A 461373-nucleotide genomic window follows, 5' to 3' on the forward strand; every position below is an offset into this window, starting at 1 on the left:
TCTTTGCCCGGACGTAAACGGATGGTGTAGATGTAGTACCAGAGAAGAAGCGCAGCAATAATCCCCGCCATGCATCCCAACATAATCGAATACCAGACATCGGTATAGGTCCACTCATCGGCATATAAACGAATCTGTAGCGGAATACCTTCCACGGTCGCCTGCCGCCAGTGAGAGTGGGGCAGAGCGGAGGCATCAATAATCCGTGATGAAAATGTTGAAATCGCGTTATCACCGACGACTATGGCAATGCCATTAAAATCATCCTGTCGGGCGGTATAAAGCAGGTAAGGGGCCAGATTAATATTCAGTGAGGTAAACACGCCGCTATCAGTGAACGATGGGTTCCGGTGCCAAATCATTATCGCCGGCTTGTTCGGCATCATGGGCGTACCGGGGAGTAATTCCACATCAATATTTCTGCTGATATCGAGGCTTGGGACCAGATCTAAAATCGGGGTGAACATTGCGCCCGTTGCGGAGGAGCAGAAAGCAATGCCGTTTTTGACCAGTAAAAATGCGCGAACGTTGAGGCTAAAGGCCGCGCTGGAGGTCAGTTGAGCAGCGACTTGTTGGCAACTGTTGGCGACCAGTGGCTGAAGGTCATCTGTGGTGGATTTGAGATCGGCGAAGTAGCTGCTGACATAATTCTGGATATCGGAAAGGAGCGTGTCGTACTTAATGTCTCGTTTATGCCAGGTCACGAAAAATTGCAGGGTACTCACCAGGAGCGCGACGATAAGCCCCGTTAACATACAGGAAAGCAGGATTTTCTGATTGGATGAAGAGGAGCGTTTAAACATAGTTCCTTATGTTTACCTGAGTTAACCGCTTATTCTGTATGAATATAACCTGAAATGACTCACCTTGTGAGATTTTTCTTAGTCACAAGACAAAGCAAAAAAAAAAAGCACCGCCGAAGCAGTGCTTTTCAAAATGTCTCATCAGGATAGCCAAGGGATAGCTGCCAAACGAAATTAACTGCGGCTCAGGACCCGGCGAGCTTCGTTGTAACGTTTTTTCCAGTAAGGTTCGTTCATGCTGGAAATGATAACGCCGCTGCTGGTCGAGGCGTGTACAAACTGGTTGTTGCCGATATAAATACCGACGTGACGGCCAGTGGAGCCAGCACGGAACAGAACCAGATCGCCTGTGCGCAGGTTAGTGCGCGAAACGGATTTACCCGTTTCCTGTTGTTCGTAGGTTGAGCGAGGAAGCTCTAAACCAAATTGCTCGCGGAACGTACGTTGTACGAAGCTTGAACAATCAATGCCTTTTTTGGTGCTGCCGCCAAGGCGGTAACGCACGCCTTTCCAGTCAGCATACTGGTCCATAATACGTGATTTAACATCGATATTACGGACCATATTTTCAAATTCATCCTGAGAGGCTTGCAGTGAAGAGTTATCTCCATTGCCCACAGCATGCGTCTCAGAATGCATATTCCTGGCGGTGTTCGTTGTGCTACATGCAGAAAGCAGAACCGCAACTGCTATCGCGGGTATGCCCCGCAAGATATATCTCAAAATCGGTTGAGATTTGACCATTTTGTTTGTTTTCCCTTGAAGTCCTTAACGATAAATATCGTTATAAAAAATGCCAAACGTGACGAGACTAATTACCATCGCACGATGAGACAATTCTTTAAGGTCAAATCTGTGGCAGAACGCACAAATTTATTCCTGAAGAGAATAATTATCCCGCGAGGCAAAACGAGTTCGAGATTACCCGATCGGTCCGGTCATTGCGAGTGAATTTACGTGATTTCTTATAAGAAAAATTGATACAGAAAGTGAATAACCAGCATTGTCTAAATTAAGAACAATCAGGATAAAAAAGATGCAACCCAATCATTTTAAAGATGAATAAGATGACGGGAGAATGACAGCCAGAATGATGAAATATCGACAAGCATCATCAGGGAATCAGAGTTTTCCCTGATGATGTTAATTACTGTGCGTTATTTGTTTAAAAAATGTTTGTTTTTACCGGGCAGATAATTCGCAAACAGAGTGACTAATCGGTCGCTTAACGGTGTCATTAGCCACCAGGGCAGACCAATCAAGACGACAGTCATGGAACCGATCACGATATCGGTGAGCCAGTGAGCGCCAATCATTATGCGTGGAAAGGCAAAAACCACAGCGATAATAAGGCCGATTATTCCGGCGACTTTTCCGAAATAACGCAGCATAAATGCGGAAAAAATAAGCAGCATCATACCGTGATCGCCGGGGAAACTGTCTCTGGACGCATCTTTAGTCGGAATATGCAGCAGTTCGCTGACGCGATAAATATTATCCAGCATCAGAGTAGGGCTGGCGCGTTTAACGGGAATAAGCGCCTGGCCTAACTGATTTAATACCACTGCGGTGAGCAGCATAACCAGGCCAATAGCGACAATGCGTCGGCGACCTTCCGACGTTTCTTTCAGCCAAAAATGCAGCATCAAGGCGCCCATTGCCAGCAATGAGCAACCATCAAATGCCCGGTTATTGGTGATAGCAACAATCCACAAGAACAGCGGGCTTTCCACCAGTTTCTGGTTAAAGAAGCGGAAAACGCCCGTATCCAATGAAGACCAGATCCCATGTCCGGCAGGAAGATACCAGGACAGAAACAGCGCCAGTCCCGCAATATTGAGTAGGAGAATAAGAGGGTATCGGGTTTTCATCATCGTTTACCATTGCTATAAAAACGAAGGCAACCTTACGCGTTAGCGTCTAAACGAAGTCTCAACAATGCACTCTGTAGCGTATTCCAGTCGGTCTCAGTATCGGCGATGAGTTCAATACGGCTATCCGGTGGCGCGACGTTTTGCGTCTCAATATGCCAGTCGTCTCCCTGGCGGTTAATGCGCACCAGCCCTTCCTTTATACGCATGACACCTTTCACGCGCCCCACGGGGGCAAGACGAGACCATTCCAGCAGACCGATGGTATCGAACACCGTATCGGCGTCAAAAATCCAACCGCAGGCCTGATGGCCCTGGCCGCTGTTCAGGCTGCGCCGCCAGCGCTGCTGTGACGGCAGACTCAATGCCGCCAGTCCCTTTTTGTCTGCATGGCTATGGGCGTGCTCTGCGCTTGCAGGAAGCTCTGCCAGGTTTAGTCGGGGTAAATCCAGTAACTGCCCGTCAATTTGCCCATGGTCGGCATGAACCAACTGGCGATTACCGCCGTAGTGTTGCCACCATGTTTGCAAGGCGTTTTCGCTTTCCGCTGTGGCGCGGTCGGCTTTATTGGCAACAATGATATCTGCGGCGGCCAGCTGATCGCGGAAATTGTCATTGGCGACGCTTTTTTCATCCAGTAACAGCCGGGGGTCAAGAATACAGAGGGTCGCGCGCAGATCGATCCACGGTTCGTAAACCGGTGCGGTGAGTAAATCCAGAATTTGTTTGGGGTGTCCGAGGCCGGTGGGTTCAATCAGCAATCGATCGGGTTTTCCCTGACGCAGCAGCGTATTGAGGCCAACCTGCATCGGTAGACCGTTAACGCAGCACATACAGCCGCCGGGGATCTCTTTTAGTAATGCGCCGCTGTCGGCTAACAGGGCGCCATCAATACCTACTTCACCAAACTCATTGACCAGCACGGCCCACTTCTCTGCGGGATCCTTGTTCGCCAATAGATAAAGAATAGAGGTGGTTTTGCCACTGCCGAGAAAACCAGTGATGAGATTGGTTTTAGTCACAATTACTCCAGAATCATAAATTACCGTAATGGCATTTAACAATCCTGGCGAAAAATGGGGAAAAAGAGAAGGGGGGAGGGGACGAAGACGTGCTTCGTCCTGTTTAATGGCAGAAATCGTTAATTTTTTAACGTTTCAATGACAGCCTGATGCGCACCGTATTGGGCAATACGTTGCCAGGCCTGCTGAATGACCGCGACAAACTGCGGATTCTGTACGAGATCGGCGGCGAAAATCTCATGCAGAGAAAGCAGGGCGCTGACGCGTTCTGATTCAGTGCTCTGTGCCACCAGAGCGGCAATTTTCTCACTGAGCGGGTCACGAATATCAATCGTAGCGCCTGAATCATCCACACCGCTCACGTAGCGCATCCAGCCTGCGATGCCGAGCGCCAACAGCGGCCACTCGCTTTGACGTGCTAAATGCACGCGGATCCCTTCCAGCATTCGCTGGGGTAATTTCTGGCTACCATCCATCGCGATTTGCCAGGTTTTGTGTTTCAGCGCCGGGTTGGCAAAGCGGTCCAGTAGGCTTAAGGCATACTGGTTTAAATCAACATCGGTAATTTGCAGCGTGGGGGCCTGTTCGGTGAGCATCAGCCGGTAAGCTGCTTCACGAAATGCGCTATCCTGCATACAGTCGCTGATGTGCTGGAATCCGGCCAGATAGCCGAGATAAGCGAGAAACGAATGGCTGCCGTTCAGCATCCGCAGTTTCATTTGTTCCCACGGCAAGACGTTTTCGACCATCTGGACACCCGCAGATTCCCATTGCGGACGACCACAGACAAAGTTGTCTTCAATCACCCACTGAATAAACGGCTCGCAGCTGATTGCGCAAGGATCGGCAACGCCCAGCTCATGGGCGATTTCAGCCAGCGACTCTTCGGTGGCGGCGGGAACAATCCGATCCACCATAGTACCCGGGAAACTGACGTGTTCCTGGATCCAGTGCGCCAGCTCAGGAGAGCGTTTTTCCGCCATCCCCAGTACGGCATTTTTTACCACATGACCATTGTCCGGGATGTTATCGCAGGAGAGGACGGTAAACGGCTGCAGTCCACGTTCACGTCGGCGGTGCAGCGCTTCTACGATTATACCGGGGGCGGAGTGCGGTTCAGCCGGTGTCTGCAGATCGTGAATAATACGCGCATTAGAGAGATCTAACGAACCCGTTGCCGGATCGATGCAGTAGCCTTTTTCCGTGATGGTTAACGAGACAATCGCGACCTGAGGCTCGCAGAATTTTTCAATAATGGCCGCCAGCGAATCCAGCGTGGCGTTCAGGCATTCGTTAACGGCACCGATAACAATAGGCTGGTTGCCGTTAGCCCCTTTTTCTAACACGGTAAATAAATGATCTTGTTCGCGAAGCTGACTCATCAGCCGATCGCCACTGAACAGGCTGATCTCGCAAATTCCCCAGTCTCCGCCCTGCGCATTCAGCACCCTGTCGGTTAATAACGCCTGATGGGCGCGATGAAAAGCACCGAAACCAAAATGTACAATCCGCGTTTTTAATTGTTGGCGGTCGTACTGCGGCATCATGACATTTTCCGCCAGTGGCGCTGAGGCAATAGTTTTCATTAAATACACCTGATTAACCATTAATTAACAATGCCAGTATAAAGTTATATGACAGCAAATTGAATTGGTGTGCCTCATTTATCCGGGGAATGTGAGCTGGATCAATCAATGATAGGCCATCTGTTGAACATCTCCGGGATGGCTGTATGGTAGTCGTCATTCAGGTAGTTTAATTTGGTATAACAACTTGTGAGGTGAAACAATGGAACAAACCTGGCGTTGGTACGGACCTAACGATCCGGTATCGCTTGATGATGTGCGTCAGGCTGGCGCAACGGGTGTTGTGACCGCCTTGCACCACATTCCCAACGGTGAAGTGTGGCCGGTAGAAGAGATTCAACAGCGTCAGGCTATTCTGGCTGAAAAAGGGCTGACCTGGTCGGTGGTGGAAAGTATTCCTGTCCACGAAGATATCAAAACGCGTTCAGGCCAGTACCAAACGTGGATTGCCAATTATCAGCAGAGTATCCGTAATCTGGCGACCTGCGGCATCGATACCGTGTGCTATAACTTCATGCCGATCCTCGACTGGACACGTACCGATCTCGAATATCAGCTGCCGGACGGCTCCAAAGCGCTGCGTTTTGACCAGATTGCTTTTGCAGCCTTTGAACTGCATATTCTTCAGCGCCCAGGCGCCGCAACGGATTACACCGCAGAAGAACAACGCCAGGCGCTGAATTACTTCAATGCTATGAGCGATGCCGATATCGAAAAGCTGACCCGCAATATCATTGCCGGCCTGCCCGGTGCGGAAGAGGGCTATACGCTGGATCAGTTCCGTGCGCGCCTCGCTGAATATGACGGCATCAGCAAAGACGATCTGCGCGATAATATGGCGGTATTCCTGCGGGCGATTGTGCCTGTGGCGGAAGAAGTCGGCGTGCGTCTGGCTGTTCACCCTGACGATCCGCCGCGTCCGATCCTCGGCCTGCCGCGCATTGTTTCGACTATCGAAGATATGCAGTGGCTGAAAGAAACCGTCGACAGCATCAATAACGGTTTCACCATGTGCACCGGTTCCTACGGTGTGCGCGCCGATAACGATCTGGTGAAAATGATCGAAACCTTTGGCGATCGAATCCACTTCACGCATCTGCGCTCCACCTGCCGTGAAGATAACCCGAAAACCTTCCACGAAGGTGCGCACCTGCAAGGCGATGTGGATATGGTATCGGTGGTTGCTGCCATCCTGAGCGAAGAACAGCGCCGTAAAAAGGCGGGCGATTTGCGTCCTATCCCGATGCGTCCGGATCACGGACACCAGATGCTTGACGACCTGCACAAGAAAACCAACCCAGGCTACTCCGCGATTGGTCGCCTGAAAGGGCTGGCGGAAGTTCGCGGCGTTGAACTGGCGTTAAAACAAACGCAGTTCCGCGATCTGCTGTAAGGTTAACAACAGGGATTGTGCCGCAGGCGCGATCCCTGAAATTCATCAAGGCTGCGCTAGCGCCTGCTCCAGTACCGACAGCACCTTTTTGATCTGCTGTATCTGCAATCCGCCAAACCCGAAAAACATAACAGCATCGCTGTTCTCCCTACGCCATGCGGCTCCTGAGCCATTTTCAATATCTGGCAGAGTGTCAAAGCGGATCCCTGCCAGCAGGCAGCGCTGTTGCAGCCTGGCTATCATATCTGAGTGTCTGTCAACGCGTAACGAGAGGTGCAGACCCGCCGTTGCGCCAGCGATTTTCCCTGACGGAAACAGAACAGAAAGGCCATCGCGTAACAGATTGAGGCGCGCCGCATAGTTGCAGGCCAGCTTGCTGATGTGCGAGTAAAACACCTGATTTTGCATTAATTCGGCTAAAAATTGTTGCAATAACCACTGACTGCCATTGTTATTGAGTGCTTTCATATTCTTTACTGCCGGGAGCAGTTCATCAGGACAAATGAGATAGCCAAGACGCGTTCCCGGCCCCAGCGTTTTGGAAAATGTCCCCATGTAGATAACCCGATTGTGATAATCCATAGCTTTCAGTGCGGGAAGGGGGTTCTCGCCATAGGTAAAAACAGCATCGTAGTCGTCTTCAAGGATATAAGCGCCGACGCGCTGCGCCCACGTCAATAATGACTGGCGGCGCTCCAGCGAAAGGACGCTTCCCATTGGATACTGGTGAGCCGGAGTCACATAGCAAAGCTGGGTTTCATATTCGGGTAATTTATCTGTTTGCAGCCCGTGGTTATCTACAGCAATTGACGTAATGTCTGCACCGTAATAATTAAACAGATGCCATGCGCCAGAATAGCAAGGGGATTCGGCTACAACGTGGCACTTTTTTTGCTGACTGACGGCATGATGAACAATAAATATTTGACTGAGCAGCGACAATCCTTCCTGAATCCCATTGGTAATGATGATGTTCTCCGCCCGGGTATTAATGCCGCGAGATAAATTAAGGTACCTGGCTAGTTGCTCACGCAGTGAAAATAATCCATTTGATGAATGATATCGGGTAAACAATTGCTCTTTAAGCACGCTTGGCGCGTTATTCCATTTTCGCCAGCTTGCCCAGGGAAAAGCATTGGGATCGGGGACGCCCATCCGGCAGTAGCACTCCCGCCCAGGCTCTGCGTAAACATCGGTAGAGACCCCGGCCGCTTTTGGTGTTACTGGCGGAGAGCCCTGGGGTACGGACACATGCGCAGGGGTTACACGTACAGGCGTGGTGAATATCACCTCATAGCCAATGCCGTGTCGGCTCTTAATTAATCCAGCCGCCATCAGCTTATCATAGGCCATCACTACCGTTATTTTGGCAATGTTCAATGCCTGAGCCTGCTCGCGAATAGAGGGGAGTTTATCTCCACACAGCAAATCACCCCGCTGAATGGCCTGTAAATAAAATTGAAATATCTGCAACTGCAGCGGAGTCCGGCTTTCTCTATCGAGAGTCAGTTTGAGCATGATAAATTCCTTATTTATAGATGGTGATTATATTACGGACTTCTGCTCTTTACTATTTGACGAACCTCATAGAGTGGATGCTGTTCCTATAATCTGCCTTCGCTGTCTCTATTTTTGATTTTTATTATCCCTTAGCGTGTCGCTATTAAAAAAATGGAGGCAAGCATGTCGTGGATAAGAAAAAACGCACTATGGTGCGCATTCGCCGGGGCGGTAGCAATGGCCCTGGCTATTTGGGGAACGTGGCAAGGCGTTCATTACACCAGTTCTACCGAGTTTTGTTTATCGTGTCACTCGATGCGCACATCTGGCGAGGAGTATAAAACCAGCGTGCATTTTCGTAATGCTTCTGGTGTGCGTGCGGAGTGTAAGGATTGTCATATTCCGCCAGGCATCGTCCCAACGCTGGTTCGTAAAACGCAAGCCTTAAACGACCTCTACCACACCTTTATCTCTCCTTCGATCGATACCCCGGAAAAATTTGCCGCAAAGCGGGCGGAGTTGGCCCAGCGAGAATGGGCGCGCATGAGCGCGAATAATTCTGCGTCGTGTAAATCCTGCCATAGCTATGAGGCGATGGATCACGGTAAGCAATCGGCAAATGCAGCGGCGCAAATGACCGCGGCGGCGGCAAAAGACAGTAACTGTATCGATTGTCACAAAGGCATTGCCCATCACAAACCCGATATGAGCAGCGGTTTTCGCGATCGTTACAAGCAGCTGCAGCGTCAGGGAGAGCAGTTACCCACGGCGACGACGCTGTATTCGTTAGGCGAAAAATCACTGACTGCGACAGCAGAGAGTCCGGCAGGTAAAGCCATGCTGTACCCGGCAACGCAAGTGCGTGTGCTGAAAAGAGAAGGGAAAAACGTTCAGATAGAGCTGATCGGCTGGCGGGAAAGCAAAGGACGGGGACGGGTGATTACCCAGTATATGGGTAAACGCGTTTTTGCTGCCGTATTAGATGCCTCGCTGATGAGCAACGTGAAGGTTGAGCAAACTCAGGTTGATCCGGAGTCGCATCAGGAGTGGCAGCAGGTAAGCGTGACAGCCTGGAGTTCGGCGGAGGGGTTTACCGACAATATTGACCCCCTCTGGCAATACGCCGATCAGATGTTGCAATCCACCTGTAGCGCTTGCCACAGCACGCCGCCGCCGACCCGTTATTCCGCGAATGGCTGGATCGCCGGACTGAAATCCATGTCCACCTACTACCGGCTTAATCCGGTGGAAGACCGTACGTTGTTGAAATATCTCCAGACTCACGCCAGCGATATACCTCAACCTAACAATTCAAAAGGATAATTTATGGATATTCATGATTTTAATCCGTCACGTCGACGGTTTTTAAGTGGAATGCTGGCAGTCGGTGCCGTCAGCGCTTTAGGGCCAAATCCACTGATCTCAAAGGTCTGGGCAGCGGGTGAAAACCCGGAGCAATGGATCCAGTCTGGCTCGCACTTTGGCGCTTTTGAAGCCAAAGTCGTGAACGGTGAATGGGTCGATACCCGCCCCTTCAAACACGACAAATACCCCTGCGATATGCTGAATGCGGTGCGTGAAGTGGTCTACAACCCATCGCGTGTGCGCTACCCGATGGTGCGGCTGGACTGGCTGCGCAAGCGTGAAAAGTCAGATCGCAACCAGCGCGGCGATAATCGCTTTGTCCGTGTGAGCTGGGATCAGGTGTTGGATCTGTTCTATGAAGAGCTTGAACGAGTACAAAAGACCTACGGATCTTCTGGTGTCTTTACCGGGCTGGCGGACTGGCAAATTGTTGGCAAATTTCATAAGGCCGGCGGCGCGATGGATCGGGGACTCGGCTTGCACGGTAGCTATGTAACGACCGTCGGCGACTACTCGGCAGCCGCAGCGCAGGTCATTTTGCCGCATGTGATTGGTTCGCTGGAAGTTTATGAGCAGCAAACGTCACTCCCGCTGGTTATCGAAAATACCCAAACCATCGTGCTGTGGGGCTGCGATCCTATCAAGAATCTGCAGATCGAGTTCCTGGTTCCCGATCACGATGCGTTTGGTTATTGGCAGCAGATTAAAGAAGCGGTTGCGCAGGGTAAGATGCGCGTTATCAGCGTTGATCCGGTGCGTAGCAAGTCGCAAAACTATCTTGGTTGTGAGCAGCTGGGGCTGCGACCGCAAACGGATGTCGCGTTATTGCTGGCGCTGGCGCATACCCTGTACGAAGAAAAACTGTATGACGTGGCGTTCATTAACGATTATACCGTGGGCTTTGAACAGTTCTTGCCGTATCTGCTTGGGGAAAGCGACAAGCAGCCGAAAAACGCCGAATGGGCGGCGGAAATCTGCGGTCTGACGGCGGAGCAGATCCGCGACTTCGCCCGCCTGCTGGTCAAAGGTCGGACACAGTTTATGGGCGGCTGGTGCGTGCAGCGTATGCACCATGGCGAGCAGTATCCGTGGATGCTGGTGGTGCTGGCCAGCATGGTTGGACAAATTGGCTTGCCGGGCGGCGGAGTAGGGTTTGGCTGGCACTATAACGGCGGCGGGACGGTCACTTCTGCCGGTCCCGTCCTGTCCGGCCTCGGGAGCATCAATAATCCCCCGGCCGCGAAATACAAAGCGGATTTCCGCGGCGCTTCAGAGCATATTCCTACCTCGCGAATGATCGATTGTCTGCTGGCGCCAGGCAAAAAGATCGCTTTCAACGGTGAAACATTAACTTTCCCTGATATCAAAATGGCGATTTTCAGCGCTGCCAATCCGTTCCATGCGCAGCAGGATCGCAACCGCATGATCGAAGCGTGGAAGAAGCTGGAAACCGTGGTAGTTCTGGATCATCAGTGGACTGCATCCTGTCGTTTTGCCGATATCGTCCTGCCGGTGACCACGCGCTTTGAGCGTAATGACATTGAGCAGTTTGGTACACACTCGAATAAAGGGCTGATGGCGATACATCAGGTGGTTAAACCGCAGTTTGAAGCGCGACATGACTTTGATGTCTTTGCCGGTCTGTGCAAACGCTTTGGTCAGGAAGAGACATACCGCGAAAAGCGGGATGAAATGCAGTGGATAAAAGCCATTTATGATGAGGGCGCGAAAACGGGAGCGTCCCTTGGCGTGAGTATGCCGAACTTCGAGAGTTTCTGGCAGGGCGAAGGATACATTGAATATCCTGCCGGGAAGCCGTGGGTGCGTCACGGAGAATTTCGCGAACAGCCGGATATCAACCCGTTAGGAACACCCTCTGGTCTGATTGAAATTTACAGCAAAACCATCGCGGGCTTTGCCTACGAGGACTGCCCGGGGCATCCGGTGTGGATGGAACCCTTTGAGCGTACCCATGGCAGCAAAACAGATAAATATCCGCTGCATCTGCAGTCCTGCCATCCGGATAAACGTCTGCACTCCCAGTTGTGCTCAAGCGAGGCGTTTCGTAACACCTATGCGGTGGCAGGAAGAGAGCCGCTGTACATGAGCGAGTCGGATGCCCGCGCACGTGGCCTGAAAGCCGGGGATATTGCGCGCGTGTTTAACGCCAGAGGCCAGGTGCTGGCCGGGGTGGTGATCAGTCCGGATTACGCGCCTGGCGTCGTCCGGATTCATGAAGGCGCGTGGTATTCGCCGCAGGAAGGCGGGAAAGCGGGCACATTATGCACTTATGGCGATCCGAATGTGCTGAGTGCGGATATCGGTACATCACAACTGGCGCAGGGGCCTTCGGCGCATACGGTGCTGGTCGAGGTGGAGCGGTACCAGGAGAATGCCCCGCAGGTCACAGGCTTTGGCGGGCCGGAGGTTGTGAAAGAGGAGGGGGCAAGTGCAGCATAATCATATTCATCGACAGCGGGCGGCGGTGTACCAGTGGTTTTCGCAACTGCTGTTCCGCGAGCTGGACGAGGAGCAACTCATCCGCCTGGAAAGTGGGGAAAGCCGAAAGTGGCTGGCGTCGTTGACGGCTATCCCTGGGTTATCCGTTGATGTCAAAAACCTGGAACGTAGTCTCATTCGGGCGCTGCGCCGTGAAAGCCGACAGCTGGAGCTGGCGGCGGACTATGCCTCGTTGTTTTTGCTGGCACCTCCTGGCGGTGTTTCACCTTATGCGGGGCATTATCCGCATACGACCGCGCCTGAAGAACGCAAGGAAATGAATGTGCTGTTAGTCGAGTATGGGCTGACCCCGCAGGACAACGAGCCTGCCGACCATATTGCTGTACAGCTGGCACTGATGGCGAGAATGGTTACCAAAAAGGAGACGTTATCGGCGCAATATTACTTTTTGCATCATCACATTATGTGCTGGGCACCCCTGCTACGGGAAAGTTGTTTACACCGGGACGAAGAGGGGGTTTATCCTCAGGCGGTTAACGTCATAACGCATTTTATGCGTGAGGATGAGCTGTATCTGGAATCTCTGTTGATGGATGATTTTTACCTCAGCAGCCAGGGCTGAAAAGAACAAAGGGACAGCAAATGCTGTCCCTTTTCACCGCTGTCGCAGCAGAAAAATTAGTCTGCGCGGCCCATGTAGCGACGTTCTTCGATATGAATACGGATTTTTTCACCTGCACTCAGATATTCAGGAACCAGGATAACCAGACCGGTGCTCATGGTCGCTGGTTTGTTACGCGCACTTGCTGACGCGCCTTTAATGCCCGGAGCCGTTTCAACGATTTCCAGGTCTACCGTTTGCGGCAGTTCAAGCGCCAGCAGCTGGCCGTCCCAGGTCAGTACCTGCATATCCGGCATTCCGCCTTCCGGGATGAACAGCAATTCTTCTTCGATCTGGTCTTTGGTGAAGGTATACGGGGTATAGTCTTCTTTATCCATGAAGACGTATTCGTTGCCATCGACATAGGAGAAATCAACGCCACGACGGCTCAGGGTGACGGTATCAACGATGTCATCGCCTTTGAAGCGCTCTTCAACTTTCAGACCGGTACGAACATCAGAAAAACGCATTTTGTACAGCGTGGCGGCGCCACGTGCGGTTGGTGATTGAATATCAATATCTTTTACAATCAGCAGCTTGCCGTTGTAATTCAGTACCATACCTTTTTTAATTTCGTTCGCTCTTGGCATCGAAAAAATCCTGTAATGAGGAGTGTCTAAAATATCGCGTAAAACTACTCGCGCCGGGGCATTCAGGCAAGCGGAATTGATGCTTTTGCTGGTGCAAAAAAGGTGTTACTGTGCACTTCCTGCACAATCCGATGGTTTACGATAAAGAGAGTACTGTATGGAATGCCGTCCGGATTGTGGTGCATGTTGCACCGCGCCTTCAATTTCCAGTGCCATCCCCGGCATGCCTGATGGCAAACCCAATAGTCAATTATTCACAGTATAAAAACGACTTAACTAAGAAGATATGACTTTCTTGCTAAGTGTTTCAATTGCATGTGAAAAACATTCCCCATACCCAATTTTAGACAGCTGTAATAACTCATTTAGTCCTGAATGACTTGTGAACGAAAGATTTTCATATAGACATATCGGAATTTCTGTATTGTCTTTAAATCGTCTATCTGGGCCACCAGACTTGTTGACATACTTCCAGGTTCTGCCAACAACTAAGGCATCCCTGGTTACATGCTATCGCCCCGATTGTGACAGTGTGTTAATGTTTTATTCGAATACAAAGAAATTGAGAGGTCCTAATGGAATGCCGAATCGACTGTGGGGCCTGTTGCATTGCTCCTTCAATATCCAGCCCTATCCCAGGTATGCCACAAGGGAAACCAGCGAATGTAAGGTGTGTTCAGCTATCTAATGATAATTTATGTAACATTTTTGGATCCAACCTTCGTCCTAAAGTTTGCAGTAGCCTGCAACCATCTCTGGATATGTGTTCAACGAATCGAACAGATGCGATGACCTACTTAATCAGACTCGAAGATGAAACTTGCCCCACTGCTACTTCGTAGGTTTACGCTGATAAATTACTATTTGTACTTATTGTAAGATTTCGATAGTGTTTGTTATAGTTTCGTAAATTTTGTTCCGGGTTTTCTCCCCCCTCAAATACATCTCCTACATCAAACATGAAGCGGCTTTGTGCTATCACAAACGCCCGCGTTTTGCCGTGGTTTTTAGGTAATAACTTAGAACTTAGAGAAGGGTTCGGTGTATTTTTTACATTAAAGAAAGGTATTCTATTAACAGAATTACAATAATCTCAAATCCAGCTACCACTAGTTTTACTGGAAGCTAACAGTTATCGAAATGTTTATCATGAACACGGTCGTTACAAAGCCATTGATGGCAAGTCTTTTGTTCATGATGGTTATGAATACACGATTAACACCAGAATTGGATCAGGTGTTCGCCATGATATACTTATGGTGATGGTCACCGAACTAAAAGCAATGCAGAGGCGCTACAGTCGAGTGTTCTATACCAGTTTTGATCTTCACCTCCCTGCATTCACTTCTGTTGAAGCAGGTAACGAATACATACGCAAACTGTTCAAACGATTAGGTGCCCGTCCGGAGTCTGGAAACAACGGTTTATCGGAACCTATCATCGATTTTGCTTGCGGTTGGGTTTGCCAACAGGAAAAAGCATCACAGCCTCATTACCATTGCTGGATTGCGCTCCCGCATCGACAGGTAAGATGGTTTGGAACGCCAGACAGAGGGATTGCTGGTGTTATTACGGAAATCTGGATGAAACTGACAGGTGGTAAAGCAACACTGGTAAACTTGCCTAAGTCTACTAAAGACTATCCCGATCACTACGTCATTCATCGGGATGATCCTTCGACAGTCAAAGGTCCGGTATTCCGGCTTTCTTACCTGGCAAAAGAACGCGGGAAGTCGCAAACAGGGAAGGGAACGCGCTTGTATACCACATTAAAGTTGAGTCGTAAAACACTGGATTCGTAAATATTGCACAAGAAGTCCGTAAAGCGTTTTTCTTTGCAAGTTATACGATTTACCAACGTTATAAATAACGCTAAGAATCGCGTTCAGGACATTTTAGAACATGACCAATACATGATTAACTTTATGCTTATTTATTTGTTCAGCCTCAAAGAGCAACGTTTGCGTAGTTATTGCTTCGATCTTGGCATTGGCAAGTTCAACCATCAGATTGGCTAATTCAAGTTTAAGTGTGGCTTTGTCCAGTTCATCGCTGTTATTCGCCAGTTTTTGAGTGATACTCACAGCTTTATCAAGAATCCCGACCGCTGCTGCCGTACTTGCTAATATACCTGCCATAACGTTCTCTGCCTGAAATTTTTCAATGAGTAATTTGTCTACATTATCCGATAATCTTCTGTCGCGAAATGCAGTTTCGCTTAAGTCTAATGTTTATTGCATGTATGGTCATTGCTTGTAAAATGAACTCTTCGATTATTTTTTGATGGCAAATGGACTTATGCAGCAATACACCAATGAGATTACGACTGAGATCCGCGAATCGCTTTCACAGCCACTGTATGACGAAAATCTCTTATCAGGCTGTGACAACAAAACCCGCGAAGAACTCGAATAAATTAACAAGCGTAAAGCAAGCCGCCCCTCGCTTACATATTCAGATTTGCCGTAGTTGGTAGTCTTACCCGAAAAGGTGGAATAATCCGCCATGCTTCTGAGAGTTGTACAGCTGGTGGCTATCCGATGGCACGAGTTGGAGATAAAGTTGTTTATGCTGACGGTAGTGAAACTACCATCGTTTCCGGTGCTGGTGAGGCGCGTATTATCCAGGGAGCATCTGCTGCTCTGGTTGGCAGCATGCTTGATAATGGCGATGAAATAATCTCAACGCCGCAATCAGGTGTGAAGCTGGTCTTCCGCGAAGGTGATATATTGCCACGGGGATTTTTAACCATGCCAGGGAGTAAACATTAATGGCAGCTAAAGGTTATTATTTATTCAGAGGTGATAAGACTGTTTGCGGCGGTCGGATTCTTGAAGGATGGAGTGATCATCAGCATCATGGTAGAGACATGGCTTGTGAAGGACATAAAGTGACTTGCGGCAAACATCCCGGCAGTTTCCGTATTTGCGGCGGGCTTGATGATGACGACATACATGGCAAAAGGATTGCCGGAACTTTGCACTGCTATAGCTCTTGTCCCTGCAAATCAAAATTTATTCCATCAATCCTCGATGCTGATTACGAACTTGGTGGAGAAGCGGAAGTAAACAATATTGGTTCACATGAGATCGCCAATATTCCTGAACTGCCTGAGCCCGTACAACATGCGCAATCAGCAACGAAAGAGCCTAAAAGCGATACTGGCGAGGGGGTAGATGCTGGTTTTGCTGTAATCCCCTATGGCGGTACTACAGAAGCCTGGCAACGTCTGCTATTCACTGGCACCCCGCCAGCAGGAGCCAAGGAACTGTTCGCTACGTTGAACGGCGCAGACGAGAGGTATAAAGCTGGTTCAATCATGCTTCTGGTTGATCCTGACAAGCAGGATGATGAACAGATAGCACATATGCAGGAGGCTAAAGAGCGTATTGATACTGCGCTGGAGCCATTGACCCATCAAGAGGCCAATTTCCTTCATAAGCACTACGCCACGATTGCTAACTTTTCCAGTATTGCTGATAAAGGTATTGGTCTTGCTGCTGAACCTGTTGGTAAATATTTCGAGAACATCGAAAAGATTCTCAAAGAGATCCAGGATACATACAAGAATACCTATATGACTCGCGGTGCCTTGATTGGTGAACAGTTCTATGTAAAACGTGCTCAGTTATTCAAAGAGCTTGAACAGGTGCTTAAAGTGGGCTTCCTGAACAAGGGCATGAAGTTTGGTGAATATACAAAAATAAAGAATGCTCTGGGCTTGTCAACGAGTTCGATCACCCATAAATGGAATCAAACTGGTATCAGCGATATTGAAGGTTATGCAACTCATATTGAACGTGCTGCAAAATATGTTAAAGCGATGCGTTATACTGGTTATGTCGGAATTGGGTTTAGTGCTGTTCATTCAATGAATGAAATTAATGAAGCCTGTTCTGTCGGGCGAGAAGCGGAATGTACAAAAAAGAAATATACTGAAATTGGTAGTTTTTCCGGTGGACTTGCTGGTGGTTTGGTCGGAGGGGCTGTTGGTATGGGGGTCTGTTCATTAGTGTTAGGTGCAGCAACAATGGCTGCTGGTGGCTCTGGAGCTTTAGCTTGCGGTGTAATTTTAGGTGCTGGCGGCGGTTATATGGGCGGGGAATATTTATCTGATAAAGGTGAAGAGTATGGTGAACTAATTTACAATGCGGTAGGTAAGTAGTGAAAATTGCATCGGTTGTACTGTTCACATTGTTTGTTTTATCTACAATTATTGCTTATGGGTATTCAGCAATAAAGAGCAAGCAACATCTTTTGTTATGTGATGATTTTAAGGAGCGATTTGGTTATGTCCCTGTAGGAATAATCTTTGCTCAAGCAGGAGGTATATTCTTAACTTTTCAGAAGGATTTCTATTTCATATCCCCATTCGTTTTTAGAAAGGGAAGTTTTGCAGTTAGGAATATGGAACCAGAACATTATGATTTCATCAAAAGTTTACCTAAAGATAAGGTATCATGGCTACATGTAAAGTTTACATTATTCTTGATAATGATCGTTTTATTCTTTACAACTATCATAATGTCCTGCTTGTTTTGAATTGGAAGAATGAAAACGTCAAGCTAAATATGTTTTAGACTTGACGTTTCATGAAGGTCTGTGCAGGTCAGACTTTATGGGAATTGCGCTTTGAGCGATTTACAGGGATATATCCCTGCATTTGATAGTATGAAATACTACTTCTGGCAAATTTCCCGATCATAGACTCCACCATTTACAGCCAGCATTTGCTTTTTTTCTTTGAAATCAAATTGGTCATGATTTGCGAATCATTCAGGAAAATACCTTCAAATGTACCCTGTCGTTCATCCCGCAACTGCTTTACCCATCGTGTCATGGTAGAAAGACCAACATCCATAGCACTGGCCGCAGCTGCAACGGTGTAGCTCTGGTCAAGGACCAGTTGAGCTGATTCGCGTTTAAACTCTGCGCTGAAATTTCTTTTTTTTCATTGGGACACCTGTATTGTTCTGAGATGAGCATATCACCTCTATTCGGTGGCCAATTTCAGTAAACCACTACAAACTTTACCCCCAATCTGCTTGATGAACTTCCATAGCTTCCCTTCATGAGCATTTTTTTCCTTTGAACGTGGACATGCCGAGATCATGGAAAGCCGTTGTATCAAGTTCGAGATTATAACGGGCCGCAATTTTTAGAGCGGTATCTTGCTGACGCTCCAGGGAGTCACCTTCCCGTTGTTTCACAGATGAAGAACGCACATACGAATACAGCTTGGGTTTCATTGAGAGTGATTACCTTCGGATGGTATTGATTGATCAGATGCTAACAGCAGGAATGTGAATTTTTAAACAGTGAATAATTATATATTAGGCAAGCCCGCTAATACACCATGCGTTCAACTGGATGAATCCCTGCGCTGTAAAATTTTTGCTTCGCCTCTGCGGCCAAAAGTGTGCGCCGGTTTACAGCCCAGTGCGGAAATGTGCGGACAGACGACGCACTAGGCCATGGTCTATCTCATTGAGCTCGAGGCGCTGACCGCACCTTAAACGTCTTTGATGCGCGTCAGACACGCGACGGTGGCGACGATCATCACCAACGCAAACCAGAATACCGCGTGATAGTTCCAGATTTCAGCGGCAATACCCGCCAACGATCCGGCAATAATCCAGCCCACGCGAATGGTATTTGTATAGAGAGTTGTGGCTGAACCCGCTTGTCCCGGCATCAGATCCTGGAAATAGAGCATGCCAATCCCGCCGAGGATGCCGATGTAAATCGCGTTCAGCAGCTGTAAGCCAAGCAATATCGCCGGAGAGTGGGCCAACAGCATGCCGGCATAAAAGAAAAATCCGGCGACAACGGCGATTCTCATCAACAGGCGTTTGCCCAGACGCTTCGCGAAGTATCCGGCAATCAACATGGTTGGGATTTCCAACCCCGCGGCAGTTCCCATCATGATGCCCGCCAGCTTTTCCGGCAGATGCAGTTCGTTGATAATAAACAACGGCATATTAATGATATAGAGACTGTTAGTCCCCCACATTAACGTGCAGATAACAAACAGTAGCAGCGTGTCGCGTCGATTGCGGCGCGGGGCTTCTACCGCGCCTGTCGCGAGAGGCACATTTTTACTCATCGAGGGTAAGAACAGCCAGACCATTACGCCGCAGACAACAAACGCCACCGCCGCGCAGAGGTACATCACCGTAAAGCTAAACCCCATGGCCAGTGCGTAGGCTAGCGGCGGGCCAATCACCCAGGCCAGCGAAACCTGCGCACGTAATATCGAGCTGAACATGACGGCTTCCCGACCCGTACGGTCGGCGTGCTCGCGGGCGAGAGCAAACATTTGCGGGTTGGCGGTCGAACCGAAGCTGCTGAGGAATACCCCGACAAACAGCAGAATAAAATAGTTACGGTTCCAGGCGAACAGCACGCAGGCCAGCATTCCCAGCACGCAGCAAAACACAATCAGGTTTTTGCGATCGCCTTTTTTATCTGAACGTCCAGCCAGAAACTGACTCACCAAAATGCCGATTACGGCGCTACCGGTAAAAAAGAACCCGACCATGCCGGGACGGGCATGGACTTCATCCGTCAGAAAAAGGCTGAGGGTTGGCGTCTGCAACGCACCGGCGATACCCGTCAGAAATGCGACAAGCAGGAACGCCGAAGACGTTAAATCAAACGCCTTGGGTGTGGCGGCTACGGGGGTGTTGTGCATGTTTTGATATCAATAATGTGAAGAGACGCGGAGTTTACGCTGCTTGTCAGAAAATAAACAGGGAGCCAAATCAAAATCGGCATCAAAAATCAAAATAGCATTTCAGTCAGAGAAAGCAGTTTGCTGACGCTGCTGAATCTGACAGGCTGACGCCGTTTTTGCGTCAGCAATTTTTTCTCCTCCGCGGAGAAAATGTGCGTTATCTCTAAATTCAGCAAGTAATTTGTCAACTTTACTTGTGTGCTGAAGAAAAAAGAGCAAGACTTCTTGAAACGTTTCAGCGTCATCTTGCCATAACTGATGGAGTCAGGTGACGCCTTTTTTCTCATGTTAGCTGAATCGTTTCAAATCAGCGGGAGAGGAGAACCATGTTCCAGTTATCTGTTCAGGATATTCACCCGGGCGAACAGGCCGGGAATAAAGAAGAGGCTATTCGCCAGGTTGCCGCTGCCTTAGTGCTGGCAGGTAACGTAGCGGAAGGCTACGTCGATGGCATGCTGGCGCGTGAACAACAGACGTCCACGTTCCTCGGCAACGGTATTGCTATTCCTCACGGTACGACGGACACGCGCGATCGGGTGCTGAAAACCGGCGTGCAGGTGTTTCAGTTTCCGCAGGGCGTGATCTGGGGTGAAGGGCAGGTTGCTTATGTGGCAATCGGCATCGCCGCCAGCTCTGATGAGCACCTCGGCTTACTGCGTCAGCTGACGCATGTGCTGAGCGATGACTCCGTCGCTGAACAGCTGAAATCTGCGACCACGGCGGAAGAGTTGCGCGCGTTGCTGATGGGGGAAAAGCAAAGCGAACAGCTGAAGCTTGATAACGAAACGCTGTCGCTGGACGTCGTTGCCAACTCGCTGGTCACGCTGCAGGCGCTCAACGCCGCACGGCTGAAAGAGGTCGGCGCGGTTGACGCCACCTTTGTGGCCAGAGCCATTAATGAGCAACCGATGAATCTCGGTCAGGGGATCTGGCTGAATGACTGTGCTGAAGGCAATGTGCGCAGCGCCGTTGCGGTCAGCCGCGCAGCAACAGCGTTCGATGTACAAGGTGAAGCGGCAGCCCTGCTGGTGACCGTCGCCATGAATGACGAACAACCGGTTGCGGTGCTGAAGCGCCTTGGCGATCTGCTGCTGAATAATAAAGCTGACCGTTTGTTGAAAGCCGATGCGGCAACGGTGCTGGCGCTGCTGACCAGCGATGATGCCTTAACTGATGATGTACTGAGCGCCGAATTTATTGTGCGCAATGAGCATGGTTTACACGCCCGCCCGGGCACCATGCTGGTGAATACGATTAAACAATTTAACAGTGAAATTACCGTGACAAATCTTGATGGAACCGGCAAGCCGGCGAATGGACGCAGTCTGATGAAAGTTGTGGCATTAGGCGTGAAGAAAGGACACCACCTGCGCTTTACCGCCCAGGGTGAAGATGCTGAACAGGCGCTGAAAGCGATTGGCGAAGCCATCGCGGCGGGTCTTGGGGAGGGCGCGTAATGAGCAGACGTGTTGCTACTATCACCCTTAACCCAGCCTACGATCTGGTGGGTTTCTGCCCGGAAATTGAACGCGGTGAAGTGAACCTGGTTAAAACGACCGGTCTGCACGCGGCAGGGAAAGGGATTAACGTCGCTAAGGTTCTGAAAGATTTAGGTATCGATGTAACGGTGGGCGGTTTCCTCGGTAAAGACAACCAGGATGGTTTTCAGCAGTTGTTCAGCGAGCTGGGTATCGCCAACCGTTTTCAGGTTGTACAGGGGCGTACGCGTATCAACGTCAAGCTGACCGAAAAAGACGGCGAAGTGTCCGATTTCAATTTCTCCGGCTTTGAAGTCACCCCGGCTGACTGGGAACGCTTTGTGAATGACTCGCTGAGCTGGTTGGGCCAGTTCGACATGGTGTGCGTCAGCGGCAGTTTGCCGACCGGCGTTAGCCCGGAAGCATTCACCGACTGGATGACGCGCCTGCGCAGTCAGTGTCCTTGCATTATCTTTGATAGTAGTCGTGAAGCACTGGTGGCCGGTCTGAAAGCGGCGCCGTGGCTGGTAAAACCAAACCGTCGTGAACTGGAAATCTGGGCAGGCCGTAAGCTGCCAGAAATGATAGATGTGATTGAAGCTGCACATGCGTTGCGCGAGCAGGGTATTGCTCACGTGGTGATTTCACTTGGCGCGGAAGGTGCGCTGTGGGTTAACGCTTCGGGTGAGTGGATTGCTAAACCGCCGTCAGTCGAGGTGGTAAGCACCGTAGGCGCGGGTGATTCAATGGTTGGCGGCCTGATTTACGGCCTGCTGATGCGTGAATCCAGTGAACACACCCTGCGTCTGGCAACCGCTGTTGCCGCCCTGGCGGTAAGCCAAAGCAATGTGGGCATTACCGATCGTCCTCAGTTGGCCGCAATGATGGCGCGTGTCGACTTAAAACCGTTTAACTGACAGCAGGAGAGGCATAATGAAAACGCTGCTGATTATTGACGCTAATCTCGGCCAGGCTCGCGCTTATATGGCGAAAACCCTGCTTGGAGCGGCGGCGCAGAAAGCACATCTGGAAATTATTGATAATCCTAATGATGCCGAACTGGCAATTGTTCTGGGCGACACGCTTCCTGCCGACAGTTCGCTGAACGGCAAAAAAGTCTGGCTGGGCGATATTGGTCGTGCGGTTGCGCATCCTGAACTTTTCCTCAGCGAAGCGAAAGGCCACGCAAAACCTTATAGCGCTCCGGTTGCGACAGCGTCCGTGGCCAGTAGTGGTCCAAAACGCGTGGTGGCGGTGACGGCTTGTCCAACTGGCGTTGCCCATACGTTTATGGCCGCTGAAGCTATTGAAACGGAAGCGAAAAAACGTGGCTGGTGGGTGAAGGTTGAAACCCGTGGTTCTGTTGGCGCAGGCAATGCCATTACGCCGGAAGAGGTGGCTCAGGCGGATCTGGTGATTGTGGCGGCTGACATTGAAGTTGATCTGGCGAAGTTTGCCGGAAAACCAATGTACCGTACTTCTACTGGCCTTGCGCTGAAGAAAACGAAGCAGGAGCTGGATAAAGCGCTGGAAGAAGCAACGCCGTACCAGCCTGCCGGCAAAGCGCAGTCTGCAACCACTGAAGGTAAGAAAGAGAGCGCTGGCGCGTATCGTCACCTGCTGACGGGCGTATCCTACATGCTGCCGATGGTGGTTGCTGGCGGTCTGTGTATTGCACTCTCATTCGCTTTTGGTATCGAAGCGTTCAAGGAACAGGGTACGCTGGCGGCGGCGCTGATGCAGATTGGCGGTGGTTCAGCTTTCGCGCTGATGGTGCCGGTTCTGGCGGGCTACATCGCGTTTTCCATCGCTGACCGTCCGGGTCTGACGCCTGGTCTTATCGGCGGTATGCTGGCGGTGAGCACCGGTTCCGGCTTTATTGGCGGGATTATTGCCGGTTTCCTTGCCGGTTATGTGGCGAAGCTCATCAGCACGAAGCTGAAACTCCCGCAGAGTATGGAAGCGCTGAAACCGATCCTGATCATTCCGCTGCTTTCAAGCCTGGTGGTTGGTCTGGCCATGATCTACCTGATCGGTAAACCAGTGGCGGGCATTCTGGAAGGTCTGACCCACTGGCTGCAAACCATGGGAACCGCGAACGCGGTGCTGCTTGGAGCGATTCTTGGCGGCATGATGTGTACCGATATGGGCGGTCCGGTTAACAAAGCGGCGTATGCTTTCGGTGTGGGCCTGCTTAGTACGCAAACCTATGCGCCGATGGCGGCGATTATGGCGGCGGGTATGGTGCCTCCGCTGGCCCTGGGGCTGGCAACGCTGGTGGCGCGTCGTAAGTTCGACAAAGCGCAGCAGGAAGGCGGTAAAGCTGCGCTGGTACTGGGCCTGTGCTTTATTACCGAAGGGGCTATCCCATTCGCTGCCCGTGACCCGATGCGCGTTCTGCCTTGTTGTATCGTTGGCGGCGCGATTACTGGGGCTATCTCGATGGCGGTGGGGGCTAAGCTGATGGCGCCGCACGGCGGTCTGTTCGTGCTGTTAATCCCTGGCGCAATCACTCCGGTGGTTGGATACCTGCTGGCCATTATTGCCGGTACGCTGGTAGCCGGTCTCTCCTACGCGGTGCTGAAACGCCCGGAAGCAGAGGTTGTGGCAAAGGCGGCCTGATTTAACGCTGACATCCGGGGCAGAGATTTCTCTGCCCCTTTTTTTATCCATTAAATCTGCCTGGCTGTGTTAAACCGGTTCAGGCAATCATTGGCGCGATGATAAAACCAAAGGCAACGCCAGCAATGATCCCGCCAAGCCCTGGCAACATAAACGGATGGTTTAAGACATACTTACCCACGCGCGTTGTCCCGGTGGTGTCGAACTCCATTGCCGCCAGCGAAGTCGGATAAGTTGGCAGAACAAACACGCCGGTCACTGCGACATAGGAAGCCAGAATGGCCCATGTGGGGACGCCGAGCGCGACGGCAAGAGGGATAATCAGCGGCGTGGTGGCTCCCTGCGAATAGAGAAGCGCGCAGGTACCAAACAGCACCAGCGCCAACAGCATCGGATAAGCCCGTAGAATATCGCCCGCGATATCCTTTATCTCCGTTAAGTGGGCATCAATGAAAGTTGTGCCCAGCGTAACAATACCCAGAATCACTGCCAACGAACTCATACCCGCCCGAAACGTGGATGTCAGGACAATCGCGTCTGTTGATGTTTTGCATAGCACCACCATCAGACACGCGGCAGCTAGCATGCAGATAATGATAATATCCCGGGTATTCATGGGGTTACCTGCATCGAATCCAGGGCGCAATTGAGGGCATGCGGCAAGAATAACGATGACCACCGTTGCCAGCATAAACAGGGCGACTGACAGTCTGGCACCTGGCGTTGTGCTGTTTTGCCCTGCATATTTACGCACCAGTCCTTTTTGCAGGCGTTCCAGATAGACTTCATCATCCTGTAGCTCACATCCCTGGCGTGAGGCGATAAAAGCGGCGACCATCGCGGCGACAAATGAGGCAGGCAGACATACCGCCATGACCTGAATAAAGCTGATACCGTTGCCTTCCATAATAGTCAACATAGCGGCCATTGCGGCACTGATCGGCGAACCGGATATCGCCACCTGAGAAGCGACTACGGAGCCTGCGAGCGTACGAGAAGGGCGAATACCTGACTCTTTGGCAACTTCGGCAATCACCGGCAGAGTAGAAAAGACGATGAACCCTGTTCCCGCCATAATCGTCATCGACCAGGTAATAATCGGCGCAATAATATTGATATATTTAGGGTTACGGCGCATAAAATTACCGGCAATGCGAACCAGATAATCCATGCCTCCGGCGGCCTGTAGCGCCGATGCCGCCACCACCACCGTCATAATAATAAGAATAACGTCAACGGGTGGTGAACCAATTTGCAGCCCAAATCCCAGCGTTAAAATAGCCAGCCCCAGCCCGCCACATAAACCAATACCAATTCCGCCAAGGCGGATACCGAAAAATATTGCGCCCAACACTACGATAATTTCTAGCCAAATCATAATGGCCTCCGCCAGAGAGTAATTTGTAATTAAAATGGGTTTTTATTTAATGCAACAATTAAACAGGTAGGGATATTCATTGCGCCAAAAGGTGATTTTTACCCACGCGTTTCTCGTACCATTTAATACCGGCACGAACCAACGAACCGGTTGAATCAATATATTTTTCAGGTGACTTGTTGACTGCTTCAGCAAGAATGACAGGAACTTCAGTACATCCGAGCACGATGACTTGTGCCCCGCGTGAGAAGAGTGCTTCAGCCTGTTCATTCATCAGCGTTTGCGCCCGGTTAGCATCACCTGCTTTTAAGCAATAAATGCTTTCCATCACTTTTTCCTGACTGGATGAGTCAGGGCTGATGCAGGTTAACCCAAGAGATTCTATGCCTTTTTGATAGAGGCCCATGTATAAAGTGGCGTTGGTGGCGAGTAATCCGATTTGCGATTTCCCGCAGTTTTTAACCTCATTGATGGTCGTTTCAACGATACTGAGCAGCTCTGTATGGCAGCACGCTTTTAATTCATTAAACCAAAAGTGGGCGGTGTTACAGGGGATCACAATACACTCGGCGCCAGCATCTTCGAGTTTATGCATATAATCGCGCATTGCCGGAAGTGGGGAATGACCATGATGCATTAACGCGTCGGTTCGGTCAGGAATGTCAGGAATAGATGAAATAATTAAGGGGATATGTTCCTGGTCACGTTGCGCAGCGGTAAAAGTGACGAATTTATTAAACAGGTCGACCGTTGCAGCAGGTCCCATACCACCAAGTACGCCAATTAAACCTTTCACGATATATACCTCAATTCACCGATAATTAATATTCAGAGCCGGGTTGTGTCTGCTGATAATGTTTAACAGCAGTGAGACGTGAGGAGAAATGCAATAATGTATGGTTCAATGCAAAAACCGCATGACTGTGGTTTATTGTGTAACCTCAGCAGGCCGGTATTCGGCCAGAGGCTCCGCGTTACACGGCGGACAACCGGTCGTAACCGATAGGGAGAGAAGTATGTTAATGTTAAAAATGAAGCCTTGATGCAAAAAACGAATCACCAGGCGCTAATGATGAATGTCATCTCCGGAACTATTCAGGCATGATGCTTTAAGGCTAATAGGCATATTTAAATATCCGCGTGATAAGCATGAAAAATATTGAGACAAAATGGTTATATGACTTTCTGACGTTGGAGGCATGCCGTCATTTTTCCCAGGCGGCTGAGGAGCGCAACATATCCCAACCGGCATTTAGCCGGCGGATCAAGGCGCTCGAATCAGCCGTGGGTGTGCTGCTTTTTGATCGCACAACGAGCCCACTGCAACTCACGGAGGAGGGCAAGCTATTTCATTCGCAAACCCGTAGTTTGTTGCAACAGCTGGAATGTAATCTGGATGAGCTAAGCGGCCACAATTTACTGGGTGTACCCAATATCAAAATAGCGGCGGCACATTCTCTGTCGCTGACGATGTTGCCCAGATTGGTGCACTCAATGGCGGCCTGGGGTGAGGAGTTTGTCTATCATGTTGAAGCTATTGATGTTGTTCAGGCGGTGAATACTCTGCGCGAGGGGAAAAGCGATTTTATTATCTCCTTTCGGGATGAAGATTTAATGCAGTCACCTTTCTGCGGCTTGAAGGTTTTTGAGTCTGAACTGTACCCCGTGTGTGCTGCTGATGCGCAGGGTAAGGCGTTGTTTGATATCTATCAGTCGCAGGCACCGATTCTGAACTATATCAGCACATCCTACATGGGAAGATTGGTAAACCGTCATCTGGCGGAAGTAGGCGGCATTTCAGCCCGAACGCTGTTTATGTCTTCGATGAGTGAGTTATTAAAAAATATGGCATTGGATGGGCATGGTATCGCCTGGCTGCCGGCGTGGACAATCGTAAACGAACTGCGCGAAAAGCGGCTGGTTTGTCTGCAGACGCCGGAACTGATGGTGCCTATTCAGGCTTATATTTACCGAATGGATACCCGGTTGAATAAAACGGCTGAGCACTTCTGGCGGATTTTGTACAACCATATGCCAGAGGACCTTGTTTCGCTCAGTTGATACGAACCGGATCGTCTGGCGCATCTGAAAAATCTCCGGTTATGCCGGAGTTAAACTCTTTAGACTGCTTGAATTGTGTACTACCTCTCATTTTCTCTTTCCTTTACAGACTGTATCTATAAAAAATTGTGATTCTGTTCATATCTATTGAGTTTAGATCTTGAATATGGATTTACTTTGTCAAAAACACGCTTACTATGAACATGTGTTTGATAGTGAACATGTGCTCTAATAACCTAATGTGTGGCGTTGGTTATTTTTAACGAACTCATTTGTGGCAAGTTAATTGCCAGGGGACGTGCTATGCGTGAAAAGGAATACATAGTAACTATTGGCTCGGCCAATATGGATGTTGCTGGGTATTCGCATGCTTCTCTAAATTATGCGGATTCGAATCCAGGAAAGATAAAATTCACCCCCGGCGGAGTTGGACGTAACATTGCACATAATCTCGCGCTGCTGGGGAAAAATTCATGGTTACTGACGGCGGTTGGTAATGATTTTTATGGACAATCGTTATTGGCGCAAACCAATCAATCCGGAGTTCATGTTGATAAGTGTCTTATCGTTCCCGGAGAGAATACGTCCAGTTATTTATCATTGCTTGATAACACCGGTGAAATGTTGGTTGCCATTAATGATATGAGCATTACCGAACATATTTCAGCAGATTTTTTATCACAGCATCATGATTTTATTCGGCAGGCGAAAGTCATCGTCGCCGATTGCAATATCAGCGAAGATGCCCTGGCATGGGTGCTGGAAAATGCCGGAGAGGTTCCGGTGTTTGTTGACCCGGTATCGGCATGGAAATGCGTCAAAATTCGCGAGCGGCTTGGACAAATTCACACTCTTAAACCCAACCGGCTTGAAGCCGAAACGCTAAGCGGTATTGCGCTTTCCGGGCGTGATGACGTGGGTAAAGTCGCCGCCTGGTTTCATGATCGCGGCTTAAATAGGCTGGTGCTCAGCATGGGCGGTGACGGTGTTTATTACAGTGATATTGCGGGGAGTCGTGGTTGGTCGCTGCCGATTAAAACTCACGTCATTAATGTTACCGGGGCTGGCGATGCAATGATGGCTGGACTGGCTTCCTGCTGGGTAGACGGCATGCCCTTTATTGATTCGGTTCGATTTGCGCAGGGTTGTTCATCAATGGCGTTAGCCTGTGAATATACCAATAACCCTGATTTGTCTGTTGCGAATGTAAGCTCATTAGTGGAGAACACAGAATGTCTGAATTAACTCTTTCCTCTGAATTATTACAAATATCTCCAGAAGTACAGGAAGCATTAAACAGTAAGAAGCCGATTGTTGCACTTGAATCAACCATTATTTCTCATGGTATGCCATTTCCGCAGAATGCCCAGACAGCGATTGAAGTAGAAGAAACTATTCGTAAACACGGTGCGGTTCCTGCGACCATTGCCATTATTGGCGGAATAATGAAAGTTGGTTTAAGCAAAGATGAAATTGAGCTGCTTGGGCGAGAAGGTCATAGCGTTACGAAAGTAAGTCGTCGTGATTTGCCGTTTGTGGTCGCGGCAGGAAAAAATGGTGCAACGACTGTTGCCTCAACCATGATTATTGCCGCACTGGCGGGAATTAAAGTATTTGCGACAGGGGGAATAGGTGGGGTTCATCGTGGTGCTGAACATACCTTTGATATTTCCGCGGATCTGCAAGAACTGGCGCATACCAATGTCACGGTAATTTGTGCCGGGGCGAAATCTATTCTTGATCTCGGCTTAACTACTGAATATTTAGAAACCTTTGGTGTGCCGTTAATTGGTTATCAAACCAACGCGTTGCCAGCATTTTTCTGCCGTACCAGTCCGTTTGAGGTCAGCATCCGTCTGGACAGTGCGAAAGAGATTGCCCGAGCCATGGCGGTGAAATGGCAAACGGGTCTCGACGGCGGTCTGGTTGTTGCGAACCCCATCCCAGAGCAGTTTGCGATGGCTGAAGAGAAAATTAATGCGGCAATCGATCGGGCGGTAAAAGAAGCGGAAGATCAGGGCGTTGTGGGCAAAGAGAGTACGCCGTTCCTGTTAGCGCGGGTTGCAGAGCTGACCGGTGGTGACAGCCTGAAATCAAATATTCAGCTGGTGTTCAACAATGCGGTACTGGCCTGTGAAATTGCGAAGGAGTATCAGCGCCTCGTCTGACAGAATTTCCCGGGCAGAATGCGGTCGCCCGCGAATATCAAACCTACCAAAACCTGGCGATAACGCCGGGTTTCCTGGCATGAAGGGAATTTCATTATGGATATAATGAGAAGTGTTGTGGGTATGGTGGTATTACTGGCCATCGCGTTTCTGCTGTCAGTAAATAAAAAACGTATAAGTCTGCGTACGGTCGGGGCTGCACTGGTACTGCAAATCGCAATCGGCGGCATTATGCTGTACTTCCCGCCAGGAAAATGGCTGGTTGAACAGGCTGCGCTCGGTGTCCACAAGGTAATGTCATACAGTGACGCGGGAAGCGCATTTATCTTTGGCTCCCTGGTAGGGCCAAAAATGGATGTGCTGTTTGACGGAGCCGGGTTTATCTTCGCTTTTCGGGTGCTTCCGGCCATCATTTTTGTGACCGCACTGATCAGTCTTCTCTACTACATTGGCGTGATGGGGCTGTTGATCCGCATCCTCGGCGGTATTTTCCAGAAAGCGCTGAACATCAGTAAGATCGAGTCATTTGTCGCCGTAACGACGATTTTTCTCGGGCAAAACGAGATCCCGGCGATCGTGAAGCCGTTTATTGACCGCCTGAATCGCAATGAGCTGTTTACCGCTATTTGTAGCGGGATGGCCTCGATTGCTGGCTCAATGATGATCGGTTACGCCGGAATGGGCGTTCCGATTGACTATTTGCTGGCGGCATCGTTGATGGCAATCCCTGGCGGTATTTTGTTCGCGCGTATGCTGAGTCCGGCTACTGAAGAATCTCGCGTCACCTTTGAGAACCTGTCATTTACTGAAACGCCACCGAAAAGCATCATCGAAGCAGCGGCGAGCGGAGCGATGACCGGGCTGAAAATTGCTGCTGGCGTGGCGACAGTCGTAATGGCATTTGTCGCCATTATCGCGCTGATTAACGGCATTATTGGCGGAATTGGTGGGTGGTTTGGCTTTGGTCACGCCACTCTGGAAGGGATCTTTGGCTATGCGCTAGCCCCGCTGGCGTGGATTATGGGTGTGGACTGGAGCGATGCGACGCTGGCAGGCAGCTTGATCGGACAGAAGCTGGCGATTAATGAGTTTGTCGCTTATCTCAACTTCTCGCCGTATCTGCAAACGGGTGGAACGCTGGATGTGAAGACCATTGCGATTATCTCGTTTGCGCTGTGCGGTTTCGCTAACTTTGGTTCGATTGGCGTTGTCGTCGGGGCATTTTCGGCGATAGCGCCACAGCGTGCCCCGGAAATCGCGCAGCTTGGCATGCGCGCGCTGGCAGCAGCAACGCTGTCAAACCTGATGAGCGCCACTATAGCCGGTTTCTTTATTGGGCTGGCATAGCGAAAATAATGCCGGATACGCGTAGCGCCATCCGGCATTACATTTAAGCAGTTTGCAGCAAATACAAGGCGTTATCTGCTGAGAGGGTTGGGTTGTTGATGCTGACGCTGGCTCGCGATAATGCCGCGCAGGCCATGGCAAAGTGAGCGCTTTCATGAAATTCACTACCTTCCAGAAAGCTGTACAGCAATCCCGCCATAAAAGCATCGTCGGCGCCAAAACTGTCTACAACCGTATGCTCAGGAGGCGTCAGTAAAAACTGTTCTCCGTCCTTTTCGCTGCAAAAAACGGATTCATCTTCCAGGCAAACAAAGATTCGTTTTACCCCTTGCTGATGGAGACTATTGACGGCCAGTACGCGATCGGCATCTGAATGAATAGGTTGACCCCACAAAATCGCCAGCTCTTTCTGCGTTGGTTTTAGCGTATGAATACGCGTAAACCAGGTCTTCATTTTTGCCGCTTTGAACTCTGAAACGGTGTCAATGAATACCGGAATATCATCAGCAATAGTAAAGACCCACTCAATGGCTTCGGCAGTCAGATTGCAATCTGCCAGTACGACACCGGAATGGCGGATCAAATCTCGCGAACTGTTCAGTAACTGCGGCGTCAATTGTTGCAGGATATGGGTATCGTTAATTGCCAGTACGGTCTCTTCCTGCTGATTAGCGATCGACAGGTAAGTTGAGGTGTTATGTCCATGCAGGCGTATGCAACTGGAAACGTTAACACCGGCCTGACGCGTTTGTTCCAGCAATGTTTCGCCATAGAAATCACTGCCAACAGCGGAAATTAAGTGGACGTCACGGCCCAGCAGCGCCAGGTTGTGGGCGATGTTACGTCCCACGCCGCCTGCCGAGCAGTGAATGCTACCAGGGTTAGAGGCAGCCTGAGGATAGTGGATGTCAGCAACACCACGAATATCCATATTGATCGCCCCAACAACCACGCAATAATCCTGTTCGGTAAGGATATAACCTTTACCTTTGATCATGCCTTTACGCATCAAATCCATAATATGCGCAGCAACGCGTGAACGGCTGATCTGCAAAATATCGGCGATTTCATTCTGCTGAATCAACGGATTGCGACGCAGGATCTTAAGGATCTGCTTTTCCCTGTCGTTCATGATTATGCCACCGCTTTTTCTGTTTGCTGGGCTTTCAGCCAGGCGATCTCTTCTGCCCAGATATCCGGATTAATCGTTTCGAGCACCAGCGGAATGCCGTCAAAACGATTGTCCTGCATGATCCAACGGAAGGCATCGTGGCCAATATTGCCTTCACCTAAGCTGTGGTGACGGTCAACGCGACTGCCAAATGCGCTCTTGGCGTCGTTCAGGTGCATACCGCGTAGGTACCTGAAGCCGACAATACGCTCAAATTCCGTAAACGTCTTTTCGCATTCCTCGACGGAGCGCAAATCGTAACCGGCCGCGAAGGCATGGCAGGTATCAATACAGACGCCGACGCGGGACTTATCTTCGACGCCGTCGATAATGGCGGCAAGGTGCTCAAACTTAAATCCAAGGTTGCTGCCTTGTCCGGCGGTATTTTCGATAACTGCCGTAACGCCCTGGGTCTGAGCAAGGGCGATGTTGATGGATTCGGCAATGCGCGCCAGACACTCATCTTCCGGGATCTGCATCAAATGGCTACCCGGGTGAAAGTTCAGCAAGGATAAGCCCAGCAGTTCACAGCGCTGCATTTCATCTATAAACGCATCACGTGATTTTTCCAGCGCATCGCTAACCGGATGACCGAGGTTAATCAGGTAACTGTCGTGAGGCAGGATCTGGGCGGCAGTATAGTGATACTTCTCGCAGGCAGATTTAAAATCATCAATGATTTCGGTGGTCAGCGGCGCGGCACGCCACTGGCGCTGATTTTTGGTGAACAGGGCGAATGCGGTCGCTTCGATTTCTGCGGCTCGAATAGCGGCGTTAGCCAGACCGCCAGCGGCGCTTACGTGCGCTCCGATATATTTCATAAATTTAACCCGCCATACTCAAATACAAAAAGGGAGAGTATAGCGGGTTAATAGAGGTGAGTCGTGATCGTTTATGCCATCAGCGCGTGGATAGCGACGTTAATCGCACCGCCACCCACAATCAGCCAGACAAACAGCAGCAGGGCCATCAGTAACGGTTTGGCACCGGCTTTTTTCAGCGCGCTAACGTGCGTGGTCAACCCCAGGGCAGCCATCGCCATTGCCAGCAAAATGGTGTCCAGCGTTACCAGCATGTTCACTACTGACTGTGGCAGCAGGTGGAACGAGTTAAAAATTGCGACCACAATGAACAGGATGGCAAACCATGGAATGGTTATTTTGCTCTTCTCACCGCCCGTGGCCGGAGACAGCTGTTTAACGCGTGCGGCCAGGAGGATAAGGAACGGTGCCAGCATCATGACGCGCAGCATTTTGGCAATAACCGCGGCGTTTTCCGCATCCGGGCTAATGGCGTGCCCGGCAGCCACAACCTGTGCAACTTCATGCATGGTAGAGCCAATGTAAATGCCGTAGGTTTCTGGGCTAAACCAGTGTGAAAGCAACGGATACATCGCCGGATACAGGAAGATAGCGATTGTACCGAAGATAACCACGGTGGCGACAGCGACGGTCACTTTACTGGCTTCTGCTTTCACCACTGGTTCGGTTGCCAGCACGGCGGCGGCACCACAAATGCTGCTACCCGCGCCAATCAGCCAGCTGGTGTGACGGTCCAGACCAAATACTTTCTGCCCTAGGAAACAGGCAATCATAAAGGTGCTGCTTAGCGTTAATACATCAATCACGATACCGCTGACGCCGACGTCAGCAATTTGCGCGAAGGTGAGGCGGAAACCGTAGAGGATAATCCCCAGACGTAATAAATGTTGTTTCGCGAACAGCACGCCGCCGTCACAGCTTTTCCAGATGTGCGGATAGACGGTGTTGCCGAGAATCATCCCCAATAAGATGGCTAAGGTGAGGGCGCTGAACCCGGCACCTGCGACGGCGGGAATGGATCCTCCCCATAAGGCGACCCCAGTGATAACTGCACTCAGGGCAAGCCCCGGAATAAAATGCCACGCTGTACGACGATGAGTCTGTAAGGTGAGTTCTGTCATATCCTTCTCCTTTATCTGGGTAAAAGAGTAAGGCGAAGTGGTTTAAAAATAAAATTGATTATATATTTATAATTAATCTATATAAGTGGTATACCCGTCATACTTCAAGTTGCATGTGCGTTGGCTGCGCTCGTTCACCCCAGTCACGTACTTAAGTACGCTCCGGGGGATGCTCTCTCTTGCCGCCTTCCTGCAACTCGAATTATTTAGGGTATAAGTAACGGCTATCCGGTGGAAAACGACTATGCATATCACCCTGCGACAACTTGAAGTGTTTGCTGAGGTACTAAAAAGCGGCTCAACGACCCAGGCATCTGTCATGCTGGCATTGTCGCAGTCGGCGGTGAGTGCGGCGCTTACCGATCTGGAAGGGCAACTTGGCGTGCAACTGTTTGACCGTGTCGGCAAACGGCTGGTGGTTAACGAACACGGACGCTTGCTTTATCCGCGCGCGCTGGCGTTACTTGAGCAAACGACCGAAATCGAACAGCTTTTTCGCAAAGATAATGGCGCCATTCGGGTCTATGCCAGTAGCACCATCGGTAATTATATTCTGCCCGCCATGATCGCTCGTTATCGCCAGGACTTCCCCGATTTGCCGCTGGAACTTAGCGTGGGCAACAGCCAGGACGTGATCAATGCGGTGCTGGATTTTCGGGTAGACATCGGGCTGATTGAAGGGCCGTGTCACAGTACGGAAATCATCTCTGAACCGTGGCTGGAGGACGAACTGGTGGTGTTTGCCGCACCGTCGTCACCGCTCACAAAGGGGCCCGTTACGCTGGAACAGCTGGCTGCTTCGCCGTGGATCCTGCGTGAGCGAGGATCGGGGACGCGTGAACTGGTGGATTACCTGCTGTTGTCTCATCTGCCAAGATTTCAGATGGCGATGGAGTTGGGGAACTCCGAGGCCATCAAGCATGCGGTGCGCCATGGTCTCGGGATCAGCTGTTTGTCGCGTCGGGTCATTGCGGAGCAGTTACAGGCAGGGACGCTGAGCGAAGTTAGCGTGCCACTGCCGCGATTAGTGCGCACTCTCTGGCGCGTTCATCACCGGCAAAAACATATCTCCAATGCCATTACGCGTTTTTTATATTACAGCGACCAGGTTGAGTAGGGCGAATAGCGCGCTAACTCTCGTCAGGCCACACTATCCATAATGGCTGTTACGTCTTAACCGCCTTGTGCCGCCCGTTTTCTGCTTTACTTATAATCCGCGGCCAGTCATGAAGGTCTCTTATAACAGCGCATTTGTGCCGGAAGAATGCCATTTCGTCTGCTACAATCGCGCCTCATTTTTTGGATGGATAGCATTTTCACATGGTTTCCGAAACTAAAACCACAGAAGCGCCCACGCTACGTCGTGAACTGAAGGCGCGTCACCTGACGATGATTGCCATTGGAGGCTCCATCGGTACAGGTCTTTTCGTTGCATCTGGTGCAACTATTTCTGCGGCGGGTCCTGGCGGCGCGTTGTTCTCTTATATCCTGATCGGTCTGATGGTGTACTTCCTGATGACCAGCCTCGGTGAACTGGCTGCCTATATGCCGGTTTCCGGCTCGTTCTCCACTTACGGTCAAAACTACGTAGAAGAAGGCTTTGGCTTCGCGCTGGGCTGGAACTACTGGTACAACTGGGCGGTAACGATTGCCGTTGACCTGGTGGCCGCACAGCTGGTGATGAGTTGGTGGTTCCCGGACACGCCGGGCTGGATCTGGAGCGCACTGTTCCTCGGCGTTATCTTCCTGCTGAACTACATTTCCGTTCGCGGATTTGGTGAAGCGGAATACTGGTTCTCGCTGATCAAAGTCACCACTGTAATTATCTTCATCGTGGTTGGCGTGATGATGATTTTCGGTATCTTCAAAGGCACTCAGCCAGTGGGCTGGAGCAACTGGACGACCGGTGATGCACCGTTTGCCGGGGGTTTTGCCGCTATGATTGGCGTGGCGATGATCGTCGGCTTCTCCTTCCAGGGAACTGAGCTGATCGGTATCGCGGCAGGCGAATCTGAAGATCCTGAAAAGAACATTCCACGTGCGGTGCGTCAGGTGTTTTGGCGAATCCTGCTGTTCTATGTGTTCGCGATTTTGATTATCAGCCTGATTATCCCGTACACCGATCCGAGCCTGCTGCGCAACGATGTGAAAGACATCAGCGTTAGCCCGTTCACGTTGGTATTCCAGCATGCGGGTCTGCTGTCAGCCGCTGCAGTGATGAACGCGGTTATCCTGACGGCGGTACTGTCAGCAGGTAACTCCGGGATGTATGCCTCCACGCGTATGCTTTACACCCTGGCATGCGACGGTAAAGCGCCGCGTATTTTCGGCAAACTGTCTCGTGGCGGTGTACCGCGTAACGCGCTGTATGCGACGACTGTGGTGGCGGGGCTGTGTTTCCTGACCTCGATGTTTGGTAACCAGACCGTGTACCTCTGGCTGCTGAACACCTCCGGGATGACGGGCTTTATCGCCTGGCTGGGGATTGCTATTAGCCACTATCGCTTCCGTCGCGGTTATGTGCTGCAGGGTCACGATGTGAAGGATCTGCCGTACCGTTCTGGCTTCTTCCCGCTGGGTCCGATCTTCGCCTTTGTGCTGTGCCTGATTATCACTCTGGGCCAGAACTACGAAGCGTTCCTGAAAGATAGCATTGACTGGGGCGGCGTGATGGCAACCTATATCGGTATCCCGCTGTTCCTGATTATCTGGTTTGGCTATAAGCTGGCGAAAGGAACTCATTTTGTTCGCTACAGCGAAATGAAATTCCCGGATCGCGTGAAGAAATAACAGTATAAAAAGCATAACAAAAACCCCGGCATGATGAGTGCCGGGTTTTTTTTATTGCGCCAGACTTAGAAGCTGTAAGTCAGGCCAACCGTGTAACGACGACCATCGAGAACAGTGTCGTAGGTATCGTAATCGATTTGCTTATCCAGCACGTTATACACGCCAGCGGTCATCAGCAGATCTTTGTTTGCATAATAGCGCAAACCAACATCGACCTGAGTATAGGACGGGGTGCCCTGCGCCATGGAAGTACGGCTCAGGTATTCAGACGTTTTCCCGCGCAGATTCAGACGGCTCCAGAAACCGAGATCCTGCGTGGCCTGCCAGTCCAGCGTGGTGTTGAACATATGCTTTGGCATTTTGTTCAATGGCTGACCGGAGAACTGACCGCTTTTCTGTTCAGATTCCGTGTAAGTGTAGTTCGCCGTCCAGTTGATGTCGGAAGTCATCTTCCAGCCGAAAGTGGATTCTACGCCGCGCATATTGGCTTTATCGACGTTAACGCGATCGCTGACGAAGTCATAGTGGGTATTGCCGATGGTACAGGCCGGATCGGAGCTGCTGTTACAGCGGCGCACTTCGGTGATTTTGTCTTTGAAGTCAGTATTGAACAGCGTGACGCCCGCGTTGAGATCGTTGCCGTTATCCCACAGTAAACCGATCTCTTCGCTGAGGCTTTTCTCCGGCTTCAGGTCCGGGTTGCCGACAATGATTCCGTTCAGTCTACCGCCGCCGGTGACCTGTCCCCAACTGGCAGATGACTGGCGCAGATCCGGTGCGCGATAGCCCGCTGAAACGCCGCCTTTTAAGGTCCATTGATCGCTCAGATGCCATACGCCATAACCGCGCGGCGTCCAGTTGTCGCCGTAGTTTTCATCTTTATCCATACGCAGACCACCAGTCAGCGTAAAGGTATCGGTAACGGCCCACTCGTCTTCAGCAAACAGCGCCCAGCTCCAGCGGGTCAGTTTGTTCAGTCCATCAGCAGCTTGCAGCTGGTTGCCGTTATCACTCAGTTTTTCATAACGGTATTGCCCGCCCAACGTCAGGGTGTGCGCCCCAAGGAAGACCTGGTTCTGGTTATTGAAAATCGTGTTGTAGGACTTCATCTGGCGACCTGGGTTTTCGGTCTCTTCCTGCTGGACATAGCTGGTGGAGTTGAAGTCGTCGTAATAACCGCTGTGGGTTAGTGAATACGTTGTGTGCACATACTTGTTTTCGCTTTTACTGTTGGGCTTGCAGCTTCCGTTGCGGCAGCTTTCCTCGGCCATGGATTTGCCTGGCGTACTGTCGCGATCCTGCAGTTCACGTGCGTAATCGAAGTCGATGTCATTTTTATCATCTGGCGTAAAGTTCAGGGTTAAGCCCCCGTTACGCATACGCTGTTCATTGTAGCCATTGAGGATTTTGTCCTCAGCCCGATGAGAGAATAATCCGGTCACTTTTGCGCCGAGTAATCCGTCAATCAGTGGCCCAGACGCATAGGCGTTGGTCTGATAAATATCGCCGGAGTCTCTGTCTTCCTGGAAAGTGGCATCGCCGTGCAGAGAGCCGGTCCAGGCTTTGGTATTCGACACTTTCTTGGTGATGACGTTGATGACGCCGCCCATCGCATCGGAGCCGTACAGAGATGACATTGGGCCACGGATTACCTCGATACGCTCAATGGATTCCAGCGGCGGCAGCCAACCTTGCTCAATACCTGAGTTGTCGCTGTTAGGACGTGTGCCGCGTGTGCTGATGCGTTTACCGTTGACCAGGAAGAGCGTGTATTGCGAAGCCATACCACGAATACTGATATCGCTGCTGCTACCCCCGCCGGTGACGACGACGCCAGGGACGTCTTTTAGCGCATCGGTAACATCGCGATAGGCTTTGTCCTCAATCTGCTGCTTGGTAATAACAGATATCGAAGCGGGAGCGTCCTGAATTTTCTGTTCGAAGCCGGTGGCGGTAACTACCACGGTGTCTTGTTCAGCGGCATGTCCGAGTGATGGGAGACTGGCGACGCATACTGCGGCAGCTACAGCCTTAACGTGAGGTATAGTCATTTGTATCATTCCATTTAAATGAATTTACCCGGCATACTTCAAGTTGCAGATGCGTGGCTACGCGCGTTCATACAACTCGAATTATTTAGGGTAACGATCAGCGCGTCATGTGAAAGGCCATGACAATTGTATGTATTTGTCTTTTAAGGACTCTTTTCAGTAAAGAAGCGAATGGATTGTACAAAAGTATGAATGTTTGTAAACACAAATGATAATCGAAATCATTTGTGTTTGATCTTGTTTTGAGGGTAATGCTTTTTAAATCAATAGGATAGTGGAGAAAGAAAAAAGGAGAAAAAGTGAAGGAATGATGGAGAAATGAAGAGGGCTGGCGCCCTCACTCAGGCGTTACTTCAACAAATACTGGGCATGAAAGCGCAGGTGATCCTCGATAAACGACGCAATAAAGTAATAGCTGTGGTCGTAACCTGGCTGGATACGCAGCGTCATTGGCCATGCGGTTTGACGGGCCGTTTCGGCCAGCACCGCGGGTTGCAGCTGATCGGCGAGAAATTGATCGCTGTCTCCCTGATCAACAAGCGTCGGAATCGCGTCTGAGGGCTTGCTGGCCAACATTAACTCGCAGCTGTCCCACGCGGCCCACTGTGATTTATCTTCACCCAGATACGCGCTAAAAGCCTTCTCCCCCCACGGAACGCGGCAAGGATTTACGATCGGCGCAAAGGCGGAAATGCTGGTGTATTTCCCGGGATTTTTCAGCGCCATAATCAATGCGCCGTGACCGCCCATGGAGTGTCCACTGATGGCGCAGCGATCGCTGACGTTAAACTGCGATTGAATCAGTGCCGGCAGCTCATCACGCAGATAGTCATACATGCGAAAATGCGTTGCCCACGGCTGTTGGGTGGCATTGAGGTAAAATCCCGCCCCCTGGCCTAAATCGTAGCCATCATCATTGGCAACCAGTTCGCCGCGCGGACTGGTGTCCGGCATCACCAGTACAATGCCCAGCTCAGCCGCGATGCGTTGTGCGCCGGCTTTAGTCGTGAAGTTTTCATCATTGCATGTCAGACCCGACAGCCAGTACAGCACCGGAGGCGGGGTGTTATCGCGCGGGGGAGGAAGAAAAATACTGAAGGTCATGGTGCAATTTAACGTGGCGGAGTCGTGACGCCAGCGTTGCTGCCAGCCTTCAAAACAGCGGTGCTCTTCAAGCATTTCCATGCGGGGCTCCTTGTTGTGTTGAACCTGAATATGTTTGCGAACTCACCATAATACAGATTATTCATGGCACTGTGAGCAACTTTCACTTCCGCATTGAGCAAACATACTTCATCATCTATATAACTTTACGTTAACACTCGACGTCACCGGGTAGAACGACAAGTGAAATCGCTACGCTGAAAGGCTGTGCCAATTTCAATAATTATCGCGGTGAATACTGGATTATGTGCGCCGCCTCACGCACAATGTTCTGGCTGTGATACAGCCTAAAAACTTTGCCCCATGCAGGGCAGAGGCGCCCCACCTGCAGGAGAAGAAGAAATGTCATCACTCAGTAAAGAAGCGGCCCTGGTTCATGAAGCGCTGGTCGCGCGTGGTCTTGAAACGCCACTACGCCCGCCCGTGCAAGAGATGGATAACGAAACGCGCAAACGTCTTATCTCGGGCCATATGACCGAGATTATGCAGTTGCTCAATCTCGATTTGAGCGATGACAGTTTGATGGAAACTCCGCATCGCATTGCGAAAATGTATGTCGATGAGATTTTCTCCGGCCTCGACTACGCCAACTTCCCGAAAATTACCGTCATTGAAAACAAAATGAAGGTGGACGAGATGGTCACGGTCCGCGATATCACGCTGACCAGCACCTGCGAACACCACTTTGTTACTATCGATGGCAAAGCGACGGTGGCGTATATCCCGAAAGATTCGGTTATTGGTCTGTCGAAGATTAACCGCATTGTGCTGTTTTTCGCACAGCGTCCGCAGGTTCAGGAACGTCTCACCCAGCAAATTCTCACCGCGCTGCAAACGCTGCTCGGGACGAATAATGTGGCGGTGTCGATTGATGCGGTACATTACTGTGTGAAAGCGCGTGGCATTCGCGATGCGACCAGTGCGACCACGACCACTTCTCTTGGCGGATTGTTTAAGTCCAGCCAGAACACGCGTCAGGAATTCCTGCGCGCAGTACGTCATCACAACTGATTAGGGCAGGGACCATGGAGCGTAATGTCACGCTGGATTTTATTCGTGGCGTCGCCATTCTTGGTATCCTGCTTCTCAATATTAGCGCCTTTGGCTTGCCAAAGGCGGCATACCTCAATCCCGCGTGGTATGGCAACATCACCTTATCCGACGCCTGGACCTGGGCGCTGCTCGATCTCTTTGCGCAGGTAAAATTCCTCACGTTGTTTGCGCTGCTGTTCGGTGCCGGTCTGCAAATGCTGCTCCCGCGCGGTAAACGCTGGATCCAGTCGCGGCTTACGCTGCTGGTTCTATTGGGTTTTATTCACGGTTTACTCTTCTGGGATGGCGATATCCTGCTGGCATATGGCTTAATCGGCCTGATTTGTTGGCGGTTGATCCGTGATGCGCCGTCGGTAAAAAGCTTATTTAACACCGGCGTACTGCTTTATCTGGTGGGCGTTGGCGTATTGCTGCTGCTGGGGGTAATCTCCGGGAGTGAAACCAGTCGTGCCTGGACGCCGGATGCCTCAGCGTTGCTGTATGAAAAATACTGGAAAATAAACGGTGGAATGGAAGCCGTCAGCAATCGCGTGGATATGATGTCCAATAGCTTGCTGGCGCTGGGCGCACAGTACGGCTGGCAACTGGCGGGGATGATGCTGCTCGGCGCGGCATTGATGCGCAGCGGTTGGTTAAAAGGGCAGTACAGCTTACAGCATTACCGACGCACCGGTGTATTGCTGGTCATTCTCGGGATAGCGATTAACCTGCCTGCTATCGTCGCTCAGTGGCATCTGGACTGGGCATATCGCTGGTGTGCCTTCTTGCTACAAGCCCCGCGAGAGCTGGGCGCGCCGTTGCAAACCATTGGTTACGCCGCGCTGATGTTCGGCCTCTGGCCGCAGCTTAGCCGCTTAAAATGGGTCATTGCCATCGCCTGTGTGGGGCGCATGGCATTAACTAACTATCTGTTACAAACCTTAATCTGCACCACGCTGTTTTACCAGGTCGGCTTATTTATGAAATTTGACCGACTGGAGCTGCTGTATTTCGTCATTCCGGTTTGGGCCGTTAACCTACTTTTCTCCGTCATATGGCTACGTTTTTACCGCCAGGGCCCGGTGGAATGGCTGTGGCGTCAATTAACCCTGCGTGCTGCGGGGACATCATTGCCGCGTACATCCAGATAACGATCTGGATCACATTCATTAACAAAACGGATGTAAGCGCTTTCATTCCTGTGACATCTCTCACGCAGTGCGTTTCATTGTGCTGACAAAATACCCAGCCTGGGGTGTCTGCGGGCAACCGCAATCTAAAACAGGGCAGTGAATATGATCACCATACGTGATGTGGCACGACAGTCTGGCGTTTCTGTAGCGACCGTTTCCCGCGTACTGAACAACAGTGCGCTGGTGAGTCCCGATACGCGTGAAGCGGTAATGAAGGCAGTTACTCTGCTGGGCTATCGACCTAATGCCAACGCGCAAGCGCTGGCGACGCAGGTGAGCGACACGATTGGTGTTGTGGTCATGGATGTATCAGACGCCTTTTTTGGTGCGCTGGTAAAAGCCGTGGATATGGTTGCCCAGCAGCATCAGAAGTATGTCCTGATTGGCAACAGCTATCATGAGGCTGAAAAAGAACGTCATGCCATTGAGGTGTTGATTCGTCAGCGCTGTAACGCACTGATTGTACACTCTAAAGCACTGAGCGATCGGGAACTCGCCGAGTTTATGGATCAGATCCCCGGCATGGTGCTGATCAACCGTCTGGTGCCGGGTTACGCCCACCGCTGCGTCTGCCTGGATAACATCAGCGGTGCCAAAATGGCGACCCGAATGCTGCTGAATAATGGTCATCAACGCATCGGTTATCTGGCGTCAAGCCATCGCATTGAAGATGACACCATGCGCAAAGAAGGGTGGTTAACAGCCCTGAAAGAGCAGGGGATTGTTGCGGCAGAAAGTTGGGTCGGCACCGGTTCGCCTGATATGCAGGGTGGAGAGTCTGCGATGGTAGAACTGCTGGGACGTAACTTACAACTGACGGCAGTTTTCGCCTATAACGACAATATGGCTGCCGGCGCGCTGACCGCGCTAAAAGACAACGGCATCGCTATTCCATTACACCTTTCTATCATTGGCTTTGATGATATTCCTATCGCGCGTTACACCGATCCGCAACTGACCACCGTACGCTATCCCATTGCCTCCATGGCAAAAATGGCGACGGAGCTTGCGCTACAGGGGGCTGCAGGCACGTTAGACCTGGAGGCGACGCATTGCTTTATGCCGACGCTGGTGCGTCGCCATTCTGTGGCGCTTCGGCAGAATGCGGCACCGATCACTAACTCATAACGTTGCGCGATGTAACCGCTTTCAATATGTGAGTAAATTCACAGTATATTAACAATGCGATAGCTATGATGACACTGTTTGTTGCGCTGTAACTACTATGTAACGGTGAATAATCACTTTCACCGAGGTAAAGGTGCCTTAAACAAAAATTAAAGCCTGTTTTTGGAGCGTTGCCAGACACGGAAGAAATATTTTTTAAAAGTGAGCTTCGGCGTTCAGTAACACTTCAGTAACGTTCTGCCTGCCGAGCATTTATCTCAAGTACTACCCTGCATAATAAAACCGGAGATACCATGAATAAGAAGGTGTTGACCCTGTCTGCTGTAATGGCAAGCATGTTATTCGGCGCGGCTGCGCACGCTGCTGATACTCGCATTGGTGTGACTATCTATAAGTATGACGATAACTTTATGTCTGTAGTACGTAAGGCTATTGAAAAAGATGCCAAAGCGGCGCCAGATGTACAGCTGCTGATGAATGACTCGCAGAACGACCAGTCCAAACAAAACGACCAGATCGACGTGCTGCTGGCAAAAGGCGTTAAAGCACTGGCGATTAACCTGGTTGACCCGGCAGCGGCAGGCACGGTCATTGAAAAGGCACGCGGGCAGAACGTACCGATCGTGTTCTTTAACAAAGAACCTTCTCGTAAGGCGCTGGACAGCTATGACAAAGCGTTTTACGTCGGTACCGACTCTAAAGAGTCCGGTATTATTCAGGGTGATTTGATCGCCAAACACTGGGCAGCTAACCCGAACTGGGACCTGAACAAAGACGGCAAAATTCAGTTTGTTCTGCTGAAAGGCGAACCGGGACACCCGGACGCTGAAGCACGTACCACTTACGTGATTAAAGAGCTGAACGATAAAGGCATTAAAACTGAGCAACTGCAGTTAGATACTGCAATGTGGGATACCGCTCAGGCAAAAGATAAAATGGATGCGTGGATGTCCGGTCCGAACGCCAACAAAATCGAAGTGGTTATCGCAAACAACGATGCGATGGCAATGGGCGCAGTTGAAGCACTGAAAGCGCACAACAAAACCAGCGTACCGGTATTTGGTGTGGATGCGCTGCCTGAAGCGCTGGCTCTGGTGAAATCTGGCGCAATGGCTGGTACCGTGCTGAACGACGCCAACAACCAGGCGAAAGCCACCTTCGATCTGGCGAAAAACCTGGCTGACGGTAAAGGTGCGGCAGATGGCACTAACTGGAAAATTGAGAACAAAATTGTTCGCGTTCCTTACGTAGGTGTCGATAAAGATAATCTGGCAGAGTTTACCAATAAGTAAATACTCCGTCTTTGGGCGCAATGTCATTGCGCCCTTAATAACGCACTCTGCAAGGCCAACAAGGTATAATTATGGTCAGCACACATACTCAGTCGTCAGGCGAATACTTGTTGGAAATGACCGGCATCAACAAGTCCTTCCCCGGCGTTAAGGCTCTTGATAATGTCAATTTAAAAGTCCGCCCACATTCTATTCATGCCTTAATGGGGGAGAATGGCGCGGGGAAATCAACATTATTGAAATGTCTTTTCGGCATCTATCAAAAAGATTCCGGTAGTATTTTATTTCAGGGTAAAGAAATCGATTTTCATTCTGCTAAAGAAGCGCTTGAAAATGGTATTTCGATGGTACACCAGGAATTAAACCTGGTATTACAACGTTCTGTGATGGATAACATGTGGCTGGGACGCTATCCCACCAAAGGCATGTTTGTCGATCAGGACAAAATGTACCGCGATACCAAAGCGATATTTGATGAGCTGGATATTGATATCGATCCGCGTGCGCGCGTTGGTACATTATCCGTTTCTCAAATGCAGATGATTGAAATTGCGAAAGCGTTCTCCTATGACGCAAAAATCGTCATCATGGATGAGCCAACGTCATCGTTAACCGAGAAAGAAGTTAATCATCTGTTTACCATTATCCGTAAGCTGAAAGAGCGTGGATGCGGTATTGTTTATATTTCTCACAAGATGGAAGAAATCTTCCAGCTATGCGATGAAATTACCGTGCTGCGCGATGGTCAGTGGATTGCGACCCAGCCGCTGGAAGGGCTGGATATGGATAAGATCATCTCCATGATGGTCGGCCGTTCACTGAACCAACGTTTTCCGGATAAAGAAAACAAACCCGGTGAAGTCATTCTGCAAGTACGTAACCTGACCTCGCTGCGTCAGCCGTCGATTCGTGATATCTCGTTTGATTTGCACAAAGGGGAAATTCTCGGGATTGCCGGGCTGGTCGGCGCAAAACGTACCGATATCGTTGAAACGCTTTTTGGTATTCGAGAGAAATCATCGGGTACGATTACGCTACACGGCAAAAAGATTAATAACCACAGCGCAAATGAGGCCATTAATCATGGTTTTGCGCTGGTCACGGAAGAGCGCCGCTCAACCGGTATTTACGCGTATCTGGATATTGGTTTTAACTCGTTAATCTCCAATATCCAAAACTATAAAAACAAAGTTGGTCTGCTGGATAATTCCCGCATGAAGAGTGATACCCAGTGGGTAATTGACTCAATGAGGGTGAAAACGCCGGGCCATCGTACACAAATCGGTTCACTGTCCGGTGGTAATCAGCAAAAGGTGGTTATTGGTCGCTGGTTATTAACGCAGCCAGAAATCCTGATGTTAGATGAACCCACGCGTGGTATCGATGTCGGCGCGAAATTTGAAATTTATCAGCTGATTGCCGAACTCGCGAAAAAGGATAAGGGGATTATTATTATTTCCTCTGAAATGCCGGAGCTGCTAGGAATTACCGATCGTATTCTGGTGATGAGCAATGGTCTCGTTGCTGGAATTGTTGACACTAAAACAACAACGCAAAACGAAATCCTCCGTCTTGCGTCTTTGCACCTTTAAGATTAGGGGCTCCTCATGAGTGCGTTAAATAAGAAAAGTTTTCTTACTTATCTGAAAGAAGGCGGAATTTACGTTGTTCTTTTGGTTTTGCTGGCGATTATTATTTTCCAGGATCCCACTTTCTTAAGCTTACTGAACCTGAGTAATATTCTGACGCAATCCTCGGTGCGTATTATTATCGCATTGGGCGTGGCCGGGCTGATTGTTACCCAAGGGACAGATCTGTCGGCGGGACGTCAGGTTGGCCTGGCGGCAGTCGTGGCGGCAACCTTGCTACAGTCGATGGAGAACGCCAACAAGGTGTTCCCGGAAATGGCTACAATGCCAATCATCGTAGTCGTGCTGATTGTTTGCGTGATTGGCGCCATTATCGGTCTGGTGAACGGTATTATCATTGCTTATCTGAATGTGACGCCGTTTATTACCACCCTGGGTACGATGATCATCGTTTACGGGATCAACTCCCTGTACTACGACTTTGTCGGCGCATCGCCAATTTCTGGCTTTGACAGCGGATTCTCCACCTTCGCGCAGGGCTTTATTGCGCTGGGTAGTTTCCGCCTCTCCTACATCACCTTCTATGCGCTGATTGCGGTGGCGTTTGTCTGGGTGCTGTGGAACAAGACCCGCTTCGGTAAAAACATTTTCGCCATCGGCGGAAACCCTGAAGCAGCGAAAGTGTCCGGGGTCAACGTTGCGCTGAACCTGCTGATCATCTATGCGTTGTCTGGCGTGTTTTATGCCTTTGGTGGTTTGCTCGAAGCCGGGCGTATCGGCTCGGCGACTAACAACCTCGGCTTTATGTATGAGCTGGATGCGATTGCGGCGTGCGTGGTTGGCGGCGTGTCGTTCAGCGGCGGGGTAGGAACCGTGTTTGGCGTGGTGACCGGTGTGATTATCTTCACCGTCATCAACTACGGTCTGACTTACATTGGCGTGAACCCTTACTGGCAGTACATTATCAAGGGCGGCATTATCATCTTCGCGGTCGCGCTGGACTCACTGAAGTACGCGCGTAAAAAGTAATCGTATACCGCAAAAAGCCCGGTGCAGCGTAATCTGTACCGGGCTTTTTTGTCAGCGTTACAACGTTAACGCATGCTCTTTCTCACCGGATTTAAATTTCACCTCACCCAGCTCAATACAGGCTACCGGGCAAACGTGACCACACAGCAGGCATCCCACACATTTTTCTGTGTTGCAGTGCGGTGTGCGGGTTTCCTCATTCCATTCCATCGCCTGATGTCCACCGTCATAACAGGAGATGTAGCAGCGGCCACAGCCAACGCATTTATCAAGATGAATGTTCGGGTAGACGATGTAGCTACGGTCAAGATCCTCCGCGGGGATGATATTGGCATTGGCAAGACCAACCATCTCCTCCAGTGAGTCAAACCCTTGATCGGCGAGGTAATGTGACAGCCCGCTGGTCATGTCCTCCACAATCCGGTAGCCATACTGCATGATCCCGGTGGTCACCTGCAGCGTGGCCGCGCCTAACAGTAAAAACTCGGCGGCATCTTCCCAGGTCTCAATTCCCCCGATGCCGCTAATCGGGAAATTGCGCAGTTCAGGGTGCATGCGCAGTTGTTGGATAAATCGCAAAGCAATAGGTTTAACGGCCTTGCCGGAGTAGCCGGAAATACTGGATTTACCGTTGACGACCGGCATCCCGATTTTTCGGTTCAGATCGATATTCGTGATGGATTTAACCGTATTGATGGTCGCGATACCGTCGGCACCTCCGTGTTTTGCTGCCAGAGCCACCTCACACATATCACCAATATTCGGTGTCATTTTCGCCAGCATCGGCAGGGACGAGCCGCGTTTAACGGCCCGACAATACTTTTCAACCAGCTCAGGGCTTTGCCCGACATCGCTACCCATGGCATGTGAGGTCATTTGCGGGCACGAGAAGTTACACTCGATCATGTCTGCACCCGCGTCTTCAACCAGGCGGGCCAGTTCCTGCCATTGCTGCTCATTTTCCCCCATAATCGACGCAATCAGGACTTTGTCCGGGTAGTCCTGTTTCAGTCGACGAATTGCGGCCAGATTCTCCTCCAGCGGATGCTCGGCAATTTGTTCCATGTTTTTGAAGCCAATAAAGCCGGTATCTTCTTTGGTGAGATGGTCAAAGCGTGGGGAGACTTCATTAGCAATAAAGAACCCGATCGTTTTAAAAACAATGCCACCCCAGCCGCTATCATAGGCTTTGGCGCACATTTCATAGCAGTTGCCCACCGGAGAGGAAGAGAGGCAGAACGGGTTGGGGAATTTGACGCCGCAAAAAGTAATAGAAAGATCTTTCGTTAACATGAGCAAGCTCCCTCTAAATAGTGATGAATGGCCTGAGCGGCTTCTTTTCCCGTTTTCACGGCGTAAACAACGGTTTTATCGCCTTTAACAATATCGCCCGCAGCAAACAGAGCCGGATCGGCGGTTTGATAATTGTGCGTATCGATAAGATTGCGCTGTGGCTTTAACGCGGCGAAATTATCAAGCTGAGCATGTTGGCCGACGGCGAGAATAATCTGTTCGGCTTCAAGCGTGAGTTCTCCTGGCAGGCGTACGTGCTTAAAGGTGACTCGATTTCCGCTAACCGCCACGGGCGTGAAGCCGTCAATTATCGACACCCCTAAAGCCTGTGTGCTGCTGAATTCTTTGTCGCTGGCCGGGAAGTCAGCGAGTTCTTCACGCGCGACACAGGTGACTGACGGGCAGCCCAGCAGCTTCAACGTACTGGCGACATCCATCGCCACGTCGCCACCGCCGATGATTAATGCACTTTGTGCGACGGTAATATCGCCGTTGGATTGCCGGGCTCGTTGCAGAAAATCGACGGCGATTTCGACGTGATTCGCCCTCTCAAACAGAGGCAACGTTGAACCGTAAGACATCCCTACGGTAACCAGTACGGCGCGGTATTCTGCTTTGAGTTGCTCAACGGAAAGGGCATTGCCGACTTCACAATTGCACTTGATGGTCACGCCCATTTCAACGATACGGGCAATTTCAAGATCCAAAACTGCTTGCGGCAGACGAAACTCAGGAATGCCATAACGCAACCAGCCACCTGGCTGGGCCTGTTTTTCGAAGATTGTCACATCATAACCAAGATTACTTAGCGTTACGCTGGCCTGTAATCCAGCCGGACCCGCCCCGATGATAGCTACCTTGCCGAGCGTTTTTGTTGCCGGCTGATAGATTTTCATTGCGGTCTGCTGTTCAAAATCGGTAATAAAGCGTTGCAGACGTGCAATATCGATAGGTTTATCCATTCCTGAGCGCGTACATCCGCGCTGGCATAATTTTTCGGTTGGGCAAACCCGGGCGCACACCGCACCGAGCGCATTATTTTCGCGGATAGTTTCGGCAGCGCCTTTAAAATTACGAAAATAAATAGAGCGAATAAATTTCCCTGGGTCTGTTTGCGCCGGGCAATCATGACTACAGGGGGCGTCGTGACATAATAAACAGCGGGAAGCCTCTTTTATTGCTAATAATGGGGTAAAAGCAGGCGTGAGCTCATCCAGATAATTTTGTTGTGGCATATTTTCTTCCTTAATGCTTGAGTAAATTAAGGCAAACCGTTAATAACAAAATATAAAAAGTGAAGGCTATTCTTAAGGCTAAGCACTGCAGGAAGAGTATTCTGTGAAAGGATTCACAAATAGAAGATAGTCTGAGGGAAATGCTGGCGGGCAGCATTAATCCCTTACATTGAAATGGTAACTATTATCAAAATATTAGCTATTCTCAAATGCTAATATAAAGGAAAATTCTTTAGCGATAAAAGACTAAGTAAATAACCATCCCGAAGGATAAACATCCGCACCCGGCATAAACCAGCACATAAGACCAAAATTGCAGGGGCTCTTGATTGCGATAAGCGTAAACCGGTTCGCGCGCATTCTTTTTAATTTTATCTACGGCCCCAGAACGCCAGCCTTTCCATGCTTCGCGAAAACAAAATACGGGAATGAGCAGAAAGGCCAACACGACGAAAAGGGTTTGTACATCCATGCTTATTTTCCTTGTTTCTTTTGTAATTCGAGTAGTTGTTCAGGCGTGACCGCCGGATATCCCTGTGCATCGTCCGGTACCTGATGCATGGTAGGGATGGGCACCAGCGGGCCTAAAAAGCGGGGTTCACGTTTGAAAATATAGAGATCGGCCAGTGCGCCAAAGCGGGCGCCAAATTCACGTACCCGCACGGTGAGCATATCTTTTGGTGAGGGCACCGCATAGCACTGGGCCTGAATGCCCATATGCAGCGCAATAAACAAGGCGCGCTCACAGTGGAATCGCTGAGTAATAATGATGAAATCGTTGGTATCGAACACCTTGCGGGTTCGTACAATCGAATCGAGCGTCCGGAACCCAGCGTAATCAAGCACGATATCAGCGGGATCGACACCTGCGGCAATCAGATCTTTACGCATCGTCATGGGTTCGTTGTAGCTTTGCTGCGCGTTGTCGCCGCTCAGCAGCAGATAGTTTACCTTTCCACTGTTATAGGCGTTCAATGCGCCCTGAATGCGGTAGCGGTAATACTGGTTGATGACGCCGGTGCGATAGTATTTCGCCGTGCCCAGGACCACACCGACCTGGCGATAGGGTAAATCCTGCAATTCGTCGTAGATGTAGGGAGCCGTCTTCCAGCTCATCCACCTGTCGAGCCCAAGCACAGTCAAAAGCAGCAAGCCTACCAGGACTAACAGGCTGTAAAACACGCGCTTTAACATGCAGAAAACTCGTTATTTGGATGGAATTTCAATCAGGCTACTGTACCGGAAGACGTAGCGCAAGAAACAGCAATCTGATTGAGGGGATTTTCAGCAAAACGGCCCTGTTGGATGGTAGCAACAGCAAATCTGGCCGACAACCTGGAGCGATTGCAGGCCAGATAAGCGTAGCGCCAGGCAATTAACCGAGCAGCACGCGCTCAATATTATTGCAGCCCAGCGCTTTCAGGGTAGCGGAGGTCGCATCCCACTGAATCAACGGCGCATCGGCTTTTTCAGCCAGCACAGCACGCTGGATATCCGGGTAGTCATAACCGTTAAGGTTCAACAGGTTTAACGCGCCTTGCAGCGGCGGCAGGGTCGGGTTGAAGGCGGCATTTTCCGCATAGCTACCGCTAAAAATTCGACCATCTTTACATTCCAGCGCCACGCCGCTTGGGGAGTTGCTGTACGGCATATGACATCTGTTGGCGGCGGTGATAGCCGCTTGGGTCAACGCATCGCCCTGCAGCGAGAAGCCGTGATCCTGATCGTCCATCAGCAGTGTTTTAATCTCCAGATCTTTCGGTCCGAAGGCATCTGGCAGGTAATCGCGCAGCACGTGTGGCGCACGTCCCGGCAGATGAATACGTAAATCCAGTCCGCTGTTCAGTTCGTTCATAAACTGGCGACAGTGGCCGCACGGCGTGTAGTTGACGGTGATGGCGGCGAGCCCTTTTTCACCGCGCAGCCAGGCATGGCTAATGGCGCTTTGCTCGGCATGAACGGTTTGCTGCATGGTCGCCCCCAGGAACTCCATGTTCCCACCGAAGTACCAGGTGCCGCTGATGCCGCGAGAAATTGCCCCAACGTTGAAGTTGGACAGCGGAGTACGCGCGCAGGCCGCAGCCAGCGGCAGTAGAGCGAATGCCAGCGCGTCTTCGTCCAGTCCCGATTCGCGTTTCAGCAAAGAGACCTGCTCAGCAGTCAGCATGGCGGGGAAATGCGCATCCGCCAGAACAGGCGCCAGGGCTGATTGCAAGTTATCCGCGAGTTGGGCAAAAGCAGTTTGAAAACGTGGATGCATGGCGATGCCTCATAACAATGTAATGGAATCGTAGTTTACGGGCCTGTTACGGCTTTATATGTGATCCAAATCTCATTGTGTATGCAACTTATGAAACTTAAATTAAAAATGTGCAACGCATCGCAAATAATTAGCCAAAAATTGAAGGTTAACCGACCAGGGCCAGAATAATCGGGAACAGGAATGGGGCGACCAAGGAGGTGATAATGCCGCAAATAACCAGCGCCAGAGAGCTAAACGCGCCTTCCTGATAGTCCAACTCTGCACAGCGTGCGGTACCCAGGGCGTGCGAAGCGGTACCCATAGCCAGTCCACGTGCGGCTTTGGTGCGAATACGCATCGCATTGAGCAAAGTATGACCAAACACAGCCCCGAGGATACCAACAAAAATGACGCACACGGCGCTGATGGCCGGAATACCACCAATACTGCCTCCCACTGCCATAGCGATAGGCGTGGTTACCGATTTCGGCATGATTGACGCAGCAATTTGCGGCGATGCGCCCATCAACAAGGCGATTGTTGTACCTGTGACCATCGCCACAACGCTCCCCGCAAAGCAGATGGCAATAATTGATTTCCAGCGAGCGCGAATCTGGTGCAGCTGTTCGTATAACGGATAGGCCAGCGCGACCACGGCAGGTTGCAGTAAATCGTTTAGCACCTCACTGCCTTTGAAATAGTGATCGTAGGGAATTCCGGTCAGCATCAGAATGGGAATGATCACCACCATGGCGACCAGTAGCGGGTTCAATAGCGGCATTTTAAATCGTGCAGCCAGCTTACGTGCGCCAAAAAATACCGCCAGCGTAAGGGGTAACGACCACCAGATATACGACATCATTCTTTAGACCCTTTTTGCCCAACGATTTTGCGCTCACCGTGCACAATGTGAGAACTCCAGCTCACCACCAGGAAAACGACCAGCGTACTGATGGTACAGGACACCACCACCGGACCAAATTGCGCACGGAGCAGATCAAAGTACTGCATGATCCCCACGCCAATCGGGACAAACAGCAGGGCCATATAGCGAATCAGCACATAGCAGCCGGGGTTAACCCATTTTGCCGGTAACACCTGCAAAGCCAGTAAGACAAACAGAATCAGCATGCCGATAATGCTGCCCGGAATGGTGATGGGGAGTAGCGATGCAAGAAAAATACCTGCATAGAGGCAGGCATAAATCAGGACGAATGCGCGCAAATATTGCCAGATAATGTTCAGTGCTTTGCTCATAGTTGAAACCCTTGACGAGACTGATTCATCATACAATTAAACTTCAAAACGTGCTACCGATCACATCATGAATTCTAAGCATAGAAGAAATAGATATCTGGAACATCGGGCGATGGCCCTAACTGTTCACGTTAAACCTGTGCCAGGTAATACAGAAAACGATTCAGGGCGGTCGTGGGTGTTTCATTGTTGCGCCAGAACACGCCTACGCTGCCTTTTTGTTCAATCTTCGGCAGATTCAGGATAGCCAGCTGTCCCTGGGCGGCATAACGCTGCGCCAGGCGTAGAGAAAGAATAGAGATCATGTCGCTACTTTGCAGCAGGTTGGTGCTGACGTTTATCGACGCCGACTCAATGATGTTTTCCGGTAGCATGACGCCGTTATCTACCAGCGCGTTGTCAATGCTTATCCGGATGGGCGTTCCCGTCGGCCAGACAATCCAGCGCCAGTTAGCCAGATCATGCCAGGTGAGCAGGGGATATTTTGCCAGTGGATGGTCGGGGCGCGCAACGAAACAGACCGGTTCGGTATACAGCACCTGGTAATTGAGCGGCAACTGAAGCGCCCGGCCACCGACGCGTCCGACCACCACATCCACCGAACCCGCGAGCAGATCGTGCAGCAGCGGGGTCATCACCTTCTCTTCAATATTAAGATGCAAGGTCGGCAGCTCTGTGAGCAAACCCAGTATCGCCTGTGAAACGCAGTCCGTCGCCACCGGCGAGCAGCCAATCTTCAGACTCCCTACCAGACCTCCCTGCTTAAAACGGGCGATTTCATACTGTGAACGTTCCATATCATTGATCAGGCGTTGGGCATGCTGCAGTAGCAGCTTGCCGCCTTCTGAAGGGCGTAAGCCTTTGCTATGACGTTCAAAGAGTGTGATACCCATCTCATCTTCGAGCTGCGATAACCATTTTGACAACGCTGGCTGAGTGATATTCATCATTCGGGCGACGTGAGTCAAATTCCCCTGTTCGCCCAGCGCAATAAGCGTTTGCAGGTGGTGTAACTTAAGTTTCTGCGCCCAGTTAGCCATTTGCTATAACCTCCAGGTTATGCCTCTGCATGAAAAGCCATTGTACATTTCATCTCCAAAAATACAAAGTCGCAACATACCTAAAACAAAACAGACATCTACTCTACCTGCACTGAGGCATTCACTATGACTCAACAACGTGATCTACAAGCACTGATCGATTCCGCCCCCGTCGGTAAGACCCAGTGGCGCGTTATCATTTGCTGTTTTTTGGTCGTCATGCTCGACGGTTTTGATACCGCAGCTATTGGTTTTATCGCGCCCGGCATTCGCACCCACTGGCAACTGACGGCCGGAGATCTGGCGCCGCTGTTTGGCGCAGGCCTGCTGGGTCTGACCGCTGGCGCACTGCTCTGCGGTCCGCTATCGGATCGTTTTGGCCGCAAACGGGTGATTGAACTCTGCGTGGCGCTGTTCGGCGCACTGAGCCTGATTTCGGCTTTTTCCCCCGATCTGCAAACGCTGGTTTTTTTGCGCTTCCTTACCGGGTTAGGCCTGGGCGGCGCGATGCCAAATACTATCACTATGACCTCAGAATACCTGCCAGCGCGTCGGCGTGGTGCACTGGTCACCATGATGTTCTGCGGTTTTACCCTGGGCTCGGCGATGGGCGGGATTGTCAGCGCACAGCTGGTGCCGGTTATTGGCTGGCACGGCATCCTGGTGCTGGGAGGCGTGCTACCGCTGATGCTGTTTGTGGCTCTGCTGTTTGCGCTGCCGGAATCCCCGCGCTGGCAGGTTCGTCGTCAGTTGCCGCAAAACGTGATTGCCAGAACCGTCAGCGCCATCACCCGGGAACGTTATGACAATACCCAATTTTATCTCAACGAGGGCGCCGCGATTGCCAAAGGCAGCATTCGCCAGCTGTTCGTCGGGCAACAGTTGCCCATTACCCTGATGTTATGGGTGGTGTTCTTTATGAGCCTGCTGATTATTTATCTGCTCTCCAGCTGGATGCCAACGCTGCTTAACCATCGTGGAATTGACCTGCAGCATGCCTCATGGGTGACCGCTGCCTTTCAGATTGGCGGTACGCTAGGTGCGCTGGTGCTGGGAGTGCTGATGGATAAATACAATCCTTTCCGCGTGCTGGCAGTGAGCTATGCGTTGGGTGCGGTGTGTATTGTCATGATTGGCCTGAGCGAGAACGGCCTGTGGCTGATGGCGCTGGCCATTTTGGGCACCGGCATCGGCATCAGCGGTTCGCAGGTGGGCCTGAATGCCTTAACCGCCACGCTTTATCCGACGCAGAGCCGGGCCACGGGCGTCAGCTGGTCTAATGCGATTGGCCGCTGCGGCGCGATTGTCGGCTCGCTCTCCGGCGGCGTGATGATGGCGATGAATTTCTCATTCGATAACCTGTTTTTCATTATTGCCGTTCCGGCGGCCATCAGCGCGGTGATGCTTATGCTGCTGACGGTTGTTATCCGCCAGTCGGCCTCTGTCCCTGACGCGTTGTCACGCGTAGGCATCGTGAACAAATAAGGAGAATCTCTATGTCAGAACTTAATCAGGATGTTAAGAACAACCGTCAGCAGTTTTACCAGCATATTTCCGGGCAGAATCTGACCCCGCTGTGGGAGTCGCTGCACCGCCTGGTACCGCCAACGCCGAACGCACATTGTGCTCCTGCGTACTGGAACTATCAGGAGATCCGCCCGCTGCTGCTGGAAAGCGGCGATCTGATTGGCGCGAAAGAGGCGATTCGTCGCGTACTGGTGCTGGAAAACCCCATGCTGCGCGGACAGTCTTCAATCACCCCAACGCTGTACGCCGGATTGCAGTTAATCATGCCGGGCGAGGTTGCCCCGAGTCACCGGCATAATCAGTCTGCGCTGCGCTTTATTGTCGAAGGGAAAGGGGCATTTACCGCGGTGGATGGCGAGCGCACCCAAATGCATGAAGGCGATTTTATTCTGACGCCACAGTGGCGCTGGCACGACCACGGCAACCCAGGCAGTGAACCGGTGGTGTGGCTGGACGGTCTGGATCTGCCACTGGTGAATCTGCTGGGTTGCGGCTTTGCGGAAGATTACCCGGAGGATCAGCAACCAGTCACGCGCAAGGAAGGGGATTACTTACCACGCTACGCGGCCAATATGCTGCCGCTGCGTCATCAGAAGGGTAACTCATCGCCAATTTTCAACTATCGCTACGATCGCAGCCGTGAAGCGCTGCATGACCTGACCCGCATGGGCGACGCCGATGAGTGGGACGGTTACAAGATGCGTTACGTCAACCCGGTAACCGGTGGTTATCCCATGCCTTCAATGGGGACCTTTTTACAACTGTTGCCGAAGGGCTTTTCCTCGCGGATGGCGCGTACCACCGACAGCACTATCTATCACGTGGTGGAAGGAAGCGGGCAGGTCACCATCGGCACCGAGATCTTCAATTTTTCGCCAAAAGATATCTTCGTGGTGCCAACCTGGCACGGCGTGTCGTTCCAGGCCCACGAAGATGCCGTCTTATTTAGTTTTTCGGACAGACCGGTTCAGGAAGCGCTGGGGTTGTTCCGTGAAGCACGTTATTAATTTTGGAGAGAGAAATGACGCAATACGTATTCGAACCACAAGCGCCTGTTACCGTTCCGGTCGTTGGCAGTAATGAACAGTTTCCCGTGCGTCGCGTTTACTGCGTGGGCCGCAACTATGCCGCTCATGCGCGTGAAATGGGTTTTGATCCGGATCGCGAACCGCCGTTCTTCTTCTGTAAACCTGCCGATGCGGTGGTTCCGGTGGCGGCCGGTCAAACCCTCGAGCTGCCATACCCGTCGCAGACCGATAACTATCACTATGAGATAGAGCTGGTGGTGGCGATCGGTAAAAAGGGCAGCGATATACCGCTGGAAAAAGCGCACGAATATATCTGGGGCTATGCCACTGGTCTGGATATGACCCGCCGCGACAGGCAGATGGAGATGCGCCAGATGGGGCGTCCGTGGGAAATCGGCAAAGCATTTGATCTCTCAGCCCCCATCGCGCCGCTGCATAAAGCCAACGAAAGTGCGGATGTTAACAACGCGCCTATCTGGTTGCAGGTCAACGGCGACGATCATCAGCGTAGCGATATTCGCCACCTCATCTGGTCCGTTAATGAAACGATTAGCTATCTGTCCGGCTTTTTCGAACTACAGCCGGGTGATTTGATTTACACAGGCACGCCAGAGGGCGTGGGCGCAGTGGTGAAAGGAGATGTGATCACCGGCAATGTAGACGGTTTAACCCCCATCGCTGTGAAGATTGTCTGAGGTGGATGATGAAGCTGTACAGTTTCTTTAACAGCTCCGCGTCATATCGCGTACGCATTGCGCTGGCGCTGAAGGGGCTTGATTACCAGACGGTGGGTGTCAACATTCGCATCGGTCAGCAGAACGAGCTGGCCTACCGGCGGATGAACCCGGTAGGGCTTGTACCGACGCTGGTCACTGATGAGGGAGAATCACTCGGGCAGTCGCTGGCGATAACCGACTGGCTGGATGGTCACTTTCCGCAGTCGCCGCTGCTGCCAGCCGACTTCCCGACGCGCAGCCGGGTGCTGGAAATTGTTTATGCCATCGCTTGTGATATCCATCCCGTGAATAACATGCGGGTACTGCGCTACCTGAGCGAAGAGCTAAAGGTCAGTGAAGAGGATAAAAAACGCTGGTATGCGCACTGGATCCAGCAAGGGTTAAGCGCGGTTGAACAGATGCTGCGCCAGAGTCACTCGGGGACGTTCTGTGTGGGGGATGCGCCGACGCTGGCGGATTGCTGTCTGATCCCGCAGTGGGCGAACGCGTTACGTATGGGCTGTGATCTGAGCGGGTATCCGCGCTGTAAGGCGGTATATGATGCCTGTACCCAGCTTCCGGCGTTTATCGCCGCCGCGCCCGAGAATCAACAAGACAAAATTCCAGCCTGATAAGGAGAACGACAATGGCTAAAGTGACACGCGCAATTATCGTGGGTGGCGGGATTGGCGGCGCGGCGACCGCGCTGTCGCTGGCCCGTCAAGGCATTAAAGTGATGTTGCTGGAGAAAGCGCACGAGATTGGTGAGATTGGTGCGGGCATTCAGCTCGGGCCGAACGCGTTTTCTGCTCTGGACAGCCTTGGTGTGGGTGACGTCGCTCGTCAGCGCGCCGTTTTTACCGATCACATCACCATGATGGATGCGGTAAACGCGAAAGAGGTTGTACGCATTGAAACCGGGCAGGCGTTCCGCGATCACTTTGGCGGTCCTTATGCGGTTATCCATCGGGTTGATATTCATGCTTCTGTCTGGGAGGCGGCACTGGTTCATCCCAACGTTGAGTATCGCACTTCAACTAACGTGGTTGATATTCGCCAGACAGAAGATGATGTGACGGTCTTTGATGAGCACGGTAACAGCTGGACAGCGGATATTTTGGTGGGCTGTGACGGTGTGAAGTCGGTTGTGCGTCAGTCTCTGATTGGCGATGCGCCACGCGTTACCGGGCACGTGGTCTATCGCGCGGTGATTGATTGCGATGATATGCCGGAAGATTTGCGCATTAACGCGCCGGTGCTGTGGGCCGGACCGCACTGCCACCTGGTGCACTATCCACTGCGTGGCGGCAAGCAGTATAACCTGGTGGTGACCTTCCACAGTCGTCAGCAGGAGGAGTGGGGGGTAAAGGATGGCAGTAAAGAGGAAGTGCTCTCCTATTTTGCCGGTATTCATGCGCGTCCGCGTCAGATGCTGGATAAGCCGACCTCATGGCGCCGTTGGTCCACCGCTGACCGCGAACCGGTAGAGAAATGGGGGATCGACCGCATTACGCTGGTGGGTGATGCTGCGCATCCGGTGGCACAATATATGGCGCAGGGCGCCTGTATGGCGCTTGAAGATGCCGTTACTCTCGGTAAGGCGTTACAGCAGTGTGACGGCGATGCGGCTGATGCCTTTGCCTTGTATGAGTCGGTGCGTATTCCGCGTACTGCGCGCATCGTCTGGTCGACGCGCGAAATGGGACGTGTGTACCACGCCGCAGGCGTCGAGCGCCAGGTGCGTAATCTGCTGTGGAAAGGCAAATCTCAGGCGGAATTTTATCGTGGTATGGAATGGCTGTACGGCTGGAAAGAAGATAACTGCCTGTTGCCGCGCTGAGCCTCTTTAATCTCCCGAACGGAGGCGCTACCATAGCGCCTCTTTTTTTGCGGGTGACGATATGCGTGTTTTACTGGCGCCGATGGAAGGTGTGCTCGACTCACTGGTGCGCGAGCTGCTGACTGAAGTGAATGATTACGATCTGTGCATCACCGAGTTTGTGCGCGTGGTGGATCAGCTCCTGCCGGCAAAAGTATTCTATCGGCTCTGCCCGGAACTGCATAACAATAGCCGGACGCCATCCGGCACGCGGGTGCGCATACAGTTGCTGGGGCAGTATCCGCAGTGGCTGGCGGAGAACGCGGCGCGCGCGGTAGAACTGGGCTCGTTTGGTGTCGATCTGAACTGTGGCTGCCCGTCGAAGCTGGTCAACGGCAGCGGCGGTGGCGCAACGTTATTAAAAGATCCTGAACTCATCTACCGGGGCGCAAAAGCCATGCGCGAGGCGGTTCCGGATCATCTCCCCGTGACAGTGAAAGTGCGTCTGGGCTGGGACAACAGCGACAGGCAGTTTGAAATTGCTGATGCCGTTCAGCAGGCGGGCGCCAGCGAGCTGGCAGTGCATGGCCGAACCAAGGAACAGGGCTATAAGGCCGAGCATATCAACTGGCAGGCGATCGGTGAGATCCGCCAGCGGCTTACCATTCCGGTTATCGCAAATGGCGAAATCTGGGACTGGCAAAGCGCCCAGGATTGTATGGCTATCAGCGGATGCGATGCGGTGATGATTGGCCGTGGGGCATTAAATATTCCGAACCTGAGCCGTGTGGTGAAATACAACGAGCCACGTATGCCGTGGCCTGATGTCGTGATGCTATTGCAAAAATATACCCGTCTTGAAAAGCAGGGTGATACCGGGCTGTATCACGTGGCGCGGATTAAACAATGGTTAGGGTATTTGCGTAAAGAATACTCAGAAGCAACCGCGCTGTTTCAGGAAATCCGCGCATTAAACAATTCACCGGATATCGCGCGCGCGATTCAGGCCATTGATATCGCTAAATTGCATTAACACATTAATCGGCCACCGGAGTGGCCTTTGTTTCAAAAAATCATCTTAAACACGCCAGTCACCACCAATAACCCAATCAGAAAAATAACTAAAATAATCCACAGTAAGATTTTCATCAGCGTTCCTTTTTTGGTGAGTTCAGGTTAAGTATAGGAAAGCCTCTGAAAATCTTCCTGTAATGACCTTACTCCGGTTTACGTGCGCTGAGCAGAAACACCATTGGCCGCTCTTTTTCTTCATCCAGCGCCGGGTTTTCAGCAATCTGTTCAGCGGACGGTCCCCATTCATCGACACAAACGATTTCGAATCCGGCGGCTATCAGCGCATTAATCCAGGTCGCCAGCTTACGGTGCTGTTTTTTGACACCCTCCGCGAACCAGTTACTGATGCGTGTGCCTTCCTGCTGATAATGATTGACCGGCCAGGACTGTTGCCCGGTTTTATCTTTTATCCAACCCTGGTTAAGCGGTGCAGTATAAATGGGATGCTCGGCAGAGAATACCAACATGCCTCCCGGTGTTAACGACTGGTAAATCGTTACGAATAATCGCGCGATATCGCGCAAATAGTGCAGGGCAAGTGAGCTATAAACCAGGTCAAAGGAATTTGGCGACAGGGAAAGCGTTTCGAGATCTTCACGGCGATAAACGATGCCATTACCCTGCGTCATGCTGTGCGCCTGGGTTAACATCTTTTGTGAAATATCCAGTCCCACTACGCTGGCCGCCTGGTTATCGCGCGCGTAGCGGCAAAACCAGCCATATCCGCAACCCAAATCGAGGATATTTTTTCCCTGCAGAGCGGGGAGCATCGCTTGTATTGTCGGCCATTCTGGCGCACCGTCGAGCCCTTTTACTGAACGGTCCAGCGTGGCATATCCGGCAAAGAACTCGGGATCGTCATAGATATTCTGTGACATAATGTCTCCATCCATAAATTATTAAAATTAATTAATCTAAATTATTTGTTTGGTGTATATTTTTCCGATTATATATTTTTATTGCCAAAGGTGTATTGCCACGCGTAACTAAAAAAGGAAACGCGACAAGTCGTAATCTCAGCACATCTTTTCTTACCTGTGTCTCTCCATGAATCGTAATTCTGCTTTTGTCACGACGGCATTGTTGCCGCTTTTTATTTTGATGTCAGGTTGCGCGCCGATGCATGATGACCGCCAGTCTCTGTCACAGCAGACCCCCGCTGCGAATGTCGATACCACATTGCCTGCGGCGTTAAAAAATGGCTGGCCGGACAGCCAATGGTGGAAGGCATACCATGACCCCCAGCTTAATGCGCTGATTGACAGCACGTTACGAAACTCTCCTGATATGCAGGTCGCGGAACAGCGCATTCAACTGGCAGAGGCGCAGGCTAAGGCTGTGGAGGCGCAGGATGGCCCGGAGATCGATTTCTCTGCAGATGTGGAGCGTCAGAGAATGTCAGCCGAAGGGCTGATGGGACCGTTTGCCATTACCGATCCGGCCGCCGGGACGACCGGGCCGTGGTACACCAACGGCACCTTGGGTTTAACTGCTGGCTGGAATCTGGATCTGTGGGGTAAAAATCGGGCCGAAGTGACGGCACGTATTGGGGCCGTTAAGGCGCGTGAAGCCGAGCGCGAGCAAACGCGACAGGTGCTGGCGAGTGGTGTGGCTCGTCTTTACTGGGAATGGCAAACGCAGGCCGGGCTGAAAACCGTGTTGACGCAAATCGAAACCGAGCAGCAGAACGTCATTAACGTCGATCGTCAACTGTATCAAAATGGTCTTACTTCTTCGGTGGAAGGCGTTGAAACCGATATCGATTCCAGCAAAACAGAGCAGCAGCTGAACGATGTCAGCGGTAAAATGAAGGTGATTGAAGCGCGGTTGAGCGCGCTGACCAACTCGCAGTCCACAGCCCTGAAACTCCATTCGACCCCGCTGCCCGCGGTGGAAAGCCAGCTCCCGTCCCAGCTAGGTTATTCGCTGCTGGCCCGCCGACCGGATTTGCAGGCGGCGCACTGGTACATTGAGTCATCGCTGAGCAGCATTGATGCGGCGAAAGCGGCGTTTTATCCCGATGTAAATCTGATGGCATTTTTACAACAGGATGCGTTACATCTGAGCGACTTGTTTCGCCATTCCGCGCAGCAAATGGGCGTAACGGCCGGGCTGACGCTGCCTATCTTTGATAGCGGCAGGCTGAACGCGAATCTCGACATTACTCAAGCGCAAAGCAACCTGACGGTGGCGAATTATAACAAAGCCGTGGTGGATGCGGTGAATGACGTGGCGCGTGCAGCATCGCAGGTAGAAACCCTGGCGCAGAAGAATCAGCATCAGCAGCAGATTGAGCATGATGCACTGCGCGTAGTGGGTCTGGCGCAGGCGCGCTTCAATGCCGGAATTATTGCGGGCTCCCGGGTCAGTGAGGCAAAGATCCCGGCATTACGTGAACAGTGCAACGCTCTGCTTTTACAAGGGCAATGGCTGGATGCCTCAATCCAGTTGAACCGTGCGCTGGGGGGCGGCTACCACGCTTCGTAACGCACCCACCCGGTAGACATCGCGCTACCGGGCTGTACTTTTGCTGCTGCGTTTTTTTAACCACCACCGAACGCCAGGCACCAGCACAATCACCAGAGCCAGCCATATCCAGTGCTTAATATGCTGGTCGAGATTGTGTAGCCACGGCGCAATGACTTCTCCCCCCACGTAACCCAGAGTGGTAAATATCAGCGCCCACGCCAGCCCCCCAGGATATTCAACGGCAGGAAAATTTTAGGTGGCAAATGGCTTGCGCCAATCAGCAACGGGCCGATCACGCGAAAACCATACATAAAACGGGTGCCAATCACGAACAGATAAGGACGGCGCTGGATCATTTTCTGCGCCCGGCGGATTTTGTCGCGATGTTTTGAGAAACGACGCAAAATTTTTCCACCGTAACGACGCCCAAGCAGATACAGCAATTGATCGCCAATCATCCCGCCCAGGGCCACAGAGATAACCACCAGAGGAAATTTAAGTAATCCCTGATGTGCCGCCACGCCGCCCAGCAGGGTAATGGTTTCACCTTCGGCCAAACTGCCAATGACCAATGCGGCGTAACCGTAATGTGCAATAAGACTGTTTATATCCATATGTCTGGATGACCTCCCGACGTTAAGCATACACCCTGTGAATCATCGTGGGGTTTAAAAGCGCTGAATTAGCGGTTCGTCATTTTTGTTGTTGTACAAAAATTAATCCAAAGCTGAATTATACTTGAACTGTTGAGGTCCGGAGCTGACAAGAAGGGGGCGGTATGAACCATGTCTGGGGGCTGTTTTCCCATCCCGATCGTGAAATGCATGTGATCAACAGCGAAAACGAAAGCGTTTCGCATCACTATACCCACCATGTACTGCTGATGGCGGCAATCCCGGTTATTTGTGCGTTCATCGGTACCACACAAATCGGCTGGGATTTTGGCGATGGCAATATCCTGAAATTATCCCTGTTGACTGGATTTGCAATGGCGATTCTGTTTTACGGGGTGATGCTGGCGGGCGTTGCCGTCATGGGCCGGGTTATCTGGTGGATGGCGCGTAACTACCCGCAGCGTCCGTCGCTGGCGCATTGTATGGTCTTTGCCGGATATGTCGCGACGCCGCTGTTTTTAAGCGGGCTGGTCGCACTTTATCCGCTGGTCTGGCTGTGCGCATTAGTCGGGACTCTCGCGCTGTTTTACACCGGTTATTTACTTTATCTCGGTATTCCGACGTTCCTGAATATCACTCGTGAGGAAGGGTTGAGTTTTTCCAGTTCGACGCTGGCAATCGGTGTGCTGGTACTGGAGGTTCTGCTGGCTATTACGGTAATCCTGTGGGGTTACGGCTATCGGTTATTCTGACGGATAAACCTGTCTACGCTGCGTTGTTGACGTAAAAGTCAGCAACGCAGCATTTCGAGACGATTCTCCTGTGGCAGCAAACCTGCCGGATCGCTATGATGCCTGAGCTAGCTTGAGATAATACTTAATCTCTGGCGGTGTGCGTTGTGACGTGCGTGAACCATTATCAGAAATCTCATCATGCTGAAATTCCGAGTTTCATTATTAAGCCTTGCCCTGGTGCTGGCCGTTCCTTTTGCACCCCAAGCCGTGGCGAAAACGGCAACTACCGCAGCGGCTTCTCAACCTGAGATAGCGTCCGGTAGCGCGATGATCGTTGATCTGAATACCAACAAAGTTATCTATTCGAACCACCCGGACCTTGTGCGTCCGATTGCGTCGATTACCAAATTAATGACGGCGATGGTGGTGCTTGATGCACGACTGCCGCTGAATGAAAAGCTGAAAGTCGATATTAGCCAGACGCCGGAGATGAAAGGCATTTACTCTCGCGTACGACTGAACAGCGAAATCAGCCGTAAAGACATGTTACTACTGGCGCTGATGTCATCAGAAAACCGCGCGGCGGCGAGCCTGGCGCATCATTACCCGGGCGGATACAACGCGTTTATCAAAGCCATGAATGCCAAAGCGAAAGCGCTCGGCATGACTCAGACACGCTTTGTGGAACCCACTGGCTTGTCGATTCATAACGTCTCGACCGCCCGTGACTTAACCAAGCTGCTGATCGCCAGCAAACAGTACCCGCTGATCGGCCAGTTAAGTACCACGCGTGAAGATATGGCGACGTTTGCCAACCCTGCGTATACGCTGCCGTTTCGTAACACCAACCATCTGGTATACCGCGATAACTGGAATATTCAGTTAACGAAAACCGGGTTTACCAATGCGGCAGGCCACTGTCTGGTGATGCGCACGGTGATTAACAACAAACCGGTGGCGCTGGTGGTGATGGATGCCTTTGGTAAATATACTCACTTTGCCGATGCCAGCCGTTTACGTACCTGGATTGAAACGGGCAAGGTGATGCCGGTTCCGGCGGCGGCGCTGAGCTATAAAAAGCAAAAAGCTGCGCAGATGGCGGCGGCAGGTTCGGCGAAGGGCGAGCAAACCGCACAGAACGATTAAATAAGATATCTTTTCCGGCCTACGCATAGCGAATATAGCAGTAGGCCGGGCAAGCAAAGCGCCCCGGCAACATGCCCGGTAGCGCTTATCTTTTTCAGGATTACGATTCTTTCCAGAACTTCTGCTTACTCGTTTTCCCGATACCCGGATTCATACTGTTGGTGGGGTCATTCTCACGGTAAAAACGGGTCAAGGTTTCCGGTGCCTGATACAGATGCCCGACGTTATGCTCTGCCGGATACTGCGCCCCACGCTCGCGAAGGAGTTCCAGCATCTGCTCTTTGAGCGCATGCGCATCCACGCCTTTTTTCACGATGTAATCCTGATGGAAGACGTAACACATAAAGTGACCGTAATAGAGTTTGTGCACCAGTTGACTGTCGATCTCTGGAGGCAGATGCTCGTACCATTCGGTGTCGTTACGACGCAGCGCGATATCCAGCGCCAGAATATCTTCCACCTCATCCGCATGCACGGCCTGATAACGAATAGCCGCGCCAGCCGCCGCAAAGCGATGCAAGAACGCCTTGCTGCCTTCTTCCGCCGTACAGGCAAAGAAGTCGCCTTCAGCGGTTTTGAAATACTCGCTTAGCCAGTTTTGGGCTTCAGCCACGCCGCCACCGGCCATTTTTAACAGCAGGTGATGCTCGTACTTATCGCGCCAGCTTTTCATGCGCGCCGGTAAGTGGCTGGGGAACAAATGACCAAATTTCTGCATTGCTCGGTCGGTGAAGTGAGGACGGAAAATTTTCACTTTTTCCAGCATCGCATCGGTGCGACCTTTCAGGGTGAAGAAGAACGGCATTTTGTCGGTGCCGAGCTTGTCGATCATCAGAAACGTATCTTTGCCGTATTGCTCAGCGATGTCGTAAATATCGCGGTGCATATATTCACCGGCGACCGGCAGATGCTCGAATTTTGCCAGAATATGACGGCGGATCTCCGTCAGCACCTCTGGCTGGTTGGTGCCGATGTAAAAGACCTGCTGGTTTTTTTCGGCTTCGAAGGTGTCCAGACGCACGGCAAAGACCGCGAGCTTGCCTGCACAACCGGACGATTCAAACAAGCGATCCGGGTCGGCGTTATAGCGTGCGGGCGTGTCCGCGTCGATATCTCTGACGCGGGTAACGTAGTCATGATCGTGCGCGTGACGCCCGTCGTGGCGAACATCGTCATCTCTAATACGCTCGTCATCCAGTTTGCTCAGGATCTGCTCCGGGGTCTGGCCCAGCTCGATACCCAGATGGTTAACCAGCTGTAATTTTCCCTGTTCATCAATACGCGCAAACAGCGACATCTCCGTGTATGCCGGGCCGCGCTGTACCAGCGAGCCGCCGGAGTTGTTGCAAATGCCACCGATAACCGAAGCGCCGATACAGGAAGATCCGATTACCGAATGCGGCTCACGGCCAAACGGTTTGAGCGCTTTTTCCAGCGAATAGAGCGTGGTTCCTGGATAGGCCAGCACCTGTTCACCTTTGCCGATGACGTGCAGCTTATCAAGACGCAGGGTGCTGATAATGACAATCTCGCGGTCGTAATCATTACCGCTCGGCGTAGACCCTTCGGTCAGGCCGGTGTTAGCGGCCTGCATCAGGATAATTTTATCCGCGGCGACGCAGGCGCTCAAAACGCGCCACAGTTCTAAAAGCGACCCGGGGAACACGACGGCAAGCGCATCGCCCTGGCCGGAGCGGAATCCCTTGCGATAGCGGGCGGTTTTAGCAGGTTCTGTCAGCAGGTGTGAATGACCCACCAGACGGGTCAGTTCATTCAGGAAAGCTTTATTATCTGTTGTAATGGAAGACATTCTCCACTCCTTGTGGTGGGACTCAATATCAGGAACAAGCATAGCGCTTTGTATGACAATACGCTTTCTCATTCATATTGTCTCTGGTTCGTCTTTTACTGATTCGCGCTGGTTTCGAAAATTAGGAGAATAACCTTAGCTTTCTTTATCGCTCCCGTTTAGTCTTACGGCAAACTGCGGTTTTTGTTATATTTTCGCTGCCTCGTCGGGAAAAAATAAAGAGAGAATCAACATGAAATGGCTATGTTCTGTAGGTGTCGCGGTGAGTCTGGCATTGCAACCAGCGTTGGCGGACACTCTGTTTGGTAACCATCCACTGACGCCAGAGGCGCGGGATGCCTTCGTTACCGATTTACTCAAGCAGATGACCGTAGATGAGAAGATTGGGCAACTGCGTTTGATAAGCGTCGGGCCTGATAACCCGAAAGAAGCCATCCGCGAGATGATCAAAGACGGGCAGGTTGGGGCAATTTTTAACACCGTCACGCGCCAGGATATCCGCAAAATGCAGGATCAGGTGATGGATCTCAGCCGCCTGAAAATCCCTCTCTTTTTTGCCTACGACGTATTGCACGGTCAGCGTACCGTATTCCCGATAAGTCTCGGTCTGGCATCCTCCTTTAATCTCGATGCGGTCAGAACCGTTGGTCGAGTGTCTGCGTATGAAGCCGCCGATGATGGTCTGAATATGACCTGGGCGCCGATGGTCGATGTCTCGCGCGATCCGCGCTGGGGCCGCGCCTCGGAAGGGTTTGGCGAAGATACGTATTTGACCGCCACGATGGGCAAAACCATGGTGGAAGCGATGCAGGGTAAAAGCCCGGCCGATCGCTATTCGGTGATGACCAGCGTCAAGCACTATGCCGCCTATGGCGCGGTTGAAGGCGGCAAGGAATACAACACTGTCGATATGAGCCCGCAGCGTTTGTTCAACGACTATATGCCACCGTACAAAGCCGGACTGGACGCCGGTAGCGGTGCGGTGATGGTGGGGCTTAATTCGCTGAACGGTACGCCGGCGACTTCGGATGCATGGCTGTTAAAAGACGTCCTGCGCGATGAGTGGGGCTTTAAGGGCATTACCGTTTCCGATCACGGCGCGATTAAGGAACTGATTAAGCACGGCACTGCCGCCGATCCTGAAGATGCGGTGCGTGTGGCGATCAAGTCCGGCATCAACATGAGCATGAGTGATGAGTATTACAGCAAATACCTGCCGGGGTTGATTAAGTCAGGTAAGGTGACGATGGCGGAGCTGGACGACGCTGCGCGTCATGTGCTGAACGTGAAATATGATATGGGGCTGTTTAACGATCCGTACAGCCATCTGGGGGCTAAAGAATCTGACCCGCAGGACACCAACGCGGAAAGCCGTTTGCACCGCAAAGAGGCGCGTGAAGTGGCGCGTGAAAGCCTGGTGCTGCTGAAAAACCGTCTGGAAACATTGCCGCTGAAAAAATCCGCCACCGTAGCGGTTGTCGGTCCGCTGGCCGACAGCAAGCGTGATGTGATGGGCAGTTGGTCTGCTGCCGGGGTTGCCGATCAGTCGGTAACGGTGCTGACGGGGATTAAAAATGCCATCGGCGAGCAGGGCAAAGTGGTATACGCCAAAGGGGCGAACATCACCAACGACAAAGGCATTGTCGACTTCCTCAACCAGTATGAAGAGGCGGTGAAGGTTGACCCGCGTTCGCCGCAGGCGATGATTGATGAAGCCGTTAACGCCGCGAAGCAGTCTGACGTAGTCGTCGCGGTAGTTGGTGAAGCGCAGGGAATGGCGCATGAAGCCTCCAGCCGCACCGATATCACCATTCCGCAGAGTCAGCGTGACCTGATTACCGCGCTGAAAGCCACGGGTAAGCCGCTGGTTCTGGTACTGATGAACGGTCGTCCGCTGGCGCTGGTTAAGGAAGATCAACAGGCCGATGCGATCCTCGAAACCTGGTTTGCCGGGACGGAAGGCGGTAACGCCATCGCCGATGTGCTGTTTGGCGATTACAACCCGTCAGGCAAGTTGCCGATGTCTTTCCCGCGCTCTGTCGGACAGATCCCGGTCTATTACAGCCATCTCAATACCGGTCGCCCGTATAATGCCGATAAGCCGAATAAGTACACGTCGCGCTACTTTGACGAAGCGAACGGTCCGTTGTATCCCTTTGGCTATGGCCTGAGCTACACCACATTCACGGTTTCTGATGTGAAACTCTCTTCTCCGACGATGAAGCGTGACGGGACCGTGACGGCCAGCGTGCAGGTGACCAACACCGGCAAACGCGAAGGTGCGACGGTGATTCAGATGTATTTGCAGGATGTTACCGCTTCAATGAGTCGTCCGGTAAAACAGCTGAAAGGTTTTGAGAAGGTGAATCTTAAGCCGGGTGAAACCCAAACCGTTAGCTTCCCAATTGATGTTGAAGCGCTGAAATTCTGGAACCAGCGTATGCAATACGATGCCGAACCGGGCAAGTTCAACGTCTTTATCGGCGTGGATTCTGCCAGAGTGAAGCAGGGCGAATTTGAACTGCTGTAATTGATATCATGCCTGATAGCGTGACGCTTATCAGGCCTGCGAAATCGTACCATCCGGTAAACTCACTTTGGGTTTGCCGGATTTTTTTTATTGTGTTATCGCCTTACCGCGAGTAACTCTCAGTGTTACTACCCAATTGCCAGGTTAAGGCTTGATTTTTCGACTATGCTTTTTCCTCAAGTCTCTGAAAAGGGCCGTAAAAGAATGAGGAGTGCAGCATGATAATTTCAAAAGTTTGGGTGGGTTCGCTGGCGTTGTTAGCCGCGATCAGCTTGCCCTTACAGGCCGCGTCACCCGTCACGGTCGGTTCAAAAATAGATACCGAAGGGGCGCTGCTCGGCAACATTATTTTGCAGGTGCTCGAAAGTCACGGCGTGAAAACCGTTAATAAAGTACAGCTGGGTACCACTCCGGTGGTGCGTGGGGCAATTACCTCTGGTGAACTGGATATTTATCCGGAATATACCGGCAATGGCGCATTCTTTTTTAAAGATGAGAATGATCCTGCGTGGAAAAATGCGCAGGCCGGTTATGACAAAGTGAAAAAGCTGGACGCAGAGCAAAATAAGCTGATCTGGCTAACGCCTGCGCCCGCCAACAACACCTGGACCATTGCGGTTCGCCAGGATGTCGCGCAAAAGAATAAGCTTGAGTCCCTTGCCGATTTAGGCCGTTACCTGAAAGACGGGGGGACGTTCAAACTTGCCGCCTCTGCGGAATTTATCGAACGGGCTGACGCGCTGCCTGCCTTTGAAAAAGCCTATGATTTCAAACTGAATCAGAATCAGCTGTTGTCGCTGGCGGGGGGGGATACCGCGGTGACGATTAAAGCAGCGGCGCAGCAGACCTCTGGGGTCAATGCGGCGATGGCCTACGGTACCGACGGTCCGGTTGCGGCGCTCGGTCTGCAAACATTAAGCGATCCGCAAGGCGTGCAGCCCATTTATGCGCCAGCGCCCGTTGTGCGTGAATCGGTGCTGCAGGACTACCCGCAAATGGCAGAATGGCTACAACCAGTATTTGCCAGCTTGGATGAAAAAACGCTGCAACGGCTGAATGCCAGTATCGCCGTGGAGGGGCTGGATGCGAAAAAAGTAGCAGCAGACTACCTGAAGCAAAAAGGATGGGCGAAGTAACGGAGTTTGCAGCGGGTGGGTGTTTTGTCGAATATTTCAGTAAATCGGGTGCTGTTGCTGCTGGTGTTTCTTACCATCGCGGCGGCAGCGCTTCCTTTCATTAGCTATGCTCCCAATCGCCTGGTTTCCGGTGAAGGGCGTCAACTCTGGGATATCCAACCCGACATGGCATGGGGATTAGCGGCGGCCTGTGTGTTGCTGTTTCTTCTGTGCTTTGTACCGGGAAAATCCGGCAATATATTGACGCTTATCGTTAGCCAACTGTTGGTGATTGCGGCGCTGGTCATCGCCGGCACAACGGCAACGTATCTGGCTCAGACGGGTAGCCCGCTGGCCAGAACCAGCCTGGGCAGCGGGTTCTGGTTAGGGCTGGGACTGATGCTGCTGGCAGCCAGTGACGCCATTCGTCGCATCACCGAACGGGCGTCGTGGCGTTGGTTATTGCACGCACAAATATTCATTTTGCCGCTGGTGTTACTGCTCTCCGGTACGTTTAACGATCTTTCTCTGCTTAAAGAATATGCCAACCGCCAGGATGTCTTTAACGACGCCCTGGCGCAGCATCTGACGATTCTGTTCGCTACCGTAGTGCCCGCGCTGCTCATTGGCGTGCCGCTGGGCGTCTGGTGTACTTTTTCTGTCTCCCGTCAGGGGCCGGTATTCGCGGTACTGAACATCATCCAGACTATTCCCTCCGTCGCGCTGTTTGGCCTGTTAATTGCGCCGCTTGCCGGACTGGTGAAGCACTTTCCCTTGCTGGGTTCGCTTGGCGTAGCGGGAACCGGTCTGACGCCTGCGCTTATTGCGTTGGTGCTGTATGCGCTCTTACCGCTGGTTCGCGGCGTAGTGGCTGGATTGAATCAGGTTCCACGCGATGTACTTGAAAGCGCCAGGGCGATGGGGATGAGCGCGCGTCAGCGGTTTATCTCGGTGCAGTTTCCACTGGCGCTGCCGGTCTTCTTGCGCAGTTTGCGAGTGGTGATGGTCCAGACGGTGGGAATGGCGGTGATAGCCGCGCTGATTGGTGCAGGGGGATTTGGCGCGCTGGTCTTTCAGGGATTGCTCAGTAGCGCCGTTGATTTAGTGCTGTTGGGCGTGATCCCGGTCGTTGTGCTGGCTGTGTTGATTGATGCGCTGTTTGATTTAGGGATCGCGCTGCTAAAGGTATCGAATAATGATTGAATTTCGCCATGTCAGTAAAACCTATGGCCAGCAAAAAGCCGTCGACGACCTGAACCTGCAGTTAGGAGAGGGCAGCTTTTCGGTATTAATTGGCACGTCAGGTTCGGGCAAGTCTACCACGCTAAAGATGATCAACCGGCTGGTTGAACATGACAGCGGGCAGATCCGTTTCGCCGGGGAGGAGATCCGCAGCCTGCCGGTGCTGGAGTTACGACGGCGCATGGGGTACGCGATTCAGTCTATTGGTTTGTTTCCCCACTGGACCGTCGCGCAGAATATTGCCACCGTACCGCAGCTGCAAAAGTGGTCACGTTCACGTATTGATGACCGAACAGATGAACTTATGGCGCTGCTGGGCCTTGAGGCGAGTTTGCGTCACCGTTATCCGCATCAGCTTTCCGGCGGACAACAGCAGAGGGTTGGGGTTGCGCGAGCATTGGCGGCAGATCCGCAGGTGCTACTGATGGATGAGCCTTTTGGCGCTCTGGACCCGGTCACCCGCGGCGCGCTGCAGCAGGAGATGACGCGTATCCACCGTTTATTGGGACGTACCATTGTGCTGGTGACGCATGATATCGACGAGGCGTTGAGACTGGCGGAGCATCTGATTTTGATGGATGCGGGAAAAGTTGTGAAGCAAGGCACGTCGCTGTCGATGCTCACTGCGCCAGCGAATGATTTCGTGCAAACTTTTTTTGGCCGCAGTGAACTGGGCGTAAGGCTGTTGTCGCTGCGTACGGTAGGGGATTTTATCCGTCGCGGTGAACACTCAGACGGCGAGCCGCTGGTGGATGAGATGACGCTACGTGATGCATTGTCGGTGTTCGTGGCGCGTGGCTGCGATGTTTTGCCGGTCGTGACGCCGCAGGGGTTGCCCTGCGGGACGCTTCATTTTCGCGATTTGCTTTCGGAGACGCCGACCCGTGAAACGTCTTGCTGATCCATTGCTATGGCTTGTTGCGCTGTTTCTGATCCTGTTGGTGGGGTTGCCCCACAGTCAGGCCCTGTTTAGTTCGCTATTTCCGGCGCTGCCGCGTCCCGTGTATCAGCAGGAAAGTTTTACGGCGCTGGCGTTGAGTCATTTTGCGTTGGTTGGGATTTCAAGCCTTTTTGCCGTCATCATTGGCACCGGAGCGGGAATAGCGGTAACCCGGCCCTGGGGCGCGGAATTCAGGCCGATGGTGGAAACGATTGCCGCCGTGGGGCAGACATTTCCTCCGGTCGCCGTGCTGGCGATCGCCGTACCGGTGATGGGGTTTGGGCTTGAACCCGCGATTATCGCGCTGATTTTGTATGGCGTGTTACCAATCTTGCAGGCAACTCTGGCAGGACTCGGCGGAATTTCTCCCAGCGTGATGGATATCGCCAGCGGAATGGGCATGAGTCAGGGCCAGCGGCTGCGTAAAGTGGAGTTGCCGCTGGCGGCACCGGTTATTCTGGCGGGAATTCGCACGTCGGTGATTATTAATATCGGCACCGCTACGATCGCGTCAACCGTCGGGGCGAACACGCTGGGCACGCCGATTATCATCGGCCTGAGCGGGTTCAATACCGCCTATGTGATTCAGGGGGCACTGCTGGTCGCGCTGGCTGCGGTGATAGTTGACCGCGGGTTTGAGCGATTAGCGAGCCACCTTACCCGGCACGTAAAATGAATGTGTAGCCTGCCAGCATGACGCCGCCGATACCGCCGATGGCCATCAGCAGGAAGAGGGTAATGACACCGATTTTAGCTGCGCTCATTATGCACTCCTTATGTGAATCTAAGGATTGTACACGTTTGTTAACAGAATATTAAGAGCCGATCCTGGTTGGCTTTAAATACCGAGCGGATAAATATCGTGACCTAACGCGCGCCATTCGTTCAGTTGTTGCTGCTGAGCGGGCGTTTGGCTTTCGCCGCACCAGACCAGTAAGGTTCGCCCTTCAAACAGCTCTGGTCGCAATTGGTTTAGCGAGTGGGCGAGGACGTCAACGCGCCATCCCTGCTGGCTGGCTACCCAACCCTCCAGCCATAAGCGGGTGGTATCATGAATGTTCCAGCCGACAACCAGGGCATCTTTCCCCTGTTTCTTGCGCGCCGAGGCCAGACAAATAGCGATGTAGTTGATGAGGACACCGTCGAGGATCCCCAGTAACGCCTGCAGGATCGGCTGCTGGCATTGCAAGCGGCGGCGTAACGGAATGAACAAATGGGTGTTGAGCGTTTGTGCGGGATAATCCTGACCGCGCTCTTTGATCCACATCCTGAGGCTATGCAGATTATTACTTTGCAAATAGCTCAACAGCGTTTCTTGCTGTTCGCGCCAGCCGTTATGCACATCAATGTTCTCATTGCTGAGCAACATTTTTACCTTACTGACCTGAACGCCGTTATTTATCCAGCGTTTTATCTCACGGATCCGGTCGATATCCGCGTCGTTAAACAGGCGATGCCCGCCGTCTGTTCGCTGCGGTTTCAGTAATCCGTAACGCCTCTGCCACGCGCGTAAAGTGACAGGGTTGATATCACAAAGCAAAGCCACTTCACCTATTGTGTAAAGCGCCATCGTCGTCTCACTTATGCTCGCGAGGTCCCAGTTTTACTTTAGACGCTCTTTTGCGAACTAGGTAGTTTTGTCTGTTTTTTGATCAACAAATGGGTGAATTTGTAGTCATGCTCGCGCTTTCGAGTGATCGTTCTCACAAATTCCTTTTTTTTTGCAACACTTCAAAGAAAGTTACGCGCAGCCCATGTATGTTACGCGCTTTTAAGTGATGTGTGGTTGGCAGGTATGTACGAGTTTAATCTGGTGTTGCTGCTGCTTCAGCAGATGTGTGTGTTTCTCGTTATCGCGTGGCTCATGAGCAAAACGCGTTTGTTTATCCCGCTGATGCAGGTCACGATCCGGCTCCCGCACAAGCTGCTTTGCTACGTTACCTTTTCCATTTTCTGCATTTTGGGCACCTATTTCGGGCTGCACATTGATGATTCTATTGCTAATACCCGTGCTATCGGCGCGGTGATGGGCGGGCTGCTTGGCGGCCCGGTGGTCGGCGGTTTGGTCGGTCTAACCGGTGGCTTACATCGTTATTCAATGGGCGGAATGACGGCGCTCAGTTGCATGATTTCGACCATTGTGGAAGGTTTGCTCGGCGGGCTGGTGCACAGCGTGCTCACCCGTCGTGGCCGTACCGATAAAGTCTTTAGCCCACTGACCGCGGGTGCCATTACTTTTGTCGCCGAACTGGTGCAGATGCTGATCATCTTGTTAATCGCCCGGCCGTTTGACGATGCGTTTCGGCTGGTCAGTAATATCGCCGCGCCGATGATGGTGACGAATACCGTGGGTGCAGCCTTATTTATGCGTATTTTGCTCGATAAACGGGCGATGTTTGAAAAATATACCTCTGCTTTTTCCGCCACTGCGCTCAAAGTTGCCGCCTCAACGGAGGGTATTTTGCGCCAGGGGTTTAACGAGGTTAACAGCATGAAGGTCGCTCAGGTGCTGTATGAAGAGCTGGATATCGGTGCTGTGGCAATTACCGACCGCGAGAAGCTGCTGGCATTTACCGGCATTGGTGACGATCACCATCTACCCGGAAAACCTATTTCGTCGTCGTACACCCAACGGGCGATAGAAACCGGAGAGGTGGTGTATGCCGATGGGAATGAAGTCCCTTACCGCTGCTCTTTGCACCCGCAATGCAAATTAGGCTCGACGCTGGTGATCCCTTTGCGGGGGGAAAACCAGCGGGTGATGGGGACCATCAAACTGTATGAAGCCAAAAACCGCCTCTTTAGCTCGATCAACCGCACGCTGGGGGAAGGGATCGCCCAGTTGCTTTCGGCGCAGATTCTGGCCGGGCAGTATGAGCGGCAAAAAGCGATGCTCACGCAGTCGGAAATCAAACTCCTGCATGCACAGGTGAACCCCCATTTTTTGTTTAATGCGCTCAACACCATCAAAGCCGTGATCCGACGCGATAGCGAGCAGGCCAGCCAACTGGTGCAGTACCTGTCGACGTTCTTTCGCAAAAACTTAAAACGTCCGTCGGAGATTGTGACGCTGGCTGATGAAATTGAGCACGTTAATGCCTATCTGCAAATTGAAAAGGCGCGATTTCAGTCGCGCCTGCAGGTGACTTTGACGGTGCCAGATGCGCTTTCGTATCAGCAATTACCTGCCTTTACCCTACAACCGATTGTGGAGAATGCCATTAAGCACGGTACCTCTCAGCTACTGGATACCGGCGAAGTGTCGATTACGGCCCGCCGCGAAGGGCAGTATCTGATGCTGGATATTGAAGATAACGCCGGGTTGTATCAGCCAACGTCTGAGGCCAGCGGATTGGGTATGAATCTGGTTGATAAACGACTGCGCGAGCGGTTTGGCGACGATTTTGGCATCAGCGTAGCGTGTGAACCTGACCGCTTTACCCGAATCACTTTACGACTTCCTCTGGAGGAACTGGCATGATCAAAGTGCTGATTGTCGATGACGAACCGTTAGCGCGGGAGAATCTGCGGATCCTGTTGCAGGCGCAAAGCGACATCGAGATCGTCGGCGAATGTTCGAATGCGGTGGAAGCCATCGGCGCGGTACATAAACTGCGTCCGGATGTCCTGTTCCTTGATATTCAGATGCCGCGTATCAGCGGTCTGGAAATGGTTGGCATGCTTGATCCTGAGCATCGTCCGTATATTGTTTTCCTTACTGCGTTTGATGAATATGCGGTGAAAGCTTTTGAAGAACACGCGTTTGATTATCTTCTCAAACCGATTGAAGAGGCGCGACTGGAAAAAACGCTGAGCCGTTTACGTCAGGAGCGCACGAAGCAGGATGTATCGCTACTGCCGGAGAATCAGCAGGCGCTGAAGTTTATTCCGTGCAGCGGCCACAGCCGAATCTATCTGCTGCAAATGGATGACGTGGCGTTTATCAGCAGCCGCATGAGCGGCGTGTATGTGACCAGCAGCGATGGTAAAGAAGGTTTCACCGAACTGACGCTCAGAACGCTGGAAAGCCGTACTCCTTTGCTGCGCTGTCATCGGCAATATCTGGTGAATATGGCGCAATTGCGGGAGATCCGTCTGGAAGAAAACGGTCAGGCCGAACTGATTTTACGCAACGGGCTGACAGTTCCGGTAAGTCGCCGTTATCTTAAAAGTCTAAAAGAGGCGATTGGACTGTAAAACTGATACACTGCGCGCCATTGCATCACCGACAGTTGAAGGCTCTATGCTAAGTAACGATATTCTTCGTAGCCTGCGCTACACCCTGAAAGCGAACAATAACGACATGGTGCGTATTCTTGCGCTTGCTGACATGGAATCCACCTCCGCAGGTTTTGATACCTGGATGACAAAAGAAGATGAAGCCGGGTTTATTCGTTGCCCGGATATCATTCTCTCCGGATTTTTAAACGGTCTGATTTATCATCTGCGTGGTAAAGACGAGTCTGCGCCGGAACTGGCGCTTGAGCGTCGTGTTAACAACAATACGGTGCTGAAAAAGCTGCGTATCGCCTTTTCGCTGAAAACCGATGATATTCTGGCCATTATGACCGAGCAGAAGTTTCGTGTGTCGATGCCGGAAATTACCGCCATGATGCGCGCGCCGGATCATAAGAACTATCGCGAATGCGGCGATCAGTTTCTGCGTTATTTCCTGCGGGGTTTGACGTCGCGAGTGCACAAAACGAAAGCGTAAAACGACGCTGGCGACCGCGATGAATTTCGGGTCGCCAGGATGTTATTTCACTTCTTTAAAACCCGCCGATTCCATTACCGTTTGCATTTGCTTCATGCTGATATTTTTATCGGCTTTCTCAGAAAGCTTCATCCCGGAAATTGCCTGCAACGCTTTTATATCGACTTTTTCCATATCGATAGTGACATTTTCCTGCGCGTAGGTATCTGTATAGGTGAGCTTTTCTTCTACGCCTGCAATATTTTGATATTTGGCGCTTAACGCATCGAATACTTTTGCGGCTTCCTCTTTATTGCTGGCGCCGACAGACGCATAGCTGATTTTACTTTCGGAGCTTTGTTTCAGAACTTTGTCCCCTTTATAGGTGTAAGAGACGGTGATATCCGAACCGTTAAGATTGGCATTGAATGTTTTCGTCTCTTCTTTATCACCACAACCCGCCAGGGAAAAAACCACAACCGATGCCACGGCGAGAGAAACTAATTTTTGTAACGCTGTCATGGAAACTCCATTTTATGAATATCGAAAGCTAAATAATAATTCTAATGAATATTAAGGGGCCGGGCGGCCTTAATAGCAGAGCAGTATAGAATAAATCTAATAGCGATGGCTAAGCAGTCCGAAAATGGAGTGGGGGAGTGTGTTTAAGATTAAAGGTAAATCTCTCAGCAAAAAAAAAGCGCTGCAGTTGCAGCGCTCGAGATGTCTGATTTATTTCACCTGTTGGCCAGGTTTTGCGCCTTCGTCCGGGCTTAACAGGAAGATATCTTTCCCGCCAGGACCTGCCGCCATGACCATCCCTTCAGAAATGCCGAAGCGCATCTTACGAGGTGCCAGGTTAGCAACCATAATTGTCTGACGTCCAACCAGGGTCTGCGGATCCGGATAGGCAGAACGAATACCAGAGAAGACGTTACGCTTCTCGCCACCGAGATCCAGCGTCAGACGCAGCAGTTTGTCAGAACCTTCCACAAACTCGGCGTTTTCAATCAATGCCACGCGCAGGTCAACTTTGGCGAAATCGTCAAAGGTAATGGTTTCCTGAATCGGGTCATCCGCCAGCGGGCCGGTTACCGGTGCGGCAGCGGCCTTCACTTCTTCTTTCGACGCTTCCACCAGCGCTTCAACTTGTTTCATGTCGATGCGATTGTAGAGCGCCTTAAAGGTGTTGACCTTGTGACCGAGCAGCGGTTGCTTAATGGCATCCCAGCTCAGCTCGCTGTTCAGGAAAGCTTCTACACGTTCAGCAAGCGTTGGCAGAACCGGTTTCAGGTAAGTCATCAGGACGCGGAACAGGTTGATACCCATGGAGCAGATCGCCTGCAGGTCGGCATCGCGGCCTTCCTGTTTAGCAACGACCCACGGAGCCTGTTCGTCAACGTAGCGGTTTGCCACATCGGCCAGCGCCATGATTTCACGGATAGCTTTACCAAATTCACGGCTTTCCCATGCTTCGCCAATCACCGCAGCAGCGTCAGTGAAGGTTTTATACAACGCCGGGTCGGCCAGTTCAGCCGCCAGTACGCCGTCAAAACGCTTGCTGATAAAGCCTGCGTTACGTGATGCCAGGTTGACTACTTTGTTGACGATATCGGCGTTTACACGCTGGACAAAGTCTTCCAGGTTCAGGTCGATGTCATCAATGCGTGAAGAAAGCTTCGCCGTGTAGTAGTAGCGCAGGCTGTCGGCGTCAAAGTGCTTCAGCCAGGTGCTGGCCTTAATGAAGGTACCGCGAGATTTGGACATCTTCGCACCGTTTACCGTCACATAACCGTGTACAAACAGGTTGGTCGGCTTGCGGAAGTTGCTGCCTTCCAGCATTGCCGGCCAGAACAGGCTATGGAAGTAGACGATGTCTTTACCGATGAAGTGATACAACTCAGCGTCGGAATCTTTCTTCCAATACTCATCAAAACTGGTCGTGTCGCCGCGCTTATCGCACAGGTTTTTGAACGAACCCATATAGCCAATTGGTGCATCAAGCCAGACATAGAAGTACTTGCCTGGCGCATCCGGGATTTCAAAACCGAAGTATGGGGCATCGCGGGAAATATCCCACTGCTGCAGGCCGGATTCGAACCATTCCTGCATTTTGTTGGCGACCTGCTCCTGCAACGCGCCGCTGCGTGTCCAGGCCTGCAGCATCTCGCTGAATGACGGCAGGTCAAAGAAGAAGTGTTCGGAGTCGCGCATTACCGGCGTCGCGCCAGAAACGACGGATTTCGGCTCGATAAGTTCGGTCGGGCTGTAGGTTGCGCCGCAGACTTCACAGTTATCGCCATACTGATCCGGAGATTTACATTTCGGGCAGGTGCCTTTAACGAAACGGTCCGGCAGGAACATGCCTTTTTCCGGATCGTAAAGCTGGGAGATAGTACGGTTCTTAATAAAACCGTTCTCCTTCAGGCGCGTATAAATCAGCTCAGACAGCTCACGGTTCTCTTCGCTGTGCGTAGAGTGGTAGTTGTCATAGCTGATGTCAAAACCCGCAAAATCAGTCTGATGCTCCTGACTCATTTCACCGATCATCTGCTCTGGCGTGATCCCAAGCTGCTGTGCTTTCAGCATGATTGGCGTACCGTGTGCGTCGTCCGCGCAGATGAAGTTAACCTGGTGGCCGCGCATTCGCTGGTAACGGACCCAGACATCAGCCTGGATGTGCTCCAGCATATGGCCGAGGTGGATAGAGCCGTTGGCGTACGGCAGCGCGCACGTTACCAGAATTTTCTTCGCGACTTGAGTCATAGTGGGCAATTACTTCTTTTGTAGTGAAAAGGGCTTTGATAGTACCAAAATGGTAATTACTGCGCCAAGCGATAAGGGCATTTATCCGTAAATGAATAATTGTTGCGGTTGGAGTAAACTACCTGGTGACTATTGTATTTTCAGAACAACAAAAAGGAGTCGGGATGAACGCACAATCCCAGGCCAAATCACCAGAGACCCTGCGCGCGATGGTTGCCGGGACGCTGGCGAATTTTCAGCATTCAACCCTGAAGCATAATCTGACGACGCTTAAAGCGTTGCATCACGTCGCCTGGATGGATGACACGTTGCACGTTGAGCTGGTCATGCCGTTTGTCTGGCAGAGCGCGTTTGAGGACTTAAAAGAGCAATGTAGCGCCGATCTATTGCGTATTACTGGTGCGAAAGCGATCGACTGGAAACTGTCGCATAACATTGCGACGCTGAAACGCGTGAAAAACCAGCCGGGCATTAATGGTGTAAAAAACATCATAGCCGTCAGTTCGGGTAAAGGTGGCGTGGGTAAATCCTCTACTGCCGTGAACCTGGCGCTGGCGCTGGCTGCGGAAGGGGCGAAGGTAGGGATACTGGACGCCGATATTTATGGCCCGTCAATCCCGACGATGCTCGGTGCGGAAAACCAGCGTCCAACCTCTCCAGACGGTACCCATATGGCGCCGATCATGTCTCACGGCCTGGCGACAAACTCTATTGGTTATCTGGTTACTGACGATAATGCGATGGTGTGGCGTGGCCCGATGGCCAGCAAAGCCCTGCTGCAGATGCTGCAAGAAACCTTATGGCCGGATCTTGATTACCTGGTACTGGATATGCCGCCGGGTACGGGTGATATCCAGTTGACGCTGGCGCAAAACATTCCGGTCACGGGTGCTGTTGTGGTGACCACTCCGCAGGACATCGCGCTGATCGATGCGAAAAAAGGCATCGTGATGTTCGAAAAAGTCGAAGTGCCAGTGCTGGGTATTGTTGAGAATATGAGTATGCATATTTGCAGCAACTGCGGTCATCACGAGCCAATCTTCGGCACCGGTGGCGCGCAGAAACTGGCTGAGCAGTATCACACCCAACTGCTGGGACAGATGCCGCTGCATATTTCTCTGCGTGAAGACCTGGATCGTGGTACGCCGACGGTCATCAGCCGTCCTGACAGCGAATTTACCGCCATTTACCGCGACCTGGCAGGACGTGTCGCTGCCCAGCTCTACTGGCAAGGGGAAGTGATCCCGGGTGAAATTGCCTTCCGCGCGGTGTAATTAATAGCGTTAAAAATATTCACCACATCAATAATGAATTGATGCGGTGAATATATTGGATGAAAAATCTCACTCAATTATTTATCTGGACTGTATAATTCATGTCTTTTTCTGAATAAACACCCTCAATGCATCATTTAAATTGATCAAATTGGTCGAATTAATCTACAATCTCAATTAGTCTTAGCGAGGCAGTTAATCCATAATCTACTGGAAAGACGGCTTGTGTGCTGTTTCCCAACCGATACAGGAATAATGAACGTAATGAAAAAAAATTTATTCTTGGGAGTTATTACTTTGGCTTATGGAATGAGCGCTTCTGCTTTCGCCACAGATACTGCCACCCTGAATATCAATGGTCGGGTAACTGAACCCACCTGTAGCGCTGATGTTGTAAATAACGAAGTGCAGCAACGCTGTGGCAATGCTATTTCCTTTTCAAACGTCAGAGCGGGTGTTTCCAATCCAACAAAAGGTGCGGTAACTGAAATTGTTACTATCACCGGTGACGCTACACGACAAATTGTGATGACGCGTTACGATTAAAAGTCTTTTATCAGCCATGTATTATTATTGTGAATGATATGTGGCTGCTCATTTCTCTGAAGAATTTCATTCCGACAGTTAATCTCGTAAATTTATTAATTTAAAAGAATAAAAAAATCGACTGATTTGTTTCTATTATATTGCTCTTTGCAATTTGTTTTAAATCAACAAAACAACGCGTTTACATTGCGGTAACGTTTCTGGTGTGCGAATTTAATTTCACAGGTTAAGTCCTCTTAACCAATAGAAGTTAATTTATTAAGGAATATACGATGAAACGTTCAATTATTTCCGCTGCTGTTCTGTCCGCTGTAGTTATGAGCGCTGGGGCTTTTGCTGCTGATTCTGATCAGGGTGAACTGATTATTACTGGTAAAGTAGTAGGGACCACCTGTAAATTTACAGGGGATACCACTGCGACCATTGGTATGAACCAAATTGGTGCTGACAGATTAAATGCCTTAAGTGCTGGTGGTGTTTATGAAGGATACTCAAATAAAACCACCGTGCCATTGACGGTTGAATGTACAGGAAGTAAAGCACCAAAAATTACTTTCTCCAGTTCTCAATTTGACAGCAATAATAAATATATTACACGAAATACCGCAGCAAATAATGGTGCTGGCTTCACCGTTTACTATGGTGATGATTTTACTAAACAGGTTAACCCCGATACAGGTATTGAGTTAACTAAAACTGCGGACAATAAATATACTCTGAACTTTAGCGCACGCTACGCGAAAATTGGTTCTGCCGATGTCTCCGCTGGTGATGTGGCCTCTTCGCTGACGATGACTGTTGTTACTGATTAAGATGACTATCCTGTTTGTCGGCGGCTCCGGCCGCCGATTATTTCCGCAGTAAGGATAATTATAATGAAAAAAATACTCGTGTTTTTACTGGCCGGTACAGTAATGCCTGCGTGGGGCGGCATATACATTTACGGCACCCGTGTCATTTATCCGGCACAGAAAAAAGAAATTACCGTGCAATTAATGAATGAAGGCAGTCGCAGCTCGCTGGTTCAATCCTGGATAGATGACGGAGATACCAGTCTGCCACCCGAAAAAATCCACGTGCCATTTGTAATGAGCCCTCCGGTGGCAAAGGTCAGCGGAGGCTCTGGTCAACAACTGAAAATTAAGCAATTGGCAAATACGCTACCGGAAGATCGTGAAAGTCTTTTTTTCCTGAATGTGTTAGATATTCCTCCTAATTCTGCGGAATCAGAAGGCAAGAACATGATTAAATTTGCTATGCAGAATCGCATCAAATTTATATATCGCCCGCAGGGTATCGCCGGTGTAGATGAAAAAAGCTTTTCTCGCTTAAGCGTCAGAGATATCAGCGGTGGCATTAATATCAAAAATAATTCTGCTAACTGGATTACTATTCCTGAACTAGTGGGTAATTCAAAAATAAACAGCGAGACAGTGTTACTTGCTCCGTGGTCAGATAAAAAGGTCGTCACCACTGCTGTCGTTAATCATTACAAGGTTACTCTTATTGATGATCACGGAAACTACTTAAGTGAAAAAATAAAAACGGAAAGATAGTCAAGGATTGATTATGTCAAAGATAAATTCTATTACACTGTCAATCCTGTCGGTGTTGGCTGCTTCATCCGCATGGGCTGAAGAAGACACGTTTGATACCCACTTTATGATCGGTGGTTTGAATGGTGAGAAAATCTCTCGCTATCAAATTGATGGCGATAAGCCAATGCCCGGTATATATGAAATGGATGTTTATCTTAATAATAAGTGGCGTGGTCGGTACGATATTGATATTAAAGACGATCCCGAACTGACATGTCTGTCCTGGGCACAATTGCAGCAAATTGGTATTCGCACCGGGAACATTAAAACGGATAAACAAGAAGGCTGCGTGCCGCTGCGTGCAGCAGTGCAGGGCGGCAGTGTTAGTTATGACATTGGGGAGTTTATTCTAAATTTAAGCGTGCCTCAGGCGTATGTGATTGAATATGAACCAGGATATATGCCGCCTGAAACCTGGGATCGTGGGGTAAACGCTTTTTATACCTCTTATTACGCCAGCCAGTATTACAGTAATTATAAACACGGTGGTGATGATAAAAGCTGCTATGTGAACCTGAATAGCGGGTTGAACCTGCTGGGGTGGCAGTTGCATTCAAGTGACAACTATACGAAAGGTAACGAGGGCAACGGCAAATGGAAGAGCAACACGTTATATGTGGAACGTGGTGTGCCGTCGATTCTTGGTACATTGCGCGCTGGTGACATGTATACCGGGGCAGATATTTTTGATGCCGTACGTTTTCGTGGTGTGCGTATCTGGCGCGATATGCAAATGTTACCAAACTCAAAACAGAATTTTACCCCTGTAGTTCGTGGGATTGCCCAGAGCAACGCCCTGGTAACCATCGAACAAAATGGTTTTGTTATTTACCAGAAAGAAGTACCACCAGGCCCATTTGCTATTGATGATCTACAACTCGCTGGCGGCGGTTCAGATTTAGATGTCAGTGTGAAAGAGGCTAACGGTACGATATCTCATTATCTGGTGCCTTTTTCATCTGTGCCAAATATGCTGCAGTCGGGCGTATCGGAATATGATTTCGCTGCAGGGCGTAGCCATATTGAAGGGGCTGGCAATCAGTATGATTTCCTGCAAGGGAGTTATCAGTATGGTCTGAACAATCTGCTAACGGTCTATGGCGGTACAATGCTGTCGCAAAACTATTCTTCATTTGTGCTTGGGACTGGCTGGAATACCCCCATTGGCGCAGTATCGGTAGACGCCACGCGATCGCATAGCGAGCAGGATAATGGTGATGTTTTTGATGGTCAGAGCTATCAGGTTGCATGGAACAAATATGTCACGCAGACCGGTACGCAGTTTGCACTGGCAGCTTATCGTTACTCCTCGCGGGATTATCGTACCTTTAATGACTACGTGTGGGCGAATAATAAAAATAACTATAATCGCGATAAAAACGATGTTTATGACATTGCGGACTACTATCAAAACGACTTTGGCCGCAAGAACAGTTTTTCACTGAATATAAATCAAGCGTTACCCGAAAACTGGGGATCCCTGGCGGTCAGTGGCCTGTGGCGCGACTATTGGCAACGCAGTGGAAACGGCAAAGATTATCAACTTAGCTACTCTAACGCTTGGCAGCGAGTTAGCTATACCGTTGCCGTGAGTCAAACGTACGATGAGGATAACCACGAGGATAAGCGTTTTAACCTGTATATCTCCATCCCGTTCTCGTGGGGGGACGGTATTTCCACTCCTCGACGCGATCTGTTCGTCTCTAATTCCACGACGTTTGATAATGACGGCTTTCAGTCGAATAACACCAGCTTAAGCGGGGTGACGGGTCATCGCGATCAATTCAGCTATGGTGCCAACCTCAGTCAGCAACGACAGGGGAATGAGACAACGGCGGGCGTTAGCATGGTCTGGCGCGCGCCAGTGGCGACTGTAGGCAGTAGTTACAGCCAATCGAAAAAGTATCAACAGGCCAGCGGCAATATTCAGGGGGGGATCGTGGTGTGGTCTGAGGGCGTGGCTCTGACTCCCCGGCTTTCAGATACATTCGCCATTGTTAAAGCGCCTGGGTTACAGGGTGCGGCTGTGCAAGGGCATCGTTACCTAACGACCAACAGTAAAGGTTACGCGGTTTACGACAGTCTGACGCCGTACCGTGAAAATATGCTGATGCTGGATCTTTCCGACACTAATAGCGATGTGGCATTACTGGGCAATCGAAAAGGTACAGTACCCTATCGCGGTGCGGTCGTGATGACGGAGTTTGAAACCGATCGGCGCAAACCCTGGTACTTCCTGGCCGAGCGTCCGGACGGCTCTCCGTTATCTTTCGGTTATGAAGTGGAAGATGATATCGGTAATAATGTAGGCCTGGTAGGGCAGGGTAGTCGGTTATTTATTCGCACCAACGACATTCCCGCGTCGGTACGTGTTGCAGTTAATAAACAGCAGGGACAGTTCTGTACAATTACCTTCGATAGGGTGATTGATGAGAATAAAGTCTATATTTGCCGATAAGGATGCAAGATATGAAAGGATACGTATTTTTGATATTTTTGCTGCTGTCATCCTTTGGTGCTGATGCCGGGTGTACATTTCAGACAAAAAATGGCGGATTAACGACAATTAATCTGGATATGACATCTGGAACAGCAACAAATCAAATTAATCTCAGTTCCAGTGGCAACATAGTGTGTACAGCTAACAGTGATAGCTTATATTATACAACACCGCTCAAGGATTACATTGTTGCAATTCAGGGGAGCAGCGGCAAGAAGGTTTTAATTAATATCAATCTGACCAGCAATGATTTTCCAGTAAGTATTGGTAAGAAAACGGTTAGTGCCGGCGAAGTACTGGATACCAAAAGTTTCACCATCTCAGCAAGATATGTAAATTCAGGGACTATTAAGCAGACAGTATCCGGTGATGCGTTTAGTCTGAGCGACCCGGCAGTAAGTATTACCTCTGATAATTCTTGTACTTCAAACTGGCTAGCTTATCTTTATTGCTGGGTTACCGGACGTTTATCGAGTAATTCAGCTTTTACACAGAATTTAAGCTTTACAGTAACGCATCAACCCACTATGTGTCAGTTTTCATTACCCCGATACGAAATTAAAATGCCAGATACCACATTGAATGAGATGCTCACGGTTAATAATACCAAATCGGGTTCCACAAATCTGGTATTGAATTGCGAAAGTATATATAACGTTACTACCAATCCCGTCACTTTTAAAGTGGTGCGCGGTGACTGGGATGAAAGCGGGAAAATACTAAAAAACACGATAGCGAATGGCGCCAAAGGGGTGGGGTTCCAGATATATAATGGCACCGCGACTTCTCCCCTAAAACAGGGGGATAATCTGATGAACAGAATGACCAAACTGGAAGCAATCAGTAATCAGTACACTTTCCCTATCACTGCGAAATATGTTCGCGTGACAGGGGAATCATTACTGCCTGGGGAAGTACAAAGTAAAGTGATATTTGCAGTATCTTATGACTAATTGATTTGCGGGTATTTCACGTACTTTCTTGCTGAAAGTACGTGTTTTTTCTATTAACGATGATAAAAAATCTCGCCGTCGTAGGCTTTAATGATCTTACCGTCAGCATCGTTGATCAGCACGTACGCACCACCCATGTAGGTCCAGTGGGTACCGGCGGTAGGGGCTGGCAGGTTGCGTTGGTTCCATTGCTTAATCGCATATTCGTCAGTACGGTACAGCGGTGGGACCGTGTCACCAGGTTTAAAATGGGTAAAGTCGGCGATGAAACCGCTCAACTCATACTTATCAATTCCGGTGGGAGCAGCTGTTGCGGCCGGCGCGGCCCAGACGACGCTGCTTGCAAGCAGGAGTGCACCCAGCAACATTTTATTCTTCATACCCATCCTCTTTACCTGTTCGGGTCATCAACATCAGTCGTGTATCATTCCTGGCTTATAGGGCATCTGACAAGAACTTTTTTGTGATCACGCCAGTCATTTCGTAAAAAGTGTAAATGAATGTACAGAATAGCTGCAACCTTACCCCGTAATTTCGTGGAGGGCCATGGTGCTGCGCTAATTTACATCATCAAGCGTAGGCAGTATTCTGTTACCGAAACTTGTGTTTCAACGACTCGGGGTGCCCCATCGCTGATGGGCTGAGAAATACCCGTACCACCTGATCTGGGGGATGTCATAGCCAGTATTGGCGGCATCCTTCGTCCTAATGCACCCAAAAAAGCACCCATCTTTGATTACAACCGGTAAACGCACTTTTTTGCACCAGCTCATTGAAAAGTAGATTGGAAACGTTAGCCTATTGCAACAGATACAGTGATGAGAGCACGTCAGTATGATGAGCTTATAGCTAGAATCCTTTCAGGCTTCTAGGTGCTGTTCTTGAGGTTTTATTAGCGCGTTATCGTGTTGTATTTTTATACAAAGGTGCACAATGTTAAAGGTAATTAAGAAAGGGCAAGGAATTAATAAAACTGAAAAAAGATTAATTGAGCTAGCGAACAATGCTTTCATAGGTCTATGGTCTTACCCTAATGTTTATAGTGACGAAGGATATTCAAAAAATAAATCAGGGAAAGAAGTCTGTGATTTATTGGTGGTATTTGAAAATAATGTAATAATATTCTCTGATAAAGATATTAAGTTCCATGAAGGAATTGATGTTTCTGTCGCATGGAAGAGATGGTTCAAAAGATCTGTGACTGAATCCGCAACTCAATTATATGGTGCGGAAAAGTTTTTGAAAGAAACTAAAGGGCGTCTTTTTTTGGACAAGGAATGTAAACATCCTTTTCCGATAGAAATTGAAAAAAACATGCGTTTTTTTCTTGTTGCAGTAACAAGTAATAGTACAGCGCCAGCATCCAAATATTTTGGACGTATCGCCGAGGGAAGTTCAGGCACGTTTATGAACATTTTCCTTTCTGACGTGAAGGAAACTCTAGAGTTACCTTTCTCTGTGGGTGATATTAATCCAAATAAAACATTCGTTCATGTGCTAGACGAAGTATCCCTACAACTTTTACTTACCGAATTGGATACGATTTCTGACTTTGTTGCTTACTTAAAAGAGAAAGAACGTGTAGTTCGTTCTGGATATCTTGGATTAAGCCCTGGAGAGGATGATACTTTGGGGGCTTACTTGAGTGGGCATGGTGAAATTGTCGATGATAAAATAGTTCCAGATAATACATTTGTTCAAATTGCAGAACATGAATGGGAAGGGTTGAAGAAATCTTCTAAGTATAATTACTATAAGGCATTGAAAAAAGGCAGTGTTTTTTGGGATGAAACTATTCAGCGTTTTTCCGATTCAATTCTTAATGCTACTGTAGGTTTGGGAATGGAAAACGATTTTCTAAGCCATGAGGAAACAGTAAGACAACTAGGGAAGGTGCGAACAAGTTCCTGATATGAGATCATCATATTCATCCGGAGCGCATCCCAGAGGGACATCATGAGCCATCAACTCACCTTCGCCGATAGTGAATTCAGCACTAAGCGCCGTCAGACCCGAAAAGAGATTTTCCTCTCCCGCATGGAGCAGATTCTGCCATGGCAGAATATGACCGCTGTCATCGAGCCGTTTTATCCCAAGGCGGGCAATGGCCGACGGCCCTATCCGCTGGAGACCATGCTGCGTATTCACTGCATGCAGCATTGGTACAACCTGAGCGACGGTGCCATGGAAGATGCCCTGTACGAAATCGCCTCCATGCGCCTGTTTGCCCGATTATCCCTGGATAGCGCCCTGCCGGATCGCACCACCATCATGAATTTCCGCCACCTGCTCGAGCAGCATCAACTGGCCCGTCAATTGTTCAAGACCATCAATCGCTGGCTGGCCGAAGCAGGCGTCATGATGACCCAAGGCACTTTGGTGGATGCCACCATCATTGAGGCACCCAGCTCTACCAAGAACAAAGAGCAGCAACGCGATCCGGAGATGCATCAGACCAAGAAAGGCAATCAGTGGCACTTTGGCATGAAGGCCCACATTGGTGTCGATGCCAAGAGTGGCCTGACCCACAGCCTAGTCACCACCGCGGCCAACGAGCATGACCTCAATCAGCTGGGTAATCTGCTTCATGGAGAGGAGCAATTTGTCTCAGCCGATGCCGGCTACCAAGGAGCGCCACAGCGCGAGGAGCTGGCCGAGGTGGATGTGGACTGGCTGATCGCCGAGCGTCCCGGCAAGGTAAAAACCTTGAAGCAGCATCCGCGCAAGAACAAAACGGCCATCAACATCGAATACATGAAAGCCAGCATCCGTGCCAAGGTGGAGCACCCGTTTCGCATCATCAAGCGGCAGTTCGGCTTCGTGAAAGCCAGATACAAGGGGCTGCTGAAAAACGATAACCAACTGGCGATGTTATTCACCCTGGCCAACCTGTTTCGGGTGGACCAAATGATACGTCAGTGGGAGAGATCTCAGTAAAAACCGGAAATAACGCCAGAAATGGTGGAAAAAATAGCCTAAATAGGCTGATTCGATGTGTTTGCGGGAAAAAAATCGGCCCAGATCCGCGAAATTTTAATCAGCGAGTCAGCTTGGGAAGAAATGACCTGCTTATTCGCACCTTCCCTAGCATCAGAAAGTAGAAGATCGAGATACTATTTGTCCCATGCTTTTTTGGATAAGTTTAAACAAGTACCAACAAATAGAAGAAGTTCTAGAATTGTTCAGTCAATTGATGAGGAAGGGAAGTTTTATATATTTCTGTTCTTCCCGAAAGATGAGTTTTTGTCATATGAAAAATACAGAAAGGAGCGCTTTTCCTGTATTCAAATGTATGCATTGGCAGCAAAATATAAATATAATGAAATAAAAAAACTAATAATTATTGCAACAGAAAGTAAAGATTCTGATGGACGATCAGAAGATGTCGTCTATTGCAAGTTCGATAAGCCATTAACAAAAGAAGAGCGAGTGTTAGCTAAAATCGCTATGAAGGATTATAATGTGCTTACTGATTTCATTCCTAAGCCAATAGATTCTTTTCAGATATCACCTATAGTTAATAATGAGAAAAAAATAGGAAGAAATGATCCTTGCTATTGTGGGTCTGGTAAAAAATTTAAAAAATGTCATGGGTAGATGCAACCAATAATCTAATCAGATTTTTAGTAGGAAGCCCGCTTAAAGCGGGCTTTCGTCGTTAATGGTTTGCGAATGACTGTTCACGCCGTTAATACGTGGTGCATGTTTCCGCGCCGGTGCCGTCTGTGTGGCATCGCTTCGTGATCTTACCGTATTTGCCAGTGCATACCGTGTCGCCCGCCGAGTTAATCCGGCAACGTTCTGTTGTTTCGGCGAACGCGGATACCGTGAACACTGCCAGAACTACCGCTAAAAATAAACGTGCCATATTAAAAGCCCTCCGCTTTGCTTATTGCTTCACTACACCACGCATCCCAGCGTTGCCAACCGTCGACAACTGCGGCGCTCTGCATATCGATGCGTAACTTCTGGTACGTGGTCGATGTTGTATCGGCGTTCTGCGGCGTATGCGCCAGCATCAGATCGACAGTTTCACGGTCTAACTTACATTCAGTGCGCAGCAATTCAGCCCACGACCGGCGCAGGTCGTGCACGGTGCACGGTACGACTACCGGTTCGCCGTTCTCGTCTTCGTAACTGGCCATCACGTTCAGCCGGTTTAATACCAGGTTCGGTGTTGTCGCGCCGACTTCCCATAAGCGCCCGATCTCGTTGGTGGAACGCGCCAGCACCGCGCGCAGGTTACTAAGGATCGGCACTTCCTGCGGCTTGCCGTTCTTCGTGCGCTTGCCAGGGATGACCCAAATGTCGCCGCGCAGTTCCTGCCGTGCCATCTCCGTGGCTTCACGCTTACGCCGACCTGTCAGCATAATGACCCGCAGCGCGTTACCGGCATCGTTGTCGGGTAGCTGGTTGAACAGTTCGCGGAATTGTCCCGCCGTTAAGGTGGCCTGTCGTGGTTCCGTCTTCGGTGGTAATTGGTTCTTATCGATGCTGGCCTTCAGCGTTTGCGGTACGGCGATCGGCTCGTCTTGTTCGTTGGCTATACCGTGTTTGAAGCCGTAAGCGAACATGCGCGGGATAAAGCGCGCACCACGGCTTAAGGCGTTGGCCTGAACTTTGCCATCACGCTCAATCATACCGGCGCGCACGTTATTAACGATTTCCACAATGCGCCGGTAGTTCATTTCGACCGCTACCAGGTTGCCGCATACCGGCGACCAGTGCTTACGCCATAGGCGGGAAAGGTCGACCGCTGCGCCTGGCGTCCCTTCGGCGTCGATCCACTTGTTGAACAACGTGTCCATTGTCCACCGTGGGCGCTCGTCAGCCGGTTTTACTTCGTTGCGTAGCACTTGTGCCACTAGTTCGCCGTAAAGCTCGCAGGCGGTCGCATAGGCCGTTTTTGAGTTGCCTACGGTATGACGCTTGCCGCCGTGCCTGAAAAACCACGTTAGCACTTCGCTACCGGCTGGCGTGACGCGTTTAAGCAGGTATAGCCCGCCAGCGGGCGCGATGGTTTTCACTGGCTGCGTGACGGACTTTTTACCTTCAGAGATCCGCAGTCGTGCGACGTCGCGGTCGTTTTTAATCATGGCGCTGTACCCCGCAGAACGGTTGGCATACAGGGAAGGGTGTTTGCTTGTAATGGACGACATCCAGCGCAGGCGGTAAAGTATCGATCAGTTTCACAGATGCTTACCTCATTTGTGAGATTAGAAGACGCCGTTACTGTTGACGCAGTAGCGGCGTTTTTGCGTTTAAGTGGCAACCACTTAATAAACGTGTAATGAGTATATGATGCACATCGGCAAAGCATCAATGATGTAGATGCATTGAACAGTCATAATTAAACTGTAAGCACTAAAAAACCCGCTGATGCGGGCTGGATTACTGGCGGGACCGGTCGCGAATTATTGCGGGGCCGGCGTTCCATATCCGCCGATGATCATTGCGTCGCTATCCTCGTGGAATTGCAGCACCACGGCGACACCTGCGCGCACCATATCGGCGATCACGACAGCGCTTGCACCTGCCCGGACAAGCTCGCCGAGTGTGGCGGGACCAGTGTTAAGGCGTGCGGCGATTTGTTCGACGTTCATTTGTGATACCCCGTTTTTTCACCTGACATCGCGAGCAACGCCGACCGGTGACGCTGGATGGGCTTCGGTACGTTTGGATCGTCCGCTTTCATAACTTTGCCGGTGGATTTACCCGCGTCTACCTTCGAACCTGCGCGGGTCTTTGTGGCGTTGTCGCTTTGCGCACCTGGTTTACCGATGCCCTCTGGTACTGTTCCAGTTTGCGTCGAGACAATGTTGATTTGACGGAAGACCAGATCCACGACCAGCGCATCGCCGTTCTCCGCGCTGCGCACGATAGAAACGTCCGCAAGCCCCATGTTTTCGTAGACTTCGTAACGCGTCGTCACGGTTACAGGGATCTTAAGTTCCGACAGCGCCTTCAGTTGGTTGTATGCGTCCTGCGTGCGCTTGCGTCCGTTTAAAAAGCGGTCGGTAAAGTTGACCAGTTCGTCAACCAGGCCGCTGATGGGCGTGTTACTGATAAAGCCGGTTAACGTCAGTTCGCGCGGGTTCGGCTTAATGTTGTCGCTGATGTTGACGCTTTCTTCGACAGGAAATTCAGTAATAGTGTTCGACCAGTGATGCTGTTCGTTGTCCACACAGTCAAACGTCATGGAAGCAAGGTTCGTCCCATCGATACGGAACACGGTGTCGGACGTGTCGTTAAACAGGAAATTAACGGGCGACCACTTACGATCCCCCAGGTATTGCGTTAAGTCAGCCATAAGCGATTGTCACTTTATTGGTGAAAGAAAAAGCCGCCTTAATTGGCGGCTTCGTTGGTGTTTGTTGCAGCGGCTGCGGCGCGCTGCCGTTCTTCTCGCCGTTTCATTGCAAGGCGAATAGTGCGGGCGATCTCTGCGCGGCTGCGGCGGTAAATGTAGCGTCGTGCTGTCATGGTGGTTAGTCTCCGTGTGACTGTTTAAGCGCGGGTTAGGCGTTGCAATGCTTCGGCTAACATCATTTTTTCGACGCCGTCGACGTAGCTGTCTTCCTCTTCGTCGCTGGCGAAGTTACGGCATCCGACCTTCTCAATGAATAAATCATTCATGCGGTCGTCCAGCTTGTCGGCATCCATTGCCAGGGCTTCATGTACGCCGTTAGCCAGCAAAATGATCAGGTGGCGGCGGGCGCGTAGTTCGTTTTCGTTGACCATATTCAGCACCTTAAGCCAGTTTGTTTTTGTTGGCATACGCCGCGACCCATCCGTCTACTTCGTCGGTGCGCACTTCGGGATGGTGCTGCGCCATATAGCCAGCGAAGGCCATCTCGACGTGCGTGACACTTGCGCCGGTGTATTTATGCGGCTGGCCTGCGCTGTTCAGGATGTGGCGTTTCACTTCTACGCTGTTCTTTTGCATCAGTTTGATTCCTTCTGTTTCAGTTCAATGTGACTCAGGCCGATCAGTTCGCCATATTCATTACGCGGCATACCGGCGCTTACTTTGATGCCTCGCCGTTCTGAAGCGCGGCGAAACTCTTTAATCAGGGCATCGGGTGCGTTGCAAAGGCGGAATTTTTGACCCTCTGCGACTTTATCCGCGAACCAGCGCGCCAGTTGTGCGCAGGCTGGCGAACGTCCAGGAGGCGGCAAGACGGAACAGTCAACGATGCTGCGGATCTCGATCTCCGTTTCGTTGCTGCTGCCTGCGTCCAGTGTTACGACAGTTACGGTTTTTTTGGGTGTAATCATTGGTTGGATTCCGGCGGATTGAGCGACCCTACTCACGCATCGGGGTGCGCTTTCGGGTCAAGGGTGTTTCATGATCAACGTTGACGAGAATCAACAAGGGACAAGTTACGGACAATTCAGGGACAAGTAAAGACAAAAAATCGATGCAAAACAATAACTTAATGTCCCGTAACAACTAACTGACTACCGGTAGTGGCTATGTAGTAGGCGGCGGCGTTGACTTCTCCCGCCGTGACTTTGCGTTTTAGTTCTGTCGAAATAATTTCAACCAGGAAGGGGCGCGCCTGGGCTAATGTTTCGCTCTCACCGTCGTGATAAAACACCGTCAGGCGGTCGCCCTTATTTTTAATCGCCGCAATCGTGCGCAGGACGCCAGCCACGCTGCGATCGTCTATTGTGGTGTGTGGTAGGTCGGGTAAATCCTTTTGCTCTTTCTGGGGTCCGTACGTGTGCTTATTTCCACCGCGCCCCGATAATATGCGCCCTTTGACTATCTTCCTGTTTCCAGTTGGTGCGCGGCGTTCGACGTCCTCCCACGTTGCATCGGCCTGTACGCCCGCCTGACGGTACGCGGCAGGATCCGCCGGTGTTTCATCCATGTCAGCCATTGAAGTCCGTACGCGGGCGCGCAGGGTGTCTAATTGCCGATGACGCGCCGCAGCCGCTGCGCGTTCTTCGCGTTCCTGCCTGGTTAGTCCGTTGTGCGTTTTGGTTGGGTGCGGTTGGTTGGTGTTAATGATCATGCGCCGGTGTCCTCCTTGTGCTGGCGGACGACCATTTCGCCGAATGACCAGGATGGCGCGTCGAACTCTTCCGCGTCAGCTTTCTGGTGCTGCATAAATTCACGCTTCAGGTCGTGATCTGCATATCCGGCGATCATGACTTCCCACGGCAGGAAGAACGCTTCCCAATCGCGGCCTAACACGTCGACCGGATCGCCGATATAGATTTTAAATTCGCGCAACGCTTCGACGAACTGCGGATGCGTGTTCCATGTTGGCTTACCGCTGGCAAGATCCCGCTCCGCGTTCGCCGCTGCCAGGCGTTGACGGACTTTCTTAAGGCGTGCTGCCGTCGTTCCTGTTCTCATTTGCTTAACGCCTCCAGCGCGCGTCGTTCCGCTTCAGCGGCGCGAATATCGGAAAGGCGCTGCACGCAATCAAGCGCGAATTTAATGCTGTCCGGGTTAGCGCCGGTGAATAACTGCTCGACAAGGCGTTCCGTCAGACCGTCCAGATCGCTTAAGTCGACCGCGTCCATGTTGATTGGGTCGATCGACGGCTTCGGCATATGCGACAACAATGCTTTAAACACGGTTTCCGCCTTCGCGCTGGATGCCCGCTTGCCGATATCTTTAAGCAGGCCGGAAGCGTCCAGCGGCGAATCGGGGTGTTCTGCGTTGTGGTCGGCGACCCATAGCCGGATCATGCGGTCGAAGTTCATGCGACCCGCCGGTCTGCCCGCCGGATTACCCGACTGGCCTTTCTGGAATTGAGTTTTAGCCCGACCTTTAGCGGTTGACTGTTTAACAGGTTGTTTCGGCGCGCGTGGCATCGTTGTGAGTCCTTTTTTGCAGTGGTTTACGCCGTCAAGCGTACGATGGCCATCGCGGATGCCTGAAATTTGTATTTGACCTGTTAATGACCTGTTCGACCTGTTCGAAAAAGCGGAACAGGTGATTCCGGTTTTTACGGTACCGAAGTGATGTATAGGGGAAAGTGGTTGTCACTATTTGTGGTTGTCGCTTATGTTTAAAACTACTGAATTAAATCACAGTGGTTTAGCGGTTCATACCATCTGAACCGCAAACACTAACGCGCTACGCTTGTTCAACCCTTCAGACGAGTAATAACGAGTTTTACACGTCCTCAGTGTTTTTGTGGTTCACTTTGTGATTCACACGTTTTATAGGTATGAGTCACAAAGTTACGAAGCCAGTAATAGCGCGGCTCGTAACGGTTCACACCGTATGGGTCGCAAACGTGCTTACAACGTCGATCGACATCCCAATCACCAACTAATAAAACCACCCCTTAGGGTGGTTTTATTAGTTGGTGTACTGCTTGTTGTGTTTGTAGCGGTTCAGACGTGTTTTACTATACGTGTGAACCGCAAAATGGGTCGCAAAACTACAATGGCCCGTATCTGTTAGGTTTTCGGCCTTCCGCTTTCTCAACGCACGCTATCGAACCGTCTTTTAGCAAGGTTTCAATATAGCGTTGTGCTGAACTTTTAGAGATCCCGAATGCCTCGCGAACATCAGCAACGCAGACCGGCGACGGCGCATTTAAAACAAACTCTTTCGCGGCTGCTATGTCGTCGCGTCTCTGTTCCTGCTTTACGGCGTTTGCGGACAATGCGCCCTGTTTCACCTCGAATGCTTCGAACAATCCAGGAAAGAATGTTCTGGCGTGCGTACGCGGACCAGTCGCGAACGTGGCGCGCTTCTGATCGTTGATAGCGGTGTTTTTTGCTCCTGACGGTATCGAGTCGGCAAACCATTTTTCATGACGTCTGACAGCTTCGTCGGCATCATCGTCGTCCATGATTTTTACTTCGACCATCTGAATGCCGTAGGGTGTACCCTTCGGCATACCATTTCCGCGTCGTTTTGTGGCGATCAGATTCAACTGATCAGGTTTCGACTTGTCCGGAACGGTCAGACAGAAAGCGGACGTGATCCCGGCTTCCAGTGCACCGCCGCCTGCCATTGCTTCGCCGTTGGCTTTCGTCGTGTGATGCAGGCTGAACGCCGCACCGTTCATGCGGTGTGCGATACGCTGAAGGGCGTTAGCGATAACGGTCATATTGTCGTTGTCGTTCTCTTTCAGCGGCTGACCCGCACGGGTGGATAGCTGCGCCGCTTTACGCTGCGTGTCGATGACAATGAAACACGGCTCGCCGTTGGTTATTTTCAACATTGCGTTGCACCAGGTGTCGATTTCGGCGTCGTTGCCCAGGTCGGGCAAAACGTTTGTCTGGTGGATCATCTGATACCAGCCTGGACGCGACGTGTGGTATCTTGCGGACGCCGTAAGCATGTCGTCGATGCTGTTGAACTCAAGGTCGGCGTAAATTACGTGACTGCGCAACGTGCGCATATGCCCGAACAGGCTCATGCCGTTAGCCACACAGAAAGCCATGTGTACAGCTAACGTGGTTTTCCCGACGTTCGGCGCTGCGTAAATGGTGCCGTAGTCGCCGATGTCGACCATCCCTTCAATCAACGGCTGGCCCTGATGACGTGCTGCTTTGATAAAACGCGGGTCGGCTTGCTCCGTTGAACAGTCTTTTTTGGACTGTATAACTTTAAAGCCCCATCGATCTGCGGTGGCTTCTACGTCGATCACGTCTTCGCCGAAAAAGTCGACGATGAAGTCTTCCGGAACAACGAAGGGTTGTAGATTACCGTTGTCATCTCCGCCGCTGTTAACTAAACGGATGTCTACCCCCGGCGTTTCCAGGCGCTTTAAAATCTCTTTCCAGATCTTCCAGGCGTCGAAATCGTTCGTTTTTGTGTGCGGGATAGCGATAAGTGCGCGATCCTCACCTTCTAACCACGCAGCCGACGCTCCCAGCGCGTCCACTCGCGATTTTAACGCTTCCACCGTATCGGGGCGGCCTGTCGCAGTGAAAACCTCGTAAAGAGCGATTGAGGGTGTAGCAGGCGTGGGTAAAAGTTCGTCACCTGCCTGGATAAACTCAGCCACGTACGCCAGCCCGTCGACGCATTGTTCGCTGACGTCGCACGCTCCACGTTTACGCCATAGCCCGAACGTGAACCGGTCGGCGCTGCGTGTGCGGGGTTTTTCGGCGATTTCTGCCGCCGACGTACGGCCTTTACGGGATTCTGTATTCGTAGTAGTCTTATCAATAGCGGTTGTCATTTATTGACCCTCCGCCGACAGGTTATAACTTGTTCTGCAATATGACCGGTCATATAATTAATCTCGTTGATCGCGTGATTGATACCAATTAAAAAAGCTCGTCTGGCAGGACGGGCTTTTTTATTTCCCTTGTGATTCATGCTGCACGGCCTCTTTCCTGTTTTTGGTTCGCCATCTCACTGCGCGCCAGCGCCCAGGCATCGATCGCGACATCCAGCCAATGCGGGCGTGATGGGGTGAGTTGAACAGGTTTAGGGAATGTCGGATCAGTCTTGATAATGTAATCGACGTTGGTTCTACCTACCCCGATACGATGTGCGACTTCAGTTTTATTTAAAAACACGTTAGTTACCTCTATGAGCATATTTACGTGTTTTTAGTATGGGCATCGCATTTCACTAAGGCAATGACTTTTTCATTTAAATCAATATGTTACGGGATGTCTATTATCTCTTTTTCTAGCCAATTCTGGTACTTAGCGATCGCATCAGTAACCATTTTTTGTAGTGTTTCAGGTTGATATGTGGTCGCGATAGCGCTCGCTTGGCTCTTTGCACCTTTGACGTGGTTTAAAATTAGATCCGCCTCAATAAACGTTAACCCGCTCCCTGGTTCGTTCAGTTCATCGCTAGCCGACAATTGCGAAGCAGTGCGACGCAAATCATGTACCGTCATTTCGGCGTTACCGCAGGCCGCGCGCATTTCCGGCAAGCGGTGATTAATCGCCGACGAACTGATTCCGAAAATAAAACCACCGTCAACGCATCTGCGTGCCGCTTCGAATATCTCTTCCATTGCTGGACTGATCGGCACGTTGAGCGGAAAACCTGTTTTAGTACGTGAACCAGGGATCCGCCATAAGCCCGCATCCTCGTCGACTTCCTCCCATCGCCCGCCGACGACTTCACCTTTACGCAATGGTGCACAGATAAGCATACGTGCAGCCAGATGTGCAGGCCTGGTTTCGTCTTCGCACAAATACCGCCATAATGCGCGAAGCTGGTCTTTTTCCAGGTAGTTCGTGCGCGGCTGTCGCGACCGTTCAAGCTCGGTGTTATTTTTGCCTAACAGTTTTTGCAGCGTCATAAGCGTTTCAAACGCTTCTATATCGAACTGGCTTTCCAGGTAGTGGCGCAGTGCTAACAGAATGTCGCGCAGTTTTTTAGCGCTGTTTACGCTGTGCTTTTCGGCGACGGTACGGATCAGACTGTGAGCACTGGCGCGCGTGAAGTTTTCGATCGTGGTTTCGCCGTAAGCCGACAAGCGGTTACAATACTTTTGCCAGGTACAAACGTATGTTTTAACCGTTGAATCAGCAGGCGCAAAAGCAGGATTATTAATATAAGCGCGGAATAGGGCGTTAAGATCGTGCGGAACGGTGATCGCTTCTGTCCTTGCGTCAATACCGCGCGTCATGTTGGTCATGATTTCCCGATGGCGCTCCTGTGCAGCCGCAAGCGTCCAGGACGTGCGCGGGCCAATTGATATGTCCTTACCATCTCGGCGGGTGATATAGCTGCCAGTGACGCCGCCGGAAGAAGTACGACGTAAAACCAGCGAAAGACCCGTCAACGCGCCGTTTAGTACAGAGATCCGCATTACATTTTTATCGGCGGGTAGTGTTAGTGCGTCAACCTGGGATTGTTTAGTGATTTTCTTTGGTGCTTTCATTTCAATTACCCAATTTTTGAGAATGTACCCATTTAAGCACCCAGATAAATGCACGTAAATATGTTTTTAAAAGTTTATAAGTGCCTGTGTATCCCGTAACAGATGCGGTTTATCATATGGCGTACAACCTGATCTGGATAATGCCAGCGTAGGGAAGTCTGACACTGCTCGTGTCCCTTCTTCGCGCGGGCAGGAGCTGAACCATGCAGCCTGACCTGCACAGCCGCACACTCGCGGCTCACACCTTACACCAATTTAGAACGCTTTCCCCTCTCACACACTGCATGACCAACGAGGTCGTGCAAAGCTTTACGGCCAATACGCTGTTGGCGCTGGGCGCATCACCAGCAATGGTAATCGAGCCCGAGGAAGTCAGTCAGTTCGCGTCTATTGCCAGTGCATTACTGATTAATGTCGGCACCTTAACCCGGGAACGGGCTACGGCGATGCGCGCCGCAGTTGAGCGGGCACAACTTGCTAAAACCCCGTGGACGCTCGATCCCGTTGCCGTGGGGGCGCTGGAGTTTCGTCGTCGCTTCTGTCTGGATTTGTTGGCGCTACAGCCTGCAGCTATCCGCGGCAACGCTTCGGAAATACTGGCTCTGGCGGGTATGAACGGCGGGGGACGCGGCGTGGATACGACCGATACGGCAGCCGCCGCGCTTCCTGCAGCGCAGGCACTGGCTCGTCAGGTTGGGACCATTGTCGTAGTTACCGGCGAAATTGACTATGTCACCGATGGTCAGCGTACCGTCTGCGTGAACGGCGGTGATCCGTTGATGACGCGCGTGGTGGGCACCGGATGCGCGCTGTCGGCGGTCGTTGCGGCCAGTTGCGCCCTGCACGGTGACCGGCTTGATAACGTCGCCTCTGCCTGTAGCTGGATGAAACAGGCTGGACAAATAGCCACTCAACAATCAACCGGACCGGGCAGTTTTGTCCCGGCATTTATCGACGCCCTCTATAACCTGAACGCGCAGGAGCAACTATGAAACGGATTAACGCATTAACCATTGCCGGAACCGATCCTAGCGGTGGCGCAGGTATTCAGGCCGATTTAAAAACGTTCTCGGCGCTTGGCGCTTACGGCTGCTCGGTTATCACGGCGTTGGTGGCGCAAAATACGCGCGGGGTGCAGTCGGTGTATCGCATTGAACCTGACTTTGTCGCCGCACAGCTGGATTCGGTGTTCAGTGATGTGCGTATCGACACCACTAAAATCGGTATGCTAGCGGAAACGGATATTGTTGAAGCGGTCGCCGAACGTTTGCGTCGCCATCGGGTGCAAAATGTCGTGCTGGATACCGTGATGCTGGCGAAAAGCGGCGATCCGTTGCTGTCTCCCTCGGCGGTTGAAACGCTGCGTACCCATTTGCTGCCGCAGGTTTCGATTATCACCCCAAATTTACCCGAAGCTGCGGCGCTGCTCGGGGCTCCCCATGCGCAGACTGAGCAGGAGATGTTAGAGCAGGGAAGGGCGCTGCGGGCGCTGGGTTGCGAGGCGGTGTTGATGAAAGGCGGTCATCTGGAGGATGCGCAAAGCCCCGACTGGCTCTTTACCCGTGATGGCGAGCAGCGTTTTACCGCGCCAAGGGTGATGACCAAAAATACCCACGGTACTGGCTGTACGCTATCGGCGGCGCTGGCGGCGCTGCGTCCGCGCCATGACAACTGGGCACAGACAGTGCAGGAAGCTAAGTTGTGGCTTTCAGCGGCATTGGCGCAGGCCGACACCCTGGAAGTCGGCGAGGGAATTGGTCCGGTGCATCATTTCCACGCGTGGTGGTAATGAGTATACTGGCTGCAGAAACGGCTGCAGGAAAAAGATAAATGGAACAAGCGCATACCCAGCTTATCGCGCAACTGAATGAACGCATTTCCGCGGCAGATAACACGCCGCTGTATATCAAATTTGCGCAAACGGTGAAAAACGCTGTGCGCAGCGGGATTCTGGAGCATGGAAATATCCTGCCCGGCGAGCGCGATCTCAGCCAATTGACTGGCGTTTCGCGAATTACGGTTCGTAAGGCGATGCAAGCCCTGGAAGAAGAAGGCGTCGTGACGCGCGCCCGCGGTTACGGGACGCAGATCAACAACATCTTCGAGTATTCGCTAAAAGAAGCGCGTGGTTTTTCACAGCAGGTGGTGTTGCGCGGTAAAAAACCAGATACGCTGTGGGTTAACAAGCGGATTGTGCCTTGCCCGGAAGAGGTAGCGCAGCAGCTGGCTGTTGCCACGGGGAGTGACGTCTTCTTGCTCAAGCGCATTCGCTACGTAGATGAAGATGCGGTTTCTATTGAAGAGTCATGGGTTCCTGCCCATCTAATTCATGACGTGGATGCCATCGGCGTTTCACTGTATGACTATTTTCGCAGCCTGCATATTTTCCCGCAGCGCACCCGCTCACGTGTCAGTGCCCGAATGCCTGACGCAGAGTTCCAGGCGCACATTCAAATGGACAGCAAAGTGCCGGTGCTGGTGATCAAGCAGGTAGCGCTTGACCAGCAGCAACGGCCCATTGAATACAGCATCAGCTATTGTCGAAGCGATCTATACGTGTTTGTGTGCGAGGAGTAACGCCTCGCGCGTAGGGGCGCAATCGCCCCCGCGATGCCCTACCACCCAGGACGCCACGGCGTTTCCAAGCCGTACCGCGTCAGCCAGCGACCAGCCAGACGCCAGTCCCGCCAGCATGCCGCCAGCGTGGCTGTCACCAGCGCCAATGGTATCAACGACCGCTGTCGAAAATGCCGGTATGCAACCGGAAGTTTGGGTGCTGAAATACCACGCACCGTCTTTATCGTGGCGTACCACCACCGGTGTGGCGAAACGTTGCACCCATTGTGCGCCAAAACCTTCTATATCCTGGCTTAATGCAAACCGCTCGGCGGCAATTTCCGCCTCCTGCCGATTGAGCGATACCAGTGGACGGCAGGCCATAATTCTTGCCAGTAAGGGCTCGGGAATGTCGCCGATGCGTGGGCCAAAATCGATAAATGGCGTCACTTCCTCCAGCCCTTCCAGCCAATGCACCAGCAACTCACCACACGGAGAGGCTAACTGATAGCCCGAGAGATAAACCAGGCTGTGACGTGGGATCTCCAGCTGTGCCAGCCAGTCAGCGTTCCACTGATTTTCGACGCCACTAAAGGACATAAAGGTACGTTCGCCATCCGGCTCGACCAGAGCCAGACACCAGCCGTTATCGCCTGCGGCGTTATCGATCAGGCTGTGCAGTCCCTCTTTTGCCATCCGGTTGCGGATAATATCGGCCCACACCCCCTGACCCAGCGGTAAAGCATTACTGGCGTCGATACCTAACCGCTTGAGTGCTACGGCAATATTGAGCGCGCAGCCGCCAACGTTCACCCCTTGCTGTTTGAGTTCAATGTCACATCCGCGCCAGGGAAGGGCATACGCATCGGCAATGACATCAATCACCGCCGCACCCACCACCGTAACGGGTCGCTGTGTGCGTAACTGCGGGAGAAGTTGTTGCAGACGCGTGGTGCTCATAGTGCCTCCCGCTGCTCGCGCAGTCGCATCAATCCACTGGCGTAGCGGATAAAGTCCAGCTGATTTACCGCATCGAGCTCATGTTTCAATGCCGGATTAATCGCACTTACGCCGTGGAGCGCGCCACAAATGGCAGTTGCCATCGCCCCGATGGTGTCGGTATCGCCCCCGAGGTTCGCGCACAGAATGGCGCAGCGGTTAGGATCGGTCTGCGCCAGCTCAACCATAGCGATGGCGCAAGGCACGGATTCAATGGTGCTGGTTCCGGCCCCTACAACCTGATACAACTGCTCGCAGGCAGACTCAATGCCGTCAGCGTTACGGACAATTTTCAGCGCCAGTTCAAGGCGTGCAGAGAGCGATGCGCTAAAGGTAGTGATCCTTTTTTGCTGCGCATGCCGGGCAATGGCTGGCAGCGCGTCGACAATCTCTGACCATTTTCCGCCGTCGATAGCGCGTGATACCGCCCATGCGACCACCACTGCGCCAGCGATAGCCAAATCCGATTTATGCGTCGGGCTGGAGGCTAATGCCACATCATCGATAAAGGCATCGAGATCGCGCGCGGGGAGCAGACATCCCAGCGGTGAAACGCGCATTGCCGCTCCGTTGGTAACGCCGCTATTTTCCAGTTCGGCGACAGGTTTGCCGTCGCGAATGGCTTTTAGGGCAATTTTTGAGGTCGGGCCGAGCACGTTTTTATTAAAAGCATCAAAACGTTCGGCCCAGGCCAGAATATTGCGGCCAATAACGTCGGGTACAATCTCTCCGTCGCACTCAAGCAGGGCATCAGCCAGACACAGCGCCATGGAGGTGTCATCAGTGAACTCCGCCTGGTTAAAATAGCAGGCGGCATTATTCTCCGCAGGGCCGGGTAAAAAACGGTCGATCCAACCGAAATGGGCTTTAACCCGGGTTCTTGGCCACAGTTCCGACGGCATACCCATCGCATCCCCTAACGCCTGCCCATAAAGAGCACCGAGAATACGTTCTGCTTTCATTTTACTTCCCCTTGTTTCAACGCTACATCGCGATCGTCCACCTTAATGGCGGTGATTTCTTTATCTGACTCGCGAAAGAAAATCATAAACATTACGGCAATGACGGCGATCATGACCGCGCCAAATCCCCACATGCCAGCCCAGTTAAAGGTAAGACCATTCACCGGTTCCTGATAAGCAAACATTTTTTCCATCATCACGCCGCCCAGACGATAACCGAGCAGGCTACCGAATCCCTGACAGCAGAGGGTGATAAGCCCTTGCGCCGCGGTGCGCATATGTACGGGCGCTTTTTTATCGACATAAATGTAGGCTGTGACGTAGTAGAAGTCGTAACTGACGCCGTGCAGCAGAATGCCGAGAAACAGCAGGGCGTAAGTGAAATATTCTTCCGCGCCGCCGTAAACGAAAAATCCATAGCGGATAGCCGCAGTAATAAGACCAAGCAGCAATACCTTTTTAATGCCAAAGCGTTTGGTGAAAAACGGTAGCGCCAGCATAAAGAAGATTTCAGAGAACTGGCCCAGCGTCATCCAGCCGGTGGCGTTTTTCATCCCGACTTCTGTCAGATAACCGTTGGCGAAGATGTAATAGAACGCCAGCGGCATCGCGAACAGAAAAGAGCAAAAGAAAAAGACGAGGAAGTTCTTATCCCGCAGCAGGATCAGCGCATCCAGACCCAGCATGACCTTGAAATCCATTTTGCCGGTACTTTTCGGCGGCGTATCCGGTAAAAAGAACGCAAAGACGCCCAATAGAGCGGAGCTTCCGGCAGTGATTAGCAGAGGAATATTGGTAGGGGAGATGTCACTATAGCCAAGCATTTGCGGTAAGAAACCGCAGGCCAAACCAGAGGCGATCCAGCCAATGGTCCCCATCACACGGATGCGCGGGAAATCACGCTCAACGTCACTGACGTTGGCAAAAGCGATACTGTTGGTCAGCGCAATCGTCGGCATATAGGTCAACGAATAGGCCAGTAACAGCGGGAAAAATCCGCTGAAGGTGGTTTGCTGGGCGGCGAAGTACATCAAAATAGCGCCGACGAACATCAGCACCGCTAGCACTTTTTGCGCGGAGAAAAAACGGTCAGTGACAGAACCGACCAGGATGGGCGACAGGATCGCAGCAATCGCGGTACAGGCATAGGACCAGCCGATCTCCCCGGCGCTAAAGCCACTTTTACTCAGCCACAGCCACAGCGGTACAAACCAGGCGCCCCAGATAAACCACTCTACAAACATCATGAACGACAGCTTAACTGTAGTTTTCATCTTTAAATCCTTCATGACAGGTAAGGTACGCACTGATAGTACCATTCGATAATACCTTTAAAATACCTTTGAGGTCTAAATTTGACCGCCTTAACATTATTTCTTCCTGAATCGAGCCAGCAGAAGTTGCTGAAAAGTGCGCTAAAGATGGAAAAAAAACGCAGTCGGTACCAGGCTTATTGCTGCCCGCAACAAAGCGGGTCAGGACAATCCACATTCCGGTTTCAAATCGGAACTTACGGGAGCATAGCTATGACTGATATTGCGCAGTTGCTTGGCAAAGATGCCGACAACCTTTTACAGCATCGTTGTATGACCATTCCTTCTGACCAACTTTACCTGCCTGGACATGATTACGTCGATCGCGTGATGGTGGATAACAACCGTCCGCCAGCGGTGCTGCGTAATATGCAAACGCTGTATAACACGGGCCGACTGGCCGGGACAGGTTATCTGTCGATTCTACCGGTGGATCAGGGCGTGGAACACTCCGCGGGGGCATCGTTCGCGGCTAACCCGCTGTACTTTGATCCGAAGAATATTGTGGAACTGGCTATCGAAGCAGGGTGTAACTGCGTGGCATCGACCTATGGCGTGCTGGCTTCCGTCTCCCGTCGCTACGCGCACCGCATTCCGTTTCTTGTAAAAATTAACCACAACGAAACGCTGAGCTACCCCAATACGTTTGACCAGACGCTGTATGCCAGCGTAGAACAGGCATTCAATATGGGCGCGGTTGCGGTAGGGGCAACCATCTATTTCGGTTCAGAGGAGTCCCGTCGCCAGATTGAAGAGATTTCTGCGGCGTTCGAGCGTGCTCATGAACTGGGCATGGTCACCGTGCTGTGGGCGTATCTGCGTAACTCCGCGTTTAAAAAAGATGGCGTGGATTACCATGTTTCCGCCGATCTCACCGGGCAGGCTAACCATCTGGCAGCCACTATCGGGGCGGATATCGTTAAGCAGAAAATGGCGGAAAATAACGGCGGGTATAAAGCAGTCAACTTTGGCTACACCGACGATCGCGTTTACAGCAAGCTGACCAGCGACAACCCAATTGACCTGGTGCGTTATCAACTGGCGAACTGCTATATGGGGCGCGCCGGATTAATTAACTCTGGCGGTGCGGCTGGCGGCGAAACCGATCTGAGCGATGCGGTACGTACAGCGGTGATTAACAAACGTGCTGGCGGCATGGGGCTGATTCTTGGACGAAAAGCATTCAAGAAAACCATGGCTGACGGCGTTAAGCTGATTAACGCCGTGCAGGATGTTTATCTGGACAGCAAAGTCACCATTGCCTGATCCCAGTTGGGGTGTCGTCGTGTTAACGCAGTAGCGGACAACCCGGCGGCAGTCTGCAACGTAGCGCTGCGGGCAGGATTTCAATATGAAATTCTTGTCCGCTAAGCGGTTCGCCATCGAGATTAAACGTAATTTCGTGCGGGGCGCGGATATCAAACCACGATGATGCGCCTTCGATGATGTTAGGGTTGTCTTCGGATTGCGTTAACGCCGAAAGCAGCCCTGGCAACAACTCTTCGCCGGTAAAAATACGCAGTTGCAGCAGACCATCGTTGATCAGCGCTGTCGGGCAAAGCTGTTGCCCACCACCGGCCTGACGACCATTACCGATACCAATGACCAGCGCCTTACCCTGCCAGTGAAAATCTTCCCCACGAATGTCGCAGATGTCGGGTTTGAGCGTATCCATGCGCATTAATCCGTGAATAAAGTACGATACGCCACCTAATGCGGCCTTGAGTTTTTCTGGCGTCTCGCTGGTGATGCGTGTGCCGAAGCCGCCGGTCGCCATATTGATAAAACAGGTTTTATCATTGACCTGAACCATATCGATATCAGTCGCATTTCCGGCGATAGCCAGTTTTAACGCCTTATCAAGGGCGTCGGGTATGCCTACGCTGGTTGCAAAATCATTCGCCGTTCCCAACGGTAAAATACCGAGCGCCGGGATATTGCCGCCCTGTGACTGGATCAGCGCCGTCGAGACTTCGTTAATTGTGCCGTCGCCGCCGCCGGCAATCACCGTTGCAACGCCTAACTGGCAAGCTTCATCAACGTAGCGTTGGGCGTCGCCTTTTTCCCAGGTAACGCGAACATGGATTTCCACGCCTTCATCGCGGAGCTCTGCAATGACATCACGCAGGGGGAGATTATCAGCACTTTTTCCGTTGAGGATCAGTAAACTGGCAGGGAACGCTATCATCCGTTTGCCTCACTTTTTTTCGTTTTAACAAGTGTACGCCAGGAATGGGTTTATGGCGTAAGAACTGACTGAAAGCGAAGGCGAAGAGATAAAAAAAGCCGCAGAATGCGGCTTTTCAGATTGGGTGGACGTTACTGTGGGAACCACTGATCGCTGATTTTTTGGTACGTGCCGTCAGCTTTGATTGCGGCCAGCGCGCTATTCAGTTTTTCCAGCAGGGCTTTGTTATCCGGGCGAACCGCAATGCCAAGACCAGTACCGAAGTATTGTGGGTCGGTCACTTTGTCAGTGGCTACACCTAACTGCGGGTTGGTTTTCAGCCACTCGTTAACCACGGCGGTATCGCCAAATACGCCATCAATACGACCATTTTTCAGGTCGATAATCGCATTCTGATAGCTATCGTAGGCCACGGTCTTCACTTCAGGGTGTTTATCCTGCAGGTATTTCTGGTGCGTGGTACCGTTTTCCATGCCAATGCGTTTCCCTTTCAGGTCGGCAAAGGTTTTATAGGTGTCTTTTTTCGCAATCACCAGCGCGGAGTTTGCATAGTAAGGCTGAGTAAATGCCACCTGCTTGCTACGCTCAGGCGTGATGTCCATTCCGGAAATCACCGCATCATATTTTTTGAATTTCAGCGCGGGAATCAAGCTATCAAAAGCATGATTGGTGAAAGTACAGTCAGCCTGCATTTGTTTGCACAGTGCCGTTGCCAGGTCGATGTCAAAACCGACAATTTTATTGCTTGCATCCAGTGACTCAAATGGCGGATAAGTCGCTGATACACCAAAACTAATTTTATCAGCAGCTGAGGCGCCAGCGGCGAAAGTAGCAAGTAATGTGGCCAGTACTAACTTTTTCATGGTGGAACTCCCGTCTGTCAATCTTATGATTATTTACCGTGTCTGCGGCGTGAATTAACAATGCCATTTAATGAATTTATATGCAATAAAAATGATTAATTATTTTTCTGATATAAAAAAAGACGGACAATTTAGGTTGTTGTCCGTCTTTTTTATTTTGGCTTTATGCATATTCACCGGAGAGTGTACAACGGAAGATGAATCGTAGCCTGATAAGCGTAGCGCCATCAGACATAAAAACCGATTTAATTCCGGTGTTCAAACGCCAGCGCTTTACGTTCGATCAAGCGCATCATCAGCGTCAGCAAACCGTTGACGATCAGGTAAATCACACCCGCCGCGCCGAAAACCATGACGTCATAAGTGCGACCATACAGCAGCTGACTATAGCCCATGACTTCCATCAGCGTGATGGTGTATGCCAGTGAGGTACTTTTAAACACCAGCACCACTTCGTTAGAATACGAGGAGAGGGCGCGTTTAAAGGCGTACGGCAACAGAATCGCCAGCGTATCCTTCTTACTCATCCCCAACGCTCCACAGGACTGCCACTGGCCTTCCGGGATTGCGCGGATAGCACCGTAGAACAGCTGGGTGGTATAAGCCGCACTGTTTAACGATAGCGCAATTAAGGCGCACAGCCACGGTTCAGAGAGCAGGTGCCACAGTACCGGATACTCCTGTAGCGTCGGGAACTGCCCTGGCCCGTAGTAGATCAGGAAGATTTGCACCAGCAGCGGAGTACCGGTAAACAACGTGATATAGGCGCGAACCAACCAGACCACAATCGGCGTTTTTAGCGTCAGGATGACGGTGAAAACCAGCGCCAGCACCAGAGCAACCACGATGGAGGCGACCGTCAGCGTCAGGCTGGTATGCAGCCCTTTTAACAATTCAGGTAAATACTCAAGCATTAGCCTGGTCTCCGCTCAAATCGTGTCGCGCGCAGGTCAATGCGTTTGAGAATGTACTGACTCACCAGCGTAATCACCAGGTAAATAGCCGCCGCCACAATGTACCAGGTAAACGGCTCCTGGGTACGGGTGGCAATGCTCTTGGTTTGCAGCATCAGGTCGTTCACGCTGATAAGGCTGACCAGCGCGGTATCTTTCAGCAATACCAGCCACTGGTTACCCAGTCCCGGCAGAGCGTGACGCCACATCTGCGGCATCACCAGGCGAAAGAAGATCGCGGCTTTAGACAAACCCAACGCCTGACCTGATTCCCATTGTCCGAGTGGTACGGCCTTTAGCGCGCCACGCAGCGTTTGCGACGCGTAAGCCGCATACAGCAATGACAGCGCAATCACACCGCACAGGAACGGGCTGACGTCGAAGTTTTCGATCTGCATCTGAACCGGGATTTGTACAACCCCGAGATTGATCGTAAAGCCATCGGCCAGCGTCAGCAGCAGTTGTGAAGAGCCGAAATAGATGAACAGAACCACCAGAATTTCCGGCAGACCACGCAGGATGGTGACCAGAGCTGAACCCGTCCATGCCACTGGACGCCATTTTACTGACTCCCAGACGGCAAAAAACATGGCGAGCGCGAGGCCAATAATCAGCGCACAAACGGCAAGGCCGACGGTCATCCCGGCGGCGCTTGCTAAAGGAAAAAATTCATTCATCAAGTATTACTTCTGGAACCATTTGTTGTAGATGGTCTCGTAAGTCCCATCTTTCTTCACTTTTTCCAGCGCAGCGTTAAATTTCTGCTGCAGCTCGGTATTGCCCTGGCGCACAGCGATGCCCAGACCCGTACCGAAGTAATCTTTATCCGTCACTTTGTCGCCAACTGCGGCCAGCTTTGGATTGTCTTTCAGCCATTCGGTTACCACTGCGGTATCACCAAATACGCCGTCAATACGACCATTTTGCAGATCGAGTTTGGCATTCTGGTAGCTGTCATACGGTACGGTGGTCACTTCCGGATGTTTATCCATGATGAATTTCTGGTGCGTAGTACCGTTTTGTACACCGACTTTTTTTCCTTTCAACTGGTCAATGCCGGTGTATTTACCCTGTTGGCCAACAAACAGGGCAGAGTTGTCGTAATACGGGGTGGTGAACAGAACCTGTTTTTCACGCTCTGGCGTGATGTCCATACCGGCCATCACCGCGTCAAAACGACGGAATTTCAGGCTCGGGATCAGGCTGTCGAAGGCCTGATTGGTGAAGGTACAGGTCGCGTCAATCTCTTTACACAGCGCATTCGCCAGATCAACGTCAAACCCTACGATTTTGTTATTCGCATCAATAGATTCAAACGGAGGATAAGACGCTTCGGTGGCGAAACGAATGGTTTGGGCTGCGGTAGCGGAAAGGCTAAAACCTGCGATTAGCGCGGCAATCAGAACTTTTTTCATTGTATTGTCCCGAATCTTAGTGAGAGAGATAGTTTTTAAACGCTTCGGTTTGCGGGTTGGCAAAGCAGCTCGCATCCCCAAACTCGACGATATGACCGTTTTCCATATACACCACACGGCTGGCCGTTTTACGTGCAACTTCCACTTCGTGGGTGACGATCACCTGAGTAATGTTGGTTTCCGCCAGTTCACGAATGATGCTGACGATTTGGGCAGTAATTTCCGGATCAAGCGCTGCGGTAGGTTCATCAAACAGCAGCACCTGCGGCTCCATCATCAACGCGCGGGCAATGGCCACACGCTGTTGCTGGCCACCGGAGAGATGCAGTGGGTAGCGATCGCTGTACGGCTTCAGGCGCAGACGTTCCAGCAATTTTTCGGCACGCGCCAGCGCTTGATCTTTTGTCAGACCCAGTACGCGGCAGGGCGCTTCAATCAGATTCTGCACAACCGTGAGATGCGGCCAAAGGTTGTATTGCTGGAAGACCATGCCCACGTTCTGACGCAGCTCCCGAATGGCTTTGTCTGACGGGGTCTTCGTGAAGTCGAAACGGTTACCCGCAATAGAGAGCGTGCCCGAGCGCGGCATCTCAAGCAGGTTGAGTACGCGCAGCAGCGAGCTTTTCCCGGCTCCACTTGGGCCAAGTAACACCAGTGTTTCACCCTGAGGGCAATCCAGCGTGATATCGAACAGCGCCTGATGTGCGCCGTAGAAGCAGTTAATGCCGTTTAATTGAATACTCATTGACACTCGATACTGGCAGTCTGATAGCTATTGAAGCCGCAGATACTACCTTTGACAGAATAGTTATGCAATATTTATGCGTTAAAAGTTAAATGCAAACCGCATTCTTATCTAAACATAGCACAAAATAGCGGGGCCACCAGTGGGCAAGAATAATTGTCGGCATTCTATGCAGAATGCCAGACAATTTATGGGGGTTATGATTCAGGCGGGTGAATGGGGCGGTTAGCGGTTTTCGACAGACTGGCGCAGCGTCCCGGCTGGCGCGTGTACGCTGCCGCCCAGATAGCGGACATCGTCAATTACCCAGCACTGGCCTTCGCGGATCATCAGCACTTCATCACGCCAGCTTTGGTCACCCTGTTTAAGTTCTACGCGCAGCGGAATGTTGCGTGCATCACTATTCGGAATGGTCGATGCGCTGGCGACGCTGGCACTGTCCGGTAACGTGGCGCGACTAGAGAACGGATCGCTGTTAAACAGATCGCGATGCGCGTTATCACGGCTGGCATCGTTCAGCAGTTTCGCCAGGTTGTCGCTGAGGTACGGACGAAGGGGAGTAATGTCATTGTTTCGGTGCTGAATACGGTAATCATAGAATTGTTGAGCCACGCTGTCTGGCCCGCCTTCTACGCAAGAGCCGCTACGCGTGCCGTTATCTTTGTAGGCCGGCGTTACGGTAGTACAGGCGCTGAGAAGTAGTGCACATGGAACCAGCAGAGAGAGTTTCGAGTAGCGCATAATGATTTCCTTATTAGCTTTCTACTATTAGTGTTCTACGTTGATTTACATGTCATACTTCAAGTTGCTTGTGCGTTGGCTACGTGCGTTCACCCCAGTCACATAGTTATCTATGCTTCTGGGGATTCACTCTCTTGCCGCCTTCCTGCAACTCGAATTATTTTGTGTAAAGAATATATCCTTTCAATGATAGTGGATCGGTTCGATAATGCTTTTGAGATCGTGCTCTTAGCGCAAAAAGGAGATTAACCATGCAGTTTTCGACTACCCCTACGCTGGAAGGGCAGAGCATCGTGGAATACTGCGGTGTTGTGACTGGCGAAGCCATTTTAGGCGCGAATATCTTCCGCGATTTCTTCGCCGGCATTCGCGATATCGTCGGCGGTCGCTCCGGCGCGTATGAAAAAGAGCTGCGTAAAGCGCGTGAAATTGCTTTTCAGGAGCTTGGTGAACAGGCAAAAGCGCTCGGTGCTGATGCGGTAGTCGGTATCGATATCGATTACGAAACCGTGGGCAAAGACGGTAGCATGCTGATGGTGAGCGTCAGCGGCACCGCGGTGAAAACTCGCCGATGAAGCGTTTGTTGTCTCTGCTGGCATTAACACTGCTGCTGGTAGGATGTGCTGGCGAAAAAGGGATTGTCGACAAAGACGGGTATCAGTTAGATACCCGTCGTCAGGCACAGGCTGCTTACCCGCGCATTAAAGTGCTGGTTATCCATTACACGGCCGATGATTTCGACTCTTCTCTGGCTACGCTGACTGATAAAAACGTCAGCTCGCACTATCTGATCCCGGCAGTGCCGCCGCTCTACCACGGCAAACCGCGTATCTGGCAACTGGTAGCGGAAAAAGATCTGGCCTGGCATGCGGGGATTAGCTTCTGGCGCGGCGCTACGCGAATTAACGATACCTCGATCGGCATTGAGCTGGAAAACCGTGGCTGGCAAAAATCGGCGGGCAGCAAGTATTTTGCGCCGTTTGAACCCGCGCAAATTCAGGCGCTAATCCCCTTAGCGAAAGATATTATTGCCCGCTATGACATAAAACCACAGAACGTGGTGGCCCATGCGGATGTCGCACCGCAGCGTAAGGACGATCCAGGTCCGCTGTTTCCATGGGAAAAACTGGCCGCTCAGGGAATTGGCGCGTGGCCGGATGCTCAGCGAGTGACGTTTTATCTTGCCGGGCGAGCGCCCGATGCACCGGTAGAAACCTCATCATTGCTCGATCTGCTGTCGCGCTATGGTTATGAGGTAAAACCTGAAATGACGCCGCGTGAACAGCGGCGGGTGATTATGGCCTTCCAGATGCACTTCCGCCCGACGTTGTGGAACGGCGTGGCGGATGCAGAAACTCAGGCGATTGCCGAAGCGTTACTGGAGAAATACGGGCAGGGTTAACGCGGCAGCTTGCCGTGGTCACGCAGCCAGGCCGCGGTACGCTCAATCCCTTCATCCAGCGTCACAACGGGCTGATAACCTAATTCTTCCTGAGCGCGGGTGGTATCCAGCGTAAAGTCAAAATTCAGCTTCGAGACGCCGTAATGCGTAAGCTTTGGCTCTTTCGCGGATTTATTGCCTAACCGCTCCATGCTGCGGGCAATCATGTCCAGCATCGGGTAGGGTACGGAGCGGATACGACAATCAATATTTAGCTCGTCGATGAGTTTCTGCACAATACTGCGCAGGGTGCGATGCTCGCCGTTGGTAATGTTGTACGCACGACCCGACGGCAGATTATCGCAGGCTTGCTGACTTGCCAGCCACATCGCGTGCACCGCATTCTCGTAGTAGGTCATATCCACCAGCGCACTTCCGCCGTGCGGCAACAGAATGCTGCCGTAGTGGTACATCATATGGGCCAGGCGCGGGATAAAGACTTTATCGTGTGGTCCGAACAAGCTTTGCGGACGCAATACCGTAAAACGGGTCTGCGGGTTGGCCTGTGTCAGCAACGCAATCACATCTTCGCCAGCCGCTTTACTGCGGGCGAATTCATTGGCGAAGCGTTGGGGGCGGAAGTCCTCTTTGATATCGCGATGGTGGTGATAATCAAAATAGAGCGACGGTGATGAGATATGAATGAAGTTACGAACGCCCCAAGCCACGGCCCACTCGCCCAGACGGCGGGTTGCGCGAACGTTGGCCAGATCGAAGGCTTCCTGAGTTCCCCATGGTGAGGTAAAACTGGAGCAGTGCCACAGCGTATCGATACCGGCGAGCATCACTTTTGCCTGCGAAGAGACCAGCTCGGTCAAATCGGCATGCACAAACTCTGCGCCCATTTTCTCCAGCAGCTTGCCCATCGCTTCGTTGCGACCGGTAGCTCTGACGCTGACGCCTTTGCTGCATAAAAACTCAACCGCGTTTCGGCCTAAGCCGCTGGTGGCTCCGGTAACCAGTACCTTCATATCAATCCACTGTGTTTAAAAAACGTCGTGCGCATTCTTCCGTGAATTTCGTCTGTATGCAATGGGAAACATGAAAGAATACAGGCTCTTTTTATCATGAGTCTGTGATTTGTTCTGCAAGTTTAGCAATACGCTTCGCCATCCCTCTGAAAATGAACAGATGCGCCGGGATCATCAGCAGCCAATAGAAGAGGCCTGGCATGCCGTGCGGATGCCACCAGGCGCGGACATCAATGCGTCGCTGGTCGCCTTTATCTTCCAGCGTGAAGCTCAGACGACCCAATCCTGGTGCTTTCATCCCAAACAGCAGCGTCAGCTGTTTTTCTGGCTCAACGATGATAACTTTCCAGCTATCAACGGTATCGCCAACCTGCAACAGAGAGTGTTGCGGTCTGCCTTTCGCCAGCTTATGGCCGACCAGCAGGTCCAACGCCGCGCGCGTTTTCCATAAAATATTACCGAAGAAATAGCCTTCTTTGCCGCCGAGGCGATTCACCACCTGCCACAGTGCCTGCCGACTGGCGGAGGTTTCAACGCTAAAGCCAGCTTGTTTAGCGAAATAGCCATATTCGGGGCGCCAGCGGGCAAATGCCTGCGCGTCGTAACCCCAGTCGCTGGAATTAACCAGCTTCTCTTCTTCTTTCAACGTGCTGCGCACCGCGTCATCAAAGGCAATCAGCTTTTGCGGGATCAGCGTGCGTAATTCGGTGTCATCGGCCAGCAGGTCGTGTTTTAACCCCTGTATCAGCGCTTTGGCCGTGGTCGGCGGCACTGACGTTATGACGTTCAAAAACCAGACCGAAATCCAGCGGGTAGGAAAGGGGACAGGGATGAGCAGGCGATGTTTACCGCTGACCGCCATAAAATGCTCGAACTGCTCCTGATAGCTCAATACCTGCGGCCCGGCGGCTTCGAGTACGCGGTGTTGGCGTGTAGGATGGTCCAACAACGCCACCAGGTAGTACATTAAATTCTCCAGTGCGATAGGCGTGGTACGCGAGCGCACCCAGCGCGGAGGGGTGAGTACCGGCAGGTTGTAGACCATGTCGCGCATCACTTCAAAGGCGGCAGAACCTGCCCCTACGATAATACCAGCGCGCAATTCGGTCATCGGCACGCCTGATTCGCGCAGGGTGTCCGCGGTTATCTGTCGCGCACGCAGATGATCGGATTGTTCATGCCGGGGAGCCTGTAATGAGCTCAGGAAAATAAGCTGTTTGACTGGCGTATCACGTAGCGCATCGCGCACGTTCATTGCTACCTGGCGCTCATGGGCGATAAAATCACCGCCTTCTCCCATGCCATGGACCAGGTAATAGACCGTATCAACGCCGGTCAGCAGCGGCGTTAGGTTATCTGGCCAATTCAAATCGACCTTATGGCAACTGACGTTGGCCAACTGCTGCTTTTCCAGCCGCTCGATGCGGCGTGCCGCAGCCAGCACCTGATGCCCTTGCTGACTGAGCGCCTGTACCAGATGCTGACCAATGTAGCCACTGGCGCCAAGAACCAAAATCCGTTGCGGCACGCCCATCTCCTTAGCGGGTTAAAAAAGCGCGCCAGTGGGCGACGACTTCAGCAAGCTGTTCACGCGATACGTCCAGATGCATCACCAGACGCACAATCGGCGAGGCGTTAATCAGCACGCCTTGCGCTTTCATGTACTCGCCCAGTGCCGCAGCGTGTTCTTCGCCAACGCGGACAAACAGCATGTTGGTGTCGTGGCGCATTACGTCCGCTCCGGCTTCGCGCAGTTGTTCCGCCATCCAGGCGGCGTTGTCATGGTCTTCTTGTAAGCGCGACACGTTATTTTTCAGCGCATACAGTCCGGCCGCCGCCAGAATACCGGCCTGACGCATTCCGCCACCGGTCATTTTACGCCAACGAATGGCGCGCTTGATGTACTCGTGGCTGCCGACCAGCAGTGAGCCTACCGGCGTTCCTAAACCTTTGGAGAGACAAATGGTGAACGAATCGCAGTATTGCGTGACATCTTTTAACTCACAGCCATAGGCGACGATGGCGTTAAAAATACGCGCGCCGTCGACATGCAGCGCAAGATTGCGATCACGGGTAAATTCCCAGGACTCTTTCAGATACTCGCGTGGTAGCACTTTGCCGTTGTGGGTGTTTTCCAGGCTGAGCAGACGCGTGCGGGCAAAATGGATATCGTCCGCTTTGATTTTTGCTGCCACTTTGTCCAGCGGCAAAGAGCCATCCGGCATGGCGTCGATAGGTTGCGGTTGAATGCTGCCGAGTACCGCTGCGCCACCCGCTTCGTAGAGATAGTTATGTGCGCCCTGACCGGCGATATACTCTTCCCCGCGCTGACAATGGCTGAGGAGAGCCACCAGGTTCGCCTGAGTGCCTGTGGGTAAGAAAATTGCGGCTTCTTTGCCAGCAAGCTCGGCTGCGTATTGCTGGAGGGCATTAACGGTAGGGTCATCACCGTAGACGTCGTCCCCGACCGGGGCGGCCATCATCTCTTCGAGCATGGCGCGACTTGGTCGGGTGACGGTATCACTGCGTAAATCAATCACGGGCATTCCTTTTTAAGTGAGGTAATGCCCTCTGTTTTACCTGAGCCAGTTAGTTTTCGCCAGTTCGATCACTTCATCACCGCGCCCGCTGATGATTGCGCGCAGCATATACAGGCTAAAACCTTTAGCTTGTTCGAGTTTGATCTGCGGCGGGATCGCCAGTTCTTCTTTCGCGACGACCACATCGACCAGCACCGGACCGTCAATCGACATCGCCCTTTGCAGCGCTTCATCAACCTCTGAGGATTTCTCCACGCGAATGCCCGTAATGCCGCAAGCCTCGGCAATCCGTGCGAAATTTGTATCGTGCAGTTCGGTGCCGTCGGTCAGATAACCGCCAGCTTTCATCTCCATCGCCACAAACCCCAACACGCTGTTGTTGAAGACAATAATCTTCACCGGCAGCTTCATTTGCACAACCGACAGAAAGTCGCCCATCAGCATGCTAAAACCGCCGTCACCGCACATTGCGACAACCTGGCGTCCCGGTTCGGTCGCTTGTGCGCCGAGCGCCTGCGGCATGGCATTGGCCATCGACCCGTGGTTAAACGAACCGATCAGACGGCGTTTACCGTTCATTTTCAGATAACGTGCCGCCCACACCGTTGGCGTGCCAACGTCGCAGGTGAAGATGGCGTCGTCAGCGGCAAAGTGGCTGATCTGCTGCGCCAGATACTGCGGATGAATGGCTTTATCGCTGGGTTTGGCTAAATCATCCAGCCCTTTACGCGCCTCACGATAGTGTTCCAGCGCTTTATCCAGGAACTGCCGATCGGTTTTTTCTTCCACCAGCGGCAGCAGGGTGCGGAGTGTGGATTTAATATCGCCTACCAGCGCCATGTCTACTTTACTGTGCGCGCCAATGCTCGCCGGATTGATATCAATCTGAATAATCTTGGCGTCGGTGGGGTAGAACGGGCGATAGGGGAACTGGGTACCGAGCAGGATCAGCGTGTCGGCATTCATCATGGTATGGAAGCCGGATGAAAAGCCGATCAGCCCGGTCATGCCCACGTCGTAAGGGTTGTCGTACTCCACATGCTCTTTACCACGCAGGGCGTGCACAATCGGCGCTTTTATTTTAGCTGCAAACTCAACCAGTTCTTTATGCGCACCGGCGCAGCCACTGCCACACATCAGGGCGATATTGCTGGAGTAGCGTAGCAGTTGCGCTAGTTTTCTGAGCTCTTCTTCTTCCGGAGTGACCACCGGGAGCGGCGCATGATACCAGTGAGTGCTGGCGCTTTCAGGTGCTGGCTTCAGCGCAACGTCGCCGGGTAATACCACCACGGAGACGCCGCGGTTGAGCACCGCTTTACGCATGGCAATTGCCAGCACCTGTGGGATCTGTTCAGGGCTGGAAACCAGCTCGCAATAGTGGCTACATTCGCGAAACAACTCTTGCGGGTGGGTCTCCTGAAAATAACCGCTGCCTATCTCACTGGATGGAATGTGTGCGGCAATTGCCAGTACCGGGACGTGGTTGCGGTGGCAATCAAACAGGCCGTTAATCAGGTGCAGGTTGCCTGGTCCACACGAGCCAGCGCAGACGGCCAGTTCTCCCGTCAACTGCGCTTCAGCGCCCGCGGCGAAGGCCGCAACCTCTTCATGACGGGTTGGCATCCAGTCAATCGTTCCCATACGATTCAGACTGTCACTAAGGCCATTTAGCGAGTCACCCGTCACACCCCAAATGCGTTTAACGCCAGCTTGTTCGAGTGTTTTAGCAATAAAAGCGGCAACCGTTTGTTTCATGGTTTTCCTTCTCCTTTAATGTGATACCGGTTACAAGTTTAGATGAAGATAATAGTTATGCTTATCATTACCTCTTATTTCCGGCAGGTTTCATTAAGCCTGTATTAAGCGTAGTTTGTTATTGGACATGGTGAAACAAGGAATAAATTCAAATGGTTATAAAACTATTAAATACAGTTAACCGGGTACTGACTCATGAAGATTTTGGCAAGTTTTTGTTACGTATTGCCGTGGGGGGATTAATGCTGTTTCATGGGCTGCATAAACTGTTCGCGGGTATTGATGGCATCAGTGGCATGCTGATAGCGAAAGGTTTCCCTGGCTTTATTGCGTATGGCGTTCTGCTGGGAGAGGTTGTGGCACCGTGCCTGATTATTCTTGGGATCCTGACGCGTCCGGCGGCGTTGGGGCTGGCGTTTACGATGGTGGTGGCATGGCTGATGGTCGGGATGGGTGAAACCTGGTCACTGGATAAAACCGGCGCATGGGCAATTGAAAGTCTGGTGTATTTCTTCATCGGCGCTCTGGCCGTGGCATTTTTGGGCGCGGGGCGTTTCTCCGTTGCCGGAAACTCGGCCTGGCGATAGTTTGCCATCCGAGAATCAAGACAGAGGCGGGGACGCGATAACCTATCTCCGCCTCGCCATTAAGTCTGGCCGCTAATCCATCTCGTCACTGCTCCACAGTTTGTGCCGACGTTTCAGTGCTCGTTGCGTCAATGCCTTTGCCATCGCCGCACCTATTTCAGCGCTAACCACCAGCCCCTGAATAAAGGGACGGTCGTGCATCAACCACGGCAGTCCGCCAAAGGCGATGCGGTTGCGGGCGTTTTCCGGTGCTTGCAGCGTGTAATCTTCGCCGATATCCGGGATCTCATCGCCACAGGCCAGCAGTTGATCGCGTAGCGTTGGGAACGGAATATCTTTGCTCTGCAATGCCCGTTGTCCTCGGGCGTCAATAAATACATCAAATTCACTGCGCTGACCGTGGTGGTAAATGACCGTCATTTCCTGCTCATTTGTACGCTCATAATCCTTGCCGAGTGCGAGGATCTCAATCAGCCCGGCATCGTGCAGAGCCAGCAATCGGCGGATAGATTCAGACGGGATTGCCGCATAGTTATCAATAAAGACGCGCGCCAGTCCGTGCCTGAAACGTTTTTCGTCGCGAGCATCAAGATGAGGAACGATCTCTTCAATAACCTCGTGTAGGCGCAATAAGGTATAGCGCCAGGCGACGGTATGTTGTTCCTGCTTGTTGCGCTCAACCTCCACCAGGTTACGCCTCGCCCAGTCAAAAGAGTCATGCTTGAGCCTGTCGGCAAAATAGACCTCGGGGAATGTGTCGGCGTTAAGCGTTGCAAGTGCTACCTGTTGGCACCACCCTGGCGCCGCGTCTTGCAGTTGTTGCACAATAAGCCGGAAGATGTGGTCCAGTAATCCGTTTTGGCCCTCGGCAATGGCGTTTTCAATCGCTTCTTGCGTCGCGATATTCAGCGGTTCATAGGGAAGAGGGCAGTAAAAATCCGCTTCAGGCAGCACACCGCTGCGCGACATCAGGGTCAGCTTCAGGTTTTGGCTGTCGGGTTTACGCGTGAACTGCAGTGAACGGTCGGTATTGGTGGTGAAGGTACCATGCTGACTGACCACGGCCATCGCCGCGTCGATAGCGCTTAGCGAGGTGCCCAGAATACCCACCCTGCAAGCGCTAATCTGCGCCTCCATCAGGCCGGTCCACGGACTGGGGAAAAACTTGCGTGCTTGAGCATCAGTTTCTGGCCACAGATGACCGCTGGCGATAGCGGCGAAATCCACTTCGACGGGCTGTGACGCGTGATTGATCCACAGGGAGACCCCAGTCGGGTTTGCTTGCAGGTCGGTGACTTTACTTGATTCATATACGCGAATTGTGAACCCGGATCTTTGCGCTTTATCGACGATGGCTAAAAAACGATCGCGATAATAGTCGCCGAGGATCACCCGGGGCAAAAATTGCCGCTCATGCAACGATGTACGTTCAAGCCGAAACTGCGCCAGGTATTCATCGCTTTGATTCTGTAGCCACGTCAGATAACTGATATAAATCGGCGGGATCTCAATGCTGGCTATATTGGCCAGCATGTGGTCTGCGTTGTTGTCGCTGTTATAAGGCATGCCTACGCCAGCTTCCTCAGCTTGCTCATAAAGCTGTATCTCCAGCGGTTCACCGCGCTCAACGAGGGCATGAAACGTATAAATTCCGGTGGGACCTACGCCGACGATGGCCACTTTTTTCATGGGGATCCTTTGTAGAAAGTTCGACGTGGTAGTCGGGGTTTTGCTTAACCTGTGCCAGGTAAGTGTGGTCGATAATTCGCGGGAAGAGGGCGGTATTTTGCCTCGGAGGGTGAAAAAATCGGAATTTTGCAGCGTCTGACAGCATAAAAAAAGGCCACCCGATATAACCGGGTAGCCTTTTGCACATCAGATATCGGTCAATTACGCCAGCACTAAATCACCCTGCGGATGACAGGAGCAGGCCAGCACATAACCTTCAGCAATTTCTGCGTCGGTCAGCGTCATGGTGCTACTGACCGTGTAGTTACCGTCAACCACTTTGGTTTTGCAGCAGCCGCAAACGCCCGCACGGCATGCGGCGACAACCGGCACTTTATTGCTTTCCAGCGCTTCCAGCAGCGTACTGCCTACCGGCGCATAAAACTCTTTTGCCGGCTGCAGTTTGGTGAACTTCAGACCGCTGGTGGCGGCTTCAGCTACCGGGGTGAAGAACTGCTCTTTAAAGAAGCGTGTCACGCCCAGCGCGTTGACTTCTTTCTCGACCAGATCCATATACGGCGCCGGGCCGCATGTCATCACGGTGCGCGAAGCCAGGTCCGGTACGCTTTGCAGCAGTTCGGTGGTCAGTCGGCCGGAAACAAAACCGTCAGTGGCATTGTTTTCAGCAACTAAGGTCACCGGATACTCGCGCCATTCGTCGGCAAAAATGACATCTTGCGGTGAACGGACGTTAAAGATCACCTGCACATCTGCCTGTGGGCGGTATTTTGCCAACCAGCGACGCATTGACATGATTGGCGTGACGCCACAGCCAGCGGCCAGCATCAGGAACCTGTCTTCCGCTTTATCTTCACAGGTGAATTCACCCATTGCATCGGACAGCCAGATATAGTCGCCGCGCTTCACGTCGCGGGTTAACCACTGTGAGCCTGCGCCATCGTCAATGCGGCGGATGGTCAGCGTGATGTATTCGCTAACGCCAGGCGTTGAAGAAAGGGTGTAAGCACGCAGCGTGTCCGCTGAATTACGTACGCTGACCAGTGCATACTGCCCGGCGCGGTACGGATAATAGTCGTGGCACAGCAACGAAATTGTCCATACATCCGGCGTTTCCTGATGGATGTGATGAACCTGCATCCGCCATGGGCACTGATGAGTTGGCATTGTCATTCTTTACTCCTTACGCGCTCAGCAGTTGCTTCATGTCTTCTTCAACGGTGGTCACGGAACGCAGACCGAACTTCTCGTTGAGAACTGCCAGCAGGTCCGGCGTGAAGAAGCCAGGCGCAGTCGGGCCAGTGACGATGTTTTTCACACCCAGAGACAGCAGGGTCAGCAGAATGACAATCGCTTTCTGTTCGAACCAGGAGAGCACCAGAGACAGCGGCAGATCGTTCACGCCACAGCCCAGTTTCTCAGCCAGGGTTACCGCCAGGATGATGGCAGAGTATGCATCGTTACACTGACCTGCATCGACCAGACGCGGCAGACCTTCGATATCGCCGAACTCCAGTTTGTTGAAACGGTATTTACCGCACGCCAGAGTCAGGATCAGGCAGTCGTCCGGCACGCTGGTGGCGAAGTCGGTGAAGTAGTTACGTTCGCCACGCGCGCCATCACAACCGCCAACCAGGAAGATGTGACGCAGTTTTTCGCGGCTTACCAGGTCGATCAGGGTATCAGCAGCGCCCAGTAGAGTCTGACGACCGAAACCAACGGTGATCAGGTGCGGAATTTCGCTGTATGGGAAGCCCGCCATCTGCTGAGCCTGAGCGATTACCGGAGCGAAGTTGTCGCCTTCGAGGTGGCTTACACCCGGCCAACCGACGATGCTACGAGTCCAGATACGGTCATCGTAGGCGCCAACGGTTGGGTCGATGATGCAGTTAGAGGTCATTACGATTGGGCCCGGGAAGCGGGCAAATTCAACCTGCTGATTCTGCCAGCCGCTGCCGTAGTTACCGATCAGGTGTTTGAACTTACGCAGTTCCGGGTAGCCGTGCGCCGGCAGCATTTCACCGTGGGTATAGACGTTAACGCCGGTACCTTCGGTCTGCTCCAGCAGGTTGTACAGATCTTTCAGGTCGTGACCGGAGATCAGGATGCACTTACCTTCGGTTGCTTTGACGTTGACCTGAGTTGGCGTCGGGTGGCCGTATTTTGTGGTTTCGCCAGCATCCAGAATGCTCATCACTTTGAAGTTCATCTGGCCGATTTCCATTGAGCACTCCAGCAGAGCGTTCATATCGGAAGGCCAGGTTCCCAGCCATGCCATGATTTTGTGGTACTGAGCGTAGATGTCGTTGTCGTACTGACCGAGAACGTGCGCGTGCTCCATGTAAGCTGCCGCACCTTTCAGGCCGTACAGGCACAGCAGACGCAGGCCGAGAATGTTCTCGCCAATGGCTGCTTTGTCTTTGTTCGGGGTAAATTCAGCGGCCTGACGTTGCAGGTCGCCCAGATCGTCGCTGACCAGTTGCAGATCGGCCATCGGGTTAGCGACCGCTGCGTTCGCGTCGATGTTCAGGCATTGCGCTTTCAGGGCGTCGCGCATGGCGATAGCTTCACGGGCATAGCCAACAATCCGCGGGGAATCGAAGTTAACGTTGGTCAGCGTGGAGAAGAATGCACGCGGCGCAAAGTTATCAACTTCATGGTCGATGATGCCGTATTCACGTGCCTTAACAGCCCATGCAGACAGACCTTGTAGGGAAGCAATCAGCAGATCCTGCAAATCGGAGGTTTCAGCCGTTTTACCGCACATACCCTGCGCGTAAGAGCAGCCGTTTCCTGCCGGAGTACGGATGGTTTGTTCACATTGCACACAAAACATGGTCACACCTTTTAAAGTTATATTTAATATACATGTTTAAGGTTATGCCTGTGCGCGAAGGGATAAAAGGGATTTCTGCTACAACTTGCAGGGAGATTGATTTAGCGCAATTTTGGCGGTAGATGACTACCGCCAGAGAGGTATTTGTCCTGACTTCAGGCGGAGAAAAACGCCATCAGCAAAGGCACTAACAGACTCAGAATAAAGCCGTGGACGATGGCTGCCGGAACCATCTCCAGACCGCCGCTGCGTTGTAGCACCGGTAAGGTGAAATCCATTGATGTCGCGCCACATAGCCCCAGCGCGGTTGAGCGGCTGCGGCCCACCATTCCAGGAATCAACATAATGGCAATCAGCTCGCGGGCCAGGTCATTAAAGAAGGCGGCGCTACCAATCACCGGCCCGAAGGATTCGGTTAACAGAATACCGGACAGGGAATACCAGCCAAAACCTGATGCCATCGCCAGCGCGGTTTTCAGCGGCAGGCCGAGGATCAACGCATTAATAACCCCCGCCAGCATCGAACTGGCGACGACGACCACCGCAACAATCATCCCCCGGCGATTCAGCACAATTTGCTTTAAGGTCATACCGCTGTTGCGCAGTTGAATCCCGACCAGGAACAGTAAAAAGATTAACGTATATTCGCTGGCTTCGGTGGCGTGCTGCAGAATAGGAAGACCGGTGAGGCCGAGCAGAAAACCCACGACGACGACGCCACAAAGCTGGAGCGACTCAAGCGCCATCGCAATTCGCGAGGGTAGCTTTTCTTGCTTGTGGTTATGTCGCCAGGGCAGCGAACGCTCCAGCCAGAACAGCGCCGCGATATTACACAGCAAAATGACCGTCACGCTGACCGCAGAATAATGAAGAATGGCTAACAGGTTGCTGGCGAGATTATCCAGAAACGCCAGGCTGATACCCATAAAAAAGAGAATAAGGTAGACGATCCAGCTCAACAGGCGATTGATGAGTTTTAATGCAGCCCTGTGCCGAAGCGGAATAAGGTAGCCCACAATAAGGGGAACCAGAATGATTAACAGCCCTGAAAACATGAAAACCAGATCCTTGCTGAGAGTAAGACGAAATGCGCCAGCACACACTACTCAATGCAAAGAAGGGAGTAAAGTTGCAAATAAAAGGAAATATAGCGGGGAAAAAAAGACCTGACTTGCGCCAGGCCTTTTTTGTTATCGATTAATCGCGTTTTTCCAGCAGAGTGCGGTAAATAAGACCGCCGAGGACCCCACCGATAATCGGCATAACCCAGAAGAACCACAATTGCTGTAATGCCCAGCCGCCCTGGAAGATGGCTACAGCGGTACTACGTGCCGGGTTAACGGAGGTGTTGGTAACCGGAATACTGATCAAGTGGATCAGGGTTAACGCCAGACCAATCGCAATGGGTGCAAAACCTGCCGGAGCATGTTTATCGGTCGCACCGTGGATCACTAATAAGAAACCAGCGGTCAAAATAATTTCAATTACGACGGCAGACAGCATTGAATAGCCGCCAGGTGAATGTTCACCAAAGCCGTTCGAGGCAAAACCACTGGCAGTTGCGTCAAAACCAGCTTTACCGCTGGCAATAAGATACAGTGCCGCTGCTGCAACAATACCGCCCACAACCTGAGCGATAACATAACCAATAACGTCTTTTGCCGGGAAGCGACCGCCCGCCCATAAACCGAAGGTCACCGCCGGGTTAAAGTGTCCGCCGGAAATATGACCTACGGCGAATGCCATGGTTAATACGGTCAAACCAAACGCCAGCGCGACACCGGCAAATCCAATACCCAACTCCGGGAATGCTGCGGCCAGAACTGCGCTACCGCACCCACCAAAGACGAGCCAAAACGTACCGAAGAATTCGGCTGCTAATTTCCTGAACATAACCACCTCAATTAAAAGTTCCGGGTTCGTGTTCCTTACCCGGTAATTCATCGCTAAAAGGGACGATGATGAAAGAGCCGGTATTTTAGAAAAAAACATCATCCCTTCGCCAGTTAAATTGATGAAAAAATTTGATTTAAGGCAATATGTTGTGATTCCTTTTTGAATATTGGATGAATGAAGCATAGTTCAATTAGCAAAACGGCGATGATTGAGTTCTGAAATAATATTCTGGAGAAAACATAAGAAGAATATTCTTATATTTTTTGATTTCTGCGACTAACCTCCTGAGCATATCGGGTGTCCTGAGCGCCCGCTTGCCGTTATACTCCTGATAACTTGAAGGAAAAAGTTAGCATTTCCGGAGGCTATATGATTCTCGAACGCGTTGAGATTGTTGGATTTCGTGGTATTAACCGTCTGTCGTTGATGCTGGAGCAAAGCAACGTGCTGATTGGGGAGAACGCGTGGGGTAAGTCCAGTCTGCTGGATGCTTTAACCCTGTTGCTGTCGCCGGAAACTGATTTGTACCACTTTGACCGCGAAGATTTCTGGTTCCCGCCGGGCGATATTCAAGGCCGGGAACATCATTTGCATATCATCCTGACGTTTCGTGAGTCTCAACCGGGTCGCCACCGCGTGCGCAGGTATCGCCCTCTGGAAGCCAGCTGGACGCTGTGTCAGGATGGCTATCACCGCATATTCTATCGACTGGAAGGTGAATGTGCGGACGACGGTAGCGTTCTGACGTTACGCAGTTTTCTGGATGGCGAGGGCCATCAGCTTCCCCTCGACGACATTAACGATCAGGCGCGGCACCTCGTGCGTTTGATGCCAGTACTGCGCCTGCGCGACGCACGTTTTATGCGACGGATCCGAAACGGTACGGTGCCGGATTCGGCGGATGTCGAAGTGACCGCGCGGCAACTGGATTTTCTGGCACGTGAACTGGCTACCCGACCGCAAAACCTGACAGATGGGCAGATACGTCAGGGGTTATCGGCCATGGTACAGCTATTGGAACACTATTTTTCTGAGCAAGGTTCCAGTCAGTCCCGCTATCGTCTGATGCGTCGACGTTCCAATAACGAACAACGTAGCTGGCGCTATCTGGATATTATCAACCGTATGATTGATAGACCGGGCGGACGCACGCACCGCGTGATCTTGTTGGGACTGTTTTCGACGCTGTTACAGGCCAAAGGTACGCTGAGGCTCGATAAAGACGCCCGGCCGTTACTGTTGGTAGAAGATCCTGAAACGCGTTTACATCCGATTATGCTGTCGGTTGCCTGGCACCTGCTGAATTTGCTTCCTCTGCAACGGGTGGCGACCACCAACTCAGGTGAGTTACTGTCCCTCACCCCCGTGGAACACGTTGTCCGCCTGGTGCGTGAGTCCTCCCGCGTCGCCGCCTGGCGGCTTGGGCCAGGTGGGATCAGCGCAGAAGATGGTCGGCGTATTGCCTTTCATATTCGTTTTAACCGTGCATCGTCGTTGTTTGCCCGCTGTTGGCTGCTGGTGGAAGGCGAAACGGAAACCTGGGTCATTAACGAACTGGCCCGCCAGTGTGGGCACCACTTTGATGCGGAAGGTATCAAAGTCATTGAATTTGCCCAGTCCGGCCTTAAGCCGCTAGTTAAGTTCGCCCGCCGGATGGGTATCGAGTGGCATGTGCTGGTTGATGGTGATGAAGCCGGGAAAAAGTATGCCGCTACGGTGCGGAGTTTGTTGAATAACGACAGAGAAGAAGAGCGCGATCATTTAACCATGCTTCCCGCGCTGGACATGGAACACTTTATGTATCGCCAGGGGTTCGCTGACGTATTCCACAGGGTGGCGCAAATCCCCGAAAACGTGCCCATGAATATGCGCAAAATTATCTCGAAGGCGATTCACCGGTCGTCAAAACCAGATTTAGCCATTGAGGTGGCGATGGAAGCCGGGCGGCGCGGCGTTGACGCGGTGCCAACGCTGCTGCGAAAAATGTTTTCCCGCGTGCTGTGGTTGGCACGCGGCAGAGCGGATTAGTTGCGAAACATCGACGACAGCTGCGAGTGGATGCTGTCCAGTAACTGGTAGCGACGGCGGTATTCCGCGCGTTTTTTGCTGGCAATGTCCGCTTCGCTTTTTCGCGCCATTGTGCGTGGGATATGGTAATAGCCGTGACTGTCGCACTCACCGCCAACCGACTCCCAAAATGCGTTGTAGTCGGAAAGTATCACCTTGTTTTTATCGTGGTAACGCGGGCTGCGAAAGATATGCTGTTCATTGCTGACCGCCATGACCTTTTCGATATTCAACTGTTCTGCTAAACGGCAAATGGCTTCCATAATTATACGTTTTGGGAAAATACCGTGGCAGGACTTCGTCGCTTTTTGTATTGCTTCATGTGGAAGTTGCGAATTGCCCTGTACGCCGCCAATGAATAATGTACTTTTCCCATTATATTCGCAGAACGTAAACGTCATTTTGGTCAGCACGTCCCCGTCGCCATTTTGCACCTGAATGGTACTTTCTCCCTCTTTATCCAGTACCGGGAACATCATCATGGTTACGGTAAATATATCGCCATCTTTGCCTTCAATTTGCGCCAGCTGTAAACCGTCATTGGTTAATAAGGCGTTAAACTCTGCGGGTAAGAATGCGTGGCGGATAACATGGTAATGAAAACGCACCGCGTCTAAACGCATTTTACGAGTGAAATTTGCCGCGAGGTAAGGACGGTGCATACGCACCGGCAGCCGGGGTTGGCGGGAGAGCAGGCTTTCAAGATCCGGCCATTGGGCGAGTTCACTCATCCATTCCTGAGTCAGACGGGGTATCAACAGTGAGCGCCAGATAAACTTACGACGAAAGCTCCGTTTATCCCAGCAATGTGCGGGTCGTATATGACCGCTGCTCAGGCCGTAAAAAAGGCCAAAGCTGGTAATGGGTTTAGTGGAAAGAAAAGTGCTTTCAGTTAGTTGGCTCATAATTTAAATCCGATTGATACTCTGGTACTAATTTCAACACAGCGGATCTTAACCATTCATCAATAACTCTGTTATTCTTGCGTTTTTCAACGGCTATTTATTTAACGTTGATGTTTACCACTCCACTCTGGTGGACGTATTGGGGGAAATTGGGACATTTATGAAGCTCAAGGGAAAAATCAAAAAGCGCTATTTTCTCTTCGCCATCATCATTATTGTGGCGATAATTGCACTTTGGCGAACGCTTAATGCGCCTTTACCTCAGTATCAAACGTTAATTGTGCGTCCGGGCGATCTGCAGCAAAGCGTACTGGCAACCGGCAAACTGGATGCGTTGCGTAAAGTTGACGTCGGGGCGCAGGTAAGCGGGCAGTTAAAAACGCTGTCGGTAGCCATTGGCGACAAAGTAAAAAAAGATCAACTGCTTGGCGTTATCGATCCTGAACAGGCGCAAAACCAGATTAAAGAGGTTGAAGCGACGCTGATGGAATTACGCGCTCAGCGTTTACAGGCTGAAGCCGAGTGGAAACTGGCGCGGGTAACGCTTTCCCGTCAGCAACAGCTGGCGAAAACCCAGGCTGTCTCGCAGCAGGATCTCGACACGGCGGCTACTCAGATGGCGGTCAAACAGGCGCAAATCGGCACAATTGATGCGCAAATTAAGCGTAATCAGGCCTCTCTCGATACGGCAAAAACCAACCTTGATTACACCCGCATCGTCGCGCCAATGGCAGGCGAAGTCACGCAAATTACTACCCTTCAGGGGCAAACCGTTATTGCTGCCCAGCAGGCACCTAACATTCTAACATTGGCAGATATGAGCACCATGCTGGTGAAAGCGCAGGTTTCCGAGGCGGATGTGATTCACCTGCATCCCGGGCAAAAGGCCTGGTTTACCGTACTGGGCGATCCTCAGACGCGCTACGAAGGTAAGCTCAAAGATGTTCTTCCGACGCCAGAGAAAGTGAATGATGCGATTTTCTACTATGCTCGCTTCGAAGTTCCCAACCCGAAAGGGATCCTGCGTCTGGATATGACCGCTCAGGTCCATATCCAGCTCACGGATGTGAAAAATGTCCTGACGATCCCGCTGTCGGCGCTGGGCGATCCTATTGGCAACAATCGTTATAACGTCAGGCTGCTGCGTAACGGCGAAACCCGTGAACGCGAAGTGGTTATCGGCGCGCGTAATGACACCGATGTGGAGATCGTTAAAGGGCTGGAAGAGGGGGATGAAGTCATCACCGGTGAGGGCAACGCTGGAGCGCCAAAATGACGGCATTGCTTGAACTGAGCAATATCCGCCGCAGCTATCCGTCAGGCGAAGGTCAGGTCGAGGTATTGAAGGACGTATCCTTGAGCATTCAGGCCGGGGAAATGGTAGCGATTGTCGGGGCGTCTGGCTCGGGTAAATCGACGCTGATGAATATTCTCGGCTGTCTGGACAAACCCACCAGCGGTACGTATCGGGTTGCCGGGCGCGATGTCTCCACGCTGGATAGCGATGCGTTAGCCCAGCTGCGTCGCGAACATTTCGGTTTTATCTTCCAGCGTTATCATTGGTTGTCGCATTTAACCGCCGCGCAAAACGTTGAGGTGCCTGCAGTCTACGCTGGTACCGAACGTAAGCAGCGCCTGGCCCGTGCGCAAGAACTCCTGCAGCGACTGGGGCTGGGCGACAGAGTCGACTATCAGCCTTCCCAGCTTTCCGGTGGTCAGCAGCAGCGGGTCAGTATTGCGCGTGCGCTGATGAACGGGGGACAGGTTATCCTCGCCGACGAACCCACCGGCGCGCTGGACAGCCATTCAGGCGAAGAGGTGATGGCGATTTTGCATCAGCTGCGCGATCGCGGGCATACGGTGATTATCGTCACTCACGACAGCCAGGTCGCCGCGCAGGCCGAACGCGTCATTGAAATTCGTGACGGCGAGATTGTGCGCAATCCGCCGTCGCACAAACCCTCTACCGGGCGCGATATCGCGGAGCCGACGGTGAAAACGGCGTCCGGCTGGGGGCAGTTTGTCAGCGGTTTTCGCGAAGCGCTCACTATGGCCTGGCTGGCAATGGCTGCGAATAAAATGCGAACGCTACTGACCATGCTTGGGATCATCATCGGTATTGCTTCAGTGGTGTCGATTGTGGTGGTAGGCGATGCGGCTAAACAGCTGGTACTGGCAGATATTCGCGCTATTGGCACCAATACCATCGATATCTATCCTGGCAAAGATTTCGGCGACGACGACCCACAATATCAACAGGCGCTGAAGTATGACGATTTAACGGCGTTACAGAAGCAGCCCTGGGTCAGTTCGGTGACGCCTGCGGTGTCGAAAAACCTGCGGCTACGCTATGGCAATATCGACGTGGCCGCCAGTGCTAATGGCGTTAGCGGCGACTATTTCAATGTCTATGGCATGACGTTTAGCGAAGGGACCACTTTTAACGCTGAACAACTGGCGGGGCGCGCTCAGGTGGTGGTGCTCGACAGCAATACCCGTCGTCAATTGTTCCCCAACAAAGCGAAAGTTGTCGGCGAAGTCGTGCTGGTGGGGAATATGCCTGCCACGGTGATTGGTGTTGCAGAAGAGAAACAGTCGATGTTTGGCAGTAGCAAGATCCTGCGGGTCTGGCTGCCTTACAGCACCATGTCCGGGCGAATTATGGGGCAGTCGTGGCTGAACTCGATCACCGTGCGGGTGAAAGACGGTTTTGATAGTGCCCAGGCCGAGCAGCAGCTCACCCGACTACTGACGTTACGCCACGGTAAGAAGGATTTCTTCACCTGGAATATGGACGGTGTCTTGAAAACCGCCGAAAAGACCACACGTACATTACAACTCTTCCTGACGCTGGTGGCCGTGATTTCGCTGGTGGTCGGTGGAATTGGTGTGATGAATATTATGCTGGTTTCGGTAACCGAACGAACGCGCGAGATTGGCATTCGTATGGCGGTTGGCGCCCGCGCCAGTGACGTACTGCAGCAGTTCTTAATTGAAGCGGTGCTGGTGTGTCTGGTTGGCGGCGCGTTGGGCATTAGCTTGTCGATGCTGATCGCCTTTACGCTTCAGCTATTCCTGCCTGGCTGGGAAATAGGTTTCTCACCCGTAGCCTTATTGACGGCGTTTCTGTGTTCGACTGCGACCGGGATTTTGTTTGGCTGGCTACCGGCGCGAAATGCGGCGCGGCTGGATCCGGTAGATGCTCTGGCGCGGGAATAATACCATCGAGATAAAAATGCCAGCCGCAAAGGCTGGCATTTTGACTGCGGGATGTACACAATGAAACAGAAGAGCTATGCGACAGCTTCTGCTTCAATGACAGGCACGATGACACTGGCATGATTGCCTTTTGGCCCCTGGTGGACATCAAACTGGACAGATTGTCCGGCTTTTAGCGTTCTGTAACCATCCATCTGAATGGTGGAGTAATGGGCGAAAATATCTTCGCCGCCGCCTTCGGGGCAGATGAAACCAAACCCTTTGGCGTTGTTGAACCACTTAACAGTACCCGTTTCCATGCTTCGACATCCTTCGTAAATCTTATATAAGTAAGATGGAATGAACCGGTGGCGGAGTGGGAGCTGTTCAAAACCTCGCCAACTCTCGAAACTACAATTTAGAGAAATCAGGCGAGGCGTCAAGCGCCAGGCTGACGGAATAGGGTAAAAATGCATCAAAATTTGAAGCAGTTAACGCTATTGTCGGTTATGTGACAGATGTCGCGGATGGCACTAATAGATGATAGTTATCTAATACTTGAGGTAGATTGATTGTGCGCATAGGCTGCTTGTCAGCGGCAAGATTTTCTGCCGGAAACCGTAACTGAAGATGACGACTGACAATGGGTAAGACTAACGACTGGCTGGATTTCGATCTGCTGGCGGAAGATAAATTGCGCGACGCGCTAAAACCGCCATCTATGTATAAAGTGATATTAGTCAATGATGATTACACTCCGATGGAGTTTGTTATTGACGTGTTACAAAAATTCTTTTCTTATGATGTAGAACGTGCAACGCAACTGATGCTTGCCGTTCACTATCAAGGTAAAGCGATTTGCGGCGTATTCACTGCCGAAGTGGCTGAAACCAAAGTTGCGATGGTGAACAAGTATGCGAGGGAGAACGAGCATCCGTTGCTGTGTACGCTAGAAAAAGCCTAAATGCAGGCATAAATATTGGGGGAGGTGCCTATGCTCAATCAAGAACTGGAGCTCAGTTTAAACATGGCTTTCGCCAGAGCGCGCGAGCACCGACATGAGTTTATGACCGTCGAGCACTTGCTACTGGCATTGCTCAGTAACCCATCGGCCCGCGAAGCGCTGGAAGCGTGTTCTGTGGATCTGGTGGCGCTGCGTCAGGAACTCGAAGCCTTCATTGAACAAACCACACCCGTATTGCCTGCCAGTGAAGAAGAGCGCGACACGCAGCCCACGTTGAGTTTTCAGCGTGTGTTGCAACGCGCGGTCTTTCATGTTCAGTCCTCTGGGCGCAATGAAGTTACCGGTGCTAATGTGCTGGTCGCCATCTTCAGCGAGCAGGAATCTCAGGCGGCTTATCTGCTGCGTAAGCATGAAGTGAGTCGCCTTGATGTGGTGAATTTTATTTCTCATGGCACGCGCAAAGACGAACCAAGTCAGTCCTCTGACTCTGGTAATCAGCCGAATAACGAAGAGCAAGCTGGCGGGGAGGACCGTATGGAGAACTTCACGACTAACCTTAACCAGCTTGCCCGTGTGGGCGGAATTGATCCGCTCATTGGACGGGACAAAGAGCTGGAACGCGCCATTCAGGTACTGTGCCGTCGTCGAAAAAACAACCCGCTGCTGGTGGGTGAGTCTGGCGTCGGGAAAACCGCTATTGCGGAAGGCCTCGCCTGGCGTATCGTCCAGGGCGACGTGCCGGAAGTGATGGCTGATTGTACCCTTTACTCTCTGGATATCGGCTCGCTGCTGGCGGGTACCAAATACCGTGGCGATTTTGAAAAACGCTTTAAGGCGCTGCTGAAACAACTGGAACAGGATACTAACAGCATTCTGTTTATCGATGAGATCCACACCATTATCGGCGCGGGTGCGGCATCGGGCGGCCAGGTGGATGCGGCTAACCTGATCAAACCGTTGCTCTCCAGCGGTAAAATCCGTGTAATAGGCTCCACAACCTATCAGGAATTCAGCAATATCTTTGAAAAGGACCGCGCGCTAGCACGCCGTTTCCAGAAAATCGATATCACTGAGCCGTCGGTAGAAGAGACCGTGCAGATCATCAACGGTCTGAAGCCGAAATACGAAGCGCACCATGATGTTCGCTACACCGCCAAAGCGGTGCGTGCAGCGGTCGAACTGGCGGTGAAATACATTAACGATCGTCATCTGCCGGACAAAGCGATTGACGTGATCGATGAGGCGGGCGCGCGGGCGCGTCTGATGCCGGTCAGCAAGCGCAAGAAAACCGTCAACGTGGCGGATATCGAGTCCGTCGTAGCCCGCATTGCGCGGATCCCGGAGAAGAGCGTTTCGCAGAGCGATCGCGATACGCTGAAAAACCTGGGCAACCGTCTGAAAATGCTGGTATTCGGACAGGATAAAGCCATTGAGGCGCTGACTGAAGCGATCAAAATGAGCCGTGCTGGTCTGGGACACGAGCATAAACCTGTCGGTTCGTTCCTGTTTGCCGGACCGACTGGTGTAGGTAAGACCGAAGTCACGGTGCAGTTGTCCAAAGCGCTGGGTATTGAGCTGCTGCGGTTTGATATGTCCGAGTATATGGAACGTCACACCGTCAGCCGCCTGATTGGTGCGCCTCCGGGATATGTCGGTTTCGACCAGGGCGGTTTGCTGACGGATGCTGTCATTAAGCATCCGCATGCGGTACTGCTGCTGGATGAAATCGAAAAAGCGCATCCGGACGTCTTTAACCTGCTGCTGCAGGTGATGGATAACGGTACGCTGACCGACAATAACGGGCGTAAAGCGGATTTCCGCAACGTGGTGCTGGTCATGACCACTAACGCCGGCGTGCGTGAAACCGAGCGTAAATCGATTGGGCTGATTCATCAGGACAACAGTACTGATGCGATGGGCGAAATCAAAAAAGTGTTTACGCCGGAATTCCGTAACCGTCTCGACAACATTATCTGGTTCGATCATCTCTCTACTGAGGTGATTCATCAGGTTGTTGATAAGTTTATCGTCGAACTTCAGGTTCAGTTGGATCAGAAAGGTGTCTCTCTGGAAGTGAGTCAGGAAGCCCGTGACTGGCTGGCTGAGAAGGGCTATGACCGCGCAATGGGCGCACGCCCGATGACGCGTGTTGTCCAGGATAACCTGAAAAAACCATTGGCTAACGAACTGCTGTTCGGCTCGCTTGTGGATGGCGGTCAGGTGACCGTTGCGCTGGATAAAGAGAAAAATGAGCTGACCTATGGTTTCCAGAGTGCGCAAAAGCACAAGCCAGAAGCAGCACATTAATATCTAATCACCTATTGAACCGGGCGTAATGCCCGGTTTTTTTTCGCCTGAAAGTCGTGATTTGAATAGGGGGAGTTAAACGGCAGGCAAAAAATAAGCCTGCGTAAGGGAGATTACGCAGGCTAAGGAGGTGGTTCCTGGTACAGCTAGCATTTATGGGTTATGTTTTTCAGCGGATGGGATAATACCCTTAATGAACGAAGCGGTATGTGATCGATTTCTAAGAATCTTCCGAACGCTGAAAAATAACCGTAATTAACTACTTAGCATGTGGGTTGCGCGTGGACTCACCGGCAAAATTACGCATTAACAATGCATAATTCAGATCGATATCCTCCGGTACAGGCATCCACACGGTGTAACCATCGCCCGGCGCAACCGGCATCGCTTCGCCTTTCGCGTTTTCCATCTGTTCGAGGGTAAAGTTGATATTGCCCTGTGGGGTCATTAGCTCCAGGCTGTCGCCGACGGTGAATTTATTTTTCACCAGCACAGCCGCCAGTTCACCTTTACGTTCGCCAGTGAATTCGCCGACAAACTGCTGACGCTCGGAAACAGAGAAGCCGTATTCGTAGTTCTGATAGTCGTCATGCGTATGGCGGCGCAGGAACCCCTCGGTGTAACCGCGATGCGCCAGACCTTCCAGCGTTTCCAGCAGTTGCGGGTCGAACGGTTTCCCGGCAGCGGCATCATCAATGGCCTTGCGATAAACCTGCGCGGTACGTGCACAGTAATAGTATGATTTAGTACGGCCTTCAATTTTCAGCGAATGCACGCCCATCTGAGTCAGGCGCTCAACGTGGGCAATGGCACGCAAATCCTTCGAGTTCATAATGTAAGTGCCGTGTTCGTCTTCAAACGCGGTCATGTACTCACCCGGACGCTGGGCTTCTTCGATCATAAAGACTTTGTCAGTCGGCGCGCCAATACCCAGCGTCGGCTCAACATTTTGTACCGGGATAGGCTCGTACTTATGCACGATATTGCCCACCACGTCTTCTTTGCCTTCCTGCACGTTGTATTCCCAGCGGCAGGCATTGGTACAGGTACCCTGATTTGGGTCACGCTTGTTGATGTAGCCAGAGAGCAGGCAGCGGCCGGAGTAAGCCATGCACAGCGCGCCGTGAACAAAGATCTCAATTTCCATATCCGGCACCTGGGTGCGGATCTCTTCAATTTCTTCCAACGACAGTTCGCGGGACAGGATCACACGGGTCAATCCCATCTGCTTCCAGAATTTCACCGTCGCCCAGTTTACGGCGTTAGCCTGTACTGAAAGGTGAATGTCCATGTCAGGGAAGTTTTCGCGCACCAACATAATCAGACCAGGGTCGGACATGATCAGTGCATCCGGTCCCATTTCCACCACCGGTTTCAGGTCACGAATGAAGGTCTTCAGCTTGGCGTTATGCGGGGCAATATTAACCACCACATAGAATTTTTTACCCAGTTCATGGGCTTCATTAATGCCTAGCTGCAGGTTTTCGTGATTGAATTCGTTGTTGCGTACGCGCAGTGAGTAACGCGGCTGGCCCGCATATACAGCATCTGCGCCATAGGCGAAAGCGTAACGCATGTTTTTCAGCGTTCCCGCCGGGGAAAGGAGTTCCGGTTTAAACATAATTTTCTCGTTCTGATGACAGGTCAGACTCGCCTCACTCAATGAGGCGGTTAGGGGAGTGCCCCCATATTAAGGGCGGGCATTGTAGCGCTGTGGGGAAGACAGGTAAAGAAAAACGCCGGGCGACAGCGTGGCGTTACCCGGCTGAGCGAGTCATTATCAGGTTTTATCTTTTATCGTCTGACTTACACCATTGGTCTTAACTGAAGCAATACCGGTCTCGCGCGACTGTTCATTCGCATACAGTTGACTGCTACCAATAATCTGGTGGTTTGCTGCTTTCAGATTGAAATGCAATTTGCCATTAGCTGCCGTTTTTTTCTCGTAACGCTCGGCCAGAGGGCTGTTAGCCTGGACAGATGCGATCCCTTTTTCTGCCGCGCCTTTTGTCGTGTAAAGCTCACTGGTAAGGATCGTTTCCCCGTTTCCAGCCTTAAGAACAAAGCGGTACTGATCATCGCTACTCTTGCTTAATTCAAACCAACCAGCCATATGAACTCCTTGATTAAAGTTTTATATCAAACAGTTATTGACGACAGTGTTGCCACAAAGAGTATGAGCGATATTTGGAGAGTTGCTAGTCAACAGGACTCCACGAAGCCGCGGAGTCCTGCAGGACGGGAGTGTTTACACAATCCGACAGGCGTCGGCTTCCCAGCGATACCCTACGCCATAGACCGCGCGGATAAACGACTGCTCCGCATCCAGCGATTCCAGCTTGCGTCGCAGGTTCTTAATATGGCTGTCGATGGTTCGGTCGGTAACGACACGGTAATCGTCATAGAGATGATTGAGCAACTGTTCACGGGAGAACACTTTTCCCGGTTCATGCGACAGCGTTTTGAGTAAGCGAAATTCAGCAGGCGTTAAGTCGAGCATTTTCCCACGCCAGGACGCCTGAAAACGACCTTCATCGACGATCAACGGGCTGTCAGCATCCATCTGTTGCAGTTCGCGCTGCGGCTTGCAACGGCGCAGAATCGTCTTCACGCGAGCAACAACTTCACGCGGGCTGTAGGGTTTGCAAATATAATCATCCGCACCGATCTCCAGCCCCAGCAGGCGATCAATTTCTTCTATCTTGGCGGTTACCATCATGATGGGGACTTCAGAGAATCGGCGGATTTCCCGGCACAGAGTCAGGCCGTCGGTACCAGGCAGCATCAGATCCAACAAGATCAGGTCGGGCGGCGTCTGACGCACGTAAGGAAGAACCAGATCGCCATGGCTGATGAGCGTAGGAGCGTAGCTTGCCGCGCGCAGGTAGTCGATAAGCAGTTGCCCCAGCTTGGGCTCGTCTTCCACGATCAGAATACGCGGCGTGTTTTCATCAATGGGTAACTCAGTCATACATCTCTCTGTAAATCGCGTTCCAGCGGTAATGTTACTGTAATGCTAACCCCGCCAAAAGGCGAATGGGCGGCGCGAATCAGACCATTATGCGCCTGTACGATATTGACGCAAATTGCCAGCCCCAGCCCGGAACCACCGCTGGCACGGTTACGCGAGCCTTCGGTGCGATAAAAGCGTTCAAACAGCTTCTGTAACTGGTCGTCACTTACGCCGGGAGCGGAATCAGCGAAGGTTAATAAAACCATACGCTCGCGTTGTTCGGCGCTGATGTGCAGTCCGCCGCCGCTGTCGGTGTAGCGCAGACTGTTTTCCAGCAGATTGTTGAACAACTGCATCAAACGATCCCTGTCGCCAAATACCGTCATGCTGTCCGGGAGTGAAAGTTGTATCGTCAGTCCACGGCTGGCAAAGCGTTCACGAAATGCGCCACTTGCCACTTCCAACAGGGGGATGAGATCCAGCGATGTTTTCTGGTAGGCCAGCGCGCCTTCATCGGACATGGAGAGCTGATGCAGATCGTCCACCAGCTTGGTGAGCGTACCGACTTCAGCTTGCAAAGAGGCAACGGAGTCAGGGGTGAACTGGCGTACGCCATCCTGAATGGCCTCCAGTTCACCGCGCAACACCGCTAACGGCGTACGCAGTTCGTGAGAAATATCGGCCATAAAGTCACGACGCATCTGCTGGTTTTTTTCCAGCGTACTGGCAAGCTGGTTGAAGTCCTGCGCCAGCTTGCCCAGTTCATCCGTACTGGTCGGCGCAACGCGAGTGGTGAAATCGCCAGCCGCCAGTTTGTGCGTGCCTTCTACCAACCGCTTGACCGGGGCCAGCAGACTGCGCGCCAGCGTAAACGTTGCCAGCGCCGCCAGGATCGTGGAGAGCGCGACGATGAGCCAACTTGAACGTCTTTGCTGCATGTCGAAATTGATATCCGTATTGCGCGTTAAGCGTTCCACGGGAGAGGCAATCACGGCACCGACTTCGCTACCGTTGACGCGGATCGGATGGCGCATACCGTCACGGGGGACCGGAGCACGCGGACCGACCAGCACGCGGGCATTTTGGTCGACAACCCAAAACTGCGTACGCCAGCCGTGCGGCGGCATGCCGGGACCCGGTTTATCATCGTCGTTGTCGTGTTCAAATGAGCGCAGGATCTGAAAAACAAACCGATCGTTATTGCGTAAGAATCGCCAGTTGCCGTGCTGTTCATACTGCTCGCTTAATGCGTCGCTGAGCATTTGCAGCCGCTGTTCGTTACCGTGCTTGATATAGTCAATAAAACCGCGTTCGAAGCTTATGCGTACGGCCCAGTGCATGCTGATCAGCAACACGATGCAGGTGGCGAAAATCGCCAGAAACAGTTTGCCGGTGATACCGGGCCGCCAGAACTTCATCAGGTGCTCCTCTTGCGCCGTGAAATCACCGCGTTGGTTTGCGTGTCGTTCGGCACGCGGGCAAAAATAATGGCGGGCAGCGCGATAATGAATGCGATGCACAGCCAGGTATACATAAAGACGGTATGCGTACTTCCGCTGTCGATGACGCTATGCTGCTGACCGAACATGCCTAGCAGCAGTCCAGCGATGGTCACCCCGATACTCATCGACAGCTGCATGATCATTGACAGCAGGCTGTTACCACTGCTGGCGAGATCGTCAGGCAGGTCTTTTAACGTTAGGGTGTTCATGGATGAAAAGCGCGTTGAGTTGACCATTCCCTGTAAGAACAGTACGAAGGGCAGGGCGTAATACCAGCCGAGCAGCGCGGTGCTCATCAGCAGCAGACTGACCAGCGACAGGCCAAGCGTTGTAGCGACCAGTACGCGACGGTAGCCAAAGCGGTTAACGACCTGCACCACAATGCGCTTCATGCCCATACTGCCGAGCACCATCGGGATCATCATCAGCCCGGCATGAAAGGGGGAAAAACCGAGGCCTATTTGTAAAAACACCGGCGTCATAAACGGTAGCATACCGCTACCGATGCGTCCGGCAAAACTGCCGAAAAGACCCAGCGAGAAGGTCGGTGTGCGAAACAGATTCAGGCTGAACAGAGCGCGTGGATTACGATGGGCGTGTTTCAGATACAGCGCAATAGCCAGCACTCCGCAGATAACCAACGCTGCCAGCGAGATACTGGAGATGCCGGTTCCTTTACTGCCATCAAGTGCCAGCGTCAGTACCGCCATGCCGACTGCCAGCATCGCAAATCCGGAGAGATCGAAGCGTCGGGTTTGCATGGTGTAGTTGGGCATCAGCATTAACGTCGCTATCGCGCCGACAATGCCAACCGGAATGTTAATCAAAAATATCCAGTGCCAGGAGGCGTACTCAACCAGAATACCGCCTAATGCCGGTCCCAGTAGCGGGCCAATCTGACCGGGCAATGTGACAAACGTCATCGCCGCCATATATTGCTCACGTGGGACGATTTTCATCACCGTTAGCCTGCCGACCGGCACCATCATCGCACCGCCAACGCCTTGTAAGACGCGCGCCATCACCAGCTCGTTGAGTGTGCTGGACCCGGCGCAAAACAGCGAGCCAAGCGTAAACAGGATGATGGCGGTGAAGAAGATATTACGCACGCCAACTTTGTCCGCCAGCCATCCGCTGGCGGGCAGCATCACGGCAACGGTTAAAACATATGACACAATGACCATATGCATGTGTAACGGGCTTTCCCCGAGGCTTGCCGCCATCGAGGGAAGCGCAGTATTCACGATGGTGGTATCCAGCGACTGCATAAAAAAGCCGAATGCCACAATCCAAAGTTGCCAGCGGGTGCTGTCGGGAAGTTCTGTCATAACTCTGCTACCGGTTTGCTGTTTTTACGCGAAAAACGCAGACGCAGACGGTCGAAAAAGAGATAGACCACGGGCGTGGTGTACAGCGTCAGGAGTTGACTCACGACCAGCCCGCCGACAATGGTTATCCCCAAAGGTTGACGTAGTTCGGATCCATCCCCGGCGGATAACACCAGCGGCAGCGCGCCAAACAACGCCGCCAGCGTGGTCATCATGATTGGGCGAAAGCGCAGCAGGCAGGCCTGGAAAATGGCTTCTTCTGGCTGCAGCTTGCCGTTTCTCTGCGCTTCCAGCGCAAAATCGACCATCATGATGGCATTTTTCTTCACAATGCCAATTAATAGCATTATCCCTATCAGGGCGATTAGGCTGAACGGGGCATTGAACAGCTCCAGCGCCAGCAAAGCCCCGACGCCAGCTGAAGGTAGCGTGGAGAGAATGGTCAGGGGATGAACATAGCTTTCATACAGCATCCCCAGAACGATGTAGACCGTGGCAATGGCGGCGATAATCAGGATCACCTGCGAGTTCATGGTGTCCTGAAATACCTGTGCCGTGCCGGCAAAGCTACCGCGAACCGTGGAGGGGACGCCGAGCTGGGTCATGGTTCTGTTGATAGCCTCTGTCGCCTCAGACAGTGAAGAACCTGTTGGCAGGTTAAACGACACGGTTGAGGCAGCGGACAAGCCCTGATGGTTTACCGACAGCGGGGCATTCGCCGGTTGCCATTTGGCAAAGTACGATAGCGGGATTGCCTTACCGTCATTGTTGATGACGAACATTTTATCCAGCGCGCTGATGTCCTGGGTGTAACGTCGATCGACCTCCATCACCACTTTGTACTGATTCATCGGTTGATAAATAGTTGAAATTTGCCGTTGTCCAAAAGCGTTGTTCAACAGGCTGTTAGCGGCTGCAACGTCGATCCCCAGACGAGACATGGTGTCGCGATCGTAGACCAGGTTCATTTCCGCGCCATTGTCCTGCTGATCGGAGTTGACATCCGCCAGTTGGGGCAGGGCGGCAAGCGCCTTACGGATCTTCGGTTCCCACTCGCGCAGTGCCGCCAGATCGTCGGAAAGCAATGTGTATTGATAGCTGGCATTGGCCTGGCGACCGCCGACGCGAATATCCTGCACCGCCATCAGAAACAGATTCGCGCCAGGCTCTTTTGCAAGCGCGACGCGCAGGCGGTCGATCACCTGCTGAGCGGTTTCACCGCGCTCATCGCGTGGCTTGAGGGTGATAAACATCATCCCGCTGTTAACCCGGGAACCGCCGGTAAAACCGGTGACGTTATTCACCGCCGGGTCGTCGCGGATGATTTTCATAAAGTCCTGCAGTTTGCCGCGCATCGCCTGGAAAGAGATGCTCTGGTCGGCCTGAATCCCCCCCATCAACACGCCCGTATCCTGCTCCGGGAAGAAGGTTTTGGGGATGGAAATATAAAGCCAGATATTCAGCGCAATGGTGCCAAGTAACACCACGCCAACCAGTCGCGTATGGCGCAGCACCCATTTAAGCGAAGTGCCGTAACTCTGTTGCAGTGCCACCAGCACACGACCAAAACCCCGTTTACGAGACTGTTCACGCGGGGCGCTGGATTTAAGCATCCAGCCACACATCATTGGCGTTAATGTCAGCGACACCAGTAGCGAGATACCGATAGCAACTGACAGCGTGACGGCAAATTCGCGCAGCAAGCGCCCAGGCAATCCGCCCATTAACAGCAGCGGGAGGAACACCGCTACCAGCGACAGGCTCATTGAGAGCACCGTGAATCCCACTTCGCGCGTACCCTGTAGCGCCGCCTGCAGTGGCTTCATTCCCGCTTCCAGGTGGCGGGCAATATTTTCCAGCACCACGATTGCGTCATCAACGACAAATCCCGTGGCAATGGTCAACGCCATTAATGACAGGTTGTTCAGGCTGAACCCGCACAGATACATGGCGGCAAAGGTACCGATCAGCGAGACCGGAACCGCTACCGCAGGGATCAGGGTCGCGCGCCCGGAGCGCAGGAAAACAAAGACCACCAGAATAACCAGCGCAACGGAGAGAATCAGCGTCTGTTCGACTTCCTCCAGCGAGGCGCGAATGGTCGGTGAACGGTCCTGGGCAATTTGCAGATCGATGGCGGCCGGGACCAGCGTTTGTAACTCCGGTAATTTGGCCCGAATGCTGTCTACCGTCTGAATAATATTGGCTTCTGGCAACTTGCGGATCATCAGCAGGATAGCCGGTTTTGCGTTGGTCATCCCCGCGTTACGTACGTCCTGCACCGAGTCGCTCACAGACGCAACATCGCCCAGCCGCACCGCAGCGCCGTTATTGTAGTGGATGATAATCGGCTGGTACTCGGCGGCGGTTTTCAGCTCATCGTTGGTTTGTACCTGCCAGCGGTGGGTATCATTCTCGATAGCTCCCTGCGGCTTACGCACATTGGCGTTAGCAATCGCGCTACGCACGTCGTCCAGCGACACGCCCTGATTAAACAGCGCTTGCGGATTAAGCCCTACGCGCACGGCAGGCAGAGAGCTGCCCCCAACGTCGACGTCACCCACGCCGTCGATTTGCGCGATGGTCTGTGCTAATTGGGTTGATGCGAAATCGTACAGCTCACCCTGCGAGTAAGTGTCCGACGTGAGCGTCAGGATCATGATTGGCGCATCGGAAGGGTTGGCTTTGCGGTACGTGGGGCGGCTTGGCATACCGCTGGGTAGCAGGCTTTGCGCTGCGTTAATCGCGGCCTGAACATCCCGCGCCGCGCCATTGATGTCACGGTCGAATTTGAATTCAAGAATAATGCGCGTACTGCCAAGGGAACTGCTCGAGGTCATTTCGTTCACGCCCGCGATGCGCCCCAGTGAGCGCTCCAGCGGGGTGGCTACCGAAGACGCCATCGTTTCAGGGGAAGCGCCCGGTAATGATGCGCTGACCATGATCACCGGGAAATCCACCTGCGGCAGCGGAGCTACCGGCAGCAGACGAAAGCCCAGTATCCCGCACAGGGTGATGGCCACCGAAATGAGAATGGTCGCCACCGGACGATGAATGAAAAGCGCGAAAAATTTCATTTACGCTTCCTCTTCCTGACGCGGGAAGCGGCTTTTCACGTACAGCGACAGACGGTCAAACAGCAGATAAATCACCGGGGTGGTAAACAGGGTTAATACCTGGCTTACCAGCAGACCGCCGACCATACCAATTCCTAATGGACGACGTAATTCGGCCCCCACGCCGGTACTTAACATCAGCGGCAACGCGCCGAGCAGTGCCGCCAGCGTAGTCATCAGAATCGGGCGAAAACGCAGCAGACAGGCCTGGAAAATAGCGTCGCGTGGGGTCATGCCCTGTTCGCGCTCCGCGGCAAGGGCGAAGTCGATCATCATGATGGCGTTTTTCTTGACGATACCGATGAGCAAAATAATGCCGATAATCGCGATGACGTCCAGTTCACTGCCGGCAATCATTAACGCCAGGAGGGCGCCGACGCCCGCCGTGGGTAGCGTGGAGAGAATGGTAATCGGGTGAATAAAGCTCTCATACAGCACGCCGAGGACGATATACATCGCGACAACCGCAGCCACAATCAACCAGATGGTATTACCCAGTGCGGCCTGGAAAGCGAGCGTACTGCCCTGGAACTGGGTGGTAATATTTGCTGGCAGATTGAGCGTTTTTTCGGCATCCAGAATTGCCTGCACCGCATCGCCCAGCGAATGACCGTCCGGTACGTTGAACGAGATGGTGGTGACCGGGAACTGATCGAGGTGGTTAATCGACAGCGGAGCAAAACGCTGTTCAATGCTGGCGATTGCGCTGAGCGGAACCACGCCGCCGTCGCTGCTGGTCAGACGGATAGTGTCCAGTGCAGCAAGTCCTGGCGTACTGTTGGTGTCATGTTCCAACACGACGCGATACTGGTTGGCCTGGGTGTAGATGGTTGAAATCAGTCGCTGGCCGAAGGCGTTGTACAGGGCGTTATCGACATCCGCCATGCTGATGCCTAAACGGCTGGCGCTATCGCGATTGACGTTCACATACGCCACCAGCCCTTTGTCCTGCCAGTCGCTACTGACATCAGACAGTTGCGGTAGCTGGTGAAGTTTTTCTAACAGCTGTGGAACCCAGGTGCTGAGGGCATCAAGGGACGTTGCTTGCAGCGTAAACTGATATTGCGTCCGGCTGACCTGGGTATCAATCGTCAGGTCCTGGGTGGGCTGAAGATAGAGATCAACGCCGGGTACTCTGTCAACTGCGTCCTGTAGGCGTGCGATCACTTTCTGCACGCGATCGTCGCGAGCGTCCAGAGGCTTAAGGTTGATTTGCAGACGCGCGCTGTTCAATGCCGGATTAGTACCATCCACGCCGACAAAAGCGGTCAGGCTCTCGACCGCCGGATCTTGAAGGATGACATCGGAAACCTGGCGCTGGCGCTCGGCCATGCTGACAAATGAACTGGACTGCGGCGCCTGCAGCGTACCCTGGATGATGCCGTTGTCCTGGATCGGGAAGAACCCTTTGGGGATAAAGACCCATAACATAACGCTCAGTGCCAGCGTGCCGAGCGCCACGCCCAGCGTGAGCCACGGATGGTTCAGCACTTTTGCCAGCCAGTGACCGTACCCGGCAATGACGCGATCGAACATACGCTCCGAGGCGCGGGAGAAGCGGTTTTGCTTACGCAACGAGGCCTGATTAAGCATGCGCGCGCACATCATCGGCGTGAGGGTGAGCGAGACGACGGCGGAAATCAGAATTGCCACGGCCAGCGTAACGGCAAACTCGCGGAATAATCGGCCAACGATATCACCCATAAACAACAGCGGGATCAGCACGGCAATTAGCGAAAATGTCAGAGAGATGATGGTAAAACCAATCTCACCAGCCCCCTTCAGGGCGGCAGTCAGCGGTTTTTCGCCTTTTTCGATATAGCGAGAAATATTCTCGATAACCACGATAGCGTCATCCACTACGAATCCTGTCGCGATGGTTAGCGCCATTAGGGTCAGGTTATTGATGGAGAAATCAAGAAATACCATCACCGCGAAGGTGCCGATGAGCGACAGCGGAACGGCGACCGCAGGAATAATCGTCGCCGGAATATTGCGCAGGAACAGGTAGATGATCATCACCACCAGCGCAATCGCCAGCATTAGCTCAAACTGGGTGTCTGCAACGGACGCACGAATATTGGTCGTACGATCCGAAAGCACGCTGACCTTAACTGATTTGGGCAGGCTTTCGGTGAGCTGCGGCAGCATTTGACGGATACTGTCTGCCGTGGAGATGATGTTCGCCCCAGGCTGGCGCTGAACATTCATCACAATGGCTTGTTGCTTATTGGCCCATGCGCCCAGCCAGCTATTTTCTGCCCCTTGTTCGACGGTGGCGACATCGCCCAGACGAACCGGCGCACCGTTTTTATAGGCCACGATGAGCTGGCGATATTCGTCTGCGGACTGCATCTGGTCGTTGGCGGAAAGGGTGACAGCACGCGTTGGGCCATCAAGACTCCCTTTTGCCGAATTGACGTTAGCCCCGGTAATGGCTGTACGGATGGTTTCGCTGGTCAGACCGAGTGCGGCAATAGCCTGTGCGTTAAGCTTCACGCGGACCGCCGGTCGTTGCCCGCCGGAAAGTGTTACCAGACCGACACCGGAAACCTGAGAGATTTTCTGCGCGACGCGGGTTTCGACCATATCTTCCACCTGCGTCATCGGCATGGCGCTGGACGTGACCGCCAGCGTCATGATCGGTGGATCTGCCGGGTTTACCTTGCTGTAGACCGGCGGATTGGGCAGATCGCCCGGTAATAAATTGGTGGCGGCGTTAATCGCAGCCTGAACTTCCTGCTCGGCAACATCCAGCGGGAGTGTTAGTTGAAACTGCAACGTGACGACCGATGCGCCGCCGGAACTTTGCGAGGACATCTGTTTTAAGCCGGACATCTGTCCGAACTGACGCTCAAGCGGCGCGGTTACCGCCGAGGTCATGACGTCCGGGCTGGCGCCCGGGTACAGCGTAACGACCTGAATCGTGGGGTAATCGACTTCCGGTAAGGCGGCGATCGGCAGGAAACGATAACCGATAATACCGGCAAGCAAAATCGCGACCATCAGCAGCGTGGTGGCGACAGGTCGCAGAATAAACACGCGTGATGGCCCGCCTGTGTTGTGCGGAGGTAACACCTGCATCAGGAGTTAGCTCCTTTTTTGCCGTATCCGCGGGGCGCTGTTTTCTCGTCCTGAGCTGAGGCGTCATGCGCCTCTACGACTTCTACTTTTGCGCCTTCCGTCAGGCGGTCAATACCGTCGGTTACGACCCGATCACCTGCGGACAACCCGGCGGCGATCACGACTTTTTGGCTATCCTGAATACCTGGTTTAACCAGATGTTTGCTCACTTTATTCTCGCTGTTCAGCACCCAGACAAAATGGCCCTCATTGCCCATCTGCAGGGCGGCCGTTGGGATCACCACGGCGTTTTGTTCCGTGTCGACCAGCATGCGGGCGTTAACGAACTGGTTAGGGAATAAAGCATCATCCTGATTGTCAAAACGGGCTTTAACTTTGATGGTTCCGGTCGTGGCATCAATCTGATTGTCCAGACTGAGCAGGACGCCTTCGCTCAGTTTTTGCGAATTGGTTCGGTCCCAGGCTTCGACCTTTAACGGAGTCCCCGATTTTTGCGCCCGCAACACGGTGGCAATGTCGTTTTCAGGCAAGGTGAATATCAGGTCGATAGGATGGGTTTGCGTAATGACGACGATTCCGGTGGTATCGCCGCTGGAAATTTGGTTACCGACATCGACCTGTTTCAGACCGACACGCCCCTCTACAGGCGCGGTTATCCGGCTCCAGTCAAGCTGCAATTGGGCGCTGGCGACGCTGGCTTCATCGGCTTTGATTGTCCCTAACGTTTCATTTACCAGCGCCTGCTGGGCATCCAGCTCCTGGCGGGAGACCAGATTAGTTTTCACCAACTGTTGATAGCGGGCAAGATCGCGACGGGCATTTGCCAGCGTGGCTTTATCTTTTGCCAGCTGGCCTTGCGCCTGAGCCAGAGCAACTTTGAACTGGCTGGGATCTATCTCTGCCAGCAGGTCGCCGGCTTTTACCTGCTGTCCTTCCTCGAAGTGTAAGGCAATGAGCTGACCATCCACCCGGCTACGTACCGTGGCGGTATTTGCGGCAGTAATGGTACCCAGTCCTGTCAGGTAACGCGGAACGGCTTCCATGGCGGCGGTGGCAGCCTGAACGGGAGCCAACGGCCCGGAGCGCATTCCACGCCGTCCCGAACCTGGCGTGTGCTGCGCTGGTTTGGTCGCGCCCGGTGCGCTTTCCTGGGCGTCGTTACGGCTTTGCCAGAACCAGATGGCGGCGACGGTGGCCGCAACGATCGCGATTGCTATCACCCAGCGGGATTTTTTACTGCCTTTCATTGTTATAAGTTTCTCATCCTGAAACGATTCGCGGAATGATACTAGTTTAGCCAGCGAACAAGGGAGAAAAATGGAGGAATTATGAAACACTGTCGGGATTCGTCTGAATGCTAATGCGGCTTTGCGAAGCGTTACGCAACAATCGGTGGTGAAGATAGCGAATACGTGATTGTGCGTTAGAGTGCTGACAAGGCAAAAAGGAGGAAAGCCAGAGATTTCAGCGGGACGCTGGAACGGGAAAGCCCCTCCCGAGGAAGGGGCCAAAATAAGGAAAGGGTTATGATGAAGCAGGTCATCATACTGGTGATACTCTTAGTGATTAGCTTACCGGCTTACTAAGACACCAGGGGGAGGGGAAGCCCTCCCTAACCCTCACTCCTGAAAATAAGCCACAGCAATGGTGATGTCAATACGCGTACTTTTCAGCATGCGAGCCGCTTAGCGGAAAACAACGTCAGCCCAGCGGGCCAGTCCGGCAGTAACGGAACCGAAATCATCACCCCCCGCGATCGGAATCCCGGGAAGTTGCTGGGCGAGGGCTTTTTTAATCAGCGGCGAACGCGCGCTACCGCCGGTCAGGTAAATCACGTCCGGTTTTTCCTGCGCGTTTTCCAGCGCCAGTTGAACCTGCTCCAGAATGCGCGCCAGGGGCTGATTGAGCGCAGCTTCCAGCCCGTGTTGACTGATATCGGTTGCCAGCGTGTCGCTGATAAACGGTATCGCCGCCGTCACAATGGTCTGATCGGAAAGCGCGATTTTGCTCTCTTCTGCGCTGCGCACCAAGCGATAGCTCAGACGCTCGCGCCAGACTTTAAGCAGTAGGGCGACTTTATCGGCTTCTTTCGCGTCACGGACAAGATCGTTGAGTAAGCGACCGTTGGCGCTACTGTAGAAGTCACTTTGCGCGGGAACATCGTTGATCGCGACCGCGTTCCACCAGGGCAGAATAGGTAAGGCGATCCCTTTTTCCGTTTCTCCCCCCATACCGAGCAGCGGCATCAGATGTTTAAACGCCAGCGCAATATCCAGATCGTTCCCGCCAACGCGGCAGCCGCTGTGCCCCAGCAGGCTGTTTTCGCGATCGGCGCGCTGATGCCATTGCGGCCCCATCAGCAGCAGTGAACAGTCGGTTGTACCCCCGCCAATATCCACCACCAGCACGCGTTTTTCTTCCTGCAGCGTGGCTTCGTAATCCAGACCAGCCGCTACCGGCTCGTACTGGAAGACGACATCCTGAAAACCGGCGCGTTTAGCCGCACGTTCAAGAATACCCTGCGCCTGGGCGTTGGCGTCATCGCCCCCTAACCCCTGGAAGTTGATGGGACGACCAATAACGGCCTGGGTGATGGCTTCCGGCAACTGATTTTGTGCCTGGTTGCGTATGTGCAGCATCATCGCACAGACCAGATCTTCAAACAGCGCAACCTGCTGCGGCTTCAGACCGCTGGCACCCAAAAATGATTTTGGCGATTTAACGAAGTACACCTCTTCCGGGTCTTCAATATATTGACCCAGCGATGCCAGACCGAACTGCACGCTGTTGGCGTTAACGTCGATGTCTTCTTCGCGATTGTAGCGCATCGCACGGCGAAGCAGCGCCTGTGTTTCATCGTCCGTGGTTGGAACGTCGTGATGGCGATACAGCCACTCGCTAACCGCTTCGCGCGTTGGTGCGCACAGCATTGAGGGTAGCAGCATGCTGTTATTTTCCATTTTGAGCAGGTGGGGCTGCCCATCACGCATAACGGCCACTGAACAGTTTGCCGTACCGTAGTCAAAACCAATAAACACCGTAAAAATCCCCATGCCAGTGAAGAAGGGGCGTGACTTTAACGAATAGTTGACGCCCCGACAACTGGAATATGAAAGCAAGGCGTACTGATTGAATACCGTTTATGCTGTAAGTTTGCTTTAAAAGGAAAACCGAATGTTCACGCTGAGCTGGCAACCGCCTTATGACTGGCCCTGGATGCTGGGATTTCTTGCCGCCCGTGCGGTTGAAGGTGTCGAAACCGTAGAAGAACTGAGTTATGTCCGAAGTCTGTCCGTAGGGGAGCATCGTGGTCTGGTGAGCGTTGTCCCGGATCTGCACGCCAACGTGCTACACGTGACGTTGAGCTCAGGGTTACAGCCTGTAGCCTCTGAGTGCCTGGCAAAAATAACGCGCTTGTTCGATCTTTCCTGTTGCCCGCAGCAAATTGTCGGCGCGCTGGGTAACCTCGGCGCGGCGCGTCCGGGATTGCGCCTGCCGGGATGTGTCGATGCTTTTGAGCAAGGGGTACGGGCGATTTTAGGGCAGTTAGTCAGCGTGGCGATGGCCGCAAAACTGACAGCGAAAGTAGCGCACGCTTATGGCAATACGCTGGAGGATGCGCCCGAGTATGTGTGTTTTCCCTCTCCAGAAGAGCTTGCCAACGCCGATCCGCTGCACCTGAAAACGTTAGGAATGCCGCTCAAACGCGCTGAAGCGTTGATTCACCTTGCTCATGCAACCCTTGAAGGAACGCTCGCGACAACAGCCCCTGCCGATATCGAACAAGGCGTTAAGCAGCTACAAACATTTCCCGGGATAGGGCGCTGGACCGCCAACTACTTTGCGCTGCGCGGCTGGCAGGCGAAGGACGTTTTTCTGCCGGATGATTATCTGATTAAGCAGCGTTTTCCCGGCATGACACCAGCCCAGATCCGGCGGTATGCAGAGCGCTGGAAACCCTGGCGCTCCTATGCGCTGTTGCATATCTGGTATACGGATGGTTGGCAACCGTCAGTTGATGGCGAAATTGCTGGTATTCAGTAGCAGATCCAGCGGTTGGGCGTCGGCAATAATATCGCCATAAATCATATCAATACCGATGCCTGAAAGCGTATCCATGATGAGCGGCAGTTGCACCGGACCGGCGATGGTTTTAATGTCCAGGCGCTGAGCATGACCCTGGATAATGGACACCCACATTTCGTCGATCAAGTTGCCGGGAGCGCTGGCACTTAGCTCGCTGTCGAGCAACAGGTAATCGACAATGTGATATTTCAGGTTGTCAAAAAGCTCTAAGTCGCGACCAACCTGACTTAACACAATTCGACAACCGTACTGGCGCAGTCGATGCAGTGCGGATACCGCCTGCGTTGGGTTTGTTTTGATGACGCTTGATGGAACGGTCAGATGCAGCAATCGTGGCGGTAGCGGGCTGCGTTGCAATTGCTCCAGCAGCTCATCTACCAGCTCTGTGTTGAGCAGGCCGGCGGCGGAAAGGGGCAGGGCAATACTGAGGCCCTTGTTGGCGACAGCCGAGGCAGCACTCTGGAAGAACTCGCCGAATACCCGACGATCGAGCGCCTGACTCAACGTGGGATCGACCAACCCGGCATGGAAGGCTTGATCTTCAATGACTTCACCCTCAGCGGTGCCTAAGCGAAGCGAGATAATCCAGAAGCTAAAAGTCTCCGGTATACGCGGAGAAGCAACACCTCTGGCGATCATCAGCATAGGGTTGTGTGTAATAGTGTGTCTTTGTTCATCCAATGACAGTTGGCTACGCGCGGCATGGGCCTGGCTTTGCTGAGGTTCATAGACACAGACTCGCCCACGGCCGCTGTTTTTCGCTGCGTAGCAGGCGATATCGGCCTGAGACATAACGTCAGTCGCGACATGGTTTTTCTCATCAATCAGCGTAATTCCCGCACTGGCGCCAATACGGTGCAAACGGCCTTCCCACATAAATTGGTAATTGTTAATAGCACTGATGATGCGTCCTGAGATAAAGCGGGCGCTTTCGATATTACAATCCGGCAGCAACAGACCAAACTCGTCGCCGCCAAGGCGCGCCAGCATATCGCTGGACCGCAGCATGCTTAGCATCAGTGAAGAGAGTTCGCGCAGCAGGGCATCGCCTGCGGCATGACCTGCGCTATCGTTCACCGCTTTAAAACGATCAAGATCGATAAAAACCAGCACATGACTCTGGTGCGCGTCGTGCACCGTATGCAGCAACTGTTTGAGATGGTTTTCAAAGCTGACCCGATTGGCCAACTGCGTCAGGTCGTCATGCGAAGCGCTGTAGCTAAGCTGGCGCAGCATCTTACGTGACTCGGTGACATCCTGAATAACCAGCACCGAGCCAATGCTGCCGCCATCAAGGGTGCTGAGGGGCGTGATGCTGTACTGAATGTCATAACTGTTGCCGTTGCGACAATGCAGGACGACTTCCTGCTCCATTGCCTTACGCGACATGTCGGCACTGTAGATATTTTCCATCAGCGGACCGTTATCGCCGAAAGTAATACGCAGTACCGTCAGGAGCGGAATGCCAATTGCGTTTTCCTGCTGCCAGCCGCTCATTTTCTCAGCGACCGGATTCATAAAGGTCACATTCATGTCGACATCAATACAAATCACCGCCTCGCCGATGGAGTCCAGCGTAATATGCAAACGCTCTTTTTCTTGGAACAGCGCTTCGTTGAGCTGCTTCACCTCGGTCATATCCATATTGATGCCAAGTAAGCGTTCAACTTCACCGTCTTTATTCAGTACCCGGTTGGCCAACGAGCGAATATGCCGTATGCCACCTTTTACCGCGATACGAAACTCAAGCTTAAACGGGGCTCGTGCGGCCAGCGAATCGCGAATCACATTTTCGGCGTGTTCGCGATCTTCAGGCACAACGCATTCATACCAGACTTGCCAGCTGGGCTTGATATGTGCCGGGACTTCGTAGAGATCGAACATACGCTTATCCCAGCTGATCACATCAGGCTGCAGTTCCCATTCCCAAATGCCGATCCCCCCGGCTTCATTAGCGAGCGTAATGCGCTCCATCAGCCGTTTGTTCATCCACTCGGTGTGCTTCAGATCGTTAATGTCCTCAATCTGCGCAATAAAGTAGAGTGGGGTGGTGTCGCTATGGCGCACCAGCGAAACGGCCAGCAAGGCCCATACCACCTCGCCTGCGCGCGTGTAATAGCGTTTCTCCATGGAATAGCTGTTAATTTCCCCGCGCGCCAGCATGTTTAACTGTTCGAGGTCATTGTTCAAATCTTCCGGCCAGGTTAATTGCTGGAAGGTGAGCGAACGTAGCTCCTCCTGGCTATAGCCCAGAAACTGGCACAAGGCTTTATTGGCCTGTAGCCATTGCCCCTCGGTCCCGACCAGCGCCATGCCAATTGCGGAATACTCCATAGCATTGCGAAAGCGCGCTTCGCTTTCTGAGATGTGCTTGCGTTCAGCCCGAAACGCGTACATCACCATGGTCATCATATTGGCTGGCAACAGGATCATCAAAAACGGCAGCCACGGTATGCTGGTCATCATGTTCTGTTTGGGGGTGTAGAGCAGCGAAGGGTCAGCGGCCAACATCAGCGAAACCATCATCACGGTGCTGAGGAAAATTAAAAACGCCTCCATACGCGGCAGACGGACAGCGCTCCACATCAACAGGACAATAACGCAGGTAAACGGCCATGGAATGAACATCATCGACAGCCAACTGAACGTTAACGTCACCAGAAGCGTAATCAGAGTTTCAAGCAGTAATCGCGGATTGCGGTGGCGCAGCAGATAATGTGGCTTAAACAGTAAACCTAATGGTACCAGCGCCAGCGCGCCGATGGATTCTGACAGCACCCAAATGAGGAAGGTATTTAACGACGTTTCTTGCGGTAATAATAACCAGAGTAATACGCCGCCCAGCAGCGGAGGGACCACTGCGCTGCCGAATGCCAGGCGCGCCCAGTCGTTGAGATTTTGTAAAGGATTGTACCAGGGCAGCAGTTTGCGCAATAACATTGCCCCCACGACAGCCTCAATAATGTTGATGGCCGTGTAGGTAAAGCTAAGCGACTCGCCGGGGAAGAAGAGCAAAGAACCCGCGATGTTACCCAATGAGCACGCCAGCGCGATCCCCGGCCACATTTTTCCCGCATGGCGGTAAAAAGCCACCATCATGATTGAGGTCGGAAACCACAGCGGCGCCAGCTGCGCACCGAAACGAGACAGTTCCAGCGAGAACAGCGTAAAGATGAAAGCCACCAGACCTAAACTGGCCAGGCGCAGTAGAGGATGAGGTAAGGTAACTAAAACATGTTGGGATTGTTTACTCATTACCACTCTACCCAAATAGCCGTTGTCGCCCAGTAGAGATGCCGGACGCATCACATTTAATCTGGGTTTATGCTAGTACAAATAATTTACAATTTATACGCCAGCTGCTCATAAATTAACACTCTCAAGCTATTAATTACTAAGGCTGGCGAATAAATGTAGCGCATGCTTTAAATATGACCGTTTTAATTTGCGACAGGGAAGGCATTGGTGCAGCCTGGGCTGGCGTCGCGCCGCTGAAATCCCTATAATTGCCGCGTTTGGCGTTTCGGCGCCGCCCTTCCTAACATCCAGGTTAATCAGGTCGCTAAATTTATGACTGATCAGTCCCATCAGTGCGTCATTATCGGCATTGCCGGCGCATCGGCTTCCGGCAAGAGTCTTATTGCCAGTACTCTTTATCGCGAATTGCGTGAACAAGTCGGTGACGAACATATTGGCGTTATTCCCGAAGACAGCTATTACAAAGATCAAAGCCATCTATCGATGGAAGAGCGTGTAAAAACCAACTACGACCATCCGAACGCGATGGATCACAGCCTGCTGTTCCAACATCTGCAAACGCTGAAACGCGGTAGTGCCATTGAGCTGCCGGTGTACAGCTACGTTGAGCACACGCGCACGCAAGACACTATTCATATCGAACCCAAGAAAGTCATCATCCTGGAAGGCATTTTGCTGCTGACGGATGCGCGTTTGCGTGATGAGATGAACTTCTCTATTTTTGTTGATACCCCGCTGGATATTTGCCTGATGCGCCGTATCAAGCGCGATGTGAACGAACGTGGTCGTTCAATGGATTCAGTGATGGCGCAATATCAGAAAACCGTCCGTCCAATGTTCCTGCAATTTATTGAGCCTTCAAAACAGTACGCCGACATCATTGTGCCGCGCGGGGGTAAAAACCGCATCGCCATCGATATTCTGAAGGCTAAAATCAGTCAGTTCTTTGAATAAGTTCAGCGAATTGTGTACCGTTCAGTGATAACCTGGTTCACCCTTAATGCACCTGGCATTAAGGGGTTGAAGCACGAAAGGAGAAAGTGCCATGCGTTTATGTGACCGAGATATTGAAGCCTGGTTGGATCAAGGTCGTCTGTCGATCAATCCACGCCCTCCTGTCGAGCGAATCAACGGCGCCACGGTAGATGTGCGCCTTGGCAACAAATTCCGTACGTTCCGCGGGCATACGGCGGCGTATATCGATCTGAGCGGACCGAAAGATGAAGTCAGCGCCGCGCTGGATCGCGTGATGAGTGATGAAATCGTCCTCAAAGACGGCGAGGCATTTTTCCTGCATCCGGGCGAACTGGCGCTGGCAGTGACGTTCGAATCCGTGACGCTGCCTTCCGATCTTGTGGGTTGGTTAGATGGCCGCTCTTCGCTGGCGCGTCTGGGACTGATGGTACACGTCACCGCACACCGTATCGATCCGGGCTGGTCTGGCTGTATCGTACTGGAGTTTTACAACTCCGGAAAACTACCGCTGGCCCTGCGTCCTGGCATGCCGATTGGCGCATTAAGCTTCGAACCGCTTTCCGGTCCGGCGGCGCGACCTTACAACCGTCGTCAGGATGCAAAGTATCGCGATCAGCAGGGCGCCGTTGCCAGCCGGATCGATAAAGACTGAGTATTTTCAGTCCATTGGGGATAGCATGAGACGATTTCTGACGACGCTGATGATTCTACTGGTCGTGCTGGTGGCCGGTTTTTCTGCGTTAGTACTGTTGGTGAATCCGAATGATTTCCGCGCATATATGGTCAAGCAGGTTGCTGCGCGTAGCGGGTATCAGCTGCAGTTGGATGGTCCGCTGCGTTGGCACGTATGGCCTCAGCTGAGTATCCTCTCGGGGCGCATGGTGTTAACGGCTGAAGGCGCCAGCGAACCCCTGATTCGTGCCGACAATATGCGTCTTGACGTCGCGTTGTGGCCGCTGTTGAGTCACCAGCTCAGCGTGAAGCAGGTGATGCTCAAAGGCGCGGTGATTCAACTGACCCCGCAAACTGAAGCGGTGCGCGGCGAAGATGCGCCCGTTGCCCCAAAAGACAATACGTTGCCCGACCTGGCTGAAGACAGAGGATGGTCGTTTGATATTGCCCGCCTGCGTGTTGCCGATAGCGTTCTGGTATTCCAGCATGAAGACGATGAACAGATCACGGTTCGCGATATTCGTCTGGACATGGAACAGGATAATCAGCACCGCGGCACGTTTGATTTCTCCGGGCGCGTTAACCGCGATCAGCGTGACCTCGCATTATCCTTCAACGGCAGCGTTGATGCCTCCGACTATCCGCATAACTTATCCGCGAATATTGAGCAGCTAAGCTGGCAACTGCAGGGGGCCGATCTACCGGCGCAGGGGATCAAAGGTCAGGGACAGTTTCAGGCGCAGTGGCTGGAAGAGAAAAAACAGCTCGCGTTTAGCCAGATTCATTTGACCGCTAACGACAGCTCTCTCGCCGGGCAAGCTCATGTGACATTGTTGGATAAACCAGAATGGGCCGTCGACCTGAAGTTTGGTCAGCTCAATCTGGACAATCTGCTCGTACAGCGTGAGGCTGTGACGACGAACGGTGAGGTTCAGCAAGGTCAGAGTCAGTCAACGCTGGCGCGCCCCGTCATTGCTTCCCAGGTTGATGCCGTTTCGTATCAGGGACTGAAGGGATTTTCGGCAGACATCGCTTTGCAAGCTGACAAAGTGCTGTGGCGGAAAATGGCGTTTGACAATGTCTCGGCAAAAATTGACAACCAGTTCGGCTTGTTGAATGTTACGCAGTTGCAGGGGAAAAGTGACGGTGGGCTGGTGTCGCTTCCTGGTATGCTGGATGCCAGAAAAGGACAGCCGCGAGCGGTCTTCCATCCGCGCCTGGAAGGCGTAGAAATTGGTACTATCCTGAAAGCCTTCGACTACCCCATCGCCCTCACCGGTAAGCTGTCACTGGCAGGGGATTTCTCTGGCTCAGATATTGATGCCCAGGCGTTTCGTCATAGCTGGCAAGGGCAGGCCCATGTCGAAATGAGCGATACGCGAATGGAAGGAATGAACTTCCAGCAGATGATACAACAGGCCGTCGAACGTAGCGGTGGGGATGTTAAAGCTCAGCAAAACCTGGATAACGTGACCCGGTTGGATCATTTTGTAACCGATATGACGCTGGATAACGGCGAGGTTACGCTGGATAACATGGCGGGTGAGTCGGCGATGCTGGCGCTGACCGGCAAGGGAACGCTGGATCTGGTGAAGCTGAACTGCGACACGCTGTTTAACATTCGCGTGCTGGGCGGCTGGGATGGCGAAAGTAAGCTGATTAACTTCCTGAAGGCTACCCCGGTTCCTCTCAGAGTCTACGGACAGTGGCAGGCGCTAAACTACAGTCTGCAGGTCGACCAGATTTTGCGTAAGCATTTGCAGGATGAAGCGAAACGTCGCCTTAACGACTGGGCCGATCGCAATAAAGACTCCCGCAACGGTAAAGATGTTAAAAAGTTGCTGGATAAACTCTGATTCATATTGCCGGATGGCGGTCGATGCCGCCTCCGGCTCGTGATTTACACCTCGTAATCCATCTCTTCTTCACTGTGCAGCGGTATCAGTTGGACTTTTTGCACGCGATGATTTTCCACCTGCAGGGTTTTTAGTCGATAGTCGCCAACCTGAACTTCCTCCCCGGTTTTCGGGATGCGCTGCAAATACTCCATTAACAGTCCGGCAATGGTGTGATATTCACGCCTATCATCTAACGGGATAGGCACATACTGCACCAGATCTTCCAGCGGCATGTGTCCGTTAGCGGTCCATGAACCATCTGCGTTTTTCTGAATGTCATGGCGGGCGTCAATCTCCTCTACCTCATTTGGCAGGTTACCGGCGATGGTTTCCATCACGTCACTGAGCGTTACAATCCCTTCAACTGACCCAAATTCATCGGCCACAAAAGCGAAGTGCGTCCGGGCGTTACGGAACTGCTCAAGCGCCGGAAGCAGCGGCAGAGTTTCCGGGAACACCAACGGCTGGCGAATCAAGACGCGTAAGTCGAGCGGCTCGCCGCGAAGAGATTGCTGCAGCAGGTCGATGACATGCACCACGCCCAGCAGTTCTTCCTGCTCATCTTCGCCGGTGACCACCAGACGCGTATGCTGGTTTTTTTCCAGCAAAGCGCGGATTTCTGTTTCCGGCGCATTGAGGTCGATGTGCTCAATATCATGGCGCGAGGTCATGATACTGCTGACAGTACGCTGATTAAGGTTCAGCACACGTTCAATCATCCGCCGTTCCTGAGGGGCAAAAATTTGGCCTTCATGATGGTCTGCCAGCATTGCCGCGGTTTCGGCATCCAGTTCGGCGTCTTCTTTTTGCCCGCTCAGCAGTCGCATTACCGCCTCGGCGGTGCGCTGGCGCAGGGTATGGTTGGCTGACAGGAAGCGACGGCGGTTAAAGATAGCTAACTGGTTCAATGCTTCTATCATGACCGAGAAGCCGATGGCGGCGTACAGGTAACCTTTCGGAATATGGAAACCAAACCCATCGGCGACCAGACTGAAACCAATCATCAGCAAGAAGCTCAGGCACAGAATGACGATAGTGGGATGGCTGTTGACAAAGCGCGTCAGCGACTTGCTGGCAAGCACCATCAGGCTGATGGCAATAATCACCGCAGCCATCATTACCGCCAGGTGATCGACCATCCCTACGGCGGTAATGACGGAATCCAGGGAGAAGATAGCGTCCAGCACGACTATTTGCGCGACGACGCCCCAGAACTTAGCGCCTTTACGCTGGGTCGGGTTCTCGCTGTCTTTGCCTTCCAGCCGTTCGTTTAGCTCCATGGTGGCTTTAAACAGCAGGAAGAAACCGCCGAACAGCATGATCAGATCGCGCGCGCTGAAGCTCAGGCCGCGAATGCTGAACAGCGGCGTGGTCAGCGTTACCAGCCATGATATTGATGCCAACAGCAGCAAGCGCATGACCATCGCCAGCAGTAGCCCGGTAATACGCGCCTTATCCCGCTGGGCAGGAGGCAGTTTCTCCGCGAGGATGGCAATAAAAACAAGATTATCAATGCCAAGAACAAGTTCGATCACGATTAGCGTGACGAGTCCGGCCCAGATTGACGGATCGGCAATCCATTCCATAGTAAATGCTATACCCATAGTTGTATGACAATTGTCACAATTCGATCATGGGTAAAACTGGCGAAAAATGCAATGGCGAGGAGGGATTTCTCTGTAGCCTATTACAACCAGGTACGGGATATTAGCCTTAATGTAACTACAGGAAATTATATTATTAATCCAAAGCTCTTTAAGAAATATCGCAGGTGGGATATTTCTATATTAATATTGTCAATATCAATAAAATCCTAAAAATATACAAATTCAACGCTTAATATTAATCTTAAAAGCAAGTTGTCGGTAACTTGTTACCTTGCCTGATATTCGCTTAGCTGCAACAATTCCTCCGGTAATAATCAAAAGATAAATATTTCCTTATCAACCAGCGGCGCTATTCCTGATGCGTTCCCGCTGTGAATGTGATGAAAATAAAGGGGAAGATAAAAATTTAAATTAATCAGTGCATTGGTAGCTAATGAAGCCAGGGGCGGTAGCGTGTCTGGTCGCCTGAGACGAGCCTAAATTATTCTGTCAAGAGACCGCAGATGAATTCATTTTTTTTAGGACAGATGCCAGTTAAATTCCTTTTCAATTAACGGCAAGGTAAATACGTACAGGCGAAGTCGCTATTTAGATCGCACGTGATAATTACTCTGCCAAAGTGATAAATAATCAATGATGAAATCCAAACTTAAATTGATGCCTGTATTGGTATCGGTAATCTTGATAAACGGTTGTACCGTGCTTCCGGGCAGCAATATGTCTACGATGGGCAAAGATGTGATTAAACAGCAGGACGCTGATTTTGATATCGATCGTATGGTGAATGTTTATCCACTCACCCCACGACTGGTCGAACAATTACGTCCCCGACCAAATGTTGCGCAGCCTAATATGTCTCTCGACCAGGAGATTTCCGGGTATCAGTACCGGGTCGGCCCGGGCGACGTCCTGAATGTCACCGTCTGGGATCATCCTGAACTCACCACGCCGGCCGGACAGTATCGTAGCTCAAGTGATGCCGGCAACTGGGTGCAGCCTGATGGCACCATGTTTTACCCCTACATCGGCAAAGTTAGCGTGTCAGGGAAAACGTTGGCCGAAATTCGTAGTGATATTACCGGGCGCTTAGCGAAGTACATTGCTGACCCGCAGGTGGACGTTAATATCGCCGCTTTCCGTTCGCAGAAGGCCTATGTCTCCGGGCAGGTGAACAAATCCGGCCAGCAGGCCATCACCAACGTGCCGCTTACCGTTCTCGATGCCATTAACGCCGCAGGCGGTCTCACCGAGGCGGCAGACTGGCGCAACGTTGTACTGACTCATAAAGGGCAGGAGCAACGTATTTCACTGCAAGCGCTAATGCAAAATGGCGACCTGAGCCAGAACCGTCTGCTCTATCCTGGCGACATCCTGTTTGTTCCGCGTAATGACGATTTGAAAGTCTTCGTGATGGGGGAAGTGAAAAAACAGAGCACCCTCAAAATGGACTTCAGCGGCATGACGCTCACCGAAGCACTCGGCAACGCGGAAGGTATCGACCTGACCACCTCCAACGCCAGCGGCATTTTCGTTATTCGTCCATTGAAAGGCGAGGGCGGGAACAACGGCAAGATTGCCAATATCTATCAGCTTGATATGTCCGATGCGACATCGCTGGTGATGGCGACGTCATTCCGACTCCAGCCATACGATGTGGTGTACGTCACTACCGCGCCGGTTGCTCGCTGGAACCGTTTGATCAATCAGTTGCTGCCGACTATTAGCGGTGTTCGCTATATGACGGACACGGCCAGCGACCTTCACAACTGGTAATCGTCATGTTTAACAAAATCTTAGTTGTCTGTGTGGGGAACATTTGCCGCTCTCCGACGGCAGAGCGCTTGTTAAGGCAATTTCACCCGGCGCTGACGGTCTCTTCTGCCGGCCTCGGAGCGTTGGTAGGCAAAGGCGCGGACCCGTGCGCCATCAGCGTGGCGCAGGCGCACAACCTGTCACTGGAGAATCATTGTGCCCGGCAGATCTCGGGACGAATGTGCCGGGAGTATGACCTGATCCTGACCATGGAAAAACGCCATATCTCTGCCCTGTGTGAAATGGTGCCGGAGATGCGCGGCAAAGTGATGTTGTTTGGTCACTGGGACAGCGAGCGCGAAATTCCCGATCCGTATCGTAAAAGCCGTGATGCGTTTGACGCGGTGTACGCATTACTTGAACGGTCTGCACGCCAATGGGCTCAGGCACTGAACGCAGAGCAGGGAAAACAATGACAGAAAAAGTAAAACAGTCTGCTGCGCCGGTAACGGGCAATGATGAAATCGATATTGGTCGTCTGGTGGCAACGGTGGTGGAAGCCCGCTGGTGGGTGCTTGGTATTACTGCGGCATTTGCATTATGCGCAGCGGTCTACACGCTATTTGCCACTCCGATCTACAGTGCGGACGCGCTGGTGCAAATTGAGCAAAATACCGGAAATTCACTGGTGCAGGATATTGGCTCGGCGTTGTCGAACAAACCTCCGGCCTCTGAAGCGGAAATTCAGCTCATCCAGTCACGGCTGGTATTGGGGAAAACGGTAGACGATCTCAACCTGGATATCGCGGTTACCAAAGATACGTTCCCCATTTTTGGCGCGGGTTGGGATCGGTTGATGGGTCGCCAGAACGAAACGGTTAACGTGACGACTTTCACGCTGCCAAAGGCAATGAATGAACAGACCTTCACGCTAAGCGTGCTGAATGACAAAAGTTATCAGCTGGTGAGTGACGGGGGTTTTAGCGCCCAGGGGCAGGTTGGGCAGGTGCTGAAACATGACGGCGTGACGATGCTGGTCGAGGCGATCCATGCCAGCCCTGAGAGCCAATTTACCGTCAGCAAATTCTCCACGCTGGGCATGATCAACACCTTGCAAAATAATCTGATGGTGACGGAAACCGGCAAAGACACTGGCGTACTGAGCCTGACCTTTACCGGCGAAGACCGTGAGCAAATCCGCCAGATCCTTGACAGTATTACCCGCAACTATCTGCAACAAAACGTGGAGCGTAAATCTGAAGAGGCCGCCAAAAGTCTGGCGTTTCTGGCAAAGCAGTTGCCCGAGGTACGTAACCGGCTGGACGTTGCCGAAAACAAGCTGAATGCCTTTCGTCAGGACAAAGACTCCGTGGATTTGCCGCTGGAAGCCAAAGCGGTGCTGGATTCCATGGTGAATATTGATGCGCAGCTTAATGAGCTGACCTTCAAAGAAGCGGAGATTTCCAAGCTGTTCACCAAAGCGCACCCTGCGTACCGCACCTTGCTGGAAAAACGCCAGGCGCTGGAAGATGAGAAAAGCAAGCTGAACGGGCGCGTAACGGCGATGCCGAAAACGCAGCAGGAAATTGTCCGCCTGACGCGTGACGTGGAGTCCGGCCAGCAGGTCTATATGCAGCTGCTGAACAAGCAACAGGAGCTGAAGATTACCGAGGCCAGTACGGTCGGAGATGTGCGCATCGTCGATCCCGCGATTGCCCAGCCAGGCGTACTGAAGCCGAAAACGACGCTGATTATTCTCGGCAGCATCGTTCTTGGTTTGATGCTTTCAGTGGTGGGCGTATTGCTGCGTTCCCTGTTTAATCGCGGCATTGAAAGCCCACAGGCGCTGGAAGAGCATGGTATCAGCGTGTATGCCAGCATTCCACTATCAGAATGGCAAAAAGCTCGCGATAACGTGCAAACCATTAAAGGCGTGAAACGCTACAAGCAAAGCCAGTTGCTGGCGGTGGGGAATCCGACGGATCTTGCGATAGAAGCGGTCCGCAGCCTGCGTACCAGCCTGCACTTTGCCATGATGCAGGCGCGCAACAACGTCTTGATGCTGACCGGCGTCAGCCCGTCAATTGGTAAAACGTTTGTCTGCGCCAACCTGGCGGCGGTCGTTAGTCAGACCAACAAACGCGTGCTGTTGATCGACTGCGACATGCGCAAAGGCTATACCCACGAGCTGCTGGGGACCAATAACGTTAACGGTCTGTCTGAGATCCTCATCGGCAAGGGGGATATCTCATCCAGCGCGAAACCGACATCGATTCCACATTTTGATCTGATCCCTCGCGGACAAATTCCCCCCAACCCCTCCGAACTGCTGATGAGTGAACGCTTTGGCGAACTGATTGCATGGGCCAGCTCGCACTATGACCTGGTGCTGATCGATACCCCGCCAATACTGGCGGTGACCGACGCGGCTATCGTGGGGCATCACGTTGGAACCACGCTGATGGTGGCGCGTTACGCGGTCAACACGCTGAAAGAGGTGGAAACCAGCCTGAGTCGCTTTGAGCAAAACGGCATTCAGGTGAAAGGGGTGATCCTGAACTCGATCTTCCGCCGTGCCAGCGGGTATCAGGATTACGGTTACTACGAATACGAGTACACCTCGGATTCGAAATAGATTACGAACATTGCCGGATAGCGGCCCACAAAAACATATTTATACCCTAAATAATTCGGGTTGCAGGAAAGCCAACGCAGATGCAACTTGAAGTATGACGGGGATATCTGGGAAACGAAAATGACGACAGACAACCCGCTAATTTCAATTTATATGCCCACCTGGAACCGTCAGCAACTGGCCATCCGGGCGATTAAATCGGTACTGCGCCAGGACTATCCTCACTGGGAGATGATCATTGTGGATGATTGCTCTTCCTCGTATGAGCAACTGCAGCAATTTGTTGAAGAACTCAACGATCCGCGTGTGTCGTATACGCGTAATCCCACTAACTCCGGAGCCTGTGCGGTGCGTAATCAGGCCATCATGCAGGCCAGTGGGCAATATATTACGGGTATTGATGATGATGATGAATGGACACCGAACCGCCTGAGCGTATTTCTCAATTATCGCCATCATCTGGTGACGCGGGCGTTTCTGTATGCCAATGACTATGTCTGTGAAGGCGAAGTATATTCGCAGCCGACCAGTTTGCCGCTCTATCCGAAGGCCGTTTATTCACGCCGTAAATTTTATAAGCGCAATATTATTGGTAATCAGGTGTTTACCTGGGCCTGGCGGTTTAAAGCATGCCTGTTCGATACCACGCTGAAAGCGGCGCAGGATTATGACATTTTCCTGCGTATGGTGGTGGCGTATGGCAAACCGTGGAAGGTAAAAGAGGCAACGCAGATCCTGCATGTGAATCACGGTGAAATGCGTATTACCTCATCCCCGCATAAATTCTCTGGCTACTTTCAGTTCTACCGTAAGCACAAAGGCAAATTTGACCGGGCCAGCAAGAAATATCAGCTGTTTACCCTCTACCAGATCCGCAATAAACGGATGAACTGGCGCACGTTGCTGACGCTGCTTTCTGTTCGCAATAGTAAGCGCCTGGCCGACGGACTGCGAGGACGCTAAGTATGCTGGAAGATTTACGCGCGAACGGCTGGAGTCTGCGACCCTGTTGCATGGTGGCGGCCTATCGGATTGCCCATTTTTGCTCCGTCTGGCGTAAAAAAAATGTCTTGAACAACCTGTGGGCGGCGCCGGTGCTGGTGATGTATCGCCTTATCACTGAATGCGTGTTTGGCTATGAAATCCAGGCCGCTGCATCTATTGGTCGTCGTTTCACCATCCATCATGGCTATGGGGTGGTGATCAATAAACACGTGGTGGCGGGGGATGATTTCACCCTGCGCCATGGCGTCACCATCGGCAATCTTGGCGGCAACGATCTGTCCTGTCCGGTCATCGGTAACGGCGTTGAGCTGGGGGCCAATGTCACTCTGCTTGGCGGCGTTGCCATTGGCGATAACGTGACGATTGGCGCCGGGAGCGTCGTAGTGGATAGCATCCCGGACAATACGCTGGTCGTGGGCGAGAAGGCACGGGTGAAGGTAACAAAATGAAGATATTACAGTTTAATGTGCGGCTCGCAGAAGGCGGGGCGGCAGGCGTAGCGTTAGATTTGCATCTGAGGGCGCTGGAAAAAGGGCTATCGTCGCGTTTTGTCTACGGCTATGGCAAAGGCGGTAAGAAAAGCGTCAGTCACGAGAATTACCCGCAGGTTATCAAACATACGCCACGTCTGACGTCGGCGGCGAACATTGCGCTGTTTCGTTTCGCGAACCGCGACATGTTTGGCAATCTCGACAAGTTGTACCGTACGGTAACCCGCACTTCCGGCCCGCTGGTACTGCATTTTCATGTGTTGCACAGCTACTGGTTGAATCTGGAAGAGGTGGTCGCCTTTTGCCAAAAAGTGAAGGCGCATAAACCGGATATCATCTTTGTCTGGACGCTGCACGATCACTGGAGCGTGACCGGGCGCTGTGCCTTTACCGATGGCTGCGAAAGCTGGAAAACGGGCTGTCAGAAATGTCCAACGCTCAGTAACTATCCGCCGGTAAAAATCGATAAAGCCCATCAACAGTTGCCTGGTAAACGGCAGATGTTTCGCGCCATGCTGGCGCTGGGCTGCCAGTTCATCTCGCCCAGTCAGCATGTGGCCGACGCATTCAACAGTCTGTATGGCGCCGGTCGTTGCCGCATTATTAACAACGGCATCGATGTGGCAACGGAAGCCATTCTTGCCGAACTTCCCGCTAAGCATGAGGAAAGCGGCAGACCGAAAATCGCCGTAGTGGCTCATGACCTGCGCTATGACGGAAAAACCAGTCAGCAACTGGTGCGAGCGATGATTGCGCTCGGAGACAAAATTGAGCTGCATACCTTCGGCAAATTTTCCCCGTTTGTCGGGGATAACGTCATCAATCACGGGTTTGAGAGCGATAAGCGCACGTTGATGAGCGCGCTTAACGAGATGGATGGGCTGGTGTTCAGCTCGCGCGTTGATAACTACCCGCTGATTCTGTGCGAAGCGCTTTCCATCGGCGTACCGGTGTTAGCTACGCACAGCGATGCCGCGCAGGAAGTGCTGGCGAAATCGGGCGGCAAAACGTTCAGCGAAGCGGACGTTTTGCACCTGGTGCAACTGAAAAGATCAGACATTGCGCAGGCGGTATTTGACACGTCGCTTGCCGCGTTCAGCCAGCGCAGCCGGGTGGCATACAGTGGGCAACAGATGCTGGAGGAGTATGTCTCGTTCTATCAGAATCTGTAGCTATCTGGTGCTACCGCTGCTTTATCTGCTGGTTAACGTCAAACTCGCCCAGCTTGGCGAGAGCTTCCCGATAACTATCGTCACGTTTTTGCCCGTTCTGCTGTTGCTGTTTGTCGAGCGCATCAATATTAAAAAATTAATGATTGCGCTGGGTGTGGGGGGCGGACTGACGGCGTTTAACTATCTGTTCGGACAATCACTGGATGCCAGCAAGTACGTGACGTCCGCAATGCTGTTTGTCTATACCGTGGTGATTATCGGTATGGTGTGGAGTATTCGCTTCAAAACCATTTCGCCGCATAACTACATTAAGATCTTGCGTTTTTTCTGGCTGGTTGTGGGCCTGGTGGTGGGGTTAGCTGCGGTGGAAATGGCGCAGATAATTCTTAGTGGCGGCAGCAGTTTAATGGAAGTTATTTCGAAATATCTTATTTACAGTAATAGCTATGTTCTGAACTTTATTAAGTTTGGTGGGAAGCGTACCACTGCACTCTATTTCGAACCGGCATTCTTCGCTCTGGCGTTAATCTCAATTTGGCTCAGTATCAAACAGTTTGGTATCAAAACGCCTAAGTCCGATGCTATGATTCTGGCAGGGATAATATTATCAGGATCGTTTTCAGGGGTAATGACATTTATTTTGTTTTACCTCCTGGAGTGGGCGTTCCAGTATCTGAATAAAGATGCGATAAAAAAGAAGTTGCCGCTGGCGATAATCTCATTAAGCGTGTTTGTCGTTGGTGTGATATTTGCGTTTCCGTACATCGCGACACGGCTTGGAGATTTAGGAACTGAAGGCTCATCATCGTATTATCGTATCGTGGGACCATTAGTAATGGTCGGTTATTCGTTACTTAACGTTGATGGGGTAGTGAGATTCGGCTCACTTTATGAATATGTTGCGTCATTCGGAATTTTTAACGGTGCAGATGTTGGTAAAACGATAGACAATGGCTTGTATCTGCTGATTATTTATTTCTCATGGTTCGCGGTGATATTAGCCCTATGGTACATGGGGAAAGTCATGAAGATGATGATCAATGCGTTTGGTGATAATCAGAATTATCGGGTGCAGCTTTATCTTTTTACGCCGCTGTCGCTGTTTTTTACAGGTTCAGTATTTAGTCCGGAATACGCATTTTTAATTGTATGTCCGTTTATTTTGCGCAAGGCGCTGAATATAGCGAGGTAGAACGCATGCTGCTCAGTATTATTACCGTCGCCTTTCGTAATCTGGAAGGGATCGTCAAAACTCACGCGTCGTTAGCTCATCTGGCGCAGGCGGGTGATATCAGTTTTGAGTGGATTGTTGTTGATGGCGGCTCCTCTGACGGTACCTCGGCCTTTCTTGAAGGGCTCAGTGGAGAGCACCGGTTACGGTTTGTCAGCGAGCCGGATAAGGGCATCTATGATGCAATGAACAAAGGTATCGCTATGGCGCGAGGGCGGTTTGCGCTGTTCCTCAACTCCGGGGATATTTTGCATGCAGATGCGGCTCATTTTATCCGCCAGCTAAAAACGCAGAGCGATAAAGCGATGGTCATTGGCGATGCGTTGCTGGATTTCGGTAATGGTAACAAAATTAAGCGGCGGGCCAAGCCGGGTTGGTATATTTATCACAGCCTTCCCGCCAGCCATCAGGCCATCTTCTTTCCTCTCTCTGGACTGAATGTCTGGCGCTATGATTTGCAATATAAGATATCGTCTGATTACGCGCTGGCAGCCAAATTATACAAGTCAGGTTACGCGTTTAAAAAGCTGAGCGGGCTGGTGTCAGAGTTTTCCATGGGTGGGGTGTCAACGACGAATAATCTGGAATTGTGCCGGGATGCAAAAAAGGTACAGCGCCAGATATTACACATGCCAGGTTTTTGGACCGGGTTGTCAGAATATTTACGTCTGCGCACAACTGGTAAAACAAAAACCTTATATGGAAAAGCGTAAGGGTACATTATGCAGGATTTAAGCGGCTTCAACGTGCCGGGAGGTTTTCGCGGCGGCGGTGCCATTAAAGTGCAATTATGGTGGGCAGTGCAAGCCACATTATTTCGCTGGTCCCCGCAGGTAATGTATCGCTGGCGTGCGTTTTTATTGCGAATGTTTGGCGCAAAAATAGGAAAAAACGTAGTTATTCGACCTTCAGTAAAAATTACTTATCCGTGGAAATTAACCCTGGGAGATTATTCCTGGGTGGGTGATGACGCGGTTTTATATACGCTGGGTGATATTACGATTGGTGCGCACGCGGTTATTTCGCAAAAAAGTTATTTATGCACCGGGAGTCATGATTACGCCAGTCAACATTTTGATATTAACGCCACACCAATTGTAGTTGGTGATAAATGCTGGCTGGCGACAGATGTCTTTGTCGCGCCTGGCGTGACGATTGGCGATGGCACCGTCGTCGGAGCACGAAGCAGCGTATTTAAATCGCTGCCAGCAAATGTCATTTGTCGGGGAAATCCCGCAGTAGTCACGCGCGAACGCGTCGAGAAAGTTACTCCCTGAGGGGATCACTGAAGAGGTTATAACATGTCAAAAGTCGCTCTCATTACTGGCGTAACCGGGCAGGATGGTTCTTACCTGGCAGAACTCCTGCTGGAAAAAGGGTACGAAGTACACGGTATTAAGCGTCGCGCTTCATCATTCAACACCGAACGTGTGGACCACATCTACCAGGATCCGCATTCAGGCAATCCCAAATTTCATCTGCACTATGGCGATTTGACGGACTCCTCCAATCTGACCCGTATTTTACAGGAAGTCCAACCGGATGAAGTCTATAACCTGGGTGCCATGAGCCACGTTGCGGTGTCGTTTGATTCACCGGAATACACCGCAGATGTTGATGCGATCGGCACCTTGCGCTTGCTGGAGGCGATCCGCTTCCTTGGTCTGGAAAAAAAGACCCGTTTTTATCAGGCGTCTACCTCTGAGCTGTACGGTCTGGTTCAGGAAATCCCGCAGAAAGAGAGCACGCCGTTCTATCCGCGTTCACCGTATGCCGTTGCTAAGCTGTACGCCTACTGGATAACCGTCAACTACCGTGAGTCTTACGGGATGTATGCCTGTAACGGCATTCTGTTTAACCACGAGTCTCCGCGCCGCGGCGAAACCTTTGTCACTCGCAAAATTACCCGGGCGATCGCCAACATCGCTCAGGGGCTGGAGTCTTGCCTGTACCTGGGCAACATGGATTCACTGCGCGATTGGGGGCATGCCAAAGATTACGTCAGGATGCAGTGGATGATGCTGCAGCAGGATAAGCCGGAAGATTTCGTGATTGCCACCGGCGTGCAGTATTCCGTGCGCCAGTTTGTAGAAATGGCGGCTGCTCAGCTGGGGATTAAATTGCGCTTTGAAGGTGAGGGCGTGAATGAAAAAGGCATCGTGGTTTCCGTGACCGGACATGATGCGCCGGGCGTGAAGCCAGGCGATGTCATGATTGCCGTTGACCCGCGCTACTTCCGTCCGGCTGAGGTGGAAACGCTGCTGGGCGATCCGGCCAAAGCACATGAAAAACTGGGTTGGAAACCGGAAATCACGCTGCGCCAGATGATCTCGGAAATGGTTGCTAACGATCTTGCTGCGGCGAAGAAACATTCCCTGCTTAAGTCGCACGGTTACGAGGTCGCCATCGCGCTGGAGTACTGAGGATGAAGACACAACGTATTTTTGTGGCGGGCCATCGCGGGATGGTGGGGGCCGCCATCGTCAGACAATTGTCGCAGCGAAATAATGTGGAGCTGGTGCTGCGTACCCGCGACCAGCTTAATCTGCTGGACGCCAGTGCGGTGCAGGTGTTTTTTGCCGCTGAACGTATTGACCAGGTTTATCTGGCGGCGGCAAAAGTAGGAGGGATTGTGGCAAACAATACTTATCCTGCTGATTTTATTTATGAAAATATGATGATTGAGAGCAACATTATTCATGCTGCACATCTGCATAACGTGAATAAACTGTTGTTTCTCGGGTCATCCTGTATTTATCCCAAGCAAGCTACCCAGCCAATCGCCGAGAGTGAACTGTTGCAGGGGACACTTGAACCGACCAATGAGCCGTATGCGATTGCCAAAATTGCCGGTATCAAGCTGTGTGAATCGTATAACCGACAGTATGGCCGTGATTATCGCTCGGTGATGCCGACCAATCTGTATGGGCCGCATGACAACTTTCATCCGAGTAATTCGCATGTGATCCCGGCGCTGCTGCGCCGCTTTCATGAAGCTTGCGAGCAAAATACGCCGGATGTGGTGGTATGGGGCAGCGGGACGCCAATGCGTGAATTCCTGCATGTCGACGATATGGCAGCGGCCTGCATTCATGTGATGGAACTGGATCGCGAAGTCTGGCAGGAATATACCCAGCCGATGCTGTCGCATATCAACGTGGGGACCGGCGTGGACTGCACCATCCGTGAACTGGCGCAGACTATTGCGGAGGTCGTGGGTTACAAGGGGCGCGTGGTGTTTGACGCCAGCAAACCGGACGGCACGCCGCGCAAATTGCTTGACGTTACGCGTCTGCATCAGTTGGGCTGGTATCACGAGATATCTCTGCAAGCGGGACTTGCCAGTACATATCAGTGGTTTCTTGAAAACCAGCAGCGTTACCGGGGGTAAGCATGTTTTTACGTCATGAGGATTTTGCCACCGTTGTACGTTCAACTCCGCTGATTTCCATCGATTTGATCGTGGAAAACGCCCACGGTGAATTTCTGCTTGGCAAGCGCCTCAATCGTCCTGCGCAGGGGTACTGGTTTGTGCCCGGCGGTCGGGTGCAAAAAGATGAACCGTTGCACGCGGCCTTTGAGCGGCTTACTGAAGCTGAGCTGGGGTTACGTTTACCGCTGTCCGCTGCGCAGTTTTACGGTGTCTGGCAGCACTTCTATGACGACAACTTTTCCGGGGAAGATTTCTCAACGCATTACATCGTGCTGGGATTTCGTCTGCGGGTGTCGGAAAACGACCTGCAACTGCCTGACGTTCAACATGACGCGTACCGCTGGCTGGCAATTGAAGAGATTCTGGCCAGTGACCACGTGCACGACAACAGCCGGGCTTACTTCTGTGAGAAGAGTCAGGCCGGAGCACCCGGGCTATGAAGATCCTTGTGTATGGCATCAACTATTCGCCGGAGTTGACCGGTATCGGTAAATACACCGGTGAAATGGTGGAGTGGATGGCGCAACAGGGGCATGACGTACGGGTGATCACTGCGCCGCCTTATTATCCGCAGTGGAAAGTCAACGGTCGCTATTCATCCTGGCGCTACCGTCGTGAAGAGGGCGATGCCATCGTCTGGCGTTGCCCGCTGTATGTGCCTGAGCAGCCCTCCACGCTCAAGCGTCTACTGCATTTAGGCAGTTTCGCCCTGAGCAGTTTCTTCCCGCTGCTGGCGCAGCGCCGCTGGAAGCCGGATCGCATCATTGGGGTAGTACCGACGCTGTTTTGTACGCCGGGAATGCGCCTGCTGGCGAAGCTGTCCGGGGCGCGCACGCTACTGCATATTCAGGATTACGAAGTTGATGCCATGTTGGGACTTGGCATGGCGGGCAAAGGCAAGCGCGGCATGGTGGCAAAACTGGCCAGCGCCTTTGAGCGCAGTGGGCTGTTGAATATGGATCATATTTCGACCATTTCTCGCTCAATGATGAATAAAGCACAGGAAAAGGGCGTTGATGCACAGAAGGTTATTTTCTTTCCGAACTGGTCAGAAGTAGCGCGTTTTCGCGATGTGGACGCCGCCGATGCTCTGGCGTTGCGCCAGCAACTGGGCTTGCCTGATGGAAAAAAAATCATTCTCTACTCTGGCAATATTGGTGAAAAGCAAGGGCTGGAGAGTGTAATCGACGCAGCGGCCTTGTTGAGCGAGCGGCCCTGGCTGTTTGTGATTGTCGGGCAGGGCGGGGGTAAAGCGCGGCTGGAGAATATGGCCAGCGAACGCGGCCTGAACAATGTGATGTTCTTTCCGCTGCAATCTTATGACGCGCTGCCTGCACTGCTCAAAATGGCGGACTGTCATCTGGTGGTACAAAAGCGCGGTGCGGCGGATGCCGTACTGCCTTCCAAACTGACCAATATCCTCGCCGTTGGTGGTAACGCGGTGATTACCGCCGAGCCGGAAACCGAGCTGGGGCAACTCTGTAACATTGTTCCAGGCATCGCAGTATGCGTGGAGCCGGAATCGGTAAACGCGCTGGTTTGCGGTATCCAACAGGCGTTGAGGATGCCAAAAGTCAATACGGTGGCACGTGACTATGCTGAACGCACGCTGGATAAAGATAACGTGCTTAGCCAATTTATTGCTGATATTCGGGGTTAATGATGAGTCAAAGCAAACTCTTTCCGGTAGTGATGGCCGGTGGCTCGGGTAGCCGTTTATGGCCTCTGTCCCGCGTATTGTATCCAAAGCAGTTCCTGTGCCTGAAAGGTGATCTCACTATGCTGCAGACAACGATCTGTCGTCTGAACGGCGTGGAGTGTGAAAGCCCGGTGGTTATCTGTAATGAACAACACCGTTTCATCGTCGCGGAACAGCTACGGCAACTGCATAAGCTGACTGAGAACATTATTCTCGAACCCGCCGGACGTAACACGGCACCGGCGATAGCATTGGCCGCACTGGCGGCAAAACGTCAAAGCCTGGAGGAAGATCCGCTGCTGCTGGTATTGGCGGCCGATCACATGATTGCCGACGAAGAGGCTTTTCGCGAGGCGGTTCGCAATGCAATGCCCTATGCCAGTGCGGGTAAGCTGGTGACGTTTGGTATCGTGCCGGACCAGCCGGAAACGGGCTATGGCTATATCCGCCGTGGCGTGGTTTCGCCAACGAATACCGACGCCGTGGCGTTCGAAGTGGCGCAGTTTGTTGAAAAACCCAATCTGGAAACCGCGCAGGCTTATGTGGCGAACGGCGATTACTACTGGAACAGCGGCATGTTCTTGTTCCGCGCCGGACGTTACCTGGAAGAACTGGAAAAGTACCGCCCCGACATTCTTGAGGCTTGTGCGAATGCCATGAGTACGGTCGACCCCGATCTCGATTTTATCCGCGTTGATGAACAGGCGTTTCTCGCCTGTCCGGAAGAGTCTGTGGACTATGCGGTAATGGAACGTACGGCCGATGCGGTGGTAATGCCCATGAACGCAGGCTGGAGCGATGTTGGCTCCTGGTCATCGCTGTGGGAAATCAGCGCCCATACCGCCGAAGGCAATGTGCATCATGGCGACGTCATTAGCCACAAAACGGAAAACAGCTACGTGTATGCCGAATCTGGCCTGGTGACGACCGTCGGGGTGAAGGATCTGGTGGTGGTGCAGACCAAAGATGCGGTGCTGATCGCCGATCGCAACGCGGTGCAGGACGTCAAAAAAGTGGTGGAGCAAATTAAAGCTGACGGACGACATGAACACCATATTCACCGTGAAGTTTACCGTCCGTGGGGCAAGTACGACTCCATTGATGCCGGAGACCGTTACCAGGTGAAGCGAATTACCGTTAAACCCGGTGAAGGATTGTCCGTGCAGATGCATCATCACCGGGCTGAACACTGGGTAGTGGTGGCCGGTACCGCGAAAGTGACGATCAATGATGACATCAAACTGCTCGCTGAAAACGAGTCTGTCTATATTCCGCTTGGGGCGACCCATTGTCTGGAGAATCCCGGGAAAATCCCGCTCGATCTGATTGAAGTGCGCTCCGGATCTTACCTCGATGAGGATGATGTGGTGCGGTTTGCGGACAGATACGGGCGTGCCTGATGCAGGATGCGCCGCGCTTATCCGGCCTACAACACCGTAGGCCCGGTAAGCGAAGCGCGCCGGGAAATGCATTTAACACTCATTAAAAGGCTCATTAAGAGTCAGGGCCTCCTGTTGCCTGAAGAAGGGTAAATCATGACGAAATTAACCTGTTTCAAAGCCTACGATATTCGCGGCAGGCTGGGCGAAGAGCTGAATGAAGATATCGCGTGGCGTATTGGCCGCGCTTACGGCGAGTTCCTGAAGCCAAAAACGATTGTCCTCGGTGGTGATGTGCGCCTGACCAGCAAGACGCTAAAGCTGGCGTTGGCGAAAGGACTACAGGATGCGGGGGTGGATGTGCTGGATATTGGCATGTCGGGTACCGAAGAGATTTATTTCGCCGCCTTCCACCTGGGTATTGACGGCGGTATTGAAGTGACCGCCAGCCATAATCCGATGGATTACAACGGCATGAAGCTGGTGCGGGAAGGGGCACGGCCCATCAGCGGTGATACCGGTCTGCGCGACGTACAGCGCCTGGCGGAAGCCAACGACTTCCCGGCGGTTGATGAGACAAAACGTGGCCGCTATCAGCGTATTACTATCCGTGATGCCTACATTGACCACCTGCTGGGTTACATCAATCCCGCCAAACTGAAACCGATGAAGCTGGTGCTCAATTCCGGCAACGGCGCGGCAGGTCCGGTGGTTGACGCCATTGAAGCCCGTTTTAAAACATTGGGCGTGCCGGTCGAGTTCATCAAAATCCACAATACGCCGGATGGCAACTTCCCCAACGGTATTCCCAATCCTCTGCTGCCGGAATGTCGGGCTGACACGCGCAACGCGGTGATTGAACACGGCGCAGATATGGGGATTGCCTTCGACGGTGATTTTGACCGCTGCTTCCTGTTCGATGAAAAAGGTCAGTTCATTGAGGGTTACTACATTGTCGGCCTGCTGGCGGAGGCGTTTCTGGAGAAGAATCCGGGGGCGAAGATTATCCACGACCCGCGTCTGTCCTGGAACACCGTGGACGTGGTGACGGCGGCAGGCGGTAAACCGGTGATGTCAAAAACCGGACACGCGTTTATCAAAGAGCGGATGCGCCACGAAGATGCCGTCTACGGCGGTGAAATGAGTGCGCATCACTATTTCCGTGACTTTGCCTATTGTGACAGCGGCATGATCCCGTGGCTGCTGGTGGCGGAGCTGCTGTGTCTGAAAGGGCAGTCGCTGGGCGAACTGGTCCGCGACCGGATGGTGGCCTACCCGGCGAGTGGTGAAATAAACAGCACGCTGGCAGAGCCGGCTGCAGCGATTGCGCGCGTGGAGCAGCATTTTTCCCGTGAGGCGCTGACGGTGGACAGAACGGACGGTATCAGCATGTCGTTTGTCGACTGGCGCTTCAATTTACGCTCTTCCAATACCGAACCGGTGGTGCGCCTGAACGTGGAATCGCGCGGAGATATTCCGTTGATGGAAGCGCGAACGCGCACTCTTCTGGCGTTACTGAATCAGTAATGCTGGTGCTTCCTTTGCCCGATTCTGGGCAAAGGGTGACTAACAGGAACCACGATGACACATCTAAAGAAGCGCGAGCGCGCCAAAACCAATGCGTCGTTAATTTCGATGGTGCAACGCTTTTCAGATATCACCATCATGTTTGGCGGGTTGTGGGTAATCTGCGAATTAAGCGGTTTGCCTTTCCTGTACATGCACCTGCTGGTGGCGCTGATCACTCTGGTCGTTTTTCAGATGCTCGGTGGCATAACGGATTTTTATCGCTCCTGGCGTGGTGTCAAAATTACCACTGAGCTGGTGCTGTTGCTGCAAAACTGGACGCTAAGCCTGATTTTTTGCGCAGGTCTGATCGCCTTTAATAATGATTTTGATAACCGTCTCGCCGTCTGGCTGGCGTGGTATCTGCTATCCAGCGTTGGCCTGGTGTTGAGTCGTTCGTTTATTCGCTACGGCGCGGGATGGCTGCGTAATCGCGGTTACAACACTCGCCGGGTGGCAGTGGCAGGGGACCTGCCAGCTGGACAAATGCTACTGGACAGTTTTCGCCATGAACCGTGGCTGGGGTTTGAAGTAGCAGGTATATATCACGACCCTATCCCTGGAAAAAACTCCCGCGACTGGGCCGGTAATCTGCAACAACTGGTGGATGACGCCAAAGCCTCACGCATCCATAACGTTTATATCGCTATGTCGATGAGCGATGGTGCCAGCGTCAAAAAATTAGTGCGCGAGCTGGCCGATACCACCTGTTCAGTGATCCTAATTCCTGATGTCTTTACCTTCAACATTCTGCATTCCCGGATTGAAGAGATGAACGGCATTCCGGTGGTGCCGCTGTATGACACGCCACTCTCGGGGATTAATCGTCTGTTAAAACGCGCGGAAGATATCGTGCTGGCTTCACTGATCCTGCTGCTTATTTCCCCGGTGCTGTGTGGCATAGCGCTACTGGTAAAACTGACTTCCAAAGGACCGGTGATTTTCCGCCAGACTCGCTATGGCATGGATGGGAAGCCGATCAAAGTCTGGAAGTTTCGCTCAATGAAAGTGATGGAGAACGATGCGGTGGTGACGCAGGCGACGCAAAACGATCCGCGCGTTACTCCTGTGGGGAATTTCCTGCGTCGGACGTCGCTTGATGAACTGCCGCAGTTTATTAACGTGCTCACCGGGGGGATGTCTATCGTCGGACCACGTCCGCATGCGGTGGCGCATAACGAACAGTACCGCCAACTGATTGAGGGATACATGTTACGCCATAAGGTGAAACCGGGTATTACCGGCTGGGCGCAAATCAACGGCTGGCGCGGTGAAACCGATACGCTGGAAAAAATGGAGAAACGTGTGGAGTTTGACCTCGAATACATTCGCGAGTGGAGCGTGTGGTTCGATATCAAAATTGTTTTTCTGACGATATTCAAAGGCTTTGTTAACAAAGCGGCGTATTAACATGAGCTTACGAGAAAAAACGCTTAATGGCGCAAAGTGGTCGGCGATTGCCACGGTGATCATTATTGGGCTCGGACTTATTCAGATGACCGTCCTGGCGCGAATTATTGATAACCACCAGTTCGGGTTGTTAACCGTGTCGCTGGTGATCATAGCGCTGGCCGATACGCTGTCGGATTTCGGTATCGCCAACTCAATTATTCAACGCAAAGAGATTGGTTATCTGGAGCTGACGACGCTGTACTGGCTAAACGTTGGGCTGGGTATCGTGGTATGCGTGGCGATGTTTCTGCTGAGCGAGACGATTGCCCATGTGCTCAATAACCCAGAACTGGCACCGCTCATCAAAACCTTATCACTGGCGTTTGTGGTGATACCGCACGGGCAGCAGTTTCGCGCGCTGATGCAAAAAGAGCTGGCCTTCAACAAAATTGGCATGATTGAAACCAGTTCGGTGCTGGCTGGATTTACCTTTACCGTGGTCAGCGCCCATTTCTGGCCGCTCGCGCTGACGGCCATTCTTGGGTATCTGGTGAATAGTACGCTACGTACGCTGCTGTTCGGCTATTTTGGCCGCCGGATTTACCGTCCGGGGCTACATTTTTCGCTGGCATCCGTTTCGTCGAACCTGCGTTTTGGCGCATGGCTGACGGCAGACAGCATCATCAATTACATCAATACCAACCTTTCCACGCTGGTTTTAGCCCGCACGTTGGGAGCTGGCGTGGCGGGCGGATTCAATCTCGCCTGGAACGTGGCGGTTGTCCCGCCGATCAAACTGAACCCGATTATCACCCGCGTGCTGTTTCCGGCGTTTGCCAAAATCCAGGACGACAGCGAAAAACTACGGGTGAATTTTTACAAGCTGCTGTCAGTGGTTGGGATTATCAACTTCCCGGCGCTACTGGGATTAATGGTGGTGTCGGACAACGTGGTGCCGCTGGTGTTTGGCGAGAAGTGGAACGGCATTATTCCGGTCCTGCAACTATTGTGCATTGTGGGTCTGCTGCGCTCGGTGGGGAATCCAATAGGATCGCTCTTGATGGCGAAAGCCCGGGTCGATATCAGCTTCAAATTCAATGTGTTCAAAACCTTTTTGTTTATTCCTGCCATTTTCATTGGCGGTCATCTGGCGGGGGCGATTGGCGTGACGCTGGGCTTTCTGTTGGTCCAGGTGATTAACACGATCCTCAGCTACTTCGTGATGATCAAACCTGTTCTTGGCTCCAGCTACCGTCAGTACATGCTCAGCCTGTGGCTGCCGTTGTATCTCTCCTTACCAACCCTTGTGGTGAGCTATGCGTTGGGCTTAACCCTGCGCAACCAGGTGCCATTAAGCGCGCTGCTGGGGATCCAGATAGCGGCAGGAGCAGTGGTGTTTGCGCTAATGATTGTGCTGTCGCGCCATCCGCTGGTGGTGGAAATAAAACGCCAATTCTGTCGCAGTGAAAAAATGAAAACCTTGCTCCGTGCGGGATAAGAACAACGTTTTAAGAGGTCATAATGAAATTACTAATTTTAGGCAACCATACCTGCGGGAACCGAGGGGATAGCGCGATCCTGCGCGGTTTGCTGGATGCCATTAACGCGTTGCGTCCCGAGACCGAAGTGGATGTGATGAGTCGTTACCCGGTGAGCTCTTCGTGGTTGTTAAACCGCCCGGTGATGGGCGACCCGCTGTATTTGCAGATGAAGCAACATAACAACGCAGCGGGTGTTATGGGGCGCGTGAAGAAAGTGCTGCGTCGTCGCTATCAGCATCAGGTACTGCTCTCGCGTGTTACCGATTCCGGTAATCTGCGCAATATCGCTATCGCCCAGGGCTTTACCGATTTTGTCCGTCTGCTGTCGCGCTATGACGCCATCATCCAGGTCGGCGGATCGTTCTTTGTCGATCTGTATGGCGTGCCGCAGTTTGAACATGCCCTGTGTTCGTTTATGGCGAAAAAACCGCTGTACATGATTGGTCACAGCGTGGGGCCATTCCAGGATGAGCAGTTTAATCAACTCGCGAACTACGTGTTTGGTCACTGTAATGCGCTGATTTTACGTGAATCCGTCAGTCTGGATCTGATGAAGCGCAGCGCAATTACCACGGATAAAGTCGAAACTGGCGTGGATACGGCCTGGCTGGTTGACAACCATCATGAGGATTTTGAGCCAGGTTATGCGGTACAGCACTGGTTAGACATGGCGGCTAAACAGAAGACCGTTGCCATTACATTGCGTGAGCTGGCTCCTTTTGATAAGCGTCTGGGGACAACGCAGCAGGCCTATGAGCAAGCCTTTTCCGGGGTGGTGAACCGCATCCTCGACGAAGGTTACCAGGTGATAGCGCTGTCAACTTGCACCGGTATTGATAGTTACAACAAAGATGACCGCATGGTGGCGTTAAACCTGCGCCAGTATGTTAACGATCCGGCCCGATATCACGTGGTGATGGATGAACTTAACGATCTGGAGATGGGGAAGATTCTGGGCGCCTGCGATCTGACGGTGGGGACTCGCTTGCATTCTGCCATCATCTCGATGAATTTTATGACGCCTGCCATCGCCATTAACTACGAGCACAAATCGGCCGGGATCATGCAACAACTGGGGTTACCGGAGATGGCTGTTGATATTCGTCATCTTCTCGATGGCGGTCTCGAAGGGAAGGTTGCCGATACTCTCGGACAGTTACCTGAGCTGCGCATACGTCTCGGCGACGCGGTTATGCGCGAACGCGAACGTGGGGTACGCATGGTGCAGTCGGTTTTAACGCGTATTGAGGGGGATAAATGAAGATTGGTTTTTTCCTGCTTAAATTTCCGCTCTCCTCCGAGACATTTGTACTCAATCAGATAACCGCATTTATCGATATGGGCTACGACGTGGAGATTGTCGCTTTGCAGAAGGGCGATCTTGAAAATACTCATGCCTCCTTTAATACCTACCGTCTGGGTGAAAAAACTCGCTGGTTGCTGAATGAACCGGAAAGCAAACTGGCGAAACTGAAATATAGGGCAGCGGCGGCTCTGCACGGTATTACCCGCGCAGCGACCTGGAAAGCGCTCAATGTTGCACGCTATGGCGATGAGGCGCGCAATCTGATTTTGGCAGCTATTTGCGGCGGGAATCCGCAAGCGTTTGAGGCGGATGTCTTTATTGCTCATTTTGGGCCCGCAGGCGTAACGGCCGCCAAGCTGCGTGAGCTTGGGATGATCCGCGGAAAAATCGCCACGGTATTTCATGGGATTGATGTTTCGCACCGGGGCGTTTTGGCCCGCTATACCCCTGAGTATCAGCAGCTGTTTCAACGCGGTGATTTAATGTTGCCCATCAGCAATCTCTGGGCCGGACGTTTAAAAAACATGGGATGCCCGCCGCAAAAAATTGCCGTCTCGCGTATGGGAATCGATATGACACGCTTTACGCCACGCCAGTTGAAATCGCCAACTACACCGCTGGAAATAATCTCTGTTGCCCGGTTAACCGAGAAAAAAGGACTGCACCTCGCCATCGAAGCTTGTCGTCAGTTAAAAGAGCAGGGCGTTTCATTTCGTTATCGAATTCTGGGTATCGGCCCTTGGGAGCGTCGTTTACGTACGCTGATCGAGCAATATCAACTCGATGACGTTATTGAGATGCCCGGCTTTAAGCCCAGTCATCAGGTAAAGGAGATGCTTGAACAGGCGGATGTATTTTTGCTGCCTTCGATCACCGGAAGAGACGGCGATATGGAAGGGATCCCGGTGGCACTGATGGAGGCAATGGCGGTGGGTATTCCGGTGATTTCCACCGTTCACAGCGGGATCCCGGAGCTGGTCGAGTCGGGTAAATCAGGCTGGCTGGCACCGGAAAACGACGCGCAGGCACTGGCAGAGCGTTTAGCGGCATTTAGCCTGCTCGACAGTGAGCAGGTACAGTCGATTGTTCAGTGTGCGCGTGAAAAAATTGAAAATGAATTTAATCAGTTAGCTATCAATAAACAGTTAGCCAGTCTGCTGCAAACGATGTAAATCGAGGTTGTATGTCAGAGAACAAACTCTCACGCCGAACTTTTCTGACGGCGGGCTCTGCGCTTGTCATGCTGCATTCTCCCGTTGTTCGCGCGCTTGAATCATCGGGCAGCGTCAACATTCAGGATTACAACCCACAGGATTGGGTGGCCTCTTTCAGGCAGGCGTTCAAAGAAGGGCAAATGGTCGTCGTACCAAAAGGCCTGGAATGTAAGGATCTCAATACTGCTATTGTTATTCCGCCAGGCAAAACGCTCTTCATACAAGGGCGAATAAGTGGCAATGGTCGTGGGCGCTTTATTCTGCAGGATGGATGCAAAGTGGTGGGCGAGCAAGGCGGGAGCCTGAAGAACGTTACCCTGGATGTACGTGGTTCGGACTGTGTAATAAAAAGGATTGCCATGAGCGGTTTCGGTCCGGTGACGCAAATCTATATCGGCGGTAAAACTTCAAGGCTGATGCGTAATCTGATTATCAATGATATTACTGTCACACGCGCTAACTATGGGATTTTGCGTCAGGGTTTTCATAACCGAATGGATGGCGTAAAGATTACAAACTGCCGTTTTAGCGATCTGCAGGGAGATGCCATTGAGTGGAATGTGGCTATCAACGACAGCAACATCCTCATTTCTGACCACGTCATTGAACGTATTAACTGTACCAATGGCAATGTGAACTGGGGCATCGGTATCGGGCTGGCGGGCAGTACCTATGACAATAGCTATCCCGATGAACTGGCGGTAAAAAACTTCGTGGTGGCGAACATCACCGGTACCGACTGTCGGCAGTTAGTTCATGTGGAGAACGGCAAGCATTTTATCATTCGTAATATTACCGCGCGAAATATCACACCGGATTTCAGTAAGAAAGCGGGCATTGATAATGCGACGGTTGCTATTTATGGATGTGATAACTTCGTGATCGATAATATCAATATGGAGAACAGCGCAGGTATGCTCATTGGTTATGGCGTCATCAAAGGTCGATATTTATCCATTCCACAAAACTTTAAGCTAAATAATATCCATCTCGATAACACCAAACGTGAATACAAATTACGCGGAATTCAGATCTCCTCTGGTAATGCAACGTCATTCGTGGCCATCACCAACGTGGAGATGAAGCATGCCACGCTTGAGTTGCACAACCAACCGCAGCACCTTTTTTTACGTAACATCAGGGTGATGCAGCAATCGGCTACGGGTCCCGCACTTAAGATGCACTTCGATCTGCGCCAGGACGTACGCGGTAAGTTTATGGCCAGGCAGGACACATTACTCTCACTGGCCAACGTACATGCAGTAAACGAAGCTGGGCAAAGTTCAGTTGACATCGACCGTATAAACCATCAGGTAGTGAATGTAGAAGCGGTGAATTTTCGGCTGCTGGGGCAGGGGAGGTAACCCCACTATAATCTTACTGGATATCATTGGCTAAAAGATTATAATCACACAATTACTGTTAAAGCTGGGGCTGAGCAGCATTGACTACTCAGGGAAGACGCTCATCTTTATCATATGTTTCTCGTGTAACGAACAGACAAAGTGATTTATGAACGATAAAGTTTTGCTTATCGGTGCCTCCGGGTTCGTGGGGACCAGACTTCTGGAAACGGCAATTACCGATTTTGATATCAAGAATCTGGATAAACAACAGAGCCATTTCTACCCACAAATTACACAGATTGGCGATGTCCGTGATCAACAAGCTCTGGATCAGGCGCTTTCAGGCTATGACACAGTCGTTTTGTTAGCGGCTGAACACCGTGATGATGTCAGCCCTACTTCACTCTACTATGATGTGAATGTTCAGGGGACGCGTAATGTGTTGACCGCTATGGAGAAAAATGATGTTAAGAACATAATTTTCACCAGTTCTGTCGCAGTTTATGGCCTGAACAAAACCAACCCTGATGAAAATCATCCTCATGATCCCTTCAACCACTACGGTAAAAGTAAGTGGCAAGCTGAAGAAGTCCTGCGTGAATGGCATGCCAAAGCGCCTAATGAACGCTCGCTGACCATTATCCGCCCAACGGTTATCTTTGGCGAACGCAACCGCGGTAACGTTTATAATCTGTTGAAGCAGATCGCTGGCGGTAAGTTTATGATGGTTGGGGCAGGTACGAATTATAAATCAATGGCTTATGTCGGAAATATTGTTGAGTTTATCAAGTATAAACTGAAGAATGTGGCGGCTGGTTATGAAGTTTATAATTACGTTGATAAACCTGATCTGAATATGAATCAACTGGTTACTGAAGTTGAACAGAGCTTAAGTAAAAAAATCCCCTCAGCGCACTTACCTTACGCTTTAGGCATGTTAGGCGGTTATTGCTTTGATATTTTGGGCAAAGTGACGGGTAAAAAATATGCAGTTAGCTCTGTGCGCGTGAAGAAGTTCTGTGCCACCACGCAGTTCGATGCAACAAAAGTTCACTCTTCTGGTTTTGTCGCTCCTTACACATTGTCTCAGGGGCTGGATCGCACTTTAAAATATGAGTTTTTGCACGATAAGAAAGATGACATCACATTTGTATCAGAATGATTGCGGTTAGTAGAGTATCAGGGGCTCAGTTAACTACGGCTTTTCGGAATGATATAAAAACGACTCTATCTATACGTTTCCGAGGAATCCGAGTTCACCTCGGTGCTGGTGAAGTGTAGAGTTTGCATTCGGTTTACCTCAACCTGGTTATTTCGTGTTGAGGATGGAGCCAGCAATACTGGCTAACGTACGGCTAAAGTCTATACTTTATTAGCCGTTAAGAGGTAGGAGAGAGAATGACTAACTTCAAAGCAGTTATTCCGGTAGCGGGTCTGGGGATGCACATGTTGCCAGCCACGAAGGCAATCCCTAAAGAGATGCTGCCGATCGTAGACAAGCCGATGATTCAATACATTGTCGACGAAATTGTAGCTGCAGGTATCAAAGAAATCGTTCTGGTAACTCATGCGTCTAAGAACGCGGTTGAGAACCACTTCGACACCTCTTACGAACTCGAATCGTTGCTTGAGCAGCGTGTTAAGCGTCAGTTATTAGCCGAGGTGCAGTCTATTTGTCCTCCGGGCGTGACTATCATGAATGTTCGTCAGGCTCAGTTGCTGGGTCTGGGTCATTCAATTCTATGTGCTCGCCCAATTGTTGGGGATAACCCGTTCGTCGTGGTACTCCCTGATGTCGTTCTTGATACCGCAAGCGCTGATCCACTGCGCTACAACCTGGCTGCCATGGTTGCTCGTTTTAATGAAACCGGGCGTAGTCAGGTGCTGGCTAAACGCATGGATGGCGATCTGTCTGAGTACTCGGTTATTCAGACCAAAGAGCCTTTGGATAACGAAGGTAAAGTCAGCCGTATCGTTGAATTCATTGAAAAACCTGACCAGCCGCAAACGCTTGATTCCGATATGATGGCAGTAGGGCGCTACGTGCTTTCTGCTGATATCTGGGCAGAACTGGAAAAAACAGAACCAGGTGCCTGGGGGCGTATTCAGTTAACGGATGCCATCGCGGAGTTAGCTAAAAAACAGTCTGTTGATGCCATGCTGATGACCGGTGACAGCTACGACTGCGGTAAAAAAATGGGCTACATGCAGGCGTTTGTTAAGTATGGTCTGCGTAACCTGAAGGAAGGGCCGAAGTTCCGTAAGAGCATTGAGAAGCTTCTTAGCGAGTAGATATTTACAAGCTTTTGCTACGGAAAGCCTGAAAAATAGCGGCAGATAACATCCCTGTATTTATGCTTTATGCTATGGGGTGTTACTGTCGCTTTTTATTTTAAAAACAATGGATAACAACAACTTAACCTACTAAGTTTAATCTGCTTTTGATTAGATTTTTCCTTGTTTCTGGCCGCGTTTGGTAAGACAATTAGCGTTTGAATTTAGCGTGCTTTGCGAAAGCTGGCGGGGCTGGTTACATCTTTATCCATCAAGTAGTGCTCTGGTTGCTGTAAGGCCAGGGGCGGTAGCGTGCGTAAATATCCAGACGCAGGCATTGTATACCAGCATTTTAATAGTAGTCATATAAACGATATTCGGAATTAAAACGTGAAAATACTTGTTACTGGTGGGGCGGGTTTCATTGGATCTGCAGTTGTTCGTCATATTATTAAAGATACTCAGGATACCGTTGTTAATGTCGATAAACTAACCTATGCCGGTAACCTTGAGTCCCTTGCTGAAGTCAGCGAAAGTCACCGCTATCACTTCGAGCATGCGGATATCTGTGATAAAGCGGCAATGGAGCGCATTTTTGCCACTCATCAACCAGATGCGGTAATGCATCTGGCGGCAGAAAGTCATGTTGATCGCTCTATTACTGGGCCAGCAGCTTTTATTGAAACGAATATCGTCGGTACTTATGTATTACTGGAAGCCGCTCGTAGTTACTGGAACACTCTGGATGCGGAAAAGAAAGCGGCGTTCCGTTTCCACCATATCTCCACGGATGAAGTATACGGCGATCTGCCACACCCGGACGAAGTCTCTGCCGGTAGCGTGTTGCCCCTGTTTACGGAAAAGACAGCATATGCGCCGAGTAGCCCGTATTCTGCTTCTAAGGCATCCAGCGATCACCTGGTTCGCGCATGGTTACGTACCTATGGTTTCCCAACGATTGTCACCAACTGTTCCAATAACTACGGGCCGTATCATTTCCCTGAAAAGCTGATTCCGCTGGTGATTCTTAATGCGCTGGAAGGTAAGGCATTGCCTATCTATGGTAAAGGCGATCAGATTCGCGACTGGCTCTATGTTGAAGATCATGCCCGAGCACTGTATACCGTGGTGACCCAGGGTGTAGTCGGTGAGACCTACAATATCGGTGGTCATAACGAGAAGAATAACCTGGATGTGGTATATACTATTTGCGATCTACTGGACGAGATTGTGCCTAAAGAGGGTTCTTACCGCGATCAACTGACCTACGTTGCTGACCGCCCTGGACACGACCGCCGCTATGCGATTGATGCAACTAAAATTGGTAATGTGCTAGGCTGGCATCCTCAAGAAACCTTCGAGAGTGGTATTCGTAAAACGGTTATGTGGTATTTATCTAATGAATCGTGGGTAAGCAATGTAAAAAGTGGAGCATATGTTTCATGGCTTTCAAAACAATATGGAGATAATAAGTAATGAAAGGCATTATTCTTGCAGGTGGTTCCGGCTCGCGTTTGCATCCTATTACATTGGGTACGTCTAAACAGTTATTACCAATTTATGACAAGCCTATGATTTATTATCCACTGTCGGTGCTGATGCTGGCCGGGATTCGCGACATTTTATTGATTACAACTCCGGAAGATCAGGCAAGCTTCAAACGTATTCTTGGCAATGGTAATCAGTTTGGTATCAATTTACAGTATCAGGTTCAACCCACTCCAGATGGGCTCGCTCAGGCATTTATTTTGGGTGAAGATTTTATCGGTGAAGATAGTGTTTGCTTGGTGCTAGGTGACAACATCTTCTTTGGTCAGTCTTTTGGTAAACAACTCAAGCACGCAGTCGAACACATTAATGGTGCGACAGTGTTTGGTTACAAAGTTATGGATCCGGAACGTTTTGGGGTCGTTGAATTTGATAAAGATTTTAATGCAATATCCATAGAAGAGAAACCAAAAGCGCCAAAATCAAATTGGGCAGTTACGGGCCTTTATTTTTATGATAATCGTGTTGTTGACATTGCTAAGAAAGTACAGCCTTCGGAGCGGGGCGAACTTGAAATAACTAGTGTTAACCAAAAATATCTTGAAATGGGTGAACTGAAAGTTGAACAGCTAGGTCGTGGTTTTGCATGGCTGGATACCGGTACGCATGACTCGTTACTTGAGGCATCACAGTTTGTGCAAACTGTCGAGAAACGGCAAGGTTTTAAAATTGCGTGCCTCGAAGAAATTGCATACAACCAAGGGTGGTTAGATAAAGAAATGGTTAAGTCTATTGGCAACAATTTATCTAAAACTGGTTACGGTAACTACTTGTTAAATCTCGTCAAATAAGAGTCCATTTCATAATGAACGTTATTAAAACAAAGTTGGAAGGTGTACTGGTTATTGAACCTCGAGTTTTCGGTGATGAACGTGGATTCTTTTATGAGACATTTCATGCGAAACGCTACAAAGACGCGGGTATTAAGGAGGAATTTGTTCAGGATAACCGCTCTCGTTCAACAGGAGGTGTATTACGAGGACTCCATTTTCAGAAAACGAAACCCCAAGGGAAACTGGTAACTGTCACTCAGGGAGAGGTTTTCGATGTCGCGGTTGATCTCCGATTTGGTTCTTCGACATTTGGTCAGTATGAATCTATTCTGTTAACTGGAGAAAACAAAATTCAGTTTTACATTCCCCCGGGTTTTGCTCACGGCTTTTGTGTGTTAAGTGACAGTGCTGATTTTCAATATAAATGCACAGATTTCTATGATCCATCTGATGAAGGCGGATTAATTTGGAGCGACTCAATTGTGAATATTGATTGGCCCATTAAAGATCCAATTCTATCTGAGAAAGACAAAGTTCTTCCTTCATTAGAACAAATAACTAAAAATATTAAGGAGTGATGGTAAAAATGGCGCAGTATACAGTAATTGGTGGCCGGGGATTCATTGGTAACGAAATCGTCGAACAGTTAAAAAAAATGAAACACGATGTTTGGGTTCCACAACGAGACGAGCAAACCATATTTACAAAAGATCTGGGCACCGTTATTTATTGTGCCGGCAATGGTGATTGTCAAAACACACCATTTAGTGTCTACCAGGCTAACTGCGCACTTCTGTCTGATATTTTACAGTATTCGAAATTTAATCGTTTGGTGTTTATGTCTTCTACCCGTGTTTACATGAATGGCAGTGACACACGAGAAAATGCTGATTTGGTTGTTAGTGAGGATGATGCACGTCGGCTATTTAATCTGACAAAACTTGTATCAGAAGAGCTATGTCTTAAAAGCGGAAAAGATATTGTTATTGTCAGACCAAGTAATGTCTATGGCGTAGCTTTGAATAGCCCGCTATTCTTACCATCAATTACACGTAATGCAATTAATAATGGTCATATCGATATGTTCATTGATCGACATTATGAAAAAGATTATGTGTCTGTCGAGGATGTAGCAGAGGTTTGCATCAACTTATCACTGAATAAGAACGCATATGGCTATATTTATAACATAGCTGCTGGATATAATATTTCTGCAGAGCAGATTGCTGATGTACTGATTCGAACAACAAATTGTACAATAACTTGGCACGAGCGTAACTTCCCAAGAGAAGTCTTTCCCGTTAACGACATCAGTATTCTTAAATCTGTTATACCAGACTATAATCCAAGAAACGTTCTTGATGATATCGAAAACATGGTGACTCGTTTCCGAGCTGAGATGGTAAACTATCAATGAGTGGGTTCAATCGACTCATAAAAAATGCCATATCAAATGTAATAAATGGTTTTTCAAATGTAATTTTGGGGATAATTATATCCCCTTTATTGATTAAAATACTATCAATAAATGATTTTGCCATTTGGTCTTTGGCTTTGCAAGTTGGTGCTTTTTTTTCATTAGTTGGTTTTACTGGACAATTGTCTGTTGCACGTTACGTAACATTAGCGAAAGCACAGCAGAATGAATTACAAGTTCGTCGTGTAATCAATTATGGATTAATCGTATCCTTGCTTGGTGTGCTGATATCAGTTACTGTTCTTTGTTTTATCTATTATAATTTTTATGAGATCTTTAATGCTATAAAGCAGGATGATTCTCCTTTTGCTCCTATTGTTTTTTTTATTGTTTCTCTTTCTTTTATTTTAGGATTAATTACCAGTTCATATAATGGTTATTTCACTGGGATTGAGAAAAACGAAATACCAGCATATATAAACTTAACTTCACGTGTAATTCTTGGGGTAGGGATCTATTTATCCGCAAAATACAGTATGCTTACAATGGCATGTGTGTTTTTAACGATAAATACTTTTTCCTATATAATAACATATCTTTTATATAGGAAAGCTAGTGTTTTAAATATTATTGGGAATATGCAATGTAATAAATCATTAGAAAATATTAAATTCAGTGGGTTTATTAATTATTGTTTAGGAGTTTTCATTTTTAACCTATCCACATTCTTAATTGTGAACCTTAATAGTGTTTTGATTGGCAAATTTGCATTCAAAGAATATGCATATTATGCATTGTCGATTACGTTAGTAACTGCTGTGGTTGGCTTTTTGAATGCAGCGATTACTCCAGTATTACAGCCTTTGGTTAAAATGGTTCATCGGGACGATAAAAATGCGCTTGATCGCTTTGTATTTTTGCTATCGCAAACACTTTTATATCTTTCATTCTTTATCCTGATCGCTAATTTTTTTATTGGTAAATATGTAATGGAATTATGGGTAGGGTATAATGTGGCGATACTGACATATCCTATTTTTTCATTTTTACTGCTGACTAACTTAACTCGATTGATTGGTTCACCGCTGGGACTCGTTTACCTGGCCAAGGGCAAACAAAATGAAATTATGTACTTACCATTACTTGAAGGAGTAGTAAGTGTGGTTCTTACATATGTGTTTGTTAGTAAGTACGGTATATATGCTTCTGCAATATCCTTGGCAATATCAACTGCCCTTATCATGCTTATTTATTCATTCAAACTAATAGGGATCTCTGCCCAGGAAGGGAGCAGGCTTCGCTATAGGTTACTGCTGGCAGGTGGACCACTAGCTCTGTTTACGGTAATCCTGTCAATTATGAAGGTAAAAATGAACATAACTGACGGAACGGAATATATGATATTTTCCACGTCTATGGTTGTACTTTTAGTTTTGATTGCAATATTTATTTTAAAAAACACAATAGAAATAAAGCATATATTAGGGAGGTAATGTGCTAAGCAGAATATTAAACGTATATTACAAAATAAAATATTCATACTTAACTGACCGCAGAGTTAATATCGATAAATCAGCATTTATCCATCATGGTGCAACGTTCATCATCCGTGATAATTCGCAAGCTTCAATAGAGATAGAGTCCGGTGTTTATATCGGTCGATACGCTAATATTCATACAAATTCAAAAATTGTCATTGGTGAGAACTCGGTACTAAGCGATTATGTTTTTTTAAGCACGTTGGCGCATGGAATGGAGCCTTTAGCAGGTCCAATTCTTTCCCAGAAAGATATTGATAAAGGGGAAATAGTGCTTAAGGATAATGTATTTATTGGGTTTGGTGCAAAAATTCTACCTGGGGTAGAATTGGGTAGTTGGACCATCGTTGGGACAGGTGCTGTTGTGACAAAATCTTTTCCCTCTGGTTTTGTTATGATTGCCGGGAATCCAGCACGTATAATTAAACACTACAACAAAAATACCGGAGAATGGGTTGCACCATGATATTAAAAAAAATCTGTAATAAGATTATGTATTTTATCGATCTTATACGATATCGGATTATCATGGCTAAATTTGGCAATGGGAGTCGTATTATAAAACCATTGCTTATGGTCAATACTTCTCGTGTTGCGATAGGTCGCAATGTTCTTATTCGAAATGGTGCCAGAATTGAGGTTTTAAATAGTGGCAAGGGTATTGTTATTGATATCGGTGATAATGTTAATATCGAACAATATGTACACATCGTGGCAAAAGACAATATAAAAATTGGGAATAATGTTTCTATAACAGGTTGCTGCTCTATTGTCGATATTATCCACCCATTCGACGAACAATACGAAATTGAAAAAATTGGTAATCGTATTTCTAATAAATTCTTGCCTGTCTCAATCGGTGATAATAGTTTTATCGGTTTTGGCTCACATATCAATCCTGGCGTTAAAATAGGTAGAAATTGTGTAGTCGGGGCACGATCGGTTGTAACAAAAGATATACCGGATAATTGCGTAGTGGCCGGTAATCCTGCACGAATTATAAAGTCATTAAATTTAAAGAGTAACAGATGGGAAAACTATAAATATGAATAACCCTAAGATTGGGCTAGTGACTGTTTTATATAATTCACCCGATGTTTTATCAGATTTCTTTTCCAGCCTTGCTCTTCAAAATTATAATAATTATCTCTTGTATGTCGTTGATAACAGCTCATCACCGGAATCTATAGAATTAGCCAAGAAACTAAGTACAGATTTCAACATTCCGACTCATTTTATTAATAATCATGGAGTGAATGTCGGTGTCGCAGCTGGAAATAATCAAGGGGCGAAGGAGGCATATGTTCACGGATATGACTACATCGTTTTTCTTAATAATGATTTGATATTTGAAGATCCGAATCTATTGCATAGGTTAGTTTTAGAAGCAGAAACCAAAAAACTAGATATGGTTGGACCAACAATTTTAAATTATCCTGAAAAAAAGATATGGTATTGTGGCGGTTATTTCGATGAGTTTAAAGCATTAGCACCACATAATAATATCGATAAAGAATATAATATATCTGATTATCAAGAAGTTCACCAGCATGCCTATGCGCCTACATGTTTCTTAATGGTATCACGTCGTCTTTGGGAAGTTGTCGGTGAAATGGATGAGAAATATTTTGCTTATTATGATGATACAGACTTCCTTTTCCGCGCTTATAAAGCAGGGTTTTTAGCGAACGTTATTTCATCCCTTATTATTTATCATAAAGTTGGTGCAAGTACCGGTGGAGATCTTTCCTATTTCGGAATGTATCATTTAACGCGTAATCGTCTTTATTTTATTCGAAAAAATCTGAAGGGATTCAAACGTTATATTGCCTTAAGTTTTGTACTACTGACTAGAATATATATTATATTGATGACCTCTAACACTCAGAAAAAAGCTATTCGTAAAGGTCTCATTGATGGTTTAAAAATGAAATGAAAATCCGATTGAATGTTATCAATTTATCCCTGATGGCTTCCATGGTGATATTTTCACCTTCATTACTAATGATACTGGCGCATCAGTCTTCATTTACAATAGGAATAGTAATTAGTTCACTTGTCATTATATTTGTGCGAGTTCTGATTAAGAGACAGAGAATTGTGTTTAGTAATAAGGATCTAATGCTTATTCTACTGCTAGTATCCTTTTTCTTTTTTATCGTTCTGCATTTCGCTCTAGTGAATTTTATATTTGGTGGAGAGTTAACTCACCCCGACTTTCCTAAGTTCCTGTTAAGTTTTATTTTTATTATTATATCAGCAAGTGCAGCTTCTGTTGTTAAAAACACAATTAATGATACATCGGAAATTGATATCCATTCCACGGTTTTATTTATATTGTATGTTATTATATTCAATGCGATGATTAGCTTTACAAAGATAGATTTTTTCAATACGATGTTGGAAAAACCTACTTTTTTATTCCAAGAACCTTCGCACTTTGCTCTGGTCTGTGCACCATTACTCATATATTTTTCGTTTAATAATATTAGAAGTCCATTACGATTAATTTTGTTATTACTATTTGGGCTTTGGGGAACATACATTCAGAATTTCACAATGATTCTTGCAGTAGTATTGGCCTATGTGGTTTCAGCAAAACATCTTTTACCAGCGTTTGTTATATTTTGCTTGTTCGCGATCCTTGTTTATATATTTATCGAAAGCGATTTTTTTGTTTATTATAGAGATCGACTGGATTTATCCAGTGATACTAATAATTTATCTGCACTTGTTCTCATGCAGGGATGGGATAATGCGTTTCTGACCTTACAGCAGAGTCCAATCGGTGCAGGTTTTCAACAATATGGTATATCCACTATATACGGAAATATATCTAACAAAATTTTTGAAATGCTTAATATTTATATCAATCAATTCGATGCCGGTGCAACTGCGCCAAAGATTATCGGTGAATTTGGGGTTTTTGGTATTCTCATCGTATTGCTATACCTTGTGGGATGGGTCAGGATTTTTATTGCAGTTAGGCGAGAACGTTTTAAAGTAGATAAAAAGACATTGCTTTTTTCCAGTTTTTATTTATCAAGCTTCCTTGAGTTTTTTATTCGAGGGGCTGGTTATTTTACACCTGGGATGTTCTTTTTAATTGCTTCGGTTTTATATTTCATATCTAATAAAGTTGTGCAAAAAGAGATTTCTTATGAAACTAGTCATTGATGGCATCATTGAAAACCTACAAAATGGCGGTGGTTGTACGGTTTATTTTGATCAGATATTATCGTTTTATCAAAAAGATAATCATAAATTAAACTATATAAGATATAATAACAGCTATGAGAATATAACACTAAATGGCAATAATACTCATGTCTCTCATCGTACTTTACGTACTCAAGAACGCTGGCGTGATGTTAACATTAATGAATTTGTTCAAAATACGATATTTCATTCCACCCATTATCGTTTGCCAGTAAATAAGAAACAGTCAAAAATAATTACGACGGTCCATGATTTTACCTATGAGCTTTTCCGTAGTGGCCCAGCTCAATGGATGCATACTTGGCAGAAAAATCGCGCGATTAGGAATAGCGATCTCATCCTTTGTGTATCTCAAAATACGGCCAATGATTTGATGAGATTTTGTCCTGTATCTGAAAATAAAATCCGTATTGTTCATAATGGTGTTTCCGAAAAATATTATCCAATAGATAACGTTATTAAAACTAACGAAGTATTATTTGTTGGTGCCAGAGGTGGTTATAAAAACTTCTCCATGGCTGTCGATGCTCTCGCACTTTCTCCTTCACTGGTGTTGAGTATTGTTGGAGGAGGACAGTTGAAAAGTGACGAAATCGAGCTTCTCGAAAGTAAAATCCCAGGACGCTACCAACATCTTGGGCGTGTCACTGATGAAGAACTTAATGGAATTTACAACCGTGTGTTCTGCTTACTTTATCCTTCATTATATGAAGGTTTTGGCATACCTGTAATTGAAGCGATGCGCAGCGGGTGTGTTGTAATCGCTGTTAATGTTTCCTCTATTCCAGAAGTTGCTGGAAATGCTGCTGTTTTACTGGATGAGCCTAATCCAGTCATAATTTCTCAAGCTTTTAACGATATACAAAATACAGCACTCTACCATCAATTACGAAATGAAGGTTTTATTCAAGCGAAAAAGTTTTCATGGGAAAAATGTTATAATGATACCTTATCTGTTTATAAGGAGTTCTTATAATAATGTCTTTTTTACGTCGGTATGGTATAATAGGTGTTTTACGCTTATTTATAGATAAATCATTAACTTTTCTAATTTGTCGTGATGCTCGCATTATCAGACATCCTTTTGATATCCGCGGTAAAGATCAGATCACAATAGGCAGCGGTTTTACAACTGGACGTTACTGCCGTCTTGAAGCACATGGTGAAAAGAAAAGACCTGCTTTAATTATTGGTTCTGATTGTCAAATTAATGATTCAGTCCATATTGTTGCTGGGGAATGTGTCAGTCTTGGAGATAATGTATTGATTGCAAGTAGGGTCTTTATTACAGACTTAAATCATGGTCAATATGCAGGCAACAATCATTCACATCCCGATACAATCTGTAGAGAAAGAGAGTTACATACTAATCCAGTATATATTGAATCTAATGTATGGTTAGGAGAAGGAGTTGTAGTTTTACCTGGGGTACGTATTGGTAAATCTTCAATAATAGGAGCTAATTCGGTAGTTACTAAAAGTATTCCCGAATATTCAATTGCTGTTGGTAACCCAGTTAGAATTATAAAGAAATTTGATTTTGATAAAAATAAATGGGTCAAGTGTGATGACTAAAAGTAATTCTGTCTTGTTTATCTGTCCTGATTTTTTTGATTATAAAAAATTGGTGGAAGAAGAGTTAAGCAAGCATTTCGATAAAATTTATAGCTTCTCTGACAGACCTGTATGCTCATCAATTTCCAAAGCGCTTTTTAAATACAACTTTCCAATTTATGCTTCTAGACTTTCAGAAAAATACTGTAGGGATATTTATGATTCTATAGCTGATGATTTATCTTCCATATCTGAAGTTATAGTAATAAAAGGAACTTGTATTACTCCTTCTTTCTTACAAAAACTCCGAAGTAATAATCATAACATTAATATAACGACTTATACGTGGGATTCCATATCCAATATCAAAACTTTTATTACACTTTCAGAATTATCTAACCGTACTTATACTTTTGATTTGAAAGATAGTCAAAAATATAAAATACCATATTTACCCCTTTTCTATAACTCAAATCATCATTATAAACTATTGACAGGCGATAAAGAAGTAATATTCGATTATTGCTTTATCGGTAGTTATCATGGTGATCGTGTAAATGTCCTTTCTCATTTTTTGGCGGGTAAAAAATTCACCAGAACTTATGTTAAAATATATTTCCAAAGTCGGTTGCAGTATATTTTTCATTACATTTTAAATCCGGCTTTGCGTTCTTGTCCAAAAGAATGGATAACTTTCAAACCAATCTTAAGAAAACAGCTAGAAGAAATTACTACTGTAAGCCATCATACAATTGATATCCATCATCAGAAACAAACGGGTCTGACGATGCGTACATGGGAAACACTCCAAAGTAATAGCAAACTCGTGACAACTAACCCAACAGTGCTAGCACATATTAATAGTAATAATGTTACGGTTATTGATCGAGATACAGGGCTTGAGTGGTCTACCGAGCAATGTGAAAATTATATTAAAAATCTTATTAGTGAAGATGATCGTGTTAAAATTTCAGGATGTTTATCTTTATCTGAATGGGTTGATGTCTTGTTAACAAAGGGTTGATTAAATATGAGTCTTTTTCCAGTAATTATGGCTGGGGGAGCAGGTAGTCGGTTATGGCCACGCTCTCGTGAGCTTTATCCGAAACAGTTTCTTTGTCTGACAGAAGAGCTGACTATGCTGCAAACAACCGTTAATCGTCTTAATGGTATTGCATGTGAAAACCCGATTGTGATTTGTAACGAGCATCACCGTTTTATTGTTGCTGAGCAGTTGCGCCAGCTTGATAAACTAACTCAGAATATCATCCTTGAACCAACAGGAAGAAATACTGCTCCTGCTATAGCGTTAGCTGCTCTAACCATTTTACGTACTACGCAGTCTGAGGATTCTCTTATTCTTGTTCTTGCTGCAGATCATGTCATCAAAAATGAAGATGCTTTTCGTCAAGCGGTTAGTAGTGCAATATATCTTGCAGAGAAGGGAAAGCTAGTCACATTTGGTATTGTTCCTAATCAACCTGAAACGGGTTACGGTTATATCTGTCGTGGTGCATCCATATCTGAAAGTGACTTCAACTTTGCCTTTGATGTTGCTCAGTTTGTTGAAAAGCCAGATTTGATTACGGCTAAAAAATATATCGCCAGTGGTGATTATTACTGGAACAGTGGCATGTTTTTGTTCAGTGCATCACGTTATTTGGAAGAGTTGGCAAAATTCCGACCTGATATATTGGCCGCTTGCGAAGAGGCAATTACTGTCGTTGACCCTGATCTAGATTTTGTCAGGGTAGACGAACAGGCATTTCTGGCCTGTCCGGACGAGTCAATTGATTATGCTGTTATGGAAAAAACAGCTGATGCGGTGGTCGTCCCCATGAATGCAGGCTGGAGCGATGTTGGTTCCTGGTCTTCATTATGGGAGATCAGTGACAAAGATCTCAGCGGCAATGTTCACCATGGCGATGTAATCAGCTATGCAACGGAAAATAGTTACGTCTACGCTGAGTCTGGCCTGGTGACCACTGTTGGGGTGAAAGATCTGGTGGTGGTGCAGACCAAAGATGCTGTGTTGGTTGCCGATCGTAACGCCGTTCAAGATGTTAAAAAAGTGGTGGAGAAGATCAAGGCGGATGGCCGCCACGAGCACCATATTCACCGCGAAGTATACCGTCCGTGGGGCAAGTATGACTCAATCGATACGGGTAATGGGTATCAAGTGAAAAGACTGACTGTGAAGCCAGGTGAAGGATTGTCTTTACAGATGCATCACCACCGAGCGGAGCATTGGATTGTAGTTTCAGGTACAGCTCAGGTCACTTTAGGTGAGGAAGTGAAATTGCTCCGAGAAAATGAGTCTATCTATATCCCTCAGGGAGTGCACCACTGCCTCGAAAATCCAGGAACAATACCTCTTAATATCATTGAAGTGCGTTCCGGATCTTATCTTGGAGAAGATGATATCGTTCGTTTTAAAGATCGCTACGGGCGAATCTGACTACTATTAATCCATGTCATGACTACTTATTTGAAATGGAAATGATTCTCCGAAGGAGCGAAACCTATGAAACAATTGAGATGTTTTAAAGCCTACGATATTCGCGGTAAGTTGGGTGACGAACTGAATGAAGATATCGCCTGGCGTATTGGTCGCGCTTATGGCGAATTCCTGAAGCCAAAAACTATTGTTCTGGGCGGCGATGTGCGCCTGACCAGTGAATCCCTGAAACTGGCCCTGGCGAAAGGGTTGCAGGACGCCGGTGTGGACGTGCTTGATATCGGTATGTCGGGCACCGAAGAGATTTATTTCGCCACTTTCCATCTGGGCGTGGACGGCGGCATCGAAGTGACCGCCAGCCATAACCCGATGGATTACAACGGCATGAAGCTGGTGCGGGAAGGGGCGCGCCCCATCAGCGGCGATACCGGCCTGCGCGACGTGCAGCGCCTGGCGGAAGCCAACGATTTCCCGCCGGTGAATGATGCGAAGCGCGGCAACTACCAGCGCATTACTACCCGTGATGCCTATATTGACCATCTGCTGGGCTACATCAATGTTAAAAACTTCACGCCGCTGAAGCTAGTGATTAACTCCGGTAACGGTGCCGCAGGGCCGGTGGTGGACGCCATCGAAGCGCGCTTTAAGGCGCTGGGCGTGCCAGTGACGTTTATCAAGGTACACAACACCCCGGACGGCAACTTCCCCAATGGTATTCCTAACCCACTGCTGCCGGAATGCCGGGCAGACACGCGCAATGCGGTGATTGAGCACGGTGCGGACATGGGCATCGCCTTCGACGGGGATTTTGACCGCTGCTTCCTGTTTGATGAGAAAGGTCAGTTTATTGAAGGCTATTACATTGTTGGCCTGCTGGCGGAAGCGTTCCTCGAGAAACATCCGGGGGCGAAAATTATTCACGACCCGCGCCTGTCCTGGAACACCGTGGATGTGGTGACGGCGGCGGGCGGCAAACCGGTAGTGTCGAAAACCGGACACGCGTTTATCAAAGAACGGATGCGTCATGAGGATGCCATTTACGGCGGCGAAATGAGCGCACATCACTATTTCCGTGATTTTGCCTACTGCGACAGCGGCATGATCCCGTGGCTGCTGGTGGCTGAACTGCTGTGCCTGAAAGGGCAGTCGCTCGGTGAACTGGTGTGTGACCGGATGGCGGCGTACCCGGCGAGCGGAGAAATCAACAGTACGCTGGCAGACCCGGCGACGGCGATTGCGCGGGTGGAGCAGCATTTTTCTCGCGAGGCGCTGACGGTGGACAGAACCGACGGCATCAGCATGTCGTTTGTCGACTGGCGCTTCAATTTACGTTCTTCCAATACTGAACCAGTGGTGCGCCTGAATGTGGAATCCCGCGCTGATACCCCGCTCATGGAAGAAAAAACGAAGCTAATTCTGGATATGCTCAGGAAATAGATAAAAGTGTCATAGGTGAATTGCTGATTTACTCCATGGAGAGAGTTTGGCGATCAATGTGATATAGATCAGCTAAGCCTATTCATTCATCCTATTACTGAGTTAACATCTAAGCCACAATTCAAGCCGCGCATACGTCGCGCGGTGACCACACCTGACAGGAGTATGTAATGTCCAAGCAACAGATCGGCGTCGTCGGTATGGCAGTGATGGGGCGCAACCTGGCGCTCAACATCGAAAGCCGTGGTTATACCGTCTCCATCTTCAACCGCTCCCGTGAAAAAACTGAGGAAGTTGTTGCCGAGAACCCGGGTAAAAAACTGGTGCCTTATTACACGGTGAAAGAGTTCGTCGAGTCTCTTGAAACCCCTCGTCGTATCCTGTTAATGGTGAAAGCGGGCGCTGGCACCGATGCTGCCATCGATTCCCTGAAGCCGTATCTGGACAAAGGCGATATCATCATTGATGGTGGTAACACTTTCTTCCAGGACACCATTCGTCGTAATCGCGAACTGTCAGCCGAAGGCTTTAACTTCATCGGTACCGGCGTGTCCGGTGGTGAAGAGGGCGCGCTGAAAGGCCCATCCATCATGCCTGGTGGTCAGAAAGAAGCGTATGAACTGGTTGCGCCGATTCTGACTAAGATTGCTGCGGTAGCGGAAGATGGCGAACCGTGCGTGACCTACATCGGTGCTGACGGCGCTGGCCACTATGTGAAAATGGTCCACAACGGTATCGAATACGGCGATATGCAACTGATTGCTGAAGCCTATTCTCTGCTGAAAGGCGGCCTGAACCTGTCTAACGATGAGCTGGCGACCACTTTCACTGAGTGGAATGAGGGCGAGTTGAGCAGCTACCTGATCGACATCACCAAAGACATCTTCACCAAAAAAGATGAAGAGGGTAAATACCTGGTTGATGTGATCCTCGACGAAGCAGCCAACAAAGGTACCGGTAAGTGGACCAGCCAGAGCTCTCTGGACCTGGGTGAACCGCTGTCGCTGATCACTGAGTCCGTATTCGCTCGCTACATCTCTTCTCTGAAAGATCAGCGCGTGGCGGCATCTAAAGTGTTGTCCGGCCCGCAAGCTAAACTGGCCGGCGATAAAGCTGAGTTCGTTGAGAAAGTCCGTCGTGCACTCTACTTGGGCAAAATCGTCTCCTACGCGCAGGGATTCTCTCAGCTGCGTGCCGCATCTGACGAATACAACTGGGATTTGAAGTACGGTGAAATCGCGAAGATCTTCCGCGCGGGCTGCATCATTCGTGCGCAGTTCCTGCAGAAAATCACCGACGCCTATGCTGAAAACAAAGGTATCGCCAACCTGCTGCTGGCCCCGTACTTCAAAAATATCGCTGATGAGTACCAGCAAGCGCTGCGTGATGTAGTGGCTTACGCTGTGCAGAACGGTATTCCGGTACCGACATTCTCTGCCGCTGTAGCCTACTACGATAGCTACCGTTCTGCGGTGCTGCCGGCTAACCTGATTCAGGCACAGCGTGACTACTTCGGTGCGCACACTTATAAACGCACCGATAAAGAAGGTGTGTTCCACACCGAATGGCTGGATTAATCTGATTTAACCCAACTGTAAATCCAGGCCCGGAGCGCTCCTCCGGGCTTTTTTATTGCCAAAAAATGGGATTCAGTCAGGTCCGATAGCCAGCGTTGTAGCAAATCACGATATACTGACGTCATGCTGAGCCGATACGCCACAATGCTGGCGGTGTGTTCACCTTCAAATGTTTAACCGGAAGAAGTTACAGAGCGAATGAAGATAACTATCTCAGGAACAGGTTACGTAGGTCTGTCGAACGGTATTCTGATTGCCCAGCACCACGAAGTGGTCGCCCTGGATATTGTCCAGGCGAAAGTCGAAATGCTGAATCAAAAAAAATCGCCGATTGTTGATCAAGAGATTGAAGAGTATCTGGCGACGAAGCAGCTGAATTTCCGTGCAACGACGGATAAGCATGATGCTTACCGCGATGCGGACTATGTTATTATCGCGACGCCTACTGACTACGATCCAAAAACCAACTACTTCAATACGTCAAGCGTCGAGTCGGTGATTCGCGATGTGGTGGCAATTAACCCAAATGCGGTGATGGTAATTAAATCAACGATTCCGGTTGGCTTTACGAACTCGATTAAAGAACAGTTAGGTATCGACAATATATTCTTCTCGCCAGAATTTCTGCGTGAAGGTCGTGCGCTATACGACAACCTGCATCCGTCCCGTATCGTTATTGGTGAACGTTCCGAACGAGCCGAGCGTTTTGCGGCGTTGCTGCAGGAAGGTGCGGTTAAAAAAGACATTCCGACGCTGTTTACTGACTCGACTGAAGCCGAAGCCATCAAGTTGTTCGCTAATACCTATCTGGCGTTACGTGTGGCCTACTTTAACGAGCTGGATAGCTATGCAGAAAGTCTTGGCTTGAACTCACGGCAAATTATTGAAGGTGTGTGCCTGGATCCGCGTATTGGTAATCACTACAACAACCCGTCATTCGGTTATGGTGGCTACTGTCTGCCGAAAGATACTAAGCAGTTGCTGGCTAACTACGCGTCTGTACCGAATAACATTATTGGCGCGATCGTTGATGCGAACCGTACGCGCAAGGACTTCATTGCAGATTCTATTCTTGCGCGTAAGCCTAAGGTGGTCGGCGTGTACCGTTTGATCATGAAAAGTGGTTCCGATAATTTTCGGGCATCATCGATTCAGGGCATCATGAAGCGCATTAAAGCCAAGGGTGTGCCCGTTATTATTTATGAACCCGTGATGGAGGAAGATGAATTTTTCCACTCTCGGGTAGTGCGTGATCTTAATGCGTTCAAAAATGAAGCAGATATCATTATTTCTAACCGCATGACGTCAGAATTAGTTGATGTTGCCGATAAAGTTTATACCCGCGATTTGTTTGGTAGTGATTAATCTCGTCTCCATAAAAAAGGCCTTATAAAAGGCCTTTTTATTGTCACCCCTAAACCACCTCCTAGGGAGGTGGTGATTGATCCTGTAAGGCTATAGCCTGAAGAATGCCCATGCCGGAATATCTCTGCTTACTCACCACAAGTAAAAGGAGACAAACCAACATGGGGCTTTACAGGAGTTCATCACATGTATATTGGCGTTGCAAATACCACATAGTCTGGACACCAAAATATCGATTCAGGATCCTCAAAGACAAGCTGGGCAAGGAGCTTTACAGGACAATCTACATTCTCTGCGGAATCAAGGATTGTGAAGTTCTGGAGTTAAATGTCCAGCCAGATCATGTACATCTAGTCGTCATCGTCCCACCTAAAATCTCAATATCAACGCTAATGGGCCATTTGAAAGGTCGCAGTGCCATCAGGCTCTACAATCGTTTTCCACACATCAGGAAGAAGCTCTGGGGAAACCATTTTTGGTCGCGTGGTTACTTTGTAGATACGGTAGGAGTGAACGAGGAAATTATCAGAAGATATGTGCGGCATCAGGAGAAAACGGAACAAACACATGAACAACAGATGGAATTGCTAGAGTAGTAAGCGGAAGGTGAAAGTAGCCCCCCTTACAGGGGGCATTCTCAAAAGCCACCTTCTAAGAAGGTGGTCTTTTACTTTAATCAGGTCAGTAATTAAACTTTGTAGAAATTACGATACCAGTCAACAAAGTTCTTCACCCCATCTTTTACCGTGGTTTCAGGTTTAAAACCAATTACCTCATACAGTGCTTTAGTGTCTGCGCTAGTTTCCAGTACATCACCTGGCTGTAGTGGTAGCATGTTTTTCTTCGCTTCAATACCCAGAGCATCTTCCAAAGCCTGGATATAGTCCATTAGCTCAACCGGTGAACTATTGCCGATATTGTAGACGCGCCAGGGCGCAATGCTGGCTGCTGGCGTACCTGTCTCAACCGTCCATTGTGTGTCTGCGTGTGGAATGACATCCTGCAGGCGAATGATTGCTTCTGCGATATCATCGATATGATCTTACCCAGCAATAGTGGACACGCGGCTAAGTGAGTAAACTCTCAGTCAGAGGTGACTCACATGACAAAAACAGTATCAACCAGTAAAAAACCCCGTAAACAGCATTCGCCTGAATTTCGCAGTGAAGCCCTGAAGCTTGCTGAACGCATCGGTGTTACTGCCGCAGCCCGTGAACTCAGCCTGTATGAATCACAGCTCTACAACTGGCGCAGTAAACAGCAAAATCAGCAGACGTCTTCTGAACGTGAACTGGAGATGTCTACCGAGATTGCACGTCTCAAACGCCAGCTGGCAGAACGGGATGAAGAGCTGGCTATCCTCCAAAAGGCCGCGACATACTTCGCGAAGCGCCTGAAATGAAGTATGTCTTTATTGAAAAACATCAGGCTGAGTTCAGCATCAAAGCAATGTGCCGCGTGCTCCGGGTGGCCCGCAGCGGCTGGTATACGTGGTGTCAGCGGCGGACAAGGATAAGCACGCGTCAGCAGTTCCGCCAACACTGCGACAGCGTTGTCCTCGCGGCTTTTACCCGGTCAAAACAGCGTTACGGTGCCCCACGCCTGACGGATGAACTGCGTGCTCAGGGTTACCCCTTTAACGTAAAAACCGTGGCGGCAAGCCTGCGCCGTCAGGGACTGAGGGCAAAGGCCTCCCGGAAGTTCAGCCCGGTCAGCTACCGCGCACACGGCCTGCCTGTGTCAGAAAATCTGTTGGAGCAGGATTTTTACGCCAGTGGCCCGAACCAGAAGTGGGCAGGAGACATCACGTACTTACGTACAGATGAAGGCTGGCTGTATCTGGCAGTGGTCATTGACCTGTGGTCACGTGCCGTTATTGGCTGGTCAATGTCGCCACGCATGACGGCGCAACTGGCCTGCGATGCCCTGCAGATGGCGCTGTGGCGGCGTAAGAGGCCCCGGAACGTTATCGTTCACACGGACCGTGGAGGCCAGTACTGTTCAGCAGATTATCAGGCGCAACTGAAGCGGCATAATCTGCGTGGAAGTATGAGCGCAAAAGGTTGCTGCTACGATAATGCCTGCGTGGAAAGCTTCTTTCATTCGCTGAAAGTGGAATGTATCCATGGAGAACACTTTATCAGCCGGGAAATAATGCGGGCAACGGTGTTTAATTATATCGAATGTGATTACAATCGGTGGCGGCGGCACAGTTGGTGTGGCGGCCTCAGTCCGGAACAATTTGAAAACAAGAACCTCGCTTAGGCCTGTGTCCATATTACGTGGGTAGGATCAATATAGGTAAAGTCACGCTTCATTTTGCCGTAGTTATAGACGTCAATACTTTTCCCTTCCAGCATCGCTTTGGTGAACTTGAACAGCGCCATATCCGGTCGACCCCATGGGCCGTATACGGTGAAAAAACGCAACCCGGTGGTGGGCAATCCGTACAGGTGGGAATAAGTATGAGCCATCAGCTCGTTGGCTTTTTTGGTTGCAGCATACAGCGACACGGGATGATCGACGGAATCATCCGTAGAGAAAGGCATTTTGCGATTCAGGCCGTAAACTGAACTGGATGAGGCATAGAGTAAATGCTGAATTTTATTATGGCGACACCCTTCCAGTATGTTCAGAAAGCCTGTGAGATTTGAGTCTGCATAGGCATGCGGGTTTTCGAGTGAATAACGTACGCCAGCCTGTGCGGCAAGATGAATGACACGTTCAAAATGCCAGGATGCGAAGAGTTCAGCCATGCCTTCGCGGTCGGCTAAATCAATTTTATGAAAATGGAAACCAGGCTGTGCCAGTAATTCCAGACGAGCTTGTTTAAGACTGACGTCGTAGTAATCGTTCAGATTATCAATACCGACTACTTGATGGCCAGCCTCAAGGAGGCGTTTGCTAACGTGGAAGCCGATAAAACCAGCGGCACCCGTAACCAGGTATTTCATGTTTATTCCTCTTTTTGGCTAAATAATAGCCAGGCACCAACAGGCGCTACTAAAAAGTGGAATGATACCGTTAGATGGTAAAAAAGCTAATTGTTATATTTTTTACGCTTACCATTTTTACTGGTCAGACGGTAAATATTCATGACATGGATTCATTAAAATGAATTGTAAAGGGCAACGATTGGCGGACATGAAATCTGATTGTTGCTGTTTTTTTGCTCATGAAAGTGTTCTTTGAGTAATTACACTTTTGTTTAATCGTATTGATTTTCAGTAGTGATTGAAATACCAATCAAAATCCCTCAAACAATTTGATTTTTTATCATTAATCCTATGGCATTGCTTCAATTTATAGCTAAACTAATCCCAGTTTAAGACTTTCCTTATCTAGGGTTTCTATGTCTGTAAGTGATAATAACATGTCCGGGCGCAGTCATGATCCGGAACAGATTGATCTGATTGATTTACTGGTACAGTTGTGGCGCGGGAAAGTAACAATCGTTATTGCGATTGTTATTGCTGTAGTGCTTGCTGTGGGCTACCTGGCAGTTGCTAAGGAGAAATGGACTTCAACAGCCATTATCACTCAACCGGATGTTGGTCAGATAGCCACATATAACAACGCCCTTAACGTGTTGTATGGTGTCAGCGCCCCTAAGGTTACTGAGTTACAGGCAAACGTGATTGGCCGTTTTAGCACGTCATTTTCTGCATTGGCGGAAACGCTGGATAATCAGGAAAAGCCTGAAAAACTATCGATTGAGCAGTCTGTAAAAGGGCAACCATTACCGTTGGCGGTTTCTTATGTGGCTGGCTCACCAGAAGACGCTCAGCGTCAGCTGGCTGAATACATTCAACAAACAGATGAAAAGGTTGCCAAAGAGCTGGAACTTGACCTGGTTGATAACATCAAATTGCAAACAACTACGTTGCAAGATTCTCTGAAAACTCAGGAAGTGGTCGCTCAGGAGCAAAAAGATCTGCGAATCAAGCAAATCCAGGAAGCGCTGCGTTATGCAGAACAAGCCGGGGTGATTAAGCCGCAGATTCAGCAAACTCAGGATGTTACGCAGGACAGCATGCTACTATTGGGTAGCGATGCCCTGAAGTCCATGATTGAGCACGAATCTACGCGTCCGTTGATATTATCTGACAACTACTTTCAGACTAAGCAAAAGCTGTTGGATATCGAAAATCTTAAGCTTGAGGGGACCGAGTTACACGCCTATCGCTATGTGATGAAACCAACGTTGCCGGTTCGTCGTGACAGTCCGAAAAAAGCGATTACCCTGGTGCTGGCGGTTCTGCTCGGTGGGATGATTGGGGCTGGTGTGGTGCTGGGGCGAAATGCGTTGCGTGGTTACAACGCAAAAGCAGAGTAAGCCTGAACCTGACAACAAAAAACCGGGCAGTGCCCGGTTTTTTCATTGTCACCCCTAAACCACCTCCTAGGGAGGTGGTGATTGATCCTGTAAGGCTATAGCCTGAAGAATGCCCATGCCGGAATATCTCTGCTTACTCACCACAAGTAAAAGGAGACAAACCAACATGGGGCTTTACAGGAGTTCATCACATGTATATTGGCGTTGCAAATACCACATAGTCTGGACACCAAAATATCGATTCAGGATCCTCAAAGACAAGCTGGGCAAGGAGCTTTACAGGACAATCTACATTCTCTGCGGAATCAAGGATTGTGAAGTTCTGGAGTTAAATGTCCAGCCAGATCATGTACATCTAGTCGTCATCGTCCCACCTAAAATCTCAATATCAACGCTAATGGGCCATTTGAAAGGTCGCAGTGCCATCAGGCTCTACAATCGTTTTCCACACATCAGGAAGAAGCTCTGGGGAAACCATTTTTGGTCGCGTGGTTACTTTGTAGATACGGTAGGAGTGAACGAGGAAATTATCAGAAGATATGTGCGGCATCAGGAGAAAACGGAACAAACACATGAACAACAGATGGAATTGCTAGAGTAGTAAGCGGAAGGTGAAAGTAGCCCCCCTTACAGGGGGCATTCTCAAAAGCCACCTTCTAAGAAGGTGGTCTTTTACATCTGCAACTTACTGATGACGTTTACGTAAATTCTCTATCACTGTCGTCAGGTCGAGGTCCTGATCCTGCAGCAGCACCAGCAGGTGATACATCAGATCAGAGGCTTCATTTGTCAGCTCAAAGCGGTCGTTCACCGTCGCAGCCAGCGCGGTTTCTACGCCTTCTTCACCCACTTTCTGTGCGATGCGTTTGGTGCCGCTGGCATACAGTTTCGCAGTGTAGGAACTGGCTGGGTCAGCAGTTTTACGTTCGGCCAGCAGTTGCTCAAGCTGATACAGGAACAGCCACTGGTGGCTGGTGTCGCCAAAGCAGCTTGAGGTGCCTTTATGGCAGGTTGGGCCAATCGGATTAACCAGCACCAGCAGGGTGTCGTTGTCGCAGTCTGGCGCAATGCTCACCACATTCAGGAAATGACCGGATGTTTCTCCTTTGGTCCACAGGCGCTGCTTAGTCCGCGAGAAAAAGGTCACTTTGCCGCTTTCGAGCGTTTTATCCAGCGCCTCCGGATTCATATAACCCAGCATCAATACTTCACCGGAAACCGCATGCTGCACGATGACTGGCATCAGCCCGTCGGTTTTTTCCCAGTCCAGCTCGCGGCATTGTTGCTTCGTTAACATATCCTGATCTCCACGCCCTGTGTTGCCAGGTACGCTTTTAATTCGCCAATATTGATGATTTGCTTGTGGAAGACGGAGGCGGCAAGCGCGCCGTCAACGTCGGCGTCCCGGAAAGCTTCCAGGAAATGTTCCATGGTGCCCGCGCCGCCGGAGGCAATCAGCGGGACGTGGCAAACGTCACGTACTTTTTTCAACTGTTCCAGGTCATAACCATTACGTACGCCGTCCTGATTCATCATGTTCAGGACGATTTCGCCCGCGCCGCGTTTTTGGACTTCCTGCACCCAGTCCAGTGTTTCCCACTGCGTGACGCGGGTACGGCTTTCATCCCCGGTATACTGATTAACGTGATATTTGCCGGTTTCGGCGTCATACCAGGTATCAATGCCCACCACGATGCACTGCACGCCAAAGCGATCTGCCAGACGGGTAATAAGTTCCGGTTCGGCCAGCGCAGGGGAGTTGATGGAGATTTTGTCCGCCCCGAAAGAGAGGATACGTGCCGCATCGTCGATGGATTTAATGCCACCGGCAACACAGAACGGAATATCGATCACTTCCGCCACGCGTGATACCCAGCTTTTATCCACTACGCGGCCATCGCTGGAAGCGGTGATATCGTAGAACACCAGTTCATCTGCGCCTTCATCGGCATAACGTTTTGCCAGTGGGACAATGTCGCCAATAATCTCGTGATTGCGGAACTGAACGCCTTTTACCACCTGTCCATCGCGAACGTCCAGACAGGGAATTATGCGTTTTGCCAGCATTGTATGGCCTCCTCAACGGTGAACTTACCTTCCAGCAAGGCTCGTCCGACGATAACACCACGAACACCGGTCCCGCGCAGGGCCGCTACGTCCTCGATTCCACCAATACCACCAGATGACTGAAACGCCACCTGCGGATATTTGGCGCACACTTCTTCATAAAGTGCGACGTTTGAGCCTGCCAGCGTGCCGTCGCGGGAGATATCGGTGCACAGCACGTGCTTCAGGCCGACGGGTAAATAGGTCTCAACCAGTTCTTCCAGTGAAACCCCGGAATCTTCCTGCCAGCCGCTAACCGCTACCTGTTTGTTCCCGCGCTCGTCAATACGAACGTCCAGTGCCAGCACCAGCGCATCGGCACCAAAACGAGCAAACCAGCTTTTGACTTCTTCGGGGGATTTTACCGCCGTCGAACCCACCACCACGCGCGCCACGCCAGCGTCAAGCAGCGCCGCCACGTCTGCTTCCGTACGCACGCCGCCGCCAACCTGTACCGGAACATTGACGCCAGCGACCAGCGTTTTGATCAGCGGGATTTGCCGCTGCGCCGGGTCTTTCGCGCCGGTTAAATCAACCAGGTGAAGTACTTCGGCCCCCTGGGCGGCGTAATCCTGCAAACGGGGGAGAGGATCGTTACCGTAATCACGTTGCCTGGCGTAATCGCCCTGATGAAGACGCACCACCGTGCCGTCGATTAAATCTAATGCCGGAATAATCATTACATCTCCAGAAAGTTTTTCAGCAACTGCGCCCCAGCCGCGCCCGAACGTTCCGGGTGGAACTGCACGCCAAAGAAATTGTCCTTTTGTACTGCCGCGGTAAACGGTTCGCCGTAATGACACTGGGCGATGGTCCACGGGTTTACCGGCATAGCATAGCTGTGAACAAAGTAGAAATATGCGCCATCTTCAATGCCCTGGAACAGACGATTTCCCGCTTGTGGATAGACGCGATTCCAGCCCATGTGCGGCAGCGGCAGACCGAAATCGGTCATCTTCGGGACATCCTGCTCAATAATGCCCAGCAGGGATACGCCGTTACTCTCTTCGCTGCGACGGCCCAGCAGTTGCATGCCTAAGCAGATCCCCAGCACTGGTTGCGTACAGGCTTTGATCAGCTCAATCAGTTCACGCTCGTGCAACTGGTCCATCGCCGCCTGGGCGGTACCGACGCCCGGCAGAAACAGTTTATCGGCGCGCAGCACCACGTCCGGGTCACGGCTGACAACCGGGTCGTATCCGTGGCGTGCGACGGCGGATTTTACCGAATGCAGGTTGGCGCAACCGGTGTCCAGAATCACCACATTCATTACAGCACTCCTTTTGAGGAGGGCAGCGTGTCGCCTTCGACGCGAATCGCCTGACGCAGAGTACGGCCAAAGGCTTTAAACAGGCTCTCCACACGGTGGTGGTCATTTTTGCCTTTGGTTTTCAGGTGCAGGGTGACGCCCATGGTGTAAGAGAGTGAGCGGAAGAAGTGTTCGATCATCTCTGTGCTCAGATCGCCAACGCGCTGGTAGGTAAACTCCGCGCGGTATTCCAGGTGCGGGCGGCCGGAGATATCCAGTGCGCAACGCGCCAGGCACTCATCCATCGGCAGTACAAAACCAAAACGGTTGATACCTCGTTTATCGCCTAATGCCAGCTTTAAGGCTTCACCCAGCGCCAAACCGGTATCTTCTACGGTGTGGTGATCGTCTATATATAGATCGCCTTTGACGGCTATCTCCATGCGAAAACCGCCATGGGTGGCGATTTGATCCAGCATGTGGTCAAAGAAGCCAACGCCGGTATTGATTTTGCTTTGGCCTTCACGGTCCAGCCAGACTTTGACGTCAATCTGCGTTTCTTTGGTATTACGCTCTACGTGTGCGTAGCGGTCACGTTTGGTCAGCTGCTCGCCGATCATCGCCCAGTTCAGGGTGTCGCGATGGTAACGCAATCCGCTAATGCCCATGTTTTCAGCGAGCTGAATATCGGTCACCCGGTCGCCAATGACGTAGCTGTTCGCCATATCCATGGCCTGTTCAACCAGATACTGTTCAACCAGCTTCACTTTTGGCTTACGGCAATCGCACTCGTCCGCTGGCAGGTGCGGGCAAATCAGTACCTCATCAAACGTCACGCCCTGAGAGGTGAAAATTTGCATCATCAGGTTATGCGGACCGTCAAAATCAGCCTGTGGGAAACTCTGCGTGCCAAGCCCATCCTGGTTAGTAATCATCACCAGCTTAAAGCCGGCTTTTTGCAGCTTCAGCAAAACGGGAACGACGTCCGGCTCGAAGGCGAGTTTGTCAAAGCGATCGACCTGAAAGTCACTTGGCGGTTCGGAAATCAGGGTTCCATCACGGTCAATAAAAAGATACTTCTGGCTCATACTTGCTCCGCACGTAAGGCGTCAATGACGCGCTGGCTCTCTTCGCGGGTTCCGACAGTAATTCGCAGGCAGCCGCTTAATGAAGGTTGTTTATTCTGATCTCGTAAGATAATGCCCTGATCCCACAAAGATTTAAATACGCTGCTTGATGCGGTGAAGCGCGCCAGAACATAGTTGGTTTCAGAGTCGAAAACCTGCTCTACACAGCGAATGGTTTTCAGGTTCTCCACCAGATACTGACGCTCTTGCAGGATCTGCTCTACGCGTTGGCGCATGGCGGAAATCCCTTGTGGCGTCAGCGCCTGGGCGGCGATATCCGCTACCGGGGTAGAAAGCGGGTAGGGAGCAATCACCTTTAACAGCAGATTGATAACCTCTTCATTCGCCAGCGTAAATCCGCAGCGTAAACCGGCGAGAGCAAATGCTTTGGACAGCGTGCGTAATACTGCCAGATGCGGATACTCAGACAGCCAGCCTGCCAGCGTGGCCTGCGGACAAAACTCAATATAGGCCTCATCAGCGACCACGATGGCTTTACCCTGCGTCATTTCGAGCAGTGAACGTAGGTCCTGCGGATTTATCAGCTGGCCGGTTGGGTTATTGGGGCTGCATACGTAGACCACCTTCACGCCATCAAGCTTGTCCGCGATGCCTTGTAAATCCAGCTGCCAGTTATCCAGGGTCGGGACGGTGCGGCATTCAACGCCAATCGTTTCGGCGCTGACGCTGTACATGCCGTAAGTCGGCGGACAGTAGAGAATGGCATCTTTACCGGGTTCGCAAAAAGCGCGCACCAGCAGTTCGATCCCTTCATCTGCGCCGCGGCTGACCAGCACCTGCTCTGGTTTGACGCCAGCATACTGCGCGTAATTCTCAATTACGGCTTTCGGCTGACACTCTGGATAGCGGTTCAGCGTCTGCTGGCGTAGCTGGAACTCAACGGCGGTTGGGTACTCATTCGCGTTGAGCCACACGTCCCCGTTACCGCCAAGACGACGGGCAGACTGATAGGGCGTTAACTCGCGAACATTCTTACGGGCTAAATCAGTGACGCTGAGAAAGTTGTCAGTGCTCATGCTTGCTCCTTCAGGGCGTTAACGCGCAGGGTGACGGCATTTTTGTGGGCAGTCAGTCGTTCAGCCGCGGCCAGTATTTCAATGGTGGAGGCCAGGGCAGAGAAACCTTGGGGAGTTAATTCCTGTACCGTCATCCGTTTCTGGAAATCAGCCAGCCCAAGGCTTGAGCAGGTTGCGGTATAGCCATAGGTCGGAAGAACGTGGTTGGTGCCGGAAGCATAGTCGCCAGCCGACTCAGGAGACCAGTCACCCAGGAATACCGAACCAGCGCTGGTGATATCGTCAACCAGTTCACGCGCGTTACGGGTCTGAATAATCAGGTGCTCAGGGCCGTAGGCGTTAGAGATGGCTACGCATTGCTCAAGATCTCTGGCGACGATCAGTCGGCTGGCGGCGAGCGCCTGACGTGCGGTGTCGGCGCGGGAAAGCTCGGCGAGCTGGCGTTCAACGGCTTTGGCCACGCCTTCGGCAAGCGTAGCGTCTGGCGTCAGCAGGATAACCTGCGAGTCGGGGCCGTGTTCGGCCTGAGAAAGCAGGTCGGAAGCAACAAAGTCAGGCGTCGCGCCGCTGTCGGCGATAACCAGCACTTCAGACGGGCCCGCAGGCATGTCGATAGCCGCGCCGTCAAGACGTTGGCTGACCTGACGTTTGGCTTCGGTCACATACGCATTGCCTGGCCCGAAGATTTTATCGACCTTAGGAATAGATTTGGTACCCAGCGCCAGCGCGGCAATGGCCTGCGCGCCGCCCACGTTGAACACCTCTTTTACGCCACACAGTTGCGCGGCGTAGAGGATTTCATCGGCAATCGGCGGCGGTGAGCAGAGCACCACTTTTTTGCAGCCAGCGATACGCGCCGGGGTCGCCAGCATTAATACGGTCGAGAAGAGCGGTGCCGATCCCCCAGGAATATACAGCCCCACGGAGGCGATAGGGCGAGTAATCTGCTGGCAGCGCACGCCAGGCTGAGTTTCAATATCCACTGGCGGCAGAATTTGCGCGGTGTGGAACGCATCAATATTACGCACCGCCGCCTGCATGGCTTGTTTCAGCTCTTCGCTCAGGCGGCTACTGGCTTGCTGAATTTCTTCTTCGGTGACGCGCAGCGCGCCGACCTCGGTTTTGTCAAACTTCGCACTGTATTCACGCAGCGCCCGGTCGCCGTTATTTTTGACGTTCTCAAGAATCTCGGCCACCGTGCGGCTGATGCTTTCAGAGGCGGATATCGCCGGGCGCATCAGCAGTTCGCGCTGCTGCTCGGGGCTACAGCTATTCCAGTCGATCAGGGTATTGAAGCTCATGGCTATCACTCCATCATCTTCTCAATCGGCAGCACCAGAATTGAGCTGGCGCCGAGCGCTTTCAGTTTTTCCATCGTTTCCCAGAACAGGGTTTCGCTGCTGACCATGTGCATGGCTACGCGCTGCTGGTCACCCGCCAGTGGCAGAATGGTAGGGCGCTCAGCGCCTGGCAGCAGGGCGATGACTTCGTCCAGACGTTCGCTCGGCGCGTGCATCATGATGTATTTTGATTCACGAGCCTGAATAACCCCCTGAATACGGGTCAGCAGTTTGTCGATCAGTTGTTGCTTGGCTTCGGCCATTTCGCCGTCGCGCTGAATCAGGCAGGCTTTAGAGCGGTAAATCACTTCCACTTCACGCAGACCGTTGGCTTCAAGCGTGGCTCCGGTTGACACCAGATCGCAAATTGCATCAGCCAGACCTGCGCGGGGAGCGACTTCTACAGAACCGTTTAACAGACAGGATTTAAACGACACCCCTTTTTGATCAAGATAACGTTTAAGCAGGTGTGGGTAAGAGGTAGCGATACGCTTACCGTTCAGCGCTGCCGGGCCATCCCAGGCTTCATCAACCGGGGTAGCCAGCGAAAGACGGCAGCCGCCGAAGTCCAGACGACGCAAGGTAAAATAGCGTGGATCTTCACCCTGTGCCCGGCGGTTGAGCAGTTCCTCTTCGAGAACGTTTTCCCCGATGATGCCGAGATCAACGACGCCGTCCATCACCAGACCCGGGATATCGTCATCACGCACGCGCAGAATATCGATCGGCATATTCTCAGCCATCGCGATCAGGCGCTGGGTGTGAAGATTAATTTTAATGCCGCAACGGGCCAGCAATTCGCGTGAATCATCGCTTAAACGACCTGATTTCTGCATAGCTATGCGTAAACGGGTGTTATCTAACATTCTTTATTCCTCGTTATCCTGTCTGAATCAGTTTGGGTCACGCACAAAAAAAAGCCCCCGGAAGAAATCTTCCGGGGGCTTTCTCATACGCTCATGCACCGCTGGAAGATTTAAATGTCTCCCAGCACACATCGCCTGAAAGACTAGTCAGGATGATGGTGATGATGGTGTTTGAATTGAGCGCGTGTCATAAATTTTCTCGATGAATGTTTATTCATTTGATGTCTTTTAACCTAAACCACTTTAGCTACGGAAAGCAAGGGCTTTTTTTGATCATTAATTCATTTCATATTGATACTATGAATTGTCAGCCACTGTGGGCTAGCGTAGCCTTGCGTTATAGGCCAAAAGTCAGGAGAGAAGGCATGAAAAAGGTCGCAATTGTCGGTTTAGGTTGGTTAGGCATGCCGTTAGCTATGTCGCTGGCGGCGAGAGGCTGGCAGGTTACCGGCAGCAAAACCACATTGGATGGGGTGGAAGCGGCCCGCATGAGTGGTATAGAGAGCTACTCGCTGCGCCTGGAGCCTGAACTGGTCTGTGAGACAGACGATCTCGACGCACTGATGGACGCCGACGCGCTGGTTATTACGCTACCTGCGCGCCGTAGCGGTCCGGGGGAGACATTTTACCTGCAGGCTATGCAGGAGCTGGTCGACAGTGCGCTGGCGTACCGTATCCCGCGGATTATTTTTACCAGTTCGACGTCGGTCTATGGCGATGCACATGGCATCGTGAAAGAAGGGACTCCGCGTAACCCGGTCACGGCAAGTGGTCGCGTTTTGAAAGAACTTGAAGACTGGTTGCACAATTTACCCGGCACTTCGGTGGATATTTTGCGCCTGGCCGGACTTGTCGGCCCGGGAAGACATCCCGGTCGTTTTTTCGCTGGCAAGACGGCGCCAGATGGACACCATGGCGTCAATCTGGTGCATCTGGATGATGTGGTTTCCGCCATCTCTTTGCTGCTGCAAGCGCCAAAAGGGGGACACATCTATAATATATGTGCGCCTATGCATCCGGCGCGCAATGTGTTCTATCCACAGATGGCCCGCCAGTTGGGGATGGAGCCGCCGGAATTTCGTGGCAATGAGGATAACGGTAAAGGTAAAGTCATTGATGGCAACCGTATTTGTAACGAGCTTGGGTTTGAGTACCAGTATCCTGACCCGCTGGTGATGCCGATGGAGTGACAGACCAGCAGAGTGCCGCTGATACCGCCAGGGGGCGAGTATGAAACCACTGCTGGACGTTCTTATCATCCTCGATGCGTTGGAAAAAGAGGGCAGTTTCGCTGCGGCGTCGGCAAAATTGTTTAAGACGCCGTCTGCGCTTAGCTACACCGTCCATAAGCTGGAAAGCGATCTTAATATTCAGCTACTCGATCGCAGCGGACATCGGGCTAAGTTTACCCGTACCGGGCAGATGCTGCTGGAAAAGGGGCGGGAGGTGTTGCACACCGTCCGCGAACTCGAAAAGCAGGCGATTAAACTTCACGAAGGCTGGGAGAATGAACTGGTTATTGGCGTAGATGATACGTTTCCCTTTTCGCTGCTGGCCCCACTCATCGAATCTTTCTATCAACACCACAGTGTGACGCGCCTGAAATTTATCAATGGCGTGCTGGGCGGCTCTTGGGATGCCCTCACTCAGGGGCGGGCGGATATTATTGTCGGCGCAACGCATGAGCCGCCTGCCGCGAGCGAATTTGGCTTTGCGCAGCTAGGGGTTCTGGAGCAGGTGTTTGTGGTTGCGTCGCATCATCCGCTGGCGCAGGAACAGGAGCCGTTGAATCGTCGCACTATTCGGCGTTTTCGCGCGATTGTGGTTGGCGACAATGCACAGCATGCCAACGTCTCCGGCTCCCAGGTGCTTGACGATCAGGAAGCCATCACCGTTTTTGACTTCAAAACCAAGCTGGAACTGCAAATCAGTGGTTTGGGATGCGGCTATATTCCGCGCTATCTGGCGCAGCGATTTCTGGAGAGCGGCGCTCTGATTGAGAAAAAGGTGGTCGCACAAATTATCTTTGAACCCGTGTGGATAGGTTGGAATGAACAGACTGCCGGGTTGGCCAGTGCCTGGTGGCGGGATGAGATTTTAGCAAATAGTGCTATTGCGGGGGTGTACGTTAAAACGGCTGCTGATAAATCAATCAGTTAAGAAAAAATATTCTTTTGTAGTAGCTTCAATCTCTTGTTATTTCTCTCCAAATTAGTGCAAAATACGCCGCTTGCAAAAAATGACATTAACCGACGTTTTAATACGCGTCGGTTATTTTTTTGCATCAAACCAATCATTCATAAAAGAGGCCGGGCTTCGTACCGGATAGATACTTACTTAAAAATCGACAGTTGTTGTCGCTGAGGATTAACAAAAAATGGGGCAATTTTTTGCTTACGCGACGGTTTTCGCCGTAATGGGGGATAACCATGTCGCATAACGCTACTCCAAACACCTCTCGCGTGGAATTACGTAAAACGCTTACGCTGGTTCCGGTTGTCATGATGGGCCTTGCCTATATGCAGCCGATGACGCTGTTCGATACATTCGGTATCGTATCAGGAATGACCGATGGTCACGTCCCGACAGCTTACGCCTTTGCACTGATCGCCATCCTCTTTACCGCACTGAGCTACGGTAAACTGGTGCGTCGCTATCCGTCTGCAGGCTCTGCCTACACTTATGCCCAGAAATCCATTAGCCCGACCGTTGGCTTTATGGTGGGTTGGTCATCACTGCTGGACTACCTGTTCGCACCGATGATCAACATTCTGTTGGCGAAAATTTATTTTGAAGCTCTGGTGCCGTCGATACCGTCATGGATATTCGTGGTGGCGCTGGTGGCCTTTATGACCGCCTTTAACCTGCGCAGCCTGAAATCTGTTGCGAATTTCAACACCGTCATCGTGTTGTTGCAGGTGGTGCTGATTGCAGTGATCCTCGGCATGGTCGTTTATGGCGTGTTCGAAGGGGAAGGTGCCGGTACGCTGGCGAGCAGCCGTCCGTTCTGGTCAGGTGATGCGCATGTGATCCCGATGATCACGGGAGCGACAATCCTGTGCTTCTCGTTCACCGGTTTTGACGGTATCAGCAACCTGTCTGAAGAAACCAAAGACGCTGAACGTGTGATCCCGCGGGCGATTTTCCTGACCGCGCTGATTGGTGGCCTGATCTTTATCGTCTCCACCTATCTGTTGCAGCTGTACTTCCCGGATATCTCACGCTTCAAGGATCCGGACGCTTCGCAGCCGGAAATCATGCTGTATGTCGCTGGTAAGTTCTTCCAGGTCGGCGCGCTGATTTTCTCTACCATTACCGTACTGGCGTCAGGTATGGCGGCGCATGCAGGCGTAGCGCGTCTGATGTATGTAATGGGGCGTGACGGTGTGTTCCCGAAAAGTTTCTTCGGTTATGTCCACCCGAAATGGCGTACTCCGTCCATGAACATCATTCTGGTTGGTGCGATTGCTCTGCTGGCAATTAACTTCGACCTGGTGATGGCGACGGCGCTGATTAACTTCGGTGCGCTGGTGGCGTTTACCTTCGTTAACCTGTCGGTGATCTCCCAGTTCTGGATCCGTGAGAAGCGTAACAAGACGCTGAAAGACCACTTCCAGTATCTGTTCCTGCCAATGTGCGGTGCGCTGACCGTTGGTGCGCTGTGGGTGAACCTGGAAGAGAGCTCAATGGTTCTGGGTCTGATCTGGGCCGCTATTGGTCTGATTTACCTGGCTTGCGTGACCAAAAGTTTCCGTAACCCGGTGCCACAGTACGACGAAGATATCGCGTAATAGCTGTATTTAGATAAAAAAAACCGGAGACATGTTCTCCGGTTTTTTTATACGTGGGAGTTATACAATCTCTTGCGCATACTGCCAGAGTGACTTCAGCCGCATCAGTTTCTCTTTGTTATCTGCATATTGCTGGCTCAGCATCTGCAATTCATTGGCGTAATTTTGCAAAAACTCAGGTGTGAATATTTGACGACGATGGTCCAGCCAGCGCTGCTGTTCGGCTTCATCCAGCGTGCCGGGAAAGTTACGTGCGCGGTAGTTAAACAGCAGCTTTTCAATGCGCTTATCGACAAAGGAGATATCCAGCGCCGGTAAATTGCGCGGCTCAGTTTCCAGGACGATTTTCATCGCGGCACGATCGGCATCGCTGAAAAAACCATTGTACAACTGTGCGTCTACGTTATCTGATGGCGTAAAGGGTTCCGCATCGGCGAAGATGGCCACCACTTTGTCGCGAACCTGCGGGTTTTCGCGCAGTATTTTGAGATTATCCAAACAATGCTGGCGGTTAATGCCAAGGCGATCGGCATCTTCCGGGCGCAAGGTATTCGCCTGTGCCAGTACCGGGCATTTGTTGATGTGCACCAGTTTAACCGGCACGGCTGGGTTATCTCCCAGATCAGCTTTAGCAGTGTAGAGCCGCTCACGCAGCGCGTCGCTGTCCAGTTCCAGCAGCGGTGAAATATCACCAGCTAAGTCGACCATAATCACCGCGTTGCGATTCTCTGGATGCCAGGCTAATGGTGCCACCCAACTGGTGTTGCCGCGCCATGCGCCGAACATCCCTGAAACATGGACCAGCGGCTTCATTTGCGGGACATCAATCAGTGCGGCCAGCTTGTGCTTATTGCGATGACTGTAGAGATAATCAAACAGGCGCGGCTGGCGCGACTTCACTAATTGCGCCATCGCAATTGTGGCGTATACATCGGCCATCGCATCGTGGGCATTGGCATGTTCAATGCCGTTGGCTTTGGTCAAATGCTCCAGGCGAAAGCTGGGTAAGCCGTCGTCGTTTTCCGGCCAGTTAATTCCTTCAGGACGCAAGGCATAGCAGGCGCGCATCACATCCAGCAGATCCCAGCGTGAATTATCGTTCTGCCAGCTCCAGGCATAGGGATCGTAGAAATTGCGATACAGGATGTTGCGCGTCACTTCATCATCGAAGCGCACGTTGTTATAGCCCAGGATACAGGTTTTCGGCACGGTGAACAGGGCGTGGATACGCGCAGCAAAGGTGGCTTCATTTTCTCCTTTTTCACGCGCTTCCTGCGGTGTGATACCTGTTATCAGCACCGCCTCAGGCTGCGGCAGATAGTCGTCTGCGGGTTTGCAATAAAAGACTTCAGGTTCACCAATAATGTTGAAATCGCTATCTGTGCGGATAGCCGCAAATTGCGCGGGTCTGTCCAGCGCCGGATGGGTACCAAAGGTCTCGTAATCGTGAAAGAGAAAACCAGGTTGCTGCTTGCCGTCATTCATTGTTCAGTTATGTCCGGGATCAATTTAGCGCTCGTCCAAGAATACCAAAAAATAGCGAGGTAATCAGCAAAGCGATTATCAATGCTGAATGATGTACGCAATAAAATTGAGATGAACAGGCTTTAATAGAATTGATTAATAAATTTTGTACTGTTAAGGGAAATTACTGGAATAAATTTTCTGAAATCTATGAGCTGATAAATAATATAAATGAGAACCATTATTGTTATTTAGTGCTGATTTGTTGTGTTCTGGAAATTTTAAAATTCTTTTATAAACAATGGGTTTTTATTTTTGTGGTTAGCTGCTCTATATTCTAATGAAATGTGAGTGAGGTTAAAAATTAATAATTTAAACACCATATAATAATTGGATATATCTAATAACAGGAGGTTATATGAGCATTAGTCGGCGTAATTTTTTGCGAGGAGTGGGTATCGGTTGCTCGGCCTGCGCGATAGGCAGTTTTCCGCCTGGCGCACTGGCGCGAAATTCTCCAGAGAGCATTAAGGGGAAAACATCCCTGACGCCAAGCTTGTGCGAAATGTGTTCTTATCGTTGCCCAATACAGGCACAGGTAATTAATAACAAGACGGTTTTTATTCAGGGGAACCCTAATGCGACTCAACAGGGCACGCGTGTCTGCGCACGCGGAGGCAGTGGTGTTAGCCTGGTCAACGACCCGCACCGTATTGTTAAACCCATGAAACGAACAGGGCCTCGTGGCAGCGGAGAATGGCAGGTTATTAGTTGGGAACAGGCTTACAAAGAAATTGCCGAAAAAATGACGGCAATAAAAGCGCAGCATGGTCCTCAGGGGGTCGTATTCTCTTCCAAATCCGGTTCGCTTTCGGGTCATTTATTTCAGCTGGCAACGGCGTTTGGATCGCCAAACACCTTTACGCATGCCTCGACATGCCCTGCCGGAAAATCGATTGCCGCCAAAGTGATGATGGGCGGCGATTTGGCTATGGATATCGCCAATACCCGTTATATGGTCTCTTTTGGCCACAATCTCTATGAAGGTATTGAGGTTGCCGAAACGCATGAACTGATGACCGCGCAGGAAAAGGGCGCAAAAATGGTCAGCTTCGATCCCCGTTTGTCAGTCTTCTCCAGCAAGGCGGATGAATGGCATGCGCTCAAGCCGGGCGGCGACTTGCCGGTGTTAATGGCCATGTGTCACGTCATGATTAATGAACATCTGTATGACGCGGACTTCGTTGCACGCTACACCACAGGGTTTGACCAACTGGCAGAAGCAGTACAAGAGACCACGCCGGAATGGGCGCAAAAGCAGGCTGACGTGCCTGCTGATGTCATTGTTCGGGTCACCCGCGAAATGGCCGCCTGTGCGCCTCATGCTATCGTCAGCCCTGGCCATCGCGCGACGTTTTCGCAAGAAGAAATTGATATGCGGCGTATGATTTTCACCCTCAATGCGCTGCTGGGAAATATTGAGCGTGAAGGGGGCTTGTACCAGAAAAAAGCCGCGGCAACCTACAATAAGCTGGCCGGAGAGAAGGTCGCTCCGGTGCTGGCAAAACCTGATGCCAAATTGCCCAAGCCAACGGCGCAGCGCATTGATTTGGTTGCCCCACAATTCAAGTACATCGCGGCGGGTGGCGGCGTAGTGCAAAGCATCATCGATGCCGTGTTAAACCAGACGCCGTATCCGGTGAAGGGATGGATTATGTCCCGCCACAATCCTTTCCAAACCGTGACCTGCCGACCTGATCTGGTCAAAACCGTCGAACAACTCGATCTGGTGGTCAGTTGCGATGTCTATTTAAGCGAAAGCGCGGCATATGCCGATTATCTGTTACCCGAATGCACTTACCTTGAACGCGATGAAGAAGTCTCTGACATGTCGGGCCTGAATCCGGCCTATGCCCTGCGCCAGCAGGTTGTAGAGCCGATAGGGGATGCGCGTCCGAGCTGGCAAATCTGGAAAGAACTGGCCGTGCAGTTAGGTCTTGGGCAGTTCTACCCCTGGCAGGATATGCAGACGCGGCAGTTGTACCAGCTTAATGGCGATCATGCGCTTTCCGCTGAACTGCGTCAGAAAGGATATCGGGAGTGGGGGATTCCGCTGCTGCTGCGGGAACCTGAAGCGGTGCGTCAGTTTGTGGCGCGTTATCCGGGCGCAGTGGCGGTTGATGGCGACGGTACCTATGGCGAGCAACTGCGCTTTAAATCTCCGTCTGGAAAAATTGAACTCTACTCTGAAGAGCTGGAAGCACTTTTGCCTGGCTACGGTATTCCGCGCGCCCGCAATTTTGCCCTCAAAGGCGACAATGAACTCTATTTTATTCAGGGAAAAGTGGCGGTGCATACCAACGGCGCGACGCAATATGTACCACTGCTGAGTGAGCTGATGTGGGATAACGCGGTGTGGATCCACCCGCAAACGGCCCGTGAAAAAGGCATCAAAAACGGCGATGAGATTTGGCTGGAAAATGCGACCGGTAAGGAAAAAGGCAAAGCGCTGGTTACTGCCGGAATACGACCCGATACGCTGTTCGTTTATATGGGATTTGGCGCCAAGGCGGGAGCCAAAACCGCGGCGACGACGCACGGTATTCACTGCGGTAATTTGCTTCCGCATGTTACCAGTCCGGTTTCCGGTACGGTGGTGCACACCGCTGGCGTCACGCTTCGTCGGGCATGAGAAAGGAGAACATCATGAATCAATCAACAAACCCTTATGTCATGCTGCATGACGAGAAACGCTGTATTGGCTGTCAGGCGTGTACGGTTGCCTGCAAGGTACTGAATGACGTGCCGGAGGGATTTAGTCGCCTACAAGTGCAGATCCGTTCACCCGAACATGAACCCGAAGTGCTGTCCCACTTCCAGTTTGTTCGCGTTTCCTGTCAGCATTGTGAAGATGCGCCGTGCGTCAGCGTCTGTCCTACTGGCGCTTCATTTCGTGACGAAAATGGCATTGTGCAAGTGGATAAGTCTCGCTGTATTGGTTGTGACTACTGCGTTGCCGCTTGCCCGTTCCATGTCCGCTACCTCAACCCACAAACGGGGATTGCCGACAAATGTAACTTCTGCGCCGATACTCGCCTGGAGGTCGGACAATCGCCAGCCTGCGTTTCCGTTTGTCCGACGGATGCGCTGAAGTTTGGACGTCGCGATGACCCGGAAATTCAGCACTGGATTAATCAAAAAGAGGTTTATCGCCAGCAAGATACGCGTAGCGGCCCAGTAAGTGTCTATCGGCGTAAAGAGATCCATCAGGAGGGTAATGTATGAATTCTATCTGGGGAGCAGAGCTTAACTATGCGCCGGACTACTGGCCGTTGTGGCTCATTTATGCAGGCGTCGTTATTGTGCTGATGATTGCGGGTCTGGTCACGCACGCGCTGTTACGTCGGATGCTGGCGCCCAAAACGGCAACCGGGGAAGAGCATCGGGACTACCTTTATTCGCTGGTGGTCCGCCGCTGGCACTGGGGTAATGCGCTGCTCTTTATCCTGCTTCTGCTGAGCGGCCTGTTTGGCCACTTTTCTGTCGGACCGGTGGCCTTAATGGTGCAGGTACATACCTGGTGTGGCTTCGCATTGCTGGCCTTCTGGATTGGCTTTGTGTTAATAAACGCAACCAGCGGCAACGGCTGCCATTATCGCGTGAAATTTAGCGGATTGATGTCACGCTGCCTGCTGCAAACACGCTTTTATCTGTATGGCATTATGAAAGGTGAGCCGCACCCGTTTGCCGCAACGACAGAGGACAAATTTAACCCGCTGCAACAGCTGGCCTACCTGGCCATCATGTACGCACTGGTTCCACTACTGATCATCACCGGGTTGCTATGTCTCTACCCGCAGGTGGTAGGGGCGGGGCCGGTGATGCTGGTGCTGCATATGGCGTTAGCGATTGTGGGCTTACTGTTCATCTGCGCGCATATTTACCTGTGCACGCTGGGTGACACACCAGGGCAAATTTTTCGCAGTATGATCGATGGTTATCACCGCCATCGCAGTCATCACGCAGAGACCGCGCCGCGTAAAGGGTAGTTCCGGCGAGATTTGTCTCTGAACCCCTTTCCTGATAGCAAGAAAATGTGCCTTATGTCACATTTTCTTGCAATTTATCCATGTTTGTTCGACAGAACTTCCGTAAAAAGAACGTCTATTTCTCCCTTTCCTGAGGACATGCTGTTGAAACGCCGTTTGTTTATTGCCGCTTCACTATTAACGATGAGTTTTTCGCCCGCCTGGGCGAGCGATGCCGTGAGCTTCGCCCCACAACCTCCTGCGATTACTGCCGGGGCATGGGTGTTAATGGATTACACCACGGGCCAAATCCTGACAGCCGGTAATGAACACCAGCAGCGCAATCCTGCCAGCCTGACGAAACTGATGACTGGCTATGTTGTCGATCGCGCAATTGACAGCAAGCGTATTAGTCCGACAGATATTGTGACCGTCGGGCGCGATGCATGGGCAAAAGATAATCCGGTATTTGTCGGTTCATCCTTGATGTTCCTGAAAGAAGGGGATCGCGTTTCGGTACGTGACCTCAGCCGTGGGTTAATTGTTGATTCCGGTAATGATGCCTGCGTGGCACTGGCGGATTACATCGCCGGAGGGCAGCCGCAGTTTGTCGCGATGATGAACAACTATGCGCAAAAACTGAACCTGCAGGACACCCATTTTGAAACGGTACATGGTCTGGATGCGCCGGGTCAGCATAGCTCGGCGTACGACCTGGCCGTGCTGTCCCGCGCTATCATCCACGGAGAACCGGATTTCTACCATATGTACAGTGAGAAAAGCCTTACCTGGAACGGCATCACACAGCAAAACCGTAACGGTTTGTTGTGGGATAAAACCATGAACGTAGATGGCCTGAAGACAGGGCATACGTCCGGTGCCGGATTTAACCTGATTGCTTCCGCCGTCGATGGTCAGCGCCGCCTGATTGCGGTGGTGATGGGCGCGGAGAGTGCGAAGGGGCGCGAAGATCAGGCGCGTAAACTGCTGCAATGGGGGCAACACAACTTCGATACAGTACAGGTTTTGCGTAGCGGTAAGCAGGTTGGCACTGAACGCATCTGGTATGGCGATAAAGAAAAAATCAGCCTCGGAACCGAGCAGGATTTCTGGATGGCCCTGCCTAAAGCAGAAGTCCCTAACATCAAAGCAAAATATGTCCTTGATAAGAAAGAGCTGGTTGCTCCCATCGCTGCGCATCAACGTGTGGGGGAAATTGAACTCTACGATCGGGATAAGCTGGTGGCGCATTGGCCTCTGGTTACGCTGGAATCCGTCAGCGAAGGCGGCGTTTTCTCGCGCCTGAGCGACTATTTCCACCACAAGGCGTAGTTTTTCCTGATGCGTCTGACTGGCAAGAGTGCGAATCTGCTCACATAATAATCACTATTTCCTTGTGGCCGACATAGCCAGAAATTACACTGTATATAAATACAGTGTAACAGTGGAGGTTGTATGGAGTACGAGATAAAGCTGGTCGATAAACGCATGATTGCCGGTTTCCATATGGTTGGACCGTGGGAACAAACGGTGAAGCAGGGGTTTGAGCAATTAATGAAGTGGGTCGACGGTAAACAGATTGTACCGTTGGAATGGATAGCCGTTTATTACGACAACCCTGATGTTGTTCCTGCGGAAAAACTGCGCTGTGATACCGTGGTTTCTGTGCCTGAAGGTTTTGAAATCCCGGAAAACAGCGAAGGGGTGATCCTCACCGAACTGGCGGGTGGCGACTATGCTGTCGCCGTTGCGCGCGTTGAGAATCACGATTTTGCGACGCCTTGGTATCAGTTCTTCGAGCGCCTGTTGCAGGATACGACTTATGCGATAGCCGCTAAACCCTGCTTTGAAGTTTATATGAACAATGGCATGGAGGACGGTTACTGGGACATTGAAATGTACGTGCCAGTGCAGACGAAGTAACTGTTTGGGGTGTAAATCAGGGTGATCTTTTCACGCTAAAAACAGGTACAATTCGCTTCTTTGCTATTCCCTGACGGAGTGCATGAGTGCGTGCAGACAAATCGCTGAGTCCTTTTGAAATTCGTTTGTATCGTCATTATCGTGTGGTGCATGGTATTCGCATTGCGCTGGCGTTTCTCCTTACTTTTCTGTTGGTGCGCCTGTTAAACATTCCCGAAGGTACATGGCCTCTGATCACGCTGGTGGTGATCATGGGGCCAATATCTTTTTGGGGTAACGTTGTTCCCAGGGCCTTTGAACGTATAGGCGGCACGATCCTGGGCTCGGTCCTGGGACTGGTTGCCCTGCGTCTGGAGCTCTTCTCGCTGCCGTTAATGCTGATATGGTGCGCGGTAGCGATGTTTCTCTGCGGCTGGCTGGCGCTGGGTAAAAGGCCGTACCAGGCGCTGCTGATTGGCATAACGCTTGCCGTGGTCGTGGGTGCGCCTGCCGGAGATATGAATACCGCGTTATGGCGCGGTGGTGATGTTATTCTGGGGTCGTTACTGGCGATGCTGTTTACCGGCATCTGGCCGCAGCGGGCATTTATACACTGGCGTATCCAACTGGCGCATTGCGTCACGGGGTACAATCGGGTGTATCAGGCCGCGCTATCCCCCAATCTGCTCGAGCAACCGCGGCTGGAAAAGCATTTACAACAACTGTTGAGCGACGTTGTCAAAATGCGTGGGCTCATCGCTCCTGCCAGCAAGGAAACCCGCATTCAAAAGTCGATCTTTGAGGCTATTCAGACGGTGAATCGCAATCTGGTCTGCATGCTCGAGCTGCAAATTAATGCGCTGTGGGCCAGCCGTACCAGCCACTTTGTCATGTTGAATGCGCATACTCTGCGTGAAACTCAGCTCAGGACCCAGCAGGCACTACTGACAATAACCCACGCCTTGTATGAAGGTAATCCGCAGCCGGTGCTTGCCAATACGGAAAAGCTCAATGACACCGTGGCAGAGCTGCGTCAGCTTATTGCTGAGCATAAAGGCGATAATGTCGCAGAAACGCCCATTCACGGCTACGTTTGGTTGAACATGGAGATGGCTCGACAACTGGAGTTACTCTCACATTTAATCTGTCGCGCACTGCGCAAATAAAGAGCAGATGAGGGGATTGGTTCTACTGCTGCTTCGATTCAGCAAAGATTAGAGGTATGATACTGAAAAAGGCTAAAACCATTGGTAACTGCAATGGCTTTACCCTCGATAACTCAGGTTTCAACCATGCATTGTCGATGCAGATGCAACTTGAAGTATGGCGGGCATGAAAGTAATGTTGACCCACTTTAGCCGTTGTTTTAACGAATCCGAATCTCACATTATCAGGGGTGTAAAAATGGAAACTACCAAGCCTTCTTTCCAGGACGTGCTGGAATTTGTTCGTCTGTTCCGTCGTAAAAACAAACTGCAACGTGAAATCCAGGACGTTGAGAAAAAGATCCGTGACAACCAGAAACGCGTTCTGCTGTTGGACAACCTGAGCGACTACATCAAGCCTGGTATGAGCGTGGAAGCGATTCAGGGCATCATTGCCAGCATGAAAAGCGATTATGAAGATCGTGTTGATGACTACATCATCAAAAACGCCGAGATCTCTAAAGAACGCCGCGATATCTCTAAAAAGCTGAAAGCCATGGGCGAAGTGAAAAACGGCGAAGCGAAAGCCGAGTAACGATTTTATGCTTGTCCGGGTCGCTGCCGTGCGGCGACCCTTATTGCAGTTCGACCCCGCCCGTCACCATGCGTAACAAATGCTGTTCCGGCCAGTGAATCGTAAGTTTTTTCTGCGTCAGCATCCATTTAATGTAATCCACATCATGACGATTTCTGTCCAGCATCAGTCCGACTACGCTGCCGCTGTGCGCGACGTTGACGCCGTATAAATCACATTCTTCCACCAGTGCTAATAGTGAATCAAAATCCGGTTTTGGTAACAGCAGTTGGCTGGCGATTGCGCTAAGCGTAGCCGCTTCTCCCAACCGGTAAGGATTTTGGCTAATACAGGCTTCCTGTACTTTTTCCCATGCCCGTTTGAGGGCCGCAGCTCCCGCCTGCAAGCCGGAATGACGTGGAATACGGTGATAATCCGCGGTACGCAATGTTTCAGGGCTTTCGAGAACCAGCAGATCGAGTTGAGGCTGAGCTTCACAACCAATTTGCGTGGAAGCGTTGTTATGATCGAAAAGGGTTAGCTTACGAAAAACGGTGCTGTCGGTTGGCTCCAGAGAAACGCAAAGCTGTGCCAGTGTTGGCTCGTCCAGTTGATGGCCCAGATAATGCGCTGCGGCGATGGCCGTGGCGGCAATATCCGCAGTGCTGCTGGCCATTCCTTTCGCGATAGGAATGGTTGACTGAACATCTATCCGGATATCCTGACTGAGATGCGCCGGGTACTGCCAGTGCTGTAATAACCTGTTAACCATTGCCCGAGAAAGTGGACGTTCATCTGTCAGCGGTGAGCCTGAAGTGACCTCAACGGTGCTATACCATTCGACCGGGCAGGAGACCAGTTTCTCACTCCCCAGAATCCAGCCCTGGATAAGTTCTCCGCACGATGCGGGACATTGCGCAACAGCCACGTCTTCACCTTTGTGTTCAGCAATCCTCGGCGCATAGTGTCATGGCGATCGCGCTATTACCATGATTTGCCGCAATTTGCGGTTCGGCAATATCAGGCGGGAATGCCCAATGTCACAGTTTCTGATATCGCTAAACGCATAACGTCCTGGGCTATCATCAGCTCTTCATTGGTATTAATCACCGCCACTTTAACCACCGCATTTTCCGTCTGAATAAAGGTGGCGTTACGCTGATTTTTTTCTTCATCAACGGCCAGGCCTAAGAAATTCAGGTTGTGGCAAATCGCGGCGCGAGCACGCGCTGAATTTTCACCAATTCCCCCGGTAAACACCAGCGCATCCAGACCGCCCATCTGCATAATATAGCTGCCAATAGTGGCGCGAATCCGCTCGGCAAAAAGCGTCAATGCCAGTGCTGCCTGGTGATTGCCCGTATCTGCGGCATGTTCAACATCCCGGTAGTCGGGTGAAACACCAGAAACTCCGAGTAATCCGGACTCATTGTTGAGCAATTGGTTGAGCTGCTGCGGGGTTTTGCCTTCACGCAGGGCAATCCACGGCAGAATGGATGGATCAATATCGCCACTTCGCGTGCCCATCATTACGCCAGACTGCGGCGTAAAACCCATGGAGGTATTCACCGAGTGTCCGCCTTTGATAGCGCAGATGCTGCTGCCGTTGCCCAGATGACAACAAACAACCCGCAGGGCGCTGAGCGGCACGCCCAGCTTTTCAGCAAGCTGAGCGCTGACATACTTGTGGCTGGTACCATGAAAACCATAACGACGAATACCCAGCTCTGAATAGTAGCGCCAGGGCAGGGGATAGATGAAAGAAGGCTCATCAAGGGTCTGATGAAAAGCCGTGTCAAAAACCGCAACGGCCGGCGTTTTCGGCAGTAGCTGGCGAAATACCGCAATCCCCAACGCATTAACCGGGTTATGAAGCGGTGCCAGTTCCGCAAGGCGTTCGATTTCCGCCAGTGTTTCATCAGTTACCCGCGCGGAATCTTTGAAGGATTCTCCACCGTGTGCGACGCGATGGCCAACGCCGTCGATCTCTTCCAGACTGCTGATAATATTGTGGCTGAGCAGTTTTTCCAGTAGCAGCGTTACTGCTTCACGGTGATCGGCTACGGGCAAAGTCTCCTGCCATTTTTGCGCTGGTGCTTTTAGGGTGACCTGCGCATCAGACATACCGATACGCTCGATCAGTCCCTGGCAAATCATTTCACCCTGCGGCATCGCCAGAAGCTGAAACTTAAGCGAGGAACTACCTGCATTAATGGCCATTATTTTGTGAGACATGAAGGTTCCTTTGCATTCAGAAAAATGAACATCTCATCGACCCCGGTATTCTCCAGCGCGCTGGTGACAAATACTTTTTGCGCGCCAGCCTGAACTAACCAACTCTCCACGAGAGAAATACGCTGCGGGCTGGCTAAATCGGCTTTGGTGACGAGGCCGATAACGGGTCGGTTCATCGGGCCAGTAAAACCTGGAGAAAAAGGTGACCACGGCGCGTCAGCATTGAGAACCAGCGCGATGATGTCTGCTTCACAGGCGCTGGCCAGCAGCGCGCTGTACAGGCAGCGGTTTTCGAGATATTCACCCGGTGTGTCTATCGTTGTGGGAGACCAGACAATGGCCTGGGTCTTCTGATAGTGAAGCGCCTCTCCCCGCATGCACTGCGTGAGTGACGTTTTACCGCACTGGCTGGGGCCAATTAGCATTATGCGTTTCATGAGATTATGTCCGGGTGATGGGACAGGCGGTAAAACGCATCATTTCGCCCAACGTCCGGGTTACCTGTTTCAGCGCGTACTCAACGGCGGAAACATCGCCCGTCAGTACCACAGCGCCGGTAAAACGGTCGAGAAAACCAATCTCTACCGCCCCGGATTTCGTGGCGATATCACAGGCGATGATTGAGGCTTCGCTGGGGGTAATCGTCAGAATACCGATTGCGGAAACCGATTCTGGTAATCCCAGTTTCTTGAACAAATCTTTACCCGGATTAGCGATAAGATGCGCCAACGTAACCTGCTTGCCAGGAACATATTCCTGAATCATACGATCCGTGGTGGGTTGTCTTTCCATTATCCCTCCACCATCTGTCGCCACATGCTTTCATGCGGACGAGGGATGACCGAACGGTAAACCAACAGACCTTTTTCACCCGCACTTTCACTGGCAACTGTCACTGCGTTATTCACATCAGACACATCGCCAGCGACAACCATGTAGCACTTGCCGCCAATACCAAATGCCATATGGACGCGTACCAGCGTGACATTGGAGGCTTTAACCGCACGGTCGGCGGCGCAGATGCAGGCCGCAACGCTCCATGTTTCAACAATGCCAACGGCCTGACGCTTATCCACGCTGTTAAGTCCACTGATCGCAGGAAGTACGCTGGCGTGAATGTTGGGTAGTACCAGACTATCAACGAGCATATCGCCAGCAAGAGAAGTTCCGGTGGCGATCGCCTGTTGTATTGCGCCTACGTCACCACCGAGCATGAGCAGAAATTTGCCCGGGCAGATGGTCTTGCTGACCAGTAAATTCACATTCGCGCTTTTTAACATGGCATCGCCAGCTTCCATTCCTTTGGCAATGCTGGTGAGTTCTAAAATCCCTATAGCCTGAGACATGATTAACCTCTTATTACCGTGATGGATTGCTCAGTAATTTCGCTGACAATACCGTCAATACTGGCGTGGACAGGTGCGCCTAATGCACCGGACGGCACATCGGCAACGCATTGACCGCGAACAACGTGTTCGCCCTGCTGTACATATGGGATGGCGCTGGCACCAATATGCTGGCGTAGCAACAGCGTCGTTTTATCCGTGGGATAATCAGTCTCAGTCAGTGGCGCATCGTGATACCAGTCGCTAAGGCCCAGTTTGGTAATAAGGCGCTTCACCGGAATAAGCCGATACTTCGCCATTTCATCCTCAGGATTTAACGGCCCTTCATAACGATGGTTGAGCGCCCGTAGCTCGCGTTTAAGCATGCGGTTAATTCGCATAGGTGAAATCCCAACCGGACAGGCTACGCTTTCACATACATTGCATTCTGAACAGGTCAGGGCCGTGAGCAGTAACTGCGGAGTGGCCGCCTGCTGATAATTAACCGCGCGAACCAGCAGGTGCGGCGATAATTCATGGCCGATCAAATGCCTTGGGCACAAATCCGTACACAAACGACACTGCTCGCAAACGGTTTTTGCGACGGAAAGCACGGTGCGTTCATCCTGCATCCGCCGCTGAATCAACGCATGAGACTTTGGTAAAACCAACAGTCCCCCGGTGGTCTTGCTGACTGGGGTATCCAGTGAGGTAATCAGGCCGCCCATCATCGGACCACCGTTAATAAAACCGGGCTCGTCAACGGTAGCACCACCTGCCAACGCCAGAACCTCACGTAAAGACATTCCGATAGGGACGGTCAGAGTGATTGGTCTGGCGACCGCGCCATTAACGGTCAGGGTACGGCGCGTAACCGGATACTGCTGCTCAACGGCTCTGGCGATGTTGAGTACAGTCTGGACGTTATTGACCACCACGCCGACGCTGACCGGCAGCGCGGCAGGCGGAACTCTCCGGCCCGTTGCCATCCAGATGGTCAAAACCTCGTCACCAGCCGGGTAGACATCAGGCAAAATATGTAAGCGGATCCCGACAGGCAGAAGGGGCGTTAACGCATTGATAGCCTTTTGATATTTCTCTTTGAGCGCAATAATACCGGCCCTGGCCCGGGTAGCCGTCATGGCATATTGAACGCCACGGATAAGTCGCTCAGCTTGAACGGCCATCAATTGCTGGTCAACTTTCAGCATCGGTTCACATTCTGCCGCATTGACCAGAAACGTATCGACCTGCGCCTGTAATTTTACGTGAGCAGGAAAGCCTGCGCCTCCGGCCCCGACAACACCCGCTGCGCGAACGCGTTCGCGAATTGTCTGCGCATCATAAAGCGTGGACTCTGCCGTCATGGCTGTCTTCATAATAATTCCTCAAGCAGTTCCTGCATGGCGCTGGCGTCGGCAACACGAGGATTGGTTTGCAGCGTGACATCAGCCAGCGCGGCCTGAACCATCGACGGTATACGTTGTGACCAGGCTTGCTTTCCGTCTTTAAGCGCGTCAGCAAAAGAAGGTAACGCACACTGTTTTTTGAGTAGCTCTATATGACGAATTAGCGCATTCAGTGCCGCCGTATCGTTCGCGTTATCCGGGCATAGGTGGCAGGCTTTAGCGAAACGGGCATAGCGCTTCGCAGCCCGCGGATCGCGGGCATTAAAATGAATGACATGGGTCAGCAGCAGCGCATTGGCAAGTCCGTGGGGCAGATGAAACTGGCCGCCCAACTGATGGGCAATCGCATGATTGATACCCAGACCAGCCTGACTGAATGCCATTCCCGCGAGCGTTGACGCGTTGTGCATTTTTCCTCTGGTTGCCAGGCAGTCGCCTTTGCTGACGGCGACAGGCAGGTACTGGAAGACAATTTGTGCCGCTTTTTCAGCCAGCGCATCGGTGAAGTCGCTGGCTTTCGTGGACACGTAAGCCTCCAGCGCATGCGTTAATACGTCCATGCCGGTATTCGCTGTTATGGCTGGTGGAACGCTGACGACCAGCGTCGGATCAAGGATGGCCATGTCCGGATAAAGCGCATTATTAAATAATGGATACTTAATGCCTTTATCCGGATCGCTAATCACGCAGGCGCTGGTCACCTCCGATCCCGTGCCGCTGGTGGTGGGAATTGCAACGCAGGTTTCAATCTCAATACCGAACTGTCGGCTGAACCAGACGATGGCTTTTGCGGCGTCCAGTGCAGAGCCACCGCCAAAACCAATTACGACGTCCGGTCGTAGGGACTGCATTTGCGCAATCCCTTGTACTACCGTGTTAATGGTGGGATCGGGGGTGATATCGCTGAAAATGCTGATGCGGTTATCCGCTGGCAGCGCGTCGCGCAGCTTTTCAATCAGGGGAGAACGCGCGAGAAAACCATCGCAGATAATCCAGATATGCTTATTCGTGAAGCGCTTAAGCACATCCAGGCTTCCCTGGCCGCTGTACAATCGAGTTTGCAGTGAAAAGCTTTTCATAACGGCCCCATTAGCGAATAGAAAAACCGTTTGTCAGCACGCAACGACGAGAGCGTGCGAAAGTGCGCGCAGATGTCGTTCCTTCGCCGGTCGGCGTTGCGATGGTGAAGGTGGTAAAGCCTTCACCACCAACGCCAATCCCAGCATAAGAGGGGCCATTTTTCACAAAAATGGAGGTCTGAAGCGTGCGCGCGGCAAGGTTCAGACGTGACACATTTTGCGAATGCATAATGGCGGTGTGATGCAATCCCTCTTCAACCTTCAGGGCCAACGTTAACGCGCTGTCAAAATCGCTCACCGTTACGATGGGGAGCATTGGCATCAGTTGCTCGCTGGTAACCCATGGGTCGTCAGCCTTGACGATACCTATCAGTAATCGAGGTGCTTTTGCCGGAACCGGTATTCCCGCGGCTTCCAGTAAGGTTGCCGGGCTTTTCCCTACCAGTTGTTTATTGGCTATTCCTTCTGGCAGACAAACTGTGCGCAGTTTGTCTGTCTCTTCGCTATTGAGTCGCATCGCGCCAAAAGACTGCATTTGTTGAACCAGTCGTTCGGCAACGGCATCAACAACAATCAGACTCTTCTCAGCAATGCAGGGGAGGTTGTAATCAAAGGATGCGCCATTGATGATATCTTCCGCCGCCTTAACCAGGTCGGCTGTTTCATCAACAATGCAGGGAGGATTGCCTGCGCCTGCGCCAATGACTTTTTTCCCGCTTTTCATGCCCATAGCAACAATGCCTGGACCACCGGTAATCGCCAGAACTGCGATTTTAGGGTGCGCCATCATCTGCTGGGTAGCCTCAAAAGTGGGTTCTGTGACCGTGACGACAAGATTCCGAATCCCGCAGCAGCGAAAAGCAATATCTTCAATCATGGTAATCAGCTTCAGTGAGACCGCTTTTGCACCTGGATGTGGGCTAAAATAAACGCTATTTCCCGCAGCCAGCATACTGATGCTGTTGTTAATAATGGTTTCAGTCGGGTTGGTACTGGGGGCGACGGAACCAATCACGCCAAAGGGTGAATACTCGAATAACACCATGCCGCCGTCGCCGGTAAGCGCTGTGGTGGTGAGATCTTCGATGCCCGGGGTATTGTCCAACGCAGCTTTATTTTTAAGGAACTTATCCTCTTTGTTGCCCATTCCCGTTTCGGCAGCGCTTTCAGCAGCCAATGAAGCAAGGTGAGGCGTCAGCTCTTCTCGCAGGGCGTTAATGATGGCGCTGCGGGTTTTCAATGGACATTGCTGATAACGCAGAAAAGCCTGATGAGCGGCATCGATCGCTTCGCTAACGGACGGAAAAATTCCATTACCCTTAACTTCTGCTTTTGCCGGGGCAAGTTGCTCACTCAAAATGTTACGAATAAGGGTTTCAAGTTCTGAAGTGTTCATTGATGTGTTCTCACGTTAATTGCCGCAATGGCCGTTTCTGCAATGTCCATATCCTGCTCAACGCTTCCCCCGCTGATGCCAAGACCCCCAAGGAGTAACCCCTCACGCCATAATGCGTACCCGCCACCGAAGGTGACGACTTTTCCCTGCATATGGCTTTCCAGACCGTAAAGCGCGGCGCCTGGCTGCACTGCCGATGTCAGCTCATGCGTGGCGGTTTTCATTGCCACGGCGGTCCAGGCTTTTTTCGGTGCCAGTTCGCTACTGACGAGTAATGCGTCAGGCATGCGCCAGGTCACCGTTTGGGTCCCATTCGCATCAACAATGCTGATGACGACCGGAACCTGAAGTTCTTCTGCTCTCGTTACCGCAGCGCGAGTGAGTTGGTGGAGTTCCTGAAAAGACAGAGACATAGCCGGCTCCCTGGTGGCTGATGTACGGATGGCTGCGAGATAACGCTCCGCCACTTTCTGAATAATGTTGTTTTGATGGGCGTCATGATCTTCTGCTCGTGCAAGCGCATATAAGCAGTCGGAGAGGCGATTGATATAACGCATCAGCACGTGTCTGACGGAAATCTCGGTGGAGAGTTCGACCAGTCGCCTCTCTGCGCGGCGGGCCAGCGTGCGGGCAAAGTGCAGACGGCTGGCGGTTTCGCTGCGGCCAGGTAAAATAAAGCTGCGTAGGGGGGGCACTCTCCCCATCGCGGTATCAATGGCGGCTTCCAGCGCGGCAATTTCTTCTGAGCTGATGTAGCGCTGCTCTGGCGCTGGCTGTTCGCTTTCGCTTGCCAGCTCGGCGCTGAACCAAAAAAGCTGCAGTTGAATGTTTTCGAGTAACTGGCGGTGCTGCGGGTTTTTCGCTGCGCAAACACACAGGCTAAGCGCCGCATTAAGTTCGTCCAGCGTACCGTAAGCCTCGACGCGCGGGTGCGTTTTGCTCACGCGTTGCCCGGTAAAGAGGGCCGTTGTGCCGGCATCGCCAGTGCGGGTATAAATCGCCATAGTTCCTCCTAACGAGAAAGCGTGTCGACAATGCCGACGATAGCCAGATCGATGGCCTCATTAGGGCCGGAAAAAACGTGTCTGGCGCTGGAGCCACTGCTGAGTAATACCAGTTCTCCAGTTCCAGCGCCGACAGAATCAACCGCGACTTCATCTCCACTCACAGGGGACGCGGGAAGCTCTCCGTCCGCACTCACCCGACGTACCAGCAACAGTTTCTTCCCCACCAGTGATGGGGATTTTTGCGTGGAAACCACAACGCCTGTAACCCGTGCCAGATGCATAGCTCACTCCTGCTTAATTAATTGGACATTTCGCGTACCGACGGCGTCCTGAGCCAGAGCCGTCACGACACATCGACGACGTAGCACCAGAACGCCCCCCTTCAGTTGGGCGACGTCGGCATAGCTGAGAAGTTTGTCAGGATGCAAAACGATGATTCGCCCCAGCTCGTCGCTGAACTCCAGAGGCAGACGCGCAAGTTTTCTAACGGGGATTGCGGGTAACAATCGGTGTTGTAGTGAAATTTTCACGCGGACTCCGCATGCCAGCGCTTCGTGGATCGTTACCACCGACATGTTGTCCGCGCAGCCCTCGGCAATTTGCTCCAGCAATGGCAGGTCCGCCTGCAGGAGGTGGAGCGACGAGTACTGGCAGCACAATGTCCGTGGTTCGATTTCCCGTAACTGCGCGACGCTAAGCGAGAGCGTGCTTTCCGCGCGTTTTTTTAATCGGGAAACAACCTCCTCGATAATGCGTTGCAGCAGTTCGTTGTTCATCGTGGGCTCACCAGTGTGGCAAATGCCTGCGGATTATCTGCGCCCGCAGCATTGGCTTCGTCGGTATCGATATGCATCTCAAGGCGCATATCCGGCGAAACGCGTACGGCGACGTTATCGAAAATCAGTCGACGTTCATCGCCATTAATGGCAACAGAGACTTTATCGCCATGGGAAACGCGCAGGATTAGGGCATCGAGCGGCGACATATGGATATGGCGTTGGGCGACGATTACCCCGGATGCTAAGTCCAGTTCAGCAAATGGACTGATAAGGCGAACGCCTGGCGTGCCCTCGATACTGCCTGACATCCGTAGTGGAGCAGCAATTCCCAACGTACGAGCGTCGGTACGAGAAATTTCGACCTGACTGGTGCTACGCAGTGGGCCGAGTAAGCGCACATTTTTTAACTGACCTTTTGGTCCCACCAGTGTGACGGTCTGGTCTGCTGCATATTGTCCGGGCTGCAGCAGCTCTTTTTTCTCACTAATAGGGTGATTGGGAAACAAGCGGTCGTAATCTTCAGCGCATAGATGAATATGACGATTAGAGATCCCTAGCGGAATAGGGCGCTCACGCATTTCATCCAGAACTTTGGTGACCGTTGTCTCCAGTTGCTGTTTATCCATCACGCTTCACCTCGTTTGCCTGAGTGCAGACAAAGAGAGCGCGGCTCGCCTTTTTGACGGGGGCAGGCAGGGTCAAGACACAGATTGCAGCTAATCAACTCTGCATCTTGCGGCGCTTCGGGCGCTGCATGGTCCTCAGTCATCTCTTCATGTGGTACGACCGGTGTCGGGGCGGGCACTGGCTCAGACTCAGACTCCGGGGTGACGCTATGTGACAGAATGCCATCCCCTGGTCTGGATATGACTTTGTGAGCCACCAGTCCATCTCGCTGGTCAGCGAAACTGACACCGGTGGAAATGGCCGCCTGGACGGAGGCCACATCCCCGATTATCTTGATCACCATCCAGCCTGAACCGTTGGTTTTTTCGAGGCCCACCAGCGTGATGGAGGCGGCTTTCGCCATGACGTCCGCGCAACTGATGGCTAATGCCAGACCACTAACTTCAAGTAATCCCAGTGATTGCTTCACGCTGTGCTCCTTGGTTGCAACGACTTATGCGGATTTAGGTAAAATGGCTTCAACGTCGCTGTGCGGACGTGGGATAACGTGGCAGGATTTCACCTCGCCAACGGCGCTTGCTGCAGCGCTTCCTGCATCTACGGCAGCTTTCACTGCGCCGACATCGCCGCGAACCATAACGGTGATAAGGCCTGAGCCGATTTTTTCGTAACCAACCAACTGCACGTTTGCGGATTTCACCATGGCATCAGCGGCTTCAATAGCGCCGACGAGCCCTTTTGTTTCAACCAGTCCCAGTGCGTTATTCATACTGCTTTTCTCCTGTGGGTTATGAGTGGCATTCCCGAAACGGAATGCCTTTAACCAGCCGCGCAGCGTTATTACCAATGCTGCGTCGGGCATGGTTATCTTGTTGATACGTCAGCGTAAATAGTGGCGCTGATGTGGGTAAGTTTTTATAGTGCACGACCAGTTTTTCGCGACTGCAGCCAATGCCAACCAGCAGCGGCGAGTGGCAAGCCGCCAGCCATGCGTTGTGGATAACGTCAGTTGACGGGCTCTCCTGAATCACAAAGGGGATCCCTTCTTCTTCAATACCCAGCAGCACATCACTCCAGACGTCAGTGCATCCAGCAGTGGCGAAGATAACGATGGCTGGCGTGGTGAGATTACTTTCCATGAGCGAATGCCTTGTACCAGGAGAGAATCAGCCCTGTCGCGACCGCGTTGCGCGGACCTTCGGTGCCACGAATGTTGCCGCGCCCGGCAACCAGGCGATAGTGTGCCAGCGCATCGGTGACCAGTTGCGGAACTTCAAAGTCCAGGGATGAGCCGCCAACCAGCACCACAAAGGGAATATCCCGAATGTTCCCGGTCGGACTCACCTGACGTAGCGCTCTGAGTGCGTTGGTGACGAAAACGCGTTCCTTAGCGCTGCGGCGAATGGCCCGGACTTTCTCCAGCGCCAGTTCGCCTGGCAGTGGCACCAGTTCATCGGGTTTTACTACGCATACGCGGGCAAAAACCGTTGGTGGGAGAGGTGTAGGGAAGAACTGGACGCTGCCATCTTCGTGGCGAAGATGGAACAAGCTCTCGACTTTCGCCAGCGGGTACTTTTTGATCTCTTCAGCGAGATAACGGTCTTCCAGCCCCAGTTCACGGGCAATAATCATCGTGACCATATCGCCCGCACCCGCCAGGTGCGTGGCAATAATTTCGCCTTTCGGGTTGATGATGGAGGCATCGGTCGATCCTGCACCGAGGTCCAGAATAGCCAGTGGTCGCGTCGTGCCGGGGGTGGTTAAGGCCCCCAGAATGGCAGCTTCGGCTTCGGCGCCGCCAACCTGGACGTCAATGTTGAGCTTTTGCGTGATTTCCTGAGCAATCATCGCCATTTGCAGGCGGTCTGATTTCACCATGGAAGCAATGCCGACAGCTTGTTCCAGCGAGAACTCACCGGCTAGCCCGCCGGTCACGCTGACGGGAACCGAGGTATCGACTGCCAGCAGGTCCTGAATAAAAATTTCGTGGCTGGGTTTGTTAGTTAATTCAGCCATTGTCTGGCGCACATGCTCCAGCATGCCGCCAATATTGGTGCCAGCCTCTCCGGTGACGTTATCCAGTTTCGGGCATTCACCAACCGCTTTCATAATCGCTTCAGCGCCAGCTGCAACGTCGACCCGTACGGTACGACCCTGTGACTGTAGCTCCAGATTTCCGGCAGGAATGGCTCGTGCTTTCACATCACCTGACGGTGTTTTCACAACCACGGCAGAACGGTTGCCAATCAGCGCCCGCGCCATCGGGACAATGTTTTTAGTCTCGTCGGCGTTGAGGCCAAAAACGGTCGCAATCCCGTAAGGGTTAGAAAGCGTTTCAATGACTTTTCCTGGAATTGCGACCTCAATGGCAGCCAGCATACCTAACGGGATGCGGTCGATATGAAGGACTTCATCGACGATAGGCAGGGGGTGGGTCAGACGATTACTGACCAACACACCATCGTCCTGCTGCAAAATAACGCCAGTTAACTGGTATCCGGCGCGGACGGAGGCATTAATCATCGTGGCGACATCGGCGAAATCAAAGGCCGATGACACCACCAGAATATAGGGCGTATCCGCCGGACGGCTGAGCAGGTCTTCCGGCGTAATAGTGACGCCAACGCCTAATCCGACGCCGCCCGGCGTTTTAGGGTTATGGCCGATCATGGTGGATTCAGTGATGATGGTTTCGGTTATCGTTTCCATCGCGACGTCGCCAATGACCGGGGTGGCTTCGTTAATACGGATTAGCGAAATATCGCTGACATTGATACCGGCGTTTTTTGCTGCCAGCGAAAGTGCCTCCTGAATACCAAACACATTACGTAATGTGCCTTTAATTCCGGTGGTTTCTGCCAGCGCGCTGCCGGTGATGCTCAGTGCGCCAGACTCATTGAGGGTAGCCAGAGCGACTTCCGTTGATGAGTTGCCTATGTCAATGCCAGCTATATATCGCATGATCCTGTCCCTGAGTTAGTCGTCGCCTTTGAGTTTTTTACGCTCAACGTACAGCGCTGCCGCTTCACGAACGAAAGCTGCACAGATCTTTGCCTGATAACGATTTTCGAGATCGTCGGCGATGGCCATCAGCTCGTCTTTCGTTGAGCGGTATGGGCGCAGCGCGTTGTAGATCTCAAGAATGCGATCGTCAGGTACAGCGGTTAGCTCAGCTGCACGCTCGAAGTTCATCGCCAGTCTGTCACGTCCGGCATCTTTGGCGATTTCCGCCTGAAGGCGCAGCGTTTCAGGGGTGATGCGCATGTCCTGCGCCGTCACTTTGTTGCTCAGAACATTTTCGAGCGTGAAGTCATCCAGAGTTTTGTTGGTTGCGGTTTTTACCCACTCAGGATGTTTATTCGCGAGAGGGTAATCCGTGACTTTCGCGGTATGTGCTGATGAACTCGCCGCGACCGGCGTCGCGGACTCGCCTTGCAGGCTGTTCATCCGGCTTAGCACATCCCGAACCATCGATTCAATTGCGTCGGTATTCATGGAGTTATCCTTTATCAAAGCGCCACGCGCAGTTCCTGCGGGTTTTTGCCCGTCACGACGTATTTGGTCTCTTTAATGTGCAGAATGGCCGATTTCGCCTGGTACTTAGGACGAGCCATCTGGTCATTCAGAGTAGGGACCGGTTGCGGAGATTCACGCTTGGCATAACGCGCGGCGTTTTTACCGATCTGACGATAGGTTTCCAGCGTCAGAAGTGGTGCCTGAGGGAACAGCTCCAGGTTAGAAAGCGGCGGTAACCCCTGCTGGTGGATTACCGTGGTGCCTTTTGACTGGATGCCGATAGAGATCCCGGAACCGCTCAGACGGTTACCTTCCACGGCGACAAATGCCACATCGGAGGATTTAAAGCAGCGGATAACGCGCGCTTTAATGCCTTCTTCTTCAATACCCGCAATCACTTCGCGCAAGATGTTCTTATGCGGGATCCCTACGATATTGACGGTTTGCGACAGTCCAAACGCGGGACCTACGGCAATAATCACTTCGTCCTGCTGCTGGCCTTGTTTGGCTTCGCCAATCTCGGTCAGAAAGCTGTCGCCCTGTGCCGCTGCAGCCTGTGGTGCGCTAGCCGCTGTCGATGCGCGGAATGAGACGGGTTTGTCGCTGGTTTGCATTTCAGACAGTACGTCTTCAATTATCTGGCGCAGCAGCTTTTCATTGATTTCCATTTTTCACCCCTTAGCCAAGCTCGTTGGGATCAAGTGCGCCAGGGATGTTTTTGATCTCTTCCCAGCGTTCGCCTTGTAGGCGATAACCTGTTGCCGGACCGGCATAGTCATTGACGTCATTTACTGCGGATAGCACCTGTCCGTCGCCAACGATAATGGCGGAGGTATGCAGATAATCCCCGGTTAACTTGGCTTTCTGGATGTTGAGCATGTCCTGAGCGACATCGGTAAACCCGCCCTGAGCAAGGGCTTTCACCACTTCCAGACCGTTACGGTTTTTATTGATGATCTCTTGCGCAAACTTGATATCTTCAACGATGTTTCGCTCCGGCATATCTTTCGAACCGTGGGCGTAAGTCGCCGCTTCTACTTCTTCATCAGTGATTGGCGGTAATCCCATCCCGGCAAAGACGGCCTGCAGTGCACGTGCCGCTTTATTACGAATGGCGATAACGTCTTCTTCACGAACCGGACGCAGACCCCCATCTACCTTGAGGTCTCGCTGGAGGACGTTGTAGTCGTCAAAATCTTCGGCATCCTCGTTCGAACCCGCAAACATGTTGTCGTAGTTCGGCACAGCGGAATAACCGGAAGAAATGAAGTCAGTACCCGGCAGGAACTGCATCAGCAGGCGGGCAGTACGACGCATATCCGAGTGGGTAAAGGTTTGGTCGTTGCTGGAGGCACACTCCAGATCCAGGGAGGAACAGATCAGGTTTTCAGCTAACACCGCACGAATGCCTGACGGCACAGCGGAAGGCACGCCGATGCAGCTTACTGAACCATTTTGTAAACCCTGTACGCCAGCGGCTTTGGTGATGTAAATACAGCGGGCTTCGAGGTAAAGCATCGATTTACCTTCGGCGTAACCCATCTGAACTTCTGAGCCAGAACCGGAGGTAAAGCGCATTTTCAGACCGCGTGAGGCGTAGGAAGAGGCGAGGAAACCTTTCGACCATGGCGTGTCATCGCCGTCGGTAAAGACGGGTTCAGTACCATAGACAGAGATGGTTTCCGCATAACAGGTGTGGCCTAACATACCGAGTTTAAGTTCGGTCGCCTCTTCCAGCGAGCACTGGGTTAATACGCCAGGGCGCCCAACCTGTGAGCCGACTAACAGCGCAATGGCGTTAAAGGGTGCATAACGCGCAACGGCAACCGTCGTTTCCTGTTCGTCAAATCCGCGCCAGGCGCCTTCAGCCGCATCAGCGGCAATCTGCACCGGATTATCTTTAACGTTAGTGACGTGCGCCTGCTGAGACGGTGTACGACGAGCACGCATTTTCTGCATGGCCATCATCATCTCAACGACGTTCATATGGGACACCACTTCGACAATTTTTGCCGGGGTCATTGCGGTGGTCAGCGGCACAATGTCTTTGCGCTTCACGTTAGGATCGCAAAGCATATTGGCAAGTTTTACTGAGTCCATCGCCATGACTTCTTCAGCGCGCGCCAGGTTAATGCCATAGCGGGCAATGAAATGGTCAATTAAGTCAAATTCACTGGCGGATTTGCCGTCCAGTTCTGTGACTGTACCGTTGACGATTTTAATCGACGGTTTAGGGTCGTTCGGGCTTTCCATCGCAATGAAGCCTTCTTCGATCCACTCCTTAACGAAGCCATCCTGATTCACAGGGCGCTTCGCCAGTGCTTCAAATCTTTTCGATCTCATGAATCAGCCTCACTGATATCAGATGTAGGACGGACGATCGTTTTTCGGTTCTGAGCCGAGGGTCCCGAGTACGGTTTTACCGATTTCGCGGGCGGAGATAACGGCCTGACGCACAGCGCCGGAATCGCCTGAAATGACCAGAATGGCTTCGTTACTGAAGCTGGTGCCATGGGCAGGGGAGCTGTAGGCCACAACTTCCACGTTGGCGGATTTCAGCGCAGTATCAGCCATCAGGACACCAACGGATGCCGGGGCGCCGACGATCACGCCACAGGCACGGCCAATCGGTGCACCAAAGGCTTTTTCCAGCGCGTAGCTGGCGCGTGCGGTGTATTGCATTTCGATGTGACCGGCTTCGTTGGCGTAAACATCGCCAAAGGTGCGATCCAGTTCTTTCAGCGCAACCTCAATTCCGCGTTTCACGTCGGAAACATCGTTGCCGCCGAGAATAATCAGCGAACCGTGACCCGCGCCGCCTTTGGTATCACGTGGCAACTCAATACTGACGACTTCAGTATTGGTGGCTTTTACCGCTTCATCTGCGGCCATGATGTGCGGGCCTGCACCAGTACGCGCGCCAAGGATGCCAATGGAGCGATACCGTTTTTCAAGTTTCATTGCGTCCAGTAGGGCGCTGTCCACGTTGGCGATTACCAGACCGACGGTGTCGCCAATCGCAGTACCGACAAACTCCGTTAAACTGCAGCTTTTCTCTGCCATAGCCGTTTCTCGTGTTGGAGGATTATTTTCAGGGATAGCCTGCTGTTCCGGCGTTGCCACGCGAGCAATCACCTGCGCCATGATCTGATCAACCAGCTCATTGCTGCTCATTAGCTAATTCCCTTCGGTAAGATTTTTTCTACATCGGTGTGAGGGCGTGGGATGACGTGTACGGCTTTCACTTCTCCCACATTACGTGCTGCGGCGGCACCTGCATCTGTTGCTGCTTTGACTGCGCCAACATCGCCGCGGACAATGACTGTTACCAGCCCCGAACCAATTTTTTCGTAGCCGACCAGCATTACATTGGCTGACTTCACCATTGCATCTGCGGCCTCTATGGCTGCAGTCAAGCCTTTGGTTTCTACCATTCCTAACGCTTCTTGTTGCATAAAGACCTCGCCTGGGTTGTCCCGATGTTCATGACTATAAAAAGAAGCGAGGAAAAAGAATGGCTGACTTGAAATTGAGAGTGAAAAAATAATAGAGGCAAGGTGATATAAAATTGCTATTAATTATTTTAACTTGTTGTTTTTAATGGGTATATTAAATTTTATTGATGTGATTATTTAGTTATGTCAGTTCCACATTTACACTTTTTCTGGTGACATTATAAATATCATTTGCTATGCGAAAAAAATGAAATTGTGATGGTGGTTTGAAAACAGATTTCTGCTAATAGCAATATTTTATTGTTTTGAAAATGTCCGTGTAATACGCGAAATCCCGATTGACTCTAATGTTTTAATAAAGTGTGTAGCAAGAATTTGCTATTGCGCCACGATTTTAAAGGGCAAGCTATCCGCAGAATGCCAACAATTTGCTGATATGGCCTTTTATAGTAAGCCTCGAAGTATTCTACTTGCCAGTAAGGAGTCCGCTGGTAAAGACACGAACTCTGCTTAGAAGGTGTCACAATGAACGATTCACTAAAAGCGCAATGCATTGCTGAGTTTTTGGGTACCGGGCTGTTTTTGTTTTTTGGTATTGGCTGCCTGAGCGCTCTGAAAGTCGCAGGTGCCAGCCTGGGATTGTGGGAAATCTGCATCATTTGGGGGCTGGGGATCTCGCTTGCAGTCTACCTGACGGCCGGGATTTCTGGCGCGCATCTCAACCCTGCTATCACCATCGCGCTGTGGCTGTTTGCCTGTTTTCCGGGGCGCAAAGTATTACCTTACACTGTGGCGCAGGTCGCGGGGGCCTTTGGTGGCGCTTTGCTGGCTTATTTGCTCTACGGCAGTCTGTTTACCGAGTATGAGTCGGCCCACCAGATGGTGCGCGGCAGTCTGGAAAGCCTGCACCTTGCCAGTATTTTTAGTACTTATCCTGCGGCGGCGCTCAGCGTCTGGCAGGCAGCGTTGGTCGAAGTGGTGATTACCTCCATTCTTATGGGGATGATCATGGCGCTGACTGACGACGGTAACGGCGTGCCTAAAGGTCCGTTGGCACCATTGCTGATTGGTATTCTGGTTGCTGTTATCGGCGCATCCACCGGTCCGCTCACCGGATTTGCGATGAATCCGGCGCGTGATTTTGGTCCTAAATTATTTGCCTGGATGGCCGGGTGGGGAGATGTTGCGATGACCGGTGGGCGTGATATCCCTTATTTCATTGTACCGATTGTGGCCCCTATCATCGGCGCGTGCGCGGGTGCAGCAATTTATCGTTATTTGATTGGCAAAAATTTACCGTGTAATACGTGTAAGCTGGACGAAAATGAGAGCTAGCTTCACAGAAGAAGTTTATTTTTGAAAAGTAAAAACTGTTTTCGTGATCCGGTATCCTGAACTGCCCAAAAAGTCTCCCAAGAATGGGAGACTTTTGTTATGTTCAATTACGACTTTCATCAATGCTCAGGATGGCAGGGTGAAAACGAATGTGAATAATATGTTTTATTTATAACAATAAATTAACTGAGAGGTTTTATCATGATTTCTGCGAGTGCCCTGAACTCAGAACTCATTAATAAAATCGCACAGGATTTTGCGCAGGCCACCAGTCTGGCCGTTGTGGTTGTCAATATTCACGGTGATGAAATTTCTGAGCTTTTTAATTTCACCCCTTTTTGCCAGTTGATGCGTCAGCATCCTCAGCACAGTACCCGTTGTCGTATGAGCGATCGCTGTGGAGGGCTGGAAGCCTCTAAATCCGATCAACCCTGCATCTATCGCTGTCACGCCGGACTTACCGATTTCTCAATTCCGCTGGTCATTGCGGGGCACCTGGTAGGGTTTGTGCTTTGTGGCCAGGTACGCTTAAGTAACGATGTCGGTTTGGTTGATATTCTGAATGTAGATGACCGCTGGCAAGCCGATCCCGAACTGGTCAACGAGTTTCGTAATGTACCGGAAATGGATTATTCGCGAGTCATCGCCTCAGCGGATCTGCTGAAGCTCATCGTGGAAAATTGCCTTAAGAAACAACTTAATTTTGTGGTTATCAAAGATAACCCGCAGCAGTCAGAGCCGGTACGAGCTAACCGCAGTACCAATCCTCATGACAGCAAAATGAAAAAAGCACTGCGCTATATTGATGCGCATTTATCAGACGAATTGCGTCTGGAGGATGTCGCCTCTCATGTTTACCTTAGCCCTTACTATTTCAGCAAATTGTTCAAAAAATATCATGGGATCGGTTTTAACGCATGGGTAAACCAGCAGCGAATGGCCAGTGCAAAAGAGCTGCTTTGGCACAGTGACTGGAGCATAGCCAGTATTGCGCGTAATTTAGGATTTTCGCAAACCAGTTATTTTTGCAAAGTTTTTCGTCAAACGTATCAGGTCACGCCGCAGGCATTTCGCCAGCAAATAAATGTCATTTCACGTGGCGAGTCCGCTTAAGTAGCAATATTTTGCTATTGCCGATTTTTGATATAGGGCGCTATGCCAGTCATTATAAAATGAAAAGTAGCGACAGCAGTCAATAAATTGTCATAGCGCAACAAAATAATAGTATTAGAGGGATAAACTGCACCAGTTTTTATTTTTGTGATGAGATACAGTGTCTCTGTGAATGACTTTCTTTATTCTTTGTTGGCACTTTCATTCAGAATGCGAGCATATGAATAAGTGGGTTTATGCCAGGTAATTGGTTGAATGAACCCGGCAAGATATTAAATTGAATTATTGTCATGAGGTCGTGAATTTACCTCATAACAGAGAGCTTAATTAATCAGGCTCTTGAACTGACAGGTTTGCCACATTTGTGGTAGGGAAGGGGGTGAGAATCCCCCGCAGCCCCCGCTGCTGTGATGCTGACGACCCCGTATTGACCACTGATCGCAAGATTGGGAAGGACGGGTGAGGATGACGCTAAGCCAGAAGACCTGCCTGTCAGTGACTACCAACAACTTCGGTGGGAAGTGGGTGGTTCAGATGCATACAGTCGAGAGACTGGGTATCTTTACACCCCTACCACCCTGAACAGGATCAGGGTATGGCGGCCAATTTTCACGCTTTTGTTCTTGCAGGTACCGGAAGCGGCTGTGGTAAAACCACGGTGACGCTGGGCTTGTTGAGCTTGTTGAAAAAACGCGGTTTACGCGTCCAGCCTTGTAAAGTAGGCCCCGATTACCTTGATACCGGCTGGCATACCGCGGTATGCGGCACTGCTTCCCGCAATCTTGATAGCTTCATGCTTCCCGTCCCCACCCTGAATGCTTTATTTCGCGAGCACATGCAACATGCGGATATCGCCGTTATTGAAGGCGTTATGGGGTTGTATGACGGATACGGCACCGACCCAAACTACTGCAGCACCGCCGCGATGGCCAAACAGTTAGGCTGTCCGGTTATCCTACTGGTTGATGGCAAAGCCGTTTCCACCTCGATCGCCGCGGCGGTAATGGGGTTTCAGCATTTTGATCCAACCCTGAATATTGCCGGCGTTATTGTTAACCGGGTTAACAGCGAAACGCATTACCAGCTCCTGAAAGTGGCGATTGAGCGTTACTGCGCTGTACCCGTCTTAGGCTACGTTCCCCGTATGGAAGGCGTTGCGCTTCCCGAGCGTCATCTGGGTTTGGTTACCGCGCGTGAGTCGGTTATCAACCAGCAGCCGTGGCAGGCGTTTGCCGCGACGCTGGAGCAAACCCTTGATATCGACGCGCTGCTGAGATTAAGCCAGTTAGACACGCTTCCTGCTGGTGAATGGCCAGCGTTGCCCGCCGCAGACGCCGGGGCAGGGCTAACGCTTGCCATCGCCGATGACGAAGCGTTCAACTTCTACTACCCAGACAACATTGTGCTACTGGAGCGCACGGGGCTTAAAATTGTCCGTTTTAGTCCGTTGCACGACACCTGTTTACCCGACTGTCAGATGATCTGGCTGGGTGGCGGCTATCCTGAGTTACATGCTGCGGCGTTGGCCCGTAATGTTGCAATGCTTAACCAACTGCGGGCGGCGCACCAGCAGGGTGTCGCGATTTATGCCGAGTGCGGGGGGCTGATGTATCTCGGCAGTTCGCTGGAAGACAGCCAGGGTGATACCTGGCTGATGGCGGATATCATTCCCGGTCACAGCAAAATGGGAAAACGTCTGACCCGATTTGGCTACTGCGAAGCGCAGGCCGCGCAGCAAACGTTGTTAGCTGCAGAAGGCGAAGTGCTGCGCGGACATGAATTCCACTACTCCGATTTTACCCCTGAAACCTCCGCGGTGATGAACTGTCGCAAAGTGCGCGATGGCAAAACGCTGCAAGCCTGGTCCGGCGGCTGGCAGGTGGGAAATACCTTTGCCAGCTATCTACACGTTCATTTTGCTCAACGTCCGCAGATGCTTAACCACTGGCTGGCAGCCGCGAGGAGCGCACTATGACCATCCTCGCGTGGTGTGTTGCCTGGCTGCTTGATTTTATCATCGGCGATCCGCAGAACTGGCCGCATCCGGTGCGCTGGATTGGCAATCTGATTTCTGCGGTGCAGCGAGTTGTTCGGCGTTACTGCCATAGCGACCGTGCGCTACGCATCGGTGGCGGGGTGATGTGGATTGTGGTGGTGGGGCTGACCTGGGCTGTGTCCTGGGGAGTACTGGCGCTGGCGCACTCTATTCATCCCTGGCTTGGTTGGGTGGTTGAGGTCTGGATGATCTTTACCGTGCTGGCCGGGCGCTGCCTGGCAAACGCCGCGCAGGATGTCGAGCGTCCGCTACGTGCCGGTAACCTTGCTGCAAGTCGGGAAAAGCTGTCATGGATTGTAGGACGTGATACCTCGCAATTACAGCCACAGCAGATCAATCGCGGCGTAGTGGAAACCGTGGCTGAGAACACCGTTGATGGCATCATCGCGCCGCTGTTCTTCTTGCTCCTCGGCGGTGCGCCTCTGGCGATGGCCTACAAAGCGGTAAACACCCTTGACTCCATGGTGGGCTACAAACATGAAAAATACCGCGCTATCGGTATGGTCAGCGCTCGTCTGGACGATGTCGCAAATTATATTCCCGCGAGACTAAGTTGGCTGCTGCTGGGCGCAGCGGCATTTTTATGTCGCCAGGACGGCGCGCGTGCTTGGCAGATTGGCTGGCGCGATCGCTACAACCACAGCAGCCCAAACTGCGCGTGGTCAGAAGCGTCCGTTGCCGGGGCATTAGGAATTCGTCTGGGTGGTCCTAATGACTACTTTGGCGAGCGCGTTGAGAAACCGTGGATCGGTGATGCACAACGCGACATTTCGGTAGACGACATTTCCCATACGATTCGATTGATGTGGGTGGCATCGATGCTGGCACTGGCGCTGTTTATTGCGCTGCGGTGGCTGCTGGTCGGTGTAGCCTGAGGACAACACAATGCAATATATCCAGCAACCCCAGGCGATTGAGGCCAAAAGTTTCGACATTATTGGCGAGATCATCCGTGAAACCCGCCCGGACTATCAGTTTGCCAGCCCGTTACATGAAGCCATTATCAAGCGGGTCATTCACACGACAGCGGATTTCGACTGGCTGGACATTCTGTGGTTTTCCAGTGATGTGCTGGAGCAGTTCTGTGCGGCGCTTAGCCGTTCGAGCGTGATTTATACCGATACCACTATGGCCCTTTCCGGGATTAATAAAACGCTGCTGGCAAAATTCGGTGGCGAATGCCGCTGCTACATCAGCGACCCGCGGGTCGTGCGGACGGCAAAAGAGCAGGGCATTACCCGGTCAATGGCGGCCGTTGACATTGCGGTGAAGGAAGAGGGTGAAAAGCTGTTTGTGTTTGGCAACGCGCCGACAGCGCTGTTCCGCCTGCTTGAGCATGATGTGGCCGTGAGTGGCGTAGTTGGCGTACCGGTTGGGTTCGTCGGTGCAGAAGAGTCGAAAGATGCACTGACCCAAAGCAATCTACCCGCCATTGCTGCGTTAGGTCGTAAAGGGGGAAGTAACGTCGCCGCCGCGATCGTCAACGCCATGCTTTATCACATGCAGGGGGCGCGATGAGCGAGTCCTTCGATACGCCTGTGTGGCACAACGGTAAAGCGCTGCGTAAAGGATATACCACGGGATCGTGCGCGACGGCGGCGGCAAAAGTGGCGGCGCTGATGGTATTGCGCCAACACCTGATCCATCAGGTTTCTATCGTGACGCCATCAGGTGTGACGCTGTGTCTGAACGTAGAGTCACCGCATATCGAAGGACAGCAGGCGATAGCCGCCATCCGCAAAGACGGTGGCGATGATGTGGATGCCACTCACGGCATGCTGATTTTTGCCCGCGTGACGTTAAACGATAGCAAAGAGATAACCCTTCAGGGCGGGGAAGGCGTTGGCACGGTAACCCGCAAAGGGATCGGCCTGCCAGTGGGCAGTTCGGCGATTAATCGCACACCTCGCCAGACCATTGAGTCTGCGGTTCGTGAGGCGATTGGTCCGAATCGTGGGGCGCAAATTGAAATTTTCGCGCCGGAAGGCGAAGAGCGGGCGCAAAAAACCTACAACTCCCGCCTTGGCATTCTGGGCGGCATTTCGATCATTGGTACGACTGGGATCGTCACGCCGATGTCAGAAGAAAGCTGGAAACGTTCACTGTCGCTGGAGCTGGAAATTAAGCGAGCGGCGGGGCTGGAGCGTGTCGTACTGGTGCCAGGAAACCACGGCGAACGTTTTGTGCGTGAGCAGATGGGGATCGACACCCAGGTTGTGGTCACTATGAGCAATTTTGTCGGCTACATGATTGAAGAAGCCGTACGTCTGGGGTTCCGACAAATTGTGCTGGTGGGACACCCTGGTAAGCTCGTCAAAATTGCGGCGGGGATCTTTCATACCCACAGCCATATTGCCGATGCTCGCATGGAAACGCTGGTGGCCCACCTCGCATTACTGGGTGCGCCGCTGGAACTGCTCACGCTGGTCAGCGACTGCGATACCACCGAGGCGGCGATGGAACACATAGAAGCATACGGTTTTCAGCACATTTACAACCATCTGGCTAAGCGCATCTGTATGCGCGTCCTGCAAACGTTGCGCTTTACCAAAAATCCCCCGACCTGTGACGCCATCATGTTCTCTTTTGATAATCAGGTGCTTGGAAGTAATCGCCCGGTTGCAGAGATTGCTGAGGAGATGCAATGTTAACCGTTGTAGGGATGGGACCAGCCGGTTTGCATTTGATGACGCCTGCGGCGCGTGAAGCGGTCGCAACGGCTGATGTTCTGGTCGGTGGAAAGCGACATTTGCAGCAATTCCCGGATTTTACCGGTGAACAGTTTGTTCTCGGCGCCAATATTCTCGAACTTTTGAACTGGATTTGCGCGCACCAGGAACAACGCGTTGTGGTGCTGGCATCTGGCGATCCGCTGTTTTACGGCATCGGGACGCGCATGGTGGCGCATTTCGGTATTGAAAATGTGCGCATTATTCCCGGTATTAGCGCGGTGCAGTACCTGTGTGCGCAGTCCGGTATTGATATGAACGATATGTGGCTGACCAGTAGCCATGGTCGCAGCGTCTGTTTCGATGAACTGGCGCGACATAACAAGGTGGCGATGGTGACAGATGCGCAGTGCGGCCCGCGTGAAATTGCGCAGCAGCTCATTGCACGAGGCAAGGGACATCGCTGGATGGTGATTGGCGAAAACCTGGCAATGGAAAACGAACGGATCCATTTCCTGCCTGTGAACGAAGTTAACGCCGACTATGACATGAATGCAGTGGTGATCCTTGATGAAAGATGAGCTGTTTTTACGTGGAGAGAAAGTGCCGATGACCAAAGAAGCGGTACGTGCACTTGCCCTCTCAAAACTTGAATTACACCGCGCCAGTCACCTGATTGATATTGGCGCGGGAACCGGCAGCGTGTCGATAGAAGCCGCGCTGCAATACCCTGGATTGCGCGTGACGGCAATCGAGCGTAACCCGGCGGCGCTCAGGCTGCTGGATGAAAACCGCCAGCATTTTGCCTGTGCAAACATCGACATTTTTCCCGGTGTTGCGCCGATGACCATCGCTGAAAAAGCCGATGCCATTTTCATGGGCGGCAGCGGTGGCCATTTGACTGAACTGATTGACTGGTCAATGCGTCAATTGCATCCCGCAGGGCGGCTGGTGATGACATTCATCCTCCAGGAAAACCTCAACACCGCGCTGGCACATCTGGACCATCTTGGCGTACCGGGAGTGGATTGCCTGCAGCTACAGGTTTCCTCGCTTACCACGCTTGGCAGTGGTCACTATTTCAAACCGAATAACCCCGTATTTGTTATCGCCTGTCAGAAGGAAGGAAACCATGTCTGAGATTTTTGATCCCCGTAGCGTGTGGTTTGTTGGCGCAGGTCCTGGCGATCGCGAGCTGATTACCCTCAAAGGTTACCGGTTGCTACAGCAGGCGCAGGTTGTTATCTACGCCGGATCGCTGATTAACACCGAACTGCTGGAATATTGTCCTGCTGGTGCTGAATGCCACGACAGCGCTGAACTGCATCTGGAGCAGATCCTTGATCTGATGGAAGCCGGAGTGAAAGCGGGTAAGACCGTGGTGCGTCTGCAAACCGGCGATGTTTCGCTGTACGGTTCCGTGCGCGAGCAGGGCGAGGAACTGACCAAACGCGGGATTGACTGGCAGGTGGTGCCCGGCGTCAGCGCATTCCTTGGTGCGGCGGCGGAGCTGGGCGTTGAGTATACCGTGCCTGAGGTCTCACAGAGCCTGATCATTACCCGCCTGGAAGGACGCACGCCGGTGCCGGAGCGCGAACAGCTGGAGTCATTTGCCAGTCACCAGACATCTATGGCGATTTACCTGTCCGTTCAGCGTATTCATCGTGTGGCCGAGCGTTTGATTGAAGGCGGTTATCCGGCGACCACGCCCGTGGCGGTGATCTACAAGGCAACCTGGCCGGAAAGCCAGACCGTGCGCGGTACCCTGGCGGATATTGGCGACAAGGTTCGTGATGCGGGCATCCGTAAAACGGCTCTTATTCTGGTCGGTAATTTCCTGGGCTCGGAGTATCACTACTCCAAACTCTATGCGGCGGACTTTAGCCATGAATACCGTAAAGCCTGAGTCAATTGCGCTTTTTTGCCTGACCCCGGGAGGCGTTACGCTGGCAAAACGTCTGGCGGCCATGCTGCCGGTCACCTGTTTTACCAGTGAAAAGCTGCTGGAGGAGGGATTCATTCCTTTCGAAAACGGCTTTGCGAATACCGCCCGCGAAGCGTTTGCGAATTACTCGGCGCTGATTTTTATCGGTGCGACCGGCATTGCGGTGCGCGTGCTGGCCCCGCTGGTCAACGACAAATTTTGCGATCCGGCGGTGGTGGTCATTGATGAACGCGCCCAGCATGTCATCAGCCTGCTCTCCGGTCACGCGGGCGGTGCCAATGCGCTGGCGCGGTATCTGGCGGGCATGTTGGGCGCCGATCCGGTGATCACCACGGCGACGGATGTCAACGATATGGCGGCACTGGATACGCTGGCATTTCAACTGAATGCCCGGATGAGTGATTTCCGTTCGGCGGTGAAGATCGTTAATCAGATGCTGGTCAGTAACAAGCGGGTTGGGCTGTGGTGGGATGATGAACTGACGCAGGATGTCAGTCATTGCGACCGGCGCGGATTTATCACGGTAACCGATCTCAATCAGCTTCCTGAACTGGATGCGCTGGTGTGTATCACCTTACGCACCAACTTACCCGATCTGCCTGTTCCGCACTGGAAGCTGGTGCCGCAGCGTGTTGTGGCCGGAATTGGTTGTCGTCGTGACACGCCGTTCCCGTTGCTGGCCGCGCTGCTTGCCAGGCAACTCGAGGCCCAGCAGCTCGATCCGCTGGCGCTTAAAGCGATTGGCAGTATCACGCTGAAAAAAGATGAACAGGGACTTATCCAACTGGCATCGTGCTGTCGCGTTCCTTTCGAAACCTTTACTGCTGACGCGCTGCGTGAGCATGAACACCGCTTCCCGGCCTCATCGTTTGTTCGCAAAACGGTGGGTACAGGAAGCGTTTCCGGTCCTGCAGCCTGGCTGCTGAGCCACGGAAAACTGTTAGGCGAGACCCTGCGAGAACAGGGCGTCACTATCACTTTGGGAGTTTCACACTGATGTTAAGCGTAATTGGAATTGGCCCTGGCTCGCAGGCAATGATGACCATGGAAGCCGTTGAAGCATTGCAGGCAGCGGAAATCATCGTTGGCTATAAAACCTACACCCACCTGGTAAAAGCGTTCACTGGCGACAAGCAGGTGATCAAAACCGGGATGTGCAAAGAGATTGAACGCTGCCAGGCGGCGATCGAACTGGCGCAGGCAGGTCACAATGTGGCGCTGATCAGCAGCGGTGATGCAGGGATTTACGGTATGGCCGGGCTGGTGCTTGAGCTTGTCAGCAAGCAAAAGCTGGACGTTGAGGTCAGGCTGATCCCAGGAATGACGGCAAGCATTGCCGCCGCCTCTTTGCTGGGCGCGCCGTTGATGCACGACTTCTGCCACATCAGCTTGAGCGATCTGTTAACTCCGTGGCCAGTTATCGAAAAACGCATAGTGGCTGCCGGCGAAGCAGACTTTGTAATCTGTTTCTACAACCCGCGCAGTCGGGGTCGCGAAGGACATCTGGCGCGCGCATTTGAGCTGCTTTCTGCCAGCAAGAGCGCGCAAACGCCGGTGGGTATTGTGAAGTCAGCCGGACGTAAAAAACAGGAAAAATGGTTGACCACCCTGGGTGAAATGGACTTTGAACCGGTTGATATGACCAGCCTTGTGATCGTTGGCAACAAAACAACCTATGTTCAGGACGGCCTGATGATCACGCCACGAGGTTATGTGCTGTGAATTACGGTGATGTGTTGGTCATGGGCGGTACCAGCGATGCGCGCATGCTGTGCCAGCAACTGGACGCAGCCAATGTGGCCTACACCCTGTCAGTTGCGACCCCAACGGGGAAGCAGCTGGCGGGAGATATCAAAGGTCAGGTGCGCTGCGGACGTCTGGAACGCGAACAAATGATTGCCTGGCTACAGGAAAATCAGACGCGCTGGGTGATAGACGCCTCGCATCCGTATGCCGAGGTGGTGAGCCGCAACATCATGAACGCCTGCGAAGCAGCGGGGGTATTGCTGAGCCGCTATCAACGTCCTGAGCAGTTAAGCGGTTTAACCCATCCGCAGCTTTATACCGTACAGAGTATTCAGCAAGCCTGCGAGGTTGCGCGCCGCTTCGGTGACCGCGTGCTGCTGACGACCGGCAGTAAAGATCTGGCTATCTGGCGCGAAGGGTTGCCTGAAAAAACGCTGCTGGCGCGCGTCCTGCCTGTACCCGAGGTTATTCAGCAATGCGCGGACCTGGGATTTGGCGTCGGTGAGATTTTTGCATTGTGCGGGCCGTTTAGCGCCGAGTTCAACGCTGCGTTTTATCGCCAATGTCAGGCTGATGTGGTGATCACTAAGGCATCCGGTGCGGAAGGTGGTTATCAGGAAAAAGTTCAACCCTGTCTCGATGCTGGTATCCCCTGCATCGTGATTACACGTCCGGCACCGTTGGTGACGGGAGAAGAGTTACTGGAAAGTCAGGCCGCCTTCGGGGCGCGTTTAACGCGCTGGCTGGCCGCTGCTTAAGGAGTTAGAGATGAAAAAGGCGCTTCTGGTGGTCAGCTTTGGCACCAGCTATCACGACACCTGTGAGAAAAATATTGTGGCTTGCGAGCGCGATCTCGCAGCCAGTTGCCCTGACCGCGACCTGTTCCGGGCGTTTACCTCCGGGATGATTATCCGCAAGCTCAAGCAGCGCGACGGCATTGAGATCGACACGCCGCTGCAGGCGCTGCAAAAGCTGGCGGAGCAGGGGTATCAGGACGTGGCTATTCAGTCGTTGCACATTATCAACGGTGATGAATACGAAAAAATTGTCCGCGAAGTGCAAAGCATGCGCCCGCTTTTTTCTCGCCTGACGCTGGGTGTTCCGCTGCTGAGCAGCCATGACGATTACGCCCAGCTGATGCTGGCGCTGCAACAGCAGATGCCGGTGCTTGGCGAAAATGAAAAAGTGGTGTTTATGGGACACGGTGCCAGCCATCATGCCTTTGCCGCCTATGCCTGCCTCGACCATATGATGACAGCACAGCGCTACCCGGCGCGGGTTGGGGCGGTGGAAAGTTACCCGGAAGTCGATGTGCTGATTGAAAGTTTGTCTCAGGAAGGGGTGACGGCGGTGCATCTGATGCCGCTCATGTTAGTTGCTGGCGATCATGCCATCAATGATATGGCCTCTGACGAAGAAGATTCCTGGAAAACATTGTTCAATGCGGCCGGGATACCGGCTACGCCGTGGCTCAGTGGTCTGGGTGAGAATCCGGCGGTTCGCGCTATGTTCGTGGCGCATTTACAACAGGCGCTTAATGTGGCGCTGGAGGAAGCAGCATGAGCGGAAAACTGTACGCATTAAGCACCGGGCCTGGCGCTTCCGATCTTATCACCGTGCGGGCCGCACGCACGCTGGGTACGCTGGATATTCTCTATGCGCCTGCCGGGCGTAAAGGTGGCGACAGTCTGGCGCTGTCGATCGTACGTGAATATATCGGCGAGCAGACCGAAGTTCGCTGCTGCCATTTTCCTATGAGTGCTGACAGCGCCGAAAAAGAGGCGGTATGGGATGACGTTGCGGCCGCGCTGGTTCAGGAAGTCGAAGCGGGTAAGCAGGTGGGCTTTATTACACTCGGCGACGCCATGCTGTTCAGCACCTGGGTTTTTTTACTCCAGCGTATTGGCTGTCCTGACTGGTTAGAAATCGTCCCGGGCGTGACCTCTTTCGCTGCGATTGCCGCGCGGTCAAAAACGCCGCTCGCCATGGAGCAACAGTCACTGGCCGTGGTCTCCTGTACCGCGCCGGAAGCGGAAATCCAGCAGGCGTTAAAGCAGCATGACAGTCTGGTGCTGATGAAGGTATACGGTCGTTTTGCGCGCATCAAAGCGCTGCTGCAACAAGAGGGTTTGTTGGGCTGCGCATTGATGATGTCTGAAGCCACGCTGCCGGGTGAACAGTGCTGGCGTCATCTCGATGAGGTGAGCGACGATCAGCCGCTGCCTTATTTCTCGACCATTCTGGTCAATAAACAGTGGGAGTATGCACAATGAAGCTTGAACAACAGCTAAAACAGCTGTCTTTCAGCGGGTTGGCTGCGGCGCTATTACTGATGGTTGTTCCTGAACAAGCGTTCGCCATGCACATAATGGAAGGTTTTTTGCCGCCGATGTGGGCGCTGGCCTGGTGGCTGCTGTTTTTACCGTGCCTGTGGTACGGGCTGGTGCGGCTGCGCCAAATCGTGCAGGAAGATAGTCACCAAAAAGTGTTACTGGCTCTGTGCGGCGCGTTTATTTTTGTGCTGTCGGCGCTGAAAATTCCTTCTGTTACCGGAAGTTGCTCGCACCCTACCGGGGTAGGCCTGGCGGTTATCCTGTTTGGACCGGGCGTGGTGGCAATCCTTGGGGCAATCGTCCTGCTGTTCCAGGCGCTGTTACTGGCGCACGGTGGTTTGACAACGCTTGGCGCTAACGGCATGTCGATGGCGGTGATTGGCCCGGTGGTGGGTTACATGGTGTGGAAAATGGCCTGCCGTGCGGGGTTGCGTCGTGATGTTTGCGTCTTCCTGTGCGCGATGCTGGCGGATCTCGTCACCTATTTCGTGACCTCGGTGCAACTGGGCGTGGCGTTCCCGGACCCATCCGCCGGTGCTACGGGTTCAATCATCAAGTTCATGGGGATTTTCTGTCTGACGCAGATCCCAATTGCGATAGCGGAAGGTCTGCTCACCGTAATGATTTATGACCAGTTAACCAAACGGCAGTTGATTACCGCTCAAGGACATTAACGATGAAAAAGACGCTGATTTTGTTAGGGATGGTAGTGGCGCTGGTGATCCTGCCGTTCTTTATCAACCATGGTGGAGAGTACGGTGGCTCAGACGGTGAGGCGGAGAGTCAGATTCAGGCAATTGCCCCACATTATGAGCCGTGGTTCCAGCCGTTGTATGAACCGGCAAGCGGTGAGATTGAAAGCCTGCTGTTTACGCTTCAGGGATCGCTGGGCGCAGCCGTGATTTTCTACATTCTGGGTTACACCAAGGGCAGGCAACGCCGTGATGACCGGGTTTGACAGGCTTAGCTACCAAAGCCGCTGGTTTCATGTCTCACCCGTGCGGAAATTTTTGCTCTGGCTGATGATGATGATTCTGGCGTTTACTCTGCCCCCGTTGGGGCAGGGTATTGAGCTGTTACTGATTGCCGCGCTGAGCTGCTGGCTGCTGCGCATTTCCTTCTGGCGCTGGTGTCGCTGGATGGCATTACCGTTTGGTTTTCTGACGGTCGGTGTCGTGACCATTCTGTTTAGTTTTAGCCGCGATCCGCAGACGCTGCTGGCCTGCATCCCCGTTGGAAGCTATTGGTTAGGCGTTAGCGCGCCAGGGCTTGTCACCGCCAATGAAACCTTTTGGCGCAGCCTGGCTGCGCTGGCTGCGACGTTCTGGCTGGTACTGAATCTGCCGTTTCCGCAATTGATTATCTTACTCAAACGCGCGCACGTTCCTCGCCTGCTCACTGAGCAGATCCTGCTAACCTGGCGCTTTATTTTTATCCTGTTAGACGAGGCGCTGGCTATTCATCGCGCACAAACGCTACGTTTTGGTTATCGTAGCTTGCCGTTGGGCTATCGCTCGCTGGCGATGCTGGTGGGATTGCTGTTTACCCGCGTGTTGATCCGCTACCAGCAAATGACCACCACACTGGATATCAAACTGTATCAGGGTGATTTTCACCTGTAAGGAAAAGTATGCTTGCCACTTCAGCGCTTTGGTTTCGCTATCAGGATGACCCGATCCTCAAAGGGCTAACGCTGGACTTTTCAACGCATGCCGTCACCGGGCTGGTCGGTGCTAATGGCTGCGGGAAATCCACGCTGTTTATGAACCTGAGTGGTTTGCTGCGCCCGCAGGAAGGCGCGGTGATGTGGCAAGGCAAACCGCTGGATTACAGCAAGCGCGGCCTGCTGGCGCTGCGTCAGCAGGTGGCAACCGTATTTCAGGATCCCGACCAGCAAATTTTTTATACCGATATCGACAGCGATATTGCCTTCAGCCTGCGCAACCTTGGGGTGGATGAGACTGAAATCTCCCGCCGGGTGGATGATGCGCTCACGCTGGTTGATGCCCAGCATTTTCGCCATCAGCCAATTCAGTGTTTAAGTCACGGGCAGAAAAAACGTGTGGCGATTGCCGGGGCGTTGGTGTTGCAGGCGCAGTATTTGCTACTGGATGAACCTACTGCGGGCCTTGACCCATCAGGCCGCACGCAGATGATTGAGATAATCAAACGCATCGTAGCGCAAGGAAACCACGTGGTTATCTCCAGCCATGATATCGATCTTATCTATGAAGTCAGCGATGCAGTGTACGTTTTACGCCGGGGTGAAGTGCTAACGCACGGCTCGCCGGGTGATGTGTTTGCCCGGACGGATCTTATTGAACAAGCGGGATTAACTCAGCCCTGGCTGGTGAAGCTGCATACCGAGCTGGGCTTCCCGCTGTGTAAAACAGAGGCTGAATTTTTTAGCTGTATGCGAGAGAACGCACTGAAGGAGGCGTCATGACGCAGGCAATAATGTTGCAGGGAACGGCATCTGATGTAGGTAAAAGCGTGTTGGTCGCCGGTCTGTGTCGAATTTTTTATCAGGATGGACTGCGTACCGCACCGTTCAAATCGCAGAACATGGCGCTGAACTCTGGCATTACGCCAGAGGGCAAAGAGATGGGCCGCGCGCAAATTTTTCAGGCTGAGGCCGCCGGTATTACGCCAGATGTGCGTATGAATCCGGTGCTGCTTAAGCCGACCAGCGATCGTAAAGCGCAGGTTGTACTGATGGGCAAAGTGGCAACCGATATGGATGCGGTGAGCTACCACGAGTACAAACCGAAACTACGGGATCAAATCCTGTCTGTTTATAACAGTCTGGCGCAGGAATTCGATGTGCTGGTACTGGAAGGGGCGGGAAGCCCGGCTGAGATTAACCTGCGCGATCGCGATATCGTCAATATGGGTATGGCTGAAATGGCGCAGTGCCCTGTCGTTCTGGTGGCGGATATCGACCGCGGCGGGGTGTTTGCCTCCATTTACGGCACGCTGGCGCTACTGCACGACCATGAACGCGCCAGGGTAAAAGGGGTGATCATCAATAAGTTTCGCGGTGATGTGGCGTTGCTGTATTCCGGGATTGAGCAAATTGAAGCGCTGACCGGCGTTCCGGTCCTGGGCGTCATGCCATGGCTGGACGTTGATCTGGAAGATGAAGATGGCGTTGCGCTGCAAAAGGGCAAATATTTGCGCACAGACAAACGCGACATCGACATCGCCGTTGTTCAGATACCACACATTTCTAACTTTACTGATTTCAATGCGCTTGCCGCACAGCCGGATGTGCGCGTGCGCTATGTTCGCCAGCCTGAAGAGTTGGCGGGGGCCGATCTGGTGATTCTGCCCGGCAGCAAAAACACCCTGGGCGATCTGGTGTGGCTGCGTGAAAGCGGGATGGCGCATGGCGTGGTGCAATTACATCGTAATAACGTACCCGTAGTGGGGATTTGCGGTGGCTATCAAATGCTCGGCGAAACCATCATTGATGAAGTTGAGTCAGGACTCGGTACGTTGCCGGGTCTGGGCTTGCTCGATACCGTAACGCATTTTGCCCAGCACAAAACCACGACCCTGGTTGAAGGACAAATGTCCTCCTCGCTGCCGGACTGGCTGGCGGGTACCGCGGGATTATCCGTTCGCGGTTATGAAATTCATATGGGCGAAACGGCATTAACTGAAGAATGCCGGTCGGTGATGACGCTGCGTAAAGACGGCGGTAACGTGGCTGATGGCGCGGTCACTGCCGATGGCCTGGCGTTCGGCACCTATCTTCACGGTCTGTTCGACAGCGATGAATTTACCCGTGCGCTGGTTAATGGCCTGCGAGAACGTAAAGGGTTAGCGCCGCTGGATTCCACCTTCCATTACGCGCAATATAAATCGCAGCAGTTTGATCTGCTGGCGGATGCGATGCGGCAACACATCGATATTGAGAAAATTTATACCATCATGCAGCAACACCGGGAGCCAGTATGATGATTCTGGTGACTGGCGGCGCGCGAAGCGGCAAGAGTCGGCATGCGGAAGCGCTGATCGCAGATTCTCCAAACGTTTTGTATATCGCGACTTCGCAGATTTTTGATGAGGAGATGGCTGCGCGAATTCAGCATCATCGTGACGGACGTCCTGCGCACTGGCGTACAGCCGAACGCTGGCAACATCTCGATGAACTGATTACGGCAGCAAACGATCCACAAGAAGCCATTCTGCTGGAGTGCATCACCACGATGGTGACCAACCTGCTGTTTGCGCTGGGCGGTGATAGCGACCCGGATAGCTGGGATTACGCGGCGATGGAGCAATCTATTGAGGATGAAATTCGTTCGCTGATTGCGGCCTGTCAGCGTTGTCCGGCGAAGGTTGTGCTGGTCACTAACGAAGTCGGAATGGGGATTGTTCCGGAGAACCGTCTGGCACGGCATTTTCGCGATATTGCAGGACGCGTGAACCAGCGACTGGCGGCGGCGGCTGATGAGGTCTGGCTGGTGGTATCAGGAATTGGAGTCAAAATTAAATGAGTAAGTTGTTCTGGGCAATGCTCTCTTTTATTAGTCGCTTGCCCGTTCCTGCTCGCTGGTCGCAAGGACTGGATTTCGAGCACTATTCGCGTGGCATTGTGATGTTCCCGCTAATTGGCGTGGTGCTGGGAGGGTTGACGGGGCTGGTCTTTATGGCGCTGCAGCCCTGGTGTGGGGTGCCGTTGGCGGCCCTGTTTGCAGTCCTCACGCTGGCGTTATTGACCGGGGGATTTCATCTCGACGGTCTGGCGGATACCTGTGACGGTATTTTTTCGGCCCGTCGACGCGAGCGGATGCTGGAAATCATGCGTGACAGCCGCCTGGGGACTCACGGTGGACTGGCGTTAATTTTCGTGTTGTTGGCAAAAGTGCTGGTGGTGAGCGAACTGGCTTTGCGGGGTACACCGATGCTGGCGGCGCTTGCAGCCGCTTGTGTCGCCGGGCGGGGTACCGCTGTTTTGCTGATGTATCGACATCGCTACGCCCGCGAAGAAGGGCTGGGCAATGTCTTTATCGGTAAAGTCACCGGGCGTCAAACCTGCGTCACGTTGGGATTTGCGGCGATCCTGGCTGCCGTGCTTCTTCCTGGCATGCGCGGCGTGGCGGCGCTGGTTGTTACGATAGTGGCGATTTTTATTCTTGGGCAGTTATTAAAACGCACGTTGGGTGGGCAGACCGGCGATACGCTGGGCGCAGCCATTGAACTTGGCGAGTTGATTTTCCTGCTGGCTCTGCTCTGAGTCAGCCAACATACTGGAACCCTTATGCAGACTTTAACCTCTTTACTCCACGCAATCCCTTCACCTGATAGTGCTGCGATGCTGCGTGCACAGCAGCATGTCGATGGCTTGCTTAAACCGCCAGGAAGTCTTGGTCGACTCGAGTCGCTCGCCGTGCAACTGGCCGGAATGCCGGGTCTGAAGGGCGTACCGCATGTGAATGGCAAAGCGATGCTGGTGATGTGCGCCGATCACGGTGTATGGGATGAAGGGGTTGCCGTTTCGCCTAAAATCGTCACGGCTATTCAGGCTGCTAATATGACGCGTGGGACGACAGGCGTTTGTGTGCTGGCCGCTCAGGCGGGGGCAAAGGTACATGTGATTGATGTCGGCATCGATGCTGAGCTTATCCCTGGCGTGGTGAATATGCGTGTGGCGCGCGGCTGCGGCAATATTGCACAAGGCCCGGCAATGAGTCGTTCGCAGGCCGAGGAGCTGCTGCTGGAGGTTATCCGCTATACCCATGAGCTGGCCAAAGATGGCGTAACGCTGTTTGGCGTCGGTGAACTTGGTATGGCAAATACGACACCAGCGGCGGCAATCGTCAGCGTGCTGACCGGCAGCGATGCCGAGGATGTGGTGGGTATCGGCGCTAACCTGCCGCTTTCAAGAGTAGGCAATAAAGTCGATGTTGTGCGGCGAGCAATTGCCGTCAATCAACCGGATCGCAATGACGGTATCGATGTGCTGGCTAAGGTAGGCGGGTTTGATCTGGTCGGCATGGCGGGTGTGATGTTGGGGGCGGCCTCCTGCGGCCTGCCGGTCGTGCTGGACGGTTTTCTCTCTTATTCCGCTGCGCTGGCGGCCTGCCAGATTGCGCCGCAGATTAAACCTTACCTGATCCCGTCACATTTCTCCGCCGAGAAGGGGGCTCGCACCGCGCTGGCGCATCTTGAACTGGAGCCGTATCTCAATATGGGGATGCGTTTGGGCGAAGGCAGCGGGGCCGCGCTGGCGATGCCGATTGTTGAAGCCGCCTGTGCAATGTACAACAACATGGGGCAGCTTGCCGCCAGCAACATTGTGCTTCCGGATGGTAAGGAAGCATAGTTTTCGGCCACGCTGAACTTCGCCCCATGGTGCAATACCGTTCAGTTAAGCCTGTATGGAAATGTTTTGCTTTGAATCAGTTTCGTTCACCTTATGTGCGTTGCTTCTCTGATAACGTTATACCTGTGAACGCGCAAGGGAGGCTCACCGCCGCCTCCCTTGCATCCCTGGCTCCCGGCGGGAAAATCGTCGCTGCGCGATTCATTCGTCTTATGCCGTCTGCCTTCGGGTCGGGGCCGGGCCTGCGTCCCTGCAGGCCGCCCCCTCTGCCCGCATCCCTGCGGGCAGACCCGGTCAGCCGTCAACGCCTCATCGATTTTCAGCCGGAACGAGGTCATCGCTGCAACGCACTGACTTCCAGCTAACTCTGTTTTGCTGTTCAGATAAAAAACGCAGGGGTCAGGTGTGGGCTGGTCCGGCTGAAAATTGCCGACGTGTTTCCGTAAGGCAGGGAGAACCCGCAGGGATGCGGGTTCAGGGCGCGTTTTGCAGGGATGCTACCTCGCGCCCGGCCCGGTAGCCTGGAGGAATAAACGGAGGGGACCGCGGAGCGGCAATTTTCCCGCCGGGAGCCGGGATTGTAAAGGGCGTGGCGGAGAACGCCCTTTACACGTTCACAGGAATCGGTGTTTCAGAGAAACGATGCACATGAGGTGAACGGAACCCTTACCGTGAGATAGCATATTCATAACTTCTGCCAACACAGGTGATGCTTTCTGATACAGAGGCGTTAACTGAACTGCATTAGCCTCAGGCGGCTTTTTTATGCGGATTTTAGGCGTAACCCACTAAAACAGATAATAAAAGCTATAATTAACGGATATCTGCTGCGGCGAAGGAAAGGAAAAAGATGCGTCGTGTAAAACTGCTTTGTTCACTCATTATGCTGCTCGTGAGTCAGAGCGCGCAGGCGGTGAGTTATCCACTCCCGCCTGAAGGCAGTCGCCTGGTGGGGAGCCCTTTGACCATTACGGTACCTTCAGGAAACACTCAGCCGTTGGAAGCTTTTGCCGCGCAGTACGGACAGGGGTTGAGCAATATGCTGGAGGCCAATCCCGGCGTGGATGTTTTTCTGCCTAAGCCTGGCTCTACGCTGGTTGTGCCACAGCAACTGATATTACCGGATACTGTACGCGAGGGGATCGTAATCAACGTCGCAGAAATGCGCCTTTACTATTATCCCGCTGGCAGCAATACGGTTGAGGTTTTACCCATTGGCATTGGCCAGGCGGGCAGAGAAACGCCGCGTAACTGGGTGACGGCGGTAGAACGTAAGCAGGAAGCACCAAGCTGGACGCCTACGCCGAATACCCGGCGCGAATACGCAGCGCGTGGGGAAAGCCTGCCGGCGTTTGTTCCTGCCGGGCCAGATAACCCGATGGGACTGTATGCGATTTATATCGGCAGGCTTTATGCCATTCATGGCACAAATGCGAATTTCGGTATTGGTCTGCGGGTAAGTCAGGGGTGTATCCGTTTGCGTAATGACGACATTAAATATCTGTTTGATACCGTACCGGTAGGGACGCGTGTGCAACTGATAGACCGACCGGTGAAATACAGCGTAGAGCCTGACGGTAGTCGCTGGGTGGAAGTGCATGAACCACTGTCACGAAACCGGTCGGAATACGAGTCTGACAGAAAAGTTTCCTTGCCAGTCACCCCCGCGCTGCGCACCTTCATCAGCGGGAATGGCGTGGATATGAGTCGCGGAAATCAGGCACTGGAAAGACGCTCCGGCATGCCGGTGAATATCAGTCTGATTCAGACCCATTACTAATATTCAAGGCGACCCTGTGACCTTTAGTCTGGGTGGTGGGTCGCTTTTTTAATTTGATACTGCCCCATTTTTACCACGCCAATATGGTCTGCCATTAGCTGCGCCTCGTGTTCGCTGTGTGTAACCAGCAGTGCCGTTTGCCCGGCGGCACGCAAAATATCCCGTACCTCGTTGCCAAGACGCTCACGCGTGCGCTTATCAAGGCTGGAGAAAGGCTCATCGAGCAGCAGGATTTCCGGATGTGGCGCCAGCGCGCGCGCAAGAGCGATACGCTGCTGTTGACCGCCGGACAGTTCATGCGGATAACGGTCGGCATGACTGTGCAACTCCACCATTTTTAACAGCTCCGCCACCCGGACCTGCTGCTGCTCACGCGGCATACGTCGTAACCCAAAGGCCACGTTTTGTTGCGCGGTCAGGTGAGGGAATAACGCATATTCCTGAAAGACCATGCCGACATGCCGTTTTTCCGGCGGCAGATGAACACCGGAACCGGCAACGCGGCGCTGCGACACATAGATCTCTCCGCTTCGCAACCGTTCAAATCCGGCAACTGCGCGTAACACTGTGGTTTTTCCGCAACCTGAAGCGCCCAGTAGGCAGGCGATCTCTCCTTTACGTACCGACATTGAAAACCCGCTCAGCACCGATTGCTGGCTGTTGCCGTAGGCAACGTGCACATCCTGGAGTCGTAATGCAATTTCTGACATTGTTACTCTCTTAACCACGGCGAGTCATCTGGTGACGTACCAACAAAATAACCGGTAGCGTGCCAGCTAAAACAATCATTAGCGCGGCGATAGCACCTTCTTCATAGGTTCCACGGGCGGCTTCCGCATACAGCAACGTTGCCAGCGTTTCAAAGTTTACCGGGCGCAACAGCAACGTTGTTGGCAGTTCTTTCATGGCATCGGCAAAAACCAGCAGGGCGCTACTCACTAACGCCGGGCGCAGCAATGGGAAATGAACCCGTGCAAATGTGCCCGCACCATTCTCACCCAACAGACGAGAAGCCTGCTCCAGCGAAGGAGGAATGCGGCCCAGGCCGGAATCCAGTGCGCCGATAGCAATCGCCTGGAAACGCATGGCACAACAAATTACCAGCAGGATCCCCGCAGACATCAGCGGCAGGCCGCGAACATCCAGTAAATCTGCCAGCCAGCGGTCGACTGCCATGGCGGGGGTTAAAAAACCAATCGCCAGAATTGTACCGGGAACCGCGTAGCCTAAAGAAGCCAGACGCATTACACCACGGCGAAATCCTGGCATCGCGTTATCTGCGGCGCTATGCCGCGCGCTCCAGGCCACCAACATACTGACGCAAACCACCACCAACGTGGTTCCCGCGGCCAGTGATAACGTATTTTGTAATGCAGCCAGTAACGAGGAGGATATAGGGCTCTCGTCACCTATACGTTTGGCGCTTTCCCAGATTAAAAACAGCACCGGGGCCAGAAAGCCCAGCACAACTGGCAGCGAAATAACGATACCGAGTAGCCAGCCACGCCAGCCTTGCACGCGGGTGGGTTGAATTTCCCGCAGGCTACGGCTGCTGAATCCCTGTTTTCTGCGGCCATAAAATTCCAGCGTCAGAATAAAGAATATAAACATCAGCATCATGCAGGCGATTTGCGCTGCGGCAGATAAATCAGAGCGAGAGATCCACGTGGTGTATACGGTAACGGTTAACGTCTGTACCCCGAGAAATTCCGACGCGCCAATATCGTTAAGCGTCTCCAGCAGCGCCAGACTGATCCCGACGGCCAGTGCCGGGCGTGCCATGGGGAGAGCAACACGAAAAAAGGTCCCGGTCGCGCTGCATCCCAGCGTACGCGCTGCTTCCAACAGATGGGCCGGCTGGCTGATAAACATGGCGCGGGTTGTCAGGTACACGTAAGGATAAAGTACTAATCCGAGCAAAATTATTGCGCCGGAAAGGGAACGTAAATCGGGCAGGCGGAACTGTCGCGGACTGTCAAAGCCCAGTAAGAAACGGATAAAGGTTTGCAACGGGCCAATCGGATGCAGCAGATCGAGCCATGCAAAGGCAACGATGTAGGTCGGCATTGCCAGCGGCAACAGCAGCGCCCAACTGAGAATTTTTCGCCCAGGGAAATCCCATGCCGTTACCGCCCATGCGCTGCCTACGCCAATGACGCCAACCATTATCGCAACACCCGCTAGCAACAGCACGGTGTTTTTTAGCGCTGAAGGCAGTACATATGTCATAAGATTATCCCAGTGGGATAAATCAGCCTGGGTGGCCTGCCAGATCAGCGCAACGATGGGGGTCAGGACGCCAAGCGCGACGCACAATGCGCCAAGATGCAACGGCGTTAATAATGACTGCGGCCCGGAAATCAGGCCGCGTAACGTCGGAAACTGCAGCGATTTATTGATCGAATCCAACTTTATCTACCAGCAAACTAGCTTGTTTACGATACTTCACGATCTCGGTGAGCGGTGTTTTATCGACGTCGATTTCACCGATTGTGGCGCTAATGACCGAGTCAAGCATTACGCCTTTCAGTACTGGATATTCAAAGTTCGCTTTCGCATACTGCTGCTGGGCAGGCGCGGAAACCAGATATTCCATCAGCTTAACGGCATCGGCTTTATTTGGCGCATAGCGGGCAACGGCAGCGCCGCTGATGTTGACGTGCGTACCGCCATTCTCAAATGTTGGTTTAACGACTTTAATGGCATCGCCCCACTGACGAGCATCGCTGCCTTCTTTGGCGTTTTTCATATGGCCGACATAATAGGAGTTGGCCAGACCAATATCACAAATTCCACCGAGGATATCGCGGGCAACATCGCGATCGCCGCCGGTGGCTTTACGCGCCAGGTTAGCCTTGACACCGCGTAGCCATTCTTCGGTTTTAGCTTCACCATGATGGGCAATCATCGCGGCGATCAGCGCCGTGTTGTAGGGGTGCTGACCGGAACGAATACAAACTTTACCTTTGTATTCTGGGCTGGCGAGCTGTTCGTAATGCCAGTTATCGATTGGCAGCGACTTCTCGGCATACAGTACGCGGGCGCGCATAGAAAGCGCAAACCACTGATTATCCGCACCGCGCAGATTCGCCGGAATGGCGGCTTTCAGCGCTTCTGACTCTACCGGCTGGGTGACGCCGGCTTCAACTAAATCGATGAGATTTCCGGCATCGACGGTCATCAGCAGGTCGGCAGGGGAGTTTTTGCCTTCAGCCTTAACACGCTCCAGCATACCGTCTTTGATATAGACCGTACTTACTTTGATACCGCTGGTTTTAGTCCAGCTATCAAGTAAAGGCTGGATCAGGCCCGGTTCACGGGTGGTGTAAAGCGTTAACGTTTCCTGAGCGAAAGCCGGCAGGCTGACAGAGAAGAGGAGGGCAGAGGCAAGCGTGATACGGCGCAATCCGGTGCGAGTCAGAGCATTCATCGTTTTTATCCCAGAGTAATTGGAACATACAGTGAACCGAGTCGGGGCTCGTTCTTTTGGCTCGCGTACAATAAATGATAATCACTAGCACTTACAATAATTGCAAAGTTTAAACGATTTACATTTACACAACTTTAATCAACGATGTGATGCGGCATGGAATGGGGAGTTATGGCAGACTGAGCGCTTATAGAGGCAGCTTTTACACAGACGTTAAAAGCAAAAAGCCCGCTTAAGTTTCCTTAAGCGGGCTTCTTAAATTTGGCTCCTCTGACTGGGATCGCCTTTGCCAGTAACTGGCTAATAAATAAGCTAAACCTGAATACTCTTTCTGTCAAGACCACCATTATGACCCCCTCTAAGAAATGTATGCGCTTGTAAGAAGAAGCAATGCCCATTGGGGTGGATAAGGATACAATCGGTACTCTGCCTGAGCATTATGTTTTAGTGATCTGCTACGATCGCAACAGACAGCTGGTTGATGAAGATATCCACTGCTTTGTCTAGAGAAAACCCCAATGCAGTTCACCAGATATATCTAAATTTTTAGTCTGGCTGAGAGAAGTGAAACTAGTATCCTTAAGGATTTCGGAGAAATCCGAATCAGGGTATAGTGGTCACTGAGCATAAACAAATAGTTGCGTTATTGGGTTATAATTCATTGATAATTATGAATAAAATTTTCAATGTCTGTTGATAAAAATGCAACTTGATTGAAATTGTTTCATAAGGATTCGCTTATGGTTAGGGGATTGTTACTATTCGGAATTATTTTGATGGTAATTATTTTGATGGGGTGCTTCTCTTTTTTACCGGCCTCACAATGGTGGTTTATCAAAAACATCATATCAAATTTTGATTTTGTAAAAGCGCTCCTTTCAATTCTAATATTATCATTGATTACTATATTTTTGTTTTTCGGTATTTTAGAGAAAAAATACTCATTAAAGTTAGAAAAATTAACTTTCGGTGGGTTAAATGTTTTATTTGATAGTTCTGACTTGCTATATAAAAGATCTGTTCGCAATTTCCTTGATACTAAAAGAAGTGTGTTCAAAATTGATCCACATTTTGATTCATTTGAAGAGGTTTTTAACTCTTTATATGATATCTATAATTTTATTCGTGTTGAAATAAGAGTGCTGGATGTTAAGCGGAAAAGAGATATGGAGTTGTATGGTATATCTAATAAAATGCTAAAAAAACTGAATCAACTGCTTACCAAACATCAGAATAATTACAGGCGTTGGCATAAGTACATCTCAACAAACGATATTGTATTGACGAGGGATAAAGATTCTAACGGTGAAAATGTTTCTTTGATTTATCATTTAACACCGATTGGAGTAATCCAGACTCATTATTATCATTTCAGCCAGTTGATGGCTGATTTTGAATGCATTAATAAATTCTTCTGTGAGGAAGTTAGTGTTGTATTTAACATCGATATTGCTAAGTGGGATGAGTAATGCATAAAACTTTTCTGAGTTATCATCATGCAAACGAACAGGATTTGAAGAACGGAATCATTGAAGCATTTGCTGGTGCGTCATTTATTGACAAGTCCGTCAGTGACGGGGATATCAGCACTAATGTCAGTGAAGATTACATTATGCGGAAAATTCGGGAGGACTATCTTGGTGACTCTACCGTAACAGTAGTACTCATAGGTACAGAAACTGCCAGCAGACCTTTTGTTAACTCAGAAATTCAAGCATCTTTATGGGGGGAGAATCCTGGTGGATTAATCGGGGTAATTCGAGATGAAATATATTCGAGCGTGTTTAGCTCGGGTGTGTGTAGTGATACCTCTTGCAATTGCGGGATTGGAATTAGAACCATTGATTGGGGTTATGAACATTATCTCCCTTGGTTAATTAAAAAAAATCATAGTTTTTCAAAACTCGTCCCCCACTATGATGATATGGATGTTTATTGCTCCCTGGTTAAGTATTCAGATTTTATAGGGAATAGTGAATTTTATATTAACCAGGCATTTGATAAAAGAAATATTATGGAACCTGCAGAAAAGAAAAATCCCGCTGATGTTCCTGCTATAAGAACTAATTTACTATGGTGATGAGATGATTTTTACGCCAAGATAAAATTAAGGTAACAGATATGTATAATACCAAAATAATTAAAAGAAAAGTTTTTTTAAGCTACCACCATGATGGTGACCAATATTACTATGATGAATTCTCAAGAAAATTTCATGATGAATATGAGGCTGTAACGGATAATTCTCTTGATCGTCGAGTTGACAGTGACGATATTGACTATGTCATGCGACGTATTCGTGAGTATTATATCGCAGGGACTTCATGTTCCATTGTCTTGGTCGGTAATGAATCATGGGGAAGAAAATATATTGACTGGGAAATTAAATCGACGCTTGATAAACAACATGGACTTATTGGTGTCCAGTTGCCAACATTGTTATCAAATTCTTATGGACAAGTGACTGTGCCCGCTCGACTCAGTGATAATATTGATTCTGGATATGCGCTGTGGGTAAATTGGGCTGATTTTACAGCTAGCATTTCATCGTGTAGGGAATATATCGAACAAGCCAATTGTCGTAGTAATACTCTGATAAGAAACACTCGTGAACGCCGCTTAAGGAATGAATAATATGCTTGAGACGAATTTGGCAAAACCATTTCTGGTTGTTTATATCATTTGGCACCCGGATTTCGCCGGTGGTGCTGGACTGGCCGAAATATTGCGTGGACACTTTCGTCGGGAACTCTATCAGAATGTTGCTGGAGGAACCGGTTTAAGTGTTATTTTTCGTTCTGAGCCTCTACCTAAAACGGGGAAGCCGCTGCCGATCAATTTTTCAGAATCAGAGACCACCGCAGTCCTCATACTTGCAGAATCATGTATGGCAAATGATCCTGAATGGGGGACTTACCTTCGGGAGCTATCCACGCAGTCGGAAATAGCTGGACTAGGTACACATCTTTTCCCCATTGCTATTGATGGAGAAGGATTGAATCTGGGACTGGAAGAGCAGGCATTACGCTGGGACCAATGGATACAGGATGGGAGCAACGATACTGCAAACCTTCATATACGATTGATTAGTGAGCTTACATACGAATTTTGCAGGATGCTGCGCCATTACCTGGAACATCTGAAACAACCAGAAAAAGATGAAGATGAGTTGCTTAATTATCTCAAGAAAGTTCAGATATTCCTTAGCCATTCTAAACATGATAAAGATGGAGAGCGGATTGCTCATTTGATACGTGAGCAATTACATAGTGGACATGGGTTAAGTTCATTCTTTGATGTCCATGATATCCCTGCCGGGCTTCGGTTTCATCAGGTGCTATTGAAACAGCTGGCGCAAAGCGCAGTTGTTGCTATACATACCGACTCTTATTCTTCGCGTGAATGGTGTCGCCGAGAGATTATAGAAGCTAAACGTAATAGTGTACCTTTAGTTGTTGCCAACTGTATTAGCGAATTGGATGAAAGGGGATTTCCTTATATGGGAAATGTCCCCATAGTGAGAATGGATCCACAGCAGGCTGAACGAATTAATATCATTATTGCACGACTGCTTGATGAGGTTCTGAAAGATTTTCTGTGGCGCTGTCGTATACAATTGGTTAATACCGAACAAAGTGCAGTGCAGTTTGTTCCGCGTGCGCCGGAGTTAATCTCACTTGCTGGCTTAAAGTTCCACGGTATCGGGCAGCCTACAATTGTATATCCCGACCCACCCTTAAGTTCGGAAGAGGAGCGCTTATTTGAAGAAGTTAAACCCGGTATCAGGCTTAGAAGTTTTACCGAATGGCTGGCAGAGGGAACATCATGACTTATCGTGAAATGCTTAGTCAGCATGTTATTGCAATATCTACATCAGATAGCCCAGATATGCCTGTATTGGGGTTAAGTCAACAGCATTTATATGACGCGATGACAGAAATTGCGCGTCATTTATTAGCCTTGGGAGCCCGGATTGTTTATGGAGGAGATTTACGTGCTAACGGTTTTACTGAACTGTTATTTGAGTTAGTAGCACGCCATAGAAGAGATGCGGATGAGGGGGATGAACGTTCCAGTATATTGAACTATCTGGCATGGCCGGTGCATATGCAAAAAGATTCCAGTGACTTGGAAAGGCTCAGTGCGGACCTGAAAGGAATGGCAAGGCTTGTTTTATTCAATCGGGATGGCGAGTCGTTGCCAATGGCAGAACGAGCCCATTACATAGCAACTATTCCTTCTGATGAAGATTGGGAAAAAGGTTTGACAGCAATGCGACATGCTATGTTACAAGACACACATGCCCGTATTATTCTTGGCGGGCAGGTAGATAAGTATAAGGGGGCAATGCCTGGTATAGCAGAAGAGGCTATATTATCACTTCGCGCTAAACAACCCCTTTTCATTATGGGGGGCTTTGGTGGATGTGCAAAAGATATCACCGAGTCTCTGAATATTGTGGCATCTGACGGAATGCAGAAACGCAACTGGAGAGGTCGGGAAGAATTTTCTGGTTTCTCTTTCCAGGATCTTAATAACGGACTCACTGAGGAAGAAAATACTGTGCTAGCACAGACTCCGCATGTGGACCAAGCTATCGCCATGATTTTGAGAGGACTTTTCCGATTAGTAAAACGTTGCTGAAAAAATACTTAAATTCCATTATCATTATATGTATTAGCTTAGACTTGCTTTGGCACTCTTGCGGTACTGAGCTAAACCTAATCTGATATGTCGGTCTGTGCAAAAGCCCGTACACATAGTAGCCTTTTAATTTGTATAAGTAGCAGCAGAGCCGAAGTGCAAGGAAAACGTTGTGAGACGATGACGATATACAGAGCAATCATATATAATATGAAGAAAGAGCCGTGCTTGCGGCTCCAAAATGTTATAATTTCGCATATATAGCATTAAACCAAGTTAATGTCTCGCCTTTTGCATCACTTGCAGTGAGCATTTGATAACTCATTTTTGCTGTAGCAAATTTATTTATCTTCTTCTTCGCTTTACTTTCATTATAACGTGTTAAAGCAGATACCTCTGTTGATACATCTGTCGTATCATCTATGGTTATTTTTACACCAAACACCGCCTGAATAGCATCAGGATGTAAATAATTTTCCATTTCCCTTTTTTCAGTCATGAATGCTATGGAACCATCATTTCTAGCATTTACTGACTTACATTCTTTTTCATACTGAGGAGGGATGGCAACATCTCTATCATAGATGTGAATCTCAGGTTTATTTAGAATTTTTAAGTAATTATTATTAACCCAATCTTTAAGAGTATGTCCCCCCATTGGAATGAAAACTATACGCGGATCATTTATCATATCAGGAACATTTGGAACACCTTGGTCGAGATAAATTTTACCGATATTCTTTAAAAAGTTTATATCATTAGGGCCTTCAACGCATACAAGAACAGATGCCCTACTATCAGGGTATACGCCAAGATCATTCGCTATGTTCTTTAGCACATCATCATTACCATTTTTAACCTCTAAACCATCATCGAGTGTTCGGGTTATATGGCGTAGAGATTCTGTAGGTATCTTTTCCACAAGTGCAGGGACGTGGGTGGTAATCAATACTTGGCATTTATCAGCATTTGCTAATTCTTGAAATGCATCAATAAGAAGTCTTTGATTAGATGGGTGTTGAGATGTTTCAGGTTCTTCAATTGCATAAATAACTCCTTTATCTGGGAATTCTTTTTGCAATCTTTCTGCTTCCGCTTTAAAAAAACTAATCAGGACTAAACGTCTAACACCACTACCACGTTTATTGATAGCTATTCCTCTATCATCTTCCAATGTTAGCTTGAAAATATTTTCCCACTTAGGTTCCACTTTAAACTTTGGGACTAACCCGGCAGCAAGATTAGGAGATATATCATGTAAATGTTTAATTGTGTTTTCAGCCACTTCAACTGCATGTTCTTTTACGCTTTCTTTAATGGATTCAAGTTGAATGTCAATCTTCTGCAATGCTGTTTGAACCGCTGACTTCATAGGATCCTGTACTTCTGATTCTTCATCGGTACTAGGCCTGTCTGCGCGGAATAATGCAAAGTGAGGGAGTTTGTCATATATTTTTTCACAAATAACCTTGCCCTCCTCAGCATTTAATTTAACGAAGATTTCTTTGAGCTTTAAATCTCCAATTTTCCTGTAAATTTCTTGTCTTAAACTAACATTGGACCTTTTATCAGCTCCATCAACACCAATAGATTCGGCAATTACTTTAAGTTCATCATTTTTTTTAGCAAGTAAAGATTTCGCGCCTTTTGCTGAGGGAGCCATACATTTAGCTTGAACGCTGCCAGATCCCTTACCTTTTGCAAATACTCTATATATTTCTAGCTTTCCATTACTATTTAATAAATATTCTTCTTTAAGGTTAGTTATAGATGTGGCATCCAAAACTATAGGTATATCAGCTCCTGAAAAGATACATCCAATTGACACGTCTTCATTTTCCACGCTATCGACACATTTATCGGTAGCATCATATTTACATAGTTTATGTTCAAAGAAGACACCAAGTGCGTCTAAGATAGTTGTTTTACCAACATCATTACGACCAACTAATGCAGTTAGTGAGTTAATGTCAATGCTATGTTCTCCATGATAGCCACGAAAGTTCTTTAAGATTAGTTTTTCAAGTTTCATAAAAATTTCCATTTTTAAAAATTAAAATTTTATTTTTTTTAAAACTTACGCATTCGAAAAAACATTTGATTTTGTTGTATTCGAAGTAACAAGAACAATTTATAAAATTAGTTCAATCGAAGTCTTGGGTAAGACGCTTTTTCTCTTTAACAAAACGGATAACTACGCATTGGACAATAGATACTTTAGGAAACACGCGGAAAAATTGTAACGTTTTGCTCATTCTAGACCTGATATTCCTTCAAATTAGCAAGTTCGAGAGATAAGGGAAAATTACGACAGTCTACCAGAATCATTTCACACCTGCTCTAAACAATATGCAGAAAATAATATATGTATTTATTAGTAAAGTTCTCCAGTTCCCTGATCTACACGTTTATAGAAATCAGAAAAATTACATGGGTCAGATATAACTGAGTTTTTATCACTACGAAAATCAAATTCTATTTTTTTTATAAGATCAATGGCTGGTATAGTCGAATTTAAAGGGATTTTTTTATAGTTTCTAATTCTGTGATATTCAATTGAGTCTAAGTCTACTTCAATCGCTTTATTACCGAAATAATAAAAATGATCTGAAATCAACACGTTATTGGAGCTAGTATCTCGTTCAAGATTTGTCATGTTAAATGAACCATCAGCATTGCTATGATGAGAATCTTCTTGTATCCATTCATTGTTTTCATTTTGATGGTAGATATTATCGCCCAGAATTTGTACATGACTACCATTTCTAGCAGGCTTTTTGAGAGAGAACCTGGTATCCTCCCAATAACCATTGAAACTAATTTTTTCTGAAACTTTCATTAATAGGATACATTTTTTTTTAGCTGATTTTAAATTGGCTCCACCAACTCCGAGTATCCAATCACCCACTTTAGCCGACTTTCTAATTCCAGGTTTGCATGTTGCCAAGGTACAACTTCCATGAAATGGATTAGGTGCAAAACCAAAGTCTCTCGTTATTGCATAAACATAAAGGTGTGAGTTGGGATCAATTAGCATACGACATTTCCACCTTGAACTTTATCACGATCCGTACCATCAGGTTTTTCAAAGGAAGTTTTACCTTCTAGTGCGTTGATAATGGCATCACTTCTCCAGGCCACTATAGAGGTTGCATACTTTTCGAGATTCTCTGGTAGTTTTACATCGCCTTTTAACCCATTTTCATATACACCTATGATTGGTTTTCCAAGTTGATGAGCTACTTGAATTTCCCAGTTTACCCAAGGTCTAGTATGTGTCTCTTTCCCGATAACAACTATAACTTGACTAGCCCACCTCATTTTCATTCTAAGTAAACGTGCAATCGTTCGGTCACTAAGTTTTTTTTCCTCAACTCGTCGCTGGTTTTCAGGTTTCATTCTAATAGAACTATTGCGTAAATGATAACCTTTTGCTGCAGCTAAACGAGAAACTCCATCAACACTCGCGTCGTCTTTATGATGATGGCTAACAAAAACATTTTTCTTAATTTCTTTAACCATTTTTAAATCCTTTGTAATTTGCTAATTATAAAATAATTCTATATTATTGCTTTGATAATGATATTTTTGTTTAGGCCTTTTATTGTTAAATTTAGTTCGGCATCTTTTATCTATCTCGCATGCACCACTATTTTCCATGTCCATTAAAGTGTAAACTCTTTCTTCTTTAGGCAGGAAGTGGAATATTTCATCCATGTTCCAATTTTCACTATACTTTTCAGCGATGTTATTTTGGTTTATAGTGAACCAGAATAAACACTCTTCGCTATTCATTCCATCTCTATTAGAAAAAATCCAATTAATTCCTCTTTCACAACCAGGACCTGAAATAACAAAGTTCAATTCTGTAAAGGGAAAGTTGGGTATGTATGTCAGATCTATGAAAATTTGATATGCTAGAAAATCCCCAATCCCTGAGAATGATTTTAAATGTTCAAAAACTTCGAACTGATTTCCTGATGATTTTACACCATTAACGATTTTATCTTGGTTATAATAAACAAATTTTATCATTCTAATTACCATATCATTTTCCGGTATTCCTTCTATATTTTTTAAGTATTTTCCGAAGTTAAACTTCGGACCTCCTAAAATATAGGCTGCACTAAAAAATACGTAGCCTGGTTTTTTTAATGATATATTTATTGTCTTTTCTCTGATCTTTTCATTGATGTCGCGAATAGTCATTTTTGTGAAATCAAAGGGCGCATCAAGTTCATTTAATGTATCGCTTTTATTTATTACTCTAAACAAAAATGAATTGAGTATTTTATTTTCATAAGTTAATTTATTGTTGTTTGTTATATTTTTCAATAACCATTTGGTTTCTTTGTCCCATGTTCTTTTAGTATTTACAAATTTATAGTTTCTCAATATTTTGTCGTCTGTCCAATATGGCGGAAGGTTAAGTATCTCTTTCTTGTAATATATGGATGTCCTCTCTCGTTGATGATAAAACCATTCCCTGATAACAGCTTCATTCAAGATAGGTTTAGCGGTTTTAATTTTCATTTCTCTGACATTACAAAAAAGTTGATCGTTTTTACTGTTCACTTAATAATACCTTTTCGAAGAAATGTTTAAAACTATCAATTCCGTTCACATTGTTGTCAAAATGATATTCTGATTTTGTTTTATTCTCAGTGACATACTTGTCGATTTCGTATTGTTTATAATTGTTATTTTCCCGTTCTATATGTACTATAGTGAACTGATTGTTCTTACACCATGCGAATTCTTCATTTGATCTTATGTCAGTAATTATTATATTTTTATTCATCCCTCCATTTTTTTCTAAAATTTTCAACTCTTCTGATAGCATTCTAATAAATATTTTTTCTTCAATTTTCCTTAGGCTGTCTAAGCTCAGCCATATATCTCTTGGTGAATGGCTGATAAAGTCGCCGGTAGGTAAGGTTATATTGAGTGGTAACATTTTATTTTCAGGGGGGTAATCCTTTTCCATCCAAGGATAAATGTAATTGGCCAATTTTTTGAGTTGATCGCTAAATGATAATCTAATAAATCCATAGTTGGATATCAGATAATTGGCAAGAAAGTCTTTTCCACTACCCGATATGCCCATGAATGCAATTTTCATAGACTGTCCTTATTAGAATTATTAAAATAATTAGAAGTTACGCTTAGATTGAAATCATTGCTTAACTTAGTTTTTAACACTATTGGTTGGTTGAATCTTTCCTGGAAAACATATGATAGAGCTGCTTCTGCATATCCCCAAAGTAAATTCCTTTCAGTTTCTACAAAGTGTTTAATAAATATTTTTTTTAAATTTTCGGTTTCCATATCTATTGTGTCTATTTTATGTTCATTTTCTGTTATTATTCTTTCAAGGAACGAAACTATATCACAGAATAATGATTTTATATTTTGTAACGATGGAGGGAATGATATTTCATCATCGTTTATCAAATCTGTCATTTGTTCTTCTTTTCTTTCGTATATTTCATTGGCTTGTCCTACTCTATCATCATATATATGAAGATTTGTTACTGACTGATGTAAGTATCCCAGTTTAATCTCGCTATCAACTTCCCTCTGTAATATTGAAAGTACTATCTCTTGAAGTAAACTAAACTCGAAAAGATTTATATTGCTCACTCCAAATATTAGATCGCCGCTTCTTTGAACTATTTTAATGTTTAAATTTTTGTCAGGAGTGATAAAGAAATGAATTAAGTTATTACAAGGAATATCGACACTATGTTCTATGTTGTATACTTTTATGAGGCTTTCATTCGTATCTCTGTCAGGCATGTATAAGCTAATGACTGCTCTTCTTGTAAATATTCCTTCTTTTTTGAATTGTTGCACGACATTTTCAAGTTGCCCGTGAGCGTATAGTCTTTCCCCATAAGCTGCTCGCCAAATGACACCATCATCTGAGTATTTAGGTGCTCTTGGTAAAAAAAAATTTAGATATGGTTTAATTCTGTTGTCGCCAGCAAAAACCCATATAGCTTCAGCAAATGTGGAAAATATATTATTTTTTCGACCCGCTAAACTTAAATGCCTTGATTTAGGGTTTCGTAAGATCATACTAACATCATAAATAGTTATAGCATCCCCATTCCTTGTCGAAATACAAACTCCTTCATTAAGCACTTTTTCTAGGAGTTTCATTATTACATCGTTAATAGTTTCTCCGTAAATGACGTGCATAAACAAAACCTCATGCTATAAAAAACATCTTTCTAGTTGATATAGTTTATTGGGCCTAATCCAGAATTTGGTCCAGCTATGATCTGGACTAACCGGATAGCACGTTTCAATCTCTTGCCTCTAAGAACAGGCTCGAACGTGATAGCCAATTGGCTTCCCACTTAGCAAGTGAGACCTCGACCCACGCTACCGCCCTCAGTTGCATAGGCACTGCGTTTGTATGAACATTTACAAATGTTACTCATGTTATGGGTTTGGTCAATCTGGCAATAAGATAATTACGAAACTTTAGACTTATTACTTAAGTGGAGGTGGCGCGAGTCGCTAGCGAGTAAGACTGTCTCTTATATGTACCAGAAGCACAACTGACGATGCTCCAAAACCATAGTCACCGCTGCGTAGCAAGCTGTGGCCTCTCGCTACTCCCGGGTGCCCCCCAGTTACAACGTTGTGGGTTGCTTAAGAAATCTGTCCCGCCGGATTAGAGTGGTGGTGGATTACTGACTGTACTCTGCGTTCAATACAGAGACAGCCCGGAACAGGCAGTAATTGATGCCGGAACGAGACTATTTAAGAACAAACCGCCCCCGGTTAGCAGGATCGTCTCGGCCGGCAGGAAAGCATGCTAACACCTACATGAAGTCCCTGTCAGTGCAGGCCCCAGACTCAACACCACCAATCTACTTTTCGCCACTGCGAAGTAAGGGGCGCTACGCCCGGCTATGCAGGGGCAGTTTTTTTCCTGTGCGCTTTTCGTTCCTCTATCGGCTTCCTGTTAATCGTTTCCCAACACAACCCGTCCCGCAAGGGTAAATGGCACGCATGCTGCGCCCTTGCAGGACAGAACGATGTCGGGAAAGCGAACCGTCAGGCGATACGAAGACGAAAATCACACACTGACGGAGAAAAAACGATGACGATTTCCCTGCATACCACCCGGACAAGCGCCCCTAACACCGCAGCGGCGACCAGCGTATCCCCGCTGGACCCGTCAGGCTCCTCAAAAACGAAATTTTCTAAAACCAGAACCGACATTTACCAGACTGTTACTGACAACATCATTGCAGCGCTGGAAGCCGGAGTAAAACCGTGGTCCTGCCCGTGGCAGCGTGTAGATGGCATGTCTGGTTTGCCTTCCAATTACGCCACTGGTGTGGCTTATAGTGGCATGAACATCATGTTGCTGTGGTGCAGCGCATCTAAGCAGGGTTTCAGCGATTCACGCTGGATGACCTACAAACAGGCACAGACTGCAGGTGGACAGGTTCGCAAGGGTGAGCATGGCACAACAGCTATTTTCTACACTACGCTGGAGAAGGAAAACGACGCCGGAGACGTTGAACAAATCCCGATGCTGAAAACTTTCACCGTGTTCAACGTTCAGCAAATCGACGGCCTGCCCCTGACAACTGAAACGGTCAGCCCGGAAGCAACCTTTGACTCGTTGCCCGAGGCTGAAAACCTGTTCAGGAAGAGCGGCGCAAACATCATTGAGAAAGGACAAAACGCCTTTTTCAGCCCATCAACTGATGAAGTCTGGTTACCGGAGCGCCATCTATTCGCTGATGCGGCTAACTTCTATGCTACCGGTCTGCATGAGCTTGTCCACTGGAGTGGGGGCAAAAAACGTTTGAACCGTGAAATGAAAGGGAAGTTTGGCAGTGCGGATTATGCAGAGGAAGAACTTGTCGCGGAGCTGGGAAGTGCCTTTTTGATGGCTGATCTTGGCATTGAGGGAGAGGTACAACATGAAAGCTACATTGCTTCCTGGCTGAAAGCGTTGAAAAACGACAAGCGTTATATTTTCAAAGCGGCGAGCGCAGCCTCTAAAGCACATCGTTACCTGCTGGATAAACTCTGAGACCGGGATCAGGCAACCGCAAGGGAATGCGGTTACATGGTTTTTAACCGGTAACGCTGCAAGGCGCAGACTGAGGCGGAACGCAGCACAGCGAGTACCGAACAGTCTGCGCCTCGCAGTGGAATAAAAATTATTTCGACCTGGCGGTATCGCCGCCAGTCCGGTGAGGCCATCTCGATGGCCTGAGTAAAAGCTTACGTATAGCTGCCTAGTGACAGGCGTTTCAGTTCATCAAGGGTATAAATGCGAAACACCCGACGGTGACGTTCTTCCAGCGGGACGTGCTGATGGTTGATGATGACATGTTTGATGCTGTCAAACAGTAGTTCAAGTGCCCGTTTTTTCTGTGGGTCAGGCATGACATAAAAAACATAAATCCAGTGCTTGCGTGTACGGGCCAGCAGGTGGCTGGCGATAATAGACTGGTAACGGGATCGGGTTTTCAGGCGGCGCTCGGTTTCAATGGCAATAACGTTTCCGTCAGGCAGGGTTAATAACCCGTCCGGGCGATGTTTCACCTGATACTGGCTGATAAAGGTGGCCCGGTCGCCGTTAATCCATCCCGAAGCGCCTTTCTTCTCCAGAATAAGTCTGGCGGCCTGATTATCAAGATGGTGCTCCAGCGTCCAGCCGGTCATTTTTGATGGTTCGAACCGCGCAGGAAAGATTTTATCATCCGGGGTTAACACCACCGCCAGCCCGTCACTGGTGATCCCCCATAATGAAATCTTCATTGTTCGTGATTCAAGCACATGCTTCTGTATTAACCCCATTCGCTCTGTTTTTGCCAGTAGCGAATAAAGCGACTTATGATCCCGGAAACCAAATAACAGCATCAGCGTTTTAAAATCACTGTAGGTTTCTTCTTTCAGGAAGTTCAGCAGTTGTTTTATTTTTTCTCTGTTGCGTGTCTGGCGCTCTTGATATGTCGAAATCAGCATAACCGCTCCTTAAAAATCCAGCGGGGACAGGTGTTCTTGCTCATCAGGTTGGGGCTCTGCCGGTTTGACTTCGATTTCGTTGAAGAAAAGATCCGGGTGCGTTGTCATTACATCCTGTATGGATGGTTTATCATCCTCGTCAAAATCCAGTGCGATTTTCACCGGTGCCGCCGATGCGGCAATATCAGGGGAAACCCAGAAGATTTTTAGCTGACGCTTTCTGACCTTTATCGGTGAAATCAAGGAGGCAGAAGGTAGCGTTTTTGTCGTAAAGATAAAGCTGACAAAATCGGGCAGGTTCAGGATCATATTGCTGTCAATAAAGAAACGTTCGGCCTGGCGGATTGTGCGCTCACTGTCGATGGTCTCCGTCAGCATATTATCCGTTTTAGCCTTACGAAGTTCATCATCCACCAGAATCGTGCCTGACATTCTGGCCACCCAGTCCGCCGTATCCGGGTCCATAACCCGATAAACCAGTTTGAATTTGGCATTTTCAACGACCGCACCGACAACGGCGTCGCCTTTCAAATCTGCCGGGCAGTCTTTTAAATCGGCAATGGACTGATGATCCATAATAATATGCACGCCTTTATCCCGAGCAGCGCCTAAACCTTCCAGCGCTGGCCTGGATAAATGGTATTTCAGTTCGGAAAGATAAACAGCAATGGGGCGGGGTACGTCTGTTACACGGTCGCGCCTTTCTGCTAACTGGTACAGACGTACCAGTAGCATGCGCTGTGTGGTAATAATTTTGCTGTTTCGCATGGAGCCGATAACATAACAGCAGCCACCTTCATCAAATATTTTTTTGAGTGAAAAACCCTCCGGTGAATTAATGGCATTGAGTAATGCCAGTTCCTCTATCTTGCCAAAAAATGCTTTGATTTTTTCGGCAATACCCTGAACGTAATCACCGTTATAAACATCCCGGATTGTTGTCGATGGATTATCGCTGACAAATTGTGCGGCCATACGGGCGGCTTTCCGGTCGTCGATCCGATAAAAGTCAGATTCCTGACCTTTTTCCGCCAGGCTGAAACCGGCAACAAAAAGCTCTTCCAGCTCATCGGCGGTGATTTCTTCAATCAGATTTAACTGGTATGCCTGTTTCCTCAGGTCAATTAAGGCAAAGGGTTTTCCTGCATCCTCGCAGGCTTTCCGGTAAAGGTGTGGAGCCCATTCATCATCCTTGGGGTCCATAACAAACACACCTTCACCGGCCAGAATACTTTGATAAAGTAATATGCCGGCGGCTACCCCTTTGCCGGCCCCTGTGGTACCGATAATATCCGCGTGTTGTTTCTGCCAGTCTTTTAACGGGATATACATTGGTTCGTTCTCCCTGTCCATGCCAATAAAAATGCCTTTATTCAGGTCAATATAATCCAGCGGATCATAATGCAGTGTTTCCGGCAGCAGGGACTTTACGGTGCGGACATCGGTGCGCAATTCGCGTTCAAGGGTGGTTTTTTTAACAAGATGTTTCTTTATTTTGTCCAGTGCCGGCGTGAATACCCTGCGAAGCATAATATGAAAAATAATTCCGGTTACAGTGAAAGCAATCCGTACTGACCAGGCCAGTACCGTATTATCACTGGTGAGTCTGGTCTTATACAGCCACTGGAAGGATCCGATAACTATCGGGGCCAGTGTGCCAGAGAGAAAACACAGCATGGAAAAAGCCATAATCAACTTTTGCCACAACGGGGCTTTTTGCCGTTCATCGCTTTTCATCGATGCGAAAAACGGCATCGTCAACCCCGATAACAGCGCCAGCATCAGCTGATGCTGTTGCATAAAAGCAATGAAGCTCAGCGCGCCATTCACTATCGGCGACAGTGAAACGGCCAGCTTATTCAAAATCACGATGCCTCCTTCGTCAGCAGTTCGCCCCACGACATCGCCCCATCAATTCGCCCAACGGTGTTGGGCGAAAAGGCGGGGCGAGCGTATGGGGTAAAGAAGGTGGCCGCGTTGCGGCCATATGCAGGGAAGCATGCTTTCCTGCATTAAACGGCGTGCGCCACTACATGCGGGCTGGACGCCCTTATTGCCTGTCGCATGGGGGTAATGTCGCGGCTGGACGCCGTGCCAAAACCCCCAACGTCAACGGCGACACACCGTCGCCCGCTACGCGCGACCACCCCCTTTAAGACGGTCGCTTTCGCCTTTTTATTCCCTTTGCTCGTTCCTCGCAGCGGGAATAAAAGGGAAGCTGACCTTTAAAGAGGGTGGTCGCGCCACGCTACCGGCTTTTGGCCGGAGACTTAGCCGCGACGGTGTGCGGGGCGATGCCCCCCAAATAAACCGCTGTCGTGGGCGACAGCTTTTCGCTCGCTGGGGCGGCGAAATTTATTCGGCTCCCCCCGGCTGGCAAAATCCGCGTGGGCGCGGCTGTTTGCCGGTGAGGCGCGGTGCCTGAACTATTTTCGCTCCTTAACCCGCGAAAATAATTCTGTCCGCTGCCTCATTTTTACGGCCGCATTTCTTCACGCCTTAATCCGCGAAAAATGTGGGGCCTTAAAAACCTGAAAGCCGCCACGCCTTAAGCCGGTCCCGGCTAAAATATTTCGGCGCTACAGGGGGCCTGCGAATAAAATTAAGGTAGGGAGGTTAATATTGGCTTTCGCGTATTTCCCTGATGATGTCGGAATAACACTGACGACTTTCTTTAATGCTGGTTTCATCCAGCGTAAAGCCACGCCGGTTAGCTTCCTCTGTCAGCGTCATTCTGTCGGTGGCGTTCAGCGTTTGCAGTAATTGCAATAACCTGCATATAACCCGGTAGTGATAAATTTCATAATAAAGGCCGCATCCGTGCATCGCCTCATTTTCAATGTGCTCAATAACACAGGCTGCGCGCATGGAATCTCCGCGCTGACGTGTCCAGGGATGTTCAATAAAACCCGGTTTGGTCATAAATATTACCTCCGCTAATTAACCACGCACGCGGCCAAATTTATTGATAATCTGGCGGATAATTTCCGGGTCTGCCGAGTTACATTCAAGTAAAAATGATTTTCTGGCATCGGCAGTATGGTCCGGCAGAAAACCGTGCTTGTTCTTTTTGACGATATTAAAGAATGCACGTTCGGCCGAATGGCATTCATTGCCGCCGCCGTTCCCGGTGGCTTTACCGTACATGCATAATACCACTTCACAGACGTCAGCGGCCATGACGGAGGTGGGATATGATGCCATAATGCAGAGTAATAATGCGGAGGATATTTCTTTTTTCATTTCGGTCACCTTCATATTCAAAATAGTGTTGCGTAATTTGATAAGTTATTTATTGAATTCCTTTACTGAATACACCTCTCATGTCATTGAGGTGAAGGGGTTTAAAATAAATATCGCTCATCCGGCGTATGTCACCGTGAATATCAATGCTGATTATCACATCAATGCTCTTAAGCACCTTGCGTAACAGCACGTCGAAAGGCATGTTCCGGCAGTCAGGGTTTTCATAGCAGCGGTCAATTAACCCTTCAATACATTCTTCCGGGCTGCCCGCATGCAGGGAGGTCATCAATCCCTCATGCCCTGAACCGACGATTTTCAGCGCATCCCAGGCTTCTTGTCCGCGAATTTCAGCCAGTAATATCCGGTCAGGGTTCATACGATAATTGGCACGTATCAGCCTGCCGGGCGTGACAATGGCATTATCCCCGGCATCCGCCGGATAAAAGAGATGGACATAATTGATGTGGTGATAGAAGCGGATTTCGGGGTTGTCCTCGATGGTGGTCAGCCTGAGGTGCCGGGGAATATAGTGCAGCAGCGTTTTCATATAGGTGGTTTTACCGGAGCCTGTTTCACCCACAATAAAAATCGTTTTACCGTATTCCACCGCTTTTTCCATAAAGCGGGAAATATCTCCACCTTGATAATAGCGGGTCAGTTCAACATCTTTGCCTTCCGTTCGCTCCTTACCGGTCACCCGGTTATAAAATCCCGCATCAATCCATGACTGATGCGTTTTCTGCCCGAATGAGGGTTTGCGCAGCGTAATAGACACGGTATTGCGCTCACAGGCCGGGGGAATAATGGCCTGAATGCGCTCGCCTGACTCAAGCGTGGCGGAAAGGATCGGCGAGGTGTCGTCGATATTATCTTCCTGCCAGGACGCCAGCGCTCTGGCAAAGGCGTAACACTGGCGCAGCGTAATCGGGACTTCATGTCTTCGCCATTTCCCCCGGATTTTGGTATGCAGTTCACCCGGCCGGTTAACGGCAATTTCCGTCAGGCCGTCCTGCGCAATAAAATCACCAAACAGCTGGTTTTTCATAAAATCCAGCGACAGATTTTCAGCGTTCATACCACCTCTTTTTCAGTCGCAGCTGCCAGACGGATGAGAAATCAATATCGGTGCCGGTCATGATGCCGATGACATCACCCTGATTCAGGTACAGGGTGGGCGGGATATTGATGCTGTTGTCCAGCGTGGTTTTCGCCATTTCCGCCGTGGCGGCGCGGGTGTTTTCGGTGTAGTCGGTATTGCGGTCTTTCCCCGGGGCAGAATCTGACGCCGCCGATGCTACGTCCTGCACGGTACTGAGCATCAGGGCATTGCCAAAGCGTTCCCAGAAGTGGTTGTCGATCCAGCCGGCGATCCCCGCTTCGCCGAGCGGGCCGCTGGCCTGCGTATCAGTAAGCGGAATTTGCAGGCTGCCGGGCTCCGGCGTGCGCAACTCCGTCCACAGTACAAACATCCGGCTGCGTCCGTGTTGCAGCGCCCCGGTGCGGTAGATGCCACGGGCGACCGTTCCCGCCGGGATCAGCGTCACATGGTTGCTGGCGCTGTAAACATCTTCACTAATCAGGCAGGAAATATGCCCCCCGACATCGGACACAAAGCGCCACATCATCGAACACGGGATATAGCGCTCCACCGGGATATAGAGATCAGGATCGAGACCCAGTCGTCTGACGCTGGTGACACGGGCGACGCCCGGATTGTCGTTGTTACCCGTTTCTGGCGCGGCAGTATCCGGGCAGCGCAGGCGGCCATCCTTTCCCCTGGTCAGTACTGACGGACAGGATGTGTACGTCGTGGATGATGACGGACTGTCGGACGTTTCTGCGTTGCTGCGAAGTTGGCCCGGGGACGTGCGTCTATTATCGCCCGGCATTGTTCGGGCGTTGTTCAGCCCGTCAGCCAGCGCAGCTGCCTTGTTCAGGGCGGGTGGTGCCTGTGGCTGGGTGGGTGCGGAGGAGACGGTCTGGCTGACAGGGTCTGTTCCGTCCTGTGTGTGCGGCCCGAACAAGCCAAACGGGTTACTGTCCATGCCCAGATTTTGACGCTCATGCAGCGTCTTCCCGGCGGAGGGTGGCGGCGCGGTGTCGGCTTCTTTCTCATTACCCCCTTTCAATGCACTGAAAAGACGATCGCCGCCGGATGCCAGGGCGATCACCAGCGCCAGACTCAGCAGGCTGACGATCAGCGTGCGGCGACCGGAAACCTTACGAAAACGGGTCACTTCCGGCTGCCCGGGGGGTGTTCTTTGCTCCTGCTCCTGATACGCCATTGCCGCACGGGCGCGTTCGCGTGCTTCCGCTTCCCGCTCTGCGGTGGTTTTTTCCGGCTCGTCCGGGACAGGTTTATCGGTCATTTCGCCTCCAGCGTAACGGACGGTGAAACGGTGTCGCTGCGGGTTATCGGGATGCGCCCGAATCCGTCGTTTTCGATCCCCACCACCGAAGTGCCGTAACGCAGCACCAGTTGTGGCGCTGCCGGCACCACCATCACGATGTAATTACCCTGCTTAACGGTCCGGGGCGTGAGCGCCTGCTCCCGTCCGTTAACCACCCGGAAAACAGACGGCAGGGTTTTGATGGGGGAAAAACCGATATAAGCAAAACGACCATCATCCCAGGCAAAATCCGGTGCGATGGAGGCCGAACCGGCGGCGACCCGTTTGGTGTAGCGCCAGTTGCGTGGCGTGCTGGCCTGTCCGAATGCTGCCGCTATCTGCTGCTTCTCCTGTCTTTCACGCTGCTGCGTCTGACGCGCGGCGCTGGCGGCGGCGGATTGCTGGCGAACCTCGGCCGGATAGTGGTAACGGATAACGAACGCCTGCGAGGGGGAATCGTGGTCCAGCACGTTCAGCTCCAGGCTGTAATCACGCTTTGAGGTCACCACGAAGAGGTTGGTCTTCCAGTCCTTTGCCGTGGGCAGGAACACCTGGCTGAAGTTGTTGCCGCTGGCGTCCGTCACCGGCTGGGTGATGGGGTTCGGGCTGACGTCTACCCGGTTATCACTTTTCGTCACCGTCCAGCCTTTTGGAAAACCCGCTTGCGCATCAATCACAGCTTCATCGTTGTCAAACAGCAGCGTGGTGACGTAGCCGGGGCGGGTGTTCACCACGGTGGCATTCTGGCTGTTATACGATACGTTCTGCATCCGGCTGTCATAGCCGCTGCCGCGCGGGGTGGCGGCGCTCCATGTCGCGCATGACGCGAGTAAGCCTGTCAGGAGCAGGATATTTTTCAGCATCATTCGCTCCTCAGTTCTTTATCGCGCTGGTAGCTGGTGACGATAAAGCCCAGCGGATTCACTTCACGCTGGCTGTCCGTCAGTTGCTGATGCGGGACATAACGGTAAGTGAGGCGGATATTCCAGAAATCCGTTTTCACTGAATTATCAGAAATACGGCGGAGGGTGCGCTTAATACGCAGTGTTGCCAGGTTATCCGGTCCGGTGGCAGGCGCATGCACATTAGAAATAATGTCGATATAGACGACATATTCGGCTTTATTAAAAATAACGTCCGGAGCCTGGTCGCCGTTAAACCCGTCCAGATAATCCCGGTTCACGCTGTCGCTGTTAAATAACTGTACGTCGTCGTAATCACGCTGGAGGGAGAAATAATTATACCCTTCGCGGAGTCTGACATAGTGTGCCGCCAGTGAATGGGCCAGCGCTTTTTCAGACGCAATATCCCGCTCTTTAATACGGGTCATATACTCATAACGACCGGTCTGCTTGTTCACCGACCACAATTCAATGTCAGTGGTTTTCAGCGGCAGCAGAATAATAATGGCCGTGATCGTCAGTGCAGCCAGAATCAGCCCGGCAGCGGCCACCCGCCAGGCGGTTTTGCGGGAACGCTCTTCCTTTTCCAGCAGGATGGATTCAAAAGAGCGCGAGACATTAATGATGCGCTGAATATCAGACATGGTGGGTCAGCTCCTGAATGATGGCGGGGGAATTCACCGGCTGGGGATCGCCGGACACCGGCGGGAGGTCGCCCTGATGCTGCGCGCAGCCCGTAAGCGCGCACAGCACCAAAAACAAGATGCTGAATTTCATGGAAGCCTCTTATCGGATTAATGCAGGAAGGCCGCACCGCTGGCTGAGGCCACGGCGTGACGGGGAAATGAGATTAACGGTCGGGAGGAATTAACGGTGAAGCTGCTGGTTCTGGCGTTTCATGCTTTCGATGGCGGTGGCACGTTTCTGCCAGGCGCTCACGGCTTTGCCCGCCCCTGCGGCAATGAACCTGCCGCTTGTCGCTGCTGCGGCCATGCCACCTTTGGCGGTCATTCGGCCCCCGGTCTTTATGCCGGGTCTGGCAAAGTCGGCAGATTTGCTGGCCAGCCCGCTCAGTCCGCTTATGGCAGCCCCCTGTAACACGGCCTGCACGGCGGCACCGCTTAGCGCAGTGGCTATTTTCGCTGAAAAATACACCACGACGCCTGCGGCAATCCCGGCCAGCAAACATTGCGCCGCCAGGGTCACCATATTGCTTTCAGCAGACGTTGCTGTGGCGGCCTCCAGTATTTTATTCAGGTAGTTGATGGCGATCCGGACAGACAGAGCAGAGAACATGATCGTTAAGATTGCGGTAAATATTGTTTTCAGCCAGTTATCAAACATGGGTTTAAGAAAACCGTACAGCAGGCAGAAAATAAAGAGTGGGGCGGTGGTGGTCATTAACAGAATGGTGATTTCGGCGAGCAGGTTGACAAAGGTTGCAGCCAGTAACAGAACGATTGCTCCGCCCCAGACCAGCACCTCGGCAAAACCGCCATTCACTTTAACGTAGGTGGAGGTATCGAGATTAAACAGCGTTTGCCCCAGCGCTTGTGCCTTTTCCCACACCGTATCGAGCAGCGCCCAGACATTATCATCGCCACTGATGCCGTCCTTAAGCCCTTCAATGGCCACAATGATGGCATTCAGCCAGCCATCGCGGTTTAAAACAAAGGTGGTGATCAGCAACATGCGCCCCACATCCCAGACAACATCTTCAACCGGTGTCTGGAGTTTGCCGCCAAGCGTCTGATACCCGCGATACGTAATAAATAGGGTGAAGGAACTGATGATAATCACACTGATTAGGGTGCCGTAGGTAGAAGACTGACCTTCTAACACGGCATTGAGTCCATCCATGATGTTTTTGTCCATACCAACAAAAATACCACCGGACATGGTGCCTCTCATTAGTCAGGAACAGACAGGGGATAAAAACAGGGAAGGATCCCTGTTTTTGTTGGCGGGAATATTACTGAGTGACGGATTTTCTTTTTTGGGCTTCCTGCTGAAACAGTGTCTCGAATTTTTCCCTGATACCGGGTTTGCCTGTCTGGGCAAACATGAGTGCTGCCCGGTGCGCAAACTCGCAGTTGTCGCTTGCCTCGCCATCCTTGAGGCATTGCGTATATACCTTATAGGTTTCATCGGGATGTTCTTTATACCAGGCTTCTGATTTCGTCTCTTTACAACCGGATAAGACGAGAATGCCTGAAATGACGCCTAAGGTTAATACGGGGTTTAACATGTTAACCTCCCTATAGAGAGTTCAGATCAGCAACGGGCGCAGTTAATTGCTGTTGCTCAAAGGCTTTCTGTTTTTGCCGTTCCAGCAGCGTTGCTCGCTGTTCAGTCTGTTTGACTGACATCTCCCACTGGCTGGTCAGCGCATTTAATTGTACGCTTTTGGCCGCGATGGCGTTAGCCAGGTCCTGTGACTCTTTCGAATCCTGCGCATTAGCAATACGGTCTGATAAACCTGATATATCACCGAGCGTGCCTGTGATCTTGTTTTCAACCTCGGACGTATTTTCTATTGCTACAGCCTGATTCAGGATCATCTGTTTGCAGCTGTCCAGATAGCGTTGTGACGTGCTGGACGGGTTACAGGTATCGAACGTTTTATATTTGTTATACAAGCTATTCAGTTCAGACGAATATGACCCGCTTTGGTTGCTCAGCAGGTCATCCAGTGAAATACCGTTTTGACGAAGATTATCGATATCGGTTTTCAGCTTTTTGGCCTCGCGGAGAAATGCCTGAACGTCCCGCACGCCCGTTGCTGTGGCTAATTGCTGCTTGTAGGCATCGAGTTCACTTCTATAGTGGGTGACGGTTTCCTGCCACTGCTGGAGTTTCTGGATCCACTGATTCATGGATTCGGTATTCTGTACGGCGTCGAATACCGGTATTCCGGCACTTAACGCTCGGGTGGAAATAAACAACGATAATGCCAGTATGATATCTCTGAACCGCATTTTCATTACCTCCGTCATGAATATTACAGGGCTTGTTCAAGGAAGGCGGCTTTCCAGTCATCAGGCTGCATTCCTTCCTGATACAGGGTGTCGAACAGTTTCAGGTTGTCTTCGCTCCCGCTCAGCATTTTGGTAAGTTTCCCGAGGCCCGCTAAATCCATTTTCGCCATCGCCACAAAAGGCCGGGTTTCACCTGCGCGTAACGGCGTTTTCAGGACCACCATGTAGCGCTCACCCGCATCGAGATTTTTGACGATGTCGTACACGTTTTCCGGCACTTTCATCTTTTCCACGTAATCACCCCGGCTGGCCTTCGGGTTGGCGAGAAAAATCTGCGTACTGCACTGCTCGATAATCGCCGGGGCAATCGGGTGCTTAACGATTTCGTCAGGCGACTGGGTGGCGGGGACGAAGATGCCGTTCAGCTTGCGGATCACTTTCAGCATATTGAGCGAGAAGCGGGAGAATTCGACATCGGCCAGCCATTTCCAGAACTCGTCCATGAACATTACCAGCCGGCGACCGTCCAACAGACTGGTGACGCGGTAAAGCAGATAAAACGTAATGGGGCCGCGAATATCGTCATCATCGAGAAATTCCGTACCGTCGATACCCACGTTATCAATGTTGCTGATGTTGAAGGTGTCCTCCTCATTATCGAATACCCAGCCGAACTCGCCGCCCTGCGCCCACTGTTTAAGGCGAATACGTAGCCCGTTGAGGCGGGCGTCGGTGGTGGGCGGCTCCGGCAGGACTTCCAGCAGCCGGGTGATACCGAACTTGCGGTATTCCGGCGGGTAGTCGAGCAAAATGGTATCTACGGCGGCACTGATCCGCTCCTCATCGCGCGGCTCGAGCGGCTTGCCGTTGCGGCGGCACAGCATGCGCACCAGCCGTTTGATAAAGCTGATATTCCGCCGGGTTGGGGCCAGCGCAAAAGGATTGAACCCGGTAGGCACACCGGTGCGAATACGGAAGTAGCGTCCGCCCATCTGACGTATCGCCATCTCCGCCGCCCGGTCCTTGTCGAAATACACGGTAGTCAGTTGCTTAAGAGGGGCTGATTCAGAGAACGTCGCCGGATTGCGGTACTTCTGCATCAGTTGCTGCATCATGGTCATCAGTATCGTTTTCCCGGAACCGGTCTTACCGATGATCGCCGTGTTACCCGGCGTTTTTTCTTTGAAGTCATCCCGCCCGCTCTGGCTGTCGTGCAGGTTCAGGTAATACCCGCCACCGCCAGGGGATTTGAGGATGGCGATGGCGTCACCCCAGGGATTGCCGCTCCGCTGGTGGGGATGAAAGTTGTGCAGGCTCGCCAGGTCAGCAAAGTTCTGGCTGCTGACGGCCACCAGACGGGGGCGCAACGTATACACCCCCGGCAGTTGCGCCAGATACGCGGCGGGCAGCGACAGCGTGGACAGCGTCGTCATGATGCCGAGGTCGGCGAAAGGCTGCGCCAGTGCGTTGGCATCCTTCACCACCTGCTCGGGGCTGTCTGAGGATACCAGCAGGGAAAAGTGGTATTTTCCGCATGAGACATGCCCGGACTGGAGCAGGTCACGCAGTACAATCAGCTCTTCACGCTGCGAAATGGCGTCGTCATCCGCCGAGTTCAGGCGCTTTTCCGCCAGGCGAATATGCTTCTGCGCCTCATCGCGGGCCATGCAGGTGAAGGACTGCGTCAGCACATACTCGCTTTCGGCATACAGCAGCGCGTCCAGCAGGCCGGTCGCGGTCTCCGGCGAATAATCTTTGATTTCCAGACTGCGGAAAAAACGGGAACTGCCGATGGTCTGGCACTCGGCGGTATCGGTGGTAAAAAAGACATCCGGCGTGCTTAATGTTTCATAAAACGGCGCAGGCGTGACCGCCACCTTTTGCCACTGGCCGGTGAGCAGACGGTGATAAAAGGACAACTGGGCGGAATATACCCGCCCGTTATCTTCATACATCCCCAGCGGCGTCGCCGTATAGCGGGACAGCGCGGAAGTCAGTGCCTCCCGGTATTCCAGCATCACTTTCAGGGCATCATCCAGCGCCGCTTTGCGTTTACCGGACGGTTGCGCCTTCATGGCCTTTTTCTCCAGCGGAGAGAAGGGCGCGTAGCAGACGGTGAAAAACAGCCGGTGCCGCCAGAACGGCTTTTCGTGGATCGGCTGGTAATACCGCCGGGTCACTTCATCAGAAAAGGGAATGCCTGAATTTGCGTCAAAGGCATCGTGATATTTTTCCCGGATACGGTGAAGATAGAACGTGACCGGCAGACCTTCATACGCCCGAATAACGTTATTGAGATGCGTCGCCATTAACGTCAGATGATGTTCATCCTCGCATTCAAAAACGGTGCCCTCCAGCTCCCAGCTGGCAACCAAATCACCCTGGCGGTTTCTGATGACGTGCGGGTGAATATGGGAGGAATACGGAATGTATTTATCCAGCGTAACGCGCTCGTTTAACTTCATTTTTTCAATAAACTCCGAGACCTCGACGGCGTCATAGCGGTTTGCCAGCAGGGCGTTGGCACCAAAATGTTTATTGGTGCCAAAACGGCCACGGGTTTTAAAGGCCAGCCAGATCAGGCCGAAATAGTGAATATCGGTTCTGGCCTTTGCCTTCATCTCCAGCCAGGCGGGAATAAGCAGTAATATCAAGTAATAGCTGACATAGACCGCCAGCAGGACGATGGCCCCGCTGACAATCACGAACGGCACGAGGGGAATGCCGGCTATGGCGGCAGGTCGCGTCAGCGCTTTGTTCAGCGTAGCCATCGTTACCTCCCTTATGACGCCCAGTAGGCACCGAAACCTGACGCACCGACGATAAGGATGGCGCCAATGATGACGTTGCGCATGTCATGGAGGCTCTTGCCGTCAAACAAGACTTTGTATCCCACCCACATGGTGGCCAGCGTGATGGTAACGGCGGCGAGCCCGAGCAGGCCGGTGGAGGTGTTACTCAGCGTCTCATTGGCTTTATTAAATCCGCTGTCCGCTGCCAGCACCGGGCTTGTCATTAACAAGGAAGAGAGGACGGGCCAGTCAGTCTGTTTTCGTTTCATCATTGTTCCTCCTGGGGGCCGGGAATGGGTAACGCGCCGCGTATCACGGCATTGGGGTAGCGCAGGGATGTCAGAACTGACGTGGCGTTATCGGTAAGCTCGCCACGCATGACGGCGGTGGGGTAACGGATTTCAGGCACGAGCTTTTCGGCGGGTGGTCGCTGCCGGTCTTCCCGCGTTGACGGTACGGCGTAGCCGATGCGCTGGATGTAGCTGGTCTGGTTAAACGCGAATTCCGGCTGTTGGCCGGTCGTGAAATTTCCTGAGTAGTAGCAACTGAGCGCACGCTTCAGGGAACGGCCACGGCGGTAGCAGTCGGTGAGGATGCGCTCAAACACGTACAGGTTGGTACAGGGGTCAAGAAGGTCACGGGCGGTCACGTCGTAATGGCGGAAATTGGTGCTGGTGATTTGCATCAGCCCGACCGAATAACGTCGGCCCTGTGCTGCCAGCCGTCCGGTGAGGCTGATGGCCTCATCCCTGCTGGTGGGGAAATGTGAAATCACGCCTTTGCCACTGGGCAGAATTTCAGCGATGGCATACGGATTCAAACCGGATTCAACCCGCGCCACATCAAGCACCGTGGACGGGTGAATGCTGGGGGCGCACTGCATAGCCGCCGCCAGAAATACGGTGGTGGAAAGCATGATGGCCTCGGAATGGTAAACCGGGCAACGCGTACCGCCATCAGACGGCACAGGGCCGGGAAAGTGGGGGAGGGGCGGTTAAATGGACTGAGTATCCTGTGTCGCGCCGCCGTCATCCCTGGGCTCAAGGAGCACTAACTTGCCGGAGATAGCAATACCGGGTGTCAGCATGATATTCAGGCCAGACTTACCGTTATGAGCGAACGCCACGCCAACCCTGGTCCAATACGTGTTTATTTCGCCCTGTGCATCGGGTTGACTTTCCTGAGTGACGAATACGTGGTAAATGGGTTTTCGCATGACGCCTCCTCTAATAAAAACAACAATGAGTTAAATGAATGTCACATCCCAATTCTGCATTCCGGTTTTAACGGGTCAGCGAGAACATTCAGCGGCACCCTGAATTGTGGTTTCGTGACAGCCCGAACCTTATTTTTAAAGAGCAATACCCGATCTGGGGAAATTAACGACCATTCGGGCAACCATTCTGTAATGACGTTTTCAGGATCAGACATCCGGGGCGGCATATACACGATAAATTCAAAGTTAAAATGAGAGAGATAAATTAGTGGTGGAGGGGTAAACTCTGCGAGAAATAAAAGTAAGTGAAATATATAATAAAGACGACTGTGTATTCATAGTTAATGATAGAGACATGCAGGGGAAATGTTCCTGCATGTCTTTGTGACCATTATTAACGTGTTCGACGTTCAAGTTTTTCCTGGCATTCTGTGCAGGTGGTTATGCCCGGGAGTGCCTGCCGTCGCTTTTCAGGAATGGGCTTACCGCATAGACGACAATGGAATAATGATGGCGTAGACCCTGGCTTAAAACGACTCTGTTCAATCATATCCTCCAGTCGTTGCTCATTAAATTCCTGATCGCGGTCGATCTCATCTGGCATGGGCGGCCCTCCGGTCTGACGCCTCCTGTTCACAAAGTGCGATACGCTTCCAGACGATGGTCAGTGACAAACCTTCGACTTTCGGCAGCAGGGATTGCGTTACTTGCATCATGGCGGCCAGCGCATCGGTCGATTCCAGGTTGGCCACCCGGCATTGTTGCCATTGCAGCCAGATGGCAGTATCCGTATCTTCGTCCGGCTCTGGCGTCCGGCCATAAGGTACACGGACGCCCAGTAACCGGCGGCGAAGGCAAACTTCGTTGGAGGTGAGGCCAAAATACTTGTTGAGTAGCGCAATTGACCCGCCGAGCCGGATAGCATGATTGATACGTTCCTGCTGCAGAACCTCCTCACGGGATTTAGCCAGAAGCAGGTGTAATGCGTCGTGATGAACCGTCACAGCCAAAAACTGCGCAGACTCCCGACTGATGATAAACAGCTCGTCTAGTGATAATTGGTTGAGGGCATTCATTTCGTCGAAAGTGAATCCTAGCGATTCACAGTGACGAACGTTGCCATCTTTCAATGCATGCAGGGCATCGGTTAATACGGCGTAATTAAGTGATGGGATAATCATGGTATTTTCTCCCTTCAGCCTATTGGGCGGCGGACTAATTTAATATTGATCCATTCGTCAATTTCCGATTCGAGCCATGCGACACTGGCCGGGCCAATCTTGATTGAGCGGGGGAAGGTATCGTCTTTCATATACAGATAGATTTGAGAGCGCTTCAGGCCAGTTTTTTCTTCAACCTGTTTCAGACGTAATAACTGATGAGATGTCACGGTATTCTCCTGTGGCAGATATAGCGCTAGCCGGGAGAACACACAACAACACAAAATAGTGGTGTGGAGAAAGCTGATGAGCCCGTATTACGGAAAATACAATCCTTAATACGGGTTTTCATAGCGAAGGGCATCATCTTAATTTTGTGTTGGTAGGGAAGGGGGCGAGCCGCGCTCAAGCGCAGTCTTCAGGGTGTCGCCACTGAATCGATCGGTAATGCCTTTGTAAGTATCCCAGCTTTAGTTCCAGGCACTTTTTGAGATTTCCTGTTTCTGATCCCCTCCCAATATCGGTGCCAGGATAAATCAGAGATCCGGGCCTGTTTGCAGGCTTCGGACAAATTCTGCCGGAGTCTGGTTATTTAACGAAGAATGCGGCCGGTACTGGTTATATTCCTGCCGCCAGTGCTCGATCTTATCCTGAGCATCTTCCAGTGACAGGAACCAGTGCACGTTCAGACATTCATCACGCAGGCTGCCGTTAAATGACTCGACCAGGGCGTTATCCGTGGGCTTCCCGGGGCGGGAGAAGTCCATCGTTACCCTGTTTTCATACGCCCAGCGGTCCAGCGTTTTCGAGATAAATTCGCTCCCGTTGTCCGTCTGTAGCCGCTGGGGTACACGCTGCTTTGTCTGCCTGATCCGTTCCATCACGGCAACCACATCGTCACCGCGAAGCCCCTGGCCTACCTCGATCGCCACGCATTCACGACTAAAATTATCGACTACAGTAAGGCTCGGATCCGGCGTCCGTTGAACAGATTATCAGCAACGAAATCCATGCTCCAGCACTGATCCACAGCGGTCACGGCCGGGCGGATACGCCTGTGCCTGGCCGTCACGTGCCGACGCGGGCGTTTTGACCGCAGGTACAGCCCTTCCAGACAGTAAATCCGATGGGTTTTCTTATGGTTAACCAGCCAGCCCTCGCGCCGCAGCAGGATATGGATCCGCTGCACACCATAACGAATGCGGGTTTCTGCAATCTCCCGTATTCGCTGCGTGAGGTACCGGTCATCGCGGCAGCTGCGGTAGTTGTAGACCGTCCGGCTCTGCATCATCAGCCGGCATCCCCTGCGAACCCCGATGCGGTACGCCGCCAGCAGGTATTCTACCGCCTCGCGTTTCTGCACCGGCCTCAGAACTTTTTTCGGATGACGTCCTGCAGCATTTCCTTGTCCAGACTGAGATCGGCGACCAGCCGTTTCAGGCGGTGATTCTCTTCCTCCAGCTGGCGCAGACGGCGTAGTTCCGTCACGCCCATGCCGCCAAACTTCTTCTTCCAGTTGTAAAAAGTAGCCTCAGAAATGCCCATCTTTCTGCAGACTTCCTCCACCCGCGTACCCGTTTCTGCCTGCTTCAGGGCAAAAGCGATCTGCTCTTCGGTATAACGCGTTTTTTTCATGCCGGATGACCTCATTTGTTCAGGGAAAGAAAGGCCGGAAACCCCACTTTACGCCGGTACTGAACAAAGGGAAGAGATCACCTTATAGCTGCTCGGCTGATACTACCTTCTTGGATTATAGCCAGAAAGGTTCTTAATAGATTCCAGTCAAGACGATCGTGTATTTGAGACATTCGGTTGTCCGGTCAAGTTGATTAGTCCGCCAGAGGCTGTAACTGGCAAATTGAGCTCAGCAAAATTGCGTTGGCTATGACCATCTCATTTTCTGGTCTGAATATCCTCTTTTAACGATTATTTACTGTAAACGGCAATACTTTCTTCCCCCTTTCTTCTGCGGTAAACGATGGTCAGACCGATAAACCAGATTGGAGAAATCAGCAGACCCATTCTGGTATCTGCTCTTAAGGAGAGCACTATCAGCATAAAGAGAAAGAATATCAGGCAGGCATACGACATGATTTTACCGCAGGGCATTTTGTAATTTGAGCATCTGTGCAGATCCGGTCTGGTTTTTCTGTAAACCAGCCATGAGACGATAATCAGGCTCCAGATAGAGATCAGTAAAATAGCCGACATGGTGGAGAGTAGCGTAAAGGCCGACATCACGCCGGGCATGACGAACAGGATGGCGACACCACACAGCATACAGAATCCTGAGAGCAGTAGTCCCCGCAGCGGGATATTCGCGGAAGATAATTTTTTAAGCGATCTGGGTGCTGCATTATTTTTTGCCAGCCCGAATAGCATTCGGCTGGTAGAGAATACGCCGCTGTTTGCTGAGGAAAGTGCGGAGGTCAGTACGACGAAATTAATGACCGCTGCGGCTGCGGGGAGGCCCGCTAGGGTGAACAGTGAAACAAATGGGCTCTTATCTACAGAAATGTGATGCCATGACGAGACCGCAATAATACAACCCATCGAGAGCACGTAGAAAAGCAGAATACGCACTGGAATTGAATTTATCGCTTTGGGTAAGGTTTTTTCTGGATTTTTGGTTTCCGCCGCCGTCACGCCGATAAGCTCTATGCCGACAAAGGAAAATAGTGCGATTTGGAACCCGGCCAGGAATCCGGTGAGACCATGAGGAAATAGAGTGCCCTGTTCGGTTAAATTTTTGAATGAGGCTTTGACGCCATCGGGTGACGTATATCCGGTGAACGACATCCAACAGCCTGCGGCAATGAGCGCGATAATAGTGACAACTTTGATGATAGCGAACCAGAACTCCATCTCACCAAAGAGTTTCACTGACAAGATATTGAGGAGCACCAGTATGAGAAGTGCGCCGAAAGCAGGTACCCATAGAGCTAAATCAGGATACCAAAACTGCATATAGCCGCCGATTACCACGACGTCCCCGACGCAGGCAACGACCCAACTAAGCCAGTAGGTCCAGCCAACAGCAAAGCTCGCCCAAGGGCCTAAATATTCGCCGGTAAAATCGGCGAAAGTATTATAACGTGGGTTAGAAAGAAGCAACTCTCCCAGTGCCCGCATGACAAAGAACAGAAAAAAACCAATAATCAAGTAGGTAAAGATAATTGAAACACCAGACAGGCTGATGGTTTTTCCCGATCCCATAAAGAGTCCGGTACCTATTGCCCCACCAATGGCAATGAGCTGAATATGACGGTTATCGAGCTGTTTTTTTAACTTTCGGGTATCGGATGGTGCCCGGCAATGACTTGCCGAAATATTGTTATTGTGCATAAACCACTCCGGTGTTAATTGGGTCATTTGCGCCGAACTAAGCTCGGTGACCGACGGTTTTAGACCCGACCTGATGTCGGGCTAATGAGAAACTATAGGGGTATCAGCAATAGGCCATGCGCCTTTCGAGGAAAATTTCACAAAGCATGCAACGTGCGCCACCGCCACCGAGATCTTCAATAATGTCTATTGGACCTAGTGCCAGCCGTGCGTAGCTCGAAATTTCAAGTTTTTGAGCCGTGGTAAATGCATCCCACGCACGTGTAGACATGGCATAGACGGGTTTTCCGAGCTTATCTTTCAGTTCCAAAACGTTGCAGGTAAAAGACTCCATCTGGTCAAACGTCACATTAATGATGGTTTTTCCAGTGCTGTTAAGGTGATCAACGAGCTGTTTTCGCTCATTGAGTGACGTGAGTGCCTCCAGACAAACGATGGCAAAGCGGCTGCCGACGCTGAGCATTACATTGGTATGATAAATAGGCTGTAGATTGCGGTCGTGGGCATCAAACCACATAATGGGATATCCCGACAGACGTTCAAACTCTTCACCGACCAGATGTGAGCTGCGCGATGACCTGCATGAGTAGGCTATTTTGTTGTCGTGATCGAGGATCAACGAACCTGTACCCTCAAGATACCGGCCCTGCTGCTCGTAGGATGAGAGATCTATGCGTTTATTCACCACAAAATCAGTGGCTAACTGGATGATAATCTCTTGTCGTCGCTCACGCCGGCGGTTAGGTGCCTCCATTGGGAAGGTGTAAAGCGTCCCATCCTCCAGCATAGCAATCCAGTTATTGGGAAAGAGCGAGTCGGGCGTGCCGTGTTCGGCGATATCGTTGATGATATGCACCTCGATATCGGCACGCTTCAACGCGAGCACATAGTTGTCGAAGGCGGCTTGCGCTTGGGTTTGCACATCGCCAATATCCCCGAGGCATTTCTGGAAAGTGTTGCTTGCCTGCGTCTCGGGATTACTCATAAATGCGGCGGGCCTTACCATTAATACCCTGTTAGTCGTCTGCATGACCCTTACTCCGGATTGCACAGCAGGCGATAGAGATCGCGGGGATTTTCAGGCTGCGGCACTAGATCGATAGGTTTGCCAAGATTGAGCTTTTCTGCAATATCGTACATCAAGCGTAGTGCTGAGAAGTCTTCAATCGCGAAGCCGACTGAATCAAAAATGGTGATGCTTTCCTGAGAGAGACGACCCGCTTTGGTACCGCAAATGACTTCCCACAGCTCGGTGACGAAAAAGTCAGCTGGCATCTGCTGGATTTCACCCTCAATGCGCGTTTGCTCAGGGAATTCGACAAACACATCGGCTTGAGTCAGGATTTTGCCCTCTAACTCGGTTTTACCCGGACAGTCGCCCCCCACGGCATTTAAGTGCATGCCAGGTTTAATCTGTGAGGCGCGCAGGATTGTAGCGTTGGTTTTATCGGCCGTAATGGTGGTAATAATCTCGGCATGCGCCACCGCCTCGTCAACTGAGCGGCAGAAGTGAAGCCTGATACCCTGATACCTGTTGAGATTACCTATCAGTTTTTCAGTTGCTGAAGCGTCGATATCATACAAATAGAAATCAGTCACTCCCAGAACCTCATTAAACCCGATGATCTGGAACTCGCTCTGTGCGCCGTTACCAATAACGGCCATCGTTTTAGCGCCCTTGTTGGCAAGATATTTAGCGGCCACGACTGAGGTTGCCGCAGTGCGTAGTGCAGTTGCCAGAGTGAATTCACATAGCAGCAGTGGGAACCCCGTTTTCACCTCGGCCAGCGCCCCAAATGCCATCACGGTTAACTGATTATTTAGCGCATTTTGCGGATGCCCATTAACGTATTTGAAACCGTAAAGCTCAGCATCGGCGGTTGGCATCAGTTCGATGACACCGATATCAGAATGGCTGGCAACCCGTGGCGTTTTGTCGAACTCCGGCCAGCGTTTGAAATCGCTCTCAATATAATCAACGAGTTGTTTAATGAATGGTGCAACGCCAGTTAGGTTAACCAGCTTGCGCATCTCTGCGAGATCGATAAAGCGTGTCATTGAAAATTCTCACAATTGTCATAAAGAACGATAGTATGTGAAAACAAATTGACTTGAGGTAGTTGTAAAGTTGTTCAAAAAGTATAAATAATTGGCATATTGAATATTGATATAAGCATATTGATTAAATGAACGATACCGATCGCCAGATCCTTGCCTTACTAAGAGAAAACTCACGTATTTCTGTAACCGATATCGCAAAAAAAGTGCGAATATCGCGAACCACGGCACAGAAGCGTATCGAGAGTATGGAGGCTGAAGGTATTATTACCGGTTACACCATTAGAATTAAGCCTGGCGTTGAGAAGAACCGCATCAGGGCCTGGATGAGTGTGGCGGTAGAAGGGGCAAAAGCCCCAGTGATAGTCCAGCAGCTGCGCGGAGAACCGGCAGTGCATACCTTGCATACCACCAACGGGAAATGGGATTTGCTGGTGGAGTTACGGGCTGACAATTTGGAGATCTTCGATCAAATCCTGGGGCGTATTCGGCGGATTGAGGGGATCTATAATACAGAAACCAGCATCCTGCTCTCCACACGCAAGGCTTAGAGTAGGGTAATGGGAGTTGGTACATCGCTATATCATACTATACACACGGTAATAGACACCAATTCACAAGAAAAATAACGTGGTGGAGGTGTAAGTAAACGGGACAAGCCCGGAGAGGACAAAAAAACACAGGAAGGGTGAATGAGGGAAGTTACTAAGCCCGTATTAAGGATGTCGTTATGCTTAATACGGACTTTCAGGTTAAATTGAGTAATATCATTTAAATTTGATGTTTAGGTTGATGTGGGCGAACCGCGCTCAAGTGCGGTTTTTAGTGTGTCACCACTAAGATGATCGGTAATGCCGTCGGCTGATGCCCATTGTTCAAAGATGGAGAGTAGTTTATATGGCTTGTTGATTAATGGGCTTATGGCCTCATTATTCCTACAGGAAAGCCAGAACAGACGGGAGAGTGGTGTTGATATTCTTGTTGAAGATGAATATGATGTTTTATTTTTAACGGGGAGTTCGATTATTTTTTCAAGTTCTGTACGCCGGATTACAAAACTTGCATCTCGTGGTAATTCATAAATTGGGAAATATGCGTATTTTCCTTTATTCTGAGATAAAAAATGTTCGTGAATATCAGGGGTGATATTTTGAGGTAATCTCCTAACTTGTTTTTCTATCCGTTCCATCCATGTGATTTTTTCAAGTAAGATAAATAATTTACCATAAATAAAAACTGAAATGCCATGATTTGTTTCATTAGCTCCTTTAATGGGAGAGGGGATATTGAGAGTTCGAGCCAGTAAGCGTTGCACCAAAACATATTCATACCCCGCTAATGTTGTATCAATAACCATTTGCATAGGTGAAATGGCTTCATCACCAGTACTGATAATTAAATTCCTCCCCTGTTGAAAACAGTTATGGTCTACCAGGCATAGTTGGTGTATTGGCGAATTCTCAACAGGACGCAGTTTTACTTTGTTGTTAGAAAACTGGATTTTCTTTAATATGACAGGTGACTGAAAGTAAATGGAAAGGTAGATGTTTCCAGATAAGGCTTGACGATAAATGTCACTTATTGTCAGGCTTTGATTCCCCCTTTGCCTGGCTAGATCAACAGCTTCTTGTATAGTCACCCAGTCTGGCATTATGTTTCGGAAATTTAAAATGATGTTTTTTTTGACATAGTACAACTCCTTTCATGCAACAGTATCTTTGATAAAATAAAAAAAGATAATGTTATTTGATGGGAATTTTAATATATCGCCGTAACAATATAAAAGTGAATATTGAGTGATTGCGAATTGTTATGTTTTTTAAAACAATTTAAAAAATATTAGTGCTGGGATTTCAATACTAAATATATGCGGCTGAAGGTAGTGCTTTCGCTCATAATCAATGGCCTGACTACGGTAATACGTAAGAGTTATACAAGTAGCAGAGATGGTTTTAGATGTATTATTCTTTGTTATTTCGCCGTCGTCAGTACCTGGTTAAAATCAGTGGAAAAAAGGCTGCCTATTCTTTTTTACCCTTCTGACAGCAATTTATGCGCTATCGCTAAAGCTTCTTCCTTCGAAGATGTTATAATCAAAGGATAGCCCCAGAATTTTTCATATACGATAGAAAAAGGTTTGGCCGCAATCCGTTTGGCATTGTTTGGTTCAATATGGATTGAGGCTTTGACGAAGGACCGTAATTCACTTTTGTGAGCTTTCATCCAACGTGTAGTTAGCTTCATCTCTTCAGGCGAATGCTCGTGTTTGCCATGAGCAACACCTTCATCGTTCAGGAAAACGAAGACCTCATTACGAGCAAGCAGAGCTTCGAACTCTTTAAACGGGGATACATCTGGATCATTGCCAGGGGCAGCGATTTGCATCCACACGAAAGGGAACTGAGTAGCATCAATCCGCATAGTAATATTCCTTCCAAATTTTGGTTTCATCTATTGTCATTGAGGGGCAAAGCCTTAGGCTGCAACATACCAGCATGGTTTATTCAAACATACCCAAAAGTCTATAGAACGTCATTGTGATGGTTGGCCATAATATTGCTCAATTCGGCCAGTTCAATGATCCCATCCTGAATTCATTGGCAGGTTAACTTGCGTGTCCGGGATTTCTTCCGTTTCAACGGAGGTAAACACCCTGAGACTGGAATCAGATATACGCAGCGGATATTTACCAGTGGTTTAGTGCCCTTTTGTTACCACTATTGATAAATTTCTCAATATCATAGCCGTTCCTGCACGTCAGTTGAAATGCAGTCATACATGGTCCAAAAACGAAATGAATGAATTTCTGAAGATTTTTGCACGTCATTTCATAAGTGAAGTGCACATAGGCTCCGGCTTCCAGAAGAGAGGTTTGTGTTGAAGGTAAAGGCTGCGTCAGTACGTAAGATGAAACCGAAGTGGTATACAAAATTTCCAGTTTGTTGTCCCTTTCACGTCCATACCGGACCTGATGCAGCCCATAAACCATACAGGGGGTCAGTTTGTAATCCCCCAGAAATGGGACCTCATTTCATCCTGATAACTGGTGAGCAGTTGGGCTCACAGGTATAACTTTGTGTCTGACCTGTTAGCACAGTTTCCGGGAAAGTCATGAAGATTGATTTAGGAAGAGTTAAATCACCTGGGTGGATAGGGAGTAGAAGCCCGTAGGCAGTCCAGTCTGACGAACGTCGATACCTGCCGGGGGACTGACTAAACTGCTTTTTGAAGGCACGTGTAAATGTCTGTTGAGAATCGAAGTGATACTCCAGGGCAATATCCAGAATCGGGCGGTTGGTTAATCGTAGTGCCACGGCCGCTTTTGACAGTCTGCGGGCGCGAATATAACTCCCCATTACGTGACCAGTGACTTCTTTAAACATCCGTTGCAAATGCCATTTTGAGTATCCGGCTTTGAGTGCGACATTATCCAGGGACAACGGATTTGTAAGGTGGTTTTCAAGCCAGGTAAGCAAGTCGAAAATTATTGTACCTTGGTTCATAAATCGTCCCCCATTGTATTCAACAATTGTGAAAGGGAGCGTTTCTGTGCTTCTACTCCCTCTTGCTGTTCTGACAACTTCGCGATACCCACTCCAATGCGAGTTTTCCGGGAAAATTTCGAGTATGTGAATGTTAAATTAAAAATACGCGATTCAGCATTAGACTGCATTGCGAATGTTGGTCATTATATTATTCAATCCTGCCATCTTTTCCCGAAAATTGAGGTCCGATTAAGATCATGTCAAACATAGATTACTCTCTCGATTCTGTTGTACTACCCGATGTCGATAGTATTCCCAGGCCTGTCTCTGTCATGAGGGCTTCAATGGTGTCTACAGGTTGGGAACAGGAACGGCATCAGCATCGCAAGGCGCAACTGATCTACTCGGTGAAAGGTATGTTGAATTGCGAGGTGGAAGACGGCGTGTGGATTGTCCCTCCGCACTGTGCGGTCTGGATCCCAGGTAATTTGCCTCATTCGGCCCGAGGTTCTGGTGATACCGAGTGTTATTGTTTGTTCGTTGAACCAGACGCGGCGCCAGGGCTTCCTAAAACCTGTTGCACTATTTCAGTAGAGCCATTGATGCGAGAATTATTGTTGAAAGTGGTTGGTTTTCCCCAGCTATACCTGACAGATGGCCGTGAGGGGAGATTAATAGCAACCCTTTTGGATGAATTGTCTTTAGCTCCTGTGGAAGATCTTCATTTGCCAATGCCTCGCGACAGGCGACTTCGTCAGCTTGCAGAAATGCTTTTAGCCGATCCTACAGACAAATGTTCTTTAGGTGTATGGGCACATCGTATCGGCATGAGCGAGCGAAGTATGAGCAGGCTTCTGTTACAGGAAATAGGAATGAGTTTTGGTCGCTGGCGTCGACAGCTACATGTGATCCTTTCACTGCAACGTCTTACAAAGGGCGAAAGTGTGCAGACAGTAGCACTGGAGCTTGGTTATGAGAATGCCAGCGGATTTGTCACCATGTTCCGGAAAGCATTGGGCAAACCGCCTGGTCGTTACCTAATTGAACGAATGGCGGGTTCTACGGGGGGGGATTCCGCCCATATGCCTGGCATCATTCGTTTGGAATAAACGTTGCGCCGCTCTTAGCATTCCACATATTCAGAAAAACTCATTTTTGCCAGGCACAATATTGACTGTATTGAGCAATATTCTGGCCGGACGTCGCTAACCATCTCATACAGAAACTGGTAAATTTGGAGTTTTCATTTATATCGGAGAAAATTTATGGATCTTGGATTGAGTGACAAACGTGTACTTGTAACGGGCTCAACGGCAGGCATTGGGCTGGCTACAGCCCGCATGTTGGCAGCTGAAGGGGCATCTGTGACAGTAAACGGCCGGACACAGGCGCGTGTTGACAATGCTGTAGCTGAAATACTGAATGAGTTACCTCATGCGCGGGTCTCGGGAATTGCCGCGGACCTGAGCCATAATGAAGGTTGCGAAGCGCTGATAAACCTGTTGCCGCATACCGACGTGTTAGTGAACAATCTGGGTATATTCGAACCTAAATCGTTCGGGGACATCACCGACGAAGACTGGTTACGTTTCTTTGAAACCAATGTATTGAGCGGGATACGCCTCTCACGCCATTACGTGCAGTCGATGAGATCGCGTAACTGGGGGCGGATTGTATTTGTTTCCAGTGAATCGGCTTTACAGATCCCCGCCGAAATGATCCACTATGGTATGACCAAGACCGCACAACTTGCCGTGGCGCGTGGACTGGCAGAAAGCCTCGCCGGTACAGGTATCACCGTTAACAGTGTGCTTCCAGGCCCCACAGCATCTGAGGGCGTGGGCGCAATGGTTGCTGAGATGGCGGCGGGGCGTGGTGTTGATCCCAAATCCATTGAGCAGGAGTTCTTTGCTACAGCACGCCCTTCTTCGATACTTCAGCGATTTTCTACGACACAAGAGATTGCTGCGATGATTGCTTATGTCTGTAGCGAGCGTGCATCTGCTACGACCGGCGCAGCACTGAGGGTTGATGGTGGTGTGGTGAGAGCAATTGCGTAAGAAAGAACTATCCAACAAATAGGTGGTGATAAGCCGTCGGTTAACCACCATTTTCATCATGAGCAGCCAGCGCAAATTATGGTAACAGTAAATACTGGCTCGCCGTCAAGTTCGAATCCTTCCTGACCGGCAAGAGAGAGCAGATGTTCATGTAATTTCGGGTCTTCAATAAAAATGAGTTTTTCCCCACATTTGCAACGCAGGCTATCCTGGTTATGTGATTTTTTATATGGCTTGAGTGAATAGGTGGCACGGCCACGAACTCCATCGGTGCGGACAAGTAATCCTGCCACCCATAAATCATTGAGCACCCGGTAGATTGTGGCTTGTGTTAAGCTCCCGGATAGCTTCGAGTTAAGGAGGCGATATAATTGACCCGCACCAAGACAATGTGGTGCAGCTTGACTCAGAGTGTTCAGTATAGAAATTCGTGCAAATGTTGCCCTGAGATTGCTTGCTTTAAGACGTTGAATGTGCGTTGACTGACTGTCGTTCCCCCTGGAGTCAGGGACGACTAAGTTAGTTCGCCCGAGTTGTTTTGATGTTGAAGTGCTTTTATTGCCAAATGACGTAATGCGATCAATGAATTTTGGTTTGTCATTACAAGCCATCTTTATTTTCCTTTGCAGAGCCGGCTTTTCTGCTGTGTGCTACAACGTAAAGCGTGCTGGGTGAAAATGAGTCGTGGGTACCAGCGCGACCACAGAACATGCAGCGCGCTGGTGTGGGATGTTATTTTGTACGGGTCTTTTCCCATCCTCCACCCAGGGCTTTAAATACGTTTACCCGGGCGTTACCTACCCGTCGGTCAGCTGCGGCCACCTGTGACCTTGTGTCTATCAGGTTGTTTTGCGCTACGATCACATCGAGGTAACTGATCGAGCCAACCCGGTATTGCTCTTCAGCTAACCGGAAGGCATTCCCTGCACGATCCCGTGCGTCGATCAGCGCCTCACGCTGCTGCATCGCGGCACCATAGGCGCTCAATGATTGCTCGGACTCTTTCAGCGCATTCAGTACTGTGCCATTAAAATGAGCCAGCGATGCTGCGGTTTGCGCCTTCGCCTGAGCGAGACGGCTACGTGCCACCATCATGTTCGGAAATGTCCAGGAGATCAGCGGACCGACTGAGAAAGACCAGGTGCGATTGCCTTTCAGATAGTCATTACGCAGGTAGTTTCCTGAGGCACCCAGCGACACGCGCGGATAAAGATCGGCTACCGCCACGCCGATGCGTGCCGTGTCGCCAGCCAGCTGGCGTTCGGCTTGTCTTACATCGGGGCGACGACGCAGCAGTGCAGTGCCGTCACCGACCGGTAGCACTTCAGCAATTTCTGGTGCTTTGGTGCAGGCACGTGCTGAAGCTGGTACCTGTGATGGCGTGCGACCCATTAATGCAGCCAGCTCGAACAGCGCAGCATCCCGCTGGCTTTGCAAAGGCGGTAGAGTGGCTTCGACCTGAGCCAACGTGACACCGGCACGCTCCACGTCCAGATGTGATGCCGCTCCGGCGTGTGCCTGATTGCTGATGAGGTCCAGACTACGTCGGGCCAGTTCAATGGACGAATGTGCTACGTCGATGGATTCGCCCTGGGCGCAGGCGCCCACGTATGCCCGTGTCGTTTCAGCGACCACCATAACTCTCGCCGCATCGTAGTCGGCAGCGACGGCATCAGTATCGTCCTGCGCAGCTTCAATATCACGTCGAACCCGGCCAAACAGGTCGAGTTCATAAGAGACGTCAAGTCCACCGCTGTAACTCCACTGCGTGGGTGCCTGACCGGAGCCGGTCCATGTGGTCTGGTCGCGTCCGTAGCCTGCTCCGCCCGATAGGTTGGTAGATGGTAGCAAGCCGCCTTGCGCTTCCTTGTAAATAGCTCGTGCACGCTGGAGGTTAGCAAGGGCGACACGCAGCTCGGTATTGGCCGAAAGAGCCTCCTGGACAAGTCTGTTCAGGATGGGGTCATCATACAATTTCCACCATTCAGTCGGCAGAGATTGAGCGGTATCCGTATGGTCCGGTTTGCTGACAAAAGGGCCGACTGCGGTTTGAGGCAAAGACGGTGCATGGTAATCGGGGCCACTGGCGCAGCCGGTGACGAAGGTTGCGACCGCAGTGACCAGGAAAGTGGCACGTAAAATGGGAAATAATGCCCGATGCAGAACTATGGTCATGGCATCAGTGTGGGCAGAAAACAGATCACAGTTCGACATCGGGTGCCTCCGTACTGGCGAGTTCGCGGGCGCGGGGGCTTTCCGCGACTGCCCGGTGATCTTTAGCAACGAAGCTGTAAATTGTAGGAAGTACAAACAACGTGAAGAAGGTACCGATAAGCATGCCCATAACCACCACAATACCGATAGAAAAGCGGCTTGCAGAACCTGCACCATCAGCAAACAAAAGCGGCACCAGACCGGCGACCATGGCCGATGTTGTCATCAGAACGGGACGCATACGCACCGTCGCAGCTTTCTGAATGGCCTCTATGCGGCTGAGATTTTCATGGTGCTGGATGTGATTAGCGAAGGTGACCATTAAAATCCCGTGTTTAGATATCAGCCCTATCAATGTTACGAGTCCTATCTGGGTATAAATGTTAAGCGTCGCGTAACCTAACCACAGTGGCACCAACGCACCGCAGATAGCCAGCGGTACCGTGACCAGGATCACCAGCGGATCGCGTAGACTTTCGAACTGTGCCGCCAGCACAAGGAAGATAACCACCAGCGCGAAGCCAAAGGACACCAGCAGACGGTTACCTTCCTGCACGAACTGGCGGCTGTCGCTGAGCCAGTCCACGCTGGTTCCGGGGGGCAGTGCCTGTGATTGCAGAAATGTGACTGCCTCCCCCATGCTAACCCCTGGCGCTGGCAACATTTCCAGTGTCGCCGAGTTCATCTGGCCGAACTGGGTAAGCTGGTTGGCCTGTGGACGCATCTCAACGCGAGTCACGGTTGAGAGTGGCACCTGAGCACCGGAAGTAGACTTGACGTAGAAACGTCCGAGGTCTTCCGGCGTCATACGGTCGCTACCACGTACCTGCGGGATCACATCGTAGGAACGATCATGGAAGTTGAAGCGGTTGACATAGTTCTCGCCAACCAGCACCGCCAGAGTATCGGCAACGGATTGCATAGTCACACCCATTTCGCTGGCGCGGACATTGTCAATACTGATATGTGCCTGTGGGCTGTCGAAGGCCAGGTCATTTTGTACATAAAGGAACAATCCGCTGGCATAGGCCGCTGTTTTGATCTTCTCTCCGGTCTCGTATAACGTCTGAAAGTCGTCAGGCGAGCGCAGCACCATCTGTACAGGCAGGCCACCGCTGGAGCCTGGTAGCGGCGGCATCTGAACAGCCGTGACGGTTTCACCATCGATGGCACCGCCAGCAGCCTGAATTTGGCCCTGGATCTCGGTGGATGAACGCTTGCGCTCGGACCAGTCTTTTAGAATCGCGCCTGCAATAGTCAGGTTTTGCCCCCCGGAGAAATCGCCGATGTGGATGAAGCTGCTTTCAAATTCCGGTATCGACTCAAACACTTTTTCGATTTGTTCTGCATAATGTGCGCTGTAAGCAACTCCTGCATACTGGGGTGCCTTGGTGACGGCCAGGACAATGCCCTGGTCTTCCATCGGTGCCAACTCATGACGGGTACCTGAGAACAGCACTATGATGGTCCCCATGACTACTGCTCCTACCAGTAACACCACACCACGCGCAGATAGCGTGTGCGCCAGCAACAGTCCGTAGATAGCGGTCATCCCCTGCATGGTATGCTCGATCCGTTTTGCGAGGCGCCCTTCGCCCTGTTTTGAACTCAACAGCATTGAACTCATCACTGGCGATAGCGTAAGTGCAACCACGCCGGAGACGAGAACCGAACCAGCAAGAGTGAAAGCAAATTCCTTGAACAACGCGCCAGTCAGCCCCCCCATCATACCGATGGGCGCATATACCGCTGCAAGCGTAATTGTCATTGCTATCACCGGGCCGACAATCTCTCGAGCGCCCAAAAGGGCCGCGCGTACAGGGGACAAGCCTTCCTCAATATGTCGATGGATGTTCTCCACCACTACAATGGCATCGTCTACTACCAGACCAATCGCAAGTACCATCGCAAGCAGGGTCAGAAGATTGATCGAAAAGCCGCACGCCAGCATCAGTGCAGCGGTACCCACCAGAGAAAGCGGGATAGTGACGACCGGAATGATGACCGCACGAAACGTGCCGAGGAAAAGGAAAATTACCGCGATAACGATAATTATGGCTTCAGCAAGCGTGTGTTTGACTTCCGAGATAGAAGCATTTACGAAGGTAGCCACGTTGTAATTGGGTGCTACCGTGAGTCCAGGCGGTGCCATTTCACGGATCTTTGGAATCAGCTCCTGTGCGTGTTTGACGATATCGATCGGATTACCATCCGGGGTAGGTTGGAGCTCGATGAAGATTGCAGGAACGCCGGTCGCGAATGAGGCACTGTTGTAGTTCTGACCACCGATCTCCATCGTGGCGATATCCGACAACCGCACCACGCCACCTTCGGGGTTGGACTTGATAACCATCTGGCGGAAATCTTCAACATTTCGCAGATCGGTCGCGGCACTGATATTAGTAACCGTCAAGGCACTCTTGAGTTGCCCCGGTGCGGCCTGCACGTTGTTGGCGCGCAACGCGGCCGCAACCTCCCCGGCTGATAGACCACGAGCGGCAAGTTTTATCGGGTCGATCCAGACGCGCATCGCCATGGTCTGGCCGCTCAGAATGTTGGCAGAGGCTACGCCGGGAATTCCTGTAAACATGGGCTGTGCCACGCGGGTGGCGAAATCCGTTACCTGCGGGATCGTCAGCGTCTTACTGTAGAAAGCCACGTACTGGACCCCTGTACTGCCCTCGGTAGACTTGCTGATGACCGGGTCCGTCACACCGGACGGCAACTGGTACTTGACTTGCTGCACCTTGGCGAGAATCTCAGTCATTGCGCGATCGGCGTTGGCGTTAAGTACCAGCCGTGCCTTTATTACACTCTTGCCCTGTGTCGTGGTCGAAGTCAGGTATTCAATACCGCTGGCGGTAGCGATGGATTGTGCAATCGGCGTCGTAACGAAACCCTGCATAACCTCCTGTGTTGCGCCAGGTAAGGTGGTACTCACGCTGATGGTGGCATTTTCGAGAAAGGGGTATTGCCGTACAGGTAACTGAAAGACGGCTGTTATGCCCATCAGCAGGATAAGCAAGCTGACGACCAGCGCCAGGATCGGTCGGCGAATAAAGATGTCAGTGAAGTGCACGATGTTTTTTTCCCTATTGTGCGTTTGCATCTGAAGCGATAGCTGATGAAGTAGACCTATTGCTGATTTTCACGGTTGCACCGGGCGGCAGGCGGTTCTGACCCGCCGTCACCACAATGTCACCGGCTTTAACGCCCTGCAGCACCATGACTTCTTCGCTGAGTCGCGGACCAGTGACCACCGGTACGGCGATTGCTTTGCCGATCCCCTGCGCATTAGCGCTTTGCACGAGTACCACGCTGTCGCCAGAAGCAGAAGTCTGGATCGCCGTAAGGGGGAGAACGATGGCATCAGTAGTAGCGGGTAAGCTCAGTCGTGCCGTCGCGTACATTCCGGATTTCAGAGACAGGTCCGCATTAGGCAACAACGCCTGAATAGTCACGTTACGTGTTTCACTATCAATTCTCGGTTCGACAGTACTAATTCTGGCGGTGAATATCCGGCCCGGTGCGGCATCTACCGTCACCTGCACCGATGCGCCCGGTGTTAATTTGGGCAGATCCTGCTGAGGCAGCGTGAAATTAACGTAGAGGGGGTCGAGCTGGGTTAGCGTGGCGATTTCATCACCCGCATTAAGGTACTGACCAGGATTGATATGACGGATACCAAGTTGACCAGGAAATGGTGCACGAACGGTCTTCTGCTGGATACGTGCGTCAAGTTGCCGGACCGCGGCTGCGGTCTGGGCGGCTTCCGCCGTGCGCTGTTCAAGAAGTTCGCGGGACTCGGCCCCCGTTTTGGATAATGTTTGTGTGCGTCGAAGTTGCAGTTGCGCAAAATCAGCTTTTGCTTTGGCAGAAGTGAGATCCGCTTGTTCCGGAGCGTCATAAAGCTGTATCACGGCGTCTCCTTCCTTCACAAACTGGCCCGATTCAAAGTTAATTGCGGTCACACGCCCTGATGTATCCGGAGCAAGCAATACTTCACGTACTGCCTGCAAACTCGCAACGGCTTGCAATTGATCTGCGACATTACTGGTTTTTGCGCGGATTGTAGTTACAGGTATAGGTGGCAGAGTCTGTTGTTCTGCGCCACTGCTACGGAGGCTTCGCCAGGTGTAGAGCAGGCTGAAGACTATAATGAGGGCGAGTATGCTGATGACTGCTGGCTTCACATGGCGATTCATCGCGAGGCTCATAAATGCTCACCTTTGTCAGGGAAAACAGACATGGTTTGGGAGCAGAGCCGCGATAATTGCCCCCGAGTGTTTCGTAGATGCATGATTATTCCTCATCGATTTGAAATTAAGCTGTGCTTAAGCGCATTTTTTGCCCACATCCAGGCATTTTGATTGACACTCTATCCTTTCGATGAGTTAGAGACATTGCGAAAATTTGTCATGTTATTTCGCATTCCAGCCAATAAGACTTTTAAAGTACAATTTGGCTGTATTGAAAAACCATATGGCTGTATTTCGCTATCGCAACATTAATTCTCGTAGTTTAATGAGAATGAGTTTTATTTGAATGTGTCGGCGCTGTACATCCCTAGATACTGAATGGTCTTTTTTCGCAGAAATTTTTTTCAGAAAAGTATCTGGGGTGAAAGTTGGTGGGCATCTACAAGAAAATGGGTAGCAGGCGCGGGTTCATATCACCGATATTGATAAATCAGGAAATATTAAGCCAGCCAATATAGGGCATTTATTTCTAAGTCTTGGAAAATGATCTCACGACATTATTTCTCACTTAATCCAAACGAGTATATAAATGAAATTGCAAAAAGCTCTGGTTCTACGTCCCTCTACCGTCATGATCAGTGCGTTTATCAGTTCATTGTCATTTCCGGCAGTATCGTCAGACAGTCCCACGACCTCTACTACAGAAGATACGATGACGGTTACCACTAATGGTCAGAGCTCAACTTCTGAAAATGCCTGGGGGCCAGTGGGTACAATGGTAGCAAAACGCAGTGCGACAGGTACCAAAACAGATACTCCGTTAATTAAAACACCACAGTCGATCACCGTCGTGACTCGTGAAGAAATGGATTTGCTGGATCCCCCGACGCTAAAAGATGCTTTTCGTTATTCAGCAGGTGTGATGGTTGACAACCGAGGGTCTGTAACTGGATTCAACTCAGTCAATATTCGAGGTTTTAGCCAGATTGCGGATAATATTTATCTTGATGGATTAAAACTTCAGAACGATAGTTATGCATCATTCCAAGTTGATCCTTATATGGTTGAGCGTGCAGAATTATTGCGCGGTCCTGTCTCTGTCTTATATGGCCTGAGTGACCCAGGGGGAATTATTTCTCTAGTGAGCAAGCGTCCTACAGCGGAAACCATACGTGAACTTCAGTTTAAAATGGGGAATCATAATCTTTTTCAGACTGCTTTTGATTTTGGCGGTGCGGCCGATGATAACGGAGAATTAACCTACAGAATGACTGGTGTCGCAAGCGATCAAGATCAACAACAAACTGGCGAAAAAGCAAAGCGTTATTCCATAGCACCGTCATTTACCTGGCGTCCAGATGATAAGACTAGCTTCACTTTTTTAAGCAGCTTCCTCGATGAACCTGACATTGGCTGGTTTGGTTATTTACCTAAAGATGGAACCGTGACTAATGGTGCCGGAGGTAAATTGCCGACAAGCTTTAATGATGGTGAACCGGGTTATAATAAAATCTCCCGAAACCAGAAGTTAGTCGGTTATACATTCGACCATCAGCTCAATGATAACTGGACCGTCCGTCAGAACCTGCGGTATGGAACGGTCGATATGGATTATAAAACTATCTATGGTAGTAGTATTTCCGCCGTTGATCCTACTCAGTTAACAAGAGGGGCATTGGCGTTCAAGGAGCATTTATCTACCTTCGCGGTCGATACTCAGGCACAGAGCAAGTTTTCTACAGATACAGTAGATCACACCCTGCTTTTGGGCGTAGATTATCGACGTACTCGAAACGACATCTGGCATGCCTTTGGTCTGGCATCAAATCTGAATCTTATAAATCCTGTTTATGGCAACACCGCGGTGCAGTATTACAGTACCAGCAGCCAGGTTGATCACCAGGAGCAAACGGGACTGTACCTGCAGGAGCAGGCTGAATGGAATCGCTGGGTATTAACTCTAGGAGGCCGTTACGACTGGTCCAAAACAGACAGTGTCAATCGCCTGAGCAATAATGCTGTTTCGGAGCAGGAAGATAATGAGTTTACATGGCGGGGTGGGATGAACTACCTGTTTGACAACGGTATTTCACCTTATTTCAGTTACAGTGAATCTTTCCTGCCCACAAGTGGCACTGACTATGCAGGTAAAACATTTCTGGCGTCACGAGCTAAACAATATGAGGCAGGATTAAAATATATCCCTGATGATGGGTTGATTTCCGCAACCTTATCGGTGTTTCAGTTGACCAAGAATAAAAATTTGAGTACGGATCCCGAACATATTTATTATTCAGTGCAAAACGGTGAAATACGGTCAAAAGGTATTGAGCTTGAAGCTAAAGCGGCGTTAACTGAAAATGTGGACGTTATAGGAAATTATTCCTATACTGATGCAGAATATACAAAAGACACCTTGTACAAGGATAATCGGCCATCTGAAGTTCCAAAAAATATGGCGGCACTATGGGGTAATTACACTTTTCATGAAACCGCACTGAGCGGGTTGACACTTGGACTCGGGGGACGGTATATCGGTTCAACTGAAGGTGATAGTGCCAACTCATTCAAAGTTAAGTCCTATACCATCTGGAATGCAGCAGTTAAATACGATTTGGCCAGGTTTAATTTACCGGGCTCTAATGTTGGAGTCAGCGTTAACAATCTCTTTGATAAAGAGTACGTGGCAGGTTGTTACGCCACTACAGCGTGTTATTACGGAGCTGAGCGTCAGATTACAGCGACCGCTACTTTTAGGTTTTAAAAAATAGCACTTACGAAAATCATTGGTTTTCTTGCAGGCGATGAGTGAGATACCAGTTACTTTAGTAAACGAAATGTTGATAAACTGTATCTAATATATAGAGTGATTTTTCCGCTGAGAATTTCGGTGACGTTTAGGAATGAACGCTTCGGTGTATTAGTACAAGAAGTCTTTAAAACTAAGCCTCCATGACGGGAAAGTCAGGAAAATATACCGATAGTAGAAAACTGTCGCTAGCGGTTTTTTATCAAACAAAATTTTAATACTCTAATTGAGCGGGTTATTTTAGTTATGGCAGGTTCAAGTTTTTAACTAAAGAAAGCAGATCCTAAATGTGTAGGATCTGCTTTCACTTTATCATTAATTATGTCAGGCTAGCTTGAGTTATTCTAAAACAGTTTATTCGGCCCCGATTATAGGGCGGAACATACTTCCCCCGGCAAGCATCTAGATAGTCAGAGCAACGTTGTATCATTGCCCTTCTGGCTTCCAGATACACCGCTTTATGGATGTAAGTAAGCAGCACACTGTTGCGCTGGTGTTGTCACGTTAATCGTTTTGGTTTCAAACAATTGGCGACCTTGGCATATTTTCAAGCATTAAATGCCGCAATGTTCCACGTCTCGAAAGCTTCGAGACGATGGTAACGAATTGTGAGGGCGGCTCGGCGGCGGGAGGGTACGGAAAACAATTGCGCGTTGCTGAATGCAGGGTGACGAACCGCTGCAATGCTCCTGGAGACTGGTAACGCTGCAGGGTTCGTTCCCGTTTTCGATAGGGCAGGTGGCTGTTCTCAGCCCGATTATTGAGACCCTTATGCGACCAGTGCTCAATACCCGGAGCCACATCCGCTTTTGCTGCCTTTTTATCCCGTCGTTTTTGCAGTATTTCTTCAAGAACCGTTCCAAACTGATTAACGGCTCGCCAGAGCCAGAGTTTTTCGCCGCCACATTTAACCGCTACTTCATCAAGATGCCAGATATCGCCAGGCTTGGGCTGGCGTCGACGAAGGTTTCTGGTTATGTTCGGGCCAAATTTCTTTACCCAGCGGTGAACAGTCTCATAGGAAACGTCGATCCCTAGTTCCAACAACATTTCCTCGACTTCCCGAAAACTTAAGTTGAAGCGCAGATAGAGCCAAACCGCGTGAGAGACTATCTGCGGTGGAAAACGGTGATACTTGAAGCTGATCTGTGATGTCTGTATCAGTGGAATTTAGCGCAAACATGCAGCGCAGACAACTGGTGCAAGATTAACGTGACACCACCTTTTAATAAAATAATCAAGGAGTTAGATATAAATGGTACAAAACTGATCCTGATGGAAGCAACAGGAGGTATGGAGTCCGGTGCAGCCTGCTATCTTCAGTCTGAAGGTTTTGATGTTGTCGTTATTAATCCCCGACAGGCACGCGATTTTGCCCGGGCCATGGGCATTTAGCGAAGACCGATCGAATTGATGCCAGAGTTCTTCTTCAGATGGCCGAAGTTATTAACCTGTATCTGAGCGGGGAAAATACATTCGCTCTTTACCTGACGCTCCCAGGCAACTCCTGGCCGCAATGGTAGTCAGGCGTAGACAGCTAACGATAATGCTCACCGCTGAGCGGGATTCGATTACATCCTTCACATCCCCAGAGCCACGACAGTATCAGGTTCATAATTTCGGCACTTAAAGAGGAACTTGCCCGCATCGAGGGTGAAATGGCTTCTCATATCTCTAAAAATTTAAGTGAATTATCTGATCTACTGAGTGCAGTTAAAGGTGTTGGGGCTGCGACCGTTGCTGTGTTACTGGCGGAAGCTCCTGAGCTTGGTTCGCTGTCACGACGTGAAATTAGCGCGTTTATTGGGGGTGCTCCAGTAAACAGGGATTCCGGCACAATACGCGTTCGCCGAACGGTATTCGGAGGACGGGCTTCCGTCCCTACAGCACTCTATATGTCAGCCCTTGTTGGGACGAGGCACAACCCCTCAATTAAAGAGTTCTATACACGACTGGTCGCTGCAGTAAAACCTAAAAATGCTTGCATCAGAAAGCTAGTGACCATACTGAACGCACTGCTGAAAAGAATGAAGCATGGGATCCGTTGTATCACCGACATGGTTCATAGTCGGGCTCGTAAGACAGTTGCTATGCTCAAACTTGGAGTGACCCCATTCCCGTAGACATTCGCTGTCCTCACGGCGAGGCCTTTTCAAAGGCCTCAGGACTGACGCCACCCAGGTGACTGTGACGCCGGGCCCGGTTGTAGAACACTTCAATGTAATCGAAGATATCCGCCCGGGCCAGATCCCTGGTTTTATAAATGCGTTTTCTGATCCGTTCTTTTTTCAGCGAACTGAAGAACGATTCGGCCACTGCATTATCCCAGCAGTTGCCACGCCTGCTCATGCTCGGCGCCAGGTTATTGGCCCGGCAGAAGCGCTGCCAGTCGTCACTGCCGTACTGGCTGCCCTGGACGCCCTTCTAAGAGTCAAGCTGTTATCGGGATACTGTTGATCCGCCTGTTTTGATTGCGCAGTAACGTGTAAACTTCGCGGGAGATATATCGCTTTAGACAGCGTATCGCTTCCATTTTTGTATGTCCTTCGGCTACACGCCTGGCGACATATTCCTTTGTTTTTGCGTCAGTTCGTAAGCGTCCGATGGCGATGATGTGAAGTGCACTATTTGCAGCACGATCTCCACCACGATTAAGTCGGTAACGGTTCGTTTTTCCAGAAGAAACGGGGACCGGGCTGACACCACACAGTGCCGCAAATCCTGATTCTGATCTTAACCGTTGAGGATTGTCTCCGGCAGTGATCAGCAACTGTGAAGCGCTTTCGTATCCGATAGCATTACGTTTAATCAGCTCAGGTGCCAACTCGTCGACAATTGCCGCAATCATGACATCCAGATCAGCGATTTCGTCATGTAACTCGAGATAGCGTCGGGCAAGGGACTTTAATGAAATGCGATAAACGTTGGTTACATTGCGGTATTCACTGGCATCAGGTCTCCAGGAACCCAGGGTCCTGATGAGCTGCATGCGCGTCATATTTCTGAGCTGTTCACGTAATTCATCCGGGGCAGAGATAATATTTGAATGGATAATCTGGAGAGCGACTCTGCGGGCTGATATTGCTGTTTTTCGGCAAGTTTTTAATACCCGCAGGGACTCAATCATGCCATCACGCGTTTTGGGAGTAACTGTCCTGATGCCTGAGAATGCTGCATGAGCGGCACATTCAGCATCAATTGTGTCACTTTTACCCCGTTTGCGTCGCTCCATCCGGTCTGGAGCAGTCACCTCAAGAACTTCTAACCCGGCGTTCTGAAAATAACGAAGCAAACCGGAACCATAGGTACCTGTGCACTCAACACCAATTCGCTTTAATGTCCCAAACGAGGTCATCCATGCCAGCATCTGCCGGTAACCTTGTCGTGTTGTGGAGAAATACTGAGTCCCAAGGACTTTATTGTTCTGATCTACGACAGCGGCAACGTGCAAATCTTTATGTGTATCCACGCCACCCACAACGGCAGCTTCGGTAACTTTATCAACCATGACAGAGCTCCTGTGAGGAAACAGAGTTGAATCTCCAGACAGATAACCCGGACAGGACAGTAACGAGACAAGCCGTCAGGCCCTTCTTGAGTCACGCGCATCGGTGAGGAGATGCCTCGCATGAAGGCGCTTCCGGCAACCGACGGGTCCAGGGCAGGACACAAAAGGTCGATCGCTGTGTGAGTCAGGATGCGGGAAGGTCTTCACTGCATCAGTAATCACACCAATCTGGTTAAACGGCAAACTAAGTGGTGGTAAAGACTGACATCGGCATTATTACTATCGCTATGTACGATAACCTCGCCGTCCGGTTTTCGACGCCACACGGCCATCATCAGAGCGTCCAGCGCGAGTTCGCGAGAGAGAGTGGGCTTCATCGACCAGCCAACCACGTTACGGGCGAAGAGATCGATAACCACCGCCAGATACAGCCAGCCCTGCCAGGTGCGGAGTAGAGTAAGAGGCAGGGCGTAGTCGGACTATTTCCCTGCCTCTCCTCCCCGAACCGGACGTGCACCTTTCAGCGCATCCGGCTCTCCATTTAAATGCTGGCGAACGCCATTGCCACTTCTGTAAAGCGCGATGTATACGTGTTTCTGGTCTCCGTCCTCAGATAGGGATTACCTTCGGGTAGCCGCCAGCGGAACAGCTTCTTGCCTTGCCCCACCAACCGGTACAGTATTTCGCCGCTGAGCTTGCCGTGATTGGTTTTACCAAATAAAACCCACGTTTTGCTCTGACCCGGTTTCGGTGATTTACACCACCACCTCATCAGGGAAGCGATACCTGTACGGTATTTGCGGGCCAGCCAGTGAGCCAGCTTCCAGAACACGACACGGTCGATATAACTGAAGACTTTGGCCTTAAAATCAACGAACTGATAGAACATGGCCCAGCCTTTCAGTTTTCGGTTGAGTTGTTCAGCCATATCGACTTTGCTTTCACTGTAGTTGCCTGATAACAGTGCTGTCAGCGATGCGGCGAAGTTTCTGGCTTTCTCCTGCGGGATCGTTGAGACCACTCGCATCTCGCCATAACGACTGCGTTTGCGAATGATCCTGTGCCCCAGAAAGATAAAGCCGTCATTAACATGGGTGATTTTAGTCTTATCCATGTTCAGCCTGAGTTTCAGACTGCCTTCGAGCACACCCCGACACTCCTCCCTGATGGCTTCCGCCTGTGCTTTGGTGCCTTTGACGATGAGGACAAAATCATCGGCATAGCGGCAGTACGCCACCGCGGGTTTCCACTGCCAGTTTTCTCTGACCGCCGTACTTCGGCCCCGTTGGATACTGTTATTCCAGTACCACCGATCTTTTCTGGCTTTCCCGCTCAGGTAGCGCTCATGCAGGTATTGATCGAACTCATTCAGCATGATGTTCGATAATAGCGGCGATATAACACCGCCCTGTGGCACACCTTCACTGGCCGCCCGAAAGAGACCGACATCGATATGTCCCGCCTTGATGGTTTTCCACAGCAGAGTCATGAAACGTGCGTCACTGATCCTGCGGCGTACAGCCTTCATCAGCAGTCGATGATGTACGGTGTCGAAGTAACTGGACAGGTCGCCTTCAATCACCCAGCGTCCCCGGGTTTCACCACAGTCTGTGAGCTGTAATTTCACCGTGCGGATCGCGTGGTGGACACTGCGCTCAGGCCGGAAGCCATATGAGAGCGTATGAAAATCACTCTCCCATATCGGCTCCATCGCCATCAGCATGGCCCGCTGAACAATACGATCCCGCAACGCGGGGATACCCAGTGGTCGCAGTTTGCCGTTGCTTTTAGGGATGTAAACCCGTCTGGCGGGCAAGGGCTGGTAGTGGCCTGAGAGTAATTCATCCCTGAGGATTTGCAGCTCAACAGCCAGTCTGGCCTGTAGCATTGTTTTGTTCACGCCATCAACGCCGGGGGTATGGGCCCCCTTTGATGAAAGCGTGATCCGCGCCGCTTCAGCCAGCCATTCTGGTTGTGTTATCAGACGCAGCAGCCGTTGAATCCGTAGGGACGGATCGGTGACTGCCCATGTGGCAAGCTTGCGTTGCATTTCGCTGATTATCAAAGGTCTTCACCTCGTTAGGTCAGTTAATTCACGTCGCAAACACATTCAAACTGCTTCCCTTCGCCATGTAATGGGCTTTCCCCATCGCGGACTACTACGGAAGCTCCGCCAGCCAGCGCGTCATCGGAGCCATGCCCCCTTAACATCCGTCGCTGACCTTCCCCGGTTTACCTGCCTGGACTCAGGCATACTGAGGAGGCTGCCCGTCGCACTCTTTATCCTTGCTTGCCGCAAGTTGGCAGAGGTCAGCAACGCAAGCGTGATAGACGCTGCTGCCCCGGTGTTTCGCATACATGTCAAAACACCTTCGACCGGCAGTGCTTACGTATCACTGCCAGTTCCTCCTGCACGGCCTGTCAGATCACGTAGGCCGTGGTGACGTTTTCAACCCACAGAGGCGGATTAACGGGTTCATGTTCTTCAGCCTTTCAGTACTTAACCTTGAGGATCATCTCGGCTTAGTGATCTCGCCTCAATCCCCGTTGTCAGCGGGTTACATCACCCTGCGGGCATGCCGCAGGTCACTGCCGCTCAGGTTCTCCACCGTCACACCCGGTGGGATTGTTGGGTTTCTCATCGTGAGTTACCGGTTCAATATTCCAGACAGACTCGCGGTTCATTTAAGCATCCATGCCCGCCCTGAACTCCGGGCACACTATAAGTAATATCGGTGACCCAGACCTGATTGGCCCGGACAACGGTAAACTGCCGCTGCACACGATTAGGCGCAACCACTGAAGGTCTGCCAGCGATACGACGCGGAGCTTTATAGCCGCGCACGGCTTTAATCCGGTTCAGTTGCATAATACGGCACACCCGGTTTTTACCGCAGATTTCCCCGATTTCGTTCAGGTCGCCATGAACCCGGCGGTAACCGTATACGCCTCCGCTCAGTGAATAGGAGTCACGGATAAGCGTCAGCAGACGCTGGTTATCTTTATCCCGCGCGGAGACCGGGTTGTGCAGCCACGCATAAAACCCGGCCCGGGCAACGCACAACACCCGACACATCGTCATGACACCCCATACAGTGCGGTGCTCATTGATAAAGCGGTACTTCAGTCGGGCTCCCTTGCAAAGTACCGCGCGGCCTTTTTCAGTATGTCCCGTTCTTCCTCAGTGCGCTTCAGTTGGGCCCTGAGCTTCAGGATCTCGCTTTTCGCTTCCAGTAAATCACGGGCATGCTGCTCGCTGTTATCGGGTTTAATAGCCCGTAACCACTTATAGAGACTGTGTGCTGAAACGCCCAGCCGGTCAGAAACTTCGGCGACGGAATAACCGCGTTCCGTTATCTGACGGACGGCTTCTTCCTTAAATTCAGGTGTAAATCGTGGTGTACCCATACGCTCCTCCTATGCTCAAACTATAGGGCAGGATCGTCTACCGGGGCGGGGTCAGTCCAACTATAGGGCAGGATCGTCTACCGGGGCGGGGTCAGTCCAACTATAGGGCAGGATCGTCTACTTGGGCGGGGTCAGTCCATCCCATTGTGCAACTGATTTCCTTCCCACAAATATAAGGTGGGGCATACGCTTTCCGGCACATATCCAGATAATCCGACCACCATTGCATCATCGCTTTACGGGCATCGAGATATTCTGCTTTATGGATGTAAGCCGCTCGAACGCTGTTACGCTCCTGGTGACTCATCTGCCGTTCAACCGCATCCTGTGGCCATAGGCCAGACTCCATCAGGGCACTACAGGCCATTGCCCGAAACCCGTGGCCGCAGATTTCATCTTTTGTGTCATAGCCCATCAGGCGTAGCGCCTTGTTGACCGTGTTTTCACACATAGGTTTATACGGATTGTGATCGCCGGGGAATACCAACACCTGATGCCCGGATATTTCCCGTATCTGTTTCAGAATAGTGATGGATTGACTGGAGAGGGGTACGATATGTGGAGTGCGCATTTTCGCGCCACGCCCTGAATAGCGGACATCGGGTATGGTTTCTCGGGTGGCTGGAATGGTCCAGATTTTGTTTTTGAAATCAATTTCAGACCAACGGGCAAAGCGCAACTCGCTGGATCGGATGAAAAGGTGCAGAGTAAGTGATACTGCCAAACGGGTTAATTCTCGCCCTTGCTTGTAGTCCTCAATGCGAGTCAACAGTTCCGGCAGTTTCTCCAGCGGAAGGGCAGGGTAGTGGCGTTTAATGGGAGGGGCGATGATACCGTTCAGATTGGCCGCCGGATTATGCGCTATTAACTCCTGATGCACCGCATGGCGCATGATATTGCACATATGCTGCCGGGTGCGTGCCGCCACTTCCAGCAGACCTTTTCTCTCAATTCCTTTCAGCAGGTCGATGAAATGGCGGGTTTTCAGTTCTGTGACTGGCAGGTGTCCAATTATCGGGAAGATATGATTGTTCATGCTGGCAAGCAGGCGGGTTGCATGGCTCTCCGACCATGCTCTGTTGCTTTTATGCCAACTTAGCGCCACTGATTTGAAGGTTTCCTCTGGTGAGGCAGTGGCTCTCTCAGCAGAGCGCTGTTGAGCTGGATTGATATTCTGCGCCAGCAATTTACGGATACCATCACGCTGCTGACGAGCGTCGGCCAAAGATACTGCAGGATAGGCCCCTAAGCCGAGGCGGGATTCTTTTTTATTGATGCGATATTTGAGATACCAGAGACGTGAACCGCCTGGATTGACCAAAAGGTATAAACCGTGAGAGTCGGATACTTTGAAGGGTTTTTCGGATGGTTTTAAACTGCGGATTTTTGAGTCGTTAAGAGACATTTGGGGGTCACTCCGTCATCGAACCAACTTGACCCCAAATCTGACCACCAAATTCTCCCGATGCGGAGAGTAAACTGAAAATGCATCGGGAAGACTTTCCACGCTAACCTATTGAATCTGAATCACATAGGGATTCGCAAAGCAGCATGAAAACAAGAGTTTGGCTCCTCTGACTGGACTCGAACCAGTGACATACGGATTAACAGTCCGCCGTTCTACCGACTGAACTACAGAGGAATCGTGTGAACGAGGCGCATATTACTGACCTCATCATGAGGTGTCAACAGTAAAATTAGCGCGTCATTTCAATTGGTTAATTAATCTTCAAATTCAGTGTTAATGCGTGTTTGGTGAGCGATAATCGTCGTCTCCCCGCGTATCGCGTAACCGCTCCATGGGGTTCTGGCGATAAAACTGGATGAAACGCTGCCATAAGGCAGGAAAACGCGGAGCAAATAATTCAGGAGCACTGAAAAAATACTCGGATAGCACGGCAAAGCATTCAGCAGGATCGGTCGCTGCGTAGGCATCTATACTGCACGCAGTTTCACCAACCAGATCGATCTCATCCTGAATATTGTTCATTGCAGCATGCAGGTCGTGTTCCCAACCGGCGATATCGCGCAGGGGAATCGCCGGAATACCGCTGGCACGATCGCCATTACGCATATCAAGCTTGTGCGCCACTTCATGGATGATCAGATTAAAGCCGGAGGCATCAAAGGAATCCTGAATATCAAGCCAGTTGAGGATTATCGGGCCTTGTTGCCAACTCTGCCCGGACTGTACCACGCGTTGATTATGCACCAGCCCAATATCGTCTTCCCATTCATCGTCTACGACAAATGGGGCAGGGTAGATGAGAACTTCATGAAACCCGTCGAGCCACTCAATCCCCATTTCCAGAACAGGTAAACAGAATAGCAGAGCAATGCGCGCACTTTTTAGCGGGTCCAGCTCAAACCCCTGAAGAGCGACTAATCTTTTTTGTTGTAAAAAGCGCTCGGCCAGGGCAATAAGTCTGGCTTGTTCTTGCTCGGTGAGATTCACCAAAAGGGGAATAGCCAGGGCGTCGTCCCATGGCCAATCGTCACTCCGGGTTGCTTCTTGTTCTTTCCAGGGCCACTTAATCATCGTTTTGCTCGCAAACTCGTCACTTGAACGAAATTGACGGAACTGGGTCTGTTAAAATGCCAAATTACCTGGCATCATGGCAACCGCCAAAACGGAGAGATGCCAGAGCGGCTGAATGGACCGGTCTCGAAAACCGGAGTAGGGGTAACTCTACCGGGGGTTCAAATCCCCCTCTCTCCGCCACTATTCAAGCACTTGCACGCCTTGCTTTCAACGACAGTTCTCATGGATGTCTTTTTCTTTGAGTATCCTCACAAGTTTATCGTTGTAATGCCCGTGTGGTAAAAAATACTCTTCGTTGAACAAAAAAAAGCCCGCAGCGCGGGCTTTTGAGTTTGTGGAGATTAGAACTGGTACACAATACCCATGGCAAACTGATCATCAACTGCGTTGCCAGTAATTGCGCCGTCTTCTTTATCCAGCAGGTTAAATTTATACGCTGTGTAGACGTTCATATTTTTATTGAAGTAGTACCAGGTGCCGAGTTCGACGTAATTCACGCGGTCAGCGTTAACACCGCCGGCCAGGTCTTTACCCTGCGAGTAAACGTAACCCAGGGATGGACGCAGACCAAAGTCGAACTGATATTGAACGACTGCTTCAACGTTTTGCGTTTTGTTTGCAAAACCGCGATCGGTTCCGGTTCTGGTCATATTACGCGTTTCGCCATACATTGCTGCCGCATAAACGCTGTTAGCGTCATATTTTGCTGCCAGGGACCAGACTTCAGCGTTGCTGCCATAGCCATCAATGGATTGTTTGTCCGCACGGTCGGATTTACCATACACAGCGACGACACCAAAGCCATCCACGTTATAGTCCACCGACATGCTGTAGCCGTCGCCATTTGCTTTAGTGGCAGCGTGATCGTCATTTTTGCCCTGGTACTGCAGCGCGAAATTAAGACCCTCAACCATGCCGAAGAAGTCTGTGTTGCGGTAGGTCGCCACGCCGTTGGTACGACCGGTCATGAAATTATCCGTCGCAGACCAGGAATCGCCACCCCATTCAACCAGCATATCGGTGTAGGCTGCCGCATCGTAGGCTACGCCATAGTTACGACCATAATCAAATGAGCCGTAATCCGCATATTTCAGGCCCGCGAAGGCCAGACGGGTTTTTTGCCCCTGAGATCCTTCCGCATTGCTGGCGTCGAGGTTGTGTTCAAACTGACCAAAACCTGTCAACTCGTTGCTGATCTGGGTTTCACCTTTCACCCCAAAACGGGCGTAAGAGGTGTCAGCATTTTCACTGTTACTGCTATCCGTATTCGACCAGATGCGTTCGCCTACCATCTTGCCGTAAAAATCAATTTTATTGCCGTTCTTATTATAAATTTCAGCCGCATTTGCTGCGCTTGCAGCGAATAAGGCAGGGAGAAGCAATGCCAGTACTTTTCTTTTCATTATGTATTCCCTTTATATAATAATTAAAATGAATATGTGGCGCTATCTGAAAGACTACATTTGAATACTATCTATGAAGTTCATTTAATTTTAAATATAACATGTAACAAATGTATTTAAGATATTTCAAAATATTTCATTGTTGCTTTTATATAATTAAAATTGCATGACGTTTGAATTAATATTATCCATATAAATGTATTTTTTATCATATAGTTATGATTTCTTTTATTCTATCTTGTTAAATGTATATTATTGATATTTGTTATTTATTTTGCATGCGGGATTATAATTGATCTGCTTGTTTTAAATAATGAATTTATATATCCATTATAGTGATACTTATTGAGTGAGTAATATGTATTGATGATAAAAAAGCGTCGACGGTAGTCTGACATGAGAATTGTTGCTAAGGTGGTTTTCTTTCTGCGAAGAGCGAGAGTATGGAACTACAGTGCTGGCAGTCGAAATTTGAAGCCTGGTTACGTGACAATCATTCCGGGCACGACGCTGCCCATGACATCTTTCATTTTCGTCGCGTCTGGATGACATCACAAAAGTTGAGCATGGATGTGACCGTAGACTGGCTGGTGGTGCTGACGGCGTGCTACTTCCACGATCTCGTCAGTTTGCCGAAGAACCATCCCGATCGTCATCGTTCGTCGGTACTGGCAGCCCAGGAAACGCGTCGCGTTTTGAAGCGTGATTTCCCTGATTTCCCACAACAACGATTACCTGCCGTGTGCCATGCTATTGAGGCGCACAGTTTCAGCGCCAAAATCGTACCAAAAACCCTTGAAGCCAAAATCGTGCAGGATGCTGACCGGCTTGAGGCGTTGGGCGCAATTGGTTTAGCACGGGTATTTGCCGTGTCCGGCGCGTTAGGCGTGGCGCTGTTTGATGCGGAAGATCCGTTTGCCCGACAGCGTAGCCTTGATGATAAACAGTACGCACTCGATCACTTCCAGACTAAATTGTTGACGCTGCCGCTGACGATGCAAACTGAACACGGTCGGCATTTGGCGCAACATAATGCTGACTTCTTACTGACGTACATGGCGAAGCTGAGTGCGGAGTTAAAAGGAGAATATGAAATGCTGGATCTTGACGCGATTCAACCCTTTAAGTTGCGTTAGTCGCCAGTACAGCCGCAACGTCAACCGCGCTAAATTATGTTAACCTGTCAGCTATCCATTTCGGCCGGTTAAATGTATGCAGGATAATTATTCAGTAGCAGGTTCCATGAACCCGATGACAGATGATAACGAGGCCGCCGCACAGGTGATTTTGGCTAAGTTGCTTGAAATATATGACGTGAAAACGCTGGTTGCTCATCTGAATGGTGTTGGCGAGAACCGCTGGAGTCCGGCCATCTTCAAGCGAGTGGTTGCCAATGAAACGTGGCATCGCCTCAGCGACGGTGAGTTGGCTCATCTGAACGACTTGCTGCCGAGGCCGCCTGCGCATCATCCACATTATGCTTTTCGCTTTATCGATCTTTTTGCCGGTATTGGCGGCATTCGTCGCGGCTTTGAGGCGATTGGCGGGCAGTGCGTGTTTACCAGTGAGTGGAACAAGCATGCGGTGCGCACCTACAAAGCGAATCACTACTGCGATCCTCACCAGCACCATTTTAATGAAGATATTCGCGATATCACCCTCAGTCATCATGAGGGGGTGAGTGACCAGCAGGCGGCGGAACATATCCGCCAGCATGTTCCGCAGCATGACGTGCTGCTGGCGGGATTTCCTTGTCAGCCATTCTCTCTGGCCGGTGTATCAAAGAAAAACGCGTTAGGGCGGGCTCATGGCTTCGCCTGCGATACGCAAGGCACACTTTTTTTTGACGTGGTGCGCATCATTGATGCACGTCGGCCGGCAATATTTGTGCTCGAAAACGTCAAAAACCTGAAGAGTCACGATCAGGGGAAAACGTTCCGCATCATTATGCAAACGCTGGATGAGCTGGGTTATGACGTGGCTGATGCACACGATAACGGGCCGGACGATCCGAAAATTATCGATGGGCAACATTTTTTGCCCCAGCATCGCGAACGTATTGTGCTCGTCGGCTTTCGCCGCGATCTGAATCTGAAATCAGACTTCACGTTGCGCGATATTGTCTCCCGCTATCCTCAGCGGCGTACGACGCTGGCGGAGCTACTTGAGCCGACCGTCGACGCAAAATATGTGCTCACGCCGGTGCTGTGGAAATATCTGTATCGTTATGCGAAAAAGCATCAGGCGCGGGGCAATGGATTTGGTTATGGCATGGTGTATCCCGGCAATCCCGATTGCGTAACGCGCACATTATCGGCGCGTTACTATAAAGATGGGGCGGAGATCTTGATCGACCGCGGTTGGGATATGGCGCTGGGTGAAAAGGATTTTGATGATCCGCACAATCAGCGATACCGTCCGCGCAGGCTGACGCCCAGAGAGTGCGCGCGCCTGATGGGATTTGAATCACCTCAGGGCTATCAGTTCAGGATCCCGGTGTCGGACACACAGGCTTATCGTCAGTTTGGTAATTCGGTGGTCGTCCCGGCATTTGCGGCCGTAGCCAGACTGCTGGAGCCAAAAATCAAACAGGCGGTTGCTATTCGCGAGAAAGAGAAACTGCATGGCAGACGTTCACGATAAAGCGACGCGCAGTAAAAATATGCGGGCGATAGCAACCCGCGATACCGCAATTGAAAAACGCCTTGCCAGCGTACTGACAGAGCAGGGGGTAACGTTCCGCGTGCAGGATGCGACGTTACCCGGTCGTCCCGATTTCGTGGTGGATGATTATCGTTGTGTGATTTTTACCCACGGCTGTTTCTGGCATCATCACAACTGCTATCTATTCAAAGTCCCCGCCACACGAACAGCGTTCTGGCTGGAAAAAATAGGCAAAAATGTTCAGCGTGACGCGCGGGATTGTGAAAAATTGCAGGCTCTGGGCTGGCGCGTACTGATTGTCTGGGAGTGCGCCCTGCGTGGGCGCGAAAAGCTGGGGGATGACGCGTTGTCCGAACGCGTCATCGAGTGGATCTGCGGCGGTGGCGACAGTGCGCAGATCGACACCCTCGGTATCCATTTACTGTAACGTCTTTTCCGACGGGGTTGCAACGGCGTCCGCTTTAATGGGAAATAAGTATTTACCGAGTGTGACCAGTACCACCGCAAATACAATCACGCCAAGCGCCAGCCATTCGATGGGCGCCAGACTTTCTCCTCCCAGGCCGGTACCTAACAGTACGGCGACAACCGGATTAACGTAGGCATAGCTAGTGGCTAATGCCGGGCTGACGTTGCGGATCAAGTACATGTACGCGTTGATGGCAATAATAGAACCAAACACGGCCAGATAGGCGACCGCCATAAAGCCTGAAAACGTCGGCATAGTGGTCAACTTTTCCCCGGAAATCAGCGAGGCGCACATCAGCACAATACCGGCGGCTAACATTTCAATGGCTCCGGCCATCATGCCAACGGGTAACGTTATGCGCGAGCCGTACACTGAGCCAAACGCCCAGCTTATCGAACCTATCAGGATTAAAATTGCTCCCCATGGATTACCACTCAAATTACCACCGCTGTTCAGCATGATGATCCCCGCGAGTCCAATTGCGATCCCCATCCATTCAAGTTTGCGCGTTTTGATGCCAAAAAAGTGGCTAAAACACAGCGTAAACAGCGGAACGGTGGCGACCACCACGGCGGCAATACCGGAAGGCACGTTTTGATGTTCTGCGACGGTGACCAGTCCGTTACCGACAGCCAGCAGCAGGATACCAATTAACGCGGCGTTCAGGAGCACGCGCAGAGGCGGCAGCTTATGTCCGCGGATAAGTAAGAATGCTGTTAATAAAATCCCCGCAGAGAGAAAACGAACGCCAGCCATCATCAACGGCGGCCAGCTTTCAACGCCAATGCGAATAACGAAGTACGTGGAACCCCAAATGATGTACAGCGCGAAAAGCGCACTGAAAAGCGGTAGCAATTGCCTGAAACGCATAATCCCTCACGGTGGAAATAAAAAGGTGCAACATAGTAAACGTCAAAACTATCTTGCTGGCGAGATTTATAATTACGTGCCGATGTTAAAAATTTGTTGACCAGAAAGGTCAGTTTCAGCATTGCGTGTTTTACTTCATACTTATGACTGCAAAAAAATAATATTGAGGGTAAAAATTTTGGCAGGAAGTAGCTTATTGACCTTACTCGATGATATCGCCACCTTACTGGATGATATCTCTGTCATGGGAAAACTGGCCGCGAAAAAAACCGCGGGTGTGCTGGGCGATGATCTGTCGCTTAACGCGCAGCAGGTGTCGGGTGTGCGGGCGAACCGCGAACTCCCGGTGGTCTGGAGCGTCGCGAAAGGATCGTTTGTTAACAAAGTTATCCTTGTGCCGTTGGCGCTATTGATAAGCGCCTTCATTCCTTGGGCGATCACCCCCTTATTAATGGTAGGCGGGGCGTTCCTCTGTTTTGAAGGTGTAGAAAAAGTTCTCCATACCCTGGAAGCGCGTAAGCACAAAGAAACCCCGGAAGAGCGTCAGCAGCGTCTGACATCTTTGGCAGCGCAGGATCCACTCACCTTTGAGAAAGATAAAATCAAAGGGGCGATACGAACCGACTTTATTTTATCTGCTGAGATTGTCGCGATTACACTGGGGATCGTAGCGGATGCGCCATTGTTGAATCAGGTGTTGGTGTTATCTGGCATCGCGTTAGTGGTGACTGTGGGAGTCTACGGCCTGGTCGGGATTATCGTTAAGCTCGATGATATCGGATACTGGTTGGCTGAAAAGCGCAGTACGCTGGCCCAGTCGCTGGGTAAAGGATTGCTGGTTGTTGCCCCCTGGCTTATGAAAACACTTTCCGTGGTCGGCACGCTGGCGATGTTTTTGGTTGGCGGCGGAATTGTGGTGCACGGAATAACACCGCTGCATCATGCGATTGAACATTTTGCCCAACAGCAAAGTGCATTGATTGCGCTGATGCTTCCGACCCTGCTGAATCTGGTGCTCGGATTTATCATTGGCGCAATAGTGGTGCTGCTGGTGAAAACCGTCGCCAGAGTGCGCGGAGTTTCGCACTAATTGTCGCAGGGTTGATTACGCAAAACCCTTCTTTGTCGTCTAAGGTGTAAAGGTTTCTCTTGATACAGGAGGCAGGTATGGTCTTTTCTGTCAGTGAGGAAGTCACCTCCAAAGAGGGTGGCCCACGCATGATCGTTACCGGGTATGCCAGCGGAATGGTGGAGTGTCGCTGGTACGACGGCTTTGGCGTCAAACGGGAAGCATTCCGTGAAGATGAACTGGTGCCGGGCGAGCGAAGAAAGCTCTGCCAGGATGCCTGAACACCTGGGGTGCGCGTAACCGGGTGATCTTTCAATCATTAGTTATATTTATCATTTTAGTGAGAATTATTTACTTGTCAGGCAAAAAAATTGCAGATAAGGTTTGTTTCACATCAGATTTCCTGGTGTAACGAATTTTCAAGTGCTTCTTGCATAAGCAAGCTTGATCCCGACCCGATAAGGGCCGGGATTTTTTTCGCCCTCAGTCAGCGATTGATCTCCGACACGCTAAAATCATGGATATCAAGCTCGAACGCGTCGGCCAGTTCATGCCACGTGTGGTAATCACGTCCGTCGACGCTGACGCGTTCCGGGTCATCCTGACTGCGATGAATTTCACTCTCGCAGATTTCGTTGATTGCCTTCAGTAGCGCGTCCACATCGACGCTGACTTCACGTTTGGCCGTATCGCTGTACTCTTTCGCGGTTTTCATCCTCATACCTCTCAACCGTTAAGGATACCGGGGGAGCGCATCCAAACATCAGATACGCACAACTTAAGTATAGACCGTCGATAAAACCCGCAATCGCGCGAGGCGGGCGCTGCCAGAAAAAGGAAATTGTTCTACACTGGCACAAAGCCACAGGAGGAAAACTATGAAGGTGAATGATCGGGTCACAGTCAAAACGGACGGCGGTCCTCGTCGACCGGGCGTGGTACTGGCTATCGAAGAGTTTAGTGAAGGCACCATGTACCTGGTTTCGCTGGAAGACTACCCGCTCGGTATCTGGTTCTTTAATGAAACAGGTCATCAGGATGGTATCTTCGTGGAAAAAGTAGAATAAGGTGAGTTTTGCTGCATGATCCTGACTGGTGGATTCGCCACCAGTCAGAACGTGTTAGCGCGTATTCACAAAGATACCATTGGTAACGTTATCGGTGAGTCTCACAACGTGATAGATAACTTGCTTATTATGCGTCTTTATCTTTCGTTTTATATTCCCCTTATGGGATGACACGGTCTTGGCCTTGATATTCATTTGGTCGGATATCTGTATTGTTCCCTGACCCTCCATCCACATGCGTAGCATGCTGGACTCGGTACGGCTCAATGATAATGTCGGTAGATTCACATCAATGACAAAATCTACTTCTTTTTTCAGAATATCGCCAAGGAGTTCATCCAGTGAATCTGGTTTAATCGACTTAGAACTAATCAATAAATTTTTTCTGACTAATAGATACTCATCAAAATGCACGTTGGCAATTGCCATAAACACAATAAATAATGTGCCGGGATGCTGATTAATGATTTGCTTTATTTGCTGGCTATTAGCAGGATCGTGGATAAAGCAGTCCTCATTAATAAACACCACAGCGGGCTGTTGAGAGACACAGGCGAGACTGAGCTCCTCAACGTTGGAAATGTTGTTGATTTCCCTTTTCTTCACCCCCCGACTTACCAGATATCCGGTCAACCCTAGCCGGGTGTAACTGCACAAATCCATAATAATCGTTGACATGGCATACCCTCACTCAATGCGTAACGATAATTCCCCTTACCTGATTATTTTCATCACAACTAAACGGAATAATAACGACCCAAGATGACGCTTTCGCTGTTTTTCAGGCGAAATTACTATCCCGTAAAGTTGCGTATAATTTGCCAGGAAACATCTTAAAGTAAAGTAAATGTTGCGTTATGTGAGTGAGTCAATAATAAATAAACCGCGACAGAGATATCCTGGTGGATGTTGTCGCTTTTTAAATTTAGGACAATCCTTAGTAAAACAGGATAAAAATTAAGGGTTATTATTTTCCGGGCATTTCGCTGACAATATCAGCCAACAAATTAAAAATTTCGCTGAATAATCGCTCGCAGAATGGCGCAATTAATGGCATCAGGGCCGCCATTAATGAAATACCCACGGCGAGGGTGAGTGGAAAACCGATGACGAAAATCGACAGCTGAGGAGCCATGCGATTCAACAGACCGAGTGCGAGGTTTAGGGTGAGTAGCAGCGTCATTATCGGCAGGGCCAACATTAGCCCGTTGAGGAAAATCAGGCTACCCGCCCGCGCCAGCGCGAGAAACGCATTGCTGTTCACCGGATTGCTGCCGATTGGCAAGGTATGAAATGTATCCACCAACAGCGAAATAAGCCACAAATGGCCGTTAAAAGTCAGGAATAACAGCATGGCGAGCATGTCGATCAGTCTCGCCAGTACCGGCATATTCAGACGGCTGCCGGGATCAAAGAAGGTTGCGAAGGAGAGACCCATTTGCAGACCAATTAATTCCCCGGCGGTACGTACTGCCGCGAACGCAAACTGCATAGTGAAGCCCAGAGCGATGCCGATCAGGATTTGTTGCATTGCCTGCCATAGCGCCACGATAGAAAAGATAGGGACGTCTACCGGGGGAATCGACGGAGCGATAACGACGGTTATCATTAACCCCAGCCCCAGTTTTACTCGTTTGGGGATCGCGCGCTCGCTGAGAATTGGAGCCGTTGAGATGAGCGCCAGGATGCGCAGCAAAGGCCAGAAGTAAAGATTCAGCCAGTGGAGCCACTCAACGCTGGTCACCTGCAGCATAATGTCATCTACCCGATGATGTAGGGGATATTGCTGAACAGCGTACGTACGTAGTCGAGCAGCAGGTTAAGCATCCACGGGCCGGCAACAATGATGGCAATAAAAACCGCGACAATTTTGGGAATGAAGGGCAGCGTCATTTCGTTTATCTGGGTCGCCGCCTGCAAAATACTGATGATAAGACCTGTGACGAGGGCGACCAACAGCAAAGGTGCGGCAAGGGCCAGGGCGACTTTCATCGCCTCTGTGCCCATCATCATGACCGATTCAGGTGTCATTTCGCGCCTCTAACTGTAAAAGCTTTGAGCTAGCGAGCCGACAAGCAATTGCCAACCGTCTACCAACACAAACAGCATCAGCTTGAACGGTAGCGCGATCGTGGCCGGGGGGACCATCATCATCCCGAGCGCCATCAGCACGCTGGCGATGACCAGGTCGATAATCAGAAACGGAATAAAAATGGTAAAGCCTATCTGGAATGCCGTTTTCAGCTCGCTGGTGACATAGGCTGGAAGCAAAATCCGCATCGGTACGGCTTCTGGACCCTGTAGGGGACCGCTGTTTGCTAAGCGCGCGAAGAGTGCCAGATCGGCTTCACGGGTCTGGCGCAACATAAACTCGCGCAGCGGCTGTGCGCCTTTCTCCATGGCTTCCTGCATAGAGATTTTCTCTTCGCTGAACGGCTGATATGCGTCGACGTAGATTTTGTCGATTACCGGCGACATGATGAAAAAGGTCAAAAATAGCGCCAGGCCCAGTAGCACCTGGTTCGGGGGGGCCGAAGGGGTTCCCAGCGCATTTCGTAACAGACCGAAAACGATGATGATGCGGGTGAAGCTGGTCATCATCAATAAAATGGCGGGCAGGAACGTCAGCGAGGTGATAAACACCAGCGTTTGCACGGGTAAAGACCAGCTTTGTCCGCCGCCAGGCAGCGGCTGGCTAACCAGACCCGGGAGCTGGGCGAGGGCTACTGGGCTGAAAAGCCATAAGCCTGCCAGCGTGATGGATAACAAACGGCGCATCAGGATCTCCCGGGACGCTTAAGCAAACTCTTCATCATGGCCTGGAAATCCGCGGGGGAGGCCGGTTTTTCTTCTGCATCAGCAGGCGCCGGGGGCAGGGTGTGCAACACGTTAATTTGCGAGGCCGTGACGCCCAGTACCAGGCGCGCATCTTCAACCTCAACAATCACCACGCGCTCACGTGGACCCAGTGAGGTACTTGCCGCAACTTTCAGTCCGCGCGTACCGGCGCTTTTGGGGGCAAACCCCATACGCTTAATCACCCAGGCTGCAGCCAGGATCAATACGATGATCCCAAGCAGCGCGCCGCTTACCTGAACCAGCGGTGAGCCGGGTACGGCGGCTGGCTGAGAAACTGTAGCCTGGGTATTCATGATTAACGGCTCAGACGGCGCATGCGTTCAGATGGGGTAATAATGTCGGTGATACGTACTCCGTATTTGTCTGCGACAACCACCACTTCACCCTGGGCAATCAGGTAACCGTTGATCAGGATATCCAGCGGCTCGCCCGCCAGACCATCCAACGCGACGACCGAACCCTGCGTCAGACGCAGCAGCTCTTTGATGGTCATGCGGGTTCGGCCCAATTCGACGGTCAGTTTGACCGGAATGTCCATGATCAGGTCGATGTCCTGCAAGGCACCGCTGACGTCGCCGCCACCTAACTGCTGGAATACCGCATCGGCCGCACTTTTGGTGGGCGTGGTTTTTTGCTCGTTTAACGCGTCAGCCCACAGATCGTCCAATGCACCAGTGTTCTCATCGGACGGATTATTCATATCACTCATTTGGGCTGTTCCTCATTCAGCGAATTCAAAATCGGGTTTATCAGATGTTCTACGCGTAACGCATACTGACCGTTCACCGTGCCATACTGGCTGGTCAGTACAGGCACGCCGTCCACATGAGCAATAATGCGGTCGGGTTTTTCAATCGGCAGTACATCGCCGGGTTTCAGTTTTAAAATCTGGGATAGCCGCAGCGGAATGTCAGCAAAGTTTGCCACCAACTCCAGCTCAGAATGCTGAACCTGACGCACCAGATTATTGCGCCAGTTCTGATCTTCATTACGTGAGTTTTCCAGCGGCGGGTTCACCAGCAGCTCACGCAACGGTTCAATCATGCTGAATGGCAGACAGATGTTAAATTCACCGGTCAGGTTGCCAATTTCAACGTGGAATGGGGTATTGACCACGATGTCGTTAGGAGACGTGGTGATATTGGTAAATTTCACCTGCATCTCGGAACGAACGTATTCCACTTCCAGCGGATTGATGGCCTTCCACGCGTCGCTGTAGCTTTCCAGCGCCAGCTTCAGCATGCGGTTGATAACGCGCTGTTCGGTATGGGTAAATTCACGGCCTTCCACTTTCGTCGGGAAGCGGCCATCACCGCCGAACAGGTTATCGACGGCGATAAATACCAGACTCGGTGAGAACACCACCAGACCCGTACCGCGCAGCGGCTTCAGGTGGATTAAGTTCAGGTTGGTCGGAACCGGTAAGTTGCGCGCAAACTCGTGGTATGGCTGGATACGGATCGCACCCACGGTAATATCCGGGCTACGGCGCAACAGGTTAAATAACCCCATACGGAACTGGCGCGCGAAGCGTTCGTTAATGATCTCCAGCGCCTGTAAACGCTCACGTACCACGCGGCGCTGGGTGTTGGGATCGTAAGGACGAATATCGCTTTCTTTTGCGATACCGGAAATGGGTTCGTCTTTAGTTTCGCTATCGCCATTAAGCAATGCGTCGATTTCAGCCTGAGAAAGAATACTGTCGCCCATGTCTTTACCGCAGAATAAAAGCTGTATAAAGAACGTCGGTGACAACCTGTTTGGGTTGCCCAACAACGAGCGGAGTCGCGAGCGTCTCTTTGATGGCGGCAATGAGCTGTTGCTTACCTTCTTCGGTGGCGAGCGTAGCCGCGTTCTGACGAGAGAACAGCAGCAGCAAGCGGCTGCGCACTTCCGGCAGATATTCGTTAAGACGTGAACGCGTTGCCTCGTCTTTCATGCGCAGCGTGATACCGATATACAGTACACGGTCCGCATCACCCAGATTGACGGTAAAGGTATCCAGCGCAAAGAATACCGGGGCTGGCGGTGGAGCCGGTTCCGCTTTGACGCTGGCGGACGGCTGCTGCTGCATGCGCCAGTAGCTATAACCCGCAGTTGCGCAGGCGGCGAGGGTAATCAATACCAGCAGAGGGATCCAAATAGCGCGTTTACTTTTTTTGTTAATCGCGGAGTCAGTCATCAGATACGGGCTTCCTGTTTCGGTACAGCTTATGGGCTGATTATCCCGTGTCCTGTCCACGACAAAGCGTGGAAAAGACGCGGATAATCATGCTACCTCTGGCGTTAGGCGAAGATGTCTACTGCTCCATCACCGCGTGCTGCGGCTTGCAGTGAGGCTGGGGCTGCCAGTACGGCGTCATCTTCAGCGGCAAAAATGTCTTGTCCCTGAGCGCGACCCGCCTGTTGTTGCTGCCCGGAAGACTGCTGATTACCGGCAAAGCTTTCACTACTGATACTGCTTTGCCCAAGCTGGATCCCGCTTTCAGCCAACTGCGTACGCAGCATCGGTAACGCAGCTTCCAGCGCAGCGCGCACGTGACTGTGTGGCGATACCATTTGCAACTGCGCGAGATTGTCATCCAGCTTGAGGGAAATGTGCACCTGGCCCAGATCCTGTGGATGCAGACGCAGTTCTGCGCTTTGCTGGCCCTGGCGAGTAAACAGAGTGACGTGCTGGCTCAGTGATTGCTGCCATTCCTGGCTACCCAATGGTGCGCTTAGCACAGGTGCGGCGGTCGGTAACGGTTGAGCGTGGGACTGCGGGCCACTTAACGGCGCTGTCGTCATGCCAATGCTGGTCGGCGAAGGGGAGCTTTCAATTTCCGCTCTGGTCGTCGCCGCTGCCGTCAACGGGGTTAATGTCGGATTGTTTGTCTGATCTACGCTGCTGGCAGGCGTTGCAATATCCGCTTTGCCTTTTTTGGCATCACCTGGCAGCAATTCGCCAGCATTATCGGCGATAGCGCTGTGTACCGAGCCTCGTGATAACGCCGAAAGCGTCGCATCAACGGGGGCTGGCGCGCTGTCGACGGCCGGTGTGGCCTGCGGTTGTCCTGGCAGCATGGCGAACAATGCGCTCAGGTTGGCGAGATCCTCATCGCTCAGTGCGGTGTTTTTTTCATCCTGCTGAGCGACTTTGCCCAGTGTCGTCAGGGCATTAACTTTCAGTGAGGGCGTGAGGGCAGACAAAAGTTGCTGAGCGTCTGTCATGTCGACAAGAGAAGCATCAGTGTGCATCTCTTTTTGCGCCAGTAGTTCGGTCAACTTGAGCGACGGTGCTGAATCGCCATTTTTTTGCAGTAACCCTTTTTGCAGTTTGCTACCGGCCGCCTGTAAGTCGGCAAACGACAGCGGGGCGTCTTTACCCTGCGCGTTGTCCGCACCTAATGCACCCGCCAGCAGCGCTAAAAAATCCTCGGGTGAATCAACCGCTTTGCCTGACTGAAGACCTGCGGCTACGTCGGTGTCGGTGGTAATCAGTTGGGGTAAAGTAATCATTCGGGTTTCCTCATAGCTGCGCGCTGAGCAAATTCATCCATTTTTTTCTGATCCAGGCGGTTTTCGGCCAGTAACGCCGCCGAGGTTTGTCTGTCCTGCAGAGTCTGCCACGCCTGTAAACGTTGTTTTTTGTCGCGCCAACTGTTCAATGCCTGGTCTACTTTCTGCGTCCACTGATTGAGCTGTTGGCGGTGTTGCTCAATCGCTTTTTCCAGCGTCTGAATAAATTGTTGGTAATTGATCCAGCGATTACTGGTAATCCCCTGACCCATGTCACTGTTCAGATTGTTGCGGTACTCATGCTGATAATCGATCAGCATTTTCAACTGCTCTTCCGCCTGCTGACAGCCACGACGCATCTCTCCCAATAAGACAGCGGCGTCATCTACCTCTTTTTCAGCCAGGTCTTTCAGTGTGGCTAATGCACCATGTTGTGCCATGACCTATGCTCTCCTGCTTACTCACACACCAGGGAAAATCAGTTCTAACGCGTGCAGAGAATCTTCCCAGTCCGCCCGTTCAAAAATGCCTTGCTGTAAGAATGCTTCCAGCTGTGGCCATAGGGCGATGGCTTTATCCAGCATGGGATCGCTGCCTTTGGCATACGCCCCCACGCTGACCAGATCGCGGTTGCGCTGGAAGCTGGATAGCAGCTGTTTAAAGTTACGTACCCGCGCATAGTGTTGTTCACTAATAAGCGCGGTCATGGCGCGGCTGATCGAGGCTTCAATATCGATGGCCGGATAGTGACCCGCTTCGGCCAGATGACGGGACAGCACAATGTGGCCGTCCAGAATCGCGCGCGCGGAATCCGCAATGGGGTCCTGCTGGTCGTCACCTTCGGTCAGTACCGTGTAAAACGCGGTAACGGAACCGCCGCCGTGAATACCGTTCCCGGCACGTTCGACCAGTGCCGGTAATTTGGCGAATACTGAGGGGGGATAACCTTTCGTTGCCGGCGGTTCCCCAATCGCCAGGGCGATCTCACGTTGCGCCATCGCGTAGCGGGTGAGGGAATCCATAATCAGCAATACGTGCTGTCCACGATCGCGAAAATCTTCGGCGATACGCGTGGCATAGGCCGCGCCTTGCATACGTAACAGCGGCGAGACATCTGCGGGAGCAGCAATCACCACCGAGCGTGCACGACCGTCGGTACCAAGAATATTTTCAATAAAATCTTTAACTTCGCGACCACGTTCGCCAATCAGACCCACGACGATAACATCGGCCTGGGTATAGCGCGCCATCATGCCGAGCAGAACGCTTTTACCGACACCGGAGCCCGCGAAAAGTCCCATACGCTGACCGCGACCGACGGTTAACAACGCGTTGATGGGACGTACGCCGGTATCCAGGACGTGTTCAATCGCGGTGCGTTGTAGCGGGTTAAACGGCGGCGTAATCAGCGCCCCGGTTTCGGTGGTATCCGGGGCGGGCAGACCGTCGAGCGGTTTTCCGCTACCGTCAAGCACACGACCCAGCAATGCAGGGCCAAGCGGTAATTGCTTCCCGCTTTGCAGACCTTCTCCGGCAATGTTTTTTGCGTACACGCGTGCGCCGGGCAGAACGCCTTCAACCTCTTCGAGGGGCATCAGAAACAGACGCTGACCGTTAAAGCCCACGACTTCACTTTCGACCTCCTGGGTTTCGTTGCCGTCCTGGCGTTCAATAACGCAGGTGGCGCCCAGCGGCAACTGTAATCCCGTGGCCTCCAGCACCAGCCCAGTGGCGCGGGTCAGGCGACCGTAACGGCGCACCGCAGGCAGCAGCGACATTTTCTCTTCGAAGCTGTCCAGCGTGTTGAGCCAGCGAGTCAGGCGAGTGGTCATTACACGACTCCCGGCGCTGCCAGACGGCAGAGTTCTTGCCAGCGCGTGGCGACGCTGGCATCCAGATCGCCTTCATCGGCTGAGACTTTACAGCCGCCGTGATGCAGCGTCGGATCGCCGCGCAGCCGCCAGCCGTGCAGGCTGAGGGTCGCACCGAGCATTTCTTCTACACGCTGGAGATCGTCCGGATGTACGCGTAGCTGCGGTTTACCGCTAAACAGCGGTTCTTGCTGTAACAGCTGTTGGATTTGTTTAATCAGCGCAGCGTTATCCACAATAGGCGTCTGACCTATAACCTGACGCGCAGCTTCCAGCGCCATTTGCATCAGACGCGAGGCAATGACGCTGTCCAGTGCGTCCAGCGTATTCTGAAACTCGCTCACCAGTTGCTGCATGCGGGCGTGGATCGGCGCATGCTGAGCGCGCGCCTGGTTCTGGCCTTGCTCCAGCCCCTGACTCAGGCCTTCCTGATAACCTTGTTCGTGGCCTTTTTGTCGACCTTCCGCCAGACCCGCGTTATAACCTTGCTCATGGGCCTGCAGTTGCAGCTGTGCGAGCTGCTGTTCAAGCTGTTGCTCTGCGGAAAGCTCTGGTTCTTCTGTTTCTTCTGACAGCGGGGTTTCGCTGTGGTCAGCCAGGACGAACTCCGCCATCGGTGGGGCGAGGTCGTCCGGGGTCCAGACTTTCCACGGCAGTTCGTTAGACATAGGTATCCTCGCCGCTGCCTATCACCATCTCGCCGGTTTCCGCCAGACGACGCACAATAAGCAGAATGGCTTTCTGTTCGTTTTCCACCTGCGACAAACGCACCGGACCGCGGTTGGCGAGGTCGTCGCGCAGAATATCGGCAGCACGTTGCGACATGTTGCGCAGGAACTTCTCGCGCAGCGGCTGTTCGGCACCTTTCAGGGCAATCAGCAACGATTCGGAATCCACTTCCTGCAGCAGGCGCTGGATACTGCGATCGTCGACATCCACCAGGTTCTCGAACAGGAACATCTCGTCGATAATTTTCTGCGCCAGCTCGCCGTCGAATTCGCGTACGGCGGTAATAACCGCTTCTTCCTGCTGGGTTTTCATCAGGTTGATAATTTCTGCCGCCGTTCTCACGCCGCCCATTTTGCTGCGCTTGAGGTTCTGGCCATCGAGCAGGCCGTTGAGTACCTCGGTCAGTTCTGCCAGCGCGGCAGGCTGTACGCCGCCAAAGGTGGCGATACGCAGCATCACGTCGTGACGTAAACGCTCGTCGAACAGTGCCAGAATATCGGCAGCCTGGCCCCGCTTGAGGTGCACCAGAATGGTGGCGATAATCTGCGGATGCTCGTCGCGGATAAGGTCGGCGGCGCTTTGCGGCTCCATAAAGTTAAGCGTTTCAATGCCGCTGGTGGTATCGCGGGTTTCCAGAATATCTTCCAGCAGACTGGAGGCACGTTCTTCGCCCAGCGCTTTCACCAGCACGGAGCGCAAATATTCGTTGGCGTTGATATTCAGCGCGGCAAACTGTTCGGCTTCTTGTTCAAATTCGGCCAGCACTTCCGTCAACTGCTTGTTGGAAATCTGGCGAACGTTGGCCATCGCCGTACTGAGCGCCTGAACTTCGCGCGTGGAAAGGTGCTTAAACACCTCCGCCGCGCGATCTTCGCCAATGGTCATCAGCAGGATGACGCTTTTATCGGTACCGGTAAGATTACTCATGATCGTTACTCATCCACTGGCGAATGACCAGCGCCACGACGCGCGGATCGTTATCTGACATTTCACGAATACGCTGACTCATGACTTCTGCTCCCAGACGCTGATTAGTACGACGCTGCTGAGTTTGTTCGTCTTTGCTGAGGCGAACTTCTACCGCTTCTTCGGTTTCCTGACGGACACGCGTTTGTTCTTGTACGGCTTTCGCTTCTTCGCTGCGACGGACCAACTGCGGACGAACGGCTTTCCGCCACAGGATCCACGCCACCAACAGAACCAGCAACCAACGACCTGCGGACATTAACTGATCAATAAAGAACGGCTGTTTCCAGAACGGTAGCTCGCCCATGGAATCGTCGGTCGCCGTGAAGGGAGAGTTCACCACGTTCAGGGTATCGCCACGTTTATCGGAGAATCCCATCGCTTCGCGGGTTAGATCCTCAATCTGTTTCATCTGCTCGGCGGTTAACGGCAACGGTTTGCCGTCTGGTAACGTTTTGTAGTTGACCACAACAGCCACCGAAAGACGCTGCACATCGCCAACGTTCATTTTGGTATGGCGAATGGTGCGGTCAACTTCATAGTTGCTGGTTTCATTGCGCTGAGTATTGCGCGGGCCGGCATTATTACTGTTATTCGCCGTCTGTGCGTTTTGCGTATTTTGCGCGTTTTGCTGATTAGCGGGTGGGTTGGCGATTGGCGCAGTATTTGCCGGAGCGGGCTGATTTGACAACGCGCCCGGGACGCCGCCTGGTGCTCCGCTACCGACCTGCTCACTGACGTTCAACTGACGAGAACGCAGCACGGCCTGGGACTCATCACCGTTTGGACGGTACTGTTCTTCGGTTTGCTCTTTGTTGGCAAAATCCAGCTGCGCGGTGACCTGCGCATGTACGTTACCGTTGCCGACAATCGGCGACAGAATTGATTCGATACGACGCTGAACGCGGCCTTCGACGTCGCTGGCGTATTTCAGCTGCGCATCGTTAAGATCGCGGCTACTGGTATTTGACTGGGTTAACAGATGTCCCGCCTGGTCGACCAGCGTAACGTTGCCCGGCGGCAAGCCTGCAACAGCGCTGGAAACCAGATGCGTGACCGCACTGATCTGACCTTCATCCAGCGCGCGACCCGGCTCCAGGTTGACGGTGACGGAGGCTGAAGGCGCTTTTTGCTCACGCACAAACAGCGACGGTTTCGGCATAGCCAGATGCACGCGGGCGCGTTTTACCGGTCCCAACGTTTCAATCGTACGGGCTAATTCACCTTCCAGCGCGCGCTGGTAGTTGACCTGCTCGCTAAACTGGCTGATACCAAATTTTTCCTGATCCAGCAGTTCAAAACCCACCGCGCCGCCTTTGGGCAGACCTTGCTGCGCCAGACGTAAACGCAGTTCGTGGACTTTATCGGCAGGAACTTCAATGGCGCCGCTTCCCTCAGTAAAACGGTAGGGAACGTTCATCTGCGTCAGTTGGGTGACGATCGCGCCACCATCCTGATCGGAAAGATTGCTGAACAGCGTGCGGTAGTCAGGCGCTTTGGCCCACAGGACCATCGCCACGATGATCGCGACGGCAGCGGCTCCCGCCACAATCAGAGGAATTCTGGGATTCGCGCGCAGGCGGTTTAACCACTCGAGAGGTTTAAGCTGGGTTGCAGTCGATGCTGTCGCACTCATCTCGCACCTCGTGGCTTATCGTGGACGGCGTTTTTTGCAAAGTGGAACAAGACTCACTCCCGGGTCAGCAAACTCGAAAAATTGACGGTCTCATTATTTGCGGTTTCGAATTTTTCTATGCGTTAAAAACCGTGGTTTTTTATCGTTATTTAACGCCTTTATCTTATTGACTAACTGGTAATCTCAACTACGTAAAAAATTATCCAGGGGATCAGAATGTCGGCAATACAGGGGATTGAAGGGGTCATCAGCCAGCTACAGACCACGGCGATGTCAGCAAAAATGCAGGATATGCAGCCACAACCGACCGTGAGCTTTGCTGGTCAACTGCATGCGGCGTTAGACAGGATCAGCGATGTACAAACCGCGTCCCGTGTGCAGGCTGAGAAATTTACCCTCGGTGAACCGGGTATTGCGCTGAACGATGTGATGACCGATATGCAAAAAGCGTCGGTATCGATGCAGATGGGGATCCAGGTGCGCAACAAACTGGTGTCGGCGTATCAGGAAGTGATGTCGATGCAGGTGTAGCAAGCCGAACATTCTCCCGCTGCGTCGGGCAACGGGAGAATCGCATTACTTCTGAATTAAATAACGAATCGTTGGACCATCCTGCTGAATATCCAGCACCGTATAGCCGTGATTACGCGCATCCAGTGGAATATTGTTGATTGACTGCGGGCAATCGCTCACCACTTCCAGAATCTCACCTTTCTTCAATTGCGGCATCGCTTCCAGTGTGGCGACAGCCGGATACGGACACGGCTCGCCGACCATATCGAGGCGATAATCAGGCACGATATTTTTCATACAGACTCCTTGGCAGGCGTCAGCCCAGCGCGACGGAAGAAGCGTTTTTCCCAGCCGATGATGAGCATCAGCGCGGTAAATAACAGCAGATAGGTTACCAGCAGGCCACCGAGCGGGCCGAAGGTGTTGAGCAGATTCACTTTGTCCCAATTGGTGGCAAGCGCGGGAGCAAAATCATCCCAGTAGTAGGCCAGAATGGTCGAGCCAATAACGTTGCCCAGACCCACCCACCAGTAATGCACCTGGCCTTCAACGGCGCGGTACATCCAGCCCGTTTCACACCCGCCCGCCAGAACAATGCCGAAGCCGAACAGCAAGCCGCCGATCACCGCATTCGGACCTGCCCACATGATTTTAGGCTCGACGCCCAGTTGCACGTAGCTAAAGATACCAATGGCGCTGACCGCCATCCCGAAGATGATCGCTTTCGCCATATGGGTGCGACCGGAAATCCACAGATCGCGGAAGGCGGAGGTGAAGCAGATTTGCGCCCGTTCAATCAGCAGCCCGAACCCGACGCCGAACAGCATGGCCAAACCAAGTTTGGGCTTATCCATCGCAGTGAGTAGCGCCCAGCCGATCATGGCGATAAACACCAGCATGCCGAGGCGGAAACGGCGACGGGCCTGATCTGGCTTTTGCGTTAACGGAGAAGCGGCGGAGACTTTCTGCATTTTAACCGGAATACGAAACATCGGCAGCAGGGTAAAGCGTGCGCCAAACCATGAGCCAATAGCCGTTGCCAGGGCGAAAAACCAGGCGTGTAGCGAGAACTGTGGAATACCGGTGAAGAAAGCGGCCAGGTTACAGCCCATTGCCAGCCGGGCGCCGAATCCGGCAATCATTCCGCCGACTATCGCCTGCATAATGCGCACCCGACTGCGCGGCATGCGTAATTTGACGTTGTTTGCCCACAATGCGGCAGCAAAACAGCCCCCGAACATACCGAGGATCATCATGCCGTCAATGCGGGTCAGGGGTGAGCCTTCGAGATGGATCAGCTTGTAGTATCCCCATTCTTCGGCGTGAACGCCAAACAGTTGCAGGATTTGACCACCCCAGCGAGTGAATTCGCCGGTAACGGCCCAGAAGGTTCCCGTAATGCCGAAATAGTAGGTAGAGAGAATACCCGCTGCGATGACCGCAGGGGCGGGGGCCCAAAATTTAATTAACCAGGCCTGTTTGAAGTGTTGCCATGACATGCGTTGTGCCTCTGAACTCAGAAGGTATGTAACAAGAAGTGTGGATACTACACCGATCAGAATTTTTGACTATGAGTAATAGGAGGTAACACCGTCTGGATCAATCTTTCTCAACCCTGCCGAAAGGCTGGCGACATCAGGCCTTTAATGCCACAATCCCATTTTCTTCGCATGCAGGATGAATGATGAAAAAATTAGCAATCGTTGCTGTATTTCTGGCGCTTACCGGATGCGCCGAAGTAGAAAATTATAACAACGTGGTGAAAACGCCAGCGCCAGCCGGTCTGGAAGGATACTGGCAGTCAAAAGGTCCGCAACGCAGTCTGGTGAGCCCGGAAGCGATTGCCAGCCTGGTGGTAACAAAAGAGGGCGACACGCTGGATTGTCGCCAGTGGCAGCGAGTGATCGCGCTGCCGGGGAAACTGACGATGATCTCTGGCGATCTCACCAACGTGACGGTGAAACGCGAGCTGTATGAGATTGAGCGGGAAGGCAATACGCTGGAATATGACGGTATGACGCTGCAGCGGGTCGACCGCCCGACGCAGGAATGTGCTGACGCGTTAAAGAAAACGCCGCTGGCCACGCCACTGCCATAAGCTATACGCCCCGGTAGCCAACGGCCACCGGGGTTGAGTTTTATAACACGTCTTCAATCACCCACACGCTGACGCTACCGCCGTTACAATAAAACGTCGCTTCACCGTTCTCATCGGTGACCACGCTTTCTTCGCGATTTCCCAGATAGTCGCGCCAGGTTTTATTCCCGTAATTCGCACCGAGATTGATGGTCTTTTCCCCGTCATCGCCGTTAGACAAAACAACCACACAGCCGGGATCCTCGTTCGTTCCGCTGCGGCTAAAAGCGATACAGTTAGGGTGATCGAAAAAGAGCGTCTGTACGCCGTGCGCGAAGCGCTGGCGCGCGAGGATCAGTTCATCAAGCTGTTCAATGATTGGCATGTCGATAGGATAGGTTTCGCCATCTCCCCCGGTGTCTTCGTAATGCGCCCCGTAGAGGTCAGGATAAAACACTGACGGCACGCCGTTTTCGCGCAACAGGATCAGCGCATAGGCCAGCGGCTTAAACCATGGCTCGACAGGGGCTTCCAGCGCCTGCAAGGGCTGAGTGTCGTGATTGGCGACCAGCGTGACGGCATGAAAGGGATCGGCTTCCACCAGGGTGTCGGTGAAAATCTGACTCATGTCGTAATCGCGACCCTGACGAGAGGCTTCGTGGAATTTCATCTGCAAAGGGGCGTCGAATAGCATAGTTTTCCCCTCCACCTGATTAATGTAGGTTTGCAGCTTGTCGACTTCATGCGACCAGTATTCCGCGACGATAAACAGCGGCTTGGGGGCGACTTCCTGCACATGCTCAATCCACTCTTTATAAAACCATGCCGGAATATGTTTCACGGCATCTAAACGAAAGCCGTCACACTGGGTTTGCTCCATCACCCAACGCGCCCAGTATTTGATCTCTTCGGTGACCGCGTGATTGCGAAAATCGATGTTTTCGCCCATCAGATAATCAAAATTACCCAACTCATCATCAACCTGATCGTTCCAGCCTTCGCCGGTGTAGTCGTTCACGATTTTAAAAATGCCGTCTTCGGTTGGGTTTTCGATATGGTCAATACCGCTGAAGCATTTAAAGTCCCAAATGAATTGCGAGTACTGGCCCGCGCGGGCAGGGAAGGTGTAGCGCGTCCAGCCTTCGCATTCGACGATCTCATCGTCTATTTGCGTGCGGTCCTCGGCGTTAACCCGCTGGACACGAATATTCTCTTTCTCATCTGCGCCCATTTTGTGGTTAACCACCACGTCAAGCAGTACGGCAATATCATTGTGTTTTAGCGCGTCTATCGCCGCCAGCAGCTGGTTTTTATCGCCATATTTGGTGGCGACGGTTCCCTTTTGGTCGAATTCGCCCAGATCAAAAAGATCGTAGGAGTCGTAGCCAACGGAATAGCCGCCGGAAGCGCCTTTATAAGCGGGAGGTAACCACACCATATTGATGCCGATGTCATTGAGTCCACCTGCGCGTTCGGCAAGTTCGGGCCAGAGTTGACCGCCCTCGGGGTAATACCAGTGAAAATACTGCAATAACGTGGGATTTTTCATCTTCCGTGCTCCAGAAGTCGTTTGGCCGACCTCTGGAGTATGGAAGATTATTCAGACGAGACGGGAAATTATTGTGGGGCTGTGGGGGCGTCGGGAACTAACAGCATGCCGGAAAGACGGCCATAAGCGTTATTTAGCGTCTTTTGGCGCGTCGACTGACCGATGAGATTGCTGAGTTCATCCAGACGCTGCTGCAACAATGTTTTGAGCAGTTGTTCGTTATCCAGCGTCTGTTTAATGTACCCGGCCACTAAATCCTGAATACTTCGCGTAATGCCTGGTGGAGTTTGCTCTTCCATGACCACTTCAATACTTTGCAGATAGGTAACTTCCTGTTCCAGTAAAAGGTCCCATTCACCGCGCTGCGCCAGTTCCAGCAGTGAGTGACTGAGCAGCGCGATGCGCTGCCAACGGTTGATAAACTCCACGGCTGAGGTCATTAACGAGACTCCTGGGAAGATGCTTTCGGTGAGATCTGTTTCCAGGCATCTGCAATGTTGCCGAGTAACCCTTCGACTTCTTCAATGGCCTGACAATCATTACGCAAGTTAGCTTGCAGTAAACGGCGAATCATATAGTCGTACAGTGAAGACAGACTGGTGGCGATTTCGCCGCCATTCTCTTGATCAAGTCCTGCCTTCAGGCCATTGTCGATAATATTAATGGCTTTACTTAACGCTTCACCTTTAGCGACGATATCACCCTGTTGCATAAACAGGCGAGCGCGCACCAGGGCGCTGTTCGCGCCATCAAACAACATTTCAATCAGCTGATGCGGATTTGCGCTCATTACGCCACTCTCTATGCCGACCTGTGCATAGGCTTTGGTACCGCTCGCGGTATACATGCTTACCTCGTGTTATCAGGATTTATTCATCGCCGTAAATTGCTGACTCAGATAAGTACTGGTGTTGTTGAGCTTGCTCATCATGGTGTCTAACTGCGTAAACTGTGCCGTGTAACGCGCTACCGTGTCATCAATGCTGGCGCTGACCGACAGATACTGTTTGGTCAGTTTTTTCAGCGTTGAGTTAATGCTGTCTTGCGCGCTGTCGATAATACCGTCGTCTGCTAAATAGCTTTTTACTTCGGTGGCAATTTTGGTGGTAATACCGGTTTCTTTGCCGTCGCCGACCAGCAATTCACGCACGGATGCTGTATTTTCGTTCAGGACTTTTTTCAGCTTATCATCGTCAATTTTCAGCTTGCCGGTTGCGCCGTCCTGCTTAATACCAATTTCATTTAATGTCTTAAAAGCGCCATCACTGGCACCGTTGGCAAATTGTGCACGAATTCCACTTTGGATGGTACGAACAACGCTGTCACCCAGCAGCGCTCCGTTATTTTTGTCTTGCGCTTCAGCACCCGGATCAACTTCTTTATATTTGGTCAGCGTGTTAAAGGTATCAATAAGGGAGTTATATGAATCCACCCAACCTTTAATGGCTTCGGTTGCTTTGTCGTTATTCTTTGTCACCGTAACGCGAACGTCAGTGACTTTTTTGGTCAGATCAAGTACCACACCCTGAGGGGCATCGGTAATTTTATTACTGGAGCGTTCAATATCGATACCGTTCACGGTTAACAGCGCATTCTGTGCGTTAACCTGTTCCTTCATATTCCCGGTACCGGTTTTGCTGTCATAAGCCAAAAGATCATTGAGTTTGCTGTCTCCCTCAACGGAGATAGTCATTTTATTGGCTTCGCCTTCACTGGCGGTCAGTACCAATTGATAGTCGCCGTCTTTGACTTTGACGATACTGGCTGAAATTCCGCTATCAGCATCGTTTATCGCTTTGCTGATCTCATCCAGTGAGGTCTGATCTTTATTAAGCTTAATTTCCAGCGGCTCTTTACGGCCATCCTGCGTAATTTTTATGGTGCGTGTTTCTGCTGAAGTATCACCCAGCGCGTCTTTTGTTGATGCAATTGTTGTCGTTGAGTTAGTTCTTAAAGATTGCGCTTGTGCCAGTTGGGTGACGCTAATTGTATAGATACCCGGTGCCGCCCCAGCTTCGGTGGTGACTTTCAGGTCTTCATTACTGCTGGTAACAGTCGTGCTTTTGAATATGTCAGCTTTATTCAACGCAGTGTTTGCCGTCTGGAATTTTTCCAGCGCGCTCTTTAATGTGCCGTACGCTGTCAGACGCGCTGTATTGTCACTTTGCTGCTGCGTGATCGGGTTTAAGCGTTTTTTTTCAGCGATGGTCAGATTGTTTAGCAAGGTATCCAGCGGCAGGTTTGAACCGACGCCGAGAGATGTAAATGAAGCCATGCCTAATTCCTTTTGATTGCAAACAGTAGTTAAGCGGGTTATCGGCAATCTGCGCGCAAAGTTTAATGATAGTTTTGCAAAAATAATGCGCAGAATAGTGGGGCATATTGCGGGTATTTCTGGGGCTAAGAAAAAAGAGGGCGGAAAGTAAAAATTTTCTAAAGTTCGAAATTAAGGTGCCGATACATGGGTTACGGTGAGAAACCGTGGGCAACAGCCCAATAACATCAAGTTGTAATTGATAAGGAAAAGATCATGGCACAAGTCATCAATACAAACAGCCTGTCGCTGTTGACCCAGAACAACCTGAACAAATCTCAGTCTTCCCTGAGCTCCGCTATCGAGCGTCTGTCTTCTGGCCTGCGTATCAACAGCGCCAAAGACGATGCTGCTGGTCAGGCGATTGCAAACCGTTTCACTGCCAACGTTAAAGGCCTGACCCAGGCTTCCCGTAACGCCAACGACGGTATCTCCATCGCGCAGACCACTGAAGGTGCACTGTCCGAAATCAACAACAACCTGCAGCGTGTGCGTGAACTGTCCGTTCAGGCAACCAACGGTACTAACTCCCAGTCTGACCTGGACTCCATCCAGAACGAAATTACCCAGCGTCTGAGCGAAATTGACCGTGTTTCCGGTCAGACTCAGTTTAACGGCGTGAAAGTACTGGCGTCCGACAGCTCCATGAAAATTCAGGTTGGCGCGAACGACGGCGAAACCATCACCATCGACCTGAAAGAAATCACTTCTGATACTTTAGGTTTGCAAGGTTTTAACGTAAACGGTAAAGGTTCAGTAGCAAATACAGCGGCTACTGCGAAAGATCTGACCGCTTCTGGTTTTATCGAAGGCCTAGTAGATGCGAATGGTATTACCACTTATACGAAAACTGCCAATAACACAGCGGCTACCGCTACGGATGTTCTGGGTGCTGTTAGCAAGAATGGTGGCTCAATTGCGTACACCGGGACAAATACAGGTCTTGGCGTTGCCGCAGATACTAATACTTACACCTATGATGCAGCAAGCAAGAGCTATAAGTTCGGTGCAACTGGCGTTGCATCCGCTGATGCCTTAAATTACTTAAACCCGAATGCAGGTGATGTTACCAAGGCAACGGTGACTATCGGCGCTAAAGATCAGGAAGTTCTGATTGCTAAAGATGGTTCTATTACAGCTGCAGATGATGGTGCTATCTTATACCGCGATAGCACGGGTAACCTGACTAAAAACGCCGCTGGTGGTCCTGATCAGGCAACCCTTGCTAACTTAATGGAGAACGCCGATGCAGCAGGTACACCTGTTGCCATCCCGACTACCATTAAAACTGACAAAGGCACTCTTTCAACTGCCGGTGGCGCTGGTGCAACTTACAAGGTAACTAATGCTTCCATTAGTGCTGAGAACATGGCCGGCGCGGTTAAAGGTCAAACCTTCACCGCCACTACTGGCGGTAAAAATTATACTGCAGATATCGACGGTAAAGTAGCTGGTACTTTCTTGGACGATAAAGGTGCTTTAACTGCAGCGACACAGACCACTACTAATTACTATTTGCAAACCAACGGAAGTGTAACCGCGGGTAACGGACAAGTAGTGTATAAAGATGCAAAAGATAAACTGACCACGGATGCAAACACCGTTTCTGAAGCCACTAAAGACCCTCTGAAAGCTCTGGACAAAGCGTTGGCACAGGTTGATGCCCTGCGCTCTGACCTGGGTGCGGTGCAGAACCGTTTCGATTCTACCATCACTAACCTGGGCAACACAGTCAACAACCTGTCTTCTGCACGTAGCCGTATCGAAGATGCTGATTACGCGACCGAAGTGTCTAACATGTCTCGTGCTCAGATCCTGCAACAGGCAGGTACCTCTGTTCTGGCGCAGGCTAACCAGACCACGCAGAACGTACTGTCTCTGCTGCGTTAATTTACGCTTATCGCGCAAACCCCGCTCCGGCGGGGTTTTTTACATTCAGCTTTACCCGTAACCCCCAAATAACCCCTCATTTCACCCACTATTCACCCGATTAAAACCCCTGCAGAAACGGATAATCATGCCGATAACTCATTTAACGCAGGGCTGTTTATCGTGAATTCACTGTATACCGCTGAAGGTGTAATGGATAAACACTCGCTGTGGCAGCGTTATGTACCGTTGGTGCGTCACGAAGCATTGCGCCTTCAGGTGCGTTTGCCGGCGAGCGTAGAACTGGATGACCTGCTACAAGCGGGCGGCATCGGGTTATTGAATGCAGTCGACCGATATGACGCTTTGCAAGGAACGGCATTTACCACTTACGCAGTGCAGCGTATTCGTGGAGCGATGCTGGACGAACTACGTAGCCGGGATTGGGTGCCGCGTAGCGTTCGGCGCAATGCTCGCGAAGTGGCACAGGCGATGGGGCAACTGGAGCAGGAATTAGGGCGTAACGCGACGGAAACCGAAGTGGCGGAGCGTCTGGCTATTCCTGTGCAAGAGTATCGTCAGATGTTGCTTGATACCAATAATAGCCAACTCTTCTCCTACGACGAGTGGCGGGAAGAGCATGGCGATAGTATTGAGCTGGTGACGGAAGAACATCAGCAGGAAAACCCGTTACAGCAGCTACTTGAGGGTAACCTCCGCCAGCGCGTGATGGACGCCATCGAAGCGTTGCCGGAACGCGAAAAGTTGGTGTTAACGCTGTACTACCAGGAAGAGCTGAATCTGAAAGAGATTGGCGCGGTACTGGAAGTGGGGGAGTCACGGGTTAGCCAGTTGCACAGTCAGGCCATCAAACGTCTACGCACCAAGCTGGGTAAGCTATAGGGGTACATCATTACCCCTGAACAATGCCGCATTACGAATTGACTACCAGGAGTTCTCATGACGGTGCAGCAATCAAAAAGACGGCCTCTAAGCCGCTACCTCAAAGATTTCAAACACAGCCAGACGCATTGCGCCCATTGCTTTAAGTTGCTCGACAGGATCACGCTGGTTCGCCGCGGGCAAATTGTGAATAAAATCGCCATCGCCCGACTGGACACGTTGCTGAATGAAGCAGAGTGGGAACAGGAGAAAAAAGAGTGGGTGGCACTGTGTCGTTTTTGCGGTGATTTGCACTGCAAAGAGCAGAGCGACTTTTTTGACATTATCGGCTTCAAGCAATTTTTATTCGAGCAGACCGAAATGAGTCACGGCACGGTACGCGAATACGTCGTTCGCCTGCGTCGCCTCGGGAATCATCTGACCGAACAAAATATCTCTCACGATCTGCTGCAGGAAGGGTTTCTCGACGAAAACCTTGCCCCGTGGCTACCGGAAACCAGCACCAATAATTACCGCATCGCCTTGCGTAAGTATGAGCAGTTTAAAGCCCATACGCATATGGGACATATGCAGAAATCCTCCTGGACAGCCAGTTCTGATATATATTAAAAACGAATAAGGTGTAACAGAGTCGTGTTTGTGGATCACGGCAAACGCTTTACACTGTAGTCATAAATGATAGTCACTAATGACAATATTCGGGGTAACTATGAAATTAGCACTTCTGGGACGTCAGGCTCTGATGGGTGTAATGGCTGTTGCACTTGTCGCCGGAATGAGCGTGAAGACTTATGCAGATGAAGGTCTGTTAAATAAAGTTAAAGAGCGCGGCACGCTGCTGGTGGGCCTGGAAGGGACCTATCCCCCGTTTAGTTTTCAGGGCGATGACGGCAAGCTGACCGGTTTCGAAGTGGAGTTTGCCGAGGAACTGGCCAAGCATCTCGGAGTGAAAGCCACGCTGAAGCCGACTAAGTGGGACGGTATGCTGGCTTCTCTTGATTCCAAACGCATTGACGTGGTCATCAACCAGGTGACTATCTCTGATGATCGTAAGAAAAAATACGATTTCTCTACCCCGTATACGGTCTCTGGTATCCAGGCGCTGGTGAAGAAAGGCAATGAAGGCGTTATTAAGACTGCTGCCGATCTGAAAGGTAAAAAAGTCGGCGTGGGTCTGGGAACCAACTATGAAGAGTGGCTGCGCCAGAACGTACAGGGCGTGGATATTCGTACCTATGATGATGATCCGACCAAATATCAGGATCTGCGCGTAGGTCGTATCGACGCCATCCTGGTTGACCGTCTGGCCGCGCTGGATCTGGTGAAAAAAACCAAGGATACGCTGGCCGTGACCGGTGAAGCATTCTCCCGCCAGGAGTCCGGCGTGGCGCTGCGTAAAGGCAATGAAGATCTGCTGAAAGCGGTGGATGCAGCCATTGCTGAAATGCAGAAAGACGGTTCGCTGAAAGCCCTGTCTGAAAAATGGTTTGGAGCAGATGTGACGAAATAATCGTCATCTGATGAAAAAAGGCGCCTTTAACAGCGCCTTTTTTTATTTCATTGCGCCTGAACGTGCATAATAAAAGAACATCACAACAACGAATACCGGAGGCTGTATGCCGCTGCATAATTTAACGCGCTTTCCACGTCTGGAATTTATTGGCGCGCCAACGCCACTCGAATATCTTCCGCGCCTCTCAGATTACCTCGGGCGCGATATTTTCATTAAACGCGATGACGTCACGCCGATGGCTATGGGCGGCAATAAGCTGCGTAAGCTGGAGTTTCTGGCCGCAGACGCGCTGCGTGAAGGCGCGGATACGCTGATAACCGCGGGTGCGATTCAGTCTAACCACGTTCGTCAGACGGCGGCGGTCGCCGCTAAGCTTGGCCTGCACTGCGTGGCGCTGTTGGAAAATCCGATAGGCACCACTGCCGAAAACTATCTCACCAATGGCAACCGTCTGCTGTTGGACCTGTTTAATACGCAGATTGAAATGTGCGATGCGCTTACCGACCCTAATGCACAGCTGCAGGATCTGGCGACGCGGATTGAAGCGCAAGGGTTCCGCCCGTATGTGATCCCGGTTGGGGGTTCCAATGCACTGGGTGCGCTGGGCTATGTGGAAAGTGCGCTGGAAATTGCCCAACAGTGTGAAGGGGCCGTTTCGCTCTCTTCCGTAGTGGTGGCCTCGGGCAGTGCGGGAACCCATGCCGGACTGGCCGTGGGCCTGGAGCAATTGATGCCAGACGTCGAACTCATCGGCGTGACCGTCTCACGCAGCGTGGCGGATCAAAAGCCCAAAGTTGTTGCATTGCAGCAGGATATTGCCAGGGAGCTGGAACTGCCGGCCTCAGCGGAAATCCTGTTATGGGACGATTATTATGCGCCGGGCTACGGTACGCCAAACGAAGAGGGCATGGAGGCGGTAAAACTGCTGGCGCGCCTGGAAGGCATTTTGTTGGATCCGGTGTATACCGGCAAGGCGATGGCGGGTCTGATTGATGGCATCAGCCAGAAGCGCTTCAAAGATGAAGGGCCAATTCTCTTTATTCATACTGGTGGGGCACCTGCGCTGTTTGCCTACCATCCTCACGTGTAACGACCAGGTAGAAAAACGCTAATGCATGAAAGTATCCAACTGGTGATTGATTCTCTGCCGTATCTGCTCAAGGGCGCAGTGTTTACGCTGCAACTGAGTATCGGTGGGATGTTCTTTGGTCTCGTGCTGGGTTTTATCCTGGCGCTGATGCGTCTGTCGCCGCTGCTGCCTGTGCGCTGGCTGGCGCGCTTTTATATCTCTATCTTTCGCGGAACGCCGTTGATTGCCCAGCTGTTCATGATCTATTACGGTCTGCCGCAGTTTGGTATTGAGCTTGATCCTATTCCGGCGGCGATGATTGGCTTATCGCTTAATACGGCGGCCTACGCTGCGGAAACGCTGCGTGCGGCAATCTCCTCCATCGACAAAGGGCAGTGGGAAGCGGGTGCCAGTATTGGTATGACGCGGTGGCAAACCATGCGCCGGGCAATCCTGCCGCAGGCTGCGCGGGTTGCGCTCCCGCCGCTGAGTAACAGCTTTATCAGCCTGGTGAAAGACACCTCTCTGGCCGCGACTATTCAGGTACCGGAACTGTTCCGTCAGGCGCAGTTGATTACCTCGCGTACGCTGGAGGTATTCACAATGTATCTGGCAGCCTCGTTGATTTATTGGGTGATGGCGACGGTGCTTTCTGCACTGCAAAACTATTTTGAAGAGCAACTGAATCGCCAGGAGAGAGAGCCGAAATGAGTGCTATCGAAGTCAGAAACCTGGTCAAAAAATTCCATGGGCAAACGGTGCTGCATGGGATCGATCTTGACGTCAAACCCGGTGAAGTTGTGGCGATTATCGGGCCGAGCGGTTCGGGCAAAACTACGCTGCTGCGCAGCATTAATTTGCTGGAGCAACCGGAGGCGGGCACCATTAAGGTGGGTGAGATTACCATTGATACCGCGCGTTCGTTAACTCAGCAGAAAGGTCTGATTCGTCAGTTGCGCCAGCACGTGGGCTTTGTGTTCCAGAACTTTAATTTGTTCCCGCATCGCACGGTGCTGGAAAACATTATTGAAGGTCCGGTGATTGTTAAAGGCGAACCGAAAGCCGAAGCGACAGCCCGAGCGCGCGAACTGCTGGCGAAAGTCGGGTTAGCTGGTAAAGAAACCAGCTATCCGCGGCGTTTGTCCGGCGGGCAGCAGCAGCGCGTGGCTATTGCCCGGGCGTTGGCGATGCGACCTGAGGTTATTCTTTTTGATGAACCGACCTCCGCGCTTGATCCTGAACTGGTTGGCGAGGTACTTAATACCATACGTCAACTGGCGCAGGAAAAACGCACCATGGTGATTGTGACGCATGAAATGAGCTTTGCGCGCGACGTTGCCGATCGGGCGATATTTATGGATCAAGGAAGGATAGTGGAGCAAGGGCCCGCTAAATCCTTATTCACGCATCCGCAACAACCGCGAACCCGTCAGTTTCTTGAAAAATTTCTGATGCAATAAATAGTGCATGCAGCACTCGTCGAAATTGTTTTTTGGCGAGTGCTGTTCGCATAACTATTTATAATTATTGCTTTATTATTAACTCCCAATACCGTTACTTCCTGCCGTCGTTGAGTAATGCTCAAGTAATTGACCATTTGTCCGATAATTTGCATATATAAAATACATTTATGTGTTAGCTTGTTTCATATGTTTGGATGATTATCAATCTCAGGGGTATTACCACTTAGTATGCAGGGTCATGATTTCTTCACCTGGCGACGGAGCATGCTGTTACGCTTTCAGGAAATGGCGACGGCAGAGGATGTCTATAATGAATTACAACAACAGACGCAGCATTTAGAGTTCGATTTTTACGCGCTCTGTGTTCGTCATCCCGTACCTTTTACCCGACCTAAAACGTCGCTTCACACGACCTATCCCAAAGCATGGGTGGCGCATTATCAGTCCGAGAATTATTTCGCTATTGATCCGGTGCTGAAGCCTGAAAACTTCAGTCAGGGGCATTTACCCTGGAACGATACTTTATTTCGCGATGCACAGCCCCTGTGGGATGCCGCGCGCAATCACGGTTTACGTAAAGGGATGACGCAATGCTTAATGTTGCCTAATCGGGCGTTGGGTTTTTTATCGGTATCGCGTGCGAGTGTCCGTAATAATCGCTTTGCAAACGATGAGGTAGAGCTCAGGATGCAACTGCTGGTGCGGGAAAGCTTGTCGGTACTGACGCGGCTGCAAGATGACATGGTCATGGCGCCAGAGATGCGCTTTAGCAAGCGGGAAAAAGAGATATTGAAATGGACGGCAGAGGGGAAAACCTCTTCAGAGATAGCGATAATTCTGTCGATTTCTGAAAATACCGTTAACTTTCACCAGAAAAATATGCAAAAGAAATTTAATGCACCCAACAAAACGCAGATCGCCTGTTATGCCGCGGCAACCGGGCTGATCTGAGTAAATCATCGTTCTGAGTGTCAGACGCAAACCCGGCTGAGAGCATCGCTGTCAGCCGGGTTCTTATTACTGGCGGTAGGCCTGTTTAATTTGCTTAACAGTGCTGGAAAATACCGCAGCCTGTGATTGATCTTCAATCAGCGCGATCTGTTTTTCCATTTTAAGAATCACGCGCCCTGCATCGGCTTGGCCCATTGCCTGCAGCATCAGCGTTAACATGGCTTTCAGGCAGGTGACTTCGTTGGCCAGTTCCTGGTTATTCTCAGCAGTGGAAAAGTCAGGCGTACTCATTTATTTTCCTCGTTATGTTTCAATGAAAAAGTGCGATGTCAAATCTTAAGGCGCCGGAGTATACCATAAGCGAGGCTAAAAATATCAGCGGTTGTTTTCTGCGCAAACATAAGTCGCGGACATTAAAATAAACAACATGTTGCGCTGCATATATTTTCTCCACCTGTTGTTTATTTCGAGTATTTTACTCGTTAATTATTGTTACAACTTTAGCTGCCTATTTTGCATTCAACGGACGAATATGAATTTTTTGTCACTATTCTGAAACAGCTATGCAGATATAACCGTGGCAAAAGGTTGCCATAACAGAAAGTTTCCACTCGTCGTACCTTCTAATTTCCAAAAACGAGAGCAAAATCGAAAGACGGCGATTTTTACATTTCAAAGTTGAGATAAAACCCGTTAACATAGGACCGATTAACTATCGGTAGCGTTATCCCTATTCTGGAGATATTCCTTTGATCAACGTTTTTCTTGTTGATGACCACGAACTGGTGCGCGCAGGGATACGACGCATTCTTGAAGATATAAAAGGCATTAAAGTTGTCGGCGAGGCGTGCTGCGGTGAAGATGCGGTAAAATGGTGCCGCTCAAATTCCGTTGACGTTGTGCTGATGGACATGAATATGCCCGGTATTGGTGGCCTTGAGGCAACGCGTAAAATTGCGCGTTCAACGGCTGACATTAAAGTGATCATGCTGACTGTCCATACCGAAAACCCGTTACCTGCAAAAGTCATGCAGGCGGGAGCCGCGGGCTATCTCAGTAAGGGGGCTGCGCCCCAGGAGGTCGTGAGTGCGATTCGTTCGGTTTATTCTGGCCAACGTTATATTGCCTCCGATATCGCTCAGCAGATGGCGCTTAGCCAGATTGAGCCTGAGAAAACGGAAACCCCGTTTGCCAGTTTGTCTGAACGTGAGTTGCAGATTATGCTGATGATCACCAAAGGTCAGAAGGTCAATGAGATCTCAGAGCAACTGAATCTTAGTCCTAAAACGGTGAACAGCTATCGCTATCGAATGTTCAGTAAATTAAACATTCATGGCGATGTTGAGCTGACTCACCTGGCAATTCGCCATGGCCTGTGTAATGCGGAGACATTAACAAGCCAGTGACCGATCAGTTTGATGCCAAAGCGTTCCTGAAAACCGTGACCAGTCAGCCCGGCGTTTATCGTATGTATGATGACGCCGGGACGGTCATCTACGTCGGGAAAGCGAAAGACCTGAAAAAAAGGCTTTCCAGCTACTTCCGTAGCAACCTCGCATCGCGTAAGACCGAAGCACTGGTCGCGCAAATACAGCAGATTGATGTCACGGTAACGCACACCGAAACCGAGGCGTTATTGCTTGAGCACAACTACATCAAGCTGTATCAGCCGCGTTATAACGTTTTGCTGCGCGACGATAAATCCTATCCTTTTATTTTCCTCAGCGGCGATACCCATCCTCGCCTGGCAATGCATCGCGGGGCCAAGCATGCCAAAGGCGAGTACTTTGGACCGTTTCCTAACGGCTACGCCGTACGCGAAACGCTGGCGTTGCTGCAGAAAATCTTCCCTATTCGTCAGTGCGAAAATAGTGTTTATCGCAATCGCTCGCGGCCCTGTCTGCAATATCAGATTGGCCGCTGCCTCGGTCCGTGTGTGGCGGGTCTGGTGAGTGAGGAAGAGTATGCGCAGCAGGTTGATTACGTTCGTCTGTTCCTGTCCGGGAAAGACGATCAGGTATTAACGCAGCTGATCGCCCGGATGGAAAAGGCCAGCCAAAATCTCGAGTTTGAAGAGGCTGCCCGCATTCGTGACCAAATTCAGGCCGTACGCCGCGTGACCGAAAAACAGTTTGTCTCTAATACCGGAGACGATCTGGACGTCATCGGCGTGGCGTTTGACGCCGGCATGGCCTGTGTGCACGTGCTGTTTATTCGCCAGGGTAAAGTGTTAGGCAGTCGTAGCTATTTCCCGAAAGTCCCTGGTGGAACAGAACTCGGCGAGGTCGTTGAAACCTTTGTCGGACAGTTTTATCTGCAGGGAAGTCAGATGCGCACCTTACCCGGTGAGATCCTGCTCGATTTTAATCTTAGCGATAAAACCCTGCTGGCAGACTCTTTGTCTGAGCTGGCCGGGCGGAAGATCAACGTTCAGACGAAACCGCGAGGCGATCGCGCGCGGTATCTGAAGCTGGCGCGTACCAACGCGGCGGTGGCGTTAACCACAAAACTTTCCCAGCAGTCGACCATTACTCAACGCCTGACGGCGCTGGCATCAGTACTCAAGTTACCCGCAGTGAAACGCATGGAATGCTTTGATATCAGCCACACGATGGGCGAGCAGACGGTAGCCTCCTGCGTGGTATTCGATGCCAATGGACCACTGCGCGCCGAGTATCGCCGCTATAACATCACGGGTATTACGCCGGGTGATGATTATGCGGCAATGAATCAGGTTCTCCGTCGGCGCTACGGTAAGGCGATTGAAGAAAGCAAGATTCCGGACGTCATATTGATCGACGGCGGGAAAGGTCAACTGGGGCAGGCGAAAGCCGTGTTTGCTGAGCTGGACGTTCCCTGGGACAAACAGCACCCGCTTTTGTTGGGTGTGGCAAAAGGGGCCGATCGTAAAGCAGGCCTGGAAACGCTGTTCTTTGAGCCGGAAGGTGAGGGCTTTAGCCTACCGCCGGATTCGCCTGCATTGCACGTTATCCAGCATATCCGCGATGAATCTCACGATCATGCAATTAGCGGGCACCGTAAAAAACGGGCGAAGGTGAAAAGTACCAGCACGCTGGAGACTATTGAAGGTGTCGGGCCGAAGCGTCGGCAGATGTTGTTGAAATATATGGGCGGTTTGCAAGGTCTTCGTAACGCGAGTATTGAAGAAATTGCAAAAGTGCCGGGTATTTCGCAAGCTCTGGCAGAAAAGATCTTCTACTCGTTGAAACATTAGGCCCTCTGTAGCAACATAGGGGTAATTTTACTGACAACAGATAGTTATCCGTCATATGCAATTTAATATCCCTACGTTGCTCACGCTGTTTCGCGTCATCCTGATCCCATTCTTTGTATTGGCTTTTTATCTGCCATTCACCTGGGCTCCCTTCGTTTGTGCGCTGATATTCTGTATTGCGGCGGTCACCGACTGGTTTGACGGCTATCTGGCGCGTCGCTGGAACCAAAGCACGCGTTTTGGCGCCTTCCTCGATCCGGTGGCTGATAAGGTACTGGTGGCTATCGCGATGGTGCTGGTGGCCGAGCACTATCACAGCTGGTGGGTAACGCTTCCTGCCGCCACGATGATCGCGCGTGAAATTATTATCTCTGCGCTGCGTGAGTGGATGGCTGAACTGGGTAAACGTAGCAGTGTGGCGGTGTCCTGGATCGGTAAAGTGAAAACCACTTCACAAATGGCTGCGCTCGCATGGCTGCTGTGGCGTCCAAATATTTGGGTAGAGTACGCCGGGATCGCACTTTTCTTCGTTGCCGCGATACTGACGTTGTGGTCAATGTTCCAGTATTTGAGCGCTGCGTGGGGAGATTTGCTTGAACAGTGATCGTTTCGGCGCAAATTTCAGCAAACGATCGTCAGTGGTGAAAAATATCGTTGACTCATTGCGTCAGGTAAGTAGAATGCAACGCATCGAACGGCAGCACTGATTGCCAGACGATAACAAAATCAAGTGATTAACAAAGTTACTTGGTGATGCGGGAATAGCTCAGTTGGTAGAGCACGACCTTGCCAAGGTCGGGGTCGCGAGTTCGAGTCTCGTTTCCCGCTCCAAATTAAAGACATCGGCAATAGCGGATGTCGGCTGAAAAGCCAGAAGATTTCGGCGCGTTAGCAAAGCGGTTATGTAGCGGATTGCAAATCCGTCTAGTCCGGTTCGACTCCGGAACGCGCCTCCAATTTCTTCCCGAGCCCGGATGGTGGAATCGGTAGACACAAGGGATTTAAAATCCCTCGGCGTTCGCGCTGTGTGGGTTCAAGTCCCACTCCGGGTACCATGGGAAAGAACAGAATAATCAAAGCAATAAGCAGTGTCGTGAAACCACCTACGGGTGGTTTTTTTGTGCCTGAAATTCATGTCCTGTGCATATCCTGTGCTCACGGGGTGCAATGAGCTGCAATCTCCCGCCTGGTAATGTCGAAAAGTACGCGTCACCTCTAACATAGAGAACGGGGCTACTTCGGCTGATTTCCGGTACTTCTCCGGGAGGTAAGCTTAGAATGTCCGCTACATTATCTGTAATGCAACAACTAGTGGCCCGGGTTGCAGAGTTGCTTAATGCGCTCAATCACCTCATCTCTGTACTTCTGATGTCCGCGCATAGCCCTTGGATGAGCTATTCTGAAACATATCGCATTACCCGCTTTAAATTCCCATAGCCTCCCAGGCGTGACGGATAATGTCTCATAACCATCCAAATACTCAGTCAGCAACCGTTTGAGGATGTAGTCTGTTCTCCGCACTCCGGATGCAAAGATAATGAAATTGGGCGCCAGATGCTTGATTTGTGCAGTCAACAGCTTCAGTGAGGCAGATATCACTTCCTGTACTTCATTCTCAGGGCGAATGAGTGGTGTCAGTCTGTCGTAATCCCACGCCAGTAGATTGGCATATACGATAGCCTGAGGGGGAATCTCTAACTTCCGGGCCAGCCGGAAATGATATTGCGTGAAGCGGCTACGTGATTTGAGGTTTGGTGTTCCATCGTTTTTAACTGCCAGATGCTGCTGGTAACGAACTATAGCCTCTTTAACCACCTGATCTGCGGTGACGCCGGGTATAATGCCCAGCGCCCTTAACATCGTATTCTTCCCATTCCGGGTATTCCAGCCAGCCGTTTCACGTCCAACCAGCATGATTTTTACCGGAGAGTGCCAGTATTCATCAAGGGGGACAGGTAAAAAGACACCCGAGTATTTATCTTCCTTCAGGTTGAATGACCGAGCGTTAAGCCCCTGTAATATTTGCGTATACTCTTTGAGCAGCGTTTCCATGCGTTACCCCACCTCGAAATGAATGACAATTCAAAGATATATTATTTTCATGTTATCAGTCAGATAGATGAGGATAATTATGCAAAAATCCTTCCGGTTTACCAATGCATCCATCAAAGCCCTACCTGCAAATACTGATACCCGCTCTACAGAGCTTGAGGTATCTGATACCGAAGTTATTGGACTCAAGTGCCTCTCAGGTCGAACAGGCAACAAGCGCTTCCTTCTGCGGTATACATTCCACGGTACCAAAAAAAGTATCAGTATTGGCAGATTTCCTGAAATTGATGTGGGAACAGCCCGGCAAATAGCCCGTCGTCACAAAGAAGCGATTGCGCTGGGAAATGACCCTAAAGCGGAGCGAGATAACTACCGCGCGATGCCAACACTTGGTGAGTTTTTCCATCAAACCTATGTTCCTTATATAAAGCGCCATAAAAAGTCATGGGATAAGGATGTTCAGCGTTTCACGCAATACATTGAACCTCGTCTGGGAAAGATACGTTACTGCGATCTCAGGGCCAGAGAGATACAACAGGTGCTGTTTGACATGCTGGAGGGGCGTATTCACGGGCAGCAATATGCGCCGTCTACCTGTAACAGAGCCCTTGCTATTCTGAAAACGATGGGGCGTTATGCGTTGCGACAGGATGTGCTGGAAAAGAATGAAGCCGATAAGATCCCTTTACTGAAAGAGAATAATCAGCGGACGCGCTTTTTTGATGCTGATGAGATCAGGCGCATTCTTGACGCTGCTACCCAATATCCCAACAAAGCTGCCGGGGGATTGATAGCCATGTTGTTGTTAACCGGTACACGCAAATCAGAAATGCTTAATGTCAGGCATGAACATATCGACCGGGCCAATCGTACTCTGTTCATTCCTTATACAAAAAATGGTCGCAGTCGGACGGTATATCTAAGCGATGCCGCATTATCGATTATTGATGCTATCCCACGAGTTGGCAGTAATCCGTATCTGTTCGCCATTAAGGATAATGGAAAACCGATATCGGAACCCCGATGGGCATATGAAAAAATACTGGCACAGTGCGGTATAGACAAGAATGAAGTCTGTTTTCACACCACACGTCATTCTGTTGCCTCTTTACTGGTTTCGAGTGGTCAATTCAGCCTGTATGACGTTAAAGCCCAACTGGCGCATGCCAGTATTCAGAGTACAGAACGTTACGCGAAATTAACACCGGAACGTATGCGTCAGACAGGGCAGGGAGTGACTGACCTGCTTCTGAATACTGCGGCTACGAAGCAGATGTGACTACTTTTTAGCAAACTATAAATATGGAGAATGAGGATGCATTTAAAATGCCCACAGTGTGGCAGTTGTAATACATTGATAAGTTCAGCAGGAAAGCTGCCATCAATAACCAATAATAAACGCTCTGGGTATATTAGTCTGGAGTTTTTACCTGAAATACTGAAAGAAATTATTAAGGCTATTAAAAAACTATTTGGATTCCTTGAACAGTGTGAAAGGAATAATGCTCCAGTGCTTATCTGTATGGACTGTGGGTATTATGAAAGAATTTAAATAGAAAACCAATAACTGTAAATAATAGTTATGCGGATGTATAAAACCCCGATACGTTAATCGTGTCGGGGTTTTTTACTTATAAGGATTGATTAATGAAGTTTATCGCTAATTGGCAAAGTCTGCCATCACTATCTCTTCCGGAGTCAGTAATGAGTCTGTTGAAAACAGAGCTGGCACTCCCATTTGAAGATGAATACTCTGCAATGAGTTTCTGGGATGAAGTCGGGGTGACATTAATATATGTCGAGCCCGATGATGTACCTGAAGATATTAAAGCGCAGGTATTGAATGTGATTCATCAGTTAATTGCAAATCCAGAATTTGTAGTCCATCTGACAGATGACTATTACCTGATGCTTTCTGTTACGGAAGATAACGGGAACGGTATTTATCTGTTATTTCACCCCGATTGCCCTCTGAAGGGTATTGATTTATTAATTTCTATGGCCGAATCACGCTATTAAACACAAGCAAAACCAGGAACGCAAAATGAGTAAATCAAAATTAGTTAAAAATAATGTTGAGTCAGTTTCGAAGGAGATTAAAAATGAGGCAGAGGTTATTCATGAAAATCTCAGTGCAGATGAACAAACATTATCTGATGTAAAAGACTATCAGTTGCTCATTGAAACAGGCCAGGCAGAAAAAATCAGTCCTAAGGCAAGTGGTATGCTGACATGGCAACTGGCGATATCAGAGGTGGACAATGAACTTTATCTTCGTCTGGTGGCAAATGGCTGTGGAGGGTTGTTCTCTAAGGACTGGATCTCACTTTCAAAGATTGCAACTGTTCTGGAAACACAACCTGCTACCGGCTTCTCATCCGGAGTATTCAGGCCGCTATTCAAAGGGGCAAGCGCCAACAATGCAGGTTTTCTTGCTGCTGTTTTACGCTCCCCGGATATATGTCTGCTGGAGGCACATCCAGAGAAGTTATTTACTCATGTATTATACCCGGACTGGAGGGAGCGGTTGAATAAACTTAATACGATCAGTAGCCAGGAAAAGATTACAGAGGATTAATTTATTTCCTGCACTGTTATACAACCAGAAATCACCACACACCACTATTTACTTTCTAAAGGAAAATTTATTATGCAAACCCAATATGCCTTAAAACAGGCAGGATTAACTCTGCCTGTTACTAAAGAATTTCAGCAGCATATTACTACGCTTCTGGCAAATCAGGTTTTACAAAAAATAACTGAGGCAGTGGTTATTAATTTCCGTGATCCGGACTACAGTGCAGAATCCGGGGGCTTTCATCCCGTTGAAATACGGTTTATCCGTAAGAATAATGAATGGTATTTTGATTATGTCACAGATTTTAGTTATATGGGGCGTGTCTACCCTGAGCTGGAAAAAGAAATTGATTTTTGCTGGTCGGGGAATTATGTCTTCCATTATCTGATTGGGGATATTTCACTGGCAGCAGAGAGGAATGAACTCTGGTCCCTGTGGGAGCGTAATTTTATGGAATATCTCTCTATGGGGATTTACCGGGTAACGGTAACTGTGGAAAGTTGTTGACCCGTTATGAACAGGAAGAGCGTGGGCGTTTTTGTCATCTTCTTCGTGTGTAGCACATCATTGTATGTGGATGATGCCCCCTTTTCCCGGTCGATACACATAACATGCACAGACACGGGGGATCTTAGATCCCTCGTGATTTTTGCCCCCTATGGTGCATTCTCCAGTAGCAGGGTGATAACGGTTAATCCATTACCCCAACGACAGTATTACACCGGTAATAAATATTCATGAATACAGTCAGTTATGTGGGTTTTGAGGTGGACTATATCATCGTTGACGATAACTGAAGGTTTTACAGATGTATAAAACTCGCGGTGAAAGGATCGCAGAAAGGCTGTGCTGGATATTACTTCAACTGTATACCGGTAATACGGTATCGGTTAATGATATATGTCAGCGTTTCGCGGTCAGTCGCCGAACCGGACAGCGTGATTTGTTGAGAGTTGAAACTGTAACGGAAACTATTTCACCTGGAAGGGTAAGGCTGGCAAGTTTGATAAGGGAACGAGTTAGACGAAATTTTTAATCGAATCCATATCAATTCTATAAAATATGAAACTTAACGGGAGTAAATACACACTCCCGTTATAATGCAACCTTTTTTTAACTACTCAAATGATATTAATTTAGGTGCGACAGTGTTTTTATGACATGTTAAATTCGCAAGATCAATAATATCATTAAACAATTTTATGTCGTCGTCAGTGAGCTCTACGTCTGGATCAGCTAAATCGGCACAGGTAACATTTAACCAGTGTATTAATGAATCAATCCTTTTTGAAGTAATATATTCAGTGTGACCAATATCCCACTTCCAGTTGATCACCCGAGCAGGTCTGAATCTCACCTCCCGAACCCCAATTGGCGTTACTGACTCTACGAGAGGGTATATCGCGTTAAGTACTTTATCATGTTCACTGTAGATATTTAAATGCCCCATTTTTGAACCGTAAGCCATTTTCATTATGTTCTCTGTATAACTTGTTATTGGGGTGGCTCCGGCCATAGAGATTGTTAAGAGAATATTATCATTTTTAATATAGGGTAATGTATTGTTTATTAATCGAGTCCCTAAAGAATGACCCATTATGATCACATTACGCTTTTCTTTAACGTATATCTCGTTTATTACGCGTGCTAATTTTTCTCTGTTATTAACTGCTGCTTTCGTTGCATTATACCAGGCCTGACGCGCTTTAAATGGGATGGAGATTGATGACAATAAAGGAGATGTTCTCAGGGGGAAGAGAGTATATAACCCCCACTTGTTCGCTATGTCAGAACTTAATATGGATAGTAGATTTGCCGATTCCCATTTATAGTATCTGACATCAAGGCCACACCCTGCTTTAATTCGGTTAAACCATGATATATCATTTTCGGTCAGAAACCCTGATACAACAAGAAGAACCGGGCATTTTTTCATGGTAACTCCATTTTTTAGCTTAAAAAAATAGCACTCAATGAAAATTATATTATCCGTGTCATTACGGGGCGTTACTTGGCTGGGTGTAACGTTTCAGTGCGGATTGTATATCTTCAGCAAGTTGTTGACGGATTGAGGCCGGTTGTATTACTTCGACATCCGGTATCCAGTATTTCATTAAAGGCATTATCTGATCTGTGTGTGTTACACGTGATATCACCAGTAAATCGCCAGACCGGGAAGTATGAATTATTTCCTGTCCTGGCAATAGATGACGGTGGGTAAACCACGGAGCAACATGTGCGGAAACTGAAATGAGAACTTCGATAAGGTCTTCGCTATACCAGATACCATCTGTCTTTTCTATTTTTTCATTAATTTCGGGGATTATCCTGAAAGCGATATTACTCATGCAAACGTCTTTGACAGATGAGATAACAAAGCTTTTTAATGTACTGTCATGGGCGGCAGCGAGATACCACAATCCGTTGTCATTAACCAGCCTGTATGGCTCAACAGCCCGAAACTCTTTATCTTTGTAATTAAAATTTACTTTCTTCTGTGACAGAATGGCATCGGATAAAACATTCAGAATTGACATGAATGATCCGCAGTTTTCGTATGGACGTTGTTTTATCAGAAACGGGTTGTTTTTCGTGTTACCTAACAAAATACTCAGTAGTCTGTCATCCCAGCGAGGGAACAGCCCTTCAATACCCAGGATGCGCGTGAAATGACGTAAATCAGCATTGCTGCGTTGACCGAGAACACCGTCAGACAGGCGATAGCGACCATTTTGTCGAATCAGATTAAGATAGGACAGGCGCTGAGTAAGATCACGACGAATAGTTTTTTCGCAAACGTTAAATTCCTCAGATAACTCCCGGACGGCTAGTGACTCACCATTGTTCAGGCGAGTTAATATCAATCCGAGTCGATATCCAAGTTTATCGTGCTTACCCATTCGTTTATCCGGTTAATGCCAGCGAAGAGGATATTTTCAGCAAAGTAACGGACAGGATGAGTCCACTTTTACTGTGACGGAGAAAAAAATTAACTCATTAATTATCAATATATTAAAACATTGCTGGAATCATCGAATAACATGTGGGCTCATCCTGTCCATGTGTATTTTTACGTTCAGGGTGATAATTATTATCCTGACCTGTACATGACATGTTTTTGCTGCATATTTGACTATGCTTTTTTGCCATCAAGTCGGAGAGGCAGGGGGGAACGTAAGCTCCGAAGGTTAGAGAGGTTATCAGCAATTACAATGATGATTAATATTTTCATAATATCGGAGAACATCATATTAGTTGAAATAACATAAAGGTGGTTCTATGTATTTACATATCAGAAAGTATCAACTCGTAAATGCGAGATGGCGTGATGTCATTGATCTGACAGATTATGAAGAAACAATCAGGCAGGTTGTCGGTACATTATTTGGAAATGATTTTATTGAGGTCAGCGTTGAAACAAATTGTTTTACTCTGACAGTAAACAGTACAAGCAGTAAAATACCACACGGCATACTGGTGAATATGGGGAAAAGGCTGGCGGCGAATCTCCAGAGTATCACCTGTCATGCCATGCGGATCTATCATGTAAATGGTCATCCTGACGCGCGGCAGTTATTTCACTGTTTTGATGCCGATTGCCTGTGATTAAGCCCCCAACTTCTGTTAAAGGAGTTGGGGGAGATTTAACGGTTATCAGGCTGGAAGACAGAATGTCGGATATTTACGGGCTATGATATCCATCAGTGACTTCATTCGCGGTGTTACAGAACTAAATTTCATTTGGGGTATTTTTGCTCTTACCGCATTTTTTACATCAGTCACCGTTACTGAATAGCCTTCTGACGTCAGCCATTCAGCAACCTCTTTACAGGAATAACTTTTTTTATCTTTCAGCATAAGCCCCCATTGGCACTGAGTCAGCGCCCGGAGAAATAGTCTGACTAAAATATCATCACTACGTTTGCTTCCGACTTTTAGTTTCATATCAGAAAACACCGTCCGGCAATAGAGAAAATCACACCAGTCATCCCAGTCAGCCAGGGTCTTCAGTGTATGCGTTTGCCGCCAGTCGTCGAAAAGGGAGCGTTGCTGCAGAGCCTCTTCCATATTATCCCACGGGCGGGAAAACATCAGTAAATGCCCTTCATTCATGGCAGGCTGTACGGGCTGGCGTTTGAAATCGAATTCCAGATTAAGACGGATATCCTGTTCCCGGGATACCAGATCGCTTTCCGAGAGCCACATCTCACGCGTTGATATCAACGTACTTCGGGATAACGTCTGACCGGGTAAACGATTAAGGTAAAGATCTACCATATAGTCGTTATAGTCACTGCGTGGAATATCGGCAGGAGGTTTAACGCCAGCCCTGGCATGAACAACCGGTTTTCCCTGAATAGCTCTATAGGTTAACTGCCCCCGGGTTTTCATGGCGATAAGCTGGCTGACCTCATGCTTACATGTCAACATTGATGAACCCGGATCAACAATATCGCACAGCGACTGGAAGCGGGAAGACAGTGGACCGCTCATGTTTATCTTGTTAAGTGAACAATTTGTCAAAAAGCCATCGGTTGTGACGCTGACAACAGTTGAATCAGAAGGCAAAGCATTCATGAGTTCCCCGACAACGGCGCGGATAAATCCCGTCACATGCGCAGCAAAGAATGGCTGAGTAACCGATGATGGTGGGAGGGATCTGTTTAATCCACGGGCAGTATCAAAGGCGGTTTTGGCGCGAAGGCCCTGAGCAAGTTTGCCATAAAGCGAGTTGCCAATTTCTTTCCAGAATTTCTCCTCCAGAGAACCTTTAATATGGCGATTACGGTTCTCACGGACCTGTTGAACAAAGGGAAGAAACACCGATGTTGATTCGCTGTTATGTGGGGAGGTGGCACAGATCCAGGGGACGATGATCCCATTATGGATCGTCATCTCTGCCCCGAGCGACAGAGCAAGTTCGATTTCAGGTGCCGTTGCCCATGATTCGCCACTTAATGGAAAGAATAACCCATATTGATCGGTCCGAACCGGCAGGCTGGGATAGGGAACTGATTCCGGGAACCGAAATGTGACAAGCGCAAATCCCATTACATGCCCACAGTAATCGTCAGGATTTTTACTGAGGCGGATGTTGCCGTAATCGGGTGTGAGGATATCTAATAGCCCGGTGGTATACGCTCCAGCCAGATCGTAGTCATACCAGTGATCTGACGGTGTAACCCCCATCATAAAACACTCATTGCGTCCGCCGTGGTAACAGTTGATCGGGAACGTTTCAAACAACTCTCTTGAAGGAACACTGGCGGGGTTTTTAATCGTCCGGAATGCCTGTTTCTCCGTGAGCCAGAGTTCACGGGTTTTAATGTGTGTCCCAAGGCAGACTTCAGGAGACATATTGTTTTCTTTAAGTGTTTTGGTGAACCGTGAAACTGCCATCGCCCCGATGGTGGCGGGGACACGATCAATCATCAGCTCCCGGGCGCAAAAATTGCGAACCTGTAAAGCATAACGAACCGCAATCTCGGCATCCCGCAGAGCATAGGCTTCAAACCCTGCTCTGTCGCCCAGAAGATATTCACGCATATTGGTTATGGAATAAGGTGCAGGAATGGTGAGTTTGGGAAGACCCAGTAATTCACCACATTCAGCCAGACCCATACCCCCGGGAGTGATAAGCAGTGTATCGATGAAAGCTACGTTACTGCAACGCGGAGGGGAAGTTCGTTTGTCAAACATTATCTGTTCAGTCTTTACGCGACGTTCCTGCTGTTCATCAAAATCGATACCGTAACGATTTTTGAAGCTGCTGACAGTACCGCGTATTCCTTTCAGAAGAATTTTGTAGTCTGACCAGAAATTGGCAAAGGAGGCGATATCCGCACGAATGAAATGCGCATATATATTAATAATACCGGGCCATTTTGTAATCACACCCGTTTCAAGAAGCGGTGTAATCGTTTGACAGAGAAAGTCCTTAAAAGACAGCCGGGATTTTTTCTGTGAGTCAGGTGGATAGATAATGTTCGATATACCTGTATTATCGGGTAAGACAACATAACTCTGATATGACAGAATATCATTCTGTTGTGTTTCAGGATTGAAAACATATTCGGTATCAAAACCGATATGGAGTGTCAGGTCACTTGAAATAACAGATACTTTTTTTGATGCAGGTGGTATCACAGGATAATCATCAAGCGTTTTAGGTCTTTTACGATTGAGCGCTGGCTCTGAAGTCACGGACTGATACCCCGATGCGGCAGCGAGGATGTCCTGCAAATTATTGCTCATAGTTAACTCCGAAAAAACGCCGGGAGTTTGTCCCCCCCCGGCATAATGAATCAGGATTTAATGACGTCTACTACAGCTTTGAAAATATCATTTTTGCGAGATTCATTATCTACATAGATAAAGGAAACGAGTTTCCTGCCTGCTTTAATCAGGATGCCACGTTGCGTCTTTTCCACAGACGGGGTAACGTGTGCAGATAACAGACAATGTTCATGTAAATGAAGAAACTTTTTTGAGGCGTAGCCGCCATGTAATCGTGCTTGAATGTCAAGATACATATCATCAAGAGAACCGGGTTCTCCTGATTCACTCAATACCGAATAACCCTTCTTATCAAAAAGGTTAAGGATAGATTTACTATCATGTTCGAACAGGGTAACACCGTAAATGTATTTCATTCGAAAGGTGAGGTAATCGGTGGTGTAGACCTCCTCCTGACGATTGAAATTTTTGAGACGCCTGGCTAATTCATTAAAAACAGCACGAGCAGTAGCCGTGTCCTGCAGGGTGTAGGTATAAAGAACGAAGCCATCTGTGCCGATGAGCTTTACTAAGTTGTCCATAATCGTGATAGCGAGAACTAATGCAAAGGACAGATATTTTTCATCGTTGTCTACAGCTGTGCTTGCTGATTCGGGAAGAATGTTCAGTGCATTATTAGCGTTATTTTCCGTGTTCTTAGTAACCATTTATATCACCTTTAAGTTTGTTTTGACGATGTGCATTTTCCCACTCAACAATATCGTCAAGAGAGAATCGTATAGCCCGCCCAATTCTGATGAAGGGCGGGAGTTTTCCGGGATTGCGAGATATATCTGACGCAACCGTGGATGCAGAAAGATTAAATCTTTCTGCGAACTGCTTAATGGTTAAATACATAAACCTCCGGTTTCAGAGAATAAGAAGCCACGCGGATTTAATATCAATCCACATTCTGTGATGACTTAATGCAGGGCCCTGCAGAAGCACGCAATGACAATACCGTCCTTAAACGAGTGTTGCATCAATCACGAATCACAGATCATTGGTTCATTTTTTCGTGTCATAACTTTCAATGACCTGAGAAACCACTGCGTGCGATGTCGCTGCATTGTGAAAAGCGTAGCGACGGGTTGCCGTAAGTGAGTGATGATTGAGCAGATGGGAAGCGATTGCAATATCCCCGGTCGCCTGTAGTACCCGGGTGGCAAAGGTACGGCGCAGGTCATGCATCCGCAGGTTATCAATGTCGGCATCCCGGCAAATACGGGCAAAGGTTGCACGCGGATATGCCAGAGGGCGGGCATTGTCGGTTAGTCGCGGAAAAATGTAAGTTTTGCTGAGCATCAGGTCCTGCTGGCACTGGACAACTGCAATGGCTGGAGGTGCAAGTGGGCAGGTGAAAGGGTGTCCGGACTTTGTATCAGGCAGTATGAGTTGATGCATATCCGGGTGCCAGTACTCCCATTTCAGGGTACATACCTCTCCAATACGCATCCCGGTATAAAGAGCAAGCAATATAGAATCAGCTGCCGGTGTTTGCAGCGCTGTTGCCGCGTCAATAAAGCGCGGGATTTCTGTCGCTGATAGTGTGCGATAGCGAATGTTATTTTCTTTCAGATAGCGGACATGTGACATCGGGGAATGTGTGATCCATCCAGCACGTACTGCCAGAGAGCATATTTTGGACAATATTGCGAGGATACGGTTTACTGTTGACGGACGTAATTTTTCCCGTAAGCCAGCAGCATATTGTTCTAGTTCTCCTGCCGTGATGTCGCGAAGTTGCCGCTTGCCCCAGAACGGGCGAACGTAGAGGTTGAGTTTTGACAACTCTGACTGAGGACTCTTTTTATACAACTGCAAATCCGGTAGCCACAGGTCATTGATGGCCTGTTCCACAGTGAATCGACGGGACTGAACCGCAAGACGATTTTTATCAGCAAGCAGTTTCATCACATGCTGACGGGCATCCTCAACGCAGAGCTGAGGGAACTGACCCAGGGTTTCATATATACGCTGATTGTTTATAGTGGCACGAAAGGCCAGCGTGATCCGATTGGGATACACCAGAGCACGCAGGTTTTGGCAGTGAATATCACGGTATTCCTGACAACCCGTGAGGGGATGTGGAAGTTGGTGAATTGATTTGTTGCTGAAACGCAGATCCAGAATAGGCATCGTATTTCTCCTGTAAATGACACTGGAAAAATACGATGTGAGGTTATAGTCTGCCAGTTACAGCTTTCACAGTTCATCAGGTGAAAAATGCTGATTCGGATATAATGGCAACACAATTCCATGTCGCCATTATATTAAGAAACTACAGTTTCATGATCTTGTTCGCTATTTTTTCGAAGTAAACCTCATTCTTAAGAAGAGTGATATTGTTAGTTTGAACACCCAGACCACTGGACGTTGACTGGAAATTCATTGAACCACTTATCACTGTGGACTTTCCTGATAAAAAGGAAATCAACTCCTTGGAAGATGGTGCCCACTCAGGGTTTAAGAGTAATGCAATATAGATATATGTCTTACGAAGCAATTGTTCGATATCTTTTTTATGCCCTGTAGTGTTTTGCTTACCTTTAATGCAAATAGATTTGATTATGAACTCATCAGGGCTGGTTAAAGGCGTTTTAAACTTATTCAGTGATCCATCGTTATGAATGACTTCATAAGGCAGCATAGATAAAATGATCAATGCAATCATTTTAGGATGATAAAGGTAGTTATCACGAATGATTTTTCCTGCCTTCATTGTATTGAGCGTTGTTTGAATAAATACAAAAAGATATTCAGAGCAAAAGTAACAAAACACAAGCCAGGATAGGTCAATGGCTGGAATGTTAATATCCTTAGGTAGTTTGTTTAGCCAGTATTCAGACTTCAAAAAGGTCCTGATTTCAACAGTATATTCATGCATTTTTGCGCTGAAATCAAGCATTGCTACTTGACCTGATTGTTCCGTAACTGTGTGGTCTATAAATGTTAGTGTATTGCACATTTTATCCAGCGTGTTTTGAAAACAAGAAAGGAGTTCGGCATTATTATTACCATTAACCGCAGATGAAAGTTCAGTTTCAATAAATGCATCCAGTAGCATACAGATTTCTTTCGGAATTACATTTTTACGGGATTGCTGTGAATAGAAATGTACTGCCAGTAAATTAAAGGCAGTGCACTCCTTTTTTAACCATTGTTCGAGCACTGGGACGTGCTGAAAAAAATTGATATGCTTAGCAGTAGATGCTGATGGAGATAGTACATGAAGAATATCTACAGCAGGCTTCATTTGCAATATTTGATCGGATTCGGTAGTCGTCATTAGTTCCAGTAATTGCTGTTCAGAAAATAGTTTAGACAGGTGATCAATGTCTTTTTGGTATTGATTAAGTTTGGTTAAATTCCCCGGTATACGGGTTACATTGTTTTTCATTTTCTCGAACATAATTTTATCCTCGTTTGAATTATTACACTGATTTAAAAAGTAGCATGTCGTGTTAGCGAGGTAATCCTAAAACGTGAATGGCAGCAGGGGCAAGCTTGAATCTGCGTAAGGATATGGCTTAAATTTAATGGTGTAATTAGTGGGTTAGAGGCTTATAGCTATTTAAATACAATAAGTTATGACGGTGTGTGGCGAGTGTAAATCGGTTAGTTTTTATGGTTAAAATATGAGCGCTGTGAGGTTTGAGATATGATGGTTTTGAAATTACATACAAGTTAGCGCTGAAGATCAATATTAATACCAAAATGACACATGCGAGCAGCACCCAATCCTGTACTATTTATGATGGCTATACAAGGCTGAAATTTTGAGTCGTATGTTGCCAGGAGGATTAATGTCCACAAGGCCCAGATAGAATGATTTCTCAGATATTAAAGTTGAAACTTATTAACTATGTGAGAGGCTGATATTTATTCAGTCTCTCATTTGTTAAAGTTAAAAGGAAATAAATAATGCCTTCCGCCGATGAATCAGTGTGCTGATTTCCCTCAAATCAGCCTCAATACTACCAACATTACCAAAGACTTCACCTCTAATCTCACTTCGATTTTTCATGAAATTGGTGCTTAATAAGCTTTCTTTTTTTAATGCCATTAATTTTGGTTTTATATCGTTATAGAAGTGCTTATGGCTTACCCTGATGCTATGAATCGAGTAGTAAACTATTTTATACATCAAAAATATAAGTAACTGGCCGAGAAGATATTCTTTTTCAATGTATTTATATTGAGAGGATTTTTCGCGTTTCGCCAGGTAGAAAACATGAGGTGCGATAATGGTGGGGATAAAATTCAGTGCTGGAGAGGTTTTGGTTTTTTCTGTTTCTCTTCCGGATTGAAGATGTTGAAGTACAGAGTATGCAATGCTTAATATTATGGCATTGCTTATATTATTAATTGCAGTTGGGTAAATATGCAGGTTGCTTATCAATTCTGAAAGGCAAAGTAAAACACCAGTGATGTTGGGTTTTCTGCCAGAGATTGTGGTGCTGTTGAAAATGTGACGATTCTTACGACTTATATTGACAAGTTTATGAGTGCAGAACTCTATATGTTCGACGATTTTATCTTGACTATTTTTAATGTATTTTGAAATGTTAGTGATCCGGCCATTCAACGTTAGTTCATCAAGCAATATATCATTTTTAATATTGCGAATTTCATCGCAATGTTCACATTGAGAAACTATCTCATGTAATACATAACTCGAAGTATTGCGGGGTGACGTTGATATGTAATCTAAAATAGAAGGCTCGATTTTGATTTTTTGTTTGTATTTTTTAATGCACTGTTTGATTGTTTTTTGTAGAGTATTTGAGATGTGTTTTTTATATTCTTTTAGAAAATCTTGCTCTAAAAAGAGTGAGGAGAAGATCAACTGCTGGCGAGATAATTTAATCTCAGGCTTGATCAATTTAATCCGAAAAACTCTTCCCTCCAACTCATAGCTGAACATGGAAGATAAGTCATAGTGGGGTGATAAATGTTCGAGTAACGACATTCGTGTATTCATTAGCCGCTTGAATTTATGGTCAGCATACATAAGTGTTTTTTTTATTTGCTCATCATAAAGTGGGCCGATAGCGCAGTTGGCAATACTCATTCTATCCGGAGACCTCCAGTCAGCAGGGGAATCACATTGACGGTCATCATTACTATCAAAGGGCATCAACGTTGCCGATTATGGATCATGTCAGCTCCACACACCAGAACGGGTGATATATGGATCATCATTACCCCAACGGCAGTTTTACACCATGGCTAATATGGATGCTATCTTACTAAGATAATTGGTTTTTAGCGAGTGACGAGCCAGGTTGTGTCAGTCTGTTTCATGTCGATATTACGGGGATGATGCAAACCTGAATGCTGCGATATTGGCGTGTCAGGGGAGGCATCTTACGGTATCATTTACCGCAATTTTTAAGATGCAAAGCCCTGCATCGCTAGCTTTTTCTTCAGACCAGGATGATTCATGAACGACAAAATCAGTCAGGACACGATCAACAAAGCCCTGTGGGCCGCGTGTGATACGTTCCGTGGCACCATCAGTGCTGATACCTATAAAGACTTTATCCTTACCATGCTGTTCCTCAAGTACATTTCAGATGTCTGGCAGGATCACTATGACGAATACAAAGAACAGTATGGCGATGCGCCGGAACTGATTGAAGCGATGATGGCCAACGAGCGTTTTGTACTGCCAAAAAGTGCCAGCTTTTATGCGCTGTACGAACGCCGCCATGAGCCGGGTAACGGTGAGCGTATCGATCAGGCTCTGCATGCAATCGAAGAAGCCAACGGAACCAAACTGAAAGATGCCGGGAAAAGCGTGTTCCAGGATATTTCGTTTAACACCGATCGTCTTGGCGAAGAAAAACAGAAAAACACCATACTGCGTCAGCTACTGGAAGACTTCGCCGGTGAAGATCTCAACCTGAAGCCGAGTCGTGTCGGTACGCTGGACGTTATCGGCAATGCTTACGAATACCTGATCAAAAACTTTGCCGCCAGCGGTGGGCAGAAAGCCGGGGAGTTCTATACCCCGCCGGAAGTTTCGGACCTGATTGCAGAACTGCTCGATCCGCAACCGGGTGATACCATCTGCGATCCAGCCTGTGGTTCCGGTTCATTATTGATGAAGTGTGGGCGTAAAATTGTCTCCGGGCATGATAGTCGTAACTATGCATTGTTCGGTCAGGAAGCGATCGGTTCTACGTGGTCGCTGGCGAAAATGAATATGTTCCTGCACGGGGAAGACAACCATAAAATCGAGTGGGGCGATACCATTCGTAACCCGAAGCTGCTCGATAAAAATGGCGACCTGATGCTGTTTGATATCGTGACCGCTAACCCACCGTTCAGCCTCGATAAGTGGGGCCATGACGAGGCCGAGAACGATAAGTTTGGCCGTTTTCGTCGCGGTGTACCGCCGAAGACTAAAGGAGATTACGCTTTTATCTCGCATATGATCGAAACCCTGAAACCGGGAACTGGCCGTATGGGCGTAGTTGTGCCACACGGTGTGCTTTTCCGTGGCTCCAGCGAAGGTAAAATTCGCCAGAAACTGATCGACGAAAATTTGCTGGATGCGGTAATTGGTCTGCCGGAAAAACTGTTCTACGGTACGGGGATTCCGGCTGCGATTCTGATTTTCAAAAAGCAGAAAGTTGATGACAAGGTGCTGTTTATCGATGCCAGCCGTGAATATAAGGCGGGAAAAAACCAGAACCAGCTCAGCGCAGAAAATATCCAGAAGATCGTAAACACCTATCGTGAAGGGGATAACGTCGAGAAATATGCTTATCTCGCCAGCCTGAAGGAGATTCAGGACAATGATTACAACCTTAATATTCCGCGCTATGTCGATACCTTTGAAGAAGAAGACGAGATTGATTTGCTGGCCGTGCGTGCTGAGCGTGATCAACTGAAAGCGGAACTGGCGAAATTGGAAATGCAGATGGCGGGTTATCTGGAGGAGTTGGGTTATGGTGCCTAAGAGGTGGACGCTTGGAACCTTAAATGATTTGGCAGATACAATTATGGGATATGCCTTTAGAAGTGAAGATTTTGTTCCAACAGGTATTCCTTTGCTTAGGATGGGCAATCTATACCAGAATTCGTTAGATTTAAACCGTAACCCTGTGTATTTACCGGACTCCTTTAAAGTTGACTATAAAAAGTTCTTGGTGAAGCCAGGTGATTTAGTCATGTCTATGACGGGCACAATGGGAAAACGTGACTATGGTTTTACAGTTGAAATTCCTTCAAACACTCAATACTCATTGCTAAACCAGCGGGTACTAAAGATAGTTCCTAAAAATAATTCGAGCTCTGGTTATATTTTGAACCTACTCCGGAGTGAGTTGATTCTATCTGTATTGTATTCATTTCCAGGTGGAACGAAGCAAGCTAACTTATCCGCTAAACAGGTACAGGAGTTACCAGTTCTTATCCCCCCATTGGCGGAACAAAAAAAAATCGCGGAAATCCTGTCAATCTGGGATAAGGCGATTTCGGTGACGGAAAAGCTGCTCGCCAATAGTCAGCAGCAGAAAAAAGCCCTGATGCAGCAATTGCTTACTGGAAGGAAGCGGTTGCGGGATGAGAATGGGGTGAGGTTTAGTGGGGAGTGGGAATATACCATTTTCGGCAACTTGGGTGATACCTATACCGGTTTAACAGGGAAGACCAAGGAGGATTTTGGTGCAGGTAAGCCATATATCCCTTACATCAATATTTTCAAAAATTCCAGAATCGATATTCAAAACCTAGAGTACGTACAGGTTAATGATGATGAGCGCCAATCCGTTGTAAAGTACGGCGATATATTTTTCACTACATCATCGGAGACGCCAGAAGAGGTTGGGATGTCTTCGGTTTTATTGGAAGAGGTTAGTGAGGTTTTCTTAAACTCATTTTGCTTCGGATTTCGATTGAATAACTTCGAGACTCTTATTCCAAAATATGCTCGTTACCTATTCCGTAGTGAACATGTACGCCGTCAAATTTCGACATTAGGTCAGGGAGCAACTCGCTACAACCTCTCAAAAAGGCAATTGATAAAGTTAGAGCTTAAACTCCCCTGTGTTGAAGAACAGCAAAAAATCGCAGCCGTACTTTCTGCTGCGGATGCTGAAATATCCACATTGGAGAAAAAACTCGCCTGCCTGAAAGACGAGAAGAAAGCCTTGATGCAGCAACTGCTGACCGGGAAACGTCGGGTGAAAGTGGATGAGGCGGTTGCCGTATGAAACTGACGAAAAGCGGTCCACTGACTGACCGGGAAATCGACTGGCTGGAAGAAATATTAATGAAGTATGGAATGGATGATTCTGTACTCTGTTTCTCTGAGCTGGATGGATTGCTGACGGCGATTTTATCAGGTCCAAATATGGTTTCACCCAATATCTGGCTGAGTGCTATTTGGGGAGGAGGCGATTATCATCCGAAATGGTCATCTGAGAGAGAGATGGAGCGTTTTGTCAGTCTGTGTTTTCAGCATATGAACGATATCGCTGGTTGCCTTTATGACGCCCCTGAACTGTTTGAGCCGATTTTCAATGAGCGTGAGGTAAAGGGGGAAAAATATACCATTGTGGAAGAGTGGTGTTTTGGTTATATGAAAGGAAAGTCACTGGATGACTGGTCTGGTCTTCCCGGTGAGTTACGGCCTTCTCTGGAAGTGATCGCTCTTCATGGCGTGGAGAAGAATTTTCCTGTACTTGAGAAAATGACCGGAGAGCAGTTTGAGAAAAGTATTTCCCTTATTCAGCCTGCTGCACTGGCACTTTATCAGTACTGGTTGTCAGTGAGAATGTCAGAGGCATCATCCCGGCCTGTTCCAGTGAAGGGGGCAGAAAACATGCCCGGGCGAAATGACCCGTGTCCGTGTGGCAGCGGTAAAAAATTTAAGAAGTGCTGTCTGCATTGATGAATCTTCATGTGACCAGTAGCGAGTAGCGCCAGAAAGAAAAGGATTAATGATGAACCAGACGTACACGCCAAAATTCCAGGAAGAATACAGCGCCAAAATTCCGGCACTGACGTTACTGACCAGCCTCGGCTGGACGTTTTTATCTCCGAAACAGATTATGGATTACCGGGGCTATAAACAGGATGAGGTGGTGCTGCGTCCGGTTCTGCGTGAAGAGCTGTCGAAGCGTTCCTTTATGGCGGGCGGTAAAACATGCCGCTTATCGGAAAAAGCGCTGGATAACCTGATATCACAGGTCTGTTCTCCGGCGCTGAATGAAGGGCTGCTGAAAGCCAATGAGCGGATGTATAACCATCTGCTTTACGGGATCGCCGTTACGGAGTTTGTCGATGGCAAAAAGGTGAACCCCACCATTGCGCTGATCGACTGGGAACATCCGGAAAATAACCAGTTCCACTTTACTGAAGAATTTACGGTATTGCGGTCAGGTGGTGTTGAAACCCGGAGGCCAGATATTGTCTGCTTTGTTAATGGTATCCCGCTGGCTGTTATTGAAGCGAAAAGCCCGGCTGGTCATGGCAAGAAAGGGCCAACCATTGACGAGGGGATATCCCAGAGTATCCGCAACCAGTTCAACGATGAAATCCCGCAGCTGTTTGTCTACAGCCAGTTATTACTTTCGATTAACGGTCATGACGGGCGCTACGGTACATGCCATACGCCAATGAAATTCTGGGCGGCATGGCGCGAAGAAGATATTACCGATGCGCAGATGTATGCTCTGCGCAACCATCCTTTATCGACTGAACAAATTCATGCGTTGTTTGATCATCGTCCATCAGCCGATCTCAACTGGTACCAACAGTTAATCGCCGCCGGTGAACTGGCTGTCAGTGGACAGGACAAACTGCTCATCAGCCTGCTTTCGCCGGAACGTCTGCTGGAGATGACCCGCTTCTTCACTCTGTTTGATAAAAAGACCGGGAAAATTGTCGCCCGCTATCAGCAGGTGTTCGGTATTAAAAGACTGCTGGAGCGCATCAGTACCCGCAGACCCGATGGGGGCAGGGAAGGTGGTGTTATCTGGCATACCACCGGCTCTGGCAAATCGTACACCATGGTGTTCCTCAGCAAGGCGCTGATTCTTCATGACAGCCTGAAGCGGTGTCGTATCGTGGTGGTGACGGACCGTATCGATCTTGAAGAACAGCTCAGCAGTACCTTTGCATCCGGCGGCGAGTTGGCCGGGAAAAAAGACAAAGCCAATGCAATGGCGACATCCGGGCAGATGCTGGCGAAACAGATTGGCTCCGGTAAAGAACGCATCATTTTCACCCTAATCCAGAAATTTAATTCAGCGACAAAACTTCCTGAATGCGTCAATACCAGCCCCGATATCATCGTTCTGATTGATGAAGGACACCGTAGCCAGGGTGGTGAGAACCATGTGCGAATGAAACTGGCACTGCCGAACGCCGCCTTTGTGGCATTTACTGGTACGCCATTGCTAAAAGAAGATAAGACCACCAATAAATTCGGACCGATTGTCCACGCTTATACCATGCAGCGAGCGGTAGAAGATAAAGCCGTTACACCTTTGCTGTATGAAGAACGTATTCCCGACCTTGAGGTTAACGATCGGGCAATAGATGCCTGGTTTGATCGTATTACCGATGGGTTAAGCGAAGCGCAAAAAGCCGACCTTAAGCGTAAATATGCCCGTAAAGGTGAGGTTTATAGTGCAGATGATCGCATCCGTCTGATCGCACTCGATATCGCCATGCACTTCTCGAAGAATATTGATGAGGGACTGAAAGGCCAGCTTGCCTGCGACAGCAAGATTTCCGCCATCAAATATAAAAAGTATCTTGATGAAGCCGGGTTGTTTGAGTCAGCTGTAGTTATCAGCCCGCCGGATACCCGGGAAGGGAATACTGAGGTGGATGAAAGCAAACTGCCGGAAGTGACGAAATGGTGGAAAGATAACGTCGGCACGCAGGATGAGTCTGTGTATACCCGCAATATCATCAGTCGTTTCGATACCGATGAGAAGCTCAAATTGCTGATAGTCGTTGATAAACTGCTCACCGGGTTTGATGAGCCGAAGAATACCGTGCTGTATATCGACAAGCCGCTTAAGTCCCACAACCTTATCCAGGCGATTGCGCGGGTGAACCGACTGCATCCACTGAAAAAGTTCGGTCTGCTGATTGATTATCGCGGTATTCTGGCTGAGCTGGACACGACTATCGGCAAATATCAGGACCTCGCCTCCCGAACTCAGGGCGGATACGATATCAAAGATATTGACGGGCTGTACAGCGCCATGAGCTCTGAATACAAGCGCCTGCCGCATCTGTATAACCAGCTGTGGGCCATATTTGCTGGTGTCAAAAACAAAAATGATACTGAGCAGTTACGTGCGGTACTGGTGCCTAAAATGGAAGAACGTGACGGAGAGATGGTCGATATCCATCAGAAAACCCGTGATGATTTCTTCGAGGCGTTAACGGCCTTTGCCGGATGCCTGAAAGTGGCACTGCAGTCCGCCACCTTCTTCACCGACAAGAGCTTTACGGAACAAGACCGAAACCTCTATAAAGAAACCGTAAAACAGATGTCCAGCCTGCGCCAGTGGGCGATGCAGGTCAGTGGAGAGCAGGTCAATTATGACGACTACGCCGAGCAGGTGAAAAAACTGCTGGATAAGCATGTCACCGGCGTTGAGGTTCGTGAACCGGATGGCGTGTATGAAGTCGGTAAAATGGGTAAGAGCGAAAAGCCCGAAGAGTGGGACAACAATAAAACCCGCAATGAAACCGACATCATTAAAACCCGTGTGACGAAGATGATTGAGCAGGAGCTGCGTGATGATCCGTATGCTCAGGAGGCCTTTTCCAGACTCCTGCGTATGGCAATCGAAGAGGCTGAAAAACTGTTCGACCATCCACTTAAGCAGTACCTCTTATTCCGTGAGTTTGAAGAACAGGTTGAAGCCCGTAAGCTCAGCGATATCCCGGATGCACTGGCGGTAAACAAGCATGCTCAGGCGTATTACGGTGTATTTAAAAAAGAGCTACCTGAGGTTTTTGTGGTAAAAGACGTTCAGGTGCAGGATAAGTGGACGAAGCTGGCTTTTGAAGTGGACAGCATTATCGTTAGAGCGGTGGCAGAAAACTCCCTGAAGCCCCAGGACATTGAGAAAGTCGTTAAGACAAGTCTGCTACCACTGCTGTTTACGGCCTGCCGGGAAATTGGTGCCGGAATGAATCAGGTTAACCGTATTGTGGAAACCATCATCCAGATACTGCGCGTTGGTTTGATGAAATCATGAGTGAAAAAGAATCGCCATCAATGAAAGCGTTACGCATTGTCTATGGTGATGAGGTCATCGTCGTACAGTGTGTTCCGCGTCAGGTCGTAAAGGGCAGGGTGCTCATCAAGGTGCATCCCGACTGCCGGGTTGTGGCCTCTGTACCGCCTGAAACACCGGAGCACGAGGTATTGTCTGCGCTGAAAAAACGTGGGCGCTGGATATACCAGCAACTGCGTGATTTCAGGGAGCAACAGACACACATTGTTCCGCGTCAGTATGTCAGCGGAGAAAGCCATTATTATCTCGGTAAGCAATATCAGTTGAAAGTGACAGAAGACGCTACTGTGCCGCAACGAGTGAAAATGTTGCGTGGGCGTCTGGAAGTGACTGTCAGACACAAATCGGCAGAAAAGATTAAAGCCTTGCTGGCTGAATGGTATCGGGAACGTGCCAGAGATGTTTTTCAGCGCAGGCTTGATTTACTGATTCCGCAGACCCTTTGGGTCAGTGAGCGTCCTCCGATACGTCTGCGGGCGATGCAAACGCAATGGGGCAACTGCTCTGCAAAAGGCTGTCTGACCCTGAATCCATGGCTGGTTAAGGCATCCTCAGAATGTATCGATTATGTCTTGCTACATGAGTTATGTCATGTTGCTGAGCACAACCATAGTGAGGAGTTTTACCGCTTGATGGGGCAGGTTATGCCGGGCTGGGAAAAGGTTAAGAAGCGACTGGATGGTATGGCTGGGATGTTGTTGGCAGATATGTAGTTTCTAACTTATTCCAATGGGCTCATTTGTCGGTGATGCTGCCAACTTACTGATTTAGTGTATGATGGTGTTTTTGAGGTGCTCCAGTGGCTTCTGTTTCTATCAGCTGTCCCTCCCGTTCAGCTACTGACGGGGTGGTGCGTAACGGCAAAAGCACTGCCGGACATCAGCGCTATCTCTGCTCTCACTGCCGTAAAACATGGCAACTGCAGTTCACTTACACCGCTTCTCAACCCGGTACGCACCAGAAAATCATTGATATGGCCATGAATGGCGTTGGATGCCGGGCAACTGCCCGCATTATGGGCGTTGGCCTCAACACGATTTTACGTCACTTAAAAAGTAAGCGTCGTCTGAGTACCGTCTGGTCCCGAATCCAGGATCCTGTAACTTAAGCACCCACTTATTTTGCAGGTGGACACCTCATGCGCGCTAAAGAAAGACTTCCCCGGAAACACTATTCCCCTGAATTCAAAATGGAACTGGTCAGGCTGGCTCTTGAAGAAGAAGGCAGTATTGCCGCACTGGCCCGGAAACATGACGTCAATGATAACCTGCTCTTTAAATGGATAAGGCTCTGGCAGCGTGAAGGGCGGGTCTGTCGGCCCCGAAAAAACTCATCGTCGCTTCCTGCCCTGATACCCGTGCAGCTTCAGGCGGGCTCTTCTCTCCCAACCTTCGAACTACCATCCTGCTCTCCTCCCGCTACCTGCCACATAAAATGTCGGGGAGGAGAAATAACACTGACTCATCCCTCTGCTGAACTCATGAGCACTGTCCTGCGCGAACTGATGCGGGGGCCGGTATGATAAATCTTCCCGCAGGCACAAAAATCTGGCTGGTTGCCGGTATCACCGATATGCGCAACGGCTTCAATGGCCTCGCCGCAAAGGTGCAGACCGCGCTGAAAGATGACCCGATGTCCGGCCACGTCTTCATCTTCCGGGGACGCAGCGGCAGTCAGGTAAAACTGCTCTGGTCCACCGGCGATGGTCTGTGCCTGCTGACAAAGCGACTGGAACGTGGTCGCTTCGCCTGGCCCTCAGCCCGCGATGGCAAAGTGTTCCTGACGCCGGCGCAACTGGCGATGCTGATGGAAGGTATCGACTGGCGACAGCCAAAGCGGTTACTGACATCCCTGACCATGTTGTAGCGCTCTTTATCCTGGTTGTCGCAGAATAAGCCTGGTAAAATACAGGCTTATGAACGATACCTCTTCTGACGACATCCTTCTGCTGAAACAGCGCCTGGCCGAACAGGAAGCGTTGATCCACGCCCTGCAGGAAAAGCTGAGCAACCGGGAACGCGAAATAGACCATCTGCAGGCGCAACTGGATAAGCTGCGCCGGATGAACTTCGGCAGTCGTTCCGAAAAGGTATCCCGCCGTATCGCGCAAATGGAAGCTGACCTGAACCTGCTGCAGCAGGAAAGCGATACGCTGACCGGCCGGGTGGATGACCCGGCAGTGCAGCGCCCGCTGCGTCAGACCCGCACCCGCAAACCGTTCCCTGAGTCACTCCCACGGGATGAGAAGCGGCTGCTGCCGACTGAGCCGTGTTGCCCGGAGTGCGGTGGTTCGCTGAGTTACCTGGGTGAGGATGCCGCCGAACAGCTGGAGCTGATGCGCAGCGCCTTCCGGGTTATCCGGACAGTCCGTGAAAAGCATGCCTGCCGTCGGTGCGATCGCATCGTTCAGGCCCCGGCTCCTTCGCGCCCCATCGAACGGGGGATCGCCGGACCGGGGCTGCTGGCCCGAGTGCTGACCTCAAAGTATGCAGAGCACACACCGCTGTATCGCCAGTCGGAGATCTATGCCCGCCAGGGTGTAGTGTTGAGTCGTTCTGTACTGTCGGGCTGGGTGGATGCGTGTTGTCGTCTGCTGGCACCGCTGGATGAAGCCCTTCAGCACTATGTCCTGACCGACGGCAAACTCCATGCTGACGATACGCCTGTCCCGGTGCTGTTGCCGGGCAATAAGAAGACGAAGACCGGGCGCTTATGGACGTACGTTCGAGACGACCGCAACGCCGGATCAGCGCTGGCCCCCGCAGTGTGGTTCGCTTACAGCCCGGACAGAAAAGGTATCCACCCTCAGACCCATCTTGCAGGCTTCAGTGGCGTACTGCAGGCTGATGCCTACGCCGGGTTCAACGAGCTCTACCGCGACGGCCATATAAAGGAAGCCGCGTGCTGGGCCCATGCCCGCCGAAAAATCCACGATGTTCACGTCCGTACCCCGTCAGTCCTGACGGAGGAGGCGCTGAAACGGATCGGCGAGCTGTATGCCATCGAGTCGGAGATCAGAGGTAAAAGAGCAGAGGAACGGCAGGCAGTCCGGCACCAAAAAGTGCTGCCGCTGCTGGCGTCACTGGAGGGGTGGCTGCGGGAGAAACAGAAAACCCTCTCAAGGCACTCAGAACTGGCGAAGGCGTTCGGGTATGCGCTGAACCAGTGGCCGGCGCTGATCCGCTATGCAGAAGATGGCTGGGTGGAGGTGGATAATAACATTGCCGAAAACGCCCTACGACGGGTCAGTCTGGGGAGAAAAAACTGGCTGTTCTTCGGCTCGGATCATGGTGGTGAGCGCGGTGCGTCACTGTACAGTCTTATCGGGACGTGCAAATTAAACGGCGTGGATCCGGAACGCTATCTGCATTATGTACTTGATGTCATCGCCGACTGGCCTGTGAACCGGGTGGGTGCTCTGCTCCCGTGGCGGGTTACTCTGCCTGCCTGACCAGCTTCACTTCGTCAATACGGTTCTCACTGCACGCTTACCTTAAAAAACTCAGCCCGCAGTCGGTAACCTCGCGCATACAGCCGGGCAGTGACGTCATCGTCTGCGCGGAAATGGACGAACAGTGGGGATACGTCGGGGCTAAATCGCGCCAGCGCTGGCTGTTTTACGCGTATGACAGGCTCCGGAAGACGGTTGTTGCGCACGTATTCGGTGAACGCACTATGGCGACGCTGGGGCGTCTTATGAGCCTGCTGTCACCCTTTGACGTGGTGATATGGATGACGGATGGCTGGCCGCTGTATGAATCCCGCCTGAAGGGAAAGCTGCACGTAATCAGCAAGCGATATACGCAGCGAATTGAGCGGCATAACCTGAATCTGAGGCAGCACCTGGCACGGCTGGGACGGAAGTCGCTGTCGTTCTCAAAATCGGTGGAGCTGCATGACGAAGTCATCGGGCATTATCTGAACATAAAACACTATCAATAAGTTGGAGTCATTACCATGGTGGGTTACCACCAAACGAATCAGAAAACCGATACTGGAAAAACTCTAACGCGGTGGCCAGTTTTAGTTGACCACAACACTTGCCGTGGGGTATATCTACTTATAGAGATTGACTTTATTGTGTTTTCGGTCGAATACAAGTAAATTTGTGGTTAATGGACTAGAATTTGTTGTGTTTTTGGAGTGGATGTGAACATAGTAGATGCTCTTGTTGTCAAGAGGCTAATGAACGTTGGTGATGAAACTGTTCTGTCCATCTTAAAGTTTTCAGCGTATAGCGGAGTGGCAACACTCGAAGAACTGGCACACCACTCCTCCAATCTAAAAATATCAAACGGTAAATCTCGAGCAACTCTCGAAAGCTTCTTAGATACTGCGAACTTCCAAGCTCTCAGGGTCGAAGTACAAGCTGAGATTGATTCGTTCAAAAATAAAGGTGTTGAGATTGTTCTCTTCGGTACGAAAACCTATCCAATTGCGTTATACGGTCTCCCGAAACCTCCTCCTTTTCTATACTGCAAAGGCAATCTGAACCTCTTAGATAATAGGCTTTCATTAGCGGTTGTAGGCACTCGTGAAAACACCCCCAAGGGGGAAACCATAACGATTAAAACTATTCAAAAGTTTGCGACTTATGGCTTCACGATAGTCAGTGGACTTGCACTGGGTATCGATACAATTGCTCATCGCGCGGCATTAGACGCCAAAACACCAACGATTTCTGTTCTTGTCGATGTGGAGTCTATTTCTCCCGCAAGTAATCGGGAACTCGCTAAGGAAATATTGGACGAGGGCGGACTTCTAGTTGCAGAGAATGCACCAGGAACCAAAGCAATACCTGCGTTCTTTGCTAAGCGAGACAGGATACAAGCAGGTTTATCTACTGCCGTCTTTGCTATTGAAACTTCGATAGATGGTGGGACGATGCACGCAGTCAAATCTGCTATCTCTATGATGCGTCCTGTCTTCGTTCCTGACGCACATAAAGCTAAGTATCCAGATCTTACTATCAAGGCAATTTCAGGAACTCAACAGCTAGTTAACGAAGGGAGGGCGATACCCTACACGAGCGAATCTTATGAAGATATTCGTCTTCAATTAGAAGATATCGCGAGTTCATTTAGGTCGTTGAAAGCAAAAGGTGGCCTGCTGTGATAAAGGTCATCGTCCTCGATCTTGATGACACGCTTATTGATACATCAAGCCTCGAACCACTTCGGTCAGCTGGCCGATGGAGAGACATACCCAGGTACTTTAATGGTTGTGTCATCTATCAGGACGTTGTCGGCCTTGTTACAACGGCTCGGTCGGTTGGAATCAAGGTTGCTATCTTCTCGAATGCGCCTTCGAACTACGTTCAGGGGCTACTCAAACACTTCAGTATCACTGTTGATTATGTAGTAGCCTACCATGATGTAACTCAGCATAAGCCGAGCCCTGAGGGCGTTACTCGTATTCTCGAGTACTTCGGTGTTAGCGCCGACGAGTCAATTTATTTAGGAGATAGTAACCTAGATCGAGACGCTGCTTCCAATGCAGGAGTTGAGTTTTTCTCAGTAGATTGGGGTTCTGCCTCGGAGATCGATTCGTCACATAAGGGAATAAGCGGTCTCACCGAGCTTATTGGAAAAAACTCGACGCGGAGCTCCGCAAGAACTGGACGTTCTGAGTTAATACAATCTGGGAATAAACTTCATCTGGGATTCTATTTAGATGGTATCAAACAGGAAGTTTGGTCTTTCAAAGATAACAAGAATACTTCTGTTCGCCGCTGGGTTAACAAGACTGTTGAGCTAGCTCCTTCATTCCCAGCCATAGATATAGTTGTTCGAGCGTTAGGTCACGCTGAGCTTAGGGCTGAAGATGGCGATAAAGCATTAGATACCTTGGGCAAATCGCTGGCTGTTGCTTTAGGGGCTTCTTACCAACCTAAGATATTAGAGAAAGATCACGTATTAGATAAATCGACTAATTGCACTGCAACACAAAGACTCCACCAGGTCAGAGGTGCCTATAAAGCCGATTTTGATTCAATAGAAGCTAATTCAAATCCGACATTTCTGATCGTTGACGACGTATTAACTTCGGGGGCTACAACTGATGAGATAACACGCTGTCTATCTCAAGCTTTTCCGAATTCAAGTATTTACATTTTTACGTTGGTTAAAACTCTCTATAGATTGGAGCTAGGCACTGACAGCCAAGAACAACAACACAATAACCAACTGTTTTCAGATTTGTACAACCCAATCATCGACTCGCTGGCGGACGAAAGTGAACTATCTAGACATGTCAGGTCGAAGTCTAGTAGCAGGCTTGTAAGCAAGAAGTTTTCTGCTAACTACGCGAGAACCAACCATAACTTCATTTTCCACAATCTTCTCCAGTATTCTATCTCGTCTGAAACGGCGTCTGGACAGCTATTTGCAGCAATTCAAGTTCTTAAGAATATGCTTCAGAGAGGGAAGCCAACAATAGCCTCGCGGAAACTGAGGAAGGCATTTGGCATTGAACTGGAGAAGAGCGGTCTTAATACATCAGCTCAGGCTCTTGTGTCAGATAAGCCAGTTTTTTGGAATAGATTGATTCGAGGCAACAAGCATTCTGGGTACTACCCAGCGAAAAGGTTTTTTGATGAGCTGATTCCAAAGTATTTCGGTGAGTACATTTTTGTAAAACAACTAATGCTCCCTGAAGTTCAGATTTACGATATGACTCAGGTCTACGTTGAACAATTCCAGAACCGACAGGTAGATTTTTACATTCCTCAAGTTGGTTTAATTATTGAGATAGATGGTCAACAGCACCAAAATTCTCAGCATTTAGATGAGATGAGGGATGCGTTTACTGAAACCTTGGGACTGAAGACAGTTCGTTTCACTGTTCAAGAAGTGGCATCTGAGAATCAGTCATTTATCAGTAAGATAAATTCGATTATTTCTCAAATTCAGATCGTTGATAGTCTAGAGCGAAATGGTGTCCTAACGCCTCCTAATGGTATTTCTTTATTGAATTACCAAGAGGCTTATGAAAATGGAGTCGATGTTACTGACTCGCGATTGAGGCTGACCTCGGCGTTGCGTTTCCAGATACTGTTATTAGAGCTTCTTGAACGAGGTCAGATCAGACTAGGGGAGTTGAAAAAACTATTCATAGTCAATCGTGATGGAACTGATTTTGCTGAAGCGGCACTGGACGACCTGAACGATTTGTTATCGAATATCTTTCGTCTCATCGGCATTGAAGAAAAGCGAATTGAGGTTGCGCTGATCGAATCAGATGAGCTTCCGAGCGAACGGTCTGGTGAAAATATATTCATCGACTTCAGCTTACTGGAGCGTTATGACGATTCCTTTCAAGTTAACCAAGACGTCATATATTCACGTACGGATTACTTCGATTTCTATCGAAACTTCGAAGATTCTGATGCTGTTTCAATAGAAACCAGTCAATTGATTGACTATGACTTTTTCGAGCTTTCATGTAGTAACCCCATTACCTACAAGCTAGATCTTAGCCCAGGCAGCGAGCAGCGAGAGTCGCTGAGATACTTCCTCAGCAACCTGTTTCTACCATACCTAGAGGATGTAGATTTCAGGGAAGGGCAGGTTGGTATCATAGGATCTGCACTTTCGAAAAACGGCACAATAGGATTGCTGCCTACAGGTTCGGGTAAGTCGATTTGTTACCAGCTGTCAGCGGTCCTGCAACCAGCCGTTAGCTTTGTCGTGTGCCCGATAAAAAGTTTGATGTATGACCAGAAAGCAGATTTGGATAGCATCGGCTTCACTCGAAGCAATTTTATTACAAGTGATTTGAAGGCAGGAGAGAAGGCCAAAGTTCAGAGAGATTTCGGACGTGGTAAGTACTTCTTCGTTTTCATATCGCCTGAGCGATTCCAAACCCATGCGTTTAGAAAAGAGATGTTGGCTATCGGACTAGATCTCTCATTTGCCTACGCGGTGATCGATGAAGCTCACTGTTTGTCTGAGTGGGGACATGATTTCAGGACTTCTTATCTGAACCTAGCAAATACAATCGAACGGTTTGCTCCTAGTGCAAGTTATATAGGCCTAACGGCAACAGCATCAGTTAACGTCTTAAAGGATATTCAAACAGAGTTTGATATCCCCGATGATTTTGTCCGTACCCCAATGGACTTCACTCGCGAGGAACTCTCATTCCACGTTATCGACGATAAAGGCCTTAAAGGTGATGCAGTCGTCAAGCTTGTTTCTGAAATGGAGGGTAAATGGAATTCCGATCGGGAAGACGGCAATAAGGCGGGGATCATATTCACACCTACCGTCAACGGAGCTAAGGGTTGTCATAGCTTAGCGGGCCGAATTTCAACACTCTTGAAGATGGATGTTAGATATTTTTCGGGGTCGGCTCCGAAAATGGGTGGATTGCAGGGAGAGGCTTTCGATAGGTATAAGCGCCAAGTTCAAGACGAATTTAAAGAAAATAAATACCGCCTACTTACTGCCACTAAGGCATTCGGAATGGGCGTGAATAAGGGGAATATTGCCTATACGATTCACTTCGGAATACCTGGGTCGATGGAGGCCTTGTATCAGGAAGCAGGCAGGGCCGGGCGAGATAAAAAACTATTCAAGGAAGTACCCGCAGATTGCTATGTGCTTCTCACAAAAGAGCCCAATTCAGCTATTCTCGACAAGATTTGGGACGCTAGCACGAACGTCAAAGATCTGAAGGAGTACGTGAAGTCATTGAGTCGCGATAGCGACCTGAACACAAATCTATTCCTGATGACAAACGGCTTGGACACAATCAATGATGAGTTCAAGTTGATGGCAAATGTATACGAATTCTTTAAGTACAATCAGGAACACAACACGGTGATCATTACTGCCAGGCAGTTTGGTACGGAAAAGTTTAAATTGGAAAAGGCTATCTACCGTCTTTCTCAATTAGGTATTGTCTCTGACTGGGTAATCGAAGACTTTTTTAATGGAACGCTCTATGTCGAGTTCCAGTGCCTATCGGAAGAAGGCCTGGAAAAGAAAATTGAGCATACCGTCAGAAAGTATGATCCTGAGTTTAAGCTCGCTGATGTGTTCAGTAGTGATAACCAGTACTACAAAATTCTCTGCGACAAGCTGAGAAAAGGGTCTATCGATAAATCGCAATTTATCTTTCTTGTTCTTTTACTTTGGTCCTATGACCATTTTGTCTACAACCGCCGCCAGTCACAGAAGAACGTTTATGAACACTGTAGTTCATTTGCTGAAGGCAGGATGGATGGCAAAGAATTTAAGGAGAAGTTGGAGGGTTATTTCAGACACGACAAGTCGAGCCAACTTTTGCTCTATATGGCTGAGAATTCTGCATCGGCGAAGTTATGGCCATCAGTTTTTTTTGAAACTGATGAAGAAGAGGGCACGGAACATCTAGTAGGCAGCGAGAAGATGACGATCCTACGAGGTCAGATTTCTCGATTCCTAGAGTCATACAAAGATAATGCATTCTTGAACTACTTGAGTGGTGTGCTGCGACTAGCTTCCGATGAGTTTGATGATGCAGATGGAGAGCGAAGAATGGCATCGTCATTTGATCGGTTGATCAGTGATAATAGGGATGAAGCACTAGAGCTGGTCCGAAAAACTATGCAGCTAAAGCCAATGTTCTCTGAAAATGCGCGAAGCCGCTTTGCTCGTTTGGTCCATGAGAAATTTGAAGATTTGGATTTTCTTGAGGAGGTAAATGAAGAGCTAGGAGATCCGTTCTCCTATCACACTTTGTTAGCTCCACTAGCAATTAGACTTGAAAAACTTACCAGCCTATACAAGGGGATTAATTGGTGAATGACATACAGAAACTACACCGGGTAATCGATTCACTCGAAGAGCAATCGACGCAAGTGGCAGAGTTTAATGGCCTGTTGAGCGCCGTCAACGATGCAAGAACTGAGATAGAGGCAGCGAAATCAACGCTCGCAAGTCTAGCTTATGAACAGGCTGAATTGGTTACGAAGAACTCGAATAAATTTGAAGAGTTTGACGGTCGCCTTACGTCACTGAATGATCTTCTAGGCCAGATCAAAGATGAACAGTTGAAACTAAGGCGTGAGGTTGCAGCCTTGAAGTTTGTAACACCTGATCAGTTTGAACAAGGCTGCACAGCAATTGATAGCCGCATTGCTAAACAATTAGCGGAATTGAAAAGCAAGTTAGAGGCAGCGGTGGAGTCTCAGCAAAGATCGATAAGCGGGCTACGAACCATAGTTGTTTTAGGTATCTTGGTGTTGGCTGGAGGTGTCGGATTCTTGGCTATGAATATGGTTCTTTAATTTTTAGATTGTCATTCAGTTTTTAATTGTAATCAATAAGTTGGAATACAGAATCGAGCCAAGCTTTGAACTTTGCTAAGATAGGCAATACTTTTTCTTGTCGAAGTTGGTAGCGTTCATCTGGGGTTAGGTTTTTACTTTTCGCCTATTGTGCCAATGCGTAGAGTTTGCCGATATAACTTTTTGCTATATTCGCTCGGCCTTTAACGCGCTTTTCTGATTTAACGCATTTTCATATTTACGTCTAAATAGCTGCGCCTAATACCGCTACACTTTTGCCTGACCATGTTTTCCTCCGGGGAATGGGCTGGCGGTTTCCATAAAATGGCGGACCTTTTTCAGTAACTGCCACATTGAGCGGCACTGATGATTACGGGTTATCGTGTCATGAAGTGCCTGCCATAGCCGTTCCACATGATTCACCCACGGCGAGTAAACCGGCTGGTAAATTACCCTGAACTTGGGATTTGCTTTCAACCAGCGCTGTGTTTCGCGGCTTTTATGGATAATGTAGTTATCAACGATCAGCGTGATTGTTTTCGCCCGCCGGTAAGTGGCTTTCAGGTGCTTCAGCAGAGCGATAAACAGCGCTGAACTTTTGCTGTTGCCGCCCACGTAGCTGACTTTACCCGTGCCACTGTGCAGTGCGCCGGCCAGATAGTATTTTTCGTTCTGCCCCGGCGTCACTACCCGTTTCTGCTGTCCGCGCAACTGCCAGTCCGCACCGATTTTAGGATTAAGGTGGATATCCACTTCATCTTCATAAAATACCGGATGCTCTACGCTGCATTCATCCAGCGCTTTGTGGATTACCGCCATCTTTTCATCTTTATGTGGGTCACGGATACGCAGAGTTGGCGCGGCCCTGCGCCATACAAGCCCCGCAGATGGCAACCAGCGGCGAACGGTTCCTGCATGTAACTGGCAACCGGTTATCTCATTGATTTTTATTGCCAGTAATTCGGTGCTCCAGCGTGAACGTTGATAACCAAAATCGCCGGGAGAATGCTTTATCAGCTCACGTAACAGGGTGCAGATATGTTCAAAAGGCCAGCGTCGGGAGCGCCCTGCGGGTAAGGATTTCAGGCCTTCAATACCTGAGTGCGTAAACCAGTTAATCCAGCGACCAACGGATGAACGGGCACAACAGAGAGTTCTGGCAACATCGCTGACCCGTTCACCCCGATGAAGCATCAGCATGGCCGTGAGTCTGCGGGCATGATTTTTATCACGCGTTTTATGAATAGCTTTCTGCATCAGGCGTCGTTCGCCACGGGGTATTGGTACTATGATCGGCATCGCTCAGTCCGGTTGGTGATTTTGGTTGGTTTGGCGATTGATCAGATCGCACAATCCGGGCTGAGTTCCCTTTCAGTGATCTACTATTCCGCGCAGCTATTTAGGATATCGTTGCTTTTACTATGTATCTTCTTATCTAAGATAGATTTTATTTTTATTGTTTTATTACCTTCAATATCACAGGAAAGCAATAGAGCCTCACTTCCATTTGTACTAATTATTATTTCATCTTCACCTGTATATATGTGGTTGAAAATATTTGGTGTATAATTACCTATATAGAAAGCCAAGAAGAAATAAGTTATTAAAGTCCATGCAGCCCATTTCGAAAAAAAATGATTTAGATTTTTCCTGGAATATTTTTTTAAGACAACTGTTTAGTAAGAATATTGATACAAATAAAATCAGGTTTATGATAAAGAATTTCCATTCTAATAATATGTCACCCAATATTAGCATAGGTGCCATCATTCCAGCACTAATTATAGTAATATGATGAAATAAAGTATTCGAACTTCTATATGCATTTCTTAACAACAAAAAAACTGCAATTATTATAATTGCATTCTGCACAAGGGTTAATACTAATGAATTGAAATCTATCCATATTAAACTTATTGGATATCCATAATAAACAGAGTTGCCGAGTTTATAAAATACATATGTCGCATATGACATAAATGTGATTAATGTTATTATCGATATGTTACTTTCTAGTTTGTATGTGCTATTTCGCATCTAATATATCTCTATGCAATTAACTCTAGATTATTTTTAATTCCATACTAATACGCTATATTATCAACATATGATACTCAAACAATTTGTTCCCCTTAACCAACAAAGGGGAACAAAGAATTTACACTTAAAATTCTTTTCTTGAATCGAATCCACTTACAATTGTATAGTCTATAAGAGAATTATTTGCCTCGTTAATTCTAATTTTAGCACCTTTATATGCGACAACTTTTGTTCCTTCAGTAAGGTCAAAAGTAAAGTCTGTTGTATATGCAGATCTCGCCATATTATTAGAGAATTCACGATATGTGAATTTTAATGTGTTCCCTGACTTTCCATTATACTCTATCGTCTTTACAAATGAATCACTAACCATACATAATCCATTTGGTACATATTGTATTGAGATTTCACTCGAATTGTATGTTGTACCATTAGGCGGTGATATTGTATTTTTCGCTTTATCATATGTTACATAGTTTACTGAGTTAACAACTACGCCATATAAGTTTTTAAGTCCAATTGAATTCTTATCAATCGGATTTACATAAACATTGTTTCCGGTATGGCAATATGTCCCTTCTTTAATTTCCGATAGTGACCCTGACGCGTTACCAAGTTTGAGTAATTCAGTTTTATACCCAGTAGCTGACCTTATAATGTGATCACCCATGTATGCTTTGTTAGTTGTACCAACCATTGGTTCCACATATTCTTGAGTTGTGACTTTTGGAGCAACACTACCCGGAGCACAGCCAGATAATAATGTGGTACCTAAAACAATTAGAGGTATATTATTTTTCATGCGTTACTATTCCATATGTGTGTAGTACTAAAGTCAAAATCTTATCATACCAGATAAAGAATGGTAATAGTTCAATAGGTTATTGCTCTTTCCCTTCCGGCTCTCCTTTTTAGTACATATTAGAATTTCGCATGAGGTACATGAGAATCAATAGGGATTACTTTAGTTTCTCCCAGTAGCGGGGGGCGACTCGTTCACACCTTCGGCGGTTCACTGCGTGGCGACTACAAGAGACTTTGAATAATCTATTGAGAAGTAATTCTTGTAGTTGGTACTTCCAATCAATTCTTTGTTAGTACTTTTATTGTCTGAGCGAAAGCGAGTAGGAATAACACGAAACCACCGTGTGGTCAGATACAACGTGACACACGGTGAGTTTAAGCTATGTGCTGATTCTGTGCTCAGCGTAATCCAAGTCTATCTATTTACTGCCAATTACAGTCAAGTAGAAGGACAACTACAGCAAAGTTTCGCAATACACTGCTATGTAACACATTGTGATCTTACCCAGCAATAGTGGACACGCGGCTAAGTGAGTAAACTCTCAGTCAGAGGTGACTCACATGACAAAAACAGTATCAACCAGTAAAAAACCCCGTAAACAGCATTCGCCTGAATTTCGCAGTGAAGCCCTGAAGCTTGCTGAACGCATCGGTGTTACTGCCGCAGCCCGTGAACTCAGCCTGTATGAATCACAGCTCTACAACTGGCGCAGTAAACAGCAAAATCAGCAGACGTCTTCTGAACGTGAACTGGAGATGTCTACCGAGATTGCACGTCTCAAACGCCAGCTGGCAGAACGGGATGAAGAGCTGGCTATCCTCCAAAAGGCCGCGACATACTTCGCGAAGCGCCTGAAATGAAGTATGTCTTTATTGAAAAACATCAGGCTGAGTTCAGCATCAAAGCAATGTGCCGCGTGCTCCGGGTGGCCCGCAGCGGCTGGTATACGTGGTGTCAGCGGCGGACAAGGATAAGCACGCGTCAGCAGTTCCGCCAACACTGCGACAGCGTTGTCCTCGCGGCTTTTACCCGGTCAAAACAGCGTTACGGTGCCCCACGCCTGACGGATGAACTGCGTGCTCAGGGTTACCCCTTTAACGTAAAAACCGTGGCGGCAAGCCTGCGCCGTCAGGGACTGAGGGCAAAGGCCTCCCGGAAGTTCAGCCCGGTCAGCTACCGCGCACACGGCCTGCCTGTGTCAGAAAATCTGTTGGAGCAGGATTTTTACGCCAGTGGCCCGAACCAGAAGTGGGCAGGAGACATCACGTACTTACGTACAGATGAAGGCTGGCTGTATCTGGCAGTGGTCATTGACCTGTGGTCACGTGCCGTTATTGGCTGGTCAATGTCGCCACGCATGACGGCGCAACTGGCCTGCGATGCCCTGCAGATGGCGCTGTGGCGGCGTAAGAGGCCCCGGAACGTTATCGTTCACACGGACCGTGGAGGCCAGTACTGTTCAGCAGATTATCAGGCGCAACTGAAGCGGCATAATCTGCGTGGAAGTATGAGCGCAAAAGGTTGCTGCTACGATAATGCCTGCGTGGAAAGCTTCTTTCATTCGCTGAAAGTGGAATGTATCCATGGAGAACACTTTATCAGCCGGGAAATAATGCGGGCAACGGTGTTTAATTATATCGAATGTGATTACAATCGGTGGCGGCGGCACAGTTGGTGTGGCGGCCTCAGTCCGGAACAATTTGAAAACAAGAACCTCGCTTAGGCCTGTGTCCATATTACGTGGGTAGGATCACTGATCCTGCGTAGAATTTAAAATCCCTCGGCGTTCGCGCTGTGTGGGTTCAAGTCCCACTCCGGGTACCATGGGAAAGAATAGAATAATCAAAGCAATAAGCAGTGTCGTGAAACCACCTACGGGTGGTTTTTTTGTGCCTGAAATTTCTCGCTTCTCGCTCAGCGAACCTTCAAGCTCAGAAATCCCCTGGCTTTCATCCTTTGTGCATTAAAGGCATTTGGGGTGTAACGCAAACATATCACCCTGACGGGCTCAACACAGGTACGCCAACGCTATTGCATCTCTTACCGGTCTTGAACTAACAGGTTAGATGAAAACAAGCAGAGTCACTATCAGCGTGCAGCATGAGCTCTTAAGGCCCGTCAGCCAGTCGTTGAGATAGATTTTCTGATACATATGAAACTCTCCCTGTTTTGAAATTCTCTTTTATGATTCCAGAAGTCAGGAGGGGCGGCTACAGGTCATGAGAGATAAACGTTCGCAGCCGAGGGGCCTCGAAGACCATTTATTCGACAAAACTCAACGCGTAATCCGGGGATGAGTACTTCTGAGTCACGGAGACTTAGGGCTGAAATGTGAAGCTGTACATCTTTGCGACCATCGGAGGGGGAGATAAGGCCTTTACCGCTCTTGCAGTCAAAGGCTTTGACAATTCCTGTCATTTTACGAGACAAAAAAATTCCTTAAAGCTAATAACGTGTTGCACTATACACATACCCCTGGATAATGCCAGAAATATTTTTCAGCAATCGTGAGATCTGGATGGCTAAAATAAACATTGATTATTATATACGCCCGTGCGTTAATGGTCGCGTCGGTTTGAAGAACAGACAAAATACAAAGTAGTTTACTAAAGCAGTTCTCATTTCAGGTGTTTTATATTTATCCCTTCTTTGAGTCTCCCCACTAAGCACTAAGTAGTTTCTGTAATAAAACCATGTTCGCCGGAAGGCCAAATTAAGGAATACAAAATGTCAAAAAAGATGAATGGTTTAGTAAAATGGTTTAATGCCGATAAGGGATTCGGTTTTATTTCTCCTGTTGACGGTAGTAAAGATTTATTTGTACATTTTTCTGCTATCCAGAGCGATAATTTCCGCACCTTGTTTGAAGGGCAAAAAGTCTCTTACTCCATTGAGAATGGTACTAAAGGTCCGGTTGCTGGCAATGTAGTTATTACAGAGTAAATCCTTTTTTTGTCTGTATGCGATAACGAAGAAGGCTAAAGCCTGAGTAGACATACTGACAGAAGCAATGGATGTATTGTTGGGTCAGTAGAGATGAAATGTTACTGATCCGGCATTCAGGGCAACGGTCAGCATATTTCATCTCTCTTTTGCATGAGAAAGTATGCTGACCATTGTGAGTACGTGTAGGTTCGCTGTACGAAAAGTCTAACCGCTTGCCTTGCACGACAACGTACGCAAGGGGATAGCTTTTCCCAGATATCACCATAATTTTTATTTTTTAAATATGAAAATACTAAACCCGCAGCCAGCGGGTTTTCTATTATCTGTAGCTTGATAAATCTTAAAATACAGATGTGGTGATTCTGTTCCAGAAATAGAGTCTAAAACGGATTCAGGCTGCTTCTTTTTGGTTTGTCTGGAATACTTTATTGCAATGAGGACAGATTAAAAGAGAACCTTTTTGTACTCTTGAAAAACTGTGTTCAGATTGTTGGGTACAGTTTGGGCAGGTGCATTTGACAAGATAGTTGCGGCGTGATTTAGAGTCTTTACGTTCTGACATAGGCTTTTCCTTGAGTGGATGAACTTCAACCATACCCTAATTCGTCCAAAAAATCTTAACTTTATGATGTTTTGGATATGTAAATATAAAGAAAAGGTATCGCAAAGAGCCTGATGATAAGGGCGGCTTCCCAAATTTATTTCTGTAATCCTCAATCACCCTGGCTGCGTGGTTCATATGAAAATATGAACAGATTGCTCAGACAGTATTTTCAAAAAGGAGCTGGCTTATCGGTTCGCAGCCAGCAAAGAATTAACATTGTTGCATCCAGCATTGAACGCCCAGCAAAAAGCGGACGTTTTTGAGTTTGAGCTCAGAAAGAAAGGCCGTTATATTTTCGCCTGATTGACGCGGGATGAAAGCTCCTGATGGCTCTCTTTTCGTTCGCTGTAGCGATCGGCAAGGTAATCGGTTTGCCCCTTGAGCAGCAGCGTGATTTTAAACAACTCCTCGGCGACATCGACGATACGATCATACCAGGACGAAGGTTTCATTCGCCCGTTCTCATCGAATTCTTGCCAGGCTTTGGCTACTGAGGACTGGTTAGGGATCGTGAACATCCTCATCCAGCGCCCAAGGATACGCATCTGGTTCACGGCGTTAAACGACTGCGACCCGCCGCAGACCTGCATCACCGCCAGTGTTTTTCCCTGTGAAGGGCGAACGGCCCCTTCGCTTAAGGGTATCCAGTCGATCTGTGCCTTCATCACCGCACTCATTGCCCCATGCCGCTCCGGGGAACTCCACACCATCCCATCACACCATCTGACCAGCTCGCGCAGCTCGGTGACTTTTGGGTGCGTATCTGGGGCATCATCCGGCAGGGGTAAACCTGAGGGGTTAAACAGTCTTACTTCCGCTCCCATCGCCGTCAGCAGGCGTCCCGCTTCTTCTGCGGCGAAACGACTGTAAGAACGCTCTCTTACCGAGCCATACAGGATCAGTATGCGTGGCGGCTCCTGGAGCTGCAGGCGTTCAGCAATCTGCTGATCGAAGCAATCAGCATTCAGTGCAGGAAAGTGTTCCATTTTTTACTCCTCCGGGAGACTCTGTGATTTCAAATTCAATACATATGATTTATCATATATGTATTCTAAAGGGAACGGAGTAAAAAATGCTACAGCCTGTTCAGCTTTTTAAAATCCTGTCGGATGAAACCCGTCTCGCCATTGTTATGCTTCTCCGGGAATCCGGCGAACTGTGCGTATGCGATATATGCGCGGCGACCTCTGAATCACAGCCTAAAATTTCTCGCCACATGGCTATTCTGCGTGAAGCAGAGCTGGTGCTTGACCGCCGGGAAGGCAAATGGATTCACTACCGTCTGTCTCCCCACATGCCAGCGTGGGCCGCTGAGACGATCACGACGTCCTGGCAGTGTCTGAGGAAAGATGTGGGTGAATGGCTGAAAAAATCAGCCTGCACATCCTGTTGAGAGAATTTTTCACATACACATAATCATATATAAAGGAATCTAAAATGCTTTTGGCAGGGAGTATTTTTATACTGACGCTGGTCCTGGTCATCTGGCAGCCCAGAGGTCTCAGCATTGGCTGGAGCGCAAGTATCGGAGCCTTACTGGCACTGGGGACGGGGGTCATCCACATTGATGATATTCCCGTAGTCTGGAATATCGTCTGGAACGCAACAGCGGCATTCATCGCGGTGATTATCATCAGCCTGCTGCTCGATGAGTCCGGTTTCTTTGAATGGGCCGCGCTGCATGTCTCCCGCTGGGGTAACGGGCGTGGTCGCCTGCTGTTTACCTGGATAATACTGCTTGGCGCTGCTGTTGCTGCGCTGTTTGCTAACGACGGTGCAGCCCTGATACTGACGCCGATTGTGATTGCGATGCTGCTCGCCCTGGGGTTCAGCCAGGCGACGACGCTGGCCTTTGTCATGGCTGCAGGATTTATCGCAGATACTGCCAGCCTGCCGCTGATTGTCTCTAACCTGGTCAATATTGTCTCGGCGGATTTCTTCAGCCTGGGCTTTACACAGTATGCCTCCGTGATGGTCCCTGTAAACCTGGCGGCCATTGCTGCCACGCTGGTCATGCTCCATCTCTTCTTCCGCCGCGATATCCCGGCCAGTTATGACGTTTCACTGCTCAAGATGCCTGCCAGTGCGATTAAAGATCCGGCGACTTTCAGGGCGGGCTGGATTGTTCTGCTGTTCCTGCTGGTCGGTTTCTTTGTTCTGGAGCCGCTGGGGATCCCTGTAAGCGCGATAGCAGCAGTTGGGGCTGCGGTGCTGTTCGTGGTAGCCAAGCGTGGCCACGCTATTAATACCGGGAAAGTGCTGCGCGGGGCGCCCTGGCAGATCGTGATTTTCTCGCTGGGTATGTATATGGTCGTCTACGGCCTGCGTAATGCAGGACTCACCGAGTATCTTTCTGCTGTACTCAATATGCTGGCAGACAAAGGTTTATGGGCTGCCTCGTTCGGTACCGGCTTCCTGACTGCCTTCCTGTCGTCTGTGATGAACAATATGCCGACGGTGCTGATTGGTGCATTGTCCATTGACGGGAGTGCTGCGACCGGCGTCGTCAAAGAGGCCATGATTTATGCCAATGTGATTGGCTGCGATTTAGGGCCTAAAATCACCCCGATAGGCAGTCTGGCAACTCTGCTGTGGCTTCATGTGTTGGCACAGAAAAATATGACCATCACCTGGGGATATTACTTCCGCACCGGCATTATCATGACTCTGCCCGTGCTATTCGTCACTCTGGCCGCGCTGGCGTGGCGGCTCTCTGTCACTTTGTAATGAGATATTGATATGAGCAACATTACCATCTATCACAACCCGGCCTGTGGCACCTCACGTAACACGCTGGAGATGATCCGTAACAGCGGTAACGAACCAACTATTATTTATTATCTCGATACGCCCCCGACTCGTGATGAACTGACCAAACTGATTTCAGATATGGGCATTTCAGTACGCGCATTGCTGCGGAAGAACGTTGAACCTTATGAGCAGCTTGGTCTTGATGAAGATAAGTTTTCTGATGAGCAGTTGATCGATTTTATGATTCAGCATCCGATCCTGATTAATCGGCCGATTGTAGTGACGCCGCTTGGCACGCGTCTTTGTCGTCCCTCAGAAATTGTGCTGGATATTTTACCTGAAGGTCAGAAAGGCTCTTTTACCAAAGAGGATGGCGAAAAGGTCATTGACGAAACGGGGAAACGGGTTAAGTAATCTTTCCGCTTAATATTATCGGGTGCCTGTTGACTTCATACCGGTGCCTGCTCTTTGCTGATAACCCTCATAGAACAATCAAAGCAATAAGCAGTGTCGCGAAACCACCTACGGGTGGTTTTTTTGTGCCGGCTTTTGACGAACCATAGGTATTTTGCGTCAAGTAAGCCTGCCAGATACGTTAAGCCGCCCGCTACACACCCCCATTGCCAATCAATCTATCGACGAATCGGTGCATTAAACATAAACCTTCCCCGGGCTGGGTTGTTGATAAAGCCATCCCGGGCGGGATTATAGTTGTGGTCCTGAAAACCATTCATCATGATGGGATCGCTTATGCCATCCTGAATCGCCAAATGTCTGTGGATTTGGTTACGTGCCCTGAATGTGAAAGCGAAATCATCCGTCCCGCCAATGATGATGACGCCATTTCCTGCAAGAAGTGCCGCGCTTAACTCTTGCTCTCTTGCGGCTTGGTTTTGTAACGCGCTGGCTGCGGCAGACGATGACGCCAGCAGCAATACGAGGACGGCGCATGAAAATACCGGTGGCAGTTTCATGATTAATACCCATTAAAAGTATGGCTATTAAAGTATAGTCTTATACCTTCATCTCATCTGAATAGAAAATAAACAATTTAAGCCTGTTGCCTGTACGGAGTCTGAGGGGCCGGGAGAAGAGTGGCGCACAATTAAGAACTATAATAAAAACAGTCGACAGCTGATGACTCCAGTTTACAGATAGTACCGATACAGGGGGCGGTTATGCGCGTCTCATTTTCTCCGCGAGTTGCGTTCACCGCATTGCTCATTTTTAGCTTTGCAGTATCCCCGGCGGAAAACGGAGGGCCATTTTCGCCGTACGCCAGGAGCGCGGATCCTGTTGCATTGTCGCAGCAGTCATTCAATCACATGACCTCTTACCAGGTTATGATGCGATCCTCATCTGCGCGGGATGAAAATAAAATCATTCGCTACAGTTATCAAAAACCCGGCTACGTGCGAATGGATTTTACCCAGCCACATTCAGGCGCGGTGCTTATTTTTAATCCTGTCAGCGGGAAAGTGACGTTATGGCCATTTGGTGTGGGTACGTTGCCCGTTTTGCACCTGTCGCCCACCAATTCATTGATCCAGGATGAGCGAGGTCATCGGGTGGATCGCTCTGATATCGGCGTGTTGTTGGGCAATGTTCGCCATCTGCAACGCGAGGGAACAACTACCGTTGTTGCTAAGGAGCGCCTTGCGGGACGGGAGACGACACACATATCCGTAATGGGGCCAGGAAAACAGACCGTAGATGGCGTTCACCGCTACGACATCTGGCTGGATAACTATCATGGACTCCCTGCCAAAGTGATCAGCTATGCGCCAGATGGGCAGCGATTAGAAACTGTTCTTCTGGATGCTATGGTTATCAACACCCGTTTCCCCGTCAATTTTTTCACGCCTTGAGGGAGCCTGCACTATGGCTGACTATCAGTTTTCCACAGTCTGGCGGGTTGAGGCTTCAATTCAGGAGGTATGGGATGTTTTTTCCCATCCGGACAGGTGGCCTGAATGGTGGGGAAGTCTGGAACGCATCGTTGAGATAAGGAAAGGGGATTTACGGGGTATTGGGGCGTTGCATCGTTATACCTGGAAAGGGGCGCTTCCTTATCGCTTAACCTTTGATATCAATGTGTTGAAAATACGGCCTTGCACACTGCTTGAAGGACAAGCCAGCGGCGCGGTGGAAGGGCGAGGGGTATGGTCTTTTACTGCCAATGGTACAGCGACTATTGTCAGATATGACTGGAATGTGCGTACCACGATCCGCTGGATGAATTATCTTGCCCCGCTGGCAGCACCTGTATTTCGCTGGAATCACAACACGGTCATGCGCGAGGGGGCAAGAGGGTTAGCCCGCAAACTGGCAACGACTGTGTATATAGTCTGAACGTATCTCCGCTGCTGTACTTTTTTGGCTGTAAATGGCTTAATAGCGACCTTGCAGTTTCTCACTTCATTCACAGTTAACAGGTCTGTTATTGATGAATAATCTCCATCGACTCGCCTTTTTATGCCAGCCTCTGTCTGCTGTGATGATCGCGTACGGTTTCCCCTTTAGCCGTAGCTCAACTCTTACAACCTGGACAGACAGCAATGCAACGTCGTCAGTTTCTCAAAAATAGCGTTCTCCTTTCCGCCGCCGGATTAGTCGGCCCTGCAGTCATTAGCCAGACGGTACGTGCCGCTGAGCCATCCGTTGCGCCAATAGCTCGTCGACGCTTTGTCTTATCCCAAACGTATAAACTCAATCCTCCTAAGGGATCGAGCGGCGTGGTGAAACTGTGGATCCCGCTACCGGTGGATACCGCGTTTCAACAAATGACAGCGCTTGCCTTTAGCGGAAACTATAAGCAGGCGTACGTCACCACCAATAATACCTACGGCGCGAAAACGCTGTTTGCCACCTGGGCTGACTCGCAGGGTGAATTGTTGGTTAACGTTGATATCGACATTGAAACCGCCGACAGGGAACCGCTGAAGCAGGACGCGCTGAAAAACTGGCAGGCACCTGAGAAGATTATTTATCCGCTGGATGTAAAACCGTATCTGTTGCCGACGGCACATACCCCAGTTGATGGATTGGTCCTGGAAACCGCGCGTAAAATCACTGGTAATGAGCAGGATCCGCTGAAAAAAGCGCGCCTGATTTACGAATGGGTCAGCAGCCATATGGAGCGTGACAACGACGTTATTGGCTGCGGCACGGGGGATGTGGCGGAGATATTAAAAAGCGGTAAGCTCAAAGGAAAATGCACCGACATGAGCTCCGTTTTTGTTGCTCTGGCGCGGGCCAGCGGTATTCCGGCGCGCGAACTGTTTGGCATCCGTCTGGGCAAGGCCAATAAGCTCGAACGTTACTCGAAAAGTGCTTTTGGCACAGCCGACAGTGCAGGCGTTGCCAATGTGAGCGGCGGACAACACTGCCGCGCTGAGTTCTATCTGGCAGGTTACGGTTGGGTACCGTGCGATCCTGCTGACGTGACCAAAATGCGTCTGGCAGAGAAAAAAACGCATCAGGATGCCGATGTCCAGGCGGTTAACGCTTACCTGTTTGGTAACTGGGAAATGAACTGGGTTGGATTCAACTACGGGCGTGATTTCGAGTTGTATCCGGCAACGGAGCAGGGGGCCATGAATAACTTTGGTTATCCTTACGCTGAAGTCGATGGCGACCCGATCAATTTTTATGATCCTAAAGCGTTCTCCTACAGCTATGTCGCCACAGAACAACGCTAAAGGTGCGGGGATTACCCTGTTGACGGCTGCTGCGGCCGCCGTCACCGCTGGCTTATGCTGTATTGGACCGCTACTTTACCTGCTGTTTGGTATTTCGGCGGCGAGCTTCGCCGTTTTCACCCGGTTTGAGTTTTTGCGAACTCCTCTGGTACTGCTGTCCCTGGGATTATTACTGCGTGTCTTCTGGCGGCTCTATTTTTCCAAACGGTTGTGGTGCTCCGGGTGGTTAACTCTGAAGCAAGCGCGCGTTCTCTACTGGTGCGCGCTGGCATTGATTTTACCGGTGCTATTTTACCCAACGCTTGTTGCCTGGTTTTATGAGGTATTTGAATGAAGATCTTCACGTTAGTTGCATGCTTGCTGTTGCCGCTGTGGGCTCAGGCGGCCAATCAAAAAGTGGTGCTGGATATACACAATATGACCTGCTCGTTATGCGTTATTTCGGTCAACCAGGCGCTACGTGAAACCGACGGTGTGATTAAAGCAAAATCCTCTCTCAAAACCCGGCAGGCAGAAGCCATCGTGCCAGAAGGTTTCCCAACCGATACTCTACTTAACGCAGTAGCGAAAACGGGCTATACCGCAACGCTCAACCGTATTGAACAACAGTAAACCACCTGCGGGTGGTTTTATTGTGTTTTCCCGGTATGATGCCCGGCGGCTTAGTGTTCTCTTTTGTGCGTTAACTACCGGAATTCCCCTCTTTTCCTGTTAACCTGAACAGGCGGCTGCTGTAAGCCGCATATGCCCATTTATATCTGTTATCCCTCCAGCCATGTAGGATGATCACAGGCAAGATTTTTTGACTAAGGAAAAGCGTTATGAAAACGGGACCATTAAACGAGAGCGAACTGGAATGGCTGGATGACGTACTGACTAAGTACAATACGGATAAGGCTATTCTGGATGTGTCAGAACTGGATGGTTTACTGACGGCGGTACTGAGTTCACCGTATGAAATTGAACCGGAGCAGTGGCTGGTCGCTATTTGGGGCGGCGCGCAGTATGTTCCTCGCTGGTCCTCCGAAAAAGAAATGACGCGTTTCATGAACCTGGCGTTTCAACATATGGCGGATACGGCCGATCGCCTGGATGAATATCCTGAGCAGTTTGAGCCGCTGTTTGGTTTGCGTGAAATTGACGAGCATGAACTGACCATCGTTGAAGAGTGGTGTTTTGGTTATATGCGCGGCGTCGCGCTGTCGGACTGGTCCGCGTTACCAGACTCGTTAAAACCGGCGCTCGAGGCTATTGCGCTGCACGGTACGGAAGAAAACTTTGCGGTCGTTGAGAAAATGACGCCAGAAGCGTTCGAAGAGAGCGTGGATGCCATCCGCCTGGCGGCGCTGGATCTGCATGCTTACTGGATGGCGCATCCTCAGGAAACGCCGATTAAAGTACCGGTCAAAGTGGATGCCAAGGTAGGGCGCAATGACCCTTGTCCGTGCGGTAGCGGCAAAAAATATAAGCAGTGCTGTTTGCATTAAGAAAAAGGGGCGTTAAGCCCCTTTTGTTTTAACCCACTTCCGGTAGTAATCCTGCTGCAATAGAAAACTGTACGGCTATCACCACAATGCCGCACAAAAATACCAGTGCCAGCGCCGGAGCCCCCCCCGCCACGCGGTAGTAAGCCTGTGGATTCTGTTTTCTGCTCTGCCATGCCAGCATCGAGGGAATGAGCAGCGCCAGCACCGCCAGGGCAACGCCCGCATACCCCAGGGCCATGACGAAACCACGCGGATAGAACAGCGCGAATGCCAACGGCGGCAGGAAGGTCACCACGCCGGTTTGCATTCTTCCTGCTACGGTATTGCGGCGCTGGAAGAGGTCGGCCAGGTAGTCAAATAATCCCAATGCGACGCCGAGGAAAGAGGTTGCCAGCGCAAGGTCGGCAAACAGATGCACCGCCAGTTCGACGTGCGGCGAAGCCACAACTTCACGTAATGCTTGTAATAAACCGTTTAAACCAGCGTGGTTGGCTAACAGCCCCATGAACGTTGAGGAGTTAATACTGCCAAGCGTGGCCAGTTGCCAGAAGATATAGGCGACTAGCGGAATGGCGCTACCGGTGATAAACACCCAACGCAGTTTACGGATGTTACCGTTCATATAGCTGACGATACTGGGGACGCTGCCGTGAAAACCGAACGAAGTGAAGATAACCGGGATTGCAGAAAGTGCCAGCCCCTGCTGAAGCGGCAACGTAAGCAGGTTTACTTTATGGATATGCGGCATTAACAGGGCCAGCATCACCACCAGGAAGATTATCTTGGCACTGAACAACAGACGGTTGAACAGATCGACCAAAGATGTGCCAACGCAAACCACGCCACCGGCAACAAAGGTGAACAGCAGTACGCCTGTTGTCGGGGAGAGCGTTGTCCCGGTCCAGTCGCTGATGCTGGAAGCCAGCAACTCACCAGCGCCACTGATATACGCCGCCGTCAGCGCGTACATTAAAAACATCATGCTAAAGCCCGTTACCCATTGTCCGTAACGACCAAGATACCGTTTTGCCAGCGTACCCAACCCGGTGTCTGCTGGTACGTGTTGATACACTTCAAGCAGCAACAGCGCGGTGTAGCACATTAGCGCCCAAAGACTCACTAACAATACCAGCGTGACGCTAAACCCCACGCCTGCCGCGGCCAGCGGCATTGCCAACATACCGGCACCAATCGTGGTTCCCGCCACGATAAAAATACTACCCAGGGTTCTGTTTTTCACGCTTTCCTCTGTCCCAGAGATAATCAACGGTTATATCTGCGGCGCAGGGTAAGGCAAAACGCTATTTTCGTCAAATCACCGTTACAATGAATGTACATTAATCTTTACGATGTTTGGCGCGTTAAGATGTATCACAAATGATATTTATCTGCGGGTAAACCTGCGTTAGCGCAAAGCAAGGCCGTGCCGTTCACATTAGGCTACGGACTTTATTGAGGAGGTAGTATGGAATCTATTCACGGTCACGAAGTGCTCAACATGATGATTGAATCTGGCGAGCAGTATTCAAATGCCAGCCTTGAAGCGGCGATTACGGCACGGTTTGGCGAGCAGGCTCGTTTTCACACCTGTTCTGCGGCGGATATGTCGGCAGCCGAGCTGGTGGCGTTTTTAGCGGCGAAGGGAAAATTTATTGCAAAAGAAGACGGCTTCTCTACGCACGAAAGCAAGATCTGCCGTCACTGATTTTAGCGGGTAATGATGGCGGGTTGCCTTCATTACCCCACAACATTAATTCTGCGTATCAAGCGTAGCCAGTTCTTTATCGATGAAATAAAGACCTTCGCCACTTTTCCCAGCCAGCGATAACTTATCAATGACAGATTTAAATAATTTCTCTTCTTCATGCTGCTCGGCAACATACCATTGCAGGAAATTAAACGTCGGATAATCCTGGTGGGTCATTGCCGCGTGTGCCAGCTCATTAATTTTCTGGGTGATCAACTGCTCGTGTTCGTAAGTAACACGGAACAGTTCGTCCAGAGACGCATATTCAGCAAAGGGGGAAGGGACGGTGTTAATACACGGCAAGCTGCCGGTATCGGTCAGGTAGTCAAACAGACGCTGCATATGCGTCATCTCTTCCTGGGCGTGACGGCGCAGGAACGCGGCGGCACCTTCAAAGCTGTGATAGCTGCACCACGCGCTCATCTGTTGGTAGAGCAGAGATGAATATAATTCAAGGTTCATTTGCTCATTCAGTTGGTCGATCATTTCTGTTTTCAGCATGGTTGTGCTCCACAAACGTTATTATATATTAGCGTGGCGTCACTATAATTTGTTATTTAATTATTTGCAAAAGGTAAAATAATAAATTTATTTATTAAAAATGCGAATGGGAATAAAACGCATTAACGCTATTAAGCGGAGAATATAAATAATGAAAAGGCAGAAGACCAGCAATAATGTGCTGGTCGAAAATATTAATAATTGAAGGCAGGCGACTGGGATACCGCAACGCCGTGACACTGCCAGGCGAGCGTGATTTTGGTATTTAAGCACAGAGAACCGGCATATACGCTACAGGTTGATACCGGCTGACCAAACGCCATTGCGTTGGCATAACCCAGGCGTTGACACTCTTTGGTGGCTGTACCTTGGGTAACGTAGTCATCAGTACGCGCCGTTTGTAGCATGGCCTGGTTGTAGGTCAGGCGAACGACGCCGGTGATGGCACTGGCTTCGCTGACCTGCGCCTGTTTAGTAATAGTGCATCCTGTCAGCACGAGCGGCAAAAGGGCAAGGATAAAGGTCTTCATGTGATCGCTCTGAAAGTTCGGAGATAGGCTATCATGGCATATGTGGTGGCGCATCAATGGCTTGAATAGCCCGAAGATCACCTGCGATTAATCGCAACGACGTCATTTTATTGAGGCTATTCTGAGCTGTCTCAGGAAAAATGTGAGCACCTCATTATTTTATAAAACAAAATTTCATTAAATTTGAAAGTGAGTTTGCAAAATAGTAATGTGGCCTGAATGTTATGACTTTCAGCGGGCCTCCGCAGCGCATTCAGGAGATTACAGAATGAAAATTGCATTGATGATGGAAAACAGCCAGGCAAGCAAAAATGCCATCATTCATAACGAGCTTAAAGCCGTTGCGGATGAGAAAGGTTTTCCAGTGTATAACGTTGGGATGAGCGACGAAAATGACCATCATCTGACCTACATCCATTTAGGGATTATGGCCAGCATCCTGCTCAATTCCAAAGCCGTGGATTTTGTGGTTACGGGGTGCGGTACGGGTCAGGGGGCAATGATGTCACTGAATATACATCCGGGCGTGGTGTGCGGTTACTGTCTCGATCCGGCAGACGCATTCTTGTTCTCTCAGATCAACAACGGGAATGCGCTTTCTCTGGCATTCGCCAAAGGTTTTGGCTGGGGTGCTGAGCTGAATGTGCGCTATATGTTTGAAAAAGCATTCACTGGTCGTAACGGCGAAGGGTATCCACCAGAGCGTAAAGAGCCGCAGGTGCGTAACGCGGGTATTCTGAACCAGGTGAAAGCGGCGGTGGTAAAAGAAAACTATCTGGACACTCTGCGCGCTATCGATCCTGAACTGGTAAAAACCGCCGTATCTGGCCCGCGCTTCCAGCAGTGCTTCTTTGAAAACTGCCAGGACAAAGCGATCGAAGCGTTTGTACGCGAGATAGTTGGCTAAATCCTGTTGGCCCGGCGGTGTTCGCCTGCCGGGCTATTTGTTCTTGTTAGATACCGCGCTTCCAGCATCATGGGCAAGCCGCAGCGTATCAACCATACCTACCAGACAAATAATCGCAATAGCGACAAAGGCCAGCCGGAAACTGATCCCCGGAATATTGCTTAACGCCAGCCATTCACTCACCTCATCACCGATACGGATCCCGATAGCGGCCAACGAAATGCCCAAGCCTACCGCTAATTGTGTTGCCGTACTGAACAGCGTATTGGCGTAGCTCATTTGTGGCCCGGGGACGTCCGCAAAGGCAAGCGTGCTGATGCCGGTAAACTGAATTGAGCGGAACACGCCGCCCAGATACAACACCAACAAAATAACCCACACCGGGGTCTGCGGCGTAATTAATGCACAAGCCAACAGCGCCAGGACGTTTAGCGCACCGTTGATTAACAGCAGTTTCTTAAAGCCCAGCCAGCGTATCAACGGCGTGGTGGCAGGTTTTATCGTCAGATTGCCCACAAACACCGCCAGAACCAGCGAACCCGCGTGAAAAGCGTTCATGCCAAAACCGACCTGGAACATTAACGGCAGCAGAAATGGTACAGCGCTAATAGATGCACGAAATAGTGACCCGCCGTACAGGGTGACGCGAAAAGTAGGGACGCTCATGGCATCAAGACGAATCATCGGCCAGGTAGTGCGACGAAAATGATGCAGGGCAAACAGAAAGGTCACGGTTCCTAGCGCCAGCAGCCCGGCGGTTAGCCAGCCCTGCGGCTGCTGGGTTCCCAGTAACTCCATGGCATACACCAGGCTAACCATCGCAACTGAGGTCGCGATAAAACCCGCTATATCAAATGGACGGCGCTCGTCGTCATGAATATCCGGGATAAAACGTAGCGCCAGCGCGATCGCCAAAACTCCCAGCGGTACGTTAATAAAGAAGATCCAACGCCAGTTAGCATAGCTGGTAATGAATCCTCCAAGCGGTGGCCCGATGATAGGCGCGACTAACGCGGGCCAGGTCAGGGTCGCAATGGCGGTGATCAACTGATGTTTAGGCGTGGTGCGCAGTACCGCGAGACGGCCAACAGGAACCATTAGCGCGCCACCCACACCCTGTAAAATTCGCATTGCTACAAAGCTCTCAAGGCTTTCGGACAAACCGCATAAAACCGAAGCGAGAGTAAAAATCGCCAGCGCCAGGGTAAACACTTTTCGGGCGCCGAAGCGATCCGCAATCCAGCCGCTGGCGGGGATAAGCACCGCGAGGGTGATCAAGTAGGCACTGATACCAATGTTCAGGTCTACCGCCTGTACGCCAAAGCTTTTGGCCATGTCGGGTAGGGCTGTGGCAATCACCGTGCCGTCAATAAATTCCATAAAGAAAGCCCCGGCAACAAGTAATGCTGCCGGGGAAAGACCGCGTTGGTTCTCAACCGCTAACTGTTCACTCATGTTGTGCTTGCCATCTCAAAAGAAACTGACTGGACCTTTTTTATTTTCAGCGCATTTGTAATGTGTGCGCGGCTATCGTTTCGATCGCTGAATAGGTACTATGACGACCTTTCTATAAGGAGCTCACTATGTCCCAAACATTGAATGCCGATCAGGAACTGCTCTCGGACGTTGTTGCCTGTCAGCTGGTTATCAAGCAAATTCTGGATATTATTGATGTTATTGCCCCGGTAGAAGTTCGGGAAAAAATGTCCAGCCAACTGAAAAACATCGATTTTTCCAGCCATCCTGCAGGGTCCGATCCGGTCACTATGCGCGCAATACAAAAAGCGGTTGCCTTGATCGAGTTGAAATTCACGCCGCAGAATGAATCCCACTAAAATAAACCGTTGTTTCAGGTTTTAGAAAGGTTTTTTTGCGCCTCGCAGAATGGGAGGCGCGTGCCAGGGAAAATCAGAGGTTGACCGGATAAGGTGCGCAGCATCGTTATCCGGCATTAACGCGATGAAAACTGAAGATTAGTGATGCTGGTAGTTAACGACGTTGAGCAAGTGCTTATCGGTTTGCGCCATGCACAACCCCGCGCGTTTGGCGCTGCGGACTTCATCAAGAATCGTCTGTAACAGCACGCCATCCTGCTGCTGCTCTTTTTCCAGATCGTGAAGAAAATCAATGGTTGGCGCATCGTTTAATGCTTCAGCTTCATTGGTTAAACGCGAGAGCTTACTCGAGCGCTGTTGATATTCATCCAACGTTTTCTGAAACAATTCTTCAAGGGAACTCAGTTCATCACCCGGCACATCCATGGCCTTGACGATGGGATTAGCCCCGGCACTTTTCATAAAATTGAACATACGCATCATTTGAGTCACGTTACCCTGCGCCTGCGTGCGTAGAAACGTGGCTGTACCTGTCAGGCTATGCTCGTAGCACCATTCGCTGAGATGCAGGTAAAGATTCGAGGCGTAGAACTCGAGATTCATTTGTGTATTGAGTTTATGAACAATTCCAACTGCGGCCATATCAATATCCTTATTTCCAGAAAGGGGGATGTACGTTACTCACGCCAGTACAGCGGGCTGCCGCTGCACTTCACCTCTACGTACAATTAAAGCTGTTAGCAGAATAAATCCGTTCCGCCGGTCCTTTAGTGATCACGAATTATATTCGCTCCGATCGAGATTCAGCATAACGCTTGCCCTGGTATAAGAAAATCCTTAAATCTGCGTATTTATGTTTTTTTACATATTGTCATAACAGTATTCATGCTACTGCTGTTTTGGCATATAGATGACATGAATGTAAGGGGTTGAAATTTATGTCATTAAATTATTTTCACGATAATGAAATGGTGTTTCATATCACAAAATTAAATTCCACAATAAGGTATTGTCTGGCATCTGATGATTATCTGCCCAAGTTGAAAGGCAATTTCACGATCGGGATGGAGTAGTACAAATTATCTGATGGCTAATTTTTTGCGCCAGATCAGTTTTAATCAAATTGAGAAATTTAACAGTCTGCACTGGTCGTCATTAATTATTCCGTTTATGTGGATTAAGCAAGGAGTTACATATGAAGAAGGTTGCGGTGCTGCTGGCACCCGGTTTTGAAGAGGCGGAGGCGATTGTTACCCTTGATATTCTGCGTCGCCTGAATATCGAAGTCGAAACCCTGGCCTGCGCAGAGTCACGTGCGGTGGTGAGTTATCATGACGTACCGATGGTGATGGATAGCACGCTGGCCGCGCGCCAGACATATCTCTACGATGCCGTCGTATTGCCAGGCGGGCCGCAGGGCAGCGTTAATCTTGCCGCCAGTGAGGCGGTCATCCAGTTTGTATCCCGTCATGATCAGGCAGGAAAGCTCATTTGCCCGGTATGTTCTGCGGCCGCGCGCGTGTTGGGCGGCAACAGTCTGCTGAAGGGGCGTCGCTATGTTTGCTCAGGAGATCTGTGGCAAAACGTCACGGACGGGGAATATATCGATGCGCCGGTTGTTGAAGATGGCAATCTGATTAGCGGCAAAGGATTAGGGCATATTTTCGATTTTGCGTTGACGCTTGCGGCGCGCCTGCTGGGAGATGACATTCCGGTTCGCGATCACGCTGACCACATTTATTACCGATGGTAATCATGTTCCCGAATGCTTCGGTATTCGGGAACAAGGATTCGTTAGCTGATGTTATGGATTAATCTGCTATCCCTCTTTTTTCCCGTCGACAAAACCGCGTTTTTTTATGTCATTTCCCGCTGAATTTATGTACGCAATTACTGTAATTCTGTGGTGTGATGCCGCTCTCTTATGGAGAATCAATTTCCCGCTAAAACTACTCTCAGCACTGGCATTGATCTTATCACTAAAAGGTAATGCCTTGTTTTACGTCAGAATTACAAAAAATCGTCTGATTTTACCCTACATAAAAGAACGTTAAAGCTGGAGTTAACCATGCACAAATTCACTAAAGCGCTGGCTGCCATCGGTCTGGCTGCCATTATGTCACAATCCGCTATCGCTGAATCCATGAAGCTCGGTTTCCTGGTCAAACAACCGGAAGAACCGTGGTTCCAAACTGAATGGAAATTTGCCGATAAAGCCGGTAAAGACCTTGGCTTTGAGGTGATTAAAATTGCCGTCCCGGATGGTGAGAAGACCCTTAACGCCATCGACAGCCTGGCTGCAAGTGGCGCAAAAGGGTTTGTGATTTGTACGCCGGACCCCAAACTCGGACCTGCCATTATGGCCAAGGCGCGGGGCTACGATATGAAAGTCATTGCCGTCGATGACCAGTTTGCTAACGCCAAAGGTAAGCCGATGGATACCGTGCCGCTGGTGATGATGGCTGCAACCAAAATTGGTGAGCGCCAGGGCCAGGAGCTGTATAAGGAGATGCAAAAGCGTGGTTGGGATGTGAAATCCACAGCCGTAATGGCCATTACCGCGAATGAACTCGATACCGCGCGTCGCCGTACATCGGGTTCAATGGAAGCGCTTAAAGCCGCAGGCTTCCCGGAAAAACAGATCTACCAGGTCCCCACAAAATCGAATGACATCCCCGGGGCATTCGATGCCGCTAACTCCATGCTGGTTCAGCACCCTGAAGTCAAACACTGGCTGATTGTTGGCATGAACGACAACACCGTGCTGGGCGGCGTACGTGCGACCGAAGGGCAGGGCTTCAAAGCGCCGAATGTGATTGGTATCGGCATCAACGGCGTTGATGCCGTGAGCGAACTTTCCAAAGGCGAAGCGACCGGGTTCTACGGTTCACTCCTGCCAAGCCCGGACGTTCACGGCTACAAATCAAGTGAGATGCTCTACAACTGGGTAACGAAAGGTGCAGAGCCACCGGCGTTTACTGAAGTGACGGATGTGGTGCTGATTACCCGCGATAACTTTAAAGAAGAACTGGCGAAGAAAGGCTTAGGCGGTAAATAACACAAATGCCGGATGCGACGCCAACGCGTCTTATCCGGCCTACGAATTGCGTACTCAGTAGGCCGGATAAGGCAAAGCCGCTATCCGGCATAAAGATCTGACTCACGGAGACGTTATGCAACAGTCTACCCCGTATCTCTCATTTCGCGGCATTGGCAAAACGTTCCCCGGCGTTAAAGCGCTCACGGATATCAGTTTCGACTGCTATGCCGGTCAGGTGCATGCGCTGATGGGCGAAAATGGCGCCGGGAAATCAACACTATTAAAAATTCTCAGCGGCAACTATGCGCCAACGACGGGATCTTTGGCGATCCGTGGACAAGAGGTTTCGTTTGCGGACACCAATGCCGCGCTGAACGCCGGTGTTGCCATTATTTACCAGGAGCTGCATCTCGTCCCGGAAATGACCGTTGCCGAGAATATTTATTTAGGGCAGATGCCGCACAAAGGCGGGATTGTGAACCGCTCGCTGCTGAACTATGAAGCGGGGCTTCAGCTCAAGCATCTGGGCATGGATATCGATCCCGATACGCCGTTGAAATACCTCTCCATTGGGCAATGGCAGATGGTGGAGATTGCGAAAGCGCTGGCGCGCAACGCCAAAATTATCGCGTTTGATGAACCGACCAGCTCCCTTTCAGCACGCGAGATTGAGAATCTGTTTCGCGTCATCCGTGAGCTACGCAACGAAGGGCGCATCATCCTGTACGTTTCGCACCGTATGGAGGAGATCTTTGCCCTTAGCGATGCCATCACCGTGTTTAAAGATGGTCATTACGTCAAAACGTTCACGGATATGCTGCAGGTCGATCACGACGCGCTGGTACAGGCGATGGTCGGGCGCGACCTCGGTGATATTTATGGCTGGAAATCCAGACCTTATGGTGCAGAGCGCCTGCGTTTGCATGACGTCAAAGCCCCAGGCGTGCGTACCCCGATCAGTTTATCGGTGCGCAGTGGTGAAATTGTCGGATTGTTTGGACTGGTGGGCGCCGGACGTAGCGAATTAATGAAAGGTCTGTTTGGCGGCACGCGTATCACGGCAGGCCAGGTGTTTATCGATGAACAGCCTATTGATATCCGTAAACCGAGCCACGCCATTGAAGCGGGGATGATGCTGTGCCCGGAAGATCGCAAGGCTGAAGGGATCATTCCGGTCCATTCGGTGCGTAACAACATCAACATCAGTGCCCGTCGTAAACATGTTCTGGGCGGATGCGTGATCAACAACGGCTGGGAAGAGACCAATGCCGATCACCATATTCGCTCACTCAATATTAAAACGCCGGGCGCGGAGCAACTGATTATGAACCTCTCCGGCGGTAATCAACAGAAGGCTATTCTCGGCCGTTGGTTATCGGAAGAGATGAAAGTGATTTTGCTGGACGAACCTACACGCGGTATTGATGTGGGCGCCAAGCATGAAATTTATAACGTGATTTATGCCCTCGCGGCGCGCGGCGTGGCCGTGCTGTTTGCTTCCAGCGATCTGCCAGAAGTGCTCGGTGTCGCCGACCGTATCGTGGTGATGAGAGAAGGCGAAATTGCCGGTGAGTTACTTCATGAACAGGCGGATGAGCGCCAGGCGTTAAGCCTTGCTATGCCAAAAGTTAGCCAGGCTGTAGCCTGAATAAGGAGAGAATGATGTCTTCCGTTTCAACATCGGGTTCAGGTGCTGCAAAGTCGGCGCTAAATCTTGGTCGCATTTGGGATCAATACGGGATGCTGGTCGTGTTCGCCGCGCTGTTCCTGGTTTGTTCCCTCTTTGTGCCTAACTTTGCCACTTTCATCAACATGAAGGGGCTGGGGCTGGCGGTATCGATGTCGGGTATGGTCGCGTGTGGGATGCTGTTTTGCCTGGCATCCGGTGACTTCGACCTGTCTGTTGCCTCCGTGATTGCCTGCGCCGGGGTCACTACAGCCGTGGTCATTAATATGACCGAAAGCCTGTGGATTGGCGTGGCTGCCGGGCTACTGCTCGGTATTCTATGTGGTCTGGTGAATGGGTTCGTGATTGCGCGGCTGAAAATTAACGCCCTAATCACGACCCTTGCGACGATGCAGATTGTGCGTGGTCTGGCCTACATTATTTCCGACGGTAAGGCGGTAGGGATTGAAGACGAGCGCTTCTTCACTCTCGGCTACGCCAACTGGTTTGGTCTGCCGGCACCTATCTGGATCACGGTCGTCTGTTTCATCGTTTTTGGCTTACTGCTCAATAAAACCACGTTTGGTCGTAACACGCTGGCCATTGGGGGGAATGAAGAGGCGGCACGTCTGGCTGGGGTTCCGGTCGTTCGTACCAAAATTATTATCTTTATTCTGTCCGGGCTGGTATCCGCCATCGCCGGGATTATCCTCGCATCTCGTATGACCAGCGGCCAGCCAATGACCTCAATCGGCTATGAGCTGATCGTGATTTCCGCGTGCGTGTTAGGGGGGGTTTCGCTTAAAGGTGGCATCGGAAAAATCTCATATGTGGTAGCCGGGGTGTTGATTCTGGGAACGGTTGAGAATGCAATGAACCTGCTGAATATCTCTCCGTTCGCACAGTATGTCGTGCGTGGTCTGATCCTGCTGGCGGCGGTGATCTTCGACCGTTACAAGCAAAAAGCGAAGCGTACTGTTTGATGATTTTAACCCCAACTTTTTAGTCTAGCTTTAGCTCATCGCCAGCCGCTACCCGGCTGGCGATTGTTTTTCCAAATGGCGAGCATGGTCACACTGTCTATACTTATATCCGTCATACATCATATATACGGCGCGATCCGCGCGGCGTACAGACCATGATGAGGAGGATAACCGGGTGACAGCATCACTGATCTTACCCCCTGAACAATCTGCAAGCTGTGCTTATTTTTTTGATCTCGATGGGACACTGGCTGAGATCAAACCTTATCCAGACCAGGTCGTTGTCCCTCAGACAATCCTGCAGTTATTACATCAGTTGGCGACGCATAATGCGGGTGCGCTGGCATTGATTTCAGGGCGCTCGATGGTCGAGCTTGACGCGCTTACCACTCCCTTTCGTTTTCCGCTCGCCGGAGTGCATGGGGCAGAGCGCCGTGACATCAATGGTCAAACTCATATAGTGTGCCTGGCTGCGGCAATAGAGCGCGAAGCAGGAGAGCTATTAAGTACCGCCTTGGCGACGATGCCGGGTACAACGCTTGAAGCAAAAGGGATGGCGTTCGCACTGCACTATCGCCAGGCCCCGGAACATGAAGCGGCGCTAATTAATCTGGCTGAGCGCATCACGCACAGATGGCCGCAGTTGGCTTTACAGCACGGAAAATGCGTTGTGGAGATAAAACCAAAGGGTACGAACAAAGGTGACGCAATTGCCGCATTTATGCAGGAAGCACCTTTTGCCGGACGGATCCCCGTTTTTTTTGGTGACGATTTGACGGACGAAACAGGATTTGGCGTGGTTAATCGCGCTGGGGGCATTTCCGTGAAGGTGGGGAATGGAGCGACGCAGGCGACATGGCGTCTGGATGGCGTGAGTGATGTCTGGCACTGGCTGGAACAAATTAACTCTTCGCAGCAAGAATCGAAAGCAACGAATAACAGAAGAGGTGGCTATGAGTCGTTTAGTCGTAGTATCTAATCGTATCGCCTCACCCGATGACAAAGGAAGCGCAGGTGGGCTTGCCGTCGGTGTGCTGGGCGCGTTGAAGGCTGCTGGTGGCCTGTGGTTTGGCTGGAGTGGGGACACGGGTAATGAGGACAAACCATTAAAAAAAGTCACGCGTGGCAACATTACCTGGGCTTCGTTTAATTTGAGTGAACAGGATTACGAAGAGTATTACTGCCAGTTTTCTAATGCGGTTTTATGGCCTGCATTTCATTATCGCCTCGATTTGGTGCAGTTTCAGCGTCCTGCATGGGAGGGCTATCAGCGGGTGAATGCCTTGCTGGTAGATAAACTGCTGCCGCTGCTCAGCGATGACGACATAATCTGGGTTCATGATTACCATCTGTTGCCGTTTGCCAGCGAGCTGCGTAAACGCGGCGTGAATAACCGTATCGGTTTTTTCCTGCATATCCCTTTTCCGACGCCGGAAATCTTTAATGCCTTACCCCCACATCAGACGCTACTTGAGCAGATGTGTGATTTTGATTTACTCGGTTTCCAGACCGAGAACGATCGTCAGGCTTTTCTGGATTGTCTGGCAGCCCAGACTCAGGTAACCACTCAGAGCGAGCAGCACCACCGCGCATGGGGAAAAGCGTTTCGTACCCAGGTGTATCCCATCGGTATTGAGCCGGATGAGATCGCCCGCCAGGCTTCCGGACCTTTGCCGCCGAAGCTGGCGCAACTGAAAGCAGAACTCAAAAATGTGCAGAATATCTTCTCCGTTGAGCGTCTGGATTATTCTAAGGGTTTGCCGGAGCGCTTTCAGGCCTATGAGGCTCTGCTGGAACACTATCCGCAGCACCATGGTAAAATTCGCTACACCCAGATAGCGCCAACTTCGCGTGAAGAGGTGCAGGCCTACCAGGATATCCGGCACCAACTGGAGACTGAAGCGGGGAGGATTAACGGTAAATATGGGCAGTTGGGCTGGACGCCGCTCTATTATTTGAACCAGTACTTTGATCGTAAATTGCTGATGAAAATCTTCCGCTACTCTGATGTAGGGCTGGTGACGCCGCTGCGAGATGGTATGAACCTGGTTGCGAAAGAATTCGTGGCCGCGCAGGATCCTGCCAACCCCGGCGTGCTGGTGTTATCGCAATTTGCCGGGGCCGCGAATGAGCTAACTGCCGCGCTTATTGTTAATCCTTATGACCGCGACGAAGTGGCTGGCGCATTAAACCAGGCTCTGACGATGCCGCTTGCTGAGCGTATCTCCCGCCACGCTGAGATGCTCGAAACTATCATTAAAAACGATATCGACAACTGGCAGGCGAGGTTCATTTGCGATCTGGAAAAAGTTATCCAACGTCAGAGTAAACAGCCATTGCCAGACAACGTTTCTCCCTGCACTAAACTGGCGTAACGCTCAGAAAACGCAGGTCAATCTCCAGCCAGTGGAACCAGCAGAACATCCACGTGGCTGGCACCGATCACGCTTTTTGCTGAGCAGGATGCGCGCGAAAAGAAGCTGTGGTTATGGTTGCCATAAATGACCAGATCGACCGCGTGTTTACGGCATACATCCAGAATATGTTCATTCAGTGCCCCATAGGTAATAAAGGTATGCTCAATGGGGTACTGTGCTTCTTTGCTGAGCTTGTCGATAAAATCCTGAGTCTCCTCTTGCATCACTTCGCGCAGGTCCTCCAGCATAGGTGCAGCAAACTGATTATACAGTTCAGGATCTGAGACCAGGGTTATCAGGCTAATACGAGCGTTGACAGGGCGAGCGATTGAAACCGCCTTGGCTAACAACTGCTGGCTTTCAGGGGTGGCGGCAACGGCCACAAGAATGTGTGTATAGCTCATAACTCGCTCCTTTTTTCAAGAATTATGAGAGGGTTTCTCAGCATTGCTCGGCTTACTCCATACTGCAACGTTTCCTTCCTGGATAGTGTGAATGTCATCATGCTTATTCATTAATTATTCTTATAAATAGAATAATTGCGTCATATAACTTGTAAATACGTTCAGCTTACTTAAGTAAAACTCACCGCTAATGAAAACAATGTGTTAATTAAAAATTAACATAAGTTAACATTTAACGGGTTATCACTACCCGGTATTAATTAATCACCCTTAATATTTAACTCATTGTTTATAAAGGATTTAATTAAAATAGTGTTTAACATTAAATATGTGATCAAGCTCGCTATTTCACAAGGTGATATTAACGTTTGTGAACAAAATACTATTCGCTTTTATTGCAAGAATATTCGTATGTCAGGAATTGAAATGGCGAACTTGAGATTAAAAAATAAGCAAAGTAAAAGCTGTGCTGATGGATTTATGTTAAGTGTTTAGCTGGTTTATGTGATCTATGTCACATATTCTTCAAATTCGCAGCATAGCTACGTTGTATGTGTAACGGGCGGCGGGTAGAGTTGCGTCGAATTAGGAAAAATCTTAGACATTTGTAAGAATTGATGTGAGCTTGTAAGGGGCGCGGCTTTCTGAAAAGGGAATGTTTAGACAACGCGTAAGTGCCGTCACGCTGCTATGTATTTGACCTTTTGCTTTTTTTTTACCGGGCCTTCCCGGCGACATCACGGGGTGCGGTTTCACCGCATGAAAACAATGTTGGTTATTATGGATGCAAATAATGCATACATCCGAGTTGCTGAAACACATCTATGACATCAATTTGTCATATTTATTGCTTGCACAGCGTTTGATCGTTCAGGACAAAGCATCTGCGATGTTTCGCCTTGGTATCAGCGAAGAAATGGCGGACACGTTGGCAACATTAACACTTCCACAAATGGTCAAACTGGCTGAAACAAACCAACTGGTCTGTCATTTCCGTTTCGACGATCACCAGACCGTTACTCGCCTGACGCAAGACTCCCGCGTTGACGATCTTCAGCAAATTCATACCGGTATCATGCTTTCAACGCGACTGTTAAGCGACATCGATGAAGCAGCGCGCAAGAAAAGGGCTTGATGATGAGCGAAAAAAGCATTGTTCAGGAAGCGCGTGATATCCAGCTAGCAATGGAATTAATCACATTGGGCGCCCGTTTGCAAATGCTGGAAAGCGAAACGCAATTAAGCCGTGGCCGACTTATCAAGCTGTATAAAGAATTACGCGGCAGCCCTCCGCCAAAAGGGATGCTGCCTTTCTCCACCGACTGGTTTATGACATGGGAACAAAACATTCATGCTTCAATGTTTTGCAACGCATGGCAATTCCTGCTCAAAACTGGTTTGTGCAGCGGCGTGGATGCCGTGATCAAAGCGTATCGTTTATATCTTGAGCAGTGCCCGCAGCCAGAAGAAGGGCCACTGCTGGCGTTAACTCGCGCATGGACGTTGGTGCGTTTTGTCGACAGCGGATTGCTGGAGTTGTCCCGATGCAATTGCTGCGGTGGGAATTTTATTACCCACGCTCACCAACCCGCAGGCAGCTTTGCCTGCAGTTTATGCCAACCGCCATCACGCGCCGTAAAAAGACGTAAACTTTCCCAGAATGCTGCCGATATTATTCCACAACTGCTGGATGAACAGATCGAACAGGCTGTTTAACTGATACGGTGTGGACAAACACTCCAGCAGCGGTAAGCGATTACCGCTGCTTTTTTTTGTCCTGACCTCGAGTTAACTGCCCGACTGCGCATCCTGTCATAGTCAATTGCGAAAGGATGATGTCGTGCTTATCTTATTAGGTTACCTGGTTGTTATTGGTACAGTTTTCGGCGGTTACATGATGACCGGCGGACACCTTGGGGCACTCTATCAACCGGCTGAGCTGGTGATTATCGGTGGCGCGGGTATTGGGGCATTCATCGTCGGCAATAACGGGAAAGCCATTAAGGGGACGATGAAAGCCATCCCGATGCTTTTTCGTCGATCAAAATACACCAAAGCGATGTATATGGATCTGCTGGCGCTGTTGTATCGCCTGATGGCCAAGTCACGTCAGCAGGGTATGTTCTCGCTTGAACGCGATATCGAAAACCCCAAAGAGAGTGAAATTTTCGCCAGCTATCCGCGCATTCTTGCTGATGCCGTGATGCTTGATTTCATTGTCGATTATCTGCGTCTGATCATCAGCGGCAACATGAACACGTTTGAAATTGAAGCGCTGATGGATGAAGAGATTGAGACTCACGAAAGTGAGGCCGAAGTCCCGGCCAACAGTCTGGCGATGGTGGGGGATTCATTACCGGCGTTCGGGATCGTGGCGGCGGTTATGGGGGTTGTCCATGCGCTGGCTTCTGCCGATCGTCCGGCGGCTGAACTGGGTTCGCTGATTGCACATGCCATGGTAGGGACATTCCTCGGTATTTTACTGGCCTATGGATTTATTTCTCCGCTTGCCAGCGTTCTGCGCCAGAAAAGCGCTGAAACAACCAAAATGATGCAGTGTGTGAAGATAACTCTGCTCTCCAATCTGAATGGTTACGCGCCGCCAATTGCCGTCGAATTTGGTCGTAAGACTCTGTATTCCAGCGAACGTCCATCGTTTATCGAACTGGAAGAGCATGTTCGTGCGGTGAGAAATCCAACTGCGCAGCAGACGACCGAGGACGCATGAAAAATCAGGCCCATCCCATTATCGTTGTAAAGCGACGCAAGCATAAAGGTCACGGTGGTGGGGCGCATGGTTCGTGGAAAATCGCCTACGCCGATTTTATGACCGCGATGATGGCCTTCTTTCTGGTGATGTGGCTCATTTCCATCTCTAGCCCTAAAGAATTGATCCAGATTGCCGAATATTTCCGTACGCCGCTGGCTACTGCGGTAACCGGGGGAAATCGTATTTCGAATAGCCAAAGTCCAATTCCAGGCGGCGGGGATGATTACACCCAGCAGCAGGGAGAGGTGAACAAGCAGCCGAATATCGATGATCTGAGAAAACGCATGGAACAAAGCCGCTTGAGCAAACTTCGCGGCGATCTCGATCAGTTGATTGAATCTGACCCCAAACTGCGTGCGCTGCGCCCGCATTTGAAAATTGATTTAGTTCAGGAAGGGCTGCGGATACAGATTATCGACAGTCAGAATCGCCCGATGTTTAAAACCGGTAGCGCTGAGGTGGAACCGTATATGCGCGATATCCTGCGAGCCATAGCGCCAGTGCTTAACGGCATTCCTAATCGAATCAGCCTTTCCGGCCATACGGATGATTACCCTTACGCCAATGGTGAAAAAGGGTATAGCAACTGGGAGTTGTCCGCCGATCGCGCTAACGCGTCGCGTCGCGAACTGGTTAGCGGCGGTCTGGATGATGGAAAAGTATTACGTGTGGTAGGTATGGCCGCCACGATGCGTCTGAGCGATCGCGGTCCTGAAGACGCTATCAACCGCCGTATTAGCCTGCTGGTTCTCAATAAGCAGGCGGAAGAGGCCATTTTGCATGAAAACGCTGAAAGCCAGAATGAGCCGGTAAGTGTCTTACAACAGCCAGCGGAACTCCCGCCGGCAAGCGTTCCCACATCGCCACCAGCCAATCCGAGGTGATAGCGTGAGCATGGATATAAGCGATTTTTATCAAACATTTTTTGATGAAGCTGACGAACTGTTGGCTGACATGGAGCAACACCTGCTTGATTTGGTTCCTGAAGCCCCGGATTCCGAACAGCTGAATGCAATTTTTCGTGCTGCGCACTCGATAAAAGGCGGGGCGGGCACCTTCGGCTTTACCATTTTGCAGGAAACGACCCATCTGATGGAAAACCTGCTGGATGAAGCGCGGCGTGGCGAGATGCAGCTCAATGCCGACATTATCAACCTGTTTTTGGAAACGAAAGATATTATGCAGGAACAGCTCGACGCCTATAAAAACTCAGAGGAGCCGGATGCCGCCAGCTTTGAGTACATTTGTAATGCGTTACGACAGTTAGCGCTCGAAGCGAAAGGTGAAACCGCACCGGCAGTCGTCAACACCGCAAAACTGAGCGTTGTTGACAGCGCTGCAATGCAGGAAGAGGCGGTTGCACAGCCTGAGTCCGCAAGCGAAGAGAGCAAGAAACGCATTATTCTCACGCGCCTGAAAGCCAATGAAGTGGATTTACTGGAGGAGGAGCTGGGGAACCTGGCGACCTTAACCGATGTGGTGAAAGGGAGCGACACGTTGTCAGCAACGCTTGATGGCAACCTCGCAGAAGATGACATCATCGCAGTGCTGTGCTTTGTGATTGAAGCTGATCAGATTGAATTCGAAACCGTCAGCGCAGCGCCCGTAGCCGTTGAAACTGAAGCTGAAGCAGAAACGGTAGCCGTTGTCGCGAAGCCGCAGCCGGTTGCCGTTGCGCCAGCGGCGAAAGCCGCCGCCAGCGAAGCGCCAAACGGACGCGCGGAACGCGACAAACCCGCCCGCGCCAGCGAGTCAACCAGCATCCGCGTAGCGGTTGAGAAGGTCGATCAGCTCATTAACCTGGTCGGTGAGTTGGTCATCACCCAGTCTATGCTGGCACAACGTTCTAACGAACTGGATCCCGTCAATCATGGCGATCTCATCACCAGTATGGGTCAGTTACAACGTAACGCCCGCGACTTGCAAGAGTCGGTGATGTCGATTCGTATGATGCCCATGGAGTATGTGTTCAGTCGTTTTCCGCGTCTGGTGCGTGACCTGGCCGGTAAGCTGGGTAAACAGGTCGAACTGACACAGGTGGGAAGCTCAACCGAACTCGACAAGAGCCTGATTGAACGCATCATCGATCCGTTGACGCACCTGGTGCGTAACAGCCTCGATCACGGTATTGAACTGCCGGAAAAACGCCTTGAAGCCGGGAAAAGCCCAATCGGTAATCTGACGCTTTCCGCGGAGCACCAGGGCGGGAATATCTGTATTGAAGTCACCGATGATGGCGCCGGTCTGAACCGTGAACGAATCCTCGCCAAAGCTATCTCCCAGGTGATGCCGATCCACGAAAACATGAGCGATGACGAAGTCGGTATGCTGATCTTCGCCCCGGGCTTCTCGACCGCTGAACAGGTGACGGATGTCTCTGGCCGCGGCGTGGGTATGGATGTGGTGAAGCGAAATATCCAGGAGATGGGGGGCCATGTTGAGATCCAGTCCAAACAGGGACAGGGGACGACTATCCGAATTCTGCTGCCGCTGACGCTGGCGATCCTCGACGGCATGTCCGTGCGCGTGGCCGACGAAGTCTTTATTCTGCCGCTGAATGCCGTTATGGAATCACTGCAACCGCGCGAAGAAGATCTCCATCCGCTGGCCGGAGGAGAGCGCGTGCTGGAAGTGCGTGGCGAATATTTACCGCTGGTTGAGCTGTGGAAAGTCTTTGAGGTTGAAGGCGCAAAAACCGAAGCGACTCAAGGCATTGTGGTGATTTTGCAAAGTGCAGGGCGTCGCTACGCGCTGCTGGTCGATCAGTTAATTGGTCAACACCAGGTGGTCGTCAAAAACCTGGAAAGCAACTACCGCAAAGTGCCAGGTATTTCTGCAGCAACGATCCTCGGCGACGGCAGCGTCGCGCTGATTGTCGATGTCTCTGCATTGCAGGGATTAAACCGCGAACAACGTGTGGCGATCACAGCCGCCTGATTGAGTGAGAAGGGAATAATATGACCGGTATGAGTAATGTAACTAAACTGGCCGGCGAACCGTCAGGTCAGGAATTCCTCGTGTTTACGCTGGGGGATGAAGAGTACGGTATCGATATCCTGAAAGTGCAGGAAATCCGTGGGTACGATCAGGTGACGCGTATTGCTAACACGCCTGCGTTTATCAAAGGTGTCACCAATCTGCGCGGTGTGATTGTGCCGATTGTTGACCTGCGCGTGAAGTTTAGCCAGAGCGATGTGGATTACAACGAAAACACCGTGGTGATTGTGCTGAATCTGGGCCAGCGGGTGGTCGGGATTGTGGTCGATGGCGTCTCGGATGTGCTGTCGCTGACAACGGATCAAATCCGTCCGGCACCGGAATTTGCCGTAACGCTGTCGACGGAATACCTGACGGGACTGGGGGCGCTGGGTGACCGGATGCTGATTCTGGTTAACATTGAGAAGCTGCTCAATAGCGAAGAAATGGCGCTGCTGGATATTGCCGCCAGCCACGTCGCGTAACCGCTATACCGTACCCGGCCTACAATCATTGCTGTTGTAGGCCGGATACGCGTAGCGCATCCGGTAGATTTCCCTTTACGCTTCCCGCTCAACCAGCTCCGGTTCTTCTTCCAGTAAACCCTCATCTTGTGCCAGCATCGCCGTTGCAATCCCGTTACCTAATACGTTGATTGCTGAACGTCCCATATCCAGGAAGTGGTCAATACCCATCAGTAACAGAATCCCGGCAACCGGAATATTAAAGCTCGGAATGGTTGCTGCCAGCACCACCAGCGCAGAACGCGGCACGCCGGCAATCCCTTTTGACGCCAGCATCAGCGTCAGCATCAGGACGGTGATTTCTGCAAAGGAGAGGTGAATGTTATAGGCCTGCGCGATAAACATCGAGGCAAATGAACAGTAAACCATCGAGCCGACCAGGTTAAATGAATAACCGATAGGCAATACAAATGACACGATGTTGGGCGAGCAACCAAATTTGGTTAATTGCTCCAGCGTTTTCGGATAGGCGGCTTCCGAGCTGCTGGTAGTAAATGCGACCAGAACCGGATCTTTCAGCATGCTTACCAGGCGAAAAACCTCTTTTTTCAGCATGACATAACCCACCGCCAGCAGAACCAGGCAGGTCAGCAAAATAGCCACATAGTAGCCGCCGATGAACGACGCATAGTTAAGCAGGATCCCCAAACCCTGGGTGGAGATAACGGAGGAAATGGCGGCGAAAATGGCCAGCGGCGCAACGTACATCACGTAGCCAGTCACCTTAAGCATAATGTGGGAGACCACATCCAGCGCGGCAACCAGCGGGGCATTGAACTTCTCACCAAGGGAAGCGCCACCAATACCGAAGAACATCGAGAACACCACAATTTGCAGGATCTCATTGTTGGCCATCGCCCCAGCTATGCTGGTTGGGATGGTGTGAGTCAGGAAACCTTTCAGGCTCATGCCGCTCACGGCCAGGCCGGTATCAGTGGCTTCCAGCGGGATCGCCAGGTTCAGCCCGCTGCCGGGTTGCTCAAGAGAAACCACAAACAGACCGACCAGAATAGACAGTATGGAAGAGCTGATAAACCAGATCATCGCTTTGCCGCCTACGCGCCCGATGGTGGACGTTTCCCCCAGGCGCATAATACCAACGGTCAGGGTGCTGAATACTAAAGGTGCGATCACCATTTTAATCAGGCGCAAAAAGATGTCGGTGAGAAGCGTAATATTATCGGCCCAGGCGGTCACTACGCCGGGGGCGGCATAAGAGTGGATCACCGCCCCTGACAGGATCCCCGCCAACATGAAGATCACGATAAACAACGTGAGTTTGTTTGCATTTGCCACTAAAAAGCCCTCAGTAAGGATTTAACATTTATTGTTCGGTTACTCATTTTTTATATTTATTAATTGGTAACTAAGTATTCATCATATAAATTGAATTAAAGCGCCAGCTGATACAACTTTTTTTAATTTTTTATCCATTTTGTTGTGGTGCAGAGGATATGTATTTGTGATCTTGGTCACGAAATAATGACTATTTCATCCAATATGACCGCGCCCACAGATAAATTTGAATGTTATTCACATGATAATTGTGACGTTTTTATGTGAATGATTTGTGGTTGCCGTACACCCGTCTTCCCCTCCTTCCGCGAGGCTTCACGTCCCTTCAGGATTTCCTTTTCGCAAACGTAAAGTTATCTCAGCGACTGCCGATAACGTTGATAACTCGTTTTCAGGAAGGTGCCTTATGTTTAACCGTATCCGCGTTGTCACAATGCTGATGATGGTGCTGGGGGTTTTCGCACTGCTACAGCTTGTTTCCGGTGGTCTGTTGTTTTCTTCATTGCAGCAGAATCAGCAAAGTTTTGTTATTTCTAACGATCTTCGACAGCAGCAAAGTGAACTCACCTCAACATGGGATCTGATGCTGCAAACACGTATCAATTTAAGCCGTTCTTCTGCACGCATGATGATGGACGCGTCCAACCAGCAAAGCAGCGCGAAAAACGATCTGCTGAAGAATGCGAAAGCATCGTTGGCGCAGGCCGAAACACATTACGCAAAATTTAAAAACATCACACCGTTACCCGAGATGGCAGAAGCCAGCGGTAACGTTGAGGAGAAGTATCAGCAGTACCATGCGGCTTTAACAGAACTGGTTCAGTTTCTGGAGAACGGCAATATGGACGCCTATTTCGCGCAACCGACTCAGGGAATGCAAAACGCGCTCGGTGAGGCGCTGGGCAAGTACGCCAGCGTTAGCGAAAAACTTTACGCTCAGGCATTCGATAAAAGTGCGCGGGATTACCACTTCGCCCAATGGCAGCTTGGCGTGCTGGCCGTAGTGCTGGTGCTGATTCTGGTGGTGGTGTGGTACGGCATCCGCCATACCCTGCTTAATCCTCTGTCTCGCGTCATTGCCCATATTCGGGAAATCGCCAGCGGTAACCTGACCGCGACCCTGGCCGTCAGCGGTCGTAATGAAATCGGCGAGCTGGCCAGTACGGTTGATCATATGCAGCGCTCGCTGACGGAAACCGTCACCCTGGTGCGTGAAGGTTCTGATGCGATTTATTCCGGGACCAGCGAAATTGCCAGCGGGAACACCGACCTTTCATCTCGTACTGAACAGCAGGCCTCTGCGCTGGAAGAGACCGCAGCCAGCATGGAACAGTTGACCGCAACCGTGAAGCAAAATGCGGACAACGCGCGTCAGGCCTCGCAACTGGCGAAAAGCGCCTCCGATACCGCACAGCATGGCGGCAAAGTGGTTGATAGCGTGGTGAACACCATGCACGAAATCGCCGATAGCTCGAAGAAAATCGCCGACATCATCAGCGTTATTGATGGTATTGCTTTCCAAACCAACATTCTCGCACTGAACGCGGCGGTTGAAGCGGCGCGTGCCGGTGAACAAGGCCGTGGCTTTGCTGTGGTTGCGGGCGAAGTGCGTAATCTGGCAAGTCGCAGTGCGCAGGCAGCGAAAGAGATCAAAGCGTTGATTGAGGATTCGGTTTCCCGAGTGGATACCGGGTCCGTATTGGTAGAAAGCGCAGGCGAAACGATGAACGACATCGTAAATGCCGTAACGCGGGTGACCGACATTATGGGCGAGATTGCCTCGGCTTCCGACGAGCAAAGCCGGGGGATTGATCAGGTGGCGCTCGCGGTATCCGAGATGGATCGCGTTACGCAGCAGAACGCCTCGTTGGTACAGGAATCGGCTGCCGCTGCCGCTGCTCTTGAAGAACAGGCCAGCCGCCTGACGCAGTCGGTGTCGACTTTCCGCCTTGCGTCACGTCCGGCGTCGGCTAAGCCGCGCGATACACGATTACCTGCAACGGCGGCCGCATCCTATCCGCGCCAGAACAATGAGCAAGATACGAATTGGGAAACATTTTGACTGATAGTTAAACCGCGGCCAGTGCCGCCCAATGGGAGCGTTGATGTTTAATCGTATTCGAATTTCGACCACGCTGTTTTTGATTTTAATCCTCTGCGGTGTTTTGCAGATTGGCAGTAATGGCTTGTCCTTCTGGGCATTTCGGGACGGTTTTCAGAACCTGAATCAGGTCGAACGAAGTAATCAGCAACGCGCTGCGCTGGCCCAAACCCGCGCTGTGTTATTACAGGCCAGTACGGCCCTTAATAAGGCAGGGACGCTGACCGCCCTGAGCTATCCGCCAGAGGATATCAACACGCTGATGACCCTCGCACGTGATAGCCTGGCGCAGTCTGAATTGATGTTTAAACGCTTTATGGCGACATCGGATACGACGGCACAAGGGAAGGCGCTGTTTGGCGCAACGGAGAAAAGTTTCAGCCAGTGGCACAGCGCTCTCGCGCATCAGGCCACCTGGCTTGAAAACAATCAGTTGTCAGATTTTCTGACCGCGCCGGTGCAGGCTGCTCAGGATGCTTTTGATGCAAATGTGAATGCGTGGCAGAGCAACATCGATCGCGTGTTGCAAACGGCAGGAGAGCAGAGCCAGCGAAATTACCATATGTCGGGGGTGATTTTCGCCACCATGGTGGTACTGGCGGCACTGCTCACCAGCGGTGCGCTGTACTGGTCGCGCAAGATGATTGTCCAGCCGCTGGCGATCGTGGGCAGTCATTTCGACAGCATTGCCGCGGGTAATCTGGCCCGGCCGGTAGCGGTTTATGGGCGCAATGAGATCTCAGCTATTTTTGCCAGTCTGAAGAAAATGCAGCAGGCACTGCGTGAAACGGTAAGCGAAGTACGCCAGGGCAGCTCAGCCATGCATAGCGGCATTTCAGAAATCGCGATGGGTAATAACGATTTGTCTTCGCGCACTGAACAGCAGGCGGCCGCGCTGGCGCAAACGGCAGCCAGCATGGAACAACTGACCGCAACCGTAGGGCAGAATGCGGATAACGCGCGCCAGGCGTCAGGAATTGCCAAAAGTGCGGCAGATACAGCACATAAAGGCGGCGAACAGACGTCCCGGGTCGCCAGCACCATGCATGAGATTTCCGCGAGCTCGCAGAAAATTGGCGACATCATCGGCGTGATTGACAGCATTGCCTTTCAGACCAATATCCTCGCGCTGAATGCTGCGGTTGAGGCCGCTCGCGCGGGTGAGCAGGGGCGTGGTTTTGCCGTGGTTGCGGGCGAAGTGCGCAATCTGGCAAGCCGTAGCGCACAGGCGGCGAAAGAAATTAAGGGGCTCATTGAGGAGTCTGTCACCCGAGTGCATCAGGGCTCGCAGTTGGTTGATATGGCAGCGCGCACCATGACGGAAATTGTCAGCTCGGTTACCCGGGTTAACGACATCATGGGCGAGATTGCCTCTGCTTCTGATGAACAGCGCAGAGGCATCGAGCAGGTGGCGCAGGCCGTCAGCCAGATGGACTCTGTGACGCAGCAAAACGCCGGGCTGGTGGAAGAAGCCGCATCCGCCACCGGACAACTTGCCATGCAGGCCGATAATCTTTCTGCCTGTGTCGCATTTTTTAAGCTTGAAGAGCAAACCGTAGCAAAACAAGAATTGGCGCAGCCGCAGGTTGTGCCCGTTGTATCCTGAATGTGATTGAGAAGGCGCTATGACATCATCTCTGCCCCCTGGGCAAACGTCATTATTGTTACAGATGACACAGCGCCTCGCGCTGTCTGACGCGCATTTTCGTCGGATATGTCAATTAATCTACCAGCGTGCGGGGATCGTACTGGCCGACCATAAGCGGGACATGGTTTATAACCGCCTGGTCCGCCGTCTGCGAACCCTGGGACTGGATGACTTTGGTCGCTATCTCAGCATGCTGGAAGCTAACCAGAACAGTGCTGAGTGGCAGGCTTTTATTAACTCCCTGACCACCAATCTGACCGCATTTTTTCGCGAAGGGCATCATTTTCCAGTGCTGTCAGATCATGCTCGTCGGCGCAGCGGTGAATACCGTGTCTGGAGCGCGGCGGCGTCAACCGGAGAAGAGCCGTACAGCATTGCGATTACGCTCGCCGATACCTTAGGTATGGCTCCGGGCCGCTGGCGTGTTTTTGCCAGCGACATTGATACCGAAGTGCTGGAAAAAGCCAGAAGCGGCATCTACCGCCTTGATGAGCTAAAGACGCTGTCACCGCAGCAGCTACAGCGTTATTTCATGCGTGGCACCGGACCGCATGAAGGACTGGTACGCGTTCGGCAGGAACTGGCGGGGCATGTTGAATTTTCCAGCGTGAATTTACTGGATAAGCAGTACAACGTGCCAGGCCCCTTCGATGCCATATTTTGCCGTAACGTGATGATCTATTTTGATAAAACGACGCAGCAGGACATTTTGCACCGTTTTGTTCCACTTCTTAAACCAGATGGGCTGCTGTTTGCAGGTCATTCAGAAAACTTTAGCAACCTCGTGCGCGAGTTTAGCTTGCGTGGACAGACGGTGTATGCGCATGCGCCAGGTAAGGATAAAGCATGAGTAAAATCAGGGTTTTATCGGTTGATGATTCTGCACTGATGCGTCAAATCATGACCGAAATTATTAACAGCCACAGTGATATGGAAATGGTGGCGACGGCGCCGGATCCGTTGGTTGCCCGGGATTTAATCAAAAAATTCAATCCCGACGTCCTGACGCTGGATGTGGAAATGCCGCGCATGGACGGCCTCGACTTTCTTGAGAAACTGATGCGTCTGCGTCCGATGCCAGTGGTTATGGTCTCTTCGCTGACCGGTAAAGGTTCTGAGGTCACGCTGCGGGCGCTGGAGTTGGGGGCGATTGATTTTGTCACCAAACCACAGTTGGGGATCCGTGAAGGGATGTTGGCCTACAGCGAAATGATCGCTGAGAAGATCCGCACCGCGTCGCGGGCAAAACTGGCGGCCCACAAACCCATGACGGCACAGGTGACCTTGAAAGCGGGGCCGTTACTCAGTTCTGAAAAACTGCTGGCGATTGGCGCCTCAACCGGAGGAACAGAGGCAATTCGCCATGTACTCCAGCCATTGCCGCTTTCAAGTCCCGGTATTCTTATTACCCAGCATATGCCGCCAGGATTTACCCGCTCATTCGCCGAGCGTCTGAACAAACTGTGTCAGATCACCGTGAAAGAGGCTGAAGACGGGGAGCGCGTGCTCCCAGGGCATGCGTATATCGCCCCTGGTGACAAGCATATGGAACTGGCGCGCAGCGGGGCGAACTACCAGATCAAAATTCATGATGGTCCACCGGTTAACCGGCATCGGCCTTCAGTGGATGTGCTGTTCCATTCGGTGGCAAAACATGCGGGGCGTAATGCCGTGGGAGTGATCCTGACGGGTATGGGCAACGATGGCGCCGCCGGAATGTTAGCGATGAACCAGGCGGGTGCCTGGACCATTGCGCAAAACGAAGCAAGTTGTGTGGTGTTCGGCATGCCGCGCGAGGCCATCAATATGGGTGGCGTAAGCGAAGTGGTCGATCTTAGCCAGGTAAGCCAGCAAATGCTGGCGAAAATCAGTGCCGGACAGGCAATACGTATTTGAATCAGGAGTTTATTTTTTATGGCGGATAAAGAGCTTAAGTTTTTGGTTGTGGATGACTTTTCCACCATGCGTCGCATCGTGCGTAACCTGCTCAAAGAACTGGGTTTCAACAATGTTGAAGAGGCTGAAGACGGCGTGGACGCGCTGAATAAGCTGCAGGCTGGGGGATTTGGTTTTGTCATTTCCGACTGGAATATGCCGAACATGGATGGCCTGGAACTGCTGAAAACCATTCGTGCTGATGGCGGAATGTCCGCCCTGCCGGTGCTGATGGTTACGGCGGAAGCGAAGAAAGAGAATATCATTGCGGCGGCACAGGCTGGCGCCAGTGGTTATGTCGTGAAACCGTTCACGGCGGCGACGCTAGAAGAGAAACTCAATAAAATCTTTGAGAAACTGGGCATGTGAGGGTGTGATAATGATGATGCAACCACAAATTAAACCTGCTGACGAACATTCAGCCGGGGACATCATCGCGCGCATCGGCAGTTTGACCCGAATGCTGCGCGACAGCCTGCGTGAACTGGGGCTGGATCAGGCTATTGCCGAAGCGGCAGAAGCGATTCCCGATGCCCGCGATCGTCTCGATTACGTTGTGCAGATGACCGCACAGGCGGCAGAGCGCGCGTTGAACAGTGTGGAAGCTTCGCAGCCGCACCAGGACGCGATGGAAAAAGGGGCCAAAGACCTGACCAAACGCTGGGATGAATGGTTCGAAAATCCGATCGAGCTGTCTGACGCCCGTGAACTGGTCACCGATACCCGCCAGTTCCTGGGTGATGTGCCAGGGCATACCAGCTTTACTAACGCTCAACTGCTGGACATCATGATGGCGCAGGATTTCCAGGACCTCACCGGTCAGGTCATCAAGCGCATGATGGATGTTATCCAGGAGATTGAACGTCAGCTGCTGATGGTTCTGCTGGAAAACATTCCAGAGCAGGGCGCTCGTCCAAAACGTGAAAACGAAAGCTTGCTTAACGGCCCGCAGGTTGACACCTCAAAAGCCGGCGTGGTGGCAAGTCAGGATCAGGTTGACGACCTGCTGGATAGCCTCGGGTTCTGATCCGTAGCGTTTTTATTTGCTGGCCCGGCAGGCGCTCGCCGCCGGGCATTCTAACCGATAACGGCTTGTGCGTTATCCGGCCTACAGATACCTATCGTTCTCTTTATTTACTATCCATTTTTACGGTGACGTTGCCAGAACGGGTTCGAACGCTGCATACCGAGCGCTGCGCTTTTGTGGATCCCGCAGGGTTATTGGGCCGCCAGTCGGGACAATGTGCCCTGCACTATGATTCGTATCCGGTTGAATGCCTGGATGAAGTGGGTTCATCTGCACGGCGTATATCCTCTTTTTTATGCCATAACTTGGCGGTTATTTGCCGAAATGATGCTGAGGTCACAGCAGGTTACGCCTGAGTGACAGTGCGATATATAGACTTGTCATAATAATTGCAGTTAAATGGTTATCGGTGCAAGGCAATATATTATGTCAGTAGGTTATTTATCGATATCCCGAGTGTTTTACTCGAATAGCGGCGGGGGAGATATGCGAATTTTACGTGAGAATGATTTTTTTCATTCAGAGCAACATGCGTTTTGTCTTTTTTCGATGAATAACCAATTAATGGAAGGTGTGCACGGGCATGATTTTGATGAACTGGTGATTGTCCGTAGCGGTAGCGGGTTTCATATTATTAATGACTTGGTTCGTTTTATCTGTCAGGGTGACTTTTTTTTAGTGACCGCTAACGATACCCATAGTTATGTTTCAACTAATAATCTGTCGGTTATTAATATATTGATTCGTCGCCCGCGCAGTTTTCATTTTTTACAGCACATTGATAATTTGCTCGATTGTATAAAAGAAAAACTTCTACAGCCTACCGCGCTGGCGTTAACTCAGGGAGCGCTGGCGCGTATTGAGGTATTGAGCCAGGAGATAATCTCACGTAACGAGAGTAACTATGACGTGCTCTATTTTTCATTGTGTGAAGTCGCTTTGCTGAACATCATCAACACGCTTTGCCAGTGCGACCGCCAGACCGAGGCGCTTAGCCCTGATGAGCGAGGGCGAGCCAACCTGATCCGTATGCTCAAGACCAGTAGCTTGCGTCATTTGGACTGGAATGTGTTGAGTGATGATAACGGTGTCGCCAGGCGCACGATGTATCGCTTAATTAAGCGAGTGACCGGTTATACTCCGGTTAAATTCCAGATGTTGTATCGTGTATTAAAAGCTCAAGAATTACTGCGCACTACGGATAAAACCATCAGTGAAATTGCGGCACGTTGTGGTTTTATGAATGCGATCAGGTTGACTGAATCGTACCGACGGTATTTTCATTATCCTCCAACCCATGAACGTGAACTTCATTCACGAGTTTTAATAGCTATTTAATTGTTAGGTTAATAACAATAAAAAATTATTACTACTATCCATCGTGACGGGGATAGGCCATACGCTTATTTCTCGCCTTACTATCTGTAAATTTAAGGGAATCGTTATGTCAAAAAATAAAACACCTAACCCCTGGTATATTGGGGTGGTGTCTGGAATGGCATCATATATTGATTCGGCGGCTATTGTTTCCAGTGGTACAGCCTTAGTCATTTATCAAAAAACAATGGGTATTACTGCACTACAAATTGGCATTTTATCTGGATTATTAACGCTGAGTATTGCCGCTGGGGCTTTTGGTGGCGGTCGTCTTGGAGACCGTATTGGTCGTCGTAATGTTTTTATTATTACGATGGCGATGATTTTTATCGGCACGCTGGCGCTGGCCTTTGGTTTGAACTTCCCGTTCCTGGTGCTGGGCACACTCTTGGTGGGGCTGGCGACAGGGGCTGATTTACCTGTCTCTCTGGCGACTATCTCCGAAGCGGCGAACGATGAAAACCGCGGCAAGATTATCGGCTTGTCCAATTTACTCTGGCTGGTGGGAATTGGCGCCACGATGGGGATCTCCGCTATCGTCGGCGACTGGGGGCTGATTGGCGCGCAAATCATGTATATGCACGTTGGGCTGGTGGCGGTTGTGCTGATGATCCTGCGTTGGTCTATCCCTGAGTCGCCACTGTGGTTGGCGGCAAAGGATGAACTGCGTCGTGGCATCGCCACCGTGCGGGCGCAGAAAACTGGCTGGCGCGATCTGCTCGAAGGCAAATACCTGTGGCCGTTTATCTCGCTGTGCATCTTTTATACCTTCACCAATCTGGCGGCCAATACCGGCGGGCAGTTTGGGGCTTATGTAGCGGTAAATGTGGTGGGCATTTCCGTCAGCACGCACTCGCTGTGGGGGCTGTTGATTCTGCCAGTGAGCGTGGCGTCTGGGTTGATGTTTATGCGCGTCGTTGATACCTCAAAACGGGTTCCATTCTTTATTTTTGGCGCGGTGATGATGTCCGGTGGTTATTTCGTGCCGGTACTGTTTAATTTCTCGCCGCTCTCCTGGTTCTGCTGCCTGCTGTTTACCAATATCGGCACAGGATTTGCCTTCGAAGGCATCATGAAAGTGTGGGCGCAAGAGTCATTCCCCACCATGCTACGCGCCACCGCGCAAGGGGTGATTGTCGGTGTCGCCCGTCTGACCTGCGGCTTGTTGGCGTTCGTCACTCCTGTGCTGTTGAGCGCGGGGCCAGTGGTTCTTTATTGCCTGCTGACGGCGATTGTGGCGATAGGCATGGTTATCGGCTGGCTGTGCTTCCACGGCAAGCAACGTAATGAATTTAATGCAGAAACAGAAATGGTGGCGACGCCTGATAACGGACAGGCGTCGCACGATACTTTGCGGGCCAAAGCCTGAATATGAGCCACTGAGGGAAAAATTATGTTGGCAGTAGAAAAGATTACGCTCAACTATGAAACCACGCTGACGGGCTGCGAAACGTTGCCGGTTTTCGGCTGGATAATCACCAGCACCTTGCGCAATGTACAGCAGCGTAGCTGGCGTTTGCAGCTGTCGGCGCAAGAAGATTTTGCCCAATGCGTGTTTGACAGCGGCGAAATGCACGATGACCGCTCCAGTAATATAGAATTGCCCGACGTCGCCTGCCAGCACTCGACGCGCTATTTTGTGCGGGTGCATATTACCGACAACCACGGTGAAGAGAGCGGCTGGAGCCCGGCGGCAACGTTTATTACCGGCCTGCCAGCGCAAGCGTGGCAAGGGGTGTTTATCTCGGCTGAAACGCCGCAGGATAAAGACAACTCGAAAGGCACGTTGTTGCGCCATGCGTTCAGTTTGTCCGACGGTGATGACATTGTTTCGGCGGTGGTACATGCCAGCGCGCTGGGGTTGTACCAACTGTGGATCAACGGCGAAAAAGTCGGGCGTGATGAGTTATCGCCCGGATGGACGAGTTACCACCACCATCTGTTGTATCAAACCTGGGATGTGACCGAGCACCTGCGAGAAGGCGAAAACGTGATTGGCGCGATGGTGGGGGCGGGTTGGTATAAAGGGGATATGAGCTTCAACCGCTATCGCAACTATTACGGCCAGCAGACGGGGTTTATTTGCCATATGGTGGTGACGCACCGCGATGGTAGCCAGCGGGTAATCGCCACGGATGCACAGTGGCAGGGCTGCGATGACGCGATTTTGTTTGCTGAAATTTATGATGGCGAAGTGTATGACGCACGTCGGGAGCAGCGCGGCTGGAGCGAGCCTGCGTTTAGCGCCGGGCATTGGCGTGCGGTGACGACGCTTGCGGCAGAGACGTCGGTGCTGCAACCGCAAACGGCCTGCCCGGTACAAGAAATAGAACGGCTTGCGCCGTGCTCAATCATCACGACGCCAAAAGGCGAGACGGTGCTTGATTTTGGCCAGAACCTCAGCGGCTGGGTGGAGTTTCGGGTGCGCGGTGCGGCAGGTGAGCGCGTGGTGCTGCGCCATTTTGAAGTGCTGGATGCCGAAGGCAATGTTTATCTGGCGAACCTGCGCACCGCCAAACAGTGCATTGATTACACCTTACGCGGCGAGGGCGAAGAATGTTTTCACCCGCATTTTACCTTTCAGGGTTTCCGTTATGTGCTGATTGAACGTTGGCCTGGCACGCCGACGCGGGATGATTTTGTCGCGGTCGTGCTGCATTCCGCGATGACGCCGACGGGTCACATTGAAACCTCAAACGCGGATCTCAACCAACTGCATCACAACATCATGTGGGGGCTTAAGGGCAATTTCGTCGATATCCCAACCGACTGCCCGCAGCGCGATGAACGTCTGGGATGGACGGGCGATGCGCAAATTTTCTGCCGCACCGCCAGTTATCTGATGCAGACGCGCACTTTTTTTGCCAAATGGCTGACCGATCTTCAGCATGACCAAACGCCGGAGGGCGGTGTGCCGCACGTCATCCCCGATATCCTCACCGGCAAATGCGACAACGACCGCTTTTTATCCCACGGGCGCACCCATTCCGCCGCCGCCTGGGCCGATGCGGCGGTGATTAACCCGTGGACGCTGTACCTGATGTATGGCGATAAACAGACGCTGGCCCGCCAGTACGGCAGTATGAAAGCCTGGGTGGAGTTTATGCATGACAACGCTGTTGAGAACCAGTGGTCGTGGAAACTGCAGTTTGGCGATTGGGTTGCGCTGGATGCCAAAGAGGGTAGCTATTTTGGCGCAACGCCGAATGAACTGACCTGCATGGCCTACTATGCGTTGTCCACGCTGTTGCTGGCGAAATCAGCCAAAGCACTGGGAAATGACGTTGACCACACTCATTATCAGGCGCTGCATACCGCGATTGTCGAAAGCTTCCGCAATGAGTTTTTTACCGCCACCGGGCGGCTGGCGGCGCGCACGCAAACGGCGCATATTCTGGCGCTTTACTTCCAGTTAGTGCCGGACGCGCACCGCGAGCGCACCGTGCAAACGCTGCTGGAACTGCTGGCGGAAAATGACGGTCATCTGGTGACGGGGTTTGTCGGCACCCCCTATTTCTGTCACGCATTGAGCGAAAACGGGCAGGCCGACGCGGCGTGGCAATTACTGATGAAAGAGGACTTCCCAAGCTGGTTGTATCAGGTAAAAGCTGGGGCGACGACGATTTGGGAACACTGGGATGGCGTGAAACCGGATGGCACAATGTGGAGCCCGGACATGAACTCTTTCAACCATTATGCCTACGGGGCGATCGGTGAATGGCTGTATCGCGTGGCGGCGGGAATAAATACCGAAGAACACGCGCCGGGATTTAAATCTTCGGTACTGCGGCCTATTCCGGGCGGTGGCCTGACATGGCTGAAAGCGCGATACGGCTCGGTATATGGTGATATTGCCGTCCACTGGATGCAGGAACCGGCGCGCGATGGCTTACAGTCCATCACCCTTGAGGTAGATATTCCGCCGAATACTCACTCAATGGTGATCCTTGATGGCGCACAAACGCTGCTCGATACCGATGGCCTCGACTTCGCGCCAGTAGACGGCGGTTATAGCGCGCAGGTGGGATCGGGCCATTATCGCGTTATCTGGCAGCGCTAACCGCGTGGTTGTCACGGCAGCGTTCGCGCTGTCGTGACAAACGAACGCTCGAATTCCTCTGTTTTCGTTTCGCTATTCGACGCATTGGCAATGGTTGCGGTCGCGATAATACTCGTGACCGTGACGACGAGAGTAATGCCGTGGCAGAAGAAAGCGACGACGACAAAACAGAAGCCCCCACACCCCACCGACTTGAAAAAGCACGGGAAGAAGGGCAAGTCCCCCGATCCAAAGAGCTGACCTCACTGCTTATTTTGCTGGTGGGCGTGTGCATTATCTGGATTGGCGGGGAGTCGCTTGCCCGCAGACTGGCCGGTATGCTGTCGGCCGGATTACGTTTTGACCACAGTATGGTCAATGACCCTAACCTGATCCTCAGCCAAATCATCCTGCTGATTAAAGACGCGATGATTGCGCTGTTACCGTTGATTACCGGCGTCGTTCTGGTGGCATTAATCTCCCCGGTGATGCTTGGCGGCTTGATTTTCAGCGGTAAATCTCTGCAGCCCAAGTTTTCTAAGCTGAATCCGTTGCCGGGCATTAAACGCATGTTTTCAGCGCAAACCGGAGCGGAACTGCTCAAAGCGATACTGAAATCCACGCTGGTGGGGAGCGTGGCCGGATTTTATCTCTGGCATAACTGGCCGGCGATGATGCGTTTGATGGCGGAGTCGCCGATTACGGCGATGGGCAACGCTCTGGATTTAGTTGGCATGTGCGCGCTGTTGGTGGTGCTTGGCGTTATTCCGATGGTGGGGTTCGACGTTTTTTTCCAGATTTACAGCCATCTGAAAAAGCTGCGCATGTCGCGTCAGGATATTCGTGACGAATTTAAGCAAAGCGAAGGCGACCCGCACGTTAAGGGCAAAATACGCCAAATGCAGCGCGCGGCCGCGCAGCGTCGCATGATGGCGGATGTGCCGAAAGCGGACGTGATTGTTACCAACCCCACGCACTATTCGGTGGCGTTGAAGTATGACGAGAACAAAATGAGCGCGCCGAAAGTTGTTGCCAAAGGCGCGGGGCTGGTGGCGCTGCGCATTCGTGAGATTGGCGCTGAACATCGAGTCCCTACGTTAGAAGCGCCGCCGCTGGCGCGTGCGCTATACCGTCATGCTGAGATTGGTCAACAAATACCGGGTCAATTATATGCCGCCGTTGCCGAAGTGCTGGCATGGGTATGGCAGCTAAAACGCTGGCGTCTCGCCGGCGGCAAGCGTCCACCACAACCTGAAAACCTTCCGGTGCCTGAAGCACTGGATTTCATGAACGAGAAGAATACTGATGGCTAATCTGGTCGCGATGTTGCGTTTGCCCAGCAACCTGAAATCCACGCAACTGCAAATCCTTGCCGGACCGATCCTTATCCTGCTGATCCTGTCGATGATGGTGTTGCCGTTGCCGGCTTTCGTCCTCGATTTGCTGTTCACGTTTAACATTGCGCTGTCGATCATGGTGCTGCTGGTGGCGATGTTCACCCAGCGTACGCTGGAGTTTGCCGCATTCCCGACGATTTTGCTGTTTACCACATTATTACGCCTCGCCCTGAACGTTGCGTCGACGCGTATCATTTTAATGGAAGGACATACCGGCGCGGCGGCGGCGGGAAAGGTGGTTGAAGCTTTTGGTCACTTCCTGGTGGGCGGTAACTTTGCGATCGGTATCGTGGTCTTCGTTATTCTCGTCATTATCAACTTTATGGTTATCACCAAAGGTGCCGGACGTATCGCCGAGGTTGGCGCGCGCTTCGTGCTGGATGGTATGCCCGGCAAGCAAATGGCGATTGATGCGGATTTGAATGCGGGTCTGATTGGCGAAGATGAAGCCAAAAAACGGCGCTCGGAGGTGACGCAGGAAGCGGATTTCTACGGCTCTATGGACGGTGCGAGTAAATTCGTACGTGGAGATGCCATCGCCGGTATTTTGATCATGGTGATCAACGTGGTCGGCGGTCTGTTAGTCGGGGTGTTGCAGCATGGTATGAGCATGGGTAGCGCAGCGGAAAGTTATACCCTGCTGACCATCGGTGACGGGCTGGTGGCGCAAATTCCTGCGCTGGTAATCTCCACCGCGGCGGGGGTTATCGTGACCCGCGTGAGTACCGACCAGGATGTAGGCGAACAGATGGTGACCCAACTGTTCAGTAATCCTAGTGTCATGCTGCTTAGTGCGGCGGTGCTTGGTCTTTTGGGTCTGGTTCCGGGGATGCCGAACCTGGTGTTTTTGATGTTTACCGCCGCGTTACTGGGTCTGGCCTGGTGGATGCGTGGTCGTGAGCAAAAAGCTCCCGATGAGCCGCAGCCGGTGAAAATGCCGGAAAACAACTCCGTGGTGGAAGCAACATGGAATGACGTACAGCTGGAGGATTCCCTGGGGATGGAGGTAGGCTACCGCCTGATCCCAATGGTGGACTTTCAGCAAGATGGCGAGTTGCTGGGGCGAATTCGCAGTATTCGTAAGAAATTTGCCCAGGATATGGGTTTTCTGCCGCCGGTGGTACATATCCGCGACAATATGGATCTGCAGCCGGCCCGCTATCGTATTTTGATGAAAGGGGTGGAAATTGGCAGCGGTGACGCCTATCCGGGACGCTGGCTGGCCATTAACCCTGGTACTGCCGCCGGGTCACTGCCGGGCGAGAAAACGGTCGATCCGGCTTTCGGTCTGGACGCTATCTGGATTGAAAGCGCATTGAAGGAACAGGCGCAGATTCAGGGCTTTACGGTTGTTGAAGCCAGTACCGTTGTCGCCACGCACCTTAATCACCTGATTGGGCAGTTCGCTGCTGAGCTGTTTGGCCGTCAGGAGGCGCAACAGCTACTGGACCGCGTTTCGCAGGAGATGCCAAAACTGACAGAAGACCTGGTTCCGGGCGTCGTGACGCTCACTACGCTGCATAAAGTGCTGCAGAACTTACTGGATGAGAAAGTACCGATTCGCGATATGCGCACCATTCTCGAAACGCTGGCTGAACATGCACCGCTGCAAAACGATCCGCATGAGCTTACCGCGGTGGTACGTGTTGCGTTGGGACGCGCCATCACTCAGCAGTGGTTCCCGGGTAATGAAGAGGTTCAGGTTATCGGCCTTGATACCCCGCTCGAACGTTTGCTTCTGCAGGCGCTGCAGGGCGGCGGCGGTCTGGAGCCGGGTCTTGCAGACCGACTGCTGGCCCAGACTCAGGAAGCGCTGTCCCGTCAGGAAATGTTGGGTGCGCCGCCGGTCTTGTTGGTTAACCACGCGTTGCGTCCATTACTGGCACGCTTTTTACGTCGCAGCATTCCGCAACTGGTGGTGTTATCGAACATGGAGCTGTCTGACAACCGCCATATCCGTATGACGGCGACTATTGGAGGTAAGTAATGCGTAAATTACTGTGGTTGTTGTTTTTTCCTCTGGTAGCGCAGGCTGCCGGAGAAGGCGCCTGGCAGGCCAGCGGTATGGGGATTACTTTAAATCACCGCGGCCAGTCAGCCTCGTCTTCACCTCTGACGCCCAGCCAGCCGGTCTCGGGGTTGATGACGCTGGTGGCCTGGCGCTATGAGCTCAATGGCCCAACGCCTGCGGGTTTACGGGTACGTTTATGTTCCCAGTCCCGCTGTGTTGAGCTGGACGGGCAAAGCGGGACCACCAACGGATTCAATAATGTTCCCGCCATCGAACCGATGCATTTTGTCTGGGAAGTACCCGGTGGCGGTCGCCTGATCCCCGCCTTACAGGTTCAGAGCAATCAGGTGATTGTGAACTATCGTTAACGCCTCCCTTCATTCCGGCCAGCAGCAGAAACTGCTGGCTGCTTCGCAATTCTAGTCCGCCTCTTTGATTAAATAGAAACACTGTTTTATAAAATAGGTGACATACGTTGCCGGACTCTTTGTGCTGTTGCCATTTCACGAATACCCCTGGCAAAAATAGAAAGGTTTCACTTGCTGTTAGCTTTTACTGTGGCCCTGTAAGGAGGCCCAATGTCAAAGCGAGGATTGCGGGGCCTCCCAATAATGTGCAGGGGTAACGGCAATGAATACACGTAAAATTGGGTTGGTTAACTATTTTGCCTACGGTTCGGGGGATTTTTTAGGCGCAGGCACCACGGCGTTAACCGCGGCCTGGCTACTCTATTTTTACACGACGTTCTGTGGCCTGACGCCAATCGAAGCAACCTTTATCTTCGCTACCGCCAGGGTGTTGGATGCCGTTGTTAGCCCATTAATGGGTTTTTTAACCGATAACTTTGGCTCCACCTGGCTCGGCAAACGCTTTGGGCGACGCAAGTTTTTTATTCTGTTGGGGATACCCTGTGTCTTTAGCTACTCACTAATGTGGGTGGGTGATATGGGGTTCTGGTACTACCTGCTCACCTATCTGATTTTTGACGTGGTCTACACCATGATTCTGGTGCCTTACGAAACGCTGGTACCCGAAATGACCGATGACTTTAAACAGAAAACCAAATTCTCCGGCGCGCGCATTTCGATGGCGCAAATGTCTGCCATTCTGGCCTCATTCTTACCCGGCGTTCTGCTGACGCTGTTTGGCAAGGACAACCCCGTCTCTTTTTTCTACGCCAGCCTGGTGTTTTCTGTGCTGTGCGCAATGATGCTGACCTTCGTCTGGTTCTTTACCTGGGAACGCCCACGGGAAGAGTGGACTGAGGCGGCGCTGCGAGCCGAAGAAGAGAAGAAAAGCCTGACCTTGAGTCAGAGTATGAACCGTTTGTTTGTGGAACTGAGTTCAACACTGCGCATCCGTATCTTTCGCCAGCATTTAGGAATGTATCTTGGCGGCTATATTGCCCAGGACGTCTTTAACGCCGTCTTTACTTACTATGTGGTGTTTGTGCTGATGCAGGAAGCATCGATGGCGTCAAACCTGCTGGGTACGATGGCTATCTTCCAGTTTATTGCTGTTATCGCCATGATCCCATTGTGCATCCGTTTCGGACCTGCGCCGTCTTATCGCATGGTGGTCGTCCTGTTTGGCCTCAGTTCACTCTCCTATGCGGGGCTGTATTACGCCGGATTAAGCGATGTTTATTCTCTGTTGCTATTGGTTTCCGCCGTTGCGGGCTTGGGACGCGGTGGTATCAACTACGTTCCCTGGAATATCTACACCTATATTGCCGACGTTGATGAAGTGATCACCGGTCAGCGTCGGGAAGGGATCTTCGCCGGCATTATGACGTTAACGCGTAAAGCGTCGCAGGCGGGAGCGGTGATGCTGGTGGGGATTGTGATGCAGTTGTCTGGTTTTGTCTCCGGTCAGAGCGCACAACCCGCGGCGGTCAGTCATACCATCCTGTTAATTCTGAGCTGCGGAACGCTGATTGTTCTGGCGCTGGGTTTCCTGGTTTCCTTGCGCTTCAAACTGAACCTGCAAACGCACAGCACCCTGCGTGAAGAGACAGCAAAAATGCGTGAGTCCGGGCAACCCGTGCTGGAAGGACTTTCCGCTAAAGGACGCGCGACCGTAGAGATGCTATCGGGCATGCCTTATGAATCACTTTGGGGTAACAACAATATTGGTTACCTGAATCGTAATAAACCAGCGGCACCAAAACTGGAAAAGGGTGCTGTATTGAATTCGACATTGACAGAGGTTAAGTAAATGATTGTTTATCCGGTTAAACACAGTCCATTGTTGCGCCAGCCAGAACATTTTATTGCCAGGGATGAATTAAAAGCGTTGATCAAAAAGGTGACGCATAACCTGGTCAATATTCATGATGAGACCGGCGAGTTCTTGCTACGTCTGGATGACGGACGCGTTATTGATACCAAAGGCTGGGCGGGATGGGAGTGGACGCACGGCATCGGCTTGTACGGGATGTATCAGTATTATCAGCAAACCGGCGATGCCACGATGCGCGATATTATCGACAACTGGTTTGCCGATCGCTTTGCGGAAGGTGCAACGACCAAAAACGTCAACACCATGGCGCCGTTTTTAACGCTGGCATATCGCTATGAAGAGACGCGTAATCCCGCGTATCTGCCGTGGCTCGACAGCTGGGCTGAGTGGGCAATGCATGATATGCCGCGTACCCAATTTGGCGGTATGCAGCACATTACGCTGGCGGAAGAAAATCACCAGCAGATGTGGGATGACACGTTGATGATGACGGTCTTACCGCTGGCGAAGATTGGCAAGTTGCTCAACCGCCCCGAGTATATTGAAGAGGCAACCTATCAGTTCCTGCTGCACGTGCAAAACCTGATGGATAAAGAAACGGGGCTGTGGTTCCACGGCTGGAGCTATGAAGGACAGCATAACTTCGCCAACGCTCGCTGGGCGCGTGGCAACAGCTGGTTAACTATAGTCATCCCGGATTTCCTCGAATTACTTGATTTGCCGGAAAACAATGCAGTGCACCGCTATCTGGTGCAGGTTTTGAACGCGCAAATCGCGGCGCTGGCGAAGTGCCAGGATGAAAGCGGACTGTGGCACACCTTGCTGGACGACCCGCAGTCGTATCTGGAAGCCTCGGCAACCGCCGGATTTGCCTATGGGATCCTCAAAGCGGTACGTAAACGCTATGTCGGACAAGACTATGCGGCTGTAGCCGAAAAAGCCATCAGAGGCATTGTGCAACATATTTCGCCGGAAGGTGAATTGCTGCATACCTCGTTTGGTACCGGGATGGGCCACAATCTCGATTTCTACCGCAACATCCCACGGACCTCCATGCCTTACGGTCAGGCGATGGCGATGCTGTGCCTTACCGAATACTTGCGTAAGTATTTTTGATATCGGTGTCCGATGGCGTTGCGGCTATCGGACCCGCTTGTGCGTCGTCGTCCTGCGCAGCAAACAGATGATCCATGATTTGACGCATGACTGGTGCGGCGGTGACGCCATCGCTGCCGCCGTTTTCCAGAATTAACGCTATGGCGACTTTTGGGTTCTTATATGGCGCAAATGCGGTATAGAACACGTGGTCGCGCAGACGCACGGGGATCATTTTCGCATCGTAGGTCTGATTTTCTTTCAGGCTAAAGACCTGTGATGTGCCACTTTTCGCTGCAATTCCGTAAGGCGCGGTGTGAAAGAACTTATAACCGGTACCGTTTGGCTCATTCGCCATGCCGAACATCGCTTGACGCACCAGTCCCCAGTAGGGGGACGAAGCAGAGGCAATTTGTGACGGTGCTTCGGGAGCCTGGTACGGCGTGATGACTTTTCCGCTCTCTTCATCACGTAACAGGTGAGGGGCGATAACCTTGCCGTTGTTAATCAGCGCGACCATAGCTTTTACCATCTGGATCGGCGTGGCAATCCAGTATCCCTGGCCGATGCCAACCGAAATGGTATCTCCCTGATACCAGGCTTTTTTATGTACTTTCTGCTTCCATTCGCGGCTCGGGAGCAGGCCGTTATACTCCTCACCAAGATCGATGCCGGTCGGCTTGCCATAGCCAAACTGGCTGAGCATGCTGTTAATACGGTCAATCCCCATCATATATGCCACCTGATAAAAGAACGTGTCGGCAGATTCTTCAATTGCTTTGGTGACATCCAGCATACCGTGGCCCGTTTTTTTCCAGTCACGGTAATGTCGCTCCGTGCCGGGGAGCGTCCAGGTGGGGGCGCCGAAGAAACGGGTCTGCGGCGTGATCACGCCGTCCAGTAATGCTGACATCGCCATATACGGTTTGACCGTGGAGGCGGGAGGATACAACCCTTGCGTGACGCGGTTGATTAACGGCAGGTCCTTATCCTGAAGTAGCTTGTTATAGTCCTGATAGCTGATACCTTTGACAAACGGGTTGGGGTCATAGCTGGGGTTCGAAACCATTGCCAGCACGGAACCGTCATGCGGATCCTCAACCAAAACGGCGGCCCGCTGGCCCACCAACAGACTCTCAATATATTGCTGTAAATGGAGGTCCAGCGTCAGGTGGATATCTTTTCCGGCAACGGGCGGCACATCTTTGATCAGGCGTACGATGCGTCCGTGGTTATCAACTTCGACCTCCTGATAACCGGTTTTCCCATGCAGTTCATTTTCATAGTAGTGCTCAATACCCTGCTTACCGATGTTGTGATCGGCGGCGTAGTTCTCTGTCAGGCCTTTTTGATCCAGCGCTTTCAGGTCGTTGTCATTGATTTTTGACACATAGCCAAGGACATGCGCCAGCGCTGCGCCATAAGGGTACTGGCGGTCTTCATAGCTATTGATATTGACGCCGCTGAAATGAAACTGGTTAACCGAGAAGCGGGCGATTTCCACATCGGTCAGCGCATTTTTTAGCACGACCGGGCGATAGCGGCTGCTGGCTTTCAGCGCATGGCGAAACTGGTCAATGTCATCAGGAGTGAGGTCAATGATAGGCGTGAGCTGCCTGATCAGGGCATTCATATCACTGATTTTATAAGGCGTAACGGAAATGTCGTACCAGGTTACGTTGCGCACCAGCGGGATGCCGTTGCGATCGTAAATCATGCCGCGCGTCGGGGCCACGGGCAGCATTTTGATGTCGTTTGCATTTGAGCGGGTGGTGTAATACTGGTGCTGACAGATTTGTAAGTTGTAGAGATTGTAAATCAGGATGCCAAAGCAGATGACCACCAGGCCAAAGGCCACCAATACACGCCGCTGGAAGAGTTTTTCCTCCGCCTCAAAATCTCTGAATGTCATTGACCCGTACCCGATTAATTCGCCGCCTCATGATACGGAGGCTTAAACGGGATGACAGGCAAAAAATGTTCCATATCTCTACGGAAATGTGTCATTCCTTGTGAGTTGTTACAGATGGCCTGTTACAGAAATAAAAAAGGCCTGAGTCCGAATTTCGGAGTCAGGCCTGATAGGTGAGCTGATTTACATACGTTCTACGGTTTCGATACCCAGCGTATCCAGACCCAGCTTCAGGGTTTTCGCCGTCAACTGTGCCAGTTTCAGGCGGCTGTTACGAATCTCTTCGTTTTCAGCGCTAAGGATTGGGCAGTGCTCGTAGAAGCCGGAGAACAGACCGGCAACGTCGTACAGGTAAGCACACATCACGTGCGGCGTACCTTCACGTGCAACAACGGTCAACGTTTCTTCAAACTGCAGCAGACGCGCAGCCAGCTGAGCCTCGCGATCTTCACTGATAATCACCTGCGCATTTGCCAGCGCGCTTTCGTCGATATCGGCTTTACGGAACACGGACAGTACGCGGGTGTAGGCGTACTGCATATACGGCGCAGTGTTCCCTTCGAACGCCAGCATATTGTCCCAGTCGAAGATGTAGTCGGTGGTACGGTTTTTGGACAGATCGGCATATTTCACCGCGCCGATACCGACCGCATTCGCCAGTTTTTCCAGCTCGTCGGCAGGCATGTCCGGGTTCTTCTCCGCTACCAGACGGCGTGCGCGTTCCAGCGCTTCATCCAGCAGATCGGCCAGTTTAACCGTGCCACCCGCACGGGTTTTGAACGGCTTGCCGTCTTTACCCAGCATCATACCGAACATGTGGTGTTCCAGTGGCACAGAGTCCGGCACATAACCGGCTTTACGCACGATGGTCCAGGCCTGCATTAAGTGCTGATGCTGACGGGAGTCGATGTAATAAAGTACGCGGTCGGCATGCAGCGTTTCATAACGGTACTTGGCGCAGGCGATATCGGTCGTGGTGTAGAGATAGCCGCCATCTTTCTTCTGAATGATTACGCCCATCGGTTCACCTTCCTTGTTCTTATACTCATCAAGGAATACGACGGTAGCGCCTTCGCTTTCAACAGCCAGGCCTTTAGCTTTGAGATCGGCCACGATGCCAGGCAGCATCGGGTTGTACAGGCTTTCACCCATGACGTCGTCACGGGTCAGGGTGACGTTCAGGCGATCGTAGGTTAACTGGTTTTGCGACATGGTGATGTCGACCAGTTTGCGCCACATCTCACGGAAGTACTCGTCGCCGCCTTGCAGCTTCACGACATAACTCCGGGCACGTTCCGCGAAGGATTCATCTTCGTCGTAATGTTTTTTCGCATCACGGTAGAAACCTTCAAGGTCAGCCAGCGCCATCTCGCCAGCATTTTCCTGCTGCTGTTTTTCCAGCCATGCGATGAGCATACCGAACTGAGTACCCCAGTCGCCGACGTGGTTGGCGCGGATAACATTGTGACCGAGGAACTCCAGCGTACGCACCGCAGCGTCACCGATGATGGTGGAACGCAGGTGACCAACGTGCATCTCTTTCGCTACGTTAGGTGCGGAGTAATCAACCACAACGGTTTGTTTAGCCGGTTGGGTGACGCCCAGACGATCGGAAGCCAGCGCCTGCTGAACGTGCTGCGCCAGAAATGCCGGATCGAGAAAAATATTGATAAAGCCCGGGCCTGCAATTTCAACTTTGCTGGCGATCCCGTTGAGATCCAAATGAGTCAGCACCTGCTCAGCCAGTTGTCGCGGCGCCATACCCAGTTTTTTAGCGACAGCCATCATGCCGTTAGCCTGATAGTCGCCGAACTGTACTTTTGCTGACTGACGAACCTGCGGTTCGCAATCTGCAGGCGCGCCTGCAGCAATCATGGCCTGACTGACTTTTTCTGAGAGAAGAGCCTGAATATTCACCGGAATACCTTACATTTATGAAGCGGCTTAAAATGCACCGCACCAGTTTAAGAATTAAGGGCGGGAGTATACTGCAAATGCCCGTTGCCGTCAGCATTGCGAGTATCGCCAGCAGCCTGAAATATAAACATTGTCATTACGTATAATTATTCATATTGCGCTTAAGAAAATCAGCAGTTGGTTGGGGCTGCGCAACAGGGTAAATTAGCGGCTTTGAATATGGATATGAGCTTTCATTATGGCGAACTGGCAAACAGTTGCAGAACTGCATGATATTTCCGCAGATTTACCGCATTTCATTCAGGCGTTAACGGATCTTTCCACTCGCCTTGGGCTGGATATCTCATCGCTTGAAGCCGATCACATTTCTCTGCGTTGTCATCAAAATACCACCGCAGAGCGCTGGCGTCGTGGGTTTGAACAGTGCGGCGAATTGTTGTCAGAAAATATCATCAATGGCCGACCGATTTGCTTGTTCAAACTCGATGAGCCAGTTTGTGTGCAACACTGGCAATTTACTATCGTAGAACTGCCGTGGCCGGGCGAAAAGCGTTATCCGCATGAAGGCTGGGAGCATGTTGAAATTGTTCTGCCGGGTGAGGTGGAGACGCTGAATGCACGAGCGCTGGCGCTGCTTTCAGATCACGGGCTGAGCCAGCCGGGTATATTTGTAAAAACCAGTTCGCCAAAAGGCGAGCGCGAACGTTTACCGAATCCAACGCTGGCGGTCAGCGATGGCAGCGTGACGATAAAATTCCATCCGTGGTCGATTGAAGCCATTGTGGCAAGCGAACGTCAGGAGTGAGTATGGCATTACTGGAAATCTGCTGTTACAGCATGGAGTGCGCGCGCACGGCGCAGCAAAACGGCGCGGAGCGCATTGAGCTTTGCTCGGCGCCCAAAGAGGGGGGCTTAACGCCGTCCCTGGGCGTCTTGAGTTCGGTTCGCCAGCATATCTCGATTCCGGTCAATCCCATTATTCGCCCGCGCGGGGGCGACTTTTGTTACACCGACGGTGAATTCGCTGCAATGCTGGATGATATTGCGATGGTAAGAGATCTGGGGTTCTCAGGGTTGGTAACCGGCATTTTAGATGCAGAGGGTGATGTCGATATGCCGCGCATGGAGAAAATAATGATCGCGGCGGGACCGCTGCACGTCACTTTTCATCGGGCCTTTGACATGTGCGCTAACCCACTCAATGCGCTAAAAAAATTAGCTTATTTGGGCATCGCCAGAGTGCTGACTTCCGGGCAAAAATCAGATGCGGCGCAAGGTTTAACAAAAATTATGGAACTTATTGCGCGGGGGGATGCTCCAATCATTATGGCCGGAGCGGGGGTTCGCGCCTCGAATTTGTCCCTGTTCCTTGATGCTGGAGTGCAGGAAGTCCACAGTTCTGCCGGAGTATGGCTGGCTTCCCCCATGCGTTATCGCAATTCGGGGTTGTCGATGTCTTCGGATCCACAGGCGGATGAGTATTCACGCTATGCGGTAGACGGGGCGGCGGTTGCGGAAATGAAAGCAATCATTGCACACCACCAGGCCAGCTGATTTTTACCGTTGCATCATGTCGCCCAATATGATGCTTGCTCGTACCAGGCCCCTGCAATTTCAACAGGGGCCTTTTTTTATCCTGCATATTTCAAGCCGCAGCGTAGTTGTCTGCCTTGCTGCAACTTGAACTATTTTGCAGAAAGTGTGCTATCAGGCAAAAATAACTACGGCTTACGTGCAATCAATACCGCGCGTAATGGGGCCGGGTAGCCTTCCACCGTTTTGCTGTGATCGTTCGGGTCGAGGAAGTCGGCCAGTGATTCGGTTATCATCCACTCGGTGCGGCGCTGCTCTTCGGTGGTGGTGACGCAGACATCAGCAATGCGCACATCAACAAACCCACATTTTTCCAGCCAGTTTTTTAACGCCAGCGCAGAAGGAATAAAGTAAACGTTACGCATCTGCGCGTAGCGATCGCCCGGCACCAGTACGGTATTTTCATCACCTTCGACGACCAGCGTTTCCAGTACCAGTTCGCCATCTTTCACCAACTGATCCTTCAACTGCCACAGGTGTTCCAGCGGTGAACGGCGGTGATAAAGCACTCCCATGGAGAATACGGTATCAAAGGCGTTGAGCGCCGGAAGCTGCTCAATACCCAGCGGCAGCAGGTGAGCGCGCTGGTCATTGCCCAGCAGTTTACGCACTGCCTCGAACTGGCACAGAAACAGCTGGGTAGGATCGATGCCAACCGCCAGATGCGCCCCCGCGCCAATCATGCGCCACATGTGATATCCACTCCCGCAGCCGACATCAAGAATGGTGCGCCCGGTGAGGTCAGACAAGTGCGGCAGAACGCGATCCCATTTCCAGTCCGAGCGCCACTCGGTATCTATATTGACGCCGTACAACGAGTACGGCCCTTTACGCCATGGCATCAGGTTACGCATCAGGGTGTCGATACGTTTGAGCTGACCGTCGCTGAGCGGCTCATCGCTTTCGGCGGTAACGCTATGCAGTAAGTCCAGGCGATGCGGCGTCAGCTCGGGCAGAAACTCGACCGCATTTGACCACTGCTTAAACAAGCCGTGCTGATCGCGCTGCCACGTCGCGATTTGCGCCGGGAGCGTTTCCAGCCAATGGGAAAGGTGATTTTTGGCAATCAGTTGATAAAAGTTACCAAAGTCGATCATGCGCTAACCTCAGCTTTCAGTGCCACCAGAGAACCGAAGTTGAAGCACTGGAACCACAATTCGCTGTGTTCAAAGCCCGCCTGATGCAGTCTCGCTTTGTGTGTTTCGACCGAGTCGGTCAGCATCACGTTCTCCAGCATGCTGCGCTTTTGGCTGATTTCCAGCTCGCTATAGCCATTTGCCCGTTTGAAATCGTGGTGCATGTTGAACAGCAGCTCGCCAACGTTAGCGTCTTCGAAACTGAATTTTTCAGACAGTACCAGCGCGCCGCCGGGGTTCAGCCCCTGATAAATCTTATCCAACAATGCCTGGCGCTCAGGTGGCTCAAGGAATTGCAGGGTAAAATTCAGCACCACCATCGAGGCGTTTTCGATAGTAATGTTGCGAATATCGCCTTCGACAACGTCAACCGGTGTCGGCGCTTTATAGGCGTCAATATGACGGCGGCAGCGCTCAACCATGGCCGGGGAGTTATCAACGGCAATAATTTTGCAATTCTCGTGATGAATATTGCGACGCACCGAGAGCGTCGCCGCGCCCAGAGAACAGCCCAGATCGTAGACCTGTGTGTTGGGCTGTACGAAACGTTCGGCCAACATCCCAATCATAGAAATGATATTGGAATAGCCAGGAACGGATCGTTGGATCATATCCGGGAAGACTTCAGCTACCCGTTCATCAAAGGTCCAGTCACCCAGACTGGCGATAGGCGCAGAAAAAAGCGTGTCGCGGTGAGACATAACTTAAAAATCCGGGAAAAATAAAGTGGCGTATTGTGCGCTAATGCAGGGAGAAAACCAACTCCCAGGGCATATACCAAAGATTCGCCAGCACCATTAGCAACAGCGAACACCAGGTCGCGCTCATGCCTGAACGGCGCCAGCGGAAAAGCCGGTGATGGAATCCGTAATAATGCATCAATCGTCCGGCAATCAAAATCAGCCCGCAAATATGCACCATCCACGTTTCTGCGCCGTTCATTTCCATAAATAACAGCAGCACCAATGCGACGGGAATATATTCCACCGCATTACCGTGAATGCGGATAGCGCTTTGTAGTTCGCTAAAACCTCCGTCACCATATGCAACGCGGTATTGCATGCGCAGGCGAACGACGTCAAAGGAGAACTTAATTAACAATAACGCACCCAATACGGCATAAAGCGCGCTTACCATACAAACTCCCTTTTAAAATGGCTGATGGCATTGACTATGATAGGTGGCATTTTCAGAAAAGAGAAGATTGCTGTGGAATAGACGGCGCTGATCCGATCTCTGGCAGGGCGCTGCGTAAATTTGCCCATAGCGTATCGACAAGCTCCGGGGCCTGCGCGATATCCGGGGTATGTAAAAACAGATACGGCGTTGTGGTTTGTTGCCATTGCGACAGCTTGGTCAGCCAGACGGCAAAAAACGCGCTGTTTTGTGCCATATTATCGCTGCCGATAAAGCGTACCATCGGATGGTTTGCCGTCACCACTGCATGCACCGGAACCTTTGGCTTCTTGCGCTGGGCGTCACGTATCGCTTCAGTATGTGGTATTGCGGCATGTACCGGTCGACTGTCCAGAATCACCCGATTTACCCTGCGCTCATGTAGGCCTCGATTGAATCGTTGCTCTGTTTCGCCTTTGGCAAAGAAGTCCGGATGGCGAACTTCCACACCGTAGGTAAAGGATTTGGGGAGCGCATCGAGAAACTGCCACAAGGCTGGCAGGTCGTGCGGGCCAAAAGTTGCGGGTAATTGCAGCCAGTATTGCCCAATGCGTGATTCAAGTGGCGACATGCGCGTGAAAAACTCGTGTACCAGGTCATCGCAATTACGCAGCGCGGCCTGATGCGAAATGGTGGCCGGAAACTTAAAACAAAATCGAAACGCATCGGTAGTCTGCGCATGCCAGCGGGCCACAATGTCGGCTTTTGGCAGCGCGTACAGCGTGGTATTGCCCTCCACACAGTTAAAGTGGCGGGCATACTCTTCAAGGCTGGTGATCCCCAGACGCACCCATTTGGGATGCGCCCACTGGGGTAAACCGATATAAATCATAGCGCTTGCAGGATCTCGTCCACGCTGCGTACGCGTGCGATACGCGGGAAAATATGCGTCATGCTGCCCTGATGTTGCTCAGCGCTGGCGGCACTACAGGCGTTTTCTGCAACGATCAGATTAAAACCCAGCTCCCACGCATTTCGCGCCGTTGACTCCACGCCAATATTTGTGGAGATGCCGCACAGGACGATGGTCTCGATGCCCCGACGACGCAGTTGTAATTCCAGATCGGTGCCGTAGAAAGCTCCCCACTGGCGTTTGGTCACTTCGAGGTCGCTGGCGCATTTACCCAGAGCGCTCGGGTAATTCCACCAGTTTTCGGGTAACGCTTTGGCCGGAGCGTGAGCATCAACTGGCTGTTTCAGCGCTTCGGCATAAT

The 461373-nt window shown here is 50.6% G+C and carries 434 protein-coding genes, 5 tRNA genes, 18 pseudogenes, 1 riboswitch and 1 other annotated feature (2 of these 459 running past the window's edge); of the genes and pseudogenes, 240 read left to right on the forward strand and 217 right to left on the reverse strand.

Features of this window, described 5'->3' with window-relative positions; all coding sequences use genetic code 11:
* The 5 genes from HV314_RS08965 to HV314_RS08985 all read right to left on the reverse strand — a co-directional run.
* Positions 1-803, reverse strand: partial view of a cyclic di-GMP phosphodiesterase gene (locus HV314_RS08965; RefSeq protein ID WP_181547872.1) — the 5' portion only. 757 nt of this gene lie to the left of the window's left edge; the window shows 803 of its 1560 coding nt (coding positions 1-803); it begins with the start codon at positions 801-803; the stop codon falls past the left edge of the window.
* A gap of 174 nt (positions 804-977) precedes the next feature.
* Positions 978-1547, reverse strand: coding sequence for a bifunctional murein DD-endopeptidase/murein LD-carboxypeptidase (gene mepS / locus HV314_RS08970; protein WP_003027474.1), 570 nt, complete (start codon positions 1545-1547; stop codon positions 978-980).
* 413 nt (positions 1548-1960) lie between these two features.
* Positions 1961-2674 (reverse strand): phosphatase PAP2 family protein, encoded by a 714-nt coding sequence (locus tag HV314_RS08975; RefSeq protein ID WP_046275466.1) that lies wholly within the window; start codon positions 2672-2674, stop codon positions 1961-1963.
* 35 nt (positions 2675-2709) lie between these two features.
* Positions 2710-3696 (reverse strand): CobW family GTP-binding protein, encoded by a 987-nt coding sequence (locus tag HV314_RS08980; protein WP_181547873.1) that lies wholly within the window; start codon positions 3694-3696, stop codon positions 2710-2712.
* Between the two features lie 119 nt (positions 3697-3815).
* A complete protein-coding gene (locus HV314_RS08985; protein ID WP_181547874.1) occupies positions 3816-5282 on the reverse strand; it encodes a mannitol dehydrogenase family protein in 1467 nt (488 codons plus the stop codon).
* Between the two features lie 202 nt (positions 5283-5484).
* On the opposite strand from HV314_RS08985, the gene uxuA reads away from it, so the two are divergent.
* A complete protein-coding gene (gene uxuA, locus HV314_RS08990; RefSeq protein WP_181547875.1) occupies positions 5485-6675 on the forward strand; it encodes a mannonate dehydratase in 1191 nt (396 codons plus the stop codon).
* Positions 6676-6720: 45 nt separating this feature from the next.
* Here uxuA and pdxR read toward each other — a convergent pair whose 3' ends face one another.
* The gene (pdxR, locus tag HV314_RS08995) at positions 6721-8193 is read right to left on the reverse strand and encodes a MocR-like pyridoxine biosynthesis transcription factor PdxR (RefSeq protein WP_065554081.1); all 1473 of its coding nucleotides are present in this window, start codon (positions 8191-8193) and stop codon (positions 6721-6723) included.
* Between the two features lie 165 nt (positions 8194-8358).
* Here pdxR and torC point away from each other — a divergent pair, with 165 nt between their 5' ends.
* Genes torC through torD form a run of 3 tightly spaced genes read left to right on the forward strand, consistent with a single transcriptional unit; the run spans position 8359 to position 12622 of the window.
* Entirely contained in the window at positions 8359-9498 is a 1140-nt protein-coding gene (torC, locus tag HV314_RS09000; protein WP_181547876.1) for a pentaheme c-type cytochrome TorC, read from the forward strand.
* A gap of 3 nt (positions 9499-9501) precedes the next feature.
* Positions 9502-12000, forward strand: coding sequence for a trimethylamine-N-oxide reductase TorA (gene torA / locus HV314_RS09005; protein WP_181547877.1), 2499 nt, complete (start codon positions 9502-9504; stop codon positions 11998-12000).
* Positions 11990-12622, forward strand: coding sequence for a molecular chaperone TorD (torD, locus tag HV314_RS09010; RefSeq protein WP_047416244.1), 633 nt, complete (start codon positions 11990-11992; stop codon positions 12620-12622). Before torA ends, torD begins: the two co-directional genes overlap by 11 nt.
* Positions 12623-12678: 56 nt before the next feature.
* On the opposite strand, the gene yeiP is transcribed toward torD, so the two are convergent.
* A complete protein-coding gene (gene yeiP / locus HV314_RS09015) occupies positions 12679-13251 on the reverse strand; it encodes an elongation factor P-like protein YeiP (protein WP_016153740.1) in 573 nt (190 codons plus the stop codon).
* A 157-nt stretch (positions 13252-13408) separates the two neighbouring features.
* Between yeiP and HV314_RS09020 the strand changes: the two are divergent.
* From HV314_RS09020 to HV314_RS09030, 3 genes and pseudogenes are all read left to right on the forward strand, one after another.
* A pseudogene (locus HV314_RS09020) lies at positions 13409-13492 on the forward strand (YkgJ family cysteine cluster protein); the annotation flags it as partial.
* A gap of 334 nt (positions 13493-13826) precedes the next feature.
* Positions 13827-14093, forward strand: a complete 267-nt coding sequence (locus HV314_RS09025) for a YkgJ family cysteine cluster protein (protein ID WP_095715447.1) — start codon at positions 13827-13829, stop codon at positions 14091-14093.
* A gap of 414 nt (positions 14094-14507) precedes the next feature.
* Entirely contained in the window at positions 14508-15053 is a 546-nt protein-coding gene (locus tag HV314_RS09030; protein ID WP_239006836.1) for a YagK/YfjJ domain-containing protein, read from the forward strand.
* A gap of 93 nt (positions 15054-15146) precedes the next feature.
* Here the strand turns inward: HV314_RS09030 and HV314_RS09035 are convergent, their stop codons facing one another.
* Positions 15147-15389 carry a hypothetical protein gene (locus HV314_RS09035; protein WP_239006835.1) on the reverse strand — a complete coding sequence of 81 codons (243 nt, stop codon included), beginning with the start codon at positions 15387-15389 and terminating at the stop codon, positions 15147-15149.
* Between the two features lie 360 nt (positions 15390-15749).
* Between HV314_RS09035 and HV314_RS27330 the strand changes: the two genes are divergently transcribed.
* Together HV314_RS27330 and HV314_RS09045 are read left to right on the forward strand one after the other, a co-directional pair.
* Positions 15750-16022, forward strand: a complete 273-nt coding sequence (locus tag HV314_RS27330; protein WP_326928851.1) for a PAAR domain-containing protein — start codon at positions 15750-15752, stop codon at positions 16020-16022.
* The gene (locus tag HV314_RS09045; RefSeq protein ID WP_181547276.1) at positions 16022-17416 is read left to right on the forward strand and encodes a PAAR domain-containing protein; all 1395 of its coding nucleotides are present in this window, start codon (positions 16022-16024) and stop codon (positions 17414-17416) included. Before HV314_RS27330 ends, HV314_RS09045 begins: the two co-directional genes overlap by 1 nt.
* A gap of 633 nt (positions 17417-18049) precedes the next feature.
* Here the strand turns inward: HV314_RS09045 and HV314_RS09050 are convergent.
* Positions 18050-18157: pseudogene (locus tag HV314_RS09050) on the reverse strand (hypothetical protein); the annotation flags it as partial.
* Between the two features lie 163 nt (positions 18158-18320).
* On the reverse strand, positions 18321-18500 hold the full coding sequence (locus HV314_RS09055) for a hypothetical protein (protein ID WP_233598313.1): 180 nt from the start codon (positions 18498-18500) through the stop codon (positions 18321-18323).
* A gap of 87 nt (positions 18501-18587) precedes the next feature.
* Between HV314_RS09055 and HV314_RS09060 the strand changes: the two are divergent.
* A pseudogene (locus HV314_RS09060) lies at positions 18588-18722 on the forward strand (YkgJ family cysteine cluster protein); the annotation flags it as partial.
* 41 nt (positions 18723-18763) lie between these two features.
* Here the strand turns inward: HV314_RS09060 and setB are convergent.
* Positions 18764-19945 carry a sugar efflux transporter SetB gene (gene setB, locus HV314_RS09065; RefSeq protein ID WP_181547878.1) on the reverse strand — a complete coding sequence of 394 codons (1182 nt, stop codon included), beginning with the start codon at positions 19943-19945 and terminating at the stop codon, positions 18764-18766.
* 368 nt (positions 19946-20313) lie between these two features.
* On the opposite strand from setB, the gene fruB reads away from it, so the two are divergent.
* Genes fruB through fruA form a run of 3 tightly spaced genes read left to right on the forward strand, consistent with a single transcriptional unit; the run spans position 20314 to position 24087 of the window.
* Positions 20314-21444, forward strand: a complete 1131-nt coding sequence (fruB, locus tag HV314_RS09070) for a fused PTS fructose transporter subunit IIA/HPr protein (RefSeq protein ID WP_016156988.1) — start codon at positions 20314-20316, stop codon at positions 21442-21444.
* Positions 21444-22382, forward strand: coding sequence for a 1-phosphofructokinase (gene fruK, locus HV314_RS09075; protein WP_181547879.1), 939 nt, complete (start codon positions 21444-21446; stop codon positions 22380-22382). Before fruB ends, fruK begins: the two co-directional genes overlap by 1 nt.
* A 16-nt stretch (positions 22383-22398) precedes the next feature.
* Positions 22399-24087: a PTS fructose transporter subunit IIBC gene (gene fruA, locus HV314_RS09080; protein ID WP_016153736.1), complete on the forward strand. Its 1689-nt coding sequence runs from the start codon at positions 22399-22401 to the stop codon at positions 24085-24087.
* Between the two features lie 79 nt (positions 24088-24166).
* On the opposite strand, the gene HV314_RS09085 is transcribed toward fruA, so the two are convergent.
* Together HV314_RS09085 and HV314_RS09090 are read right to left on the reverse strand one after the other, a co-directional pair.
* Positions 24167-25465: an anaerobic C4-dicarboxylate transporter gene (locus HV314_RS09085; protein WP_141875433.1), complete on the reverse strand. Its 1299-nt coding sequence runs from the start codon at positions 25463-25465 to the stop codon at positions 24167-24169.
* A 76-nt stretch (positions 25466-25541) separates the two neighbouring features.
* The gene (locus HV314_RS09090; protein WP_109017516.1) at positions 25542-26261 is read right to left on the reverse strand and encodes an aspartate/glutamate racemase family protein; all 720 of its coding nucleotides are present in this window, start codon (positions 26259-26261) and stop codon (positions 25542-25544) included.
* Positions 26262-26614: 353 nt separating this feature from the next.
* Here HV314_RS09090 and hypT point away from each other — a divergent pair, with 353 nt between their 5' ends.
* The 4 genes from hypT (at position 26615) to HV314_RS09110 (ending at position 31041) form a co-directional block, all read left to right on the forward strand.
* Positions 26615-27526, forward strand: coding sequence for a hypochlorite stress DNA-binding transcriptional regulator HypT (gene hypT, locus HV314_RS09095; protein ID WP_181547880.1), 912 nt, complete (start codon positions 26615-26617; stop codon positions 27524-27526).
* A 303-nt stretch (positions 27527-27829) separates the two neighbouring features.
* The gene (locus HV314_RS09100; protein WP_016153731.1) at positions 27830-28771 is read left to right on the forward strand and encodes a pseudouridine kinase; all 942 of its coding nucleotides are present in this window, start codon (positions 27830-27832) and stop codon (positions 28769-28771) included.
* A complete protein-coding gene (locus HV314_RS09105; protein ID WP_019077232.1) occupies positions 28759-29694 on the forward strand; it encodes a pseudouridine-5'-phosphate glycosidase in 936 nt (311 codons plus the stop codon). Before HV314_RS09100 ends, HV314_RS09105 begins: the two co-directional genes overlap by 13 nt.
* 96 nt (positions 29695-29790) lie before the next feature.
* Positions 29791-31041 carry a NupC/NupG family nucleoside CNT transporter gene (locus HV314_RS09110; protein WP_003027431.1) on the forward strand — a complete coding sequence of 417 codons (1251 nt, stop codon included), beginning with the start codon at positions 29791-29793 and terminating at the stop codon, positions 31039-31041.
* Positions 31042-31084: 43 nt separating this feature from the next.
* On the opposite strand, the gene HV314_RS09115 is transcribed toward HV314_RS09110, so the two are convergent.
* The 3 genes from HV314_RS09115 to HV314_RS09125 all read right to left on the reverse strand — a co-directional run bounded on the left by HV314_RS09115 (position 31085) and on the right by HV314_RS09125 (position 34154).
* Entirely contained in the window at positions 31085-32173 is a 1089-nt protein-coding gene (locus tag HV314_RS09115) for a sugar kinase (protein ID WP_046275458.1), read from the reverse strand.
* Positions 32174-32175: 2 nt separating this feature from the next.
* Positions 32176-33033 (reverse strand): deoxyribonuclease IV, encoded by an 858-nt coding sequence (gene nfo / locus HV314_RS09120; protein WP_016156981.1) that lies wholly within the window; start codon positions 33031-33033, stop codon positions 32176-32178.
* 71 nt (positions 33034-33104) lie between these two features.
* The gene (locus HV314_RS09125) at positions 33105-34154 is read right to left on the reverse strand and encodes a YeiH family protein (protein ID WP_016153726.1); all 1050 of its coding nucleotides are present in this window, start codon (positions 34152-34154) and stop codon (positions 33105-33107) included.
* Positions 34155-34398: 244 nt separating this feature from the next.
* Here HV314_RS09125 and yieE point away from each other — a divergent pair, with 244 nt between their 5' ends.
* Both yieE and lysP read left to right on the forward strand, forming a co-directional pair.
* A complete protein-coding gene (yieE, locus tag HV314_RS09130) occupies positions 34399-35271 on the forward strand; it encodes a DNA-binding transcriptional regulator YeiE (protein WP_181547881.1) in 873 nt (290 codons plus the stop codon).
* A gap of 203 nt (positions 35272-35474) precedes the next feature.
* On the forward strand, positions 35475-36944 hold the full coding sequence (gene lysP / locus HV314_RS09135) for a lysine-specific permease (protein ID WP_016153724.1): 1470 nt from the start codon (positions 35475-35477) through the stop codon (positions 36942-36944).
* A 65-nt stretch (positions 36945-37009) separates the two neighbouring features.
* Here the strand turns inward: lysP and HV314_RS09140 are convergent, their stop codons facing one another.
* Both HV314_RS09140 and fghA read right to left on the reverse strand, forming a co-directional pair.
* Entirely contained in the window at positions 37010-38995 is a 1986-nt protein-coding gene (locus HV314_RS09140) for a ligand-gated channel protein (protein WP_016156980.1), read from the reverse strand.
* Positions 38996-39343: 348 nt separating this feature from the next.
* The gene (gene fghA / locus HV314_RS09145) at positions 39344-40180 is read right to left on the reverse strand and encodes an S-formylglutathione hydrolase (RefSeq protein WP_181547882.1); all 837 of its coding nucleotides are present in this window, start codon (positions 40178-40180) and stop codon (positions 39344-39346) included.
* Between the two features lie 321 nt (positions 40181-40501).
* Between fghA and folE the strand changes: the two genes are divergently transcribed.
* From folE to mglC, 6 genes are all read left to right on the forward strand, one after another.
* Positions 40502-41170, forward strand: coding sequence for a GTP cyclohydrolase I FolE (gene folE, locus HV314_RS09150; RefSeq protein WP_181547883.1), 669 nt, complete (start codon positions 40502-40504; stop codon positions 41168-41170).
* Positions 41171-41184: 14 nt separating this feature from the next.
* The gene (gene yeiB, locus HV314_RS09155) at positions 41185-42342 is read left to right on the forward strand and encodes a DUF418 domain-containing protein YeiB (RefSeq protein ID WP_181547884.1); all 1158 of its coding nucleotides are present in this window, start codon (positions 41185-41187) and stop codon (positions 42340-42342) included.
* 144 nt (positions 42343-42486) lie between these two features.
* Positions 42487-43512: an HTH-type transcriptional regulator GalS gene (gene galS, locus HV314_RS09160; protein WP_047359172.1), complete on the forward strand. Its 1026-nt coding sequence runs from the start codon at positions 42487-42489 to the stop codon at positions 43510-43512.
* Positions 43513-43805: 293 nt separating this feature from the next.
* Positions 43806-44804: a galactose/glucose ABC transporter substrate-binding protein MglB gene (mglB, locus tag HV314_RS09165; protein WP_016153719.1), complete on the forward strand. Its 999-nt coding sequence runs from the start codon at positions 43806-43808 to the stop codon at positions 44802-44804.
* A gap of 71 nt (positions 44805-44875) precedes the next feature.
* On the forward strand, positions 44876-46396 hold the full coding sequence (gene mglA, locus HV314_RS09170) for a galactose/methyl galactoside ABC transporter ATP-binding protein MglA (protein ID WP_016153718.1): 1521 nt from the start codon (positions 44876-44878) through the stop codon (positions 46394-46396).
* 15 nt (positions 46397-46411) lie between these two features.
* Positions 46412-47422, forward strand: a complete 1011-nt coding sequence (mglC, locus tag HV314_RS09175) for a galactose/methyl galactoside ABC transporter permease MglC (protein WP_003027393.1) — start codon at positions 46412-46414, stop codon at positions 47420-47422.
* Positions 47423-47479: 57 nt separating this feature from the next.
* Here the strand turns inward: mglC and preA are convergent, their stop codons facing one another.
* The 8 genes from preA to HV314_RS09215 form a co-directional block, all read right to left on the reverse strand.
* Positions 47480-48715 carry an NAD-dependent dihydropyrimidine dehydrogenase subunit PreA gene (gene preA, locus HV314_RS09180; RefSeq protein ID WP_181547885.1) on the reverse strand — a complete coding sequence of 412 codons (1236 nt, stop codon included), beginning with the start codon at positions 48713-48715 and terminating at the stop codon, positions 47480-47482.
* Positions 48709-49950 carry an NAD(P)-dependent oxidoreductase gene (locus HV314_RS09185; protein WP_181547886.1) on the reverse strand — a complete coding sequence of 414 codons (1242 nt, stop codon included), beginning with the start codon at positions 49948-49950 and terminating at the stop codon, positions 48709-48711. The genes preA and HV314_RS09185 overlap by 7 nt, the downstream gene beginning before the upstream one ends.
* A 232-nt stretch (positions 49951-50182) precedes the next feature.
* Positions 50183-50422: a DUF2542 family protein gene (locus tag HV314_RS09190; RefSeq protein WP_016153715.1), complete on the reverse strand. Its 240-nt coding sequence runs from the start codon at positions 50420-50422 to the stop codon at positions 50183-50185.
* Positions 50423-50424: 2 nt separating this feature from the next.
* Positions 50425-51144, reverse strand: a complete 720-nt coding sequence (gene sanA / locus HV314_RS09195; protein WP_016153714.1) for an outer membrane permeability protein SanA — start codon at positions 51142-51144, stop codon at positions 50425-50427.
* A 181-nt stretch (positions 51145-51325) separates the two neighbouring features.
* Positions 51326-52210, reverse strand: coding sequence for a cytidine deaminase (gene cdd / locus HV314_RS09200; RefSeq protein ID WP_181547887.1), 885 nt, complete (start codon positions 52208-52210; stop codon positions 51326-51328).
* Between the two features lie 148 nt (positions 52211-52358).
* Complete coding sequence (locus tag HV314_RS09205; protein WP_016153712.1) at positions 52359-53054, reverse strand: CidB/LrgB family autolysis modulator; 696 nt, start codon at positions 53052-53054, stop codon at positions 52359-52361.
* The gene (locus tag HV314_RS09210; RefSeq protein ID WP_016153711.1) at positions 53051-53449 is read right to left on the reverse strand and encodes a CidA/LrgA family protein; all 399 of its coding nucleotides are present in this window, start codon (positions 53447-53449) and stop codon (positions 53051-53053) included. The genes HV314_RS09205 and HV314_RS09210 overlap by 4 nt, the downstream gene beginning before the upstream one ends.
* 131 nt (positions 53450-53580) lie before the next feature.
* Positions 53581-54489 carry a LysR substrate-binding domain-containing protein gene (locus HV314_RS09215; RefSeq protein WP_016153710.1) on the reverse strand — a complete coding sequence of 303 codons (909 nt, stop codon included), beginning with the start codon at positions 54487-54489 and terminating at the stop codon, positions 53581-53583.
* Positions 54490-54615: 126 nt separating this feature from the next.
* Here HV314_RS09215 and mhbT point away from each other — a divergent pair, with 126 nt between their 5' ends.
* The 6 genes from mhbT to dusC all read left to right on the forward strand — a co-directional run bounded on the left by mhbT (position 54616) and on the right by dusC (position 60612).
* Positions 54616-55974, forward strand: a complete 1359-nt coding sequence (mhbT, locus tag HV314_RS09220) for a 3-hydroxybenzoate transporter MhbT (RefSeq protein WP_181547888.1) — start codon at positions 54616-54618, stop codon at positions 55972-55974.
* A gap of 11 nt (positions 55975-55985) precedes the next feature.
* On the forward strand, positions 55986-57023 hold the full coding sequence (gene gtdA, locus HV314_RS09225) for a gentisate 1,2-dioxygenase (protein ID WP_181547889.1): 1038 nt from the start codon (positions 55986-55988) through the stop codon (positions 57021-57023).
* Positions 57024-57037: 14 nt separating this feature from the next.
* Positions 57038-57739, forward strand: coding sequence for a fumarylacetoacetate hydrolase family protein (locus tag HV314_RS09230; RefSeq protein WP_181547890.1), 702 nt, complete (start codon positions 57038-57040; stop codon positions 57737-57739).
* Positions 57740-57747: 8 nt separating this feature from the next.
* A complete protein-coding gene (gene maiA, locus HV314_RS09235) occupies positions 57748-58392 on the forward strand; it encodes a maleylacetoacetate isomerase (RefSeq protein WP_019077220.1) in 645 nt (214 codons plus the stop codon).
* A gap of 14 nt (positions 58393-58406) precedes the next feature.
* Positions 58407-59600: a 3-hydroxybenzoate 6-monooxygenase gene (locus tag HV314_RS09240; RefSeq protein WP_181547891.1), complete on the forward strand. Its 1194-nt coding sequence runs from the start codon at positions 58407-58409 to the stop codon at positions 59598-59600.
* 61 nt (positions 59601-59661) lie between these two features.
* Positions 59662-60612, forward strand: a complete 951-nt coding sequence (gene dusC / locus HV314_RS09245) for a tRNA dihydrouridine(16) synthase DusC (protein WP_181547892.1) — start codon at positions 59662-59664, stop codon at positions 60610-60612.
* A gap of 32 nt (positions 60613-60644) precedes the next feature.
* On the opposite strand, the gene HV314_RS27575 is transcribed toward dusC, so the two are convergent.
* Both HV314_RS27575 and HV314_RS09250 read right to left on the reverse strand, forming a co-directional pair.
* Positions 60645-60728 carry a membrane protein gene (locus HV314_RS27575; protein ID WP_019077217.1) on the reverse strand — a complete coding sequence of 28 codons (84 nt, stop codon included), beginning with the start codon at positions 60726-60728 and terminating at the stop codon, positions 60645-60647.
* Positions 60729-60796: 68 nt separating this feature from the next.
* Positions 60797-61531: a class I SAM-dependent methyltransferase gene (locus tag HV314_RS09250; RefSeq protein ID WP_016153703.1), complete on the reverse strand. Its 735-nt coding sequence runs from the start codon at positions 61529-61531 to the stop codon at positions 60797-60799.
* Positions 61532-61700: 169 nt separating this feature from the next.
* Between HV314_RS09250 and mdtQ the strand changes: the two genes are divergently transcribed.
* Positions 61701-63140 (forward strand): multidrug resistance outer membrane protein MdtQ, encoded by a 1440-nt coding sequence (mdtQ, locus tag HV314_RS09255; RefSeq protein ID WP_029139603.1) that lies wholly within the window; start codon positions 61701-61703, stop codon positions 63138-63140.
* A 24-nt stretch (positions 63141-63164) separates the two neighbouring features.
* Here mdtQ and HV314_RS09260 read toward each other — a convergent pair.
* Positions 63165-63736: pseudogene (locus HV314_RS09260) on the reverse strand (DedA family protein).
* 164 nt (positions 63737-63900) lie between these two features.
* Here HV314_RS09260 and HV314_RS09265 point away from each other — a divergent pair.
* Both HV314_RS09265 and pbpG read left to right on the forward strand, forming a co-directional pair.
* Positions 63901-64488 carry a Yip1 family protein gene (locus tag HV314_RS09265; protein WP_094761991.1) on the forward strand — a complete coding sequence of 196 codons (588 nt, stop codon included), beginning with the start codon at positions 63901-63903 and terminating at the stop codon, positions 64486-64488.
* Positions 64489-64668: 180 nt separating this feature from the next.
* Complete coding sequence (pbpG, locus tag HV314_RS09270) at positions 64669-65616, forward strand: D-alanyl-D-alanine endopeptidase (protein WP_016153699.1); 948 nt, start codon at positions 64669-64671, stop codon at positions 65614-65616.
* 100 nt (positions 65617-65716) lie between these two features.
* On the opposite strand, the gene dld is transcribed toward pbpG, so the two are convergent.
* The gene (gene dld, locus HV314_RS09275) at positions 65717-67426 is read right to left on the reverse strand and encodes a D-lactate dehydrogenase (RefSeq protein WP_016153698.1); all 1710 of its coding nucleotides are present in this window, start codon (positions 67424-67426) and stop codon (positions 65717-65719) included.
* Between the two features lie 232 nt (positions 67427-67658).
* Here dld and bglX point away from each other — a divergent pair, with 232 nt between their 5' ends.
* From bglX to HV314_RS09300, 5 genes are all read left to right on the forward strand, one after another.
* Positions 67659-69956, forward strand: a complete 2298-nt coding sequence (bglX, locus tag HV314_RS09280) for a beta-glucosidase BglX (protein WP_016153697.1) — start codon at positions 67659-67661, stop codon at positions 69954-69956.
* A 218-nt stretch (positions 69957-70174) separates the two neighbouring features.
* A complete protein-coding gene (gene osmF, locus HV314_RS09285) occupies positions 70175-71092 on the forward strand; it encodes a glycine betaine ABC transporter substrate-binding protein OsmF (RefSeq protein ID WP_075849058.1) in 918 nt (305 codons plus the stop codon).
* A gap of 15 nt (positions 71093-71107) precedes the next feature.
* Positions 71108-72274: an ABC transporter permease gene (locus HV314_RS09290; protein ID WP_016153695.1), complete on the forward strand. Its 1167-nt coding sequence runs from the start codon at positions 71108-71110 to the stop codon at positions 72272-72274.
* Positions 72267-73214, forward strand: coding sequence for an ABC transporter ATP-binding protein (locus tag HV314_RS09295; RefSeq protein WP_181547893.1), 948 nt, complete (start codon positions 72267-72269; stop codon positions 73212-73214). Before HV314_RS09290 ends, HV314_RS09295 begins: the two co-directional genes overlap by 8 nt.
* A complete protein-coding gene (locus HV314_RS09300) occupies positions 73198-73929 on the forward strand; it encodes an ABC transporter permease (RefSeq protein ID WP_181547894.1) in 732 nt (243 codons plus the stop codon). The genes HV314_RS09295 and HV314_RS09300 overlap by 17 nt, the downstream gene beginning before the upstream one ends.
* Here the strand turns inward: HV314_RS09300 and HV314_RS09305 are convergent.
* Positions 73910-74017 carry a protein YohO gene (locus HV314_RS09305; RefSeq protein ID WP_003027354.1) on the reverse strand — a complete coding sequence of 36 codons (108 nt, stop codon included), beginning with the start codon at positions 74015-74017 and terminating at the stop codon, positions 73910-73912. The two genes, HV314_RS09300 and HV314_RS09305, sit on opposite strands and share 20 nt — an antisense overlap.
* A gap of 74 nt (positions 74018-74091) precedes the next feature.
* Positions 74092-74823 (reverse strand): HTH-type transcriptional regulator MlrA, encoded by a 732-nt coding sequence (mlrA, locus tag HV314_RS09310; protein WP_016153692.1) that lies wholly within the window; start codon positions 74821-74823, stop codon positions 74092-74094.
* A 225-nt stretch (positions 74824-75048) separates the two neighbouring features.
* On the opposite strand from mlrA, the gene HV314_RS09315 reads away from it, so the two are divergent.
* Genes HV314_RS09315 through HV314_RS09325 form a run of 3 tightly spaced genes read left to right on the forward strand, consistent with a single transcriptional unit; the run spans position 75049 to position 77967 of the window.
* Positions 75049-76734, forward strand: a complete 1686-nt coding sequence (locus tag HV314_RS09315) for a sensor histidine kinase (RefSeq protein WP_016153691.1) — start codon at positions 75049-75051, stop codon at positions 76732-76734.
* Positions 76731-77450, forward strand: coding sequence for a two-component system response regulator BtsR (btsR, locus tag HV314_RS09320; RefSeq protein ID WP_016153690.1), 720 nt, complete (start codon positions 76731-76733; stop codon positions 77448-77450). The genes HV314_RS09315 and btsR overlap by 4 nt, the downstream gene beginning before the upstream one ends.
* A 46-nt stretch (positions 77451-77496) precedes the next feature.
* The gene (locus tag HV314_RS09325; RefSeq protein ID WP_016156965.1) at positions 77497-77967 is read left to right on the forward strand and encodes a DUF1456 family protein; all 471 of its coding nucleotides are present in this window, start codon (positions 77497-77499) and stop codon (positions 77965-77967) included.
* 42 nt (positions 77968-78009) lie between these two features.
* Here the strand turns inward: HV314_RS09325 and HV314_RS09330 are convergent, their stop codons facing one another.
* Positions 78010-78468 carry a YehR family lipoprotein gene (locus HV314_RS09330; RefSeq protein ID WP_016156964.1) on the reverse strand — a complete coding sequence of 153 codons (459 nt, stop codon included), beginning with the start codon at positions 78466-78468 and terminating at the stop codon, positions 78010-78012.
* Positions 78469-78678: 210 nt separating this feature from the next.
* The gene (gene metG / locus HV314_RS09335; RefSeq protein ID WP_016156963.1) at positions 78679-80712 is read right to left on the reverse strand and encodes a methionine--tRNA ligase; all 2034 of its coding nucleotides are present in this window, start codon (positions 80710-80712) and stop codon (positions 78679-78681) included.
* Between the two features lie 164 nt (positions 80713-80876).
* Between metG and apbC the strand changes: the two genes are divergently transcribed.
* The 6 genes from apbC (at position 80877) to HV314_RS09365 (ending at position 87583) form a co-directional block, all read left to right on the forward strand.
* The gene (apbC, locus tag HV314_RS09340) at positions 80877-81986 is read left to right on the forward strand and encodes an iron-sulfur cluster carrier protein ApbC (RefSeq protein WP_016153686.1); all 1110 of its coding nucleotides are present in this window, start codon (positions 80877-80879) and stop codon (positions 81984-81986) included.
* A gap of 264 nt (positions 81987-82250) precedes the next feature.
* Positions 82251-82532, forward strand: a complete 282-nt coding sequence (locus HV314_RS09345; RefSeq protein WP_016153685.1) for a DUF2574 family protein — start codon at positions 82251-82253, stop codon at positions 82530-82532.
* A gap of 272 nt (positions 82533-82804) precedes the next feature.
* Positions 82805-83344, forward strand: coding sequence for a fimbrial protein YehD (gene yehD / locus HV314_RS09350; protein ID WP_016156961.1), 540 nt, complete (start codon positions 82805-82807; stop codon positions 83342-83344).
* A gap of 63 nt (positions 83345-83407) precedes the next feature.
* A complete protein-coding gene (locus HV314_RS09355; RefSeq protein WP_016156960.1) occupies positions 83408-84088 on the forward strand; it encodes a fimbrial assembly chaperone in 681 nt (226 codons plus the stop codon).
* 13 nt (positions 84089-84101) lie between these two features.
* Positions 84102-86588, forward strand: a complete 2487-nt coding sequence (locus HV314_RS09360) for a fimbrial biogenesis outer membrane usher protein (RefSeq protein WP_181547895.1) — start codon at positions 84102-84104, stop codon at positions 86586-86588.
* A gap of 11 nt (positions 86589-86599) precedes the next feature.
* The gene (locus HV314_RS09365) at positions 86600-87583 is read left to right on the forward strand and encodes a fimbrial protein (protein ID WP_181547896.1); all 984 of its coding nucleotides are present in this window, start codon (positions 86600-86602) and stop codon (positions 87581-87583) included.
* Between the two features lie 53 nt (positions 87584-87636).
* Here the strand turns inward: HV314_RS09365 and HV314_RS09370 are convergent, their stop codons facing one another.
* Positions 87637-87969, reverse strand: a complete 333-nt coding sequence (locus tag HV314_RS09370) for an RcnB family protein (RefSeq protein ID WP_019077205.1) — start codon at positions 87967-87969, stop codon at positions 87637-87639.
* 547 nt (positions 87970-88516) lie between these two features.
* Between HV314_RS09370 and HV314_RS09375 the strand changes: the two genes are divergently transcribed.
* The 4 genes from HV314_RS09375 to HV314_RS09385 are packed head-to-tail and all read left to right on the forward strand — an operon-like array spanning position 88517 to position 91180.
* Complete coding sequence (locus tag HV314_RS09375; protein WP_326928843.1) at positions 88517-89494, forward strand: hypothetical protein; 978 nt, start codon at positions 88517-88519, stop codon at positions 89492-89494.
* 45 nt (positions 89495-89539) lie between these two features.
* A complete protein-coding gene (locus tag HV314_RS09380) occupies positions 89540-90520 on the forward strand; it encodes an IS5-like element ISKpn26 family transposase (RefSeq protein WP_000019441.1) in 981 nt (326 codons plus the stop codon).
* Positions 90502-90684: a hypothetical protein gene (locus HV314_RS27335; protein ID WP_326928844.1), complete on the forward strand. Its 183-nt coding sequence runs from the start codon at positions 90502-90504 to the stop codon at positions 90682-90684. Before HV314_RS09380 ends, HV314_RS27335 begins: the two co-directional genes overlap by 19 nt.
* Positions 90620-91180, forward strand: coding sequence for a YecA/YgfB family protein (locus tag HV314_RS09385; protein WP_326928852.1), 561 nt, complete (start codon positions 90620-90622; stop codon positions 91178-91180). The genes HV314_RS27335 and HV314_RS09385 overlap by 65 nt, the downstream gene beginning before the upstream one ends.
* Positions 91181-91452: 272 nt before the next feature.
* Here the strand turns inward: HV314_RS09385 and HV314_RS09390 are convergent, their stop codons facing one another.
* The 13 genes from HV314_RS09390 to HV314_RS09445 all read right to left on the reverse strand — a co-directional run bounded on the left by HV314_RS09390 (position 91453) and on the right by HV314_RS09445 (position 100419).
* Positions 91453-92679, reverse strand: a complete 1227-nt coding sequence (locus HV314_RS09390) for a hypothetical protein (protein ID WP_181547897.1) — start codon at positions 92677-92679, stop codon at positions 91453-91455.
* 318 nt (positions 92680-92997) lie between these two features.
* The gene (locus HV314_RS09395) at positions 92998-93186 is read right to left on the reverse strand and encodes a hypothetical protein (RefSeq protein ID WP_104446716.1); all 189 of its coding nucleotides are present in this window, start codon (positions 93184-93186) and stop codon (positions 92998-93000) included.
* A complete protein-coding gene (locus HV314_RS09400; RefSeq protein ID WP_094762017.1) occupies positions 93183-93893 on the reverse strand; it encodes a phage baseplate protein in 711 nt (236 codons plus the stop codon). The genes HV314_RS09395 and HV314_RS09400 overlap by 4 nt, the downstream gene beginning before the upstream one ends.
* Positions 93894-93931: 38 nt before the next feature.
* Positions 93932-94066: a hypothetical protein gene (locus HV314_RS27340; RefSeq protein ID WP_254922078.1), complete on the reverse strand. Its 135-nt coding sequence runs from the start codon at positions 94064-94066 to the stop codon at positions 93932-93934.
* 24 nt (positions 94067-94090) lie between these two features.
* Complete coding sequence (locus tag HV314_RS09405) at positions 94091-94360, reverse strand: hypothetical protein (protein ID WP_141195438.1); 270 nt, start codon at positions 94358-94360, stop codon at positions 94091-94093.
* Positions 94335-94529 carry a hypothetical protein gene (locus HV314_RS09410; protein ID WP_094762019.1) on the reverse strand — a complete coding sequence of 65 codons (195 nt, stop codon included), beginning with the start codon at positions 94527-94529 and terminating at the stop codon, positions 94335-94337. The genes HV314_RS09405 and HV314_RS09410 overlap by 26 nt, the downstream gene beginning before the upstream one ends.
* Positions 94529-94861 (reverse strand): hypothetical protein, encoded by a 333-nt coding sequence (locus HV314_RS09415; protein ID WP_128361329.1) that lies wholly within the window; start codon positions 94859-94861, stop codon positions 94529-94531. The genes HV314_RS09410 and HV314_RS09415 overlap by 1 nt, the downstream gene beginning before the upstream one ends.
* 158 nt (positions 94862-95019) lie before the next feature.
* Positions 95020-95604 carry a hypothetical protein gene (locus HV314_RS09420; protein WP_181547898.1) on the reverse strand — a complete coding sequence of 195 codons (585 nt, stop codon included), beginning with the start codon at positions 95602-95604 and terminating at the stop codon, positions 95020-95022.
* Complete coding sequence (locus HV314_RS09425; RefSeq protein WP_181547899.1) at positions 95601-95951, reverse strand: hypothetical protein; 351 nt, start codon at positions 95949-95951, stop codon at positions 95601-95603. Before HV314_RS09425 ends, HV314_RS09420 begins: the two co-directional genes overlap by 4 nt.
* Positions 95948-96415: a DUF5681 domain-containing protein gene (locus HV314_RS09430; RefSeq protein ID WP_181547900.1), complete on the reverse strand. Its 468-nt coding sequence runs from the start codon at positions 96413-96415 to the stop codon at positions 95948-95950. Before HV314_RS09430 ends, HV314_RS09425 begins: the two co-directional genes overlap by 4 nt.
* A gap of 575 nt (positions 96416-96990) precedes the next feature.
* Positions 96991-98748: an AAA family ATPase gene (locus HV314_RS09435; RefSeq protein WP_153752654.1), complete on the reverse strand. Its 1758-nt coding sequence runs from the start codon at positions 98746-98748 to the stop codon at positions 96991-96993.
* 136 nt (positions 98749-98884) lie between these two features.
* On the reverse strand, positions 98885-99091 hold the full coding sequence (locus HV314_RS09440; RefSeq protein WP_176442220.1) for a helix-turn-helix transcriptional regulator: 207 nt from the start codon (positions 99089-99091) through the stop codon (positions 98885-98887).
* An 89-nt stretch (positions 99092-99180) separates the two neighbouring features.
* Entirely contained in the window at positions 99181-100419 is a 1239-nt protein-coding gene (locus HV314_RS09445) for a tyrosine-type recombinase/integrase (RefSeq protein ID WP_181547901.1), read from the reverse strand.
* Between the two features lie 203 nt (positions 100420-100622).
* Here HV314_RS09445 and thiM point away from each other — a divergent pair, with 203 nt between their 5' ends.
* From thiM to HV314_RS09460, 3 genes are read left to right on the forward strand one after another with little or no spacing between them, the layout of a single operon-like run.
* A complete protein-coding gene (gene thiM, locus HV314_RS09450) occupies positions 100623-101411 on the forward strand; it encodes a hydroxyethylthiazole kinase (protein WP_181547902.1) in 789 nt (262 codons plus the stop codon).
* On the forward strand, positions 101408-102208 hold the full coding sequence (gene thiD / locus HV314_RS09455; protein ID WP_016156956.1) for a bifunctional hydroxymethylpyrimidine kinase/phosphomethylpyrimidine kinase: 801 nt from the start codon (positions 101408-101410) through the stop codon (positions 102206-102208). The genes thiM and thiD overlap by 4 nt, the downstream gene beginning before the upstream one ends.
* Before the next feature lie 41 nt (positions 102209-102249).
* Positions 102250-102996: a GntR family transcriptional regulator gene (locus HV314_RS09460; protein ID WP_181547903.1), complete on the forward strand. Its 747-nt coding sequence runs from the start codon at positions 102250-102252 to the stop codon at positions 102994-102996.
* On the opposite strand, the gene HV314_RS09465 is transcribed toward HV314_RS09460, so the two are convergent.
* From HV314_RS09465 to HV314_RS09475, 3 genes are read right to left on the reverse strand one after another with little or no spacing between them, the layout of a single operon-like run.
* Complete coding sequence (locus tag HV314_RS09465; protein WP_181547904.1) at positions 102970-103935, reverse strand: PfkB family carbohydrate kinase; 966 nt, start codon at positions 103933-103935, stop codon at positions 102970-102972. The two genes, HV314_RS09460 and HV314_RS09465, sit on opposite strands and share 27 nt — an antisense overlap.
* The gene (locus tag HV314_RS09470) at positions 103932-104936 is read right to left on the reverse strand and encodes an ADP-ribosylglycohydrolase family protein (RefSeq protein WP_053388839.1); all 1005 of its coding nucleotides are present in this window, start codon (positions 104934-104936) and stop codon (positions 103932-103934) included. Before HV314_RS09470 ends, HV314_RS09465 begins: the two co-directional genes overlap by 4 nt.
* Positions 104933-106210, reverse strand: a complete 1278-nt coding sequence (locus HV314_RS09475; RefSeq protein WP_016153674.1) for a nucleoside permease — start codon at positions 106208-106210, stop codon at positions 104933-104935. Before HV314_RS09475 ends, HV314_RS09470 begins: the two co-directional genes overlap by 4 nt.
* A 252-nt stretch (positions 106211-106462) precedes the next feature.
* Between HV314_RS09475 and fbaB the strand changes: the two genes are divergently transcribed.
* Positions 106463-107515, forward strand: a complete 1053-nt coding sequence (fbaB, locus tag HV314_RS09480; RefSeq protein WP_016153672.1) for a class I fructose-bisphosphate aldolase — start codon at positions 106463-106465, stop codon at positions 107513-107515.
* Positions 107516-107537: 22 nt separating this feature from the next.
* Here fbaB and yegS read toward each other — a convergent pair whose 3' ends face one another.
* The 7 genes from yegS to HV314_RS09515 all read right to left on the reverse strand — a co-directional run bounded on the left by yegS (position 107538) and on the right by HV314_RS09515 (position 113154).
* Positions 107538-108437 carry a lipid kinase YegS gene (yegS, locus tag HV314_RS09485; RefSeq protein WP_181547905.1) on the reverse strand — a complete coding sequence of 300 codons (900 nt, stop codon included), beginning with the start codon at positions 108435-108437 and terminating at the stop codon, positions 107538-107540.
* Between the two features lie 131 nt (positions 108438-108568).
* Complete coding sequence (gene artJ, locus HV314_RS09490) at positions 108569-109300, reverse strand: arginine ABC transporter substrate-binding protein ArtJ (RefSeq protein ID WP_103766529.1); 732 nt, start codon at positions 109298-109300, stop codon at positions 108569-108571.
* A 245-nt stretch (positions 109301-109545) separates the two neighbouring features.
* On the reverse strand, positions 109546-110214 hold the full coding sequence (gene artM / locus HV314_RS09495; RefSeq protein ID WP_016153669.1) for an arginine ABC transporter permease ArtM: 669 nt from the start codon (positions 110212-110214) through the stop codon (positions 109546-109548).
* A complete protein-coding gene (gene artQ, locus HV314_RS09500; protein WP_046275435.1) occupies positions 110214-110930 on the reverse strand; it encodes an arginine ABC transporter permease ArtQ in 717 nt (238 codons plus the stop codon). Before artQ ends, artM begins: the two co-directional genes overlap by 1 nt.
* A 6-nt stretch (positions 110931-110936) precedes the next feature.
* Positions 110937-111668 carry an arginine ABC transporter substrate-binding protein ArtI gene (gene artI / locus HV314_RS09505; RefSeq protein ID WP_016156951.1) on the reverse strand — a complete coding sequence of 244 codons (732 nt, stop codon included), beginning with the start codon at positions 111666-111668 and terminating at the stop codon, positions 110937-110939.
* A 16-nt stretch (positions 111669-111684) separates the two neighbouring features.
* Positions 111685-112413 carry an arginine ABC transporter ATP-binding protein ArtP gene (gene artP / locus HV314_RS09510; protein ID WP_016156950.1) on the reverse strand — a complete coding sequence of 243 codons (729 nt, stop codon included), beginning with the start codon at positions 112411-112413 and terminating at the stop codon, positions 111685-111687.
* A 225-nt stretch (positions 112414-112638) separates the two neighbouring features.
* On the reverse strand, positions 112639-113154 hold the full coding sequence (locus HV314_RS09515) for a lipoprotein (RefSeq protein WP_019077200.1): 516 nt from the start codon (positions 113152-113154) through the stop codon (positions 112639-112641).
* Positions 113155-113405: 251 nt separating this feature from the next.
* Between HV314_RS09515 and HV314_RS09520 the strand changes: the two genes are divergently transcribed.
* Both HV314_RS09520 and HV314_RS09525 read left to right on the forward strand, forming a co-directional pair.
* The gene (locus tag HV314_RS09520; protein ID WP_001160725.1) at positions 113406-113729 is read left to right on the forward strand and encodes a heavy metal-binding domain-containing protein; all 324 of its coding nucleotides are present in this window, start codon (positions 113406-113408) and stop codon (positions 113727-113729) included.
* A complete protein-coding gene (locus HV314_RS09525; protein WP_181547906.1) occupies positions 113726-114556 on the forward strand; it encodes an N-acetylmuramoyl-L-alanine amidase in 831 nt (276 codons plus the stop codon). The genes HV314_RS09520 and HV314_RS09525 overlap by 4 nt, the downstream gene beginning before the upstream one ends.
* On the opposite strand, the gene HV314_RS09530 is transcribed toward HV314_RS09525, so the two are convergent.
* The 4 genes from HV314_RS09530 to poxB form a co-directional block, all read right to left on the reverse strand.
* Entirely contained in the window at positions 114553-115566 is a 1014-nt protein-coding gene (locus HV314_RS09530; protein ID WP_016153664.1) for an NAD-dependent epimerase/dehydratase family protein, read from the reverse strand. The two genes, HV314_RS09525 and HV314_RS09530, sit on opposite strands and share 4 nt — an antisense overlap.
* Positions 115567-115660: 94 nt before the next feature.
* On the reverse strand, positions 115661-117094 hold the full coding sequence (locus HV314_RS09535; protein WP_016153663.1) for an SDR family oxidoreductase: 1434 nt from the start codon (positions 117092-117094) through the stop codon (positions 115661-115663).
* A gap of 10 nt (positions 117095-117104) precedes the next feature.
* Positions 117105-118106, reverse strand: a complete 1002-nt coding sequence (gene ltaE, locus HV314_RS09540; protein ID WP_181547907.1) for a low-specificity L-threonine aldolase — start codon at positions 118104-118106, stop codon at positions 117105-117107.
* Between the two features lie 36 nt (positions 118107-118142).
* Positions 118143-119861 (reverse strand): ubiquinone-dependent pyruvate dehydrogenase, encoded by a 1719-nt coding sequence (gene poxB / locus HV314_RS09545; protein WP_016156946.1) that lies wholly within the window; start codon positions 119859-119861, stop codon positions 118143-118145.
* Between the two features lie 152 nt (positions 119862-120013).
* Here poxB and HV314_RS09550 point away from each other — a divergent pair, with 152 nt between their 5' ends.
* Positions 120014-120448, forward strand: coding sequence for a DoxX family protein (locus HV314_RS09550; protein WP_016156945.1), 435 nt, complete (start codon positions 120014-120016; stop codon positions 120446-120448).
* 72 nt (positions 120449-120520) lie between these two features.
* Here the strand turns inward: HV314_RS09550 and HV314_RS09555 are convergent, their stop codons facing one another.
* From HV314_RS09555 to aqpZ, 5 genes are all read right to left on the reverse strand, one after another.
* Positions 120521-122137: an FAD-NAD(P)-binding protein gene (locus tag HV314_RS09555; RefSeq protein WP_181547908.1), complete on the reverse strand. Its 1617-nt coding sequence runs from the start codon at positions 122135-122137 to the stop codon at positions 120521-120523.
* Positions 122138-122338: 201 nt separating this feature from the next.
* Positions 122339-123307, reverse strand: a complete 969-nt coding sequence (gene hcr, locus HV314_RS09560; protein ID WP_016153658.1) for an NADH oxidoreductase — start codon at positions 123305-123307, stop codon at positions 122339-122341.
* 10 nt (positions 123308-123317) lie between these two features.
* Positions 123318-124970, reverse strand: coding sequence for a hydroxylamine reductase (hcp, locus tag HV314_RS09565; RefSeq protein WP_016153657.1), 1653 nt, complete (start codon positions 124968-124970; stop codon positions 123318-123320).
* A gap of 155 nt (positions 124971-125125) precedes the next feature.
* The gene (locus HV314_RS09570) at positions 125126-126025 is read right to left on the reverse strand and encodes a lysine exporter LysO family protein (RefSeq protein ID WP_016153656.1); all 900 of its coding nucleotides are present in this window, start codon (positions 126023-126025) and stop codon (positions 125126-125128) included.
* Between the two features lie 142 nt (positions 126026-126167).
* Positions 126168-126863, reverse strand: a complete 696-nt coding sequence (aqpZ, locus tag HV314_RS09575) for an aquaporin Z (protein WP_003840208.1) — start codon at positions 126861-126863, stop codon at positions 126168-126170.
* A 372-nt stretch (positions 126864-127235) separates the two neighbouring features.
* Here aqpZ and HV314_RS09580 point away from each other — a divergent pair, with 372 nt between their 5' ends.
* Positions 127236-128894, forward strand: coding sequence for an ATP-dependent endonuclease (locus HV314_RS09580; RefSeq protein WP_016153655.1), 1659 nt, complete (start codon positions 127236-127238; stop codon positions 128892-128894).
* Here the strand turns inward: HV314_RS09580 and HV314_RS09585 are convergent.
* Positions 128891-129838 carry a VirK/YbjX family protein gene (locus tag HV314_RS09585; RefSeq protein WP_047359135.1) on the reverse strand — a complete coding sequence of 316 codons (948 nt, stop codon included), beginning with the start codon at positions 129836-129838 and terminating at the stop codon, positions 128891-128893. The genes HV314_RS09580 and HV314_RS09585 overlap by 4 nt on opposite strands.
* Positions 129839-129998: 160 nt before the next feature.
* Here HV314_RS09585 and macA point away from each other — a divergent pair, with 160 nt between their 5' ends.
* Together macA and macB are read left to right on the forward strand one after the other, a co-directional pair.
* On the forward strand, positions 129999-131114 hold the full coding sequence (gene macA / locus HV314_RS09590) for a macrolide transporter subunit MacA (protein ID WP_016156938.1): 1116 nt from the start codon (positions 129999-130001) through the stop codon (positions 131112-131114).
* A complete protein-coding gene (gene macB, locus HV314_RS09595; RefSeq protein ID WP_181547909.1) occupies positions 131111-133057 on the forward strand; it encodes a macrolide ABC transporter ATP-binding protein/permease MacB in 1947 nt (648 codons plus the stop codon). Before macA ends, macB begins: the two co-directional genes overlap by 4 nt.
* A 74-nt stretch (positions 133058-133131) precedes the next feature.
* On the opposite strand, the gene cspD is transcribed toward macB, so the two are convergent.
* The gene (gene cspD, locus HV314_RS09600) at positions 133132-133356 is read right to left on the reverse strand and encodes a cold shock-like protein CspD (protein ID WP_003036813.1); all 225 of its coding nucleotides are present in this window, start codon (positions 133354-133356) and stop codon (positions 133132-133134) included.
* A 323-nt stretch (positions 133357-133679) separates the two neighbouring features.
* On the opposite strand from cspD, the gene clpS reads away from it, so the two are divergent.
* Together clpS and clpA are read left to right on the forward strand one after the other, a co-directional pair.
* Complete coding sequence (clpS, locus tag HV314_RS09605; protein ID WP_003036810.1) at positions 133680-134000, forward strand: ATP-dependent Clp protease adapter ClpS; 321 nt, start codon at positions 133680-133682, stop codon at positions 133998-134000.
* A 30-nt stretch (positions 134001-134030) separates the two neighbouring features.
* Entirely contained in the window at positions 134031-136307 is a 2277-nt protein-coding gene (gene clpA / locus HV314_RS09610) for an ATP-dependent Clp protease ATP-binding subunit ClpA (protein ID WP_016153651.1), read from the forward strand.
* A gap of 259 nt (positions 136308-136566) precedes the next feature.
* Here the strand turns inward: clpA and trhP are convergent, their stop codons facing one another.
* From trhP to HV314_RS09650, 8 genes are all read right to left on the reverse strand, one after another.
* Complete coding sequence (gene trhP / locus HV314_RS09615) at positions 136567-137928, reverse strand: prephenate-dependent tRNA uridine(34) hydroxylase TrhP (protein WP_006683890.1); 1362 nt, start codon at positions 137926-137928, stop codon at positions 136567-136569.
* A gap of 159 nt (positions 137929-138087) precedes the next feature.
* Positions 138088-138420, reverse strand: coding sequence for a YegP family protein (locus HV314_RS09620; RefSeq protein WP_016153608.1), 333 nt, complete (start codon positions 138418-138420; stop codon positions 138088-138090).
* Between the two features lie 135 nt (positions 138421-138555).
* Positions 138556-139278, reverse strand: coding sequence for a two-component system response regulator BaeR (gene baeR, locus HV314_RS09625; protein ID WP_016156936.1), 723 nt, complete (start codon positions 139276-139278; stop codon positions 138556-138558).
* Positions 139275-140678: a two-component system sensor histidine kinase BaeS gene (gene baeS, locus HV314_RS09630; RefSeq protein WP_016153606.1), complete on the reverse strand. Its 1404-nt coding sequence runs from the start codon at positions 140676-140678 to the stop codon at positions 139275-139277. The genes baeR and baeS overlap by 4 nt, the downstream gene beginning before the upstream one ends.
* Complete coding sequence (locus tag HV314_RS09635) at positions 140678-142090, reverse strand: MFS transporter (RefSeq protein WP_181547910.1); 1413 nt, start codon at positions 142088-142090, stop codon at positions 140678-140680. The genes baeS and HV314_RS09635 overlap by 1 nt, the downstream gene beginning before the upstream one ends.
* Positions 142087-145167, reverse strand: coding sequence for a multidrug efflux RND transporter permease subunit MdtC (gene mdtC / locus HV314_RS09640; protein WP_181547911.1), 3081 nt, complete (start codon positions 145165-145167; stop codon positions 142087-142089). Before mdtC ends, HV314_RS09635 begins: the two co-directional genes overlap by 4 nt.
* Positions 145168-148290 (reverse strand): MdtB/MuxB family multidrug efflux RND transporter permease subunit, encoded by a 3123-nt coding sequence (locus HV314_RS09645; RefSeq protein ID WP_181547912.1) that lies wholly within the window; start codon positions 148288-148290, stop codon positions 145168-145170.
* Entirely contained in the window at positions 148290-149537 is a 1248-nt protein-coding gene (locus HV314_RS09650) for an MdtA/MuxA family multidrug efflux RND transporter periplasmic adaptor subunit (protein ID WP_181547913.1), read from the reverse strand. Before HV314_RS09650 ends, HV314_RS09645 begins: the two co-directional genes overlap by 1 nt.
* A 279-nt stretch (positions 149538-149816) precedes the next feature.
* On the opposite strand from HV314_RS09650, the gene HV314_RS09655 reads away from it, so the two are divergent.
* On the forward strand, positions 149817-149876 hold the full coding sequence (locus HV314_RS09655) for a type I toxin-antitoxin system Ibs family toxin (protein ID WP_109017525.1): 60 nt from the start codon (positions 149817-149819) through the stop codon (positions 149874-149876).
* Between the two features lie 99 nt (positions 149877-149975).
* On the opposite strand, the gene yegD is transcribed toward HV314_RS09655, so the two are convergent.
* Entirely contained in the window at positions 149976-151328 is a 1353-nt protein-coding gene (gene yegD, locus HV314_RS09660) for a molecular chaperone (protein WP_181547914.1), read from the reverse strand.
* A gap of 136 nt (positions 151329-151464) precedes the next feature.
* On the opposite strand from yegD, the gene alkA reads away from it, so the two are divergent.
* The gene (gene alkA / locus HV314_RS09665; RefSeq protein ID WP_003841772.1) at positions 151465-152334 is read left to right on the forward strand and encodes a DNA-3-methyladenine glycosylase 2; all 870 of its coding nucleotides are present in this window, start codon (positions 151465-151467) and stop codon (positions 152332-152334) included.
* Here alkA and HV314_RS09670 read toward each other — a convergent pair.
* The gene (locus HV314_RS09670; protein ID WP_181547915.1) at positions 152302-155631 is read right to left on the reverse strand and encodes a diguanylate cyclase; all 3330 of its coding nucleotides are present in this window, start codon (positions 155629-155631) and stop codon (positions 152302-152304) included. The genes alkA and HV314_RS09670 overlap by 33 nt on opposite strands.
* 315 nt (positions 155632-155946) lie before the next feature.
* Between HV314_RS09670 and udk the strand changes: the two genes are divergently transcribed.
* The 3 genes from udk (at position 155947) to asmA (ending at position 159137) form a co-directional block, all read left to right on the forward strand.
* A complete protein-coding gene (udk, locus tag HV314_RS09675) occupies positions 155947-156588 on the forward strand; it encodes a uridine kinase (protein WP_003036776.1) in 642 nt (213 codons plus the stop codon).
* Positions 156589-156679: 91 nt separating this feature from the next.
* A complete protein-coding gene (gene dcd, locus HV314_RS09680; protein WP_016153598.1) occupies positions 156680-157261 on the forward strand; it encodes a dCTP deaminase in 582 nt (193 codons plus the stop codon).
* Between the two features lie 25 nt (positions 157262-157286).
* The gene (asmA, locus tag HV314_RS09685; RefSeq protein ID WP_181547916.1) at positions 157287-159137 is read left to right on the forward strand and encodes an outer membrane assembly protein AsmA; all 1851 of its coding nucleotides are present in this window, start codon (positions 157287-157289) and stop codon (positions 159135-159137) included.
* Positions 159138-159181: 44 nt separating this feature from the next.
* Here asmA and HV314_RS09690 read toward each other — a convergent pair whose 3' ends face one another.
* Positions 159182-160765: a TerC family protein gene (locus HV314_RS09690; RefSeq protein WP_181547917.1), complete on the reverse strand. Its 1584-nt coding sequence runs from the start codon at positions 160763-160765 to the stop codon at positions 159182-159184.
* Between the two features lie 654 nt (positions 160766-161419).
* Here HV314_RS09690 and HV314_RS09695 point away from each other — a divergent pair.
* From HV314_RS09695 to tnpA (HV314_RS09885), 39 genes are all read left to right on the forward strand, one after another.
* Positions 161420-162559 (forward strand): polysaccharide export protein, encoded by a 1140-nt coding sequence (locus tag HV314_RS09695; protein ID WP_046275963.1) that lies wholly within the window; start codon positions 161420-161422, stop codon positions 162557-162559.
* Between the two features lie 5 nt (positions 162560-162564).
* Positions 162565-163014 carry a low molecular weight protein-tyrosine-phosphatase Wzb gene (gene wzb / locus HV314_RS09700; RefSeq protein WP_016156925.1) on the forward strand — a complete coding sequence of 150 codons (450 nt, stop codon included), beginning with the start codon at positions 162565-162567 and terminating at the stop codon, positions 163012-163014.
* A complete protein-coding gene (gene wzc / locus HV314_RS09705) occupies positions 163011-165173 on the forward strand; it encodes a tyrosine-protein kinase Wzc (protein WP_181547918.1) in 2163 nt (720 codons plus the stop codon). Before wzb ends, wzc begins: the two co-directional genes overlap by 4 nt.
* A 120-nt stretch (positions 165174-165293) precedes the next feature.
* The gene (wcaA, locus tag HV314_RS09710) at positions 165294-166136 is read left to right on the forward strand and encodes a colanic acid biosynthesis glycosyltransferase WcaA (RefSeq protein ID WP_016153592.1); all 843 of its coding nucleotides are present in this window, start codon (positions 165294-165296) and stop codon (positions 166134-166136) included.
* 2 nt (positions 166137-166138) lie between these two features.
* Positions 166139-166627: a colanic acid biosynthesis acetyltransferase WcaB gene (wcaB, locus tag HV314_RS09715; RefSeq protein ID WP_181547919.1), complete on the forward strand. Its 489-nt coding sequence runs from the start codon at positions 166139-166141 to the stop codon at positions 166625-166627.
* Positions 166624-167841: a colanic acid biosynthesis glycosyltransferase WcaC gene (gene wcaC, locus HV314_RS09720; RefSeq protein WP_181547920.1), complete on the forward strand. Its 1218-nt coding sequence runs from the start codon at positions 166624-166626 to the stop codon at positions 167839-167841. The genes wcaB and wcaC overlap by 4 nt, the downstream gene beginning before the upstream one ends.
* On the forward strand, positions 167816-169033 hold the full coding sequence (gene wcaD / locus HV314_RS09725; protein ID WP_016153589.1) for a colanic acid polymerase WcaD: 1218 nt from the start codon (positions 167816-167818) through the stop codon (positions 169031-169033). The genes wcaC and wcaD overlap by 26 nt, the downstream gene beginning before the upstream one ends.
* A 5-nt stretch (positions 169034-169038) precedes the next feature.
* Complete coding sequence (gene wcaE / locus HV314_RS09730; protein WP_019077134.1) at positions 169039-169785, forward strand: colanic acid biosynthesis glycosyltransferase WcaE; 747 nt, start codon at positions 169039-169041, stop codon at positions 169783-169785.
* Between the two features lie 9 nt (positions 169786-169794).
* Complete coding sequence (gene wcaF / locus HV314_RS09735; protein ID WP_181547921.1) at positions 169795-170349, forward strand: colanic acid biosynthesis acetyltransferase WcaF; 555 nt, start codon at positions 169795-169797, stop codon at positions 170347-170349.
* Positions 170350-170373: 24 nt separating this feature from the next.
* On the forward strand, positions 170374-171495 hold the full coding sequence (gene gmd / locus HV314_RS09740) for a GDP-mannose 4,6-dehydratase (RefSeq protein ID WP_088903297.1): 1122 nt from the start codon (positions 170374-170376) through the stop codon (positions 171493-171495).
* Positions 171496-171497: 2 nt separating this feature from the next.
* On the forward strand, positions 171498-172463 hold the full coding sequence (gene fcl, locus HV314_RS09745) for a GDP-L-fucose synthase (RefSeq protein WP_137348119.1): 966 nt from the start codon (positions 171498-171500) through the stop codon (positions 172461-172463).
* A 2-nt stretch (positions 172464-172465) separates the two neighbouring features.
* Positions 172466-172945: a GDP-mannose mannosyl hydrolase gene (locus HV314_RS09750; protein WP_016150604.1), complete on the forward strand. Its 480-nt coding sequence runs from the start codon at positions 172466-172468 to the stop codon at positions 172943-172945.
* Positions 172942-174165 carry a colanic acid biosynthesis fucosyltransferase WcaI gene (wcaI, locus tag HV314_RS09755; RefSeq protein WP_181547922.1) on the forward strand — a complete coding sequence of 408 codons (1224 nt, stop codon included), beginning with the start codon at positions 172942-172944 and terminating at the stop codon, positions 174163-174165. The genes HV314_RS09750 and wcaI overlap by 4 nt, the downstream gene beginning before the upstream one ends.
* Positions 174166-174167: 2 nt before the next feature.
* A complete protein-coding gene (gene cpsB / locus HV314_RS09760) occupies positions 174168-175604 on the forward strand; it encodes a mannose-1-phosphate guanyltransferase (protein ID WP_138828835.1) in 1437 nt (478 codons plus the stop codon).
* Positions 175605-175739: 135 nt separating this feature from the next.
* Positions 175740-177110, forward strand: a complete 1371-nt coding sequence (gene cpsG / locus HV314_RS09765) for a colanic acid biosynthesis phosphomannomutase CpsG (protein WP_115489779.1) — start codon at positions 175740-175742, stop codon at positions 177108-177110.
* Between the two features lie 54 nt (positions 177111-177164).
* Positions 177165-178559 carry an undecaprenyl-phosphate glucose phosphotransferase gene (gene wcaJ, locus HV314_RS09770; protein ID WP_003844315.1) on the forward strand — a complete coding sequence of 465 codons (1395 nt, stop codon included), beginning with the start codon at positions 177165-177167 and terminating at the stop codon, positions 178557-178559.
* Position 178560: 1 nt separating this feature from the next.
* On the forward strand, positions 178561-180039 hold the full coding sequence (gene wzxC, locus HV314_RS09775; RefSeq protein ID WP_181547923.1) for a colanic acid undecaprenyl disphosphate flippase WzxC: 1479 nt from the start codon (positions 178561-178563) through the stop codon (positions 180037-180039).
* A gap of 23 nt (positions 180040-180062) precedes the next feature.
* Positions 180063-181343, forward strand: coding sequence for a colanic acid biosynthesis pyruvyl transferase WcaK (gene wcaK, locus HV314_RS09780; RefSeq protein ID WP_003841813.1), 1281 nt, complete (start codon positions 180063-180065; stop codon positions 181341-181343).
* Positions 181340-182560 (forward strand): colanic acid biosynthesis glycosyltransferase WcaL, encoded by a 1221-nt coding sequence (wcaL, locus tag HV314_RS09785; protein WP_181547924.1) that lies wholly within the window; start codon positions 181340-181342, stop codon positions 182558-182560. Before wcaK ends, wcaL begins: the two co-directional genes overlap by 4 nt.
* Before the next feature lie 11 nt (positions 182561-182571).
* Positions 182572-183966, forward strand: a complete 1395-nt coding sequence (gene wcaM, locus HV314_RS09790) for a colanic acid biosynthesis protein WcaM (RefSeq protein ID WP_181547925.1) — start codon at positions 182572-182574, stop codon at positions 183964-183966.
* 148 nt (positions 183967-184114) lie between these two features.
* Entirely contained in the window at positions 184115-185110 is a 996-nt protein-coding gene (locus tag HV314_RS09795) for an SDR family oxidoreductase (RefSeq protein ID WP_181547926.1), read from the forward strand.
* A 236-nt stretch (positions 185111-185346) separates the two neighbouring features.
* Positions 185347-186240 carry a GalU regulator GalF gene (gene galF / locus HV314_RS09800; RefSeq protein ID WP_181547927.1) on the forward strand — a complete coding sequence of 298 codons (894 nt, stop codon included), beginning with the start codon at positions 185347-185349 and terminating at the stop codon, positions 186238-186240.
* A gap of 372 nt (positions 186241-186612) precedes the next feature.
* Complete coding sequence (rfbB, locus tag HV314_RS09805; RefSeq protein WP_181547928.1) at positions 186613-187698, forward strand: dTDP-glucose 4,6-dehydratase; 1086 nt, start codon at positions 186613-186615, stop codon at positions 187696-187698.
* Positions 187698-188561: a glucose-1-phosphate thymidylyltransferase RfbA gene (rfbA, locus tag HV314_RS09810; protein ID WP_181547929.1), complete on the forward strand. Its 864-nt coding sequence runs from the start codon at positions 187698-187700 to the stop codon at positions 188559-188561. Before rfbB ends, rfbA begins: the two co-directional genes overlap by 1 nt.
* A 14-nt stretch (positions 188562-188575) precedes the next feature.
* On the forward strand, positions 188576-189121 hold the full coding sequence (gene rfbC, locus HV314_RS09815; RefSeq protein WP_181547930.1) for a dTDP-4-dehydrorhamnose 3,5-epimerase: 546 nt from the start codon (positions 188576-188578) through the stop codon (positions 189119-189121).
* 8 nt (positions 189122-189129) lie between these two features.
* Positions 189130-189960, forward strand: a complete 831-nt coding sequence (locus tag HV314_RS09820; protein ID WP_181547931.1) for an NAD-dependent epimerase/dehydratase family protein — start codon at positions 189130-189132, stop codon at positions 189958-189960.
* Positions 189957-191453, forward strand: a complete 1497-nt coding sequence (locus HV314_RS09825; RefSeq protein ID WP_181547932.1) for a lipopolysaccharide biosynthesis protein — start codon at positions 189957-189959, stop codon at positions 191451-191453. Before HV314_RS09820 ends, HV314_RS09825 begins: the two co-directional genes overlap by 4 nt.
* Position 191454: 1 nt before the next feature.
* Positions 191455-191964 carry an acyltransferase gene (locus HV314_RS27345; protein ID WP_320206092.1) on the forward strand — a complete coding sequence of 170 codons (510 nt, stop codon included), beginning with the start codon at positions 191455-191457 and terminating at the stop codon, positions 191962-191964.
* A 62-nt stretch (positions 191965-192026) separates the two neighbouring features.
* Entirely contained in the window at positions 192027-192551 is a 525-nt protein-coding gene (locus tag HV314_RS09835) for an acyltransferase (RefSeq protein WP_233407216.1), read from the forward strand.
* Positions 192544-193434, forward strand: coding sequence for a glycosyltransferase family 2 protein (locus HV314_RS09840; RefSeq protein ID WP_181547934.1), 891 nt, complete (start codon positions 192544-192546; stop codon positions 193432-193434). The genes HV314_RS09835 and HV314_RS09840 overlap by 8 nt, the downstream gene beginning before the upstream one ends.
* 185 nt (positions 193435-193619) lie before the next feature.
* Positions 193620-194675: a hypothetical protein gene (locus tag HV314_RS09845; protein ID WP_181547935.1), complete on the forward strand. Its 1056-nt coding sequence runs from the start codon at positions 193620-193622 to the stop codon at positions 194673-194675.
* A complete protein-coding gene (locus HV314_RS09850) occupies positions 194659-195693 on the forward strand; it encodes a glycosyltransferase family 4 protein (protein ID WP_181547936.1) in 1035 nt (344 codons plus the stop codon). Before HV314_RS09845 ends, HV314_RS09850 begins: the two co-directional genes overlap by 17 nt.
* Positions 195694-195695: 2 nt before the next feature.
* Positions 195696-196292, forward strand: a complete 597-nt coding sequence (locus tag HV314_RS09855) for a DapH/DapD/GlmU-related protein (RefSeq protein WP_181547937.1) — start codon at positions 195696-195698, stop codon at positions 196290-196292.
* Positions 196285-197295, forward strand: coding sequence for a hypothetical protein (locus tag HV314_RS09860; protein WP_181547938.1), 1011 nt, complete (start codon positions 196285-196287; stop codon positions 197293-197295). The genes HV314_RS09855 and HV314_RS09860 overlap by 8 nt, the downstream gene beginning before the upstream one ends.
* Before the next feature lie 6 nt (positions 197296-197301).
* On the forward strand, positions 197302-198729 hold the full coding sequence (gene cpsB / locus HV314_RS09865) for a mannose-1-phosphate guanyltransferase (protein ID WP_181547939.1): 1428 nt from the start codon (positions 197302-197304) through the stop codon (positions 198727-198729).
* Between the two features lie 66 nt (positions 198730-198795).
* Entirely contained in the window at positions 198796-200166 is a 1371-nt protein-coding gene (gene cpsG, locus HV314_RS09870; RefSeq protein ID WP_181547940.1) for a colanic acid biosynthesis phosphomannomutase CpsG, read from the forward strand.
* A 170-nt stretch (positions 200167-200336) separates the two neighbouring features.
* Positions 200337-201743 carry an NADP-dependent phosphogluconate dehydrogenase gene (gene gndA, locus HV314_RS09875; protein ID WP_181547941.1) on the forward strand — a complete coding sequence of 469 codons (1407 nt, stop codon included), beginning with the start codon at positions 200337-200339 and terminating at the stop codon, positions 201741-201743.
* A 198-nt stretch (positions 201744-201941) separates the two neighbouring features.
* Entirely contained in the window at positions 201942-203108 is a 1167-nt protein-coding gene (gene ugd, locus HV314_RS09880) for a UDP-glucose 6-dehydrogenase (RefSeq protein ID WP_181547942.1), read from the forward strand.
* A 161-nt stretch (positions 203109-203269) separates the two neighbouring features.
* Positions 203270-203704, forward strand: coding sequence for an IS200/IS605 family transposase (tnpA, locus tag HV314_RS09885; RefSeq protein WP_041162689.1), 435 nt, complete (start codon positions 203270-203272; stop codon positions 203702-203704).
* A 92-nt stretch (positions 203705-203796) separates the two neighbouring features.
* Here the strand turns inward: tnpA (HV314_RS09885) and HV314_RS09890 are convergent.
* Positions 203797-204147: pseudogene (locus tag HV314_RS09890) on the reverse strand (protein CapI); the annotation flags it as partial.
* Between the two features lie 63 nt (positions 204148-204210).
* Between HV314_RS09890 and HV314_RS09895 the strand changes: the two are divergent.
* A protein-coding gene (locus HV314_RS09895) for an IS3-like element IS3 family transposase (protein WP_085947771.1) occupies positions 204211-205373 on the forward strand; the annotation gives its coding sequence in 2 pieces (ribosomal slippage) (positions 204211-204472 and positions 204472-205373; 1164 coding nt in all).
* 26 nt (positions 205374-205399) lie between these two features.
* On the opposite strand, the pseudogene HV314_RS09900 reads toward HV314_RS09895, so the two are convergent.
* Positions 205400-206062 (reverse strand): annotated as a pseudogene (locus HV314_RS09900) (SDR family NAD(P)-dependent oxidoreductase); the annotation flags it as partial.
* A 398-nt stretch (positions 206063-206460) separates the two neighbouring features.
* Between HV314_RS09900 and wzzB the strand changes: the two are divergent.
* On the forward strand, positions 206461-207444 hold the full coding sequence (gene wzzB / locus HV314_RS09905; RefSeq protein WP_181547943.1) for an LPS O-antigen chain length determinant protein WzzB: 984 nt from the start codon (positions 206461-206463) through the stop codon (positions 207442-207444).
* A 166-nt stretch (positions 207445-207610) separates the two neighbouring features.
* Positions 207611-208045, forward strand: coding sequence for an IS200/IS605 family transposase (gene tnpA / locus HV314_RS09910; RefSeq protein WP_041162689.1), 435 nt, complete (start codon positions 207611-207613; stop codon positions 208043-208045).
* Between the two features lie 84 nt (positions 208046-208129).
* Here the strand turns inward: tnpA (HV314_RS09910) and hisIE are convergent, their stop codons facing one another.
* The 9 genes from hisIE to hisL form a co-directional block, all read right to left on the reverse strand.
* Positions 208130-208741: a bifunctional phosphoribosyl-AMP cyclohydrolase/phosphoribosyl-ATP diphosphatase HisIE gene (gene hisIE, locus HV314_RS09915; RefSeq protein WP_003030122.1), complete on the reverse strand. Its 612-nt coding sequence runs from the start codon at positions 208739-208741 to the stop codon at positions 208130-208132.
* On the reverse strand, positions 208735-209511 hold the full coding sequence (hisF, locus tag HV314_RS09920; RefSeq protein WP_019077116.1) for an imidazole glycerol phosphate synthase subunit HisF: 777 nt from the start codon (positions 209509-209511) through the stop codon (positions 208735-208737). Before hisF ends, hisIE begins: the two co-directional genes overlap by 7 nt.
* Positions 209493-210230, reverse strand: a complete 738-nt coding sequence (gene hisA / locus HV314_RS09925; RefSeq protein ID WP_032949580.1) for a 1-(5-phosphoribosyl)-5-[(5-phosphoribosylamino)methylideneamino]imidazole-4-carboxamide isomerase — start codon at positions 210228-210230, stop codon at positions 209493-209495. Before hisA ends, hisF begins: the two co-directional genes overlap by 19 nt.
* Complete coding sequence (gene hisH / locus HV314_RS09930; protein WP_003030129.1) at positions 210230-210820, reverse strand: imidazole glycerol phosphate synthase subunit HisH; 591 nt, start codon at positions 210818-210820, stop codon at positions 210230-210232. The genes hisA and hisH overlap by 1 nt, the downstream gene beginning before the upstream one ends.
* Positions 210820-211887, reverse strand: coding sequence for a bifunctional histidinol-phosphatase/imidazoleglycerol-phosphate dehydratase HisB (gene hisB / locus HV314_RS09935; RefSeq protein ID WP_048217353.1), 1068 nt, complete (start codon positions 211885-211887; stop codon positions 210820-210822). The genes hisH and hisB overlap by 1 nt, the downstream gene beginning before the upstream one ends.
* Positions 211884-212963: a histidinol-phosphate transaminase gene (gene hisC / locus HV314_RS09940; protein ID WP_016156893.1), complete on the reverse strand. Its 1080-nt coding sequence runs from the start codon at positions 212961-212963 to the stop codon at positions 211884-211886. The genes hisB and hisC overlap by 4 nt, the downstream gene beginning before the upstream one ends.
* A complete protein-coding gene (hisD, locus tag HV314_RS09945) occupies positions 212960-214264 on the reverse strand; it encodes a histidinol dehydrogenase (protein WP_181547944.1) in 1305 nt (434 codons plus the stop codon). Before hisD ends, hisC begins: the two co-directional genes overlap by 4 nt.
* 5 nt (positions 214265-214269) lie before the next feature.
* Positions 214270-215169: an ATP phosphoribosyltransferase gene (gene hisG / locus HV314_RS09950; protein ID WP_003834191.1), complete on the reverse strand. Its 900-nt coding sequence runs from the start codon at positions 215167-215169 to the stop codon at positions 214270-214272.
* Between the two features lie 45 nt (positions 215170-215214).
* Positions 215215-215337, reverse strand: a sequence feature (His leader region).
* Positions 215313-215360, reverse strand: a complete 48-nt coding sequence (gene hisL / locus HV314_RS09955) for a his operon leader peptide (RefSeq protein ID WP_100250077.1) — start codon at positions 215358-215360, stop codon at positions 215313-215315. (Overlaps the previous feature by 25 nt.)
* Before the next feature lie 174 nt (positions 215361-215534).
* Here hisL and HV314_RS09960 point away from each other — a divergent pair, with 174 nt between their 5' ends.
* The 4 genes and pseudogenes from HV314_RS09960 (at position 215535) to plaP (ending at position 218960) form a co-directional block, all read left to right on the forward strand.
* Positions 215535-216359, forward strand: a complete 825-nt coding sequence (locus HV314_RS09960) for an SDR family oxidoreductase (protein ID WP_181547945.1) — start codon at positions 215535-215537, stop codon at positions 216357-216359.
* A 40-nt stretch (positions 216360-216399) separates the two neighbouring features.
* Positions 216400-217384 (forward strand): annotated as a pseudogene (locus tag HV314_RS09965) (LysR substrate-binding domain-containing protein).
* Positions 217385-217546: 162 nt separating this feature from the next.
* A complete protein-coding gene (yoeI, locus tag HV314_RS27580; RefSeq protein ID WP_099045591.1) occupies positions 217547-217609 on the forward strand; it encodes a membrane protein YoeI in 63 nt (20 codons plus the stop codon).
* Positions 217599-218960 (forward strand): putrescine/proton symporter PlaP, encoded by a 1362-nt coding sequence (gene plaP, locus HV314_RS09975; RefSeq protein WP_016153551.1) that lies wholly within the window; start codon positions 217599-217601, stop codon positions 218958-218960. The genes yoeI and plaP overlap by 11 nt, the downstream gene beginning before the upstream one ends.
* Before the next feature lie 60 nt (positions 218961-219020).
* Here the strand turns inward: plaP and sbcB are convergent, their stop codons facing one another.
* Positions 219021-220445: an exodeoxyribonuclease I gene (gene sbcB / locus HV314_RS09980; RefSeq protein ID WP_181547946.1), complete on the reverse strand. Its 1425-nt coding sequence runs from the start codon at positions 220443-220445 to the stop codon at positions 219021-219023.
* A 397-nt stretch (positions 220446-220842) separates the two neighbouring features.
* On the opposite strand from sbcB, the gene phsA reads away from it, so the two are divergent.
* From phsA to HV314_RS10015, 7 genes are all read left to right on the forward strand, one after another.
* The gene (phsA, locus tag HV314_RS09985) at positions 220843-223116 is read left to right on the forward strand and encodes a thiosulfate reductase PhsA (protein ID WP_181547947.1); all 2274 of its coding nucleotides are present in this window, start codon (positions 220843-220845) and stop codon (positions 223114-223116) included.
* A 14-nt stretch (positions 223117-223130) separates the two neighbouring features.
* Positions 223131-223709, forward strand: coding sequence for a thiosulfate reductase electron transport protein PhsB (phsB, locus tag HV314_RS09990; protein ID WP_016153548.1), 579 nt, complete (start codon positions 223131-223133; stop codon positions 223707-223709).
* Positions 223706-224473, forward strand: coding sequence for a thiosulfate reductase cytochrome B subunit (gene phsC / locus HV314_RS09995; protein WP_181547948.1), 768 nt, complete (start codon positions 223706-223708; stop codon positions 224471-224473). The genes phsB and phsC overlap by 4 nt, the downstream gene beginning before the upstream one ends.
* 138 nt (positions 224474-224611) lie before the next feature.
* Positions 224612-225784 carry a serine-type D-Ala-D-Ala carboxypeptidase DacD gene (gene dacD, locus HV314_RS10000; protein ID WP_094761558.1) on the forward strand — a complete coding sequence of 391 codons (1173 nt, stop codon included), beginning with the start codon at positions 224612-224614 and terminating at the stop codon, positions 225782-225784.
* 123 nt (positions 225785-225907) lie between these two features.
* Complete coding sequence (sbmC, locus tag HV314_RS10005; RefSeq protein ID WP_049270736.1) at positions 225908-226375, forward strand: DNA gyrase inhibitor SbmC; 468 nt, start codon at positions 225908-225910, stop codon at positions 226373-226375.
* An 86-nt stretch (positions 226376-226461) separates the two neighbouring features.
* Complete coding sequence (locus tag HV314_RS10010) at positions 226462-227520, forward strand: FUSC family protein (RefSeq protein WP_016156885.1); 1059 nt, start codon at positions 226462-226464, stop codon at positions 227518-227520.
* 238 nt (positions 227521-227758) lie between these two features.
* Positions 227759-228094: a DUF496 family protein gene (locus HV314_RS10015; RefSeq protein WP_003834176.1), complete on the forward strand. Its 336-nt coding sequence runs from the start codon at positions 227759-227761 to the stop codon at positions 228092-228094.
* Positions 228095-228134: 40 nt separating this feature from the next.
* Here the strand turns inward: HV314_RS10015 and HV314_RS10020 are convergent, their stop codons facing one another.
* From HV314_RS10020 to pduA, 21 genes are all read right to left on the reverse strand, one after another.
* Entirely contained in the window at positions 228135-229001 is an 867-nt protein-coding gene (locus tag HV314_RS10020) for an L-threonine kinase (protein ID WP_181547949.1), read from the reverse strand.
* Positions 229002-229093: 92 nt separating this feature from the next.
* The gene (locus tag HV314_RS10025; protein ID WP_016156883.1) at positions 229094-230308 is read right to left on the reverse strand and encodes an acetate/propionate family kinase; all 1215 of its coding nucleotides are present in this window, start codon (positions 230306-230308) and stop codon (positions 229094-229096) included.
* Positions 230293-230745 (reverse strand): propanediol utilization protein PduV, encoded by a 453-nt coding sequence (pduV, locus tag HV314_RS10030; RefSeq protein ID WP_049270742.1) that lies wholly within the window; start codon positions 230743-230745, stop codon positions 230293-230295. The genes HV314_RS10025 and pduV overlap by 16 nt, the downstream gene beginning before the upstream one ends.
* Positions 230746-230749: 4 nt before the next feature.
* On the reverse strand, positions 230750-231100 hold the full coding sequence (pduU, locus tag HV314_RS10035) for a propanediol utilization microcompartment protein PduU (protein ID WP_016156881.1): 351 nt from the start codon (positions 231098-231100) through the stop codon (positions 230750-230752).
* Positions 231100-231654 (reverse strand): propanediol utilization microcompartment protein PduT, encoded by a 555-nt coding sequence (gene pduT, locus HV314_RS10040; protein WP_046275683.1) that lies wholly within the window; start codon positions 231652-231654, stop codon positions 231100-231102. The genes pduU and pduT overlap by 1 nt, the downstream gene beginning before the upstream one ends.
* A 2-nt stretch (positions 231655-231656) precedes the next feature.
* Entirely contained in the window at positions 231657-233012 is a 1356-nt protein-coding gene (gene pduS / locus HV314_RS10045; protein WP_181547950.1) for a cobalamin reductase PduS, read from the reverse strand.
* Complete coding sequence (locus HV314_RS10050) at positions 233009-234121, reverse strand: 1-propanol dehydrogenase PduQ (protein WP_053389619.1); 1113 nt, start codon at positions 234119-234121, stop codon at positions 233009-233011. The genes pduS and HV314_RS10050 overlap by 4 nt, the downstream gene beginning before the upstream one ends.
* A 10-nt stretch (positions 234122-234131) precedes the next feature.
* The gene (gene pduP / locus HV314_RS10055; protein ID WP_075848389.1) at positions 234132-235517 is read right to left on the reverse strand and encodes a CoA-acylating propionaldehyde dehydrogenase PduP; all 1386 of its coding nucleotides are present in this window, start codon (positions 235515-235517) and stop codon (positions 234132-234134) included.
* The gene (gene pduO / locus HV314_RS10060) at positions 235514-236521 is read right to left on the reverse strand and encodes a two-domain cob(I)yrinic acid a,c-diamide adenosyltransferase PduO (protein ID WP_181547951.1); all 1008 of its coding nucleotides are present in this window, start codon (positions 236519-236521) and stop codon (positions 235514-235516) included. Before pduO ends, pduP begins: the two co-directional genes overlap by 4 nt.
* Before the next feature lie 8 nt (positions 236522-236529).
* Positions 236530-236805 carry a EutN/CcmL family microcompartment protein gene (locus HV314_RS10065; RefSeq protein WP_003030211.1) on the reverse strand — a complete coding sequence of 92 codons (276 nt, stop codon included), beginning with the start codon at positions 236803-236805 and terminating at the stop codon, positions 236530-236532.
* Positions 236806-236808: 3 nt separating this feature from the next.
* A complete protein-coding gene (gene pduM, locus HV314_RS10070) occupies positions 236809-237300 on the reverse strand; it encodes a microcompartment protein PduM (RefSeq protein ID WP_049040282.1) in 492 nt (163 codons plus the stop codon).
* A complete protein-coding gene (locus tag HV314_RS10075; RefSeq protein ID WP_016153533.1) occupies positions 237297-237929 on the reverse strand; it encodes a phosphate propanoyltransferase in 633 nt (210 codons plus the stop codon). Before HV314_RS10075 ends, pduM begins: the two co-directional genes overlap by 4 nt.
* Positions 237929-238399 (reverse strand): BMC domain-containing protein, encoded by a 471-nt coding sequence (locus HV314_RS10080; RefSeq protein ID WP_181547952.1) that lies wholly within the window; start codon positions 238397-238399, stop codon positions 237929-237931. The genes HV314_RS10075 and HV314_RS10080 overlap by 1 nt, the downstream gene beginning before the upstream one ends.
* Positions 238400-238423: 24 nt before the next feature.
* Entirely contained in the window at positions 238424-238699 is a 276-nt protein-coding gene (gene pduJ, locus HV314_RS10085) for a propanediol utilization microcompartment protein PduJ (RefSeq protein WP_001057752.1), read from the reverse strand.
* 19 nt (positions 238700-238718) lie between these two features.
* Entirely contained in the window at positions 238719-239069 is a 351-nt protein-coding gene (locus HV314_RS10090; protein ID WP_046275690.1) for a glycerol dehydratase reactivase beta/small subunit family protein, read from the reverse strand.
* A complete protein-coding gene (locus HV314_RS10095; protein ID WP_181547953.1) occupies positions 239059-240891 on the reverse strand; it encodes a diol dehydratase reactivase subunit alpha in 1833 nt (610 codons plus the stop codon). The genes HV314_RS10090 and HV314_RS10095 overlap by 11 nt, the downstream gene beginning before the upstream one ends.
* 15 nt (positions 240892-240906) lie before the next feature.
* Entirely contained in the window at positions 240907-241425 is a 519-nt protein-coding gene (gene pduE, locus HV314_RS10100) for a propanediol dehydratase small subunit PduE (RefSeq protein ID WP_016153529.1), read from the reverse strand.
* A 14-nt stretch (positions 241426-241439) separates the two neighbouring features.
* Entirely contained in the window at positions 241440-242114 is a 675-nt protein-coding gene (pduD, locus tag HV314_RS10105) for a propanediol dehydratase medium subunit PduD (RefSeq protein ID WP_003844241.1), read from the reverse strand.
* Positions 242115-242124: 10 nt separating this feature from the next.
* A complete protein-coding gene (gene pduC / locus HV314_RS10110) occupies positions 242125-243789 on the reverse strand; it encodes a propanediol dehydratase large subunit PduC (protein WP_003030249.1) in 1665 nt (554 codons plus the stop codon).
* 18 nt (positions 243790-243807) lie between these two features.
* A complete protein-coding gene (gene pduB / locus HV314_RS10115; protein WP_016153528.1) occupies positions 243808-244620 on the reverse strand; it encodes a propanediol utilization microcompartment protein PduB in 813 nt (270 codons plus the stop codon).
* On the reverse strand, positions 244620-244901 hold the full coding sequence (gene pduA, locus HV314_RS10120) for a propanediol utilization microcompartment protein PduA (protein ID WP_003030255.1): 282 nt from the start codon (positions 244899-244901) through the stop codon (positions 244620-244622). Before pduA ends, pduB begins: the two co-directional genes overlap by 1 nt.
* 525 nt (positions 244902-245426) lie before the next feature.
* Here pduA and pduF point away from each other — a divergent pair.
* The 23 genes from pduF to ldtA all read left to right on the forward strand — a co-directional run bounded on the left by pduF (position 245427) and on the right by ldtA (position 266212).
* Positions 245427-246236, forward strand: a complete 810-nt coding sequence (pduF, locus tag HV314_RS10125; protein WP_016153527.1) for a propanediol diffusion facilitator PduF — start codon at positions 245427-245429, stop codon at positions 246234-246236.
* 201 nt (positions 246237-246437) lie between these two features.
* On the forward strand, positions 246438-247349 hold the full coding sequence (gene pocR, locus HV314_RS10130) for a transcriptional regulator PocR (protein ID WP_181547954.1): 912 nt from the start codon (positions 246438-246440) through the stop codon (positions 247347-247349).
* Between the two features lie 332 nt (positions 247350-247681).
* A riboswitch (cobalamin riboswitch) is annotated at positions 247682-247856 on the forward strand.
* Between the two features lie 88 nt (positions 247857-247944).
* Positions 247945-249324: a cobyrinate a,c-diamide synthase gene (locus HV314_RS10135; protein WP_181547955.1), complete on the forward strand. Its 1380-nt coding sequence runs from the start codon at positions 247945-247947 to the stop codon at positions 249322-249324.
* A complete protein-coding gene (gene cbiB / locus HV314_RS10140) occupies positions 249321-250280 on the forward strand; it encodes an adenosylcobinamide-phosphate synthase CbiB (protein WP_181547956.1) in 960 nt (319 codons plus the stop codon). Before HV314_RS10135 ends, cbiB begins: the two co-directional genes overlap by 4 nt.
* 10 nt (positions 250281-250290) lie before the next feature.
* Positions 250291-250923 carry a cobalt-precorrin-8 methylmutase gene (locus tag HV314_RS10145; protein ID WP_008785140.1) on the forward strand — a complete coding sequence of 211 codons (633 nt, stop codon included), beginning with the start codon at positions 250291-250293 and terminating at the stop codon, positions 250921-250923.
* Positions 250920-252056 (forward strand): cobalt-precorrin-5B (C(1))-methyltransferase CbiD, encoded by a 1137-nt coding sequence (gene cbiD, locus HV314_RS10150; RefSeq protein WP_016153523.1) that lies wholly within the window; start codon positions 250920-250922, stop codon positions 252054-252056. Before HV314_RS10145 ends, cbiD begins: the two co-directional genes overlap by 4 nt.
* Positions 252050-252655, forward strand: coding sequence for a cobalt-precorrin-7 (C(5))-methyltransferase (locus tag HV314_RS10155; RefSeq protein ID WP_019077093.1), 606 nt, complete (start codon positions 252050-252052; stop codon positions 252653-252655). The genes cbiD and HV314_RS10155 overlap by 7 nt, the downstream gene beginning before the upstream one ends.
* A complete protein-coding gene (locus HV314_RS10160) occupies positions 252645-253214 on the forward strand; it encodes a decarboxylating cobalt-precorrin-6B (C(15))-methyltransferase (RefSeq protein WP_016153521.1) in 570 nt (189 codons plus the stop codon). Before HV314_RS10155 ends, HV314_RS10160 begins: the two co-directional genes overlap by 11 nt.
* Positions 253207-253980 carry a cobalt-precorrin-4 methyltransferase gene (locus tag HV314_RS10165; protein WP_003030275.1) on the forward strand — a complete coding sequence of 258 codons (774 nt, stop codon included), beginning with the start codon at positions 253207-253209 and terminating at the stop codon, positions 253978-253980. The genes HV314_RS10160 and HV314_RS10165 overlap by 8 nt, the downstream gene beginning before the upstream one ends.
* Entirely contained in the window at positions 253961-255016 is a 1056-nt protein-coding gene (gene cbiG, locus HV314_RS10170) for a cobalt-precorrin 5A hydrolase (protein ID WP_016153520.1), read from the forward strand. The genes HV314_RS10165 and cbiG overlap by 20 nt, the downstream gene beginning before the upstream one ends.
* Entirely contained in the window at positions 255016-255741 is a 726-nt protein-coding gene (locus HV314_RS10175) for a precorrin-3B C(17)-methyltransferase (RefSeq protein WP_003030278.1), read from the forward strand. Before cbiG ends, HV314_RS10175 begins: the two co-directional genes overlap by 1 nt.
* Positions 255738-256523 (forward strand): cobalt-precorrin-6A reductase, encoded by a 786-nt coding sequence (locus HV314_RS10180; protein WP_047357942.1) that lies wholly within the window; start codon positions 255738-255740, stop codon positions 256521-256523. Before HV314_RS10175 ends, HV314_RS10180 begins: the two co-directional genes overlap by 4 nt.
* Before the next feature lie 10 nt (positions 256524-256533).
* On the forward strand, positions 256534-257328 hold the full coding sequence (cbiK, locus tag HV314_RS10185) for a sirohydrochlorin cobaltochelatase (RefSeq protein WP_046275696.1): 795 nt from the start codon (positions 256534-256536) through the stop codon (positions 257326-257328).
* On the forward strand, positions 257325-258038 hold the full coding sequence (locus HV314_RS10190; protein ID WP_016156863.1) for a cobalt-factor II C(20)-methyltransferase: 714 nt from the start codon (positions 257325-257327) through the stop codon (positions 258036-258038). The genes cbiK and HV314_RS10190 overlap by 4 nt, the downstream gene beginning before the upstream one ends.
* Positions 258035-258772 carry a cobalt ECF transporter S component CbiM gene (gene cbiM / locus HV314_RS10195; RefSeq protein ID WP_016153516.1) on the forward strand — a complete coding sequence of 246 codons (738 nt, stop codon included), beginning with the start codon at positions 258035-258037 and terminating at the stop codon, positions 258770-258772. The genes HV314_RS10190 and cbiM overlap by 4 nt, the downstream gene beginning before the upstream one ends.
* Positions 258773-258774: 2 nt before the next feature.
* Positions 258775-259056, forward strand: coding sequence for an energy-coupling factor ABC transporter substrate-binding protein (locus tag HV314_RS10200; protein ID WP_047499033.1), 282 nt, complete (start codon positions 258775-258777; stop codon positions 259054-259056).
* On the forward strand, positions 259043-259720 hold the full coding sequence (locus tag HV314_RS10205) for an energy-coupling factor ABC transporter transmembrane protein (protein ID WP_181547957.1): 678 nt from the start codon (positions 259043-259045) through the stop codon (positions 259718-259720). The genes HV314_RS10200 and HV314_RS10205 overlap by 14 nt, the downstream gene beginning before the upstream one ends.
* Before the next feature lie 8 nt (positions 259721-259728).
* Positions 259729-260544 carry an energy-coupling factor ABC transporter ATP-binding protein gene (locus HV314_RS10210; RefSeq protein WP_016153514.1) on the forward strand — a complete coding sequence of 272 codons (816 nt, stop codon included), beginning with the start codon at positions 259729-259731 and terminating at the stop codon, positions 260542-260544.
* Positions 260541-262061 (forward strand): cobyric acid synthase, encoded by a 1521-nt coding sequence (locus HV314_RS10215; protein WP_049270773.1) that lies wholly within the window; start codon positions 260541-260543, stop codon positions 262059-262061. The genes HV314_RS10210 and HV314_RS10215 overlap by 4 nt, the downstream gene beginning before the upstream one ends.
* Positions 262058-262603, forward strand: coding sequence for a bifunctional adenosylcobinamide kinase/adenosylcobinamide-phosphate guanylyltransferase (cobU, locus tag HV314_RS10220; protein WP_016156859.1), 546 nt, complete (start codon positions 262058-262060; stop codon positions 262601-262603). Before HV314_RS10215 ends, cobU begins: the two co-directional genes overlap by 4 nt.
* Positions 262600-263343: an adenosylcobinamide-GDP ribazoletransferase gene (cobS, locus tag HV314_RS10225; RefSeq protein WP_019077089.1), complete on the forward strand. Its 744-nt coding sequence runs from the start codon at positions 262600-262602 to the stop codon at positions 263341-263343. Before cobU ends, cobS begins: the two co-directional genes overlap by 4 nt.
* 24 nt (positions 263344-263367) lie before the next feature.
* Positions 263368-264432 carry a nicotinate-nucleotide--dimethylbenzimidazole phosphoribosyltransferase gene (gene cobT, locus HV314_RS10230; RefSeq protein WP_016156857.1) on the forward strand — a complete coding sequence of 355 codons (1065 nt, stop codon included), beginning with the start codon at positions 263368-263370 and terminating at the stop codon, positions 264430-264432.
* A gap of 850 nt (positions 264433-265282) precedes the next feature.
* Complete coding sequence (ldtA, locus tag HV314_RS10235; protein WP_181547958.1) at positions 265283-266212, forward strand: L,D-transpeptidase; 930 nt, start codon at positions 265283-265285, stop codon at positions 266210-266212.
* Positions 266213-266235: 23 nt separating this feature from the next.
* Here ldtA and HV314_RS10240 read toward each other — a convergent pair whose 3' ends face one another.
* The 3 genes from HV314_RS10240 to HV314_RS10250 are packed head-to-tail and all read right to left on the reverse strand — an operon-like array spanning position 266236 to position 269642.
* A complete protein-coding gene (locus HV314_RS10240; RefSeq protein WP_181547959.1) occupies positions 266236-266922 on the reverse strand; it encodes an ABC transporter ATP-binding protein in 687 nt (228 codons plus the stop codon).
* 10 nt (positions 266923-266932) lie between these two features.
* Complete coding sequence (locus HV314_RS10245; RefSeq protein ID WP_181547960.1) at positions 266933-268621, reverse strand: ABC transporter permease; 1689 nt, start codon at positions 268619-268621, stop codon at positions 266933-266935.
* Complete coding sequence (locus tag HV314_RS10250) at positions 268605-269642, reverse strand: extracellular solute-binding protein (RefSeq protein ID WP_181547961.1); 1038 nt, start codon at positions 269640-269642, stop codon at positions 268605-268607. Before HV314_RS10250 ends, HV314_RS10245 begins: the two co-directional genes overlap by 17 nt.
* Before the next feature lie 740 nt (positions 269643-270382).
* On the opposite strand from HV314_RS10250, the gene HV314_RS10255 reads away from it, so the two are divergent.
* From HV314_RS10255 to HV314_RS10275, 5 genes are read left to right on the forward strand one after another with little or no spacing between them, the layout of a single operon-like run.
* Positions 270383-271111 carry a hypothetical protein gene (locus tag HV314_RS10255; protein WP_181547962.1) on the forward strand — a complete coding sequence of 243 codons (729 nt, stop codon included), beginning with the start codon at positions 270383-270385 and terminating at the stop codon, positions 271109-271111.
* Entirely contained in the window at positions 271111-271722 is a 612-nt protein-coding gene (locus HV314_RS10260) for a TIR domain-containing protein (protein WP_181547963.1), read from the forward strand. The genes HV314_RS10255 and HV314_RS10260 overlap by 1 nt, the downstream gene beginning before the upstream one ends.
* Positions 271723-271763: 41 nt before the next feature.
* Positions 271764-272276 (forward strand): TIR domain-containing protein, encoded by a 513-nt coding sequence (locus tag HV314_RS10265; RefSeq protein ID WP_181547964.1) that lies wholly within the window; start codon positions 271764-271766, stop codon positions 272274-272276.
* A 1-nt stretch (position 272277) separates the two neighbouring features.
* Entirely contained in the window at positions 272278-273471 is a 1194-nt protein-coding gene (locus HV314_RS10270) for a toll/interleukin-1 receptor domain-containing protein (RefSeq protein ID WP_088402940.1), read from the forward strand.
* Entirely contained in the window at positions 273468-274286 is an 819-nt protein-coding gene (locus HV314_RS10275) for a hypothetical protein (protein ID WP_023143487.1), read from the forward strand. The genes HV314_RS10270 and HV314_RS10275 overlap by 4 nt, the downstream gene beginning before the upstream one ends.
* 244 nt (positions 274287-274530) lie before the next feature.
* On the opposite strand, the gene HV314_RS10280 is transcribed toward HV314_RS10275, so the two are convergent.
* From HV314_RS10280 to HV314_RS10305, 6 genes are all read right to left on the reverse strand, one after another.
* Positions 274531-276318, reverse strand: a complete 1788-nt coding sequence (locus tag HV314_RS10280) for an ATP-binding protein (protein WP_098363227.1) — start codon at positions 276316-276318, stop codon at positions 274531-274533.
* 342 nt (positions 276319-276660) lie between these two features.
* Positions 276661-277323, reverse strand: coding sequence for a hypothetical protein (locus tag HV314_RS10285; protein WP_023143489.1), 663 nt, complete (start codon positions 277321-277323; stop codon positions 276661-276663).
* A complete protein-coding gene (locus tag HV314_RS10290; RefSeq protein ID WP_002911710.1) occupies positions 277317-277808 on the reverse strand; it encodes a TIR domain-containing protein in 492 nt (163 codons plus the stop codon). Before HV314_RS10290 ends, HV314_RS10285 begins: the two co-directional genes overlap by 7 nt.
* 21 nt (positions 277809-277829) lie before the next feature.
* Positions 277830-278861 (reverse strand): nucleotide kinase domain-containing protein, encoded by a 1032-nt coding sequence (locus HV314_RS10295; protein ID WP_063945090.1) that lies wholly within the window; start codon positions 278859-278861, stop codon positions 277830-277832.
* Entirely contained in the window at positions 278851-279408 is a 558-nt protein-coding gene (locus HV314_RS10300; RefSeq protein ID WP_181547965.1) for an adenylate kinase, read from the reverse strand. Before HV314_RS10300 ends, HV314_RS10295 begins: the two co-directional genes overlap by 11 nt.
* On the reverse strand, positions 279405-280490 hold the full coding sequence (locus HV314_RS10305) for a thymidylate synthase (RefSeq protein WP_181547966.1): 1086 nt from the start codon (positions 280488-280490) through the stop codon (positions 279405-279407). Before HV314_RS10305 ends, HV314_RS10300 begins: the two co-directional genes overlap by 4 nt.
* A gap of 913 nt (positions 280491-281403) precedes the next feature.
* Here HV314_RS10305 and HV314_RS10310 point away from each other — a divergent pair.
* A complete protein-coding gene (locus HV314_RS10310) occupies positions 281404-282351 on the forward strand; it encodes an ArdC family protein (RefSeq protein ID WP_103972477.1) in 948 nt (315 codons plus the stop codon).
* Positions 282352-282545: 194 nt separating this feature from the next.
* Here HV314_RS10310 and mobC read toward each other — a convergent pair whose 3' ends face one another.
* The 23 genes and pseudogenes from mobC to HV314_RS10425 all read right to left on the reverse strand — a co-directional run bounded on the left by mobC (position 282546) and on the right by HV314_RS10425 (position 303379).
* Positions 282546-283292, reverse strand: coding sequence for a MobC family replication-relaxation protein (mobC, locus tag HV314_RS10315; RefSeq protein WP_098363225.1), 747 nt, complete (start codon positions 283290-283292; stop codon positions 282546-282548).
* A 9-nt stretch (positions 283293-283301) separates the two neighbouring features.
* Complete coding sequence (locus HV314_RS10320; RefSeq protein WP_181547967.1) at positions 283302-285161, reverse strand: type IV secretory system conjugative DNA transfer family protein; 1860 nt, start codon at positions 285159-285161, stop codon at positions 283302-283304.
* A 747-nt stretch (positions 285162-285908) separates the two neighbouring features.
* Positions 285909-286214 (reverse strand): hypothetical protein, encoded by a 306-nt coding sequence (locus HV314_RS10325; protein ID WP_181547968.1) that lies wholly within the window; start codon positions 286212-286214, stop codon positions 285909-285911.
* An 18-nt stretch (positions 286215-286232) separates the two neighbouring features.
* On the reverse strand, positions 286233-286535 hold the full coding sequence (locus tag HV314_RS10330; protein ID WP_181547969.1) for a TrbM/KikA/MpfK family conjugal transfer protein: 303 nt from the start codon (positions 286533-286535) through the stop codon (positions 286233-286235).
* A 49-nt stretch (positions 286536-286584) separates the two neighbouring features.
* Entirely contained in the window at positions 286585-287613 is a 1029-nt protein-coding gene (gene virB11 / locus HV314_RS10335; RefSeq protein WP_181547970.1) for a P-type DNA transfer ATPase VirB11, read from the reverse strand.
* Positions 287603-288907, reverse strand: coding sequence for a VirB10/TraB/TrbI family type IV secretion system protein (gene virB10 / locus HV314_RS10340; protein WP_181547971.1), 1305 nt, complete (start codon positions 288905-288907; stop codon positions 287603-287605). Before virB10 ends, virB11 begins: the two co-directional genes overlap by 11 nt.
* Positions 288904-289791 (reverse strand): P-type conjugative transfer protein VirB9, encoded by an 888-nt coding sequence (gene virB9 / locus HV314_RS10345; RefSeq protein ID WP_181548101.1) that lies wholly within the window; start codon positions 289789-289791, stop codon positions 288904-288906. The genes virB10 and virB9 overlap by 4 nt, the downstream gene beginning before the upstream one ends.
* On the reverse strand, positions 289791-290474 hold the full coding sequence (locus HV314_RS10350; RefSeq protein ID WP_181547972.1) for a virB8 family protein: 684 nt from the start codon (positions 290472-290474) through the stop codon (positions 289791-289793). Before HV314_RS10350 ends, virB9 begins: the two co-directional genes overlap by 1 nt.
* The gene (locus HV314_RS10355; RefSeq protein WP_024359940.1) at positions 290467-290607 is read right to left on the reverse strand and encodes a hypothetical protein; all 141 of its coding nucleotides are present in this window, start codon (positions 290605-290607) and stop codon (positions 290467-290469) included. The genes HV314_RS10350 and HV314_RS10355 overlap by 8 nt, the downstream gene beginning before the upstream one ends.
* Before the next feature lie 90 nt (positions 290608-290697).
* A complete protein-coding gene (locus HV314_RS10360; protein ID WP_181547973.1) occupies positions 290698-291729 on the reverse strand; it encodes a type IV secretion system protein in 1032 nt (343 codons plus the stop codon).
* A 73-nt stretch (positions 291730-291802) separates the two neighbouring features.
* Complete coding sequence (locus tag HV314_RS10365; protein WP_181547974.1) at positions 291803-292078, reverse strand: EexN family lipoprotein; 276 nt, start codon at positions 292076-292078, stop codon at positions 291803-291805.
* A 10-nt stretch (positions 292079-292088) separates the two neighbouring features.
* Positions 292089-292808, reverse strand: a complete 720-nt coding sequence (locus HV314_RS10370; protein WP_181547975.1) for a type IV secretion system protein — start codon at positions 292806-292808, stop codon at positions 292089-292091.
* A gap of 23 nt (positions 292809-292831) precedes the next feature.
* Positions 292832-295579 carry a VirB3 family type IV secretion system protein gene (locus HV314_RS10375; protein WP_181547976.1) on the reverse strand — a complete coding sequence of 916 codons (2748 nt, stop codon included), beginning with the start codon at positions 295577-295579 and terminating at the stop codon, positions 292832-292834.
* An 11-nt stretch (positions 295580-295590) separates the two neighbouring features.
* A complete protein-coding gene (locus HV314_RS10380) occupies positions 295591-295869 on the reverse strand; it encodes a TrbC/VirB2 family protein (protein WP_181548102.1) in 279 nt (92 codons plus the stop codon).
* Positions 295869-296516: a lytic transglycosylase domain-containing protein gene (locus HV314_RS10385; RefSeq protein WP_181547977.1), complete on the reverse strand. Its 648-nt coding sequence runs from the start codon at positions 296514-296516 to the stop codon at positions 295869-295871. The genes HV314_RS10380 and HV314_RS10385 overlap by 1 nt, the downstream gene beginning before the upstream one ends.
* A gap of 78 nt (positions 296517-296594) precedes the next feature.
* Positions 296595-296816: a hypothetical protein gene (locus HV314_RS10390; protein WP_064360500.1), complete on the reverse strand. Its 222-nt coding sequence runs from the start codon at positions 296814-296816 to the stop codon at positions 296595-296597.
* A gap of 394 nt (positions 296817-297210) precedes the next feature.
* Positions 297211-297420, reverse strand: coding sequence for a TraR/DksA family transcriptional regulator (locus tag HV314_RS10395; protein WP_076945521.1), 210 nt, complete (start codon positions 297418-297420; stop codon positions 297211-297213).
* Positions 297410-297997 carry a DUF2857 domain-containing protein gene (locus HV314_RS10400; protein WP_064360501.1) on the reverse strand — a complete coding sequence of 196 codons (588 nt, stop codon included), beginning with the start codon at positions 297995-297997 and terminating at the stop codon, positions 297410-297412. The genes HV314_RS10395 and HV314_RS10400 overlap by 11 nt, the downstream gene beginning before the upstream one ends.
* Before the next feature lie 14 nt (positions 297998-298011).
* Positions 298012-298206, reverse strand: coding sequence for an AlpA family transcriptional regulator (locus HV314_RS10405; protein ID WP_064360502.1), 195 nt, complete (start codon positions 298204-298206; stop codon positions 298012-298014).
* A 306-nt stretch (positions 298207-298512) separates the two neighbouring features.
* Positions 298513-299611: pseudogene (locus HV314_RS10410) on the reverse strand (IS3 family transposase).
* A 291-nt stretch (positions 299612-299902) separates the two neighbouring features.
* Entirely contained in the window at positions 299903-301321 is a 1419-nt protein-coding gene (locus tag HV314_RS10415) for an amino acid permease (protein ID WP_064360505.1), read from the reverse strand.
* Between the two features lie 103 nt (positions 301322-301424).
* Positions 301425-302351 (reverse strand): citrulline utilization hydrolase CtlX, encoded by a 927-nt coding sequence (gene ctlX, locus HV314_RS10420; protein ID WP_064360506.1) that lies wholly within the window; start codon positions 302349-302351, stop codon positions 301425-301427.
* A 5-nt stretch (positions 302352-302356) separates the two neighbouring features.
* On the reverse strand, positions 302357-303379 hold the full coding sequence (locus HV314_RS10425; protein ID WP_181547978.1) for an ornithine cyclodeaminase: 1023 nt from the start codon (positions 303377-303379) through the stop codon (positions 302357-302359).
* A 128-nt stretch (positions 303380-303507) separates the two neighbouring features.
* Here HV314_RS10425 and HV314_RS10430 point away from each other — a divergent pair, with 128 nt between their 5' ends.
* Positions 303508-303930 carry an Lrp/AsnC family transcriptional regulator gene (locus HV314_RS10430; RefSeq protein WP_064360508.1) on the forward strand — a complete coding sequence of 141 codons (423 nt, stop codon included), beginning with the start codon at positions 303508-303510 and terminating at the stop codon, positions 303928-303930.
* A 233-nt stretch (positions 303931-304163) separates the two neighbouring features.
* On the opposite strand, the gene HV314_RS10435 is transcribed toward HV314_RS10430, so the two are convergent.
* From HV314_RS10435 to HV314_RS10445, 3 genes and pseudogenes are all read right to left on the reverse strand, one after another.
* On the reverse strand, positions 304164-305030 hold the full coding sequence (locus HV314_RS10435; RefSeq protein ID WP_073971300.1) for a hypothetical protein: 867 nt from the start codon (positions 305028-305030) through the stop codon (positions 304164-304166).
* A gap of 380 nt (positions 305031-305410) precedes the next feature.
* Entirely contained in the window at positions 305411-305800 is a 390-nt protein-coding gene (locus tag HV314_RS10440) for a hypothetical protein (RefSeq protein ID WP_064360509.1), read from the reverse strand.
* Positions 305801-305973: 173 nt separating this feature from the next.
* A pseudogene (locus HV314_RS10445) lies at positions 305974-306882 on the reverse strand (helix-turn-helix domain-containing protein).
* A 239-nt stretch (positions 306883-307121) separates the two neighbouring features.
* Between HV314_RS10445 and HV314_RS10450 the strand changes: the two are divergent.
* Together HV314_RS10450 and HV314_RS10455 are read left to right on the forward strand one after the other, a co-directional pair.
* A complete protein-coding gene (locus tag HV314_RS10450; protein ID WP_064360510.1) occupies positions 307122-307973 on the forward strand; it encodes an AraC family transcriptional regulator in 852 nt (283 codons plus the stop codon).
* A gap of 156 nt (positions 307974-308129) precedes the next feature.
* Positions 308130-308924 carry an SDR family NAD(P)-dependent oxidoreductase gene (locus HV314_RS10455; protein WP_064360511.1) on the forward strand — a complete coding sequence of 265 codons (795 nt, stop codon included), beginning with the start codon at positions 308130-308132 and terminating at the stop codon, positions 308922-308924.
* Between the two features lie 56 nt (positions 308925-308980).
* Here HV314_RS10455 and HV314_RS10460 read toward each other — a convergent pair whose 3' ends face one another.
* From HV314_RS10460 to HV314_RS10475, 4 genes are all read right to left on the reverse strand, one after another.
* Positions 308981-309535 (reverse strand): Fur family transcriptional regulator, encoded by a 555-nt coding sequence (locus HV314_RS10460; protein WP_181547979.1) that lies wholly within the window; start codon positions 309533-309535, stop codon positions 308981-308983.
* Between the two features lie 121 nt (positions 309536-309656).
* On the reverse strand, positions 309657-311138 hold the full coding sequence (locus tag HV314_RS10465; protein WP_203457918.1) for an efflux transporter outer membrane subunit: 1482 nt from the start codon (positions 311136-311138) through the stop codon (positions 309657-309659).
* Positions 311125-314217 (reverse strand): efflux RND transporter permease subunit, encoded by a 3093-nt coding sequence (locus HV314_RS10470; RefSeq protein WP_064360538.1) that lies wholly within the window; start codon positions 314215-314217, stop codon positions 311125-311127. The genes HV314_RS10465 and HV314_RS10470 overlap by 14 nt, the downstream gene beginning before the upstream one ends.
* Before the next feature lie 13 nt (positions 314218-314230).
* On the reverse strand, positions 314231-315355 hold the full coding sequence (locus HV314_RS10475; protein WP_181547980.1) for an efflux RND transporter periplasmic adaptor subunit: 1125 nt from the start codon (positions 315353-315355) through the stop codon (positions 314231-314233).
* Between the two features lie 571 nt (positions 315356-315926).
* Between HV314_RS10475 and fhuA the strand changes: the two genes are divergently transcribed.
* Complete coding sequence (gene fhuA, locus HV314_RS10480) at positions 315927-318101, forward strand: ferrichrome porin FhuA (RefSeq protein WP_064360513.1); 2175 nt, start codon at positions 315927-315929, stop codon at positions 318099-318101.
* Between the two features lie 364 nt (positions 318102-318465).
* On the opposite strand, the pseudogene HV314_RS27350 reads toward fhuA, so the two are convergent.
* Together HV314_RS27350 and HV314_RS10485 are read right to left on the reverse strand one after the other, a co-directional pair.
* A pseudogene (locus tag HV314_RS27350) lies at positions 318466-318639 on the reverse strand (hypothetical protein); the annotation flags it as partial.
* A gap of 54 nt (positions 318640-318693) precedes the next feature.
* A pseudogene (locus tag HV314_RS10485) lies at positions 318694-319292 on the reverse strand (IS6 family transposase).
* Between the two features lie 9 nt (positions 319293-319301).
* Here HV314_RS10485 and HV314_RS10490 point away from each other — a divergent pair.
* Positions 319302-320214: pseudogene (locus HV314_RS10490) on the forward strand (IS110 family transposase).
* 68 nt (positions 320215-320282) lie between these two features.
* Here the strand turns inward: HV314_RS10490 and HV314_RS10495 are convergent.
* The 8 genes and pseudogenes from HV314_RS10495 to mtfA all read right to left on the reverse strand — a co-directional run.
* Positions 320283-320561: pseudogene (locus HV314_RS10495) on the reverse strand (IS3 family transposase); the annotation flags it as partial.
* A 16-nt stretch (positions 320562-320577) separates the two neighbouring features.
* Positions 320578-321654: an IS110 family transposase gene (locus HV314_RS10500; protein WP_000227969.1), complete on the reverse strand. Its 1077-nt coding sequence runs from the start codon at positions 321652-321654 to the stop codon at positions 320578-320580.
* Between the two features lie 224 nt (positions 321655-321878).
* Positions 321879-322115: pseudogene (locus tag HV314_RS10505) on the reverse strand (DDE-type integrase/transposase/recombinase); the annotation flags it as partial.
* An 80-nt stretch (positions 322116-322195) separates the two neighbouring features.
* Entirely contained in the window at positions 322196-323704 is a 1509-nt protein-coding gene (gene ltrA, locus HV314_RS10510) for a group II intron reverse transcriptase/maturase (protein ID WP_001189123.1), read from the reverse strand.
* A gap of 672 nt (positions 323705-324376) precedes the next feature.
* Positions 324377-325062: pseudogene (locus HV314_RS10515) on the reverse strand (IS3 family transposase); the annotation flags it as partial.
* 100 nt (positions 325063-325162) lie between these two features.
* Positions 325163-326467, reverse strand: coding sequence for a tyrosine-type recombinase/integrase (locus HV314_RS10520; RefSeq protein ID WP_181547981.1), 1305 nt, complete (start codon positions 326465-326467; stop codon positions 325163-325165).
* Between the two features lie 161 nt (positions 326468-326628).
* Positions 326629-326704 (reverse strand) — tRNA-Asn (locus HV314_RS10525).
* A gap of 99 nt (positions 326705-326803) precedes the next feature.
* The gene (mtfA, locus tag HV314_RS10530; RefSeq protein ID WP_047357950.1) at positions 326804-327601 is read right to left on the reverse strand and encodes a DgsA anti-repressor MtfA; all 798 of its coding nucleotides are present in this window, start codon (positions 327599-327601) and stop codon (positions 326804-326806) included.
* 93 nt (positions 327602-327694) lie between these two features.
* On the opposite strand from mtfA, the gene HV314_RS10535 reads away from it, so the two are divergent.
* Positions 327695-327784 (forward strand) — tRNA-Ser (locus tag HV314_RS10535).
* Positions 327785-327945: 161 nt separating this feature from the next.
* Here the strand turns inward: HV314_RS10535 and HV314_RS10540 are convergent.
* Positions 327946-329007: a porin gene (locus HV314_RS10540; RefSeq protein WP_094761573.1), complete on the reverse strand. Its 1062-nt coding sequence runs from the start codon at positions 329005-329007 to the stop codon at positions 327946-327948.
* A gap of 443 nt (positions 329008-329450) precedes the next feature.
* On the opposite strand from HV314_RS10540, the gene HV314_RS10545 reads away from it, so the two are divergent.
* The 3 genes from HV314_RS10545 to HV314_RS10555 all read left to right on the forward strand — a co-directional run bounded on the left by HV314_RS10545 (position 329451) and on the right by HV314_RS10555 (position 332098).
* Entirely contained in the window at positions 329451-330143 is a 693-nt protein-coding gene (locus HV314_RS10545; protein ID WP_181547982.1) for a phosphohydrolase, read from the forward strand.
* A 76-nt stretch (positions 330144-330219) separates the two neighbouring features.
* Complete coding sequence (locus HV314_RS10550; protein WP_181547983.1) at positions 330220-331650, forward strand: DNA cytosine methyltransferase; 1431 nt, start codon at positions 330220-330222, stop codon at positions 331648-331650.
* The gene (locus tag HV314_RS10555; RefSeq protein WP_019077079.1) at positions 331631-332098 is read left to right on the forward strand and encodes a very short patch repair endonuclease; all 468 of its coding nucleotides are present in this window, start codon (positions 331631-331633) and stop codon (positions 332096-332098) included. Before HV314_RS10550 ends, HV314_RS10555 begins: the two co-directional genes overlap by 20 nt.
* On the opposite strand, the gene yedA is transcribed toward HV314_RS10555, so the two are convergent.
* Positions 332090-333010, reverse strand: coding sequence for a drug/metabolite exporter YedA (gene yedA, locus HV314_RS10560; protein ID WP_016156848.1), 921 nt, complete (start codon positions 333008-333010; stop codon positions 332090-332092). The genes HV314_RS10555 and yedA overlap by 9 nt on opposite strands.
* Positions 333011-333188: 178 nt before the next feature.
* On the opposite strand from yedA, the gene HV314_RS10565 reads away from it, so the two are divergent.
* Both HV314_RS10565 and HV314_RS10570 read left to right on the forward strand, forming a co-directional pair.
* A complete protein-coding gene (locus HV314_RS10565; protein WP_029139582.1) occupies positions 333189-334100 on the forward strand; it encodes a DUF808 domain-containing protein in 912 nt (303 codons plus the stop codon).
* 77 nt (positions 334101-334177) lie between these two features.
* Positions 334178-334360: a YodC family protein gene (locus HV314_RS10570; RefSeq protein ID WP_016153498.1), complete on the forward strand. Its 183-nt coding sequence runs from the start codon at positions 334178-334180 to the stop codon at positions 334358-334360.
* Positions 334361-334566: 206 nt separating this feature from the next.
* Here HV314_RS10570 and yodD read toward each other — a convergent pair whose 3' ends face one another.
* A complete protein-coding gene (gene yodD / locus HV314_RS10575; RefSeq protein ID WP_003030417.1) occupies positions 334567-334794 on the reverse strand; it encodes a YodD family peroxide/acid resistance protein in 228 nt (75 codons plus the stop codon).
* Between the two features lie 163 nt (positions 334795-334957).
* Between yodD and dsrB the strand changes: the two genes are divergently transcribed.
* A complete protein-coding gene (gene dsrB, locus HV314_RS10580; protein WP_016156846.1) occupies positions 334958-335146 on the forward strand; it encodes a protein DsrB in 189 nt (62 codons plus the stop codon).
* 54 nt (positions 335147-335200) lie between these two features.
* Here dsrB and rcsA read toward each other — a convergent pair whose 3' ends face one another.
* The 14 genes from rcsA to fliF all read right to left on the reverse strand — a co-directional run bounded on the left by rcsA (position 335201) and on the right by fliF (position 346708).
* Positions 335201-335824, reverse strand: a complete 624-nt coding sequence (gene rcsA / locus HV314_RS10585; RefSeq protein WP_016153497.1) for a transcriptional regulator RcsA — start codon at positions 335822-335824, stop codon at positions 335201-335203.
* Positions 335825-336113: 289 nt separating this feature from the next.
* A complete protein-coding gene (gene fliR, locus HV314_RS10590; RefSeq protein WP_181547984.1) occupies positions 336114-336899 on the reverse strand; it encodes a flagellar biosynthetic protein FliR in 786 nt (261 codons plus the stop codon).
* A gap of 8 nt (positions 336900-336907) precedes the next feature.
* Positions 336908-337177, reverse strand: a complete 270-nt coding sequence (fliQ, locus tag HV314_RS10595; protein WP_181547985.1) for a flagellar biosynthesis protein FliQ — start codon at positions 337175-337177, stop codon at positions 336908-336910.
* A gap of 9 nt (positions 337178-337186) precedes the next feature.
* On the reverse strand, positions 337187-337924 hold the full coding sequence (fliP, locus tag HV314_RS10600) for a flagellar type III secretion system pore protein FliP (protein ID WP_006684053.1): 738 nt from the start codon (positions 337922-337924) through the stop codon (positions 337187-337189).
* Positions 337924-338301, reverse strand: a complete 378-nt coding sequence (gene fliO / locus HV314_RS10605) for a flagellar biosynthetic protein FliO (protein ID WP_029139581.1) — start codon at positions 338299-338301, stop codon at positions 337924-337926. The genes fliP and fliO overlap by 1 nt, the downstream gene beginning before the upstream one ends.
* The gene (gene fliN / locus HV314_RS10610; RefSeq protein ID WP_003030433.1) at positions 338301-338714 is read right to left on the reverse strand and encodes a flagellar motor switch protein FliN; all 414 of its coding nucleotides are present in this window, start codon (positions 338712-338714) and stop codon (positions 338301-338303) included. Before fliN ends, fliO begins: the two co-directional genes overlap by 1 nt.
* Positions 338711-339715, reverse strand: coding sequence for a flagellar motor switch protein FliM (gene fliM / locus HV314_RS10615; RefSeq protein WP_003030434.1), 1005 nt, complete (start codon positions 339713-339715; stop codon positions 338711-338713). The genes fliN and fliM overlap by 4 nt, the downstream gene beginning before the upstream one ends.
* 4 nt (positions 339716-339719) lie before the next feature.
* On the reverse strand, positions 339720-340187 hold the full coding sequence (gene fliL, locus HV314_RS10620; protein ID WP_016153493.1) for a flagellar basal body-associated protein FliL: 468 nt from the start codon (positions 340185-340187) through the stop codon (positions 339720-339722).
* Between the two features lie 104 nt (positions 340188-340291).
* Complete coding sequence (fliK, locus tag HV314_RS10625) at positions 340292-341506, reverse strand: flagellar hook length control protein FliK (protein ID WP_181547986.1); 1215 nt, start codon at positions 341504-341506, stop codon at positions 340292-340294.
* Positions 341503-341946, reverse strand: coding sequence for a flagellar export protein FliJ (fliJ, locus tag HV314_RS10630; RefSeq protein WP_016153491.1), 444 nt, complete (start codon positions 341944-341946; stop codon positions 341503-341505). Before fliJ ends, fliK begins: the two co-directional genes overlap by 4 nt.
* Positions 341947-341967: 21 nt before the next feature.
* Positions 341968-343338 carry a flagellar protein export ATPase FliI gene (fliI, locus tag HV314_RS10635; RefSeq protein ID WP_016153490.1) on the reverse strand — a complete coding sequence of 457 codons (1371 nt, stop codon included), beginning with the start codon at positions 343336-343338 and terminating at the stop codon, positions 341968-341970.
* Positions 343338-344045 carry a flagellar assembly protein FliH gene (gene fliH, locus HV314_RS10640; protein WP_046274966.1) on the reverse strand — a complete coding sequence of 236 codons (708 nt, stop codon included), beginning with the start codon at positions 344043-344045 and terminating at the stop codon, positions 343338-343340. Before fliH ends, fliI begins: the two co-directional genes overlap by 1 nt.
* Positions 344038-345033, reverse strand: coding sequence for a flagellar motor switch protein FliG (gene fliG / locus HV314_RS10645; RefSeq protein WP_016153488.1), 996 nt, complete (start codon positions 345031-345033; stop codon positions 344038-344040). The genes fliH and fliG overlap by 8 nt, the downstream gene beginning before the upstream one ends.
* On the reverse strand, positions 345026-346708 hold the full coding sequence (gene fliF / locus HV314_RS10650) for a flagellar basal-body MS-ring/collar protein FliF (protein ID WP_047357996.1): 1683 nt from the start codon (positions 346706-346708) through the stop codon (positions 345026-345028). The genes fliG and fliF overlap by 8 nt, the downstream gene beginning before the upstream one ends.
* A 216-nt stretch (positions 346709-346924) precedes the next feature.
* On the opposite strand from fliF, the gene fliE reads away from it, so the two are divergent.
* A complete protein-coding gene (gene fliE, locus HV314_RS10655) occupies positions 346925-347239 on the forward strand; it encodes a flagellar hook-basal body complex protein FliE (RefSeq protein ID WP_016153486.1) in 315 nt (104 codons plus the stop codon).
* A 45-nt stretch (positions 347240-347284) separates the two neighbouring features.
* On the opposite strand, the gene yedF is transcribed toward fliE, so the two are convergent.
* Both yedF and yedE read right to left on the reverse strand, forming a co-directional pair.
* Positions 347285-347518: a sulfurtransferase-like selenium metabolism protein YedF gene (gene yedF, locus HV314_RS10660; RefSeq protein WP_000790504.1), complete on the reverse strand. Its 234-nt coding sequence runs from the start codon at positions 347516-347518 to the stop codon at positions 347285-347287.
* Positions 347515-348720, reverse strand: coding sequence for a selenium metabolism membrane protein YedE/FdhT (yedE, locus tag HV314_RS10665; protein ID WP_019077070.1), 1206 nt, complete (start codon positions 348718-348720; stop codon positions 347515-347517). Before yedE ends, yedF begins: the two co-directional genes overlap by 4 nt.
* A gap of 185 nt (positions 348721-348905) precedes the next feature.
* Between yedE and yedD the strand changes: the two genes are divergently transcribed.
* Positions 348906-349319 (forward strand): lipoprotein YedD, encoded by a 414-nt coding sequence (yedD, locus tag HV314_RS10670; protein ID WP_181547987.1) that lies wholly within the window; start codon positions 348906-348908, stop codon positions 349317-349319.
* A gap of 40 nt (positions 349320-349359) precedes the next feature.
* On the opposite strand, the gene amyA is transcribed toward yedD, so the two are convergent.
* The 4 genes from amyA to fliD form a co-directional block, all read right to left on the reverse strand.
* The gene (gene amyA, locus HV314_RS10675; protein WP_181547988.1) at positions 349360-350847 is read right to left on the reverse strand and encodes an alpha-amylase; all 1488 of its coding nucleotides are present in this window, start codon (positions 350845-350847) and stop codon (positions 349360-349362) included.
* A 68-nt stretch (positions 350848-350915) separates the two neighbouring features.
* Complete coding sequence (fliT, locus tag HV314_RS10680; protein WP_003030458.1) at positions 350916-351287, reverse strand: flagella biosynthesis regulatory protein FliT; 372 nt, start codon at positions 351285-351287, stop codon at positions 350916-350918.
* Entirely contained in the window at positions 351287-351694 is a 408-nt protein-coding gene (gene fliS / locus HV314_RS10685; protein WP_047357997.1) for a flagellar export chaperone FliS, read from the reverse strand. Before fliS ends, fliT begins: the two co-directional genes overlap by 1 nt.
* A 15-nt stretch (positions 351695-351709) precedes the next feature.
* Positions 351710-353122: a flagellar filament capping protein FliD gene (gene fliD, locus HV314_RS10690; protein ID WP_115190490.1), complete on the reverse strand. Its 1413-nt coding sequence runs from the start codon at positions 353120-353122 to the stop codon at positions 351710-351712.
* 255 nt (positions 353123-353377) lie between these two features.
* On the opposite strand from fliD, the gene HV314_RS10695 reads away from it, so the two are divergent.
* The 8 genes from HV314_RS10695 (at position 353378) to sdiA (ending at position 360929) form a co-directional block, all read left to right on the forward strand.
* Positions 353378-355051, forward strand: a complete 1674-nt coding sequence (locus tag HV314_RS10695) for a FliC/FljB family flagellin (RefSeq protein ID WP_181547989.1) — start codon at positions 353378-353380, stop codon at positions 355049-355051.
* 162 nt (positions 355052-355213) lie between these two features.
* Complete coding sequence (gene fliA / locus HV314_RS10700; protein ID WP_016153479.1) at positions 355214-355933, forward strand: RNA polymerase sigma factor FliA; 720 nt, start codon at positions 355214-355216, stop codon at positions 355931-355933.
* Between the two features lie 57 nt (positions 355934-355990).
* Positions 355991-356542 carry a flagella biosynthesis regulatory protein FliZ gene (gene fliZ / locus HV314_RS10705; protein ID WP_016153478.1) on the forward strand — a complete coding sequence of 184 codons (552 nt, stop codon included), beginning with the start codon at positions 355991-355993 and terminating at the stop codon, positions 356540-356542.
* Between the two features lie 100 nt (positions 356543-356642).
* Positions 356643-357443, forward strand: a complete 801-nt coding sequence (gene tcyJ / locus HV314_RS10710) for a cystine ABC transporter substrate-binding protein (RefSeq protein ID WP_016156835.1) — start codon at positions 356643-356645, stop codon at positions 357441-357443.
* A 106-nt stretch (positions 357444-357549) separates the two neighbouring features.
* Positions 357550-358536, forward strand: a complete 987-nt coding sequence (gene dcyD / locus HV314_RS10715) for a D-cysteine desulfhydrase (protein ID WP_181547990.1) — start codon at positions 357550-357552, stop codon at positions 358534-358536.
* A gap of 21 nt (positions 358537-358557) precedes the next feature.
* Positions 358558-359226 (forward strand): cystine ABC transporter permease, encoded by a 669-nt coding sequence (gene tcyL, locus HV314_RS10720; RefSeq protein WP_003030474.1) that lies wholly within the window; start codon positions 358558-358560, stop codon positions 359224-359226.
* Positions 359223-359975 (forward strand): L-cystine ABC transporter ATP-binding protein TcyN, encoded by a 753-nt coding sequence (tcyN, locus tag HV314_RS10725; protein ID WP_003030477.1) that lies wholly within the window; start codon positions 359223-359225, stop codon positions 359973-359975. The genes tcyL and tcyN overlap by 4 nt, the downstream gene beginning before the upstream one ends.
* Before the next feature lie 231 nt (positions 359976-360206).
* Positions 360207-360929, forward strand: coding sequence for a transcriptional regulator SdiA (gene sdiA / locus HV314_RS10730; RefSeq protein ID WP_181547991.1), 723 nt, complete (start codon positions 360207-360209; stop codon positions 360927-360929).
* A gap of 66 nt (positions 360930-360995) precedes the next feature.
* On the opposite strand, the gene HV314_RS10735 is transcribed toward sdiA, so the two are convergent.
* A complete protein-coding gene (locus HV314_RS10735; RefSeq protein ID WP_016153474.1) occupies positions 360996-361220 on the reverse strand; it encodes a DUF2594 family protein in 225 nt (74 codons plus the stop codon).
* Positions 361221-361239: 19 nt separating this feature from the next.
* On the reverse strand, positions 361240-361383 hold the full coding sequence (locus HV314_RS27585) for a hypothetical protein (protein WP_422856969.1): 144 nt from the start codon (positions 361381-361383) through the stop codon (positions 361240-361242).
* 295 nt (positions 361384-361678) lie between these two features.
* Here HV314_RS27585 and uvrY point away from each other — a divergent pair, with 295 nt between their 5' ends.
* From uvrY to HV314_RS10765, 6 genes are all read left to right on the forward strand, one after another.
* Positions 361679-362335 carry a UvrY/SirA/GacA family response regulator transcription factor gene (gene uvrY, locus HV314_RS10740; protein WP_006684079.1) on the forward strand — a complete coding sequence of 219 codons (657 nt, stop codon included), beginning with the start codon at positions 361679-361681 and terminating at the stop codon, positions 362333-362335.
* A complete protein-coding gene (gene uvrC / locus HV314_RS10745; protein ID WP_016153473.1) occupies positions 362332-364164 on the forward strand; it encodes an excinuclease ABC subunit UvrC in 1833 nt (610 codons plus the stop codon). The genes uvrY and uvrC overlap by 4 nt, the downstream gene beginning before the upstream one ends.
* 55 nt (positions 364165-364219) lie before the next feature.
* Positions 364220-364768 carry a CDP-diacylglycerol--glycerol-3-phosphate 3-phosphatidyltransferase gene (gene pgsA, locus HV314_RS10750; protein WP_181547992.1) on the forward strand — a complete coding sequence of 183 codons (549 nt, stop codon included), beginning with the start codon at positions 364220-364222 and terminating at the stop codon, positions 364766-364768.
* Between the two features lie 151 nt (positions 364769-364919).
* Positions 364920-364995 (forward strand) — tRNA-Gly (locus HV314_RS10755).
* Positions 364996-365046: 51 nt separating this feature from the next.
* A tRNA-Cys gene (locus tag HV314_RS10760) sits at positions 365047-365120 on the forward strand.
* Positions 365121-365132: 12 nt separating this feature from the next.
* Positions 365133-365219: transfer RNA gene (locus HV314_RS10765), tRNA-Leu, on the forward strand.
* 253 nt (positions 365220-365472) lie between these two features.
* Here the strand turns inward: HV314_RS10765 and HV314_RS10770 are convergent.
* A complete protein-coding gene (locus HV314_RS10770) occupies positions 365473-366216 on the reverse strand; it encodes a hypothetical protein (RefSeq protein WP_181212840.1) in 744 nt (247 codons plus the stop codon).
* A gap of 79 nt (positions 366217-366295) precedes the next feature.
* Between HV314_RS10770 and HV314_RS10775 the strand changes: the two genes are divergently transcribed.
* The 4 genes from HV314_RS10775 to HV314_RS10790 all read left to right on the forward strand — a co-directional run bounded on the left by HV314_RS10775 (position 366296) and on the right by HV314_RS10790 (position 369301).
* Positions 366296-367495, forward strand: a complete 1200-nt coding sequence (locus tag HV314_RS10775; protein WP_060615139.1) for a site-specific integrase — start codon at positions 366296-366298, stop codon at positions 367493-367495.
* 368 nt (positions 367496-367863) lie between these two features.
* Entirely contained in the window at positions 367864-368235 is a 372-nt protein-coding gene (locus tag HV314_RS10780; protein WP_226814015.1) for a hypothetical protein, read from the forward strand.
* Positions 368236-368260: 25 nt separating this feature from the next.
* Complete coding sequence (locus HV314_RS10785; RefSeq protein ID WP_000045627.1) at positions 368261-368794, forward strand: hypothetical protein; 534 nt, start codon at positions 368261-368263, stop codon at positions 368792-368794.
* Positions 368795-368866: 72 nt separating this feature from the next.
* A complete protein-coding gene (locus HV314_RS10790; RefSeq protein WP_001194747.1) occupies positions 368867-369301 on the forward strand; it encodes a DUF2787 family protein in 435 nt (144 codons plus the stop codon).
* A gap of 610 nt (positions 369302-369911) precedes the next feature.
* Here HV314_RS10790 and HV314_RS10795 read toward each other — a convergent pair.
* Positions 369912-370730: a DUF726 domain-containing protein gene (locus HV314_RS10795; protein ID WP_127662074.1), complete on the reverse strand. Its 819-nt coding sequence runs from the start codon at positions 370728-370730 to the stop codon at positions 369912-369914.
* A gap of 61 nt (positions 370731-370791) precedes the next feature.
* Positions 370792-371694 carry a helix-turn-helix transcriptional regulator gene (locus HV314_RS10800; RefSeq protein ID WP_094887996.1) on the reverse strand — a complete coding sequence of 301 codons (903 nt, stop codon included), beginning with the start codon at positions 371692-371694 and terminating at the stop codon, positions 370792-370794.
* Between the two features lie 379 nt (positions 371695-372073).
* Here HV314_RS10800 and HV314_RS10805 point away from each other — a divergent pair, with 379 nt between their 5' ends.
* Positions 372074-372400 (forward strand): hypothetical protein, encoded by a 327-nt coding sequence (locus tag HV314_RS10805; protein ID WP_000280683.1) that lies wholly within the window; start codon positions 372074-372076, stop codon positions 372398-372400.
* Between the two features lie 48 nt (positions 372401-372448).
* Here the strand turns inward: HV314_RS10805 and HV314_RS10810 are convergent, their stop codons facing one another.
* From HV314_RS10810 to HV314_RS10835, 6 genes are all read right to left on the reverse strand, one after another.
* Positions 372449-375049, reverse strand: a complete 2601-nt coding sequence (locus HV314_RS10810) for a hypothetical protein (RefSeq protein WP_181547993.1) — start codon at positions 375047-375049, stop codon at positions 372449-372451.
* A 50-nt stretch (positions 375050-375099) separates the two neighbouring features.
* Positions 375100-375738: a hypothetical protein gene (locus HV314_RS10815; protein WP_000256735.1), complete on the reverse strand. Its 639-nt coding sequence runs from the start codon at positions 375736-375738 to the stop codon at positions 375100-375102.
* Positions 375728-375928 carry a helix-turn-helix transcriptional regulator gene (locus HV314_RS10820; RefSeq protein ID WP_000281555.1) on the reverse strand — a complete coding sequence of 67 codons (201 nt, stop codon included), beginning with the start codon at positions 375926-375928 and terminating at the stop codon, positions 375728-375730. Before HV314_RS10820 ends, HV314_RS10815 begins: the two co-directional genes overlap by 11 nt.
* A 150-nt stretch (positions 375929-376078) precedes the next feature.
* Positions 376079-377209, reverse strand: coding sequence for a tyrosine-type recombinase/integrase (locus HV314_RS10825; protein WP_001121920.1), 1131 nt, complete (start codon positions 377207-377209; stop codon positions 376079-376081).
* Between the two features lie 142 nt (positions 377210-377351).
* Positions 377352-378482, reverse strand: coding sequence for a hypothetical protein (locus tag HV314_RS10830; RefSeq protein ID WP_181547994.1), 1131 nt, complete (start codon positions 378480-378482; stop codon positions 377352-377354).
* Positions 378483-378977: 495 nt separating this feature from the next.
* Positions 378978-380210 (reverse strand): hypothetical protein, encoded by a 1233-nt coding sequence (locus tag HV314_RS10835; RefSeq protein ID WP_127662076.1) that lies wholly within the window; start codon positions 380208-380210, stop codon positions 378978-378980.
* Positions 380211-380516: 306 nt separating this feature from the next.
* Here HV314_RS10835 and HV314_RS10840 point away from each other — a divergent pair, with 306 nt between their 5' ends.
* The 13 genes and pseudogenes from HV314_RS10840 to HV314_RS10900 all read left to right on the forward strand — a co-directional run bounded on the left by HV314_RS10840 (position 380517) and on the right by HV314_RS10900 (position 397624).
* On the forward strand, positions 380517-382040 hold the full coding sequence (locus HV314_RS10840; RefSeq protein WP_181547995.1) for a type I restriction-modification system subunit M: 1524 nt from the start codon (positions 380517-380519) through the stop codon (positions 382038-382040).
* The gene (locus HV314_RS10845; RefSeq protein ID WP_181547996.1) at positions 382030-383295 is read left to right on the forward strand and encodes a restriction endonuclease subunit S; all 1266 of its coding nucleotides are present in this window, start codon (positions 382030-382032) and stop codon (positions 383293-383295) included. Before HV314_RS10840 ends, HV314_RS10845 begins: the two co-directional genes overlap by 11 nt.
* The gene (locus HV314_RS10850) at positions 383292-383975 is read left to right on the forward strand and encodes a YecA/YgfB family protein (RefSeq protein WP_000779013.1); all 684 of its coding nucleotides are present in this window, start codon (positions 383292-383294) and stop codon (positions 383973-383975) included. The genes HV314_RS10845 and HV314_RS10850 overlap by 4 nt, the downstream gene beginning before the upstream one ends.
* Before the next feature lie 52 nt (positions 383976-384027).
* Complete coding sequence (locus HV314_RS10855; RefSeq protein ID WP_181548103.1) at positions 384028-387312, forward strand: type I restriction endonuclease subunit R; 3285 nt, start codon at positions 384028-384030, stop codon at positions 387310-387312.
* A complete protein-coding gene (locus HV314_RS10860) occupies positions 387309-388064 on the forward strand; it encodes a M48 family metallopeptidase (protein WP_063945660.1) in 756 nt (251 codons plus the stop codon). The genes HV314_RS10855 and HV314_RS10860 overlap by 4 nt, the downstream gene beginning before the upstream one ends.
* Before the next feature lie 86 nt (positions 388065-388150).
* Positions 388151-388444, forward strand: a pseudogene (locus tag HV314_RS10865) (IS1-like element transposase); the annotation flags it as partial.
* Between the two features lie 45 nt (positions 388445-388489).
* Complete coding sequence (tnpA, locus tag HV314_RS10870; RefSeq protein WP_001201739.1) at positions 388490-388873, forward strand: IS66-like element accessory protein TnpA; 384 nt, start codon at positions 388490-388492, stop codon at positions 388871-388873.
* A complete protein-coding gene (tnpB, locus tag HV314_RS10875) occupies positions 388870-389217 on the forward strand; it encodes an IS66 family insertion sequence element accessory protein TnpB (RefSeq protein WP_000609174.1) in 348 nt (115 codons plus the stop codon). Before tnpA (HV314_RS10870) ends, tnpB begins: the two co-directional genes overlap by 4 nt.
* Before the next feature lie 49 nt (positions 389218-389266).
* The gene (gene tnpC, locus HV314_RS10880) at positions 389267-390802 is read left to right on the forward strand and encodes an IS66 family transposase (RefSeq protein ID WP_001000409.1); all 1536 of its coding nucleotides are present in this window, start codon (positions 389267-389269) and stop codon (positions 390800-390802) included.
* 38 nt (positions 390803-390840) lie between these two features.
* Positions 390841-391293: pseudogene (locus HV314_RS10885) on the forward strand (IS1-like element IS1B family transposase); the annotation flags it as partial.
* Positions 391294-391536: 243 nt separating this feature from the next.
* On the forward strand, positions 391537-392466 hold the full coding sequence (locus HV314_RS10890; RefSeq protein ID WP_045896958.1) for a DNA-processing protein DprA: 930 nt from the start codon (positions 391537-391539) through the stop codon (positions 392464-392466).
* On the forward strand, positions 392463-397139 hold the full coding sequence (locus tag HV314_RS10895; protein ID WP_181547997.1) for a RecQ family ATP-dependent DNA helicase: 4677 nt from the start codon (positions 392463-392465) through the stop codon (positions 397137-397139). Before HV314_RS10890 ends, HV314_RS10895 begins: the two co-directional genes overlap by 4 nt.
* The gene (locus HV314_RS10900) at positions 397136-397624 is read left to right on the forward strand and encodes a hypothetical protein (RefSeq protein ID WP_032469931.1); all 489 of its coding nucleotides are present in this window, start codon (positions 397136-397138) and stop codon (positions 397622-397624) included. Before HV314_RS10895 ends, HV314_RS10900 begins: the two co-directional genes overlap by 4 nt.
* A 267-nt stretch (positions 397625-397891) precedes the next feature.
* Here HV314_RS10900 and HV314_RS10905 read toward each other — a convergent pair whose 3' ends face one another.
* Together HV314_RS10905 and HV314_RS10910 are read right to left on the reverse strand one after the other, a co-directional pair.
* Entirely contained in the window at positions 397892-398923 is a 1032-nt protein-coding gene (locus HV314_RS10905) for an IS630-like element ISEc33 family transposase (RefSeq protein WP_163448380.1), read from the reverse strand.
* A gap of 865 nt (positions 398924-399788) precedes the next feature.
* Positions 399789-400466, reverse strand: coding sequence for a hypothetical protein (locus tag HV314_RS10910; protein WP_126297004.1), 678 nt, complete (start codon positions 400464-400466; stop codon positions 399789-399791).
* Between the two features lie 563 nt (positions 400467-401029).
* On the opposite strand from HV314_RS10910, the gene HV314_RS10915 reads away from it, so the two are divergent.
* Positions 401030-402192 (forward strand): IS3-like element IS3 family transposase gene (locus tag HV314_RS10915; protein WP_085947771.1). Its coding sequence is split into 2 segments (ribosomal slippage): positions 401030-401291 and positions 401291-402192, totalling 1164 coding nucleotides; the frame shifts between segments, so codons are not numbered across the junction.
* A gap of 339 nt (positions 402193-402531) precedes the next feature.
* On the opposite strand, the gene HV314_RS27590 is transcribed toward HV314_RS10915, so the two are convergent.
* Together HV314_RS27590 and cspH are read right to left on the reverse strand one after the other, a co-directional pair.
* On the reverse strand, positions 402532-402621 hold the full coding sequence (locus HV314_RS27590) for a hypothetical protein (RefSeq protein WP_016153471.1): 90 nt from the start codon (positions 402619-402621) through the stop codon (positions 402532-402534).
* A gap of 65 nt (positions 402622-402686) precedes the next feature.
* Complete coding sequence (gene cspH / locus HV314_RS10920) at positions 402687-402899, reverse strand: cold shock-like protein CspH (protein WP_049040548.1); 213 nt, start codon at positions 402897-402899, stop codon at positions 402687-402689.
* Positions 402900-403196: 297 nt separating this feature from the next.
* Between cspH and cspA the strand changes: the two genes are divergently transcribed.
* Complete coding sequence (cspA, locus tag HV314_RS10925; protein WP_016153470.1) at positions 403197-403412, forward strand: RNA chaperone/antiterminator CspA; 216 nt, start codon at positions 403197-403199, stop codon at positions 403410-403412.
* A gap of 394 nt (positions 403413-403806) precedes the next feature.
* On the opposite strand, the gene HV314_RS10930 is transcribed toward cspA, so the two are convergent.
* Positions 403807-403977 (reverse strand): YnfU family zinc-binding protein, encoded by a 171-nt coding sequence (locus HV314_RS10930; RefSeq protein ID WP_162835200.1) that lies wholly within the window; start codon positions 403975-403977, stop codon positions 403807-403809.
* A 131-nt stretch (positions 403978-404108) separates the two neighbouring features.
* Here HV314_RS10930 and HV314_RS27355 point away from each other — a divergent pair.
* A pseudogene (locus tag HV314_RS27355) lies at positions 404109-404282 on the forward strand (IS30 family transposase); the annotation flags it as partial.
* 24 nt (positions 404283-404306) lie between these two features.
* On the opposite strand, the gene arsH reads toward HV314_RS27355, so the two are convergent.
* Positions 404307-405005, reverse strand: coding sequence for an arsenical resistance protein ArsH (arsH, locus tag HV314_RS10935; protein WP_016153469.1), 699 nt, complete (start codon positions 405003-405005; stop codon positions 404307-404309).
* 86 nt (positions 405006-405091) lie between these two features.
* On the opposite strand from arsH, the gene HV314_RS10940 reads away from it, so the two are divergent.
* From HV314_RS10940 to arsC, 3 genes are read left to right on the forward strand one after another with little or no spacing between them, the layout of a single operon-like run.
* Positions 405092-405412 carry a transcriptional regulator gene (locus tag HV314_RS10940; RefSeq protein ID WP_016153468.1) on the forward strand — a complete coding sequence of 107 codons (321 nt, stop codon included), beginning with the start codon at positions 405092-405094 and terminating at the stop codon, positions 405410-405412.
* 44 nt (positions 405413-405456) lie between these two features.
* Entirely contained in the window at positions 405457-406746 is a 1290-nt protein-coding gene (locus tag HV314_RS10945; protein ID WP_181547998.1) for an arsenic transporter, read from the forward strand.
* 12 nt (positions 406747-406758) lie between these two features.
* The gene (arsC, locus tag HV314_RS10950; protein WP_019077061.1) at positions 406759-407184 is read left to right on the forward strand and encodes a glutaredoxin-dependent arsenate reductase; all 426 of its coding nucleotides are present in this window, start codon (positions 406759-406761) and stop codon (positions 407182-407184) included.
* A 218-nt stretch (positions 407185-407402) separates the two neighbouring features.
* Here arsC and HV314_RS10955 read toward each other — a convergent pair whose 3' ends face one another.
* Entirely contained in the window at positions 407403-407744 is a 342-nt protein-coding gene (locus HV314_RS10955) for a hypothetical protein (protein WP_181547999.1), read from the reverse strand.
* Between the two features lie 204 nt (positions 407745-407948).
* On the opposite strand from HV314_RS10955, the gene HV314_RS10960 reads away from it, so the two are divergent.
* The 6 genes from HV314_RS10960 to HV314_RS10985 all read left to right on the forward strand — a co-directional run bounded on the left by HV314_RS10960 (position 407949) and on the right by HV314_RS10985 (position 411958).
* On the forward strand, positions 407949-408638 hold the full coding sequence (locus tag HV314_RS10960; RefSeq protein ID WP_181548000.1) for a LolA family protein: 690 nt from the start codon (positions 407949-407951) through the stop codon (positions 408636-408638).
* Positions 408639-408651: 13 nt separating this feature from the next.
* A complete protein-coding gene (locus HV314_RS10965; protein WP_080858831.1) occupies positions 408652-409122 on the forward strand; it encodes an SRPBCC family protein in 471 nt (156 codons plus the stop codon).
* A gap of 206 nt (positions 409123-409328) precedes the next feature.
* On the forward strand, positions 409329-410471 hold the full coding sequence (locus tag HV314_RS10970; protein WP_181548001.1) for a transglutaminase-like domain-containing protein: 1143 nt from the start codon (positions 409329-409331) through the stop codon (positions 410469-410471).
* A complete protein-coding gene (locus tag HV314_RS10975; protein WP_181548002.1) occupies positions 410449-410805 on the forward strand; it encodes a mercuric transporter MerT family protein in 357 nt (118 codons plus the stop codon). The genes HV314_RS10970 and HV314_RS10975 overlap by 23 nt, the downstream gene beginning before the upstream one ends.
* Positions 410802-411083 (forward strand): heavy-metal-associated domain-containing protein, encoded by a 282-nt coding sequence (locus HV314_RS10980; protein ID WP_181548003.1) that lies wholly within the window; start codon positions 410802-410804, stop codon positions 411081-411083. Before HV314_RS10975 ends, HV314_RS10980 begins: the two co-directional genes overlap by 4 nt.
* Positions 411084-411292: 209 nt before the next feature.
* Positions 411293-411958, forward strand: coding sequence for a YecA/YgfB family protein (locus HV314_RS10985; protein WP_016153459.1), 666 nt, complete (start codon positions 411293-411295; stop codon positions 411956-411958).
* Positions 411959-411986: 28 nt separating this feature from the next.
* Here HV314_RS10985 and tyrP read toward each other — a convergent pair whose 3' ends face one another.
* Positions 411987-413198: a tyrosine transporter TyrP gene (gene tyrP / locus HV314_RS10990; protein ID WP_181548004.1), complete on the reverse strand. Its 1212-nt coding sequence runs from the start codon at positions 413196-413198 to the stop codon at positions 411987-411989.
* Between the two features lie 225 nt (positions 413199-413423).
* Between tyrP and HV314_RS10995 the strand changes: the two genes are divergently transcribed.
* The gene (locus HV314_RS10995; RefSeq protein ID WP_016153457.1) at positions 413424-413663 is read left to right on the forward strand and encodes a YecH family metal-binding protein; all 240 of its coding nucleotides are present in this window, start codon (positions 413424-413426) and stop codon (positions 413661-413663) included.
* 45 nt (positions 413664-413708) lie between these two features.
* Here the strand turns inward: HV314_RS10995 and ftnA are convergent, their stop codons facing one another.
* Both ftnA and HV314_RS11005 read right to left on the reverse strand, forming a co-directional pair.
* Positions 413709-414206 carry a non-heme ferritin gene (ftnA, locus tag HV314_RS11000; RefSeq protein WP_016153456.1) on the reverse strand — a complete coding sequence of 166 codons (498 nt, stop codon included), beginning with the start codon at positions 414204-414206 and terminating at the stop codon, positions 413709-413711.
* A 194-nt stretch (positions 414207-414400) separates the two neighbouring features.
* Complete coding sequence (locus HV314_RS11005; protein ID WP_016153455.1) at positions 414401-414736, reverse strand: YecR-like lipofamily protein; 336 nt, start codon at positions 414734-414736, stop codon at positions 414401-414403.
* Positions 414737-415004: 268 nt separating this feature from the next.
* Between HV314_RS11005 and HV314_RS11010 the strand changes: the two genes are divergently transcribed.
* Positions 415005-415643 (forward strand): RpiB/LacA/LacB family sugar-phosphate isomerase, encoded by a 639-nt coding sequence (locus tag HV314_RS11010; protein WP_016153454.1) that lies wholly within the window; start codon positions 415005-415007, stop codon positions 415641-415643.
* Positions 415644-415676: 33 nt separating this feature from the next.
* On the opposite strand, the gene HV314_RS11015 is transcribed toward HV314_RS11010, so the two are convergent.
* Positions 415677-417098: an MFS transporter gene (locus HV314_RS11015; RefSeq protein WP_181548005.1), complete on the reverse strand. Its 1422-nt coding sequence runs from the start codon at positions 417096-417098 to the stop codon at positions 415677-415679.
* Between the two features lie 128 nt (positions 417099-417226).
* Between HV314_RS11015 and HV314_RS11020 the strand changes: the two genes are divergently transcribed.
* Positions 417227-417478, forward strand: coding sequence for a DUF2766 family protein (locus HV314_RS11020; RefSeq protein ID WP_181548006.1), 252 nt, complete (start codon positions 417227-417229; stop codon positions 417476-417478).
* Between the two features lie 138 nt (positions 417479-417616).
* Here HV314_RS11020 and HV314_RS11025 read toward each other — a convergent pair whose 3' ends face one another.
* Positions 417617-418120, reverse strand: a complete 504-nt coding sequence (locus tag HV314_RS11025) for a non-heme ferritin-like protein (protein ID WP_016153451.1) — start codon at positions 418118-418120, stop codon at positions 417617-417619.
* A gap of 553 nt (positions 418121-418673) precedes the next feature.
* On the opposite strand from HV314_RS11025, the gene HV314_RS11030 reads away from it, so the two are divergent.
* The 6 genes from HV314_RS11030 to otsA all read left to right on the forward strand — a co-directional run bounded on the left by HV314_RS11030 (position 418674) and on the right by otsA (position 425542).
* Positions 418674-419231: a DJ-1/PfpI family protein gene (locus tag HV314_RS11030; RefSeq protein WP_080858827.1), complete on the forward strand. Its 558-nt coding sequence runs from the start codon at positions 418674-418676 to the stop codon at positions 419229-419231.
* A gap of 315 nt (positions 419232-419546) precedes the next feature.
* On the forward strand, positions 419547-420536 hold the full coding sequence (locus tag HV314_RS11035) for an arabinose ABC transporter substrate-binding protein (RefSeq protein ID WP_003034602.1): 990 nt from the start codon (positions 419547-419549) through the stop codon (positions 420534-420536).
* Between the two features lie 115 nt (positions 420537-420651).
* Complete coding sequence (gene araG / locus HV314_RS11040; protein WP_181548007.1) at positions 420652-422166, forward strand: arabinose ABC transporter ATP-binding protein AraG; 1515 nt, start codon at positions 420652-420654, stop codon at positions 422164-422166.
* 14 nt (positions 422167-422180) lie between these two features.
* Positions 422181-423167: an L-arabinose ABC transporter permease AraH gene (gene araH / locus HV314_RS11045; RefSeq protein ID WP_016153448.1), complete on the forward strand. Its 987-nt coding sequence runs from the start codon at positions 422181-422183 to the stop codon at positions 423165-423167.
* Positions 423168-423342: 175 nt separating this feature from the next.
* The gene (otsB, locus tag HV314_RS11050) at positions 423343-424146 is read left to right on the forward strand and encodes a trehalose-phosphatase (RefSeq protein ID WP_181548008.1); all 804 of its coding nucleotides are present in this window, start codon (positions 423343-423345) and stop codon (positions 424144-424146) included.
* Complete coding sequence (gene otsA, locus HV314_RS11055; RefSeq protein WP_131405073.1) at positions 424121-425542, forward strand: alpha,alpha-trehalose-phosphate synthase; 1422 nt, start codon at positions 424121-424123, stop codon at positions 425540-425542. The genes otsB and otsA overlap by 26 nt, the downstream gene beginning before the upstream one ends.
* A gap of 17 nt (positions 425543-425559) precedes the next feature.
* Here otsA and uspC read toward each other — a convergent pair whose 3' ends face one another.
* Positions 425560-425988: a universal stress protein UspC gene (uspC, locus tag HV314_RS11060; protein ID WP_016153445.1), complete on the reverse strand. Its 429-nt coding sequence runs from the start codon at positions 425986-425988 to the stop codon at positions 425560-425562.
* Positions 425989-426781: 793 nt separating this feature from the next.
* On the opposite strand from uspC, the gene flhD reads away from it, so the two are divergent.
* The 6 genes from flhD to cheW all read left to right on the forward strand — a co-directional run bounded on the left by flhD (position 426782) and on the right by cheW (position 432219).
* Positions 426782-427123 (forward strand): flagellar transcriptional regulator FlhD, encoded by a 342-nt coding sequence (flhD, locus tag HV314_RS11065; protein WP_016153444.1) that lies wholly within the window; start codon positions 426782-426784, stop codon positions 427121-427123.
* A complete protein-coding gene (flhC, locus tag HV314_RS11070) occupies positions 427120-427704 on the forward strand; it encodes a flagellar transcriptional regulator FlhC (RefSeq protein WP_085951062.1) in 585 nt (194 codons plus the stop codon). Before flhD ends, flhC begins: the two co-directional genes overlap by 4 nt.
* A gap of 124 nt (positions 427705-427828) precedes the next feature.
* Positions 427829-428716: a flagellar motor stator protein MotA gene (motA, locus tag HV314_RS11075; protein ID WP_016153442.1), complete on the forward strand. Its 888-nt coding sequence runs from the start codon at positions 427829-427831 to the stop codon at positions 428714-428716.
* Entirely contained in the window at positions 428713-429642 is a 930-nt protein-coding gene (gene motB / locus HV314_RS11080) for a flagellar motor protein MotB (protein WP_016153441.1), read from the forward strand. Before motA ends, motB begins: the two co-directional genes overlap by 4 nt.
* Before the next feature lie 4 nt (positions 429643-429646).
* Positions 429647-431695, forward strand: coding sequence for a chemotaxis protein CheA (cheA, locus tag HV314_RS11085; RefSeq protein WP_181548009.1), 2049 nt, complete (start codon positions 429647-429649; stop codon positions 431693-431695).
* A gap of 20 nt (positions 431696-431715) precedes the next feature.
* Positions 431716-432219, forward strand: coding sequence for a chemotaxis protein CheW (gene cheW / locus HV314_RS11090; protein ID WP_003034638.1), 504 nt, complete (start codon positions 431716-431718; stop codon positions 432217-432219).
* Between the two features lie 75 nt (positions 432220-432294).
* Here cheW and HV314_RS11095 read toward each other — a convergent pair whose 3' ends face one another.
* Positions 432295-433554, reverse strand: a complete 1260-nt coding sequence (locus HV314_RS11095) for a dicarboxylate/amino acid:cation symporter (RefSeq protein WP_047358309.1) — start codon at positions 433552-433554, stop codon at positions 432295-432297.
* A 406-nt stretch (positions 433555-433960) separates the two neighbouring features.
* On the opposite strand from HV314_RS11095, the gene tar reads away from it, so the two are divergent.
* The 14 genes from tar (at position 433961) to bglB (ending at position 452446) form a co-directional block, all read left to right on the forward strand.
* Positions 433961-435616 carry a methyl-accepting chemotaxis protein II gene (gene tar / locus HV314_RS11100; RefSeq protein ID WP_046275660.1) on the forward strand — a complete coding sequence of 552 codons (1656 nt, stop codon included), beginning with the start codon at positions 433961-433963 and terminating at the stop codon, positions 435614-435616.
* Between the two features lie 43 nt (positions 435617-435659).
* Positions 435660-437261, forward strand: coding sequence for a methyl-accepting chemotaxis protein IV (gene tap, locus HV314_RS11105; RefSeq protein ID WP_046275661.1), 1602 nt, complete (start codon positions 435660-435662; stop codon positions 437259-437261).
* Positions 437262-437280: 19 nt separating this feature from the next.
* Positions 437281-438153 carry a protein-glutamate O-methyltransferase CheR gene (gene cheR, locus HV314_RS11110; RefSeq protein WP_016153436.1) on the forward strand — a complete coding sequence of 291 codons (873 nt, stop codon included), beginning with the start codon at positions 437281-437283 and terminating at the stop codon, positions 438151-438153.
* Entirely contained in the window at positions 438150-439199 is a 1050-nt protein-coding gene (locus tag HV314_RS11115; protein ID WP_016153435.1) for a protein-glutamate methylesterase/protein-glutamine glutaminase, read from the forward strand. Before cheR ends, HV314_RS11115 begins: the two co-directional genes overlap by 4 nt.
* Before the next feature lie 18 nt (positions 439200-439217).
* Positions 439218-439607: a chemotaxis response regulator CheY gene (gene cheY / locus HV314_RS11120; RefSeq protein ID WP_016153434.1), complete on the forward strand. Its 390-nt coding sequence runs from the start codon at positions 439218-439220 to the stop codon at positions 439605-439607.
* Between the two features lie 13 nt (positions 439608-439620).
* Entirely contained in the window at positions 439621-440265 is a 645-nt protein-coding gene (cheZ, locus tag HV314_RS11125; RefSeq protein ID WP_029139578.1) for a protein phosphatase CheZ, read from the forward strand.
* Positions 440266-440751: 486 nt separating this feature from the next.
* Complete coding sequence (locus tag HV314_RS11130; RefSeq protein WP_115190498.1) at positions 440752-441603, forward strand: helix-turn-helix domain-containing protein; 852 nt, start codon at positions 440752-440754, stop codon at positions 441601-441603.
* Between the two features lie 106 nt (positions 441604-441709).
* Positions 441710-443011 carry an MFS transporter gene (locus HV314_RS11135; protein ID WP_016156809.1) on the forward strand — a complete coding sequence of 434 codons (1302 nt, stop codon included), beginning with the start codon at positions 441710-441712 and terminating at the stop codon, positions 443009-443011.
* A 24-nt stretch (positions 443012-443035) separates the two neighbouring features.
* A complete protein-coding gene (locus HV314_RS11140) occupies positions 443036-445702 on the forward strand; it encodes an alpha-L-rhamnosidase (RefSeq protein WP_181548010.1) in 2667 nt (888 codons plus the stop codon).
* A 140-nt stretch (positions 445703-445842) separates the two neighbouring features.
* The gene (gene flhB, locus HV314_RS11145; protein ID WP_016153429.1) at positions 445843-446994 is read left to right on the forward strand and encodes a flagellar biosynthesis protein FlhB; all 1152 of its coding nucleotides are present in this window, start codon (positions 445843-445845) and stop codon (positions 446992-446994) included.
* Complete coding sequence (gene flhA / locus HV314_RS11150; protein ID WP_016153428.1) at positions 446987-449065, forward strand: flagellar biosynthesis protein FlhA; 2079 nt, start codon at positions 446987-446989, stop codon at positions 449063-449065. Before flhB ends, flhA begins: the two co-directional genes overlap by 8 nt.
* Positions 449065-449457: a flagellar protein FlhE gene (gene flhE, locus HV314_RS11155; protein ID WP_016153427.1), complete on the forward strand. Its 393-nt coding sequence runs from the start codon at positions 449065-449067 to the stop codon at positions 449455-449457. The genes flhA and flhE overlap by 1 nt, the downstream gene beginning before the upstream one ends.
* 262 nt (positions 449458-449719) lie before the next feature.
* Positions 449720-451306: an MFS transporter gene (locus HV314_RS11160; protein ID WP_049269087.1), complete on the forward strand. Its 1587-nt coding sequence runs from the start codon at positions 449720-449722 to the stop codon at positions 451304-451306.
* Complete coding sequence (gene bglB / locus HV314_RS11165) at positions 451307-452446, forward strand: beta-galactosidase BglB (RefSeq protein ID WP_049283059.1); 1140 nt, start codon at positions 451307-451309, stop codon at positions 452444-452446.
* Here bglB and mrdA read toward each other — a convergent pair.
* Together mrdA and argS are read right to left on the reverse strand one after the other, a co-directional pair.
* Positions 452418-454337: a penicillin-binding protein 2 gene (gene mrdA / locus HV314_RS11170; RefSeq protein WP_016156805.1), complete on the reverse strand. Its 1920-nt coding sequence runs from the start codon at positions 454335-454337 to the stop codon at positions 452418-452420. The genes bglB and mrdA overlap by 29 nt on opposite strands.
* A 183-nt stretch (positions 454338-454520) precedes the next feature.
* Complete coding sequence (argS, locus tag HV314_RS11175; RefSeq protein ID WP_181548011.1) at positions 454521-456254, reverse strand: arginine--tRNA ligase; 1734 nt, start codon at positions 456252-456254, stop codon at positions 454521-454523.
* A 238-nt stretch (positions 456255-456492) separates the two neighbouring features.
* Between argS and HV314_RS11180 the strand changes: the two genes are divergently transcribed.
* Positions 456493-457059 carry a VOC family protein gene (locus HV314_RS11180; protein ID WP_016153422.1) on the forward strand — a complete coding sequence of 189 codons (567 nt, stop codon included), beginning with the start codon at positions 456493-456495 and terminating at the stop codon, positions 457057-457059.
* 2 nt (positions 457060-457061) lie between these two features.
* Positions 457062-457808, forward strand: coding sequence for a copper homeostasis protein CutC (gene cutC, locus HV314_RS11185; RefSeq protein WP_181548012.1), 747 nt, complete (start codon positions 457062-457064; stop codon positions 457806-457808).
* A 167-nt stretch (positions 457809-457975) separates the two neighbouring features.
* On the opposite strand, the gene cmoB is transcribed toward cutC, so the two are convergent.
* The 5 genes in view from cmoB to HV314_RS11210 are tightly spaced (at most 52 nt apart) and all read right to left on the reverse strand, a layout consistent with a single transcriptional unit that may run on beyond the window.
* Positions 457976-458944: a tRNA 5-methoxyuridine(34)/uridine 5-oxyacetic acid(34) synthase CmoB gene (cmoB, locus tag HV314_RS11190; protein ID WP_016153420.1), complete on the reverse strand. Its 969-nt coding sequence runs from the start codon at positions 458942-458944 to the stop codon at positions 457976-457978.
* Positions 458941-459684 carry a carboxy-S-adenosyl-L-methionine synthase CmoA gene (gene cmoA / locus HV314_RS11195; protein ID WP_016153419.1) on the reverse strand — a complete coding sequence of 248 codons (744 nt, stop codon included), beginning with the start codon at positions 459682-459684 and terminating at the stop codon, positions 458941-458943. The genes cmoB and cmoA overlap by 4 nt, the downstream gene beginning before the upstream one ends.
* A 40-nt stretch (positions 459685-459724) precedes the next feature.
* Positions 459725-460120, reverse strand: coding sequence for an MAPEG family protein (locus HV314_RS11200; protein WP_016153418.1), 396 nt, complete (start codon positions 460118-460120; stop codon positions 459725-459727).
* A 52-nt stretch (positions 460121-460172) separates the two neighbouring features.
* Entirely contained in the window at positions 460173-460991 is an 819-nt protein-coding gene (locus tag HV314_RS11205) for a DUF72 domain-containing protein (protein ID WP_181548013.1), read from the reverse strand.
* Positions 460988-461373, reverse strand: partial view of a hydrolase gene (locus HV314_RS11210; protein WP_016156803.1) — the 3' portion only. It continues 181 nt past the right edge of the window; 386 of the gene's 567 nt are visible here — the last part of the coding sequence; its start codon lies off the right edge, out of view — the gene reads right to left on this strand; its stop codon occupies positions 460988-460990. The genes HV314_RS11205 and HV314_RS11210 overlap by 4 nt, the downstream gene beginning before the upstream one ends.

This window comes from Citrobacter sp. RHBSTW-00887, assembly GCF_013728095.1.
Lineage (GTDB): Bacteria > Pseudomonadota > Gammaproteobacteria > Enterobacterales > Enterobacteriaceae > Citrobacter > Citrobacter braakii.

What these genes read in the sequence shown, in the direction of transcription:
- HV314_RS10860 (WP_063945660.1), top strand. Translation starts at nt 387,309, where the DNA reads ATGAGTGAAAAAGAATCGCCATCAATGAAAGCGTTACGCATTGTCTAT.
- HV314_RS09820 (WP_181547931.1), top strand. Translation starts at nt 189,130, where the DNA reads ATGGCGCAGTATACAGTAATTGGTGGCCGGGGATTCATTGGTAACGAA.
- wcaF (WP_181547921.1), top strand. Translation starts at nt 169,795, where the DNA reads ATGCAGGATTTAAGCGGCTTCAACGTGCCGGGAGGTTTTCGCGGCGGC.
- fliQ (WP_181547985.1), bottom strand. Translation starts at nt 337,177, where the DNA reads ATGACACCTGAATCGGTCATGATGATGGGCACAGAGGCGATGAAAGTC.
- hisH (WP_003030129.1), bottom strand. Translation starts at nt 210,820, where the DNA reads ATGAATGTGGTGATTCTGGACACCGGTTGCGCCAACCTGCATTCGGTA.
- yegS (WP_181547905.1), bottom strand. Translation starts at nt 108,437, where the DNA reads ATGATAGCGTTCCCTGCCAGTTTACTGATCCTCAACGGAAAAAGTGCT.
- HV314_RS10385 (WP_181547977.1), bottom strand. Translation starts at nt 296,516, where the DNA reads ATGCTTTCCACCACCGTATTTCTGGCGGCGGCTATGCAGTGCGCCCCC.
- fliZ (WP_016153478.1), top strand. Translation starts at nt 355,991, where the DNA reads ATGACGGTGCAGCAATCAAAAAGACGGCCTCTAAGCCGCTACCTCAAA.
- HV314_RS09475 (WP_016153674.1), bottom strand. Translation starts at nt 106,210, where the DNA reads ATGAAAACTACAGTTAAGCTGTCGTTCATGATGTTTGTAGAGTGGTTT.
- cmoA (WP_016153419.1), bottom strand. Translation starts at nt 459,684, where the DNA reads ATGTCTCACCGCGACACGCTTTTTTCTGCGCCTATCGCCAGTCTGGGT.
- HV314_RS10065 (WP_003030211.1), bottom strand. Translation starts at nt 236,805, where the DNA reads ATGCATCTGGCACGGGTTACAGGCGTTGTGGTTTCCACGCAAAAATCC.
- hisB (WP_048217353.1), bottom strand. Translation starts at nt 211,887, where the DNA reads ATGAGCCAGAAGTATCTTTTTATTGACCGTGATGGAACCCTGATTTCC.
- clpA (WP_016153651.1), top strand. Translation starts at nt 134,031, where the DNA reads ATGCTCAATCAAGAACTGGAGCTCAGTTTAAACATGGCTTTCGCCAGA.
- HV314_RS09750 (WP_016150604.1), top strand. Translation starts at nt 172,466, where the DNA reads ATGTTTTTACGTCATGAGGATTTTGCCACCGTTGTACGTTCAACTCCG.
- cobS (WP_019077089.1), top strand. Translation starts at nt 262,600, where the DNA reads ATGAGTAAGTTGTTCTGGGCAATGCTCTCTTTTATTAGTCGCTTGCCC.
- HV314_RS10825 (WP_001121920.1), bottom strand. Translation starts at nt 377,209, where the DNA reads ATGCCTATTCTGGATCTGCGTTTCAGCAACAAATCAATTCACCAACTT.
- ltrA (WP_001189123.1), bottom strand. Translation starts at nt 323,704, where the DNA reads ATGCAACGCAAGCTTGCCACATGGGCAGTCACCGATCCGTCCCTACGG.
- HV314_RS10995 (WP_016153457.1), top strand. Translation starts at nt 413,424, where the DNA reads ATGGAATCTATTCACGGTCACGAAGTGCTCAACATGATGATTGAATCT.
- HV314_RS10810 (WP_181547993.1), bottom strand. Translation starts at nt 375,049, where the DNA reads ATGAGCAATAATTTGCAGGACATCCTCGCTGCCGCATCGGGGTATCAG.
- wcaD (WP_016153589.1), top strand. Translation starts at nt 167,816, where the DNA reads ATGTCTCGTTCTATCAGAATCTGTAGCTATCTGGTGCTACCGCTGCTT.
- tnpB (WP_000609174.1), top strand. Translation starts at nt 388,870, where the DNA reads ATGATAAATCTTCCCGCAGGCACAAAAATCTGGCTGGTTGCCGGTATC.
- HV314_RS10940 (WP_016153468.1), top strand. Translation starts at nt 405,092, where the DNA reads ATGCTACAGCCTGTTCAGCTTTTTAAAATCCTGTCGGATGAAACCCGT.
- HV314_RS10200 (WP_047499033.1), top strand. Translation starts at nt 258,775, where the DNA reads ATGAAAAAGACGCTGATTTTGTTAGGGATGGTAGTGGCGCTGGTGATC.
- HV314_RS08975 (WP_046275466.1), bottom strand. Translation starts at nt 2,674, where the DNA reads ATGAAAACCCGATACCCTCTTATTCTCCTACTCAATATTGCGGGACTG.
- fliE (WP_016153486.1), top strand. Translation starts at nt 346,925, where the DNA reads ATGTCGGCAATACAGGGGATTGAAGGGGTCATCAGCCAGCTACAGACC.
- HV314_RS08985 (WP_181547874.1), bottom strand. Translation starts at nt 5,282, where the DNA reads ATGAAAACTATTGCCTCAGCGCCACTGGCGGAAAATGTCATGATGCCG.
- HV314_RS10310 (WP_103972477.1), top strand. Translation starts at nt 281,404, where the DNA reads ATGACGATTTCCCTGCATACCACCCGGACAAGCGCCCCTAACACCGCA.
- HV314_RS10465 (WP_203457918.1), bottom strand. Translation starts at nt 311,138, where the DNA reads ATGTCGAACTGTGATCTGTTTTCTGCCCACACTGATGCCATGACCATA.
- nfo (WP_016156981.1), bottom strand. Translation starts at nt 33,033, where the DNA reads ATGAAATATATCGGAGCGCACGTAAGCGCCGCTGGCGGTCTGGCTAAC.
- HV314_RS10240 (WP_181547959.1), bottom strand. Translation starts at nt 266,922, where the DNA reads ATGTCAGAAATTGCATTACGACTCCAGGATGTGCACGTTGCCTACGGC.
- torA (WP_181547877.1), top strand. Translation starts at nt 9,502, where the DNA reads ATGGATATTCATGATTTTAATCCGTCACGTCGACGGTTTTTAAGTGGA.
- folE (WP_181547883.1), top strand. Translation starts at nt 40,502, where the DNA reads ATGTCATCACTCAGTAAAGAAGCGGCCCTGGTTCATGAAGCGCTGGTC.
- HV314_RS09460 (WP_181547903.1), top strand. Translation starts at nt 102,250, where the DNA reads ATGGAACAAGCGCATACCCAGCTTATCGCGCAACTGAATGAACGCATT.
- pocR (WP_181547954.1), top strand. Translation starts at nt 246,438, where the DNA reads ATGATTTCTGCGAGTGCCCTGAACTCAGAACTCATTAATAAAATCGCA.
- HV314_RS10380 (WP_181548102.1), bottom strand. Translation starts at nt 295,869, where the DNA reads ATGAAACGAAAACAGACTGACTGGCCCGTCCTCTCTTCCTTGTTAATG.
- HV314_RS09400 (WP_094762017.1), bottom strand. Translation starts at nt 93,893, where the DNA reads ATGGCTGACTTAACGCAATACCTGGGGGATCGTAAGTGGTCGCCCGTT.
- cbiB (WP_181547956.1), top strand. Translation starts at nt 249,321, where the DNA reads ATGACCATCCTCGCGTGGTGTGTTGCCTGGCTGCTTGATTTTATCATC.
- cpsG (WP_181547940.1), top strand. Translation starts at nt 198,796, where the DNA reads ATGAAACAATTGAGATGTTTTAAAGCCTACGATATTCGCGGTAAGTTG.
- HV314_RS09860 (WP_181547938.1), top strand. Translation starts at nt 196,285, where the DNA reads ATGACTAAAAGTAATTCTGTCTTGTTTATCTGTCCTGATTTTTTTGAT.
- HV314_RS10780 (WP_226814015.1), top strand. Translation starts at nt 367,864, where the DNA reads ATGAAGTTTATCGCTAATTGGCAAAGTCTGCCATCACTATCTCTTCCG.
- HV314_RS09530 (WP_016153664.1), bottom strand. Translation starts at nt 115,566, where the DNA reads ATGAAGGTACTGGTTACCGGAGCCACCAGCGGCTTAGGCCGAAACGCG.
- HV314_RS09855 (WP_181547937.1), top strand. Translation starts at nt 195,696, where the DNA reads ATGTCTTTTTTACGTCGGTATGGTATAATAGGTGTTTTACGCTTATTT.
- HV314_RS09125 (WP_016153726.1), bottom strand. Translation starts at nt 34,154, where the DNA reads ATGACAGAACTCACCTTACAGACTCATCGTCGTACAGCGTGGCATTTT.
- fliJ (WP_016153491.1), bottom strand. Translation starts at nt 341,946, where the DNA reads ATGGCACAACATGGTGCATTAGCCACACTGAAAGACCTGGCTGAAAAA.
- HV314_RS09845 (WP_181547935.1), top strand. Translation starts at nt 193,620, where the DNA reads ATGCTTATTCTACTGCTAGTATCCTTTTTCTTTTTTATCGTTCTGCAT.
- HV314_RS09330 (WP_016156964.1), bottom strand. Translation starts at nt 78,468, where the DNA reads ATGACAGCGTTACAAAAATTAGTTTCTCTCGCCGTGGCATCGGTTGTG.
- baeR (WP_016156936.1), bottom strand. Translation starts at nt 139,278, where the DNA reads ATGACTGAGTTACCCATTGATGAAAACACGCCGCGTATTCTGATCGTG.
- HV314_RS10450 (WP_064360510.1), top strand. Translation starts at nt 307,122, where the DNA reads ATGTCAAACATAGATTACTCTCTCGATTCTGTTGTACTACCCGATGTC.
- HV314_RS10790 (WP_001194747.1), top strand. Translation starts at nt 368,867, where the DNA reads ATGCAAACCCAATATGCCTTAAAACAGGCAGGATTAACTCTGCCTGTT.
- thiM (WP_181547902.1), top strand. Translation starts at nt 100,623, where the DNA reads ATGCAGCCTGACCTGCACAGCCGCACACTCGCGGCTCACACCTTACAC.
- ldtA (WP_181547958.1), top strand. Translation starts at nt 265,283, where the DNA reads ATGCGTCGTGTAAAACTGCTTTGTTCACTCATTATGCTGCTCGTGAGT.
- artQ (WP_046275435.1), bottom strand. Translation starts at nt 110,930, where the DNA reads ATGAATGAATTTTTTCCTTTAGCAAGCGCCGCCGGGATGACCGTCGGC.
- HV314_RS27590 (WP_016153471.1), bottom strand. Translation starts at nt 402,621, where the DNA reads ATGTATCAGAAAATCTATCTCAACGACTGGCTGACGGGCCTTAAGAGC.
- HV314_RS09515 (WP_019077200.1), bottom strand. Translation starts at nt 113,154, where the DNA reads ATGCGCTACTCGAAACTCTCTCTGCTGGTTCCATGTGCACTACTTCTC.
- arsH (WP_016153469.1), bottom strand. Translation starts at nt 405,005, where the DNA reads ATGGAACACTTTCCTGCACTGAATGCTGATTGCTTCGATCAGCAGATT.
- HV314_RS10135 (WP_181547955.1), top strand. Translation starts at nt 247,945, where the DNA reads ATGGCGGCCAATTTTCACGCTTTTGTTCTTGCAGGTACCGGAAGCGGC.
- btsR (WP_016153690.1), top strand. Translation starts at nt 76,731, where the DNA reads ATGATCAAAGTGCTGATTGTCGATGACGAACCGTTAGCGCGGGAGAAT.
- sbmC (WP_049270736.1), top strand. Translation starts at nt 225,908, where the DNA reads ATGGAGTACGAGATAAAGCTGGTCGATAAACGCATGATTGCCGGTTTC.
- HV314_RS09550 (WP_016156945.1), top strand. Translation starts at nt 120,014, where the DNA reads ATGGTTATAAAACTATTAAATACAGTTAACCGGGTACTGACTCATGAA.
- sdiA (WP_181547991.1), top strand. Translation starts at nt 360,207, where the DNA reads ATGCAGGGTCATGATTTCTTCACCTGGCGACGGAGCATGCTGTTACGC.
- cheZ (WP_029139578.1), top strand. Translation starts at nt 439,621, where the DNA reads ATGATGCAACCACAAATTAAACCTGCTGACGAACATTCAGCCGGGGAC.
- wzb (WP_016156925.1), top strand. Translation starts at nt 162,565, where the DNA reads ATGTTTAACAAAATCTTAGTTGTCTGTGTGGGGAACATTTGCCGCTCT.
- araG (WP_181548007.1), top strand. Translation starts at nt 420,652, where the DNA reads ATGCAACAGTCTACCCCGTATCTCTCATTTCGCGGCATTGGCAAAACG.
- tnpC (WP_001000409.1), top strand. Translation starts at nt 389,267, where the DNA reads ATGAACGATACCTCTTCTGACGACATCCTTCTGCTGAAACAGCGCCTG.
- cpsB (WP_138828835.1), top strand. Translation starts at nt 174,168, where the DNA reads ATGAGTCAAAGCAAACTCTTTCCGGTAGTGATGGCCGGTGGCTCGGGT.
- dacD (WP_094761558.1), top strand. Translation starts at nt 224,612, where the DNA reads ATGCTGTTGAAACGCCGTTTGTTTATTGCCGCTTCACTATTAACGATG.
- HV314_RS10165 (WP_003030275.1), top strand. Translation starts at nt 253,207, where the DNA reads ATGTCTGAGATTTTTGATCCCCGTAGCGTGTGGTTTGTTGGCGCAGGT.
- HV314_RS10415 (WP_064360505.1), bottom strand. Translation starts at nt 301,321, where the DNA reads ATGCACAATAACAATATTTCGGCAAGTCATTGCCGGGCACCATCCGAT.
- pduD (WP_003844241.1), bottom strand. Translation starts at nt 242,114, where the DNA reads ATGGAAATCAATGAAAAGCTGCTGCGCCAGATAATTGAAGACGTACTG.
- HV314_RS10355 (WP_024359940.1), bottom strand. Translation starts at nt 290,607, where the DNA reads ATGAAATTCAGCATCTTGTTTTTGGTGCTGTGCGCGCTTACGGGCTGC.
- HV314_RS09410 (WP_094762019.1), bottom strand. Translation starts at nt 94,529, where the DNA reads ATGCAAAAGAACAGCGTAGAAGTGAAACGCCACATCCTGAACAGCGCA.
- baeS (WP_016153606.1), bottom strand. Translation starts at nt 140,678, where the DNA reads ATGAAGTTCTGGCGGCCCGGTATCACCGGCAAACTGTTTCTGGCGATT.
- virB11 (WP_181547970.1), bottom strand. Translation starts at nt 287,613, where the DNA reads ATGAACGCTGAAAATCTGTCGCTGGATTTTATGAAAAACCAGCTGTTT.
- torC (WP_181547876.1), top strand. Translation starts at nt 8,359, where the DNA reads ATGTCGTGGATAAGAAAAAACGCACTATGGTGCGCATTCGCCGGGGCG.
- HV314_RS10975 (WP_181548002.1), top strand. Translation starts at nt 410,449, where the DNA reads ATGTCGCCACAGAACAACGCTAAAGGTGCGGGGATTACCCTGTTGACG.
- mrdA (WP_016156805.1), bottom strand. Translation starts at nt 454,337, where the DNA reads ATGACATTCAGAGATTTTGAGGCGGAGGAAAAACTCTTCCAGCGGCGT.
- HV314_RS09215 (WP_016153710.1), bottom strand. Translation starts at nt 54,489, where the DNA reads ATGGCTAACTGGGCGCAGAAACTTAAGTTACACCACCTGCAAACGCTT.
- hcr (WP_016153658.1), bottom strand. Translation starts at nt 123,307, where the DNA reads ATGACAATGCCAACTCATCAGTGCCCATGGCGGATGCAGGTTCATCAC.
- fliS (WP_047357997.1), bottom strand. Translation starts at nt 351,694, where the DNA reads ATGTATACCGCGAGCGGTACCAAAGCCTATGCACAGGTCGGCATAGAG.
- HV314_RS09250 (WP_016153703.1), bottom strand. Translation starts at nt 61,531, where the DNA reads ATGTCACAGAATATCTATGACGATCCCGAGTTCTTTGCCGGATATGCC.
- bglX (WP_016153697.1), top strand. Translation starts at nt 67,659, where the DNA reads ATGAAATGGCTATGTTCTGTAGGTGTCGCGGTGAGTCTGGCATTGCAA.
- HV314_RS10970 (WP_181548001.1), top strand. Translation starts at nt 409,329, where the DNA reads ATGCAACGTCGTCAGTTTCTCAAAAATAGCGTTCTCCTTTCCGCCGCC.
- HV314_RS10520 (WP_181547981.1), bottom strand. Translation starts at nt 326,467, where the DNA reads ATGTCTCTTAACGACTCAAAAATCCGCAGTTTAAAACCATCCGAAAAA.
- HV314_RS09835 (WP_233407216.1), top strand. Translation starts at nt 192,027, where the DNA reads ATGGCTAAATTTGGCAATGGGAGTCGTATTATAAAACCATTGCTTATG.
- HV314_RS10050 (WP_053389619.1), bottom strand. Translation starts at nt 234,121, where the DNA reads ATGAAAAGCTTTTCACTGCAAACTCGATTGTACAGCGGCCAGGGAAGC.
- ugd (WP_181547942.1), top strand. Translation starts at nt 201,942, where the DNA reads ATGAAGATAACTATCTCAGGAACAGGTTACGTAGGTCTGTCGAACGGT.
- HV314_RS09365 (WP_181547896.1), top strand. Translation starts at nt 86,600, where the DNA reads ATGAAAGGATACGTATTTTTGATATTTTTGCTGCTGTCATCCTTTGGT.
- osmF (WP_075849058.1), top strand. Translation starts at nt 70,175, where the DNA reads ATGATAATTTCAAAAGTTTGGGTGGGTTCGCTGGCGTTGTTAGCCGCG.
- HV314_RS10290 (WP_002911710.1), bottom strand. Translation starts at nt 277,808, where the DNA reads ATGGTTAAAGAAATTAAGAAAAATGTTTTTGTTAGCCATCATCATAAA.
- HV314_RS09305 (WP_003027354.1), bottom strand. Translation starts at nt 74,017, where the DNA reads ATGAGCGCAGCTAAAATCGGTGTCATTACCCTCTTCCTGCTGATGGCC.
- HV314_RS09105 (WP_019077232.1), top strand. Translation starts at nt 28,759, where the DNA reads ATGTCTGAATTAACTCTTTCCTCTGAATTATTACAAATATCTCCAGAA.
- HV314_RS09240 (WP_181547891.1), top strand. Translation starts at nt 58,407, where the DNA reads ATGGCTAAAGTGACACGCGCAATTATCGTGGGTGGCGGGATTGGCGGC.
- pduU (WP_016156881.1), bottom strand. Translation starts at nt 231,100, where the DNA reads ATGGAAAGACAACCCACCACGGATCGTATGATTCAGGAATATGTTCCT.
- HV314_RS09110 (WP_003027431.1), top strand. Translation starts at nt 29,791, where the DNA reads ATGGATATAATGAGAAGTGTTGTGGGTATGGTGGTATTACTGGCCATC.
- rfbA (WP_181547929.1), top strand. Translation starts at nt 187,698, where the DNA reads ATGAAAGGCATTATTCTTGCAGGTGGTTCCGGCTCGCGTTTGCATCCT.
- HV314_RS10945 (WP_181547998.1), top strand. Translation starts at nt 405,457, where the DNA reads ATGCTTTTGGCAGGGAGTATTTTTATACTGACGCTGGTCCTGGTCATC.
- arsC (WP_019077061.1), top strand. Translation starts at nt 406,759, where the DNA reads ATGAGCAACATTACCATCTATCACAACCCGGCCTGTGGCACCTCACGT.
- fliR (WP_181547984.1), bottom strand. Translation starts at nt 336,899, where the DNA reads ATGCTGCAGGTGACCAGCGTTGAGTGGCTCCACTGGCTGAATCTTTAC.
- HV314_RS10090 (WP_046275690.1), bottom strand. Translation starts at nt 239,069, where the DNA reads ATGGAAAGTAATCTCACCACGCCAGCCATCGTTATCTTCGCCACTGCT.
- HV314_RS10395 (WP_076945521.1), bottom strand. Translation starts at nt 297,420, where the DNA reads ATGCCAGATGAGATCGACCGCGATCAGGAATTTAATGAGCAACGACTG.
- alkA (WP_003841772.1), top strand. Translation starts at nt 151,465, where the DNA reads ATGTTCACGCTGAGCTGGCAACCGCCTTATGACTGGCCCTGGATGCTG.
- HV314_RS10375 (WP_181547976.1), bottom strand. Translation starts at nt 295,579, where the DNA reads ATGGCTACGCTGAACAAAGCGCTGACGCGACCTGCCGCCATAGCCGGC.
- fhuA (WP_064360513.1), top strand. Translation starts at nt 315,927, where the DNA reads ATGAAATTGCAAAAAGCTCTGGTTCTACGTCCCTCTACCGTCATGATC.
- HV314_RS10305 (WP_181547966.1), bottom strand. Translation starts at nt 280,490, where the DNA reads ATGCACGTCATTTACGGAGAAACTATTAACGATGTAATAATGAAACTC.
- fruA (WP_016153736.1), top strand. Translation starts at nt 22,399, where the DNA reads ATGAAAACGCTGCTGATTATTGACGCTAATCTCGGCCAGGCTCGCGCT.
- cobT (WP_016156857.1), top strand. Translation starts at nt 263,368, where the DNA reads ATGCAGACTTTAACCTCTTTACTCCACGCAATCCCTTCACCTGATAGT.
- aqpZ (WP_003840208.1), bottom strand. Translation starts at nt 126,863, where the DNA reads ATGTTCAGGAAATTAGCAGCCGAATTCTTCGGTACGTTTTGGCTCGTC.
- fghA (WP_181547882.1), bottom strand. Translation starts at nt 40,180, where the DNA reads ATGGAAATGCTTGAAGAGCACCGCTGTTTTGAAGGCTGGCAGCAACGC.
- HV314_RS09230 (WP_181547890.1), top strand. Translation starts at nt 57,038, where the DNA reads ATGACGCAATACGTATTCGAACCACAAGCGCCTGTTACCGTTCCGGTC.
- cbiD (WP_016153523.1), top strand. Translation starts at nt 250,920, where the DNA reads ATGAGCGAGTCCTTCGATACGCCTGTGTGGCACAACGGTAAAGCGCTG.
- HV314_RS10800 (WP_094887996.1), bottom strand. Translation starts at nt 371,694, where the DNA reads ATGGGTAAGCACGATAAACTTGGATATCGACTCGGATTGATATTAACT.
- HV314_RS09370 (WP_019077205.1), bottom strand. Translation starts at nt 87,969, where the DNA reads ATGGGTATGAAGAATAAAATGTTGCTGGGTGCACTCCTGCTTGCAAGC.
- HV314_RS11115 (WP_016153435.1), top strand. Translation starts at nt 438,150, where the DNA reads ATGAGTAAAATCAGGGTTTTATCGGTTGATGATTCTGCACTGATGCGT.
- HV314_RS10965 (WP_080858831.1), top strand. Translation starts at nt 408,652, where the DNA reads ATGGCTGACTATCAGTTTTCCACAGTCTGGCGGGTTGAGGCTTCAATT.
- wcaI (WP_181547922.1), top strand. Translation starts at nt 172,942, where the DNA reads ATGAAGATCCTTGTGTATGGCATCAACTATTCGCCGGAGTTGACCGGT.
- HV314_RS10545 (WP_181547982.1), top strand. Translation starts at nt 329,451, where the DNA reads ATGGAACTACAGTGCTGGCAGTCGAAATTTGAAGCCTGGTTACGTGAC.
- HV314_RS10285 (WP_023143489.1), bottom strand. Translation starts at nt 277,323, where the DNA reads ATGCTAATTGATCCCAACTCACACCTTTATGTTTATGCAATAACGAGA.
- fliM (WP_003030434.1), bottom strand. Translation starts at nt 339,715, where the DNA reads ATGGGCGACAGTATTCTTTCTCAGGCTGAAATCGACGCATTGCTTAAT.
- mglC (WP_003027393.1), top strand. Translation starts at nt 46,412, where the DNA reads ATGAGTGCGTTAAATAAGAAAAGTTTTCTTACTTATCTGAAAGAAGGC.
- HV314_RS10215 (WP_049270773.1), top strand. Translation starts at nt 260,541, where the DNA reads ATGACGCAGGCAATAATGTTGCAGGGAACGGCATCTGATGTAGGTAAA.
- HV314_RS10985 (WP_016153459.1), top strand. Translation starts at nt 411,293, where the DNA reads ATGAAAACGGGACCATTAAACGAGAGCGAACTGGAATGGCTGGATGAC.
- flhE (WP_016153427.1), top strand. Translation starts at nt 449,065, where the DNA reads ATGCGTAAATTACTGTGGTTGTTGTTTTTTCCTCTGGTAGCGCAGGCT.
- HV314_RS09045 (WP_181547276.1), top strand. Translation starts at nt 16,022, where the DNA reads ATGGCAGCTAAAGGTTATTATTTATTCAGAGGTGATAAGACTGTTTGC.
- preA (WP_181547885.1), bottom strand. Translation starts at nt 48,715, where the DNA reads ATGTTAACGAAAGATCTTTCTATTACTTTTTGCGGCGTCAAATTCCCC.
- dcd (WP_016153598.1), top strand. Translation starts at nt 156,680, where the DNA reads ATGCGTTTATGTGACCGAGATATTGAAGCCTGGTTGGATCAAGGTCGT.
- HV314_RS10550 (WP_181547983.1), top strand. Translation starts at nt 330,220, where the DNA reads ATGCAGGATAATTATTCAGTAGCAGGTTCCATGAACCCGATGACAGAT.
- HV314_RS10370 (WP_181547975.1), bottom strand. Translation starts at nt 292,808, where the DNA reads ATGCGGTTCAGAGATATCATACTGGCATTATCGTTGTTTATTTCCACC.
- wcaE (WP_019077134.1), top strand. Translation starts at nt 169,039, where the DNA reads ATGCTGCTCAGTATTATTACCGTCGCCTTTCGTAATCTGGAAGGGATC.
- HV314_RS09580 (WP_016153655.1), top strand. Translation starts at nt 127,236, where the DNA reads ATGATTCTCGAACGCGTTGAGATTGTTGGATTTCGTGGTATTAACCGT.
- HV314_RS11180 (WP_016153422.1), top strand. Translation starts at nt 456,493, where the DNA reads ATGGCGAACTGGCAAACAGTTGCAGAACTGCATGATATTTCCGCAGAT.
- cheR (WP_016153436.1), top strand. Translation starts at nt 437,281, where the DNA reads ATGACATCATCTCTGCCCCCTGGGCAAACGTCATTATTGTTACAGATG.
- HV314_RS09355 (WP_016156960.1), top strand. Translation starts at nt 83,408, where the DNA reads ATGAAAAAAATACTCGTGTTTTTACTGGCCGGTACAGTAATGCCTGCG.
- HV314_RS10815 (WP_000256735.1), bottom strand. Translation starts at nt 375,738, where the DNA reads ATGGTTACTAAGAACACGGAAAATAACGCTAATAATGCACTGAACATT.
- wcaL (WP_181547924.1), top strand. Translation starts at nt 181,340, where the DNA reads ATGAAGATTGGTTTTTTCCTGCTTAAATTTCCGCTCTCCTCCGAGACA.
- HV314_RS10980 (WP_181548003.1), top strand. Translation starts at nt 410,802, where the DNA reads ATGAAGATCTTCACGTTAGTTGCATGCTTGCTGTTGCCGCTGTGGGCT.
- artJ (WP_103766529.1), bottom strand. Translation starts at nt 109,300, where the DNA reads ATGAAAAAGTTAGTACTGGCCACATTACTTGCTACTTTCGCCGCTGGC.
- HV314_RS10840 (WP_181547995.1), top strand. Translation starts at nt 380,517, where the DNA reads ATGAACGACAAAATCAGTCAGGACACGATCAACAAAGCCCTGTGGGCC.
- HV314_RS11020 (WP_181548006.1), top strand. Translation starts at nt 417,227, where the DNA reads ATGTCCCAAACATTGAATGCCGATCAGGAACTGCTCTCGGACGTTGTT.
- HV314_RS09205 (WP_016153712.1), bottom strand. Translation starts at nt 53,054, where the DNA reads ATGATGTCGTATATCTGGTGGTCGTTACCCCTTACGCTGGCGGTATTT.
- HV314_RS09030 (WP_239006836.1), top strand. Translation starts at nt 14,508, where the DNA reads ATGGTGATGGTCACCGAACTAAAAGCAATGCAGAGGCGCTACAGTCGA.
- hisIE (WP_003030122.1), bottom strand. Translation starts at nt 208,741, where the DNA reads ATGTTAACGAAGCAACAATGCCGCGAGCTGGACTGGGAAAAAACCGAC.
- HV314_RS11200 (WP_016153418.1), bottom strand. Translation starts at nt 460,120, where the DNA reads ATGGTAAGCGCGCTTTATGCCGTATTGGGTGCGTTATTGTTAATTAAG.
- HV314_RS10570 (WP_016153498.1), top strand. Translation starts at nt 334,178, where the DNA reads ATGGTCTTTTCTGTCAGTGAGGAAGTCACCTCCAAAGAGGGTGGCCCA.
- HV314_RS10210 (WP_016153514.1), top strand. Translation starts at nt 259,729, where the DNA reads ATGCTTGCCACTTCAGCGCTTTGGTTTCGCTATCAGGATGACCCGATC.
- HV314_RS10440 (WP_064360509.1), bottom strand. Translation starts at nt 305,800, where the DNA reads ATGCGGATTGATGCTACTCAGTTCCCTTTCGTGTGGATGCAAATCGCT.
- HV314_RS10260 (WP_181547963.1), top strand. Translation starts at nt 271,111, where the DNA reads ATGCATAAAACTTTTCTGAGTTATCATCATGCAAACGAACAGGATTTG.
- macB (WP_181547909.1), top strand. Translation starts at nt 131,111, where the DNA reads ATGACGGCATTGCTTGAACTGAGCAATATCCGCCGCAGCTATCCGTCA.
- cspA (WP_016153470.1), top strand. Translation starts at nt 403,197, where the DNA reads ATGTCAAAAAAGATGAATGGTTTAGTAAAATGGTTTAATGCCGATAAG.
- HV314_RS09465 (WP_181547904.1), bottom strand. Translation starts at nt 103,935, where the DNA reads ATGAGCACCACGCGTCTGCAACAACTTCTCCCGCAGTTACGCACACAG.
- pduB (WP_016153528.1), bottom strand. Translation starts at nt 244,620, where the DNA reads ATGAGCAGCAATGAGCTGGTTGATCAGATCATGGCGCAGGTGATTGCT.
- HV314_RS09395 (WP_104446716.1), bottom strand. Translation starts at nt 93,186, where the DNA reads ATGAACGTCGAACAAATCGCCGCACGCCTTAACACTGGTCCCGCCACA.
- HV314_RS10955 (WP_181547999.1), bottom strand. Translation starts at nt 407,744, where the DNA reads ATGAAACTGCCACCGGTATTTTCATGCGCCGTCCTCGTATTGCTGCTG.
- fliH (WP_046274966.1), bottom strand. Translation starts at nt 344,045, where the DNA reads ATGTCTAACGAACTGCCGTGGAAAGTCTGGACCCCGGACGACCTCGCC.
- HV314_RS09315 (WP_016153691.1), top strand. Translation starts at nt 75,049, where the DNA reads ATGTACGAGTTTAATCTGGTGTTGCTGCTGCTTCAGCAGATGTGTGTG.
- HV314_RS09265 (WP_094761991.1), top strand. Translation starts at nt 63,901, where the DNA reads ATGAACCATGTCTGGGGGCTGTTTTCCCATCCCGATCGTGAAATGCAT.
- wcaC (WP_181547920.1), top strand. Translation starts at nt 166,624, where the DNA reads ATGAAGATATTACAGTTTAATGTGCGGCTCGCAGAAGGCGGGGCGGCA.
- cpsB (WP_181547939.1), top strand. Translation starts at nt 197,302, where the DNA reads ATGAGTCTTTTTCCAGTAATTATGGCTGGGGGAGCAGGTAGTCGGTTA.
- cobU (WP_016156859.1), top strand. Translation starts at nt 262,058, where the DNA reads ATGATGATTCTGGTGACTGGCGGCGCGCGAAGCGGCAAGAGTCGGCAT.
- hisD (WP_181547944.1), bottom strand. Translation starts at nt 214,264, where the DNA reads ATGAGCTTCAATACCCTGATCGACTGGAATAGCTGTAGCCCCGAGCAG.
- cbiM (WP_016153516.1), top strand. Translation starts at nt 258,035, where the DNA reads ATGAAGCTTGAACAACAGCTAAAACAGCTGTCTTTCAGCGGGTTGGCT.
- mglA (WP_016153718.1), top strand. Translation starts at nt 44,876, where the DNA reads ATGGTCAGCACACATACTCAGTCGTCAGGCGAATACTTGTTGGAAATG.
- cdd (WP_181547887.1), bottom strand. Translation starts at nt 52,210, where the DNA reads ATGCATCCACGTTTTCAAACTGCTTTTGCCCAACTCGCGGATAACTTG.
- fbaB (WP_016153672.1), top strand. Translation starts at nt 106,463, where the DNA reads ATGACTGATATTGCGCAGTTGCTTGGCAAAGATGCCGACAACCTTTTA.
- cmoB (WP_016153420.1), bottom strand. Translation starts at nt 458,944, where the DNA reads ATGATCGACTTTGGTAACTTTTATCAACTGATTGCCAAAAATCACCTT.
- mlrA (WP_016153692.1), bottom strand. Translation starts at nt 74,823, where the DNA reads ATGGCGCTTTACACAATAGGTGAAGTGGCTTTGCTTTGTGATATCAAC.
- HV314_RS10785 (WP_000045627.1), top strand. Translation starts at nt 368,261, where the DNA reads ATGAGTAAATCAAAATTAGTTAAAAATAATGTTGAGTCAGTTTCGAAG.
- HV314_RS10910 (WP_126297004.1), bottom strand. Translation starts at nt 400,466, where the DNA reads ATGAAAAATAATATACCTCTAATTGTTTTAGGTACCACATTATTATCT.
- HV314_RS10160 (WP_016153521.1), top strand. Translation starts at nt 252,645, where the DNA reads ATGAAAGATGAGCTGTTTTTACGTGGAGAGAAAGTGCCGATGACCAAA.
- HV314_RS11005 (WP_016153455.1), bottom strand. Translation starts at nt 414,736, where the DNA reads ATGAAGACCTTTATCCTTGCCCTTTTGCCGCTCGTGCTGACAGGATGC.
- HV314_RS10855 (WP_181548103.1), top strand. Translation starts at nt 384,028, where the DNA reads ATGAACCAGACGTACACGCCAAAATTCCAGGAAGAATACAGCGCCAAA.
- HV314_RS11010 (WP_016153454.1), top strand. Translation starts at nt 415,005, where the DNA reads ATGAAAATTGCATTGATGATGGAAAACAGCCAGGCAAGCAAAAATGCC.
- uxuA (WP_181547875.1), top strand. Translation starts at nt 5,485, where the DNA reads ATGGAACAAACCTGGCGTTGGTACGGACCTAACGATCCGGTATCGCTT.
- HV314_RS10735 (WP_016153474.1), bottom strand. Translation starts at nt 361,220, where the DNA reads ATGAGTACGCCTGACTTTTCCACTGCTGAGAATAACCAGGAACTGGCC.
- HV314_RS10300 (WP_181547965.1), bottom strand. Translation starts at nt 279,408, where the DNA reads ATGAAAATTGCATTCATGGGCATATCGGGTAGTGGAAAAGACTTTCTT.
- yodD (WP_003030417.1), bottom strand. Translation starts at nt 334,794, where the DNA reads ATGAAAACCGCGAAAGAGTACAGCGATACGGCCAAACGTGAAGTCAGC.
- HV314_RS10365 (WP_181547974.1), bottom strand. Translation starts at nt 292,078, where the DNA reads ATGTTAAACCCCGTATTAACCTTAGGCGTCATTTCAGGCATTCTCGTC.
- HV314_RS10325 (WP_181547968.1), bottom strand. Translation starts at nt 286,214, where the DNA reads ATGACCAAACCGGGTTTTATTGAACATCCCTGGACACGTCAGCGCGGA.
- pdxR (WP_065554081.1), bottom strand. Translation starts at nt 8,193, where the DNA reads ATGCTCAAACTGACTCTCGATAGAGAAAGCCGGACTCCGCTGCAGTTG.
- fliL (WP_016153493.1), bottom strand. Translation starts at nt 340,187, where the DNA reads ATGACTGACTCCGCGATTAACAAAAAAAGTAAACGCGCTATTTGGATC.
- metG (WP_016156963.1), bottom strand. Translation starts at nt 80,712, where the DNA reads ATGACTCAAGTCGCGAAGAAAATTCTGGTAACGTGCGCGCTGCCGTAC.
- asmA (WP_181547916.1), top strand. Translation starts at nt 157,287, where the DNA reads ATGAGACGATTTCTGACGACGCTGATGATTCTACTGGTCGTGCTGGTG.
- hisA (WP_032949580.1), bottom strand. Translation starts at nt 210,230, where the DNA reads ATGATTATTCCGGCATTAGATTTAATCGACGGCACGGTGGTGCGTCTT.
- HV314_RS10775 (WP_060615139.1), top strand. Translation starts at nt 366,296, where the DNA reads ATGCAAAAATCCTTCCGGTTTACCAATGCATCCATCAAAGCCCTACCT.
- uspC (WP_016153445.1), bottom strand. Translation starts at nt 425,988, where the DNA reads ATGAGCTATACACACATTCTTGTGGCCGTTGCCGCCACCCCTGAAAGC.
- yieE (WP_181547881.1), top strand. Translation starts at nt 34,399, where the DNA reads ATGCATATCACCCTGCGACAACTTGAAGTGTTTGCTGAGGTACTAAAA.
- HV314_RS11130 (WP_115190498.1), top strand. Translation starts at nt 440,752, where the DNA reads ATGCGAATTTTACGTGAGAATGATTTTTTTCATTCAGAGCAACATGCG.
- HV314_RS11030 (WP_080858827.1), top strand. Translation starts at nt 418,674, where the DNA reads ATGAAGAAGGTTGCGGTGCTGCTGGCACCCGGTTTTGAAGAGGCGGAG.
- pduA (WP_003030255.1), bottom strand. Translation starts at nt 244,901, where the DNA reads ATGCAACAAGAAGCGTTAGGAATGGTAGAAACCAAAGGCTTGACTGCA.
- HV314_RS10930 (WP_162835200.1), bottom strand. Translation starts at nt 403,977, where the DNA reads ATGTCAGAACGTAAAGACTCTAAATCACGCCGCAACTATCTTGTCAAA.
- dcyD (WP_181547990.1), top strand. Translation starts at nt 357,550, where the DNA reads ATGCCGCTGCATAATTTAACGCGCTTTCCACGTCTGGAATTTATTGGC.
- fliD (WP_115190490.1), bottom strand. Translation starts at nt 353,122, where the DNA reads ATGGCTTCATTTACATCTCTCGGCGTCGGTTCAAACCTGCCGCTGGAT.
- HV314_RS10500 (WP_000227969.1), bottom strand. Translation starts at nt 321,654, where the DNA reads ATGGTTGATAAAGTTACCGAAGCTGCCGTTGTGGGTGGCGTGGATACA.
- HV314_RS10015 (WP_003834176.1), top strand. Translation starts at nt 227,759, where the DNA reads ATGGAAACTACCAAGCCTTCTTTCCAGGACGTGCTGGAATTTGTTCGT.
- rfbC (WP_181547930.1), top strand. Translation starts at nt 188,576, where the DNA reads ATGAACGTTATTAAAACAAAGTTGGAAGGTGTACTGGTTATTGAACCT.
- HV314_RS09620 (WP_016153608.1), bottom strand. Translation starts at nt 138,420, where the DNA reads ATGGCTGGTTGGTTTGAATTAAGCAAGAGTAGCGATGATCAGTACCGC.
- HV314_RS11160 (WP_049269087.1), top strand. Translation starts at nt 449,720, where the DNA reads ATGAATACACGTAAAATTGGGTTGGTTAACTATTTTGCCTACGGTTCG.
- HV314_RS10255 (WP_181547962.1), top strand. Translation starts at nt 270,383, where the DNA reads ATGGTTAGGGGATTGTTACTATTCGGAATTATTTTGATGGTAATTATT.
- pduV (WP_049270742.1), bottom strand. Translation starts at nt 230,745, where the DNA reads ATGAAACGCATAATGCTAATTGGCCCCAGCCAGTGCGGTAAAACGTCA.
- bglB (WP_049283059.1), top strand. Translation starts at nt 451,307, where the DNA reads ATGATTGTTTATCCGGTTAAACACAGTCCATTGTTGCGCCAGCCAGAA.
- HV314_RS09825 (WP_181547932.1), top strand. Translation starts at nt 189,957, where the DNA reads ATGAGTGGGTTCAATCGACTCATAAAAAATGCCATATCAAATGTAATA.
- HV314_RS10475 (WP_181547980.1), bottom strand. Translation starts at nt 315,355, where the DNA reads ATGAGCCTCGCGATGAATCGCCATGTGAAGCCAGCAGTCATCAGCATA.
- HV314_RS10460 (WP_181547979.1), bottom strand. Translation starts at nt 309,535, where the DNA reads ATGGCTTGTAATGACAAACCAAAATTCATTGATCGCATTACGTCATTT.
- mtfA (WP_047357950.1), bottom strand. Translation starts at nt 327,601, where the DNA reads ATGATTAAGTGGCCCTGGAAAGAACAAGAAGCAACCCGGAGTGACGAT.
- HV314_RS09570 (WP_016153656.1), bottom strand. Translation starts at nt 126,025, where the DNA reads ATGTTTTCAGGGCTGTTAATCATTCTGGTTCCCCTTATTGTGGGCTAC.
- HV314_RS09850 (WP_181547936.1), top strand. Translation starts at nt 194,659, where the DNA reads ATGAAACTAGTCATTGATGGCATCATTGAAAACCTACAAAATGGCGGT.
- HV314_RS09405 (WP_141195438.1), bottom strand. Translation starts at nt 94,360, where the DNA reads ATGCCAACAAAAACAAACTGGCTTAAGGTGCTGAATATGGTCAACGAA.
- HV314_RS09345 (WP_016153685.1), top strand. Translation starts at nt 82,251, where the DNA reads ATGAAAAAAAATTTATTCTTGGGAGTTATTACTTTGGCTTATGGAATG.
- yedE (WP_019077070.1), bottom strand. Translation starts at nt 348,720, where the DNA reads ATGTCATGGCAACACTTCAAACAGGCCTGGTTAATTAAATTTTGGGCC.
- wcaM (WP_181547925.1), top strand. Translation starts at nt 182,572, where the DNA reads ATGTCAGAGAACAAACTCTCACGCCGAACTTTTCTGACGGCGGGCTCT.
- pduS (WP_181547950.1), bottom strand. Translation starts at nt 233,012, where the DNA reads ATGAAGACAGCCATGACGGCAGAGTCCACGCTTTATGATGCGCAGACA.
- fliK (WP_181547986.1), bottom strand. Translation starts at nt 341,506, where the DNA reads ATGATTACTTTACCCCAACTGATTACCACCGACACCGACGTAGCCGCA.
- tcyL (WP_003030474.1), top strand. Translation starts at nt 358,558, where the DNA reads ATGCATGAAAGTATCCAACTGGTGATTGATTCTCTGCCGTATCTGCTC.
- fliP (WP_006684053.1), bottom strand. Translation starts at nt 337,924, where the DNA reads ATGCGCCGTTTGTTATCCATCACGCTGGCAGGCTTATGGCTTTTCAGC.
- HV314_RS09190 (WP_016153715.1), bottom strand. Translation starts at nt 50,422, where the DNA reads ATGGATGTACAAACCCTTTTCGTCGTGTTGGCCTTTCTGCTCATTCCC.
- dusC (WP_181547892.1), top strand. Translation starts at nt 59,662, where the DNA reads ATGCGTGTTTTACTGGCGCCGATGGAAGGTGTGCTCGACTCACTGGTG.
- hisC (WP_016156893.1), bottom strand. Translation starts at nt 212,963, where the DNA reads ATGAGCACTGACAACTTTCTCAGCGTCACTGATTTAGCCCGTAAGAAT.
- poxB (WP_016156946.1), bottom strand. Translation starts at nt 119,861, where the DNA reads ATGAAACAAACGGTTGCCGCTTTTATTGCTAAAACACTCGAACAAGCT.
- ftnA (WP_016153456.1), bottom strand. Translation starts at nt 414,206, where the DNA reads ATGCTGAAAACAGAAATGATCGACCAACTGAATGAGCAAATGAACCTT.
- tnpA (WP_041162689.1), top strand. Translation starts at nt 207,611, where the DNA reads ATGGGGCTTTACAGGAGTTCATCACATGTATATTGGCGTTGCAAATAC.
- HV314_RS09795 (WP_181547926.1), top strand. Translation starts at nt 184,115, where the DNA reads ATGAACGATAAAGTTTTGCTTATCGGTGCCTCCGGGTTCGTGGGGACC.
- HV314_RS10820 (WP_000281555.1), bottom strand. Translation starts at nt 375,928, where the DNA reads ATGTATTTAACCATTAAGCAGTTCGCAGAAAGATTTAATCTTTCTGCA.
- HV314_RS10265 (WP_181547964.1), top strand. Translation starts at nt 271,764, where the DNA reads ATGTATAATACCAAAATAATTAAAAGAAAAGTTTTTTTAAGCTACCAC.
- HV314_RS11135 (WP_016156809.1), top strand. Translation starts at nt 441,710, where the DNA reads ATGTCAAAAAATAAAACACCTAACCCCTGGTATATTGGGGTGGTGTCT.
- HV314_RS10095 (WP_181547953.1), bottom strand. Translation starts at nt 240,891, where the DNA reads ATGCGATATATAGCTGGCATTGACATAGGCAACTCATCAACGGAAGTC.
- wcaA (WP_016153592.1), top strand. Translation starts at nt 165,294, where the DNA reads ATGACGACAGACAACCCGCTAATTTCAATTTATATGCCCACCTGGAAC.
- HV314_RS09585 (WP_047359135.1), bottom strand. Translation starts at nt 129,838, where the DNA reads ATGAGCCAACTAACTGAAAGCACTTTTCTTTCCACTAAACCCATTACC.
- yedF (WP_000790504.1), bottom strand. Translation starts at nt 347,518, where the DNA reads ATGAAAAATATCGTGCCTGATTATCGCCTCGATATGGTCGGCGAGCCG.
- tar (WP_046275660.1), top strand. Translation starts at nt 433,961, where the DNA reads ATGTTTAACCGTATCCGCGTTGTCACAATGCTGATGATGGTGCTGGGG.
- gmd (WP_088903297.1), top strand. Translation starts at nt 170,374, where the DNA reads ATGTCAAAAGTCGCTCTCATTACTGGCGTAACCGGGCAGGATGGTTCT.
- HV314_RS10890 (WP_045896958.1), top strand. Translation starts at nt 391,537, where the DNA reads ATGAACGTTGGTGATGAAACTGTTCTGTCCATCTTAAAGTTTTCAGCG.
- HV314_RS10190 (WP_016156863.1), top strand. Translation starts at nt 257,325, where the DNA reads ATGAGCGGAAAACTGTACGCATTAAGCACCGGGCCTGGCGCTTCCGAT.
- HV314_RS09470 (WP_053388839.1), bottom strand. Translation starts at nt 104,936, where the DNA reads ATGAAAGCAGAACGTATTCTCGGTGCTCTTTATGGGCAGGCGTTAGGG.
- virB9 (WP_181548101.1), bottom strand. Translation starts at nt 289,791, where the DNA reads ATGCTGAAAAATATCCTGCTCCTGACAGGCTTACTCGCGTCATGCGCG.
- plaP (WP_016153551.1), top strand. Translation starts at nt 217,599, where the DNA reads ATGTCGCATAACGCTACTCCAAACACCTCTCGCGTGGAATTACGTAAA.
- sanA (WP_016153714.1), bottom strand. Translation starts at nt 51,144, where the DNA reads ATGTTAAAGCGCGTGTTTTACAGCCTGTTAGTCCTGGTAGGCTTGCTG.
- HV314_RS10555 (WP_019077079.1), top strand. Translation starts at nt 331,631, where the DNA reads ATGGCAGACGTTCACGATAAAGCGACGCGCAGTAAAAATATGCGGGCG.
- yedD (WP_181547987.1), top strand. Translation starts at nt 348,906, where the DNA reads ATGAAAAAATTAGCAATCGTTGCTGTATTTCTGGCGCTTACCGGATGC.
- HV314_RS09380 (WP_000019441.1), top strand. Translation starts at nt 89,540, where the DNA reads ATGAGCCATCAACTCACCTTCGCCGATAGTGAATTCAGCACTAAGCGC.
- wzc (WP_181547918.1), top strand. Translation starts at nt 163,011, where the DNA reads ATGACAGAAAAAGTAAAACAGTCTGCTGCGCCGGTAACGGGCAATGAT.
- cheY (WP_016153434.1), top strand. Translation starts at nt 439,218, where the DNA reads ATGGCGGATAAAGAGCTTAAGTTTTTGGTTGTGGATGACTTTTCCACC.
- fliT (WP_003030458.1), bottom strand. Translation starts at nt 351,287, where the DNA reads ATGACCTCAGCCGTGGAGTTTATCAACCGTTGGCAGCGCATCGCGCTG.
- hypT (WP_181547880.1), top strand. Translation starts at nt 26,615, where the DNA reads ATGAAAAATATTGAGACAAAATGGTTATATGACTTTCTGACGTTGGAG.
- HV314_RS10025 (WP_016156883.1), bottom strand. Translation starts at nt 230,308, where the DNA reads ATGTCTCACAAAATAATGGCCATTAATGCAGGTAGTTCCTCGCTTAAG.
- araH (WP_016153448.1), top strand. Translation starts at nt 422,181, where the DNA reads ATGTCTTCCGTTTCAACATCGGGTTCAGGTGCTGCAAAGTCGGCGCTA.
- hcp (WP_016153657.1), bottom strand. Translation starts at nt 124,970, where the DNA reads ATGTTTTGTGTGCAATGTGAACAAACCATCCGTACTCCGGCAGGAAAC.
- HV314_RS10540 (WP_094761573.1), bottom strand. Translation starts at nt 329,007, where the DNA reads ATGAAAAGAAAAGTACTGGCATTGCTTCTCCCTGCCTTATTCGCTGCA.
- HV314_RS09525 (WP_181547906.1), top strand. Translation starts at nt 113,726, where the DNA reads ATGAAGCGTTTGTTGTCTCTGCTGGCATTAACACTGCTGCTGGTAGGA.
- fliF (WP_047357996.1), bottom strand. Translation starts at nt 346,708, where the DNA reads ATGAGTGCGACAGCATCGACTGCAACCCAGCTTAAACCTCTCGAGTGG.
- HV314_RS10960 (WP_181548000.1), top strand. Translation starts at nt 407,949, where the DNA reads ATGCGCGTCTCATTTTCTCCGCGAGTTGCGTTCACCGCATTGCTCATT.
- pduT (WP_046275683.1), bottom strand. Translation starts at nt 231,654, where the DNA reads ATGTCTCAGGCTATAGGGATTTTAGAACTCACCAGCATTGCCAAAGGA.
- HV314_RS27340 (WP_254922078.1), bottom strand. Translation starts at nt 94,066, where the DNA reads ATGACAGCACGACGCTACATTTACCGCCGCAGCCGCGCAGAGATCGCC.
- HV314_RS10695 (WP_181547989.1), top strand. Translation starts at nt 353,378, where the DNA reads ATGGCACAAGTCATCAATACAAACAGCCTGTCGCTGTTGACCCAGAAC.
- HV314_RS09360 (WP_181547895.1), top strand. Translation starts at nt 84,102, where the DNA reads ATGTCAAAGATAAATTCTATTACACTGTCAATCCTGTCGGTGTTGGCT.
- HV314_RS09185 (WP_181547886.1), bottom strand. Translation starts at nt 49,950, where the DNA reads ATGCCACAACAAAATTATCTGGATGAGCTCACGCCTGCTTTTACCCCA.
- HV314_RS09390 (WP_181547897.1), bottom strand. Translation starts at nt 92,679, where the DNA reads ATGATTAAAAACGACCGCGACGTCGCACGACTGCGGATCTCTGAAGGT.
- HV314_RS09115 (WP_046275458.1), bottom strand. Translation starts at nt 32,173, where the DNA reads ATGAACGACAGGGAAAAGCAGATCCTTAAGATCCTGCGTCGCAATCCG.
- pduO (WP_181547951.1), bottom strand. Translation starts at nt 236,521, where the DNA reads ATGGCGATTTATACCCGCACTGGCGATGCCGGCACAACGGCCCTCTTT.
- cbiG (WP_016153520.1), top strand. Translation starts at nt 253,961, where the DNA reads ATGAATACCGTAAAGCCTGAGTCAATTGCGCTTTTTTGCCTGACCCCG.
- trhP (WP_006683890.1), bottom strand. Translation starts at nt 137,928, where the DNA reads ATGTTTAAACCGGAACTCCTTTCCCCGGCGGGAACGCTGAAAAACATG.
- pduC (WP_003030249.1), bottom strand. Translation starts at nt 243,789, where the DNA reads ATGAGATCGAAAAGATTTGAAGCACTGGCGAAGCGCCCTGTGAATCAG.
- HV314_RS10905 (WP_163448380.1), bottom strand. Translation starts at nt 398,923, where the DNA reads ATGCCGATCATAGTACCAATACCCCGTGGCGAACGACGCCTGATGCAG.
- HV314_RS11140 (WP_181548010.1), top strand. Translation starts at nt 443,036, where the DNA reads ATGTTGGCAGTAGAAAAGATTACGCTCAACTATGAAACCACGCTGACG.
- apbC (WP_016153686.1), top strand. Translation starts at nt 80,877, where the DNA reads ATGAACGCACAATCCCAGGCCAAATCACCAGAGACCCTGCGCGCGATG.
- HV314_RS10175 (WP_003030278.1), top strand. Translation starts at nt 255,016, where the DNA reads ATGTTAAGCGTAATTGGAATTGGCCCTGGCTCGCAGGCAATGATGACC.
- otsA (WP_131405073.1), top strand. Translation starts at nt 424,121, where the DNA reads ATGAGTCGTTTAGTCGTAGTATCTAATCGTATCGCCTCACCCGATGAC.
- virB10 (WP_181547971.1), bottom strand. Translation starts at nt 288,907, where the DNA reads ATGACCGATAAACCTGTCCCGGACGAGCCGGAAAAAACCACCGCAGAG.
- HV314_RS09430 (WP_181547900.1), bottom strand. Translation starts at nt 96,415, where the DNA reads ATGCCACGCGCGCCGAAACAACCTGTTAAACAGTCAACCGCTAAAGGT.
- fcl (WP_137348119.1), top strand. Translation starts at nt 171,498, where the DNA reads ATGAAGACACAACGTATTTTTGTGGCGGGCCATCGCGGGATGGTGGGG.
- HV314_RS10275 (WP_023143487.1), top strand. Translation starts at nt 273,468, where the DNA reads ATGACTTATCGTGAAATGCTTAGTCAGCATGTTATTGCAATATCTACA.
- wzxC (WP_181547923.1), top strand. Translation starts at nt 178,561, where the DNA reads ATGAGCTTACGAGAAAAAACGCTTAATGGCGCAAAGTGGTCGGCGATT.
- hisG (WP_003834191.1), bottom strand. Translation starts at nt 215,169, where the DNA reads ATGTTAGATAACACCCGTTTACGCATAGCTATGCAGAAATCAGGTCGT.
- HV314_RS10280 (WP_098363227.1), bottom strand. Translation starts at nt 276,318, where the DNA reads ATGAAACTTGAAAAACTAATCTTAAAGAACTTTCGTGGCTATCATGGA.
- tnpA (WP_001201739.1), top strand. Translation starts at nt 388,490, where the DNA reads ATGCGCGCTAAAGAAAGACTTCCCCGGAAACACTATTCCCCTGAATTC.
- mdtQ (WP_029139603.1), top strand. Translation starts at nt 61,701, where the DNA reads ATGAATCGTAATTCTGCTTTTGTCACGACGGCATTGTTGCCGCTTTTT.
- pbpG (WP_016153699.1), top strand. Translation starts at nt 64,669, where the DNA reads ATGCTGAAATTCCGAGTTTCATTATTAAGCCTTGCCCTGGTGCTGGCC.
- HV314_RS09840 (WP_181547934.1), top strand. Translation starts at nt 192,544, where the DNA reads ATGAATAACCCTAAGATTGGGCTAGTGACTGTTTTATATAATTCACCC.
- HV314_RS10360 (WP_181547973.1), bottom strand. Translation starts at nt 291,729, where the DNA reads ATGTCCGGTGGTATTTTTGTTGGTATGGACAAAAACATCATGGATGGA.
- pduE (WP_016153529.1), bottom strand. Translation starts at nt 241,425, where the DNA reads ATGAATACCGACGCAATTGAATCGATGGTTCGGGATGTGCTAAGCCGG.
- pduM (WP_049040282.1), bottom strand. Translation starts at nt 237,300, where the DNA reads ATGAACAACGAACTGCTGCAACGCATTATCGAGGAGGTTGTTTCCCGA.
- HV314_RS09435 (WP_153752654.1), bottom strand. Translation starts at nt 98,748, where the DNA reads ATGACAACCGCTATTGATAAGACTACTACGAATACAGAATCCCGTAAA.
- HV314_RS09425 (WP_181547899.1), bottom strand. Translation starts at nt 95,951, where the DNA reads ATGAGAACAGGAACGACGGCAGCACGCCTTAAGAAAGTCCGTCAACGC.
- HV314_RS09645 (WP_181547912.1), bottom strand. Translation starts at nt 148,290, where the DNA reads ATGCAGGTGTTACCTCCGCACAACACAGGCGGGCCATCACGCGTGTTT.
- HV314_RS09555 (WP_181547908.1), bottom strand. Translation starts at nt 122,137, where the DNA reads ATGAAAAAAGTGGCCATCGTCGGCGTAGGTCCCACCGGAATTTATACG.
- artP (WP_016156950.1), bottom strand. Translation starts at nt 112,413, where the DNA reads ATGAGTATTCAATTAAACGGCATTAACTGCTTCTACGGCGCACATCAG.
- HV314_RS09650 (WP_181547913.1), bottom strand. Translation starts at nt 149,537, where the DNA reads ATGAAAGGCAGTAAAAAATCCCGCTGGGTGATAGCAATCGCGATCGTT.
- pduP (WP_075848389.1), bottom strand. Translation starts at nt 235,517, where the DNA reads ATGAACACTTCAGAACTTGAAACCCTTATTCGTAACATTTTGAGTGAG.
- galF (WP_181547927.1), top strand. Translation starts at nt 185,347, where the DNA reads ATGACTAACTTCAAAGCAGTTATTCCGGTAGCGGGTCTGGGGATGCAC.
- maiA (WP_019077220.1), top strand. Translation starts at nt 57,748, where the DNA reads ATGAAGCTGTACAGTTTCTTTAACAGCTCCGCGTCATATCGCGTACGC.
- HV314_RS10205 (WP_181547957.1), top strand. Translation starts at nt 259,043, where the DNA reads ATGACCGGGTTTGACAGGCTTAGCTACCAAAGCCGCTGGTTTCATGTC.
- HV314_RS11205 (WP_181548013.1), bottom strand. Translation starts at nt 460,991, where the DNA reads ATGATTTATATCGGTTTACCCCAGTGGGCGCATCCCAAATGGGTGCGT.
- HV314_RS11015 (WP_181548005.1), bottom strand. Translation starts at nt 417,098, where the DNA reads ATGAGTGAACAGTTAGCGGTTGAGAACCAACGCGGTCTTTCCCCGGCA.
- HV314_RS10850 (WP_000779013.1), top strand. Translation starts at nt 383,292, where the DNA reads ATGAAACTGACGAAAAGCGGTCCACTGACTGACCGGGAAATCGACTGG.
- thiD (WP_016156956.1), top strand. Translation starts at nt 101,408, where the DNA reads ATGAAACGGATTAACGCATTAACCATTGCCGGAACCGATCCTAGCGGT.
- flhD (WP_016153444.1), top strand. Translation starts at nt 426,782, where the DNA reads ATGCATACATCCGAGTTGCTGAAACACATCTATGACATCAATTTGTCA.
- cutC (WP_181548012.1), top strand. Translation starts at nt 457,062, where the DNA reads ATGGCATTACTGGAAATCTGCTGTTACAGCATGGAGTGCGCGCGCACG.
- phsB (WP_016153548.1), top strand. Translation starts at nt 223,131, where the DNA reads ATGAATCAATCAACAAACCCTTATGTCATGCTGCATGACGAGAAACGC.
- HV314_RS09035 (WP_239006835.1), bottom strand. Translation starts at nt 15,389, where the DNA reads ATGGCAGGTATATTAGCAAGTACGGCAGCAGCGGTCGGGATTCTTGAT.
- HV314_RS10845 (WP_181547996.1), top strand. Translation starts at nt 382,030, where the DNA reads ATGGTGCCTAAGAGGTGGACGCTTGGAACCTTAAATGATTTGGCAGAT.
- HV314_RS09415 (WP_128361329.1), bottom strand. Translation starts at nt 94,861, where the DNA reads ATGATTACACCCAAAAAAACCGTAACTGTCGTAACACTGGACGCAGGC.
- mdtC (WP_181547911.1), bottom strand. Translation starts at nt 145,167, where the DNA reads ATGAAATTTTTCGCGCTTTTCATTCATCGTCCGGTGGCGACCATTCTC.
- cbiK (WP_046275696.1), top strand. Translation starts at nt 256,534, where the DNA reads ATGAAAAAGGCGCTTCTGGTGGTCAGCTTTGGCACCAGCTATCACGAC.
- cspD (WP_003036813.1), bottom strand. Translation starts at nt 133,356, where the DNA reads ATGGAAACGGGTACTGTTAAGTGGTTCAACAACGCCAAAGGGTTTGGT.
- udk (WP_003036776.1), top strand. Translation starts at nt 155,947, where the DNA reads ATGACTGATCAGTCCCATCAGTGCGTCATTATCGGCATTGCCGGCGCA.
- HV314_RS09420 (WP_181547898.1), bottom strand. Translation starts at nt 95,604, where the DNA reads ATGATCATTAACACCAACCAACCGCACCCAACCAAAACGCACAACGGA.
- dsrB (WP_016156846.1), top strand. Translation starts at nt 334,958, where the DNA reads ATGAAGGTGAATGATCGGGTCACAGTCAAAACGGACGGCGGTCCTCGT.
- HV314_RS10830 (WP_181547994.1), bottom strand. Translation starts at nt 378,482, where the DNA reads ATGTTCGAGAAAATGAAAAACAATGTAACCCGTATACCGGGGAATTTA.
- HV314_RS27575 (WP_019077217.1), bottom strand. Translation starts at nt 60,728, where the DNA reads ATGAAAATCTTACTGTGGATTATTTTAGTTATTTTTCTGATTGGGTTA.
- HV314_RS10155 (WP_019077093.1), top strand. Translation starts at nt 252,050, where the DNA reads ATGTTAACCGTTGTAGGGATGGGACCAGCCGGTTTGCATTTGATGACG.
- mglB (WP_016153719.1), top strand. Translation starts at nt 43,806, where the DNA reads ATGAATAAGAAGGTGTTGACCCTGTCTGCTGTAATGGCAAGCATGTTA.
- pgsA (WP_181547992.1), top strand. Translation starts at nt 364,220, where the DNA reads ATGCAATTTAATATCCCTACGTTGCTCACGCTGTTTCGCGTCATCCTG.
- HV314_RS10430 (WP_064360508.1), top strand. Translation starts at nt 303,508, where the DNA reads ATGAACGATACCGATCGCCAGATCCTTGCCTTACTAAGAGAAAACTCA.
- wzzB (WP_181547943.1), top strand. Translation starts at nt 206,461, where the DNA reads ATGTCTGTAAGTGATAATAACATGTCCGGGCGCAGTCATGATCCGGAA.
- ctlX (WP_064360506.1), bottom strand. Translation starts at nt 302,351, where the DNA reads ATGCAGACGACTAACAGGGTATTAATGGTAAGGCCCGCCGCATTTATG.
- HV314_RS10435 (WP_073971300.1), bottom strand. Translation starts at nt 305,030, where the DNA reads ATGCCAGACTGGGTGACTATACAAGAAGCTGTTGATCTAGCCAGGCAA.
- fliG (WP_016153488.1), bottom strand. Translation starts at nt 345,033, where the DNA reads ATGAGTAATCTTACCGGTACCGATAAAAGCGTCATCCTGCTGATGACC.
- HV314_RS10835 (WP_127662076.1), bottom strand. Translation starts at nt 380,210, where the DNA reads ATGCCCTTTGATAGTAATGATGACCGTCAATGTGATTCCCCTGCTGAC.
- flhA (WP_016153428.1), top strand. Translation starts at nt 446,987, where the DNA reads ATGGCTAATCTGGTCGCGATGTTGCGTTTGCCCAGCAACCTGAAATCC.
- HV314_RS09445 (WP_181547901.1), bottom strand. Translation starts at nt 100,419, where the DNA reads ATGAAAGCACCAAAGAAAATCACTAAACAATCCCAGGTTGACGCACTA.
- HV314_RS09695 (WP_046275963.1), top strand. Translation starts at nt 161,420, where the DNA reads ATGATGAAATCCAAACTTAAATTGATGCCTGTATTGGTATCGGTAATC.
- HV314_RS10400 (WP_064360501.1), bottom strand. Translation starts at nt 297,997, where the DNA reads ATGATTATCCCATCACTTAATTACGCCGTATTAACCGATGCCCTGCAT.
- HV314_RS09375 (WP_326928843.1), top strand. Translation starts at nt 88,517, where the DNA reads ATGTTAAAGGTAATTAAGAAAGGGCAAGGAATTAATAAAACTGAAAAA.
- motB (WP_016153441.1), top strand. Translation starts at nt 428,713, where the DNA reads ATGAAAAATCAGGCCCATCCCATTATCGTTGTAAAGCGACGCAAGCAT.
- pduF (WP_016153527.1), top strand. Translation starts at nt 245,427, where the DNA reads ATGAACGATTCACTAAAAGCGCAATGCATTGCTGAGTTTTTGGGTACC.
- HV314_RS10795 (WP_127662074.1), bottom strand. Translation starts at nt 370,730, where the DNA reads ATGAAAAAATGCCCGGTTCTTCTTGTTGTATCAGGGTTTCTGACCGAA.
- rcsA (WP_016153497.1), bottom strand. Translation starts at nt 335,824, where the DNA reads ATGTCAACGATTATTATGGATTTGTGCAGTTACACCCGGCTAGGGTTG.
- HV314_RS11035 (WP_003034602.1), top strand. Translation starts at nt 419,547, where the DNA reads ATGCACAAATTCACTAAAGCGCTGGCTGCCATCGGTCTGGCTGCCATT.
- HV314_RS09210 (WP_016153711.1), bottom strand. Translation starts at nt 53,449, where the DNA reads ATGAGCAAAGCACTGAACATTATCTGGCAATATTTGCGCGCATTCGTC.
- HV314_RS10770 (WP_181212840.1), bottom strand. Translation starts at nt 366,216, where the DNA reads ATGGAAACGCTGCTCAAAGAGTATACGCAAATATTACAGGGGCTTAAC.
- phsA (WP_181547947.1), top strand. Translation starts at nt 220,843, where the DNA reads ATGAGCATTAGTCGGCGTAATTTTTTGCGAGGAGTGGGTATCGGTTGC.
- fliI (WP_016153490.1), bottom strand. Translation starts at nt 343,338, where the DNA reads ATGACCACTCGCCTGACTCGCTGGCTCAACACGCTGGACAGCTTCGAA.
- gndA (WP_181547941.1), top strand. Translation starts at nt 200,337, where the DNA reads ATGTCCAAGCAACAGATCGGCGTCGTCGGTATGGCAGTGATGGGGCGC.
- fruK (WP_181547879.1), top strand. Translation starts at nt 21,444, where the DNA reads ATGAGCAGACGTGTTGCTACTATCACCCTTAACCCAGCCTACGATCTG.
- HV314_RS10425 (WP_181547978.1), bottom strand. Translation starts at nt 303,379, where the DNA reads ATGACACGCTTTATCGATCTCGCAGAGATGCGCAAGCTGGTTAACCTA.
- yedA (WP_016156848.1), bottom strand. Translation starts at nt 333,010, where the DNA reads ATGCGTTTCAGGCAATTGCTACCGCTTTTCAGTGCGCTTTTCGCGCTG.
- HV314_RS09325 (WP_016156965.1), top strand. Translation starts at nt 77,497, where the DNA reads ATGCTAAGTAACGATATTCTTCGTAGCCTGCGCTACACCCTGAAAGCG.
- HV314_RS09055 (WP_233598313.1), bottom strand. Translation starts at nt 18,500, where the DNA reads ATGAAACCCAAGCTGTATTCGTATGTGCGTTCTTCATCTGTGAAACAA.
- wcaJ (WP_003844315.1), top strand. Translation starts at nt 177,165, where the DNA reads ATGACACATCTAAAGAAGCGCGAGCGCGCCAAAACCAATGCGTCGTTA.
- hisF (WP_019077116.1), bottom strand. Translation starts at nt 209,511, where the DNA reads ATGCTGGCAAAACGCATAATTCCCTGTCTGGACGTTCGCGATGGACAG.
- setB (WP_181547878.1), bottom strand. Translation starts at nt 19,945, where the DNA reads ATGCACAACACCCCCGTAGCCGCCACACCCAAGGCGTTTGATTTAACG.
- mobC (WP_098363225.1), bottom strand. Translation starts at nt 283,292, where the DNA reads ATGCTGATTTCGACATATCAAGAGCGCCAGACACGCAACAGAGAAAAA.
- yehD (WP_016156961.1), top strand. Translation starts at nt 82,805, where the DNA reads ATGAAACGTTCAATTATTTCCGCTGCTGTTCTGTCCGCTGTAGTTATG.
- tap (WP_046275661.1), top strand. Translation starts at nt 435,660, where the DNA reads ATGTTTAATCGTATTCGAATTTCGACCACGCTGTTTTTGATTTTAATC.
- cpsG (WP_115489779.1), top strand. Translation starts at nt 175,740, where the DNA reads ATGACGAAATTAACCTGTTTCAAAGCCTACGATATTCGCGGCAGGCTG.
- HV314_RS10145 (WP_008785140.1), top strand. Translation starts at nt 250,291, where the DNA reads ATGCAATATATCCAGCAACCCCAGGCGATTGAGGCCAAAAGTTTCGAC.
- yeiP (WP_016153740.1), bottom strand. Translation starts at nt 13,251, where the DNA reads ATGCCAAGAGCGAACGAAATTAAAAAAGGTATGGTACTGAATTACAAC.
- HV314_RS10270 (WP_088402940.1), top strand. Translation starts at nt 272,278, where the DNA reads ATGCTTGAGACGAATTTGGCAAAACCATTTCTGGTTGTTTATATCATT.
- artI (WP_016156951.1), bottom strand. Translation starts at nt 111,668, where the DNA reads ATGAAAAAAGTTCTGATTGCCGCGCTAATCGCAGGTTTTAGCCTTTCC.
- tnpA (WP_041162689.1), top strand. Translation starts at nt 203,270, where the DNA reads ATGGGGCTTTACAGGAGTTCATCACATGTATATTGGCGTTGCAAATAC.
- clpS (WP_003036810.1), top strand. Translation starts at nt 133,680, where the DNA reads ATGGGTAAGACTAACGACTGGCTGGATTTCGATCTGCTGGCGGAAGAT.
- HV314_RS09520 (WP_001160725.1), top strand. Translation starts at nt 113,406, where the DNA reads ATGCAGTTTTCGACTACCCCTACGCTGGAAGGGCAGAGCATCGTGGAA.
- HV314_RS09960 (WP_181547945.1), top strand. Translation starts at nt 215,535, where the DNA reads ATGAAAAAGGTCGCAATTGTCGGTTTAGGTTGGTTAGGCATGCCGTTA.
- HV314_RS10075 (WP_016153533.1), bottom strand. Translation starts at nt 237,929, where the DNA reads ATGGATAAACAGCAACTGGAGACAACGGTCACCAAAGTTCTGGATGAA.
- wcaB (WP_181547919.1), top strand. Translation starts at nt 166,139, where the DNA reads ATGCTGGAAGATTTACGCGCGAACGGCTGGAGTCTGCGACCCTGTTGC.
- pduJ (WP_001057752.1), bottom strand. Translation starts at nt 238,699, where the DNA reads ATGAATAACGCACTGGGACTGGTTGAAACAAAAGGGCTCGTCGGCGCT.
- gtdA (WP_181547889.1), top strand. Translation starts at nt 55,986, where the DNA reads ATGTCAGAACTTAATCAGGATGTTAAGAACAACCGTCAGCAGTTTTAC.
- lysP (WP_016153724.1), top strand. Translation starts at nt 35,475, where the DNA reads ATGGTTTCCGAAACTAAAACCACAGAAGCGCCCACGCTACGTCGTGAA.
- HV314_RS10250 (WP_181547961.1), bottom strand. Translation starts at nt 269,642, where the DNA reads ATGAATGCTCTGACTCGCACCGGATTGCGCCGTATCACGCTTGCCTCT.
- HV314_RS10455 (WP_064360511.1), top strand. Translation starts at nt 308,130, where the DNA reads ATGGATCTTGGATTGAGTGACAAACGTGTACTTGTAACGGGCTCAACG.
- yeiB (WP_181547884.1), top strand. Translation starts at nt 41,185, where the DNA reads ATGGAGCGTAATGTCACGCTGGATTTTATTCGTGGCGTCGCCATTCTT.
- macA (WP_016156938.1), top strand. Translation starts at nt 129,999, where the DNA reads ATGAAGCTCAAGGGAAAAATCAAAAAGCGCTATTTTCTCTTCGCCATC.
- HV314_RS10330 (WP_181547969.1), bottom strand. Translation starts at nt 286,535, where the DNA reads ATGAAAAAAGAAATATCCTCCGCATTATTACTCTGCATTATGGCATCA.
- cheW (WP_003034638.1), top strand. Translation starts at nt 431,716, where the DNA reads ATGACCGGTATGAGTAATGTAACTAAACTGGCCGGCGAACCGTCAGGT.
- HV314_RS09100 (WP_016153731.1), top strand. Translation starts at nt 27,830, where the DNA reads ATGCGTGAAAAGGAATACATAGTAACTATTGGCTCGGCCAATATGGAT.
- HV314_RS10805 (WP_000280683.1), top strand. Translation starts at nt 372,074, where the DNA reads ATGTATTTACATATCAGAAAGTATCAACTCGTAAATGCGAGATGGCGT.
- HV314_RS09670 (WP_181547915.1), bottom strand. Translation starts at nt 155,631, where the DNA reads ATGAGTAAACAATCCCAACATGTTTTAGTTACCTTACCTCATCCTCTA.
- tcyJ (WP_016156835.1), top strand. Translation starts at nt 356,643, where the DNA reads ATGAAATTAGCACTTCTGGGACGTCAGGCTCTGATGGGTGTAATGGCT.
- wcaK (WP_003841813.1), top strand. Translation starts at nt 180,063, where the DNA reads ATGAAATTACTAATTTTAGGCAACCATACCTGCGGGAACCGAGGGGAT.
- HV314_RS09140 (WP_016156980.1), bottom strand. Translation starts at nt 38,995, where the DNA reads ATGACTATACCTCACGTTAAGGCTGTAGCTGCCGCAGTATGCGTCGCC.
- tcyN (WP_003030477.1), top strand. Translation starts at nt 359,223, where the DNA reads ATGAGTGCTATCGAAGTCAGAAACCTGGTCAAAAAATTCCATGGGCAA.
- phsC (WP_181547948.1), top strand. Translation starts at nt 223,706, where the DNA reads ATGAATTCTATCTGGGGAGCAGAGCTTAACTATGCGCCGGACTACTGG.
- amyA (WP_181547988.1), bottom strand. Translation starts at nt 350,847, where the DNA reads ATGAAAAATCCCACGTTATTGCAGTATTTTCACTGGTATTACCCCGAG.
- HV314_RS10350 (WP_181547972.1), bottom strand. Translation starts at nt 290,474, where the DNA reads ATGTCTGATATTCAGCGCATCATTAATGTCTCGCGCTCTTTTGAATCC.
- fliN (WP_003030433.1), bottom strand. Translation starts at nt 338,714, where the DNA reads ATGAGTGATATGAATAATCCGTCCGATGAGAACACTGGTGCATTGGAC.
- HV314_RS09690 (WP_181547917.1), bottom strand. Translation starts at nt 160,765, where the DNA reads ATGGAATGGATTGCCGATCCGTCAATCTGGGCCGGACTCGTCACGCTA.
- artM (WP_016153669.1), bottom strand. Translation starts at nt 110,214, where the DNA reads ATGCTTGAGTATTTACCTGAATTGTTAAAAGGGCTGCATACCAGCCTG.
- HV314_RS09295 (WP_181547893.1), top strand. Translation starts at nt 72,267, where the DNA reads ATGATTGAATTTCGCCATGTCAGTAAAACCTATGGCCAGCAAAAAGCC.
- galS (WP_047359172.1), top strand. Translation starts at nt 42,487, where the DNA reads ATGATCACCATACGTGATGTGGCACGACAGTCTGGCGTTTCTGTAGCG.
- HV314_RS10390 (WP_064360500.1), bottom strand. Translation starts at nt 296,816, where the DNA reads ATGCGAAAACCCATTTACCACGTATTCGTCACTCAGGAAAGTCAACCC.
- mhbT (WP_181547888.1), top strand. Translation starts at nt 54,616, where the DNA reads ATGACTCAACAACGTGATCTACAAGCACTGATCGATTCCGCCCCCGTC.
- HV314_RS09025 (WP_095715447.1), top strand. Translation starts at nt 13,827, where the DNA reads ATGGAATGCCGAATCGACTGTGGGGCCTGTTGCATTGCTCCTTCAATA.
- HV314_RS09085 (WP_141875433.1), bottom strand. Translation starts at nt 25,465, where the DNA reads ATGATTTGGCTAGAAATTATCGTAGTGTTGGGCGCAATATTTTTCGGT.
- HV314_RS11025 (WP_016153451.1), bottom strand. Translation starts at nt 418,120, where the DNA reads ATGGCCGCAGTTGGAATTGTTCATAAACTCAATACACAAATGAATCTC.
- mepS (WP_003027474.1), bottom strand. Translation starts at nt 1,547, where the DNA reads ATGGTCAAATCTCAACCGATTTTGAGATATATCTTGCGGGGCATACCC.
- HV314_RS09635 (WP_181547910.1), bottom strand. Translation starts at nt 142,090, where the DNA reads ATGACAGAACTTCCCGACAGCACCCGCTGGCAACTTTGGATTGTGGCA.
- fruB (WP_016156988.1), top strand. Translation starts at nt 20,314, where the DNA reads ATGTTCCAGTTATCTGTTCAGGATATTCACCCGGGCGAACAGGCCGGG.
- sbcB (WP_181547946.1), bottom strand. Translation starts at nt 220,445, where the DNA reads ATGAATGACGGCAAGCAGCAACCTGGTTTTCTCTTTCACGATTACGAG.
- dld (WP_016153698.1), bottom strand. Translation starts at nt 67,426, where the DNA reads ATGTCTTCCATTACAACAGATAATAAAGCTTTCCTGAATGAACTGACC.